Origin of the sequence: Herbiconiux flava (genome assembly GCF_013409865.1) — a bacterium.
In the GTDB taxonomy this organism is placed as follows: domain Bacteria; phylum Actinomycetota; class Actinomycetes; order Actinomycetales; family Microbacteriaceae; genus Herbiconiux; species Herbiconiux flava.
Map to the genome: position 1 here is coordinate 225,362 of NZ_JACCBM010000001.1, position 451,163 is coordinate 676,524.

415 protein-coding genes, 4 tRNA genes and 1 pseudogene are annotated in these 451,163 nt (G+C 71.9%); 197 read left to right on the forward strand and 223 right to left on the reverse strand.

The window, feature by feature from the left end; genetic code table 11:
- Positions 1-29: 29 nt before the first annotated feature.
- A complete protein-coding gene (locus BJ984_RS01085; RefSeq protein ID WP_246306415.1) occupies positions 30-752 on the reverse strand; it encodes a DUF998 domain-containing protein in 723 nt (240 codons plus the stop codon).
- Positions 753-992: 240 nt separating this feature from the next.
- Here BJ984_RS01085 and BJ984_RS01090 point away from each other — a divergent pair, with 240 nt between their 5' ends.
- On the forward strand, positions 993-2,018 hold the full coding sequence (locus BJ984_RS01090) for an NADP-dependent oxidoreductase (protein WP_246306416.1): 1,026 nt from the start codon (positions 993-995) through the stop codon (positions 2,016-2,018).
- Between the two features lie 18 nt (positions 2,019-2,036).
- Here BJ984_RS01090 and BJ984_RS01095 read toward each other — a convergent pair whose 3' ends face one another.
- The 8 genes from BJ984_RS01095 to BJ984_RS01130 form a co-directional block, all read right to left on the reverse strand.
- On the reverse strand, positions 2,037-3,044 hold the full coding sequence (locus BJ984_RS01095) for a cell wall-binding repeat-containing protein (RefSeq protein WP_179546455.1): 1,008 nt from the start codon (positions 3,042-3,044) through the stop codon (positions 2,037-2,039).
- A 91-nt stretch (positions 3,045-3,135) separates the two neighbouring features.
- The gene (locus BJ984_RS01100) at positions 3,136-3,672 is read right to left on the reverse strand and encodes a GNAT family N-acetyltransferase (protein WP_179546456.1); all 537 of its coding nucleotides are present in this window, start codon (positions 3,670-3,672) and stop codon (positions 3,136-3,138) included.
- Positions 3,673-3,763: 91 nt separating this feature from the next.
- Positions 3,764-5,071 (reverse strand): cell wall-binding repeat-containing protein, encoded by a 1,308-nt coding sequence (locus BJ984_RS01105; protein WP_179546457.1) that lies wholly within the window; start codon positions 5,069-5,071, stop codon positions 3,764-3,766.
- 145 nt (positions 5,072-5,216) lie between these two features.
- Positions 5,217-5,906: a 50S ribosomal protein L1 gene (rplA, locus tag BJ984_RS01110; protein ID WP_173182585.1), complete on the reverse strand. Its 690-nt coding sequence runs from the start codon at positions 5,904-5,906 to the stop codon at positions 5,217-5,219.
- 13 nt (positions 5,907-5,919) lie between these two features.
- A complete protein-coding gene (gene rplK, locus BJ984_RS01115) occupies positions 5,920-6,351 on the reverse strand; it encodes a 50S ribosomal protein L11 (protein ID WP_173182584.1) in 432 nt (143 codons plus the stop codon).
- A gap of 175 nt (positions 6,352-6,526) precedes the next feature.
- The gene (gene nusG / locus BJ984_RS01120) at positions 6,527-7,447 is read right to left on the reverse strand and encodes a transcription termination/antitermination protein NusG (protein ID WP_420841068.1); all 921 of its coding nucleotides are present in this window, start codon (positions 7,445-7,447) and stop codon (positions 6,527-6,529) included.
- Positions 7,448-7,520: 73 nt separating this feature from the next.
- The gene (gene secE, locus BJ984_RS18470) at positions 7,521-7,793 is read right to left on the reverse strand and encodes a preprotein translocase subunit SecE (RefSeq protein ID WP_173182583.1); all 273 of its coding nucleotides are present in this window, start codon (positions 7,791-7,793) and stop codon (positions 7,521-7,523) included.
- Positions 7,794-7,848: 55 nt separating this feature from the next.
- A tRNA-Trp gene (locus BJ984_RS01130) sits at positions 7,849-7,921 on the reverse strand.
- Between the two features lie 185 nt (positions 7,922-8,106).
- Between BJ984_RS01130 and BJ984_RS01135 the strand changes: the two genes are divergently transcribed.
- The 4 genes from BJ984_RS01135 to BJ984_RS01150 all read left to right on the forward strand — a co-directional run bounded on the left by BJ984_RS01135 (position 8,107) and on the right by BJ984_RS01150 (position 13,237).
- The gene (locus tag BJ984_RS01135) at positions 8,107-9,111 is read left to right on the forward strand and encodes an AI-2E family transporter (RefSeq protein ID WP_179546458.1); all 1,005 of its coding nucleotides are present in this window, start codon (positions 8,107-8,109) and stop codon (positions 9,109-9,111) included.
- Positions 9,108-9,725 carry a MarC family protein gene (locus BJ984_RS01140; RefSeq protein WP_179546459.1) on the forward strand — a complete coding sequence of 206 codons (618 nt, stop codon included), beginning with the start codon at positions 9,108-9,110 and terminating at the stop codon, positions 9,723-9,725. Before BJ984_RS01135 ends, BJ984_RS01140 begins: the two co-directional genes overlap by 4 nt.
- A gap of 99 nt (positions 9,726-9,824) precedes the next feature.
- Positions 9,825-11,015, forward strand: a complete 1,191-nt coding sequence (locus tag BJ984_RS01145) for a pyridoxal phosphate-dependent aminotransferase (protein WP_179546460.1) — start codon at positions 9,825-9,827, stop codon at positions 11,013-11,015.
- 62 nt (positions 11,016-11,077) lie between these two features.
- Entirely contained in the window at positions 11,078-13,237 is a 2,160-nt protein-coding gene (locus BJ984_RS01150; protein ID WP_179546461.1) for a hypothetical protein, read from the forward strand.
- A gap of 38 nt (positions 13,238-13,275) precedes the next feature.
- Here the strand turns inward: BJ984_RS01150 and BJ984_RS01155 are convergent, their stop codons facing one another.
- Positions 13,276-14,061, reverse strand: coding sequence for an alpha/beta fold hydrolase (locus tag BJ984_RS01155; RefSeq protein WP_179546462.1), 786 nt, complete (start codon positions 14,059-14,061; stop codon positions 13,276-13,278).
- Positions 14,062-14,177: 116 nt separating this feature from the next.
- Between BJ984_RS01155 and BJ984_RS01160 the strand changes: the two genes are divergently transcribed.
- Together BJ984_RS01160 and BJ984_RS01165 are read left to right on the forward strand one after the other, a co-directional pair.
- Complete coding sequence (locus BJ984_RS01160) at positions 14,178-15,146, forward strand: ABC transporter ATP-binding protein (RefSeq protein ID WP_179546463.1); 969 nt, start codon at positions 14,178-14,180, stop codon at positions 15,144-15,146.
- Complete coding sequence (locus BJ984_RS01165; RefSeq protein WP_179546464.1) at positions 15,143-16,006, forward strand: ABC transporter permease; 864 nt, start codon at positions 15,143-15,145, stop codon at positions 16,004-16,006. The genes BJ984_RS01160 and BJ984_RS01165 overlap by 4 nt, the downstream gene beginning before the upstream one ends.
- Positions 16,007-16,065: 59 nt before the next feature.
- Here the strand turns inward: BJ984_RS01165 and BJ984_RS01170 are convergent, their stop codons facing one another.
- The 6 genes from BJ984_RS01170 to BJ984_RS01195 form a co-directional block, all read right to left on the reverse strand.
- The gene (locus BJ984_RS01170) at positions 16,066-16,818 is read right to left on the reverse strand and encodes an ABC transporter permease (protein ID WP_218869948.1); all 753 of its coding nucleotides are present in this window, start codon (positions 16,816-16,818) and stop codon (positions 16,066-16,068) included.
- A 73-nt stretch (positions 16,819-16,891) separates the two neighbouring features.
- Positions 16,892-17,857 (reverse strand): ATP-binding cassette domain-containing protein, encoded by a 966-nt coding sequence (locus tag BJ984_RS01175; protein WP_179546465.1) that lies wholly within the window; start codon positions 17,855-17,857, stop codon positions 16,892-16,894.
- 74 nt (positions 17,858-17,931) lie between these two features.
- Entirely contained in the window at positions 17,932-18,327 is a 396-nt protein-coding gene (locus BJ984_RS01180; protein WP_179546466.1) for an SRPBCC family protein, read from the reverse strand.
- A gap of 55 nt (positions 18,328-18,382) precedes the next feature.
- A complete protein-coding gene (locus tag BJ984_RS01185) occupies positions 18,383-19,507 on the reverse strand; it encodes a UDP-N-acetylmuramate dehydrogenase (RefSeq protein WP_179546467.1) in 1,125 nt (374 codons plus the stop codon).
- Positions 19,504-19,929 carry a MaoC family dehydratase gene (locus BJ984_RS01190; RefSeq protein WP_179546468.1) on the reverse strand — a complete coding sequence of 142 codons (426 nt, stop codon included), beginning with the start codon at positions 19,927-19,929 and terminating at the stop codon, positions 19,504-19,506. The genes BJ984_RS01185 and BJ984_RS01190 overlap by 4 nt, the downstream gene beginning before the upstream one ends.
- Positions 19,926-20,372 (reverse strand): FAS1-like dehydratase domain-containing protein, encoded by a 447-nt coding sequence (locus tag BJ984_RS01195; protein ID WP_179546469.1) that lies wholly within the window; start codon positions 20,370-20,372, stop codon positions 19,926-19,928. The genes BJ984_RS01190 and BJ984_RS01195 overlap by 4 nt, the downstream gene beginning before the upstream one ends.
- Before the next feature lie 144 nt (positions 20,373-20,516).
- Between BJ984_RS01195 and BJ984_RS01200 the strand changes: the two genes are divergently transcribed.
- Positions 20,517-21,443 (forward strand): Ppx/GppA phosphatase family protein, encoded by a 927-nt coding sequence (locus BJ984_RS01200; RefSeq protein ID WP_179546470.1) that lies wholly within the window; start codon positions 20,517-20,519, stop codon positions 21,441-21,443.
- A gap of 82 nt (positions 21,444-21,525) precedes the next feature.
- Here the strand turns inward: BJ984_RS01200 and BJ984_RS01205 are convergent, their stop codons facing one another.
- A complete protein-coding gene (locus BJ984_RS01205; protein ID WP_179546471.1) occupies positions 21,526-22,347 on the reverse strand; it encodes a TrmH family RNA methyltransferase in 822 nt (273 codons plus the stop codon).
- A gap of 11 nt (positions 22,348-22,358) precedes the next feature.
- A complete protein-coding gene (locus tag BJ984_RS01210; protein WP_179546472.1) occupies positions 22,359-22,889 on the reverse strand; it encodes a VanZ family protein in 531 nt (176 codons plus the stop codon).
- 121 nt (positions 22,890-23,010) lie between these two features.
- Here BJ984_RS01210 and BJ984_RS01215 point away from each other — a divergent pair, with 121 nt between their 5' ends.
- Entirely contained in the window at positions 23,011-23,496 is a 486-nt protein-coding gene (locus tag BJ984_RS01215; protein WP_179546473.1) for an SRPBCC family protein, read from the forward strand.
- Between the two features lie 49 nt (positions 23,497-23,545).
- On the opposite strand, the gene BJ984_RS01220 is transcribed toward BJ984_RS01215, so the two are convergent.
- Both BJ984_RS01220 and BJ984_RS01225 read right to left on the reverse strand, forming a co-directional pair.
- Positions 23,546-23,619, reverse strand: a tRNA-Met gene (locus tag BJ984_RS01220).
- 33 nt (positions 23,620-23,652) lie between these two features.
- A tRNA-Thr gene (locus BJ984_RS01225) sits at positions 23,653-23,724 on the reverse strand.
- A 163-nt stretch (positions 23,725-23,887) separates the two neighbouring features.
- On the opposite strand from BJ984_RS01225, the gene BJ984_RS01230 reads away from it, so the two are divergent.
- A complete protein-coding gene (locus BJ984_RS01230) occupies positions 23,888-25,660 on the forward strand; it encodes a glycoside hydrolase family 13 protein (protein ID WP_179546474.1) in 1,773 nt (590 codons plus the stop codon).
- A gap of 90 nt (positions 25,661-25,750) precedes the next feature.
- Here the strand turns inward: BJ984_RS01230 and BJ984_RS01235 are convergent, their stop codons facing one another.
- From BJ984_RS01235 to BJ984_RS01250, 4 genes are all read right to left on the reverse strand, one after another.
- Positions 25,751-27,307: a M23 family metallopeptidase gene (locus tag BJ984_RS01235; protein WP_179546475.1), complete on the reverse strand. Its 1,557-nt coding sequence runs from the start codon at positions 27,305-27,307 to the stop codon at positions 25,751-25,753.
- Between the two features lie 353 nt (positions 27,308-27,660).
- Positions 27,661-28,551 carry an inositol monophosphatase family protein gene (locus tag BJ984_RS01240; RefSeq protein WP_179546476.1) on the reverse strand — a complete coding sequence of 297 codons (891 nt, stop codon included), beginning with the start codon at positions 28,549-28,551 and terminating at the stop codon, positions 27,661-27,663.
- Between the two features lie 17 nt (positions 28,552-28,568).
- Positions 28,569-28,653, reverse strand: a tRNA-Tyr gene (locus BJ984_RS01245).
- A gap of 94 nt (positions 28,654-28,747) precedes the next feature.
- Positions 28,748-29,608 carry a lytic murein transglycosylase gene (locus tag BJ984_RS01250; RefSeq protein WP_179546477.1) on the reverse strand — a complete coding sequence of 287 codons (861 nt, stop codon included), beginning with the start codon at positions 29,606-29,608 and terminating at the stop codon, positions 28,748-28,750.
- Between the two features lie 125 nt (positions 29,609-29,733).
- Here BJ984_RS01250 and BJ984_RS01255 point away from each other — a divergent pair, with 125 nt between their 5' ends.
- Positions 29,734-30,222: a YajQ family cyclic di-GMP-binding protein gene (locus BJ984_RS01255; RefSeq protein ID WP_373877382.1), complete on the forward strand. Its 489-nt coding sequence runs from the start codon at positions 29,734-29,736 to the stop codon at positions 30,220-30,222.
- A complete protein-coding gene (locus BJ984_RS01260) occupies positions 30,219-30,950 on the forward strand; it encodes an NUDIX domain-containing protein (RefSeq protein ID WP_309298926.1) in 732 nt (243 codons plus the stop codon). The genes BJ984_RS01255 and BJ984_RS01260 overlap by 4 nt, the downstream gene beginning before the upstream one ends.
- A 108-nt stretch (positions 30,951-31,058) precedes the next feature.
- On the opposite strand, the gene BJ984_RS01265 is transcribed toward BJ984_RS01260, so the two are convergent.
- Positions 31,059-32,462: an aminotransferase-like domain-containing protein gene (locus tag BJ984_RS01265; protein ID WP_179546479.1), complete on the reverse strand. Its 1,404-nt coding sequence runs from the start codon at positions 32,460-32,462 to the stop codon at positions 31,059-31,061.
- On the opposite strand from BJ984_RS01265, the gene BJ984_RS01270 reads away from it, so the two are divergent.
- Entirely contained in the window at positions 32,461-33,513 is a 1,053-nt protein-coding gene (locus tag BJ984_RS01270) for a DMT family transporter (protein WP_179546480.1), read from the forward strand. The two genes, BJ984_RS01265 and BJ984_RS01270, sit on opposite strands and share 2 nt — an antisense overlap.
- Positions 33,514-33,603: 90 nt before the next feature.
- On the opposite strand, the gene BJ984_RS01275 is transcribed toward BJ984_RS01270, so the two are convergent.
- The 3 genes from BJ984_RS01275 to BJ984_RS01285 form a co-directional block, all read right to left on the reverse strand.
- Positions 33,604-34,962 (reverse strand): FAD-dependent oxidoreductase, encoded by a 1,359-nt coding sequence (locus BJ984_RS01275; protein WP_179546481.1) that lies wholly within the window; start codon positions 34,960-34,962, stop codon positions 33,604-33,606.
- An 89-nt stretch (positions 34,963-35,051) separates the two neighbouring features.
- Positions 35,052-36,107, reverse strand: a complete 1,056-nt coding sequence (locus BJ984_RS01280) for a polyprenyl synthetase family protein (protein WP_373877383.1) — start codon at positions 36,105-36,107, stop codon at positions 35,052-35,054.
- A gap of 9 nt (positions 36,108-36,116) precedes the next feature.
- Complete coding sequence (locus BJ984_RS01285) at positions 36,117-36,830, reverse strand: class I SAM-dependent methyltransferase (RefSeq protein ID WP_271206345.1); 714 nt, start codon at positions 36,828-36,830, stop codon at positions 36,117-36,119.
- Between the two features lie 142 nt (positions 36,831-36,972).
- On the opposite strand from BJ984_RS01285, the gene BJ984_RS01290 reads away from it, so the two are divergent.
- Positions 36,973-38,223, forward strand: coding sequence for an isochorismate synthase (locus BJ984_RS01290; protein ID WP_271206346.1), 1,251 nt, complete (start codon positions 36,973-36,975; stop codon positions 38,221-38,223).
- Between the two features lie 6 nt (positions 38,224-38,229).
- Here the strand turns inward: BJ984_RS01290 and BJ984_RS01295 are convergent, their stop codons facing one another.
- On the reverse strand, positions 38,230-38,940 hold the full coding sequence (locus BJ984_RS01295) for a hypothetical protein (protein WP_179546483.1): 711 nt from the start codon (positions 38,938-38,940) through the stop codon (positions 38,230-38,232).
- A 204-nt stretch (positions 38,941-39,144) separates the two neighbouring features.
- Between BJ984_RS01295 and BJ984_RS01300 the strand changes: the two genes are divergently transcribed.
- From BJ984_RS01300 to BJ984_RS01320, 5 genes are all read left to right on the forward strand, one after another.
- The gene (locus BJ984_RS01300; RefSeq protein ID WP_179546484.1) at positions 39,145-39,819 is read left to right on the forward strand and encodes a fasciclin domain-containing protein; all 675 of its coding nucleotides are present in this window, start codon (positions 39,145-39,147) and stop codon (positions 39,817-39,819) included.
- A 120-nt stretch (positions 39,820-39,939) separates the two neighbouring features.
- A complete protein-coding gene (locus BJ984_RS01305; RefSeq protein WP_179546485.1) occupies positions 39,940-40,842 on the forward strand; it encodes an EamA family transporter in 903 nt (300 codons plus the stop codon).
- 31 nt (positions 40,843-40,873) lie between these two features.
- Positions 40,874-41,296, forward strand: a complete 423-nt coding sequence (locus tag BJ984_RS01310) for a YidH family protein (protein ID WP_271206347.1) — start codon at positions 40,874-40,876, stop codon at positions 41,294-41,296.
- Positions 41,296-41,598: a DUF202 domain-containing protein gene (locus BJ984_RS01315; RefSeq protein ID WP_179546486.1), complete on the forward strand. Its 303-nt coding sequence runs from the start codon at positions 41,296-41,298 to the stop codon at positions 41,596-41,598. Before BJ984_RS01310 ends, BJ984_RS01315 begins: the two co-directional genes overlap by 1 nt.
- A 21-nt stretch (positions 41,599-41,619) precedes the next feature.
- Positions 41,620-42,237, forward strand: a complete 618-nt coding sequence (locus BJ984_RS01320; protein ID WP_179546487.1) for a TetR family transcriptional regulator C-terminal domain-containing protein — start codon at positions 41,620-41,622, stop codon at positions 42,235-42,237.
- A 386-nt stretch (positions 42,238-42,623) separates the two neighbouring features.
- On the opposite strand, the pseudogene BJ984_RS01325 reads toward BJ984_RS01320, so the two are convergent.
- From BJ984_RS01325 to BJ984_RS01345, 5 genes and pseudogenes are all read right to left on the reverse strand, one after another.
- Positions 42,624-44,315, reverse strand: a pseudogene (locus tag BJ984_RS01325) (amidase); the annotation flags it as partial.
- Complete coding sequence (locus BJ984_RS01330) at positions 44,312-45,376, reverse strand: agmatine deiminase family protein (RefSeq protein ID WP_179546489.1); 1,065 nt, start codon at positions 45,374-45,376, stop codon at positions 44,312-44,314. The gene BJ984_RS01330 and the pseudogene BJ984_RS01325, both read right to left, overlap by 4 nt.
- Before the next feature lie 59 nt (positions 45,377-45,435).
- Entirely contained in the window at positions 45,436-45,855 is a 420-nt protein-coding gene (locus BJ984_RS01335) for a hypothetical protein (protein WP_179546490.1), read from the reverse strand.
- Positions 45,852-46,490, reverse strand: a complete 639-nt coding sequence (locus BJ984_RS01340) for an Asp23/Gls24 family envelope stress response protein (protein WP_179546491.1) — start codon at positions 46,488-46,490, stop codon at positions 45,852-45,854. The genes BJ984_RS01335 and BJ984_RS01340 overlap by 4 nt, the downstream gene beginning before the upstream one ends.
- On the reverse strand, positions 46,487-47,038 hold the full coding sequence (locus BJ984_RS01345; protein ID WP_179546492.1) for an RNA polymerase sigma factor: 552 nt from the start codon (positions 47,036-47,038) through the stop codon (positions 46,487-46,489). The genes BJ984_RS01340 and BJ984_RS01345 overlap by 4 nt, the downstream gene beginning before the upstream one ends.
- A 140-nt stretch (positions 47,039-47,178) precedes the next feature.
- Between BJ984_RS01345 and BJ984_RS01350 the strand changes: the two genes are divergently transcribed.
- Positions 47,179-47,724 carry an ECF transporter S component gene (locus BJ984_RS01350; protein ID WP_179546493.1) on the forward strand — a complete coding sequence of 182 codons (546 nt, stop codon included), beginning with the start codon at positions 47,179-47,181 and terminating at the stop codon, positions 47,722-47,724.
- Between the two features lie 9 nt (positions 47,725-47,733).
- On the opposite strand, the gene BJ984_RS01355 is transcribed toward BJ984_RS01350, so the two are convergent.
- On the reverse strand, positions 47,734-49,266 hold the full coding sequence (locus BJ984_RS01355) for a hypothetical protein (RefSeq protein ID WP_179546494.1): 1,533 nt from the start codon (positions 49,264-49,266) through the stop codon (positions 47,734-47,736).
- Positions 49,267-49,479: 213 nt separating this feature from the next.
- Here BJ984_RS01355 and BJ984_RS01360 point away from each other — a divergent pair, with 213 nt between their 5' ends.
- From BJ984_RS01360 to BJ984_RS01385, 6 genes are all read left to right on the forward strand, one after another.
- Positions 49,480-51,234 carry an ABC transporter ATP-binding protein gene (locus BJ984_RS01360; protein ID WP_179546495.1) on the forward strand — a complete coding sequence of 585 codons (1,755 nt, stop codon included), beginning with the start codon at positions 49,480-49,482 and terminating at the stop codon, positions 51,232-51,234.
- On the forward strand, positions 51,231-52,040 hold the full coding sequence (locus BJ984_RS01365; protein ID WP_179546496.1) for an energy-coupling factor transporter transmembrane component T: 810 nt from the start codon (positions 51,231-51,233) through the stop codon (positions 52,038-52,040). The genes BJ984_RS01360 and BJ984_RS01365 overlap by 4 nt, the downstream gene beginning before the upstream one ends.
- 76 nt (positions 52,041-52,116) lie before the next feature.
- Complete coding sequence (locus BJ984_RS01370) at positions 52,117-53,493, forward strand: ABC transporter substrate-binding protein (RefSeq protein ID WP_179546497.1); 1,377 nt, start codon at positions 52,117-52,119, stop codon at positions 53,491-53,493.
- On the forward strand, positions 53,493-54,458 hold the full coding sequence (locus BJ984_RS01375) for a carbohydrate ABC transporter permease (RefSeq protein ID WP_179546498.1): 966 nt from the start codon (positions 53,493-53,495) through the stop codon (positions 54,456-54,458). The genes BJ984_RS01370 and BJ984_RS01375 overlap by 1 nt, the downstream gene beginning before the upstream one ends.
- Positions 54,459-54,460: 2 nt before the next feature.
- Positions 54,461-55,417, forward strand: coding sequence for a carbohydrate ABC transporter permease (locus BJ984_RS01380; RefSeq protein ID WP_179546499.1), 957 nt, complete (start codon positions 54,461-54,463; stop codon positions 55,415-55,417).
- 3 nt (positions 55,418-55,420) lie between these two features.
- Positions 55,421-56,350: an amidohydrolase family protein gene (locus tag BJ984_RS01385; RefSeq protein ID WP_179546500.1), complete on the forward strand. Its 930-nt coding sequence runs from the start codon at positions 55,421-55,423 to the stop codon at positions 56,348-56,350.
- 15 nt (positions 56,351-56,365) lie between these two features.
- Here BJ984_RS01385 and BJ984_RS19015 read toward each other — a convergent pair whose 3' ends face one another.
- Positions 56,366-57,328 carry a polysaccharide deacetylase family protein gene (locus BJ984_RS19015; protein ID WP_271206348.1) on the reverse strand — a complete coding sequence of 321 codons (963 nt, stop codon included), beginning with the start codon at positions 57,326-57,328 and terminating at the stop codon, positions 56,366-56,368.
- Between the two features lie 99 nt (positions 57,329-57,427).
- Positions 57,428-58,192 (reverse strand): FadR/GntR family transcriptional regulator, encoded by a 765-nt coding sequence (locus tag BJ984_RS01395; protein ID WP_179546501.1) that lies wholly within the window; start codon positions 58,190-58,192, stop codon positions 57,428-57,430.
- A 135-nt stretch (positions 58,193-58,327) separates the two neighbouring features.
- Between BJ984_RS01395 and BJ984_RS01400 the strand changes: the two genes are divergently transcribed.
- Positions 58,328-59,488: a mandelate racemase/muconate lactonizing enzyme family protein gene (locus BJ984_RS01400; protein WP_179546502.1), complete on the forward strand. Its 1,161-nt coding sequence runs from the start codon at positions 58,328-58,330 to the stop codon at positions 59,486-59,488.
- Positions 59,489-59,517: 29 nt separating this feature from the next.
- Here the strand turns inward: BJ984_RS01400 and BJ984_RS01405 are convergent, their stop codons facing one another.
- The 3 genes from BJ984_RS01405 to BJ984_RS01415 form a co-directional block, all read right to left on the reverse strand.
- Positions 59,518-60,480, reverse strand: a complete 963-nt coding sequence (locus BJ984_RS01405; protein WP_179546503.1) for a DMT family transporter — start codon at positions 60,478-60,480, stop codon at positions 59,518-59,520.
- Positions 60,481-60,577: 97 nt separating this feature from the next.
- Positions 60,578-62,779 (reverse strand): DEAD/DEAH box helicase, encoded by a 2,202-nt coding sequence (locus tag BJ984_RS01410; RefSeq protein WP_179546504.1) that lies wholly within the window; start codon positions 62,777-62,779, stop codon positions 60,578-60,580.
- A gap of 268 nt (positions 62,780-63,047) precedes the next feature.
- Positions 63,048-63,341 carry a putative quinol monooxygenase gene (locus tag BJ984_RS01415; protein WP_179546505.1) on the reverse strand — a complete coding sequence of 98 codons (294 nt, stop codon included), beginning with the start codon at positions 63,339-63,341 and terminating at the stop codon, positions 63,048-63,050.
- A gap of 183 nt (positions 63,342-63,524) precedes the next feature.
- On the opposite strand from BJ984_RS01415, the gene BJ984_RS01420 reads away from it, so the two are divergent.
- Positions 63,525-64,469: an acyl-CoA thioesterase gene (locus tag BJ984_RS01420; RefSeq protein WP_179546506.1), complete on the forward strand. Its 945-nt coding sequence runs from the start codon at positions 63,525-63,527 to the stop codon at positions 64,467-64,469.
- Positions 64,470-64,567: 98 nt separating this feature from the next.
- Here BJ984_RS01420 and BJ984_RS01425 read toward each other — a convergent pair whose 3' ends face one another.
- The 6 genes from BJ984_RS01425 to BJ984_RS01450 form a co-directional block, all read right to left on the reverse strand.
- Positions 64,568-65,491, reverse strand: a complete 924-nt coding sequence (locus tag BJ984_RS01425) for an LLM class F420-dependent oxidoreductase (protein ID WP_179546507.1) — start codon at positions 65,489-65,491, stop codon at positions 64,568-64,570.
- A 77-nt stretch (positions 65,492-65,568) separates the two neighbouring features.
- Positions 65,569-66,813 carry an MFS transporter gene (locus BJ984_RS01430; protein WP_179546508.1) on the reverse strand — a complete coding sequence of 415 codons (1,245 nt, stop codon included), beginning with the start codon at positions 66,811-66,813 and terminating at the stop codon, positions 65,569-65,571.
- Between the two features lie 78 nt (positions 66,814-66,891).
- Entirely contained in the window at positions 66,892-68,949 is a 2,058-nt protein-coding gene (locus BJ984_RS01435) for a YhgE/Pip family protein (RefSeq protein WP_179546509.1), read from the reverse strand.
- On the reverse strand, positions 68,946-71,984 hold the full coding sequence (locus BJ984_RS01440) for an MMPL family transporter (protein ID WP_179546510.1): 3,039 nt from the start codon (positions 71,982-71,984) through the stop codon (positions 68,946-68,948). The genes BJ984_RS01435 and BJ984_RS01440 overlap by 4 nt, the downstream gene beginning before the upstream one ends.
- A gap of 62 nt (positions 71,985-72,046) precedes the next feature.
- Complete coding sequence (locus tag BJ984_RS01445) at positions 72,047-72,628, reverse strand: TetR/AcrR family transcriptional regulator (protein ID WP_179546511.1); 582 nt, start codon at positions 72,626-72,628, stop codon at positions 72,047-72,049.
- 118 nt (positions 72,629-72,746) lie between these two features.
- The gene (locus BJ984_RS01450; RefSeq protein WP_179546512.1) at positions 72,747-73,604 is read right to left on the reverse strand and encodes an NAD-dependent epimerase/dehydratase family protein; all 858 of its coding nucleotides are present in this window, start codon (positions 73,602-73,604) and stop codon (positions 72,747-72,749) included.
- Positions 73,605-73,656: 52 nt separating this feature from the next.
- Here BJ984_RS01450 and BJ984_RS01455 point away from each other — a divergent pair, with 52 nt between their 5' ends.
- Positions 73,657-74,046, forward strand: a complete 390-nt coding sequence (locus tag BJ984_RS01455; RefSeq protein WP_179546513.1) for a DUF1304 domain-containing protein — start codon at positions 73,657-73,659, stop codon at positions 74,044-74,046.
- 11 nt (positions 74,047-74,057) lie between these two features.
- On the opposite strand, the gene BJ984_RS01460 is transcribed toward BJ984_RS01455, so the two are convergent.
- Together BJ984_RS01460 and BJ984_RS01465 are read right to left on the reverse strand one after the other, a co-directional pair.
- Complete coding sequence (locus tag BJ984_RS01460; protein WP_179546514.1) at positions 74,058-75,113, reverse strand: ABC transporter permease; 1,056 nt, start codon at positions 75,111-75,113, stop codon at positions 74,058-74,060.
- Entirely contained in the window at positions 75,110-76,585 is a 1,476-nt protein-coding gene (locus tag BJ984_RS01465; RefSeq protein ID WP_246306417.1) for a sugar ABC transporter ATP-binding protein, read from the reverse strand. The genes BJ984_RS01460 and BJ984_RS01465 overlap by 4 nt, the downstream gene beginning before the upstream one ends.
- Positions 76,586-76,688: 103 nt before the next feature.
- Between BJ984_RS01465 and BJ984_RS01470 the strand changes: the two genes are divergently transcribed.
- The 3 genes from BJ984_RS01470 to BJ984_RS01480 are packed head-to-tail and all read left to right on the forward strand — an operon-like array spanning position 76,689 to position 79,947.
- Positions 76,689-77,744 (forward strand): substrate-binding domain-containing protein, encoded by a 1,056-nt coding sequence (locus BJ984_RS01470; RefSeq protein ID WP_179546516.1) that lies wholly within the window; start codon positions 76,689-76,691, stop codon positions 77,742-77,744.
- Positions 77,745-77,788: 44 nt separating this feature from the next.
- Positions 77,789-78,949 carry a Gfo/Idh/MocA family protein gene (locus BJ984_RS01475; protein WP_179549255.1) on the forward strand — a complete coding sequence of 387 codons (1,161 nt, stop codon included), beginning with the start codon at positions 77,789-77,791 and terminating at the stop codon, positions 78,947-78,949.
- Positions 78,946-79,947 carry a sugar phosphate isomerase/epimerase family protein gene (locus BJ984_RS01480; RefSeq protein WP_179546517.1) on the forward strand — a complete coding sequence of 334 codons (1,002 nt, stop codon included), beginning with the start codon at positions 78,946-78,948 and terminating at the stop codon, positions 79,945-79,947. The genes BJ984_RS01475 and BJ984_RS01480 overlap by 4 nt, the downstream gene beginning before the upstream one ends.
- A gap of 69 nt (positions 79,948-80,016) precedes the next feature.
- Here BJ984_RS01480 and BJ984_RS01485 read toward each other — a convergent pair whose 3' ends face one another.
- The 7 genes from BJ984_RS01485 to BJ984_RS01515 all read right to left on the reverse strand — a co-directional run bounded on the left by BJ984_RS01485 (position 80,017) and on the right by BJ984_RS01515 (position 90,454).
- The gene (locus BJ984_RS01485; protein WP_179546518.1) at positions 80,017-81,234 is read right to left on the reverse strand and encodes an ROK family transcriptional regulator; all 1,218 of its coding nucleotides are present in this window, start codon (positions 81,232-81,234) and stop codon (positions 80,017-80,019) included.
- 9 nt (positions 81,235-81,243) lie between these two features.
- Positions 81,244-84,546 carry an efflux RND transporter permease subunit gene (locus BJ984_RS01490; RefSeq protein WP_179546519.1) on the reverse strand — a complete coding sequence of 1,101 codons (3,303 nt, stop codon included), beginning with the start codon at positions 84,544-84,546 and terminating at the stop codon, positions 81,244-81,246.
- A gap of 65 nt (positions 84,547-84,611) precedes the next feature.
- On the reverse strand, positions 84,612-85,604 hold the full coding sequence (gene corA / locus BJ984_RS01495) for a magnesium/cobalt transporter CorA (RefSeq protein ID WP_179546520.1): 993 nt from the start codon (positions 85,602-85,604) through the stop codon (positions 84,612-84,614).
- On the reverse strand, positions 85,601-86,347 hold the full coding sequence (gene mtnN, locus BJ984_RS18480) for a 5'-methylthioadenosine/S-adenosylhomocysteine nucleosidase (protein ID WP_179546521.1): 747 nt from the start codon (positions 86,345-86,347) through the stop codon (positions 85,601-85,603). The genes corA and mtnN overlap by 4 nt, the downstream gene beginning before the upstream one ends.
- Positions 86,348-86,371: 24 nt before the next feature.
- Positions 86,372-87,004, reverse strand: coding sequence for a hypothetical protein (locus BJ984_RS01505; protein ID WP_179546522.1), 633 nt, complete (start codon positions 87,002-87,004; stop codon positions 86,372-86,374).
- Between the two features lie 13 nt (positions 87,005-87,017).
- Entirely contained in the window at positions 87,018-87,710 is a 693-nt protein-coding gene (locus tag BJ984_RS01510; RefSeq protein ID WP_179546523.1) for a response regulator, read from the reverse strand.
- Positions 87,707-90,454 (reverse strand): DUF4118 domain-containing protein, encoded by a 2,748-nt coding sequence (locus tag BJ984_RS01515; RefSeq protein WP_373877406.1) that lies wholly within the window; start codon positions 90,452-90,454, stop codon positions 87,707-87,709. The genes BJ984_RS01510 and BJ984_RS01515 overlap by 4 nt, the downstream gene beginning before the upstream one ends.
- Before the next feature lie 122 nt (positions 90,455-90,576).
- Between BJ984_RS01515 and BJ984_RS01520 the strand changes: the two genes are divergently transcribed.
- A complete protein-coding gene (locus BJ984_RS01520; RefSeq protein WP_179546524.1) occupies positions 90,577-91,239 on the forward strand; it encodes a hypothetical protein in 663 nt (220 codons plus the stop codon).
- A 37-nt stretch (positions 91,240-91,276) separates the two neighbouring features.
- Here BJ984_RS01520 and BJ984_RS01525 read toward each other — a convergent pair whose 3' ends face one another.
- Positions 91,277-91,636, reverse strand: coding sequence for a DUF7882 family protein (locus BJ984_RS01525; RefSeq protein WP_173182515.1), 360 nt, complete (start codon positions 91,634-91,636; stop codon positions 91,277-91,279).
- A gap of 141 nt (positions 91,637-91,777) precedes the next feature.
- Here BJ984_RS01525 and BJ984_RS01530 point away from each other — a divergent pair, with 141 nt between their 5' ends.
- Together BJ984_RS01530 and BJ984_RS01535 are read left to right on the forward strand one after the other, a co-directional pair.
- Positions 91,778-92,914, forward strand: coding sequence for an AI-2E family transporter (locus tag BJ984_RS01530; RefSeq protein ID WP_271206349.1), 1,137 nt, complete (start codon positions 91,778-91,780; stop codon positions 92,912-92,914).
- Between the two features lie 81 nt (positions 92,915-92,995).
- Complete coding sequence (locus BJ984_RS01535) at positions 92,996-93,541, forward strand: Dps family protein (protein WP_179546525.1); 546 nt, start codon at positions 92,996-92,998, stop codon at positions 93,539-93,541.
- 84 nt (positions 93,542-93,625) lie between these two features.
- Here BJ984_RS01535 and BJ984_RS01540 read toward each other — a convergent pair whose 3' ends face one another.
- Both BJ984_RS01540 and BJ984_RS01545 read right to left on the reverse strand, forming a co-directional pair.
- Complete coding sequence (locus BJ984_RS01540; RefSeq protein ID WP_179546526.1) at positions 93,626-94,156, reverse strand: PaaI family thioesterase; 531 nt, start codon at positions 94,154-94,156, stop codon at positions 93,626-93,628.
- 52 nt (positions 94,157-94,208) lie between these two features.
- The gene (locus tag BJ984_RS01545; protein ID WP_179546527.1) at positions 94,209-96,638 is read right to left on the reverse strand and encodes an MMPL family transporter; all 2,430 of its coding nucleotides are present in this window, start codon (positions 96,636-96,638) and stop codon (positions 94,209-94,211) included.
- Between the two features lie 98 nt (positions 96,639-96,736).
- Here BJ984_RS01545 and BJ984_RS01550 point away from each other — a divergent pair, with 98 nt between their 5' ends.
- Positions 96,737-97,348 (forward strand): TetR/AcrR family transcriptional regulator, encoded by a 612-nt coding sequence (locus BJ984_RS01550; RefSeq protein WP_179546528.1) that lies wholly within the window; start codon positions 96,737-96,739, stop codon positions 97,346-97,348.
- A gap of 10 nt (positions 97,349-97,358) precedes the next feature.
- On the opposite strand, the gene yczR is transcribed toward BJ984_RS01550, so the two are convergent.
- Entirely contained in the window at positions 97,359-98,831 is a 1,473-nt protein-coding gene (gene yczR / locus BJ984_RS01555) for a MocR-like transcription factor YczR (protein ID WP_179546529.1), read from the reverse strand.
- Between the two features lie 61 nt (positions 98,832-98,892).
- Here yczR and yczE point away from each other — a divergent pair, with 61 nt between their 5' ends.
- A complete protein-coding gene (yczE, locus tag BJ984_RS01560; protein WP_179546530.1) occupies positions 98,893-99,543 on the forward strand; it encodes a membrane protein YczE in 651 nt (216 codons plus the stop codon).
- On the opposite strand, the gene BJ984_RS01565 is transcribed toward yczE, so the two are convergent.
- Positions 99,482-100,063 carry an HhH-GPD-type base excision DNA repair protein gene (locus tag BJ984_RS01565; protein ID WP_179546531.1) on the reverse strand — a complete coding sequence of 194 codons (582 nt, stop codon included), beginning with the start codon at positions 100,061-100,063 and terminating at the stop codon, positions 99,482-99,484. The genes yczE and BJ984_RS01565 overlap by 62 nt on opposite strands.
- Positions 100,064-100,131: 68 nt before the next feature.
- Here BJ984_RS01565 and BJ984_RS01570 point away from each other — a divergent pair, with 68 nt between their 5' ends.
- The 5 genes from BJ984_RS01570 (at position 100,132) to BJ984_RS01590 (ending at position 104,260) form a co-directional block, all read left to right on the forward strand.
- Entirely contained in the window at positions 100,132-100,662 is a 531-nt protein-coding gene (locus BJ984_RS01570; protein ID WP_179546532.1) for a GNAT family N-acetyltransferase, read from the forward strand.
- Complete coding sequence (locus BJ984_RS01575; RefSeq protein ID WP_179546533.1) at positions 100,659-101,540, forward strand: endonuclease/exonuclease/phosphatase family protein; 882 nt, start codon at positions 100,659-100,661, stop codon at positions 101,538-101,540. Before BJ984_RS01570 ends, BJ984_RS01575 begins: the two co-directional genes overlap by 4 nt.
- Complete coding sequence (locus BJ984_RS01580; RefSeq protein WP_179546534.1) at positions 101,537-102,157, forward strand: DUF2238 domain-containing protein; 621 nt, start codon at positions 101,537-101,539, stop codon at positions 102,155-102,157. Before BJ984_RS01575 ends, BJ984_RS01580 begins: the two co-directional genes overlap by 4 nt.
- Before the next feature lie 33 nt (positions 102,158-102,190).
- Positions 102,191-103,633 carry an MFS transporter gene (locus BJ984_RS01585; protein ID WP_179546535.1) on the forward strand — a complete coding sequence of 481 codons (1,443 nt, stop codon included), beginning with the start codon at positions 102,191-102,193 and terminating at the stop codon, positions 103,631-103,633.
- Positions 103,634-103,720: 87 nt separating this feature from the next.
- Positions 103,721-104,260 carry a TetR/AcrR family transcriptional regulator gene (locus BJ984_RS01590; protein ID WP_179546536.1) on the forward strand — a complete coding sequence of 180 codons (540 nt, stop codon included), beginning with the start codon at positions 103,721-103,723 and terminating at the stop codon, positions 104,258-104,260.
- Positions 104,261-104,267: 7 nt separating this feature from the next.
- Here BJ984_RS01590 and BJ984_RS01595 read toward each other — a convergent pair whose 3' ends face one another.
- Positions 104,268-105,023 (reverse strand): MerR family transcriptional regulator, encoded by a 756-nt coding sequence (locus BJ984_RS01595; RefSeq protein ID WP_179546537.1) that lies wholly within the window; start codon positions 105,021-105,023, stop codon positions 104,268-104,270.
- Positions 105,024-105,165: 142 nt separating this feature from the next.
- Here BJ984_RS01595 and BJ984_RS01600 point away from each other — a divergent pair, with 142 nt between their 5' ends.
- On the forward strand, positions 105,166-107,046 hold the full coding sequence (locus BJ984_RS01600) for an alkaline phosphatase family protein (protein WP_179546538.1): 1,881 nt from the start codon (positions 105,166-105,168) through the stop codon (positions 107,044-107,046).
- Between the two features lie 95 nt (positions 107,047-107,141).
- Positions 107,142-108,512: an HNH endonuclease signature motif containing protein gene (locus tag BJ984_RS01605; protein ID WP_179546539.1), complete on the forward strand. Its 1,371-nt coding sequence runs from the start codon at positions 107,142-107,144 to the stop codon at positions 108,510-108,512.
- A 211-nt stretch (positions 108,513-108,723) separates the two neighbouring features.
- Here BJ984_RS01605 and BJ984_RS01610 read toward each other — a convergent pair whose 3' ends face one another.
- Positions 108,724-110,106 (reverse strand): glycine--tRNA ligase, encoded by a 1,383-nt coding sequence (locus BJ984_RS01610; RefSeq protein WP_179546540.1) that lies wholly within the window; start codon positions 110,104-110,106, stop codon positions 108,724-108,726.
- Positions 110,107-110,203: 97 nt separating this feature from the next.
- Positions 110,204-111,133 carry a non-homologous end joining protein Ku gene (ku, locus tag BJ984_RS01615; RefSeq protein ID WP_179546541.1) on the reverse strand — a complete coding sequence of 310 codons (930 nt, stop codon included), beginning with the start codon at positions 111,131-111,133 and terminating at the stop codon, positions 110,204-110,206.
- 60 nt (positions 111,134-111,193) lie between these two features.
- Between ku and BJ984_RS01620 the strand changes: the two genes are divergently transcribed.
- The 4 genes from BJ984_RS01620 to BJ984_RS01635 all read left to right on the forward strand — a co-directional run bounded on the left by BJ984_RS01620 (position 111,194) and on the right by BJ984_RS01635 (position 116,471).
- Positions 111,194-113,725 carry an ATP-dependent DNA ligase gene (locus tag BJ984_RS01620; protein WP_179546542.1) on the forward strand — a complete coding sequence of 844 codons (2,532 nt, stop codon included), beginning with the start codon at positions 111,194-111,196 and terminating at the stop codon, positions 113,723-113,725.
- A gap of 88 nt (positions 113,726-113,813) precedes the next feature.
- Positions 113,814-113,951 carry a hypothetical protein gene (locus BJ984_RS01625; RefSeq protein ID WP_179546543.1) on the forward strand — a complete coding sequence of 46 codons (138 nt, stop codon included), beginning with the start codon at positions 113,814-113,816 and terminating at the stop codon, positions 113,949-113,951.
- A gap of 126 nt (positions 113,952-114,077) precedes the next feature.
- Positions 114,078-116,111, forward strand: a complete 2,034-nt coding sequence (locus BJ984_RS01630; protein ID WP_271206352.1) for an APC family permease — start codon at positions 114,078-114,080, stop codon at positions 116,109-116,111.
- Positions 116,112-116,243: 132 nt separating this feature from the next.
- Positions 116,244-116,471 (forward strand): DUF3073 domain-containing protein, encoded by a 228-nt coding sequence (locus BJ984_RS01635; RefSeq protein WP_173182491.1) that lies wholly within the window; start codon positions 116,244-116,246, stop codon positions 116,469-116,471.
- A gap of 98 nt (positions 116,472-116,569) precedes the next feature.
- On the opposite strand, the gene BJ984_RS01640 is transcribed toward BJ984_RS01635, so the two are convergent.
- Positions 116,570-116,953 carry a hypothetical protein gene (locus tag BJ984_RS01640; RefSeq protein ID WP_179546544.1) on the reverse strand — a complete coding sequence of 128 codons (384 nt, stop codon included), beginning with the start codon at positions 116,951-116,953 and terminating at the stop codon, positions 116,570-116,572.
- 59 nt (positions 116,954-117,012) lie between these two features.
- Positions 117,013-117,372: a sterol carrier family protein gene (locus tag BJ984_RS01645; protein WP_179546545.1), complete on the reverse strand. Its 360-nt coding sequence runs from the start codon at positions 117,370-117,372 to the stop codon at positions 117,013-117,015.
- Between the two features lie 54 nt (positions 117,373-117,426).
- Between BJ984_RS01645 and purD the strand changes: the two genes are divergently transcribed.
- From purD to BJ984_RS01660, 3 genes are all read left to right on the forward strand, one after another.
- On the forward strand, positions 117,427-118,740 hold the full coding sequence (gene purD, locus BJ984_RS01650; RefSeq protein ID WP_179546546.1) for a phosphoribosylamine--glycine ligase: 1,314 nt from the start codon (positions 117,427-117,429) through the stop codon (positions 118,738-118,740).
- Positions 118,740-119,636 carry a phosphoribosylaminoimidazolesuccinocarboxamide synthase gene (locus BJ984_RS01655; protein ID WP_179546547.1) on the forward strand — a complete coding sequence of 299 codons (897 nt, stop codon included), beginning with the start codon at positions 118,740-118,742 and terminating at the stop codon, positions 119,634-119,636. The genes purD and BJ984_RS01655 overlap by 1 nt, the downstream gene beginning before the upstream one ends.
- 64 nt (positions 119,637-119,700) lie before the next feature.
- A complete protein-coding gene (locus BJ984_RS01660; protein ID WP_179546548.1) occupies positions 119,701-120,405 on the forward strand; it encodes an alpha/beta fold hydrolase in 705 nt (234 codons plus the stop codon).
- 73 nt (positions 120,406-120,478) lie between these two features.
- Here the strand turns inward: BJ984_RS01660 and BJ984_RS01665 are convergent, their stop codons facing one another.
- From BJ984_RS01665 to BJ984_RS01675, 3 genes are all read right to left on the reverse strand, one after another.
- Positions 120,479-121,438, reverse strand: a complete 960-nt coding sequence (locus tag BJ984_RS01665; protein ID WP_271206353.1) for an alpha/beta fold hydrolase — start codon at positions 121,436-121,438, stop codon at positions 120,479-120,481.
- Between the two features lie 45 nt (positions 121,439-121,483).
- Entirely contained in the window at positions 121,484-122,527 is a 1,044-nt protein-coding gene (locus BJ984_RS01670) for an NAD(P)-dependent alcohol dehydrogenase (RefSeq protein ID WP_179546549.1), read from the reverse strand.
- A 156-nt stretch (positions 122,528-122,683) separates the two neighbouring features.
- The gene (locus BJ984_RS01675) at positions 122,684-123,220 is read right to left on the reverse strand and encodes a VOC family protein (protein WP_179546550.1); all 537 of its coding nucleotides are present in this window, start codon (positions 123,218-123,220) and stop codon (positions 122,684-122,686) included.
- A gap of 79 nt (positions 123,221-123,299) precedes the next feature.
- Between BJ984_RS01675 and BJ984_RS01680 the strand changes: the two genes are divergently transcribed.
- Entirely contained in the window at positions 123,300-124,097 is a 798-nt protein-coding gene (locus BJ984_RS01680) for an AraC family transcriptional regulator (protein ID WP_179546551.1), read from the forward strand.
- An 81-nt stretch (positions 124,098-124,178) separates the two neighbouring features.
- Here BJ984_RS01680 and BJ984_RS19020 read toward each other — a convergent pair whose 3' ends face one another.
- Together BJ984_RS19020 and BJ984_RS01690 are read right to left on the reverse strand one after the other, a co-directional pair.
- Positions 124,179-125,225 (reverse strand): isopenicillin N synthase family dioxygenase, encoded by a 1,047-nt coding sequence (locus BJ984_RS19020; RefSeq protein ID WP_179546552.1) that lies wholly within the window; start codon positions 125,223-125,225, stop codon positions 124,179-124,181.
- A 112-nt stretch (positions 125,226-125,337) separates the two neighbouring features.
- Positions 125,338-125,580 carry a response regulator gene (locus BJ984_RS01690; RefSeq protein ID WP_173182481.1) on the reverse strand — a complete coding sequence of 81 codons (243 nt, stop codon included), beginning with the start codon at positions 125,578-125,580 and terminating at the stop codon, positions 125,338-125,340.
- Between the two features lie 114 nt (positions 125,581-125,694).
- On the opposite strand from BJ984_RS01690, the gene BJ984_RS01695 reads away from it, so the two are divergent.
- Positions 125,695-126,606 carry a DNA-3-methyladenine glycosylase family protein gene (locus tag BJ984_RS01695; RefSeq protein ID WP_218869949.1) on the forward strand — a complete coding sequence of 304 codons (912 nt, stop codon included), beginning with the start codon at positions 125,695-125,697 and terminating at the stop codon, positions 126,604-126,606.
- 3 nt (positions 126,607-126,609) lie between these two features.
- Here BJ984_RS01695 and BJ984_RS01700 read toward each other — a convergent pair whose 3' ends face one another.
- From BJ984_RS01700 to BJ984_RS01725, 6 genes are all read right to left on the reverse strand, one after another.
- A complete protein-coding gene (locus BJ984_RS01700; protein WP_179546553.1) occupies positions 126,610-126,939 on the reverse strand; it encodes a hypothetical protein in 330 nt (109 codons plus the stop codon).
- A gap of 9 nt (positions 126,940-126,948) precedes the next feature.
- On the reverse strand, positions 126,949-128,376 hold the full coding sequence (locus BJ984_RS01705; RefSeq protein WP_179546554.1) for an amidase family protein: 1,428 nt from the start codon (positions 128,374-128,376) through the stop codon (positions 126,949-126,951).
- A 76-nt stretch (positions 128,377-128,452) separates the two neighbouring features.
- Positions 128,453-129,562, reverse strand: coding sequence for a phosphoribosylformylglycinamidine cyclo-ligase (gene purM / locus BJ984_RS01710; RefSeq protein ID WP_179546555.1), 1,110 nt, complete (start codon positions 129,560-129,562; stop codon positions 128,453-128,455).
- 30 nt (positions 129,563-129,592) lie between these two features.
- On the reverse strand, positions 129,593-131,980 hold the full coding sequence (locus BJ984_RS01715) for a cell wall-binding repeat-containing protein (protein WP_179546556.1): 2,388 nt from the start codon (positions 131,978-131,980) through the stop codon (positions 129,593-129,595).
- 145 nt (positions 131,981-132,125) lie between these two features.
- On the reverse strand, positions 132,126-134,579 hold the full coding sequence (locus tag BJ984_RS01720; protein ID WP_179546557.1) for a cell wall-binding repeat-containing protein: 2,454 nt from the start codon (positions 134,577-134,579) through the stop codon (positions 132,126-132,128).
- Positions 134,580-134,709: 130 nt separating this feature from the next.
- Positions 134,710-136,146, reverse strand: coding sequence for a serine hydrolase (locus BJ984_RS01725; protein WP_179546558.1), 1,437 nt, complete (start codon positions 136,144-136,146; stop codon positions 134,710-134,712).
- Positions 136,147-136,272: 126 nt separating this feature from the next.
- Between BJ984_RS01725 and BJ984_RS01730 the strand changes: the two genes are divergently transcribed.
- The 4 genes from BJ984_RS01730 to BJ984_RS01745 are packed head-to-tail and all read left to right on the forward strand — an operon-like array spanning position 136,273 to position 140,111.
- The gene (locus tag BJ984_RS01730; protein ID WP_218869950.1) at positions 136,273-137,697 is read left to right on the forward strand and encodes an NAD(P)/FAD-dependent oxidoreductase; all 1,425 of its coding nucleotides are present in this window, start codon (positions 136,273-136,275) and stop codon (positions 137,695-137,697) included.
- Complete coding sequence (locus BJ984_RS01735) at positions 137,694-138,086, forward strand: cupin domain-containing protein (RefSeq protein WP_271206354.1); 393 nt, start codon at positions 137,694-137,696, stop codon at positions 138,084-138,086. Before BJ984_RS01730 ends, BJ984_RS01735 begins: the two co-directional genes overlap by 4 nt.
- A gap of 42 nt (positions 138,087-138,128) precedes the next feature.
- Complete coding sequence (gene purF / locus BJ984_RS01740) at positions 138,129-139,589, forward strand: amidophosphoribosyltransferase (RefSeq protein WP_173182473.1); 1,461 nt, start codon at positions 138,129-138,131, stop codon at positions 139,587-139,589.
- Between the two features lie 9 nt (positions 139,590-139,598).
- The gene (locus BJ984_RS01745; protein WP_179546559.1) at positions 139,599-140,111 is read left to right on the forward strand and encodes an NUDIX hydrolase; all 513 of its coding nucleotides are present in this window, start codon (positions 139,599-139,601) and stop codon (positions 140,109-140,111) included.
- Here BJ984_RS01745 and BJ984_RS01750 read toward each other — a convergent pair.
- Positions 140,108-140,629, reverse strand: coding sequence for a mycothiol transferase (locus tag BJ984_RS01750; protein ID WP_179546560.1), 522 nt, complete (start codon positions 140,627-140,629; stop codon positions 140,108-140,110). The genes BJ984_RS01745 and BJ984_RS01750 overlap by 4 nt on opposite strands.
- A gap of 94 nt (positions 140,630-140,723) precedes the next feature.
- On the opposite strand from BJ984_RS01750, the gene BJ984_RS01755 reads away from it, so the two are divergent.
- The gene (locus BJ984_RS01755; RefSeq protein ID WP_179546561.1) at positions 140,724-143,045 is read left to right on the forward strand and encodes a transglycosylase domain-containing protein; all 2,322 of its coding nucleotides are present in this window, start codon (positions 140,724-140,726) and stop codon (positions 143,043-143,045) included.
- Positions 143,046-143,054: 9 nt separating this feature from the next.
- On the opposite strand, the gene BJ984_RS01760 is transcribed toward BJ984_RS01755, so the two are convergent.
- From BJ984_RS01760 to lipB, 7 genes are all read right to left on the reverse strand, one after another.
- Positions 143,055-143,798 (reverse strand): hypothetical protein, encoded by a 744-nt coding sequence (locus BJ984_RS01760; RefSeq protein ID WP_179546562.1) that lies wholly within the window; start codon positions 143,796-143,798, stop codon positions 143,055-143,057.
- Between the two features lie 51 nt (positions 143,799-143,849).
- Positions 143,850-145,193 carry an aminotransferase class III-fold pyridoxal phosphate-dependent enzyme gene (locus BJ984_RS01765; RefSeq protein ID WP_179546563.1) on the reverse strand — a complete coding sequence of 448 codons (1,344 nt, stop codon included), beginning with the start codon at positions 145,191-145,193 and terminating at the stop codon, positions 143,850-143,852.
- Positions 145,194-145,202: 9 nt separating this feature from the next.
- Positions 145,203-146,417 carry a DNA-3-methyladenine glycosylase I gene (locus BJ984_RS18495; RefSeq protein WP_246306418.1) on the reverse strand — a complete coding sequence of 405 codons (1,215 nt, stop codon included), beginning with the start codon at positions 146,415-146,417 and terminating at the stop codon, positions 145,203-145,205.
- Positions 146,414-147,676 carry a glutathionylspermidine synthase family protein gene (locus tag BJ984_RS01775; protein ID WP_179546564.1) on the reverse strand — a complete coding sequence of 421 codons (1,263 nt, stop codon included), beginning with the start codon at positions 147,674-147,676 and terminating at the stop codon, positions 146,414-146,416. The genes BJ984_RS18495 and BJ984_RS01775 overlap by 4 nt, the downstream gene beginning before the upstream one ends.
- Before the next feature lie 112 nt (positions 147,677-147,788).
- Positions 147,789-148,661: an aldo/keto reductase gene (locus BJ984_RS01780; RefSeq protein WP_179546565.1), complete on the reverse strand. Its 873-nt coding sequence runs from the start codon at positions 148,659-148,661 to the stop codon at positions 147,789-147,791.
- 253 nt (positions 148,662-148,914) lie between these two features.
- Positions 148,915-149,901, reverse strand: a complete 987-nt coding sequence (gene lipA, locus BJ984_RS01785) for a lipoyl synthase (RefSeq protein WP_179546566.1) — start codon at positions 149,899-149,901, stop codon at positions 148,915-148,917.
- Positions 149,898-150,629 (reverse strand): lipoyl(octanoyl) transferase LipB, encoded by a 732-nt coding sequence (gene lipB, locus BJ984_RS01790; RefSeq protein WP_179546567.1) that lies wholly within the window; start codon positions 150,627-150,629, stop codon positions 149,898-149,900. Before lipB ends, lipA begins: the two co-directional genes overlap by 4 nt.
- Positions 150,630-150,744: 115 nt before the next feature.
- Between lipB and BJ984_RS01795 the strand changes: the two genes are divergently transcribed.
- The gene (locus BJ984_RS01795) at positions 150,745-151,710 is read left to right on the forward strand and encodes a DsbA family protein (protein WP_179546568.1); all 966 of its coding nucleotides are present in this window, start codon (positions 150,745-150,747) and stop codon (positions 151,708-151,710) included.
- 3 nt (positions 151,711-151,713) lie between these two features.
- Here BJ984_RS01795 and BJ984_RS01800 read toward each other — a convergent pair whose 3' ends face one another.
- Positions 151,714-152,037 carry a DMT family transporter gene (locus BJ984_RS01800; RefSeq protein ID WP_271206355.1) on the reverse strand — a complete coding sequence of 108 codons (324 nt, stop codon included), beginning with the start codon at positions 152,035-152,037 and terminating at the stop codon, positions 151,714-151,716.
- Positions 152,034-152,456, reverse strand: a complete 423-nt coding sequence (locus BJ984_RS01805; RefSeq protein WP_179546569.1) for a DMT family transporter — start codon at positions 152,454-152,456, stop codon at positions 152,034-152,036. The genes BJ984_RS01800 and BJ984_RS01805 overlap by 4 nt, the downstream gene beginning before the upstream one ends.
- A 71-nt stretch (positions 152,457-152,527) precedes the next feature.
- Between BJ984_RS01805 and BJ984_RS01810 the strand changes: the two genes are divergently transcribed.
- Positions 152,528-153,397: a VOC family protein gene (locus tag BJ984_RS01810; RefSeq protein ID WP_179546570.1), complete on the forward strand. Its 870-nt coding sequence runs from the start codon at positions 152,528-152,530 to the stop codon at positions 153,395-153,397.
- A 7-nt stretch (positions 153,398-153,404) separates the two neighbouring features.
- On the opposite strand, the gene BJ984_RS01815 is transcribed toward BJ984_RS01810, so the two are convergent.
- The 4 genes from BJ984_RS01815 to BJ984_RS01830 all read right to left on the reverse strand — a co-directional run bounded on the left by BJ984_RS01815 (position 153,405) and on the right by BJ984_RS01830 (position 160,494).
- A complete protein-coding gene (locus tag BJ984_RS01815; RefSeq protein ID WP_179546571.1) occupies positions 153,405-153,554 on the reverse strand; it encodes a hypothetical protein in 150 nt (49 codons plus the stop codon).
- 133 nt (positions 153,555-153,687) lie between these two features.
- A complete protein-coding gene (locus BJ984_RS01820) occupies positions 153,688-155,184 on the reverse strand; it encodes a catalase (protein WP_179546572.1) in 1,497 nt (498 codons plus the stop codon).
- On the reverse strand, positions 155,181-155,630 hold the full coding sequence (locus tag BJ984_RS01825; RefSeq protein ID WP_179546573.1) for a Fur family transcriptional regulator: 450 nt from the start codon (positions 155,628-155,630) through the stop codon (positions 155,181-155,183). The genes BJ984_RS01820 and BJ984_RS01825 overlap by 4 nt, the downstream gene beginning before the upstream one ends.
- Positions 155,631-155,700: 70 nt before the next feature.
- On the reverse strand, positions 155,701-160,494 hold the full coding sequence (locus BJ984_RS01830; RefSeq protein WP_179546574.1) for an ExeM/NucH family extracellular endonuclease: 4,794 nt from the start codon (positions 160,492-160,494) through the stop codon (positions 155,701-155,703).
- A 300-nt stretch (positions 160,495-160,794) separates the two neighbouring features.
- Between BJ984_RS01830 and BJ984_RS18500 the strand changes: the two genes are divergently transcribed.
- From BJ984_RS18500 to BJ984_RS01855, 5 genes are all read left to right on the forward strand, one after another.
- Positions 160,795-163,200 carry a LuxR C-terminal-related transcriptional regulator gene (locus BJ984_RS18500; RefSeq protein ID WP_246306419.1) on the forward strand — a complete coding sequence of 802 codons (2,406 nt, stop codon included), beginning with the start codon at positions 160,795-160,797 and terminating at the stop codon, positions 163,198-163,200.
- A gap of 34 nt (positions 163,201-163,234) precedes the next feature.
- Complete coding sequence (gene purS / locus BJ984_RS01840; protein ID WP_173182453.1) at positions 163,235-163,525, forward strand: phosphoribosylformylglycinamidine synthase subunit PurS; 291 nt, start codon at positions 163,235-163,237, stop codon at positions 163,523-163,525.
- Entirely contained in the window at positions 163,522-164,220 is a 699-nt protein-coding gene (gene purQ / locus BJ984_RS01845; RefSeq protein WP_179546575.1) for a phosphoribosylformylglycinamidine synthase subunit PurQ, read from the forward strand. The genes purS and purQ overlap by 4 nt, the downstream gene beginning before the upstream one ends.
- 211 nt (positions 164,221-164,431) lie before the next feature.
- Positions 164,432-164,731 carry a hypothetical protein gene (locus tag BJ984_RS01850; protein ID WP_179546576.1) on the forward strand — a complete coding sequence of 100 codons (300 nt, stop codon included), beginning with the start codon at positions 164,432-164,434 and terminating at the stop codon, positions 164,729-164,731.
- Positions 164,728-165,237, forward strand: coding sequence for an O-acetyl-ADP-ribose deacetylase (locus BJ984_RS01855; protein ID WP_179546577.1), 510 nt, complete (start codon positions 164,728-164,730; stop codon positions 165,235-165,237). Before BJ984_RS01850 ends, BJ984_RS01855 begins: the two co-directional genes overlap by 4 nt.
- Positions 165,238-165,265: 28 nt before the next feature.
- On the opposite strand, the gene BJ984_RS01860 is transcribed toward BJ984_RS01855, so the two are convergent.
- Positions 165,266-166,654, reverse strand: a complete 1,389-nt coding sequence (locus tag BJ984_RS01860; protein ID WP_179546578.1) for an APC family permease — start codon at positions 166,652-166,654, stop codon at positions 165,266-165,268.
- Between the two features lie 106 nt (positions 166,655-166,760).
- Between BJ984_RS01860 and BJ984_RS01865 the strand changes: the two genes are divergently transcribed.
- Complete coding sequence (locus BJ984_RS01865; RefSeq protein ID WP_179546579.1) at positions 166,761-167,153, forward strand: hypothetical protein; 393 nt, start codon at positions 166,761-166,763, stop codon at positions 167,151-167,153.
- A gap of 16 nt (positions 167,154-167,169) precedes the next feature.
- Here BJ984_RS01865 and BJ984_RS01870 read toward each other — a convergent pair whose 3' ends face one another.
- Positions 167,170-168,027: an MmyB family transcriptional regulator gene (locus BJ984_RS01870; RefSeq protein WP_179546580.1), complete on the reverse strand. Its 858-nt coding sequence runs from the start codon at positions 168,025-168,027 to the stop codon at positions 167,170-167,172.
- Positions 168,028-168,128: 101 nt separating this feature from the next.
- Here BJ984_RS01870 and BJ984_RS01875 point away from each other — a divergent pair, with 101 nt between their 5' ends.
- Positions 168,129-168,869: an SDR family oxidoreductase gene (locus BJ984_RS01875; RefSeq protein ID WP_179546581.1), complete on the forward strand. Its 741-nt coding sequence runs from the start codon at positions 168,129-168,131 to the stop codon at positions 168,867-168,869.
- On the opposite strand, the gene BJ984_RS01880 is transcribed toward BJ984_RS01875, so the two are convergent.
- Both BJ984_RS01880 and BJ984_RS01885 read right to left on the reverse strand, forming a co-directional pair.
- Positions 168,870-169,301 carry a VOC family protein gene (locus BJ984_RS01880; protein ID WP_179546582.1) on the reverse strand — a complete coding sequence of 144 codons (432 nt, stop codon included), beginning with the start codon at positions 169,299-169,301 and terminating at the stop codon, positions 168,870-168,872. It lies immediately after the preceding gene.
- A gap of 109 nt (positions 169,302-169,410) precedes the next feature.
- Positions 169,411-170,604 (reverse strand): MarP family serine protease, encoded by a 1,194-nt coding sequence (locus BJ984_RS01885; RefSeq protein ID WP_179546583.1) that lies wholly within the window; start codon positions 170,602-170,604, stop codon positions 169,411-169,413.
- A gap of 115 nt (positions 170,605-170,719) precedes the next feature.
- Between BJ984_RS01885 and BJ984_RS01890 the strand changes: the two genes are divergently transcribed.
- The 4 genes from BJ984_RS01890 (at position 170,720) to BJ984_RS01905 (ending at position 174,316) form a co-directional block, all read left to right on the forward strand.
- Positions 170,720-171,199 carry a glutathione peroxidase gene (locus BJ984_RS01890; RefSeq protein WP_179546584.1) on the forward strand — a complete coding sequence of 160 codons (480 nt, stop codon included), beginning with the start codon at positions 170,720-170,722 and terminating at the stop codon, positions 171,197-171,199.
- 77 nt (positions 171,200-171,276) lie between these two features.
- A complete protein-coding gene (locus BJ984_RS01895) occupies positions 171,277-172,302 on the forward strand; it encodes a cell wall-binding repeat-containing protein (RefSeq protein ID WP_179546585.1) in 1,026 nt (341 codons plus the stop codon).
- Positions 172,299-173,366, forward strand: coding sequence for a cell wall-binding repeat-containing protein (locus BJ984_RS01900; protein ID WP_179546586.1), 1,068 nt, complete (start codon positions 172,299-172,301; stop codon positions 173,364-173,366). Before BJ984_RS01895 ends, BJ984_RS01900 begins: the two co-directional genes overlap by 4 nt.
- Positions 173,367-173,410: 44 nt before the next feature.
- Positions 173,411-174,316, forward strand: a complete 906-nt coding sequence (locus BJ984_RS01905; protein WP_420841071.1) for a class I SAM-dependent methyltransferase — start codon at positions 173,411-173,413, stop codon at positions 174,314-174,316.
- A 189-nt stretch (positions 174,317-174,505) separates the two neighbouring features.
- Here BJ984_RS01905 and BJ984_RS01910 read toward each other — a convergent pair whose 3' ends face one another.
- The 3 genes from BJ984_RS01910 to BJ984_RS01920 form a co-directional block, all read right to left on the reverse strand.
- Positions 174,506-175,153 carry a hypothetical protein gene (locus BJ984_RS01910; RefSeq protein ID WP_179546588.1) on the reverse strand — a complete coding sequence of 216 codons (648 nt, stop codon included), beginning with the start codon at positions 175,151-175,153 and terminating at the stop codon, positions 174,506-174,508.
- 14 nt (positions 175,154-175,167) lie between these two features.
- Entirely contained in the window at positions 175,168-177,222 is a 2,055-nt protein-coding gene (locus BJ984_RS01915) for a primary-amine oxidase (protein WP_179546589.1), read from the reverse strand.
- A 100-nt stretch (positions 177,223-177,322) separates the two neighbouring features.
- Positions 177,323-178,852, reverse strand: coding sequence for an APC family permease (locus tag BJ984_RS01920; protein ID WP_179546590.1), 1,530 nt, complete (start codon positions 178,850-178,852; stop codon positions 177,323-177,325).
- A 226-nt stretch (positions 178,853-179,078) separates the two neighbouring features.
- Here BJ984_RS01920 and BJ984_RS01925 point away from each other — a divergent pair, with 226 nt between their 5' ends.
- Together BJ984_RS01925 and BJ984_RS01930 are read left to right on the forward strand one after the other, a co-directional pair.
- Entirely contained in the window at positions 179,079-180,575 is a 1,497-nt protein-coding gene (locus BJ984_RS01925) for an APC family permease (RefSeq protein WP_179546591.1), read from the forward strand.
- Entirely contained in the window at positions 180,572-181,375 is an 804-nt protein-coding gene (locus tag BJ984_RS01930) for a helix-turn-helix domain-containing protein (RefSeq protein WP_271206357.1), read from the forward strand. Before BJ984_RS01925 ends, BJ984_RS01930 begins: the two co-directional genes overlap by 4 nt.
- 19 nt (positions 181,376-181,394) lie before the next feature.
- Here BJ984_RS01930 and BJ984_RS01935 read toward each other — a convergent pair whose 3' ends face one another.
- The 4 genes from BJ984_RS01935 to BJ984_RS01950 all read right to left on the reverse strand — a co-directional run bounded on the left by BJ984_RS01935 (position 181,395) and on the right by BJ984_RS01950 (position 187,194).
- Positions 181,395-182,453: a zinc-dependent alcohol dehydrogenase gene (locus BJ984_RS01935; protein ID WP_179546592.1), complete on the reverse strand. Its 1,059-nt coding sequence runs from the start codon at positions 182,451-182,453 to the stop codon at positions 181,395-181,397.
- Positions 182,453-184,960: an ATP-binding cassette domain-containing protein gene (locus tag BJ984_RS01940; RefSeq protein WP_179546593.1), complete on the reverse strand. Its 2,508-nt coding sequence runs from the start codon at positions 184,958-184,960 to the stop codon at positions 182,453-182,455. Before BJ984_RS01940 ends, BJ984_RS01935 begins: the two co-directional genes overlap by 1 nt.
- Before the next feature lie 37 nt (positions 184,961-184,997).
- Complete coding sequence (locus BJ984_RS01945) at positions 184,998-186,107, reverse strand: substrate-binding domain-containing protein (protein WP_173182431.1); 1,110 nt, start codon at positions 186,105-186,107, stop codon at positions 184,998-185,000.
- Positions 186,108-186,180: 73 nt separating this feature from the next.
- A complete protein-coding gene (locus tag BJ984_RS01950) occupies positions 186,181-187,194 on the reverse strand; it encodes an ABC transporter permease (protein ID WP_179546594.1) in 1,014 nt (337 codons plus the stop codon).
- Between the two features lie 220 nt (positions 187,195-187,414).
- Here BJ984_RS01950 and BJ984_RS01955 point away from each other — a divergent pair, with 220 nt between their 5' ends.
- Positions 187,415-188,494, forward strand: coding sequence for an SDR family oxidoreductase (locus tag BJ984_RS01955; protein ID WP_179546595.1), 1,080 nt, complete (start codon positions 187,415-187,417; stop codon positions 188,492-188,494).
- A gap of 15 nt (positions 188,495-188,509) precedes the next feature.
- Here the strand turns inward: BJ984_RS01955 and BJ984_RS01960 are convergent, their stop codons facing one another.
- A complete protein-coding gene (locus BJ984_RS01960; RefSeq protein ID WP_179546596.1) occupies positions 188,510-189,526 on the reverse strand; it encodes a PHP domain-containing protein in 1,017 nt (338 codons plus the stop codon).
- Positions 189,527-189,639: 113 nt separating this feature from the next.
- Between BJ984_RS01960 and BJ984_RS01965 the strand changes: the two genes are divergently transcribed.
- The gene (locus BJ984_RS01965; protein WP_179546597.1) at positions 189,640-190,548 is read left to right on the forward strand and encodes a hypothetical protein; all 909 of its coding nucleotides are present in this window, start codon (positions 189,640-189,642) and stop codon (positions 190,546-190,548) included.
- 37 nt (positions 190,549-190,585) lie between these two features.
- Here BJ984_RS01965 and BJ984_RS01970 read toward each other — a convergent pair whose 3' ends face one another.
- Positions 190,586-191,110 carry an MmyB family transcriptional regulator gene (locus BJ984_RS01970; RefSeq protein ID WP_179546598.1) on the reverse strand — a complete coding sequence of 175 codons (525 nt, stop codon included), beginning with the start codon at positions 191,108-191,110 and terminating at the stop codon, positions 190,586-190,588.
- 125 nt (positions 191,111-191,235) lie between these two features.
- Between BJ984_RS01970 and BJ984_RS01975 the strand changes: the two genes are divergently transcribed.
- Entirely contained in the window at positions 191,236-191,457 is a 222-nt protein-coding gene (locus BJ984_RS01975; protein ID WP_179546599.1) for a hypothetical protein, read from the forward strand.
- On the opposite strand, the gene BJ984_RS01980 is transcribed toward BJ984_RS01975, so the two are convergent.
- Positions 191,429-192,358: an aldo/keto reductase gene (locus BJ984_RS01980; RefSeq protein WP_271206358.1), complete on the reverse strand. Its 930-nt coding sequence runs from the start codon at positions 192,356-192,358 to the stop codon at positions 191,429-191,431. The genes BJ984_RS01975 and BJ984_RS01980 overlap by 29 nt on opposite strands.
- Positions 192,359-192,466: 108 nt before the next feature.
- On the opposite strand from BJ984_RS01980, the gene BJ984_RS01985 reads away from it, so the two are divergent.
- On the forward strand, positions 192,467-192,739 hold the full coding sequence (locus BJ984_RS01985; protein WP_179546601.1) for a hypothetical protein: 273 nt from the start codon (positions 192,467-192,469) through the stop codon (positions 192,737-192,739).
- A 57-nt stretch (positions 192,740-192,796) separates the two neighbouring features.
- On the opposite strand, the gene BJ984_RS01990 is transcribed toward BJ984_RS01985, so the two are convergent.
- Positions 192,797-193,666: a LysR family transcriptional regulator gene (locus BJ984_RS01990; protein WP_179546602.1), complete on the reverse strand. Its 870-nt coding sequence runs from the start codon at positions 193,664-193,666 to the stop codon at positions 192,797-192,799.
- An 82-nt stretch (positions 193,667-193,748) separates the two neighbouring features.
- On the opposite strand from BJ984_RS01990, the gene BJ984_RS01995 reads away from it, so the two are divergent.
- On the forward strand, positions 193,749-195,041 hold the full coding sequence (locus tag BJ984_RS01995) for an MFS transporter (protein WP_179546603.1): 1,293 nt from the start codon (positions 193,749-193,751) through the stop codon (positions 195,039-195,041).
- Between the two features lie 59 nt (positions 195,042-195,100).
- Here the strand turns inward: BJ984_RS01995 and BJ984_RS02000 are convergent, their stop codons facing one another.
- Positions 195,101-195,427: a hypothetical protein gene (locus tag BJ984_RS02000; RefSeq protein ID WP_179546604.1), complete on the reverse strand. Its 327-nt coding sequence runs from the start codon at positions 195,425-195,427 to the stop codon at positions 195,101-195,103.
- Positions 195,428-195,656: 229 nt separating this feature from the next.
- Here BJ984_RS02000 and BJ984_RS02005 point away from each other — a divergent pair, with 229 nt between their 5' ends.
- The 3 genes from BJ984_RS02005 to BJ984_RS02015 are packed head-to-tail and all read left to right on the forward strand — an operon-like array spanning position 195,657 to position 197,512.
- Positions 195,657-196,127, forward strand: coding sequence for a MarR family winged helix-turn-helix transcriptional regulator (locus tag BJ984_RS02005; protein ID WP_179546605.1), 471 nt, complete (start codon positions 195,657-195,659; stop codon positions 196,125-196,127).
- A gap of 48 nt (positions 196,128-196,175) precedes the next feature.
- On the forward strand, positions 196,176-196,541 hold the full coding sequence (locus BJ984_RS02010) for a hypothetical protein (protein WP_179546606.1): 366 nt from the start codon (positions 196,176-196,178) through the stop codon (positions 196,539-196,541).
- Positions 196,538-197,512 carry an aldo/keto reductase gene (locus BJ984_RS02015; RefSeq protein ID WP_179546607.1) on the forward strand — a complete coding sequence of 325 codons (975 nt, stop codon included), beginning with the start codon at positions 196,538-196,540 and terminating at the stop codon, positions 197,510-197,512. Before BJ984_RS02010 ends, BJ984_RS02015 begins: the two co-directional genes overlap by 4 nt.
- Positions 197,513-197,635: 123 nt before the next feature.
- Here BJ984_RS02015 and BJ984_RS02020 read toward each other — a convergent pair whose 3' ends face one another.
- Both BJ984_RS02020 and BJ984_RS02025 read right to left on the reverse strand, forming a co-directional pair.
- Entirely contained in the window at positions 197,636-197,800 is a 165-nt protein-coding gene (locus tag BJ984_RS02020; protein WP_179546608.1) for a hypothetical protein, read from the reverse strand.
- An 82-nt stretch (positions 197,801-197,882) separates the two neighbouring features.
- Positions 197,883-198,140, reverse strand: coding sequence for a DUF6458 family protein (locus tag BJ984_RS02025; RefSeq protein WP_179546609.1), 258 nt, complete (start codon positions 198,138-198,140; stop codon positions 197,883-197,885).
- Positions 198,141-198,302: 162 nt separating this feature from the next.
- On the opposite strand from BJ984_RS02025, the gene BJ984_RS02030 reads away from it, so the two are divergent.
- Complete coding sequence (locus BJ984_RS02030; protein ID WP_179546610.1) at positions 198,303-198,968, forward strand: arsenate reductase/protein-tyrosine-phosphatase family protein; 666 nt, start codon at positions 198,303-198,305, stop codon at positions 198,966-198,968.
- Positions 198,969-199,050: 82 nt separating this feature from the next.
- Complete coding sequence (locus BJ984_RS02035) at positions 199,051-199,338, forward strand: PadR family transcriptional regulator (protein ID WP_173182413.1); 288 nt, start codon at positions 199,051-199,053, stop codon at positions 199,336-199,338.
- A 288-nt stretch (positions 199,339-199,626) separates the two neighbouring features.
- Here BJ984_RS02035 and BJ984_RS02040 read toward each other — a convergent pair whose 3' ends face one another.
- The 4 genes from BJ984_RS02040 to BJ984_RS02055 form a co-directional block, all read right to left on the reverse strand.
- Positions 199,627-200,856, reverse strand: a complete 1,230-nt coding sequence (locus tag BJ984_RS02040; protein WP_179546611.1) for a glycosyltransferase — start codon at positions 200,854-200,856, stop codon at positions 199,627-199,629.
- A complete protein-coding gene (locus BJ984_RS02045) occupies positions 200,853-201,677 on the reverse strand; it encodes a glycosyltransferase family 2 protein (protein ID WP_179546612.1) in 825 nt (274 codons plus the stop codon). Before BJ984_RS02045 ends, BJ984_RS02040 begins: the two co-directional genes overlap by 4 nt.
- Positions 201,674-202,768 carry a glycosyltransferase gene (locus BJ984_RS02050; protein ID WP_179546613.1) on the reverse strand — a complete coding sequence of 365 codons (1,095 nt, stop codon included), beginning with the start codon at positions 202,766-202,768 and terminating at the stop codon, positions 201,674-201,676. The genes BJ984_RS02045 and BJ984_RS02050 overlap by 4 nt, the downstream gene beginning before the upstream one ends.
- A gap of 128 nt (positions 202,769-202,896) precedes the next feature.
- Complete coding sequence (locus BJ984_RS02055) at positions 202,897-203,538, reverse strand: hypothetical protein (RefSeq protein WP_179546614.1); 642 nt, start codon at positions 203,536-203,538, stop codon at positions 202,897-202,899.
- Between the two features lie 159 nt (positions 203,539-203,697).
- Between BJ984_RS02055 and BJ984_RS02060 the strand changes: the two genes are divergently transcribed.
- The 3 genes from BJ984_RS02060 to BJ984_RS02070 are packed head-to-tail and all read left to right on the forward strand — an operon-like array spanning position 203,698 to position 206,861.
- Positions 203,698-204,774 (forward strand): alkene reductase, encoded by a 1,077-nt coding sequence (locus BJ984_RS02060; RefSeq protein ID WP_179546615.1) that lies wholly within the window; start codon positions 203,698-203,700, stop codon positions 204,772-204,774.
- A gap of 36 nt (positions 204,775-204,810) precedes the next feature.
- Complete coding sequence (locus BJ984_RS02065; protein WP_179546616.1) at positions 204,811-205,836, forward strand: PDDEXK nuclease domain-containing protein; 1,026 nt, start codon at positions 204,811-204,813, stop codon at positions 205,834-205,836.
- Between the two features lie 47 nt (positions 205,837-205,883).
- The gene (locus tag BJ984_RS02070) at positions 205,884-206,861 is read left to right on the forward strand and encodes a DUF808 domain-containing protein (protein WP_179546617.1); all 978 of its coding nucleotides are present in this window, start codon (positions 205,884-205,886) and stop codon (positions 206,859-206,861) included.
- A gap of 117 nt (positions 206,862-206,978) precedes the next feature.
- Here BJ984_RS02070 and BJ984_RS02075 read toward each other — a convergent pair whose 3' ends face one another.
- Positions 206,979-207,254: a helix-turn-helix domain-containing protein gene (locus tag BJ984_RS02075; protein WP_179546618.1), complete on the reverse strand. Its 276-nt coding sequence runs from the start codon at positions 207,252-207,254 to the stop codon at positions 206,979-206,981.
- 62 nt (positions 207,255-207,316) lie between these two features.
- Here BJ984_RS02075 and map point away from each other — a divergent pair, with 62 nt between their 5' ends.
- From map to BJ984_RS02095, 4 genes are all read left to right on the forward strand, one after another.
- Positions 207,317-208,084: a type I methionyl aminopeptidase gene (gene map / locus BJ984_RS02080; RefSeq protein ID WP_179546619.1), complete on the forward strand. Its 768-nt coding sequence runs from the start codon at positions 207,317-207,319 to the stop codon at positions 208,082-208,084.
- Positions 208,085-208,195: 111 nt separating this feature from the next.
- On the forward strand, positions 208,196-208,816 hold the full coding sequence (locus BJ984_RS02085) for an LppP/LprE family lipoprotein (RefSeq protein ID WP_179546620.1): 621 nt from the start codon (positions 208,196-208,198) through the stop codon (positions 208,814-208,816).
- Between the two features lie 33 nt (positions 208,817-208,849).
- Positions 208,850-208,972, forward strand: a complete 123-nt coding sequence (locus BJ984_RS18865; RefSeq protein WP_271206359.1) for a helix-turn-helix domain-containing protein — start codon at positions 208,850-208,852, stop codon at positions 208,970-208,972.
- Positions 208,969-209,367, forward strand: a complete 399-nt coding sequence (locus tag BJ984_RS02095; protein WP_179546621.1) for a VOC family protein — start codon at positions 208,969-208,971, stop codon at positions 209,365-209,367. Before BJ984_RS18865 ends, BJ984_RS02095 begins: the two co-directional genes overlap by 4 nt.
- Positions 209,368-209,422: 55 nt before the next feature.
- On the opposite strand, the gene BJ984_RS02100 is transcribed toward BJ984_RS02095, so the two are convergent.
- Together BJ984_RS02100 and BJ984_RS02105 are read right to left on the reverse strand one after the other, a co-directional pair.
- Positions 209,423-210,415 carry a zinc-dependent alcohol dehydrogenase gene (locus BJ984_RS02100; protein ID WP_179546622.1) on the reverse strand — a complete coding sequence of 331 codons (993 nt, stop codon included), beginning with the start codon at positions 210,413-210,415 and terminating at the stop codon, positions 209,423-209,425.
- Positions 210,412-211,479 carry a 2,3-butanediol dehydrogenase gene (locus BJ984_RS02105; RefSeq protein ID WP_179546623.1) on the reverse strand — a complete coding sequence of 356 codons (1,068 nt, stop codon included), beginning with the start codon at positions 211,477-211,479 and terminating at the stop codon, positions 210,412-210,414. Before BJ984_RS02105 ends, BJ984_RS02100 begins: the two co-directional genes overlap by 4 nt.
- A gap of 136 nt (positions 211,480-211,615) precedes the next feature.
- On the opposite strand from BJ984_RS02105, the gene BJ984_RS02110 reads away from it, so the two are divergent.
- The gene (locus tag BJ984_RS02110) at positions 211,616-212,062 is read left to right on the forward strand and encodes a VOC family protein (protein WP_179546624.1); all 447 of its coding nucleotides are present in this window, start codon (positions 211,616-211,618) and stop codon (positions 212,060-212,062) included.
- Here BJ984_RS02110 and BJ984_RS02115 read toward each other — a convergent pair.
- Genes BJ984_RS02115 through BJ984_RS02130 form a run of 4 tightly spaced genes read right to left on the reverse strand, consistent with a single transcriptional unit; the run spans position 212,059 to position 216,012 of the window.
- On the reverse strand, positions 212,059-212,772 hold the full coding sequence (locus BJ984_RS02115; RefSeq protein WP_179546625.1) for an alpha/beta hydrolase: 714 nt from the start codon (positions 212,770-212,772) through the stop codon (positions 212,059-212,061). The two genes, BJ984_RS02110 and BJ984_RS02115, sit on opposite strands and share 4 nt — an antisense overlap.
- A gap of 59 nt (positions 212,773-212,831) precedes the next feature.
- A complete protein-coding gene (locus BJ984_RS02120; RefSeq protein WP_271206360.1) occupies positions 212,832-213,758 on the reverse strand; it encodes an NAD(P)-dependent oxidoreductase in 927 nt (308 codons plus the stop codon).
- A complete protein-coding gene (locus BJ984_RS02125) occupies positions 213,755-215,227 on the reverse strand; it encodes a M24 family metallopeptidase (RefSeq protein ID WP_179546626.1) in 1,473 nt (490 codons plus the stop codon). Before BJ984_RS02125 ends, BJ984_RS02120 begins: the two co-directional genes overlap by 4 nt.
- Entirely contained in the window at positions 215,224-216,012 is a 789-nt protein-coding gene (locus BJ984_RS02130) for an SDR family NAD(P)-dependent oxidoreductase (protein WP_179546627.1), read from the reverse strand. Before BJ984_RS02130 ends, BJ984_RS02125 begins: the two co-directional genes overlap by 4 nt.
- On the opposite strand from BJ984_RS02130, the gene BJ984_RS02135 reads away from it, so the two are divergent.
- A complete protein-coding gene (locus BJ984_RS02135; RefSeq protein ID WP_179546628.1) occupies positions 215,957-216,907 on the forward strand; it encodes a helix-turn-helix domain-containing protein in 951 nt (316 codons plus the stop codon). The two genes, BJ984_RS02130 and BJ984_RS02135, sit on opposite strands and share 56 nt — an antisense overlap.
- Positions 216,908-216,938: 31 nt before the next feature.
- Here the strand turns inward: BJ984_RS02135 and BJ984_RS02140 are convergent, their stop codons facing one another.
- Positions 216,939-218,285 carry a dihydrolipoamide acetyltransferase family protein gene (locus BJ984_RS02140; RefSeq protein WP_179546629.1) on the reverse strand — a complete coding sequence of 449 codons (1,347 nt, stop codon included), beginning with the start codon at positions 218,283-218,285 and terminating at the stop codon, positions 216,939-216,941.
- 1 nt (position 218,286) lies between these two features.
- Entirely contained in the window at positions 218,287-220,515 is a 2,229-nt protein-coding gene (locus tag BJ984_RS02145; RefSeq protein WP_179546630.1) for an alpha-ketoacid dehydrogenase subunit alpha/beta, read from the reverse strand.
- A 137-nt stretch (positions 220,516-220,652) separates the two neighbouring features.
- Here BJ984_RS02145 and BJ984_RS02150 point away from each other — a divergent pair, with 137 nt between their 5' ends.
- The gene (locus BJ984_RS02150) at positions 220,653-221,177 is read left to right on the forward strand and encodes a VOC family protein (protein ID WP_271206361.1); all 525 of its coding nucleotides are present in this window, start codon (positions 220,653-220,655) and stop codon (positions 221,175-221,177) included.
- A 22-nt stretch (positions 221,178-221,199) separates the two neighbouring features.
- Positions 221,200-221,886: a GntR family transcriptional regulator gene (locus BJ984_RS02155; protein WP_179546632.1), complete on the forward strand. Its 687-nt coding sequence runs from the start codon at positions 221,200-221,202 to the stop codon at positions 221,884-221,886.
- Here BJ984_RS02155 and BJ984_RS02160 read toward each other — a convergent pair.
- On the reverse strand, positions 221,883-223,592 hold the full coding sequence (locus BJ984_RS02160; protein WP_179546633.1) for an AMP-binding protein: 1,710 nt from the start codon (positions 223,590-223,592) through the stop codon (positions 221,883-221,885). The two genes, BJ984_RS02155 and BJ984_RS02160, sit on opposite strands and share 4 nt — an antisense overlap.
- 29 nt (positions 223,593-223,621) lie before the next feature.
- Entirely contained in the window at positions 223,622-224,647 is a 1,026-nt protein-coding gene (locus BJ984_RS02165; protein WP_218869954.1) for a ketopantoate reductase family protein, read from the reverse strand.
- Between the two features lie 132 nt (positions 224,648-224,779).
- On the opposite strand from BJ984_RS02165, the gene BJ984_RS02170 reads away from it, so the two are divergent.
- Genes BJ984_RS02170 through BJ984_RS02180 form a run of 3 tightly spaced genes read left to right on the forward strand, consistent with a single transcriptional unit; the run spans position 224,780 to position 231,074 of the window.
- Positions 224,780-227,383: a carboxylate--amine ligase/circularly permuted type 2 ATP-grasp protein gene (locus BJ984_RS02170; protein ID WP_179546634.1), complete on the forward strand. Its 2,604-nt coding sequence runs from the start codon at positions 224,780-224,782 to the stop codon at positions 227,381-227,383.
- Between the two features lie 2 nt (positions 227,384-227,385).
- Positions 227,386-229,176, forward strand: coding sequence for an N-acetylglutaminylglutamine amidotransferase (locus BJ984_RS02175; RefSeq protein WP_179546635.1), 1,791 nt, complete (start codon positions 227,386-227,388; stop codon positions 229,174-229,176).
- The gene (locus tag BJ984_RS02180; RefSeq protein WP_179546636.1) at positions 229,173-231,074 is read left to right on the forward strand and encodes a S9 family peptidase; all 1,902 of its coding nucleotides are present in this window, start codon (positions 229,173-229,175) and stop codon (positions 231,072-231,074) included. The genes BJ984_RS02175 and BJ984_RS02180 overlap by 4 nt, the downstream gene beginning before the upstream one ends.
- A gap of 43 nt (positions 231,075-231,117) precedes the next feature.
- Here the strand turns inward: BJ984_RS02180 and BJ984_RS02185 are convergent, their stop codons facing one another.
- A complete protein-coding gene (locus tag BJ984_RS02185) occupies positions 231,118-232,305 on the reverse strand; it encodes an MFS transporter (RefSeq protein ID WP_271206362.1) in 1,188 nt (395 codons plus the stop codon).
- A gap of 374 nt (positions 232,306-232,679) precedes the next feature.
- On the opposite strand from BJ984_RS02185, the gene BJ984_RS02190 reads away from it, so the two are divergent.
- Positions 232,680-233,672: a glutathione S-transferase family protein gene (locus BJ984_RS02190; RefSeq protein ID WP_179546638.1), complete on the forward strand. Its 993-nt coding sequence runs from the start codon at positions 232,680-232,682 to the stop codon at positions 233,670-233,672.
- Between the two features lie 18 nt (positions 233,673-233,690).
- Here the strand turns inward: BJ984_RS02190 and BJ984_RS02195 are convergent, their stop codons facing one another.
- The 6 genes from BJ984_RS02195 to BJ984_RS02220 form a co-directional block, all read right to left on the reverse strand.
- Complete coding sequence (locus BJ984_RS02195; protein ID WP_179546639.1) at positions 233,691-234,548, reverse strand: ABC transporter permease; 858 nt, start codon at positions 234,546-234,548, stop codon at positions 233,691-233,693.
- Positions 234,535-235,557, reverse strand: a complete 1,023-nt coding sequence (locus tag BJ984_RS02200; protein ID WP_179546640.1) for an ABC transporter ATP-binding protein — start codon at positions 235,555-235,557, stop codon at positions 234,535-234,537. Before BJ984_RS02200 ends, BJ984_RS02195 begins: the two co-directional genes overlap by 14 nt.
- Positions 235,554-236,687, reverse strand: a complete 1,134-nt coding sequence (locus tag BJ984_RS02205) for a LolA family protein (RefSeq protein ID WP_179546641.1) — start codon at positions 236,685-236,687, stop codon at positions 235,554-235,556. The genes BJ984_RS02200 and BJ984_RS02205 overlap by 4 nt, the downstream gene beginning before the upstream one ends.
- Before the next feature lie 107 nt (positions 236,688-236,794).
- Positions 236,795-237,073 (reverse strand): hypothetical protein, encoded by a 279-nt coding sequence (locus BJ984_RS02210; protein ID WP_179546642.1) that lies wholly within the window; start codon positions 237,071-237,073, stop codon positions 236,795-236,797.
- A gap of 43 nt (positions 237,074-237,116) precedes the next feature.
- Entirely contained in the window at positions 237,117-237,323 is a 207-nt protein-coding gene (locus BJ984_RS02215; protein ID WP_179546643.1) for a hypothetical protein, read from the reverse strand.
- An 82-nt stretch (positions 237,324-237,405) separates the two neighbouring features.
- Positions 237,406-237,924 (reverse strand): 2'-5' RNA ligase family protein, encoded by a 519-nt coding sequence (locus BJ984_RS02220; protein WP_271206364.1) that lies wholly within the window; start codon positions 237,922-237,924, stop codon positions 237,406-237,408.
- A 93-nt stretch (positions 237,925-238,017) separates the two neighbouring features.
- On the opposite strand from BJ984_RS02220, the gene BJ984_RS02225 reads away from it, so the two are divergent.
- Positions 238,018-238,716 carry a calponin homology domain-containing protein gene (locus tag BJ984_RS02225; RefSeq protein WP_179546645.1) on the forward strand — a complete coding sequence of 233 codons (699 nt, stop codon included), beginning with the start codon at positions 238,018-238,020 and terminating at the stop codon, positions 238,714-238,716.
- Between the two features lie 46 nt (positions 238,717-238,762).
- Here BJ984_RS02225 and BJ984_RS02230 read toward each other — a convergent pair whose 3' ends face one another.
- On the reverse strand, positions 238,763-239,584 hold the full coding sequence (locus BJ984_RS02230) for an SDR family NAD(P)-dependent oxidoreductase (protein WP_179546646.1): 822 nt from the start codon (positions 239,582-239,584) through the stop codon (positions 238,763-238,765).
- On the opposite strand from BJ984_RS02230, the gene BJ984_RS02235 reads away from it, so the two are divergent.
- Positions 239,542-240,090: a TetR/AcrR family transcriptional regulator gene (locus BJ984_RS02235; RefSeq protein ID WP_179546647.1), complete on the forward strand. Its 549-nt coding sequence runs from the start codon at positions 239,542-239,544 to the stop codon at positions 240,088-240,090. The genes BJ984_RS02230 and BJ984_RS02235 overlap by 43 nt on opposite strands.
- Before the next feature lie 13 nt (positions 240,091-240,103).
- Here BJ984_RS02235 and BJ984_RS02240 read toward each other — a convergent pair whose 3' ends face one another.
- Genes BJ984_RS02240 through BJ984_RS02265 form a run of 6 tightly spaced genes read right to left on the reverse strand, consistent with a single transcriptional unit; the run spans position 240,104 to position 248,141 of the window.
- Positions 240,104-241,294 carry an ROK family protein gene (locus BJ984_RS02240; RefSeq protein WP_271206365.1) on the reverse strand — a complete coding sequence of 397 codons (1,191 nt, stop codon included), beginning with the start codon at positions 241,292-241,294 and terminating at the stop codon, positions 240,104-240,106.
- Positions 241,291-242,637, reverse strand: a complete 1,347-nt coding sequence (locus BJ984_RS02245; protein ID WP_179546648.1) for an ABC transporter substrate-binding protein — start codon at positions 242,635-242,637, stop codon at positions 241,291-241,293. The genes BJ984_RS02240 and BJ984_RS02245 overlap by 4 nt, the downstream gene beginning before the upstream one ends.
- 38 nt (positions 242,638-242,675) lie before the next feature.
- The gene (locus BJ984_RS02250; RefSeq protein WP_218869955.1) at positions 242,676-243,632 is read right to left on the reverse strand and encodes an acetylxylan esterase; all 957 of its coding nucleotides are present in this window, start codon (positions 243,630-243,632) and stop codon (positions 242,676-242,678) included.
- Positions 243,632-246,226, reverse strand: a complete 2,595-nt coding sequence (locus tag BJ984_RS02255) for a glycosyl hydrolase family 95 catalytic domain-containing protein (RefSeq protein ID WP_179546649.1) — start codon at positions 246,224-246,226, stop codon at positions 243,632-243,634. The genes BJ984_RS02250 and BJ984_RS02255 overlap by 1 nt, the downstream gene beginning before the upstream one ends.
- Positions 246,223-247,188, reverse strand: coding sequence for a carbohydrate ABC transporter permease (locus BJ984_RS02260; protein ID WP_179546650.1), 966 nt, complete (start codon positions 247,186-247,188; stop codon positions 246,223-246,225). The genes BJ984_RS02255 and BJ984_RS02260 overlap by 4 nt, the downstream gene beginning before the upstream one ends.
- Complete coding sequence (locus BJ984_RS02265) at positions 247,188-248,141, reverse strand: carbohydrate ABC transporter permease (protein ID WP_179546651.1); 954 nt, start codon at positions 248,139-248,141, stop codon at positions 247,188-247,190. The genes BJ984_RS02260 and BJ984_RS02265 overlap by 1 nt, the downstream gene beginning before the upstream one ends.
- Positions 248,142-248,236: 95 nt before the next feature.
- On the opposite strand from BJ984_RS02265, the gene BJ984_RS02270 reads away from it, so the two are divergent.
- Together BJ984_RS02270 and BJ984_RS02275 are read left to right on the forward strand one after the other, a co-directional pair.
- The gene (locus BJ984_RS02270) at positions 248,237-250,420 is read left to right on the forward strand and encodes an alpha-galactosidase (protein WP_179546652.1); all 2,184 of its coding nucleotides are present in this window, start codon (positions 248,237-248,239) and stop codon (positions 250,418-250,420) included.
- A gap of 96 nt (positions 250,421-250,516) precedes the next feature.
- Complete coding sequence (locus BJ984_RS02275; RefSeq protein WP_179546653.1) at positions 250,517-251,728, forward strand: ROK family transcriptional regulator; 1,212 nt, start codon at positions 250,517-250,519, stop codon at positions 251,726-251,728.
- Positions 251,729-251,778: 50 nt separating this feature from the next.
- Here BJ984_RS02275 and BJ984_RS02280 read toward each other — a convergent pair whose 3' ends face one another.
- Complete coding sequence (locus tag BJ984_RS02280) at positions 251,779-252,459, reverse strand: GntR family transcriptional regulator (protein WP_179546654.1); 681 nt, start codon at positions 252,457-252,459, stop codon at positions 251,779-251,781.
- 103 nt (positions 252,460-252,562) lie between these two features.
- Between BJ984_RS02280 and BJ984_RS02285 the strand changes: the two genes are divergently transcribed.
- The 6 genes from BJ984_RS02285 (at position 252,563) to BJ984_RS02310 (ending at position 259,806) form a co-directional block, all read left to right on the forward strand.
- Positions 252,563-253,606 carry a sugar ABC transporter substrate-binding protein gene (locus BJ984_RS02285; protein WP_179546655.1) on the forward strand — a complete coding sequence of 348 codons (1,044 nt, stop codon included), beginning with the start codon at positions 252,563-252,565 and terminating at the stop codon, positions 253,604-253,606.
- Positions 253,607-253,709: 103 nt separating this feature from the next.
- Positions 253,710-254,798, forward strand: coding sequence for a mandelate racemase/muconate lactonizing enzyme family protein (locus BJ984_RS02290; RefSeq protein WP_179546656.1), 1,089 nt, complete (start codon positions 253,710-253,712; stop codon positions 254,796-254,798).
- On the forward strand, positions 254,795-255,835 hold the full coding sequence (locus BJ984_RS02295; protein WP_218869956.1) for an ABC transporter permease: 1,041 nt from the start codon (positions 254,795-254,797) through the stop codon (positions 255,833-255,835). Before BJ984_RS02290 ends, BJ984_RS02295 begins: the two co-directional genes overlap by 4 nt.
- Positions 255,832-256,863 carry an ABC transporter permease gene (locus tag BJ984_RS02300; RefSeq protein WP_179546657.1) on the forward strand — a complete coding sequence of 344 codons (1,032 nt, stop codon included), beginning with the start codon at positions 255,832-255,834 and terminating at the stop codon, positions 256,861-256,863. The genes BJ984_RS02295 and BJ984_RS02300 overlap by 4 nt, the downstream gene beginning before the upstream one ends.
- On the forward strand, positions 256,860-258,458 hold the full coding sequence (locus BJ984_RS02305; protein WP_179546658.1) for a sugar ABC transporter ATP-binding protein: 1,599 nt from the start codon (positions 256,860-256,862) through the stop codon (positions 258,456-258,458). Before BJ984_RS02300 ends, BJ984_RS02305 begins: the two co-directional genes overlap by 4 nt.
- A complete protein-coding gene (locus BJ984_RS02310) occupies positions 258,445-259,806 on the forward strand; it encodes an MFS transporter (RefSeq protein ID WP_179546659.1) in 1,362 nt (453 codons plus the stop codon). Before BJ984_RS02305 ends, BJ984_RS02310 begins: the two co-directional genes overlap by 14 nt.
- Before the next feature lie 80 nt (positions 259,807-259,886).
- Here BJ984_RS02310 and BJ984_RS02315 read toward each other — a convergent pair whose 3' ends face one another.
- Positions 259,887-260,804 (reverse strand): SDR family oxidoreductase, encoded by a 918-nt coding sequence (locus tag BJ984_RS02315; RefSeq protein WP_179546660.1) that lies wholly within the window; start codon positions 260,802-260,804, stop codon positions 259,887-259,889.
- 145 nt (positions 260,805-260,949) lie between these two features.
- On the opposite strand from BJ984_RS02315, the gene BJ984_RS02320 reads away from it, so the two are divergent.
- On the forward strand, positions 260,950-263,760 hold the full coding sequence (locus BJ984_RS02320) for a hypothetical protein (RefSeq protein ID WP_179546661.1): 2,811 nt from the start codon (positions 260,950-260,952) through the stop codon (positions 263,758-263,760).
- Positions 263,761-263,822: 62 nt separating this feature from the next.
- On the opposite strand, the gene BJ984_RS02325 is transcribed toward BJ984_RS02320, so the two are convergent.
- On the reverse strand, positions 263,823-265,169 hold the full coding sequence (locus BJ984_RS02325; protein ID WP_179546662.1) for a glycosyltransferase: 1,347 nt from the start codon (positions 265,167-265,169) through the stop codon (positions 263,823-263,825).
- Positions 265,166-267,319 (reverse strand): glycosyltransferase, encoded by a 2,154-nt coding sequence (locus BJ984_RS02330; RefSeq protein ID WP_179546663.1) that lies wholly within the window; start codon positions 267,317-267,319, stop codon positions 265,166-265,168. Before BJ984_RS02330 ends, BJ984_RS02325 begins: the two co-directional genes overlap by 4 nt.
- A 153-nt stretch (positions 267,320-267,472) precedes the next feature.
- On the opposite strand from BJ984_RS02330, the gene BJ984_RS02335 reads away from it, so the two are divergent.
- The 4 genes from BJ984_RS02335 to purL all read left to right on the forward strand — a co-directional run bounded on the left by BJ984_RS02335 (position 267,473) and on the right by purL (position 273,100).
- Complete coding sequence (locus BJ984_RS02335) at positions 267,473-268,708, forward strand: polysaccharide pyruvyl transferase family protein (RefSeq protein WP_179546664.1); 1,236 nt, start codon at positions 267,473-267,475, stop codon at positions 268,706-268,708.
- Positions 268,709-268,778: 70 nt separating this feature from the next.
- Positions 268,779-269,801: an LLM class flavin-dependent oxidoreductase gene (locus tag BJ984_RS02340; RefSeq protein WP_179546665.1), complete on the forward strand. Its 1,023-nt coding sequence runs from the start codon at positions 268,779-268,781 to the stop codon at positions 269,799-269,801.
- Between the two features lie 29 nt (positions 269,802-269,830).
- Positions 269,831-270,760, forward strand: coding sequence for a DUF4190 domain-containing protein (locus tag BJ984_RS02345; protein ID WP_179546666.1), 930 nt, complete (start codon positions 269,831-269,833; stop codon positions 270,758-270,760).
- Between the two features lie 45 nt (positions 270,761-270,805).
- Positions 270,806-273,100 (forward strand): phosphoribosylformylglycinamidine synthase subunit PurL, encoded by a 2,295-nt coding sequence (gene purL / locus BJ984_RS02350; RefSeq protein ID WP_179546667.1) that lies wholly within the window; start codon positions 270,806-270,808, stop codon positions 273,098-273,100.
- 18 nt (positions 273,101-273,118) lie between these two features.
- Here purL and BJ984_RS02355 read toward each other — a convergent pair whose 3' ends face one another.
- The 4 genes from BJ984_RS02355 to BJ984_RS02370 all read right to left on the reverse strand — a co-directional run bounded on the left by BJ984_RS02355 (position 273,119) and on the right by BJ984_RS02370 (position 275,734).
- On the reverse strand, positions 273,119-273,436 hold the full coding sequence (locus BJ984_RS02355) for a chorismate mutase (RefSeq protein WP_179546668.1): 318 nt from the start codon (positions 273,434-273,436) through the stop codon (positions 273,119-273,121).
- Positions 273,437-273,446: 10 nt separating this feature from the next.
- Positions 273,447-274,427, reverse strand: a complete 981-nt coding sequence (locus BJ984_RS02360; RefSeq protein WP_271206366.1) for a DMT family transporter — start codon at positions 274,425-274,427, stop codon at positions 273,447-273,449.
- A gap of 141 nt (positions 274,428-274,568) precedes the next feature.
- The gene (locus BJ984_RS02365; protein WP_179546669.1) at positions 274,569-274,988 is read right to left on the reverse strand and encodes an organic hydroperoxide resistance protein; all 420 of its coding nucleotides are present in this window, start codon (positions 274,986-274,988) and stop codon (positions 274,569-274,571) included.
- A 110-nt stretch (positions 274,989-275,098) separates the two neighbouring features.
- On the reverse strand, positions 275,099-275,734 hold the full coding sequence (locus BJ984_RS02370; protein WP_179546670.1) for a GNAT family N-acetyltransferase: 636 nt from the start codon (positions 275,732-275,734) through the stop codon (positions 275,099-275,101).
- A 57-nt stretch (positions 275,735-275,791) separates the two neighbouring features.
- Between BJ984_RS02370 and BJ984_RS02375 the strand changes: the two genes are divergently transcribed.
- A complete protein-coding gene (locus BJ984_RS02375; RefSeq protein ID WP_179546671.1) occupies positions 275,792-276,400 on the forward strand; it encodes a maleylpyruvate isomerase N-terminal domain-containing protein in 609 nt (202 codons plus the stop codon).
- 20 nt (positions 276,401-276,420) lie between these two features.
- Here the strand turns inward: BJ984_RS02375 and BJ984_RS02380 are convergent, their stop codons facing one another.
- Positions 276,421-276,930, reverse strand: coding sequence for a MarR family winged helix-turn-helix transcriptional regulator (locus BJ984_RS02380; RefSeq protein ID WP_179546672.1), 510 nt, complete (start codon positions 276,928-276,930; stop codon positions 276,421-276,423).
- 183 nt (positions 276,931-277,113) lie between these two features.
- On the opposite strand from BJ984_RS02380, the gene BJ984_RS02385 reads away from it, so the two are divergent.
- Positions 277,114-278,076 (forward strand): FUSC family protein, encoded by a 963-nt coding sequence (locus tag BJ984_RS02385; protein ID WP_179546673.1) that lies wholly within the window; start codon positions 277,114-277,116, stop codon positions 278,074-278,076.
- A 40-nt stretch (positions 278,077-278,116) separates the two neighbouring features.
- On the opposite strand, the gene BJ984_RS02390 is transcribed toward BJ984_RS02385, so the two are convergent.
- Complete coding sequence (locus BJ984_RS02390) at positions 278,117-279,403, reverse strand: adenylosuccinate synthase (RefSeq protein WP_173182339.1); 1,287 nt, start codon at positions 279,401-279,403, stop codon at positions 278,117-278,119.
- 116 nt (positions 279,404-279,519) lie between these two features.
- Here BJ984_RS02390 and BJ984_RS02395 point away from each other — a divergent pair, with 116 nt between their 5' ends.
- Complete coding sequence (locus BJ984_RS02395) at positions 279,520-279,795, forward strand: thioredoxin family protein (protein WP_179546674.1); 276 nt, start codon at positions 279,520-279,522, stop codon at positions 279,793-279,795.
- On the opposite strand, the gene BJ984_RS02400 is transcribed toward BJ984_RS02395, so the two are convergent.
- Genes BJ984_RS02400 through BJ984_RS02410 form a run of 3 tightly spaced genes read right to left on the reverse strand, consistent with a single transcriptional unit; the run spans position 279,781 to position 282,263 of the window.
- Positions 279,781-280,155, reverse strand: a complete 375-nt coding sequence (locus tag BJ984_RS02400) for a VOC family protein (protein ID WP_179546675.1) — start codon at positions 280,153-280,155, stop codon at positions 279,781-279,783. The two genes, BJ984_RS02395 and BJ984_RS02400, sit on opposite strands and share 15 nt — an antisense overlap.
- Positions 280,156-280,209: 54 nt before the next feature.
- Positions 280,210-281,379 carry a GAF domain-containing SpoIIE family protein phosphatase gene (locus BJ984_RS02405; protein WP_179546676.1) on the reverse strand — a complete coding sequence of 390 codons (1,170 nt, stop codon included), beginning with the start codon at positions 281,377-281,379 and terminating at the stop codon, positions 280,210-280,212.
- Positions 281,376-282,263 carry a Vgb family protein gene (locus BJ984_RS02410; RefSeq protein ID WP_179546677.1) on the reverse strand — a complete coding sequence of 296 codons (888 nt, stop codon included), beginning with the start codon at positions 282,261-282,263 and terminating at the stop codon, positions 281,376-281,378. Before BJ984_RS02410 ends, BJ984_RS02405 begins: the two co-directional genes overlap by 4 nt.
- A 66-nt stretch (positions 282,264-282,329) precedes the next feature.
- Here BJ984_RS02410 and BJ984_RS02415 point away from each other — a divergent pair, with 66 nt between their 5' ends.
- From BJ984_RS02415 to BJ984_RS02450, 8 genes are all read left to right on the forward strand, one after another.
- Entirely contained in the window at positions 282,330-285,290 is a 2,961-nt protein-coding gene (locus BJ984_RS02415) for a Na+/H+ antiporter subunit A (RefSeq protein WP_179546678.1), read from the forward strand.
- Positions 285,287-285,799, forward strand: coding sequence for an NADH-quinone oxidoreductase subunit K (locus tag BJ984_RS02420; protein WP_179546679.1), 513 nt, complete (start codon positions 285,287-285,289; stop codon positions 285,797-285,799). Before BJ984_RS02415 ends, BJ984_RS02420 begins: the two co-directional genes overlap by 4 nt.
- Positions 285,796-287,421: a Na+/H+ antiporter subunit D gene (locus tag BJ984_RS02425; protein ID WP_179546680.1), complete on the forward strand. Its 1,626-nt coding sequence runs from the start codon at positions 285,796-285,798 to the stop codon at positions 287,419-287,421. The genes BJ984_RS02420 and BJ984_RS02425 overlap by 4 nt, the downstream gene beginning before the upstream one ends.
- Entirely contained in the window at positions 287,418-288,026 is a 609-nt protein-coding gene (locus BJ984_RS02430) for a Na+/H+ antiporter subunit E (protein ID WP_179546681.1), read from the forward strand. Before BJ984_RS02425 ends, BJ984_RS02430 begins: the two co-directional genes overlap by 4 nt.
- Positions 288,023-288,286, forward strand: coding sequence for an MrpF/PhaF family protein (locus BJ984_RS02435; RefSeq protein WP_271206368.1), 264 nt, complete (start codon positions 288,023-288,025; stop codon positions 288,284-288,286). The genes BJ984_RS02430 and BJ984_RS02435 overlap by 4 nt, the downstream gene beginning before the upstream one ends.
- A complete protein-coding gene (gene mnhG, locus BJ984_RS02440; RefSeq protein ID WP_271206369.1) occupies positions 288,283-288,642 on the forward strand; it encodes a monovalent cation/H(+) antiporter subunit G in 360 nt (119 codons plus the stop codon). Before BJ984_RS02435 ends, mnhG begins: the two co-directional genes overlap by 4 nt.
- A gap of 100 nt (positions 288,643-288,742) precedes the next feature.
- On the forward strand, positions 288,743-289,198 hold the full coding sequence (locus tag BJ984_RS02445; RefSeq protein ID WP_173182324.1) for an SRPBCC family protein: 456 nt from the start codon (positions 288,743-288,745) through the stop codon (positions 289,196-289,198).
- 225 nt (positions 289,199-289,423) lie between these two features.
- Positions 289,424-292,831 (forward strand): S8 family serine peptidase, encoded by a 3,408-nt coding sequence (locus BJ984_RS02450; protein WP_179546682.1) that lies wholly within the window; start codon positions 289,424-289,426, stop codon positions 292,829-292,831.
- A 123-nt stretch (positions 292,832-292,954) separates the two neighbouring features.
- Here BJ984_RS02450 and BJ984_RS02455 read toward each other — a convergent pair whose 3' ends face one another.
- From BJ984_RS02455 to BJ984_RS19025, 10 genes are all read right to left on the reverse strand, one after another.
- A complete protein-coding gene (locus tag BJ984_RS02455) occupies positions 292,955-294,463 on the reverse strand; it encodes an aldehyde dehydrogenase family protein (protein ID WP_179546683.1) in 1,509 nt (502 codons plus the stop codon).
- Between the two features lie 34 nt (positions 294,464-294,497).
- Complete coding sequence (locus BJ984_RS02460) at positions 294,498-295,553, reverse strand: LacI family DNA-binding transcriptional regulator (RefSeq protein WP_218869957.1); 1,056 nt, start codon at positions 295,551-295,553, stop codon at positions 294,498-294,500.
- A complete protein-coding gene (locus BJ984_RS02465) occupies positions 295,550-296,761 on the reverse strand; it encodes a fumarylacetoacetate hydrolase family protein (protein ID WP_179546684.1) in 1,212 nt (403 codons plus the stop codon). The genes BJ984_RS02460 and BJ984_RS02465 overlap by 4 nt, the downstream gene beginning before the upstream one ends.
- Positions 296,762-296,873: 112 nt before the next feature.
- Positions 296,874-297,662, reverse strand: a complete 789-nt coding sequence (locus tag BJ984_RS02470) for an enoyl-CoA hydratase/isomerase family protein (RefSeq protein ID WP_179546685.1) — start codon at positions 297,660-297,662, stop codon at positions 296,874-296,876.
- Positions 297,659-298,861 (reverse strand): type 2 periplasmic-binding domain-containing protein, encoded by a 1,203-nt coding sequence (locus BJ984_RS02475; RefSeq protein WP_179546686.1) that lies wholly within the window; start codon positions 298,859-298,861, stop codon positions 297,659-297,661. Before BJ984_RS02475 ends, BJ984_RS02470 begins: the two co-directional genes overlap by 4 nt.
- On the reverse strand, positions 298,858-300,177 hold the full coding sequence (locus BJ984_RS02480) for a CaiB/BaiF CoA transferase family protein (RefSeq protein ID WP_179546687.1): 1,320 nt from the start codon (positions 300,175-300,177) through the stop codon (positions 298,858-298,860). The genes BJ984_RS02475 and BJ984_RS02480 overlap by 4 nt, the downstream gene beginning before the upstream one ends.
- Before the next feature lie 100 nt (positions 300,178-300,277).
- Entirely contained in the window at positions 300,278-301,414 is a 1,137-nt protein-coding gene (locus tag BJ984_RS02485) for an aldose 1-epimerase family protein (protein ID WP_218869958.1), read from the reverse strand.
- Entirely contained in the window at positions 301,411-302,154 is a 744-nt protein-coding gene (locus BJ984_RS02490) for an SDR family NAD(P)-dependent oxidoreductase (protein ID WP_218869959.1), read from the reverse strand. Before BJ984_RS02490 ends, BJ984_RS02485 begins: the two co-directional genes overlap by 4 nt.
- A gap of 49 nt (positions 302,155-302,203) precedes the next feature.
- On the reverse strand, positions 302,204-303,118 hold the full coding sequence (locus BJ984_RS02495) for a sugar phosphate isomerase/epimerase family protein (RefSeq protein ID WP_173182316.1): 915 nt from the start codon (positions 303,116-303,118) through the stop codon (positions 302,204-302,206).
- A gap of 136 nt (positions 303,119-303,254) precedes the next feature.
- On the reverse strand, positions 303,255-304,421 hold the full coding sequence (locus BJ984_RS19025) for a Gfo/Idh/MocA family protein (protein WP_218869960.1): 1,167 nt from the start codon (positions 304,419-304,421) through the stop codon (positions 303,255-303,257).
- Positions 304,422-304,567: 146 nt separating this feature from the next.
- On the opposite strand from BJ984_RS19025, the gene BJ984_RS02505 reads away from it, so the two are divergent.
- The 4 genes from BJ984_RS02505 (at position 304,568) to BJ984_RS02520 (ending at position 309,466) form a co-directional block, all read left to right on the forward strand.
- Complete coding sequence (locus BJ984_RS02505; RefSeq protein WP_179546689.1) at positions 304,568-305,653, forward strand: substrate-binding domain-containing protein; 1,086 nt, start codon at positions 304,568-304,570, stop codon at positions 305,651-305,653.
- 92 nt (positions 305,654-305,745) lie between these two features.
- Positions 305,746-307,374: a sugar ABC transporter ATP-binding protein gene (locus BJ984_RS02510; protein WP_179546690.1), complete on the forward strand. Its 1,629-nt coding sequence runs from the start codon at positions 305,746-305,748 to the stop codon at positions 307,372-307,374.
- Positions 307,371-308,429: an ABC transporter permease gene (locus BJ984_RS02515; RefSeq protein WP_179546691.1), complete on the forward strand. Its 1,059-nt coding sequence runs from the start codon at positions 307,371-307,373 to the stop codon at positions 308,427-308,429. The genes BJ984_RS02510 and BJ984_RS02515 overlap by 4 nt, the downstream gene beginning before the upstream one ends.
- Entirely contained in the window at positions 308,426-309,466 is a 1,041-nt protein-coding gene (locus tag BJ984_RS02520) for an ABC transporter permease (protein WP_179546692.1), read from the forward strand. Before BJ984_RS02515 ends, BJ984_RS02520 begins: the two co-directional genes overlap by 4 nt.
- A gap of 499 nt (positions 309,467-309,965) precedes the next feature.
- Here the strand turns inward: BJ984_RS02520 and BJ984_RS02525 are convergent, their stop codons facing one another.
- Genes BJ984_RS02525 through BJ984_RS02540 form a run of 4 tightly spaced genes read right to left on the reverse strand, consistent with a single transcriptional unit; the run spans position 309,966 to position 314,289 of the window.
- Positions 309,966-311,006, reverse strand: coding sequence for a zinc-dependent alcohol dehydrogenase family protein (locus tag BJ984_RS02525; protein WP_179546693.1), 1,041 nt, complete (start codon positions 311,004-311,006; stop codon positions 309,966-309,968).
- Positions 311,007-311,058: 52 nt separating this feature from the next.
- A complete protein-coding gene (locus tag BJ984_RS02530) occupies positions 311,059-312,054 on the reverse strand; it encodes a phosphotriesterase family protein (protein ID WP_271206370.1) in 996 nt (331 codons plus the stop codon).
- Positions 312,051-313,544, reverse strand: a complete 1,494-nt coding sequence (gene xylB / locus BJ984_RS02535; RefSeq protein ID WP_179546694.1) for a xylulokinase — start codon at positions 313,542-313,544, stop codon at positions 312,051-312,053. The genes BJ984_RS02530 and xylB overlap by 4 nt, the downstream gene beginning before the upstream one ends.
- Positions 313,545-313,584: 40 nt before the next feature.
- Positions 313,585-314,289: an SDR family NAD(P)-dependent oxidoreductase gene (locus BJ984_RS02540; RefSeq protein WP_218869961.1), complete on the reverse strand. Its 705-nt coding sequence runs from the start codon at positions 314,287-314,289 to the stop codon at positions 313,585-313,587.
- A gap of 268 nt (positions 314,290-314,557) precedes the next feature.
- Here BJ984_RS02540 and BJ984_RS02545 point away from each other — a divergent pair, with 268 nt between their 5' ends.
- The 5 genes from BJ984_RS02545 to BJ984_RS02565 are packed head-to-tail and all read left to right on the forward strand — an operon-like array spanning position 314,558 to position 318,685.
- On the forward strand, positions 314,558-315,172 hold the full coding sequence (locus BJ984_RS02545) for a glucose-6-phosphate isomerase family protein (protein WP_179546696.1): 615 nt from the start codon (positions 314,558-314,560) through the stop codon (positions 315,170-315,172).
- On the forward strand, positions 315,169-315,816 hold the full coding sequence (eda, locus tag BJ984_RS02550; RefSeq protein WP_179546697.1) for a bifunctional 4-hydroxy-2-oxoglutarate aldolase/2-dehydro-3-deoxy-phosphogluconate aldolase: 648 nt from the start codon (positions 315,169-315,171) through the stop codon (positions 315,814-315,816). The genes BJ984_RS02545 and eda overlap by 4 nt, the downstream gene beginning before the upstream one ends.
- A 60-nt stretch (positions 315,817-315,876) precedes the next feature.
- Positions 315,877-316,845, forward strand: a complete 969-nt coding sequence (locus BJ984_RS02555) for a shikimate dehydrogenase family protein (protein WP_179546698.1) — start codon at positions 315,877-315,879, stop codon at positions 316,843-316,845.
- 5 nt (positions 316,846-316,850) lie between these two features.
- The gene (locus BJ984_RS02560; protein ID WP_218869962.1) at positions 316,851-317,777 is read left to right on the forward strand and encodes an NAD(P)-dependent oxidoreductase; all 927 of its coding nucleotides are present in this window, start codon (positions 316,851-316,853) and stop codon (positions 317,775-317,777) included.
- 35 nt (positions 317,778-317,812) lie between these two features.
- Positions 317,813-318,685 (forward strand): SIS domain-containing protein, encoded by an 873-nt coding sequence (locus BJ984_RS02565; protein ID WP_179546699.1) that lies wholly within the window; start codon positions 317,813-317,815, stop codon positions 318,683-318,685.
- 61 nt (positions 318,686-318,746) lie between these two features.
- Here the strand turns inward: BJ984_RS02565 and BJ984_RS02570 are convergent, their stop codons facing one another.
- The 4 genes from BJ984_RS02570 to BJ984_RS02585 all read right to left on the reverse strand — a co-directional run bounded on the left by BJ984_RS02570 (position 318,747) and on the right by BJ984_RS02585 (position 323,492).
- Positions 318,747-319,799, reverse strand: a complete 1,053-nt coding sequence (locus tag BJ984_RS02570) for a zinc-dependent alcohol dehydrogenase (protein ID WP_179546700.1) — start codon at positions 319,797-319,799, stop codon at positions 318,747-318,749.
- 74 nt (positions 319,800-319,873) lie between these two features.
- Positions 319,874-320,887, reverse strand: coding sequence for a sugar ABC transporter substrate-binding protein (locus BJ984_RS02575; RefSeq protein WP_179546701.1), 1,014 nt, complete (start codon positions 320,885-320,887; stop codon positions 319,874-319,876).
- A gap of 71 nt (positions 320,888-320,958) precedes the next feature.
- Positions 320,959-321,972: an ABC transporter permease gene (locus BJ984_RS02580; protein ID WP_179546702.1), complete on the reverse strand. Its 1,014-nt coding sequence runs from the start codon at positions 321,970-321,972 to the stop codon at positions 320,959-320,961.
- Positions 321,969-323,492 carry a sugar ABC transporter ATP-binding protein gene (locus tag BJ984_RS02585; protein ID WP_179546703.1) on the reverse strand — a complete coding sequence of 508 codons (1,524 nt, stop codon included), beginning with the start codon at positions 323,490-323,492 and terminating at the stop codon, positions 321,969-321,971. The genes BJ984_RS02580 and BJ984_RS02585 overlap by 4 nt, the downstream gene beginning before the upstream one ends.
- A gap of 350 nt (positions 323,493-323,842) precedes the next feature.
- On the opposite strand from BJ984_RS02585, the gene BJ984_RS02590 reads away from it, so the two are divergent.
- Positions 323,843-324,394: a zinc-binding dehydrogenase gene (locus BJ984_RS02590; protein WP_179546704.1), complete on the forward strand. Its 552-nt coding sequence runs from the start codon at positions 323,843-323,845 to the stop codon at positions 324,392-324,394.
- Between the two features lie 283 nt (positions 324,395-324,677).
- On the opposite strand, the gene BJ984_RS02595 is transcribed toward BJ984_RS02590, so the two are convergent.
- Positions 324,678-325,259 (reverse strand): TetR/AcrR family transcriptional regulator, encoded by a 582-nt coding sequence (locus BJ984_RS02595; protein ID WP_179546705.1) that lies wholly within the window; start codon positions 325,257-325,259, stop codon positions 324,678-324,680.
- Positions 325,260-325,320: 61 nt separating this feature from the next.
- Between BJ984_RS02595 and BJ984_RS19030 the strand changes: the two genes are divergently transcribed.
- On the forward strand, positions 325,321-326,214 hold the full coding sequence (locus BJ984_RS19030; RefSeq protein ID WP_179546706.1) for an NADP-dependent oxidoreductase: 894 nt from the start codon (positions 325,321-325,323) through the stop codon (positions 326,212-326,214).
- A 192-nt stretch (positions 326,215-326,406) separates the two neighbouring features.
- Here the strand turns inward: BJ984_RS19030 and BJ984_RS02605 are convergent, their stop codons facing one another.
- Positions 326,407-326,550: a hypothetical protein gene (locus tag BJ984_RS02605; protein WP_179546707.1), complete on the reverse strand. Its 144-nt coding sequence runs from the start codon at positions 326,548-326,550 to the stop codon at positions 326,407-326,409.
- 405 nt (positions 326,551-326,955) lie between these two features.
- Positions 326,956-327,081 (reverse strand): hypothetical protein, encoded by a 126-nt coding sequence (locus BJ984_RS18880; RefSeq protein ID WP_271206371.1) that lies wholly within the window; start codon positions 327,079-327,081, stop codon positions 326,956-326,958.
- Between the two features lie 21 nt (positions 327,082-327,102).
- Between BJ984_RS18880 and BJ984_RS02610 the strand changes: the two genes are divergently transcribed.
- From BJ984_RS02610 to BJ984_RS02620, 3 genes are all read left to right on the forward strand, one after another.
- Positions 327,103-327,321 (forward strand): hypothetical protein, encoded by a 219-nt coding sequence (locus tag BJ984_RS02610; RefSeq protein ID WP_179546708.1) that lies wholly within the window; start codon positions 327,103-327,105, stop codon positions 327,319-327,321.
- Between the two features lie 143 nt (positions 327,322-327,464).
- A complete protein-coding gene (locus BJ984_RS02615) occupies positions 327,465-328,157 on the forward strand; it encodes a hypothetical protein (protein WP_246306421.1) in 693 nt (230 codons plus the stop codon).
- A gap of 2 nt (positions 328,158-328,159) precedes the next feature.
- Positions 328,160-328,840, forward strand: coding sequence for a PRC-barrel domain-containing protein (locus BJ984_RS02620; protein WP_179546709.1), 681 nt, complete (start codon positions 328,160-328,162; stop codon positions 328,838-328,840).
- Between the two features lie 174 nt (positions 328,841-329,014).
- Here BJ984_RS02620 and BJ984_RS02625 read toward each other — a convergent pair whose 3' ends face one another.
- Positions 329,015-329,998: a helix-turn-helix transcriptional regulator gene (locus BJ984_RS02625; RefSeq protein WP_179546710.1), complete on the reverse strand. Its 984-nt coding sequence runs from the start codon at positions 329,996-329,998 to the stop codon at positions 329,015-329,017.
- 132 nt (positions 329,999-330,130) lie between these two features.
- Between BJ984_RS02625 and BJ984_RS02630 the strand changes: the two genes are divergently transcribed.
- Positions 330,131-330,553: a VOC family protein gene (locus BJ984_RS02630; RefSeq protein WP_179546711.1), complete on the forward strand. Its 423-nt coding sequence runs from the start codon at positions 330,131-330,133 to the stop codon at positions 330,551-330,553.
- Positions 330,554-330,642: 89 nt separating this feature from the next.
- Here BJ984_RS02630 and BJ984_RS02635 read toward each other — a convergent pair whose 3' ends face one another.
- Positions 330,643-331,104 (reverse strand): DUF4406 domain-containing protein, encoded by a 462-nt coding sequence (locus BJ984_RS02635; protein WP_179546712.1) that lies wholly within the window; start codon positions 331,102-331,104, stop codon positions 330,643-330,645.
- Between the two features lie 56 nt (positions 331,105-331,160).
- On the opposite strand from BJ984_RS02635, the gene BJ984_RS02640 reads away from it, so the two are divergent.
- Complete coding sequence (locus BJ984_RS02640; protein WP_179546713.1) at positions 331,161-331,895, forward strand: DeoR/GlpR family DNA-binding transcription regulator; 735 nt, start codon at positions 331,161-331,163, stop codon at positions 331,893-331,895.
- A 315-nt stretch (positions 331,896-332,210) separates the two neighbouring features.
- Here the strand turns inward: BJ984_RS02640 and BJ984_RS02645 are convergent, their stop codons facing one another.
- From BJ984_RS02645 to BJ984_RS02665, 5 genes are all read right to left on the reverse strand, one after another.
- Positions 332,211-334,082, reverse strand: a complete 1,872-nt coding sequence (locus BJ984_RS02645) for a glycoside hydrolase family 35 protein (protein ID WP_179546714.1) — start codon at positions 334,080-334,082, stop codon at positions 332,211-332,213.
- Complete coding sequence (gene arfA, locus BJ984_RS02650) at positions 334,075-335,661, reverse strand: arabinosylfuranosidase ArfA (protein ID WP_179546715.1); 1,587 nt, start codon at positions 335,659-335,661, stop codon at positions 334,075-334,077. The genes BJ984_RS02645 and arfA (BJ984_RS02650) overlap by 8 nt, the downstream gene beginning before the upstream one ends.
- Before the next feature lie 113 nt (positions 335,662-335,774).
- Positions 335,775-337,121, reverse strand: a complete 1,347-nt coding sequence (locus tag BJ984_RS02655; protein WP_179546716.1) for an ABC transporter substrate-binding protein — start codon at positions 337,119-337,121, stop codon at positions 335,775-335,777.
- 85 nt (positions 337,122-337,206) lie between these two features.
- Positions 337,207-338,016: a carbohydrate ABC transporter permease gene (locus BJ984_RS02660; protein ID WP_173182906.1), complete on the reverse strand. Its 810-nt coding sequence runs from the start codon at positions 338,014-338,016 to the stop codon at positions 337,207-337,209.
- 112 nt (positions 338,017-338,128) lie between these two features.
- On the reverse strand, positions 338,129-339,037 hold the full coding sequence (locus BJ984_RS02665) for a carbohydrate ABC transporter permease (protein ID WP_179546717.1): 909 nt from the start codon (positions 339,035-339,037) through the stop codon (positions 338,129-338,131).
- A 210-nt stretch (positions 339,038-339,247) separates the two neighbouring features.
- Between BJ984_RS02665 and BJ984_RS02670 the strand changes: the two genes are divergently transcribed.
- The 8 genes from BJ984_RS02670 (at position 339,248) to BJ984_RS02705 (ending at position 348,692) form a co-directional block, all read left to right on the forward strand.
- Positions 339,248-340,252: a LacI family DNA-binding transcriptional regulator gene (locus tag BJ984_RS02670; protein ID WP_179549279.1), complete on the forward strand. Its 1,005-nt coding sequence runs from the start codon at positions 339,248-339,250 to the stop codon at positions 340,250-340,252.
- A 208-nt stretch (positions 340,253-340,460) separates the two neighbouring features.
- Positions 340,461-341,513 carry a LacI family DNA-binding transcriptional regulator gene (locus BJ984_RS02675; protein ID WP_179546718.1) on the forward strand — a complete coding sequence of 351 codons (1,053 nt, stop codon included), beginning with the start codon at positions 340,461-340,463 and terminating at the stop codon, positions 341,511-341,513.
- A 129-nt stretch (positions 341,514-341,642) separates the two neighbouring features.
- The gene (locus tag BJ984_RS02680; RefSeq protein WP_179546719.1) at positions 341,643-342,911 is read left to right on the forward strand and encodes an ABC transporter substrate-binding protein; all 1,269 of its coding nucleotides are present in this window, start codon (positions 341,643-341,645) and stop codon (positions 342,909-342,911) included.
- Positions 342,912-343,008: 97 nt separating this feature from the next.
- Entirely contained in the window at positions 343,009-343,959 is a 951-nt protein-coding gene (locus tag BJ984_RS02685; protein WP_179546720.1) for a carbohydrate ABC transporter permease, read from the forward strand.
- Positions 343,956-344,840, forward strand: a complete 885-nt coding sequence (locus BJ984_RS02690) for a carbohydrate ABC transporter permease (RefSeq protein WP_271206372.1) — start codon at positions 343,956-343,958, stop codon at positions 344,838-344,840. The genes BJ984_RS02685 and BJ984_RS02690 overlap by 4 nt, the downstream gene beginning before the upstream one ends.
- A gap of 37 nt (positions 344,841-344,877) precedes the next feature.
- Entirely contained in the window at positions 344,878-346,146 is a 1,269-nt protein-coding gene (locus BJ984_RS02695; RefSeq protein WP_179546721.1) for a family 1 glycosylhydrolase, read from the forward strand.
- Between the two features lie 31 nt (positions 346,147-346,177).
- Complete coding sequence (arfA, locus tag BJ984_RS02700; protein ID WP_179546722.1) at positions 346,178-347,695, forward strand: arabinosylfuranosidase ArfA; 1,518 nt, start codon at positions 346,178-346,180, stop codon at positions 347,693-347,695.
- 202 nt (positions 347,696-347,897) lie between these two features.
- Positions 347,898-348,692, forward strand: a complete 795-nt coding sequence (locus BJ984_RS02705; RefSeq protein ID WP_271206373.1) for a CPBP family intramembrane glutamic endopeptidase — start codon at positions 347,898-347,900, stop codon at positions 348,690-348,692.
- An 87-nt stretch (positions 348,693-348,779) separates the two neighbouring features.
- Here the strand turns inward: BJ984_RS02705 and BJ984_RS02710 are convergent, their stop codons facing one another.
- Positions 348,780-349,079, reverse strand: a complete 300-nt coding sequence (locus BJ984_RS02710; RefSeq protein WP_179546723.1) for a hypothetical protein — start codon at positions 349,077-349,079, stop codon at positions 348,780-348,782.
- 168 nt (positions 349,080-349,247) lie between these two features.
- On the opposite strand from BJ984_RS02710, the gene BJ984_RS02715 reads away from it, so the two are divergent.
- From BJ984_RS02715 to BJ984_RS02725, 3 genes are all read left to right on the forward strand, one after another.
- The gene (locus BJ984_RS02715; protein WP_179546724.1) at positions 349,248-349,895 is read left to right on the forward strand and encodes a PepSY domain-containing protein; all 648 of its coding nucleotides are present in this window, start codon (positions 349,248-349,250) and stop codon (positions 349,893-349,895) included.
- A gap of 70 nt (positions 349,896-349,965) precedes the next feature.
- On the forward strand, positions 349,966-350,640 hold the full coding sequence (locus BJ984_RS02720) for a response regulator transcription factor (protein ID WP_179546725.1): 675 nt from the start codon (positions 349,966-349,968) through the stop codon (positions 350,638-350,640).
- A 32-nt stretch (positions 350,641-350,672) separates the two neighbouring features.
- Complete coding sequence (locus BJ984_RS02725) at positions 350,673-352,178, forward strand: sensor histidine kinase (protein WP_179546726.1); 1,506 nt, start codon at positions 350,673-350,675, stop codon at positions 352,176-352,178.
- A 305-nt stretch (positions 352,179-352,483) separates the two neighbouring features.
- On the opposite strand, the gene BJ984_RS02730 is transcribed toward BJ984_RS02725, so the two are convergent.
- Complete coding sequence (locus tag BJ984_RS02730; protein ID WP_179546727.1) at positions 352,484-356,497, reverse strand: glycoside hydrolase; 4,014 nt, start codon at positions 356,495-356,497, stop codon at positions 352,484-352,486.
- Positions 356,498-356,686: 189 nt separating this feature from the next.
- Between BJ984_RS02730 and BJ984_RS02735 the strand changes: the two genes are divergently transcribed.
- Positions 356,687-357,586: an arginase family protein gene (locus BJ984_RS02735; protein ID WP_179546728.1), complete on the forward strand. Its 900-nt coding sequence runs from the start codon at positions 356,687-356,689 to the stop codon at positions 357,584-357,586.
- A gap of 259 nt (positions 357,587-357,845) precedes the next feature.
- On the opposite strand, the gene BJ984_RS02740 is transcribed toward BJ984_RS02735, so the two are convergent.
- The 7 genes from BJ984_RS02740 to BJ984_RS02770 form a co-directional block, all read right to left on the reverse strand.
- A complete protein-coding gene (locus BJ984_RS02740; protein ID WP_179546729.1) occupies positions 357,846-358,112 on the reverse strand; it encodes a hypothetical protein in 267 nt (88 codons plus the stop codon).
- A gap of 152 nt (positions 358,113-358,264) precedes the next feature.
- Complete coding sequence (locus BJ984_RS02745; protein WP_218869963.1) at positions 358,265-359,815, reverse strand: aminopeptidase P family protein; 1,551 nt, start codon at positions 359,813-359,815, stop codon at positions 358,265-358,267.
- Positions 359,812-360,666, reverse strand: a complete 855-nt coding sequence (locus BJ984_RS02750) for an ATP-binding cassette domain-containing protein (protein WP_179546730.1) — start codon at positions 360,664-360,666, stop codon at positions 359,812-359,814. The genes BJ984_RS02745 and BJ984_RS02750 overlap by 4 nt, the downstream gene beginning before the upstream one ends.
- Positions 360,663-361,637: an ATP-binding cassette domain-containing protein gene (locus BJ984_RS02755; protein WP_179546731.1), complete on the reverse strand. Its 975-nt coding sequence runs from the start codon at positions 361,635-361,637 to the stop codon at positions 360,663-360,665. The genes BJ984_RS02750 and BJ984_RS02755 overlap by 4 nt, the downstream gene beginning before the upstream one ends.
- A complete protein-coding gene (locus BJ984_RS02760; protein ID WP_271206374.1) occupies positions 361,634-362,599 on the reverse strand; it encodes an ABC transporter permease in 966 nt (321 codons plus the stop codon). The genes BJ984_RS02755 and BJ984_RS02760 overlap by 4 nt, the downstream gene beginning before the upstream one ends.
- Complete coding sequence (locus BJ984_RS02765; protein ID WP_173182285.1) at positions 362,596-363,675, reverse strand: ABC transporter permease; 1,080 nt, start codon at positions 363,673-363,675, stop codon at positions 362,596-362,598. Before BJ984_RS02765 ends, BJ984_RS02760 begins: the two co-directional genes overlap by 4 nt.
- 3 nt (positions 363,676-363,678) lie before the next feature.
- Positions 363,679-365,277 (reverse strand): ABC transporter substrate-binding protein, encoded by a 1,599-nt coding sequence (locus tag BJ984_RS02770; protein WP_173182284.1) that lies wholly within the window; start codon positions 365,275-365,277, stop codon positions 363,679-363,681.
- Positions 365,278-365,402: 125 nt separating this feature from the next.
- Here BJ984_RS02770 and BJ984_RS02775 point away from each other — a divergent pair, with 125 nt between their 5' ends.
- Positions 365,403-365,987 carry an Lrp/AsnC family transcriptional regulator gene (locus BJ984_RS02775; protein WP_179546732.1) on the forward strand — a complete coding sequence of 195 codons (585 nt, stop codon included), beginning with the start codon at positions 365,403-365,405 and terminating at the stop codon, positions 365,985-365,987.
- Between the two features lie 90 nt (positions 365,988-366,077).
- Here the strand turns inward: BJ984_RS02775 and BJ984_RS02780 are convergent, their stop codons facing one another.
- Both BJ984_RS02780 and BJ984_RS02785 read right to left on the reverse strand, forming a co-directional pair.
- Positions 366,078-366,428 (reverse strand): avidin-fold protein, encoded by a 351-nt coding sequence (locus tag BJ984_RS02780; RefSeq protein ID WP_271206375.1) that lies wholly within the window; start codon positions 366,426-366,428, stop codon positions 366,078-366,080.
- Positions 366,429-366,555: 127 nt separating this feature from the next.
- Positions 366,556-370,125, reverse strand: a complete 3,570-nt coding sequence (locus BJ984_RS02785; protein ID WP_179546733.1) for a proline dehydrogenase family protein — start codon at positions 370,123-370,125, stop codon at positions 366,556-366,558.
- A gap of 88 nt (positions 370,126-370,213) precedes the next feature.
- Here BJ984_RS02785 and BJ984_RS02790 point away from each other — a divergent pair, with 88 nt between their 5' ends.
- Genes BJ984_RS02790 through BJ984_RS02805 form a run of 4 tightly spaced genes read left to right on the forward strand, consistent with a single transcriptional unit; the run spans position 370,214 to position 374,571 of the window.
- Positions 370,214-371,128, forward strand: a complete 915-nt coding sequence (locus BJ984_RS02790; RefSeq protein ID WP_179546734.1) for a LysR family transcriptional regulator — start codon at positions 370,214-370,216, stop codon at positions 371,126-371,128.
- A gap of 37 nt (positions 371,129-371,165) precedes the next feature.
- Complete coding sequence (locus tag BJ984_RS02795; protein WP_179546735.1) at positions 371,166-371,885, forward strand: TetR/AcrR family transcriptional regulator; 720 nt, start codon at positions 371,166-371,168, stop codon at positions 371,883-371,885.
- Complete coding sequence (locus BJ984_RS18515) at positions 371,882-372,511, forward strand: hypothetical protein (protein WP_179546736.1); 630 nt, start codon at positions 371,882-371,884, stop codon at positions 372,509-372,511. The genes BJ984_RS02795 and BJ984_RS18515 overlap by 4 nt, the downstream gene beginning before the upstream one ends.
- A complete protein-coding gene (locus BJ984_RS02805; RefSeq protein ID WP_179546737.1) occupies positions 372,508-374,571 on the forward strand; it encodes a YhgE/Pip domain-containing protein in 2,064 nt (687 codons plus the stop codon). The genes BJ984_RS18515 and BJ984_RS02805 overlap by 4 nt, the downstream gene beginning before the upstream one ends.
- A 14-nt stretch (positions 374,572-374,585) precedes the next feature.
- Here the strand turns inward: BJ984_RS02805 and BJ984_RS02810 are convergent, their stop codons facing one another.
- Positions 374,586-376,277: a molybdopterin-dependent oxidoreductase gene (locus BJ984_RS02810; protein WP_179546738.1), complete on the reverse strand. Its 1,692-nt coding sequence runs from the start codon at positions 376,275-376,277 to the stop codon at positions 374,586-374,588.
- A 197-nt stretch (positions 376,278-376,474) separates the two neighbouring features.
- On the reverse strand, positions 376,475-376,882 hold the full coding sequence (locus BJ984_RS02815; RefSeq protein WP_179546739.1) for a DUF3054 domain-containing protein: 408 nt from the start codon (positions 376,880-376,882) through the stop codon (positions 376,475-376,477).
- 160 nt (positions 376,883-377,042) lie between these two features.
- Here BJ984_RS02815 and BJ984_RS02820 point away from each other — a divergent pair, with 160 nt between their 5' ends.
- Complete coding sequence (locus tag BJ984_RS02820; RefSeq protein ID WP_179546740.1) at positions 377,043-377,891, forward strand: MBL fold metallo-hydrolase; 849 nt, start codon at positions 377,043-377,045, stop codon at positions 377,889-377,891.
- Positions 377,892-377,901: 10 nt separating this feature from the next.
- Here BJ984_RS02820 and BJ984_RS02825 read toward each other — a convergent pair whose 3' ends face one another.
- Entirely contained in the window at positions 377,902-378,141 is a 240-nt protein-coding gene (locus BJ984_RS02825) for a hypothetical protein (protein WP_179546741.1), read from the reverse strand.
- A gap of 107 nt (positions 378,142-378,248) precedes the next feature.
- Between BJ984_RS02825 and BJ984_RS02830 the strand changes: the two genes are divergently transcribed.
- Both BJ984_RS02830 and BJ984_RS02835 read left to right on the forward strand, forming a co-directional pair.
- On the forward strand, positions 378,249-378,512 hold the full coding sequence (locus BJ984_RS02830) for a hypothetical protein (RefSeq protein WP_179546742.1): 264 nt from the start codon (positions 378,249-378,251) through the stop codon (positions 378,510-378,512).
- Positions 378,513-378,726: 214 nt separating this feature from the next.
- A complete protein-coding gene (locus BJ984_RS02835; protein ID WP_179546743.1) occupies positions 378,727-379,713 on the forward strand; it encodes an EamA family transporter in 987 nt (328 codons plus the stop codon).
- On the opposite strand, the gene BJ984_RS02840 is transcribed toward BJ984_RS02835, so the two are convergent.
- Positions 379,710-380,381: a TrmH family RNA methyltransferase gene (locus BJ984_RS02840; RefSeq protein ID WP_179549284.1), complete on the reverse strand. Its 672-nt coding sequence runs from the start codon at positions 380,379-380,381 to the stop codon at positions 379,710-379,712. The two genes, BJ984_RS02835 and BJ984_RS02840, sit on opposite strands and share 4 nt — an antisense overlap.
- A gap of 137 nt (positions 380,382-380,518) precedes the next feature.
- On the opposite strand from BJ984_RS02840, the gene BJ984_RS02845 reads away from it, so the two are divergent.
- Positions 380,519-381,574 carry an ABC-2 transporter permease gene (locus BJ984_RS02845; RefSeq protein WP_179546744.1) on the forward strand — a complete coding sequence of 352 codons (1,056 nt, stop codon included), beginning with the start codon at positions 380,519-380,521 and terminating at the stop codon, positions 381,572-381,574.
- 6 nt (positions 381,575-381,580) lie between these two features.
- On the opposite strand, the gene BJ984_RS02850 is transcribed toward BJ984_RS02845, so the two are convergent.
- Together BJ984_RS02850 and BJ984_RS02855 are read right to left on the reverse strand one after the other, a co-directional pair.
- Complete coding sequence (locus tag BJ984_RS02850; RefSeq protein WP_179546745.1) at positions 381,581-382,639, reverse strand: magnesium and cobalt transport protein CorA; 1,059 nt, start codon at positions 382,637-382,639, stop codon at positions 381,581-381,583.
- Between the two features lie 108 nt (positions 382,640-382,747).
- Complete coding sequence (locus BJ984_RS02855) at positions 382,748-384,148, reverse strand: Nramp family divalent metal transporter (RefSeq protein WP_373877384.1); 1,401 nt, start codon at positions 384,146-384,148, stop codon at positions 382,748-382,750.
- Between the two features lie 62 nt (positions 384,149-384,210).
- Between BJ984_RS02855 and BJ984_RS02860 the strand changes: the two genes are divergently transcribed.
- From BJ984_RS02860 to BJ984_RS02910, 11 genes are all read left to right on the forward strand, one after another.
- Entirely contained in the window at positions 384,211-385,347 is a 1,137-nt protein-coding gene (locus BJ984_RS02860; protein ID WP_179546746.1) for a lactonase family protein, read from the forward strand.
- A gap of 259 nt (positions 385,348-385,606) precedes the next feature.
- Positions 385,607-387,217: an ATP-binding cassette domain-containing protein gene (locus BJ984_RS02865; protein WP_179546747.1), complete on the forward strand. Its 1,611-nt coding sequence runs from the start codon at positions 385,607-385,609 to the stop codon at positions 387,215-387,217.
- Between the two features lie 103 nt (positions 387,218-387,320).
- Positions 387,321-388,364, forward strand: a complete 1,044-nt coding sequence (locus tag BJ984_RS02870; protein WP_179546748.1) for a LacI family DNA-binding transcriptional regulator — start codon at positions 387,321-387,323, stop codon at positions 388,362-388,364.
- 231 nt (positions 388,365-388,595) lie between these two features.
- Positions 388,596-389,915, forward strand: coding sequence for an ABC transporter substrate-binding protein (locus tag BJ984_RS02875; protein WP_179546749.1), 1,320 nt, complete (start codon positions 388,596-388,598; stop codon positions 389,913-389,915).
- A complete protein-coding gene (locus tag BJ984_RS02880; RefSeq protein ID WP_179546750.1) occupies positions 389,912-390,889 on the forward strand; it encodes a carbohydrate ABC transporter permease in 978 nt (325 codons plus the stop codon). The genes BJ984_RS02875 and BJ984_RS02880 overlap by 4 nt, the downstream gene beginning before the upstream one ends.
- Positions 390,890-390,891: 2 nt before the next feature.
- Entirely contained in the window at positions 390,892-391,806 is a 915-nt protein-coding gene (locus BJ984_RS02885) for a carbohydrate ABC transporter permease (protein WP_179546751.1), read from the forward strand.
- A 48-nt stretch (positions 391,807-391,854) separates the two neighbouring features.
- The gene (locus BJ984_RS02890) at positions 391,855-392,796 is read left to right on the forward strand and encodes a dihydrodipicolinate synthase family protein (protein WP_179546752.1); all 942 of its coding nucleotides are present in this window, start codon (positions 391,855-391,857) and stop codon (positions 392,794-392,796) included.
- A complete protein-coding gene (locus tag BJ984_RS02895; protein WP_179546753.1) occupies positions 392,793-393,734 on the forward strand; it encodes a DUF4862 family protein in 942 nt (313 codons plus the stop codon). The genes BJ984_RS02890 and BJ984_RS02895 overlap by 4 nt, the downstream gene beginning before the upstream one ends.
- An 87-nt stretch (positions 393,735-393,821) precedes the next feature.
- A complete protein-coding gene (locus BJ984_RS02900) occupies positions 393,822-394,136 on the forward strand; it encodes a YbjQ family protein (protein WP_173182257.1) in 315 nt (104 codons plus the stop codon).
- 51 nt (positions 394,137-394,187) lie between these two features.
- On the forward strand, positions 394,188-394,622 hold the full coding sequence (locus BJ984_RS02905; protein WP_179546754.1) for a PPOX class F420-dependent oxidoreductase: 435 nt from the start codon (positions 394,188-394,190) through the stop codon (positions 394,620-394,622).
- Between the two features lie 76 nt (positions 394,623-394,698).
- Positions 394,699-395,979 (forward strand): SGNH/GDSL hydrolase family protein, encoded by a 1,281-nt coding sequence (locus BJ984_RS02910; RefSeq protein WP_179546755.1) that lies wholly within the window; start codon positions 394,699-394,701, stop codon positions 395,977-395,979.
- 173 nt (positions 395,980-396,152) lie between these two features.
- On the opposite strand, the gene BJ984_RS02915 is transcribed toward BJ984_RS02910, so the two are convergent.
- On the reverse strand, positions 396,153-396,632 hold the full coding sequence (locus tag BJ984_RS02915) for an Lrp/AsnC family transcriptional regulator (protein ID WP_179546756.1): 480 nt from the start codon (positions 396,630-396,632) through the stop codon (positions 396,153-396,155).
- Positions 396,633-396,721: 89 nt separating this feature from the next.
- Here BJ984_RS02915 and hisC point away from each other — a divergent pair, with 89 nt between their 5' ends.
- Complete coding sequence (gene hisC, locus BJ984_RS02920; RefSeq protein ID WP_179546757.1) at positions 396,722-397,843, forward strand: histidinol-phosphate transaminase; 1,122 nt, start codon at positions 396,722-396,724, stop codon at positions 397,841-397,843.
- Entirely contained in the window at positions 397,840-398,529 is a 690-nt protein-coding gene (locus tag BJ984_RS02925; protein WP_179546758.1) for a YitT family protein, read from the forward strand. Before hisC ends, BJ984_RS02925 begins: the two co-directional genes overlap by 4 nt.
- 39 nt (positions 398,530-398,568) lie before the next feature.
- Here BJ984_RS02925 and BJ984_RS02930 read toward each other — a convergent pair whose 3' ends face one another.
- Entirely contained in the window at positions 398,569-399,054 is a 486-nt protein-coding gene (locus BJ984_RS02930; protein ID WP_179546759.1) for a hypothetical protein, read from the reverse strand.
- A gap of 113 nt (positions 399,055-399,167) precedes the next feature.
- Complete coding sequence (locus BJ984_RS02935; RefSeq protein WP_179546760.1) at positions 399,168-399,932, reverse strand: enhanced serine sensitivity protein SseB C-terminal domain-containing protein; 765 nt, start codon at positions 399,930-399,932, stop codon at positions 399,168-399,170.
- A gap of 46 nt (positions 399,933-399,978) precedes the next feature.
- Between BJ984_RS02935 and BJ984_RS02940 the strand changes: the two genes are divergently transcribed.
- Positions 399,979-400,653, forward strand: a complete 675-nt coding sequence (locus BJ984_RS02940) for a metal-dependent transcriptional regulator (RefSeq protein ID WP_179546761.1) — start codon at positions 399,979-399,981, stop codon at positions 400,651-400,653.
- 21 nt (positions 400,654-400,674) lie between these two features.
- Here the strand turns inward: BJ984_RS02940 and BJ984_RS02945 are convergent, their stop codons facing one another.
- Together BJ984_RS02945 and BJ984_RS02950 are read right to left on the reverse strand one after the other, a co-directional pair.
- On the reverse strand, positions 400,675-401,247 hold the full coding sequence (locus BJ984_RS02945) for a flavin reductase family protein (RefSeq protein ID WP_179546762.1): 573 nt from the start codon (positions 401,245-401,247) through the stop codon (positions 400,675-400,677).
- Positions 401,248-401,263: 16 nt separating this feature from the next.
- The gene (locus BJ984_RS02950; protein ID WP_179546763.1) at positions 401,264-401,806 is read right to left on the reverse strand and encodes an NADPH-dependent FMN reductase; all 543 of its coding nucleotides are present in this window, start codon (positions 401,804-401,806) and stop codon (positions 401,264-401,266) included.
- 401 nt (positions 401,807-402,207) lie between these two features.
- Here BJ984_RS02950 and BJ984_RS02955 point away from each other — a divergent pair, with 401 nt between their 5' ends.
- Together BJ984_RS02955 and BJ984_RS02960 are read left to right on the forward strand one after the other, a co-directional pair.
- The gene (locus BJ984_RS02955; RefSeq protein ID WP_179546764.1) at positions 402,208-403,386 is read left to right on the forward strand and encodes a substrate-binding domain-containing protein; all 1,179 of its coding nucleotides are present in this window, start codon (positions 402,208-402,210) and stop codon (positions 403,384-403,386) included.
- 41 nt (positions 403,387-403,427) lie between these two features.
- Positions 403,428-404,639 (forward strand): MFS transporter, encoded by a 1,212-nt coding sequence (locus tag BJ984_RS02960; protein WP_179546765.1) that lies wholly within the window; start codon positions 403,428-403,430, stop codon positions 404,637-404,639.
- A gap of 39 nt (positions 404,640-404,678) precedes the next feature.
- Here BJ984_RS02960 and BJ984_RS02965 read toward each other — a convergent pair whose 3' ends face one another.
- The 5 genes from BJ984_RS02965 to BJ984_RS02985 all read right to left on the reverse strand — a co-directional run bounded on the left by BJ984_RS02965 (position 404,679) and on the right by BJ984_RS02985 (position 413,176).
- Positions 404,679-405,509 (reverse strand): GntR family transcriptional regulator, encoded by an 831-nt coding sequence (locus BJ984_RS02965; protein ID WP_179546766.1) that lies wholly within the window; start codon positions 405,507-405,509, stop codon positions 404,679-404,681.
- Positions 405,510-405,521: 12 nt separating this feature from the next.
- On the reverse strand, positions 405,522-406,868 hold the full coding sequence (locus tag BJ984_RS02970; protein ID WP_271206376.1) for an NtaA/DmoA family FMN-dependent monooxygenase: 1,347 nt from the start codon (positions 406,866-406,868) through the stop codon (positions 405,522-405,524).
- 6 nt (positions 406,869-406,874) lie between these two features.
- Positions 406,875-407,942, reverse strand: a complete 1,068-nt coding sequence (locus BJ984_RS02975) for an LLM class flavin-dependent oxidoreductase (protein WP_179546767.1) — start codon at positions 407,940-407,942, stop codon at positions 406,875-406,877.
- Between the two features lie 34 nt (positions 407,943-407,976).
- Entirely contained in the window at positions 407,977-409,647 is a 1,671-nt protein-coding gene (locus tag BJ984_RS19035; RefSeq protein WP_218869966.1) for an asparaginase domain-containing protein, read from the reverse strand.
- Between the two features lie 160 nt (positions 409,648-409,807).
- On the reverse strand, positions 409,808-413,176 hold the full coding sequence (locus tag BJ984_RS02985) for a DUF5107 domain-containing protein (protein WP_179546768.1): 3,369 nt from the start codon (positions 413,174-413,176) through the stop codon (positions 409,808-409,810).
- Positions 413,177-413,272: 96 nt separating this feature from the next.
- Here BJ984_RS02985 and BJ984_RS02990 point away from each other — a divergent pair, with 96 nt between their 5' ends.
- The 4 genes from BJ984_RS02990 (at position 413,273) to BJ984_RS03005 (ending at position 417,549) form a co-directional block, all read left to right on the forward strand.
- The gene (locus BJ984_RS02990) at positions 413,273-414,166 is read left to right on the forward strand and encodes an AraC family transcriptional regulator (protein WP_271206377.1); all 894 of its coding nucleotides are present in this window, start codon (positions 413,273-413,275) and stop codon (positions 414,164-414,166) included.
- 188 nt (positions 414,167-414,354) lie between these two features.
- Positions 414,355-415,272, forward strand: a complete 918-nt coding sequence (locus BJ984_RS02995; RefSeq protein WP_179546769.1) for a carbohydrate ABC transporter permease — start codon at positions 414,355-414,357, stop codon at positions 415,270-415,272.
- Positions 415,269-416,150 (forward strand): carbohydrate ABC transporter permease, encoded by an 882-nt coding sequence (locus BJ984_RS03000; protein ID WP_179546770.1) that lies wholly within the window; start codon positions 415,269-415,271, stop codon positions 416,148-416,150. The genes BJ984_RS02995 and BJ984_RS03000 overlap by 4 nt, the downstream gene beginning before the upstream one ends.
- Before the next feature lie 55 nt (positions 416,151-416,205).
- Positions 416,206-417,549 carry an ABC transporter substrate-binding protein gene (locus tag BJ984_RS03005; RefSeq protein ID WP_179546771.1) on the forward strand — a complete coding sequence of 448 codons (1,344 nt, stop codon included), beginning with the start codon at positions 416,206-416,208 and terminating at the stop codon, positions 417,547-417,549.
- Between the two features lie 85 nt (positions 417,550-417,634).
- Here BJ984_RS03005 and BJ984_RS03010 read toward each other — a convergent pair whose 3' ends face one another.
- Positions 417,635-419,959: a beta-galactosidase gene (locus BJ984_RS03010; protein WP_179546772.1), complete on the reverse strand. Its 2,325-nt coding sequence runs from the start codon at positions 419,957-419,959 to the stop codon at positions 417,635-417,637.
- 205 nt (positions 419,960-420,164) lie between these two features.
- Here BJ984_RS03010 and BJ984_RS03015 point away from each other — a divergent pair, with 205 nt between their 5' ends.
- The 4 genes from BJ984_RS03015 (at position 420,165) to BJ984_RS03030 (ending at position 423,652) form a co-directional block, all read left to right on the forward strand.
- The gene (locus tag BJ984_RS03015) at positions 420,165-421,157 is read left to right on the forward strand and encodes an aldose epimerase family protein (RefSeq protein ID WP_179546773.1); all 993 of its coding nucleotides are present in this window, start codon (positions 420,165-420,167) and stop codon (positions 421,155-421,157) included.
- Positions 421,154-422,035, forward strand: coding sequence for an aldo/keto reductase (locus BJ984_RS03020; RefSeq protein WP_179546774.1), 882 nt, complete (start codon positions 421,154-421,156; stop codon positions 422,033-422,035). The genes BJ984_RS03015 and BJ984_RS03020 overlap by 4 nt, the downstream gene beginning before the upstream one ends.
- 140 nt (positions 422,036-422,175) lie before the next feature.
- Positions 422,176-422,745 (forward strand): NADPH-dependent F420 reductase, encoded by a 570-nt coding sequence (locus BJ984_RS03025; RefSeq protein ID WP_179546775.1) that lies wholly within the window; start codon positions 422,176-422,178, stop codon positions 422,743-422,745.
- An 85-nt stretch (positions 422,746-422,830) separates the two neighbouring features.
- The gene (locus tag BJ984_RS03030; protein ID WP_179546776.1) at positions 422,831-423,652 is read left to right on the forward strand and encodes a helix-turn-helix domain-containing protein; all 822 of its coding nucleotides are present in this window, start codon (positions 422,831-422,833) and stop codon (positions 423,650-423,652) included.
- Here the strand turns inward: BJ984_RS03030 and BJ984_RS03035 are convergent.
- From BJ984_RS03035 to BJ984_RS03065, 7 genes are all read right to left on the reverse strand, one after another.
- Entirely contained in the window at positions 423,649-424,491 is an 843-nt protein-coding gene (locus tag BJ984_RS03035; RefSeq protein ID WP_179546777.1) for a helix-turn-helix domain-containing protein, read from the reverse strand. The genes BJ984_RS03030 and BJ984_RS03035 overlap by 4 nt on opposite strands.
- A 100-nt stretch (positions 424,492-424,591) precedes the next feature.
- Entirely contained in the window at positions 424,592-425,443 is an 852-nt protein-coding gene (gene pdxY, locus BJ984_RS03040; protein WP_173182239.1) for a pyridoxal kinase PdxY, read from the reverse strand.
- A gap of 56 nt (positions 425,444-425,499) precedes the next feature.
- The gene (locus BJ984_RS03045) at positions 425,500-426,639 is read right to left on the reverse strand and encodes a cysteine desulfurase family protein (RefSeq protein ID WP_179546778.1); all 1,140 of its coding nucleotides are present in this window, start codon (positions 426,637-426,639) and stop codon (positions 425,500-425,502) included.
- Complete coding sequence (nadC, locus tag BJ984_RS03050; RefSeq protein ID WP_179546779.1) at positions 426,636-427,577, reverse strand: carboxylating nicotinate-nucleotide diphosphorylase; 942 nt, start codon at positions 427,575-427,577, stop codon at positions 426,636-426,638. Before nadC ends, BJ984_RS03045 begins: the two co-directional genes overlap by 4 nt.
- Positions 427,577-429,238 (reverse strand): L-aspartate oxidase, encoded by a 1,662-nt coding sequence (gene nadB, locus BJ984_RS03055; protein ID WP_179546780.1) that lies wholly within the window; start codon positions 429,236-429,238, stop codon positions 427,577-427,579. The genes nadC and nadB overlap by 1 nt, the downstream gene beginning before the upstream one ends.
- Positions 429,235-430,533: a quinolinate synthase NadA gene (gene nadA, locus BJ984_RS03060; RefSeq protein ID WP_179546781.1), complete on the reverse strand. Its 1,299-nt coding sequence runs from the start codon at positions 430,531-430,533 to the stop codon at positions 429,235-429,237. The genes nadB and nadA overlap by 4 nt, the downstream gene beginning before the upstream one ends.
- Complete coding sequence (locus tag BJ984_RS03065) at positions 430,530-431,252, reverse strand: NUDIX hydrolase (protein ID WP_179546782.1); 723 nt, start codon at positions 431,250-431,252, stop codon at positions 430,530-430,532. Before BJ984_RS03065 ends, nadA begins: the two co-directional genes overlap by 4 nt.
- 191 nt (positions 431,253-431,443) lie before the next feature.
- Here BJ984_RS03065 and BJ984_RS03070 point away from each other — a divergent pair, with 191 nt between their 5' ends.
- Both BJ984_RS03070 and BJ984_RS03075 read left to right on the forward strand, forming a co-directional pair.
- Complete coding sequence (locus tag BJ984_RS03070) at positions 431,444-432,643, forward strand: Fic family protein (RefSeq protein WP_179546783.1); 1,200 nt, start codon at positions 431,444-431,446, stop codon at positions 432,641-432,643.
- Positions 432,644-432,709: 66 nt separating this feature from the next.
- Positions 432,710-433,600, forward strand: a complete 891-nt coding sequence (locus BJ984_RS03075; protein WP_179546784.1) for an aldo/keto reductase — start codon at positions 432,710-432,712, stop codon at positions 433,598-433,600.
- Between the two features lie 39 nt (positions 433,601-433,639).
- Here BJ984_RS03075 and BJ984_RS03080 read toward each other — a convergent pair whose 3' ends face one another.
- Entirely contained in the window at positions 433,640-433,933 is a 294-nt protein-coding gene (locus BJ984_RS03080) for a hypothetical protein (RefSeq protein WP_179546785.1), read from the reverse strand.
- A 68-nt stretch (positions 433,934-434,001) separates the two neighbouring features.
- Positions 434,002-434,316: a hypothetical protein gene (locus BJ984_RS03085; protein ID WP_179546786.1), complete on the reverse strand. Its 315-nt coding sequence runs from the start codon at positions 434,314-434,316 to the stop codon at positions 434,002-434,004.
- A gap of 100 nt (positions 434,317-434,416) precedes the next feature.
- Between BJ984_RS03085 and BJ984_RS03090 the strand changes: the two genes are divergently transcribed.
- Positions 434,417-435,214: an HAD-IIA family hydrolase gene (locus BJ984_RS03090; RefSeq protein WP_173182229.1), complete on the forward strand. Its 798-nt coding sequence runs from the start codon at positions 434,417-434,419 to the stop codon at positions 435,212-435,214.
- Positions 435,215-435,217: 3 nt separating this feature from the next.
- The gene (locus BJ984_RS03095) at positions 435,218-435,856 is read left to right on the forward strand and encodes a hypothetical protein (RefSeq protein WP_179546787.1); all 639 of its coding nucleotides are present in this window, start codon (positions 435,218-435,220) and stop codon (positions 435,854-435,856) included.
- Positions 435,857-435,909: 53 nt separating this feature from the next.
- Here BJ984_RS03095 and BJ984_RS03100 read toward each other — a convergent pair whose 3' ends face one another.
- The 5 genes from BJ984_RS03100 to BJ984_RS03120 all read right to left on the reverse strand — a co-directional run bounded on the left by BJ984_RS03100 (position 435,910) and on the right by BJ984_RS03120 (position 440,016).
- Positions 435,910-436,221 carry a DUF7882 family protein gene (locus BJ984_RS03100; RefSeq protein ID WP_179546788.1) on the reverse strand — a complete coding sequence of 104 codons (312 nt, stop codon included), beginning with the start codon at positions 436,219-436,221 and terminating at the stop codon, positions 435,910-435,912.
- A 2-nt stretch (positions 436,222-436,223) separates the two neighbouring features.
- Positions 436,224-436,580: a hypothetical protein gene (locus BJ984_RS03105; protein ID WP_179546789.1), complete on the reverse strand. Its 357-nt coding sequence runs from the start codon at positions 436,578-436,580 to the stop codon at positions 436,224-436,226.
- A gap of 102 nt (positions 436,581-436,682) precedes the next feature.
- A complete protein-coding gene (locus BJ984_RS03110) occupies positions 436,683-437,024 on the reverse strand; it encodes a hypothetical protein (RefSeq protein WP_179546790.1) in 342 nt (113 codons plus the stop codon).
- An 89-nt stretch (positions 437,025-437,113) separates the two neighbouring features.
- On the reverse strand, positions 437,114-438,493 hold the full coding sequence (locus BJ984_RS03115) for an NAD-dependent succinate-semialdehyde dehydrogenase (RefSeq protein ID WP_179546791.1): 1,380 nt from the start codon (positions 438,491-438,493) through the stop codon (positions 437,114-437,116).
- The gene (locus BJ984_RS03120; RefSeq protein ID WP_179546792.1) at positions 438,490-440,016 is read right to left on the reverse strand and encodes a flavin monoamine oxidase family protein; all 1,527 of its coding nucleotides are present in this window, start codon (positions 440,014-440,016) and stop codon (positions 438,490-438,492) included. The genes BJ984_RS03115 and BJ984_RS03120 overlap by 4 nt, the downstream gene beginning before the upstream one ends.
- Between BJ984_RS03120 and BJ984_RS03125 the strand changes: the two genes are divergently transcribed.
- Together BJ984_RS03125 and mgrA are read left to right on the forward strand one after the other, a co-directional pair.
- Positions 440,015-441,712 (forward strand): amidohydrolase, encoded by a 1,698-nt coding sequence (locus tag BJ984_RS03125; protein ID WP_179546793.1) that lies wholly within the window; start codon positions 440,015-440,017, stop codon positions 441,710-441,712. The two genes, BJ984_RS03120 and BJ984_RS03125, sit on opposite strands and share 2 nt — an antisense overlap.
- Before the next feature lie 124 nt (positions 441,713-441,836).
- Positions 441,837-442,865 (forward strand): L-glyceraldehyde 3-phosphate reductase, encoded by a 1,029-nt coding sequence (gene mgrA, locus BJ984_RS03130; RefSeq protein WP_179546794.1) that lies wholly within the window; start codon positions 441,837-441,839, stop codon positions 442,863-442,865.
- Between the two features lie 125 nt (positions 442,866-442,990).
- Here mgrA and BJ984_RS03135 read toward each other — a convergent pair whose 3' ends face one another.
- Positions 442,991-444,343, reverse strand: a complete 1,353-nt coding sequence (locus tag BJ984_RS03135) for an MFS transporter (RefSeq protein ID WP_179546795.1) — start codon at positions 444,341-444,343, stop codon at positions 442,991-442,993.
- Between the two features lie 61 nt (positions 444,344-444,404).
- On the opposite strand from BJ984_RS03135, the gene BJ984_RS18385 reads away from it, so the two are divergent.
- The 5 genes from BJ984_RS18385 (at position 444,405) to BJ984_RS03160 (ending at position 448,617) form a co-directional block, all read left to right on the forward strand.
- Positions 444,405-445,208, forward strand: a complete 804-nt coding sequence (locus BJ984_RS18385) for a GntR family transcriptional regulator (protein ID WP_246306423.1) — start codon at positions 444,405-444,407, stop codon at positions 445,206-445,208.
- 99 nt (positions 445,209-445,307) lie between these two features.
- On the forward strand, positions 445,308-445,796 hold the full coding sequence (locus BJ984_RS03145) for a histidine kinase (RefSeq protein WP_173182222.1): 489 nt from the start codon (positions 445,308-445,310) through the stop codon (positions 445,794-445,796).
- Between the two features lie 150 nt (positions 445,797-445,946).
- Positions 445,947-446,792 (forward strand): DUF4097 family beta strand repeat-containing protein, encoded by an 846-nt coding sequence (locus BJ984_RS03150; RefSeq protein ID WP_179546796.1) that lies wholly within the window; start codon positions 445,947-445,949, stop codon positions 446,790-446,792.
- The gene (locus tag BJ984_RS03155; RefSeq protein WP_179546797.1) at positions 446,789-447,808 is read left to right on the forward strand and encodes an ATP-binding cassette domain-containing protein; all 1,020 of its coding nucleotides are present in this window, start codon (positions 446,789-446,791) and stop codon (positions 447,806-447,808) included. The genes BJ984_RS03150 and BJ984_RS03155 overlap by 4 nt, the downstream gene beginning before the upstream one ends.
- On the forward strand, positions 447,805-448,617 hold the full coding sequence (locus BJ984_RS03160; protein WP_179546798.1) for an ABC transporter permease: 813 nt from the start codon (positions 447,805-447,807) through the stop codon (positions 448,615-448,617). Before BJ984_RS03155 ends, BJ984_RS03160 begins: the two co-directional genes overlap by 4 nt.
- Before the next feature lie 150 nt (positions 448,618-448,767).
- On the opposite strand, the gene BJ984_RS03165 is transcribed toward BJ984_RS03160, so the two are convergent.
- Together BJ984_RS03165 and BJ984_RS03170 are read right to left on the reverse strand one after the other, a co-directional pair.
- Positions 448,768-449,277 carry an FBP domain-containing protein gene (locus BJ984_RS03165; RefSeq protein ID WP_179546799.1) on the reverse strand — a complete coding sequence of 170 codons (510 nt, stop codon included), beginning with the start codon at positions 449,275-449,277 and terminating at the stop codon, positions 448,768-448,770.
- Between the two features lie 231 nt (positions 449,278-449,508).
- Positions 449,509-449,664, reverse strand: coding sequence for a hypothetical protein (locus BJ984_RS03170; RefSeq protein ID WP_179546800.1), 156 nt, complete (start codon positions 449,662-449,664; stop codon positions 449,509-449,511).
- A 191-nt stretch (positions 449,665-449,855) separates the two neighbouring features.
- Here BJ984_RS03170 and BJ984_RS03175 point away from each other — a divergent pair, with 191 nt between their 5' ends.
- Entirely contained in the window at positions 449,856-451,118 is a 1,263-nt protein-coding gene (locus BJ984_RS03175) for an LCP family protein (protein ID WP_179546801.1), read from the forward strand.
- Positions 451,119-451,163 lie beyond the last annotated feature (45 nt).

A 451,163-nucleotide genomic window follows, 5' to 3' on the forward strand; every position in this document is an offset into this window, starting at 1 on the left:
CTCAGGGCGCTGCGGTTGGGGCGCTGCGCTCAGTAGACCGCGGGAGGCAGGTCGACGCGCTCGGGGGTGCTGTGGCGCACGTGGCCGACGGCCTCATTCGTTCTCGACTCTTCGACGGGGCTCGCTGACGCCGTCTCGATCGCGAGGAACAGCGACAGCCCGACGAGCCAGGTCAGCGCCACGGTCGTCGCCACGAGCTCGAGCAGGCCTCCCACCTCGGTGCCGAAGCGGAGGAGCGAGAGGATGCCCCCGGTGGCGGCGATGAGCGCGACGGCGAGCGCGGCCACGAGCGAGAACCGGGCGAGGCGCTTCAGCCGCGCATCCGACGCCACCTGCAGCATCACCCAGGACGCGCCGGCGAAGCCGACGACCGCGGCCGAGGTGTGCACGAGGTCCTGCCAGGTGAAGCCGGGGCCGACCGGGAGCGGGCAGTAGCGCGTGCAGGTGACCTGGGAGGCGAGGCCGAACGCCGCCGCCGCCGCGAGCAGCACCACGGCGGGCGGGATCGCGCGGAGTGCACGGCCGCGCGGTGTCAGCACCCCCGCGGGCAAGGCGAGCGCCGTGATCGCCGCCCCGACCGCCACCGCCGTCATCGCCCAGCGGAAGACGTCGGCCGTCGGCTCGCCGGCTGCGCCGAGCTCGCTGACGTACAGATAGCGGTCGGCCGAGAGCCGGGCGACCCAGATCAGCACGAGGCCCGCCGCCGCCAGCGCCGCGGCAAGGGTGAGGGCCGCCGCTCGGGCTCGGGTCATCGGGCGGTCTCTTCTCTGCGGCGGCATCGTCGTCTGCGGCGGCCGGTTCACCATCGGTGCGGCGCCGGTCGGCCTCACCGAATGTTAACCCGGAGCCGCCGAGTTTGCACCTCGGTGACGTTCCGGAAACACCGGCGAATCATTCGGACCCTAGCGTGGGAGCAGCCGAATCGGCGACGCAGCGAGGCGGGTGGCCCGAGCTCTCCCCACGCACCAGGGAACACGACGGAAGGGCAGTGGATGATCGAGCAGTGGAGTGGATCGCCGGGCGTCTCGAGTCCCACCCTCACCCACCCGAAGACCATGCGGGCCGTGCTGCTCGACTCCTTCGGTGACGCGTCGGAGCTGCACGCCGGCACCGTGGACTCCCCCGTGCGGGTGAACTCCGAGGTGCTGGTGAAGGTCGCCGCCGCCGGCATCAACCCGCTCGACGCGAAGACCCGGGCCGGGAAGGGAGTGGCCTACGCCATCCCCTCGCTGCCGTGCATCCTGGGCTACGACTTCGCGGGCGTCGTCGTGGAGACCCCGTTCGCCGGGCATCCGCTGAACGTCGGCGACGAGGTCTACGGCATGATGTCGGTGCCGCGCGGGGCCGGTTCGTACGCCGAGTACGTCGCCGCGCCGACACTGCAGGTGGCCCGCAAGCCCAAGTCGCTCTCGCTGGTCGAGGCGGCCGCCGTGCCGCTCGCCGCCCTCACCGCCTGGGGTCTCGTGGTCGAGCTGGCGAAGGCGCACGAGGGCCAGCGGATGCTCATCCACGCCGGTGCCGGTGGTGTCGGTCACTTCGCGGTGCAGTTCGCCTCGTACTTCGGCGCCCGGGTGACCGCCACCGGATCGGCCGCGAACCAGGGGTTCCTGCGCGAGCTCGGGGCGTCGACGGTGCTCGACTACGCCGCCGGCCCCTTCGAGGAGCAGGTGTCGAACCAGGACGTCGTGATCGACCTGGTCGGCAACGTGCACGACTCGACCGGCACCCGGTCGCTCTCGACCCTGCGCCCCGGTGGGCTGATCGTCAACGCGCCGACGGGCAGCTGGCCGACCTTCGAGGCCGAGGCCGCAGCCGCGGGGATGCGCGCCACGACCTTCAAGGTCTCGCCCGACGCCGCGACGCTCGCCGTCATCGCCCGCCTGATCGACTCGGGCGACGTGCACGTGCACGTGGACCGGGTCTTCCCGCTCGCGGAGGCCGCCGCGGCCCACCGCGCGCTCGAGGGGGGCCACACCCGGGGCAAGCTCGTGCTGCAGATCGCGGCCCTTCCCTTCTGAGCCCGCGCCATCGCAGGATCATCTGCAGGCGGTGAGGGTCTCGACGCCAACGCCCAGGACGAGCGGGCCGCCCAGGATGACGAGCTTCTCGGGGGCGAGGCGGGTGAGGTCGTCGAGCACCACCTGGGGCACGCAGTCCTGGCGTACCAAGTACAGCGGCGCCTCGAAGTGCGCGGCGAGGGGCCCGCCACTCAGCGCGTCGGGAAACGACTGCCCGCTCGCCAGGTACGCGATCTTCGCCTCGGAGAACGTCGCGTTCAGCGCCACCGACGTGCCGAAGCGATCCTCGCCGCTGGATCGCTGCGTCAGCACGGTGCGCTTCAGCGCCGTCTCGAGCGGAGCCGAGATCGAGGCAGTGCCACCCGCCAGGAGCACGCTCGTCGTCGCCATCTCGGCGAGCAGCGCCGTCTCGGCGGCGGTCGGTTCGGCCTCGAGCCCGTCAACGAGCAGCACCGGCGACGAGAGCTTCGCAGCCACCGGCGCCGAGCTCAGCGCGTCGGGGAACTGCCGCCCGGTCGCCGTGATCAGCCACGGCGACCCCACCGCCCCGACGCTCGGATCGGAGACCAGCCTCCGTGACACCTCGTACCGATCGGTGCCCGCGATGCGCGTGACCGTCGCCCCGGTCGCGGCGCGGGACAGCTCGAGCGCCACCGCCTCGGACACGGCCAGCTCACCGCCCACGACGACCACCGTCGCCGGAGTCAGCCGGACGATCTCTCGCCGCACGACGTCGGGCAGCGTCTCGCGCGCCGTGAGCAGAAGCGGAGCCCCGTTGATGCCCGCGACCGACGCCGCGCTCAGCGCATCGGGAAAGTTCTCGCCGCTGGCGACGTACACCGTCTCGACGTGCCGCAACCCCATGGCCACCGATGCGGCCACGGCTCCCGCATACCGATCGGCCCCGCCCAACCGCTCGGGCAGCGGCAGGCCGCCCGCGCGCTCGCCAGGGTCGCCGTGGGCTGGTGACACCACTGCCCCGAGCACGGCGAGCATCGCGAGAACGGCAGTGACGCGTCGGCGCATGAGAGCCCGTTTCAGATCAGGATGTCCCTAGAGTCACCCCTCCAGGACCCGGCGCGGTATGAGCAGTTGCTACTCAGCGGCCGGCACCGGGTCAGGCGTCGAGGGGATGCTCGAGCACGAAGTCGTCGTGCAGCTCGTCGCCCACGAGGAAGTGCTTCACTCCCACCTTCGTGAAGCCGCTCTTCTCGTAGAAGCGGATGGCGCGGGAGTTCTGCTGATTGACTCCGAGCCACACCCCGGCCGCCCCCGCTGCCCGGGCCTCCGCGATCGAGGCCTCCATCAGCGCCCGCGATGCGCCTTGCCCGTGGAACTTCGCCCGCACGTAGCATTTGCTGATCTCGACGGTCGGCCGGCGAACGACCGCGGCCGCGACATCCGGGTCGGTGGGCTCCCCCGCCACGAGCATCGTGTAGCCGGCGATCTGGTTGTCGATGTCGCCGAGCAGGATCGTGTGGCTCCCGCTCGCCAGGTAGCCGGCGAAGCGCGCCTCCGACAGGTTCTCGGTCACGAACGCGGCGATGGCCTCGGCCGAGGTCGTGGGCGGGCACGCCAGCTCGAAGGTCTCGGCGGCGACGGCAGCGACGATCCCCACGTCCTCCGGACGCGCCCGTCGAACCCTGGTCGCCATGCCCCCAACTTACCCGGGCAGCTCCCTCCCGCCCCGCGCAACACGACCCGACCCGCAACCCGGCCTGCCTGGTCGCGTCGGATCGGAGCGGTCAGTCGAGGCCGCAGGGCTCGAGGGTGTCGATCGCGGAGCTGAGGGCCGACGTGCCTCCCAGCACGAAGACCTTGGTCGGAGCCAGTCGCCCGATCTCGAACCAGACCGCCGGGCTGAGGCAGTGGGGAGTGGTGATGTAGAGCGGGTTGTGACCGACTCCGGCCGAGACGCCGCCGCTCAGCGCGTCGGGGAAGGTCGCGCCACTGGCGATGAAGACGTGGGAAGCGCTCTTGAACACGTCGTGGTTGACGACCGCACCCGTCTCGTAGCGGTCGCCGCCCGACAGCCGCTCGGCCGCGAACCTCACGGTGAGGTCTTTCAGCAGGGCATCGCTGACCGACAGGGGGCCGCCGGTCACCGTCACCTCGCGCACCCCGAAGTCGAGGAGGAACGTCGACTCGGTGGCGGTCAGCGCAGTGGCGCCTCCGTTGACCAGCAGCACGGGCGACCCGTCCTGCACGGCAGCGGGCGCCGCGGTGAGCGCATCGGGGAAGTTCACGCCGGTCGCCGCGAACATCGACGTCGAGTTCGGCATGCCGAACCGGCTGTCGCCGATCAGTGCGCGCGAGACCTCGAACCGATCGGCCCCGCCGATGCGCGTGACGGCCGCGCCCGACCCGGTCGCAAGAGCCTGGGCGACGGTCTCGGAGACCGCGTCCTTGCCTCCCACCACGACCACGTCCTTGACTCCCAGCCGCTTGAGCTCGGCGACGAGCCCTCTCGGAACCGAGTCCTTCGGGGTGAGCAGCAGCGGCCCCCGCCGCCAGGCTGCTACGGCACTGGCGCTGAGCGCGTCGGCGAACTTCTCGCCGGTGGCCACGTAGGCGATCTGCGACGAGGCGAACGCGCCCGAGGACACGGCGATCGCCTGCGCGTACCGATCGGTGCCCGCGATGCGACTGACCGTCGGCGCGGCCTGAACGGTCACGGTGCAGTTCGCCACCGAGCTCTGCACCGTGCCGTCGGGCAGAGTCGCATCGAGCTGGAGCCGGAACTGGTAGTCGCCGAGCTGGCTCGGCTCACCGAAGAGCACCTGCCCTGGCGCGTTGAGCTGAACGCCCGGCGGCAAAGCCCCGCCGGTCAGTCTGAGGACACTGGGGGCCTTCACCTCGAGTGGCTCGATCGGGAAGCCCTTCGCTGCGACTCCCTGCGGACACCCCGCTGTCACGAGCGTGACCGACGCGGAGACCGGCCCGGTCACGCCCACGGCGCCGACGGCGCCGAGCACGACTCCCACGACCACTCCCGCCCAGCCGAGCTTCTTCGCGCGTGACCGAGCGGGCTTGGTCAGTGATGAGCCGTCCATGGCAGTACCTCCGTAGGGATCGCGCGACGTCCGCGTCCTCCGATGGTCGCCCCGGAACCGTCCCGACAGGTATGAGTAGTTCCTGCTCAAACGCAGAAAGGGCCCGCCGTGAGGCGGGCCCTTTCAGGGGTGCTGCAGACGCGAGCTAGATCGCGTTGACGTCGAGCGGGATGCCCGGGCCGAAGGTCGTCGAGACGGCGCCCTTCTGGATGTAGCGGCCCTTCGAGGAGCTCGGCTTGAGGCGGACGACCTCTTCGAGCGCCGCGGCGATGTTCTCGTCGAGCTGCTCGGGGGTGAACGCGGCCTTGCCGACGACGAAGTGCACGTTGGAGTGCTTGTCGACGCGGAACTCGATCTTTCCGCCCTTGATCTCGTTGACGGCCTTCGCGACGTCGGGCGTCACGGTGCCGGTCTTCGGGTTGGGCATGAGGCCGCGGGGGCCGAGCACCTTTCCGAGACGGCCGACCTTGCCCATGAGCTCGGGGGTCGCGACGGCGGAGTCGAACGAGGTGTAGCCGCCGGCCACCTTCTCGATCAGCTCGTCGCCACCGACCTCGTCGGCGCCCGCGGCGATCGCGGCCTCAGCGGCCGGACCCGTCGCGAACACGATGACGCGGGCGGTCTTGCCGGTGCCGTGCGGGAGGATGACGGTGCCGCGCACCATCTGGTCCGCCTTGCGGGGGTCGACGCCGAGCTTGAGCGCGACCTCGACGGTGCTGTCGAACTTCGACGAACCCGTCTCGCGGGCCAGGTTCACGGCCTCGCTGGGGGTGTAGTACTTGCCGGCCTCGATCTTCTCGGCCGCGGCCCGGTAGGCCTTTGACTTCTGTGCCATGTTCCTGCCGCCCTTACGCTTCGACCGTGATGCCCATGGAACGGGCAGTGCCGGCAATGATCTTCTCTGCCGCTTCGACGTCGTTCGCGTTCAGGTCGGCCTGCTTCTGCTCGGCGATCTGACGCACCTGCTCACGGGTGAGCTTGGCGACCTTGACGGTGTGCGGGGTGGCCGAGCCCTTGGCGACTCCGGCCGCCTTCTTGATGAGCTCCGCCGCCGGCGGGGTCTTCAGGATGAAGGTGAACGAGCGATCTTCGTAGACCGTGATCTCGACGGGGATGACGTTGCCGCGCTGCGACTCGGTCGCCGCGTTGTACGCCTTGCAGAACTCCATGATGTTCACGCCGTGCTGACCCAGCGCCGGCCCGATGGGCGGTGCGGGGTTGGCGGCGCCGGCGTTGATCTGAAGCTTGATCAGACCTGTGACCTTCTTCTTCGGTGCCATTTCTTCTCTTCTCTGTCGAGCCGCCTGGCAGGCGGCGCTCCCACCATGAGGCTTCTCCCCACAGTGGTGATCTTCGGATGCTCGCTAGAGCAACCTCGTAATGTTAGCCGATCGACGGCGCGATCGCATCGTGCCGTCGAGCGGACGACACGCGCCGCAGAGGCGGCGGCGCGTTCTAGAGCTTGGTGACCTGGTCGAAGCTGAGCTCGACCGGGGTCTCGCGCTCGAACAGGGAGACGAGCACGGTGAGCTTGCCGCTCTCGGGCTTGATCTCGCTGATCGAACCGGGAAGACCCGCGAACGAGCCCTCCTTGATGGTGATGGTCTCGCCGACCTCGAAGTCGACCTCGGCCGGGATCGAGCGGCTGACGGCCTTGCCGCCCTTGCCGCCGGCGTTCTTCGCGGTCGGCACCTCCTTGATCTCGACGAGGCTCTTCAGCATGTTGAAGGCCTCCTCGAAGCGGAGGGGGGTCGGGTTGTGCGAGTTGCCGACGAAGCCGGTGACGCCGGGGGTGTGACGCACGACCGACCAGCTGTCCTCGTTGAGGAACATGCGCACCAGCACGTAGCCGGGGATGCGCACGCGGGTGACCAGCTTGCGCTGGCCGTTCTTGATCTCGACCACGTCCTCCATCGGGACCTCGACCTGGAAGACGAAGTCCTCCATGCCCATCGAGGTCTTGCGGCTCTCGATGTTGGACTTCACGCGCTTCTCGAAGCCGGCGTAGGAGTGGATGACGTACCACTTGCCCGGCAGCGAGCGCAGCTCGGCACGGAAGGCCTCGTAGGGGTCGTCCTCGGTCTCGTCCTCGGACGACTCCTCGTCGGTCGGGTCGGCCGAGGAAGCAGGCGCGGAAGCCACAGCGGCCAGAGCCACCTCGCCCTCCACGTCCTCGCCCTCGACGGGCTCCCCGGCGACGTCGGCCTCGGAGTCCTCCAGCACGTCGAGCACCGCGGCGGCCTCGTCGAAGGAGTCGATGTTCAGTGCGTCGTCGACCACCGCATCGGCTTCAGGGTCGGCCGGCGCGTCGATCGCCTCGAGGAGGGCATCGAGGTCGGCCGGGACTCCGGCTTCTTCGGGCTTTGAGTCTGTCACTGGTGACGGTTCCACTTCTTGTCGATGAGGCCGACGGCGACGAGCGCACAGCCGGCACGGGCATCCGGAATTCTTAGGCCGGGTCTCCGAAGACGATGATCGCCAGCCAGCCGAACAGCTGGTCGAGACCGACCACGATCGCCATCATGATGACCACGAAGATCAGCACGACGAGCGTGTAGTTCAGCAGCTCGCGCCGGGTGGGCGTGACGACCTTCTTCAGTTCGGTGAAGACCTGCTTGATGAACAGGATGATGCGGGCGAAGGGGTTGCGTCGAGCAGCCCGCTCCTTCTTGGCGTTCTCGACGACGTCCTCGGAGGGTTCGTCGATTACTTTTCGTGCCACCGTTTCACCTTTGTTTCATATCTCTTGACGAAGGCGCACCCTCGACAAGCCGGTGCAGGGCGGACAGGACTCGAACCTGCAACCTGCGGTTTTGGAGACCGCTGCTCTACCAATTGAGCCACCGCCCTAAGCGCCGAACTGCGACCGCTTCGCTACGCTGACCCCGGGGCCGCATGCGGACTCCAGGAAAAAAGGCATAGAAAAGCTTGGCAGATTTCGACTACCGACAGTAAGTGTAGGTCAGATCGAGCGGCCATGCAAAGGCGAGCAGACGGGGGCACGCGTGCACGGCAACGCATTCAGGATCGGGTTCGTGGCGACCTTGGGCGGACTGGTCGCGATCGCGCTGGGCTTCGCGTTCACGCAGCTCTCGACCGTGGTCATCTGCATCATCGGAGCGCTCTTCCTCGCGCTCGGCCTCGACCCTCTGGTGCGCTGGCTGACGCGGCGGCGCATCCCGCGCGGGTTCTCGATCCTGATCGTCTTCGCGCTGGTGATCGCCTTCGCGGCCGCGGTCTTCCTCCTGGTCATCCCCGCCGTCGTCGACCAGGTCGCCGAGCTCGTGCACAACCTCCCGGGCGCGATCGCGGCCGTGACGAAGGAGCCGTGGTTCACCCGCGTGTTCGGCGACACGTCCGGCAGCCAGCAGCTGGAGAAGGACCTCGCGAGCTTCCTCAGTGACCCGGTGAACCTCGTCTCGCTCGGCGGCGGGGTGCTGAAGGTCGGCACGGCCGTCGCGAACGGCGTCTCGGGGGGCATCCTCGTCGTCGTGCTCACCCTGTTCTTCCTCGGCTCGCTCGACGCGGTGAAGAACAGCTTCTACGTTCTCGTGCCCATGTCCAAGCGCGCGGCGGTCGTCGACATCACCGACCAGATCGTCGTGTCGATCGGCAAGTACGTCAGCGGGCAGGTGCTGCTCGCGGCGACGAACGGCGTGTTCGGCTTCATCGCGATGGTGCTGACCGGCGTACCCTACGCGGGTGCGCTCGCGGTCGTGGCCTTCCTGCTCGCGCTGATCCCGCTGGTCGGCACCGTGATCAGCGCCGTGCTCGTCACCTTCGTCGCGCTCACGGTGTCGCCGCTGACCGCCGTGATCATCGGCGTCTACTTCCTGGTCTACATGCAGGTCGAGGCCTACGTGCTGAGCCCGAGGGTGATGAACAAGGCGGTGGATGTCCCGGGCATCCTCGTGGTCATCGGCGCCCTGGTGGGGGGAACGCTGCTCGGGGTGCTCGGCGCGCTGATCGCGGTGCCGGTCGTCGCCTCCGTGCTGATCGTGGTGAAGCAGGTCATCGTGCCCCGGCAGGCGCTGAAGTGACCGACATCACCACGCCGACGCTCGTCACGAGCGCCATCGGACTGCTCACGATCACGAACCCGATCGGCAGCCTGCCCATCTTCCTGAACCTCACGAAGGACTTCGACGTCGCGCGGCAGAAGCGGCTGGGACTGCTCGTCGGCGTCGCCGTCTTCGCCGTGCTGACCGTGTCGCTCGTGGCCGGGAGCTGGGTGCTGCAGGCGTTCGGTATCGACCTCACGTCGTTCCGTATCGCGGGCAACCTGCTCGTGGCGAGCATCGGCTGGGCGATGCTGACGGCCAAGGCGAACATCGTGACGGTGACGGATGCGCAGTCCCCCGTCGTGGTGCCGCTTGCCATCCCCGTGATCGCCGGGCCGGGGGCCATCAGCCTGATCATCACGTTCCAGGAGACGTACTCGAGCCTGTTCGACTACGTCGCCGGAACGTTGATGATCTTGGCGGTGTCGATCGTGATCGCCGTCGCGCTGTTCTTCGCGCCGCAGGTGGCGCGGCTCGTGAAGCCGACCGGGATGAGCATCGTGACGCGCATCTTCGGGCTGCTGCTGCTGGCGATCGCGGTGCAGTCGATCCTCGGGGCGCTGGGGGACGCTTTCCCGGCGCTGGTGAAGTAGGTTCAGCTCGCGCCGCGCCATCGGCGTGAGGCGTGCATCCGCCCAGGGCGCGGGACGTGCATCCTGTTCTGAGGATGTGTCGGCGGATAGGCTGAACCCGTGACACGCATCTCGAACCGCATCGCATCCATCGCCGAGTCGGCGACCCTCAAGGTCGACGCCAAGGCGAAGAGCCTCCAGGCCGCGGGCCGGCCCGTCATCAGCTACGCCGCCGGCGAGCCCGACTTCCCGACCCCCGCGCACATCGTCGAGGCGGCCGAGGTGGCCGTGCGCGATCCGAAGAACCACCGCTACACCCCCGCCGCCGGTCTGCCCGAGCTGCGCGAGGCGATCGCCGCGAAGACGCTGCGCGACAGCGGCCTCGAGGTCTCGCCGTCGCAGGTCATCGTCACGAACGGCGGCAAGCAGGCCGTCTACGAGGCTTTCGCGACGCTGCTCGACCCGGGCGACGAGGTGCTCGTGCCGACCCCGTTCTGGACCACCTACCCCGAGGCCATCGCCCTCGCCGGCGGCGTGCCCGTGCAGGTCTTCGCCGGCAGCGCGCAGAACTACCTCGTCACCGTCGAGCAGCTCGAGGCCGCGCGCACCCCGCGCAGCAAGGTGCTGCTGTTCGTCTCGCCCTCGAACCCCACCGGCGCCGTCTACTCGGCCGCTCAGACGAAGGAGATCGGCGAGTGGGCCGAGGCCAACGGCCTCTGGGTGATCAGCGACGAGATCTACCAGAACCTCGTCTACGACGGCCTCACCGCCTCGTCGATCGTCAACGAGGTGCCCGCGCTCGCCGACCGCACGCTGCTGGTCAACGGCGTGGCCAAGACCTACGCCATGACCGGATGGCGGGTCGGCTGGATGGTCGGCCCCGCCGATGCCATCAAGGCCGCCGGCAACCTGCAGTCCCACCTCTCGTCGAACGTCGCGAACATCTCGCAGCGCGCCGCGATCGCGGCCCTGAACGGCCCGCAGGACGCGGTGGAGGTGATGCGCTCCACCTACGAGCGCCGCCGCCGCACGATCGTCGACGCGCTGAACGAGATCCCCGGCGTGGTCACCCCGATGCCGCAGGGAGCGTTCTACGTCTACCCCGACGTCTCGGGGCTCCTCGGCCGCGAGTGGGGCGGCGTCACGCCGACCACCTCGCTCGAGCTGGCCGACCTCATCCTCGAGCAGGTGGAGGTCGCGACCGTGCCCGGCGAGGCGTTCGGGCCGAGCGGCTTCCTGCGGCTGTCGTACGCCCTCGGCGACGAGGCGCTGGTGGAGGGCGTGACACGGCTGCAGAAGCTGTTCGGCTGATCTCCTCGTGATCGCTCCGGTGCTCTAGCCCGGCGTGGGAGGTCGGTTGTAGAGTTTCGCTCATGAAATCCCGAGCGATCCTCATCCCCGCGGTCCTCGGCGCGCTCGCACTTCTCAACGCCTTCCACGCCACCCCCGCGTCGGCGTCGCCGCTCGACCTCACGGTCGTCTCGGCGCCCCCGGCCGGCAGCGTGCTCGTCGCCGACGAGTCGCGTGCTCTGGCGGGCGGGCCGGTGGCGCTCTCCGGCACCGCGACCCATGACGCGGCCGTGACGGTCTCGACCGGCGCGCCCGCGACCGCTCTGTGCGCGACGGTCGCACTCGCCGACGGGAGCTGGTCGTGCCCCATCGTCTCGGCCCCCGACCTGGTGGGGCCCGTCGCGGTCTCGAGCGGAGGCGAGGTCGTGCTCCTCGACTTCTCGGTGCTCGGTCCGCCCACGCTCCCCACCGATCCGCCGGGCACCCTCACGTCGACGGTCACGGCCGACGATCTGACGCAGCCGGTGGCAGGCGCTGGGGCACCCGGCGCTCTCGTCACCGTCACGATCTCCGATATCGACGGGGCGGGCAGCGGATGCTCGGCCCTCGTCACCGCGGGCAGCAGCTGGTCGTGCACCGTGCCCGCACCGCCTCCAGGCGCGGGGCCGTACTCGGTGGCGGTGTCGCAGGCGTATCCGTGGGCGGCGGGGGTCGTGGTGGAGGGGGACGGGGCGGAGTACGCGTACGAGGCACCCGGGGTCGTGGGGCCGGGGACCGGCTCGGGGGACGGGTCTGGGGATGGTTCCGGGGGCGGGGGCGGTGACGGTGGCGGAGACGGGGGCGGGGGCGGTGACGGCCCACCCGGTGCCGAGAACCCATCGATCGCACCCGGGCCCGAAGTCGCCGCATCCGCCCCACCGACTGATCCCTCGGCTGTCGTGATCCCGGTAGCTGTGCCGGATGATCCCGTGCCATCCGCGTTCGGAGACGAGCGACCGCTGTTCGCCGATGGGCCGCCGCCCGTGGATCGATCGGTGCTCGATCCGTCTATCGGCCCGTCCCCACTCCCTCCAGAGTCGGCCCTCGCCCGGCCCACCACTCCGGCCGCTCCACTGTCCGCCGCTTCTGGAGACGTCCGGAACGAGGCCACCGAGGCCTCGTTCCCGGGCGCCGGGCCGGTCGGGGTACCTGTGTCGGCGTTCAGCGGGAGTCTCCGCACCGTCGGCGAGGCGCTCGCGATCGGGGTGCCGGGAGCGGTGCGGCTCGGGCTGCTCGTCGTGGGGATGCTGCTGCTCGTGATGGTGCCGGGCGGCATCCTCGAGTCCACGGTCAGCGACAACTGGACGCGCATCACGCGAGCCTGGCCCGTCACCTGGTTCTCGGCGGTCCGTGAACGGCGACTCCCGAGCCCTGCCTCGTCGTGGGTCTGGGCCGCCGCCACGATCGCGGTCGGCGCCCTGGCGTCGGTGTTCGTCGCGCCGGCCTCCTCGCCGGCGGCCTGGCCGGAGCTCGCGGCGCTGATCGTGCCGTTGGCCGTCGCGCTCGTGGTGGCGAACGCGGTGCCGCTCGGCGCGACGAGCGGGTACGCGTGGGCGCGGCTGCGTCGGCGGGCGCAGCTGCTGGTGCGGCCGTCCACGCTGCTGCTGACCGCCGCGACCGTGCTGCTGTCGAGGCTCGCGGGGCTGGAGCCGGGCTTCGTGTTCGGCGCGTCGATCGGGCTCGTGTTCGGAATCGCGCTGGAACGCGCATCCGGAGCCCGCGCCGTCGTGGTCGGCGCTCTCGCGGCCCTGCTCCTCGGCGTCGGCAGCTGGACGGCGGCGAGCGCCCTCCGCGCCTCCCCCGGCGCGGGCGCCGGCGACGCCCTGCTGCTCGACACCCTCACGGCGATCACGGTCTGCGCCCTGAGCGCCCCGGTCGTGGCGCTGCTTCCGCTCAGCTTCCTCGACGGGCAGGCCCTGTTCCGCGCCTCGCGCCCGGCGTGGGCCGCCCTCTACTCCGTGTCTCTGGCGACCTTCGGCGTGGTGCTCGTCCCGCTCGCCGACGCCTGGTCGCCCGTCGTGAGCGACCTCGCGTGGTGGCTCGCCTGCCTCGCGGCGGTCTCGGCCCTCACGGCCGCGGTCTGGCTCTACTTCCGCTACGTCCCCGACCCTCGCCGCCCCGCATCGCAGCCGACCACGACCACTGGCAGCCCGCCGCTCGACGACGTCCGCGCGCCACGCCCCGACGCACCGACGAGCCGGTAGGAGGAGGCGGGGCACCACGAAGCGAGCGCGTCGACGGGTCAGCGGAGGAGGCGGGCCACTTCGCGAGCCAGGGGTGGGCGGAGGAAGTGGTCGCTGCGGGGGACCTCGTGCAGGGTGACGTGGTGCATGGTGCCGAGCGCCTCGAGGGCCGCCGGCACGATGACCTGGTCACGGCTGCCCCAGACGATGTCGATCGGCACCGGCACCTGCGCGATGTCGGTCGTGGTGGTCTGCGACTCGATGCAGTTCTGCATGGTCTTCGAGAAGGCCTCCCACGCGCGGTCGTCGACGGCGGTGGCGACCCCGGGCATCCAGCGCGAGAGGCGGCCGGCGTTGCCCACGATCGTGAGGCGGTTGTCGCGCACGAACCGGTAGAACCAGAGGTAGCCGCCGACGCGCATCCGGTGACCGAGGGCGTCGATGTAGCGGCGGTGGCCGTAGACGGGCGGCGCGACGAGCACGAGGTGCGAGACCTCGCGGCGGTGCACCGCGGCGTAGCGGCTGCTGATCAGCGCTCCGAGGCTGTGCCCGATCAGCGTGTAGCGGCGGCGCAGGCGCAGCGAGCGGAGGGTGCGGTGCAGCGCCTCGACGTGCTCGTCGAGCGTGAACGCGCTGCCCGCCGGGGCGTGCGAGCCGCCGAAGCCGAGCACGTCGATCGCGATCACGCGATAGAGCGGCGAGAGCAGCGGCACGAGCTGGCGCCAGCTCGCCGAGGACGAGGCGATGCCGTGCAGCAGCACGACGACCGGGCCCTCTCCGACGTCGACCGCCACGTTCAGCAGCGGCACCTCGTGCGTGCGCCGCACCCGCTCGAGCATGCTCATCCCGGCTCCCCGAAGTCCATAGTCGAGAATACATCAGCACCGGGGTCGGCGGAAGAGTTCCTGAACGACGGGCGCGGGCGCTGGCGTCCGTCGCGCGCCCGCCCCACGATGGACTCATGACCTCCTCCCCCGCGGTGCGCGTCGCCGAGCTGCGCAAGAGCTACGGACACTTCACCGCCGTCGACGGCATCAGCTTCGAGATCGAGCGGGGCGAGACGTTCGCGCTGCTCGGCCCGAACGGGGCGGGCAAGAGCACGACGGTCGAGATCCTCGAGGGCTACCGGGAGCGCAGCGGCGGCGAGGTCGAGGTGCTCGGCACCGACCCGCGGCACGCGAGCCTCGAGTGGAAGGCCCGCATCGGCATCGTGCTGCAGCAGACCGGCGAGAGCGGCAACGTCACCGTGCGCGAGCAGCTGACCCACTTCGCGGCGCTCTACCCGAACCCCCGGGCGGTCGACGAGGTGCTCGCCGCGGTCGGCCTCGAGGCCAAGGCGAAGACGCGCATCAAGGCCCTCTCAGGCGGGCAGCGACGACGGGTCGACGTGGCGCTCGGGGTGATCGGGCGGCCCGAGCTGCTCTTCCTCGACGAGCCGACGACCGGGTTCGACCCCGAGGCGCGGCGGCAGTTCTGGGAGCTGATCCGCTCGCTGTCGCGCGAGGGCACGACGATCGTGCTCACCACCCACTACCTCGACGAGGCCGCGCAGCTCAGCGACCGCGCAGCGGTCATCGCGGGCGGCCGGCTGATCGACATCGGCCCCGTCGGCGAACTCGGCACAGCGGATGCGCGCGTGCCCATCGTCACCTGGCGCGACTCCGGCGGCGTGCGCCGGGAGCGCACCACCGAGCCCGGCCGCTTCGTGGCCGACCTCGTGGCGCGGGAGGGCGAGGTGGCCGAGCTCGAGGTCATCCGCCCGTCCCTCGAGGACATCTACCTCGGCCTGGTCGAGGCCGCCGAGGCCGCCACCGCTACCGCTACCGCTACGACCCCGGTCTCCATCGACACGACCGCCCCCGCCCCCGCCCCCGCCACGGCGGAGCCCACCGCCGAGAGGGCGTCCAGCTCGAAGGGAGCGCGGTCATGAACGCCGCCACCACCACCACCACCACCCGGCCGGCGCGCTTCGGGCTGGCGCGCACGCTGCGGCTCGGGGCCGCGCGGATCGGGTACGAGACGCGGGTGTACTTCCGCGCCGGGGACACGGTGTTCTTCACGTTCCTCTTCCCGGTCGTGCTGCTCGGGATCTTCTCCGTGGCGTTCCAGGGCATGGGCAACGTCGGCACGAACCCCGACGGGAGCGGCGGGATCAGCCAGGCGTCGTACTACCTGCCCGGGATGATCGCAGCGGGCATCCTGCTCAGCGGCATGCAGAACCTCGGGGTCGACATCGCCATGGAGCGAGGCGACGGCACGCTGAAGCGCCTTGCCGGGACACCCCTGCCCGTCATGTCGTACTTCATCGGAAAGATGGGACAGGTGCTGGTGACGTCGGCGGCGCAGGTGATCATCCTGATGCTGCTCGCCAAGCTCGCCTTCGGCGTCGAGCTGCCGAGCGAGCCCGAGAAGTGGCTGACGTTCCTGTGGGTCTACCTGCTCGGGATCGTCACCGCGGCCGTGCTCGGCATCGCGATCTCGCGGCTGCCGCGGAGCGGGAAGAGCGCTGCGGCGGTGATCATCCCGCCGCTGCTGATCCTGCAGTTCATCTCGGGCGTCTACCTGTCGTTCAGCCTGCTGCCCGAGTGGCTGCAGAACGTCGCGAGCGTCTTCCCGCTGAAGTGGATCGCCCAGGGGATGCGCGCGGCCCTGCTGCCGGAGTCGTTCGCCTCGGCGGAGGCGGGCGGCACCTGGGACCTCGCCGGGGTGGCGATCGTGCTCGGCATCTGGCTCGTCGTGGGGCTCGTGGTCTGCCGGCTCACCTTCCGCTGGATCCGGAAGGACAGCTGACCCGAGCTGAGCCGACCAGAGTTGGGCTGAGTTACCAGAGCTGAGACGGAGCGCGCGAGCTAGGCGTTCTCCTTGCGGAAGGTGCGCGTTCCCACCCAGAGGCCGGCCGCGAAGAGCACGAGCGTCCACAGCACGCCCCAGAACACCGTGATGGTGAAGAACTCGCCGACGAACAGCTCGCGGATCGCGTTCACGATGTACTTCGTCGGGATGAAGTCGCTGACGACCTGCAGCCACTGCGGCCCGATCGTCATCGGCAGCAGGATGCCCGACAGCAGCAGCACCGGCAGCGCGACGCTGTTGATCAGCGGCGCCATCACGTCCTCGCTCTTCGTGGTGAGCGCCAGCGCATTCGACGCGGCGGCGCACGCGGCGCCGAGCAGCACCGTGAGCAGCAGGCCGAGGAACATGCCCGGGATCGACCCCGTGAGACCGAAGAAGAAGGCCAGGCCGATCAGCACCGCCCCCTGCACCACGAGCTGCAGCACGTCGCGCAGGATGCGCCCGAGCAGCAGGGCGGTGCGGCTCGCCGGCGTCACCCGCTCGGCCTCGATCACCCCGGCCCGCCACTCGGCGATCAGGCCGAAGCCGGCGAACAGGGCGCCGAAGAGGCCGAGCTGCACGAGCAGGCCGGGCACGAACAGCGTGTAGGCGTTCTCGGTGCCGAGCTGGCCGGCGATCGGCTCGAGCAGCGGGCCGAAGAGCACCAGGTAGAGGATCGGCTGGATCAGCCCGATGATCACCCACGCGGGGTTGCGCAGCGCCAGCCGCAGCTGCCGCCGGAACACGATGAACGTCTCGCGCCAGAACATCAGAACGCCTCTCGACGGGTGAAAAGGGTGGGATGGGTGGGAAGGATGTCGGCGGGCGAGGTCAGGGCGCGCATCACGCGTCCTCCCGCAGTGAGCGGCCCGTCAGCGTGAGGAACACGTCGTCGAGGGTCGGCCGCCGCACCTCGAGCGACTCCAGGGCGATGCCCGCGGCGTCGAGCGAGCGGATTAGCCCGGCCACCTCGTGGCCGGCGCCACGCACGCGCGCGCTGACCGTGGCGCCGGAGACCGTGAGGTCGGCGTCGGCCACCCGCGAGAGCAGGGACGCCGCCTCGGCCGAACGGCCCGCGTCGGTGAGCACCAGCTCGACGAGGTCGCCCGAGACCTGCCGCTTCAGCGCGTCGGGGGTGTCGCTCGCCACGATGGTGCCGTGGTCGATCACGAGGATGCGGTCGCAGAGCGCGTCGGCCTCGTCGAGGTAGTGGGTGGTGAGGAAGATCGTGGCGCCGCGGCGGGTGCGCAGATCGCTGATGTGCGTCCAGAGGTTGGCGCGGGCCTGCGGGTCGAGGCCCGTGGTCGGCTCGTCGAGGAACACCAGCGTCGGATCGTGCACCAGCCCCATCGCGATGTCGAGACGCCGCCGCTGGCCGCCCGACATGGCCTTGGGCTCACGGGTCCACAGCCCCTCGAGGTCGAGCTGCTCGAACAGCTCCTTGCCGCGCGCGGTCGCCTGCGCCTTGCTGATGCCGTAGAGCATGCCGTGGTCGACGATCTCCTCGCCGGCCCGGGCCTCGGGAGAGGTCGAGCCGCTCTGCGAGACGTAGCCGATGCTCCGCCGCACCTTCTGCGACTCGGTCACGACGTCGTAGCCGGCGACCGTGGCCGTGCCGGCCGTGGGGGTGAGCAGCGTCGTGAGCATGCGCAGCGTCGTGGTCTTGCCGGCACCGTTCGGCCCCAGGAAGCCGACGATCTCGCCCTCGTCGACGTCGATGTCGACGCCCGCGACGGCCTTCACCTCGACCTTCTCGGCCCCTTTTCCGCGCCCCGCGAAGGTGCGCGCGAGTCCTCGCGCGTGGATCATCGGCTCTCCCTGCATCTATGTGAACGGCGTACACATTGCCCGAGTTCAGCGGCGAGCACAAGACCCACGACGGATCACCCCTCGAGCAGACGTTTCAGCGTCACGAGGTCTGCCGCGATCGCATCCGAATCGGCCGCCAGGTCGGCGTCGCTCACCCCGGGCCGGCGGAACAGCGTGAAGACGACCTCGCTCCCCCGGTCGTTCGCCAGCACCCGCAGCGGGTTGTGCACCGTCTCACCCGTCTCGGGCACGACGTCGTGGTCGAGCACCCCCGCCTCGACCGGGCCGGTGAACCGGATCTCGATGGTGCCGCCGTCGAGGTCGGCGAACCAGCGCTCCCCCTCCGACCGCAGCCCCGAGCCGAGCCCCGCCGCCCAGAGCGGCAGGTTGGCGGGATCGCCGGCGAACGCCGCCACATCGGCAGGCGAACGGTCGATCGAGACGGAGAGGTGCGTGGCAGGCCAGGTCATGCTCAGACCCTAGAGCCGACCCCCGACAACGGGAACACGAGCGAGAACGAGTGCCTCAGAACCCCACGTACACCGGCTCCGGGTGCAGCTGCACCCCGAACTCCGCGAGCACCCGCCCCTGCACGAACCGAGCCAGCTCGGCCACGTCGGATGCCCGCCCCGACGCCCCCGCCCGGTTCACGATCGCGAGCGTGTGCTTCGACGAGATCGCGGCGCTCGATCCGGGCAGCGAGAACCCGCGGCGGATGCCCGCCTGCTCGATCAGCCACGCCGCGCTGAGCTTCACGTGGTACTCCGCCGGGGCCGGACCCCGCGAGTACACGCCGGTGCCCGCGTCGGCGCCCTCCTGCGCGAGCGCAGCGGGGTCGAGCGGGATCACGAGGTCGGGCGCATCCGGCTCGACCTGCCAGCGCGGTGCCGACGACGGCAGCGCCCGCGCGGCCCGCTCGGTGACGATCGGGTTGGTGAAGAACGACCCCGCGCTGACCGAGTCGGGGTCGGCCGGGTCGAGGACCATGCCCTTCGAGGCCCGCAACCGGAGCACGGTGTCGCGCACCTGCTGCAGCGGCATCCGCTCGCCCACCGCCACCCCGAGCGCCGTCGCCAGCTGTCCGTAGGCCACGGGCGCGCTGAGCCCGTCAGCAGCACCCAGCACGAACGTCACCGACAGCACCACCCCCCGCAGCCCCCGCTTGAACACCGAGGTGCGGTACCCGAGCCCGAGCTCGGCCACGGGCATCCGCTTCACCCGCCCCGCCTCGACGTCGTAGAAGTCGAGCGACTCGATCGACGCACCGACCTCCTGGCCGTAGGCGCCGATGTTCTGGATGGGCGCCGCCCCGGTCGACCCGGGGATGCCCGAGAGCGCCTCGATGCCGCTGAATCCCTCGGCGACGGTGTGCGCGACGAGCTCGTCCCACGGATGCCCGGCCTGCACCCGCAGCCGCACCGACCCCGCAGGCGCCGGAAGCTGCACGATCCCGCGGGTGGCGACCCGCACGACCGTGCCGTCGAACCCCTCGTCCGAGACCAGGACGTTGGAGCCGCCCCCGAGCACCAGCCACTCCTCGTCGGGGTCGAGCCCCTCGGCGAGCGCCAGGAGCTCGGGCTCGGTGGTCGCGGTCTCGAGGGTCGCAGCGGGGCCGCCGAGCTGCAGGGTGGTGAAACGCGCCAGGGTCATGGCAGCGTGACGCTCACCTGCGCCTTGCCGAGCACCGTCTGCCCGTCGACCGTCACGGTCAGGTCGATGCGGGCGGTGCCGGCGTCCTCGTCGAGGGTGCCGATCTTCGCGACGACCTCGATCGTCGCGCCCGAGGCCGGGTCGACGACCACGGGGCGGGTGAACCGCACCTGGTAGGCGCCGATGCGGGCCGGGTCGCCGACCCAGTCGACGACCGGCTGCACCGCGAGGCCCATGGTGAGCATGCCGTGCGCGAGCACGCCGGGCAGCCCGACGCTCTCGGCCACGTCGTCGCGGTAGTGGATGGCGTTGAAGTCGCCCGAGGCCCCGGCGTACCGCACGAGCGACTCACGGGTGATGGGGTAGGTGGCGCGGGCGACCTCGTCGCCCTTCTCGTAGCGGTGCACGATCTCGGTGCTCATGCGTCTCCCCTCACCACGAGGGTGGAGACCGCGGTGACCACGTGCTCCCCCGCCGCATCCCGGATGCTCGTCTCGGCCACCACCATGGCGTTGCCGCCCAGGGTCTTGACGCCGGTCACCGCGAGCTGCGCGCTCAGCTCGTCGCCCGCGACGATCGGCCGCACGTAGTCGAAGCGCTGCTCGCCGTGCACCACGTGGGTGAGCTCGATGCCGGCGTCCTCCTCGGCGAGCAGCTGGGCGAGGGTCAGCTCCTGCACCACGATCGCGAAGGTGGGCGGCGCGACGACGTCGGCGTAGCCGGCGGCCTGCGCGGCCTCGACGCTGAAGTTGAGGGGGTTCGTCGAGAAGACGGCGCGGGCGAACTCGCGCACCTTCTCACGGCCCACCAGGTACGACGCGGTCGGCGGGAACGCGCGCTCGGTCAGGGCTGGGTTCACTGGCACGGGTCCAGTCTACGGGCGGGGCGGGGGCGGGCATCCGGATGCTCGGGCCAGGCGCCGGACGGGCGGCCCCCGTCGCTCCGAGCCCAGGCCGGGCCGCGCGACCTGCTGGCCGGGCCACGTCGCCCGCTCCGCTAGGGTCGGGGTGTGCGACTCGGAGTGCTGGATGTGGGATCGAACACCGTCCACCTGATCGTCGTGGACGCGCATCCTGGTGCCCGCCCCGTGCCGCAGGCCTCGCACAAGTCGGTGCTGCGCCTCATGCGCTACCTCGAGCCCGACGGGGCGATCAGCGCCGAGGGTGTCGAGGCGATCGTCGCCGCCATCGCCTCGGCCATGGAGGTCGCCCGCCGCGAGGGCATCGAGGAGCTGCTGCCGATGGCCACGTCGGCCCTTCGCGAGGCGCGGAACGGCGAGGAGGTGCTGGCGCGCATCGAGGCCTCGACCGGGGTCGCGCTGCGCGTGCTGAGCGGGGAGGACGAGGGGCGGCTGACGTTCCTCGCGATCCGGCGCTGGTACGGCTGGTCCTCGGGCAACATCCTGCTCTTCGACATCGGCGGCGGCTCGCTCGAGATCGCGGCCGGCAGCGACGAGTACCCCGAGGTCGCGGTGTCGCTGCCGCTCGGGGCCGGGCGCACGACCGTGCAGTTCTTCCCGAGCGACCCGCCGACGCCTTCTCAGATGCTCGAGCTGCGGGCGCACTCGCGTCAGGTCATGCGAGCGGATGCGCTGCCGCTCTTCGCCGACCAGCCCGCCTACGACCACGTCGTCGGCTCGTCGAAGACGATCCGCTCGCTCGCGCGCCTCGCGGGTTCGAGCAGGCCGGGTGCGACGGGTGACATCGTCACCCTGCGGCGCTCGGAGCTGAAGGACTGGATCCCGCGCCTCGGCCAGCTGCCCGCGGAGGCCCGGCAGGCGCTGCCCGGGATCACGCCCGACCGCACCTTCCAGATCGTGGCGGGGGCCATCGTGCTGCACTCGGTGATGAAGCTCTACGACGTCGAGGAGCTCGAGGTCTCGCCCTGGGCGCTCCGCGAGGGCATCCTCCTGCGCTACCTCGACGGCCTGGGCTGACCTCCACGATCGAGTTGGCCCGTCCCGTTCTTCCCGGGCCGTCTTGGAACGGGAAGGGCCAAGTCGATCGAGGGGGCCGAGGTCAGCGGGCGACCGCCCAGAGGGCGACCGCGCTGGCCGCCGCGACGTTGAGCGAGTCGATGCCGTGCAGCATCGGGATGCGCACCACCGTGTCCGCCGCCGCGATCGCCTCGGGCGTCAGCCCGGCGCCCTCCGCGCCGAGCACCAGCGCGACGCGATCCGGCACCGCACGCTCGAAGTCGCGGAGGCTCACCGCGTCGGGCGTCAGCGCGAGCGCCGCGACGTGGAACCCGAGCTCGTGCAGCTGCGGCGCGAGCACGTCCCACTCGCCCGCGCGCGTCCACGGCACCTGCAGCACCGTGCCCATGCTGACGCGGATCGCGCGCCGGTAGAACGGGTCCGAGCAGCGGGGCGACACCAGCACCGCATCGGCCCCGATCGCCCCCGCCGAGCGGAAGATCGCGCCCACGTTCGTCGGGTCGACGACGTTCTCGATCACGACGACGCGGCGCGCATCCGCCAGCAGGGTCGCCGGTTCGGGCAGCGCCGGCCGCGCCATCGAGGCGACCAGGCCGCGGTGCAGCAGGTAGCCCGTGAGCTCGGCGAGCAGCTCGCCGGGGCCGACGAAGACGGGGGTGTCCGGATGCCCGGCGGCGCCCAGCGCGGCGACCGCCTCGTCGGCGCCGGTGCCGAGCGCGAGCACCGAGCGCGGCACGTGCCCGGCGGCGAGCGCCCGCTCGAGCACCAGCAGCGACTCGGCGAGGTACAGGCCGTGCTCGCGACCGCGCTCGTCGCGGCGGGAGTTCTTCAGGGCGACGTCGGTGGCGTGGGCGTAGTCGGCCAGGCGGGGGTCGGCCAGGTCGGCTATGGGGACGACGGGCATGGAAGGAGAGTCTAGAGGCGCACGGGGCCGGTCGCGGCGGGCGTCAGCCCCGTCGCGGCCGGCCGGGGCGGCGCGTTCAGCGCCCGCGCCAGACGTCGGAGGCCGAGCAGGACGGCTGCGCCGAGGAGTGCGCCCAGAGTGTTCGTGATCACGTCGTTGACGTCGGCCGTTCGACCGAGATCGGTGACGTACTGCGTCACCTCGATGGTCAGCGTGCTCGCCAGCGCCACGAGCAGCACGGTGCGGAACCGCGCCCCCGCGAGCACCATCAGGAGCCCGAGCGGCAGGAAGACGAAGGTGTTCAGCACCGCGTCCACCGTGCTGCCCGGCCCGTCGAACTGCAGCGGCAGGAGGTTGAGTCGCACGCCGAGGCCCGTTCCGGGCCGGAGGGTCATGAATGCGACCGCCGCCGCCCAGATCAGCGTCAGCAGCACCACGGGCAGCGGGCGCACCCGCGCCGGGACGAAGGTCCGCACCAGCGCCACCAGCGTCAGCGTCGCGAGCACCGCGGCGAAGAGCAGGTTGAGGGCGAGGCCGAACATGCGTCCACCTTCGCAGAGGCGCCGTCGAGCATCCTGAACGGCCCCTGACCGAACGCCGGGCGGGTGCCCCCGCACCGGGCGCCTCTGCCGGGGCCGGGGCCGGGCGTGCCAGGGTGGGCACATGCCCGTCATCGAATCGCGCTGCGTCGTGCCCGTCAGCCCCGAGGTCGCGTTCGCGGTGTCGCAGACGACGGGTGAGACGCGGATGCGCTGGGACACCTTCATCCGCCGCCAGCAGCTCCTCGACGGCGCCACCGTGCCGGCCAAGGGGGTGCGCACCTTCACCGTGCAGCGCTTCGGGCTCCGGATGATCAGCGAGTACGTCTCGTACAACCCGCCCTCGAACGTGGGGATGCGCATGACGAAGGGCTCGTGGTTCTTCGAGCGCCTCGCGGGCGGCTGGCGCTTCTCGCCCGTGGACGGCGACCCGGGCAGCACCCTCGCCATCTGGCGCTACAACTTCACCTGCCGGCCCCGCTGGCTCGCGCCCCTCGCGGAGCGCATCGGCGCGGCGCTCCTCCAGCGCGACATCGACCGCCGCCTCCGCGGCTTCGCCCGCGGCTGCACCGACCCCGTCGTGCTCTCCCACGTGTACGCCCAGCACTGAGCCCGGGAACGGAAAAACCCCCAAGATGGCGAGATCTTGGGGGTTTTCGTAGCGGGAGCGGGACTTGAACCCGCGACCCCACGATTATGAGCCGTGTGCTCTAACCAACTGAGCTACCCCGCCGCGGCTTCCGGAGGACCAGCCTCCGGGAAGCGGAGCCCCCTGTGGGAATCGGACCCACTACCTCTTCCTTACCAAGGAAGTGCTCTACCAATGAGCTAAGGGGGCGCGCAATGCAGCCCGGAACCCCGGGCGCTTTTGGCACCAGTAGAGAATAGCATCCCCGCGGGGCAGGTTTCGTCGCGCGGCGTCACGGGGGCGTTCGGGGGCGGGACGAGCATCCGGAACCCGTCGTGTGCAAACGATTCCAGATGCGGTTAGGGTTCTCCCCATGACTATCGAGACCTCGCCCGAGCCCGGCGCCACCGCTGCCGACGAGCCGGAGACCGAGACCACGACCGCCCTCGTCGCGACGGGGAGCGAATGGTGGCGCTCCGCCGTGATCTACCAGATCTACCCGCGCTCGTTCGCCGACTCCGACGGCGACGGCGTGGGCGACCTGCCGGGCATCACCGCACGCCTCGACTCGCTGGCGGCGCTCGGCGTCGACGCCGTCTGGCTCTCGCCGTTCATGACCTCGCCGCAGCACGACGCGGGCTACGACGTGGCCGACTACTGCGACGTCGACCCGCTCTTCGGCACCCTCGACGACTTCGACCGGATGCTCGGGCGAGCGCATGCCCTGGGCATCCGTGTCATCGTCGACCTGGTGCCCAACCACACCTCGTGGGACCACGTGTGGTTCAAGGAGGCCCTCGCGGCCCCGGAGGGGAGCCCCGAGCGGGCGCGGTACATGTTCCGCGACGGCAAGGGCCCGAACGGCGACGAGGCGCCCAACAACTGGGAGTCGGTGTTCGGCGGCCCCGCCTGGGAGCGCGTCACGAACCCCGACGGCACGCCCGGCCAGTGGTACCTGCACCTGTTCGACCGCAGCCAGCCCGACCTCGACTGGGAGAACCCGTGGGTGCGGCAGCAGTTCCTCGACATCCTGCGGTTCTGGCTCGACCGAGGGGTCGACGGATTCCGCGTCGACGTGGCGCACGGCCTGATCAAGGAGGCGGGGCTCCCCGACTACACCCCGCCCGAGGGCGGCGGCAGCATGGGCGGCGGGGTCGTGGGGCTCGAGCCCGAGATCCTCGCCGACGCCACGCTCGACCCGCCGACCCCGCCCTACTGGGCGCAGGACGGCGTGCACGAGATCTACCGCAGCTGGCACGCGGTGCTCGAGGAGTACGAGGGCGATCGCGTGCTCTGCGCCGAGGCCTGGGTGGAGCCGCTGACGAAGCTCGCCCGCTGGGTGCGGCCCGACGAGATGCAGCAGGCCTTCAACTTCACCTACCTCGAGGCGGGCTGGTCGGCCGCGCAGCTGCGCGGCGTCATCGACACCTCGATCTCGGCGTTCGCCACCGTCGGGGCGCCGTCGACCTGGGTGCTGTCGAACCACGACGTCGTGCGGCACGCCACGCGGCTCGCGCTGACGGCCGAGAACCCGCAGGGCGACGGGCTCGGACCCGACTCCCCCGGGCTGCCCGACCGGGCCGCGGGCCTCCGCCGCGCGCGGGCCGCCACCGCGGTGATGCTCGCGCTGCCCGGCAGCGCCTACATCTACCAGGGCGAGGAGCTCGGGCTTCCCGAGGTCGTCGACCTGCCCGACGATGCGCGTCAGGACCCGACCTGGTTCCGCACCCACGGCGCCCGCTACGGGCGCGACGGGTGCCGGGTGCCCATCCCGTGGCAGGCCGGCGCCACCACCTACGGCTTCGGGCCGGCGGGCTCGACCGCGAGCTGGCTGCCGCAGCCCGGCGACTGGGATGCCTACGCCCGCGACTCGCAGGAGGGCGTGCCCGGGTCGACGCTGTCGCTCTACACCGCGCTCCTCGCGCTGCGGTCGCAGTACGCCCTCGGCACCGGCACGCTCGAGTGGCTGCCGGGGTACGGGGAGGACGTGATCGCGTTCCGGAACAACGGGGTCGTGGTGATCGCGAACGCGGGGACCACTCCCGTCGAGCTGCCGGCCGAACTGCCTGGGCAGGTGCTCGTCGCGAGCGAGGATCTGGGGGAGGCGGCGCTGGCGCCGGATGCGGCGGTGTGGCTGCTCGCGTGAGCCCCGGGCGTCACGTCCCGAAGCGGGGTGTGACGCCCTGGCGTCACCCTCCGCCGTGACCGGTGCAGCGAGCATCCGTCGGGGCGGGGGTCAGGCGTTGTGCTGGGTGAGCCAGGCGAAGGGGTCGACCGGGTTGACGCCGTCGAGGCGGATCTCGAGGTGGAGGTGGGCGCCCGTCGAGGTGCCCGTGTTGCCGACGCGGCCGACCGGCTGGCCGACCTTGACGAGCTGACCCTCGGTGACGGCGGCGGATCCGGGGAGCATGTGCCCGTAGGTGCTCGAGACCGGCTGGCCGTCGACCACGTGCTCGATGACGACGTGGACGCCGAGGCCGCCGCCGTCGCTCGGCACGACCGTCCGCACCACGCCGTCGGCCACCGACTGGATGCTCGTGCCCTGGCCGGGCGTGAAGTCCACGCCCTTGTGGTCGGTGCTGCCGATGCCGCCGGGCGACTCGCGGGGGCCGAAGCCGTCGCTGATCGGCACACCCACCGGGAACGGCCACTGAACCGGGCGGCCCGGGTTGTTCGTGAAGGTGTCGGCGATGCGCATGCCCGCGGCGCGGAGGGCGGCGACGTCGCGGACGCCGTAGCCGTCGCGAGCGACACCCAGCCCGGCGACGTCGGGGCTCGTCGTCAGCTGCTGGGCGGCGAGCTCGGGGTCGAGCTCGACCGGGGCGACGTCGGCGTAGAGCTGCTGCGCCGGACCGCCGCTCGCGGCGTGCAGGGCGGAGGCCGGCATCGTCGTGGCGACGGCGATGCCCGTGGCGAAGAGCATCGCGATGACGCTGAAGGCGCCCTTTGCGATGTCGCCGCCGCTTCCACCACGGGGGCTGCGCCGGCGTCGACGGCGGTCGGCGGAGGCGCCGGCCGCGGTGCGGGGGTCGTCGCCCGCCTCGTCCTGGGGTGGCCGGATGATCGGGGTGCCGTCACCCGGGATCCGCTCCGCTGTGCGAGCGCGGCGCGATCCACCGGCCGAACCGGTCGAGCGGGTGGCTCCGTGGGCTCCCACGCCGGCCACCTCGGTGCCACCGACCGTCGAGGCGCGGAGGGTGCGGCGGGACACCGCCTTCGTCACGGGCGCGCTGATCGGGACGACAGCGGTCTCGGGCCCGGACCCGCCCTCGTGCGTCTCGACGTCGACCTCGACCACCGGGAGCGCGACCGGGGTCGGCGATGACACCTCGGTGGGCGCCGTCGGGATCTCCACCGTCGTCGGCACGGTCACCCGCGCCCGGCGGCCCGACGCGGGGCGCTCGATGCTGTCCGAGAACGACCCTCCGGCACGGCGCCCGGTGCTCGCAGGGGTGGTCGAGGCGCTGACGACAGCGATGCCCTCGGTCGCGGGAGCGCTGACGACAGCGATGCCCTCGGTCGCAGGAGCGCCGACGCCCGTCGCCGGGCCGGAGGCGCGCCGCGCCCGGCGGGGCCCGGAACCCGCGGCTCGTGGGGATCGCGTCGCTTCGTCGGCCGGCGCGGACGAGGCCCGGCGCCCGCGGCGGACCGTGGCCGCCGCCGGGGGCGTGACGACCGGCAGGGAGGTCGTCTCCACCGTGATCTCCATCGCCACGGGCTCGCCGACCGAGGCGGTGACCACCTCGGAGGTCGCACGACGCGCTTCACGGCGGGTTCGCGGCGGGACGGTCATGTCGGGGGGCGCTGAGGCTGCGAGGGTCTCGGGAGACGGCGTCGGCGTGACCGGCTCCGGGCCCGGCAGGGCACCGCGGAGCGACCGGCGGGAGGGGAACGTTCGACCAGGGGCTGCGGCGGCTGCAGGGCCGGGGAGCGTGCGGGCGTCTCCGGCGGACGCGTCGTCATCCGGGCGGGGGGTCGTTCGTGGCACAGTTCGGGTGTCTCCGGGTGGGGCGGAAAAGGTCTCGTCGGGTCGAGAAGATCCGTCAAGGGTAACGAGGGGTCATGTGAAAATCCATTGAGCAGCCCCGGCCGATCCACTCGGCACCCACCTGGCCGCGACCGCGTCGGTCGAGCGGAAGGCCCGCGTCAGTCGAGCGGGAGGCCCGCGTCGCGGTGCAGCGCGAAGAGCAGCGGCTCGAGCTCGGCGAGCAGCGCCGGGGAGCCCGCGAGCGTCATGACGTCGGACTCCGCGGCCGCGCCGAAGCCGCCGACGCGGGCACCGGCCTCGCGGGCGATGAGAGCGGCGGCGGCGTGGTCCCAGGGGTTCAGCCCGCGCTCGGCGTAGGCGTCGAGGCGACCGGCGGCGACCGAGCAGAGGTCGAGCGCCGCGGATCCGGCGCGGCGGATGTCGCGCACCTTCTCCACCAGGCCCGTGATGAACCGGCCCTGCTTGACGCGGGTCTCGGCGCTGTAGGAGAAACCGGTGCCGACCAGGGCGCGGGCCAGGTCGACGTCGGTGTTGACGGCGAGGCGGCGGGGCTGGGCATCCGGAGCCTGGAGCGAGCTGAGGAACGCGCCGCCGCCGTTCGTCGCCGTGAAGACCTCGCCGAGGACGGGGTTCACGACGACGCCGGCGAGCGCGGTCCAGCGGGCGGGGTCGGCGACGCCGTCGGTGACCTGCACGGCGGCGATGCTGACGGCGTAGGCGGGGATGTCGTAGAGGTAGTTGACCGTGCCGTCGATGGGGTCGACGACCCAGACGACGCCCGAGGTGCCCGGGGTGGGGGTGCCGGCCGACTCCTCGCCGAGGAAGCCGTCATCGGGGCGGGCCGCGGCGAGCCGGGCGCGGATGAGGTCTTCGGACTCGCGGTCGGCGAAGGTCACGACGTCGGCGATCGACGACTTGGTGGCGGCGACCTCGACGCCTTCGGAGCGGCGGCGGCGCACGAGTTCACCGGCCTCGAGGGCGATGTCGCGGGCGATCGCGACGAGTTCGGCCGGATCGGCGGCGAAGGAGGCGGGAGAGGTGGCGGTCATCGCGGTGCTCCGTGTTCTGGTGGCGAGTGAGGGATTCGAACCCCCGAATGCTGAGCAGTCTGATTTACAGTCAGATCCCTTTGGCCGCTTGGGTAACTCGCCAGGCGCACCCGACCACGTTCATCACACAACCGAAGGCGCTGATCAAGGATACCCAGCAAGCCGCGTTCGGCGAAATCGGGGCGGATGCGCGGCCTCAGCCCACGGCGTCGAGCGCCTGCGCGGCCTCCGCCGCGTACCGGTTCGCGTAGTCGAGCACCTCGTCGAGGTAGGCCGGGGACTCGTTGTAGCCGGCGATCGCGGCGCGCCAGCCGGCCTCGGTGCCGAGGTCGCCGGGGGCCGCGTCGCCGCCCGAGCCGCCGTCACCGCCCGAGCCGCCGTCACCGCCCGAGCCGCCGTCACCGACCGACCCCACCCGCCCCGCCGAGAAGCACAGATATTCGGCGGCAGACAGCGACGAGTCGTCGACGTTGTTGATGTCGGGCACCCCGTCCCCGTTGGCCTCGCTCGCCCACGCCGCCCACGTCGCGGGCACGAACTGCATCGGCCCCACGGCCCGGTCCCACTCGGTGTCGCCGTCGACGGCCCCCGCATCCGTGTCGGGGATCTCCTGGAACCCGTTCCCGTCGAGCGGCACCCCGATGATCGGCGCGCTGGTCACCCCCGAGTCCAGGATGCTCCCGCCGAAGATCGTGCCGTGGTGCGACTCGACCCAGCCGATGCCGGCGAGCGTGTTCCAGCCGAGATGGCACTCGGGCCGCATCTCGTTGCTCGCGATCGCGGCACCGGCGTAGCCCTGCAGCGCCCGCCGGGGGATGCCGGTCGCCGAGGCCACGGCGTCGAGCCACGCGGGGTCGGGCAGCTCGGCGGTCGGCGTTCCGTCGCGGTAGCCGGCGGCTCCGGATGCCCGCACCTCCGCCTGCGCCGCATACGTCGGCCCGGGGTCGACGGTGGCGCCCTCGCTGCTGGCCGAGCATCCGCTCATCGCCCCGCCCAGCGCCACCACCGCGGCACCCGCCACCACCGCGCGGACGACGGACCGGACTCGAAGGCGCATGCCCCCACTCAACCAGACGCCCCTGACAGTCGCCGTTCGGAACGTCTCGACGGCCGATCCACGGGCGACAGCTCCAGCCAGGTCGAGGCATCGTCACGATGGCCGGGCGGCGTAAAATGAGCGGCATGGCAGATTCATCGTTTGACGTGGTCAGCAAGGTCGACAAGATGGAGGCGGACAACGCCCTCAACCAGGCTCAGAAAGAGGTCGCCCAGCGCTACGACTTCAAGAACATCGGCGCCTCCATCGAGTGGAGCGGCGAGAAGGTGATGATGAAGGCCAACTCCGAGGAGCGCGTGAAGGCGATCCTCGAGGTGTTCGAGTCGAAGCTCATCAAGCGCGGCATCTCGCTGCGGTCGCTCGACGCCGGCGAGCCCTTCGCCTCGGGCAAGGAGTACCGCCTCGAGGCCACCATGAAGGAGGGCATCGCGCAGGACGACGCGAAGAAGATCAACAAGCTCATCCGCGACGAGGCCCCGAAGAGCGTCAAGTCGCAGATCCAGGGCGACGAGCTCCGCGTCTCGTCCAAGAGCCGCGACGACCTGCAGGCCACGATGGCGCTGCTGAAGGGCGCCGACCTCGACGTGGCGCTGCAGTTCATCAACTTCCGGTGACCGACGCGGGCGGTGACGTCGACCCCGACGGGCGAGCGGATGCGCGAGCATCCGTCGCCCCACCCACGACGCCGGGCGTGCCGGGCGTCGACGTGCCCGACCGCCGCGGCCGCACCGGACTGCACCTGACCGGCCGCGACCTCACCGGCAACCCGCGCGTGCGGGTGCGGGACGTGCGGCTGCTCAGCTCGAACTGGTACATCACCCGCACGACCGAGATCGAGTACCAGCACCGCGACGGGCACTGGTCGGTCGAGGAGCGCGAGACCTACGATCGCGGCAACGGCGCCACCGTCCTGCTGTTCGACGCGGCACGGCGCACGGTGCTGCTGATCAGGCAGTTCCGCTACCCCGCCTACGTGAACGGGCACCCCGACGGCATGCTGCTCGAGACACCGGCCGGGCTGCTCGACGAGGACGACCCCGAGACCGCCATCCGCCGCGAGGCCCGCGAGGAGACCGGCTACGCCATCGGTGCGGTCACCCGCGTCTTCGACGCCTACATGAGCCCGGGCTCGATCACCGAGAAGCTCTTCTTCTTCGCCGCTCCCTACGACGCCTCGAACAGAGCGGATGCGGGGGGCGGCCTCGCCGACGAGGGCGAGGACATCGAGCTGGTCGAGCTGGGCATCGACGCGGCGCTCGCCCGCATCGGCGACGACATCGTCGACGCGAAGACGATCATGCTGCTGCAGTGGGCGGCGCTCCGCGGCCCGTTCGCGCGCTGACGCGGCCCGGGCCCTACGCGGCAGGTGTGGGCGCGCGCCCCTCGCGCACCCCAGGCCGACGCCGAGGCCGTGACGGACTCGGCGGGCGGCAGGAGTGCGCCTAGCCCGTCAGGGCAGGAGCCGCGCGAGGGTGCGCACGGCCTCCTCGAAGCGAGACGGGTCGGGCCCCGAGTAGTTGAGGCGCACGAAGGCCCCCGTGGGCTCGGCCGGGAACCACTCCTCCCCGGGCGAGATCAGCACGCCCGCCGCCGCGCACGCCGCGACGAAGGCAGGCGACTCGACCCCGGGCGGCAGCTGCAGCCACAGGTTGAGCCCGCCGCGCGGCAGCGCTGTGAGCGTGCCGGCCGGGAGCAGCTCGGTGACGAGGGCCGCCAGGGCGTCGCGGCGGGCGCGCAGCTGGTCGCGCATCCGGTGCAGATGCGGCTGCCAGCCGGGGGCGGTGACGACCTCGAGCGCCGCCGTCTGCAGCACGCCGCTGACGTAGAGCCCGTCGACCACGCGGTCGGTGTGGATGCGCGACCGCGCCGGCCCGCGCGCGACCACCGCGGCGACACGGATGCTCGGCGACACGCTCTTCGTGAGCGACCGCACCGCCACCACGTGCCCGTCGGGGTCGGTCGCGGCGAGCGGCCGCACGGGCGCGTCGAGCGCGAAGTCGTGCGCCCAGTCGTCCTCGACGAGGAACGCGCCGTTCGACCGCACCACGTCGAGGATCGCCCGCGCCGACGTCGCCGACCACGTCGAGCCGGTCGGGTTGGCGAAGTGCGGCATCGCATAGAACAGCCGCGCCCGGGTGCGCTCGAACGCCTCGGCGAGCACGACCGGGTCGACCGCGTCGCCGTCGCGCGGCACCGGCACGATGACGAGCCCGGCCTGGCGGGCGGCCGCGATCGCGCCCCAGTAGCCGGGCGACTCCATCACGATCGGGTCTCCGGGCCGGGCCAGCGCCCGGAACACCGACGACAGCGCGCTCTGCCCGCCCGGCATCACGAGCACGTCGGCCGCGGTGGGCGCCGAGCCCCCGGCCGGGGCGGCGATCGCGAGATCGGCGGCGAACCACGAACGCAGCTCGGGCAGGCCCGCAGCCGGTGGCCGGTCGAGCGCCGAGCGGGAGCGGGCCGCCCGGGCGAGCGCGGTCTGCACCGCGCGCACCGGCAGCAGGTCGTCGACCGGGTAGCCGCTGTGAAGGGCGATCACGTCCTCTCCCGGCGTCTGCATCGTCGAGCCGACGAAGCCGCCGTCGGCGCGGGCCGGGCCGAGCGCGGCGGTCTGCCACGAGTGGTCGGCGCGCGGGGCCGGGCGGGCGGGGCGCACGAAGGTGCCATCGCCCGGGCGGGACTCGACGAGGCCCTCCCGCACGAGCATCCGCACCGCCTGCTGCACGGTGACGGGGCTCGCGGCGAAGCGCGCCGTGAGCGCCCGCGTCGACGGCAGCCGTGCGCCCGCCCGCAGGCCGCCGACCTCGGCGCGGAGGGCGGCGGCGATCCGCGCCGAACTGCTACTGTCACTCATGAAGGCTGATGATAGCGCTACTCCCCCGCCCCTGACGCTGCTACCGGATGCACGGGGCGCCCGTCCCGCCACGAGCACTCCCGGCGCCGACCCCGCCGCCCGTCCGGCCACGGTGACACCGACGGCCGACCCCGCACCGCGACGCGGCGGTGGTCGCCCGTCGCTCGCGCCCGGTCTCGTCTGGGGCTTCCTCGGCGTGCTCGCCTTCTCGTTCACGCTGCCGTTCACGAGGGTGGCCGTGGCGACGCTGGATCCGCTGTTCGTGGGAGCGGGACGCGCCGTCGTGGCGGCGCTGCTCGCCGCGATGGTGCTGCTGGCCACCCGCTCGCGGCCCCCGGCGCGACGGCTGTGGCCGCGGATCGCCGTGGTCGCGGCCGGCGTCGTGGTCGGGTTCCCGTTCCTGACGTCGTTCGCGCTGCAGACGTCCCCGGCGGCGCACGGAGCGGTGGTGATCGGGCTGCTCCCGGCCGCGACCGCCGCCGTCGCGGTGCTGCGCGGGCGGGAGCTGCCGAGCCGGCTGTTCTGGGTGGCGTCGATCGCGGGGGCGGTGGCCGTCGTGGGCTTCACCGTCGTGTCGTCGGGCGGGTTCGGCGGGCTCCACCTCAGCGATCTGCTGCTGCTGGGGGCGGTGGTGGCCGCGTCCGTCGGATACGCCGAGGGCGGGCTGCTGGCTCGCGAGATCGGGTCGTGGCAGGTGATCTGCTGGGCGCTGGTGATCGCGGCACCGCTGATGGCGGTGCTGACGGGGGTGTCGCTGGTCGCGCATCCGCTCGCCCTGACCGGCGTGGGGATCGACGGCTGGCTCGCCTTCGCCTACGTCAGCGCGATCAGCATGTTCCTCGGGTTCTTCGCCTGGTACCGGGGGCTCGGCATCGGGCCGATCGCCACGGTCAGCCAGATGCAGCTGGTGCAGCCCGTGCTGACGATCGTGTGGGCGGCGCTGCTGCTCGGCGAGCCCCTCACCGCCGTGACGCTCGGAGGCGCGGCCGTCGTGGTGGCGTGTGCGGCCCTCGCGGTCCGCTCCCGCGTGACCCGCGCATCCCGCCCCTGACCGTGGGCGGCTGAGTCGCGGCAGAACGTCGCGAAAAGCGCTGAGTCGCGGCGAACGGCAGCAGTTCGGCGCGACTCAGCGAGGGGCGCCTCAGGCGCGGGAGATTGCGACCATCTCGTCGCGGGGGACGACCTTGACGCGCAGGCGCTGGTGCGCATCCGCAGCGCCGAGGGCCAGCTCGTGCTCGTCGAGCTTGTGCCAGCCGTCGAGGTCGGTGTACTCGATGCCGCGCGACGAGAGCAGGGCCGGGATCGACTCCTCGGCGGGGTCGGCCGGCGACCACCAGTTGGCCTGGTCGCGCACGAGGTGCGAGAGCGTCTCCATGGCGTCGGACTTGGTGTGGCCGATCAGGCCGACCGGGCCGCGCTTGATCCAACCCGTGGCGTAGACGCCGGGCACGATCTCGTTGTGCTCGTCGAGCACCTGGCCCTCGTGGTTCGGGATGACGCCGTGCTGCTCGTCGAACGGGATCTCGTCGAGCGGCGAGCCGAAGTAGCCGACCGCTCGGTAGAGCGCCTGGATCGGCACCTCGCGGATCTCGCCCGTGCCGACCACGCCGCCCGCGCCGTCGGGACGCGTGCGTTCGTAGCGGAGGGCGGCCACCCGGCCGGCGCCGTCGGACTCGACCGAGAGCGGCTTCGCCCAGAAGTGCAGGTGCAGCCGGCGCGAGGCCTGCCCCACGGGGCGCGTGCGCCACTGGTTCAGCACCTTGTTGATCACGAAGACCTGCTTGTTCGTCTCGATCGCGGCCTTCGACGCCTCGTCGAGCTCGAAGTCCTCGTCGTGCACGATCATGTCGACGTCGTTCATCTCACCGAGCTCGCGCAGCTCGAGCGGGGTGAACTTCACCTGCGCCGGCCCGCGGCGGCCGAACACGTGCACGTCGGTCACGGGCGAGGCCTTGAGCCCCTCATAGACGTTGGTGGGGATCTCGGTGACGAGCAGGTCGTCGGCGTGCTTGGCCAGGATGCGCGACACGTCGAGCGCCACGTTGCCGTTGCCGATCACGGCGACCGACTGCGCCTCGAGCGGCCAGGTGCGCGGCACGTCGGGGTGCCCGTCGAACCAGCTCACGAAGTCGGCAGCCCCATAAGAGCCGGACAGGTCGATGCCCGGGATGTCGAGCGAGGCGTCGCGGATCGCGCCGGTCGAGAAGATCACGGCGTTGTAGTGCTTCTTCAGGTCGTCGAGGGTGATGTCGACGCCGTAGCTCACGTTGCCGAAGAAGCGGATGACGCCCGAGTCGAGCACCTCGCGCAGCGCGTTGATGATGCCTTTGATGCGCGGGTGGTCGGGTGCGACGCCGTAGCGCACGAGGCCGTAGGGGGCGGGCAGCTGCTCGAACAGGTCGATCGAGACGTCGAAGTGACGCTCGGCCTTCACGAGGAGGTCGGCGGCGTAGATGCCGGCGGGGCCGGCTCCGACGATGGCCAAACGGAGCTTGGTCACGGTGAGTTCCTATCGGTGGTCGGGCGGCGGGGCCGGCCGGGTGTGCAGGTGAAACGGTCCAGGTGAAACGGGTGACGGATGCGCGAGCCTCAGCTCGTGCGCTCCACCACGGTCTCGGCGAACCGCACGAGGGTCTTCTTCACGGTGCCCGAGGGCAGCGGGTCGAGCGCGGCGATGGCCTCGCGGGCGTAGCGGTGCGCCTCCTCGACGGTGCGGCGGGTGACCGGATGCTCGCGCAGCAGCCGGATCGCCTCGTCGGAGTCGTCGGGCGCGGCGCTCGCCAGCTCGTCGGGCTGGATGCGCGCGAGCAGCGCGGCGGCGGCCGGATCGGTCGCGGCGAGCTGACGCAGGTACAGCACCGGAAGCGTGGCGACACCGGCACGGATGTCGGTGCCCGGCGTCTTGCCCGTGTCGTCGGCCGACGGCGCGATGTCGAGCACGTCGTCGACGAGCTGGAAGGCGATGCCGACCTTCTCGCCGAACACCCGCACCGGCTCCTCGAAGGCGGCGGGGGCGTTGGAGAAGATGATGCCGAGCTGGGCCGAGGCCGCGATCAGCGACCCGGTCTTGTCGGCGAGCACCGCGATGTAGTGGTCGACCTGGTTCTCGCCCTCGGCCGGGCCGAGGGTCTCCTTGAGCTGGCCGAGGCAGAGCCGCTCGAAGGTGTCGGCCTGCAGGCGGATGGCCCGCTCCCCGAGCAGGGCGAGCAGGGCGCTGGCCCGCGCGAACAGGAGGTCGCCGGTGAGGATCGCGATCGAGTTGCCCCAGACGTACTGGGCGCTCGGCACCCCGCGGCGCTGGTCGGCGTCGTCCATCACGTCGTCGTGGTAGAGCGAGGCGAGATGGGTGAGCTCGATCGAGGCGGCCGCGGTGATGACCTCGTCGGTGATGCCGTCGCCGAGCTGGGCGGTGAGGAAGGCGAGGATGGGGCGCACACGCTTGCCACCCGCCTCGAGCAGGTAGCGGGCGACGACGTCGACGAGGCCGCCGGAGAAGTGCGTCTCGGAACCCAGGCGCGCCTCGAGGGTCTCGATGCCCTCCTCGATCAGTCGCGCGGTGCGCCGATCCTCGCCGGTGGAGAACAGGCGGTCGGCGAGCGAGAGCGGGGTCGACCGGCCGGTGGCGCGGCGAAGACTGGAGGTCACGGACACAGCCTACTTATTTCCGGGTAGCGGCTTGGTGCCGCGGTGCAGCGCGACGATGCCGGCGCTGAGGTCGCGGTGGCCGACGTCGACGAAGCCGGTCTCGCGCAGCCAGCCTGCGAGCGTCTTCTGGTCTGGCCAGTTGGCGATCGACTCGAAGAGGTAGTCGTAGGCGGCGTCGTTCGACGAGACGGCCTTGGCGACGGCGGGCATGACGTTCCTGAGGTACCAGTAGTAGGCGCCGCGCAGCGGCTTCACCGGGCGCGAGAACTCGCAGACGACGATACGGCCGCCGGGTGCGGTGACCCGGTACAGCTCGGCGAGCGCCACCTTCGGGTCGACGATGTTGCGCAGACCGAACGAGATGGTGACGGCGTCGAAGGAGTCGTCCTCGAACGGCAGATCCATGCCGTCGGCCACGACGAAGTCGATGTTCGGGACGCGGGCCTGCCGTCGCTTCCCGACCTCGATCATGCCGGGCGAGAAGTCGGCGGCGGTCACGTGGGCTCCGCTCGCGGCGAGCGAGGCGCTCGAGGTGCCGGTGCCGGCGGCGAGGTCGAGGATGCGCTCCCCCGGCCGCGGGTTCACGGCACGGGTGGTGGCCACCCGCCAGAGCGCCGCGTTGCCGACGGAGAGCACATTGTTGCTGCGGTCGTAGCCGGCCGCCACCTGGTCGAACATGGCGGAGACCTGCTCGGGTCGTTTGGTGAGGTCTGCCTTAGTCACGTTCCCAGTCTAGATTCAGTTGGCTCGGAGCGGCGGCCGGAGGTTACATTCACCGGTCGAGCACAGCTCGCCCGGCGCTGGCGTCGCAGCGTCGGTCCGCAGGACCGCCGCCCGTAGCTCCAGCGCGCGTAAGCTCGACAACGTGAGCGATTCCGCAGTCCCGACCGTTCCGCGCCTGATCGTCGAGACCCACCCGGTCGACGACGTGAAGCTGCTCATCCCCCTGATCGACCCGCGTCATCCGCTGGTCTGGCTGCGCAAAGGCCAGGGCATGGCCGGCATCGGCGAGGCCCTGCGGCTCGAGTTCGGCGGGGCGGGGCGGATGCTCGACGCCTGCGCCGCGTGGAAGGACGTCGTGGCGGCCGCCCGGGTCACCGACCCCGTGAAGCTGCCCGGCTCGGGCCTGATCGCCTTCGGCACCTTCGCCTTCGCCGACGACTCCGCCGCCACCAGCACCCTGATCGTGCCGCGCGTCGTGATCGGCAAGCGCGACGGCCGCTTCTGGGTCACGAAGGTGCGCGTCGAGGGCTCGGACGAGCCTCTGCCCACCGCGATGACCCGGCCGCTCGGCCCCGAGTACCGGCTCACGCTGCTGCCGGGCGAGGTCTCGGCCGACGGCTTCCGCGCCTCGGTCGACGCCGCCGTCGAGCGCATCTCCGCCCAGGAGCTCGACAAGGTCGTGCTCGCCCGTGACCTCGTGGGGCACCTGCCGGCCGGGGCCGACCTGCGCCGCCCGCTCACCGACCTCGCCCTCGGCTACCCCGACTGCTGGACCTACGCCGTCGACGGCTTCGTCGGCTCCAGTCCCGAGACTCTCGTGCGGGTCTCGCACGGCACCGTCAGCGCGCGCGTGCTCGCGGGCACCACGGCGCGGGGGGCGGATGCGCAGGCCGACCACGATCAGGCGGTCGCACTTGCGACCTCCCCGAAAGACCTCGACGAGCACGGTTTCGCGGTCTCCAGCGTGCTCGCGGCCCTCCGTCCGCACAGCCGCAGCCTCACCACGAGCGAGCTGCCGTTCACGCTGAAGCTGCCGAACCTCTGGCACCTGGCGAGCGATGTGGAGGGCGTGCTCTCCGACGGCTCGACCTCGCTCGACCTGATCGCCGCGCTGCACCCCACCGCCGCCGTGGCGGGCACCCCGACCGAGACGGCGCTGCGGGTCATCCACGAGCTCGAGCCCTTCGATCGTGGGCGCTACGCCGGGCCCGTGGGCTGGGTGGGCGCCGACGGCGACGGCGAGTGGGCCGTGGCGCTGCGCTCGGCGCAGGTCGACGAGGCGGGCGACATCACCGCCTACGCGGGCTGCGGCATCGTCGCCGACTCGGATGCGGAGCGGGAGTACCTCGAGACGAAGATGAAGTTCCGCCCGATCGTCGAGGCCTTCGGCTAGCTTCGGCTAGGCCGGTGTCACGGCGAGCGTCGCCGAGAACGGGTTGTAGATGACGATGAACTGCTCGTCGTCGGGGGTCGCCTTGACGGTGCCCGCCGCCGAGCCGGCATCGATCGTGATGCCCGGCACCACGAAGGTGCCGATCGAGGCGGCCGTGCCGGAGCCGCGCGTCCACTCCACCGACACGGAGTCCGGCCCCGAATAGCCGGCGGGATAGCTCAGTCGCACGTCGGGGAGGAACGAACCGCGGCTGCTGATCGACCCGGGCTGCGGCGGCAGGGCCCACCCGCTGCCGACGCGGGCGGCGGTCACCGCATCCGTCGTCCAGGTGATGCTGCCCGTGTCCTGCTCGCCGGTCCGCACCTGCACGGTGAAGCTGCCGCTCCGGAGCCCGTCGGCCGACGCGATGATCGAGCCTGTCGCCGAGCCCACGGGGCAGTGCACCCCGCTGAGGGTGAAGCCGCCCTGGGCGTCGACCTGCGCACTCGCAGGGCCACCGAATCCGGCCGGATAGGTGAACAGCACCCGGTCCGCACCCGGCGCGCTTCCCGAGACGGCGAGCCGCTGATCGCGCGATGCGGCTATCACGACGGACGGAGCGAACGCGACGGCGTCGGCCGAGGCGGCCTGCGCCGGTGTGGCGACAGCGAGCGCGATGACGGGAACCGCCCAGGCGGACACTCCCAGGGCGGTTCGGCGGCTGATCTCTGAGGTCATACCTGACGGTAGCCCGCCGCGTGATCCCGGGGATGCCGGGGTCTTCACCCCCTTGTGGTGCCCCTCGACAGGGGCAGGCCGCAAAAGAATTTCGGATCTTTTCCAATCCGGCTCCCGGGGGCTTCCGAAGACCTTCTGAAGGCACGGACCGCTGAAAACCAAGGTCAGCGCCCGTTTTTTCCCATTCCTCAAAGGAGAACAGTCATGCGTATCACCAAGCGCTCCACCCTCACCGCCCTCGCCATCGCCGCCGTCGCCACCTTCGGCCTCGCCGGCTGTTCGGGCGGCTCGAGCACCACCGCCACCACCGAGGAGTCCAGCGCCCCGTCGTCGGCCGCCTCCACCCCCTCGCCCTCCATGGAGTCGATGGACCCGATGGCGAACCTCGTCGGCTCCGGCTGCGCCGCCTACGCCGAGGCCGTCCCGGACGGTGCCGGCTCGGTCGAGGGCATGTCGCTCGACCCCGTGGCCACCGCCGCGTCGAACAACCCGCTCCTGAAGACCCTCACCGCTGCGGTCTCCGGTGGAGTGAACCCCGACGTCAACCTGGTCGACACCCTGAACTCCGGTGAGTTCACCGTCTTCGCCCCCGTCGACGACGCGTTCGCCAAGATCGACGCCGCGACCCTCGACACGCTGAAGACCCCGGAAGGCGCCCCGACGCTGACCTCGATCCTCACCTACCACGTGATCCCCGGCCAGCTCACCCCTGACGAGATCGTCGGAACCCACAAGACCGTCCAGGGTGGCGAGGTCACCGTCGAAGGCAGCGGAGACGCGCTGACCGTCAACGGTTCCACCAACGTCATCTGCGGTGGCGTCCAGACCGCCAACGCGACCGTGTACCTCATCGACTCGGTGCTGATGCCCCCCATGTAATCCCCTTTCTCCACACGCCGAATGGTCGGTCGCCTCGTGCGGCCGGCCATTCGGCGTCTCCGCGTGTGCGGCGGGCACAGGCATCCGGATGCGCGGCCTGCCTCGTAGGCTGAACCCACCATGCTCTCCGCCACGCTCGGCCTGATCGGTGCCATCGTCTACGGCGGTGCCGACTTCCTCGGCGGGCTCGCGTCGCGCCGGCTGGGCGCCGTGCGGGTGACCGCGCTGTCGGCCGTCTCGGGGCTCGCCCTGATCGCGGTGGCGCTGCCGCTGATCGGCGGGACGTTCTCGGCCGAGGCGGTGCGGCTGGGCATCCTTTCTGGGGTGACCGGGGCGATCGCGCTGTCGCTGCTGTACGGCTGTCTCGCGATCGGGCCGATGAGCATCCTGTCGCCGCTCACGGCGGTGGTGTCGGCGCTGGTGCCGCTGACCGTGGGGCTCGCGGGCGGCGAGCGCCTCTCGCTCGTGGGCTGGATCGCGATCGGGATCGCGCTGGTCGCCGTGGTGCTCGTCGGCTTCGTGCCCGAGAAGGGGGCCGCGCGGCCCCGGCTGCTCGGGCTGGCGATGGCAGTGGGGGCCGGGGCGATGATCGGGCTGTTCCTCGTGATCATCGACCGCACGCCCGACGACTCGGGGCTGGTGCCGCTGCTGCTGAACCGGGCGACGAGCGCGGCGATCATGGTGACGGCGGCGGCGGTACTGGTGGTCGTCACCCAGCTCAGGGGCCCGCGATCGCCGGACGCGGCTGCGGCCGACGGACACGGGCCGGCCGTGCTGCCGGCCTGGGCTGAGCGCGCCGTCCTGCTGGCGATCGCCTGCGGAGCGGTGGACGCGGTCGCGAACGTGCTGCTGCTGCTCGCGCTGCGGGCCGGCGAACTGACCGTGGTGTCGGTGCTGACGGCGCTGTACCCGGCCGGGACGGTCATCCTCGCGGCGGTGCTGCTGCGGGAGCGGGTGGCACCGGTGCAGGTGGTGGGGCTGGTGCTCGCGTTCGTGGCGGCGGGGATGCTCGCGCTGGCCTGACGCCGCCGGCGGCGGGCGTTAGAGTTCGAGGGTGAGCGAGGCGAGCGGGGAGCACGGGACGCTCGACGAGCCCGGGGACGACGACCGGAGGCCGCGGGCCGTGTACGGCGTCGGCCACGACCCCGACGTGCGGTTCAGCCTCGCCAACGAGCGCACGGCGCTCGCCTGGGTGCGCACCGGGCTGTCGCTCGTCGCCGGCGGGGTCGCGCTGACCACGCTGGCGTCGTTCGCCGATCTGCCCTGGGTGATCGACGTCATCGCCCTGGTCGCCTGCCTCGCCGGCGGCGCGCTCGCGCTCTCGGCCCTGTTCTCCTGGCGCCGGGCCGAGCGGGCACTGCGGCTCGATCAGCCCCTGCCCGCGCCGGCCGCGCTGCCGTGGCTCGTGCTCGGCGTCGCCGTGCTCGCCCTGGTGCTGACGTTCTACGCCGGCTTCGAGCTGGCCAGGGATCTCTGATGGCGCGCCGCGACCCGGGGCTCCAGCCCGAGCGCACCGCCCTGTCCTGGCAGCGCACAGCCCTCTCGACCGCGCTGGTCTCACTGCTGCTCGCGTTCGCCTGCCTGAAGGGCGGGTTCCCGATCGGCACCGGGATCGCCGCGCTCGTGGCGGTCGGCGCCGTCGTCGTGCTGTTCGGCGCCCGCGGTCGTGCGGCCCGGCGCGACGGCGTCTCCCCGTGGACGCCGCTCACCCGGATCTCCCTGCTGATCGGCGCCACGGCGGTGCTCGGCGGAGTGCTGGCGCTGCTCATCCTGTTCTGACCGCTCGTTAGATTAGGGACCATGGCTTCCTCCCCGCAGCGCACGGTGCGCAAGTCGGCTGCCGAGCGCTCGGCCGAGATCCGCGACGCGGCTCGCGCGATCGCCCGCGCGGACGGTCTCGTGGGCGTCACCCTGCGCTCGGTCGGCGCGCGCGTCGGCGTGGTGCCGGCGCTCGTGGCGCACTACGAGCCGAGCACGGAGGCGCTGGTGGCCGAGACCTTCCGCGCGATCGCGTCGGCCGAGCTCGACGAGGTGGTCGCCGTGACGCAGCGCGAGGGCTCGGCGGTCGGGCGGCTGCGGGCGCTGCTCGCCACGACGCTCGATCCGGCCCGCGACCCCGTCACCGCGGTCTGGGTTGACGCCTGGAGCCTCGGCCGCCGCAACGAGCCGCTCGCCGGAGCGGTGCACGAGCTCGGGGGGCGCTGGGAATCCGTGGTGGCGGGCATCCTGGAGCAGGGCGCCGCGGCCGGAGAGTTCACCGTCGCCGACCGCGACGGGCTCGCGTGGCTCGTGGTGGCGATCGTCGACGGCCTGAACGCGCAGTCGGCCGTGCACGACCGCCACGACGCAGCGAGGGCCCGCCTCGTGCAGCGCGCGGTCGCCCGCGAGCTCGGCCTCCCGCCCACCGCCCTGGCCTGAACGCCCCGGGCCCGGCCAGGCCCCACGCCTCAGGCGATGCCGCCGGTCACCGCGAGCGCACCGACCGTGCCGGCCGCGGTGCGGGCGGTCGCGACGACGAGCGAGCCGAACGGGTCCCGCCACTCACTGACCCGCCGCGCGTGCTCGGCGGCCGGCACCTCACCGCTCGCCGAGAAGTGGATGCCCGCCCGCTCCACCTCGAGCGGCACCCCGTTCAGCGACACGCTCACCGCGGCGCCCTCGTCGCACTCGCCCTCCACGACCACCACGTCGGATCCTCCGCCCCCGGCCCCCGCCCGGCACTCCGCCGTCAGCACGAGCCGCGGCTCCGGGCCTCCGGCGGAGGACATCGACACCGGTGCACCAATCGGCGCTGCTGGGGCGGGGAGCGGGGGCGTGCGGGGTGGGGGGACGCGGCGGGGGCGCTGCGCCTCGAAGGCCGCAGCGAGGCGGAGGAGGGTGCTGTCGGAGTACGCGCGGCCGGCGAGGGTGAGGCCGACGGGCATCCGGGTGTCGGTCATCAGGCCCATCGGCACCGTCACGGTCGGGATGCCGAGGTGCCGCGGCACCAGGTTGCCGTTCGAGACCCAGACCCCGTCGCGCCAGGCCAGCGCCGCCGAGGCCTCGTTCGTGTCGGCGTCGGCCGGCCCGACATCGGCCGCCGCCGGGAAGACGAGGGCGTCGAGGTCGAGCTCGTCCATCCACTGCTCGAGGTCGACACGGCGGGTCTCCTCGAGGCCGCGCAGGCCCTCCGGGATCGACGGGATCTCCGTCAGTGACGGCACCCCGTCTCGTCGCGCGCGCTCGGCGTACTCGGCCAGGTCGTAGTCGAGGTCGCCCCAGCGGTCGGGCAGCTGACCCGTCGGCCGCGGGAAGATCAGCGCACCGTCCACGGCCGCGAGCGAGCGCAGCGCCGGGTCGTCGTTCGCGGCCGACTGCGCGTCGAGGAAGTCGTTCCAGGCCCAGATCGACAGCTCCCAGAGCTCGCGCTCCGCGAAGTCGGCGGGCACCGAGCCCCGCGACGCCATCGTGTGCCGCCCCGGCCGGTCGGCCTCGTAGTTCTCCACGGCCGGGAAGTCGACCTCCACCACCTCCGCGCCGAGCGCCTCGAGGTCGTGGCGGGCCGCCTCCCACAGCGCGAGCACCGACGCGCGGGTCTCGATCGGCGTCACGGCCTCGGTGTCACGGCCGATGTAGCGACGCGGCACCCCGAAGCGGCGGCCGGCGAGCGGCTGCTGCCGGGCATCCGTCACCCCCTCGGCGAGCGCGGGGTACGAAGCGGGGCGGATGCTCGACGCCGCCGGCAGGGTCACCCAGGGCTGCGTGCGCCAGAAGTCGCCGCGGGTTCCCGGATCGTCGGCGACGAGGACGTCGAGCACCTCGAGCAGGTCGGCGACGGAGCGGGTGTGGGGCACGACGACGTCCATGGTGGGGACGAGGGGCCAGTTGCCGCGCACCGAGATGACGCCGCGCGAGGGGGTGTAGGCGACGAGGGCGTTGTTCGAGGCGGGCGAGCGGCCGGAGGACCAGGTCTCCTCGGCGAGGCCGAACGCGGCGAAGCCGGCGGCGGTGGCCACGCCGGATCCGTTGGACGACCCGGAGGCGTAGGCCGCGGGGAGGTAGCGGGCGTCGTAGGGGCTCTCGGCGCGACCGTAGACGCCGCGCTGCATGCCACCGCTGGCCATGGGGGGCATGGTGGTGAGGCCGATCAGCACGGCTCCGGCGGCGCGCAGGCGCTCGATCGCGTAGGCGTCGGCGGCGGCGACGAGGTGCTCGAAGGCCGGGGATCCGGCGGCGACGGTGAGGCCGGCGACGCAGTAGCTGTCCTTCGCGGAGTAGGGGATGCCGTCGAGCGGCCCCAGCGTCTCGCCCCGGGCGCGGCGGGCGTCGGCGGCGCGGGCGTCGGCGAACACGTCGGGGTTCAGCACGGGGACGGCGTTCAGGGCGATGCCGTGGCGGTCGAAGTGGGCGATGCGCTCGAGGCTGCGGGCGACGAGCTCGACGCTGGTGGTGGTGCCGCGCTCGAGGGCGTCGCGCAGCTCGGCGATGCTCGCGGTGGTGAGGTCGGGGGCGGTCATGCTCTCGACTCAGGGTCGGGCGCCGCGGCCGTGGCCGGGGTCGCGGGCTGCTGCTGGGTGATGCAGTGGATGCCGCCGCCGCGCGCCAGGATCTCGCGCGCCTCGACCGTGACGACCCGACGGCCGGGATAGGCCTCGGCGAGGATGGCGCGGGCCCGCGCATCCGCTCGCTCGTCGCCGTAGCCGCACGCGATGACGCCGCCGTTGACCACGAGGTGGTTGACGTAGTTCCAGTCGACGAAGCCGGCGGCGTCGCGGAGGGTCGACGGGCCGGGGAGGTCGATCACCGCGAACGGCCGGCCCGTGGCGTCGGTGGCGGCCTCGAGCACGCCGCGGAGCATCCGCGTGACGGCGTGGTCGGGGTGCGCCGGATCGGGCTGGGAGTGCAGCAGCACCGTGCCGGGCGAGGGCATCGTCGCGATCATGTCGACGTGGCCGCGGGTGCCGAACGGCTCGTAGTCGCGGGTGAGGCCACGCGGCAGCCAGGCCACGGCCGTGGCGCCGAGGGTGCGGGCGAGCTCGGCCTCGACGGCGGCGCGGTCGAGCCCGGGGTTGCGGCCGGGGTCGAGCTGCACCGTCTCGGTCACGAGCACCGTGCCCGCCCCGTCGACGTGGATCGCCCCGCCCTCGTTCACCAGTTCCGACCCCACGAGCTCGGCACCCGCGGCCTCGGCGACGAACCGCGCGAGCGACGCGTCGTTCTCCCACCGCGCCCAGTCGCTCTGCCCGCCCCAGCCGTTGAACACCCAGTCGACCGCGCCGAGCCGGCCGTCGTCGCCCAGCACGAAGCTGGGGCCGGTGTCCCGCACCCAGTAGTCGTCGAGCGGATGCTCGATGCGCTCGATCCCGCCGCCGAGCACCGAGGCGGCCCGCGCCGACTCCTCGGGGTCGACGATCATCGTCACCGGCTCGAACTCGGCCACCGCGTGCGCGACCGCGGTCCAGGCGGCGTACGCGGCCTCGCGCTCGGACGTCGTGTCGCCGAGGGAGGCGTTCGGGCGCGGAAACGCCATCCACGTGCGGGCGTGCTCGTGGGTCTCGGCGGGCATCAGCCAGGTCATGGCGCTCCTTGTTGATTTGGTGATCAATAAGGGAACGGTAGCGCGTCTTCGCGCCGTTGTCAGCCGATGCGGGAGATCTGCACCGAGATCGTGTCGATGTCGCCGCCGCCGGCGGGCAGCGCTGCGACCGTCTCGGCGACCACGGCGTAGACGTCGCGGCAGGTCGCGGCGGCGGGGCGCTGCTCGCTGACCGCGATCTTCACGGTGATGCTGAGGCCGGCGGCGCCGTGCGAGACGGCGATGGGCGACGACGCGGTGAGGGGCGCGGGCGCGATGACCGGGAGCCCGGCGCCGATGCCGGCGCGCAGGGCGGTGGCGGCATCTGCCACGACGGCCGCGACCACGGGGCGCGCGTCGTAGGTCTGCAGCACGCCGGGCACGCCGAGCACGGCGACGCCGAGCAGCCGTGCGAGCTCGTCGTCGCTCGCCGCCGCGCCATCGGCGCCGAGGGGGCCGGCCGTGCGGTCGTCGTCGCTCATCGCTCGCTCCCGTCGTCGTCGGCGACCTCGGGCGCCTGGCGCCGGAGGTGCACGTCGGTGACCGTGACGTCGATCGACTCGACCGCGAGCTCGGTGTGCTCGAGCAGCGTGTGCGCGATCGCCGCGCGCAGCACCTCCGCCCGCTCGGGGATGCTCTCGCCCCAGAACACGCTCGCCTCGACCCGCACCCGCACCGGTGCGCCGGGCTGCTCGACGTCGCCGTCGAGCACGCAGCGACCGATCAGCACCCCGTCGACCGAGTCGCCCGCGGCCCGCACGAGCCCCAGCACGGCGGCCTCGGTGACCGAGAGCGTCGCGCGCCGCGACGGATGCGTCAGCGGGATCGACCGCCCCGACCGCACCTCGCGCTGCACGTTCGCGAGGATGCTCTCCACCCACCCCGTGGCGAACGGGTTCTCGGCCGCCTCGGCCTCGAGGTCGACCAGCGAACCGGCGGCGTCGCGCACACGCAGCAGGGCCGCCCAGGCGAGCTGGTTCTCGGGGCTGGCGTCAATCAGCTCGGCCGGCGGCTGCTCGCCCCGGTCGAGGTAGTCGCCGTACACGTCGAGGATGTCGGGGGCGCCCGTGATGTCGGGGATGTCGTCGTGGCGGTCGTCGCCCGTGATGTCGGTCATCGCCACTCCTCCATCTCTCTGATCAGTGTCTTGCGCGCCCGGGCCAGGAGTCCCCGCACGGTCGACGGCGGCACACCCAGCTCCTCGGAGATCTCCTCGTACGAGAATCCTCCTACCTCTTTCATCACCCAGCACTGCCGCTGCGCCTCGGGCAGCCGGTCGAGCGCGCCCTTCAGCTGATCGCGCTGCGACTGCGCCTCGGCCTGCTTCTCGGGGCCCTGCTCGGGCGGCGTCTCGTCGTCCCAGTCGAGCAGCGGCCGGTCGTCGTGCCGGGCCCGGATGCGGTCGATCGCCTTGCGGTTCACGATCCGCATCAGCCACGACTTGACCACCGAGAGGTCGTCGAGGGTGGGCAGCTTGGTCCAGGCCGTGATGAAGGCCTCCTGCACCACGTCGTCGACCTCGGAGTTCGACCCCAGCACCCGCGTCGCGTAGGCCCGCATCAGCGGACCGTGCCGCCGCACGAGCACCTCGAACGCCCGCAGGTCCCCGTCGGCGGCGCGACCGGCGACGATGCGGTCGGACGCCTCGTCGAGCGGCTCGCGCATCATCCGTCCTCCGTGGTCGTGGCAGGGGGCTCAGCGCCCACTAGCGACTATCCCACATCGGTGGGCGGGCGAGCGGATGCGCGTCGCTCCCCCGGCCCGTCACCGGGGTTAGTGCACCCTAAGCTGGAGGGGGAGGAACCATGCGCAACACGAGCACGCGACTGCTGCTGAGCTGCGCCGCGATCGGCGTGGTGGGCGGGATCGTCTTCATCGTCAACTCCTATCTCGGCGGCACGCTGAACGCCGTGGCGCCGATGCTGTACGGCCTCACGCTCGGGGTGTACTTCGTTCCCGGGGCCCTCGCTCAGCGGCTCTTCCGGCGCGGCGGGGTGGCACTGCTCGTGGCCGTGCTCTCGGGGCTGGTGGCCGCGGCGTTCAACCCGCTCGGGTTCCTCGCGGCCCTGATCTCGGTCGGGATCGGCGCGTTGCAGGAGCTGCCGTTCCTCGTCACGCGCTACCGCCGCTGGCCCGTCTGGCTCTTCGTCGCGGGCGCGGTGCTCTCGGGCGTGGTGCTCGCGGCGGGCATGTACCGCCTCGTCGGCGCGCGCGACCTCGACCCGGCCGGCGCTCTCGTGCTGGTCGCGGGTTCGCTGCTCTCCCCCGTCGTCTTCACGCTGCTCGCGCTCGCGCTGGCCCGCCCCCTGGCGGCCACGGGCGTCACCCGGGGCCTGGCCCCGCGCCGCTGACCGCGAGGGTTACTGCGCCAGGAGGAGCGGCGCGTCGGTGACCGGGACGTCGACGTGCATGTGCGTGCAGGAGTCGTCGAACTCGGTCCAGTTGGTGAGGTTCACCGTGACACCGGCCGAGGCGCGGCAGCCGGCCTGGCCGACGCGGGCGCCCACCGGCATGACCGGGTCGAGGATGCCGATGAGCTTCAGCGTGCCCGCGTCCGCCCCGTTGAGGCTCTTGTTGTCGAGGAGGTAGAAGTCGACCGCGTGGCCGCCGCCGTCGATGTAGTGCGAGGAGCTGGTGCCCGCACCCTCGATCTGGCCGGTGCACTTGCGGTTGATGTCACTGACGCCGACCTGGTCGAAATTGCGCACCGCGATCGCGATGATCTCGAGGATGCGATAGTCGACACCGCAGTCGGGCACCGTCACGCCCTGGGCGATCCAGCGGATCTCCTTCATGTGGTCGGGAACCGACCCCACGAGCTTGCCGGAATCCATGGCGTCGACGAGCTCCTGCGCGAGCGAGCGTCCGACGAGCATCTGCGCGCTCGAGTAACCCGCCGCCTGCAGCTCACCGGCGTCGGAGACCGAGTAGCCGTCGCGGTCGACGACCTCGGCGGTCGATCCGTTCGCGGTGATCAGCTGCTGGGTTTCGGCGGTGGACTCGGCGGTCAGGCTGAGGTTCACCAGGTTCGAGTCGACCGGGCTGGCCGAGACGGTGGTGGGGATGGCGGTGACCGCGGTCATGCCGACGACGAAGGCCATCGCGATGGCCGAGAGACCGGCCTTGGCCCACCCACGACGACGAGCGGATGCGCTGCGAGCGCCCTCGGCGCGGGTTCCGCCCTGGCGCGCGCTGCCGGGGCGCGCCTCGGCGATGCGGCGGCCGGTGCCGCGGGCGGCGCGACGGCTGGCCGCACCCTTGGCGGGAACAGCGGCCTCGCGGGCGGCGCGACGCGAGACGACCGCGATGGGCCCGGTGGTGACGAGGGCGGCGGCGGCCTCGAGCTCGTCGAGCCCGGCGCGGTCGACCTCGGCGGTGCTCGGGGTCGTGCTGCTGGGGACCACGACGGCGATGGTGCCGGTCGAGACGATCTCGGTGCGCGGGGCCTCGGCGGCACGCCGGGCGCGACGGGAGGCGGGGGCGTGCAGCGGCACCTCGGGCGCGAGGGAGTCGTCGGCTGAGTCGGCGGGACGAACGGGCTCGAGCGCCAGCTCGACGTCGGGCTCGAGAACTCCCGAACCGAGCGGTGCGACCTCGATGTCGGCGATCTCGGCGTCGCGCAGCTCGGTCTCGCGACGCTCGGCGTCGACCACCGCGGCGTCACGCGCTCCGGCGTGCGAATCGAGGGCCCGGCGGCTGCGCCGCGAGAGCGGCGGCTCGACGATGGCAGGAGCGACCGGAACGGTGGAGACCGGCTCGACCCCGCTCTGCTCGGCGGCGGCCTGCTGCTCGAGCTCGCGCAGCTGTCGTCGGGTGAGAGGAGGGGTGTGCTCGGTTCCGGAGGTCGCAGTGGTCGGCGCAGCAGCGCGTGGACGCGAGTCGGGATTCGGCAAACGGGGGTCTTTCGGATGGAGCGGGAGGCGATGCGGCTTCGGGGCCGTCACGACCAGGGCCCCTCCACGATAGCGGCCGCGGCTGAAAAAACCCAGGACGGGTGTGAAACAGCCGAGCGCCCACGGAGTCGGGCCGCTGGCCATGCCGCCCGCGACGGCGCCCGGAACGCGCTCTCACGCGGCACTTAGCCGACCCTAACCTAGGCTGGTCCCGTGACCGACTCCGCCCTCGAGCTCCGCGGTGTGCGCATCCGCCACGAGGGCGCCGAGCGCTTCACGCCCGACGGGGTCGATCTGATCGTGCATCCGGGCGAGGCGGTGCTCGTGCTCGGCCCCTCGGGCAGCGGCAAGTCCACGCTCGCGCTCGCGCTGAACGGCCTCGTGCCCCAGGAGGTCCCGGCCGAGCTGCAGGGCACGGTGAGCGTCGACGGCCTGTCGACGGCCGGTACCCCGGTGGCCCGCCTGAGCGCGCACGTCGCCATGGTCTTCCAGGACCCCGACGCCCAGATCGTCACCGCCACCGTGCTCGACGAGGTCTGCTTCGGCCCCGAGAACCTCCTCGTGCCCGTCGACGAGGTGCTCGAGCGCGCGGAGCAGGCCCTCCGTCGCGTGGGCCTCTGGGAACGGCGCCACGAGAACCCCGACCGCCTCTCCGGCGGCGGCCGGCAGCGCCTCGCCATCGCCTGCGCGCTCGCGCTGCGCTCCCCCGTGATCGTGCTCGACGAACCCACGGCCAACCTCGACCCGCTGGGCGTCGAGGAGGTCTACGCGGTGCTCGGCGAGCTCGTCGCCGAGGGCGGCCGCACGCTCGTGCTGATCGAGCACGCCCTCGACGCCGCCCTGGCCGTCGTGGACCGCGTGGTGGTGCTCGACGGCGCCGGTCGCCTCGCGCTCGACGGCCCCGTCGAACTCCTCCGCGAGCACGCCGACGAGCTGCTCGCCCTCGGCGTGTGGCTCCCCTCCGCACTGCTGGCGGGCCTGCGCCTCCGCGACCAGGGCTTCCCGGTGCCCGTTCCGCCCCTCACCCCGGCCGCCCTGACGACGCTCCTCGACTCCCTCCGGCCGGCGACGGATGCGCGGCAGACCGTTCCGCGCGAGACGACGCCGCGCCCGCCCGTCCGCTCCGCCGTGACCGTGCGCGGCCTCTCGGTCACGCGGGGCCGCAGACCGCGCACCCCGGTGCCGCACGGCCTCGACCTGGACGTGCCCACCGGCTCCTTCACGGCCGTCGTCGGGGTCAACGGCGCGGGCAAGACCACCTTCCTGCAGGCCGTCGCCGGCGTCGTCCCCCCGCCCCGCGGCACCGTCGACGTGCTCGGCCTCGACCCCGCCCGGGCCGACGCTCGCCGGCTCGCCCGCACCATCGGCTTCGTCTTCCAGAACCCCGAGCACCAGTTCATCCGCGCGACGGTGGCCGAGGAGCTCGCCCACGCCCTCGAGCTGCAGCGGGTGCCGCGACCGGCGATCGACGAGCAGGTCGAGCGGATGCTCGAGCGCTTCGGTCTCGTCGAGCAGCGCGACGCGCATCCGTTCCTCCTCTCCGGCGGGCAGAAGCGGCGTCTCTCGGTGGGCACCGCACTGCTCGCCGGCGCTCCCGTGCTCGCCCTGGACGAGCCGACCTTCGGCCAGGACCGCGCCCGCGCCCGCGAGCTGCTCGACCTCCTCACCGAGCTGAACGCGGCCGGCACCACGGTGCTCGTGGTGACGCACGACCTGCAGCTCGTGGCCGAGCACGCCTCGCACGTGCTCGTGCTCGACGGCGGCCGGATCGCCGCCCACGGACCGACTGCCGAGGTGCTCGCGTCGGGCGCGCTCGAGGCCGCCGGTCTGACTGCGCCGCCGCTTGCCCGCGCGTTCCGCGCTGCGGCCGACCCCGCGTGGCACCGCGTCACCCGCCTCGCCGACCTGGCCTCGCTGCACCCCGCCGGTCCCGACGTGCCCGACGGAGCCGGCGGGGTCGGCGCATGAGCACCGCACGCGCCGCAGACCCGTTCGCGGCCGCGGTGCCGCCGCGCGGCCGCTTCCTGCACGCGCTGAACCCCCTCGCGAAGATCGCCGGCCCGCTCCCCGCGATCGTCGCGGTGCTCGTCGTGCCCGGCGCCGCCCTGCCGGCCGCGCTGGCGGCGGGGGCGCTGCTGCTCGTGCTCGGGGGTGCGCGCCTCTCCCCCCGCGCCCTGCTCGGGCTGCTCGTGGTGCTGCCGCTCGCCACCGCGGTGCTGACGCTGAGCTTCGCCTTCTGGAGCGACGCCGGCCGCGCATCCGTCACCCCGCTCGTCGTGGAACTCGGCCCGCTGCGGCTGCACGAGGCCGCGCTGCTCGCGGGCGGGGCGACCGCGCTGCGACTGGCCGCCATCCTGCTGCTCTCACTGATCGGCGGGCTCAGCACCACCGGCCCCGACCTCGCCCGGTCGTTCGTGCAGCAGCTGCGGGTGCCGTACCGGGTGGGCTACACGGCGCTGGCCGCCTACCGCTTCGTGCCGCGGTTCGGGCACGAGCTCGACATCATCCGGCAGGCGCACCGGGTGCGCGGCCTGACACCCGGGCGCGGGCCGGTCGCCGCCGTGCGCCGTCGCGCCGGCTACCTCGTGCCGCTGCTGGCCGGAGCCCTCCGGCACGCCGAGCGCGTCGCCCTCGCGATGGACTCCCGGGCCTTCGGCGCCCACCGCACCCGCACCGAACGACACCTCGTCCCCTGGCGCCGGCGGGACACGGTCTTCGTGCTGCTCTGCTGGCTGGGAACGGGGGCCGCGATCATCGTTGCGCTAAAGGTGTGATGTATGATCTACTGAAATCGCTCGCCACCCGGCAGCGCAAGTCGTCAACGACGTCGACCAGAAAAGGACATGGCTCATGGTTCAAGCCCCCGAGCGCACGCATTCCCCCCGCCGCCGGTTCCGCTCGCTCGCCCTCCTCTCCGGCGCCGCCGCCATCGCGCTGCTGGCCTCCGGCTGCGCCGGCGGTTCCTCCTCGGCCTCGAACGGCGAGTTCGGCTTCCCCGAGACCGAGCAGCAGGCCGACAGCACCATCACGGTCTGGGTCGACAACACCCGCGTGGCCGCCGCCGACGCCTTCAAGGCCGCCAATCCCGATGTGCCGATCGATGTCGTGACATACGATGGCAGCGCTAACGGCAGCAACAGCTTCCAGACGAAGATCCAGCTCTTCGACAAGGCGAAGAAGGGATGGCCCGACGTGGTCTGGTCGACGCAGACGAACGACGCGGCCTGGGCCAGCCAGACCTCCCCGGGCTCGCAGCCGTTCGCCGCGCAGCTCGACGGCGGCCTCGTCGACTCCGAGCTGATCGACGGCTTCACCGCCGGATCCCTCGACCCGTGCACCGTCGACGGCAAGGTGTACTGCCTGCGCAACGACCTCGCCCAGAACGTGCTCTGGTACGACAAGACGCTCTTCGACCAGTTCGGCTACACGCTCCCCACCACGTGGGAGGAGTACCAGGAGCTCGGCGAGAAGGTCGCGACCGAGCATCCGGGCTACATCATCGGCGCCGCCGGTGACGCCTGGACCCCCGAGATCTACATGTGGGCCTCGAAGTGCCAGGCCGGCGACGTGACCGCCGTGCGCGAGATCACCGTCGACACGACGAGCGAGGAGTGCCAGCGGATGGCCGACCTGCTCGACACCTCGATCGCGAACGGCTCGATCACCACCGAGAGCGTCTTCAGCCCTTCGTTCGTTCAGAAGTACGCCGGCAAGGTGCTCGCGATGCCCGGACCGGTCTGGTACTCCGGAGCCATCTTCAACAGCCCCGACTCGCTGAACGTGCCGGCCGGCCAGATCGGCGCGGCCACCCCGCCGACCTGGGACGGCGAGGACGTCGTGACCGGCAACGTCGGCGGCGGCACCTGGTACATCTCCAGCCACTCGGCCAACCTCGCCTCGGCGAAGAAGTTCGTGGAGTTCGCTGCCACGAGCGACGAGTACCAGGTCGAGCTGAACCCCGGACTCCCCGCCTTCGCCGCCGCCGGCGAGAAGTGGGTCGCCAAGCAGGCCGACAGCGGCTACTTCGCCGGCGACCTCGATGCCCTGACCGACTCGGCCTCGCTCGTCTGGTCGGGCTGGGGATCGCCGACCTTCAGCCAGGAGGCCGTCTGGGCCAAGACCGTGACCCCCGTGATCACCTCGGGCGGCACGGTCTCCGACACCCTCGAGGAGTGGGGTCAGGCCATCAAGGACCAGGCGCAGGTCAACGGGTACAAGGTCGGCTGATGACCGCCACCGTTCCCGACGTCGAGGCGACCGCCGCCGCGGGGGTCACCCCCCGCCTCGGCCGGTCGCCTCGGCGGCCGGGCCGCGCATCCGTTCGGCGGAGCCCGGTGAAGAACCGCATGGGCTACCTGTTCGTGTCGGGGTACACGGTGCTCATGCTGGTGTTCGGCGTCTTCCCGGCGCTGTACGCCCTGGTGCTCTCGGTCACCACGATCGACGGCTCGTTCGCGGGCTTCGACAACTTCGCCAAGGTGCTCGGCGACTACCGCTTCCTGCCGGCCGTCGGCCACGTCGCGGTCTACCTCGTGATCTGGCTGGTCAGCCTGCTCGTGCTGGTGGTGCTGCTCGCCCTCGTCGTGCACGCCATCCGCATCCGCTGGCTCTCGAACGCCTCGCGCTTCATCTTCTACATCCCGGGCGCCCTCGCCGGCGCCTCGAGCGTGATGCTCTGGCTGTTCGTGCTCGACCCCTCGGTCAGCCCGGTCGGCTGGCTGCTGGAGGCCTTCGGCTTCGAGTCGTTCGTGCAGACGATCAACCCCGCGAACCTGCCGGTCGTGTTCACCGTCATCGCGTTCTGGACCGGGGCCGGCGGCTGGATCGTCATCATGTACGGCGCCCTCAACAACATCCCCGAGGAGGTGATGGAGGCCGCGAAGATCGACGGGGCGAACGCCGTGCAGACGGCGGTGCGCATCCAGCTGCCGATGATGAAGAAGTGGATCGCCTACATGGGCATCATGTCCCTCGCCGCCGGCACCCAGCTCTTCGTCGAACCGCAGCTGCTCTCGCAGGCCTCCAACGCCGTCGTCGCCAACGACTACTCGCTGAACCAGCTCGCGTACCTCTACGCGTTCCAGCAGAACGACTTCAACGGCTCGGCCGCGATCTCGATCCTCCTGCTCGTGATCGCCCTGGCGCTGTCCGCATTCTTCGTCGCCCGCGGCGGACTCTTCGAGAAGGACTGACCATGACCGCGCTCTCGACCGCTCCCGGCCACGTCGCCGACCGCGCCGCCGCCCGCCCCGCGAAGCGCTCCCCCGCCGGTCTCCGCGGCACGCCCGGCCAGTGGTCGGGCCGCTTCGTGGTGGCGCTGGTGCTGCTGGCCTTCGGGCTGTTCTTCGCCATCCCGATCGTCTGGCTGCTGCTGGCCACGACCAAGTCGCCCACCGATCTGATCCAGAACAACCCCTTCTCGTTCGGCTCGCTCGACGGCTTCGCGGTGAACTGGAACGCGCTGTTCGCATTCCAGGACGGCGCCGTCGTCGGCTGGCTCGGCAATTCGGCGCTCTACTCGGTGGTGGCGCTCGCCATCACGCTCGTGGTGAGCGTGCCGGCTGGATACGCCCTGGCGCTGACGGAATTCCGGCTGCGCCGGGCGCTGCTCGTGACGACCCTCGTGGTGATGCTCATCCCGAACACCGCACTCGTGCTGCCGGTGTTCCTCGAGCTGAACACCGTGGGGCTGATCGGGTCGCCGCTCGCGGTCATCCTGCCGTTCTCGTTCTTCCCGTTCGGCGTCTACCTGACGTACATCTACTTCTCCACGTCCATCCCGCGCGACCTGCTGGCCGCCGCGCGCATCGACGGGTGCACCGAGTTCGGCGTCTTCACCCGCATCGCGCTGCCGCTGGCGACGCCCGTGGTCGCGCTCGTGGCGTTCTTCAGCTTCGTGCAGAACTGGAACAACTACTTCCTGCCCTTCGTGATGCTGCCAGCGAGCGACCAGTACCCGATGCAGGTCGGCCTGACCTCGCTGCTCGCCTCGACGCCCGCGTTCAACCCCTCCTCGGCCGGTGCCGCCTCGGTGCAGCTGCCGACGCTCGCCCTCGCCACGATCATGTCGGTGCTCCCGGTGCTCATCGTCTTCCTGTTTTCGCAGCGCTTCCTCGTCTCGGGGATGACCGCCGGCGGCACGAAGGAGTAGCGGATGCCCGGCCCCGGTTCCGCGTCGACCGACGCGGGCCGCCAGATCGTCGACGCCCACGCGCACGTCTGGCGGCGCTCACGGGCGGGGCTCGAGTGGCTCGCCGAGGTGCCCGAGGTGGATCGCGACTGCGACCTCGCGGGGCTGCGTGCCGCTGCGCCGGGTCGCGTCGACGGGTTCGTGCTGGTGCAGGCGGTGAACGACGCCTCGGAGTCGGTGGAGCTGCTGGCGGCGGCCGCCGGTGCGGCGGCCTCGGGCCGGGCTCAGGCCGCGGCCCCCGGCTCCGCGGACGACCGCGCGGCGGTGCTCGCCGTCGTCGGCTGGGTCGACCTCGCGGCCGAGGATGCGGCGGAGCAGCTCTCGGCACTCGCGGCGTCGCCCGGCGGGGAGCGGCTGGCGGGCATCCGTCACCTGGCGCACATCGACCCTGACCCGGAGTGGCTGGTGCGGGCGGCCACCGCGCACGGCCTCGACGCCGTGGCCCGCGCGGGTCTCGCGTTCGACCTGGTGCTGCGACCGGGACAGCTCGACACCGCGGCCCGGGCGGCCGACACGCACGAGGGGCTGCTGTTCGTGCTCGACCACCTCGGGCAGCCGCCGGCCGACGCCGCGACGCCCTCGTTCGACGTCTGGGAGCGGGGCCTCCGTGAGCTCGCGCGGCGGCCGAACGTGGTGGCCAAGGTGTCCGGCATCGCCGAACGCGGGGCGTCGGCGGCCGCCCGGCGGCGTCTCGACCGCGTGCTGGAGGTCGCACTGGACGCCTTCGGTCCCCGCCGCCTGATGGTCGGCTCGGACTGGCCGCTCGTCGACCTCGCCGACGGGTACGGCAGCTGGGTGCAGAGCTACCTCACCGCGACCGCCGGGCTCTCGGCCGACGAGCAGCACGCGCTCGACCGGGGCACGGCGCTCGCGAGCTACGGGCGGGCGGGCTGAACGGAGCCGGCATCGTCAGTCCGTCACGAACACGTCGTCCAACGTCACCGTGCGGAGCCCCCGCTCGGCCACGATCGCGGCCAGCTGCGGGAAGACGTTCGTCACCGGCAGGTAGTTGAGGTGCCCGATCACGATGTGCTGCGGCAGGAACCACTGCGTCGCGAAGTCGACCACCTGCTGCTCGGTGATCAGGCCCGAGTCGGAGAGCGAGCCGTACCAGAGCACGGGGCACGTGTAACCGATGCTCGCCGCGAGCCGGTCGGTGCGCGCATCCCGGTAGCCGTAGGGCGGACGGTAGTAGGGGCGGGCGTCGACGCCGTAGGTGCTCTGGATGAAGTCGTGGTTCTGCTGCAGCTGCGCGATCACCTGGGCATCCGAGAGGCCTGTCAGGTCGACGTGGTCGAAGGTGTGGTTGCCGAGCTGGATCTGGCCCGACTGCACCAGGGGTCGCAGGAGGTCGGCGTGCTGCGTCCAGCCCTCGTAGCTGCCGTTGAGGAAGAACGTGAGGCGGGTTCCCGTGGCCGCGGCGAACTCGGTGTAGAGCCGCACGACCTCGGCGTTCGAGCCGTCGTCGACGGTCCAGGCGAGCAGGGCTCCGTCGCCGGGGAGGGCGGTTATCGGGCCCGAGGGCAGGGGCACCCTCTCGATCGGTGGCAGGGCGGGTTCGGCGGCGACCGGTTCAGCCGCGGGGGCGGGCTCGACGGCGTCGGGCTGCGCGGTGGGAGTGGCGCTCGGCGTCGGCGACGGGGTGTGCTTCGAGAGCCCGGACGCCGCCCGCCCACCGGCCACGGGTGGTGCCGCCGCCCCCGTCAGGGCGAGGAACCCCGACACCCCGGCGACGGCGCCGACGCCGAGCACCCCGAGGAACACGCGGCGGTCGACCCCGCCCTCCGTCGCCCGGTGCGGCGGACGACCGCGCGCGTAGCGGGGAACCGGCGCCTCGTCGTGCCTCCGCGCGCGCGCATGCCTGCCGGCCACCGAGCCCCCTGTTCGACGCCGGTCGATCAGTCGAGCGGCATACGAAGCCTAGGAAGTCCCGGCGGCCGCCGGTATCACTCGTTCGGGGTAGGGAACGGTTCAGTCGCGCCCGCGCACCGGCAGGCGGCGACGGCTCCACGAGCCGTCGATGTGCGCCCGCATGGCCTTCTCCGCGGCCTCGGGCTCTCCGGAGGAGATCGCGTCGAGCACCGTCGCGTGCTCGTCGATCGTGAGCTCGAAGGCGTGCTCCGGGTCGCGCCCGTGGTACCGACTGCTCTCCAGCGCCCGGTCGAACAGGGTGCGGGCGAGGCTCGAGGCCAGCCGTGAGCCCGAGAGCCGCATCACCAGGTGGTGGAAGTCGATGTCGGCTTGCCGGAAGGCGGGCGGGTCGTCGATGACGTCCTGCATGCGCTGCAGCGAGGCCCGCAGCCGGTCGACCGCGTCCCTGTCGGCGCGCCGGGCCGCATCCGCCGCCATGGACGACTCGAGGCCCGAGCGCACACTGCTCAGCTCGTCGAGGATGCCGAGTGCGTCGTCGTGCTCGATCATCGCCGTGAGCACCACCGGGTCGAGCAGGTTCCACTCGGAGGTCGGGTTGACCTGCGTGCCGCGCCCCTGGGCGACCGTGACCAGGCCCTTCTCCTCGAGCCGCTTGACCGACTCGCGGATCACCGTGCGGCTCACCCCGAACTGCGCCGTCAACGGTCCCTCCGGCGGAAGGAGCTCGCCGGGCTTCAGGGCCCCGGTGACGATCACGTCGACGAGCTGCTGCACGACCGCCACCCCGAGCCGGGCGGCGGGTGCGCGCACCCCGACGGTGGGCAACACGGGCGCGACGGCGGTGTCGGCGGAGTCGATGCTCATGCGACGAGTCTAGGCGCGAGCATCCGCCACTCGTCATACGTCTGTCGGTTGTGGCGTCACCAAACATATGATGTATGCTGTTCACACGCTCTCGCGAGAGGCGTCGTGCGGTTCACTGGAGAAAAGCAGGACACGATGAGAATCACAGGCTTCACGAGTCTGACCACCGTGCACGACTGGGGCCGCCCCGTCGGTGACGTCAACGGCGTGGTGGCCGGTGGCGTCACCGAGGTGCCCCTGCTGCTGCTGCACACCGACGGCGGCCTCACCGGCATCGGTCTCGGCGCGCACACCGACATCGCACGGGTCTTCCCGGCGATCGAGAACGAGGACCCGCGGGCGGTCGTCGCCCTCTACGACCGGATGCTCGCCCACGTCTTCAAGACGGGCCATGCCGGCGCCACCTTCGGCACCATCGGCGCCGTCGACATGGCGCTCTGGGACCTCAAGGCGAAGATGGCCGGGGAACCGCTCTGGCGCACGCTCGGCGCCCGCGACCGCTTCGTGCCCGGCTACGCCTCGGGCCTGGACATCGCCCTCGGCGACGAGGAGCTCGTCGCCCTGTACACGCGCTACGCCGAGCGCGGCTTCGCGAGCGCCAAACTCAAGGGCGGCCGCGACAGCGACACCGACGTGGCGCGTCTGAAGGCGGTCGCCGACACCCTCCGGCGCAACTCCCCCCGCCCCGCGCTGATGCTCGACGCGAACGAGTCGTGGAACGTCAAGCAGGCCGTGCGCTACATCGCCGAGGTCGAGGCGCAGGTGCCGCTGACCTGGATCGAGGAGCCCGTGCGCCGCTGGGACTCGGCCGGCAACGCCGCCGTGAGCCGCGCCGTCAAGGCCGCCGTGGCCACCGGCGAGAACCTCGTGGGCCTCGAGCAGTACGGGCCGCTTCTCGACGCGCACGGCGTCGACGTGGTGCAGGCCGGCATGGTCTGGGGCATCACCCACTTCCTGCGGGTGTCGGCCATCGCGCACGCCCGCGACCTGCCCGTCAGTCCGGTCGGCTACAACGCCAACCCGATCGCCCACGCGGCGGCCGCCGTGCCCAACCACTTCACGACCGAGGTGCAGGATCTCGGCATGCCCGTCGGCCTCACGGTCGACCAGACGATCGACGACGGCGGCATCCGCCTCGGCGACGAGCCCGGCCTCGGGATCACGCTCGACGAGGCCGCGATCGCGGCGATCGGCGGGGTCGAGGGGTGGCGCATCCCGGCCGGGCCGCACGTGCGGCCGGCGCGGGCGGGGCTGCGGCTCGTTCCCGAGACCGTCCCCCGGGCAGAGCGATCCTGACGCGGTTCCCGCTGCGCGCGGGGGCGCGGCTAGAGCCGCGGGCGCGAGGGCAGTGAGACGATCAGCACGGCGGCGATGACGAGCACCGCGGCGATCGGGGTGGTCCAGTCGACGCCGTGGCCGGCGCCCGGGGCGATCAGGTCGATCGCGATCGAGCCGAGCAGCTGCCCCGAGATGGAGCAGAGGCCGAGCAGCAGCACGCCCGTGCTGCGCACCGCGGTCGCCAGCCCGAAGATGAAGGTCACGCCGAGCGGGCCGCCGAGGTAGAGCCACCACTCGGGCGGGAAGGACGTCGGCAGGCCGCCCACGACGAGCGCGTGCACGACGGCGATCACGAGCAGCAGCGCGGTGCCGGCGATGAAGTTGAACAGGGTGGAGCTGACGGCCGAGCCCGCGGCGGCGGCCACACGGCCGTTCGCCGCCTGCTGCACCGCCTGCGCGATGCCGGCCGCGAAGGGCAGCAGCAGGAGCCAGAACGGGATCTCGGGGTCGATGTGCGCGGCGACCGACCAGACCACCACGCCGAACGCGATGCCCGCGCCCAGCACCCGACGGACCGTCAGGTAGCGGCGACCACCCGGGCCGATCCCGACGCGGTCGACGACGAGGCCGCTCACGGTCTGGCCGCCGATGAAGGCCACGGTGAAGAGCGAGACGCCCACGAGGGCGGAGGCGAGGCCCTGCGTCAGCACGAAGATGCCGCCCCCGACGCCGGCGAAGAGCATCCAGAACGGAAGCCGGCCGCCGCGCACCTCGGCGACGGCCCGGCGGGCACCGACCCGGGCGGAGGGCATCAGGGCGACGATCACGAGGACGATCAGCAGGCCGACCGCGAAGCTGATCGCGGCCGCCGTGTAGCCGTCACCGAGCCGGCGGCCGAACTCCCCGTTGATACGCGACTGCGTCGCCATCAGCACGCCGCACACGACGGCGACGCCGACCGCCGCCCCCAGGGGCAGACGGCCGGCGTGCGGCGGTGGGGTGAGGCTCACTCGGGCTCTCGCTCGGATTGGGGCTGTGCTCGGGCTCGGGCTGCGCTCGTGCTTAGGCTGTGCTCGGGCTCGGGCTCGGGCTGCTTGTGCTCGCGCTCTAGCGGGGCGCGACCGGGGTGTCGGCCGCGAGCTCGCCGAGCAGGGCGTCGCCGGGGAAGGCGTCGACCATCTCGGCCTGGATCTCGGCGCGCTCGAGCAGTTCGTCCATGCGACGACGGCGGGCGCGCGGGATCAGGGTGACCACGGTGCCCTTCTTGCCGGCGCGGCCGGTGCGGCCGGCGCGGTGCAGGTACGTCTTGTACTCGTCGGGGGCGTCGGCCTGGATGACCAGGTCGATGTCGTCGACGTGGATGCCGCGGGCCGCCACGTCGGTCGCCACGAGCACGCTGACCCGCCCGCTGGTGAGCTGCTGCAGGTTGCGCGTGCGGCGCGACTGGTTGAGGTCGCCGTGCAGGCTGGTGGCCGGGAAGCCGGCGTCCTCCAGCTGCTCGGCGAGCATCTCGGCGTAGGCGCGGGTGCGGGAGAAGATCAGCGTCTTGCCCTCGCGGTCGGCCAGCTGCCGGATGATCTCGCTCTTGTCGCGGCTCTCGACGACCAGCACGCGGTGGTCGATGGTGCTGGAGGCCTGGTCCTCACCGGCGACCTCGTGCACGCTCGGGTTCACCAGGAACTCCTCGACCAGGGTGGCGACACCCTTGTCGAGCGTGGCGGAGAAGAGCAGCTTCTGGCCGCCGTCCTTGGTGTGACGCAGGATGCGCTGCACCGGCTCGAGGAAGCCCAGGTCGCACATGTGGTCGGCCTCGTCGAGCACCGTGATGGTGACGTCGCTGAGGTCGAGACGACGCTGCTCGATCAGGTCCTCGATGCGGCCGGGGGTGCCGATGATGATGTCGACGCCGCGCTGCAGCGCACCCACCTGGCGGGCCTGGGGCACGCCGCCGTAGATCTGGGTGGTGAACAGGCCGACGGCCCGGGCGATCGGCTGCACCGTGCGGTCGATCTGCAGGGCCAGCTCGCGGGTCGGGGCCAGGATGAGCGCCCGGGGCTTGCGGCCCGGCTTGCGGTTCGCGCCGCCGCCGTTCTCCATCAGGCGCTCCACGAGGGGGGCACCGAAGGCGATGGTCTTGCCGGAACCGGTGCGGCCACGGCCGAGCACGTCGCGACCCTCGAGCACCATGGGGATGGTGGCCGCCTGGATCGGGAACGGGCTCTCGGCGCCGAGCTCCGCGAGCACGCGGGTGATGTTGCCGCCGATGCCGAGGTCGGCGAAGGTCACGCCGTCGACGTCTCCGGCGAGGGTGGCCTGGGCCTCGAGGCGCTCGAGCACGACGTCGTCGACCTGGTTGAAGGCGGGCTTGTTGTCGCGGTTCGGGTAGAAGTCGCTGCCGCGGTCGCTGCGGTCGGCGCGTGCCGGGCGGCTGTCGCGGTCGAAGCTGCGGGCCGGGCGATCGTTGTACGCCGGACGCTCGGTGCGGGCCGGGCGGTCGTCGCGGTCGAACGAGCGCTTCGGGCGGTCGTCGAAGCTGCGGGCCGGCCGGTCGTTGTACGCCGGACGCTCGGTGCGAGCCGGACGGTCATTGTACGCGGGGCGCTCGGTGCGAGCCGGGCGGTCGTCGCGATCGAAGGAGCGCTTGGGGCGATCGTCGAAGGAGCGCTTCGGGCGCTCTTCCCACGTCCGCTTCGGCGCATCCTCGCGGGCCTTGGCGGCCTCGGCGCGGCGCTCCTCGTTGCGGGCGTCGTTCCACTTCTGGCGGTCGGTGCGCTGCGGCACGCGACGCTCGTCGCGGTCGTACGAGGGACGCTCGTCGCGGTTGTACGCGGGACGCTCGTCGCGGCCGTACGAGGGACGCTCGCTGCGGCCGGTGCCGGTGCCCGACTTGTTGAAGCCGTTCTCGCGACTCGGGCGGCTGTAGCCGCCACGCTCGGGACGGTCGCCGTACGCAGGACGCTCAGAACGCTCGCCGCGGTTGTAGCCGCCACGCTCGGGACGGTCACCATACGCAGGACGCTCAGAACGCTCGCCGCGGTTGTAGCCACCACGCTCGGGACGGTCACCGTAGGCGGGACGCTCGGGGCGGTCGCCGTACGAGGGACGCTCGCCGCGCGAGCTCGGGGCCGCGCCGCGGGCGCTGCGCTCGTCGGCGTTCCAGCGCTGCTTGCGCGGTGCCGACTCGTCGGCGGGCTTGAAGCCGCGGTGCGAGGGGCTGCGGCTGCCGGCCTTGGGGCCGCCCTTGCCTGGAGTGCGGGGCTCGTAGTTCTTGGCGGCCTTGAAGCCACCGGACTTGTTGGATTTGGGCATGATTCTTCCTGGGTTATCTCGAATTGCGCACACCTCAACACCGAACGTGTTGGCAGTGCTAACTAGATCCCCGGGAGTAGCGGGGGCCGTGTCGTACGCGACATTCACCAGTGACCAGCGCATCCATGCACTGACTGGGAAACCGGCCCACCAGACTTACAAACCCAACCGCGGGGAACCCCACGGTGTCCAGAGCCGACCAACCGACACTACACGATCAGCCAGCCCCTGTCGAGTGCCGCGCAGCCCGAGACCAGGCGGCGACAGCTCAGATGTCGGTGACGACCGTGCGCGTCAGCACCGGCGGCGCCGCCAGCAGCGACCCCAGGTCGGACACGCCCTCGGGCGTCGAGCGCCACTCGCGGTACGCGTCGTCGGCCTCCATCGACTCCCACTTCTCGACCACGATGAAGTGCTGGCGGTCGTCGGCATCGACGGTGACTTCGACACCGAGGCTGCCCTCGCGGGCGCGGGTGGCGGCGAGCACCGAGTGGATCACCTCCGGCGCGGAGTCGAGCAGGTCGGGCTTGATGCGCAGGTCGAGCAGCGAGATCACGGTCATGCGCCCAGAGTACGCCCGCCCGCCGACACCGCCCGCGCCCCGAGTACGCCCAGCCGCCGACACCCCCGCGCCCTGGGCTCGCCGGGCCGCCACACCGCCGCGCCTTGCCCGGTTCGCAAGAACGGCCGATCTTTCCGCCCGGTCGCCCGGAACGGGCATCCGGAACCTGCCAGTGTGACGAAGGTGACCTCGAACGACCGCATCACCCTGCGCTTCCTCGCGGCCCCGCAAGACGCCGCCGCCGACGGCCGCACCGTCGCCGCCGGCCGCGTGCTCGAGTGGATCGACAAGGCCGGCTACGCCTGCGCCGTCGGCTGGAGCGGCGCCTACTGCGTCACCGCCTACGTCGGCAACGTGCACTTCACCCGCCGCGTGCAGCCGGGCGAGCTGATCGAGGCCCGGGCGCGCATCATCCACACGGGGCGAACGAGCATGCAGGTGCTCGTGCAGATCGGCTCGGCGGATGCGCGGAGCCGCCGCTTCACGCCCGCCACCCACTGCCTGCTCGTCTTCGTCGCGGTCGACGGCGCCGGAGTGCCGCAGGAGGTGCCGTCGTGGCTGCCGGCCGACGACGACGAGCGGATGCTCCACGAACGTGCCGCGGAGAGACTCGCCCCGCGCCGTGCCATCCGCGACGCGATGCTCGGCCAGCACTTCACCGACGAGGGCACGACGCCGCGCACGGTCTTCCGCTTCCTCGCGGCGCCGCAGGACGCGAACTTCGGCGGCAACGCCCACGGCGGAACGGTGCTGCGCTGGATCGACGAGGCGGCCTACGCCTGCGCCGCCTCCTGGACGTCGGAGCAGGCCGTCGCGGTGTACTCGGGCGGCATCCACTTCTTCAGCCCGATCCGGATCGGCGACCTCGTCGAGGTGGAGGCGCGGCTGATCCACACGGGCGGGCGGAGCCTGCACATCGCGGTGCACGTGCGGGCCGCGTCGCCGCGCACGCCTCAGGAGCTGCGGCTGACGACGCACTGCATGACGATCTTCGTCGACCTCGGCCCCGACGGGCGCGCCCGCCCGGTCGCTCCGCTGCCGGCGCTCTCCGACGAGGACCGCCGGCTCGCGGCCCACGCGTCCGAGCTCACCCGCCTCCGCGCCTCCCTCGAGGCCCTCCCCGTCTGACCCGCCCTCCGCGCAGCCGAGTCGCGCCGAACGGCGACCATATGGCGCGAGTCGAGCCCGCGAGCGACAATTCGCCGCGACTCGAACGCCCTCGCCGGTCAGCCCAGCTGCGGGACGATCTCGCGGGCGATGAAGTCGAGGTGATCGAGGTCGGCCAGGTCGAGCACCTGCAGATAGACGCGGGTGACCCCCTCGGCGCGGAGGGCGCCGAGCTTGTCGACGACCTCGGCGGCCGACCCGGCCAGCCCGTTCTCGCGCAGCTCCGCGGGCTCGCGCCCGATCGCCGCGGCCCGCGCGTGGAACTCCGCCTCCGAGGACCCCGTCGCCACCACGAGCGCCGCCGAGTAGACGAGGGACTCGGGGTCGCGCCCGATCGACTCGCACGCCGACCGCACGCCGGCGATGAGCTCCGGCGTCGTGCCCGGGTCGGGGAACGGGATGTTGAACTCGGTCGCGAAGCGGGCGGCGAGCAGCGGTGTGCGCTTCGCACCCTTGCCGCCGACGATCACGGGAACCGGCGACTGCACCGGCTTCGGCAGCGCGGGCGAGTCCTCGAGCGTGTAGTGGTCCCCCGAGAACGAGTACGTCGAACCGGCCGGGGTCGACCAGAGCCCGGTCACGATCTCGAGCTGCTCCTCGAGCAGGTCGAACCGCTTCGGCGGGAACGGGATGCCGTATGCCCGGTGCTCCTCGGCGAACCACCCGGTGCCGAGCCCCAGCTCGGCCCGTCCGCCCGACATGGCGTCGACCTGCGCGACCTGGATCGCGAGGATGCCCGGATACCGGTACGTCACGCTCGACACCAGTGTGCCGAGCCGGATGCGGCTGGTCTCGCGGGCGAGGCCGGCCAGCGTCGTCCAGGCGTCGGTCGGCCCGTAGCCCGGGTCGCCGTCGCCCATCCGGAGGTAGTGGTCGGAGCGGAAGAACGCGTCGAAGCCGAGCTCCTCCGTCGCCTTGGCGACGGCCAGGAGCTCGTCGTAGCTCGCACCCTGCTGCGGTTCGGTGAAGATTCTGAAGTCCACGGAACCAGCCTAGGCGCGCATCCGTCGCTCTGGACCGTTCGCGCAGCCCGCCGCCGCCCAGGTCAGCGTCGCCGAGGTCAGCGTCGCCGCGGCCCCGTCGCGCGCAGGGCCCCGAGCAGCCCCGCGACCGCGAACACCAGGGTGGCGCCCAGCACGACCGCGATCGGCAGTGTCCAGGCGCCGGTGGCGTCGTGCACCGCTCCGACGAGGGCGGGCGCGGTCGCGCCGAGCGCGTAGCCGACGCCCTGCACCATCGCCGAGAGCCGCCGCGCGTGGGTGCCGGTCAGCGAGAGCTGCACGACGAGCATGAACACGATCGTGATGCCGCCGCCCTGCGCGACGCCGCCGAGGAAGCCCCACGCGAGCCACGCATCCGGGGCGAGCATCAGCCCGAGCGGGAAGGTCACCCAGAGCACAGCCACCCCGATGAAGGTGCGCGGGATGCCCAGCCGCTGTGCGAGCAGGGGCACGCCGAGGGCCCCCACGACGGCCGCGATCTGGAAGATCGACGAACTGGTGCCCGCGGCGGCGGCCGAGTATCCGACCTCTTGCTGCAGGATGCTCGGGAACCACGCGGTCAGCCCGTAGTACGAGAAGGCCTGCCCCGCGAAGGCCAGCGCGAGCAGCACCGCCGAGAGGTTGCGCCAGGTGCGCGGCTCGGGCGGCGCGATCGGGATGCCGCGGGTGTCGACGGCGACCGTGTCGACCGCGCCGGTCTCGACCGCCGGCTTCAGCGGCCCCCATCTCACGGCGGCCCGCGGCCCGACCGCGACCAGCCAGAACACGGCGGCGATGACGACGAAGCCGGTCCAGGCGAGGAGGGCGCCGCGCCAGCCGAAGGCCGCCGAGAGCGGCACGGTGCCGAGCGAGGTGATCATCGAGCTGACGTTCATCGCCGAGGTGTACGCGCCGGTGACGATGCCCACGCGGGCGGTCGGCACGTCGCGGCGGATGATCACCGGGATCACCACGTTGCCGATGGTGATGAAGGCACCCATGATGATCGTGCCGGTGAAGGTCGCCTCGGCACCGCCCGCCGACCGCACGATCGAGCCGATGCCCACACCGAGGATCGCCACGGTGGTCGCGAGGTTCGCCCCCGCCCGGCCGATGAACACCGACGCGAACGGTGTGACGAGCGCGAAGCAGAGCACCGGCAGGCTGGTCAGCAGCCCGGCCTGGGCCGCGTTCAACGCGAGGTCGCCGCTGATCTCGGGAGTGATCGGCGCGACGGCCACGATCGGCCCGCGAAGGATGAACCCGATCGCGACGATCCCGGTGACGAGCAGCCAGGGGAAGCCGGAGCGCACTGAACGGGTCATCCCGACCATGCTACGCGCGCCGCGGCGGCCCGCCCGCCCGACGGTCGAGGGCAGGGCGAGCGGATGCGCGGCCCGGCGCTACGCGGTCACCGCCCGTGCCCGCTGCGGCACGATCCAGCCGATCGTGTCGGGTCGCCGGCGCCGGGCGAGGGCCGCCTGCGACAGTGCGAGGCTGAGCAGCAGCATCACGACCATGACCACCGCGGCCGAGAGCACGGTGCCCGCCGACCCCCCGGTGAGGATCGCCTGGATGCCGGCCACCGCGTAGCTCAGTGGCGTCACGGCGCTGATCGCCTGGAACGGCGGCGAGAGGATCTCGACCGGGTACAGCCCACCCGTCGACGCCAGCTGCAGGGCCAGCAGCACGAGCGAGATCACGGATCCGATGCGGCCGAACGCGGTGCTCAGGAGCTGGTGGAAGGCCGTGAAGGCCAGCGCGACCAGCAGCGAGAACCCGAGGGTCGCCGGGAACGACGCCCACTCGACACCGAGGGCGATGTGGATGAACAGCACCACGATCAGCGTCTGCGCAGCGGCGAGCCCGCCGGCGATCGCGAAGGTGCGACGCGTGAGCCGCCCGGTCGGCACCGACGACGCCAGCACCTGCCGCGAGAACGGCCGCAGCCAGAGGAACAGGGCGAGCGCGCCGATCCACAGGGCGGTCGGGAGCAGGATGGTCGACACGACCTGCCCGATGCTGTTCACCTGGTTCGCGGTCGACACGTCGACGTCCACGGGCGCCGCGGCGACCTTGGCGGCCGCCTCCGAGTCGCTCGGCGCCTGATCGGTCAGCTGCGTCGCCCCGGTGCTGAGCCCGCTCGACAGCTCCTCGGCCCCGTCGCCCAGCTGCGTCGCGCCGCTCGCGAGCTGCTCGGCCCCCGGCACGGTCTGCGCCACCCCGTCCGACAGCTGGCCCACGCCGCTGGCGAGCTCGGCAGCGCCCGGCGCGGTCTGCGCGAGCCCGGCCGAGAGCTGGTTCACGCCGTCGGCGAGGCCTGAGGCGCCGGTCGCGAGGGCCGGGCCGCCGGCCGCCAGCTGGGAAACTCCGGCGTCGAGCTCGTCGATGCCCGTCTCCAGGCCGGGGAGACCGGCACCGACCGCCGCGATCTGCGGCGTGTAGGCATCGATCCCACCCAGGGTCCCGGAGAGCGCGGTGAGCTGCTTGGACACGTATGCGGGCACGGTCGGATCGCCATTCACCTGGTTGAGCAACGCCGTGGCGAGCTGGTTCGATCCGGTCACTCCGCCGGTGTAAGCGGTGAAGAGCGGCGCGGCCTGCCCGAGCCCGTCCGTCTTCGTCGACAGTTCCGTCACGCCCGCCGAGACCCCGGAGACCCCCGCGGTGAACTGCCCTACCCCCGAGCTGAACTCCGTCGCCCCGCTCGCAGCGGTGGCCGCCCCCGTCGACAGCTGCCCGAGCCCGTCCGACAGCTGCGTCGCCCCGGTCGCCGCCGAAGCGGCGCCGGTCGAGAGCTGGTTCAGGCCGTCGGCGAGCTGCGTGGCGCCCGAGGCGAGGCCGTCGGCGCCCGTGCCGAGCTGGGAGGCGCCCGAGGCGGCGTCGGAGAGGCTCGTGCCGAGCGTGCCGAAGCTCGTGTAGACGCCGTTCACGACCTGCGCCGTGACGGTCTGGCCGAAGCCGGCCTGCACCGCCGAGGCGACGGTCGAGGCGAGGATGCCCGAGAGGTAGCCGTGCGAGTCGTCGGTCTGGATGTCGATCAGCCCGGCCTTCGGGTCGGGCGTCGCGAGAGTGTTGAGGGTGGCCGAGAAGTCCTCGGGGATGGTCAGCACCGCGTAGTAGGTGCCGTCCTTGAGCCCCTCCTCCGCCTGCTCCGAGTTGGTCAGCTCCCAGCCGAAGCCGCTCTCCCCCGGCCCGGTGAGCTCGGTGACGAGCCCGCGACCGGCGAAGTTCACCGACTCGGTGCCGTCGGCAGCGGTGGTCGTGACCAGCTTGTCGTTGTTCACGATCGCCGCCGGCACCTGCGTGAGGTTCGTGTCGGCGTTCGAGAGGGCTCCCGCGAACAGTCCGTTGACCGCGAGCGGGGTGAGCGCCACCGCGACGGCCGCGAGCACGATCAGGGCGATGCGGGTGCGCCGCTTCGCGCGGGGTGTTGGGGTGGCGGAGGTCGAGGTGCTCATCGCGAGAGTCCTTTCGCGGCCGGGGCCGGGTTCGCGGAGGCGGTGCCGAGGGAGGAGGGGGAGGGCGGTGAGCCCAGGTCGATGCGGCCGAGCATCCGGTCGCCGAGGGCTGTGCCGACACTCGAGGCGTGTGCGGCGGGGGCGGCCGAGAGGCCCAGCAGCAGGGTGGTGCCCGGGTCGGCGATGCCCGCGACGGCGGCCACGAAGGCGGTGCCCGACGGATGCGCGAACTCCCCGTCGCCCGCGTCGACGACCACGAGCGGCGCACCGTCGGCCACGCCGAGGGCGACCGTGACCAGCGAGAGCGCGAGCGGCGACAGCTCGCCGAGTGTGCGGTGCACGTCGATCGGCGCCTCGCCGCGGCCGGCCGCCGCGAGCGAGGAGTTGACCCGCCCGACGAGGCGCGAGGCCGCGTGCTTGTCGCGACGGAACCACGGAGAGCCGAGAGCGAGGCGCTCGTTCAGGGCGTCGCCGACGGTGACGGTGGAGTCGAGCCGGCGCGAGTCGAGGTCGACCAGCGTGACCCGGCGGGCCACGTCGCCGCTCTCGGAGGGCAGACCGTGGCCGAGCACCTGCAGTCGGCCCCCCGAGGGGGCGATGCGTCCGGCGATCGCCGCACCGACCAGGCGCCGCGCGGCGGTGTCGCCGGTGACGACGGTGAGGCTGCCGGCCTCGACCGAGAAGGTGTGCGGGCCACCGGCCCCGTCGATCTCCAGCGAATCGGCGTCGACCGCCGCCGACTGCGTCGACGCCCAGGACGCCTCGTCGAGGTGCTCGCGCAGGCTCTCGCCCTCGACGTCGACGTTCGGCAGGATGCGCCCGAGCCACTTCGGCAGGTACCAGGCGTGCCGGCCGAGCAGGGTCATCACGGCCGGGACGAGCGTCATGCGCACGAGGAACGCGTCGACGAAGACACCGACGGCGAGCGCCAGGGCGATGGCCTTGATCGGCCCCTCCCCCTCGGGCACGAAGGCGAAGAAGACGAAGAACATGATCAGCGCGGCCGCGGTGACGACGCGCGCCCCGTTCTGGAAGCCGATCCGAACGGCCCGGCGGGCGTCCCCTGTCTTGACGAACTCCTCGCGCATGCCCGAGACGAGGAACACCTCGTAGTCCATGGCGAGCCCGAACAGGATGGCCATCAGGAGGATCGGCAGGAAGCTGATGATCGGTCCGGTCGACTCGACGTTCAGCAGATCGGCCGCGAAGCCGTCCTGGAACACCGCGACCGTGACGCCGAACGACGCCCCCACCGTGAGCAGGAAGCCGAGGGCCGCCTTGATCGGCACCGCGATCGAACGGAACACCATGGCCAGCAGGATGATCGACAGCCCCACCACCAGCACCCCGAACGGCAGCAGCGCGTTGGTCAGCTGCGTCGAGACGTCGATCGCGACCGCGGTCTGGCCGCTGACGGTGATCGGCACGTCGTACTGATCCTCGATCTCGCCCTTCAGGTCGCGCAGCCGCTGCACGAGCTCCTTGGTCTCGGGCGAGTCGGGCGCTGTCGTCGGCACGACCTGGAAGATCGCGGTGTCGAGCGTCTCGTCGGGCAGGCCCTGGCCCACCGAGGCGACGCCGTCGACGGCCTCGAGATCCGAGCGGATGCCCGCGAGGTCGTTCTGGATGTCGGTGGTCTGCGTGATGTCGGCCACCACCACGACGGTGCCGTTGCTGCCCTCGCCGAACTTCTCGGCGATGGTGTCGTAGGCCGTGCGGGTGGTCGAGCCCTCGGGCTGCGAGGCCGCGGTCGGCAGGTTGAGGTCGAGGCTCGCGGCCGGGATCGACGCAGCCCCGAGCAGCCCCACGACGAGCACGATGAACACGATCGGCGCCTTCATCACGAGGGCCACCCAGCGCCCGCCGAGCGAAGGCCCGGCGCGCTTGACTGCCGGTGCCGGTGCCGACGGCGGGGCGTCGCCCGAGCTGTTCGAGACGGGGGCTCCGGATGCGCGTTCCCCAGCATCCTCGTGGTCGTGCTCGTTGGCGGCGATCGCCCTCCGGGCCGCCCTCGACCCGGCCTTGGGCACGAGCTTGCCGCGGGCGATCCCCATGATCGCCGGCAGCAGCGTCATGGCGATGCAGACCGCCGCGAGCACGGCGAACGCGGCGGCGACGCCCATCACCGACAGGAACGGGATGCCGACGACCAGCAGGCCGAGCAGCGCGATGATGACGGTCAGACCGGCGAACACGACGGCGGCGCCGGCGGTGGCGACGGAGCGCGCGGCCGACTCCTCCGGATCCATCCCGAGCGCGAGCTGCGTGCGGTGCCGGGACAGGATGAACAGGGCGTAGTCGATGCCGACCGCCAGCCCGATCATCACCGCCAGCGTCGGCGCGGTGCTCGAGACGGTGGTGAAGGCGGCGGCCAGCGTGATGCCGCCCATGGCGACGCCCACGCCGATCAGGGCCGAGAGCAGCGGCAGGCCGGCTGTCAGCAGCGAGCCGAAGGTGACCAGCAGCACGACGAAGGCGAACACGACGCCGAACACCTCGGTGATCGTGAGGCCGAACCCGGTCGACTGGAACACCTCGCCGGTGTACGAGACGGTCAAGCCCTCGTCGACGAGCTTCTGCCCGGCGTCCTCGAGCGCGTCGAGCGAGGAGTCCTCCACATCGGTGGCCGGGCCGTCGAACTGCACCTTGATCAGGGCTGTCGTGCCGTCCTCGGAGATCGCGTCGGTGGCGTACTCGGAGTACGGCGAGACGACGCTCGCGACCTGGTCGAGGTCGGTGATGCCGTCGGCGACGTCGGAGATCTCCTGCTTCACCGGGTCGTCGTTCACGTTCTGACCGTCGGGGGCCGAGACGACCATCGTCGCGCCCGCTCCCGCCGCCTGGGGGAAGAGGGTGTCGAGCTTGTCGATCGCCTGCTGCGACTCGGTGCCCGGGATGGTGAAGCTCTCCTGGGTCTGGCCGCCGAGGGCGAGACCGCCGCCGAGGATCGCGCCGAGCACGAGCACCCAGCCGATCACGACGTACCAGGCGCGACGGTAGGCGAAGCGGCCGATGCGGTAGAGCAGTGTTGCCACGGGAGGGCTCCTCGGGTCAGCGGGTCGGTGATGAAGCGGTGCGGCGGGTGCAGCAGGTGCGGTCAGCGGGTCAGCGGGGTGATGAGCTCGGTGACGACGTCGATGAGGGCCTCCCTGACCTCGTCGACGTCTTCGATCTCGGCGACGCTCGGTCGTGAGGCGACCATCACGTACGCGGCTCCGGCGAGGGCGACACCCAGACGGATGCGCTGCGCCGGGGTGGGCAGGCCGACCATGAACGACTCGCCGATGCGGTCGATCAGGCCGCGGGCCTCGTCGATCACCACGATGTCGGACAGGGTCTGGCCCTGGTTGATGATGATGTGCGCGGCGAGGCGGTGCTCGAGCAGCAGGTCGATGAACTCGGTGACGAAGCCGTCGCGGCGGTCGTCGGCCATCAGCTTCTCGACGATGGAGTCGAGGAACAGCGAGAGCTGCTCGACGGCGGGACGGAGAGCCGCGTCGAAGAGCGACTCCTTCGAGCCGAAGTGGTAGAGCACGCTCGACTTCGAGTAGCCCGCCGCGTCGGCGATCTGCTGCAGGCTCGTGCCGGCGTAGCCGTTCTCGGCGAACATCTGCAGGGCGATGCCGCGCAGCTCGGCGCCGACGTCGTTCTGCACGCGCGCGATGGGCTGGATGGGCATGACCTCGAGAGTATCCTGACCGATCGGTCAGTGCCTGCACGATCGGTCAGATTGCCGGTCTCCTTCCAGCTTCGCCCCCGCGCCCCGCCCGGACGAGTGAGGCGCCGACCCGGCCCGCTCAGACGTGGTCGCGCCAGGAGTGCTTCGGCTCGAACCAGAGCATGCGCCGCGCCTTGTCGATGCCGAGCAGCGTCTCGGTGCCCGTGACCTCGCGGCTGAACGGCACCTCGGGGAAGAAGCGCGCCGCGAGCTCGGCCGAGGGCGTCGTCATCACGGTGTCGGCGGCGGCGATGATGAAGGCCTCGAAGCCGGAGAGAGTGCTCTCCAGCGCGAGCCGCACGGCCTGCGCCCCGTCACGGGCGTCGATGTAGCCCCAGGAGTTCCAGGAGCGGCTCTCGGGTGCCTGCTCGAAGGAGGGGAAGGCGGCGTAGTCCTCGACGTCCATCACGTTCGAGAAACGGAGGCCGATCAGCTTGAGGTTCGGGTTCCAGCGCGTGAAGTGCCGCGCCATCTCCTCCTCGACGGCCTTGCCGAGGGAGTAGGTCGTCGACGGGCGCACCGGGTACTCCTCGTCGACCGGAAAGGAGGGCGGCGGGTTCTCCAGGAACGGCAGGCCGAGCACGGTCTCGCTCGAGGCCCAGACGACGTTGTCGATCCCGGCGGCCTTCGCCGCGGCGAAGACGTTGTAGCTCGCCGGCACGTTGTTGGCGAAGATCGCCGAGTTGGGCCGGAGCCCCGGCGCCGGGATCGCCGCGAGGTGCACGAGCGCATCCACCCCGTCGTAGCGGTCGTCGACGCTCGTGAGGCACTGCAGCACCTGGCCGTAGTCGGTCAGGTCGGTCTGCACGAACAGGGCCCGCGCATCCGACCCCGGCCGCTGGTCGAGGTTCACGACCTCGTAGCCGCTGTCGAGCAGGTGCGTGACGACCGCGCGGCCCAGCTTCCCGCTTCCTCCGGTGACGACGACTCGGGTCATGTTCTCTCCTTCGTGAGCAGGCGGATGCCGGTTCCAACCCTAAGCTGACCGCATGGCCGTCGTCGCATCCGTCTTCCTCGTTCTCGCGGGGCTCATCCACGTCTACATCTTCGTTCTGGAGAGCCTCCGCTGGCGGCACCCGGCCACCTGGAAGATCTTCGGCCTCACCTCGCAGGCGGACGCCGACACCACCGCGCCTCTGGCCTACAACCAGGGCTTCTACAACCTCTTCCTCGCGGTCGGCGTCGTGCTCGGCGTCATCCTCTACTGGGCCGGAGCGGTTCCGGCCGGAGCCGCGATCGCGCTCTTCGCCGGACTGTCGATGGTGCTGGCGGCGGCCGTGCTCATCTCGACAGGTCGCCGCAACCTGCGCTCGGCGAGCATCCAGGGCCTCGCACCCCTCATCGGCGTGGTCACCCTCATCATCGCCCTCGTCTCCTAGCCTGATGCCGCCTACGGTTTGCGCGACCGGCTGCGGTTCGCGAGCCGCTGCTGCAGCATGACCGCCGCCACGATGATGGCGCCCTTCGCGATGGCCTGCACCGACGTCGACAGGTTGTTCTGCGTGAACACGTTCGTCAGGGTCGAGAAGATCAGCACGCCGAGCACGGTGCCCATGATCGTGCCGCGACCGCCCACGAGCAGGGTGCCGCCGACCACGACCGCCGCGATGGCGTCGAGCTCGTAGAGCGTGCCGTGCGTCGAGGTGCCGGCCGTCGTGCGGGCCAGCATCATCACGGCCGCGATGCCGGCGGTCAGCCCGGCCAGCACGTAGACGTACATGATGTGGCGCTTCACCTTGATGCCCGCGAGCCGTGCGGCCTCGAGGTTGCCACCGATGGCGACCGTGCGGCGGCCGAAGGTGGTGCGGTTCAGCAGGAACCAGCCGGCGATCACGACGATCACGAAGATCCAGATCAGGATCGGCACCCCGATCAGGTCACCCCGCATCGCCGACAGGAAGCCCTGCTCCTTCACGATCTGCGTCGTGCGGTTGGCCAGCACCTCGGCGAGACCGCGGGCGGCGACGAGCATCGCGAGGGTGGCGATGAACGCCACCACGTTCCCGTAGGCGATCACGATCCCGTTGATCAGCCCCGCCCCGGCACCCACCGCCAGCGCGACGACCACCATCACGATCCAGCTGGTCGAGCTCGCGAAGTCCTGCACCCACGACAGCGTCGCGACCACCGTGGCGAGCCCCATCACCGAGCCCACCGAGAGGTCGATGCCGCCCGCCGTGATCACGAAGGTCATGCCGATGCTGATCACCCCGATGATCGAGGCGAAGCGGATGATCGTCAGCACGTTCTCGAAGCTGGCGAAGCGGTCGCCCGCGGTGACGGTGCCCACCACGAAGAGCGCCAGCAGCGCGATGACGAGGCCGAGGCTGCGCCCGGCCGACCCCCCGAGCATCCGCCCGATCGCACTCGGGGTCTTGTCGGTGGGCGTCTGGCCGCCCGTGGGCGGCGGCCCGGCGAGGGTGGCGGCGGAGTTCTGCTCGCTCATGCGGCGGTTCCTTTCATCACGAGATCGAGAACGCCGTGCTCGTCGATGTCGTCGGCTCGGCTGGTGTGGATGACGCGGCCCTCGGCCACGACGAGCACCCGGTCGGAGAGACCGAGCACCTCGTCGATCTCACTGGAGATGACGACGATCGCGGTGCCCTTCTCCGCCAGGCGGCGGATCAGGGCGTAGATCTCGGCGCGCGCCCCCACGTCGACGCCCCGGGTGGGCTCGTCGAGCAGCAGGATGCGCGTGCCGTGCACGAGCCAGCGGGCGAGCAGCAGCTTCTGCTGGTTGCCGCCCGAGAGCGTGCGTGCGGGACGGTCGGGGTCGGCGGGCCGCAGCTCGAGCGCGTCGAGCTGCTCCCGCGCGACCCGGCGCTCGGCCCTCTCGTCGAGGAAGCCGAGCCTGGCCCAGCGGGTGAAGCTCGCGAGGGTGACGTTGCGGTAGACGGGCTCGTCGAGGATGAGCCCCTGGCTCTTGCGCTCCTCGGGCGAGAGCCCCATGCCCGCGTGCACCCCGGCCCGCACCGAGCCGGCGGGCAGCCGACGCCCGTCGACCTCGACCGTGCCGGCGGTGGCCTTGCGCGCCCCGTACAGCGTCTCGACGATCTCGGAACGGCCCGACCCCACCAGGCCCGCGAGCCCCACGATCTCGCCGGCCCGCACCTCGAAGCTCACGTCGGAGAAGACCCCGGCGAGCCCGAGCCCCTGCACCGACAGCACCACGGGCGCCTCGGCGGGCACCCCGGGTGCCGGCGGGAAGACGTTCTCGACCGTACGGCCGGTCATCAGTGTGATCAGCTCGGCGGTCGGCGTGGTCGCCACCGGCAGCGAGGTCGCCATCGTGCGCCCGTCCTTGATCACCGTGATGCGGTCGCCGATCTCGCGGATCTCCTCGAGCCGGTGCGAGATGTAGATCACCGCGATCCCGGCAGCGGTCAGTTCGCGCACCACCCGGAAGAGGTTCTTCACCTCCTCGGAGTCAAGCACGGCCGAGGGCTCGTCCATCACGATCAGCTTGGCGTCGTGGCTGAGCGCCCGGGCCATGCTCACGATCTGCTTGTTGGCGGCCGAGAGCGAGCCGACCTCCCGCGAGGGCGAGATCTGCGGATGCCCGAGCCGCGCCATCAGGGCGGCGGCCTCCTTCGCGCTCCGCCGCCGCTCCGTCACCCCGGCCCGCGCGTGCTCGTGGCCGAGGAAGATGTTCTCGGCCACGGTCAGGCCGTCGACGACGTCGAGCTCCTGGTACATCGTCGCGATGCCGAGCTGGATGGCGGCGACCGGGTCGGCAATGGACACCGGCTCCCCGTTCCAGCGGATCTCACCCGAGTCGGGCTGGTTCACCCCCGAGAGGGTCTTGATGAGCGTGGACTTGCCCGCGCCGTTCTGGCCGAGCACGCAGTGCACCTCGCCGGGCAGCACCGTCAGCTCCACGCCGTCGAGGGCGCGGACGCCCGCGAAGGCCTTGGTCAACGCCCTCACCTCGAGTAATGACGTTTCATGGTCGACTTTGATCACTTCATCAACATAACTGCTACTGTGTGGATCGTCAACGACGACTGTCCAGGAGGATGACATGCAATCAACACACAGGATCTGGCCGCGGATCGCGATGGCGTCGGGGGCGACGCTCGCGGTGATGGGGCTTCTCACCGCCTGCACCGCCGGCACCCCCGACTCCGGCGGAGCGGCCGAACCGGCCGCCGACACCACGGTGGAGGACAACGCGGCCACGGGTGACACGATCACCATCGGCTTCTCCGGCCCCGCCGCCGACCACGGCTGGCTCGGCGCCATCAACACCGCCGCCATCGCCGAGGCCGAGAAGTACTCCGACGTCGAGCTCGTCGTCGCCGAGGGCACCAACGACGCGAACCTGCAGATCAGCCAGGTCGAGACCTTCATCAACGACAAGGTCGACGCGATCGTGCTGCTGCCCACCGACGGCGCCGCGCTCACCGACGTCGCCATCAAGGCCATGGACGCGGGCATCCCCGTGATCAACGTCGACCGCGAGTTCTCCAGCACCTTCGCCGCCCGCACGACCGTGCTCGGCGACAACTACGGCATGGGCGTCAGCGCCGGCACGTACATCTGCGAGCAGCTCGACGGCGAGAAGGATGCGGTGGTCGCCGAGATCGCCGGCATCGACAGCCTGCCGCTGACGCAGGAGCGCAGCAAGGGCTTCGCCGACGCGCTCGACGACTGCGGCCTCGACGTGTCCAACCGCGTCGCCGCCGACTTCACCGTGCAGGGCGGAGAGGCCGCGGCCTCCCAGCTGCTCTCGGCCGCTCCCAAGATCGATGCCATCTGGAACCACGACGACGACCAGGGCGTCGGCGTGCTCGCCGCGATCGACGCGGCCGGCCGCGACGAGTTCTTCATGGTCGGCGGCGCCGGCTCCGCGAACGTGATGCGGTCCATCCAGGCCGACGACACGGTGCTGAAGGCGACGGTCATCTACCCGTCGACGCAGGCCGCCGACGGCATCGCGCTGGCCCGCCTGATCGTGCAGGAGAAGGGCATGAGCGACCTCGTCGAGTCGTCGGTCCCCCGCAAGATCCAGCTGTACGCACCGGTGGTGACCAAGGAGAACGTCGAGGTCTACCTGCCCAGCGCGTTCGAGTCGTAGGAGCGGGCGCCGTGACGGGATCATCTCCCCCGCTCCGCGTCGCCATGGTCGGCAACGGCTTCATGGGCGCGGCCCACTCCCAGGCCTGGCGCGTCGCGCCCCGCTTCTTCGACCTCCCGCTCGAGCCACGCATGAGCGTGCTCGTGGGGCGCGACGCCGGCCGCGCGGCCGGCGCCGCCGCCCGCTGGGGCTGGGCGGAGTCGTCGGACGACTGGCGCTCCGTGCTCGATCGTGACGACGTCGACCTCGTCGACATCGTCACGCCGGGCTGGTCGCACGCCGAGATCGCGATCGCCGCGCTCGAGGCGGGAAAGCACGTGCTCTGCGAGAAGCCGCTGGCGAACTCCGTCGAGGAGGCCCGGGCGATGGCCGATGCCGCAGCCCGGGCCGCCTCCCGGGGCGTGTTCGCGATGGTGGGCTTCACCTACCGCCGCGTCCCCGCCGCGACGCTGGCCCGCGACCTGATCGCGGCCGGGCGCATCGGCACGGTGCGCCAGCTCAGCGTCTCGTACCTGCAGGACTGGCTGGTCGATCCGCTCGCCCCGTTCACCTGGCGGCTCGACAAGGAGCAGGCCGGGTCGGGGGCGCTCGGCGACATCGGGGCCCATGCGATCGACCTCGCTCAGTACGTCACCGGCCGGCAGCTCGTGTCGGTCAGCGGCACCCTCGAGACGCTCGTCACCGAGCGCCCGGTGCTCGCCGAGTCGCACGGCCTGAGCGGCACCGCGGGCGTCGGAACGGCGACCGTCACGGTCGACGACCGCGCCCTGTTCACCGGGCGCTTCGACGACGGGGTGCTCGGCGGCTTCGAGGCGAGCCGGTTCAGCACCGGGCGCAAGAATGCACTGCGCTTCGAGGTCTCCGGATCTCTCGGCGCGCTGTCGTTCGACCTCGAGAACCTGAACGCGCTGCAGTTCTACGACGGCACGGCCGACCCCGCCACGCGCGGGTTCTCGACCATCCTCGTGACCGAGCCCGAGCATCCGTACATGGAGGCGTGGTGGCCGAGCGGCCACCTGATCGGGTACGAGCACGGGTTCTCGCACCAGGTGCGCGACCTCGTCGACGCGATCGCGCGGGGTGAGCAGCCCCGGCCCTCGTTCGACGACGGGCTCCAGGTGCAGCGGGCGCTCGAGGCCGTGGAGCTGAGCTCGCAGAACGGCAGCGCCTGGACCGCGCTGGCCGAGACGGAGGAGTACGCATGACCAGACCGATCACCCTGTTCACCGGCCAGTGGGCCGACCTGCCGCTCGAGGAGGTCGCCCGGCTGGCGGCCTCCTGGGGCTACGACGGGCTCGAACTCGCCTGCTGGGGCGACCACCTCGACCCGTGGCGGTGGGACGAGCCGGGTTACGTGGAGGGCAAGCTCGAGCTGCTGAAGCGCCACGGGCTGGAGGTGCACGCCATCTCGAACCACCTGAAGGGCCAGGCGGTGTGCGACGATCCGATCGACGCGCGCCACCGCGACATCCTCCCCGACGTCGTGTGGGGCGACGGCGACCCGGAGGGCGTCAGGCAGCGTGCGGCCGAGGAGATGAAGAACACGGCCCGGCTCGCCGCCGCCCTCGGAGTGAAGACCGTCGTGGGGTTCACGGGGTCGAGCATCTGGAAGTACGTGGCGATGTTCCCGCCCGTCTCGCAGGAGCTCGTCGACGCGGGCTACCAGGACTTCGCCGACCGGTGGAACCCTATCCTCGACGTCTTCGACGAGGTGGGGGTGCGCTTCGCCCACGAGGTGCACCCGAGCGAGATCGCATACGACTACTGGACGACCGTGCGCACCCTGGAGGCCATCGGCCACCGCGAGGCGTTCGGGCTGAACTGGGATCCGTCGCACTTCGTCTGGCAGGAACTCGACCCGGTGTCGTTCATCCTCGAGTTCGCCGACCGCATCTACCACGTGGACTGCAAGGACGTGAAGATGAACACCGGCAACGGGCGCAACGGCCGGCTCGGCTCGCACCTCGCCTGGGCCGACCTGCGGCGAGGCTGGGACTTCGTCTCGACCGGGCACGGCGACGTGCCCTGGGAGAAGAGCTTCCGGGCGCTCAACTCGATCGGCTACGACGGCCCCATCTCGGTGGAGTGGGAGGACGCCGGCATGGACCGGCTCGTCGGCGCCCCCGAGGCTCTCGGCTTCGTCAAGAAGCTGGCCTTCGAGGCGCCGAGCGCCTCGTTCGACGCCGCCTTCAGCACCCGCTGAGGCGGCCGCGGAGGGGTGCTCGCGCATCCCTCCGCCCCACGACCCGCGTCGCTGGGCGGGGAGGACCTGTCAGTCCCTGTCCTCGCCCAGCGCCGCGACCATCGCGTCGATCCGCTCGATCGACAGCGCCGACTGGATGGCGAGCACGCCCGCTCCCGCGATCGCCGCATCCGCCCCCATGCGCGACTTCGTGATCTCGAGGTGCTGCGTGGCGAAGGGCATGGCCCGCGTGTAGACGGCCTCGCGCACCCCGGCGATCAGGTGCTCGCCGGCCGCCGAGAGGGCGCCGCCGATCACGATGGTCGACGGGTTCATCAGGCTCACGCAGGTCGTCAGCACCTCGCCGAGGTCGCGTCCCGCCTGGCGCACGGCCTGGATGGCGTCGATGTCGCCCTGCCGCACCAGCTCCACCACCTCACCGCTCGTGGCCACGGCGGCGCCCTCGGTCGACAGGGCCCGCGCCACCGCGGAGCCCGAGGCGATCGCCTCGAGGCAGCCGGTGTTGCCGCAGCGGCAGCTGACACCGGCGCCGCGCGCGACGTAGACGTGACCGAGGTCGCCGGCCGTGCCCTGCGCTCCCCGCTGCAGCACGCCGCCCGAGATGACCCCCGCGCCGATGCCGGTGGCGACCTTCACGAAGATCAGGTCGTCGACGCCCGGCCAGGCGAGCTCGCGCTCCCCCAGCGCCATGATGTTCACGTCGTTGTCGACGAGGGCCGGCACCCCGAAGTGCGCGCCGAGCACACCGGCCACGTCGTAGCGGTCCCAGCCGGGCATGATGGGCGGGTTGATCGGCCGGCCGCTGCTGTGCTCGACCGGGCCGGGCAGTCCGACGCCCACGGCGATCAGCGGTCCGACGCGGTCGCCGGCCGTCGAGACGAGCTCGGAGCCCATCCGCATCACCCGGTCGAGCACCTCCCGCGGGCCCGCGGCGATGTCGAGCTCGGCCGCCGACTCCTCGACCACCCCGCCCGTCAGATCGCTGATCGCGACCCGCACGTGCGACGCCCCGACGTCGACCCCGAGAACGGAGTGTCCGACCGGGTCGAGGGCGAACTGGGTCGACGGGCGCCCGCCGGTGGAGATCGCGTCGCTGACGGGCTTCAGCAGCGCCAGCTTCATCAGGGCGTCGATGCGCAGCGCCACCGTCGACCGGGCGAGCCCGGTCATGCCGGCGAGCTCGGAGCGGGTGCGCGGCCGGCCGTCGCGCAGGATCTGGAACAGATCGCTCGGGTTCGACCCCGAGGGGGAGTTCGGAGTGCGGCCGCCCAGACTTACGTCGATCATCGACACATCCTAGCGTGCAGCGGCCGCCTTCCGGTCGCGGCGTCGACGGAGCCACCCGCGGCGGTCGCCCGACTCCCGGCGGAGGCGGCGGCGCTCGCGCGCCCCCTCGACGAGGTTGTAGAACACCGGCAGCACGATCAGCGTCAGCACCGTCGACGACACCAGGCCGCCGATCACGATGATCGCCAGCGGCTGCGAGATGAACCCGCCCTTGCCGGTGAGCCCGACGGCCATCGGCAGCAGCGCGAAGATCGTCGCCAGCGCCGTCATCAGGATGGGCCGGAGCCGTCGGCTCGCGCCCTCCACCAGGGCGTCGCGCACGCTGAGACCCCGGGTGCGGTACTGGTTCACGAGGTCGACGAGCACGATGGCGTTCGTCACCACGATGCCCACCAGCATCAGCGCGCCGATGATCGACGGCACGCCGAGCGGGATGCCCGAGATGACCTGCAGGCCGATGGCGCCGGTCGCGGCGAACGGGATCGACACGAGCAGCAGCAGCGGCTGCAGGAGGCTCTTGAAGGTCGCCACCATCACCACGTAGACGATCAGGATGGCCACGAGCAGCGCGATGCCGAGCTGCGAGAAGGCGTCCTGCTGGTCGGTCACCACGCCCCCGACCGCGGCGGTCGCTCCCGCGGGCAGCGACACGTCGGCCAGCGCCTGCGTCACCTCGCCGCTCGCGGTGCCGAGGTCGTCGCTGTTCGGCGTGACCGAGACGGTGGCCGTGCGCACGCCCTTCTGGGTGGTGATCGTCGACGGCCCGTCGACCACCGAGACGGTGGCGAGCGAGTCCAGTCGCGCGGGGCCGGCCGCCGTCGGGATGGTCAGCTCGGCGAGCTGCGCCTGGGTGGTGGGCGGGTTCTGGCTGTCGAGGTAGATCGTGTAGTTGGTGTCGTCGATCACGATCGAGCCGATGTTCGTCGGCTGCATGGCCTGCGAGACGATGCCGCCCACGGCGACCTCGCTGAGGCCGGCCTGGGCCGCCTTCGCGCGGTCGACCGCGACCTGCACGAACGGGCGCGAGGCGCTGAGGTTCGAGGAGACCTGCTCGACCGCGCCGAGGTCGGTCATCGCGGCCACGACCGCGTCGGAGGCGGTCGACAGGTCGCCCTGGTTCGTCGCCGTGACGTCGATCGCGATGTCGGAGGAGGTGCCGAGGCCGGCGGCGGCCGAGACGCTGATCTCGCCGACGTCGGGGACGGCCTCGACCTCGCTGCGCACGGTCGACTGCAGCTTCTCCTGGTCGGCGTTCTCGTCGGTGGTGATGTTGTAGGTGATGGAGCTGTCGCCGCCGCCCGAGAAGGCGTCGCGGAGCGAGGAGCCGCTCGAGCCGATGGTGAGCTGCACGGTCTCGACGCCGTCGATGCCCTCGAGCACCGACTCGACCTCGGTCGCCGCAGCCGACTGGGCCTCGAGGCTCGAGCCGACCGGCACGGTCTGGGTGACGGTGAGGGTGTTCTGGCCGCTGCCGCCGAGGAAGTTCGTCTTCATCAGCAGGGTCAGCGGGAGGGTTCCGAGCAGCACCACGATCGCGATCGCGATCGTGACGACGGAGTGCTTCAGCGTCCACGCGATGATCGGGAGGTAGCGGCGCTGCAGCGCGGTGGGCGGCTCCTCCTCGAGCGCCTTGTGGGCGTTCGGGCGGGCGCGGCGGCGAGACGGCTCGATCAGCGCGACCGCGGTGCCGGGCACGGCGCCCGACGCTCCGGCGACGGCGGGGTCGAGCGCGGGATCGTCGACCATCGGCCCGGCGTGGCTGTGCGGTGCCGGTGCGGCCGGTGAGGCAACAGCCTCCTTCGGCTTCGGCGGGCGGATGAACCAGTACGCGAGCACCGGCACGATCGTGAGCGCGACGAGCAGCGAGGCGAGCAGCGCGATCGTCACCGTGAGCGCGAACGGCCGGAACAGCTCGCCCGTGGTGTCGCCCACGAAGGCGAGCGGCAGGAAGACCGCGACCGTCGTGATGGTCGAGGCGGTGATCGCGCCCGCCACCTCGCGCACGGCGTCGACGATCAGCGAGGCGCGGGCGATGCCCGACTCGCGCGGCCCGAGCTCGGCGCCGGCGAGCGACCCGAGGTGCCGCTTGATGTTCTCGATCACCACGATGGAGTCGTCGACCACGCGCCCGATCGCGATCGTCAGCGCGCCGAGCGTGATGATGTTGAGCGTGTAGCCGGAGGCCTGCAGCCCGATGAAGGTGATCAGCACCGAGGTCGGGATGCTGATCGCGGTGACGAGCGTCGACCGGATCGAGAGCAGGAAGACGAACACCACGAGCACCGCGAACACCAGGCCGAGCAGGCCCTCGGTCGCCAGCGACTCGATCGACTCCTGGATGAACGGCGCCTGGTCGAACACGATCGTGAACGTCGCACCGGGCAGGTCGGCCTCGAGCTGCGGCAGCAGGTCGCGCACGCCCTGCGAGACCTCCACCGTGTTGGCGCTCGGCAGCTTGGTGACCGAGACGGTCAGGGCGTCCTGCCCGTTCACCCGCGAGATCGAGGTCACCGGGTCGTCGGCCAGGGCGACCGTGGCCACCTCACCGATGGTGATCGGGGTGCCGTCGCCGTCGAGGCCGGGCAACGGCAGGTTCGCGATGTCGTCGGTGCTGGCGAGCTTCGAGCCCGACTGCACGGCGTAGCTCTGCCCGTTCTCGGTGAGCGTGCCGGCGGGGATGAGGCGGCCGTTCGCATCGACGGCGTCGCTGATGGCGCTCGAGCTCAGCCCGCGCACGGCGAGCGCGGCGGGGTCGGGGGTGATCGTGACGCGCTGGCCGATCTGACCGAGCACCTGCGCCTCGCGCACACCCTCGACGTCTTCGAGCGACGGCACGGCGGTGGTCTCGAGCTGCTGGGCGAGGGCCTTGGCGTCATCACCCGAGACGGCGATCGAGATGATCGGCAGGTCGTCGATGCTGCCGCTCAGCACCTGCGGGTCGAGGTCGGCGGGAAGCGTCGACTTGATGCGGTTGATCGCCTGCGTGAGCTTCTGCTCGGCCGTGGCGAGGTCGGTGCCGTAGGTGAAGGTCGCCGAGATGATGCTGAGGTTCGTGCTCGACGTGGCACTCGTCGTCTCGAGTCCCTCGACGCCCGCGATCGCGGTCTCGATCGGCGTCGACACGTCGTCGTTCACGACCTCGGGGCTCGCACCCGGGTAGGTGGTGAGCACGGCGAGCTGCGGGAACTGGATGCTCGGGATGAGCTCCTGCTTCAGACTCGTCAGGGCCAGCCCGCCGAACACGGCGACGACGATGGTGACGAGCGCGATCAGGGCCCGGTTCTTCATGCTGAGGACGGCGAGGAAATGCACGTGGGGGTCTCTCTCTCAGAGGGATCCGGCGCCGGGCAGATGCCTAGGCTCCTTAACTATCCCACCTACAGCCAGCCCTTGCGCTTGAAGACCGTGTACAGCGCGAAACCGAGCGCCAGCATCAGCCCCATCGCGAACGGGTAGCCGAGCACCCAGTGCAGCTCGGGCATGTACTCGAAGTTCATGCCGTAGATCGTGCCGACGAGAGTCGGGGTGAACAGGATGGCCGCCCAGGACGAGATCTTCTTGATCTCGTTGTTCTGATCCTGGCTGACCAGGGTCGCGTGGGTCGTCAGCGCGTTCTGCAGCAGCTGCCGGAACGAGTCGACGCGATCGGTGATGCGCAGCACGTGGTCGTGCACGTCGCGGAAGTCGTCGCGCAGCTCCTCGTCGGGGCCGGCGGGGTGCTGCGGGCCCGCGGGGCGGTCGAGGTCGTCGCGCAGGCTCTCGAGCACGTCGACGAGCGGATGCACGGCCCGCTGCAGTGCCATCACCTCCCTCGAGAGCTCGTAGATGCGGCGCGACACCTCCTGGTCGCCGTTGAAGAGCTGGTCCTCGATCTCGTCGATGTCGTTCTCGACGCCGGCCACCACGGGGGCGTACTCGTCGACGACCTGGTCGAGCACGGCGTAGAGCGCGGCGAGCGGACCCTTGGCGAGCAGGGCGGGGTCGGCCTCCATCCGTCGACGCACCTGACCGAGGTCGGGCGATTCGGCGTGCCGCACCGAGATCAGGAAGTCGTCGCCGAGGAAGAGGTGCACCTCGCCGAACTCCACCCGCTCCTCGGCGTCGAGGTAGCGGGCCGGGCGCAGGGCGAAGAACGTCGCGGTGCCGTACTTCTCCATCTTGGCGCGCTGGTGTCCGGCGAGGGCGTCCTCCACGGCCAGCGCCGGCAGGTCGAACTCGCGGGTCACCGCGTCGAGCTCCTCGGGGGTGGGGCGGTAGAGGCCGATCCAGGCGAAGCCGTGACGGGCGCGCAGCACCTCGAAGGTCTCGTCAAGCGACTCGGGGTCGGCGGTGCGGCGGCCGGCGACGTAGACGGCGTTGTCGACGATCACGACGCCGCCCGGATCAGCGCCAGCACGATCTGCGCCGAGCGCTCGGCGGTGAGCGCGGTGTTGTCGACGTGGTCGGTGGGCGCGTCGTCGGTGGCGAGGTCGGAGATACCGCGCACGGAGGCGAAGCCGAGGCCGTTCGAGAAGCTGACCTGCGCGATGGCGGAGGACTCCATGTCGACGGCCGCGGCCTCCGGGAAGTCGGTGCGGGCGATCGCGGCGCGGTCGGCGGTGACGAAGGAGTAGCTCGAGACGATGGGGCCGGTGCGGAGCGCCCAGCCCGCCCCGGCGTCGGGGGCGAGGGAGGCGAGGGCGGCGAGCATCCGCTCATCGGCGTCGTAGACCGCGGGCATGCCGGGCACCTGGCCGAGGCGGTAGCCGAACACGCGCGCGTCGGCGTCGATGTTGATGTAGGCGCTGCCGACCACCACGTCACCGGCGGCCACGCCCGCGCCGAGACCGCCCGCGGTGCCCGCCGACAGCACGAGCGGATGCCCGGCCCCCTGCTCGCGTGCCCGCACGATCGCCGTGGTCAGCGCCGACGCGGCGTTCACGAAGCCGATGCCGCTGTGCACCAGCAGCACGGGGAGGCCGTCGAGCACCACGTGGCGCAGCACGGCCTGGCCGACGCGCTCGCCGGCCGGCCCCTCCGCCCAACCTTCGGCCCTGGCGAGGAACGGTGCGGCCTCGTCGGCCATGGCGACCTGCACGATGGCGAGGGGGGCGGGGGTGCGCTGCTCTTCCATCCGAGTGACGCTACCAGCGCCGCTCTACTCCGGACGCCGGAACGGCGCGAGATCCCGCCCGTCCCACGCCGCCACCCGCTCGGGCCGCGCCTCCACCGGGGACTCGACCTGCGCCGGCCGGAGGAGCGCACCCACCAGGACGATGACCGGCAGTGCCAGGAGTGCCGCAGAGAACACCGCCGGAGCGAGGGCTGCCAGGAGCAGGGCGAGCTGGGCCTCGACGGGATAGACGCAGCCGGTGGACGTGCAGACGCCGCTGTTCCAGAACGTCTGCATCATCGGGTGCGAGGTGATGACGAGACCCGCGAACGAGAGCCCGAGCAGCACGACGACGAGGAGCACGACGCGGCGCAGTGACCGACGGGTGGACGAGGACACGGAAGCTCCGATCGGACGGGCGCGGACGACGAGGGCGGTGAGGCCGAGGAGCACGGCGAGCGCCGACCCCGAGGCGAATGCCGACTGCGCCGATCGCAGCACCTGGGCGAGCGTGTAGCTCAGGTCGTCGGGCCGGGCGACGCACTCCCCGGCGGCCTCGCAGTCGAGGCCGGTCGAGATGTTCTGCAGGAACAGGAAGCCCCCCAGCATCAGCACCAGGCCGGCCGAGCCGGCGATGATCAGGCCGATCGCGGCGGTGCGCATCGGTCGTCGTGGCATGCCGTCGACGGTATCAGGCGGGGTCGGGGAGGAAGCGGTAGCCCATGCCCGCCTCCGTGACGAAGTGGCGGGGGCGGGCCGGAACCGGCTCGAGCTTCTTGCGCAGCTGGCCGATGTAGAGGCGCAGGTAGCCCGTCTCCTTCACGCGGTGCGTGCCCCAGACCTCGGTGAGCAGCTCCTGGTGCGTGACGAGCCGGCCGGGGTTCCGCACGAGCAGCTCGAGCAGCTTCCACTCGGTCGGCGTCAGCCGCACCGGGCTGCGGTCGTCGTCGTGCGTCACCTGGTGCGCCGCGAGGTCGACCGTCACCCCGCCGAACGCGATCACCGGCTCGCCACCCGTCGGCCCCGGGGCGCTGCGGCGGGTGAGTGCCCGGATGCGCGCCAGCAGCTCGTCCATCGCGAACGGCTTGGTGACGTAGTCGTCGGCGCCGGCGTCGAGGGCGTCGACCTTGTCGGCCGAGCCCGAGCGGCCCGACACCACGAGGATCGGCACCGCCGACCAGCCCCGCACCGCCTCGATCACCTCGATACCGTCGAGCCGCGGCATCCCGAGGTCGAGCATGATCAGGTCGGGCGAGGTCTGCGCGGCGGCAGCGATCGCCTCGGCGCCGTCGGCCGCGGTGTGGATCTCGTAGCCCTGCGAGCCGAGCGTGATGCGCAGCGCCCGCAGGATCTGCGGGTCGTCGTCGGCGATCAGGATCTTCATGCGTGCGCCTCCTGCGCCTCGTCGGCGCCATCGTCGTCAGCGGCGCGCGCCACCGGCAGCGACACCACCATCGTCAGTCCGCCGCCCGGGGTGTCCTCGGCCTCGAGCGTGCCGCCCATGCCCTCGGCGAACCCCTTCGACAGTGCGAGCCCCAGCCCGAGCCCGGTGAGGTTGTCGAGATCACCCAGCCGCTGGAACGGCACGAACACCTCCTCGCGCCGATCGGCCGGGATGCCCGGCCCCCGGTCGGCCACCCGCAGCTCCACGCTACCGGCGAACGCGCTCGCCGACACCACCACCCGCTCCCCCGCGGGCGAGAAGCGCAGCGCGTTCGAGAGCAGGTTCACGAGCACCCGCTCGAGCAGCACCGGATCCGCCTCGAACGCCGGCAGCCCGGGCGGCAGCTCGAGCTCCACCTGCTCGGGCCCGGCACCGACCTCGTCGAGCACCGCCGGCACGACGTCGTCGAGGTCGACGGGGGCGAGCGAGACGCCGAGCACGCCGGCCTGCAGGCGGCTGACGTCGAGCAGGTCGGTCAGCAGCCGGGCGAGGGCGCCGAGGCTCTCCTCGGCGGTGCTCAGCAGCTCGTCGCGATCGGCCTCGGGCAGCTCGCCGCGGAGTCCGGTCACGGCGGCCGTCGCGCTCGCGAGGGGCCGTCGCAGGTCGTGCGAGACGGCGGCGAGCAGGGCCGAGCGCACGCGGTCGGCGGCGGCGAGCGGGGCGAGGCCGCTCGCGGTCTCCGCCAGGCCCTGGTGCTCGAGCGCCGCGGCGAGCTGGGCGACGATCACGGCGAGCAGCCGCCGGTCGGATGCGCCCAGCTCCCGGCCGTGCAGCTCGAGCACGGCGCCCTCGTCCGCCGCGCCCGGGTCGGCACCGCGGGCGGGGGCGTCGCCGTCCGGCGTGGTCACGGGCACCCGCACCGGCGGGCCGGCGTCGGCCGCCGCCGGCATCGGCGCTACGGGGTCGGCCGCCGGCGGCATGGGAGCCACGGGGTCGGTGCCGCCGGGCGCGGGCCGAGCATCCGCCCCACCCGGCCCCTGGTCGGAGTAGAGCACCTGCCCGCCGCGCACCAGGCGCACCGCGGTGAGCCCGAACGCCTCGCGGGTGACGGTGACCAGGGCCTGCAGCGCATCCTGACCCCGCAGCACGCTGCCGGCGACGGTGGCGAGCAGCTCCGATTCGGCGGCCGAGCGGCGAGCGGCCCGCGAGCGGCGCGCGGCGCGGTCGACCACGAGCGACACCAGCACGGCGATCACGACGTAGAGGACGAGCGCCAGCGCGTGCAGCGGGTCGGCGATCGTGACGCTGTAGAGCGGTTCCACGAAGAAGTAGTCGAGCGTCAGCCCCGACAGCACGGCCGAGACGAGCGCCGGCCAGAGCCCGCCGATCAGCGCCGCGACCACGACGAGCAGCTGGTAGGCGAGCACCTCCGAGGTGATCGACTCGTCGCTTCGGAACGCCGAGAGCAGCCAGGTCAGGAGCGGCCCCGCCACCAGCGCGAAGACGAGGCCCGAGACCCGCCGCCGCACGGTCAGGGCGCCGCGGGTGCCGGGCAGCCGCCGGCGCGCACCGGCCTCGGCGTGAGTCACGATGTGCACGTCGATGTCGCCCGACTCGCGGATGACCGTCGCACCGACCCCCGGCCCGGAGAGCAGCGCGGCGAACCGGCTCCGCCGCGAGGCCCCGAGCACGAGCTGCGTGGCGTTCGAGGATCGGGCGAAGCCGACCAGTGCGCCCGGCACGTCGTCGCCGACGAGCTGGTGGAAGCTGCCGCCGAGGCTCTCCGCGAGCGCGCGCTGCCGGGCGAGGGCCTCGGGGTACCGCTCGCGCAGCCCGTCGGGGGCGCTCACGTGCACCGCCAGCAGCCGGCCGCCGGCCGAGCGGGCCGCGATGCGGGCGCCGCGCCGCAGCAGCGCCTCGCCCTCGGGGCCGCCGGTGAGGGCGACGACGACCCGCTCGCGCGCCTCCCAGTTCTGGCCGATGCCGTGCTCGCTGCGGTAGCGCTGCAGCGAGGAGTCGACCTCGTCGGCCAGCCAGAGCAGCGCGAGCTCCCGGAGCGCGGTGAGGGTGCCGAGGCGGAAGAAGTTCGACAGGGCGGCGTCGATCCGCGCCTCGGGGAGCACCTGGCCCGCGGTCAGCCGCTCGCGGAGCGCGTCGGGGGCGAGGTCGACGAGCTCGATCTGATCGGCGTCGCGCAGCACCGCATCCGGAACCGTCTCGTGCTGCGGCAGCCCGGTGATGCGCTGCACGACGTCGCTCAGCGACTCGATGTGCTGCACGTTCACCGTCGAGATCACGTCGATGCCCGCGTCGCGGAGAGCCTCGACGTCGCGCCAGCGCTTCGCGTGCGCCAGACCCGGCGCATTCGTGTGGGCGAGCTCGTCGACCAGCGCGACCTCGGGGGCGCGGGCCAGCACCGCCTCGAGGTCGAGCTCGCCGAGCCCGCGGAGCCCGCGGAGCCCGCGGACCCGGCGCTCGTCGCCCCGGCCCTCGACCCGCCGATCATCGGCCAGCCGACCCTTGGCGCCCCGACCCTCGGCGCCCCGGCCCTGGGCCTGCCGGCGCGGAACGACCTCGAGGCCCTCGGCCGCCGCTTCGGTCGCCGCGCGGCCGTGCGACTCGACGACCGCGATCACGACGTCCCGCCCCTCGCCCGCGAGCCGCTGCCCCTCCTCGAGCATGGCCGCCGTCTTGCCCACACCGGGCGCGGCCCCCAGCAGCACCCGCAGCGCACCCCGCCCCACGGGCATCCACTCCTCCGCGGCCCCGCCGTGACGGCCGGGCATCTGCCCTAGAGCGTAGTTCCGCCCGCCGACCCCCGTCGACCCGCCCTCGCCTTTCATCCCGCCCCACCTAGGCTGTCGACATGAGGATGCGCCCCGGCACCGTGCTCACCACCGCTCTGCTCGCAGCCACCCTGACCGGCTGCACGGCCGCTCCAGCGCTCGCGCCCACCCCGGCGGCGCCCACTTCCACCGCGGTTGCGACCCCTCCGTCCGCGGCGGCCGCGATCGCCCCAGCCCCCTCGACAGTGGACATCGCCGCCACGACTGAGGCGCCACCGCTGTCGCGGGAGATCCTGGGGAGCGCCGAGCCGGGCGACGACGCGCAGTTCGGTGCCCTGGTGACCGAGCTGTCGCTGCGGTTCCCGGCGCAGTACATCGAGGGCGAGTGGCGGGCCGACGAGGTGCCGCACGCGCGGGTCGCGCTGCTCGGCCCGGTGCCCGAGGAGGTTCGGCAGCTGCTCGAGGCGGCGCCGCTGTCAGTCGAGGTGGTCACCACGGCCGGCCCCTCGCTCGAAGAGTCGAACGCCGCGATCGCGCGGGTGTTCGAGCTGCTGAAGGAACACGACGCGGGCATGTCGGCAGGAGGCGGCTACGAGCAGCACGAGCAGCGCTACTCGATCGACTACACCGCGGCGAACGAGATCGACGGGGAGGCCGTGTCGGCAGCGCTCAATGGCGCCGCCGTGCGGTTGACCTACCTCGGAACCCAGCCGGCCGGCGGCCCCCAGGCCGAGGCGCTCTGACCCGAGGCGCTCTGAGTCGAGGTGGCGCGGGCGGGGGTCAGCGCACGGTGGCGGGGCCGCCCGAGGCGCCGCCGTGGGAGTGGCCGTTGCTGCCGCCCGAACCCGGCTCCTCGGTGAACTGCAGGCCGCCGGAGCCGTTCGAGGAGGCGGTGAGCACGTCGAGCCACTCGCGGTTGATCGAGGGCACGCGCCCGCCGGCGAACTTGAAGTAGAGCGGGATGGACGAGTCGAGCCAGATGCTGGAGCGGCCGTCGCCGATCGCCGGGTCGTCCTTCCAGGAGAAGAAGAAGCTCTCCTTGCGGCGGAGCTTCGCGGCGATCACGATCTGCAGGTGGGTGAGGGTGCGGTCGTCGAACTCGATCTCGATGCCCGACGTGCCGTACAGCAGCTTTCCCATTGCCAAAGTCCTCCCGCGCGCGATGGTATGAGTCCATTAACGCACGGCGGGGCCCCGGATGCGCGCCCGGAGCCGCACGACGAGCCCGCCGGTGCGCGACGGGGCTAGTCTTGCGATCACCGGATGAGATGAGGGCTTTTCGTGTTCAGGAAGAAATCGCCGCGCACTCCCGAGACGGCGGCGCTCCAGCCCGGCTCCGATCTCGAGGTGGCGGGCAGCGACAGCGTGCCGGGCGTGCGGATCAACGCGTTCCGGATCGGCCTCGTCGGCGGGCTCGGGGTGCTGCTCTCGCTCGTGATCGGCTCGGCCGTGACGCAGCTGAGCACCGTTCTGATCTACGTGGGCGTCGCCCTCTTCCTCGCGCTCGGCCTCGACCCGCTGGTGTCCTGGCTCGAGCGGCGCATGCCGCGGCCGCTCGCGATCGTGATCGTGTTCGCCGCGGTCATCGGGCTGTTCGTGGGGCTGCTGTTCGCGGTCATCCCGCTCGTGGTCGAGCAGGCCGGCAACCTGTTCCGCCAATTCCCCGATCTGGTGACCGACTTCGAGCAGAGCGACTTCGTCGCGACCGTGCAGACGAACCTCGGCGACTTCGTCGACATCAACAAGGCCGTGCAGTCGGCGACCGACTTCGTGCAGGACCCGAACAACCTGCTCGCCCTCGGCGGCGGCCTGCTCGCGGTCGGCAGCGGCATCGCGAGCGGCCTCACCGGCTCGGTCATCGTGCTCATCCTGACCCTGTACTTCCTCGCCTCGCTCCGCAGCATGAAGAAGGTCACCTACCGCTTCGTCCCGGCCAACAAGCGGGCGTCCTTCGCCTCCCTCACCGAGGACGTGACCGGCGCCGTCGGCCGCTACGTCGTGGGCCAGATCGGGCTCGCCGCGATCAACGGCGTGCTGAGCCTGATCTTCCTGTCGATCATCGGCGCCCCGCTGCCGGTGCTGTTCGCCTTCGTGGCGTTCCTGGCGTCGCTGATCCCGCTCGTCGGCACGCTCAGCGGCTCCCTGATCATCGTGCTGGTGTGCCTGTTCGCCTCGCCGATCACCGCGCTCGTGGCCCTGATCTACTACCTGATCTACATGCAGGTGGAGGCCTACTTCCTCAGCCCCCGCATCATGAACCGCGCGGTCTCGGTTCCCGGCTCGATCGTCGTCATCGCGGCCGTCGCCGGCGGCACACTCGGCTCCGTGCTCGGCGCGCTCGTCGCCATACCGATCGCCGCCTCGGCGATCATCATCGTGCAGAAGGTCGTCTTCCCGAAGCAGGACGCGAAGGTCTAGCTGTACGGCCCCCGGCAGAGACGAGCGGATGTCGGCGGCCGGGCGTACGGTCGATCTAGTCAGCGACGAAAGGATTCGTAAATGACCAGCACCATCGAACGCACTGTCGAGGCTCCCGCCGACGGCGGCGCCAAGACCACTCGACGCCAGAACGCCGAGAAGGGCTTCACCGCCTCGAAGCAGCTCACCGACGACCTCCAGAAGGTGCTCGTCGACCTGATCGAGCTGCACCTCCAGGGCAAGCAGGCCCACTGGAACGTGGTCGGCAAGAACTTCCGCGACCTGCACCTGCAGCTCGACGAGATCATCGACGCCGCCCGCGAGTTCTCCGACGTGGTCGCCGAGCGCCTGCGCGCCCTGCACGCCTCGCCCGACGGCCGCAGCGACACCGTCGCGGCCACCACGACGCTGCCCGAGTACCCGAACGGCGAGGTCGACACGGCCGAGACGGTCGACCTCATCACGCAGCGCCTCGAGGCGACCGTGGGCACCATGCGCGAGGTGCACGACGAGGTCGACGACGAAGACCCGACGAGCGCCGACATCCTGCACGCGATCATCGACAAGCTCGAGCAGTACGCCTGGATGGTCTCGGCCGAGAACCGCACGCCGGCCCGCTCCAAGTAGCACCCGGCACCACCCGAAGGCCCCCGCCTCGCCCCCGGCGAGCGGGGGCCTTCGCGCTGCGTGACGACGCCGACCGGGCCCGCCCTACGAGGCGGCCGGCGGGTCGAGCGGGAAGACGAGCAGCGAGCTCGTGGCCGTCGCGATCAGGTTCCCCGCCGCATCCGTCACCCGCCCCTCGGTGAAGGCGACCCGGCGCCCCGGCTTGAGAACGCGGCCCTCGACGGTGATGCGGCCCGTGGACTGCCGGAGCGGCCGCAGGTAGCTGACGTTCAGGTCGATCGAGGTGTAGCCCACTCCCGCCGGCAGCGTCGACTGCACCGCGCAGCCGGCCGCCGAGTCGAGCAGGGTGCACACCAGCCCGCCGTGCACGATGCCGATCGTGTTGTAGTGCGACTCGTCGGGCAGGCAGCTGAACACGGCCCGGCCCACCTCGGCCTCGACGAGGTCCATGCCCATCAACCGCCCCATCGGCGGCGGCGGGAAGGTGCCGTCGATCAGCCCCTGCAGGTAGTCGATCCCGGCGAGCCCGGCCGCGGGGCGCGAGGTCTCGAACGGGTCGTCCCACTCGATCACGCGCCGTCGGCGGGGGCCCTCTGCAACGTCGTCGTCAGCCATGCCGACACTGTAGGACGGGCCGCCCGCCGGGGGCGATGCGTTGTGGGAATCGTCAACCGTGGGGGTGCGCCCCCGGGTGCGTGCGCTCGAGAGCCGCACCCTCGACGTCGACGTCGGGCAGCAGCCGGTCGAGCCAGCGGGGCAGCCACCAGGCCGAGCGGCCGAGCAGATGCATCAGCGCCGGCATCAGCAGCATGCGCACCACGAAGGCGTCGAGCAGCACGCCGAAGGCGAGCCCGAAGCCGATCGAGCGGATGATCGTCGACTCCGAGAAGATGAACCCGCCGAACACCGCGATCATGATCAGCGCCGCCGCGATCACGACCGAGCGGCCGGCCTGGAACCCCTGCGCGACCGCGAGCCGCGCCTCCGCCCCGTGAACGTAGGCCTCGCGCATGCCCGACGCGAGGAAGAGCTGGTAGTCCATCGCCAGCCCGAACAGGATGCCCACCAGGATGACCGGCAGGAAGCTCAGGATCGGCCCCGTGCTGTGCAGCCCGATCAGCTCGGCACCCCAGCCGAACTGGAACACCGACACGATCAGCCCGTAGGTCGCGAACAGCGACAGCACGAACCCGCCGGTGGCGATCACCGGCACGAGCAGCGATCGGAACACCAGCACCATGATCACGAGCGACAGCCCCACGACCACCACGAGGTAGAGCGGCAGCACGGCGCTCAACCCCTCCGAGATGTCGATGTTCGTGGCCGCCTGGCCCGCGACCCCGAGCGTCATCGCGCCGGTGACGGCGTCGCTCGTGACCGGGGGCAGGTTCCGGATGCTCTGCACCAGCTCCTCGGTCGAGACGCTGTTCGGCCCCTCCGCCGGCAGCACCTGGAACGCCAGAAGCGTGCCGTCCTCCGACGCGGCGATCGGCGCCACCGCCTCGACGTCGGACTGGGCGCCGAGCACCTCCGCGACGGCGAGCTGCGCGTCGGGCAGGGTGTCCTCGGAGACGCCCTCGTCGAGCGTCGCGGTCACCAGCAGCGGACCGTTGGCGCCCTCACCGAACTCGTCGTCGACGATCGAGAAGGCGCGTGCGCTGGTGCTGCCCTCGGGCTCGGTCGAGCCGTCGGGCAGGCCGAGCCGCATCGACATCGCGGGGATCGCGATGACGAGCAGCGCGACGATGCTCACCAGCACCGTCGTGACGGCGCGCACGGTCGACATGCGGCGGGCCGGCTTCTGCTCCTTCTGCCGGCCGATCGTCGCCCGCACCTTCCGGCGCAGCAGCCGCTCGCCGACGAGGCCGAGGATGGCGGGGGCGAGCGTTATGGCGATCAGCACGGCGACCGCGACGCAGACCGCGCCGACCGTGCCCATCAGGCCGAGGAACGGGATGCCCGTGACGTTGAGCGCGAGCAGCGCGACGATCACGGTCGAGCCGGCGAACACCACGGCGGTGCCCGAGGTGCCCGTGGCGAGCCCGATCGACTCACGCACCGGAACGCCGGCGAGCACCTGCCTGCGGTGCCGGTTGACGATGAAGAGCGAGTAGTCGATGCCGACGGCGAGGCCGAGCATCACGCCGAGCACCGGGGTGACCGAGGCCATGTCGATGACACCCGAGAGCGACAGCGAGGCGGTGACGCCCACGCCGACCCCGACGAGCGCCGTGACGATCGGCAGGGCGGCGGCCAGCAGCGAGCCGAGCATGACGATGAGCACGACGGCCGCGAAAATCAGCCCGACGGCCTCGCCGACGCCGAAGATCTGGGGCACGCCCTGGGCGATGTCGGTGCCGAAGGCCACGGTCGCTCCGGGCACCGGGGAGTCGTCGAAGTGGTCGATGACGCCCTGCTTGACCTCCTCCGACAGCTCGAGCCGCGGATCGGTGAAGGACACGTTGACGATAGCGGTCGACCCGTCCTCCGACACCACGCCGATTCCGTCGGCGAGCTCGAGCAGGCCGGTACCGGTGGCGAGCTGCGCGGCCCCCGCCTCGAGCTCGGTGCGCGAGGCGTCGAGTTGGGCCTGCTGGGCGTCCAAGGCGGCGAGCTGCTCGGGGCCGGCTCCGGCGGCCACGGCCTGGTCGAGTGCCGCGGTCAGCTGCTGCTGCCCGGCGTCGAGCTGGGCGCGGCCCTCGGTCAGTCGGGCCTCGGCCGTCGAGAGGCGGATGCCCTGGTCCTGCTGCTGCTTCTGCGCGTCGAACGGGTCGATCACCGCGGCGACCCCGTCGAGCTCGGTGGCCGAGGCGGCGAGCTCGGAGATCGACTGCCGCTGCGCATCCGTGAAGGCCTCACCGGAGTCGGTCTGGTAGACCACGGTGCCCGTGCCGCCCGCGGTGTCGGGGAGCTTCTCGGCCAGCTGGTCGGTGACGGCGCCGGAGGCCGTGCCCGGGATGTCGAAGCTGTTCGTCAGCGTGCCGCCGAAGGCGAGGAACGCGCCGACCGAGACCCCGAGCAGCACCACCCAGGTGATGACGACCGCCCACGCGCGACGCGCGGCGAACGAACCGAGCCGGAACAGCGATGACGCCATGAGCGATCTCCCTCGAGACGGCGCCGTCGGGTCGGGCGCACCGTCGGACTTTGATCATACGCCACGTCTCGTCTAGCTCCCGACAGTATCCTGGGCGGATGACCGAGCATCGCAGCGGGCCCGTGCGCAGCGCCGTGGCGCGGGAGGCGATCCTCTCGGCGACGGCCACGCTGCTCGTCGACGAGGGCTGGGACCATCTCACCATCGAGGGCATCGCCCGGGCGGCCGGGGTGGGCAAGCAGACCATCTACCGGTGGTGGTCGTCGAAGGGCGCGCTCGTCGCCGAGTGCCTGCTCGACGGCCGGTTCTTCGCCGTCGAACCGGTCGTGGGCGACACGGGCGATCTGCGCCGGGATCTCCGCGACTGGCTGACCCCGGTGCTGCACTTCCTGAACACTCCGACGGGCCGCTCGCTGCTGCACTCGCTGGTCGCCGCCGCCACCGAGGAGGCGGGCGTGGGAGCGCATCTCAGCGAGGCCTTCGGCGCCGACCGTCTGCTCGCCGATCGGCTTCGGGCCGCCGTGGCCGCGCGCGAACTGCCGCCCGGCACCCCGGTCGACCAGCTCGGTCATGCCGTGTTCGGCGCCCTGATCTTCGAGGTGCTGAGCAAGGACGAGATCGACGTGGCCGCCTTCCTCGACCTGGTCGAGTTCCTGCTCGGCCCGCGAACGGCGCTGTTCGCCCCGGCCGCACCCCCGGCCCCGGCGTAGGCGCCGCTCGCTAGACGACCTCGGAATAGAGGTCGGCCGGGGCGTAGTGCGGGGCTCGGGAGACCGAGCCCCACGCCGCCCGCAGCGCCTGCACGCCGCGCTCGATGTCGCCCGGGCGATGGATGATCGGCACCCGGAGGAAGCGCTCGAACGCTCCGTCGAGGCCGAAGCGCGGGCCCGCCGTGATGAGCAGGCCCTCCGTGCGCGCGGCGAGCGCCAGCTGCGAGCTGACCGGGGCGCCGAGGTTCACCCAGGCGGCGAGGCCGCCGTCGACGGGCGGCACCTGCCAGGTCGGGAAGTTCTGGGCGAGCATCCGGAGCAGTGTCTCGCGGCCCTCGCGCAGCTGCGCCGAACGCCCGGCGAGCACCTGGTCGAAGTCGCGCAGCAGCTCGGCGACGATCAGCTGCTCGAGCACGGGGGTGCCGAGGTCGCCGGCGAAGCGCGCCCCCGCCAGCTTGCGGATGATCGCCGGCTCGGCCCGCACCCAGCCCACCCGGAGCCCGGCCCAGACCGTCTTGCCGACCGAGCCGATCAGCACGGCGGAGGCGGCGGTGCCGGCGTCGCCGTAGGCCGCGAACGGCAGGAACGTCTCGGCGCGATCGATGTCGAGCTCGGCGGTGGTCTCGTCGACCAGCACGAGCGTGCCCTGCCGGGACGCGTCGGCCAGCACCGTCGTGCGGAGCTCGGCGGGCATCGACTCGCCCGTCGGGTTGTGGAAGTCGGGCATCAGGTAGGCGAGCGTCGGGCTGGTGCGGGCGAAGGCCTGCGCGAGGCCGGCCGCGTCCCAGCCGTGCAGGCCCTCGGGGGCGGCGCCGCTTCCCCGGGCCGAGACCGTCACCGGAACGAAGCGCGCGCCCGCCGCCCGCAGCGCCTCGTAGGCGTGCGGGTAGCTCGGCAGCTCGACCACCGCGCGGTCGCCGCGGGAGAGGAGGGTGCGGGCGAGCAGCGAGATCGCGTGCTGGGCCCCGATCGTGATCATCACCTGCTCGACGCTCGTCGGCAGACCGCGCGCCGTGTAGCGGTCGGCCACCGCCTGACGGAGGGTCAGCGAGCCGAACGGGTCGATGCCGGTGCCGCCGAGCTCGCGGGCGAACTCGTCCATCACCCGCAGGGTGGCGCCGTGCAGGGCCGGATGCGCGGGGGCGGTGGCCTTGGAGAAGTCGATGAAGTCGCCCGAATCGTCGGTGCCCGTCACGGGGGCGCGCCCGGGCAGGCGGGTGACGCTTCCCGAGCCCCGCACGCTCGAGGTGTAGCCGGCGTCGCGCAGCTCGCGGTAGGCGCCCGACACCATCGTGCGGCTGACACCGAGTGCCTGGGCGAGGTCGCGCTCGGCCGGCAGCCGCGTGCCCGTGGCGACACGGCCGTCGAGCACCAGCAGGCGGATGCGGTCGAACAGTGCCAGATAGGACGGCCCGGCCGAGCTGCCGCGCCAGTCGCCGAGCAGGGAGATGAGGCCACGGGTGCCGATGCGCGGGTCAGTCATGGCGCCACTTTAGCGGGATTGGCATGGCAGGTCGAGGCCAATCGTGCGATTGGATCTACCCATGACCTTCCGCGTGCTCCGTCTTCTCGCCGGCCTGATGCTCTACGGCTTCGCCGAGGCCCTGATGATCCGGGGCGCGATCGGCATCGACCCGTGGACCGTCTTCTCGCAGGGCATCTCCCGCAGCACCGGGCTCTCGATCGGCCTGTTGACGAACCTGATCGGGATCGCGGTGCTGCTGCTGTGGATCCCGCTACGGCAGCGGCCCGGACTCGGCACGGTGCTCAACGTGCTGCTGCTCGGGCCGTTCATGGAGCTCGGGCTGTGGCTGCTGCCCGCCCCGGGCTCGCTGCTCCTGCAGGTGCTGTCGTTCACGGCGGGGTTGCTGCTGCTCGCGGTGGCCAGCGGGATCTACATCGGGGCACGGTTCGGGCCGGGCCCGCGCGACGGGCTGATGACCGGGCTGCACGCGCGGCTGGGCTGGCCGATCTGGCTCGGGCGCACGCTGATCGAGGCGACGGTGCTCGGTGCCGGGTGGCTGCTCGGCGGCGACGTCGGGTTCGGCACGCTGGCGTTCGCGCTGCTGATCGGGCCGCTCTGCGGGGTGACGCTGCCGCTGTTCGGGGGTCGGAAGGTCGCGCTCGCTGCGGTCAGCCCTTCGCCGCTTTCGCCTCCGCCTTCGCGGCCCGCTTCGTCTCGCGCACCAGCGTGAGCGAGTCGGCGTCGACGATGTCGGCGACCGAGCGGTGCGAGCCCTCCTCGCCGTAGGGCCCGGCAGCCTCGCGCCAACCCTCCGGCGTCACGCCGTACTGCTTGCCGAGCAGCGCCACGAAGATGCGGGCCTTCTGTGCCCCGTAGCCGGGCAGCGCCTCGAGCCGCTTCAGCAGCGCCTTGCCGTCGGACACGTCGCTCCAGAGCGCGGCGGCGTCGCCGTCCCAGTCGTCGACGAGGGCGGCGGCGAGCGCCTGCACCCGCCCGGCCATCGATCCCGGGTACCGGTGCACGGCGGGGGTCTGACGGAACACCTCGACCAGCGCATCCGGATCATAGGAGGCGAGGTTCTTCGCCGTGAACGGCCCGTCGATGCGGTCGCGGATCTTCTTCGGCCCCTCGAAGGCCGCCTCCATGGCGATCTGCTGGTCGAGCAGCATACCCACCAGCAGGGCGAGGGGGTCGGTCGAGAGCAGCTCGTCGGCGTCGGCGTCTCCGGTGATGTGCAGTGCGGGGCTCATGCCTCCATCATGACGGCCCGGCGCGTGAGCTGCGAGCCGTCTCGGCCCGATCGCCCTAGGGTCGGAGCATGCTCACCACCGCGGTCGCCGTGCCCGCCGGCCTGACGATCCGCCGCACGGTCGAGGGCGACTGGCGCGAGGTGCGCCGCCTCCGCCTGGAGATGCTCGAGGACACCCCGCTGGCCTATCTCGAGACCCTCGCCCATGCTCACCGGCGCGGCGAGGCCGAGTGGCGCGCCAAGGCCCGTGAGGGCTCGTCGAACCGCGCGATCACCGTGGTCGCGGTGACCGCCGAGGGGCGTTTCGTGGCCACGATGCTCTCGTCGGTGCCGCCCGGAGCATCCGGGGCCTACCTCTTCGGCGTGTACGTCGCCCCCTCGCACCGCGGCGCGGCCGGGGTGACGGATGCTCTGCTCACCCGCATCGAGGAGTGGGCCCTCGGGCGCGGCGACACCCTCACCCTCGAGGTGCACGAGGACAACGCCCGGGCCATCGCCGCCTACCGCAAGCGCGGCTTCGTGGAGACCGGGGTGACGCTGCCGTACCCGCTCGACCCGAGCCGGCGGGAGCTCGAGATGCGCAAGGAGCTGCGGGCATGAGCGGCGGCGTCAGCAGTAACGGCGACGGCGACGGGCGTGCCTTCGGCGAAGTGCTCGTCGGGCCCACGGCGCCGCCCGAGCTGCACGTGATGAGCTACAACATCCGCCGCCCGATCGCGCACGTGATGCCGCACAGCCCCGATCGCTGGGAGACCCGGCGGCCGCACCTGGCCGCGCTGCTCGAGGCCGAGCAGCCGAGCATCCTGGGCACACAGGAGGCGATGCCCCGCACCGCCGGATTCGTGCGGCACAGCCTGGGCCGGCACTACCGCTCGATCGGTCACGGGCGCTCGGCGAACGGCGGCGGCGAGGGCTGCCCGCTGTTCTACGACACCCGGCGGCTCGAGCTGCTCGACTGGTCGCAGCAGGCCCTCTCGCCGACACCCGACGTGCCGGGCTCGACCGGCTGGGGCAACCGCGTGCCGCGCATCCTCGTGGCGGGCATCTTCCGCGACCGCGCCACCTCGGCGCGCTTCGTCGCCGTGAACACCCACTTCGACCACCTCTCCCGCCGCTCCCGCGTGCTCGCCGCAGGCGCCGTGCGGGAGCTCGTGGCCTCCTGCGGGCTACCGGCCGTGGTCACCGGCGACCTCAACAGCGGCGAGGCCACCGCTCCCCTGCAGGAGCTGCTTCGCGACGGCGAGCTGCTCGACGCCTACGCCATCGCGGCGTCGCGCCTGACGCCGGAGTGGGGCAGCTTCCCGAACTACGGCACCCCGCGCCTGGACCGCAAGCGCATCGACTGGATCGCCACCACCCCCGGCGTCGAGGTGCTCGAGGCCGGCATCAACCCCCACCGCTACGCCGGCGGTTTCGGCTCCGACCACCTGGCCGTCCAGGCCGTGCTCCGGATGCCCGTGCCGGCGCCCGCACCGTGAAACGGAACTTCCTCCGCCCGCCCCACGGCGCCGCCGAGTGGTCCGCCGACGCCGTGCGGGCACTGGCCCTGCTGAGCGTCGTCGCCGCCTTCATCTGGTGGGAACCGACCGATGCCGGGGTGCTGGCGCTGGTGCTCCCGGGGGTGGTGCTGCCCCGCTTCGTGGGCGTGCATCCGCTCTTCGACATCGTCTACTCGCTCGTGCTTCTGGTGGCCGCGTGGAGCAACGTGTTCGACCTCTACACGAGCATCTGGTGGTGGGACATCGCCGTGCACGTCACGGCGACCGGGGTCGTGGCCGTGATGGCGTACCTCTTCTTCGCACGGCTCGGGATGCTCGTCGACCCGGCCTCGCGCAGCTTCACCCTCGGCACCGCCCTGGTGCTGTGCACCGCGCTGGGGCTCGCGGCGAGCGCGGTGTGGGAGATGGTGGAGTGGCTCGGAAAGACCTACATCAGCTCGTCGATCTTCGTCGCCTACGACGACACGATCGGGGACATGGCGGTGGGCGGTCTCGGGGCGCTGATCGCGGGGGTGCTGCTGCGGGTGCTGCCGCTCGGCCTGCGGCCGGCCGGCGCTCAGTCGCTCACGACACCGGTTGAAACTAAACATTCATGAATGTATAGTTAGGAGTCTCACCCGGAGGTCTCCATGTCTGTCATCACGCCCGCGCGCACCTCGTCGTCGCGGCGCTGGATCCTGCTCGCCGTCGTCTCGGCCGGGCTGCTGCTCATCACCATCGACAACTCGGTGCTCTACACGGCCCTGCCGACGCTCACGCGCGAGCTCGGCGCGAGCGGCACCGAGAGCCTGTGGATCGTCAACGCCTATCCGCTCGTGATGGCCGGACTGCTGCTCGGCGCCGGCACGCTCGGCGACCGGGTCGGTCACCGGCGGCTGTTCCTGATCGGCCTCGTCGTGTTCGGGTTCGCCTCGCTGCTGGCCGCCTTCTCGCCCGCACCCCTGGTGCTGATCGGCGCCCGCGCGCTGCTCGCCGTCGGCGCGGCCGCGATGATGCCGGCGACGCTCGCGCTGATCCGGCTCGGCTTCTCCGACGTGCGGGAGCGCAACATCGCCATCGGCATCTGGGGCAGCGTCTCGGTGGTCGGCGCGGCCGCCGGGCCGATCCTCGGCGGGCTGCTGCTGGAGTGGTTCTGGTGGGGTTCGGTCTTCCTGATCAACGTGCCGATCGTGATCGCGGCGCTCGTGGCGACCCCGTTCGTGGCGCCGCACACGCCCGGCGACCGCAGCCGGCCATGGGACCTGGCGTCCTCCCTGCTCGCCATGGTGGGGCTGGCGGGCGTCGTCGTGGCGCTGAAGGAGGTGACCAAGGCGGGGCCGTCGTGGCTCGTGGTCGGGCTCGCGCTGGTCGTCGGCGTAGCGGGGCTCGCGCTGTTCGTGCGGCGGCAGCGGAGGCTGCCGTACCCGTTGCTCGACCTGGCGCTGTTCCGGCGGCCGGCGCTGTCGGCGGGCGTGCTGGCGGCGGGCGTGGCGCTGTTCACCATCGCGGGCGCCGAGCTCGTGACGGCGCAGCGCTTCCAGGGCGTCGAGGGCTTCAGCCCGCTGAACGCGGGGCTCGTCGTGGCGGCGCTCGCCCTCGGCTCGCTGCCGAGCGCGCTCGCGGCCGGGGCGCTGCTGCACCGGGTGGGTCCGCGACCGCTGATCGCCGGCGGGCTCGGGCTCGCCGCCGTCGGCGCCGCCGTCACGCCGCCGCTGATGGCGTTCGGCTGGGGCGGGGTCGTCGCCGGGCTCGCCGTCGCGGGCGTGGGGCTCGGCTTCGTGATGGCCTCGGCGTCGGCCGCGATCATCGGCAGCGCGCCCGCCCACCGCGCGGGCATGGCGTCGTCGGTCGAGGAGGTCTCGTACGAGCTCGGCGGGCTCGTGGCGATCGCGGTGCTGGGCGGGCTGATCACGTCGACCTACGCGCCGTCGGCGGTCGGTGCCGTGGGCGCCTCGGGCGCCTCTGGCGCCTCTGGCGCCGATCCGGCGTTCACCACCGTGCTGCTCGTGATCGCGGGGGTGCTCGCGCTGAGCGCGGTCGCCACGGCGCGGCTGCTGCGGAACACCCCGGCGTCGGCGCTCTCGGGGCACTGAGCGGCCGCGGCCGGGCGGCCGGCACCGGGCGGCGACCGTGGCGCGGTGGCCGCGCATCCTGAACCCGACGTCTACCCTGGAGGGACCATGCGCCCGAACAACCGCACCGCGATCCTCGACGCCGCCGTGCGGGTCGTCACGCGGGACGGCCTGCGGGGGCTGACCCTCGAGGCCACGGCCGAGGAGGCCGGCCTCACCCGCGGCGGCATGATGTACCACTTCCGCGACCGCGGAGCCCTCGTGCACGCGCTGAACGAGCACCTCGCCCGCGAGTGGGACGCCCGCCTGGAGTCAGCCGCAGGGAAGGCCGCCGACGCGTGCACCCCCGACGAACGCATCGCGGCTTACACGCTCGTGACCTCGTCGGAGGAGACGAACCCGGCGGAGCTCGCGCTCATCCTCGAAGCGTCGAAGAACCCCACCGACTCCGCCCTCTGGGACGAGGTGCAGCGCCGCTGGACCCCCACCCCCGCCGAGGCGGAGGCCGACCCGGCGGCTCTCGACCGCTTCGTGCTGCGCCTCGCGGCCGACGGCCTCTGGGCCTACGACGCCATCAGCGGCGACGAGCTCCCGCCCGCCCTCCGCCGCCGCCTCGCGGTGCGCATCGCGACCCTCCTCGCGGAGTAGGGCGCGCCTACTCGAGGGTGGCGGCGTGGGCCGCCAGGGCGTCGCGCACGAAGGCGGCGCCCGTGGGGCCGCCGTAGTTCGCCGCGAAGCGCTCGTCGGCGACGTAGAGCTCGCCGAGGCCGCTGAGGTAGTCGGGGTCGGGGTCGGATCCCGCACCGGGCGTGCCCGGGATGCCCGCGAGCCACGCGACGTGCCGCCGCGCCAGCTCCTGCGCCTCGGGCCCCGCCGGGTCGAGACCGGCGGCAGCCCCGGCGCTCCAGTCGGCGTTCAGGGCGGCTAGGCGCTCCTGCCAGGCCGCGCGCGCGTCCGGGCTCATCGCCGCCCACCAGTCGCGCCCCTCCTCGGCCGCCGCCGCGCCCCAGCGCTCGGCCACCTCCTCCTCGTAGCGGGTCGGGTCGAACCCGTCGAACATGGTCTCGGCCATGAGTGCTCCTCCTTCTGTGAGTGTGTCGATCGTGGTCTGCACCGAGACGATCTGCCGGTCGAGCCGGGAGCGTTCGCGGCGCAGGTGGTCGAGGTGACGGCGCAGGGCGGCGGGAGCATCCGTCGACTCGTCGAGCAGCCGGGCGATCTCGCCGAGCCCGACGCCGAGCTCGCGCAGCAGCAGCACCCGCTGCAGTCGCACCAACGCCGCTTCGTCGTAGTGGCGGTACCCGTTCGAGCCGATGCGGCTCGGCGCGACGAGCCCGATGCGGTCGTAGTGCCGCAGTGCCCGGCTGCTGATGCCGGCCAGCCGCGCGACCTCGGTGATCGATCTGTCCATCGGATGCTCCCTCCCGTCGTCTCGTGGAACCGACTGTACGAGTTGACGCTGCGTCAAGGTCAAGCGTCCGAGACGGGATCGTGATGCGAACCCTCTGCACCCCCGTCTGCCGAGTGTCGGACGGAGGCGGTAACGTCGGATCATGGCCCCCTTCCGCCGCCGCCGACACGACGACGATCAGCGTGAGCCCCTGCATCCGAGCCCGGCGGCGCCCGATGCGGCGGGTGCCGTCGCCTCGCGCCGCGCCTTCCTCAAGGCCGCCGCCGTGGGTGCCGCCGGAGCAGCGGCCGCGGGCCTCGGTGGAGCGGCAATCGGCGTCGGCGTCTATGCCCAGGAGTCGAACCTCGACTTCGCGCCCGAGGCCAAGGAGCAGAAGCCCGGCTTCGAGCACCTCGTCGTGCTGATGTACGAGAACCGCTCCTTCGACAACGTGCTCGGCTGGCTCTACAAGAACGAAGAGCTCAAGGCCGGCCAGAAGTTCGAGGGCCTGCACCAGGGCCGCCGCTCGAACCCGGTGCCCGGCACCGACGAGGAGGTCGAGGCCCGCCCCTACTCGGGCTCGACCGACGAGATCATGCAGAGCCCCAACCCCGACCCGGGCGAGGAGTACTCGCACGTCAACACGCAGCTGTTCCAGCGCGTCGACCCCGACGAGAACCGCGACCTGCACGCCAACGGGCTGAGCTATCCCTACAACGCCCCGGGCCCGAACGACCAGCCCACCATGAAGGGCTTCGTCGAGGACTACATCATCAACTACCGCGAGATCACGAAGAACAAGAAGGAGGCCGGCCGCAAGGAGTACGAGACGGCCATGGGCGGCTTCACGCCCGAGATGCTCCCGGTGTTCTCGACGCTCGCCAAGAACTTCGCCGTCTTCGACCACTGGCACAGCGCCGTGCCCTCGCAGACCTTCTGCAACCGCCTGTTCTTCCATGCCTCCACCTCGCACGGCTTCGTCACCAACAAGGGCGACGGTGGCTACGACAAGTGGCTCGACGCCTCGAAGGCCGAGGCGCCCACCATCTTCAACCGCCTTCAGGATGCGGGGCTCACCTGGCGCGTCTACTACGACGCCGCCCAGCTCGTCTCCATGACGGGCGTGCTGCACGCCCCGGTGCTCGAGCCGTACTGGAAGTCGCACTTCCGCGTGATGGAGCAGTTCTACGATGACGTCGCGAACGGAGACCTGCCCGACTACGCCTTCATCGAGCCGCGCATGATCTACAACCACAACGACATGCACCCGCCGCACGGCACCCTGCGCGAGAGCGACGACGCCACCGCCGACGGCGACGTGGTCATCGATGGCGCCTTGTCGGATGCGCGGGCGGCCGATGCCCTGCTGCACGCCGTCTACTCGGCCATCCGCACGAGCGACACCCCCTCGGGGTCGAACGCGATGAACACGATGCTCTTCGTCACCTTCGACGAGCACGGCGGCACCTTCGACCACGTGCCGCCGCCCTCGGCCGTCCCTCCGTCGACCGGCGACCCCGGCGAGATGGACTTCACCTTCGACCGCCTGGGCTGCCGGGTGCCGGCCATCGCGATCTCGGCGTACACCGCGAAGAACACGATCGTGAACGAGCAGATGGATCACGGATCGGTCATCGCAACCCTCACGAAGCTGCACGGCCTGAAGCCGCTCACCCGGCGCGACGCCGCCTCGCGCGACATGTTCGACGCGGTGAACCTGAAGGAGCCGCGCCCGGCGTCCGCCTGGCCGCAGACCATGCCGCAGTACTCTCCACCGAACCCCGAGGTGAGCTTCGACGGCACCTCCGAGGCGCAGCGCATCAAGCCCATCAGCAACCCCGCGAAGGGGCTGCTGGGGCTCCTCATCGCCAAGTTCGGTGTGAAGGGCGAGGCCGAGCCGCAGACCTACGCCGAGGCGTACGCCACCCTCATGAACACGCAGAACGCGCAGGGCCAGCTCTTCGGCACCCTCGACGGGGTCGACGGCACCCCGCGCCCCACCGCGGCTTCAAGCCCGACGTCGACCTCCACCGCTACGCCCTGACGCCTGTCCGCTCGGCTCGCGCCGACACCCTCTCGATCGGCACAGCGGTCCCAGATAATCGAGCATTCATCAGCTGTTTCTGATAGAATCTCAGTATGCGGACAGACGCCCAGCTCAAGGAGATCGCCGACGATCTCCGGGTCGCTCTGGGCGCAGCGATCAGCGGGATGGCGGGTCTCACCGATGAGGCACTGCTCGAGGTCATGGCCGACTTCGAGGTGATCGGGCGGCTGGCTTCGGCGGGGCAGGTGCACGCCGCCGGTGAGGTCGGCGTGCGGTCACGGAGCGAGCTCGGCGACGAGGGGCTCAGCCGGTCGCAGAACTTCACCACCCCCGTCGCGCTCATCGCGAAGGTCACCGGCGCGTCGGCTCGGGCGTGCAAGGCCCGGCTCGAGCTGGGGCGGAAGCTTCGTGGTGCGGTGCTGCTGGGTGGGGGCGAGGGGCCGGCGCCGTTCCCGGCGGTGGCGCGTGTGCTCGATGAGGGCGTCCTCGGGGTTGAGGCAGCGGCGGCAATCGTGAAGCAGTGCGGTGTGCTCGCCGACCGTGGATGCTCGGCCGACGTCGTGGCCCTCGCCGAAGAGACCCTCGTCGACCAGACCCTGTCCTGCCGGCTAACGGCCGACGAGACCTTTCGGGCCGCCATCCACCTGCGCGAGGTCGTCGACCCTGATGGCGCTGAGCCACGTGACGAAGTGCTGCAGATGCAGCGGTCGCTCACGATCGCGCTGGCGCCGGATGGGATGTACCGGGGGAAGTTCGCGCTCGCCCCCGAGCAGGGCGGGGTGTGGATGTCGAGCATCCGGGCGTTGCAGAGCCCGCGAGTGTCCGGTCCACGGTTCGTCGATGGGGACGAATACGTGGTCGCCGATGGGCGCACGCAGGCGCAGAAGAACGCCGACACCGTCACTGAGCTCATTGCCCGTGCCGCGGGCGCCGATAACATGCCCCGCATCAACGGTGCAATCGCCACGGTCAACGTGCACATGACACTCGACGATCTCGAGAAGGGGCGCGGAGTCGGCTGGATCGACGGCATCGACCAGCCCATTCCCGCCTCGACCGTCGCTCAGCTGCGGTGCTCATCCCCCGTCGCCACCACACTGTTCGGCGACCGGGGGGAGGTTCTCTACCACGGCAAGGCGAAGCGGCTCTTCACTGCGGCGCAGAACCGGGCACTAGCCGCCCGTGACGGTGGGTGCGTGTGGCCCTCCTGCGACAGGCCACCCTCGTTCTGCGAGACACATCATGCGAACGAGTGGGTTTCGGACGATCATCCGCCCGGAAGAACCGACATCGACAACGGCGTTCTGCTCTGCCACTTCCACCATTCCCACCTGCACAAATCACCGTGGAAATTGACCATGCAAGACGGGGTGCCGCATCTGATTCCGCCGAGGTGGGTCGACACGGAGCAGAAGCCGATCCCGACCACCCGGCGACGCACCATCCAGCGATCTGCCGCTTAGCCAGCCACGGTCTCCGAGGGCAAGCGCGAAGCGCGCGGCAGCAGACCCGGCTGCCGCGCGCTGACGCGCTTGCCCAAGATGGACATGGCTGGGTCAACGAGGTCGGCGTCACACGCAACTCTGCACAATGGGCTCGCCTACAAAGGCACCCTGGGAAACGGACAGACGGGCGATACGGTCGGAGCGTCCCGAGGGGGGGGAGGCGAAGCGGCTACGCGCCGACGAGACGCTCTGCGAGGTAGCCCGTGAGGCGGTCGAGCGAGATGCGCTCCTGCGCCATGGAGTCGCGCTCGCGCACGGTCACCGCGTTGTCCTCGAGCGAGTCGAAGTCGACGGTGATGCAGAACGGGGTGCCGATCTCGTCCTGGCGGCGGTAGCGGCGGCCGATGGCGCCGGCATCGTCGAAGTCGACGTTCCAGTTCTTGCGCAGGTCGGCGGCGAGGGTGCGCGCGAGCGGCGACAGCGCTTCGTTCCGCGACAGTGGCAGCACGGCCGCCTTCACCGGCGACAGGCGCGGGTCGAGCTTCAGCACGGTGCGCTTGTCGACGCCGCCCTTGGTGTTGGGCGCCTCGTCCTCGTGGAACGAATCGACTAGGAATGCCATCAGCGAGCGCGTCAGACCGGCGGCGGGCTCGATGACGTACGGCGTCCAGCGCTCACCGGTGGTCTGGTCGAAGTACGAGAGGTCTGTGCCCGAGGCCTTCGAGTGCGTGGTGAGGTCGAAGTCGCCGCGGTTCGCCACGCCCTCGAGCTCGCCGAACTTGCTGCCCGTGAAGCCGAACTTGTACTCGATGTCGACCGTGCGCTTGGAGTAGTGCGACAGCTTCTCCTTGGGGTGCTCGTAGAGCCGCAGGTTCTCGGGGTCGATGCCGAGGTCGGTGTACCACTGGAAGCGCTGGTCGATCCAGTACTGGTGCCACTCCTCGTCCTCACCCGGCTTGACGAAGAACTCCATCTCCATCTGCTCGAACTCGCGGGTGCGGAAGATGAAGTTGCCGGGGGTGATCTCGTTGCGGAAGCTCTTGCCGATCTGGCCGATGCCGAACGGCGGCTTCTGCCGCGAGCTGTTCAGCACCGCGTTGAAGTCGACGAAGATGCCCTGCGCGGTCTCGGGGCGGAGGTAGGCGAGGCCCGACTCGTCGTCGACCACGCCGAGGAAGGTCTTCAGCAGCCCCGAGAACTGGCGCGGCTCGGTCCACGATCCGGGCTGGCCCGTCTCGGGGTCGCGGATGTCGGCGAGGCCGTTGACCGGCGGATGCCCGTGCTTCTCCTCGTACTGCTCGATCAGGTGATCGGCGCGGTAGCGCTTGTGGGTGTGCAACGACTCCACCAGCGGGTCGGAGAACACCTCGACGTGACCCGAGGCCTCCCACACCTGGCGCGGCAGGATGACCGCCGAGTCGAGCCCCACGACGTTGTCGCGCGACTGCACCATGAACTTCCACCACTGGCGCTTGATGTTCTCCTTCAGCTCCACGCCGAGGGGGCCGTAGTCCCAGGCCGACCTGGTGCCGCCGTAGATCTCTCCGGTCGGGAAGACGAACCCCCGGCGCTTGGCGAGTGCGATGACGGAATCGAGACGGGATGCAGGCATGAAGGCTCCGGGATATCTCCGCGCGGCCGGCTGCTCGCGCTGGATCGCTAGCGATTCTACCGGGGAGCCGCCGGGCCGCCCGAACTGGCGCCCGAAGTCAGGAGGCCTTGGAGGCCTTCTTCGCCGCGGGCTTCTTGGCCGGAGCCTTCTTCGCCGGAGCCTTCTTCGCGGCCGCGGGCTCGTCTTCGGAGTCCTCATCCGCATCCGTCTTCTTCGACGACGACGAACCCGACGAGCCCGAGCCCCGGCTCTTGTCGACCGAGCGTCGCAGCGCCTCCATCAGATCGAGCACCTCGCCCCCGTCGCTCTCCGCGGCCTCGCGCCCGAACGTCTCGTCGGTGTCGACCGAGTCGCCCTGGGCGAGCTTCGCGTCGATCAGCGTGCGCAGCTGCTCCTGGTAGTCGTCGGTGAACTTCTCGGGCTCGAAGTCCCCGGCGAACTGGTCGACGAGCGACATGGCCATGTCGAGCTCCTGCGACGACACCCGCGTCGGCTCGTCGAGCGCCGGGAACGCCGCCTCCCGCACCTCGTCGCCCCAGAGAAGCGTCTGCAGCACGAGCACGTCGCCGCGCACCCGCAATGCCGCGAGTCGCGTCTTCTGCCGCAGCGCGAAGTGCACCACGGCGGTGCGGTCGGTGGTCTCGAGGGTCTTCCTGAGCAGCGCGTACGCCTTCGGCGACTTCGAGTCGGGCTCGAGGAAGTAGCTCTTGTCGAACATGATCGGGTCGATCTGCTCGCTCGGCACGAACTCGACGACCTCGATCTCGCGGCTCTTCTCCTCGGGAAGCGACGCCAGGTCGTCCTTCGTCAGGATGACCGTGCGCTCCCCGTCGTCGTAGGCCCGCGCGATGTTCTGGTACTCGATGATCTTGCCGTCGATCTCGCACCTCCGCTGGTACCGGATGCGCCCGCCGTCGGCGTCGTGCACCTGGTGAAGTGCGATGTCGTGATCCTCGGTCGCGCTGTACACCTTCACCGGCACGTTGACGAGGCCGAATGTGATGGCGCCCTTCCAGATCGATCTCATACCCAATTAGACCGTGGATCGGGCCTTTCCGGCTAGAGCCCCGCAGAGCAGGATGGACCCATGGCGGCGTCGAGCGCGAACGAGCAGACCGTGACGGTGGGCGGCCACCGCCTGCGCATCTCCAATCTCGACAAGGTGCTCTACCCAGAGACGGGCACCACGAAGGCGGATGTCCTGCGGTACTACGCCGAGATCGCGACAGTTCTCGTCCCGCACTCCCGCAACCGGCCGGCCACGCGCAAGCGCTGGGTGCACGGGGTCGGCAGCGACGAGCATCCGGGCCAGGTGTTCTTCCAGAAGAACCTCGACGAGGGCACCCCCGACTGGGTGAAGCGGGTCGACGTCCAGCACTCCGACCACGTCAACACCTACCCGCTGGTGAACAACGCGGCCACGCTGGCCTGGCTGGCGCAGATCGCGGCGCTCGAGATCCATGTGCCGCAGTGGCGGGTGGATGCGCACGGCCGCCGCAAGAATCCCGACCGCTTCGTGATCGACCTCGACCCCGGCGAGGGTGCCGGGCTGCCCGAGTGCGTCGAGGTCGCGAAGCTCGCCCGCACGATCCTCACGGGCATGGGGCTCGACCCGGTGCCGGTGACGAGCGGCAGCAAGGGCATCCATCTCTATGCCGCACTCGACGGCTCGCAGACGAGCGACGAGGTCTCGGCCGTCGCGCACGAGCTGGCGCGGGCGCTGGAGGCCGACCACCCGGAGCTCGTCGTCAGCGACATGAAGAAGTCGCTGCGCACCGGCAAGGTGCTCGTCGACTGGAGCCAGAACAACGGCAACAAGACGACGATCTGCCCGTACTCGCTGCGGGGGCGGTCGCGGCCGACCGTCGCGGTGCCCCGCACCTGGCGCGAGCTCGCGTCGAAGAACCTGCGGCAGCTCGAGCTCGACGAGGTGCTCGCCCGCATGAAGAAGCGGGACGACCCTCTGGCCGAGAGCGCCGATGCGCCTGGCGCCGTCGAGGCGCCGGCGGGCGAATGGCACTCCAATCGCTCTCCCGGCGATCAGCCGGATGCGCATCCCGCCGCCGCCTCAAGCACCGACCGCCTCACCACCTACCGCGCCAAGCGCGACCAGGCGAAGACACCGGAGCCCGTCCCGGCCGCTACCCCGGTCTCGACGGACGGCCGCAGCTTCGTCGTCCAGGAGCATCACGCCCGGCGCCTGCACTGGGACTTCCGGCTCGAGCACGACGGGGTGCTCGTCTCCTGGGCGCTGCCGAAGGGCGTGCCCGACGACCCGGGCCAGAACCATCTCGCGGTGCAGACCGAGGACCACCCGCTCGAGTACGGCACCTTCGAGGGGAGTATTCCCGCCGGGGAATACGGAGCCGGAACGGTGACCATCTGGGACTTCGGGACGTATGAGCTCGAGAAATGGCGCGACGGCAAGGAGATCATCGTCACGCTCCACGGCCAGCCGTCGGGCGGGCTGGGCGACCCGCGGAAGGTGGTGCTGATCCACACGGGCCGCGGGGACAGTGGCAAGAACAACTGGCTGATTCATCGCATGCGCGCTGGAGCTGAAAGCGACGATCCAGTGGATCGTCGCCGCGACGCCAGCGCCGAGCGGCCAGCCGCTCGGGCTCGCCAGAAGGTTTTGTCCCCTGAACAACCCGGCCGGGGAATCAAGCCGATGCTGGCCATTCTGGCAACCCAGGCGGACCTGGACGACGAGGACGCCTACGCGTTCGAGATGAAGTGGGACGGCATCCGCGCCATCGCCCGCGTCGACCGCGGCACCGCCACCCTGCACACCCGCAACGGCAACGACGTCACCCCCGCCTACCCCGAGCTGACGGATGCTCTGACAGCCCTCTACCCCGACCGCTCGCTCGTGCTCGACGGCGAGATCGTCGCCCTCGACAAGGCCGGCCGCCCCAGCTTCGGCCGCCTGCAGCAGCGCATGGGCCTGACGAAGCCCCGCGACGTCGCGGCGGCCCGCACCCAGGTCGCGGTCGACCTGATGGTCTTCGACCTGCTCGAGCTCGACGGCGCATCCCTCGTGAAGGAGACGTACGACGAACGGCGACGGATGCTCGCCGACACCCTGCCCGCCGATGAGGGCCCTCTCCACCTCCCGCCCGCGTTCGACGGCGACCTCCGGCACGCGCTCGACGCGAGCCGCACGCTCGGCCTCGAGGGGGTGATGGCGAAGCGGCGCGACAGCACCTACTCGACCACCCGCTCGCGCGCCTGGCTGAAGCTCAAGCACCACCTCGCACAGGAGGTCGTGATCGGCGGCTGGCGCCCCGGCCAGGGTCGGCGCGCCGCGCAGATCGGCTCGCTGCTGCTGGGGGTTCCCGACGCCGACGGCACGCTGCGCTATGTCGGCCGCGTCGGCACCGGCTTCTCCGACCGCGACCTCACCGCGATCACCGAACGCCTCGCCCGCCTCAACCGGAAGACCTCACCCTTCGCCGACGTGCCCGCAGCGGATGCGCGTGACGCCGTCTGGGTCACCCCCTCCGTCGTCGGCGAGGTCTCCTTCGCCGAGTGGACCTCGACCGACCGCCTCCGCCAGCCCTCCTGGCGCGGCTTCCGCCCCGACAAGTCGCCGGCAGAGGTGACCCGCGAGGGGTGACTGCACGTTCGTGCGGATCCCTGGCCAGGGCCGGAACGGAGTGATAGCTTCACGACAGATTCAAGGCCAGACAATCGAGGAGGATCTCATGACCGAGAAGCACGACAAGCACGAGGCACGCGGCGAGCGCGACGGCGAGTACACCGACACCGACAAGGAGAACGTCACCGAGCCCGAGCCGGAGTCGGGCGAGTACACCGACAGCGTCATCCCCGGCGACGAGTAGACCCGGCCGGACGACCACGGCCGAGCCCCACCGCACGACCGCAGAAAAGACGGAGAACGAGGGGCGGGAATATCCCGCCCCTCCCCCGACTTGACAGTGGGTTGCCCGCGAGTAGTGTTCTCACTCGTGGTCAATGAAACCCGCTCGGCGAAACGCTGGCTGATCGGAGATCCGCTCCCGAGCGACAAGCTCGACGGCCAGCTCCTGCCCAAGCGGCTCGCCCTACCCATTTTCGCGAGTGACCCGCTCTCCTCCGTGGCGTACGCGCCGCAGGAGCTGCTGATGATCCTGCTCATCGGCGGCCTCTCCTTCCTCACGCTCGCCCCCTGGGTCGCGGCGGCGGTCATCCTGCTGCTCGTGGTCGTGGTGGCCTCCTACCGCCAGCTCGTGAAGGCCTACCCGAGCGGCGGCGGCGACTACGAGGTCGCCCACAAGAACCTCGGTGAGAAGGCCGGCCTCGTGGTCGCCTCCGCCCTGCTCGTCGACTACGTGCTCACGGTCGCCGTGTCGGTCGCGTCGGGCGTCGACAACATCATCAGCGCCATCCCGCAGCTGAACCCCTTCCGGGTCGAGCTCGCGGTCGGCTTCGTCATCCTGCTGATGGCGGTGAACCTCCGCGGGGTGCGCGAGTCGAGCAAGGCCTTCGCCATCCCGACCTACATCTTCGTGGGCAGCGTCGCCCTGATGATCGTCACCGGGCTCATCCGCACGGCAGTCGGCGACGCCCCCGTCTCCGAGTCGGCCGGCTTCGACGTGAAGGCCGAGCAGCTCACCCAGGCCGCGATGGTGCTCCTGCTCCTCCGAGCCTTCTCGAGCGGATGCTCGGCCCTCACCGGCGTCGAGGCGATCTCCAACGGCGTGCCGGCCTTCCGTACGCCCAAGATCAAGAACGCCCAGCGCACGCTGGTGCTGATGGGCTCGATCGCGATCTGCCTGTTCGCCGGCCTCACCGCCCTCGCGCTGATCTCGAACGTGCACTACGCCGAGAACGCCTGCCACCTGATCGGTTTTGCCGACTGCGCCACGACTCCGCAGCGCAGCCTGATGGCGCAGGTCGCCGCTGCCACCTTCGGCAACAACTCGATCCTGTTCTTCATCATCCAGGCGGCCACCGCGGCCGTGCTGCTGCTGGCGGCCAACACCGCGTTCAACGGCTTCCCGCTGCTCGGCTCGGTTCTCGCGAAAGACGCTTACGCTCCCAAGGCGATGCTCACCCGAGGCGACCGCCTCGTCTTCTCCAACGGCATGATCCTGCTGGCATTGGCCGCGACCGCGATCCTCGTCGTCTACCAGGCCAGCCTCACGCAGCTCATCCAGCTCTACATCATCGGCGTCTTCGTCTCGTTCACCCTCGGCCAGACCGGCATGGTGAAGCACTGGCTGACGATGCTGAAGAACGGATGCGCGGACCGCGGCGCCGTCTACCGCTCCCTCGCGATCAACGCGGTCGGCGCCGTCTTCACCGCGGTGGTGCTGATCGTCGTCACGATCACCAAGTTCACCCACGGCGCCTGGCTCGTCTTCGCGATCATGCCGATCCTGTTCATCCTGATGATGGGCGTGAACCGCTACTACCGCGACGTGAACAGGGAGGTGGAGGTCGACCCGACCACCACCTTCGGCTCCTCGGGCGACCACGCGATCGTGCTGGTCGGCCGCATGCAGAAGCCCGTGCTGAAAGCCCTCGACTACGCGATCGCCGCCCGTCACGACTCGATCGAGGCGGTGCACCTCTCGATCGACGAGGAGCAGACCTCGCAGCTCGAGGAGGACTGGCAGAACATGAACATCGAGGTGCCGCTCAATATCATCGAGTCGCCCTACCGCGACGTCGCCGTGCCGCTGGCGAAGTACATCATGAAGCACCGCGCCGAGCACGGCTCCGAGGTCGTCACCGTCTACACGCCGATCTACATCGTGGGCCACTGGTGGGAGTCGATGCTGCACAACCACAAGGCCCGCCGCATCCGCAAGAAGCTGATGCTCGTGCACGGCGTGACGATCGCTCTCGTGCCGTGGCTGCTCGACTCCTCCGAGCTGCTCTACGGCCGCCGTTCGCGCCCGCTGCCCGGCCAGGAGCGCCGCGGCGAGCCCGTGCGCCCGGTTCCCCGCCGTCCCCACGCCGGTGAGCCGACGGCCCACAAGCGGATGCGCGGCTGAGCTTCGGCTGGACGGCACCCGTCGCTCGCCCGGATGGGTGATCCCTGCGTGCTAAACTCACACTCGATTTCGTAGATTATTCGTCTCATCCGGGCGGCAGTGCCCCCGGCCCGATTCGTGAGGGGGTCTCGCATGGGGCGTGGCCGTCAGAAAGCCAAGCACACGAAGGTCGCTCGCGAGCTGAAGTACTTCAGCCCCGACACGAACTATTCGGCGCTGGAACGCGAACTCACGGGCAAAGCCGGTGAGCCCGACTACTCCAAGTGGGTCGAGGAGGACGACGACTCCGACGATGCGTTCGAGCCGGCCGCATTCGAGCCGACGCCGTTCGAGCCGACAGACGAGCAGAAGCGCGCCTAGAGCGCTGCAGACGTGAAGAAGGCCCGACGCGAGTCGGGCCTTCTGTGTTGTTGCGGCCCTACGGCCGGTCGTCTGCAAGCCGAGCGATCGGCGAGCGGCTAGGGCCGAGGCCCCTCGTCGCGCACCTGGACGAACTCCACGTCGTCGCCCGGCTCGGGGGCGTCGTGCTCCTCGTACTCGGCGGCGACGGTGCGCGCCCGCTTCGAGCTGCCCCGATCGAGCAGGATGGCGACCAGCGCCCCGAGCGCCACGAACACGGCCGCGAGGAAGATGGCGAGGAAGCCGAACACCTGCAGCTGCGTGAACTGCTCCGACTCGGGGAAGGCGAAGGTGAGGATGAGCGCCACGACCACGCCGAGCACGAGCCCCACGAGCATGAAGCGGTAGTACCGCGGTGCGCGCCGCACCTTCACCGAGGACTCGGCGCCCCCGACAGGGGCCGGTCGGGCGGATGCGGTGCTGTCGTCGGGCTGCTGACTCACCCCTCCATTGTCCCCCACCCGGCTGGGCGCCGGGCGCGAACGGGCAGATCCGACGGGTGTCAGCGCACCGGCACGTGCGCCGACAGATCGGCCCGCTGCCCCGAGGCGTGGATGCGCGCCGTCGCGAGCCCGTCGGCCCACGCGAGCGTTCCGGTGGCGAGCTGCAGCCAGGTGCGGGCATCCATCTCGACCACGTTCGGCGGGGTGCCCCGGGTGTGGCCCGGCCCCTCGATGCACTGCACGGCACCGAACGGCGGCACGCGCACCTCGACGGAGTTGCCCGGTGCCTCGTCGGCGAGCCGCTGCAGCAACCAGCGAACAGCGGATGCACGGGTGTCCCGGCTCGCCGCGTCGAAGTCGCCCGTGGCCGCCGAGACCGCCGCCGACCCCACCTCGTCCGGAATGCGTGCCTTGCCCATGCCTCCACGCTAGCCCGCCCGGCGGCCGTCGGCGGTGCTCGGTAGGCTGTGGGCGTGAAGATCCTCGTACTCGGCTCCGGCGCGCGCGAGCACGCCATCATCACGGCGCTGCGGCGCGAGGGCGACGGGCCGGAGGGCGGGGCGCACGACATCGTGGCCGCCCCGGGCAACGCCGGCATCGCCGCCGACGTGCCGGTCGTCGACCTCGACGCGAACGACCCGCAGGCCGTCACGGGCTACGTGCTCGAGAACGACGTGCAGTTCGTCGTCATCGGCCCCGAGGCGCCGCTGGTCGCCGGGGTGGCCGACGCGCTGCGCACGCGGGGCATCCCCGTCTTCGGTCCAGGCCGGGCCGCCGCCGCGCTCGAGGGCAGCAAGGCCTTCGCGAAACGCGTGATGGAGGAGGCGGGCGTGCCCACGGGCGGCGCTACCACCGCCTCGACGCTGGCCGAGGCCGAGGCGGCCCTCGCCGTCTTCGGTGCCCCCTACGTGGTCAAGGCCGACGGTCTCGCCGCCGGCAAGGGCGTGCTCGTCACGAGCGACCTCGAGGCGGCCACCGCCCACGCCCGGCACTGGCTCGAGCACGGCGACGTGCTGATCGAGGAGTTCCTCGACGGCGAGGAGGTCTCGCTCTTCCTGCTCTCCGACGGCCACTCGGTCGCCCCGCTCTCCCCCGCGCAGGACTACAAGCGCCTCGGTGAGGGCGACGAGGGGCCGAACACCGGCGGCATGGGCGCCTACTCGCCGCTGCCCTGGCTCGCCGACCGCTTCGGCAGCGAGACCGCCTTCGTCGACGAGGTGATCGAGACGATCGCGCTGCCGACCGTGCGGCAACTCGCCTCCGAGGACACCCCGTTCATCGGCCTGCTCTACTGCGGGCTCATCCTCACACCGCGCGGCATCCGGGTGATCGAGTTCAACGCGCGCTTCGGCGACCCCGAGACGCAGGTGGTGCTGCCCCGGCTCGAGACGCCCCTCAGCACCCTGCTGTTCGCCGCCGCGACGGGCACGCTCGAGACGCAGCCCCGTCCCGTCTTCTCCGACGAGGTCGCGGTCACCGTCGTGCTCGCCAGCGAGAACTACCCCGGCTCGCCGGTCACCGGCCGCCGGATCACGGGCCTCGAGGGCGCCGTCGGCGTCGAGGGCGTGAGCGTGCTGCACGCGGCCACCGACCTCGACGAGGTGACGGATGCGGAGGGTCGCCCCGTCCTGCGGGCCACCGGCGGGCGCGTGCTCAACGTGGTCGCGACAGCGCCCTCGTTCGCCGTGGCGCGTGATCGTGTGTACGGGGTGCTGGAGGGCATCCGTCTCGAAGGCGGGCAGTACCGCCGCGACATCGCGGCCCGGGTCGCCGAGGAGGTGCGCTGATGGCCTCGGTGAGCAGCGCATCCGCCCCCGTCGCGCCCGGCTGGCGGCACGTCTACAGCGGCAAGGTGCGCGACCTGTACGTGCCCGCCGACACGGCTCAGGATGCTCGTCCCGCCGCGCTGCTCGTGGTCGCCAGCGATCGCGTGAGTGCGTTCGACCACGTGCTGGAGCCGGGCATCCACGGCAAGGGCGAGCTGCTCACCGAGCTCAGCCGCTGGTGGTTCCACCAGCTGCGCACCGTGCCGAACCACCTCGTGGCCGTGCGGGAGGGGCTGCCGCCGGTGCCGGCGGAGCTCGAGGCGCGGTCGATGGTGGTCAAGTCGCTGGAGATGTTCCCGGTGGAGTGCGTCGTGCGCGGGTACCTCTCGGGCAGCGGCTGGAAGGAGTACCAGGCGTCCGAGAGCGTCTGCGGCATCGCCCTCCCGGCCGGGCTGCACGACGGCGACCGGCTGCCGCAGCCGATCTACACGCCGGCCTACAAGGCGCCGCTCGGTGAGCACGACGAGAACATCAGCTTCGAGCGCACGGTGGAGCTGATCGGACTGTCCGACGCGACGGCGCTGCGCGAGCTCTCGCTCGAGATCTACGAGCGGGCGTCCGCGATCGCGGAGGCGCGCGGGGTCATCCTGGCCGACACGAAGTTCGAGTTCGGGCGCGACCCCGAGACGGGGGCGATCACGCTCGCCGACGAGGTGCTGACCAGCGACTCGTCGCGCTACTGGGATGCGGCGGCCTACGACTCGGGCGAGCGCACCGCGAGCTTCGACAAGCAGATCGTGCGCAACTGGCTCGCGGCGAACTGGGACCAGGTGGGGCCGCCGCCGACGCTGCCGCAGGAGATCGTGGAGCGCACGGCGGCCCGTTACGCGGAGCTGCTGCAGCGCCTCACGGCCTAGCCCCTCGCCGCGGGCCCGGCGACCGGGTCTTCCCGGTGTCGGTGGGGGCGGGTAGCGTCGCTGCATGGACCTCATCCTCATCCCCGGCTTCTGGCTGAACGGCGACTCGTGGAACGACGTGGCGCCCGCGCTGCGCGACGCCGGCTTCACCGTGCACACGCCCACGTTGTCCGGCCTGCACTCGGTCGACGACGACCGCAGCGACGTCACCCTGGCGTCGCAGATCGCCGAGGTGGTGGCGCTCGTCGACTCGATCGAGGCCGGGCGCGAGATCGTGCTCGTGGGGCACTCGGGCGGCGGGTCGATCATCCACGCGGTGGTGGATGCGCGGCCGGAGCGCATCCGGCGGGCGGTGTACGTCGACAGCTGGCCGACCGCCGACGGAGTCGCGATCAACGAGGAGCTCGAGGTGGCGGGCGACGAGGTTCCGCTGCCCGGCTGGGGCGAGTTCGGCGAGGCCGACCTGCGCGGGCTGACCGACGATCTACGGGCGTGGTTCCGGCGCATCGCGATCCCGCAGCCGGTGCATGTGGCGCGCGATCCGCAGCGGCTGCACGACCCGCGCCGCTACGCGGTGCCGGTCACCCTCGTCGCGAGCACCTTCACCCGCGAGGAGCTCGACGGCTACCTCGCGGCCGGCCACCCCTATTTCGCCGAGCTGCCGCACCTGGCGTCGCTCACGGTCGTCGAACTCCCCACGGGCCACTGGCCCCAGTTCACCCGCCCGGCCGACCTCGCCGCGGCCCTCACGGAGGCCGCCCGCGGCTGACCCGGGTCGCCCGCCCCACCCTGGCGGAGCACGCCCTGGACAGGCCGCCCGCGGCTGGCGGGCACGCGACGGGTCAGTCGGCGAGCGGGGTCGGCGGCGACGCGATGGCCGCCGCGACGACGCGGGCCATGGGCTTGCGGATCATGTGGTCGCTCGCGGCGACGACGTGCGTGGTGACTCCGCGCATCCGCTCGATGATCGCCAGGTTGCCCGGCACGAGGAACTCGTCGAGCCGCCCGTAGACCACCTCGATCGGCCGCTCGACCCGAGCGAGGTCGCTGATCACCGTCTGCGACTCGATGCAGTTCTGCAGCGACTTCACGAACGGAGTCCAGTTCTGCTCGGTGATCTCCATCACGTGCTCCACCGGCAGCAGCTTCGACACGACGGCGGCCCGGGCGATCGTGAAGTCCTTGTTCGCGCGGAAGAACTGCAGCGCCTGCAGGTAGCCCGCCATCTGCAGCCGCACCCGCGGGTCGCCGATCTCGGCCGGAGACAGGTACACGGGCGGGCTGACCAGCACGAGCTTCGAGATGTGCTCGAGATGGGTGGCGGCGTAGCGCGCGCCGATCAGGCAACCGAGCGAGTGCCCGACGAGCACGAACGGCTCGGCGAGATGCAGCGAGCGGATGGTGCGCGCCAGCGCCGCCACGTGCTCATGGAGCGTGTACTCGGAACCCTCGGGCTGGGGGCTGCCGCCGAAGCCGAGCAGCTCGATCGCGATCACGCGCTGCTGCGGCTCGACCAGCGGAATCACGAAGTGGAAGGTGGCCGCGCTCGAGGCGATGCCGTGCACCATCACGACGACGGGGCCCGGATGCTCGACCTGCGGTTCCCCGGTGTCGATCGCCACGTGCAGCAGTGGCGCCTTCGGGTCGTGCAGGCCCTCGCGCAGCCCCTCGATCAGATCGCCGACCCGGCCCATGAGCCACCCCGCCCTCGTGTCGCGGGTGCGGCCCGGGTGGGCGCATCCGTCACCCCACTCTGCCCGCTCGGCGCGCGGGGCGCCAGAGCGGGCAGAGGTGGGAGACACGGCCGGCGCCGCGGCGGGACGCCCGGACCGCGGCCGGCGTGCCGGCTACGCGAACGTCGAGGCGTCGATCACGAAGCGGTACCGCACGTCGGAGTTCAGCACGCGCTCGTAGGCCTCGTTGATGTAGTCGGCCGAGATCAGCTCGGTCTCGGGCGCGATGCCGTGCTCGGCGCAGAAGTCGAGCATCTCCTGGGTCTCGCCGATGCTGCCGATTCCCGAGCCCGCGAAGGAGCGGCGGTTTCCGAACAGCGTGAACACGTGCAGCGGCAGGGCCTGGCCGGGGGCGCCGACGTTCACCATGGTGCCGTCGAGCGCGAGCAGCGACAGGTAGGCGTCGAGGTCGATGACCGCGCTGACCGTGTTGATGATCAGGTCGAAGGAGTTCTTCAGGTCGCGGAAGGTCGCCTCGTCCTTCGTGGCGTAGTAGTGGTCGGCGCCGAGCTTGAGCCCGTCGTCCTTCTTGCTCAGGGTCTGCGAGAGCACGGTGACCTCGGCGCCCATGGCGTGGGCGATCTTCACGGCCATGTGGCCGAGCCCGCCGAGGCCGACGACGGCGACGCGCTTGCCGGGGCCGGCGTTCCAGTGGCTGAGGGGCGAGTAGGTCGTGATGCCGGCGCAGAGCAGCGGGGCGGCCTTCTCGAACGGGATCGACTCGGGCACGCGCAGCACGAAGTCCTCGACGACCACGACGTGGGTGGAGTAGCCGCCCTGCGTGATGGTGCCGTCGCGATCGACGCTCGCGTAGGTTCCGGTGTTGCCCTTCAGGCAGTACTGCTGCTGCCCGGCGAGGCAGTTCTCGCACTCGCGGCACGAGTTCACCATGCAGCCGACGCCGACGCGGTCGCCGACCTGGTGCAGAGTGACGTCGGACCCGACCTCGGTGACGGTTCCGACGATCTCGTGACCGACGGTGAGCGGGTACTGCTGGGGGCCCCAGTCGCCGCGTACGGTGTGGATGTCGGAGTGGCAGATGCCCGAGTAGGCGATCTCGATCAGCACATCGTTCGGGCCGAGGTCGCGGCGCTCGATGGTGGTCTTGACGAGCGGCTCGGTGGCAGAGGGGGCGGCGTAGGCGTTGACGGTCAGCATGGGTCTCCTGTTCGGGTGGGCCCTTCCAGCATGACACCCTCTCCGGGCGCCCGCGCTCCTGACGGGGGGTCTACCGTGACCCCTCAGCGGCCCAGGACGACCGCTCAGGCCGAGCCCTCAGGCCGACCGCTCAGGCCGACCGCTCAGGCCGACTGCTCAGGCCGACTGCGTGGCGGCCCACTCCGCGACGCGGCGCGCGCTCTCCTCGGGCGAGACGTCCTCGACGCGGGTCATGATCGACCAGCGCACCCCGAACGGGTCGACGATCGAGGCGAAGCGGTCCCCCGAGACGAAGGTGGCCGGATGCTCGCGCACGACCGCCCCGGCCGCCTCCGCCGCGGCGGCGACCGCGTCGACGTCGGGCCGGTAGAGCGCGAGCGAGAACGACGATCCCGTGGCCGGGTCGGGAGCGACGAGGCCGTAGTCGGGCAGCGCGTCGCTCAGGGTGAGCTGCCCGGTGCCGAAGTCGAGCACGGCGTGGGCGACGAGCTCGGTGCCGTCGGACGTCGGGAAGCGGGTGACGTCGACGACGCGCGCGCCGAGCACGTCGCGATAGAACGCCAGCGCGGCCTCCCCGGGCGAGACCACGAGGTGCGGGGTGAGCGAGGTGGAGCCGTGCGGCAGGCCGCCGGTCGTGTGCACGCCGGTGGCCGCGATCGGGGTGGGGGTCGGGGTGGTCGTCTCATCGCTCATGCCGCCATGCTAGGAAGTACGGCACAGCCGCGTCTTGTACAAGTGCGACAGTCCGACTCATTGCACAGAGGGGGGCCGGATGCCCGAACCGCACTCGAAGGGGCACCTGAACCCCGGCGCGGCCGGGGTCGCCTTCGACCGCTTCGAGCTCGGCCCCGGTCTCGGCGAGCTCGTGCGTCACGTCTGGGTGGTGCGCTGGAGTCTGCCCGATGGGGTGGAGCTGCCGCAGCGGGTGCTGAGCTACCCGGCGGTGAACGTGGTCGTCGAGCCGCACCGCGCGGTGCTGGCAGGGCCCGATCCGCGGCTGTCGGTGCAGCGGCTGGCCGGAGCGGGCTGGGCGGTCGGCGTGCTGTTCCGCCCTGCTGCCGCGGTGGTGCTCTCCGACGGTCCACCCGCGGACGCCGTCGGGCGGGAGGTCCCCTACGCCGGGGGTCCGCTGCACGAGGTGCGCGCGCTGCTGACGGAGGCGCCCGCCGAGGGCGCCCGGCAGCGCCTCGTCGAGGTGCTGCGCCGCTGGCTGCTGCCCCTCGCCGACGGGGTGGACGAGCGCGGCCGGCTGGTGAACGCGGTGTGCCGGCGGGCCGAGGAGGACGCCACGATCCTCCGGGCCGCCGAGCTGGCCGAGCACGCGGGGGTGTCGCTCCGCTCCCTCGAGCGGCTGCTCCACGAGCGCGTGGGCGTCGGGCCGAAGTGGCTGGTCGAGTGCCGCAGGCTGCAGGAGGCCGCGACCCGGCTGCACGCGCATCCGGAGACCCCGCTCAGCGACCTCGCGGCTGAACTCGGCTACACCGACTACCCGCACTTCTCGCGCCGCTACGCCGCGGTGCTCGGCGAGACCCCCGACGAGACGCGGCGGGCCGGCCGCGCCGCGCGCTGACACGCCGGACGGGTCACGCCGGTCGGGTCACGCCGGACGGGCCTGAGCCCGGCCACCGCACGACGGGCCGATCAGGCGATGTCAGCGCGCCGCCGCCGCCAGCACCCGCGCCGCCTCGCGCGCCGCCCCCGCATTGCTCACCCCGGCCCGCGACCCGGCGAGCTTCGCGGCGATGTGCTCGCCGACGGTCACGGGCTCGTAGAGGTTCGGATGCTCGGCCGAGACGCACGACGGCAGCGTCGCGATCACCGCGTCGACGTCGCCGTCGTGGAAGAACGCGGCCGACCGCCGGCGCTCGATCGTGCCGTCGACGATCGGGGGCTTCACTCGGTGCAGGGTCGACATCCAGCGCTCGTTCGTCCAGCGGGCGGTGAGGTCGCCGAGGTTGATCAGCAGGGCGCCGTCGGCGGGGCTGACGTCGTTCCACGAGCCGTCGGCGCCGAGCACCTGCAGCCCGCGCACCTGGTCCGCCCAGAGCACGGTGACGATGCCGTAGTCGGTGTGCTCGCCCATCCCGGTGAGCTCGCCGTCGAGGTCGACGGTGCCGGGCGGGAGGGCGTAGTTGTTCATCCGCAGCACGTCGAGCGAGTGGCCCGTGAAGGCGTCGAAGAAGCCCGCGGGGAGGCCGAGGGCATCCGCGAAGATGTCGGTCATCGTGTTCGCCACCCGCTTGGCCTCGGCGAAGTAGGCCTGCACGCGCGGCTGGAAACCGGGCGCCGCAGACACCGGCCAGAGGTTCTCGGCGTAGTTCTCGGCGTCGAGCTCCACGCCCGGGTAGTCGCTCTGCGCGGCGCCGACGTTGAACGCCTCGAAGAAGTCGTTCATGCGGCTGGCCGACTCGACGCCGAGGCTCAGGCTCAGCGACTCGGACTTCGGCGCCGAGTAGCCCCGGTTGACTCCGGGCGGCGTGCGGAAGGTCTTCTTCGTCTCGAGGTCGAGGGCGAAGAACTCGTCGAGCGCGTCGGCGAGCCCCCGCTGCACCACCGGGTCGATGCCGTGCCCGAGGATCTGGATGAACCCCACCTCGGAGCACGCGGCGTCGATCGCTCGGGCGACGGCGGCGCGCTCCTCGGCGCTGCCGCCCGCCACGTAGGGCGCGATGTCGATGACGGGTACCTGGAACGTCACGGCGGGCCTCCTGCCTGGGGCTCTCGCGAGCCCGGGACCTCGAGGCTAGCGGCCCGCCGTTACGGGCGTGTTAAGCGCCCGGATCGTGCGTCGCCCGCGTCGGCGCCGTCGGTCAGAGGTTCGACTCGGGGCGGATCTCGTCGTACTCGTCCTGGTTCAGGATCTCGGAGACCTCGTGGAAGCGGTACTGCGCCGTCGCGGGGCCCTCGGCCTCGGGGGCGTCGGGCACGAGGGAGTAAACGACCTGGCCGTCGCTGTAGGGGAGCACGAGCTCCTCGGGCGCTCCGTCGTCGAGCGGGATGGTCTGGTCGTCGAGCGGGCCGCCGGAGAGGTGCGCGAGTGCGGGTGTAGTCATGCGACCAGGGTACCCGGATGCCCGTGCCGGCCGCTCGCCGTCTGGGTGTCGCCTGGGCATCCGGTGTGCGCCGGGCCGCGTTCGGGCACACTGGTCGCGAGCGAGGGGGTCGCGGTGATCGACAGCGGGGTGCAGGGGTCGGTGCGGATCGAGCCGCGCGGGCCGTTCTCGCTCGCGGCGGGCATCCGGTTCCTCGAGGGGTTCACGCCGGCGGCCCGCGAGGAGGTCGGCACCGAGACCCTCGACGTCGCGTTCGCCCTCGAGGGCTCGTGGCGCACGGTCGGCGTCTCGCTGAGCCAGGACGACGGCGGCACCGTGCGCGGCCGGCTGTTCGCGGAGCGGGCTCTCGGCCGGTCCGGGCTCTCGGCGGCCGCGGCGCAGCTGGCGCGCATCCTGGCGCTCGACGTCGACGGGAGCGGATTCGCCGACGTGGGCGAGCGCGACCCGGTCGTCGGCGCCCTGCAGCGGCGGTACCCGGGCCTGCGTCCCGTGGCGTTCTGGTCGTGGTACGAGGCGGGGGCCTGGGCGATCATCGGCCAGCGCACCCGGATGACGCAGGCGGCGGCGCTGAAGCAGCGGATGGCCACGGAGCTCGGCGAGACCGTCGTGGTCGACGGACGGCCACAGCAGGCCTTCCCGGCGCCGCGGGTGCTCGCCGGGCTGGAGTCGTTCCGCGGGCTGCCCGGGCCGAAGGTCGAGCGGCTGCGCGCACTCGGCTCGGCGGCGGCCGCGAACGTGCTCGACAGCGCGCGCCTTCGGGAGATGCCGCGCGAGGAGGCACTGGCCGCGCTGCAGGAACTGCCGGGGATCGGGCCGTTCTCGGCCGAGCTGATCCTGCTGCGGGGAGCCGGCGACCCGGATCACGCCCCGGTGCACGAGGGGCGGCTCGCGCTCGCGGTGCAGCACGCGTACCGGCTGCCGGAGCCGCCGACGCCCGACGAGCTGACCGCGCTCTCCGCGGGGTGGGCGCCCTACCGCACCTGGGTCACGCTGCTGCTGCGCGTGGCGCTCGACGCGGACTCGTAGGCGTCAGCGCGGGCGCACCGCCTCGGCGGCGAACCGCGACCACAGCGCCGAGTGCTCGAGCGGCAGCGCCACCCAGTCCTTGAAGGGGCGGCCCTTCCCGCCGGGATCGAGCAGCCCGGCGCCCTCGACCGCACGCGCCTCGGCGAAGGCCGGTGTGCCGGCGCCGAGCTTGAGCCCCAGGGCGTCGCCGTTCAGCACCGCGAACATCGTTCCCGCGAGGGTGAGGATCGGCCGGCCCATCATGCGTGAGCGAGCGATGCCCGGGTCGCCCAGCTCGGCCACCACGAGGTCGAGCGCCTCGAGGGCCTCCTGGGAGCTGACCGGCACCGCCATGCGGGCATGCTACTCCGTGCTGCCATTCCGCGGCTCCGCCGGCGGCCGCTCGGCCAGCAGCAGCCCGGCCCGTTCGGCGAGCGCCGCCACCGCGAGCGTGGTGCGGTCGCCGAGGTAGGGCCCGACGAGCTGTGCGCCGACGGGCAGGCCCGAACGGCGGCCGAGTCCGACGGGGATCGCGGTCGCGGGGTTCCGGCCGATGGTGGCCAGGCGACTCCAGTCGCCCACGAGCGACGACGGATGCGCCTGCCCGTCCACGTCGATCGTGCGCCGGGCGGCGGGCACCTCCGAGTGCTCCGGAGCGGTCGTCGGCACGATCGGGGCGAGCACGACGTCGATGCCGTCCGGGCGTCCGACCCCACGGAACAGCGCGCTCCACCGCTCGGTGACCGTTCGCTGCCTCTCCCAGGCCCGCCACACGTCGCCGATGCCCGGAAGGGGGTCGTCAGGGGCATCCGTCGCCGTGTTCGCCAGCTCGATCTGCTGCAGCAGCGCGAAGAACTCCAGCGCCTCGGCCCCGGCGACGGGCGGATGCCCGAGCCCGACCAGCTCGCAGCCGGCCTCCTCGAGGCGCCCGGCGAAGGCACTGATCGCCTCGGCCGTCTCGGCGTCGACCGGCAGCTCCGGATCGCTCCACAGCGCGACACGCGTCCCCGCCAGGCCCGAAACGCGGGACGGCGGCAGCGCGAGGCGCCAGCCCCCGGCCTCCGGCTCGGCGGGGCCCGCGACGACGTCCATCAGCAGCGCGAGGTCGCGTGCCGAGCGGGCGAGCGGGCCCGACGCCGAGAGCGGGGGCTCGAGCATCCCGCCGCCCGGCCAGGGCAGGTGCCCGCGCTTGGACACCGTGCCCGTGCTCGGCCGGTGCCCGAACACGCCGCACCAGGCGGCCGGGATGCGGATCGAGCCGGCGAGGTCGCTGCCCAGCTCGCCCGCCGCGAACCCCGCTGCCACTGCCGCGGCCGATCCCCCGGAGGAGCCGCCGGGGGTGCGGGTGAGGTCCCACGGGTTGGCGGTGCGTCCGAAGTCGTCGTTGGCCGACTGGCTGTCGGCGAGGAGGAGCGGCACGTTGCTCTTGCCGAGCATCACGGCGTCGGCGCCGCGGAGGCGGGCCACCGCCGGGGCGTCGTCGGCGGGCATCCGCGAGTCGCTGAGCCGGCCCTGGCTGGTGCGGAGGCCCCGCACGTCGAAGGAGTCCTTGACCGTGACGGGCAGGCCGGCCAACGGGCCGAGCGGCTCCCCCGCCTCGCGGCGGCGGTCGATGTCGGCGGCCTGCGCCCTGGCGCCCTCGCCGTCGACGGTCACCAGCGCGAGGAGCCCGGGGTTCTGCCGGCCGATCAGCGCGAGGTGCTCGTCGACCAGCTCGACGGCCGACACCTCCCGGCGCCGGAGCGCCCCCAGGAGGTCGTAGGCGTCGTACTCGTTCAGCGCTGCATCCACCGCGCCATCCTGCCCCACGCGCGTTGCGCGCGTGTTTCGCGGCCCGCCCCGAGCGGCCGGCGTCGGCCCGCCGGCCTCAGGAGGCGTAGGCGCCCACGAGGCGCACCGCGCCGCCGTCGACGCCCTTGGCGCCCTGCTCGAAGCCGTCGGAGGCCGCGAAGGCGCGCTCGGCCGTCGAGACCGTGCCGACCGGCCAGGTGCGGATGCCCTCCGCCTCGATGGCCGCCGCGACGCCCGCTGCCGAGGCCGCCGAGACGACCGCGAAGAAGCCGATGCCGAGGTTCCAGGTGCCCTCCGCCGACTCCAGCGTGGAGCCCGCGAGCGAGGACAGCACGCGGAACACCGGCGCCGGCGACCACGTCGAGCGGTCGACCTCGACCCAGGCGCCGCGGGGCAGCACCCGCGCCAGGTTCGCCGCGATGCCGCCGCCCGTCACGTGCGAGAGCGAGTGGATCGCGCCCGAGAGCGCCGGCTGCGCGAGCACCCGCACGAGCGGTCCCGAGTACAGCCGGGTCGGCTCGAGCAGCACCTCGCCGACGACCCCGCCGAAGTCGGCCGAGTGGTCGGAGTAGGACAGCGAGGCGTCGGCGAGGATCTTGCGCACCAACGAGTACCCGTTCGAGTGCAGCCCCGACGACTCCAGCGCGAGCACCACGTCGCCGTCCCGCACCCGCTCGGCCCCGAGCAGCGCGTCGGCCTCGACCGCGCCCACCGCGGCTCCCGCGACGTCGTAGTCGTCATCGCCCATCAGCCCCGGATGCTCGGCCGTCTCTCCCCCGACGAGCGCCGTTCCGGTCTCGGAGCAGGCCGCGGCGATTCCCGCGACGATCGTGGCGATGCGCTCGGGCACCACCTTGCCGCAGGCGATGTAGTCGGTCATGAACAACGGCCGGGCCCCCACGACGACGATGTCGTCGACGACCATGCCCACCAGGTCCTGCCCGATGGTGTCGTGCTTGTCGAGGGCCTGCGCGATGGCGATCTTGGTGCCGACGCCGTCGGTCGAGGTCGCGAGGAGCGGATGCTCGAACTGCTTCAGTGCCGACACGTCGAACATCCCGGCGAACCCGCCCACGCCGCCCAGCACCTCGGGGCCGTGGGTGCGCTGCACCGCCGCCTTCATCAGCTCGACCGCGCGGTCGCCCGCCTCGGTGTCGACTCCGGCGGCGGCGTAACTGTTGCTCATGCGCTCATTCTCCCAGGCCGGGGCCCGGGATCAGAACCCGCAGGGCGCGAGCTGCTGCACGGCGGGCGTGAGCGCCGTGGTGCCGCCGAGCAGCACGACGTCGTCGGCGCCGAGCCGGGCGATGCCGGCGAGCACCCCGCGGGGCACGCAGTCCCCGGGCACGACGTACAGCGGCGCATCCTGGAGCCCCGCGAGCACCCCGCCGGCCAGCGCGTCGGGGAAGTTCAGGCCGGTCGCCAGGTAGACGGTGTCCGCCTCGTCGAAGGCGTCGGCGTTCAGGGCGACGGAGGTCGCGTAGCGGTCGTCGCCGCTCACCCGGGTGACGGCGGCCGGAACCCCGGCGCTGAGCGAGTCGAGCACGCCCTCCGAAACGCTGAAGCGGCCGCCCGCGACGGTCAGCGACGTGCTCTTCAGGGTCTGGAAGAGCTCGAGGGTGGGCGTGTCCGCTGCCGCCGCCGGGCCGTTCACGAGCACCACCGGCTGACCCTTCGAGCCCGCCGCGCCACCCGCCGAGAGGGCGTCGGCGAAGCCGCCGCCGGTCGCCACGTAGGCCTGGGGCGCCGACCCGAAGGCGTCGGCCACGACGGCCCGGCTCGCGGCGTAGCGGTCGGCTCCGGCCAGGCGGTCGACCCGCGCATCCGGAACCAGCTGCTGCAGTTCCGCGCGCACGGCGTCGCGCACCGAGTCGGTGCCGCCGACGATCACGATGCGCGCCGGCTTCAGTGCGGCGATCTTCGCGGCGACGACCTCGGGCACCGAGTCGGGGAGCACCGGCAGCAGGGGGCCGCCCTTCGCGACGGCGGCGGGACCGGCGCTGAGCGCATCCGGGTAGTTGGTGCCCGTGGCCACGTAGACCACGGGGGCGGTGCCGGGGAAGGCCTGGTCGGCGACCGCCACGGCCACGTCGAAGCGGGTCGCGCCGTCGAGCCGGTCGACCGCCGGGCGGTCGGCGACGAGCACCGTGCCGGTGACGGCCGGCGAGCGCTGGAGGCCTGCGCCGTAGCTCGTGAAGAGACTGACGCCGTGACTGCCGGCGCCGAGGCCCGCTGCGTCCGGGATCGACCACCGGCCGTCGGCGCCGACCGGGATCAGCCGCTCGGGACCGCCGTCGACGGAGAGGTGCACGGTGTGGCGCAGTCCGCCGCCCGGCACGGTGCCGGTGGCCGCCTCGCCACGGTAGAGCGGCACGCCGCCGAGCAGGGTGTCGCTGCCGGGGGCCGAGACCGAGACGAGGGGCTCCCACGAGGTCTGCACGTCGAGGGCGCTCTCGAAGAACTGCGAGTCGATCGGGAAGGAGCCGGTGGTGCGGCCGGTCTCGCCGCAGCCCGTCTTGTAGTCGCCGAAGGAGATGACACCGACCGCGTAGGAGCCCGAGATGACGGCACCGCCGCTGTCGCCGGTGAGCGCGCAGACGTTCGAGAGGAAGGCGTTGACGTCGGTCGTGCCGATCGTCGAGGCCCTGTCGACGGCGCTGACGGTGCCGCAGGTCCACCCGGTCTTCCGGCCCGACTTGCAGATGCTCTGGTTCACGACGGCCCGGGTGTAGTCGCGCACCGTGGCTCGCTGGCCCGCATCGGCCGAGCCCTGGTTGCCGCCCCAGCTGCCGACGGCGGGCACCGGGGTCCAGGCGGGGGCCGTGGCGTAGAGGGCGGTGTCGTAGTAGTCGCCGAACTTCAGAGAAGCGGACAACGGGGAGCCGAGGTGGGTGCCGGCGACGGTCGGGTTCTGGCCCGGGCGCTGCTGCTCGAGCGAGAAGACGCGGCCGCCGTACGCGGCACCCGGGGTGACGCAGTGGCCGGCGGTGAGGAACTGGGCGGCGCCGGTCGCGGTGTCGACACCGTTGAAGCCGACGGAGCAGAAGTAGTCGTAGACGCCCTTGTGGTCGTAGTAGCCCTGGCCGCCGACGAGGTCGCGCAGCAGCTCGGCGTCGGGGAGGTCGACCCTCTGGCGGGCGGGGGCGCCGGGCGTGCCGGGCTGCTCGCCGGGCTCGCCGGGGGCGGCCGGCTGCTCGCCCACCTCGGCGATCGCGCCGGCCTGCTCGACGGCGGACGCGTCGGCCTCGGTCGGCACCGACACCACGAGCTCGGTGCCTTCGAGCCGTGAGCCGAGCACCGTGGTGCCGGCGGCCTCGAGCGCGTCGACGACCCCGACGGCGGTCGCCGCCGCGTCGGCCTGCGCGTAGAACTGCTCGGGCGTGATGCCGAGGTCGCGCCGGAGCGCCTCGGCGAGCTCGGGCGGCGCCTCGGCGGCCTCGGCGGCGTAGGCCTGGAGCGGGAAGTCACCCATCACCACCGGGCCCGGATCGACGGGCGCGGGCGTCTCGTCGGCGCGCGCGGCCGACGCCGGAACCGCGAGGAGCGCCCCCGCGAGCAGGGCGACGGCGGTCAGCGACCCGGTGACGGCGGTGCGGACGGTCATGGTGCTGCCTCTCGGTCGGCCGAGGGCGCGTGCCGCCACCCGAGGGCAGTCCAGGTGATCGGAGTCCCCCGGCTCGATCCCCTTCATCGTACGTCGCCGCCCCGAGCCGCCGTCAACCGCGCGGGTCGACCGCGTCGGCGGCCGCTCAGAACCCGCAGGGCGTCAGCGCCGCCACCGCCGGGCTCAGCGCGTTCACGCCGCCGAACAGCACGATCCGCGTCGCGCCGAGCGTCTTCACGTCGGCGAGCACCCCCTGCGGCACGCAGTCGCCCGGCACCACGTAGAGCGGAGCATCCGATTTGCCGGCCAGCACGGCCCCGGCGAGGGCGTCGGGGAAGTTGGTGCCGGTCGCGAGGTAGACGGTGTCGCTCGAGGCGAACGCAGAGCGGTTCAGCGCGATCGAGGTCTGGTAGCGGTCGGCCGCCGAGACCCGGTCGACGGATGCGGGAACCGCCCTGAGGGAGGTCTTCACTCCCTCGGACACCGAGTTGGGCCCGCCCACCACGGTGATGCTCGTCGTCTTCAGCGAGCGCAGGAGCGACAGGGTCGGAGCATCCGCCGCCGTCGCGCCGCCGTTCACCAGCACCACCGGCTCGAGCGCGGAGCCGGCCGCCCCACCCGCCGAGAGGGCGTCGGGGAAGTTGCCGCCCGTGGCCGTGTACGCGTGCGTCGCCTCGTCGAAGACGGCAGCGACCACCGCGCGACTCGCCTCGTAGCGGTCCGCACCCGAGAGCCGCTCGACCGCGACCCCGTCGACCAGTCCGCGGAGCGTCGTGACGACCGCCGACGACACGGCCGCCGTGCCGCCGACCACGACGATGCGCTGCGGGGCGAGGGCCCGGATCTCGTCCGCCACCGCGGTCGGCACCCCGGTCGGGGTGACCAGCAGCAGCGGCCCGCCCTCGGCGACCGCCGCCGGGGCGGCGCTGAGCGCATCCGGGTAGTTCAGACCGGTCGCCACGTAGACGACCGGTGCTGTCGTCGGGAAGGACGCCTGGGCGACCTTCACGGCGCCCTCGAACCGGTCGGCGCCGGCGATCCGCTCGACGTCGCCGACGAACAGGGTGCCCGAGACGGAGGCCGAGCGCGACTGCGCGTCGTCGGGGCCGAACGTCGAGTACGCCGTGTAGCTGTGGGCGCCGGGCGTGAGACCGGCCACCGACACGTTCCACGAGCGGTCGGTGAAGACGTCGGCGAGGTGGGACGGGCCGCCGTCGACGCTGATCGTGACCGCGTAGTTGCCCGTGCCGCTCGGCAGCGTCCCGGTGATCGGCTTGCCCGCCGCCATCACGGCGTTCACCACCGGCCGGGGTGCCTCGACCTTCAGCCACCAGTTCGTCGCCAGGGTCACGATCGAGCCGTAGGGCTGGCCGCCCTCGGAGCCGCCGATCATGGGGAAGACCGCGGTGACACCCGACGGGGTGCAGGAGTCCTCGGTGCCGCCGGAGATGAGGCCCAGGGCATACGGGCCGGACACGACCGCGCCGCCACTGTCGCCGTGGTCGCTGCAGAGCCCGCGGACGATGTCGACGTTGACCTCTTCGCCGCTCACGGGGATCAGCTGGTCGACCGAATCGACGATGCCGCAGCTCCAGCCGGTCGTGCGGCCCGACTTGCAGACGCTCTGACCCTCGATGGCGTCGCCGTAGTCGCGGACGGGCTGGGGCGTGCCCGAGGTCACCGAGCCGTTGTTGGCGCCGGAGTTGTAGGTGCCGACCACGCCACGGGCGTTCCAGCCCGACGCGGAGTCGACGAGGCCGGCGTCGAACTCGCCGCCGAAGCGGAAGCTCCCGGCGACCTGCTGCCCCAAGCGGGCACCGAGGCGGCCGTTCGGGTCGTTCGGTCGGCTCTCGATGATCTGATCGACCCGGCCGTCGTCTCCGGGGAGCTCGCAGTGGCCGGCGGTGACGAACCGCGCCCCGCCGCTCGCCCGGTCGATGCCGTTGAACGCCGTCGAGCAGGAGTAGCCGCCGGTGGAGTCGGCGAAGTAGTAGCCCTGACCGCCCACGAGGTCGGCGAACGACTCGAACTCCTCGCCCGCGTAGACGTCGCGACCGGAAGCCGCGCCCACCTCGGCGACGGCGTTCGCCGCCTCGACGGCGGCGGCGTCGTCGGCGCTCTCGACGGTCACGACGAGGCGGGTGCCCTCCAGGCGGGACGAGGCCACCGCCACGCCCTCGAGCTTCAACGCGTCGACCACCTGCGTGGCGGCGGCGGCCGCGTCGGCGTTGGCCAGGTACTCCTCCGGCGTCGAGCCGAGGTCGGCCGACAGCGCCTCGACCAGCTCGGGCGGCAGCTCGGCGGCGGCCGCGGCGTAGGTCTCGAGCGGGAGGTCGGGCATCACTGGGCGCTCGGCGGGGGCGGAAGGAGCGCTCGGCGCGGGCGTCGGCTGCTCGTCCGCCCCGGCGGCGGGGGCCCCGAGGAGGGTGCCGGCCGCGAGGGCGGCGACGGTCAGGGCGCCGAGCACGCCGGCACGGCGGAGACGGGGGCGGCGAGCGCGCAGGTGCACGGGGGCCTCTCGATCGTGCCGAGAGCGGATGTCGCCATCCGGGGTGTCGTCGCTGACGCTCACGAGTCCCCCGGCTCGGATCGTGCTCATCCTATGGTCGCCGGCGGGCACGATCCGGGCCGCGCGGCGTCCCAGTTCGGGGGCCAAGCGGGGCCGGCGGAGCGGAAGCACGGCCGAGCGTGCCGAGTCCGGAGGCCCGCCCGACCCTCGCCGCGCCGGGTCAGTCCTGCGACTCGAGGAGGGCTGCCGCGTCGGCGACCTGGCCGAAGAAGAGGGCCTGGTCGGTGAGCTCGGCCGGGTCGCCGGAGGAGCCCTGGATGCTGATCGTGAAGGCGCGTCCGTCGGAGCGCTCGAGGTACCAGGAGCCCGCCAGCACGCCGACCGAGCTGCCACCCTTGAAGGCGATGTACGACCACGCGTCGCTCCCGGTGATCTCCTCGCCGAGCCCGGGGTTGATCGCCAGGATCTCCCGCACCGGCGCACCCGTCGGCGCCTCCGCCTTCTGCTGCAGCCCGCGGTGCACGGCGACGAGGTCGTCGGGCGTGGTGAACCAGTCGAGCCCCTGCTCCCAGACCGGGGTCGTCACGGCGGCGACGTCGACGTCCAGCAGCCCCGTGGGGAGGCCGGCCAGCAGCGCACGGCGACCGTCCGCGTCGGCCGAGGCCCACTCCGCGGCCGACGAGGGAGAGCCCCAGCCGAGCTCGAACAGGGCCCGCGTCGTCAGCAACGGGGTGTTCTCGGCGGGGTCGTGGTGGCCGAGGTCGGCGAACGACCGCTCCACCGCCTCCGGCCCCACCGTCGCGATCAGCAGGTCGGTCGCCGTGTTGTCGCTCTCCGAGATCATCGCGGCAGCCGCATCCTGGACCGTGATGACCGTGCCGCTCGGCTCGGTGCGGAGGTCGCCCGAGGGCAGGCTCTTCACCGCGTCGGTGAGGGTCAGCGGGGTGTCCCAGGCGAGCGTGCCGGCCCCGACCGCGTCGGCGACCGCGCCGAGCACGTAGAGCTTGAACATCGAGCCCGAGGGCTTCGACTCGTCGGGGTCGCTCTGGCCGGGGCTCGTCGCCTCGAGGATGCGCTCCCCGCTCGTCACGTCGGTGACGACGAGCGTGGTGTCGGAGGCGAACTGCGCGATCGTGTCGTCGAGCTCCTGCCACGAGGCCGCCGGCACCCGGTCGGCCGCCGAGGGGCTGAACAGGATGCCGTTGATCAGCTCCTCCCCGTCGAGCGAGAGCTGCAGGTCGAGCTTCTGGCCGTCGCGGTCGACGATCGTGATGAGCGCCTGCCCCTCGGCCGACTGCACCGAGGTGGGCACCCAGGGGCCGGATGCGCGGAGCCCTGTGAACACCTCGGCCAGCTGCGCGGGCGTCAGCTGCGAGGCCACCGAGGGCGAGAGCCGCTCGGTGGCCTGGCCCTCGATCTGGTCGGGCTCGGTGGGCTCGGTGCTGATCGACTCGATCACCCAGGCGGCGTGCTCGCCGACCGCGGTGTCGGGCAGGGCGACGGCGGTGGGCGATCCGCTCGAGGCGGCGGAGGCCGCCGGGGTGCCGCCGGGCGCGCCGGCGCCGCCTCCCGCGCAGCCCGCGAGCAGGGCGGCGGTCGTGAGGGCGAGGGCGGCGAGCGCCGTGCGGGCCGGGGCGGTGCGCGGTGTGGAGGGCATGGGTCCAGCCTTCCGAGCGGGCCCGGGATGCGCATCCGGCGGCCGGGGGAACCTCCTCCCCCTCGTGGTGGAGTCGCGCATCCGCTATTCTTTGAATGTTCATTCAAGGAACGGAAGCAGGCAGCCATGACCCGGCCCCTCCCCGCCTACAGCCACGTGCGCCGCACCGACCCCGCGATGCTGCGGGAGTCGCTGCGCGACGCGAGCACCACGCCGTTCTGGCTCGACTCCCCCGGGGCGCCCGACCCCGAACCCCCGCTCGAAGGTGCGACGACGGCGCAGCTCGGGGTGGTCGGCGGCGGATACTGCGGGCTGTGGACGGCGCTGCGGGCCAAGGAGCGCGACCCCGCGGCCGACGTCGTGCTGCTCGAGGGCCGTCGCATCGGCTGGGCCGCCAGCGGGCGGAACGGCGGCTTCTGCGAGAGCAGCCTCACCCACGGCTCCGAGAACGGCGAGCGCCACTTCGCCCGCGAGCTCGACGTGCTCGACCGGCTCGCGGCCGAGAACTTCGCCGAGCTCGCCGCGACCCTCGAGCGCCACGGCATCGACGCCGAGTACGAGGAGACCGGCGTGCTCGTCGCCGCCACCGAACCGCACCAGGTCGAGGGGCTCCGCGCCTCGGTCGCGGGCGACGACGTCTACCTCGACCGCGCCGAGCTCGACGCGCGGTCGCTGCCCGCCGTCTACCGCGCGGCCGTGCAGAAGCACGCCGGCTACGCCTACGTGAATCCCGCGAAGCTCGCCTGGGGGCTGAAGGCCGCCTGCCTCGCCCTGGGCGTGCGCGTCTTCGAGGGCACGCCGGCGCTCGGGCTGCACGACCTCGACGATCGCGTGCGGGTCTCGACGCCGGCCGGCGCGGTCACCGCCGACCGCGTCGCCCTGGCCACGAACGGCTTCCCGTCGCTGCTGAAGCGCACGCGGCTGTACACCGTGCCGATCTACGACTACGTGCTGATGACCGAGCCGCTCAGCCCGGCGCAGCTGGCCGGGATCGGCTGGGAGGGCCGGCACGGCGTCACCGACTCGTCGCGCCAGTTCCACTACTCCCGCAAGAGCGCCGACGACCGCATCCTGTTCGGCGGCTTCGACGCGATCTACCACCCCGGCCGCCGCATCCGGCCCGCGCAGGATCAGCGGGAGGAGACCTTCGAGGCGCTCGCCGACCACTTCTTCACCACCTATCCGTCGCTGGCGGGCATCCGCTTCACGCACAAGTGGGGCGGGATGATCGACATGTCGACGAAGCTCGTCGCCTTCCACGGCCGGGCGCTCGGCGGCAAGGCCGCGTACAGCGCCGGGTACACGGGGCTCGGGGTCGCCGCGACCCGCTTCGGCGCCGACACGATGCTCGACCTGCTGAGCGGGGAGGACAGCGAGCGCACGCGGCTGTCCATGGCCAGGCGGAAGCCGGTGCCCGTGCCGCCCGAGCCGTTCGCGACACCGCTGATCGAGCTGATGCGCCGGGCGGTGGTGCGCTCCGACGAGCGCGGCGGCAAGGACGGGCCGCTCCTGAAGCTCGCCGACGCGTTCGGCGTGGGGTTCGACTCGTGAGCGGGTCGCGGATGCCCGAGCCGCCGCTGGGCGACCTCGCCCTCGTGCCCGGCCGCGCCGTCGACCTGCTCGCGCTGGCGCTGCCGCTCGCGCCGGTCGCCCCGTCCGACGTCGAGGAGGGCGAGCCGCGGGCCGGCTCCCGAACGCTGACCCGCCCGGGGAGCCCGAACAGCACCGGCGGCGAACTCGGCGTCTGGACGCTCGAACCCGGCGTGGTCACCGACGTCGAGATCGACGAGACGTTCGTCGTGGTCGCCGGCCGGGGCACCGTCGAGATCGAGGGCGGGCCCGCCGAGGAGCTGCGGCCGGGCATCCTGATGTCCCTCACGGCGGGGATGCGCACGCGCTGGACGATCACCGAGACCCTGCGCAAGGTGTACCTGCTCTGACGACCGGCAGGATGACCGCCCGGGCACGGTAGAATCGCTGCAATGTGCGGCATCGTGGGCATCGTTTCGGCTGAGCCCGTCAACCAACTCGTCTACGACTCCCTCCTGCTGCTCCAGCACCGCGGGCAGGACTCGACCGGAATCGCCACCGCCGAAGGCAGCGTCTTCCACATCGTGAAGGCCAAGGGCCAGGTGCGCGAGGCCTTCCGCACCCGCGACATGCGCTCGCTGCTCGGCACCATGGGCCTCGGGCACGTGCGCTACGCCACCCAGGGCCAGGCCTCGCAGGAGCAGGAGGCGCAGCCCTTCTACGTGAACGCGCCGTACGGCATCATCCTCGTGCACAACGGCAACCTCACGAACACCCGCGAGCTCACCAACGAGCTCTACAACATCGACCGCCGGCACCTGAACACCAGCAGCGACACCGAGGTGCTGCTGAACGTGTTCGCCAACGAGCTGCAGTCGCAGATCACCGGTCTCTCGCTCGATCCCGACCAGATCTTCACCGCCGTCTCGCGGGTGCACGAGCGCGTCGAGGGCTCCTACGCCACCATCGCGATGATCGCCGGGCACGGGCTGCTGGCCTTCCGCGACCCGTTCGGCATCCGCCCGCTGACCATCGGCAGCCGCCTGCTGCAGAACGGCCAGATGGAGTACGTCGTGGCCTCCGAGTCGCTCGTCATGGAGAGCCTCGGCTACCAGGTCGTGCGCGACGTCGAGCCCGGCGAGGCCGTCTTCATCACGCTCGACGGCGAGCTCATCGCCAAGCAGTGCGCTCCGGATGCGCGGCTCATCCCGTGCTCGTTCGAGTACGTGTACCTGGCCCGCCCCGACTCGGTGCTCTCGGGCATCTCGGTCTACGAGGCCCGGCTGCGCCTCGGCGACTACCTGGCCGACACGGTCGCCCGCTACACGCCGATGGGCGACATCGACGTCGTCATGCCGATCCCCGACTCCTCGCGCCCCGCGGCGATGCAGGTGGCCCGCAAGCTCGGCGTCGAGTACCGCGAGGGCTTCTACAAGAACCGCTACGTCGGCCGCACCTTCATCATGCCCGGGCAGGCGGCGCGCAAGAAGTCGGTGCGTCAGAAGCTGAACGCCATGTCGAGCGAGTTCAAGGGCAAGAACATCCTGATCGTCGACGACTCGATCGTGCGCGGCACGACCTCGAAGGAGATCGTCGAGATGGCCCGCCAGGCCGGGGCCAACAAGGTCACCTTCGCGTCGGCGGCACCGCCCGTGCGCTACCCGCACGTCTACGGCATCAACATGCCGTCGCGGCACGAGCTCGTCGCGCACGACCGCAAGATCCCCGAGATCGCGGCGGCCATCGGCGCCGACCACCTCATCTACCAGGAGGTGGAGGACATGCGGAAGGCGATCACGCAGGGCTCTCCCGACGTGCACGACCTCGAGATGAGCTGCTTCACGGGCGAGTACGTCACCGGCACGGTCACGCCGGAGTACCTCGCGTGGGTGGAGAAGAACCAGCTCTCCTAGGCTTGGCGCATGCCTACCCCTGACTTCGTCCTGACCCTGCGCGAGAAGATCGGGCACGACCAGCTCTGGCTGACCGGGGTGACCGCGGTGGTGCTGCGGCCGTCGACGGTTCCGGATGCTCCCGCCGACGTCGTGCCGGGGGCCGTCGCCGACGTGCTGCTCGTGCGACGCAGCGACAACGGCGCCTGGACCCCCGTGACCGGCATCATCGACCCCGGTGAGGAGCCCGCCGTGGCGGGCGCTCGTGAGGTGCTCGAGGAGGCCGACGTTGTCGCCGAACCGGTCAGCCTGGCGTGGGTGCACACGCTGCCCGAGGTGGTCTACGACAACGGCGACCGCACGCTGTACCTCGACCTCTGCTTCCTGTTCCGCTACGTCTCGGGCGAGCCGTTCCCCGCCGACGGCGAGAACACGGAGGCGGCCTGGTTCCCGCTCGACGCGCTGCCGACCATGAGCGAGGAGATGCGCGCGCGCATCGACGCGGCGGTCGCCGGCGAGGCCGCGGCGCGTTTCGAGTTCTAGGCCCGGCGCTCCAGGGCGCCGCGGGCGTAGGCCGCCTGGCCCGCGTGCTGCAGGTCGTCCGAGAACACGCTGACCAGCCGCACCGCCAGCGTGACCGGCGGGTTCCAGTGCTCGTCGACGACGCGGTCGAGCGCGGCGTCGTCGAGGGTGCGGAGGTAGGAGCCCGTCGCCGCGCGCACGGCGTCGTGGTAGCCGAGCAGACTCTCGGCCGTGACGCCGGGGCCGGCCACCCTCCCGACGTCGGCGGAGCTCTGACCGTAGCCCGTGGCATCCGGGGCGAAGGGCAGCCCGAAGCGCTCGGCCCACCCGCCCGAGAGCCACACCTGTTCGGAGCCGGCCGCGTCGGCCACATGGTCGTCCTGAACCCGGGTGAGGTGCCAGACGAGCCAGGCGATCGTGTTGGCGCCGGGATCGACCCGTGCGGTGAGCAGCTCGGGGTCGATGCCGTCGAGGGCGGCCGCCACCGTGTCACGGATGCGGCCGAAGCCGTCGTCGAGGATGTCGATGCTCGTCGTCATGGGAACAACACTAGGCACAGGCGACTTCACGCGCCGCCCCCGGTCGGGCCGCGCTTTCAGGCTCTTCCGAAGCATCCGTCGTAATCTGGCGGATATGCCCGAAGCACCGCACCGCCTCACCAGCGCCTTCCAGCGCCTGATCGACGGCACCAAGCGCCCTGTCGGCATGATGCTCGCCCTCGGCGTGGCGTCTGCCCTGCTCGTCACGGTGATGGCCGTGCCCGCCGTCGCCGTCACCGGGGTCTACGCGTCCCGAACCGCTGAGGTGCTCGACACGCTGCCCGACTACATCCGGCCGTCGACGCTCGCGCAGAACTCCGAGATCTACGCCACCAACAGCGACGGCACCCAGGTGCTGCTCGCCACGGTGTTCGACCAGAACCGGCAGGAGGTCGGTTGGGACGACATCTCCCCCTACGTGAAGGATGCGGTGGTCACCACCGAGGACCCGCGCTTCTACGAGCACGCGGGCGTCGACATCGCCTCGACGCTGCGGGCGGCCCTCGGCAACGTCGCCTCGGGCGGCGTGGAGAGCGGCGCCTCGACCATCACGATGCAGTACGTGCGCAACATCCTCGTGCAGCAGGCCGAGTCGCTCGACACCAAGGCCGAGCGCGACGCCGCCTACGAGGCCGCGACCACCGAGTCGGTCGACCGCAAGCTCACCGAGATGCGCCTCGCGATCGCGCTCGAGAAGCAGTACTCGAAGAACGACATCCTGCTCGGCTACCTCAACATCGCGAACTTCGGCGGCTCGGTCTACGGCATCCAGGCCGCGGCCGAGTACTACTACGGCGTCAGCGCGAAAGACCTCTCGGTCGCCCAGGCCGCCTCGCTCGCCGCCACGGTGAACGAGCCGAACGGGCTGCGCATCGACGAGCCCGAGAACATCCCCGACAACCAGGCCCGCCGTGACGAGGACGTGCTCGCCTCGATGCTGAAGCACCAGGCGATCACCCAGCAGCAGTACGACGAGGCCATCGCGACGCCCGTCACGCCCGTGATCACCGCGCCCACCACGGGCTGCCAGGCCGCGGCCAGCGGTGCCGCCTACTTCTGCGACTACGTCACCTACATCGTGCGGAACGACGCCACCTTCGGCGACACCTCCGACGAGCGCTGGTCGAACTTCAAGCGCGGCGGCTACAAGATCTACACGACGCTGAACACCGACCTGCAGTGGAACGCCGACGCCCTGATGAAGGAGTACGTGCCGGCCACGAGCGACGAGGCCGACCTCGGCTCGACGATCGTCACGGTCGAGCCGGGCACGGGGCGCATCCTGGCCATGGCCCAGAACACCAACTACGCCTCCGACCCCGACACCCCTGTTGCCGGATCGACCGCGCTCAACTACAACACCGACATCGACTACGGCGGCTCCTCGGGCTTCCAGGTCGGATCGACCTACAAGGTGTTCGCGCTGGCCGAGTGGCTGAAGCAGGGGCACAGCCTCTCTGACCGGGTCAGCGGCAACGAGCGCGAGTGGGACCAGTCGACGTTCCCGAACAGCTGCCAGGCCCTCGGCGGCCCGTGGGAGCCGGCGAACGACGGCAGCTCCCGCCCCGGAACCATGTCGGTGCAGAACGCGCTGACCAACTCGGTGAACAACGCCTTCATCGCCATGGCGCAGCAGCTCGACCTCTGCGCCATCAAGGCCACCGCCGAGTCGCTCGGCGTGCACCGCGCCGACGGGAACCCGCTCGACACGCAGCCCTCCTCGGTGCTCGGCACCAACGAGATCGCGCCGCTGACGATGGCCGCCTCCTACGCCGCCATCGCCGCGAACGGCGTCTACTGCGCACCGGTCGCCATCGACCGCATCGTCGGCCCCGACGGGCAGGACGTGCAGGCGCCGCAGGCGAACTGCCAGCAGACGATGGACCCGGCGATCGCCTCGACACTCGCCTACGCGATGCTCGGCCCGATCGAGGAGGGCACGGCCGTCGCCTCGAACCCCGAGGACGGCATCACCCACATCGGCAAGACGGGCACCACCGACAACGAGAAGGACACCTGGATGGTCGGGGCGTCCACCAAGGCCGCGACCGCCGTCTGGGTGGGCAACGTGACCGGCGACGTGTCGATGACCGACGTCTACCCGAACGGGTACCTCGGCTCCACCGTGCGGCACCGCATCTGGAACGGGATGATGACGGTCAACGACGAGGTGCTGGGCGGCGACGAGTTCCCGGACCCTGACGAGGCCCTCGTCGACGGCACCTCGGAGCGCTTCGACTCCCCGTCGACCGACTCGGACGACACCCCCGCCCCGACGGCAACCACCGCTCCGGCGCCGGTCGCGCCGGCACCCGCCCCGGCTCCGACCAAGCCCGCGCCGACGGCGCCGGCCCCGGCCGACCCCGTGGTGCCCGACGCCCCGGCCCCCACTCCGGCCGCGACCCCCGCGGGCTGACCCGCTGCCTCAATTCGAGGTGTCGGCGCCCGTTCCGGCTGAGCCGTCGGTGGCCGTCGCCGTCGGGGCGTCGGTGATGATGCGGACGTCGGGGCCGTAGCGGTCGAGCAGTGTGTCGATCTGGGTCTGGTCGTGGCCCTCGAGCGAGAGCTCGAGCAGGCCGTCGAGGCCGCTGCCCCAGCCCACGAGGTCGATGCCGTCGAGGTCGCCCGCGTCGACGTCGGCGGTCACGTGATCGGCGGCGGTCCGGGCATCCCGAACCGAGACGTACGACTGCTCGAAGAGCACCTGCTCGCGCTTCATGCCCGAGACGCTCACGAGGTCGTCCTCGATGGCCGGGTCGAGTTCGGTGAGGTAGATGCGCAGCACGTTCGGGTCGCCGCGGGTTCCGCTGGCCAGGCCCGTGTAGACGTCGGGGTAGCGACCGGGCGCGTAGCCGCGGATCGCCTCGACGCCGGCCACGAGCTCGGGGCCGATCATCGCCATGTCCTCCTCGACGTCGCCCGAACCGTACTCGGCGGGGTCGTAGTCGCCGACGTAGGGCACGACGAACGGGGGCTCCGTCGATCCGGTCGCGGTGCCCTCGGGCGTCAGGGTCGCCTGCCCGCCGGTCGACGGGGCGGATGCGGCGGGCGGGGTCGGCGCCTCGGCACCCGCCGACGGGTCGCGCTCGCCCGCGCATCCGGAGACCGTCGCCGCGAGGGCGGCCGCGAGCAGCAGCCCCGTGCCGAGCCGGTTGGTGCGAGCGTTCATGCGGAGACCCCCGAGCGTGCGTGACTGCGAGTGTGGCCCTGTCGGCTGAGGCTACGCCGAGAGCTCGGCGAGCTTCTGTTCGATGACCGTCGCGGCGTCGTCGATCAGGGCTTCGGAGATGACCACGCTGGGGAGGAATCGGAGCACGCTGTCCCAGCTGCCGGCGTCGAGCACGATGACGCCGTTCGAGGTGGCGTGCTCGATGATCGCCGCCAGCGCCTCGGGGTTGGGCTTCTTCGTGCCGGGCAGCACCAGCTCGACGCCGAACATCGCGCCCTTGCCGCGCACCTCGCCGACGATCGGGAAGCGCGCGGCCCAGTCGCCGATGCGGGCGAGGAACGCGCGCTCCACGCGCTGCGCCTCGCCGATCAGGTCGTCGCGCTCGATGATCTCGAAGACCTTGAGCGCCGCCGCGGTGGAGACCGGGTTGCTGCCGAAGGTGCCGCCGATGCCGCCGGGCTGCACTGCATCCATGATCTCGGCCCGGCCGGTGACCGCCGCGAGCGGGAAGCCGCCCGCGATGCCCTTCGCGCTGGTGACGAGGTCGGGCACGACGCCGTGGTGCTCGATGGAGTACCAGGCGCCGGTGCGGGCGATGCCGGCCTGGATCTCGTCGGCGACGAAGACGATGCCGTTCTCGGCGCAGAACTCGCTGAGGCGCTTGAAGTAGCCGGGCGCCGGAATGATGATGCCGCCGTCGCCCTGGATCGGCTCGACGAAGAGCGCGGCGAGCTCGGTAGCGCCGATGTGGGTGACGATGTAGTCGATCGTGCGCTCGGCCGCCTCCTCGCCCGTCATGCCCTCGGGGTCGCGGAAGGGGTAGCTGATCGGCACGCTGTAGATGTCGCCGGGCATCGGGCCCATGCCGGCGCGCTCGGGCCACGGGCGGTAGGTCATCGCCATGGTGAGGTTGGTGCGGCCGTGGAAGGCGTGGTCGAGGGTCGCGATGACGCGGCGGCCCGTGTACTTGCGGGCGATCTTCACGGCGTTCTCGACCGCCTCGGCGCCCGAGTTCACGAGGATGGAGTGCTTCTCGAAGTCGCCGGGGGTGATCTCGGCGAGCTTCTCGGCCACCTGGAGGTAGGGCTCGTAGGGGGTGACCGTGAACAGGGTGTGGGTGAGCTTCGCGGCCTGCTCGGCGGCGGCCGCGACGACCTCGGGGTGGGCGTGGCCGACCGTGGTGACGCCGATGCCGCAGCCGAGGTCGATGATCTGGTTGCCGTCGACGTCGACCAGGATGGCGCCCGACCCGTGGTCCATGTAGATGTCGGCGAGCGTGCCGGCCCCGCGGGAGACGGCCTTGCGGCGGCGCTCGTGCAGCTCGCGCGACTTCGGGCCGGGCAGTTCGGTGACGAGCTTGCGCTCCTGGGGAACGGAGAATTCGGTCGTGGCCATGCTTCGAGCCTATGCCTCGGGTGTCTTGGCGGGGCAGCCGACGACGTGGTCGTCGAAGACGCCCACCGCCTCGAGGTAGGCGTTCATGATGGTCGAGCCGACGAAGGTGAAGCCCCGCTTCTTCAGGTCTTTGCTGAGGCGGTCGCTCAGCTCGCTCGTCACCGGCAGCTCGGCCGTCGATCTGGGGTGGTTCACGATCGGCGCCCCGCCGGCCATCCCCCAAAGGTACTCGGCGAAGCTGCCGAACTCGCGCTGCACCGCGATGAAGGCGATGGCGTTCTTGCGGGTGCCGAAGATCTTCAGACGGTTCCGGATGATCGTGGGCTCGTTCATCAGTGCCTCGAGCTCCTGGTCGCCCATGCCCGCCACGGCCTCGACGTCGAACCCCTTGAAGGCCGCCCGATACCCCTCCCGCCGCCCCAGGATCGTCGACCACGACAGCCCCGCCTGCGCCCCCTCGAGCACGAGCATCTCGAACAGGTACCCGTCGTCGCGCCGCGGGCGCCCCCACTCGGCATCGTGGTACCGCCGCATCGCGTCGGACCCCATGGCCCACCCGCACGTCCCGTCGTCGCCCTGTTCGCTCATGCCCCCACTGTGGCAGCCACCCCCGACACCGGGGTGAGGTGAAGGGTCAGCCGCCGGCCGTGGAGGAGGCGAAGCCGGACTTGCCCGAGGAGCCGAAGCCCGCCTTGAGGGGGCGCGTTCGCCCGTGGTGGCGCCGGCGGGTGCGGGCGAGACCACGTCGGTCTGCAGGCGAGTGCCCGGCGCGGCGAAGCCGGCCGACGGCACGGGGGCCCAGCCCGAGACGCGGGGCGAGTTCCAGCGCGAGCCCGCGAACAGCAGCGGCCCGAGCCAGAGCCCGGCGTAGCCGGCGGTGGGGTAGCGGGAGGAGGGCTCGCAGAGCTCCTCCGGGGTGTCGACGATGTCCTGCCCCTGCTTCTCGAGCACCGCGATCTGCTCGGTGACGTCGGCGATGCAGTCCTCCTTCGAGGAGTACATCGGTCGCTCGGCGTCCGAGGGCACGACGTACTTCTGGCCGTCGGCGCCTTCGAGCACCACGCCCTCCTCGGTGGGCGCGCAACCCGAGAGCGCGAGCACGGCGCCCGCGATCGACGCGACGGCGACACCCCGAGCCACCCCGGGGGACAGGGAGGTGAGGCCGGGCCGGTTGGCCGCGGCGATCCCGCTCAGCGTCAGCGAGCTCGAAGCAGCGGATCTCATGATGTCTCCTCGGACGAGATGGAACCGGACGAGATGGAGCCGGACGAGACGGAGCCGGACGCGATGTAGTGCGGCACGAACTCCGCGAGGTCCCCGGTGATCGGCCCGCTCGTCTCACGCAGGTCGATCCCGGCGGGCGTCTCCCCCACGATCCAGCTCCCGATCACCGCGGTCTTCCCCGGGATCGGCGCGAAGTCGGCGAGCGCCTGGTGCACGAAGCCCTCCGAGCCGTACGGGCCGTCGGCGGCGAGAACCGCAGTTCCCGAGGCGTCGTGCACCGAGACGTTCGCGCCCTCTCGGCCGAGCCGCGGCTTCGACACGAAAGGACGGCCGGAAAGAGCATCCGGAGTCGCGAAGGCGGGCAGCAGATTCGGGTGCTCCGGGAAGAGCTCCCAGAGCACGACGAGCAGCTGCTTGTTGCTGAGCAGCAGCTTCCAGGCGGGCTCGACCCACTGCGTGGCACCACGGCTGACGGGGAGGAAGCCGCCGAACTGCTCGGTGATCATCCACTCCCAGGGGTAGAGCTTGAAGATGTGCCGGATGGGCTCGTCGGAACCGTCGAGGAAGAGCTGCCGGTCCATGCTCCAGCGCACGTCCTCCATGAAGATGAGCTTCGGGTCGAAGCCGGCGGCCGCGGCGGTCTCGGCCATGTACGCGACGGTGTCGAAGTCCTCGACGATCAGTGCGCCGTCGCCCGAGTCGTGCAGCGAGGCGAGGTGCAGGCGCGCTCCCGGCGCGAGGCCCCATCGCGCCGAACGGATGTGCGTCCACTGCTCGACCAGCAGCTCGTGCAGCCCGTTGAACTGGTCGGCTTCCGCCGGCAACGACCCGTCACGCCGCCGCTCGTCGAGCCACTGCCACTGGGCGGCCGCTGTCTCGACGAGCGAGGTGGGGGTGTCGGCATTGAACTCGAGCAGCGAGACGGTGCCGGCCCCGTCGTAGGCGAGGTCGAAGCGGCCGTAGACCGTGGGGTCGTCGTCGTCCCAGGATGCGCGGACGAGCTCGTGGTACCGCCCCGGTATCCCGAACTCCTCGAACCGGCCCTGGCGCACCACGTGCTCGACGGCGTCCATGCAGCGAGCGAAGAGCTCGGCGGTGGCGGCCTCGATCAGCTCGATCTCGGGCAGCGTGAAGACGTACGCCGCGGATTCGTTCCAGTACGGCCGGCCGCCCTCCGACTCGAGGTCGTAGAAGCTGAAGCCGACCGCGTCGAGGCGGTCGCGCCAGGCGGGGCGGGGCGTCATCTCGGTGCGGTGCATCGGGAGAAGCGTAACCCCGCCGCGGGGGTGCACGGCGGGGCTCGCGGGTGGCGCACAGGCCGGGCATCCGCTCGCTCTGGCCCGAAGCCGGCAGAGCGGAAGCCCGCCCGCGCTACTTCAGCGCGTCGAGCTCGGCGAACTCCTCGTCGCTCAGCTCGAGCTGGGCGGCGGCCACGTTCTCCTCGAGGTGCGCGATCGACTTGGTGCCGGGGATCGGCAGCATCGCGGGCGAGCGGCGCAGCAGCCAGGCGAGGGCGAGCTGGCTCGGGGCCACCTCGTGCCGCGCGGCGAGCGAGGACAGCGGCGAGCCCTCGCCGCTCAGCTCACCGGTGGCCAGCGGGAACCACGGGATGAAGGCGATGTTCTCAGCCGTCGCGTGGTCGAGCAGCGCCTCGGACTGGCGGTTCGAGAGGTTGAACAGGTTCTGCACCGAGGCGATCGGGGCGACCTCCTGCGCGGCCTTGAGCTCGTCGATCGACACCTCGGAGAGGCCGATGTGGCGGATCTTGCCCTCGTCCTGCAGTTCCTTCAGCGCGCCGATCTGCTCCTCGAGCGGGACGTTCGCGTCGATCCGGTGCAGCTGGAGCAGGTCGAGGCGCTCGAGCCCGAGGTGACGGAGGTTCAGCTCGACCTGCTGGCGCAGGTACTCGGGGCGCCCCAGCGGCACCCACTGGCCGGGGCCGGGGCGGGTGTTGCCGACCTTGGCGGCGATGGTGACGCCCTCGGCGTAGGGGTGCAACGCCTCGCGGATGAGGCCGTCGGTGACGAAGGGGCCGTAGGCGTCGGCGGTGTCGATGAAGGTCACGCCGAGCTCGACGGCGCGACGCAGCACCGCGATGGCGCCGGCGCGGTCGGCGGGCTCGCCCCAGACCCCGGGGCCGGTGAGCTGCATGGTGCCGAAGCCGAGGCGGTTGACGGTGAGGTCGCCGCCGATGGCGAAGGTTCCGGATGCGGCGGCGGGCTTCTGCGTGCTGGTGTCAGTCATGCAGGGGTCAACCGGGCGGGTCGCCGCTCTCTTCCCCCGGAGCGTTCGCCAGGCGCGGAACACCGCGGCCGCCCTCGAGCGCCGAAGTGGAGTAGCAATTGCTCATCACGCCCCGGCGTCTCCGCCTGCCATCCTGAACCCGCACCGCGTTCCGGGTGCACCGCGGCTCCTCCCGTGCATGTCCCCCACCTCACGTGTGGCATCGCCGCCGCCCCGGAACGCGGTGCATTCTGCGTGCATCGACCGGGGCGGCTCACACGGCCTGGGCGAAGGGCGCCGGCGCGTCGGCGAGGGCCGTGAGGCCCGAGGGCACGGGCCAGCCCTTGCGGCGGAGCGACTGCGCCCAGAGCCGGCCCGCGCGGTACGACGAGCGTACGAGCGGCCCCGCGAGCACGCCGAGGAAGCCGATCTGCTCCGCCTCCTCACGGATCTCGACGAACTCCTCCGGCCGCACCCACGACGCCACCGGCAGGTGCCGCGGCGAGGGCCGCAGGTACTGCGTCACCGTGATGATGTCGCAGCCGGCGTCGTGCAGGTCCTGCAGCGCCGACGAGATCTCGGCGCGGGTCTCGCCCATGCCGAGGATGAGGTTCGACTTGGTGATCAGCCGCGCATCCCGGGCCTGCGTGATCACCCCGAGCGACCGCTCGTAGCGGAAGGCGGGGCGGATGCGCTTGAAGATGCGCGGCACCGTCTCGACGTTGTGCGCGAACACCTCCGGCCGCGACTCGAAGACGAGCTCGAGCAGCGCCGGGTCGCCCGAGAAGTCGGTCGCGAGCAGCTCGACGCCCGTGCCGGGGTTCAGCGCGTGGATCTGCCGCACCGTCTCGGCGTGCAGCCACGCCCCCTCGTCGGGCAGGTCGTCGCGCGCGACGCCGGTCACCGTGGCGTAGCGCAGCCCCATCGTCTGCACCGAGCTCGCAACCCGCCGCGGCTCGTCGCGGTCGTAGTCGGCGGGCTTGCCGGTGTCGATCTGGCAGAAGTCGCACCGCCTCGTGCACTGCGAGCCGCCGATCAGGAAGGTCGCCTCCTTGTCCTCCCAGCACTCGAAGATGTTCGGGCAGCCGGCCTCCTGACAGACCGTGTGCAGCTCCTGCGTCTTCACCAGGGCCTGCAGCGCCTTGTACTCGGGCCCGAAGCGCGCCTTGGTCTTGATCCACTCGGGCTTCCGCTCGATGGGCGTCTCGGCGTTCCTGACCTCCAGGCGCAGCATCCGCCGCCCGTCGGGGGCCGCGGTCACGACGCCACCGCCAGGGCCGGCACCGCGCCCGGGACGACAGTGACAGGAGACACGGCAGAGACGGCAGAGCCGAGCGGATGCCCGCCCGCCGCCTCCCGCGGCGACACGAACCGGGCGACCACCGCCCCCACCACCTCGCGCGGCTCGACCCGGCGGCCGAGCACCTCGCTCAGCGTGGTGACCCCGGCGTCGCGGATGCCGCAGGCGACGATCGCGGCGTACGGCTCGAGCGGGTTGCTGCAGTTCAGCGCGAAGCCGTGCGTGGTGACGCCCGCGGCGACCCGGATGCCGATGGCGCCGAGCTTGCACTCCAGGCCGTCCACCGTGGTCCAGATGCCGGAGCGGCCCTCGACGCGATGCGCGTCCACCCCGAGCGACGCGACGACGTCGAGCAGGAGCTGCTCGAGCATCCGCACGTAGGCGACGACGTCGATCGGGTCGGGCAGGCGCACGATCGGGTAGCCGACGAGCTGGCCGGGGCCGTGCCAGGTGATCTTGCCGCCGCGATCGACGTCGATCACGGGCGTGCCGCCACCGGCCGCGCCGACCGGCCGCTCGGAGGGCTCGGTGCGCTTGCCGGCGGTGTAGACCGCCTCGTGCTCGAGCAGCACCAGGGTGTCGGGCGCCGCACCGGAGACCACCTCGTCGTGGAGCCGGGACTGCAGGGCGAGGCCCTCGGAATAGGGCACGAGCCGCCGGCCGACACCCTCGTTCAGAACATCCGTCATGCCCTGATCCTACATACTTGTACTCAGTACAAAAAGACCGGGTTTGTGCTCATGGCCCGCTTCGATAGGGTCTAGGCGCAGCGCCGTGCGGCGCGGAACGAGGAGCACCCACGGCATGAGCCCCGCCACGAACGACAAGAGCATCTACGACGGCATGTCCAAGAAGGACCGGCAGGCGCTGTCGCGGGAGCTCGCGCGGATCCGGCGCATCGAGGAGCAGAAGCGGCGCCGGCGCAACCGGATCATCGCGATCGTGGCCGTCGTCGTCGTGGTGCTCGGCATCCTCGCGGGCGCCGGCTGGGCCGTCTACAGCTCCGTGCGCGCGAGCTTCACGGGCCCCCTCAACATGCTGAGCGACGGCATCCTGCTGACCGGGAGCAGCTCGGCGGTCACCGCCACGACGACCGATGCCATCCAGCCCGGCGAGCAGCCGGTGCCCTCCGAGCTCGACACCGCGTCGGTGCTGCGGCTGACCGAGTACGTCGACTACGGCAGCGCCGACGTCGGCACCTTCGAGTCGACGAACGGCTCGTCGCTGCAGAGCTACGTCAGCGCCGGCTACGCGAGCCTCGAGCTGCACCCCGTGGCGCAGGGCGGCCCCGACAGCTACTCGGCCCGCGCCGCGAACGCGGTCGCCTGCGTGGCGAACGCGGTTCCGGATGCGGTGCTGCCGATCCACAACGCGCTGATCGCGAAGATCGCCGACCTGCCCGACGGCGGGCTCTCCGACGACGAGCTGGTCACGCTGGTGTCGGATGCGGGGCTCGCCGACGACTCGATCGCCTCGTGCATCCGCGGGAACGAGTTCTCGGACTGGGTGACCGACGCCACCGCGCGGGCGGAGGCGGGCATCCCGAACGCCGACGTCGAGACGCTGACCCAGACGCCGCTCCTGATCGTCGACGGCAAGGCCTACACGGGAGCGCTCGACGACGCCGAGGCGCTCTCGACCTTCATCACCGAGACCTACACCGAGGTCGCCGACCCGCCGGCCACCGAAGGCACGGCACCCACCGACGGCACGGCCCCCACCGACGGCACGGCCCCCACCGACCCGACCGCCCCGGCCCCCGCCGGCTAGCGCCTAGTGGGCGGCGCCGAGCTCGATCACGAAGACGCCGACCGCGATCAGCGCGATGCCCACGATCATCCGCGGCGTGAGCTTCTCCTTGAACAGGATGCGCGCGAGGATCGCCGTGAGCGCGACCCCGCACGCGGCCCAGACGCCGTACGCGATGCCCACCTGCAGTCCCCCGGCGAGCGCGACGGCGAGCAGTGTGAACGCGATCAGGTAGAACACGACGACGGGTGCGATCCAGCGCCGCTTGCGGAAACCCTCCGAGGCCCGGAGCGCCAGCGTGGCGGCCACCTCGGTGACGATGGCGCCGGCCAGCAGCAGCCAGATCACGAGGCGTCCGGGGCGGTCGGCCGCGCATCCTGAGCAGGCGCAGCAGCGGCGGCGGCAGCCGGCGCAACCGGCGCAACCGGCGCAACCGCGTGCGGCGAGCCCGTCTCGACCAGCACCACGCCGACGATCACGATCGCGATGCCGATCCCGATGGTCAGCGTGAGCTCCTCGCCGAACACGAGCGAGGCCAGCACCGCCGTGAGCGCGACGCCCGCGGCCGACCAGATGCCGTAGATGACGCTGATCGGCGCTCCCCGGCGCAGCAGCAGGGCGAGAGCGACGAAGGCGCCGGAATACCCGACGACGGCGAGCGCCACCCACCACGGGTCGTCGACGGCGGCACGCAGCGACAGCGTGGCTGTCACTTCCAGCCCGATCGCCGCCGCCAGGAAGAGCCAGTTGCGGAGGTCGTACCCCATCTCTCCCACCAATCGTCGGCACCACCCTAGCGCCCGGGAATAAGGTTGTCGGTACAACTGTTCGAACGAGCATGACCACGACCGCAGACCTGCTCGCCCCCGACACCGCCATGGGCGCGGTCACCCTCCGCGTCGGCGACCTCGACCGGATGATCGCCTACTACCGCGACGCCGTCACGCTCGACGTGATCGCGCAGCAGGGCGACTCCGCGGTGCTCGGCCGCGGCGGTGTGCCCGCCGTCGTGCTGCAGCACGCCCCCGAGCTGAGGAGCCCCGAGCCGCGCTCGGCGGGACTGTTCCACACGGCCATCCTGTTCGAGAGCGAAGCAGCGCTGGCGGCGGCCGTCTACTCGGTCGCCACCCGCTTCCCGCAGTCGTTCACCGACTCGAGCGACCACCTCGTCTCGAAGGCGTTCTACTTCGACGACCCCGAGCACAACGGCGTCGAGCTCTACTGGGACCGCGACCGCACCGAGTGGAGCTGGACGCACGGCCAGATCGAGATGGGCACGGTGTTCCTCGACCCGAACGCCTTCCTGCAGGAGCACCTGAGCCCCGAGACCGTGGCCGACCCCCGCGTCGGAGGCGCCTCGGTCGGTCACGTGCACCTCTCGGTCGGCGACGTCGCCCGGGCCCGTGACTTCTACGTCGACTCCCTCGGCTTCGAGGCGACGATCGCCTACGGCTCGTCGGCCCTGTTCGTCTCGGCCGGCGGTTACCACCACCACATGGCGATGAACGTCTGGAACTCGAAGGGCGCCGGTCGCCGGCAGCCCGCGCTCGGGCTGGGCCAGGTCGAGATCGTGCTCCCGGATGCCGACGGCGTCGCCGCGACCGACGAGCGGCTGCGGCGTCGCGGCCTGCAGACGGCGAACGACGGGCTCCAGGTGACGGTGTCCGACCCGTGGGACAACACCATCCTCCTGAAGCCCGCCGTCTGAGACTCGCTCAGGCCGTGGCCAGACCGATCGCGCCGGTGCCGGTCGCCGGCAGCGGGGCGGTCGCGCGGGAGCTCTGCCTCGGCGCGAACTCCGTGTCGGTGTAGCGGCCGATCGGCCGCTCGTTCACCGAGTTCGTCGAGACATACGAGCCCCACACGTGTCGGGGGCCGTATTCTGGGCTGTGTTCGGTCATTCTTCTGCCTTCCAGGGTGGGGGTGATTCGAATACGCGGTGCCGGGGGTCCAGCCCGGCACCGCGCTCGTCGGTCGACGGCCCGTGAGGGCCGGGAATCAGGCCTGGCCGATGCCGACCGTCTCGGGTGCGACGTCCGCACCCGGAGCCGAGGGCTCCAGTGCCTCGGCCACGCGGAGCGCCAGCGTCGCGTCGACGTTGTGCCAGTACTCGAGCACGCGCACGCGCAGCTCGGGGATGGTCACCTTCGAGACGTGGCCGGCGATGTTCGCCACCAGGCGGTCGCGGGCCGCGTCGTCGAGCACCTCGCGCACGAGCGTGCCGGCCTGGCCGAAGTCGTCGTCCTCCGGGTGCAGCGTCGCGGCGGTGCGGACGAGCTCGCCGTCGGCCTCCCAGCCCGCGTCGTTGCCGTGGCGCGCCGGGTCGGCGTGCGGGCCACCGTAGGAGTTCGGCGCGTACACGGGGCGCTCGGGCGACGCGAAGTCGTGGCGCATCGCGCCGTCCTTCGAGTACGAGTTCACCGGGCTGTGCGGGGCGTTGACCGGGAGCTCGGCGTGGTTCGTGCCGACACGGTAGCGGTGGGCATCCGCGTAGCTGAAGATGCGGGCGAGCAGCATCTTGTCGGGCGAGGCCGCGATGCCGGGCACGAAGTTCGAGGGGGCGAAGGTCGCCTGCTCGATCTGCGCGAAATAGTTCTCGGGGTTGCGGTTCAGCGTCATGGTGCCGACCTCGTGCAGCGGATAGTCCGCGTGCGGCCAGACCTTGGTGAGATCGAACGGGTTGAAGCGGTACGAGGCCGCGTCGGCGTAGGGCATGATCTGCACCGAGAGGGTCCACGACGGGAACTCCTCGCGGGCGATCGCCTCGGACAGGTCGCGGATGTGGAAGTCGGCGTCCTCGCCCGCGATCTGGTCGGCGGAGGACTGCGAGAGGATCTCGATGCCCTGGTTCGTCTTGAAGTGATACTTCACCCAGAAGCGCTCACCGGCGGCGTTGATCCACTGGTAGGTGTGAGAGCCGAAGCCGTCCATGTGCCGCCAGGAGGCGGGCAGGCCGCGGTCGCCCATCAGCCAGGTCACCTGGTGCGCCGACTCGGGCGAGAGGGTCCAGAAGTCCCACTGCATGTTGTGGTCACGCAGGTGGGTGCCCGGCAGGCGCTTCTGCGAGCGGATGAAGTCGGGGAACTTGATGCCGTCGCGGATGAAGAAGACGGGGGTGTTGTTGCCGACGAGGTCGTAGTTGCCCTCGTCGGTGTAGAACTTCAGCGCGAAGCCGCGCGGGTCGCGCCAGGTGTCGGGCGAGCCCTGCTCGCCGGCGACGGTCGAGAAGCGGGCGAGCAGCTCGGTGCTGGCGCCCGGCTGGAAGAGCGACGCGCGGGTGTAGGCGCTGACGTCGCCGGTGGTCTCGAAGACGCCGAACGCGCCGCCGCCCTTGGCGTGCACGACGCGCTCCGGCACCCGCTCGCGGTTGAACTGGGCGAGCTTCTCGACGAGGTAGTGGTCGTGCAGCACGACGGGACCGTCGGCGCCGACACTCTGCGAGTGGTCGTCGCTCGCGACGGGGGCGCCGGAGTTGGTGGTGGTGAAGTCGGTCATGTTCTCTCCGGTTCGGTTGTGGTGGTCGTCTCCGCCGCCTGGCACGCGGGGCACAGGCCCCAGAACGTGACCTCGGCGGTGGTGACGCGGAAGCCGCTCGTCGACGACGGGCTGAGGCACGGCGCGGCGCCGTGCACGCAGTCGACGTCGTCGACCGCGCCGCAGCCGGTGCAGACCACGTGGTGGTGGTTGTCACCGACGCGCCGCTCGTAACGGGCGGGAGACCCCGCCGGCTCGATGCGGCGCAGCAGCCCGGCCTCGGTGAGGGCGTTCAGCACGACGTAGGTGGCCGGCAGCGACAGCCCGGGGAGCTCCCCGAGCGCCAGCCGCCGCACCTCGTCGGCATCGGCGTGCGGGTGCGTCTCGAGCGCCCGCAGCACGGCCATCCGCTGCTCGGTGACGCGCAGGCCGGCACTCCGGATGCGCGTCTCGAGCTCGATGGTCATGGAACGACCGTAGCCGCTAATTATGAACAGTTCATAATTAGCGGCTACGGCGGGCGTGTCGGTCAGGTGACTAGCCGGTGCACACCGTGAGGTCGGCCACGGCCGTCGGGAGGGCGTTCTCGCCACCCAGCAGGGTGACCTCGGTCGCTCCCAGATCGGTGATCCGCTCGAGGGTCTCGGCGGGGATGCACGAGCCGGGCACCGTGAACAGCGGGGCGTCGATCCGCGGTCCGTAGGCCGAGCCCGACAGCGCGTCCGGGAACCGCTCACCCGTGGCGAGCAGCACCCGCCCGGCCTCGTCGAAGAAGTACCGGTTGATGCTGCGCGAGGTCGCGTAGCGGTCGGCACCTCCCAGGCGGACGGTCGGGGCGATGGTCGCCGCCTTGTTCAGGATGCCCACCGACACCGAGTCGGTGCCGCCGACGATCACGATCTTCGACACGCCGAGCTCCTCCAGGAGGTCGGCCGTCTCGGAGTCGAGCTTCGCCGCCGGGCCGTTCACCAGCAGCACCGGGCCGTCGCCGTCGACCGCGGCACCCGCGGACAGGGCGTCGGCGTAGGTGGTGCCGGTCGCCAGCACGGCGACCTCGGCCCCGTCGGGGAACGCGGCCTTCGCGATGTTCCGCGAGGCCTCGAAGCGGTCGGCGCCGCCGATGCGGCTGACCTCGCCGAGCTCCTTCAGGCCGGCCTCGGCCTCGGCCGACACCGCCTGCACTCCGCCGACGATGACGATCTTCGTCGCACCGAGGCGCTGGATCTCGGCCTTCACCGAGTCGGGCACGGAGGCCTTCGTGGTGAGCAGCACCGGAGCGTCGGCGCGCGTCGCGGCGGGAGCCGCCGACAGGGCGTCGGGGAAGGTCTCACCGCTGGCGAGGTAGACCGTGTCCGAGCCGTCCGGCCAGCCGTCCTTCGACGCGTTCACCGAGACCTCGAAGCGGTCGGCGCCGCCGATGCGGTCGACCTCGGGCGGGGTCGGCAGTCCGCCGGTGACGGTCACCGGGATCCGCACGACCGTGCCGCTCGGCTCCGCGGTCAGCACCAGCTGGCTCGACTCGTAGGCGTCGGCCGGCACCTCGACGGTGACCGTCGCGCTGCCGCCGGTCACGGCGGTGGCGTCGAAGGTCGCCACCGATCCGGGCCAGGAGGCCTGGATGGTGGTGTTCTGCGGGCTGCCGAGCGAGGTCAGGTCGAGACCCGACACGGTGGCGGACACCTCGGCGCCGAGCTCCACCGGGCCGGCGGTGACGTCGGTCACCGCGACCGCCTGACGGGCGAAGTCGGGCGTGAGGCCCGGATTCGCCTCGAGGTAGGCGATCCACGCGTCGCGGTCGACGAGACCCGAGTCGCGGGTGTCGGTCCCCTCCGCGAACTCGCGGAAGTTGTCGCCGCCCTGGAGCAGGAAGTTGAACGAGCCGACGCGGTACGAGGCCGCGGGATCGATCGGCTTCCCGTCGATGAAGACGCCGGTGATGTGCGAGCCGCGCTCGGCGTCGGGGTCGAAGGTGTAGGTCACGTTCTTCGACAGCCCGAGCTGCAGGTAGGGCCGTGACGGCACGGTGCCGTCGGGGTTGGTCTGCCACTGCTGCTCGAGAACCGTCGTGAACTGCTCGCCCGTGAGGCTCGTCGTCCAGAGGTTGTTCACGAACGGCAGCACCGCGTTGGCCTCGGCGTAGGTGACCACGCCGTCGGGGGCGAAGGTCAGCTCCTCACGGAGGCCGCCGGGGTTGACCACGCCGATCTCGGCGCCGCCGCGCTCGGCCGAGCCGAGCGAGGAGACGAGGGAGTCGGCCACCAGGTCGCCGAGCGTCGACTCCGAGGCGCGGTCGTCGCGCTTGCCCCCGGTGTAGACGCCGTCGACGTACGAGCCGCCGCTGAAGGCGGTGGTGATGTCCGCGGTGACCGAGCCCTTGGGCTGGTTGCCGATCTCGGCGGCCGTGGCGAGCGCCGCATCCGTGATCGTCTTCACCTCGGCCACGGCCGGGTAGGTGCTGACCAGCTGGGCGTCGAGGGCGGCGCTCAGGGCGGCCGTCTCCTCGGGCGTCGCGCCGGTGGCGGCGGCGAGGCGCTTCACGTTCTCGGCCGTGTAGCCCTCGACCTCACCGGTGGCCGGGTCGAGCGAGAGCACGACGTGGCCGATGTTCTCGCCGTAGTTGCCGGTCTGCAGCACCGGGCGGGTCTTGTCGCTGCCCGGGATCGGGCCGTCCCACGCGTACTGCTTGTGGGTGTGGCCGGTGAAGATCGCCGCCACGCGGGCGTCGGTGTCGTTCACGATCTCGGCGAACGCGCCGCCCTCGGCGAGCTCCTGCTCGAGGGTGGCGCCCTCGACGAGGCCCGCGCCGGCACCCTCGTGGTAGCTGGCGATCAGCACGTCGGCCTCGCCGTTGGACTCGTCGCCGTCGCTCAGTTGAGCGGCCACGCGGTTCACCGCGTCCACCGGGTCACCGAAGTCGAGGTCGGCGATGCCGCCGGGCGACACCAGCGACGGAGTCTCCTGGGTGATCGCGCCGATGATGCCGACCGTGAGGCCGCCCACCTCCTGCAGCGAGTACTCGTCGAGCGCCGGGGTCTGGGTGCCCTTCTCGTAGACGTTCGCACCGAGGTAGTCCCACTCGGCGTTCCGGGCGTCGTCGGCACCGATGATCCGGTCGACGAGGTCGGAGTAGCCCTGGTCGAACTCGTGGTTGCCCACGGCGCTCGTCTTCAGGTCGAGCGCGTTCAGAACGTCGATCGTGGGCTGGTCCTGCTGCACCGCCGAGGCGAACAGCGAGGCGCCGACGTTGTCACCCGAGGAGATGAAGAGCGAGTTCGGGCTCTGCGCCTTGATCTGCTCGACCGTTCCGGCGAACTTCACGGTGTTGGTGTCGATGCGGCCGTGGAAGTCGTTGATGTCGATCAGGTTCAGGTCGAGGGTCGACGGCTGCTCGGCGGCTGACGGCGTGTAGCCGACGATCACCGGGTCGTGGTCGCTGGAGCGGAAGACGCTCTCGTCGTAGAAGTTCGTCGCGTTGTAGTTGTAGCGGCTGTACTCCTTCGCGATCGTCTCGCCCGAGTTGATGTTCCAGATGTCGACGCCGCTCACCTTGGCGTCGGCCGAGGGACTGGCGTAGACGTGGTCGAGCGAGCCGCTCGTTCCGCTGAAGGAGTAGCTGTACTTGCCCGACTTTGCGCCCTGGTCGACGTAGCCGGCGTCGGTGATCGTGACCGCCGGGTCCTCCTGCGTGTAGGCGTTGAAGTCGCCGATCAGGAACACGTCGGTGGTGCCGAGCTCGGTCTGCAGCGACTGCGAGAAGCTCAGCAGGGCGGTCGCCTGGCGCACGCGGTCACCGTTGAAGTAGCCCTGCGGGCCGTCGGCGTTGTCGCCGGTGGCCGTGTCGGAGGACGACTTCGACTTGAAGTGGTTGACGATGGCGAGGAACTCGCCGCCCTCGGCGCCGACCGGAGCGAACTCCTGGGCGAGGGGCTGACGGGCGTTCGCGAACGCCGGGTCGAGCAGCACGCGCGAGGCGCCCACCGGAGCCACGACGGCCTTCTTGTAGATGAAGGCGGTGCGGATGACGTCCTGCTCCTCGATCGGCGGCAGCGCGTCGGCGGCGGGCGAGGGCACGAAGGCCCACTCCTCGGAGCCGGCGGCCGCGTTCAGCGCCGCGACGAGGGTCGACAGCGCCTGGTCGCGGTCGGCGCCGAACTTCGCCGAGTTCTCGATCTCCTCGAGCGAGACGACCTCGGCACCGAGGCCGTTGATCGCCGCGACGATCTTGGCCTGCTGGCGGGCGAGGTCCTCGGGCTCGGCGGCACCGCGGGCGTCGCAGCCGGAGTTGACCGTCACCGGGTCCTCGTCGCGGTCGGTGTAGTACGTGCATCCGGTGAGCGTGTCGCCGGTGGTCGTGAAGTAGTTGAGCACGTTGAAGCCTGCGATCTGCAGCGCGCCTCCGACGTCCTCGGGCTCGGCGTCCTGCTCGCCGGCGAAGGTCGCGGGGGCTGTGGCGCCCGAGACGTACTGCGCGGTCGGCTGGAACTTCCAGGCGTTGTTCCGGTAGTCGAAGACGACCGGAGCGGCGAACGTCGCCGAGGAGCCCACGACGATGTCGGGGTTCTCGGTCAGGTAGGGCAGCGGGACGTCCTTGTTGGCGTCGGAGCCGAGGAAGTTGATGCTCGCCCCGTCGTCGAGCGTCACGGCTCGGGCCGCGTTGTCGGCCACGGCGGCGGCGTACGCGCCGGTGCCCGGGCGGGCGATCTCGGTGGGGGTGGTGAGCGGGGAGTCGCCGGCGGCGAGGCCGATCTCGGCGTACTGGTTGGTGGTGTAGTTGTTCGTGACCGTGAACTCGCCCTGCGGGGCGACGAGCATGCTCTCCACGGCCTCGCGGCCGGCCGCGTCGAGCGGCAGCGTGAGGGCGAGCGGCGTGACGGCCTCGGCCGGGTCGAGCTTCACCAGTCCGTCGGCCGAGCCCACCTCGAACTCGGTCAGGCCCTGGAACTCGGTGACCGTGCCGGTGACCTGCACGTGGTCACCGATGGCGACGGATGCGACGGTCGCCTTCGAGTAGACGAAGATCGCATCGCTGGCGGTGCGGCCCTCGGCCTCGGCACCGGTGCCGGGCGTCTGGATGACGTAGCCGTTGAACCCGCCCACCGGATAGGCCGCGGTGACGACGCCGCTGGTGGTCACCACCGGCTTCTCGGCCGTGGCGAAGGGCGAGGCGTCGCCCGTGCCCTGGATCTCGGCGATGGTGTACTCCGCCGCGGCGGCAGGCGCCTCGGTGGCGGAGGCGCTGGACACGACGCCGACGAAGGGCGAGGCGAACAGCGCCCCTCCGGCGATCGTGGCGAGGACCGCTTTCAGCGACCTCGAGGGTGATTCGGACATGGATCTCCTAGACGAGAGGGCTCACACGGATGCCGTCATGCTAGGGGCCGCACGCAACGAAAGAAAGACTGAACATTTCGAGCAGGTTAATAAAGAGAAACTGAATGATTGTCACCCTGATGGGGGGCAAGAAGCGTACCGCGAGCGCGAGCTGCACGACAAGGGCAGATCGCCTCCCCTTGTCCGTATTCCGCACGCCCCGGATAGGGTGTTGACAACGCGATGGAGCTGTCGACCATCCGCTCACCCTGGCGACATCGCGAGGATCGACTGAAATACGCTGACCCTGGGGGGTCCAGGATGCCGGGTACCGCACGACGACGAGTCGTCGGTGCGCCGTCCGAGGAGGTCGTCGGGCTCGACCGCGATCCCACCGAGATCGCCGAGCTGCTGGCCACCGGCGGGAGCGTCGTGATCGTCGGCGTGCCGGGCAGCGGCAAGAGCCATCTGGCGCGCGCCGTCACCGCCGAGCTGCGCCGGCGTGACCTCGACCCGGTCGTGCTGCGGCCCGGGCAGAGGCCGCCCGAGGGGCTCGGCGAGCATCCGGCGCCCGGCGTGCCCTCGCTCGTGCTCGTCGTCGACGACGCCCGCTCGTTCGACGAGCCCGACCTCGAGGCGATCAGCCGCGCGGCCTACACGGGCCGCGCCCGCGTGCTGCTGACGGCCGAGACAGACCCCTGCACCCAGTCGTCCGGGCTGCCGCCCGTGCTCGCTCAGCTCTGGCTCGACGGTGTCGCCGTGCGCCACGATCTGCAGCTCCTCGACGACGTCACGGCCGATCAGCTGATCTCCTGCGTGGTCGGCGACGACGTGCTCGACTCGGTCACCCGCGCCGTGGTCACCCAGCGCTCGGCCGGCAACCGGATGCTCCTCCGCGAGCTCGCCCTCGATGCCGCCGAGGCGCAGCGCGGGGGCGGGCACGAGCCGTGGGAGACCCGCCGGGCGCGGGCCGGATCCCGGCTCGCCGACGCCCTGCGCACCGTGGTCGCCGACTACGACGAGGAGCAGAAGCTCGCACTGGCGCTGGTCGGCCGGCTCGACGGGATCGAGTACTCGACGCTGAGCCGCGTCGTTCGGCCCGCGGTGCTCGACGCGCTGATCGGCCGCCGGGTGCTGCGCGAGACCGGCCCGCACCGGCTGCTGCACGCCACGGCCCCGATCGCCCAGGAGGCCGACCACCGGCTGCCGCCCGGGCGGGTCGACACCGTGGTCGACGAGCTGATCGGCCGCATGCTCACCCAGCCGGGGGTCGGCACGAGCGAGCCCGTGATGCGGGCCGCCGCGGCCGCGTGGCACTCCGGGAGCGACTCGGTGCCCTCGCCCGGGGAGGTCGATCCGGTGCTGCGGGGCCGGGTGCTCGGCACCGCCGCCGCGGCCGCCAACGCCGAGGGGCGCGCGGGGTTGGCACTGGACTACGTGGCCCTGGGCTTCGCGGTGGACGGGCATCCGGGCCTCAACCTCGAGGCGTCGCGGGCGCTCGCGCGGCTGCACGAGATCGACGAGGCCTACGCCCAGATCTCGCGGCTGGACGCCGCCACCGTGCCGGTGCCCGAGCTCCGGCGCCTGGTGCGGTGGTGGGCGAGCATGATCGCCTGGAACCCCGCCGGGCAGACGATCGCCGACATCGAGGAATGGCTGGCCGCAGCGGGGGTGACCGACCGGAGCGTGCTCTGCGAGCTCGACGTGCAGCGCGCCGAGGAATGCTACCTCGACCTGGACTGGACGGGCGGCGAGCGGAACGCGCTGCGGGTGCTCGCCGAGCCCGAGGCCGGCACGCTCGCACGCCTGCGCGCCTCGGTGGTCGCGGCGATGTGCGCCGCCCAGCTGGGGCGCGGCTCCGACGGGCTCACGATGCTGGCCCGCGCCGAGCGGATCAACCGCGACCCCGTCACGAGCCGGCCGGTGTCGCTGCGCACCGAACTCGTGCTGATCTGCTTCCAGGCCTTCACCGGCGTGATCGCCACCAGCATGCCACCCCATCTCGACGCCCGGCTGCGCTTCGCCGTCGGCGTCGCGGCCCAGCGCAAGGACCGCAGCGGGCTCGCGCTGGCCGGAATCGTCTCGGGCGTCGCTCTCGGGTTCGCCGCGGGCGACGACGCCCGCGCCGAACTCGAGTTCGGCGCGGCCATCGACCGGATCGACCGGATCGAGTTCGCCGTCTTCCGCCCCCTCGTCGGCGACCTGCGCGCCAGCGCGCTCGCCCGGCTGGGCCGGGTGGCGGAAGCCAGGCAGGTGCTCGACGAGATCGACATCGAGCAGCTGCGCACGCACCGACTGTTCCGCTATTCGCGGCACGTCGCGGAGTACAACATCGCCGTCGCGGCCGGAGAGTTCGGCACCGCCGAGGCGGCCCTCGTCGCCGCCGAGGCCGAGCGGGTGGCGGGCGACGCGACCGCCGGCCCCTCGGTCACCGACCGCAAGCGGAGGCAGAGCCTCGACCGCACCATCGACACCCTCGCGCCCGCCGGCCGCAGCGAGAGCCCGGCCGGCCGGGTGCTGACCGAGCGCGAGCACGAGATCGCGCTGCTGGTGGCGCGACGGCTGAGCAACAAGGAGATCGCGCAGCAGCTGTACCTCTCGGTGCGCACGGTCGAGTCGCACATCTACGCCGCGCGCGGCAAGCTGGGCGCCGGGTCGCGCCGGGAGCTCGGTGACCGGGTGCGCGAGCAGGATGCCCGGGACCGCGTGGCGGACGGTAGACTGTAGGCCGTCCTCCCCCGTCACTCCCCGAGGAGCAGCCGTGCCGAAAATCGTCGTCGACGTCATGCCGAAAGCCGAACTCCTCGACCCGCAGGGCAAGGCCGTCGCCGGCGCGCTGACGCGGCTCGGCAAGAGCGAGTTCACCGGGGTGCGAGTGGGCAAGCGCTTCGAGCTCACGGTCGACGGTGTCGTCGACGCGGCGGTGCTCGCCGACGTGCGCGAGATCGCCGAGGAGCTGCTGTCGAACTCCGTCATCGAGGACGTGGTGAACATCACGGTGCTCGACGAGGCCGGCGCCCACAGCGCGGCCGCCTCCGGAGCGCTGGCATGACCCGCGTCGGCGTCGTCACCTTCCCGGGCTCGCTCGACGACCGCGACGCCCAGCGCGCGGTGCGCTTCGTCGGCGCCGAGCCGGTGGCGCTCTGGCACGGCGACCACGATCTGCAGGGCGTCGACGCGGTCGTGCTGCCCGGCGGGTTCAGCTACGGCGACTACCTGCGCTGCGGCGCCATCGCCTCGCACTCGCCGATCATGCGCGAGGTCGTCGCGGCCGCCGAGCGCGGCGTGCCGGTGCTCGGCATCTGCAACGGCTTCCAGATGCTCACCGAGGCGCACCTGCTGCCCGGCGGCCTGATCCGCAACGACCACGGCTCGTTCATCTGCCGCGACCAGGTGCTGCGGGTCGAGAACGCCTCGACGGCCTGGACCAACGCGTTCGACGTCGGCCAGGAGATCACCATCCCGCTGAAGAACGGCGAGGGCGGCTACATCGCCTCCGCCGAGACGCTCGAGCGGCTCGAGGGCGAGGGTCTGGTGACGTTCCGTTACGTCGGCGTGAACCCGAACGGCTCGCTCAACGACATCGCCGGCGTCTCCAACGAGCGCGGCAACGTGGTCGGCCTGATGCCGCACCCCGAGCACGCCATCGAGGCCGGTTTCGGCCCCGACACCGCCGTGGCCATGCGCTCGGGCGTCGACGGGCTGGGCATCTTCACCTCGGCGCTGCAGTCGCTGCTGGCCGTCTGAGTCCTCCAGGCCCGTGCGGGCCGCCGGTGGGCACCGCGAGGCGCTGCGCCACGGCGGTCGACCGGCCGACCGGTCGGTCGGTCGGTACGGATGGTGGGATGCATCGCGAGGGGCTCGCGTCAACCCCTCGCCGCGCATCCGCGCACCGGGTAGGCCTGATGCTGAGGAGCGGTGCCACGAGGCAGGGAGCTCCGGAACACTGGAGGCATCGATGACGATCGCAGAACTCTCACCCGACCGCACCGGCGGCCCCGACCACTCCCCGCGGCACGACGACGTGACCGCCCTCACCTGGCGCTGCCCGCAGCCCGATCTCTGGGTCGCCGTCGACGATCACGGCCGCCCGGCCGGCATCGTCTCGCAGCGCCGTCGCGGCCTGTTCGTGACCACCGCCGTCACGGGCCACGCCCTCGGCCAGCACGAGAGCCTCGCCGGGGCCCAGGCCGCGCTCGAGCGGCACGCCCGGCCGGCGCCCGTTACCGTGGCCGCGCCGGACACCGTCGGGGCATGACGGGGTCGATCGCTCTCCTCCGCGCCGACATCACCACCGTCGAGGCCGACGCGATCGTGAACGCCGCGAACAGCTCGCTGCTCGGCGGCGGCGGGGTCGACGGCGCCATCCACCGCCGGGGCGGGCCCGAGATCCTGGCCGCGTGCCGAGAGCTCAGGCGCACCCGCTTCCCCGACGGCCTGCCCGCCGGGGACGCCGTCTCCACCACGGCGGGCCGGCTGCCGGCGCGCTGGGTCATCCACACCGTGGGCCCCGTCCACAGCACGACGGATGACCGGTCGGCGGTACTGGCCTCGGCCTACCGCCGCTCGCTCGAGATCGCGGGCGAGCTCGGCGCCGCCTCCGTCGTGTTCCCGGCGATCAGCGCCGGGGTCTACGGGTGGCCGGCCGAGAGCGCGGCCCGCATCGCGGTGGACACCGTGCGGGCCTCTCCCTACGCCGGAACGGTGTCGTTCGCCCTCTTCGGCGACGCGATGCTGCGGGAGTTCGAGCGGGCGCTGGCGTAGAGCATCCGCCGGGCTGGTCGCGTGCGGCTCAGTCGGCGTCGGGGCCGCGCTCGACCGCCGTCAGCGCCTGCGTGTCGAGCTCGGCGGCGCCGCCGTAGCCGCTGCGGCGACGGTGGACGAAGGTGATCGCCCAGAGCACGATGCCGAGCACCAGCAGGATGCCTGCGATCTCGTACTGCTCGGGCGGGCGGCCCGAGGTCCACGGCAGCACGAGGTAGAGGCACGCGATCGCGCCGATCACGGGCAGCGCGGTCGGCGTGCGGAAGTGCTTGTGGTCGACGCGCTTCTTGCGCAGCACCAGCACGCTCACGTTCACCACCGAGAACACCGCGAGCAGCAGCAGCGACGTCGTGCCGCCGAGCAGCACGGCGATGGGGTTGTCGGGGTCGATCGAGACGAAGGCCGTGAGCCCCAGCGCGATGGCGGTGGTGAACAGGATGGCGGCCCACGGCGTGCGCCGCTTCGGCAGCACCTTCGACAGGAACGGCGGCAGCACCCCCTGCTTGCTCATGCCGTAGAGCAGGCGGCTCGCCATCATCATGTTGATCAGGGCGCTGTTGGCGACCGCGAAGAGCGAGATGAACGGGATGAGCGCCGAGATCGGGAAGTCGGGTGCGGCCGTCTGCACCACCGTCACCAGCGGGGTGTCGTTGCCGGCCAGCTCGCCGACCGGGACGATGGCGACCGCCACGATCGACACCAGCACGTAGATCACAGCGGTGATGCCGAGCCCTGTCAGCATCACCTTGGGGAAGATCTTCGAGGGGTTCTTGGTCTCCTCGGCCATGTTCACCGAGTCCTCGAAGCCGACCATCGCGAAGAACGCGAGCGAGGTCGCGGTCGAGATGGCGAGGAAGACGCTCTTGTCGTCGGGGGTGTCGAAGGCCACGACACGGGAGAAGTCGGCCTGGCCGCCGAAGATCGCGAAGAAGCTGATGAAGATCACCAGCAGCAGCCCCGAGAGCTCCACGAGGGTCAGCACGACGTTCAGGCCCACGCTCTCGGCGACGCCGCGGAGGTTCACGGCGGCGATCAGGATCATGAAGGCCAGCGCGATCACGAGGGCGAGGCCAGGACCCTCGCCGAGCCCGAAGCCGATGGCGAAGTTGCTGGCGAAGGCGCCCGCGGCGGCCGACGCCGAGGTGATGCCCGAGGACATCACCGTGAAGCAGATCAGGAAGGTGACGAAGTGGATGCCGAAGGCCTTGTGCGCGTACAGCGCCGCCCCGGCCGCCTGCGGGTACTTCGTCACCAGCTCGAGGTACGAGCACGCGGTGATGGTCGCGACCACGAACGCGATGAGGAACGGCAGCCAGGCCGCCCCGCCCACCTCGGCCGCCACCTGACCGGTCAGCGCGTAGATGCCGGTGCCGAGGATGTCGCCGATGATGAACAGGAGCAGGAGCTTCGGGCCCATCACCTTCTTCAGTTCCGGCTCACTCGGGGAACTCGAGGGTGACGCTGCCGTGGCTGTCATGAGGCAAGCATGCACCCTGTTAACCTTCGACGGGCATAATGCGGGCATGGCGAAGAAGACGAAGACAGCTCTGAAAGACCTCGTGAAGGCCCTCGAGAAACACCAGGAGGTGCTCGAGGACAAGAAGAGCGGGCACGGCAAGCGCGATCGCGCGACGGCGAAGGTGCGCACCGCCACCATCGCCTACGCCTCGGCGGTCTACTCCCGCACCGGCGGCACGAGCCCGTTCCTCGACCTGCCCGATCCCGGGCTCGACGAGTCGACCGTGGCGTCGCTGAAGGCCGAGAAGGAGGCGCTCGTCGCCAAGCAGTCGCAGAAGGAGTCGTCGAAGCACGCCGCACCCGAGGCAGCCGCTCCGGCCGCCGACGCCGACGCCTCCTCCGACGACTCGGCCGGGTCGTCCTCCTCCGACGCGAAGTCGGCGCCCGTCTCCTCCTGACGCCGCTCTGCCCGGGTCACGGACGGACGGGCGCCTCCGCCTGGAAGGACTGCCGGCCGAGCACGGCGAGCAGCTCGAGCTTGGCCGCGGCCTCGCTGCGCGGGGCCGCGGTGAGCACGAGGAGGGTCTGCCCCTGGTCCTCGGTCAAGAGGGCCTGGCAGTCCAGTTCGATCGGGCCGAGCTCCGGATGCACGAGCGTCTTGTGATCCTCGAAGCGCTGCGCCACCACCTGCGTCTGCCAGATCGCCTCGAACTCCTCGCTCACGGCGCGAAGCTCCCGCACGAGCGCGCCCGCGCGGGACCGCTCCCCCGCCGCCCCGTAGGCCGCGCGCAGTCCCGAGACCTGCGCGCGGCTCTGCCGCGCCCGGTCGGACTCGGGGTAGAGCTCCCGCTCGCCCGGATCGGTGAACCAGCGGTAGGTGCCGCTGCGGGCCGCTCCGGTGTGGCGGGAGTGGTCGCCCATCAGCGCCTTCGACAGCTCGTTCTGCAGCAGCGTCTCGCCGAGGCTCGACAGCACGAGCGCCGGCGTGTTCTCGAGCCGGTCGAGCACCCGCATAAGCGCCGGGGCGACGTGGGTGTCGAGCGGCGTGCGGGCCGGCGCCGTGTGGCCGGCCTGGCGGTAGAGGTAGTCGCGCTCGTCCAGACTCAGCCGGAGCGCCCGGGCCAGCGCGGCCAGCATCTGCTCGGACGGCTGCGGCCCGCGCACCTGCTCGAGCCGCACGTAGTAGTCGGTCGACATGCCCGCGAGCGCCGCCACCTCGTCGCGCCGAAGCCCCGCGACGCGGCGGCGGGGCCCGGTCGAGAGGCCGACGTCCTCGGGCCGGAGCCCGGTGCGGCGGGCGCGGAGGAAGTCGGCGAGGGCGGCGCGGTTCATGATCCGATTATCGGCGCAGCGCGCATCCGGAGACAGGGATCGCCGATCCCCCGACAAGCGCTCCTCTCCCGCCCGCGACCGGTGGCGCGCAGGCTGGGCGCATGGACATCACAACCAGCACCGTCTTCATCCCCGGCGCCACCTCCGGCATCGGACTCGCCCTCGCACTGCGGCTGCAGGCCGCCGGGAGCACCGTCGTCATCGGCGGCCGCCGCACCGAGCTGCTCGAGCGCCTCGCCGACGAGCACGGTTTCGACACCGTGCCGATCGACATCATCGACCCCGCCTCCATCGCCGCGGCCCGTGACACGGTGCTCGCGCGGCACCCCTCACTCGACGCGATCATCGCCATGGCGGGAATCATGACCGCCGAGGACGTGCGCGACGCCGGCTTCCTCGACGACGCCCTGCGGGTGGTCGAGACGAACATCGTCGGGCCGCTGCGCCTCGTCGCCGCTTTCGTCGAGCACCTGCAGACGCGTCCGCACGCGACCGTGATGACCGTGTCGTCGGGGCTCGCGCACCTGCCGCTGGCCGCGACGCCCACGTACAACGGGTCGAAGGCCTTCATCCACCGCTTCAGTGAGAGCATCCGGCTGCAGCTCGCGTCGACCTCGGTCGAGGTCATCGAGCTCGTGCCGCCGGCGGTGCAGACCGACCTGATGCCCGGCCAGGCCGAGCAGCCCGGCTTCCTGCCGCTCGACGACTTCGCCGACGAGGTGATGGCACTGCTGCGGTCGAACCCGCACGCCGCCGAGATCCTCGTCGAACGGGTGAAGTTCCTGCGCTTCGCCGAGGTCGAGGGGCGGTTCGACGCGGCGGTGGCCGCGGTCAACGCCTAGCTACTGCTCCTGCTCCTGCGGGGCGCCGCCGATGTTGACCAGCCAGTTGATGCCGAAGCGGTCGACCACCATGCCGAAGCTGTCGCCCCAGGGCGCCTCCACCAGGGGCTCCGTGACGGTGCCGCCCTCGGCCAGCCGGTCGAAGTACCCGTGCAGCTCGTCGCTCTCGCCGGGGCCGCCGCTGAGCGACACCGAGATGTTGTTGCCCACGTTCAGCTCCATGTGGGTGGGCGTGTCGGAGAGCATCAGCACCAGCCCGCTCGCCGTGGTGAGCTGCGCGTGCATCACCAGGTGCTCCTCGCCCGGCTCGACCGGCATGCCGAAGTCGCCGAAGGTGCTCAGACCGAGCTCGCCGCCGAAGACCGACTGGTAGAACTCCGCCGCCTCCTTCGCCTGGCCGCGGAAGTTGATGTAGGGGTTCAGGGTGGTCATCGAAGGCTCCTTGCCGTGGTCGTGAGGTCACGGTAGCAGAACATGTGAACGCTGTACACATCTCCTCGGTGAACGGATGCGCGAGCATCCGTTCGCCCTGTCGACGACCTCAGCTCGAGCAGGCGCCCGACGCCACCGCCTCGGTCGACGAGACCGCCGCGAGCACCGGGGCGATCTCGTCGAGCGTGAGCGCGTAGCCCGTCTCGGCGTCGACGGTGGAGCGTGCGAAGACCACGCCGACGACCTGGCCGGCGTCGTCGAAGAGGGGGCCGCCGGAGTTGCCCGGCCGCACGGTGGAGCGGAGCGAGTAGATCTCGCGGGTGACCGTCGCGTCGCCGTAGATGTCGCGTCCGACCGCGTCGACGACGTCGCGCACGCGGGACGGGACGACGGAGTACGGGCCGTTCTCGGGGTAGCCCGCGACCGTCGAGGAGTCGCCCGACGCCAGCTCGGCGCCGAGCGGCAGCGGATCGGCGGGGAGGCCCGGCACGTCGAGCACGGCGAGGTCGCGCTGCGGGTCGAAGACGACGAGGCGGGCGTCGTAGAGCCGGCCCTGTCCACCGAGCTGCACGGTGAGCGCGTCGCTTCCCGCCACGACGTGGGCGTTCGTCACGACGCGGTCGCCCGCCACGACCCAGCCGCTGCCCTCGGCGTCGGAGCCGCACCGGGGAGCGGAGGACAGGATGCGGACGACGCCGCCCGAGGCCTGGTTCACCGCATCCGGAACCGAGGGATCGGGCTCGGGCGCACCCGGGATGATCTCGTCGCCGAACGCGAAGACCTCGGGGAAGCCGGCCCCGTCGAGCGCCTCACCGAGCGTGCCGAGGGCGCTCTCGGCGGGCACCGGGGCGATGCGGTCGAGAGTCGCGACCACCCGTGAGGAGGCGACCGCCTGGGTGACGGGAGGGATGCCGGTGGTCTGCAGGAAGCCCGCGAGCAGCCACACCACGACGGCCCAGGTGACGAGTCCCAGCACGCCGCCGCCCAGGGCGTCGATTCCGCGGCCGATCCGCACGACGCCGATGACGCGGCGCAGCAGCGAGGCGACCAGGGTCAGCACCGCCGACGCGAGCGCGATGCACAGGATGAGCACGGCCCCCGCGGCGAGGGTGCGCTGCAGCGGGCTGCTCCAGCCTCGGGTCGCCAGCCAGTCGACGACGGGCGGGGCCGCGACGCCGGTGAGCCAGGCGCCCGCGACGATGCCGGCGAGGGCTGCGGCCGTCATCAGGGCACCGCGCCGCCAGCCGCCGACGACGGCCAGCAGGGCGATCAGGAGCAGCACGAGGTCGATGAGGATGTCCATGTGCGGATCAGGCTACGCGGGGGGCCGCGGCGGTCGCTGGGAGTGTTCTGCGTCGCCCCCCGTTGTTGTTCCGTGGTCGGCTGCGCGGGGTGCGGCGGCGCGTAGGATGCGGATCATGGCACTCGACGACATCCCCCTCACCACGATCGACGGGGCGTCCTCGACGCTCGCCGACTACGCGCCCGTCAAGCTGATCGTGAACGTCGCGTCGCGCTGCGGCCTCGCCCCGCAGTACGAGAAGCTCGAGGAGCTGCAGAAGCGCTACGAGGCGCGGGGCTTCACGGTGCTCGGCTTCCCAAGCAACCAGTTCCTGCAGGAGCTCGGCGACACCGACAAGATCAAGGAGTACTGCTCGATGACCTGGGGCGTCACCTTCCCCATGTTCGACAAGGTCAAGGTCAACGGGCGCTCGGCCCACCCGCTGTACCAGGAGCTCACCAAGACCCCCGACGCCGACGGCAAGGCGGGGCGGGTCAAGTGGAACTTCGAGAAGTTCGTCGTCACCCCCGACGGCGCCGTGCACCGCTTCCGCCCCTCGACGGAGCCCGACGACCCGGCCATCGTCGCCCTCATCGAATCCTCCCTCCCCGAGTAGTCGATTAATCCTCGGTTCTCCGATACGGTGAACGCGTCCGGCTCTCCTGGCGGCCGGCGCTTCCGATCGGAGAACCCATGGCGTCACGTCGCGTCCCCTTCGTCCTGACCGCCGGGCTCGGCGCTCTGCTGCTCATCGGGAGTGTGGCGGCGCCGGCGTCCGCCCTGCCCGACGGGGTGCAGCGCATCGGCGGAGCCGACCGCTTCGAGGTGTCGGCGGCCATCTCCGCCGACACCTACCCCGGGCCCGCAGCCGTGCCGATCGCCTACGTGGTGTCGGGCGAATCGTTCCCCGATGCGCTCTCGGCCTCGGCACTGGCGGGGCTCCAGGGCGGTCCTGTGCTGCTCACTCGGAAAGAGGCACTCCCCGACTCAATCCGCACGGAGCTCTCCCGCATCGACCCGGTGAAGATCGTCGTGCTCGGTGGCGTCAACGCGATCAGCGAGTCGGTGGTCGCGGAGCTGAGGCGCTTCTCGCCCACCGTCACCCGGATCGGCGGAGCTGATCGCTTCGAGGTGTCGGCTGCCGCCTCACGGGCTGTCTTCGCTCCCGGAACGCCGGTCCCCACCGTGCCCAGGCTCTACATCGCGTCCGGAGAGAACTATCCCGACGCCCTGTCGGGCAGCGCCGCCGCCGCCTTCAAGGGCGGGCCGGTGCTCCTCGTCACGAAGACAGGTATACCGGCAGCCGTGAAGACGGAGCTCCTGCGCATCCGACCCTCGGAGATCATCGTCCTGGGCGGCATCCATGCCATCGACCCGGTCGTCTTCGATGAGCTGAAACGCGATGTCCAGGCCGCGACCTACCGCATCACCGGAGCCGATCGCTTCACCGTGTCGGCCGACACCGCCGAAGCCTTCCCCACGGGAACGACCAAGACCGTCTATGTGGCCTCGGGCGAGAACTACCCGGATGCTCTGTCCGGTGGCGTCGCCGCTGCCCGCAGCCTCGGCCCGCTCCTCCTCGTCCGCTCCGACTCGATCCCCGACGACATCAAGGCTCAGCTGCGACGTCTGCAGCCGACGAAGATCGTGATCCTGGGTGGCACCTCGGCTGTCGCGACGTCGGTGGAGACCGAGCTGCGAGGGTTCCTCGCGCCATGATCGGGCGTCGAACCGGGCATGCCCGAGGCCGCGCGGGTGCCGCTGCTGCTGCACTGACCCTGATGGTGATGCTCGGTCTCGGCGCCGGTGGGGCCATCGGGGCGACGGACCCATCCGACACGGTGGGGACGAAGGAGGAGGCGGAGGCGCTGGCCGCGATCCGGGTGAGCCGGATGGCGGCGGGCGATCGGTACGAGTTGGGCGCCGCGGTGGCGCTGCTGACCCGGCCCTTCGGTGCTGACGTGGTGTACGTCGCGTCCGGGGCGAACTACCCCGACGCGCTGAGTGCCGGGCCTCCCGCCGTCGTGCAGGGCGGCGTGCTGCTCCTGACGGCGCCCGATGCCGCACCCGCGTCGGTGCTCGCCGCACTGACGCGGTTGAATCCGCGTTCGGTGATCGTCGTCGGCGGCGAGAGCGCCGTCTCGAGCCGGGTGCTCGGTCAGCTCGGCGCGGCGGCCCCTCGCGCCGTGGTCGGGCGGTTGGCCGGGGTCGACCGCTATGCGGTCAGCCGCGCGCTCGCGGCCCAGGCGTTCCCCGCCGGCGCCGACAACGTCTTCGTGGCCACCGGCACGAACTTCCCGGATGCGCTGTCCGCGGTCTCCCCGGCCGCCATCTACAACTCGCCGGTGCTGCTCGTCGACGGCGGTGCTGCTGTGGCCGACAGCGACACGCAGCGGGCGATCGCAGTGGCGGCCCCGAGTTCGCTCGTGATCATGGGCGGCGTGCTGTCCGTCTCGCAGGGCGTCATGGACACCCTCTCCCCCAGCGTCGGCTCGGTGCGCCTCGGCGGCGCCGACCGCTACGCGGTCTCGTCGGTCGTGAACGACCACTTCCTCGCCGACTTCAGCACGGTCTACTTCGCCACCGGTGCGAACTTCCCGGACGCGCTGGTGGGCGGGGTGCTGACGGGCACCCGGCACAATCCGCTCTACATCGTGCCGCCGGGCTGCGTGCCGCGCCCGGTGCTGTCGCGCATGGCCTCGAAGGGCACCTCGGAGGTGGTGCTGCTCGGGGGCACGGCTTCCCTGACGACGGCCGTCGAGGCGCTCACCCCCTGCCCGTAGGAGTCGAGCCAATCGGCGTGGGTAGAGTTGCGGCCGTGGATCAGGTGACGCGGAGAGACGACGGGACGGGGTGGGTCGTCGGGGCGCTGCGGGCCGGGGGGTGCGTGTTCGCCGAGGAGGAGGCCGCGGTCGTGATCGAGGCGGCCGCCGGGGACGAGGCCGAGTTGGAGCGGCTCGTCGAGGAGCGGGTGGCCGGGCGGCCGCTCGAGCATCTCGTGGGGTGGGCGGCGTTCGCGGGGCTGCGGGTCGTGGTGGGCCCGGGGGTGTTCGTGCCGCGGCGGCGCACCGAGCTGCTGGTGCGGGCCGCGGTTCGGGATGCGCCCGACGGCGCCGTGGTGGTCGATATGTGCTGCGGCTCGGGTGCCATCGGGGCGGCGATCGCGGCGTACGGGGAGGGGCGCATCCGGCTCAGCACCGACGCCGACGGCGACACCGTCTTCGAGGCAGTCGAGCAGGGCGGCCGCGTCGACGGGAACGTGGGATTCGAGGCGGCTGACCAGGGCGGCCCGGTCCACGGCGGCGCGGGGTTCGAGGTGTGGGGCGCCGATCTGGATGCGGCGGCGGTGGCGAGCGCGCGGCAGAATCTGGGGGCCGGGCGGGTGTTCGAGGGGGACCTGTTCGAGGCGCTGCCGGCGGGGTTGCGGGGGCGGGTGGACGTGATGGTGGTGAACGCGCCGTACGTGCCGAGCGCCGCGATCGCGACCATGCCCGCCGAGGCGCGGGAGCACGAGGCTCCGATCGCACTCGACGGGGGCGGCGACGGGCTCGACGTGCAGCGACGGATCGTCGCCGGGGCCGCCGAGTGGCTCGCGGAGGGCGGGCGGCTGCTGATCGAGACCAGCGAGCAGCAGGCCCCGCTGACGGCGGCGCTGTTCGAGGCGGCGGGACTTCAGCCGCACGTCGAGCGCGACGAATCCCTCGACGCGACGGTCGTCGTCGGCCACATCTGAGGCGCACCCCCGTGAGGGGCGGCGGGTCAGCTGTTGTAGGGGGCCTTGACCATCGCGATGAGGGCCGCGAGGCCCAGGACACCGGTCACCAGGCTGAGCAGCCCGATGAAACCGAGCAGCAGATCTCCGACCACCATGTGCGCCTCCTAGAACGTCCCGTCCAGCCTATCGTGCCCCGCCGTCAGCCGGTCAGGCCGCGAGGGCGAGCAGCATCAGCACCGTCGACGCGCCCATGCCGGCGACCTCCACGACCGGAAGCCAGCGCCGCATCGCAGCGCAATGGGCGGCGGCGGCGGGGCCGCGAGCCAACCGCAACGCCACCACGGCGCTGTAGCCGGCGTAGGCGAGCGAGCCCACCCCCACCAGCGCTACGAGGGCTCCGGATGCTCCCCCGCCGTGATGGCCCGCCGACACCGAGGCCGCGACGGCCGAGACGGAGACGGCCGACGCCGGCGCGCCCGCGCCACCCAATTCGCCCGCCCCGCCCATCACGAGCAGCAGTCCCGCCATCACGATCATCCCCAGCCCGCCGTGCAGCGCCATCACCGGATGCACGCCCGCCGCCCGCGCGCGGGAGCCGGCCCGGCCCACGCCCGCCGCCCGCGCCCGGGAGCCGGCTCGCGCCGAGACCGCCGCCGCGAGGGCCGTGCCGATGAGCAGCGCGGCCCAGACGAGGGCGGGGAGGCCGGGCATCCGGAACACCGTGTCGAGCATCGCGAGGAGCATCACGACCGCCGAGACGCCCGCCGCCGCGCGGCCCGAGCGGCGGGCGCCGAGGGTGCAGCACGCGCCGACCGCGGCCGGTACGAGCGCCCCGGCGTGCAGCAGCTCACCCATCGCGCCCGCCGCCCTCAGTGAGCGTGGCCGGTGACGTGGCCGGCCACGTCGTCACCGCCGTGGTGCGCGCAGTGGTCGCCCGCGCCAGCGCCGGAGGAGGACGAGGACGAGCCCGGCGCCGGCACGTTCAGCGCCGGGTTCCGGTCGAAGAACCCGTACGGCTTCAGCGTGAACTTGGCGTAGTCGACCGGCATCACGGGCCAGTCCTCGGGCCGCGGGAAGTGGGTGGGCCCGAAGGTGTGCCAGAGCACGATGTCCTCGCCGTCGATCGGCGCGTCGTCGGCGATGAAACGCGTGATGCCGTCGCCGCCCGGGTTCTGGTGCACGAAGTCGCCCGCCGCGTAGCGCTCGGCCGGGTCGTAGGCCGTGACGAAGAGGTGCTTCGTGGCGAACTCGGCCCGCTTGGCGATCGACGACGAGGGGTCGGCGAGCAGCGTCGGCGCCTCCTGCGGCAGCAGCACGTAGCCGGTCGGCCGACCGAGCCCGTTGAGCGTGGAGGGGTTCACGATGTGCCACGCCCGGCCCACCGACGCGTCGGCGACCCGCCCCGAGGTGCCCTCGGTCGTCAGCCGGGTGACGCCCTTCGTGAAGGCGTTGCCGTGCTCGTTGCCCTCCCCGATCGGCACGCGCACCACGTCGACCTCGTCGACCGCGTTGGCGACGCCGTCGACGGTCATGTCCAGCCGTGCCGAGAAGAGGTGCTGGTGGTAGGGCCCGCCGAGGCCGGGGGCGACCTCCGAGGCGTAGGGGTAGTCGGCGCCGTCGGCCGAGAGACCCGGGTAGGCCGAGGTGAACAGGATGCCCGTCAGCTTCGCCTCGCACTCGATGGTGCCGTCGAGGTAGAGGTACCAGTAGAAGCCGTAGTCGTAGTTGCCGACGGTGGTGAAGAACGAGATGACGAGCCGGCGCGAGCGGCGGGTCTCGTTCGAGCCGGTGAACATGTCGGAGTGCTTCCAGAGCGTGCCGAAGTCCTCCTCGTGCATGCAGATGCCGTTGGAGATCGTGTACGGGTTGCCGAGCTCGTCGGCGAGGGTCGCGTCGAAGTAGTGGATCTCGCCCACGCAGTCGCAGCCGAGCGCGAGCGAGTTCGTGAAGCGGCCGAACAGGTACTCCCCCGTGTCGAAGTAGTTCTGCCAGAACCGCACGGGCGATGGGTCGCCGTAGGGCACGAGCATCTCGTCGATCGAGGCGCGGTAGATGATGGGCCGGGAGGCGCCGGTGGCCTGGTCGGTCCAGGCGAGCTGGCGCAGCACGAGGCCCTCGCGGGTGTCGAAGCCGACTTGGAACGTCCAGTTGCCCCACGACACGGTCTCGCCCTCGACCGTGAACGACGGCCCCTCGGGCTGGGTGATGACGATGGGCTTCAGGGTGTCGAGCGGCGGCCCCTGCAGCGCGGGGTCGTCGAAGTTGCCCGAGGTGGCCGGCACCGGCAGGTCGGTGGCGTCGATCAGCCGGGTCACCGAGCGGGTGGCGGTGTCGACGTAGGCCGACAGCCCGTCGACGGGGTGCGCCCAGGGGTGGTCCTCGGGGTACTCCTGCTTGAAGGCGAGCACGCGCAGGATGCGCCGCCCCTCCTCCTCGGGGAAGTCGTAGTACCCGGCCGACAGCGGCACGCAGATCACGTTCTGCACGGTGAGACCGCGTCGCGACAGGGCGGCGACCCAGCGCTCGTCGGCCGCCACGATGTCGGCGATGGCCTCGAACTCCTCGATCAGCACCGGGAGCTGGCCGCGCGAGCCGTCGAGCACGACGGTCGACAGCAGCGCGCCGGGCGCCTCCGCCGAGCCGATCGACACGACGTTGTCGGTCGAGCGCCCGGTCGCCATGTCGAGCAGCATCACCCGGGCGCGCCGCTCGGGCAGCGGCCCCTCGCCGTCCTGCCAGGCGAGCACCTCGCGCTTGTGCGGCTCGTCGAGGCCGACGTAGGCGAAGCGCGTGGTGGCGGTGAAGTCGGGCAGGGCGGTGACGAGGTCCCGGATGCGCGTGAACTCGTCGGCCGCGAGGCTCGCGAGCGGGTGCGGCGGGGTGGTGGGGTCGGCGGCGGCGAGGTCGGTCTCGACGATGGTCATGATGGTTCCTGTCCGGTTGATTCTGCTGAGGTCGGTGCTGCTGAGGTCGGTGCTGCCGAGGCCGGCGGCGGTCAGATCGGTGGTGAAGAGCGGATGCGCGTCAGACGCCGGTGGCGTCGGGCGGGATCGCAGCGGGCACCGTCGAGGCGCTCGAGTCGCTGATCGCGTCGGTGATGGTCGCGTACACCGCCGGCCGGCGGCTCCGCAGCACGGCGGCCTGCACCAGCCCGATCAGCGGGAAGATCACGACGAGCGCCAGCAGCGCGATGCTCACCCCGCCGAAGACGGGCACCCCGTCGGCGTCGACGTCGCCGACCATGATCGGGAAGTACGCGATGATGATCACCGCCGAGCCGATCAGACCGAGGAAGCCGAGGGCGGGGGCGATGACCGTGTTCCAGAGCCGCCGGTCCTGCCGGGTGCGGGCGAAGTAGACGATCACGGCCAGCGAGGTGATGGCCATCAGGATCGCGATGGCGAGGGTGGCGACGCCGGCGAACCAGGTGAACACCTGCAGCACCGGGTCGAGCCCGAGCAGCGCGAAGACGACGATCAGCACCGCCGCGGTGGCGCTCTGCACGACCGAGGAGGTGTGCGGCGAGAGGTGCTTCGGGTGCACCCGGCCGAGCACGTTCGGCAGCACCGAGGCGTTCGACATCGAGTGCTGGTAGCGGGTGATGACGTTGTGGAACGACAGCACGCAGGCGAACATGCTCGTGATCAGCAGCACGTTGATGATGACCTCGCCCACCACGCCGAGGTACTTGGCGGTGGTGACGATGATCATGGCGCCCGGGTCCTCGGCGGCCACGCCCAGGACGTTGTCGGGGCCCCAGGCCATCACGAGCCCCCACGAGGCGAGGGTGTAGAAGACACCGATGCCGATCACGGCCGTGTAGGTGGCGCGGGGGATCGTGCGGGTCGGGTCCTTGGCCTCGTCGCGGAAGATCGCCGTCGCCTCGAAGCCGATGAAGGCGGCGATGGCGAACATCAGGCCGACGCCGGGGGCTCCCGAGAAGACGTTCTCGGGCAGGAACGGTGCGGCCGAGAGGCCCTGCTCGCCGCCGGAGAAGACGATCGCGATCACGAGCACCAGCACGATGCCGACCTCGCCGACGAGCAGGATGCCGAGCACCCGGCTGGACAGGTCGATGTGGCGGTAGCCGAGGAAGCCGACGATCGCGATCACGGCCAACGAGTAGAGGTACCAGGGGATGTCCGGCCCGCCGAGCCCCGTGACGGTGACCTGCAGGATGTACCCGATGTACCCGTGCACGCTCACCTGGATGGCGGTGTAGGTGAGCAGCGCGAGGAAGGCGCTGGCGAGCCCGGCCGGCCGGCCGAGGCCGTAGCCCACGAAGGTGAAGAAGGCGCCGGGCTTCGGCACGTGCCGGGTCATGGCGGCGAGGCCGACGGCGAACAGCAGCAGGATGACCGCGGACACGGCGTAGAGGCTCGGGAAGCCGACCCCGTTGCCGAGCAGGATGCCGAGCGGCGCGGCTCCGCCGACGACGGTCAGCGGGGCGGCGGCGGCCACCACCATGAACACGATGGCGGTGACGCCGAGCGAGCCCTTCAGGGTTCGGGCGTGCGGGGTGCCGGTGACGGCGGGGTCCTTCGTGACGGACATGGATTCTCCTCGGGGTGGCAGGCGGGTGGGGCGAGCGGATGGAGACGGGCGGGGGTGCGGGGGCTCGCCGTCCACTGTGCTCGCCCGGCGTTGCGGGCCTGTCACCGCCGCGTGAAGCTTCGGGGCACGCGAAATGAGACGGCCGCGCATCCGTCTCATTCAGCGATCACGAACCCGAAACACAGCCGTCGCACGGCCGCAACGCGCGGCTCGTAGCCTGAGCCGCGTGACCGCCCTCGAACGTGCCATCGCGCATCCGGCCCCCGTTCCGGGCATCGGCACGCGCTCACCCGTCGACGGCCTCGAGCGCCGCAGCGTCGGCTTCGTGGACGTGCTGGCCCAGTCGGTGTCGGCGGTGGCGCCCTCGGCGGCGGCCACGACCATCCCGCTGCTGGTGGCCGTCGTGGCCGGCGGGGCGACGCTGTGGTCGCTCGCGGTGGCGATGCTGATCGCCCTCGCGGTGGCCACGACCGTGAACCAGTTCACCCGGCGGATCGCCGCGACCGGCTCCCTCTACACCTACGTCACCCGCGGGCTCGGCACGGGCGCCGGCTTCGTCGCCGGCATCGCGACGCTGATCGGCTACGGCTTCATCGCGATGTTCTCGCTCGCGGGGGCGGGTTACTACCTCTCGATCCTCGTGGGGCGGGCCTGGCCGGGGGCCACCTCGCCGCTGTTCGCGATCGTCTGCATCGGCCTGATGGCGCTGGTCGTGCTCGTGGTGATCGTGCGGGGCATCCGGCTCTCGACCCGGCTGACGCTGCTGATCGAGACGGTGTCGGTCGGCATCATCCTCGTGCTGGTGGTGACCCTGCTGGTCGCCACCGGGCCGGGCATCGACTGGAGCGCCTTCGACGTCGGCGGCTCGACGCCCGCGACCTTCGCCGTGGGCTCGGTGCTGGCGCTGACCGCGTTCGTGGGCTTCGAGAGCTCGGCCGCGCTCGGCGTCGAGGCGAAGCGGCCGTTCGCCGCCGTGCCCCGCGCGATCGTGTGGACGGTGATCGCCTCGGGCACCCTCTTCCTCGTCGCCAGCTACAGCCAGATCGTCGGCTTCTCGGCTCTCGGCCTCGACCTCGTCGGCAGCGGGTCGCCCGTGAACGACCTCGCCACGGCCTACGGGGTCGAGTGGATGGGGCTGCTGCTCGACCTCAGCATCGCCACCTCGTTCCTCGCCTGCGCCATCGCCTCCACGACGGCGCTCGCGCGGGTGCTCTTCGCGATGGGCCGGGAGGGTGTGGTGCCGCCGCTGGTGGGGTCCGCGCATCCGCGATTCAGGACCCCGTGGGTGGCCGCGGCGATCGCCGTGCCCGTGGTGGCCGGGGTGCCGATCGCCGCCATCGCGCTCGGCTCCGGGCTGTGGGAGACGCTGATCGTCGTGGCCGCCGCCGGGTACATCACGGCCTACGGGCTGGTCTGCGTGGCCGCCCCGGTGTTCCTCCGGCGCATCGGCGAGCTGACCGCCGCCGTGGCGGTGCGGTCGATCACGGCGGCCGCGCTGCTCGGGGTGGGCCTCGTGGTCTACCTCTCGGTCGAGTTCGCCGGCGAGCGCTGGATCGGCGCCGCCGTGTTCGTGCTGCTGCTCGGCGCCGGCTCGGTGCTCTCGATGCTGCGGCGCCGGCGGCACCCGTGGCTGCTCGACACGGTCGGCGTGTACGACGTGCCCGTCGCCTCCGACGTGCTGGGCGGCGGGGCCGGCGACGCTCCGGGAGGCGGGCCGGGGTGACCGAGCCGTCGCGCCACCCCCTCCCCCCGCCGGCCGACCTGCGCGCCCGGCAGCCCAAGGCCGTGCACAGCGCGCTGGCCGTGCTGGAGGAGGCGGCGCGCTGCGGCCCCGGCGTGACGGCGCAGCAGGTCTCCGACAACCTCGGTCTGCCCCGCGCCACGACCTACCGCCTGATCAACCTGCTGGTGCAGGACGAGTACCTCGTTCGCATGCCCGACCTCCGCGGCTTCACGCTCGGGCGCAAGGTCGTCGAGCTCGCGCACCGGGTGGCGCCTTCCGCGGTGCCCGCCTCGGCAGCGGCGGGGGTCACGGGGGCGCCGGTGCTGCCGCGCGCCGCGGTGCGCGTCGTCGACGGGCTGCGGGCGGGCATCCGGGGCGGCGTGCACCTCGTGGGCTACGTCGACGAACGGATGCACGTGCTCGACCCCGACCCCGACTTCCCCCTGGCCGACGAACGCCGGCTGCTCGCGGAGTACGACGTCTCGGCGATGGGCCGCCTGCTGATCGCCGAGCGCCTGGCCGCCGGAGCCGCGCCACCCGCCGCCCTCTCGGCCCGGGCGCAGCGCGCGCCCGAGCTGCTCGAGGGCATCCGCCGGGACGTGGCCGCGGCCCGGCACTCGCGGCAGCTCGACGCCTTCACCCCGGGCTTCGGCTGTCTGGCGCTTCCCATCCGCGGGCCGCGCGGCGAGCTCGTCGCCGGGCTCGTGCTCTCGGCCCCGCGCGTGCGGATCGAGCAGCCGGGCGCGGTGCTCGAGCAGCTCACGGCGGGCACGCGCGAACTCGCGCCGCTGCTGGCCTGAGCCGATACTCGGCCTGCCCTCAGGCCCAGGGGTCGATCAGCACCTTGCCGTCGAGGCGCCCGGCCACGAGCAGCTCCAGCTGCTCCGGCAGGGCTTCGAGCGGCACGACGCCCGCGAGCAGTTCGGGCCCCACGACGCCCTCGGCGAGGATGTCGAGGGCCGGTCCGAGGTCGGCGTCGCAGACGTGCGCGAGGCTCGAGTCGATCGTGACCTCGCGGAAGACGAGCGAGTGCACGTCGAGCTCCGGCTTCGCCTTGGGCAGGCCGACGGCGAGCACCCGCCCACCGTCGCGCACGAGCGCGACCGCGGTGGCGAGCTGGCCGGGCGCCCCGCTGGCCTCGATCACGACATCGGGACGGGCTCCGCCGAAGGCCTCGGCGACCGCGTCGCTGAGCTCGGGCACCGCCGCGGGGGCGAGCACGGCCGAGGCACCGAAGCGCAGCGCCCGCTCCTGCTTGGGCCCGGGGAACTCGACGACCACCACGGTCGCGTGGATGAGGTGCCGCAGCCCGGCCAGCACGAACGACGCGATCGCGCCGCCGCCGATGATGACGACCCGGTCGCCGTCGCGGGCGCCCGAGCGTCGGGCCGCGTGGATGCCGACCGCGAGCGGCTGGGCGAGGGCGGCATGGTCGAAGGAGAGGCCGTCGGGGATGCGCGCCAGAGTGCGCGAGGGCACCGACACGTACTCGGCCATCCCGCCGTCGGTGCTGAGCCCGAGGGTCCAGTAGCGCTCGCACATGTTCGTGCGGCCCTCGAGGCAGCGCGCGCACGTGCCGCACCAGACACCGGCCCCGCTGGCGACGCGGTCACCGGGCTGGAAGCCGCTGTCCGCATCCGCCTCGACGACCTCGCCGACGAACTCGTGGCCCGGGATCATCGGGCCGGTGTGGCCCGTCACCCGGTGCGCGACCGTCACGGGGAAGACCTTGGGCCCGACGGCCCACTCGGTGGCGTCGGTGCCGCAGAGGCCCGAGCGCACGACCCGCAGCAGCACCTCGCCGGCGCCGCGCGACGGGGCCGGCACGGTCGACGAGACCCGGATGTCGTGGTCGCCGTGGTAGACCGCGGCGCGCATCAGACGAGCACCGTGCGGCGACGCCGGGCGACCGAGTAGAACACGGCCGCGATCAGGATCAGCACGCCCTGGAAGATGTACTGCCACATCTGCGACAGACCGAGGAAGGTGGTCGCGTTGAGCACCTGGATCAGCAGGATCGAGCCGAACAGGCTGCCGACGAAGGTGCCGCGGCCACCCAGCAGCGAGGTTCCGCCGAGCACCACCGCGGTGATGCTGGAGAGCGTGTACGAGACGCCCTGCGCCGGGTCGCCGACGCCGATCTGCGTCATCAGCACGATCGCGCCGAGGAAGGCGAGCACCGAGGTGGCGACGTAGGCGAAGACGACCGTGCGGTCGATGTCCACACCGATCCGGCGGGCGGCCTCCTCGTTCGAGCCGGTCGCCCGCAGGCGCCAGCCCCAGCGGCGCTTCCGCAGTGCCAGCTCGAGCAGCACCGTGAACACGACGAGAACGATGAAGATCAGCGGCACCGGCCCCACGCGGGTGGTGATCAGCGCGGTGAAGGAGCCGGCGATGTAGCCGCCGGGCGAGTCGCGCAGCAGGAAGCTGAGCCCCTGCAGCGCGATGTAGAGCGTCAGGGTCGCCGCGATGGCCGTGAACTTGCCGAAGCGGATGAGCGAGCCGTTCACGAGTCCGGTCGCCACCGCCAGCACGAACATGAGCAGGATGCCGAGGCCCATCACCCCGAACGGCTGACCGTCGTTGACGAAGAACGACCCGACCACCACCAGGAAGCCGGCCAGCGGCCCGACCGAGAGGTCGATGCCGCCGATCAGCAGCGAGATGGTCTGTCCGAGGGCGATGAAGCCTAGGGCGCTGACGAGCATCAGCACCGAGAAGATGTTGAAGTCGGACAGGTAGCGCACGTTCTGGCTGAAGATGAAGGCGCCGAGCACCGCGATCACGGCCACGAGCAGGGCCGAGGGGGCGTAGTCGCCCTGGATGAATCGACGGAGCGGGGTGGAGCGCGCGACCTTCTCGGTGGCGAGCTGCGTGTTGGCGGTGTGAGCGGTGGAGGTGACGGCCGTCTGCACAATGCGCGTCTCGGTGATGTCGTCGCCCGTGAGGGTGCCGACCGCGTTGCCGCGCGACATCACGATCACCTGGTCGCAGAGGCCCTCGAGCTCCTTCGCGTCGGAGGAGGCGACGACGACCGGGATGCCCGAGGCCGACACCTCGCGGAGGATGCGGTAGATCTCCAGCCGCGCTCCGACGTCTACGCCCTGGGTGGGCTCGTCGGCGATCACGATGGACGGCTCGGAGAGCAGCGCCCGGGCCATCACGACCTTCTGCTGGTTGCCGCCCGAGAGGGAGGAGACCACCGCATCCATCGACGAGGCCTTCACCGCCAGGGAGTCGAGGGTCTCGCCCACGGTCTCGACCTCGGCCCGGCGACTGACCAGCGCCCAGCGCTTGAAGCGCTTGAGGGCCGAGATCGCGGCGTTCTCGCGCACGGTCAGGGTCATCATCAGACCCTCGCTGTGCCGGTCGGAGGGCATGTAGGCGGTCTTGCCGAGCAGCTGCGAGGCGCTCAGCCCGCGCCCACCGACCGCGACCGTGCCGGTGAAGCCGTCGAGGCCGGCGAGGGCGCGGAGCAGCTCGCTCTGGCCGTTGCCGACGACGCCCGCGATGCCGAGGATCTCGCCGCGCCGCACCGCGGCCGAGACGTCGACGAAGCCGTCGCCCGTCAGGTGGCTGAGCACGAGGTTGATGTCGTCGCTCTCGGTCGCCGTGTACTTCGGCGGGAAGGTCGACTCCATCTGCCGGCCGACGATCATCGTCAGCAGTTCGTCGTCGGTGACCTCGTCGACGCGGGCGATGCCGCGCAGCCGGCCGTCACGGAGCACCGTGACCCGGTCGGCGAGCTGGCGCACCTCCGCCATCCGGTGCGTGATGTAGACGACCGCGGTGCCGCGGGCCACGGTCTCGCGCACCCGGGCGAAGAGCAGGTCGACCGAGTCCTGGCCGAGCGGCGCGGTCGGCTCGTCGAGCACCAGCAGGCGGGGCTCGAGAGCCAGCGCCTTGGTGATTTCGAGCAGGTGCTTCTGCGCCACGCTGAGCGTCTCGACCCGGTCGCCGAGGTGGGCGGTCAGGCCCGACTCGCGGATCAGCCGGGTCGCGTACTCCTCGATCGGGCCCTTGCCCTCGAACACCGAGGGCGGCAGCGCCACCCGCAGGTTCTCGAGGATGGTCATGTCGGGCAGCACCGCGGGATGCTGGTGCACGATCGCGATGCCGAGCTTCGCGGCGAGCGCCGGGCTGAGCCCGTCGATCTCCTCGCCGTTCACCCGGATGCGCCCGCCGTCGGGCTGGACGGTGCCGGAAGCGACGTTCATCAACGTCGACTTCCCGGCACCGTTCTCCCCGAGGAGCGCATGCACCTCGCCCGGCAGCACCTCGAGCGAGACGTCGGTCAGCGCCGCGACGCCCGAGTACGACTTCGAGATGCCGGTCAGCGAGAGGACGGCGACGGTGGTGTCGACGTCGTGCAGTTGTGTATCCACGGGATGCCCTTGCGATCGTTCGTGCGTGAAGCGGTTCTTACTTCAGGAGGTCGGCCTGGTCCTGGGGGGACATCTCCGCGGAGAGGAAGATGTCACCGGGCAGGTCGGCCTCGCACTCGACGGGGTTCGGGGTGCCCGACACCGAGTCCTCGAACACCGGGGCGTCGAAGGTGGTGGTGTCGGGGAGGACGCCGCCGGTCGCCTTGGCCACCGCGTACTGAACGGCGAGGCGCACGTTGTCGTTGCCGGTGGCGACCGTCATCATCTTGAAGTCGGGGTTCGCCTCCTGGTTGTCCGTCCAGAAGCAGCCGAGGACGTTGCCGTCCGAGGCGACCAGGGCGGGGATGGAGCGTCCGCTCTTGGTGAACTCGGGCAGCGCACCGACGAGCGAGGGGCCGAAGTCGGAGACGATCACGTCGATCTCCGGGTTCTTGGCGATGGCGCTGGTGAGCACCTGCTGGGTGACCGCCGGGTCCCAGTTGGTGGGCTCGAACGGGGTCTCGCCGATGAACTCGTACTCGCCGCCGTCGCCGAGCACCGAGTTCATGCCGTCGAGCTCGTCCTCGCCCTGGCTGTTGCCCTTGGGGCCCGAGAGGAAGAGGATCTTGGCGCCGTCGGGGAAGTTGGTCTTGATCCACTTGCCCCAGTTCTCGCCGTCGGTGGTGAAGTCGGCGCCGATCCAGGCGTCGTAGTCCACGCCGTCCTCGCCGCCCGGGTTCACGCGATAGGGCACCGTGACGACGCCGGCCTGGTAGGCGCTGCGGAGGGCGGGCAGCATGGCCTCGCCCGCATCCGGGAAGACGACCAGCGCGTTGACGCCCTTGGCGACCATGCCCTGGATGTCGGCGATGGACTTCTGGGTGTCGCCCTGGCCGTCGGCGTACTCGTAGCCGGTGACGCTCGGGCACTTGGCGACCTCGTCGGCGCCGGCCGCGGTGGTGACCTTGCGCCAACTGTTGCCGCCGAAGCCGTCGAGGAGGCCGAGGGTGATCTCGTTCGGGCCGCACCAGTCGGGGGCGCCGGCGACCGGCGCCCCGGTGGTGACGGTGTCGTTGGACGACGGAGCGCCCGAGCTGCAGGCGGTGAGCGCGAGGGCGAGCACGCCGATGCTCGCCGCGGTCAGTGCGATTCGTTTGCGGATGGCCATGGGATGGTTCCTCTCACTGTGCGCGGCGCCTCTGCCGCGGGTGATTCTCGGGTTGGGGTGTGTTCGGGGGTGATCAGGCGGCCGCGCCGACGCGCTGCCGGGAGCCGAGCCGGGCACGCAGGCCCGCCCAGTCGATGGTGTAGAGCGCCACGCCGACGGCGAGCGCCGCGGCCTGGATGATCGAGCGCACCGCGAAGGGCACGCCCGCCGCCAGCACGAACTGGTCGAGCTGGCTGAGGAAGACCGCCGCCACGACGGTCGCGAGCGGGAAGCCGCGACCGCCGAGGAGGCTCGTACCGCCGAGGACCACCACGGCCACGGCGGGGATCAGGTACGCGTTCCCCTGGAACGCGGTGGGCTGCGCCGTGATGCCGGCGAGCAGGATGCCCGCGAGGCAGTACAGCAGCTGCGCCCAGACGTAGGCGGCAGCCTGGTGGGTGCGCACGCGCAGGCCGGTGGCCCGTGCGGCGACGGGGTTGGCACCGACGGCCTCGAAGCGCCGGCCGGCCACCGTCTTCTTCACCAGCACGGTGACGAGCAGGAACGCGGCGAGCGCGAAGAACACCGAGTTCGGGATGCCGAAGCTCAGCCCGCCGGCGACGTCACGGAGCAGCCGGGTGGTCGTGGTCGGGCTGCCGCCCGAGATGCCGAGCACCACGGCGAACAGCAGCGCGTTGGTGCCGAGGGTGGCGATGATCGCGTTCAGGCCGAGGCGGCCGATCAGCAGACCGTTCAGGAGGCCCGCCAGCACGGCGAGGCCGATGGCGAGCAGCACGGCCGGCACGAGCAGCGAGTCGTCGCCGTTCGGGATGCGGCTGACCACGACGATCGACAGCGACACGGCACCGGGGATGGAGAGGTCGATGCCGCCCTGCTGCACGACGAGCATCTGGCCGAGGCCGACGCAGGAGAGCACCGCGGCGAAGGGGAGCATGCCGAGCACGGCCCCCTGCGAGACGCTCGACGGGGCGAACAGCGCACTCACGACGAGCAGCGCGATCACCGCGATGCCCACGGTCACGAGACCCCGCGAGATCGACCAGCGCGAACTCGTCAGTGCGGGTTGCCGTCGCTCCGTTGCGCTCATACTGTCTCCCTGGTGGGTGGGCTTCCGATGAACCCCTCATCGGGCTCGTCGTTGAGTATAGCTTTACACTCGAGACCGAGCGTTCACAACTGCTTTTGATAACTATCCGGTCAATTCGGCCTGTTCTCGGTGATCTTCCCGGTCACCGGCCGCATCCGCTGGGGCTGGCGTGAAGCAGAAGTGTACATTGACTCTGAACACGCCGACGAAAGGGACGACCATGTCAACTGCTGGAGCCGGGCGCCGCGCGCTGGTGATCGGATCGACCGGGATAGCGGGGCAGGCCCTCTGCCGGCTGCTCCTCGAGCAGGGCTTCGAGACCTTCGGGGTCTCGCGGTCCGCGACCGCCCCCGTGCCGGGCGTGCAGCCGATCGCCGCCGACCTCCTCGACGCCGACGGCCTGACCGCCGCCCTGTCGGGGGTGCACCCCGAACTCGTGTTCATCACGGCCTGGATGCGACAGCCGAGCGAGGCGCAGAACATCGAGGTGAACTCGGCCATCGTGCGGAACGTCATCGACGCGACGACCGCCGGAGGAACGGTGCAGCACGTCGCCCTGCTCACCGGACTGAAGCATTACCTCGGGCCGTTCGACAACTACGCCACCGGCGTGATGGCCGACACCCCGTTCGAGGAGGAGTCGGAGCGCCTCGACAGCCCCAACTTCTACTACGCGCAGGAGGACGAGCTGTTCGCGGGCGCCGCCCGGCACGGCTACGGCTGGAGCGTGCACCGCGCCCACACCGTGTTCGGCTACGCCGTGGGCAACGCCATGAACATGGCGCTCACCCTCTCGGTCTACGCGACCATCTGCGCGCGCACCGGCGAGCCGTTCCGCTTCCCGGGGTCGGAGACGCAGTGGAACGGGGTGACCGACGTGACCGACTCCGACCTGCTGGCCGAGCAGCTCGTCTGGGCGGCGACCGATCCCGCCGGCCGCGACCAGGCCTTCAACATCGCCAACGGCGACGTGTTCCGCTGGCGCACGCTCTGGCCGCGGATCGCCGAGCACTTCGGCGTGAGCTGGGAGGGCTTCGACACCGAGCCGGCTCCGCTCGAGGGTCGGATGGGCCACGCCGACGAGGTCTGGCGGGAGATCGCCGCCGAGCACGGCCTCGCCGAGGCCGACGTGTCGCGGCTGGCGAGCTGGTGGCACACCGACGGCGACCTCGGCCGCAACCTCGAGTGCTTCACGAGCATGAACAAGAGCCGCGCGGCAGGCTTCCTCGGCTTCCGCACCACCCCGGGCAGCTTCTTCGACAAGGTCGAGCGCTACCGGGCGTCCCGCATCCTCCCCTAGCAGGAGGATGCGCGGTCAGCGGGTGGTCCAGGCGAGCAGCTGCTCGAGGGGCCAGGTCGTCACGATGCGCTCGGGCGGGATGCCCGCCGCCGCCGCGCGCTCGGCACCGAGGTCGATGAAGCCGAGGTGGCCGGGCGCGTGCGCGTCGGAGTCGATGCTGAACAGGCAGCCCGCCTCGAGGGCGAGCGCGATCAGCTCGTCGGGTGGGTCCTGCCGCTCGGGCCGGGAGTTGATCTCGACCGCGACCCCGGCGTCGGCGCAGGCCGCGAACACGGCGTCCGCGTCGAACTCCGACTGCGGCCGCGTGCCCCGGGAGCCCTGCACGAGGCGGCCCGTGCAGTGGCCGAGCACGTCGGCGCGGCCGGAGCGGATCGCGGCGAGCATCCGCGCGGTCATCGGGCCCTTCTCGTCGCGCAGCTTCGAGTGCACGCTGGCGACGACGACGTCGAGCCGGTCGAGCAGCTCCGGCTCCTGATCGAGAGCGCCGTCGGCGAGGATGTCGACCTCGATGCCCGCGAGCAGCCGGAAGCCCTCGTCGCCGTCGGCGTTCACCCCGGCGACGACGTCGAGCTCGGCCTCGAGTCGCTCGGCGGTGAGCCCGTGCGCGATCTTCAGGCTCGGCGAGTGATCGGTGAGCGCCAGGTACTCGTGGCCCAGTGCACGGGCGGCGGCGGCCATCGAGGGGATGTCGGTCGTGCCGTCCGACCAGTCGCTGTGCGCGTGCAGGTCGCCGCGCAGCTGCTCCCGCAGCGCCTTCGCCTCGGGGCCGAGCTTCTCGCCCGTCCGCGCGCGCAGGGCCTCGAGGTAGTCGGGCACGCGACCCTCCAGTGCCTGCAGCACGATCTCGAGCGAGCGGTCGCCGATGCCCTTCGTGCGGGCGAGACGGCCGTCGGATGCCCGTGCCGCGAGCTCCTCGGCGGGCAGCTCCCCCGCCACCGCCGCCGCCCGGCGGAACGCCTTGACCTTGAAGCCGGGCGCGAGCTCCCGCTCGAGCAGGAACGCGGTCTCGGTCAGGGCGTCGACGGGGTCCATGCCCCCGACCCTAGCCCGGTGCCTGCGACGCGACGAGGAGTCCCGGAGCAATCGGCGCACGGGGGCGGCGACGAATGGTGGAGGGGGCATACCCTTCGACGAGGAGGTGGAGCATGGCGGCTCCGAGCGAGTACCTGAGGGCGAAGCGCGACGCGGAGTTCCGCGATCGGGTGGCGCGGGCGTACGGCGGCGCGAACGACGTGCTCGACGCGCTCTGGTGGCGCGAGCATCCGGGTTCGCCGACGCCCGCCGGGGTGGAGTCGCCCGCGGCCCGTCGTGCCGAGCTGCAGCGCACGGCCTTCGCGCCGGCCGCCAAGGGCAGCGCCGACGCCGTGCCCCGGGCCGACCGTGCCGCCGCCGAGCTGGCGCAGCTGGACGCCGCCCTCGCCGAGGAGCGGGAGGCCATCGACCAGGCCGTGGCCGAGGCGACCGCCGTCGGAACCGCGCTCGCCGTCGCGGATGCCGACGAACCTCCGACCGACGGGGAGACCGCCCCCGCCCGGCGCCCGCAGCGGGTGCGCCGGCGTCTCGCGGCCGTCGCGGCTGTCGGCTTCGTGCTCGCGCTGGTGGGCGGCGCCGTCGGGTTCACCCTGGCCCAGGCGACCGGCGGGTCGATCGCCGGTCTCGGTGCAGGAGGCGGGCCGCCGTTCGCCGACGCCTCCGCTGCGCTGGCGATCTTCGACCGGCCCTCGCAGCCGGCCGACCAGCCGCCCGTGCTCTACGCCGTGCAGCTGCGCGAGGAGACCCTGCGCACGCTCTCGATGGCGGACACCCCGCTCTACGTCGCCCGCGACATCGACGACGACGTCTGCATCGTGCTGGTGCAGGACAACGGCACCTACACGGCGAACTGCGTGCCGCCCGACCGCTTCCCGTCGACGGGCCTGCTGATCCGCGGCTCGATCGCGGTGACCGGGCGGCCCTCGCAGGGCGACCAGCTGCCGCAGAGCTTCGTCGACGTCGAGGCGAGCTGGCTGCCCGACGGGACGACGGTGTGGGGGCAGAACCCGCAGACGAGGTAGCGGCACCGATGCGGTGGAGCAGGGCGGCCGGACGGAGCTACGGCGTCAGCGTCTCGGCGATCGCGGCCAGGGCCCGCCCGGCCGCCGGCCCGTCGGGTCGCCAGACCAGCACGGTGTCGCCGGCATCCGGGAGCTCGAGCCGGTGGAAGGTGAGGGTGAAGGGCTCGGCCGAGCCGGCGCCGAACTCCCACGACCCGGTGAGGCGCTGCCGGCCGGAGTCGTCGGCGAAGGCGCGCGCGAAGGCACGGCTCTGCGCCGAGAGCTCGCCGACGATCCGCCGGAACTCGGGATCGGCGTCGTGCCGGTCGAGCTCCCAGCGCAGGGTCGCGGCGATGTGCTCGGCGAACCGGGGCCAGGAGGCCTGGCTGTCGACCACGGAGTCGTCGAGGAAGGCCGCCCGGGCCAGGTTGACGCCCTCGCGGAAGAACGGCGAGACCGCGCGAGCCAGGCGGGTGGCGCCGACGACGGTGAGGTACCGGTCGTGCACGATGACCGGCAGGCCGTCGAGCGCGCGGAGCAGGGCGTCGAGCTCGTCACGGCGACGGAGCGGGGCTTCGGTCACGGTGCCTCCTTCGCACGTTCGGAATCCTCCGGGTATTCGGACTCCTCCAGGTATAGGGCGACGAGGGGCCCGGCGGCCCGACTGGTTGTCGGAATCCCGCCCGACTCCGACGTAGGGTGTGCTGCATGGACGACGAGGAGCGGAGGAGGCTGGCCGACCAGGAGCGGAGGAGGCTGGCCGACGAGCAGGAGCGACGGGCCCTGCAGGCCCTCGAGACGATCGTGCACGGCGGCGACCTGGGGGCCGAGACGCTCGCGCTCTCGAACGAGTTCACCGACCGCCACACCGCGCGGCTGAAGTCCTGGCTGGCGGCCCGCCTCAGGGGAGGACGTGGCCCGCAGCCGTGAACAGCCGGTACCACTCCGGCCGGGTGAGCACGACGTCGGCGCCCGCGGCCGCATCGGTCACGCGACCGGGGTTCGTGGTGCCGAGCACGACCTGGATGCCGGCGGGGTGCCGGGTGATCCAGGCGGTGGCGATCGCCATCGGCGTCACGCCGTAGGACGCGGCGAGCTCGTCGAGCACGTCGTTCAGCTCGGCGAAGTGCTCGCGGTCGCCGAGGAAGACTCCGTCGAAGAAGCCCTTCTGGAAGGGCGACCACGCCTGCAGCGTGATGTCGTTCAGGCGCGCGTGGTCGAGCATCCCGAGGCCCCGGTCGACCGACTGGTCGAGGCGCACCATGTTCGCCGCCACACCCTGCGCGATGATGGGCGCATGCGTGATGCTCAGCTGCACCTGGTTGACGACGAGGGGCTGGCGCACGGTGCGGGCCAGCAGGTCGATCTGGCCGGGCGTGTGGTTCGAGACGCCGAAGTACCGCACCTTGCCCGCGCTCTCGAGCGCGTCGAACGCGGAGGCGACCTCCTCGGGCTCGACCAGGGCGTCGGGCCGGTGCAGCAGCAGCAGGTCGAGGTGCTCGAGGCGCAGGGCGGCGAGCGACTCGTCGACCGTGCGGAGGATGTGCTCGGCCGAGAAGTCGAAGTAGCCGTCACGGATGCCGACCTTCGACTGGATGACCACCTGCTCCCGCTCGGCGGGCGTGAACGACACGGCATCGCCGAAGCGGCGCTCGCTGCCGTGCCGCTCGCCACCGTAGATGTCGGCATGGTCGAACATCGTGACGCCGGCGTCGCGGGCGGCTCCGACGAGGGTGCGGATCTCCTCGTCGTCGAGCTCGGCGATGCGCATCAGTCCGAGGACGACGGCGGAGACGGACAGGTCGGTACGGGCGATGCGCTGGCTCTTCACGGGCCCCAGCCTCCCGCACCCGGCGGGATTCGGCCACCGGGACTCCCGGAAACCTCCGGATGCCGGTACGTTCATGAGGAACCGTTGTTTTCTGGAGGGAATCACACCATGACCGCATCCGCACCGCAGCCCGCTCCGGCCGGAACCGACTACCCGGGCAAGACCCTCGGCATCGTCGGCCTGATCGTCGCCATCTTCTTCAACCTGATCGGCCTGATCATCTCGGCCATCGCGCTGAACCAGTCGAAGAAGGCCGGCTACAAGAACACCCCGGCCCTCGCCGGAGTCATCGTCGGCGCCGTGCTCTTCGTGATCGCCATCATCTTCTCGATCGTGACGGTCGTCGCGTCGATGTCGATGATGGGCAGCACCACCTACTGAGCCCCGGCTCCCAGCGCTCCGTGTCCCCGTTCGGTCGGGGGCACGGAGCGCTGTCGTTCAGGCAGGCGCGCGCAGAGCCTCGGCCAGTGCCGCCAGCAGCGGACGACGGGCCGCCCCGCGGCGCACGGCCAGCGACACCACCCAGGGCGGGGGCGGGTCGGTGAGCGGCAGGCGCGCGCATCCGCTCGCCTCGATCACGTCGGGCACCACCGCCACCCCGAAGCCAGCGGCCACCCACGGCGCCACGCTCGGCAGGTCGGGCAGCTCGGCCGCGAGATGCCTCGCGAGGCCCCGGTCGGCGAGCGCCCGGTCGAGCTGCAGGCGGTTGCCGTAGCCCGGCAGCACGTCGACCCACTCCTCGCCGGCGAGGTCGGCCAGCGACACCGCGGCGCGGGTCGCGAGCGGGTGCCCCTCGGGCACGAGCGCCACGAAGTCGAAGGTCGCGATCGGCCAGGCGTCGAGCGTGGGCGGGGCCGGCACCGCGAGGAAGGCGAGGTCGAGGCGCCCGTGCCCGAGGTCGTCGGCCAGCCCGGTGGAGCCCACGGGCGACGAGACGAGCTGGATGTCGACGAGCGGATGCTCGCGCCGGAAGCGCCCGAGCACCCCGGGCAGGTCGAGCAGCTGCATGCCGGTGAAGGTGCCGATGCGCACCCGTCCGCGGAGGCCGCTGCCCGACTCGGTGGCGGCGCGGCGCAGCTCCTCGGCGTCGTCGACGAGGGCCCGCGCGAGCGGCAGCAGCACCTCGCCCGCCGCGAGCAGCCGCACCGACTTGGTGGTGCGCTCGAACAGCGCCACGCCGAGCTCGCCCTCCAGACTGCGAAGGCCTGCCGAGACGGTCGACTGCGCCACGAAGAGCCGCTCGGAGGCGCGGGTGACGCTGAGCTCGTCGGCCACGGTGACGAAGTACTCCAGCAGGCGGGTCTCCATGGCACCGATCATAGAGCGGATCGATGAGACTCTGCAGGATAATTCGTTAGACACGATGACAACCGAGGAGCATCCTCGAACCATGACCGCACTGCTCTCCGAGCCCCGCACCGCCTCCCAGCCCGTCGTCCCGGCCGCTGCCCCCTCCCCTCGACCCGGGCTGCGCCTCCCGCACGGCGCGGGGTTCTGGGTCACCGCCGTCGCGTTCCTCGTGATGATGGCGTTCAACACGGTGCCGACGCCGCTGTACGCGCTCTACCAGCAGCGCGACGGCTTCCCGACCGTGGTCATCACGCTGATCTTCGCCGCCTACTCCACCGGCGTGATGCTCGCCCTCTACCTCGCGGGCCACCTCAGCGACCGGCTCGGCCGGCGCCGGGTCATCCTCACGGCCGCGGCGATCGAGCTCGTGGCGGCGGTGCTGTTCGTGCTGTGGCCGGATGCCGTCGGTCTGATCGTGGCCCGGTTCGTCGCCGGTCTCGGCATCGGCGTGCTCACGGCCACCGCCACGGCCCACCTCGCCGACCTTCGGCGCATCGCCCGGCCCGGCGCCGGCATCGGCTTCGCCGCCACGATCGCGGGTGTCGCGAACATGGGCGGCCTCGCGCTCGGCCCGCTGATCGGCGGCGTGTTCGCCGAGTGGATCGCCGCGCCGCTCGTGACGCCCTACCTCGTGTTCGCCGCGGCCCTCGTCGCGGTCGGCTTCGCCTACGCCTTCGTGCCCGAGACCGTGACACCGCCCACCGACCGCGCGGCCTACCGGCCGCAGCGGGTGCGCGTGCCGGCCGAGAGCCGCGGCGCCTACTGGGCGGCCGGTCTCGGTGGCTTCGCGGCCTTCGCGATCACCGGGCTGTTCGGCTCGGTGGCCCCGACCTTCCTCGCCCAGCTGCTGCACCAGGGCGACCACTTCGTCGCGGGTGTCGTGTCGTTCTCGGTGTTCGGGGCCGCGGCCCTGGCGCAGATCGTCTTCTCGCGGCTGTCGACCCGGCGTCAGCTGGTGCTCGGCGTCGCCTCGATGGCGGTGGGGCTCGTCGCCCTCGCCGGCGCGGCGCTCGTGTCCGGCCTGGCGGGCGACTCGGCGGCCGTGGTCGCGACCGTGCTGTTCGTCGGCGGCGGCGTGATCGCGGGAGCCGGCGTCGGCCTCGTCTTCCGCGGGGCCCTCGCCACCGCGGGCGCGCTCGCGAGCGGCGGCAACCGCAGCGAGATCACCTCGGGCATCTTCCTGCTGGCGTTCGCCGGGATGACCGTTCCGCCGCTCGCCGTCGGAGCCGCTCTGCTCGTGCTGCCGCTCGTGCCCGTGCTGCTCGGCTTCGTGGCGCTCGTGCTGGCCCTGATCCTCTGGGCGGGGCCGCGGATGATCCGCACCACCCGCTGAGCGGGCGGGACGACCGCCGGCACCGGGTCGCGGAGCGGCGCCCGGTGGTCGGCGGCGTCCTAGGAGTCGCCGCCGACGGCGGGCTCGCCGACGAACTGGTGCGCCTCGGTGGCCAGCTCGACCCAGTTCTGGGTGTCGGCGATGCCGACCCAGCGGCCGGCGACTCCGGCCGGTGCGGCCGAGGGCGCCTCGGCAGGCGTCGCGACGTCACGGCCGAGGAGGTCGTCGGCGCGGTGGGCGGGCAGGGCGACGACCAGCAGCTCGCCGTCGAGGGCGGCGAAGACCGATTCCTTCACCAGGAGGCTCGTGCCCTCGAGGGTCACGTCGTCGTCGGGGTCGGCCAGGAGGGCCCGGGTCACGTCGTCGAAGGCGGCGGGGTTCGTCATCGGAGCATCCGTTTCTCGCGGCCCGGCGAGCACCCGCTCTCGGGTGGGCCGGCGACCGCATCGCCGCCATTGTGCCGCACTTCGGCGCCGGCCGCCGCACCCGCGACGACGCCTCGACCCCGCCGCACCGACGCCGCGACGCGCCGTGCCCGATCGCCGTCGACAGCGTAGGGTGCTCAGGGTCGGGTTCGCGGGCCGGGGCCGTAGGAGAAGGGATCGTATCGCTGAGATGCTGAACGATCACGCCGAGAGGCTCGGCTCGGGCGACGTGCTCGACGCCCTGCAGGAGTACCTGGCGTCCCGCACCGCACTGCGCCGGCTGATCCGTGCCGAGACCGAGCTCTCCGACAGCGCCTGGAACGCGCTGGTCGAGCTGCGCGCGGAGGGCGAGCAGGGCCGCTCGCTCACCCCGAAGGAGCTGGCGTCCCGGCTGCAGCTGCGCAGCGCCTCCATCACCGCCCTCATCGACAAGCTGGTGCGCCTCGGCCACGTCGACCGCACCACGAGCAGCGTCGACCGGCGCGGGCTCTCGCTGAGCATCACCGACTCGGGCATCGAGTTCATCGACCGCCACGACCGGGCACGCGAGCCGGAGCAGGCCGTCGCCGCCCGGCTCGACCCCACGGCGGCCGAGCTGGTGGTGCGGGTGCTCGACGAGCTCAGCTCCGCCGCCGGCCGCTCGTTCTCCGCCGCGGAGTGAGCGGGCATCGCTAGGCTGGGCTGGTCACTCGATCGGGAGGAGTCCTAGGTGCCGTTCCGCAGCAAAGAGGTGCTCGAGTCGTGGCTCGCCGAGTACGGGTCCGAGTCGGGGCCGGCGTCGGGAGCCCACCGCATCGTCGAGTACACCGAGGTCGCCGTGCAGGACGGCAGTGACGGCTCCGACACCGGGCTCGTCGTCATCGCCCTACGGAACGCGACCACCGACGTCTACATGCAGCCGGTCGCGCTGGGCGACCCCCGCTGGGAGGTCACCTTCGCCGCCCGCGACCGCGACCTGGCGCTCAGCACGGAAGACGTCGTCGCCCTCTCCCAGGAGCTCGCCGCCGCCGCCGAGCTCTGCTCCTACCTCGAGCGCCGCTCGCTCGAGCACCTCCAGGCGCTCGAGGGCGCGTGACCGACTCCGCCGCCGCCCCCGGGCCCGGGGAGGCCGGCGGCCTCGCGTCCCGGCTCGGCCTCGGCCTCGCCGCACTCGGCCGCCCCGCGTACATCACCGCCGGGCGGGCCGCCGACCTCGGCCCCGCCGGCGACCGCTCCGTCGACGCCCTGCGCGAGCGCGCGCACTCGCTCCTCGACGCGGCCTGGTTCCTCGGCATCCGCTACCTCGACGCCGCGCGCTCGTACGGCCGAGCGGAGGAGTTCCTCGGCTCGTGGCTCGCCGCGCATCCGGGCCGCCGGGACGAGCTCACGATCGGCTCGAAGTGGGGCTACGAGTACGTGGGCGACTGGCGGGTCGACGCCCACGTGCACGAGCGCAAGGAGCACAGCCGACGGATGCTCGACCGCCAGTGGCCCGAGACGCTCGACGCCCTCGGCACCGCCCCCGACGTGTACCTCGTGCACTCGGTCACGCCCGACAGCCCCGCCCTGACCGACCCGGCCCTGCTCGACGGGCTCCGCGAGATCGCGGCCGAGGGTGTTCGGATCGGCCTCTCGACGAGCGGCCCCGCCCAGGGCGAGCTGATCGAGCGCGCCCTGGCGCTCGAGGACTCCCCGTTCTCGGCCGTGCAGGCCACCTGGAACCTGCTCGAGCCCTCGGCCGCCCCGGCCCTCGAGGCGGCGAACGACGCCCGCTGGCTCGTCGTGGTGAAGGAGGTGCTGGCGAACGGCCGGCTGAGCGCGGCGGAGGGCTCAGCCGAGGCGCTCGCCCTCGCCGAGACCGACGGCCAGCCGCTGGAGGGCCTGGCGGTCGGGGCGGCGGTCGCGCATCCGTGGGCCGACATCGTGCTGAGCGGCGCGGTCACCCGGGCCCAGCTGCGGGCGAACACGCGGGCGCGGGTGCCCGGCCTCGGCGAGGAGCGGCTGGCGGCACTGGCCGAGCCGGCCGCCGGATACTGGGCGGCCCGGTCGGCACGCGCCTGGGCCTGACCCTCGGACGGTCCGCCCACTCTCCCGGGAACGCCGGAGGCCGGCTCCGTGGGGCGGAGCCGGCCTTCGAGGTGGTGCACCCGTTGCCCGGGTGCGACGGACGTGCTCGGCGCGCCGGTCGGATCAGACGCGACGGTTGCCGGTGAGGAACCGCACCAGGAACACGATGATGGCGAGCACCAGCAGGATCGCGCCGACGTACAGCAGGAAGTTCAGCGACGAGACGAATCCGCCCGTGAAGAGCAGGATGACGGCGATGACGGCGATGATGATGACGAGGATGTTCACGAGTTCTCCTTTGTAGGGGTGAGGGCCGCAGGATCACGGCCTCGTTTTCGACGCCTCGTGGGCGTACGGGGTGGTGCCGACGTCAGACGAGCGGGTCGCTGTCCGTCGTGCGGCGGGTGACCTGCTCGCCGCTGGCCGGGTCGACGGCCGAACGGGTGGTGGACACCGACGAGCGCCGGCGCAGCATGAGCACGAGGCTGATCAGGAACACGACGACGCCGGCCCCCATCAGGATGTAGCCGATCAGGGCCAGGTTGACGAACCCGCCGAGATCGACGTTGACCGCGAAGGCCAGGATGGCCCCGATGACGAACAGCGCGATACCGGTTCCGATACCCATGAAGTGGTCCTTTCGTCCGCGCCCGGGGGCACGATGGTGGAGAACGAAGCGCTCCTGGCAATCGTCTGACTGTCGCTCGCGCGCCGTTCTGAGTCCTGCCTACCATGATTGGGTCAGCAGCGATTGACTCAATGGAAGTTGTTTTAAGCGATGACCGAAGCGATGACCGATCTGAAGCGGCGGGCCGCGGTCTTCGCGGCGCTCTCCGATCCCACGCGGCTGTGGATCGTCGACCTCCTCGTGCTGGGCGACCTGTCGTCCACCGAGATCCAGTCCGCGCTCGGCGTCCCCTCCAATCTCGTCGCCCATCACGTGCGCGTGCTCGAGAAGACGGGCATCCTCACCCGCACCCGCTCGGAGTTCGACGGGCGGCGCACCTACCTGCACCTCGTGCAGACGGCATTCGACTCGCTGATGCCCGGGCTCCTCACGCTCGGCGGCCGGGTGGTCTTCGTCTGCACGGCGAACTCGGCCCGCTCGCAGCTCGCCGAGGCGGTCTGGCGCACCGTCAGTGCCATTCCCGCGGTTTCCGCCGGCATGCGGCCGGCCACTTCGGTGAACCCCGGTGCGGTGGCGGCGGCTCGGCGGCACGGGCTGGCGATCGACCCCGACACCGTGCCGCGGCACGTCGACGACGTGGTCGGCGACGGGGACTTCGTGATCAGCGTCTGCGACGCGGCGCACGAGCAGCTGCACGGCTCCGACGACCTGCACTGGTCGCTGCCCGATCCGGCCGCCGACGGCAGCGACTCGGCCTTCGACCGCACCGTGCGCTCCCTGCGCGAGCGCGTCGGCGCCCTCGTCACCCGGCTGGCCCCCGCGGCGTGAGCCGGCACGATCTCCGCGATCGGGGTGACGGATGCGCGGCGACTCGTTGTGGCCGACGGCAGCGCCTCGCTACATTGGGCGCATGCAACCGCTGCAGCGAGTGACCGCTCCGACCGTCGACGTGCTGACGGCGATGCTCGGCGGCACCGAGCCCATCTGGGGTCTGCGCATCGTGAAGGAGTCGGGCCGGCCCTCGGGCACGGTCTACCCGATCCTCGACCGGCTGGAGCGCCAGGGCTGGATCAGGTCGACCTGGGAGGAGCTCGGCAGCCGGGAGAGCCCGCCGCGCCGGCTGTACGAGTTCACCGACGAGGGCGAGGCCGCGGCCCGCGAGATCCGGGACGCGTTCCTCGCGAAGCACCGCGGCTGAGAACAGAGGCCGAGCCCCGTCTCGGTGGTCGGCTCCCCCGGTTGGGAGTCGCAGTCCCACGGCTTCTGCACTAGCTTCTGCACTGTGTCCACCGATCCGCCGCGCACCGAGCTCGCGCCCTGGCTGCGGCGGATGGACGTGTCCGACCAGATCTTCCTGACCGGCACCGTGCTCGTGCTGCGCGAGATCCGGTCCCGGCGCGCGGACGACCTGCCGGTCGCCTTCGACGAGCGCCGGCTGTGCACCGCTCCGACGCCCGACGAGGCCGCGCGCTACGCGGCCGGGATCTCAGCCGCCTATCGCGATCAGCCGGCCCTCGCCGCCCCCGACGGAGTCGACGAGCACTGGCGCATCAGCAGCATGACGGGAGCGATCGCCGCGCGCATCCGCTCGGCGTACCCGCCCCTGGACTGAGGCCACCCCGTCGCGGCGGCGCTCGAGCAGCCGCTCCAGCTCGGCCTCGTAGGCGTCGATCATGCCGCCGAGCGAGAACCGCCCGGCCTGGGCGCGCGCGACGGCGGGGTCGACCGCGGCGGCGGTGCGGATGGCCGCGGCGAGCGAGACGGGCCGGTCGTCGACGGCCACCGCGCCGGCCGCCTCCCGCACCAGCCCGAGCACGGAGCCCGCACCCGGCGCGACGAGCTCGGGCACGGCACCGTGCGGCAGCGTCGCGACCGGCGTACCCGAGGCGAGCGCCTCGACGACCGAGAGGCCGAACGGCTCCTCCCAGACCGGGCTCGCGACGAAGACCGATCCGGCGGCGTAGAAGGCGGGCAGGGCGTCGTGGCCGAGGTGGCCGACGTACTCGACGTCGTCGCCGAGCAGGGGCTCGATCTCCTCCGCGAAGTAGCGGGGGTCGGCGACCGGGCCGGCCACGCGCATCCGGAAGCCCGCCTCGCGCGCCGCGGGGATGGCGATGTGCAGACCCTTCTCGGGCGTGATGCGGGCGGCCCAGACGGCCAGGCGCTCCTCGCGGGGTACATCGACGCGCCAGCGCTCGAGCGGGATGCCGTTCGGGATGCTCAGCACTCCCGGGAGGCGCGGCGCCCAGGCGCGGGCGTTCCGCGGCGAGACGGCGACGTAGGAGTGCAGGGGCGACGGCGACCAGCCCGGGGCGTCGAGCAGGGCGTTCACGTCGTCGAGGGTCGGCGGGGTGTGCAGCACGGTCATCATCGGGCGGTCGCGCAGGGCGCGGTAGGGCAGGCTGCTGAGGGAGTTGTTGATGACGACGTCCCAGTCACCGGCGGCGATCAGGTCGAGGCTGTGCTGGCTGGCCTCGGCGAGGAAGCCCGCCTGCTGGCGGCGCACCAGCGGGGTGGCGGCGAAGACGAACTCGAAGTCGCTCGGCACGAGCGGGTGCAGGGCGGCCGAGGTGCGGGAGCCCTCCTTGGCGAAGAGGGTCACGTCGTGGCCGCGGCGCACCAGTTCGTCGGCGAGCATCGCCGTGTGGGCCTCGGTTCCGCCCTGGAACGGCTCGGCGATGGGGTGGTGCAGGTGACAGAGGATGGCGATTCTCATGCGGCGTCCGTTCTGAGGTCGGGGCGGCGGGCGTAGCGGTCGGTGTCCGGGTCGTGGGCGACGAGGCCGAGCTCGGCGAAGGCGTCGAGCCAGCCGCGCATCGGCACGACGCCCCACTTGGCGGCGAAGCGGTCGGCGTTCCGCAGGATGTCGTCGAGGTGCTCGATGGGCGGGTCGCTCACCGGATGGTGCTGATGGTCGGCCTCGGCGCCCCCGACGAAGAGCAGCTCGACCCCGGCGGCGCGGGCGGCGAAGCCGAAGTCGGTGTCCTCGCCGCCGTAGCCGCGGTAGCCGTCGTCGAAGCCGCCGATGCGCTGCCAGGTCGCCGGGGTGCAGGCGAACGACAGCGACCAGAACAGCTCGTGGGGGGCGGGTTCCCGGATGCCCGGCAGCGGCCTCGGGCGGAAGCCGTGCACCGTCCCGAGCGCCTCGAAGGTCTCGGGGCGGGCGTAGTCGACGCCCTCCGGGAGGTAGGCGACCGACCCCGTGAGCAGCGCGTCGGGCCGCTCGCGGGCGGCGTCGGCGTACGCATCGAGGAGTCGCGGGCGGGGCAGGCAGTCGACGTCGAGGAAGACGAGCAGCTCGGCGCCGGCGGCGATCGCGGCCTCGGCCCCGGCATTGCGGGCGGCCGCGAGCGGGAGCGCGCCGTCGGCCCGCACCCGGAGCACGGTCGCGTCGGCGGCGCTCGGCGTCTGGATCGGCGCGTCGTCCATGGCCACGACGACCCGGACGACGTCGGCCCGCTGCTGCCGGCGGAGCCACTCCTCCTGGCGGGAGAGATGGAGGCGGCGACCCGCCACCGCGGTGATCAGCGCGATCACGCGGCGACACCGCTGCGCTCGGCCCCGGCCGCGGCGGCGGCACCGAGCCGCTGCAGCAGGTCGGCGATGCGGGACGCGGCGCCTCCGTCGTTCCAGAGCCGCCAGGCGGCGCCGTCGAGGGCGGCGGCGGCGCGGTGGGCGGTGGCCCAGTCCGTGCGGGCGAGGTCGGCCGGGGCGACCACGAGGCACGGCAGCTGCGCCCTGGTCAGCGCCTCGGCGAGGTGCTCCTGCTCGGCGTGGGGGCGGGCATCCGGAACCAGGATCGCGGGGCGGCGGGCGGCGGCGATCTCCGCCACCGCGTTCGAGCCGCAGTGCGAGAGCACGAGGGGGGCGGCGCGAAGGGCGGCCCAGACCTCGGCCGGGCCGGCGTTGCGGAGGTGGCGAACCGGGTGCCCCGCCGCCTCGAGGCCGGCGGCGGCGAGGTCGAGCGGGTCGGCGCCACGGCCGCCGGCGCCGTGCAGCACGAGCACCTCGGGGGCGGTGGGGCGGGCCGTCGCGGGGTCGCCGGCCGCGGGGCGGTCGGCCGCCGGGTCGGAGGCGAAGCGGCTCAGGGCGCCGACCCGGTGCAGGCGGTCGGGGGGCACGGAGCCGGCCGTCGGTCCGATTCCCTCGGGCCAGGGGGCGATCACGGCGTCGGAGAGTTCGTAGGCGAGGCGGTGCGCCGGGTCGTCGCGGAGGCCCGGGAGGGTGAAGCTCACCACCGGGACGCCGAGCAGGCGCACGAACGCGGCGATCTCGGCGGAGACGTCGACGACGAAGAGCTGCGGGCGGGTCTCGGCGACCCACGCGGCGATGGCGGCGAGACGCTCGGTGTGACCCGGGGAGTCGGTGGGGGCCCAGTGCAGTCGGCCGTGGGCGGTGCGGCCGCCGCCGGCGGGCTCCCGGGCCGCACCGGAGTCGCCGCTGAGCGGGGTCGAGTCGAGTGGCAGGCGCACCGTGCGGGCGTGCGGGGACGCCACGGGGCCGGCCGCGGAGGTGAACACGGTGACCTCGGCGTCGAGCAGGGGAATCACCGAGCCGGCCGTCATCCGGTGGCCCGCCCCGCGGTGGTGCACGTACCATCCGATGCGGAGGGGGCGCGGGGTCGACACAGGGATGGCGTTCCTTCCGGGAGTGGGACCGAGCTGGTCCTCTTCCCCGTCTACACGCTTTCGGGCGCAATGGAAGGGGCTTGCCGCTTCCACCCGTTCAGGGCATGATCGAGCGCCCTCGCGGGGCACTAGACGGGCACGCTGATGTCCTCGAGCAGGGCAGGCAGCGTGCGCTGCACGTACGGCGAGGAATGGAAGTCGGCGGCGTCGGCGCCGGTCAGCAGCCAGGTCTCGAACGCGCGCTCATAGGTGTCGAGGATCACCCGCACCGATCGCACGGGGGAGCTCGCGAAGCGCCGGCCGAGCTTCGCCATCAGATCGGCGTGCACGTCGACCAAGGCGTCGAGGAAGAGCTTCTCGGCCTTCAGAACCGCGCTGCCGCCGTCACTGCGGCGCAGTGCCCGCGCCCGCCGGTCGGCGCGGATCAGCATGCCGTCGCGGTCGAGCGGCCAGGAGTCGGCGAGCGCCACCGCGGCCTCGGCGAAGGCCGCCGGGCCGCCCTGGGTCACGGCGGCCTCACTCGGCTCGAAGGCGGCGACCCCGCCGCGCAGCCTCGCGGCGCAGTCCTCGACCAGCCCGTCGGTGACGGCGTCGAGGAACGCGTCGTCGTCGGGGAACAGGGCCCGGAACGAGTGCGGGTGCACGCCGACCTGCCGGCAGATGTCGTCGATCAGCTGGGGCGTCACCCCGCCGGACTCGGCGAGCGGGACCCGGGCCGCGGTCGCCAGCCGCGCCATCACGGCCTGCCGCTGAATCTCGATCCTGCTCACGGTCACCCTCCGTCGTCAGCCTACCGGCGAGCCCAGGTGGGAAAGCCCTGAACGCCGGAATCGCCCGACAGGAAGGACGGTTCGGGTGAGGGGCGCGGGAGCGCCCTGCGACGCTGCGGACGGGCATCCGCTCGACCGTGAACCACCCGAAAGGCCCTCATGAAGCTGTTCACCCCTCTCACCGCCGGCGATCTGGAGCTGCCCAATCGCGTCGTGATGGCGCCGATGACGCGACTGCGGGCCGACGAGCACGGCGTGCCCACCGCACTGATCGCGGAGCACTACGCGCAGCGGGCGAGCATGGGGCTGATCATCAGCGAGGGCGTCTACCCGAGCGCCGAGTCGCGGGCCTACCCGGGGCAGCCCGGCATCGTCACCGACGAGCAGCAGGAGGGCTGGCGACGCGTGGCCGACGCCGTGCACGAGGCCGGCGGGCGCATCGTGATGCAGCTGATGAACGGGGGCCGCGTCACGAACACGGCGATCACGGGCACTCAGCGGATCGTGGCGCCGAGCGCCGTCGCGATCGACGGGGAGACCCACGGGCCCGACGGGTCGAAGGCGCCGTACGGGCTGCCGCACGCGCTGACCACCGCCGAGCTCGACACGGTCAAGGCCGAGTTCGTCGACGCCGCCCGCCGCGCGGTCGACGCCGGGTTCGACGGTGTGGAGCTGCACGCGGCCAACGGGTACCTGCTGCACGAGTTCCTCTCGCCGGCCTCGAACGTGCGCACCGACGCCTACGGCGGGTCGCCGGCGGCCCGGGCCGCGTTCGTGATCGAGGTGGCGTCCGCCGTGGCGTCCGAGGTCGGGGCCGGGCGGGTGGGCATCCGCATCTCTCCCTCGCACAACATCCAGGACGTGCTCGAGACCGACGCCGACGACGTGCGCGCCACCTACACGGCGCTCGTCACGGGCGTCGCGCCGCTCGAGCTCGCGTACCTGAGCATTCTGCACGGCTCGCCCTCCGACGAGCTCGTGCAGTCGCTGCGCGCGGCCTTCGGTGGCGTCTTCGTGGTGAACAGCGGATTCTCGGAGATGACCTCGCGCGACGAGGCCCACGCGCTGGTGTCCGACGACCTGGCCGACGCCGTGGCGGTCGGCCGCGCCGCGATCGCGAACCCCGACCTCGTGGAGCGCTGGCGCGGCGCCCACCCCGAGAACGCCCCCGACCAGGCCACCGTCTACGCCTCGGGCGCTGCCGGCTACACCGACTACCCCCGCCTCACCGCCTGACCCGTCTCGGTGCCGTCGGCCCGGTAACATGACGATATGTCAGAAGTTCGGGTCGGCGGATACGCCGACGCTCTGCTCGCTCTGAAGCGGCGCGTCCACGAGGCGCGCTACGAGGTGCAGCGGCACGCGAACACTGCGATGGTGCTGCTCTACTGGGACATCGGCGCGGTGCTCGCGGAACGAGCCGCGAACGCCGACTGGGGCAGCAAGGTCGTCGAGCGGCTGGCTCGCGACCTGAGCGCCGAGTTCCCCGAGGCCAAGGGGTTCTCCCACCGGAATCTGCGCTACATGCGGTCGTTCGCCGAAGCCTGGCCCGACCGGGCCTCAATTGTGCAACGCTCCGTTGCACAATTGCCCTGGGGCCACATTATCGAGCTCCTGACCCAGTTGACGGGGCCCGACGATCGCGACTGGTACGCCGATCGCGACCTTGAGCACGGCTGGACGAGGTCGGTTCTGGCCCATCAGATCTCGACCCGGCTCCGCGACCGAGAGGGGGCCTCTCCGTCCAACTTCGCCACCTCCCTCGAACCCTCGGACTCCGAGCTCGCGCAGCAGATCACGAAGGATCCCTTCACCCTCGGCTTTCTCGCCATCGACGTCGACACCAGCGAGCGGCAGCTCGAAGACCGCCTCGTGGAGCGGATCATCGACACCCTTCGGGAACTCGGCCCGGGGTTCTCCTTCGTCGGGCGACAGGTGCACTTCGAGATCGACGGCGACGACTTCTACGTCGATCTGCTCTTCTTCCACGTCCAGCAGCTGCGCTACGTCGTCGTCGAGCTCAAGACGACGAAGTTCGACCCACGGCATGCCGGCCAGCTCGGGTTCTACGTCGCACTCGTCGACGATCGACTGCGCGACCCGGGCAAGCACCAGCCGACGGTGGGCATGCTGCTCGTGAGGGAGAAGAACGAGACCGTGGTGCGGTACGCCCTCGCCGGGGCGAGCCAGCCCCTCGCAGTGTCGCGGTATGAGCTAGCGCCCGGCGTGCAGGCCTCGCTGCCGAGTGAGGATGCCCTGGTGCGGATCGCAGAGGCCGACAGCGGGCGGAGCCGGTAGCGTGGGGGGCGGCGCCGCCGTGGGGCGGGGCCGGCGAGGAGGGGTCGATGTCGGTCGGGTTGCTGGCGGTGGTCGACGACATACTGACGGCTGCGCTGAAGGCGAGTGCGAAGACCGCGGGGGTCGTCATCGACGACGCCGCCGTCACGCCGCAGTACGTGCAGGGGCTGACGCCCGCACGCGAGCTGCCCGTGGTGTGGAGGATCGCGCTCGGCAGCCTCGTCAACAAGTTCGTGATCATCATCCCGATCGCGCTGCTGCTGTCGGCGTTCGCGCCGTTCGTGCTGCCGTTCCTCCTGATCATCGGCGGCACGTACCTCTGCTTCGAGGGCGCCGAGAAGGTGCTCGAGTGGTTCGGTCTGCATCACGACGCCGGCGAGACCGAGGCCCGCGACGAGAAGAAGCTGGTGTTCGGGGCGATCCGCACCGACCTCATCCTGAGCACCGAGATCATGCTGATCGCGCTCGACAGCCTCGACCCGGCTCTCGGCATCTGGATGACCCTCGGCGCCCTCGCGGTGATCGGCCTCGGCATGACGGCCCTGGTCTACGGCGCGGTGGCGCTGCTGGTGAAGATCGACGACGTCGGGCTGCGGCTGATGAAGAACCCGTCGCGGGGTGTGCGGCGCACGGGGGCGCGCATCGTGGCGTCGATGCCGGCGGTGTTCCGCGTGATCAGCATCGTGGGCACGGTCGCGATGCTCTGGGTCGGCGGGCACCTCGTGATCGAGAACCTCGCCGAGGCGTTCTGGCACGGGCCGCACGACGTCGTGCACGCGATCACCCACTCGATCGAGGCGGCCGGGCCGGTCGTCGTCTGGATCGTCGAGACCGCCCTCTCGGCCGTCTTCGGCCTGATCCTCGGACTGGTCGTGGTGGGCGTCGTGATGCTCGTGCGCCGCGTGCTCCCCGGGGGCTCGAAAGGCCACGGCGCTGGTGGCCACGGCGACGCCGGGCACGGCGCGATCGCGGGCGCGCAGGACTCGCACGCCGGCGCGGAACGGCCCGGCATGCGCCGACCGTAGTCGATCCGGTGGCGGGTGCCCGCGCATCCGTCGCCGACCTCGTCGTGGTTCAGGATGCGCGGGGCAGCCGTCAGGACACCAGCCTCGTCGCGGTTACCGATGCGCGGGGCGGAGGCGTCACGACGCCAGGGAGCGCGAGGGCTGCTCGACGTGGGGCGAGATCTCGGTCCAGACCTCGTCGAGCGAGAGGCCCAGCACGCCCGCGATCGACGCGATCGTCGAGAACGCCGGCGTCGCGACGCGGCCGGACTCGATCTTGCGCAGGGTCTCGGGCGAGACCCCGGCGTCGAGCGCCGTCTCGAGCAGCGGCCGGTCGCCGCGCGCCCGGCGCAGCAGCGCGCCGAGCCGGCGCCCGCGCTCGAGCTCGGCGGGAGTGAGGGGGAGCCGGACCATGCGTCGAGTCTACCGACCGACCGGGATAGTATTACCGGGATAGTTATTGGAATGAGGGATTAATGATCGAGATACTGAGTGCACGCGAGCTGCCGCGGGCCCGGGCGGCCGGGGCGCTGGTGGGGAGCATCCTGCGCGAGCTGAGAGGGCGGGCATCCGTCGGCACCAGCCTGCTCGAGATCGACGCCTGGGCGCGCGAGCTGATCCTCGAGGCCGGCGCGGAGTCCTGCTACGTCGACTACGCGCCCTCGTTCGGCAGCGGCCCGTTCGGGCACTGGATCTGCACCTCGGTGAACGACGCCGTGCTGCACGGCATGCCCTCGGCACACGTCCTGGCTGACGGCGACCTCCTGACGCTCGATCTCGCCGTCTCGCTCGACGGGGTCGTGGCCGACTCGGCCGTCAGCTTCCTGGTCGGCGAGGCGCGTCCGGCCGAGAGCGTCGCTCTGATCGAGGCGACCGAGCGGGCCCTCGCCGCCGGGATCGCCGCCTCCGTGCCCGGCGCCCGCATCGGCGACCTCTCGCACGCGATCGGCACCGTGCTCACCGAGGCCGGCTACCCCGTGAACACCGAGTTCGGCGGCCACGGCGTCGGCTCGACCATGCATCAGGACCCGCACGTCTCCAACACCGGCCGCCCCGGCCGCGGCTACCGGCTGCGCCCCGGCCTGCTGCTCGCCCTCGAACCCTGGGCGATGATCGGCACCGACCGCCTGGTCACCGACCCCGACGGCTGGACCCTCCGAAGCGCCACCGGCAGCCGCACCGCCCACAGCGAGCACACCATCGCGATCACCGGGGCCGGCCCCGAGATCCTCACCCTCCCCTGACCGACCCCCTGGCCGCGCGGCGCCGCACGGCGACCGCCGACCGCCCTGCGGAGAACCGCCGAATGCCGCAGCGGCCTCGACGCCACGGGCGAAGCGGAGCAGGCTGGGGTGATGGCACCCACGACGAGAACCATCACGGCCGCGACGACCGGGCGGGCGGTGCGCCGGGCGGGCTGGCTCCCGGTGGTGGTGCTGGCGGTGGCCGCGACCGCCGGATGCTCGGCCGGCACCGCGAGCACCGGTGCGGCGTCTCCGACCTCCGCCGCGCCGTCCCCGTCCGCACCCGCACCCAGCCCCACTCCGACGCCCGCACCGACGGCCGAACCCGCGGCGTGCGGCCAGGAGGCCGCCGCCTCGGGCATCGCCGCACTGCCCGCCCCCGCCGGTCTCGAGGGCATTCCCTGGGACGCGGCGAACGCCGACTACAGCGGTTACGACCCCTGCGCCGCCCTCTCCTGGTCGCTCGTCACCCTCGAGTACGCCACGGTCAGCTCACCCACGGCGGTGCTCCTGTTCCACGACGGCAGCTACCTCGGCACGGCGACCTCCGAGGCCTACGGCTTCACCCCCACGGTCGAGCGCACGGCCGACGACGCGATCGCCGTCACCTACCGCTTCCTCCAGGGCTCCGAGTCCAACGCCGAGGCCTCGGGCCGCGCCACCGCCACCCTCACCTGGAACGCGGCGACCAGCTCCGTCGACCTCACGGGCGACCTCCCGCCGACGAACTGACCGTCGCGCCAGGCCGTCTCGCAGCACCTCGACGTGCTCGAACAGGCCGGTCTCGTGCGCACCGAGCGTCGGGGCCGCTACAAATTGCACACCATCGACACGTCACCGCTGACGCAGATCGCCGAGCGGTGGCCCGACCGGAAGGCACCCTCGTGAAGATCCAGACCATGAGCATCTTCGTCGACGACCAGCAGCGGGCGCTCGACTTCTACACCGGCGCGCTCGGCTTCGCCGTTTCCGCCGACGTGCCGCTCGGCGACCACCGCTGGCTCACCGTCGTCGACCCCGATCGCCCCGACGGCACACAGCTCTCCCTCGAACCCAAGGGTCATCCGGCGGTGGCGCCGTTCACCGAGGCACTGGCCGCCGACGGGATCCCCTTCTGCCAGTTCGGGGTGGATGACGTTCAGGCCGAGTACGAGCGACTGACGGCACTCGGCGTGACGTTCACGCAGCCGCCCACCGACTTCGGCCCGGTGATCGTCGCCGTGCTCGACGACACCTGCGGCAACCTGATCCAGCTGGCGCAGCCGACCGGAGCCCCTGCCTGACCCAGAAGCGAGAGGGCCCAGGCCGAGGGCGCGGCCTGGGCCACAGCCACGGGGCCTAGGCCGACGGAGCCACCGGCGCCGGCGCCGAGAGTTCCACGTGGGCCTTGATCACGCCGCGCTGGGCGCGAGCGGTGGCCACCGCATCCGTCGCCTCGTCGATGCCGTAGACGTGGGTGATCAGGGGCGACAGGTCGATGCCCGAGCTCGCCAGGAAGCGGAGGGTCTGCGGCCAGACACCGGGCGAACCGATCGACCCGGTGATGGTGAGCTCCTTCGACTGGATCAGCCCGAGCGGCGCCGGCGCCGAGCGCCCCACGTCGATGCCGATGTAGGCGATCCGCCCGCGGAAGGCGGCCAGCTCGAGCGCCGTCGCCATCACCTCGGGCCGGCCCGAGCACTCCACCACGACGTCGGCGCCCCGCGAGCCCGAGAGCCGGTCGAGGGTGGCCGCCGCGTCGTCAGGATGCACGGCCTCGACGGCCCCGAGCGCGACCGCGACCGCGCGGCGCTCCTCCGAGGGCTCGACGACGATCGTCGTGGCCCCGAGGGCGGCCGCGGCGGCGGTCACCGCGAGGCCGATCGGGCCGGCGCCGAGCACGACGAGCACATCGCTGCCGTTCACGTTGCCCACCCGCATCAGCGCGTAGTACGCCACGCTGAACGGCTCGACGAGGGCGCCGGCCGCCCAGGACAGCTCGGAGGGAAGGCGGTGCAGCCAGGCGGGCTTGGCCACGAAGTACTCGGCCGCGGCGCCGGAGATCGAGAAGCCGAAGTGGTCGTCGCCGATCACGCACTCCCCCACGACCCGGTCGCCGACCTCGAACTCGGTGACGGCCGAGCCGACCGCGGCCACCTCGCCCGACCACTCGTGACCCGGGATCACCGGGTACTCGAACGGGATGATGTACCGGCCCTCGAGCAGCTCGATGTCGGAGTGGCAGACGCCGACGCGGCGGGAGGCGATCAGCACCTCGTCGGCGGCGATGGCGGGGACGTCGAGGTCGCGCACGGCGGCGCTGTCCTCCTCGACGAACTGCAGGGCCTTCATCGGCTTCCCTTTCCGGCCTGGATCAGCACCTTCACCTGGTCGCCGCGGGGCGACAGCAGCGTCTCGAAGCCCTGCACGACGTCGTCCATCTGCACCTGCGCGGTGACGACCTTCTCGACGGGGTAGCGCCCGCGGGCGATCAGGTCGATGATCCGCGGCCAGTCGGTGACGGGGTAGCACCAGGTGCCGGCGAGCGTGATGTCGTGCTCGGAGAGCACCATCGGGTCGATCGAGGCCGCCTTGGTGTGCAGTCCGGTCTGCGAGATGCGGCCGGCCGAGCGCACCGAGGCGAGGGCGGCCTGCAGGGCGCGCTCGTTGCCGGAGCACTCCACCACGGCGTCGACGCCGACGCCGTCGGTGCGGTCCTTGAGGTAGGCGGGCACGTCGAGCGAAGTGGGATCGAGAACCTCGCCCACGTCGAGGGCGCGGGCGAGTTCGGCGCGGTACGGGTTGACCTCGGAGATGAAGACGGAGGCGCCGAGGGCCGAGGAGTAGAGGGCGGCGAGGGCGCCGATGGGCCCCGCTCCGGTGATCAGCACGGTGTCGCCGGGGCGCACCTGCGCGGTGTCGACGCCGTAGGCCGCGACGGCGCCGGGTTCGACGAGCGCGCCCTGCAGGTCGGTCACCGCATCCGGGAGCACGCTGACGTGGGTCGCCGGCACGACGGCGAGCTCGGCGATGCCGCCCCAGGCGAAGCTCAGGCCGATGCAGGCCATGCGCTGGCAGAGGTGGTTGAGGGCGCGGCGGCAGTAGTAGCAGGTGCCGCAGGAGAGCAGGGGCATCACCGAGACGCGGTCGCCCGCCCGCACGTTCGTGACGCCGGCGCCGACCTCGACGACCTCGGCCGAGAACTCGTGGCCGAGGATCTGCGGGGCGGTGGCCCCCGTGAGCGCGTGCGGCGTGGCCGGGATGACGATCGGGCCCATCGCGTACTCGTGCAGGTCGGTGCCGCAGACTCCGCACCAGAAGGGGCGGAGGAGCACCTCACCGGGGCCGGCGCCGTTCGGCTCGGCCACCTCTTCGACCCGGATGTCCTGTGCGGCGTGGAAGACGGCTGCCCGCATCCTCAGCTCCTTTGCGTCGTCGGAAAGTTCATCATCACTGTACACACCGGGGGCGAAGTTGCGCCAACCGCTAGCGATGCAGGCCTCTGTTAAGCGAGGCTGTTCAGTGACACTACCCGAAACAGAGGAGTCGACGATGACCTTCGTCCTGGACGGCGTGCACCACGTCGGCATCACGGTTCGCGATCTCGAGGCGTCCCGCGCCTGGTACAGCGACATGTTCGGCCTGACCCCCGGGCCGGTGAACCACGGGGCGGGGCCCGAGCTCGCCCGGGGCGTGCAGGTTCCGGATGCACGGCTGACCTTCTCGATGCTCACCGTCGGCTCGACCCGGATCGAGTTCCTCGAGTACCAAGAGCCCGTGGGCGAAGAATTCGACCGGCGCAACTGCGACGTCGGGGCCGCCCACGTCTGCTTCGAGGTCGATGATCTCGACGTGGCGGTCGAGGAGCTCACGGCCAAGGGCGCCGTGTTCAGCAGCCCGCCGAACACCATCGACGAGGGGCCGCTCGCCGGGTCGCGATGGGCGTACTTCCGCGACCCCGACGGCATCCAGCTCGAGCTCTGGCAGTCGCCCCGCTAGACCCCCGGCACCCCGGAGAGCGGCAGCGCCTCGACGGCGTCGACGACGAGGTCGGGGCGGGTGAGGAACGGGTGGTGGCCGGTCGGCAGCTCGAGCGTGCGGGTCGCGCGCGCCGCGTGCGCGCGCTGCAGGGCGGGCGTGGTGCTGCGGTCGTCGGCGCAGACGAGGTAGGTGGAGTCGACGCCCTGCCAGCCTGCCCCGGTGGTGGGGGTGACGAACGACTCGGCGTGCTGGCTCGTGATGCGCGCGAAGGCGTCGCGCCGCAGTCCGCGATCGCCGTCCTGGAGGAACCGGGCGCCGAAGGCCGCCTCGTCGTAGCCGCTGAGCGTCAGGGTGCCGTCGCCGCCATCCGCGATGGCCGCCGGGTCGGGCTCGTCGGCGAGGATCGCCGCCTGCGTCGTGCCCACCTCCGGCAGGTAGGACGAGATCAGCACGAGGTGCGCGATCGCGGGGTGGCGTCCGGCCTCGGCGATGACGGTGCCGCCGTAGGAGTGGCCGACCACGACGGCGTGCTCGACGTCGTCGAGGGCGCGGCGCAGGGCGGCCGCATCCGCCACCAGCCCGCGCGCATCGTCGGGCACCTCGCCGCAGGAGGGCAGCGCGAGCGCCCGGCTCCGGATGCCCGTCCGCTCCTCGAGGAGGCCCGCCGTCGGCCGCCACCACCACTCGCCGTCGCGCACCAGGGCGCCGTGCACGAAGATCAGGTCCATGCCCTGACGCTAGCGCGGCCGGATGCTCCTGGGGAGGCGCTCTGCCGTGAGCAGAACGCCTAGGCGACCGGGCGCGCGCGCCGCCGGGTGACCTCGGCGATCGAGGCCCAGTCGAGCTCGGCCTGCCCGTCGTCGAGGGCCTTCTCGAAGACCCCCCGCAGGGCGCTCTCCGAGGGGAACGAGACACCGGATGCGCGGGCCGCGTCGAGCGCGAGCATCAAGTCCTTGAACCCGAGCTCGGTGGTGAAACCGGCCGGCGTGTAGCTGCCGCGGGCGATCGCTCCGCCGTAGCCCGAGTAGACGACCCCGGGGAACAGGCTGTCCCCGAGCAGCTCGACGAACATCCCGGTGTCGACGTCGCGGGCCTCGAGCAGGGTGATCGACTCGGCGAGCGCCTGCAGCGCATGGATGATCAGGTAGTTGACGCCGATCTTCACCACGTTGGCCTGGCTCGGGTCGTCGCCGATCGGCCAGACGCGCCGGCCGAGCGCCTCGAGAACGGGGCGGGCCCGCTCGACGTCGGCGGGGTCGCCGGCCGCGAGCACGGTGAGCGCACCCGAGCCCGCCGCCGGTGGGCGGCCGAGCACGGGGGCCGCGACGTAGGCGACGCCGGCCGCCGCGTGACGCTCGCGGAGGCGGGTGGCCGCCGCCGCGCCGACGGTGGCCATGTTCACGTGCAGGGCGCCGTCCGGTGCGGAGGCCAGCGTCTCGTCGTCGAAGAGGTCGAAGACGACCGACTCGTTCGAGAGCATCGAGAACACCGTGCCGACGGCCAGCGCCTCGCCCACGGTGGCGGCCTCGACCGCGCCCCGGGACACGAGGTCGGCGACCGCATCCGGAGACCTGTTCCAGACGACCACCTCGTAGCCCTGCTCGAGCAGCCGCCCGGCCATGGCCGAGCCCATCGAGCCCAGCCCGACGAACCCGACCGGCCCGGCCGACGACCCGGCCGCGCCGCTCGCGGCCGAAGCGGTCGCGTCGCTCACGCCCCCGGCTCCCCGCGCCCGGCCGCCGTGTTCAGGTGCGACTGCGAGTCGCGCAGCGTCGGGAGGCTGCCGCCCACGGTGAAGTACCGCTTGCCGGCCACGAGCAGGTCCTCGGCGGGGAACTTGGTGATCACCTGGCACCCGTCGGCGGTCACGATGACCTCCTCCTCGATGCGCGCGGCACCCCACCCGTCGGCCGCCGGCCAATAGGTCTCGAGGGCGAAGACCATGCCCTCCTTCAGCTCCTCGGGGTGCTCCAGCGAGACCAGGCGCGAGAAGATCGGCTTCTCCCAGATCGACAGGCCCACGCCGTGCCCGTACTGCAGGGCGAACGCGGCCTCCTCGTCGGGGAAGCCGAACTCCTGCGCCGTCGGCCACACCTTCACGATGTCGGCGGTGGTCGCGCCCGGCCGCACCAGGGCGATCGCGCGGTCCATGTACTCCCGGGCGCGCTTGTAGGCGTCACGCTGAGCCGACGAGGCCGAGCCCACCGCGAAGGTGCGGTAGTAGCAGGTGCGGTAGCCGTTGAAGCTGTGCAGGATGTCGAAGAAGGCCGGGTCGCCGGGCCGGATGAGCCGGTCGGAGAACACGTGCGGGTGCGGCGAGCAGCGCTCGCCCGAGATGGCGTTGACGCCCTCGACGTACTCCGAGCCGAGATCGTAGAGCTTCTTCGAGACGAGCCCGACGGCCTCGTTCTCGCGCACGCCCGGCCGCAGGAACTCGTACAGGTCCTCGTAGGCCGCATCCACCATCGAGGCCGCCTGGGTGAGCAGGCCGATCTCGTCGGCGGTCTTGATGCGGCGGGCCTCCATGAACAGCTGCTGGCCGTCGACCACGCGGATGCCCTGCTTCTGCAGCGCGAAGAGCACGGGCAGCTCGATCACGTCCACTCCGAGCGGCTGGTCGGCCACCCCGAACTTCTCGAGCTCGCGCTTGATCTTGGACGCGACCCGGTCGGCGATCTCGGCGTCCGGGCTGAACGCGCCGCGGAGGGTCGAGATGCCGGCTCGCGAGCCGCTCTCGGCGCGCGGTCGCACCGCGCCGTGGTGGGGGGCGTGCGGATCGGCGTCGGCCTCGGCCGTCGTGGTGTCGAGCCACGGGTTGAACAGCCCGTGGTGCTTCGCCGCCGAGCCGAAGTCCCACATGATCGGGTCGGTGTTGCGGGTGAGCAGGCTGAAGCGGATCAGCTTGTCCATCGCCCAGGTGCCGATGTGGGTCGAGGTCATGTAGCGGATGTTCGAGAAGTCGAACGCGAGCACCGCCCCCAGCTCGCTCCGGGCGAGCTCCGCCTTCAGCCGCGCCAGGCGCTCGCTGCGCAGTCGGTCGAAGTCGATGCGCTGCTCCCAGTCGACCGCGTTGGTGCCGCGAGTGGCGGTGGGGATGGTCGCGTAGCCGCCGGCCGGCGGCTGCAGCGGGGACCGGGCGCCGCTGTCGGTTCCGGCGTGGGTGCCGTCGAGCTGTGTGGTCATACGAGGACCATCCCTCCATCGATCATGATCACCTGGGCGGTGAGGTAGTCGGAGTCGGACGACGCCAGGTAGAGCGCCGTTCCGACGATGTCGTCGACGGTGGCCGTGCGGCCGCGGATGATGCCCGCGGCGAACTCGTCCATGGCCCCGCCGGCCGTCTTGGTCTCGCCGATGGCGAGCAGGTCCTCGTCGAGCTTCACCCAGAGCGGGGTGTCGACGACCCCCGGGGCGAAGGCGTTGACGGTGATGTCGTGCTCGGCCAGCGCCTTGGCGGCCGACTGCGTGAGCGAGATGACGGCGGCCTTGGCCGCGGAGTACGGGGCGAACGCCGGGAACCCCTGGCGTCCGGCCATCGAGGTGGTGTTGACGATCTTGCCGCAGACGCCCTGCGCGATCATCTGCCTGGCGGCCTCCTGGGTGCCGATCAGCACGCCGAGGGCGTTGACCTCCATGATCGAGCGCCAGTTCTCCTCGGTCACGTCGAGGAACTTCATCGGCGCGTTGAAGCCGGCGTTGTTGAACCAGACGTCGAGCCGGCCGAACTCGGCGACCGTGCGTTCGACGACGCTCCGCACCTCGTCCCGCTTCGACACGTCCGCTCGCACACCCGCGGCCGCGAAGCCGTCGTCGCGCAGCGACTGGGCGGTGGCCTCGGCCGCCTCGCCGTTCAGGTCGGCGATGACGACGGATGCGCCCTCCGACGCCAGGGCGCGGGCGATACCCCGTCCCATGCCGCTGCCGGCTCCGGTGACCACCGCCACGGTGCCCGATACACGATTCGCCATTGATTCGTCCCCTTCGGTGTTCAGTCTAGCTTGTCACAGTGTTCACCATAGCAACACACTTTCTCCGGCCGTCCAGCGAAACCGCTCGTCGCCGCGCGGGCTGGTCGTATACTCTTGCTGCACAAGTCCGCGAGCGAGGAGTGCGACCATCACTGACGACATCGGCCCCCGCCTCCGCGCGGCGCGCATCTCCCAAGGGCTCAGCCTCCGCAGCGTCGCCACGGCCCTCGGGGTGTCGGCGAGCCTGATCTCGCAGGTCGAGACCGGCAAGACGCAACCGTCGGTGAGCACGCTCTACGCGCTCGTCAACCACCTCGGCATGTCGTTCGACGACCTCATGGCGGGCAGCGCCCGCGGCTCGGCCCCGGTTCCGGCGGCCTCCGCCGGCTCGTCCGCGCCCGTCGCGGTCGACGCTCCGGCGTCACTCCCGCTGAACGTCGAGCAGCTCGGCAGCTCGGTCCCGCCGCTGCAGCGCGGCACCGACAACCCGGTGCTCGAGATGGAGAACGGTGTGCGCTGGGAGCGTCTCGCCGCGAGCCGCGAGGGCGCGGTCGATCCGCTGCTCGTCACCTACGAGCCGGGGGCGTCGAGCTCGATCGAGGGCCGCATGATGCGGCACAGCGGCGTCGAGTACGCCTACCTGCTCTCGGGTGAGCTCACGGTGAAGCTCGACTTCGACACTTTCGTGCTGCGGGCGGGCGACTCGCTCAGCTTCGACTCGGTGCGACCGCACCTCTACCTCAACGAGGGCTCGGTGCCCGCGAAGGGCCTCTGGTTCGTGGTGGGTCGCCGGGAGTTCTCGCAGGAGATGGCGCCGTCGGGCCAGCCCGAGCGCGCCGGCGAGAACCTCGCCTCGGCCGTCGACGTGCTGCAGGCGATGGACCGCCTGGCCTGACGCCGGGCGGCCCATCTCCGCAGAGCCTGAATCAGACCAGGATCGACAGCGGGTTCTCGACCGCCTGCTGGAACGCCGCCAGCCACCGCGCCGCCAGCGCCCCGTCGACCGCCCGGTGGTCGACCGAGAGCGTGCAGCGCATCACGGTCGCCACGGCGAGCTCTCCGTCGACGACAACCGGCTGCGGCTTCGCCGCGCCCACTGCGAGGATGCCCGAGTGCGGCGGGTTCAGGATCGCCGCGAACTCCAGCGTGCCGTACATGCCGAGGTTCGACACCGAGAAGCTGCCGCCCTCGAGCTCGCTCTGCTTGAGCTTCTTCGCTTTGGCGCGTCCGGCCAGATCCGCCACCGCCGTGCTGACCGAGCTGAGGCTGCGCGCGTCCACCCCGCGCACCACGGGGGTGACGAGGCCGCCGTCGGTGGCCACGGCGACGGCGATGTCGACCGAGGGATGCACGCGCATCCCCTCGTCGCTCCACGTGACGTTGGCCTCGGGCACCGCCTGGAACGCGGCGGCCACCGCCTTGAGCACGAAGTCGTTCACCGAGACGCGCACGCTCGAGGTCTCGTTGACGCGGGCGCGCAGCGCGAGCAGCTCGTCGACCCGGCACTCGGCCGTGAGGTAGAAGTGCGGCACGGTCGACTTGCTCTCGGTGAGCCGCCGCGCGATGGCCTTGCGCATCGCGGTGTGCGGCACGAGCTCGGTGCCGTCGGGCGAGGTGGTCTCCGGGTCGACGGATGCGCGTTCCGCCGCCGGGGCCGCCGCCGCCGCCGGGGCGGCGACCGAGGGGACGACCGCCTCCTCGACGTCCCGGCGGACGATGCGGCCGCCGGGTCCCGTGCCGGTGATCGCCGCCGGATCGAGTCCTCGCTCCTTCGCCAGCTTCCGGGCGATGGGGCTCACGAACAGGCGGGCGGAGTCGCTCTGAGGCGCTTCCTCCGAAGCAGCGGAAGCCGCAGCGGGCGCAGCCGGGGCCGCTGGGGCCGCCTCCTCGGCCGCCGCCTCGAGCGACGCGGCCTCCACGACCGGCGTGCCGCCGTCGGGGTCGCGCTCGGTCGCGTCCGGCGCCGAGTCGGGCCCGGTGACGGCGGCCGCCGGCGCCTGCCCGAGGGCCGCGTCGATGTCGGCGTCGGTCTCGCCCTCGCTGATCAGCACCGCGATCGGCGCCCCGATCTCCCCGGCCTGACCGGGCTCGAGCAGCACGCGTCCGACGACCCCCGCATCCTCGGAGTTGTACTCCACGACGGCCTTCTCGGTCTCGATCTCGGCGAGCGGGTCGCCCACGGCGACGGTCTGCCCGGGCGTCACGAGCCAGCTCGCGATCGCGGCCTCTTCCGAGCCCGCCAGAACACTGGGCATGCGGATGATCGTCGCCATCTCAGGCCCCCTTCCCGAATGCGGCGCGCACCCGTTCGAGCCCGACGACCACGTCGTCGGCCTTGGCGATGGCGGCCCGTTCCAGCACCTTCGAGATGCTCGGCGAGGCCTCGGAACCGGTGACCCGCTGCACGGGCTGGTCGAGCCAGTCGAAGTAGCGGCGCTGGATCTCGTCGGCGAGCCACGCGCCGTACGAGGTGCCCTGCGCGCCCTGCTCCACGATCAGCACGGCGTTGGTCTTCTTGATCGACTCGCCCACGGTGTCCCAGTCGAGCGAGGCGCGGTCGAGGAAGCGCAGGTCGATCAGCTCGGCGTCGATGCCCGTCTGCTCGATCGCCTTGGCGCTCTCGCCCACCATCGACAGGTAGCTGATCACGGTGACGTCGGAGCCCGAGCGCCGCACCGCGGCGGTGCCGAACGGGATCTGGTGGTCCAGGTCGTCCGGGATCTCGCCCGACTCGGCGTAGAGGTCGACGTGCTCGATCATCAGCACCGGGTCGTCGATGGCGAGCGCGGCGTTCATCAGCCCGACGTAGTCGAAGGGGGTCGAGGCGGCCATGATGCGCCAGCCGGGGCTGGTGGCGAAGATGCCCGCCGGGTCCATCAGGTGCTGCGAGCCGTAGCCCGAGCCCATGGCGATCTTGGTGCGCAGCACGAGCGGAACCGGGTTGTCGCCGCCGAACATGTGCCGCGCCTTGCCGATCTGGTTGAACACCTGGTCGGCGGCGACCCACATGAAGTCGGGGTACATGAACTCCACGACGGGCCGGTAGCGGCCGTCGAGCGCGATGCCGCCGCCGAGGCCGGCGAAGGCGTTCTCGCTGATCGGGGTGCCGAGCACCCGCCCCGGGTACTTCTCCGACAGCCCCTTGGTGGCGCCGTTCGTGCCGCCCTTGAGACGGTGGATGTCCTCACCGAGCACCACGATGCGGTCGTCCTCGCCCATCCGGCGGTCCATCACCGCGGCCACCGCGTCGACGAACTTGCCCTTGCTGGTGCCGCCCGTGTAGTCGGCCTGCTCGAGCGTGTCGGCGTCGGCGATCTCCGAGAGGTCGCCGCGGATGCCCACGTCCACGAAGCCCGGATCGGGCCAGAGCTCGGGGCGGATGCGCTTCACCCCCGGCTTGCCGTCGGGGTCGGGCTCGGTCAGGGCGTCGACCGCGAGGCGCACGGCCTCCTGGGCCTGCGAGCGCACGGCGGCGAGCCCGTCGTCGTCGATGCGGCCGAGGGCGGTGAGCTCCCGCGCCATCCGGAGGAGCGGGTCGCGGTCGCGCCAGGACTGCTCCTCCTCCTTGCTGCGGTAGCCGAAGGCGCTGCCGGGGTACGGGCCGTTCTGGTGGAAGTAGCGGTAGACCTCGACCTCGATCACGGCAGGGCCGTCGCCGGCACGCATCCGCTCGCTCGCCTGCTCCATCGCGAGGTGCACGGCCAGCGGGTCCATGCCGTCGACCCGCCAGGCGGGGATGTCGAAGCCGAGCGCGCGGGCCGAGAGCCGCGGCTCGGCGGTCACCTCGCTGACATGCGTGGAGACGGCGTAGAGGTTGTTCTCGATGAAGAAGCAGAACGGCAGCTTCCACGCGGCGGCGAGGTTCATCGACTCGAGCACCGAGCCGATGTTCACGGCGCCGTCGCCGAAGTAGCTGACGGTGAGGTCGGAGCCGCCGTCGGAGGCTGAGGCGGAACCCGCCTGCTTCTCGGCCCAGGCGTGCCTCTGCGCCCAGGCGTTGCCCGCGCCGAGCGGCACGCCGCCGCCCACGATCGCGTTGGTGCCGAGCGCCCCCGCCTCGTGCCACTGCAGGTGCATCGAGCCGCCGCGCCCCCGGCAGTAGCCCTGGGCGAGGCCGAGGATCTCGGCGAGCGTCTTCTGCAGCACCTCCTGCACCGCAGGGGTGACGAGCGCCGTCGGGTCGAGCCCCTCGGGCGCGACGTGCGCCAGCGCCTTGGCGAGGAACTGGTGGTGCCCTCGGTGCGAGCCGTTCACGCCGTCGCTCGAGCGCAGCCCCACGATGGATCCGACGGCGCCGCCCTCCTGGCCGATGCTCGAGTGCGCGGGGCCGTGCACCAGGCCGGCGCCGGCGAGCTCGAGCACCGCCTCCTCGAAGGCGCGGATGAGGTGCAGCTGACCGAGCATCGTGTCGAGGAGGGCCGGATCGGCGGCCTTCCAGTCAGCGGCGGTCGTGCTCAGCTCGACCCAGGGCGAGCCGGGCTGGAGGCGTTTCTCGCGAGGCATTGCAGGTGCTCCTTTGCACGGGGGTGAAGCCGGTTGCTCAGCAGACTAGGTCGTGAATGGATCCATTGCAACCCTTTCGCTCCGAAAGCAGGGAAGCTATCGTGGCCAGTGGATACATTCATCGCGAGGAGGCGACCGTGGCCCTACCCGGACTCCGAGGTGCCGAGCACCTGGGCTTCACCGTTCCCGACCTCGAGGAGGCCCACCGCTTCTTCGTCGACGTGATCGGCTGCACGCACGTCTACACGCTCCCCGCGATGCGCCGCGACGACGACTGGATGTGGGACCACCTGAACGTCGATCCGCGGAGCGTCGTGCGGGAGATCCGCTTCTACCGCTGCGGTCACGGCCCGAACTTCGAGGTCTTCGAGTACGAGCCCGCCGCCGACCAGCGGCCGCAGCCGCGCAACAGCGACCTCGGCGGGCACCACGTCGCGTTCTACGTCGACGACCTCGACGTGGCCGTTGGGGCACTGGAGGAGGCGGGCATCCGGATTCTCGGCGCACCCACCGCGAGCCGCAACGCCTCGGAGGGCCAGCGCTGGGTCTACTTCCTGAGCCCCTGGGGCATGCAGTTCGAACTCGTCAGCTACCCGCACGGCAAGCAGTACGAGCAGGAGGCCGAGGTGCGCCTCTGGCACCCCGCTCGCCCGGCGGAATGACCCGCGGTTAGTATTCGAGGCGATGACCGACACCAGCGTCACCCGTGACACCGCGTACCGCGACAACGTCGCGAGCCACCGCATCGCCGAGAGCCTGCGCCGCGAGATCCTCGGCGGAGCCCTCGCGCCCGGCACGCGCCTGCGGCAGGAGGACCTGGCCGAACGCTTCGGAGCGAGCCGCATCCCCGCTCGCGAGGCCATCCGGATGCTCGCCGCCGACGGCCTCGTCACCCTCGTCGCCAACTCCGGCGCCTGGGTGTCGCGACTGAGCCTCGAGGAGTGCGTCGAGGCCTACTCGATCCGCGAGCGGCTGGAGCCGCTGCTGCTGCGCCGGAGCCTCGAGCACCTCTCCGTCGAACAGCTCGACCGGCTGGCCGAGCTGGCCGACGGGATGGAGGCCAACACCGACGTCGACGCCTTCATGGCCGACGACCGCGAGTTCCACCTGCTGAGCTACGCCGGCGCGGCGACGGGCGAGCTCTGGCAGATCATCCACCGGCTCTGGAACACCACGCAGCACTATCGCCGGGCGTACGCCACGCTCGTCGGCGTCACGGGCATCGGGGTGACCCACCTCGAGCACCATCTGCTGGTCGACTGTCTGCGGCGGGGTGATCCGGATGACGCCGAGCGGGTGCTGGTCACCCACATCCGGCGCACCCGGCTCGAGCTGGTGAAGCACCCGGAGCTGTTCGCGAGCGACGCCTAGAGCCGGTCCTCCCGGAACTCCTCCGCGAGCTCCTCGCCGCGCGCGAACGCCTCCTCCTCGCGCTGCCGCAGCTCGACCCGGCGGATCTTGCCCGAGATCGTCTTCGGCAGCTCGGCGAACTCCAGCCGGCGCACCCGCTCGAACGACGACAGCGCCTCGCGCGAGTGGGCGAAGATCGCCGCCGCGGTCTCTGCGGTCGGCTCCCAACCGGCGGCGAGGGTCACGTAGGCCTTGACGATGCTGTGCCGCAGATCATCCGGAGCAGGCACCACCGCGGACTCGGCCACGGCCGCGTGCTGCAGCAGTGCGCTCTCGACCTCGAACGGTGAGATCTTGAAGTCGGAGGACTTGAAGATGTCGTCGGTGCGGCCGACGAAGGTGATGGTGCCGTCGCTCGCGCGCTCGGCCACGTCGCCCATGCGGAAGTACCCGTCGGCCCGTGCCGCGGCCGTGCGCTCGTCGTCGCCGTAGTAGCCCGACATCAGGTTCGCGGGCTCCTCGGCGAGGTCGAGGCAGATCTCGCCGACCTGGACGCCGTCGTCGGCCGGGGAGGGCTCGCCCGAGACGGGGTCGACGATCGCGATCGCCACACCGGGCAGCGCCTGCCCCATCGCCCCGGGCACCACGGCAGCGCCGGGCGGGTTCGCGATGATCGCGGTGGTCTCGGTCTGCCCGTAGCCGTCGCGGATGGTCAGGCCCCACGCCTCCTCGACCGCGCTGATGACGCCCGGGTTCAGCGGCTCGCCGGCCGAGAGGATCTCGGTCAGCGCCCGGGGCTTCCGGCCGAGCTCGCTCTGGATGAGCATCCGCCACACCGTCGGAGGGGCGCAGAAGGTGTTCACGCCGGCGCGGTCGAGCTGGCCGCGCAGCGCGGCCGCATCGAAGCGGGAGTAGTTGTAGACGAACACCGTGGCCTCGGCGTTCCAGGGGGCGAAGAAGCAGCTCCAGGCGTGCTTGCCCCAGCCGGGCGAGCTGATGGCGAGGTGCACGTCGCGCGGCTGCACGCCGAGCCAGTAGAGCGTGCTGAGGTGGCCGACCGGGTAGGACTCGTGGCTGTGAACCACCATCTTCGGCTTCGAGGTGGTGCCCGAGGTGAAGTAGATCAGGCACGGGTCGCCCGAGTCGACGACCACGGTCGGGCTGATGCCGGGGGCGTCGACGGACTCGGCGTAGTCGATCCAGCCCTCGGGCACCGCCTCGGGGTCGGCGCCGACCACGATCGGCGTGAACTCGCCCTCGAGCCCGTCGAACTTGCCGACCTCGGCCACGTCGACGACGACGTGGGCGATCTCGCCGCGCTCGATCCGGTCGGCGAGGTCGGCCGGCGAGAGCAGGGTCGTGGTGGGCAGGATGACCGCTCCGAGCTTCATCACGGCGAGCATCGACTCCCACAGCTCGACCCGGTTGCCCAGCATGAGCATCACGTGGTCGCCCTGCTCGACGCCCTCGCCGTGCAGCCAGGCGGCGACCTCGTCGGAGCGGGCGCGCATCCGGTCGAAGCTGACGACGGTCTCGCGGCCGTCCTCCTCGACGATGTGGAGGGCGGGCCGCTCGTTGCCGATCGCGATCTCGTCGAACCAGTCGACGGCCCAGTTGAAGTGCGGCCCGACGTCGGGCCAGCGGAAGGCGGCCGTGGCGGCGGCCGCGTCGGTGCGGTGCTCGAGCAGGGTGTCGCGGGCGGCCCGGAAGCTCTCGGTCGGGTTCATGGATCCAGTCTGGCCCACACGCGCAGGGGCTAGGCGAGCAGCAGTGCGATGTTCTCCGGCGAGCGCTCCAGCTCGCCGGCCTCGATCCGGCGGGCCAGCTCGACCACGCGCTCGTTCGCCGGCGCGCTGCCACCCCGCTCCCGCTGCACGTCGACGACGAGGCCGTTGATCTCGTGCACCTCGTTGCGGCGGCCCTTCATCCAGTCCTGGAGCGAGGTCGTGCGGGTGGTGGGCGAGGAGAAACGCCGGAGCACCTGCTCGAACAGCTGCTCGGCGAACACCTCGGGGTTCGTGAGGTCGGCGTCGGTCATGCCGAAGATGGGCCGCAGGGCGACGCCCGAGTCGACGGCCGCCCGGGCCGCCTCGGTGCCGCAGCGCAGCATGAACTCGTACATCCCGGGCACCTGGATGGCCTTCGCGAGCTCGAGGTCGAGGATGGCCGAGGGCACCAGCTCGGCCGCGTTGACGATCAGCTTGCCCCACTTCGACGAGCGGATGTCGTCGGAGACCTCGACCGTCCCGGCGTGCCGCAGAACCTCGGCGACCTCCTGCTCGCGCCCGATCACGGCCGGGTGGATGCCCCCGATCGCGAACCACGCCTCCTCGGGCGGGGTCTCGCGGTTGCAGACCCCCGGCTCCCACATGTTCGACGCCACCTCGATCACGGCGCCGACCGCGCGCTCCGGACCCATCACGTCGGCGATGTCGTCGACCGACATGCCGTTCTGAAGCCCGACGACGAGCCCGTCGGGCTTCACGAGCGGCTTGATCAGCTCGCAGGCCCACCGGGTGTCGTAGGCCTTGACGACGACGAAGACGATGTCGAAGGGCTCCCGCAGCGTCGCGACCTCGAACAGGTCGTAGGCCTTCACCGCCGTGTTCTCGGTGCGGTCGGGCATCTTCACCGTGATGCCGTGCTCGCGCATGGCGGCCACGTGGGCCGGCCACTGCTCGATGAAGGTGACGTCGTGACCGGCGCGGGTGAGGTCGGCGGCGATCGCCGCGCCGTTGGCACCGGTGCCGACGAAGGCGATGCGGGGGGTGTCGATCGACATTGATCTGCTCCATCTGTTCAGCTGGACTGCACGTTGTTCAACGCTACTACAGCGATAGTCGCACGGAGGGGCTCATGTTTCGATCAATCGACGATTCGGGCCGAGCGTCGGAGACCCTCGTAGGGTGAGCCCATGGCAGCGGAGTTGACGCTTGGTGCAGAAGAAGAGCTCCACCTCATCGATCTCGAGAGCGGTAAGCTGTCGGCCCGCGCGCCGCAGATCCTGTCCCGGCTGCCCGCCCTGAACTATTCGGCCGAGATCCAGCGCACCACCGTCGAGACGAACACCGACGTGGTCTCGACCCTCGACGGGCTGCGCCAGGAGATCCTGCGGCTGCGCCGCGGCGTGATCGAGGCGGCCGCCCCCGACGGGATCGGCATCGCCTGCGTCGGCACCGCTCCCCGCTCGGAGTTCGCCGACTTCGAGCTGACGACGACCGGCCGCTACGGGCGCATGCAGGAGCAGTACCGCCTGCTCGTCGACGAGCAGCTGATCTGCGGCACCCAGATCCACGTCGGGGTGAGCGACCGCGACCTCGCCGTCGACATCGCCCAGCGGGTCTCCCGCGACCTGCCCGTGCTGCTCGCGATCTCGGCGAGCTCCCCGTACTGGAACGGGCTGGACACCGGTTACTCGAGCATCCGCTCCATCATCTGGCAGCGCTGGCCGAGCGCGGGCGCCACCGGCGACCTCGGCTCGGCGGCCGAGTACGACGAGCTGCTCGCCGACCTGATCGCCACGGGGGTCATCGCCGACTCGAAGATGGCCTACTTCGAGGTGCGCCCCTCCTCGCACGCCCCCACGCTCGAGCTGCGCGTCTGCGACGCCTGCCCGATCGTCGACGACGCGGTGCTGATCGCCGGCCTCTTCCGCGCAGCCGTGCGCGCCGCCGAGGTCGACATCGAGGCCGGCCGACCGTACCACCCGGTGCCCGCGCCCATCCACCGCGCCGCGATGTGGCAGGCCGCCCGCGGCGGGCTGTCGGGCGACCTGCTCGACGACGGCCCCCATCCGCGCCCCACCGCCGCCGCCCACGCCGTGCGGCACCTGATCCGGCGGCTGCGCCCCCAGCTCGAGGAGCTCGGCGACTACGAGGAGGTCGTCGCGCTCGCCGAGACGCTGCTCGCCCGCGGCAACTCGGCCGACCGGCAGCGCGCCGCCTTCGCCGAGCGGGGCGACATCGACGCCGTGGTGAAGCTCGTGGTCGACGAGACCCACGGCCCGGCCGGGGGCATCCCGCCCGCCGTGCCCGCGCTCCGCACCTACCGCACCCGCGCGGGCGACGAGGCGGTCGGCCCCGGCTCCCACCCCCGCCCCGCCTACGAGCAGCTGATCGCCTACTTCGAGGGCCTCAGCCCCGAGAAGGTCGAAGCGGCCCGCTCGGCCGCCCGGGACTGGACGCACGAGCACGGGGTCACCTTCCGCGTCGACGGTGAGGAGCGCCCCTTCGAGGTCGACCTCGTGCCGCGTGTGATCAACGCGCACGAGTGGTCGCAGATAACGGCCGGGCTCACCCAGCGCGCCCGGGCGATCGAGGCGTTCCTCCGCGACGTCTACGGCGAGCAGCGCATCGTCGAGGACGGCGTCATCCCCCGTGCCGTCATCGAGGGCAGCCCCGGCTGGATGCCCGCGGCGCGCGCCCTCCCCACCGACCTCACCCGCTCGGCCGTCTTCGGCTTCGACCTCGTGCGCAACGAGTTCGGCGGCTGGCGCGTGCTCGAGGACAACGTGCGGAACCCGAGCGGAGCTGCCTACGCGGTCGCGATCCGCCGGCTGATGGACGAGGTCGCCGACGGCGCTCCCCGGCCCGACGCGATGCTCGACCCCGAGCGCGTCTTCGGCTCGCTGCGCCGCACTCTGCTCGCCGGTGGCCGCGTCGCCGCCGGTCTCGCCCCCGACTCGCACCGCGTGCCGACCGCCGCTCTCGTGTCGAGCGGCCCGACGAGCGGCGCCTGGTTCGAGCATCGGATGCTCGCCGAGAGCGCGGGCCTCGCCTTCCTCGAGCTGTCCGACCTCGACGTGCGCGACGGCAGGGTCGTCGTCGCGGCCGACGGCTCCGTGCTCGACGCGCTCTACCTGCGCCTGGACGTCGAGCTGCCCGACGCCGTCGCCGACGGCGAACCGATCGGGGCGCGCATCCTGGACGTGGCCGCCGCCGGCCGGGTCTTCCTCGCCAACGCCCCGGGCAACGGCGTCGCCGACGACAAGGCGATGTACTGCCATCTGCCGGCCCTGATCGCCTACTACCTCGGCGAGCGCCCGCTGCTCGAGCAGGTGCCGACCTACCGCACGAGCGACGAGGCCGAACGGCGCACGGTGCTGGAACGGGTCGGCGAACTGGTCACGAAGCCGGTCGACGGCCACGGCGGCGAGGGCGTGCTGATCGGGCCCGCTGCCGGAGCCGCCGCGGTGGCCGAGCGGCGGGCCGCGATCGCCGCCGACCCCGAGACCTGGGTGGCGCAGGAGGTCGTGCCGCTGTCGTCGCACCCGACCTTCGCCGACGGCGCCCCGCCGATGCCGGGTGCCGAGGCGGCCGGTGTTCCCGGCGCCGCCCTCGAGCCGCGCCACGTCGACCTGCGGGTGTTCGTCTACGCCACCGGCGAGGGCGAGCACGGCTTCGAGGTCGCCGATCTGGCCCTCACCCGGGTGGCCCCGGCGGGGAGCATGGTCGTCAACTCCTCCCGCGGCGGCGGTTCGAAGGACACCTGGATCACCGCGGCACCGGGGAGCGTCTGAGCATGTGCGGCATCGCGGGCGAGCTGCGCTTCGACGGCCGGAGCGCCGACCTCGGCGCCGTCGACCGGATGACGGCGTGCCAGGTGCACCGCGGCCCGGACGGCACCGGGCTCTGGTCGAACGGCCGGGTCGCCCTCGGGCACCGGCGGCTCTCGATCATCGACCTCTCGGCCGCCGGGGCGCAGCCGATGGTCGACGCCCCGCTCGGCCTCTCGGTCGTCTTCAACGGCTGCATCTACAACCACCGGCAGCTGCGCGCCGAGCTCGAGGGCAAGGGCCACCGCTTCTTCTCCACCTCCGACACCGAGGTGATCGGCAAGGCGTATGCCGAGTGGGGCATGGACTGCGTCGAGCACCTGCTGGGCATGTTCGCCTTCGTCGTCGTCGAGCACGCCTCGGGCCGCACGATGCTCGCCCGCGACCGCCTCGGCATCAAACCGCTCTACCTCGACGAGCGGCCCGGGCGGCTGCGCTTCGCCTCCACGCTGCCGGCCCTGCTCGAGTCGGGCGACGTCGACACCTCGATCGACCGGACGGCCCTCGAGCACTACCTCAGCTTCCACTCGGTCGTGCCGGCGCCGCGCACGATCCTCGCCGGGGTGACCAAGCTGCCGCCGGCGACGGTGCGGATGATCGAGCCCGACGGCCGCGCATCCGACCACGTCTACTGGGAGCCCGCCTTCGAGCGCGACCCCGACAAGGCCGGCTGGAGCGACGAGGACTGGCAGGAGGCGCTGATCGGGAGCCTGCGCACCGCGGTCGAGCGGCGGATGGTCGCCGACGTGCCCGTGGGCGTGCTGCTCTCGGGCGGCATCGACTCCAGCCTCGTGGTCGCGCTGCTCGCCGAGGCCGGACAGACCGACCTCGCCACCTTCAGCATCGGCTTCGACTCGGCCGGCGGCGAGTCGGGCGACGAGTTCGAGTACTCCAGCCTCGTCGCCCGGCACTTCGGCACCGACCACCACCGCATCGCCATCGACTCCTCCAGGCTGCTGCCCGGCATCGACGGCACGGTCGCGGCGATGAGCGAGCCGATGGTGAGCCACGACTGCGTCGCCTTCTACCTGCTCTCCGAGGACGTCTCGAAGTCGGTGAAGGTGGTGCAGTCGGGGCAGGGCGCCGACGAGGTGCTCGGCGGCTACGACTGGTACCCGCCGCTCGAGGGCGTGCCGCGCGACGAGACGGTCGCGGCCTACTCCCGGGTGTTCGTCGACCGCCCCTGGGGTGAGCTGCAGCAGCTGCTCGGCCCGGCCTGGCGCGATGCGGCGCGGCCCGACAGCGCGACGGCCTTCCTCACGTCGCAGTTCTCACGACCCGGGGCCGACACCTCGGTGGACGCCGCGCTCCGCAACGACACCACGATCATGCTCGTCGACGACCCCGTGAAGCGGGTCGACAACATGACCATGGCGTGGGGCCTCGAGGCGCGGGTCCCCTTCCTCGATCACGAGTTCGTGGAGCTGGTCGCCCAGATCCCGCCCGAGCTGAAGCTCTCCGACGGGGGCAAGGGCGTGCTGAAGCGGGCGAGTCGGGGCCTCGTGCCCGATGCGGTGATCGACCGCACCAAGGGCTACTTCCCCGTGCCGGCCATCCGGCAGCTCGAGGGGCCGTACCTCGAGCGGGTGCGGGCCGCCCTGCACGATCCGGCCGCCCGGGAGCGCGGGCTGTTCGACACCGCTAGGGTCGAACGGATGCTCGCCGATCCCAACTCCGAACGAACGACCCTGGGCTCCAACGCCCTGTGGCAGCTCGCGCTGCTCGAGATGTGGCTGCAGGAGCACGGCATCCGATGACGGCGCCGGTCGTGACCGCCGGAGGCTCGGGCGACCTCGCGGCGGCCCTCGTGCGCGCGTGGGGCAGCTGGGGTCCGTCGATGACGCCGGACGCCGCCCGGGTGGCGTTCATCAGCGATCGCGGCGGCGCGCCCGAGGTGTGGGTGCAGGACGTGGTGCTCGAGGGACCCCGGGCCTCCGCCACGCGCATCCGCTTCACCGACGACCCCGTGATCTCGGTCAGCTGGTCGGCCGACAGCGCCTGGCTGGCCTGCGCGGTGGCCACCGACGGCGGGGTGCGCACCCAGGTCTGGGTGGTGCGCCCCGACGGCAGCGACGCCCGGCGCATCTCGGGTCCGCCCGAGCGGCACGTCGAGCTCGGACCGTGGACGAGGAGCGGCCACCGCGTCGTGCTCACCGTGCCCTCGACCGAGGTGGGCGAGCCGACCCGGGCGTACCTCGCCGACCCCACCTCGGGCGAGCTCGAGCTGCTCGCGGTGGGCGATCTGATCCACGTGCTCGACCTGTCGGCCTTCGAGCGGATGCTCGTGGTGCGCGACGGGCGCCGGGGGCACGAGTTCTGCGTGGTCGTCGACCGCGAGACCGACACCGACCATCCCGTGCTGCCGCACCCGGGCCGGGGCGCGACGGACCGCGCGTTCATCCGGCCCGCCCCTCCCGGAACGGGCGCGCCGGCCGTCGTCTACGCCGCGACCGAGGTCGGGCTGCCCCGGCTGCAGCTCGTGGCCGCCCCGGTCGACCCCGACGACTGGTCGCAGCCCGCGCGTCTGCTGGCGGCGCGCGACGACGCCGAGCTCGAAGGGCTCGACGGCGACGACGCGGGCCGGCTGCTGCTGCTCGTCTGGAACGTCGCCGGGCGGAGCGAGCTCGAGCTCTTCGACACCCACATGGAGACCTCGGTGCCCGTGCCCGGCCTGCCCGGGGCGGTGGCGACGAGCCCGGTGCTCAGTCGCGACGGCTCGAGCGTGCTGCTCGCCGTCGAGGGGCCGCTGCGGCCCCGGGAGCTCTGGCACCTCGACACGGAGACGCTCGCCTGGACGCGGGTGAGCGACGTGCCGACGCTGCCCGCCGTGCCGCTCGTGCAGCCGAGCCTGGAGCGGTTCCGCTCGCTCGACGGGCTGGAGATCACGGGGTGGCTGTACCGGGCTGCGGCGTCGGCCGGGGCATCAGGGCCGGGTGGGGCATCAGGGCCGGGCCGGCCTGCGGGGCCCGCCTCCGCGGGCCGGGCCATGCTGCACCTGCACGGCGGACCCGAGTCGCAGGAGCGGCCGACGTTCAGCCCGCAGCACCAGGTGATGGCCGCGGCCGGCATCACCGTGTTCGCCCCGAACGTGCGCGGCTCCTCGGGCTTCGGCCGGGAGTTCGTGCACGCCGACGACGTGCAGAAGCGCCAGGGTGCGTTCGACGACGTCACGGCGGCAGCGCAGCACCTGATCGGCATCGGTGCGGCCTCGGCCGACCGCATCGCGGTCACCGGCCGCTCCTACGGCGGCTACCTCACGCTCGCCGCCCTGGCCTTCACGCCCGGGGTCTTCGCCGCCGGTGTCGACATCTGCGGCATGTCGCACCTGCTCACCTTCTACGCCGAGACCGAGCCGTGGATCGCCGCGGCCGCCGTCACGAAGTACGGGCATCCCGATCACGACAAGAAGTTCCTGCGCTCCATCTCGCCGCTGGCGAAGGCCGAGCGCATCGACGTGCCGCTGCTCGTCGTGCACGGCGAGCTCGACACGAACGTGCCGATCGGCGAGGCGCACCGGATCGTCGCGGCACTGAGCGAGCTGGAGCGGCCGGTCGAGTACCTCGAGCTCGCCGGGGAGGGGCACGAGTACCGGCGCGAGTCGTCCCGGCTGGCCCTGATCGAGCGGATGCGCGGGTTCCTCCTGCGCGTGCTCTGACCGCCACGGCTCCGGCCGGCTCCGCGGGCGCCCGGCGCACCCGTCAGACGATGGATGCCCGTCGGGGCATGCGGAGCGCGAACAGCGCCGCCGCCCCCATCAGGATCGCGGCCGAGGCGAAGGCCGCCTCGTAGCCGAAGGCGTCGACGAGCAGCCCGGCGGCGAGCGGTCCGACGATGGCCCCGGCATCCGCCACCGCCTGGAACACCGCGACCGGCTGGCCGCCACGCGCCCCCGCCGCGTCACCGACGGCCGCGGCCGGGGCGGTGCCCATGAAGGCCGCCGCGACCCCGTAGACCGACAGCAGAACGATCAGCAGCCAGATCGACGACACCAGTGGGATGGCGACCATGACGAGCGCGCCGACCGCGAAGGCGCCGATGATCGCGGGCTTGCGCCCCACCGTGTCGACGAAGCGGCCGGCCGGGGCCAGGGCGAGGGTCTGTGCGACCGCCGCGACGGCGAAGGCGATGCCCGTGATCGCCGGTTTCTCGTGCAGCACCTCGACGATCAGCACCGGCACGAGCGCGCTGCGCACCCCCATCGCCGACCAGCCCTGGGCGAGGCTCGCCAGCAGCGCCGACTGGTAGCCGCGGTCGCGCAGCACCTGCCGGAACGGCCGCGGAGGCTCGGGCACCGCGTCGGGGTCGCGGGTGCGGCGCTTCAGCAGGGCGAGCCCCACGGCGCCGGCCACCACGAGGGTGCCGGCGTAGAAGAAGAACGGCGCGTGCAGCGAGATGCCCGAGAGCAGGCCGCCGACGGCAGGGCCGGCCATGCCGCCGATGAGGAACCCGCCCTGGTAGAAGCCGACGGCCCGGCCGCGCACGGCGGGCTCGGTCGTGGCGAGCAGCAGGGTCATCGCGGCCACCGAGAACATGGCCGAGCCGATGCCCCCGGCACCGCGCAGCAGCAGCACCGCGGGGTAGTTGTCGGCGAGGCCCACGAGAGCGCTGGAGACGGCGACGATGCCGATGCCGACCGCGAGCACCACCCGCTCGCCGAGCAGGTCGATCAGCTTGCCGACGAAGGGATTCGCGACCAGACGCATCACAGCGAAGGCGGAGACCACGGCGCCCACCTCGAGGTAGCCCACGCCGAAGCTGCGCACGTAGACGGGCAGCACCGGAACGACGACGCCGAACCCGAGCATCACGAAGAAGGCGATGACGCCGAGCACCATCACGTCCCGCGGAAGCCGGGTGAGGCGGGGACGATCGGAGGTGCGTGTCACTCCAGAAGCGTAATCGCCCGGGAAGGGGAGGTGGTGCGAACAGCGGCATCGGGTCTGCCAGGGTAAGAGCCGTTCACACCACCTCGTCGGCATCGGGATGCCGTGGACGGCGCCCTGGGTGATGAGGGCGGCACGTCCGTTGGGGGGTGATGAGCACGTTACTTACGCTCGAGCAGGATGTCCAGAGCACCCGAATTGGGCCCCATGCCCCTCCTCGGCACCCCGACCTCGACACCGATCACTAGTGCTGACCAGGCCTTTCCCGATTTTCATTACCCCGCATGAACCTTCGGGAGGGGTGCCGTCCTGCGCTGTTCTTGAGCGAAAACTGAGCGAGTCCTGGCCTACCGGGCGACCCGGGCTAGGGTTCGAGCATGAGCTACGTGCAGCCCGGGGAGTTCACCCGCGACACCGCCTACATCGAGGACCGCATCACCCGGGACGGCCGCGACGGCTGGCCGGTGGAGGCCGGCCGCTACCGGCTCGTCGCCGCCCGCGCCTGCCCCTGGGCGAACCGCACGGTGATCGTGCGCCGCCTCCTCGGTCTCGAGGACGCCATCTCGCTCGGCCTGCCCGGCCCGACCCACGACGAGCGCAGCTGGACCTTCGACCTCGACCCCGACGGCCGCGACCCGGTGCTCGGCATCGAGCGGCTGCAGGAGGCCTACTTCGCCCGCTTCCCCGACTACCCCAAGGGCATCACGGTGCCCGCGATCGTCGAGGTGGCGAGCGGCATGGTCGTCACCAACGACTACCCGCAGATCACGCTGGACTTCTCGACGGAGTGGACCGAGTTCCACCGCCCGGGCGCTCCCGAGCTCTACCCCGAGCGTCTGCGCGACGAGATCGACGCCCTGAACGCCGAGATCTTCCGCGACGTGAACAACGGTGTCTACCGTGCCGGGTTCGCCGGATCGCAGAAGGCCTACGAGCGGGCCTACGACGCCCTCTTCGAGCGGCTCGACGTGCTGAGCGAGCGGCTCTCCCGGCAGCGCTACCTGATGGGCGGCACCATCACCGAGGCCGACGTGCGCCTGTTCACCACGCTCGCCCGCTTCGACGCCGTCTACCACGGGCACTTCAAGTGCAACCGGCAGAAGCTCGCCGAGATGCCGGTGCTCTGGGCCTACGCCCGCGACCTCTTCCAGACGCCGGGCTTCGGCGACACCATCGACTTCGCGCAGATCAAGGCCCACTACTACGTGGTGCACCGCGACATCAACCCGACGGGCATCATCCCCAAGGGGCCGGATGCGCGGGGCTGGCTGACTCCCCATCACCGCGAGGAGCTCGGCGGCCGGCCCTTCGGCGACGGCACGGCCCCGGCCGACCCGCCCGCGAGCGAGCGCGTGCCGGCGCTGGCGTAGCCGCTCGGCCCGGGGCTCCTAGGAGAGCACGTCCTTCGTGGCGAAGCGGGCGTACGAGAGCGCGCCGAAGATCGCCACGTAGGCCAGCTGCAGCCAGGCGTTGCCGGCGAACGAGCTCCAGTCGATCGGCTGGCGCAGCAGATCGGCGAAGTCGAGCCAGTGGTAGCTCGGCAGGAACGGGTGCAGCAGCTCGGTCTGCGAGAGCTGTCCGAGCACCTGCGAGAGGATCGCCACGACGACCGTGGCGGCCATGGCGCCGACGGGTGCATCCGTCAGCGTGGAGATGAACAGGCCGATGGCCGCCAGGCCGAGGAGGCCGAGCGCCACGTAGACCGAGATGAGCAGGGCGCGCAGCAGCGCCTCGCCCACGTCGACCGTGTCGCCCGAGAGCAGCGTGACCGGGCCGATCGGGAAGAGCACGGCGCCGGCGAGGATGCCCGCGAGCGAGACCGTCAGGGTCGCGGCGAGGCAGAACACCACCGCCGAGGCGAACTTCACGACGAGCAGGCGGATGCGCCCGACCGGCGAGACCAGCAGATAGCGCAGCGTGCCCGTCGAGGCCTCTCCGGCGATCGAGTCACCGGCCACCACGCCGACCGTCAGCGGCAGGAACAGCGGGATCGAGACCACGAGCGCCGTCATGCCGACGAACAGCCCGTTCTGACTGATCCGGTCGAGGAACGCCGGGCCGCGGCCGTCGCCGCCGGTCACCCGGATGGCCACGGCGATGAGGATCGGCACGGCCGCGAGGGCGCCGAGCATCGCCTGCGTTCGGCGCCGGCGAAAGAGCACGCCGAGCTCGCTGAGGAAGAAGCCCCAGCCGAGCGCGTGGCGCGGGGAGCGCACGGTCACCGCGGTGGTCTCACTGGAGGACATCGAAGCCCTCCCCGGTCAGGGCGACGAAGCTGTCCTCGAGCGAAGGACGGTCGACGGCGACGCCGCGCACACGCACGCCCGCACCGACGAGCGCCGCGACCACGTGCTCGGGCGGGAGCCCGTCGGGGAACGGGGCCGCGAGGGCGGTGTCGCCGTCCTTCGACGCCATCGGCGCTTCCGCATCGAGGATGACCTCGGGGGTCGACGCATCGGCTGCCTCGGCGGCGGATCCCGACGTCACCACGACTCCGAGGGGGGCCAGCGTGCGAACGGCGAGCCGCGCATCCGGAGCCGCCACCGTGAGGTGCAGCGTCGCCTGACCGGCGGCACGCAGCTCGTCGATCGTGCCCTGCGCCACCAGGCGTCCGCCGCGCATCACGCCGATGTGGGTGCACATCTGCTCGATCTCGGCGAGCAGGTGGCTCGAGACGAAGACGGTCGTGCCGGTCGAGGCCAGCGAGCGGATGAGGCCGCGCACCTCGCGCGTGCCCTGCGGGTCGAGACCGTTGGTCGGCTCGTCGAGCACGATCAGCTGCCGGGGCATCAGCAGGGCGTTCGCGATGCCGAGGCGCTGCTTCATTCCGAGGGAGTAGGCGCGCACCTTCTTGCCGCCGGCCTGGGTGAGTCCGACGCGGTCGAGCGCCTCGGCGACGCGGGTGCGTCGGGTCGCGCGCGGCGCCCAGCCGTCGGCCGCGTCGAGCCGGGCGAGGTTCGCGGCGCCCGAGAGGAAGGGGTAGAAGCCCGGGCCCTCGATCAGCGCGCCGACGTCGGGGAGCACGGTGCCGAGCTTGCCGGGCATCCGCTCGCCGAGCACCGAGATCTCGCCGGCTGTCGCGCTCGCGAGCCCGAGCAGCATGCGGATCGTCGTCGTCTTGCCCGAGCCGTTGGGGCCGAGGAAACCGAATACCGCCCCGGCCGGCACGTCGAGATCGACGCCGTCGACCACCGTCTGGCGGCCGAAGCGCTTCGTCAGGCCGCTCGTCCGGATCGCGGCCGGAGCCGCGGTCACTCGGCCGGGCTGGCGGGGGCGGGGGCCGCTGCGGCCGCGCTCTGCAGCGCCTCGGCCGGAACGGCTCCGGCGAACACGCGGCCGTCGTCGGTGAGCAGCACCGAGACGAGCGTGGTCTGAAGCAGGCTGCCGCCGTCGACCTTCGTGGTCAGCTGCGAGAACATCGGCGAGGAGGTGAGCTCGGCGGTGTCGGTGCCGATCGGCAGCTCGACGACGCTGCCCCAGCCCTCGCCGGTGACGACGGGCTCCGGATGCGCGGCCGACGCGTCGGGCACGTCGCCCTTCGTCGGCAGGGCCTTCTCGGTCACCGTGGTGCCCTCGGGGGCCGTGAAGTCGAAGAGGTCGGCCGACGGGGTGTCGAGCGAGAGCTCGGAGAAGCCGACCTCGAAGGCCGGGCTGGACTCGCCGCGGGCGAGCACCTCGACCTGCAGCGGCATGCCGGTCTCGGAGTCGACCGCGATCGAGACCGAGCCGACGAGCGTGGCATCGGTGCGCGGGGTGAGCACGAGGTCGTAGGCGTCGCGGCCGGCGACCGAGGTGTCGGCGCCGAGCGAGACGTCCGTGGAGGGGTCGACCGCGGCGAGGAAGCGCTGGGCGATGTCGGCGGGGGTGGGCACGGTGCCGGGGGTGCTCTGCGTGTCGTCGCTGCGGGACGGCAGCGTGGTGTGCACGGCCGAGTCGTCGCTGGAGTCGTAGAGCCAGACGTCGTCGCCGTTCTTCACGACGTCGCGCTCGGCCAGCTGGTCGAGCACCTGCACGCGGAGCCTGTCGGAGCCGTCGGCGTAGACGCGGGCCGCATGGCTGCCGGTCAGCAGCTCGAGCGCGGACTCGGGCGACAGGCCCTGATCGGCCGCGGTGCCGCTGTCGTCGCTGCTGCCGCCACTGCCGCCGCTTCCGCCGGCCGAGCCGCCGAAGCCCGAGAGGTCGGGCAGACCGAGGTCGGAGCTCTGCTCGACCGTTCCCGAGAACGTCTGCACGTCGGCCTGCGCGGCCAGCTCGAGCACCTGCTGGGGCGTCTTCTCGGGCAGGTCGGCCGAGGCGGAGGTGGCGAGCACCCCACCCGCGACGACCACGGCGACGACGGCGGGGGCCGCGATCGCGACCGCCCAGCGCTTCTGGTTACGAGCCATCTGGCATCTCTTCTTCCGACGAACCGGCGGCCGTCTGCTGCGCAGCCGCTCCGGTTGCAGCAACGGTACGCCGCGGAACCGAGAGTTGGCTCCGATTCCCGGAGCTCTCAGGCGTCGCGTTCGGCGTCGTCGCCGAGGTCGGCCGCCAGCTCGTCGGCGCTCAGGCGATCGCCCGGACTGGGCCTGCGGAACGGGGTCGACTCGGCGTGCATCCGCTGCTCACCGGCCGCGCGGTCGGCATCGGGATCGTCGACCGCCGCCTCGTCGTCGACGTCGGACGCGGTGTCGTCCTGCGGGTCGCCGGCGAGATCGCGCTCCCGTGCGGCCTCGTCGGCCTCGGCGTCGCGCGGATCGCCGACGGGCAGGAAGGGCTCAGAACTCGACATGAGCGGATGCTCGCACCCTCCGGTTACGAACGGGTGAACACTCTCAGATGCTCCACCCGGCGGACCCGCTGGACCGCACGTGATGGCTCACGCCGGCCGCCGCCTGGCCGTCGGTGTGGCCGCGACCGGGGACGTCGCGGGGATCGAGCCGTTCGGAGTAGTCGCCCGTGCGGCGCCGGCGGAGGCCCTGCGCCGTGCCGATGCCCGCCACCAGGGCGCCGAGCGCCCCGAGGATGATGAGGAACCACATGGGGTCTCCCTTCGTCGAGGTTCCACGCTAACCGGCGCTGGGCGACAGCTGACGATCTCGGAGGGCACTCGGAGGCTCGGCCTCACTCCAGCGCCGTGACCGTCGCGGTCTCGGCGTTCCAGTGCCGCAGGCCGACGATCTCGCCGGCGATGTCCCCGCCGATCAGCGCCACGGCCGCGGGCACGTGTTCGAGGCGGATGCGGCGGGCGAGCGTCACGTGCGGCGTCCACTCCCCGGGCCGGGTGTGCGGAGCATCCTGACCCCCGCCTGCGCTCGCAGCGAGGTGCGCGTGCACGGCCCTGTGCAGCCCCAGCAGCCCCACGCTCGGCAGCACCGACCGCACGAGCACCCGCCGCTCCCCCGCCCCGAACAGCATCGGCGCGCCGAGCACGACCGGCAGCGGCAGCACCGCGGCGACCTCGGCCGGCAGCGCGAACGGCCCGAACCCACCCTCGGCGGGCCGTACGGCCAGCGTGAGGTGCGGTGCGTTGCTCGCGGAGGTGTGCCCCGCGAGACTCGACATCCCGGCGGCGGCGAGCGCCTCCCACTCGGCCCGCACCGCGGCCTCCACGGCCGCGCCGAACACCGTCTCAACGCTCACGACCGCCGCCATCCGCCCACCGTATCCCGGGTGCCGGATGAACGGTCGGTGACTCCGTGCGGGGAGGGGGGCGGCGGGCCCTATTGTCGGAGGATGGTCACGATCGTCATCCCGTGGAGGCCGCAGCCCTCCCGCCTCGCCGCGTTCGACGCGGTGGTCGCCTGGTACCGCGAGGAGCTCGGCGACGTGCCGGTGCTGATCGTGGATTCGGACGACGACGTGTTCAACCTCGCGCGCTGCCGCAACCTCGGCGTGGGCCGGCTGGCCGACCCCGAGGAGGTCGTGGTGATCGGCGACGCCGACACCATCCCCGAGGGAGGCGCCCTGCGCGAGGCGATCGCTGCGGCGGCCACCTCGGGCCGCGTTCACCTGCCCTACACCGAGTACCGCTGGCTCGGCGCGGCCGGCACCGCGCAGCACGCCGCCGGCATCCCGCTCGCCGACTGCGACCACGAGGTCGTGCGCGGCGCCTGCTCCGGCGTCTACGTCACCACGCCCGCGACCTGGGCGAGCCACGGCGGCCAGGACGAGCGGTTCCGCGGCTGGGGCTTCGAGGATGCGGCGTGGCACGTCGCCCACGAGACCCTCCTCGGCGAACCGCCCCGCCGACACGAGGGCCGCGTCTTCGCGCTGCACCACGTCGCCGAGCTCCGGGAGGGCCCGAACTACGAGGCCAACGCCGCCCTGATGGCCCGCTACCGCGCGGCCGCCACCCTCCCGGCCGAGATGCGCCGCCTCCTCACCGGCGACGCAGAGGCGCACTCCCAGCCCGAGGCGCAACCGGTCGAGTAGCCACCACCACCACCACTACCACTGCCGCCGACCCGGCCCGGCTCCCTCAGCCCGCTGACACCTCATCGGGCAGCCGCACGGCCTTCGGACGCATCATCCTCTCGGCGGTGCGAAGGCCGAACCGCCTGCTGAGCACTCGGGTCGACAGGAAGGCGACGACGCTGTTCATGCGCCCGTCGACCACGGAGGGCGCCGTGGAGCGCAGGGCTCGCCACGCGGTGTCGACCACCTGGTGCGCTTGGCGCTTGTTCTTCGCCGGCCCCGGGTTCATCGGCGTCTCGGTGTCGCCCGGGGCGACGGAGAAGATGCGCAGGCCGTGGTTCCGATGCTCCTCCGACAGCGCCTCGGTGAGGCGGATCACGTAGGCCTTGGAGGCGGCGTACGCCGCGAAGTGCGGGAGGGGCTGGTAGCCGGCCCCGCTGGCGATGTTGATGATCGTGCCGCGGCCGGCGCCTCGCATCCGGATGACGGCGGCCCGGGTCAGCATCGACAGCGCCGTGATGTTGACGTCGATCATCCGGCGCAGCTCGTCGGGATCCATCCGGTGCAGATCGCCCTCGGGGGCGGTGCCGGCGCTGTTGACGAGGTGGTCGAGCCGAGGCAGCTGCCCGGTGATGATCTCGACCAGACTCGCGACGTCCGCCGCGTCGGACAGGTCGGCCGTCCGCACGGACGCGACGATCGCGTGCTCGGCCGAGAGTTCATCGGCCAAGGCGTGCAGCGGTGCCCCCGAGCGAGCGACCAGCATCAGATCGAAGCCCTCGCGGGCGTAGCGGCGAGCGAACTCGGCACCGATCCCGGAGCTGGCTCCGGTGACGAAGGCGAGTGGGCGGGCTGGGATGTCCAGATCGCATCCTCGCGGCAGCACGGGAACTGGTCGGTCGAGGCGAGGATCTCGGGCTGAACGCGGTCGCCCGCCGGGCCGAGGTGGGCGTGGGCACGGTGTACCGGCACTTCGCCACCGTCGAGGAGCTCGAGGAGGTCGTGACGTGGGATCGCTTCGACGAGCTCGAGCGAATCCTGAGCGACACGGGGCCCGATCGCTTCGAACGGTCGCTCTCGGAGCACGTCTCGCTGCTCGTCGCCGATCCGCTGTTCGAGCGGGTCACCGCCCGCTCCGACGCCGCCCTCCCCCAGACGGCCGCGAAGCGCGCCGCGCTCATCGATCGCCTCACGGCGGTGCTCGAAGAGGCCCAGGCCGCCGGAACGGTCAGACGGGGCGTCGACGCGACCTCGGTTCTGCTCCTCGCCTGCGGCGTGGCCCACTCGATCCGGAGCGCGCGACTCGCGCCCGACGGCGATGCGGCCCGGGCGCTTCTCGGGACGATCCTCCGCGGCCTGCGAGCGGAGGCCCGGCCGGCCGAGCGCGGGTGAGCCGTCCGACAGCTCAGAACTCCTGGCGGACCGCCGCACGGATGACGGAGGCCGCCGCGCCGCGGGCCCAGTCCTCGAAGGTGTGCGCCCGCGTCACCAGCAGGCAGTCCGCCGCCGCGCCGAAGGCGTGCGCCGCGAAGGTCCTGCGGATGGTGCGCTCGTAGAGCTCGAACTCCTGCATTCCCTCGCCCGCCACGAGCACCGTGTCCGGTCCGGTGAGGTTCGCCACGATGGCGAGGGCGGCGCCGATGGCCGTGCCCGCGCGGTCGAAGGCGGCCATGGCGCCGGGCACACCCTCCCGCGCCAGGCCGGCGGCCTCGGCGAGGGTCAGCAGCGGAGCATCCGTCGCCGCCCGCACCGCGCGCAGGACCGCGCCCGAGGAGGCCACCGCCTCGACGCAGCCCCGCCGCCCGCAGACGCAGATCGCGTCGAGCGACGCCAGCGGCAGGTGCCCGAGCTCGCCGGCCACGCCGTGCGCCCCCGACACCACGTCGTCGTTCAGGTAGAGCCCGCAGCCGATGCCCGAGCCGATCGTCACGACCGCGAACGAGCCGGAGTCGCGGCCGACGCCGAACCAGTGCTCGGCGATGGTGAGCGCCCGCACGTCGTTGTCGACCCGCACCGGCACGCCGAGCCGGGTGGCGAGCGGATGCGCGAGCGGCACGCCCCGCCAGCCGAGAAGCGGTGAGTCCCGCACGATCCCGGTCGCGGCGTCGACGTCGCCCGACACGGCCACGCCGACCCCGATCAGCCGGGCGGCCCGCTCGCCGAGCAGCACGCCCAGCTCCTCGGCGACCCCGGCGACCGCCTCGATGACGGCGGCGGGCGAGGTGGACCCGAGCGGGCGCCGCAGCACGTGCAGGATGTCGGCGGTCATCCCCGTGGCGACCCCGATCACCTCGTCGGGGTTGACCTTGACGCCGAGCACGAGCCGGGCCGAGGGCACCACCCGCAGGGGGTGCACCGGCCGGCCCGGCGCCGCCCCGGCCGGAGCGGCGCCGGCCAGGGGGCGGTCGACGGCGACGATGCCGTCCAGGAGCAGGGGCGCCACCGTCTTGGTCACGGCCGCCTGTGAGAGGCCGGTCTGCCGGCCGACGTCGATCCGGCCGATCGGACCGTGGGTGAGGATGCGCGTGAAGATGTCGACCGAGGCCGGCGTCCTCAGCCTCAGCCGCGCATCCTCACCCGTGCCGGTGGCGATCACCCGGCCAGGATCTCTTTCGAGGTCGCGGCCATCTCGGGGAAGACGTCGTCGTCGCGCTCGTGCGTGAAGTACGCCTCCATCAGCGGCTGGATCGTCGTGCCCATCTCGGAGCCGTTGGCGGAGGGGTAGGCCGGGTAGATCCAGCCGTTCTTCGCCGCGTCGACGAAGACGCCGAGGTCGACGCCCTTGCTCAGCTGGTCGGCCGCGACCGCGTCCATGGCGCCGGGGATCGACGGGAAGAACGAGCCGCTCTGCAGGGCCGCCTTGGTCTGGCAGTCCTCGGAGCCCATGTAGGAGATCCACTTCCAGGCGTTGTCCTTGTTCTTCGACCCGGCCCAGAGCTCGTTGCCGTTGGAGTTCGACATCATCGAGCGGGTGGTGCCGTCGGGGCCGAGCACGGTCGGCGCGATGCCGACCTCGAGTCCCGGGAGCTGGGCGAAGGTGGTCGCCGACCACGATCCGCCGGAAGACATGGCCACCTTGCCCGAGCCGAGCTGCTCGGTGTCGCCGATCGTGAACTCGCCGAGCTTCGGCGCGATGCCGCGGTCGGAGAGGCCGCGCACCCAGTCCATCGTCTTGATGAACTCGGGGTCGTCGTAGCGGAACTGCGTCGCCCAGGCCGCCGGGTCGCCGATCTTCCAGCCGGTGGTCGAGATGAACGGGTTCCAGGTGGTCTGGCCGATGTAGTCCTCGGTGCCGAGGTTGCCGACGCCGTAGGTGGCGACCTTGGTCTTGTCGAAGCCGGGCTCGTCGCCGCGCACACCGTTCTCGTCGATCGTCAGGTGCGTGGCGATCTCGTCGAAGGTGCCGCCGTCGTCGGGGTTCCAGGTCATCGAGGCGATGTCGTCGGCGGTGTAGCCGGCCTGGGTGACCATGTCCTCGTTGAAGTAGATGGCGCTCGCGGCCCAGTCCAGCGGCAGGGCGTACTGCTTGCCGTCGGTGTACTTCCAGTTCTCGACGCCGACGTTGAACACGCCGAGGTCGTAGTCGCTCTTCGCGATGTAGTCATCGAGCGGCTCGAGCTGCCCCTGCTTGGCGTAGGCGTCGAAGAACTGCACGCTGTTCTGGAAGGCGTCGGGCGCGTTGCCGGCCACGAAGCCGGCGGTGAGCTTGGTGAAGTAGTCGTCGACGCCGTACTGCGAGATGTTCACGGTGACGCCGGGGTTCTCCTCCTCGAAGCCGGCCAGGCACTCCTTGTACGACACGGCCTGCTTCTCGTCCCAGGTCCACCAGTTCACGGTGCCGCCGGCGGAGCCTCCCCCGCCACCTCCCGCGGAGCAGGCGGCGAGCGGTGCGGCCAGGGCCAGCACGGCCAGGGCGGGGATCAGTCTTCTCGTTCTCATGGTTCCTCTTCGATCATGATGTGCAGGGCGGTGTGGTGTCAGGCCGGGCCGACGGTCTCGGCGAGCACCCGGAGGGTACCCGCGAGATCGTGCGACCCGCCTGCGTCGTGGCCGTTGAACGGCCAGGTGACGATGTGACGTTCGGCGACCCACGCGTTGTGGACCGCGAACACGGTGGAGGGCGGGGTGATGTCGTCCATCAGCCCGGCCGAGAACCAGGCGGGCACCCGGGCGCGGGTGGCGAGGTTCACGGTGTCGACATAGGCGAGCGTCTGCAGCACCGACGCCTCGAGGTGGCGGGCCCGGGTCAGCAGGTCGGCGATCTCGCGGTAGGGGTAACGGTCGGTTGCGCCGACGGCCCGGGGCAGGTCGGCGAGGAAGGGGGCCTGCGCGAGCACGGCGCGAACGTCCTCCGAGAGCACGCCCGCCGCGATCGCGATGCCGCCGCCCTGGCTGTTTCCCACCACGGCGACCCGGTCGGCGTCGACCTCGGCGAGCCCGCGCACGGCGTCGACCGCCCGCACCGCGTCGGTGAACACGCGACGGTAGTAGTAGGAGTGCGGATCGGTGATGCCGCGGGTCAGGAAGCCCGAGGGCGCGATCGGCTCGAAGCCGGGGTCGCGGGTTCCGCCGTCACCCTGTCCGCGGGTGTCCATCACGAGGTGGGCGTAGCCGGCGGTCGCGAACAGGAGGTCGTCGATCGGGGCGCCGCGCCCGGCGCCGTACCCGGTGAAGTGCACGACGGCGGGCAGCGGGCGGTCGCGCATCCGGGGCAGTCTGAGCCACGCCCGCACCGGGTCGCCGCCGAAGCCGGGGAAGGTCAGGTCGACCACCTCGACCCCCACGAGGCCGGTGTCGACGGGGGTGCGGATGACCGTTCCGCCCGCGTCCCGGGCGGAGGCGATCGTGTGGGCCCAGAACTCGTCGAAGTCCTCGGGCACGACCTGGCTGCTGCGGTACTCCCGCAGCACCTCGAGCGGAGCGTCGACGAGCATCAGCGCAGCCCCGCCCCGGCCGGAACGAGCTCGGACAGGTCGAGAACGGTCTCGTCGGCGTCGAGCGGCACGCGCATCCGCCGGCCCCGCAGCTCGACCTCGACGGCGCGCGGCGAGGCCTCGGCCAGCCGCCGCACGACCACCTCGACCGGCTGACCCCCGGCCCAGCGGAGGTCGACCGCCAGGGCGCCGGGCAGTCGCGCGCCGAGCAGCTCGCCGTCGGCCCACGCCCCGGGCAGGGCGGGCAGCAGCCGCACGGCCCCCTCGGCCGTGCCGAGCACCAGCTCGCGCACGGCGGCCGCGAAGCCGAAGTTGCCGTCGAGCTGCACGGGCGGATGCGTCGAGAACAGGTTCGGCAGCAGTCCGCCCCACTCCGAGCCGTCGACGGGTGCGAGCCGACGGTGGTCGCGCTCGAACGGGGCGCTGGCCTCGCGCAGCAGCTCGCGGGCCGTCTCGCCGTCGCCGAGGCGGGCGCGCAGGGCGATCTTCCAGGCCCACGACCAGCCCATCGCGCCGGGGCCGCGCCGGTCGAGGGTCGCCACGGCGGCCTTCGCGAGCTCAGGCGTGGAAACGGGGTCGATCAGGCCGAGCGGGTGGACCGCGATCATCTGCGACATGTGCCGGTGGTCGGGGTCGACCTCCACGAGGTCGGCGCCCCACTCGCGCAGCCGGCCGTCGGCGGTGGCCGTGAACCCCACGAGCCGGGGCAGCGCCGCCGCGATCTCGGCGAGCACCGGATGCTCGAGCCCGAGCATCCCGGCCGCCTCCGTCACCCGCCCGAACAGCGCCCGGATCAGTGAGATGTCCATGGTGGAGGACTGCGCGAGCGACTCGGCACGGCCGTCGGGCCCGCGGAAGAGGTTCTCGGGCGAGGTCGACGGGATCGTGCGGAGACCGGGCCCGCTGCCGGAGCCGCCGACGGAGCCGACGGCGCCTTCAGCGGGAACGTCGTCCACCAGCCAGTCGAGCGCGAACTCGGCGGCCCCCACGAGCACAGGCCAGGCCCGCTCGCGCAGGAACCGCTCGTCGAGCGAGTAGCGCCAGTGCTGCCAGAGGTGATCGGTGAGCCACAGCCCGCCCATCATCCAGATCGCCCAGGAGGGGTTGCCGTGCCCCGCCCCGACCGGCAGCGAGTAGCCCCACGGGTCGGTGTTGTGGTGGGCGACCCAGCCGCGGGTGCCGTAGAGCCGGCGGGCGGTCTCGGCCCCGGTGACCGAGAGCCGGTCGATCAGATCGAGCAGCGGCCCGTGGCAGACGCCGAGCCCGCTCGACTCGGCGGCCCAGTAGTTCATCTCGGTGTTGATGTTGATCGTGTAGTTCGACGACCACGGCGGCCGCAGCCGGTCGTTCCAGATGCCCTGCAGGTTCGCCGGCGGCGAGCCCGGACGGGAGGCGGCGACCAGCAGGTAGCGCCCGAACTGGGTGAGCACGGTGGCCGTGAGGGCGTCGTCGTCGCTGTGCAGCACGTCGCGGGCGACGTCGAACAGTCCCGCGCGGCGGGCGCCGATGCGCAGCGTGGAGGCCCCGAGCAGCGGTCGCACGTCGTCGAGGTGGGCGGCGAGCAGTTCGGCCGGGGCGGTCGCGGCGGCCCGCTCGGCGAGCCGCAGCGTGTCGGCGATCAGGGCGGGGCGTGCGGCAGCGGTCAGGTCGGAGCCGTCGCCCTGCCACCAGCGGCGGCCGGTGCTGTCGGTGGCGATCGCCACGAGGGCCCGGCGCACGCCGGTGAGACGGATGCCCGTGCCGGCCGCCGTGGCGACACCGTCGCTGTGCACGGCCACCGCGATCGCGGCGTAGGGGTCGTACTCGGCGGCACCCGCGTCCCGCTCGTCGCGGTAGACCAGCGGTTCCGCGACCTGCTCCTCGTGCAGCGGGGCGCCGTCGACCGGCAGGCGGACGCCCAGGGCGACCGACGCGGCGCCCGAGCGGTCGCCCGCGCCCTCGCCCACACCCGCAGCCGCCTCCGCACCCGAAGCCGCCCCCGCACCCGCGCTCGCCCGCTCCAACCGCAGCGGGGTCGAGACCGCGAGCTCGACGTCCGTCGGCACGTCGTAGCTGAGGTGCACCAGCACGCAGCCGGCCGGGGCGGACGCCCATACGGTGCGGGTGGTGCGCGATCCGTCGACGCCGGCCCTCTCGCGCACGATCGCGTCGTCGAGGTCGAGCTCGCGGGCGTAGGACCCCGCGACCTCGGCGTCGCCCGGAACAGCGGATCGCGCATCCGGCAGCTCGGTCACGACCAGCTCGCCGAGGGGCAGGAACTCCTGGCTCCACGGGCCCTCGAACGAGTACAGCAGGCGCTCGGCCTCGCGGTAGTCGCCGCGGTCGATCGCGGCCCGCACCTCCGCCAGCCGCTCGGGGCCGGCACCGCCCGCCACCAGCTCGTCGAGGGCGCGCGACCCGGCCGTCGGCGTGCCCGACCAGACCGACGAGTCGTTCAGCTGCAGCCGGGTGCCCGAGCGCCCGCCGAAGACCATGGCGCCGGTGCGGCCGTTGCCGACCGGGGTGGCCTCGACCCACTCGGCGGCAGGTGCGGTGAAGCCCAGGCGCAGCGCGTCGGCACGGGGGCGCTCGACGAGCGCGAGGTCGTCGGTCATTTCAGCCCCGTGAATCCGATGGAGTTGACGATGCGCTTGCCGAAGACGAGGAAGAGCAGCAGCATCGGCAGCGCCGCGACGAGGGTGGCCGCCATCAGCCCGGCCCAGTCGGGCGAGGCCTGCGGCGACGACTGCTTGAAGACCGCGAGCGCCAGCGTCAGCGGCCGCACCGAGTCGTCGCTCGTGACCAGCAGGGGCCAGAAGTAGTCGTTCCAGGCGGTGATGAAGCCGAGGATCGACAGCGTGATGATCGGCCCCGAGGTCATCGGCAGCGTGATCCGGAACAGCACCCGGATCCGCCCGGCGCCGTCGATCAGCGCCGCCTCCTCGATCTCCTCGCTGAGGCCCAGCATGAACTGGCGCAGGAAGAAGATGTTGAACGCCGAGAACAGGGCCGTCGGCAGGATCATGCCCGCGAAGGTGTTCAGCAGGCCCAGGTCCTTCACGAGCACGAAGTTCGGCAGCAGGGTCAGGATGCCCGGCACCATCAGTGCCGCGAGGAAGACCGAGAACATCAGATCCCGCCCCCGCCACCGCAGCCGTGCGAAGGCGTACGCCGCGATGGTGGAGAAGAACACGATCGCCACCGTCTGGATGGTCGCGTAGATCACCGAGTTCAGCAGGAAGTGCAGGATCTCGATCGAGGCGCCCGAGCCGCCCTCGGCGAGCGACTGCTCCTGGCTGGCGATGCCGAGCACGCGGGCGAAGGCGCCCCAGGTGAAGTCGACGGGCAGCAGCGATCCCGGGTCGCGGATGAGGGAGTAGTTGTTCGAGAAGGCGGTGCGGAGCATCCAGTAGAACGGGAAGACCGTCACGACCAGCACGATCGCGATGTAGAGCCAGGCCACGGCCCGGCCGGCCGAGAACCGGGAGATCGTGCGGCCGCGCGGCGCCTTCGGGCGTTCGGGCGTGGTGAGCACCTCGGTGGTCACGCGGGGGGTGGGCTTCAGGATGGTTGTCATCAGTTGGTGTCCGATTCGCTCGCCCGCATGAGCCGCATCTGCAGGAAGGTGATGATGATGAGCATCGCGAAGAGCGCGAGCGACATCGTGGCGCCGTAGCCGAAGTCGAACTGGCCGAAGGCCTTGTCGTAGATGTACATCTGCAGCACGTTCGAGGCGTTGGCGGGCCCGCCCTTGGTGGTGACCGCGACGATGTCGAACACCTGGAACGAGCCGATGACGGTGAGCACGAGCACCATCGCGAGGATGGGGCGGAGCAGCGGGAGCGTCAGGCGGCGGAACATCTGCACCTCGTTGGCGCCGTCGATGCGGCCGGCCTCGTAGATGGTGGGCGGGATGGTCTGCAGCCCGGCGAAGATGATGATCGCGTTGTAGCCCATCGACTTCCAGACGCTGATCATGGCGATCGAGGGGATGGCCCAGGCCCGCGATCCGAGGAACATGATCGGCTCCCCGGTGAGCTGCTCGATCAGCATGTTCACGACGCCGAGCTGGGAGTCGAGCATCCACGACCAGGTGGTCGCGGCGACGACGCCCGAGATCAGGAACGGCAGGATGATGATGCCGCGCACGACGGTGTTCGAGGTGAGCCGATGCAGCACCACGGCGGTGACCAGCGAGATCGTCATGCCGAACACCACGCTGAGCAGCACGAAGTAGACCGTGACGCCGAGCGACGACCAGAACACCTGGTCGCCGAACAGCCGCACGAAGTTGTCGAAGCCCGTGAAGGTCGGCGGCGTGAGCACCTTGAAATCGGTGAAGCTGAGGTAGATGCCGCGGAGCGTCGGGTAGAGGAAGAACACCAGGAACCCGACGAGCGCCGGGGCGATCAGCACCCAGGCCAGTCGCCCGTCGCCCCGGTGCGCCGGGGAGTGCGAGTTGATCGCCCCCTGGCCCTTGACACGGGTGCTCTTCGCGGCGCGGGTGCCGCGAGACGCTGTAATCGCCATTGATCTCGCCCATCTGGTAGGTCGTGCTCGAGTTGCGGTGTCAGCATAAGTAGCAATAATTGATGGTGTCAAATAATTCGATGGAGAAGGACGAGATGAGCTCTGCACCCCACCGCATCCCCCACCTGCGCGCAGCGGGGGTGTCCCTCGTGCTCGACGCGACGGGCGATGCCCCCTCGGTGCTGCACTGGGGCGGCGATCTCGGCCCGCTCTCCGACGCGGAGCTCGAGGCCCTCCGGCTGACCTCGGGCACGGCCCGGCTGCACAACGCCCCCGACGTGGCGCGGCGGTTCCCGCTGCTGCCCGGGGAGCGGCACGACTGGTCGGGGGTGCCGGGGCTGAGCGGGCACCGGGCGGGCGGGGCGACGACGCCGCGGCCCGTGCTGCGGGAGGTTCTCGTCGACGTGCAGGATGCCGGCGGCTCGATCGAGCTCCGCTTCGACGACGCGGTCAGCGGGCTCGCCATCGGGCAGCGGGTCACCCTCGAGCCGAGCGGGCTCGTCGGGGTGTCCGTGACGATCGGCTCGACCGCGTCGGCCGGCGACGCCCCCTACGACCTGGCCGGGCTCGTGGCCCAGCTGCCGCTGCCCGCCCGCGCGACGGAGATCCTCGACTTCACCGGCAAGTGGAGCCGCGAGCGCGAGCCGCAGCGCACGCCGGTGCGCGACGGCCTGCACGCCCGCGAAGTGCGCCGCGGCAAGCCCGGCGTCGACTCGCCGTACCTGATGGCGGTGGGCACCCCGGGCTTCGATGCGGGCCACGGCGAGGTCTGGGCGATGCACGTCGCCTGGAGCGGCGATCAGCGCTGGTTCGTCGAGCGGCTGCCCGAGGGCGCCGGCGCGGCGTCCGCCGTGCTCGGCGGCGGCGAGCTGGTGCGGCCGGGCGAGATCCGGCTGGCCGCCGGCGAGACCTACTCGACCCCGCTCGTGCTGTTCGCCTGGTCGGGCGAGGGCCTGGACGGCGTCGCCGACCGCTTCCACGACCGCGTGCGCTCCGACCGCCGGCGACCGGGCGCCCAGCCGCTCGTACTGAACACCTGGGAGGCGGTCTACTTCGACCACGAGCTCCCCCGGCTGATCGACCTCGTCGACCGCGCCGCCTCGATCGGCGTGGAGCGGATCGTGCTCGACGACGGCTGGTTCCGCGGCCGCCGCGACGACCGGGCGGGGCTCGGTGACTGGCAGATCGACGAGGGCGTCTGGCCCGACGGGCTCGGCCCGTTCGCCGAGCGGGTTCGTTCGCACGGGATGCAGTTCGGGCTGTGGTTCGAGCCCGAGATGATCAACCTCGACTCCGAGCTGGCGCGCGCGCATCCGGACTGGGTGCTCGGCCCGGAGGCCGGCCTCGGCACCTCGAGCCGGCACCAGTACGTGCTCGACATCGCGCATCCGGAGGCCTTCGCCTACCTGCTCGACGCCATCTCGGAGCTGGTCGAGGCGTACTCGATCGACTTCCTGAAGTGGGACCACAACCGCGACCTGATGGAGGCCACCCGGCAGACCGCCGGCGGGGCGCCCGGGGTGCACGCGCAGACCCTGGCGCTCTACGCCCTGCTCGACGCGCTGCGCAGCCGCTTCCCCGCGCTCGAGATCGAGTCGTGCGCCTCGGGCGGCGGCCGCGTCGACCTCGGCGTGCTCGCGCGCACCGACCGGGTCTGGACCTCGGACTGCAACGACCCGATCGAGCGGCAGCGCATCCAGCGCTGGTCGGAGCTGCTGCTGCCACCCGAGCTGCTCGGCTCGCACGTGGGCGCCGAGCGCTCGCACACGACGCACCGCTCGGCCGACCTGTCCTTCCGGCTGGCCACCGCGCTGTTCGCCTCGGCCGGCATCGAGTGGGACATCACGCGCTGCACCGACGAGGAGCTCGAGGCGCTGCGCCGCTGGGGCGGGCTCTACAAGGAGATCCGCGAGCTCGTCGCCACCGGCCGCCGGGTGCACGCCGACCTGCCCGACGACCAGACCCTGCTGCACGGCAGCGTCGCCGCCGACGGCTCGCGGGCGCTCTACGCCTGGGCCCGGCTCGGCACCTCGGCGGCCGGTCAGTCGGGGCGGGTGCGGATGCCCGGGCTCGACGCCTCCGCGAGCTACCGGGTGACCGTGCGAGACGAGCTCGGGGCAGCGGCGCTGCACCAGGGCGAGGGGCCCGAGTGGTTCGACGCGGCCCGGGCGGGCGGCGTGGAGCTGCCGGGCACGGTGCTCGCCGTGGCCGGGGTTCCGCTGCCGACGCTCGACCCGGCGCAGGCGGTCGTGCTCGATCTGCGGAGGATCGAGCGCTAGCGGACGGGTCGGCTCCGCCCGCGGGCCGTCGGAACGCGCGGGCACCCGCCGCGGCCCGGCGACCGGCAGAATGGGGTGCACGACGGAAGGGTCGCGATGAGCAGCGTGCGGATCGGCGAGCGGGCGGGCGAGGCGCTGCGCGTGCTCGGAGCCGCGTCGCCGGCCGCCGTGGACATCTTCACGGGCATCCTGACCCACGGACCGCTCTCGCGCACCGACGTCGCGAAGGCCACCGGGCTGTCGCAGGCCGCCGTCACCAAGGCGGTGGCGCCCATGATCGCCGCCGGGCTGATCGTCGACCACGACCCGGCGCCGCGCGGCGGCCCCCGCGGCCGGCCGGCGAACCCGATCAAGGTCGACCCGGCCTCGCTCGTGGTGCTCGGCATCAAGGTGAACCCGGGCGAGGTGATCGGGGTCGCCACCGACCTCGGGGCCCGGATGCTCGTGTCGGCCCACCAGCCGGTCGGCCGCTCCTTCGACGCGGTGGTGGAGGGCGTCGCCGAGATCGCCGAGCGGCTCTGCGCCCTGCTCGGCGACCGGCGCGAGCGGCTCGCCGGGATCGGGGTCTCGGTGTCGGGCGACGTCGACTCCCGGAACGGCCTCGTGCGCGAATCCGCTCTGCTCGGCTGGACCGGGGAGGATCTCGGCGGTGCGCTGACCGAGCGGCTCAGCGTGCCGGTGCTGATCGAGAACGACGTGCGGGCGCTCACCATCGCGGAGCACTGGTTCGGCGAGGGCGTCGGCACGAGCTCGTTCGCCATCATCACGATCGGCAGCGGCATCGGCTGCGGGCTGCACGTCAACGGCGAGGTCGTCGAGGGCGCCTTCGGGGTGGCGGGCGAGATCGGGCACCTGCCGCTGACGTCGGAGCGATTCGTCTGCACCTGCGGGCGGCGCGGCTGCGTGGAGGCGGTGGCGTCGACCGGGGCGATCGTGCGCGCGGTGGCCGAGGCGGGCGGGGTGCGGGACGGGCATCCGGTGGCCACGATCGCCGAGGCCGTGGCGCTCGCCCACGACGGCGACCCCGTGGCCGTCGAGGTCTTCGACCGGGCCGGCACCGTGATCGGCACGGCCATCGCGACGGTCGCGAACCTCACCGGGCCCGAGATCGTGCTGATCACGGGCGAGGCCGTGTCGGACTACGACCTCTACGACCAGCGGCTGCGCGCCGCCTTCGAGGCCCACGCCTTCGGCGCCGCGGGGCGCTGCCGCATCGTGCTGCGGCCGCACGCCTTCGAGGACTGGGCGCGCGGGGCGGCGGCGGCGGTGCTGCAGGGCATCGTGCAGCAGCGCTACACGGCGAACTAAGGGCTGCCCGGTCTCGTGCCGGGCTGACGACCGCCGGCTGCCGAGCCGGGTCAGCGGCCGGCGGCCTCCGTGCCGAGCACCCGGCCGAGCGAGCTGTCGAGGTGGCCGCGCATCGCCTCGGCCGCCCGGTCGGCGTCGCCGTCGCGGATCGCGCGCACGATCTCGACGTGCTCGTCGAGCGTGCCGTGGCCGTAGCTGCCCGCGTAGGAGAGCCGGAAGATGTGCAGGTGGCAGTGCGTCCTGGCATAGGTGCGGCTGATCAGCCCGTTGCCCGCGGTCTGGAAGACCAGCCCGTGCAGCCGCTCGTCGTGGGCCGAGAGCGCCCCGGCCGGAAGGGCGGCCGGGTGGCCGCTCATCGTGCCGAGCTCCGCGTCGAACGCCGCCAGGGCAGCGTCGTCGCGACGCCGGGCCGCCGAGGCCGCGGCCGCCGGCTCGAGCAGCATGCGCAGCTCGTAGAGCTCGATCAGCTCGTCGCGGGTGAGCAGCTCGGTGGTGCGGTAGCCCCGGAGCGGCACCTTCACGACGAGCCCTTCGGACTCCAGGCCGGCGAGCGCCTCGCGCACCGGCGTCGGGGAGACCGAGAGCTGCCGGGCGGCGTCGTCGATGTTAATCCGCCGGCCGGGCGGAATGGCTCCGGACATGATCAGGGCACGCAGGTGCTGATGCACCTCGGTGGGCCGGGGCGACCCCGAGGCCGCGCCGAACGAGTCGAGATACTGCCCCTCGAGCATCCGTCGCCCCCTCCTGCTTGACAGGATCCAATCTATCGTGGAGCATGGCTCAAATCCTATAGGAAAATCAAATAGGATCACCTGCACCGATGGAGGCTCAACGATGAGACGCACCACGATTCCCCTCGCCCTCGCCGCGATGACGACGGCGGCCCTGCTGCTCGCCGGCTGCACCCCGCAGGCCTCGTCCGGAGGCGGTGAGGCGACCGGGCTCGACTCCGTGAAGGTGGCCCTCGTGCCGGGCGGCCCGCACCCGTACTTCCAGCCGTGGATCGCCGCGGCCGACCAGGCCAAGACCGACTTCGGCCTGGGCGACGCCACCTTCAACGAGACCGCCGGGTGGGACCAGACGAAGGAGAACGACGTCATCAACTCCCTCGTGGCCAACGGCTACAACGCCTTCGGCGTGTTCGGCGTCTCGCCCACCGACATCAACTCGACCTTCCAGAACCTGAAGCAGAACGGCATCGCCAGCGCGGCGCTCGGCTCCTGCCCGGCCGGAGACACCAACGACGCCGACTTCTGCCTGTCCACCGACACCGAGGCCGCGGCCTACAAGGCCGCGCAGGCGACCATCGAGGCGATGGGCGGCAGCGGGGTGCTGGCGCACCTCACCGGGGTGAACGTCGACTCCAACACGCAGCGGCGCATCGCCGGGGTGAAGAAGGCGGTCGAGGAGACGAACGGCGCCGTCACCCTGCTCCCCGACGTGACCGACATCGACACCGACATCACCACCGCGCAGAAGGCCGTGGCCGACCTGCTCGCCTCGAAGGGCAGCGAGATCACCGGCATCGTCTCGACCGCGTACAACCCCGCGGTCGCCGCTGCCACCGCGGTGAAGGAGTCGGGCCTGCCCATCTCGCTCGTCGCGATCGACGACGACGAGACCATCCTCGCCGCCATCGAGGACGGCTCGGTGTACGCCACGATCGCCCAGAACCCGACCGGCCAGGCCTACGTCGGCAGCTATGCCCTCGCGAAGCTCGCCAGCAAGGAGTGCACGATGTCCGAGCCCGGCGCGATCATCGACTCCGGCTCCTTCGTCGTGACGAAGGAGAACGTGGCCAGCTACGACGACGAGCGCACCGCCGCGAGCGAGCAGCTGATGAAGGACTTCGACGCCGACTACCTCGTCTGCTCCTGACCCCGCACCCCCCTTCCGGCCGCCCCGCGGCCGCTCCCCCTTCCGGCCGCCCCACGGCCGCTGTCCCTTACGGCCGCCCACGGCCGCTGTCCCGGAGGCACCGATGCCGATCATCACCACCGCCCGCGCCCGCCTCGTCGACCTCGAGGTCGAGACCGTGCGCACCGACGCCGTGCAGAGCTTCGTCAAGCAGGAGACGGTCTTCGTCGAGATCGACACCGACGACGGCCTGACCGGCGTCGGGTACTCCTACACGATCGGCACGGGCGGGCGGGCGGTGCTGTCGATGCTGCGCGACCACCTCCTCGACCTCCTGCCCGGGCAGGACGCGGCGGACGTCGAGGCGATCTGGCACCGCCTCTTCGCCTCGACCCGCGCGACCACGACCGGGGCGATCACCTCCCTCGCCCTCGCCGCGGTCGACACGGCGCTCTGGGACCTCAAGTCCCTCCGCGCCGGCGCCCCGCTCTGGCAGACGGCGGGCGGGTTCCGCCGCGAGGTGCCGCTCTACGACACCGAAGGCGGATGGCTGCACCTCTCGACCGACGAGCTCGTCGAGGGCGCGCTGCGATCGCGCGCCGCCGGCTGGTCGGGTCTCAAGATCAAGGTCGGCATGCCGCACGTCGCCGACGACGTCGAGCGGCTGCGCGCGGTGCGCGACGCCGTGGGCGACCGGATGGACCTGATGGTCGACGCCAACCAGTCGATGACCGGCGCCGAGGCGATCCGGCGGGCGAGGGCGTTCGAGCCGCTCGACCTGTTCTGGCTCGAGGAGCCGCTGCCCGCCGACGACGTCGCCGGGCACCAGCGGCTCGCCCGGGCGACGAGCATCCCGATCGCGGTCGGGGAGTCGATGTACTCGGTGGCGCAGTTCCGGGAGTACCTCGAGCGCGGGGCCGCCGGGATCGTGCAGGTCGACGTGGCCCGGATCGGCGGCATCACCCCGTGGCTCAAGGTCGCCCACCTCGCCGAGGCCTTCAACGTCGCGGTCTGCCCGCACTTCCTGATGGAGCTGCACGTCAGCCTCGTGGGCGCCGTGCCGAACGGGCGCTACGTCGAGTACATCCCGCAGCTGCGCGCCATCACCCACGGCGAGCTCGAGATCGTCGACGGCCGCGCCCTGGCGCCGACCGCTCCCGGCCTCGGCATCGCCTGGAACCAGGACGCCATCGACGACCGGATCGTCGCGTGACGAGCCGCCCCGCTGTCGTGCGCTGGCTCGGCACCCCCCGCTTCGTGCTGATCGCGATCATCGCGGTGCTCGTCGGCGTGCTGGTCGCCCTCAAGCCGTCGTTCCTGAACGGCGCCTTCGTGCTCGCCCCGCTGATCACCTCGATCGCGGTCTTCACCGTCGTCGGGCTCGCCCAGATGACGGTGCTCTCGATCGGCCACATGAACATCGCCGTCGGCCAGATGGCGGCGTTCGGCGCGATGGTCGCGGGCATCTCGTTCGACCTGTTCGCCCTGCCCCTGGTGGCCGGGATCCTGCTCGGCCTGGTCGCGGGTGCCGCGATCGGGGCCGTGACGGGCTGGATGATCGCCCGCACCGGGGTGAACTCGTTCATCGTCACGCTCGCCATGAGCTTCGCGCTGCTCGGTCTGGTGCCCACCGTCTACTCCGCGCTCAGCACCGGGTCGGCCTTCGTCGTGAAGCCGGAGGGCTTCGACCTGCTCGGCCGCACCTCGTTCGCATCGGTCTGCCTCGCCGGCTGGTGCGGCCCGGCGGCCATCCCGCTGATGGTCGTGCCGGTGCTCGTCGTGATGGCCGTGATCGGGCTGCTCTACCAGCGCACCCGGTACGGCCGCGAACTGCTGCTCACCGGCAGCAACGTCACCGCCGCCGAGCTGTCGGGCATCCCCACGGCGCGGCGGATCGTGCTGGCGCACACGCTCTCGGGCACGCTCGCGGCGCTGGCGGGCATCCTGCTGGCCACCAGCATCGGGTCGTTCACGCCGTCGATCGGCGACGAGTTCATGCTGCAGTCGTTCGTGGGGCCGATCCTGGGCGGCACGCTGCTGGCCGGAGGCTACGTCTCGGTGGTCGGCACCTTCCTCGGCATCACGCTGACGCTGGTGATCCGCAAGGGGCTCGAGCTGTTCGGCGTCGGGATCGAGACGCTCAACGTGCTGCTCGGCATCATCCTGCTGGTGGCCCTCTCGGCCGACCGGGTGAGGGAGATCAGGCTGCGGAGAGGCCGCACCCCCACCGCCGAGGAGGTGCCGGCATGAACGGCGGCCGTCGCACCGGCGTGCGCGCCCTGCTGCGCTCGCAGAGCATCACCCTCGTCGTGATCGTCGTCGCCGGCACCGTGCTGCTCGGCCTCGCCTCGGGCGGAGACCTCTTCTCCCCCGTCGGCGTCCGCACCTTCTTCCAGTTCCTGGCCGTGCCGATCCTGATCGGTCTCGCGCAGATGATCACGGTCGCCGTCGGCCAGCTCAACCTCGCGGTCGGTGCCATCGGCGGTGTCGCCGCCGCCCTCGCCGCAGTGCTGATGGCCGACGTCGGCGTGCCGCCCCTGCTCGGGGCGATCGTGCCGCTCGCGGTCGGGCTGCTCGCCGGACTCGCGAACGGCTGGCTGGTCGTGCTCACCCGCATCAACGGCTTCATCGTGACGCTGGCGACGATGACCATCCTGCTCGGGGCGCAGTACGCGCTCGTCGGCACCCGCACGGTCTCGGCCGCCAACTGGGAGCCGCTCGCCGCCGTCGGCCGGGCGACCGTCGTCGGCGTGCCGGTGATCTTCCTGGCCGCGGTGGCCGTCGCGGTCGTCGTGGCCCTGGCCTTCCGGTACACCCGATCCGGGCGGCGACTCCTGGCGAGCGGCGACAACCCCGAGGCCGCGCGACTGCTCGGCATCTCGAACGATCGCAGCGTCGTGCTCGCGCACGCCGCCTCAGGCCTCCTCTGCGGTGTCGCGGCGCTCGTCAGCCTCGCCGCACTGCCCGGGGTGAACCAGAGCGTCGGCGGTGACTGGCTGCTGCCGAGCTTCGCCGCCCCGATCATCGGCGGCGTCTCGCTGACGGGCGGCACCGTCGCCGTGCTCGGCACCGTGCTCGCGGCGACGGTCGTGCGCCTGGTCGACACCGCGCGGGCCGAGTTCCAGCTCGCCCCCGCGTGGGTGAACTTCGTGATCGGCGCCGTCGTGCTCGGCACCGTCGCCCTCGACCGGGTGCGGCAGGTGCGCGCCGAACGGCGGCGGGGCGCCGAGCGTGCCGAGGATGCCCGGACCCCCGAGACCGTGGAGGCCTCCCGATGACCGTTCCCGCTCTCCAGGCCCTCGCGATCTCCAAGTCGTTCCCGGGCGTCAAGGCGCTCGACGAGGTGTCGCTCACCCTGCTGCCCGGATCGGTGCACGCCCTGCTGGGTGAGAACGGGGCGGGCAAGTCCACCCTGATCAAGGCGCTCACCGGCGTGCACCGGCCCGACGGCGGGCGCATCCTCGTGGCCGGCCGCGACGGGCGGGCGGTGGAGACGTCGCTGGCCGACCCCGCCGCGGCGCGGGACGCCGGGATCGGCGTCGTGCACCAGGAGCGCAACGTCATCCGCGGCTTCAGCGTGGCCGAGAACATCGTGCTCGGGCGGATGCCGCTGCGCGGCGGCCGGATCGACTGGACCCGCGTGCACGACGAGGCCGCCGCGTGCCTGGCGCAGCTCGAGGTCGCCCTCGACCCGGCCACCCCGATCGCCGAACTGTCGTCGGCGCAGATGCAGCTCGTCGAGATCGCCCGCGCGCTCTACACCGAGACGCGGGTGCTGCTGCTGGACGAGCCGACCGCGTCGATCAGCGGCGCCGAGAGCGACCGGCTGTTCCGCGTGGTCGACCGGCTGCGCGACGAGGGCGCGGCCGTCCTGTTCGTCAGCCACAAGCTCGAGGAGGTCTACGCGCACTGCGACACCGTGACGGTACTGCGCGACGGCCGCTCGGTGCTCGAGTCGCAGCCGCTGGCCGCGCACTCGCACGACGAGATCGTCGACACGATGGTGGGGCGGGCGCTCGGCTCGCTCACCGTGCCCGCGCGCGCCGCTCCGCGGAGCGAGGCCCCCGCCCTGGAGCTGTCGTCGGTCACGACGACCGCCGGGCACCACGGGGTCTCGCTCCGCGTGCGCCCCGGTGAGATCCTCGGCCTGTACGGGCTGGTGGGGGCCGGGCGCACCGAGCTCGCCCGGGCGATCGTGGGGCTCGAGCGGATCACCGCGGGAGAGCTCCGGGTCGAGGGGGTGCCGGCGCGCATCCGCTCGGTGCGTCAGGCGCTGCACCGGCACCGCATCGGCTACGTGACCGAGAACCGCAAGGAGGAGGGCGTCTTCCTCGAGCAGAGCATCACGAGGAACATCGCGGTCACGGTGTGGCCGGAGCTGCAGCGCGGGCCGGGACTGATCAGCGCGCGGCGCGAACGGGAGCTCGTGGCCCGCTTCGTCGACGACCTCGACATCCGCATCTCCTCGCAGGCCCAGCTGGCGGGGCGGCTCTCGGGGGGCAACCAGCAGAAGGTGTCGCTGGCGAAATGGCTGGCCGCCTCCCCGCGCATCCTGATCATCGACGAGCCGACCGTCGGCATCGACCTGCGCACGAAGCGGTCGTTCTACGAGCTGATCTGGAAGCTCGCCGACGAGGGCATGGCGATCCTGCTGATCTCCAGCGACCTCGCCGAGATGATCACGCTGGCCGACCGGATCGCGGTGATGGACCGCTTCGTCATCACGGGGGAGCGCGAGAACAGCCATGAGTACGACAGCATGAGCCAGGAGATCATCCGGCTGATCCATTCGCACTCGGCGGAGGCCGGACCGATCGGCGAGTCGGTGGCCGGGGCGGTCACCGAGGAGGAGGGCATCGATGTCGCGGGCTGAGGGATCGACGGGCGTGAACCGGCGGGTGGCGGCCGCCGCGCTCGTGGGGTCGGCGCTGGAGTGGTACGACTTCTACCTCTACGGCACGGCCGCCGCGCTGGTGTTCAACCGCATCATCTTCACCGACGCCGACCCGACGGTGGCCACCCTCGCCGCCTTCGCGACACTCGCGGTGGGCTACTTCATCCGGCCGCTCGGCGGGCTGATCTTCGGCCGGCTGGGCGACACGGTGGGGCGCAAGAATGTGCTCATCATCACGCTGCTCGTGATGGGCGTCTCGACGGTCGCGATGGCGTTCGTGCCCACCTACGAGCAGGTCGGGGTGTGGGCGCCGATCATCCTGGTCGTGCTGCGGGCGGTGCAGGGCATCGGGGCCGGGGCGGAGTTCGGCGGGGCCGCGATCCTCTCGGTCGAGAGCGCGCCGGCGCGATCGCGCGGGCTCCAGGGGGCGTGGCCGGCGGTCGGCGTCTACCTCGGGCTGCTGCTCGCGTCGGGGGCGTTCGCCCTCGTGACGCAGCTGCCTGAGGAGGACTTCCTCGCCTGGGGCTGGCGCATCCCGTTCGCCGCGAGCGTCGTGGTGATCGCGGTGGCGCTGTTCATCCGGCTGAAGCTCGCCGAGAGCCCGGCGTTCCTCGAGGCGCAGGAGCGGGCGGCCGCCGAGCCGACCGTGAAGGCGGCGCCGATCTCGTCGGTCTTCCGCTTCGAGAAGAAGGCGGCGCTCGTGCTGATCGGCAGCCAGACGCCTCAGAACGTGCTCGCCTACGTCAACCTCACCTTCCTCACCGCCTACCTCGTGGGCACCCTGAAGCTCGCGAACTCCGTCGGCCCGATCGCCGTGACGGCGGCCACCTTCGCGACGATGATCACGCTGCCGCTCTTCGGCGCGCTCTCCGACCGCGTCGGCCGGAAGCCGGTCGTGCTGTTCGGCATCGGCTTCTCGGCCCTGTTCGTCTTCCCCTACTTCGCGATCATCGACGGCACCCGATCGCCGCTCGGCATCACGATCGCCGTCGTGGTGAGTCTCGGCGTGGGCGTCGGCGCCATGTTCGGGCCGCAGGGCGCCTACTTCTCCGAGCTCTTCACGGCCCGGGCCCGCTTCACGGGCCTCGCCTTCAGCCGCGAGGTCGCCGGCGCCCTTTCGGGCGGCCTCACCCCGCTGATCGCGGTGGCCCTCGTGGCGGCGGCCTCGGGGGCGTCGTGGCTCGTGGCGCTCTTCGTCATCGCGGCCTGCGCCATCGGCTTCGCGGCCACCGCCCTCGGCCCCGAGACCCGCGGCCGCTCCCTCGACGCCCTCACCCCGGCCGAACTCGCCGCCTCCACCCCACCCCGCGGCCCCCTCCCCCGCTGACCCGGCCGGTTCGCGCACGCCTCACGGGCGCCGACCTCGTCACGGGCTCGGAGGCCCCGAGGAGTGCGGGGAGCATCCGATCAGGGGGTGGGCATCGCGCCGTTGACGTTGAGGGTCTCGCCCGAGACGTAGCTCGACTCGGCCGAGGCGAGGAAGACGTAGGCGGGCGCGAGCTCGGCCGGCTGGCCGGCGCGCTGGTAGGTGCTCTCGTCGTCGAAGGCCTTCATCTGCTCGTCGCTGACGCCGCCCGAGACCTGCAGCGCCGTCCAGGTCGGGCCCGGCGCCACCACGTTCACGCGGATGCCCCGCGGCGCCAGCTGCTGCGCCAGCCCCTTCGAGAGGTTGTTGATCGCCGCCTTCGTGGCCGCGTAGTCGACCCGCTCGGGCGACGGCTGGTACGCCTCGAGCGACGCCGTGTTGATGACGGATGCCCCGGCCGGCAGGTGCGGCAGGGCGGCCTTGGTGATCCAGAAGTTCGCGAAGACGTTCGTGCGGAAGGTCTGCTCGAACTGCTCGTCGGAGAGGTCCTCGAGCCGGTCGACCGCGATCTGCTTGCCCGCGTTGTTGACCAGGATGTCGAGGCCGCCGAGCTGCTCCACGGCGTCCGAGACGAGCTGCCGGCAGTGCGCCGCGTCGGTGATGTCGCCCGGCAGGCCCACACCGCGGCGCCCGGCGGCCTGGATGAGATCGAGGACGTGGCGGGCATCCGCTTCTTCGTCGGGGAGGTACGAGATGGCGACGTCGGCGCCCTCGCGCGCGAACGCGATGGCCACGGCGCCGCCGATGCCCGAGTCGCCGCCGGTGATCAGCGCCCTGCGGCCGATCAGCCGGCCAAGACCGCGGTAGCTCTCCTCGCCGAGGTCGGGCACCGGCCGCATCGGCCCCTGCACGCCGGGCTCGGGCTGATGCTGCACGGGCGGTTCGACCCGCGCGTACCGGGTGACCGGGTTGTCGAAGGTGTACTGATCGCGGGCGTCGTCGCTGCTGGTCGGGCTCATGCGGCTCACCGTACGCCGGAGTGCACCCGATAGGGGGACTGTGCGGGGAGCGGACAGACAGGCACCATGGGCAGGCACCGTCGAACGATCCGCCTGCTCACGACCACCGCCCTCTCACGACCACAGCACAGATTCGAGAACCCCGATGCTCCCGCGATCGCCCCGCCGCCCCGACCGCCCCTCCCGATCCGGCTCCCGGATGCGCGGAGCCCGCCGGCCGGGAGCCCGGCTCTCCCGCGCCGCGGCCGCCGTCGCCGTCACCGCGGTCATCGCGGGCGGCGCCGTCGTCGTCGAGCAGCCCCAGCCGGCCCAGGCGGCGTCGTGGTCGGGTGCCGGAACGGCGACGACCTGGATCAGCGGGATGAACTCGGCGCTCGGCAACGTGGGCAAGCTGCTCGGCCGCGAGTTCACGGGGGCGTCGCTCTTCCTCGACATCCTCGGACCGACGATCTCCACGATCTTCGGCGGCGACACCGGTCCAGGCATCCAGGACGTGCTCGACCGCCTGCAGCAGCTCGACGACATCGAGCGCAAGCTGGATCAGCTGCAGGTGCAGCTCGCCGACGTCAAGCAGAACGTGCTCGAGCTCGAGGACACGGTCGTGCTCGGCCAGTGCGTCACCCAGTCGAGCGACCTGCCCCACTTCATCACCTCGGTCGAGACCTCGCAGGCCGTGTACACCCAGGTGATCAAGGAGCTGCAGCGCGTTCAGGACAACCGGCTCACGAACACGACCCGGTTGCAGGGGTACATGGACGACTTCGTCGACGTGACCCTCGGCACGAACCCGAAGCGGGACGTCGTGAACGTCGAGACGAGCCCGATGGCCCACGACATCCGGGAGGCCCATCAGTACATGGTCACGCACGGCAGCACCCCCGGCGTCATCCAGACCTGCGGGCGCGCCCACCTCACCGACTGGAAGCTGAACGCCGCCGGGGCCGCCGCCCGGCAGGCAGCGGGACAGAACGACGTGGGGGTGTGGCTCGACGACCGCCAGTACTACGCCCCGGTGCAGGACATCGTGACCTACTGGCAGACCGTGCAGGCCCAGGGCATGTACCTGCTGCAGCAGGCGTCGCTGATGCAGGCGTCGAAGCTCTACACGACCAAGGACCACGGGTCGGTGTCGGCCGACGCCGCCGGCTCGGTCTGCGCCCTGGCGGCCCAGAGCGCTCCCGACGGACAGGCGGCCACGGTGTGCGACAGCGCGCTCAGCTTCTCGCGCACCTTCTACGCCGGCATCGTCGCCGAGTGGACCGAGGTCGGCCTGCCGATCTCGAACGACGACGTGGTGATGAGCCTCGGCACCGACATCACCGGCGTCACGAACGCCGGTGTCACGATGGATTCCCTCGTGTGGGCCCGGAAGCCCAGCGGCTTCCCCGAGTCCTGGGCGACGAGCGGCACCTGGACCGACTCCCCCGCGGCGGTCACCTACTCGGGTGTCCCGGGCTTCAAGCCGGCGAACTCGACGCAGTGGAACACCCTCCTCTCGGGTTACACCACCTCGCACACGGCGATCGCGGCGTCCCTGCGCATCCCGCTGCAGCTCGCCGAGCACGGCTACCTGCCCTACGACCTCGCGCGGGTGCAGCCGTACCGTCCGTACGACCTGCTGAACCTGATGGGCGAGAACCGGCTGCCGGATCCTGCTCCCGGAACCGACCCGCGGAGCTTCGACACGACCGGCGTGAAGATGGTCTGGATCCCGAACGAGACGGCCACCCGCGACATGCCCGCCTGGCAGTTCTACTCGCAGTACCGCGGCAAGACCTTCGGCGTCACCAAGAACCTCGCGTTCCCCCCGACGACGATGCTCGACCGGCGGAGCAACCCGAGCTGGGTCGTGGAGAACGGCCTCACCGTCAAGTGCATGGTGGCACCGGTCGACGGCCTGCTGTGCGGGAGCGAGACGATCGCGTCGTGGTTCGTCGCGCAGCAGACGTCGGACTGGTCGGGGCGGGACAAGAAGTTCTCGGTGACCCCGGGTTCGAGTTCGCTCGATCGCTTCGAGGGCCAGGCCCGCACCCCGGTGCACTGCGAGGAGTACGTGATCCGGGACGACCACTTCCAGGGCTGCGAATGGGAGTTCGACCTCGGCGTGACCGCGGTGCCGAGCTGGCTCGCGCTGTTCGAGCAGAAGGACGGGGGATCCTTCCTCGGGCGCTCCGACCCGCAGACCCTCTGGCCCGTCGCGGCCAAGCCGAGCGAGTGCCCGAAGACGAACTGGGGCGTCGACACCCGCTGCGGAGCGTCGCTCGCGGCCTGGCTGAAGCAGAACATCCCGAACCCCGATCTGCCGGGGCCGCTGCCGGCGGACGAGCCGGTCATCCGCACCGGCTCCTCGGGGAACGTCGTCGTCTGCCCGACCCCCGCCTGGCGGGCGAACGCGGCTGAGGCAGGGGTGGCCGTCACGACGAGCGACGTGACCTGGTCGGGCACGCGTCCCGACGGCGCGAAGGCCACGACCACCACGGCGAAGGACGCCGAGCTCTCCCTGGTGGACTTCGTGAAGAAGGCGTCGTGGTGGACGGACGATGCGGCCGGCCGGCCCGCGTCGTTCACGCTGCACTGCAGCTTCGGCGCGCGCTATGCCGACCTGGCGACGACCTCGACCGTCTCGACCGCCGCCGTCACGGTCAGCCGCGAGGGCGACTCGTACGTGCTCGCGCCGACTCCGACGCCCACACCGACCCCGACACCCACGCCCACGCCCGCTCCGTCCGCTCCTTCGCCCGGGACACCGGGTGACGGGTCGACGACACCCCCGGCGGGTGGCGCGGCACCGGGCGCGGGCGACCCGGCGAGCTCCGACACCGCGGGCAGCGGCTCGGGCTCGCTCGCAGCCACCGGCGCACCCGACGCCACCGGCGGCTGGGTCGCCGCGGCGGTGCTGGTGCTGCTCGGAGGTCTCGTGGTGGCCCTGCGCGCCCGCCGCCGCCGGGCCGGCTGAGCCGGCGCGGCGCGCACGTCAGGCTGAGGCAGCGCGGCGCGGCGCGGGCACGCGTCGGGCGGCTACGGCGCGAGGGGCGGGGCGGCGGATGCTGCCGCCAGCGCCCGCGCCGGCCCCGGCGTCGCGCGCAGCGACGCCGACAGCGCCGCCAGGCGCGCGGCGGCCTCGGGCGCGAGCGGCAGCAGCGCGGCGAGCGCCGCCGCGAGCGCGGACGGCGTCGCCGCGTTCGGGTCGAGCGCCTGCGCGAACCCCGCGTCGACGAGGGCGGCGGCCCCCGCGAACTGGTCGGTCGAGAACGGCAGCACGAGAAGCGGCACGCCCGCGGTCATCGCCTCGGTGACGCTGTTGTTGCCCCCGTGCGTCACGGCGGCCGCGGCAGCCCCGAGCAGCGCGACCTGCGGCAGGAACTCCCGCACCAGCCACGACGACGGCAGCTCGCCGAGCACCGCGCGGTCGGCCGAGCCGACGGCGAGCGCGACCCGCAGCGGGGTGCTGGCGGCGAGCGAGCGCAGCGCCGCGACCACCCGCGCCAGCACGTCGTCGCGCACCGAGAGGAAGCTGCCGAAGCTGACGTACACGATCGGCTCGGCCGACGAGGCGATCCACGCCTCCACCGCCGCCACCTCGTCCGCGTCCTCCGACCGCACCGCCGAACCGATGAACGACGAGGCCGGGTAGCGGGCGCGGCGCCCGGCGCCCGCGAGCTCGACGGGGTAGTTGAACAGCAGCGTCTCGCCGTGCTCCTCGAAGGCGCTCGACGTAGGCGGCGCCGAGGGGTCGAGCTCCTGCAGCGCGGCGTTCCACTCGGCGGTGAAGTTCGCGTCGACCTGCTCGCAGAGCGCGCGAAGCTCCGAGAGCTCCGACGGCAGCAGCGACGACGAGAACACGTCGGGCCACGCCGGCGGGAACCCGTACACCTCCCCCGATCCGGGCACCGGCAGGGCCGAGGGATGCCCGAGCACGACGTCCACGTGCGGGATCCCGGCCGCCACCAACGCCAGCCGGGCGCTGAACGCGAGGTGGTCGACGAGGATGCGGTCCGGCGCCACGGCCGCGACCACCTCCTGCACCCGCCGCGCCGTGCGCACCGGCTCCCACATCAGATCCGACAGCCGCGCCGAGGCCTGGAACGACAGCGCCGCGACCATCCCGCGCCGGGTCGCGTCGAAGAAGCCGCGCAGCGCGTCGTCCTCCCCCTCGGGCTGCTCCTCCGCCCGGATGACCCCGGGGTTCGAGCCCTTGCCCAGCTGCAGCTCGACGCGCTCGAAGCCGAACGAGCGCACGATCGCATCGGTCGCCGGCCCGGTCGCCACGACGACCCGCTCGCCGGCCGCCTGCCACGCCGTGCCCAGGGTCGCGAGCGGCAGCAGGTGCGAGGCGTAGTCGGGGCTGATGATCAGCAGGGTCACGCGACGCCCGCCGCCGAGTACTCGACGTGGACGCCGTCGTAGACGCCGACCAGCGCATCCGCCATCGCCTCGACCGTGAAGCTCCGCTCGACGGTCGCGCGCGACGCCTCGGGCTGGCCCGGGTTCGTGCCCGACTGCGCCAGCGCGAACGCCTCCCACATCGCGAGCGCCAGCGACGACACGTTCCAGGTCTGCGTCAGGATGCCCGTGACCCCGCGTTCCACGTAGGTCGCCGGCCCACCGCCGTCGGGCGCGACGACGAGCAGCCCCGAGGCCATGGCCTCGAGGAGCGCGATGCCGAACTCCTCCTTCACGCTGCCGCAGACGTAGACGCCGCGCGGTGCGGCGAGCCCCGGAACGCCGAAGCGCGCCGCCGCGACCCAGCGGGCCACCGTGTCGTTCGGTCGGTGCCCGGGCAGCAGCAGCCCGCGCTCCAAGCGGTGGGAGGCGGGCACGAGCGCGTCCATCAGCGCCAGCTGCTCCTGCTCGTCGACCGACGGGCTCTCGAGGTCGCCGCCGATCAGCAGCAGGTTCGCCTCGTCACGCAGCGGGCCGGTGGCCCACGCGTCGACGATCGAGGCCATGCCCTTCACCCGGTGGAACCGCCCGACGCTCACCAGCAGGGGCAGGCCCCGCCGCGCATCCGGAAGCCCCTCGAGCAGCGCCGTGAGCTCGGCCAGCGCGGGCGACGCCGGCAGACCGGAGGCGAGCGCCGCGGCCTCGGCGACCCCGCGGTCGACGACTCCGAGGTCGATGCCCTCGGGCACGACCGTGTGGCGCTCGGGGTGGGAGGTGACGTCGATGCCGACGAGCTCGCGCATGTCCTTCTCGAGCTGCGGGCGTGGGAAGAGCACGCTGTGCGCGGCGTTCGAGGCGAGCCGCTGCACCAGCCGGGTGCGGAACCAGAAGTGCTCGTTCTCGTCGACCTCGCCGAAGTTGGCGCGGGTCAGCTGGCCGGCGAGGTCCATCGAGCGGATGACCGCGTGCGGGTCGGGCGCGACGGTGAACACCACGGGCACGTCGAGCTCGCGCGCCACGTCGGCGGCGGCGAGCGAGCCCACGTCGGCCATCCGCAGGTGCAGCAGGTCGACCCCGCCGGCGGCACGCAGCATGCGACGGATGCCCCGCCGGGCCGCGACCCGCAGCGGCCACGCCGAGGCGCTGTTCACGGGCTCGCTGAGCAGCGGGATGCGGCCGTAGACGTGCCCCTCGGTGGTCGCCCGGATGGACGCCACGCTCTCGACCGCGCCCTGCACCGAGCCGCGCGACATCGTGATGACCCGCTCGACCCGCCGCTCCGAGGTCTCGTCGACGAGGGCGTCGCCGAGGCGCACGAGCAGGGTCGCGATGCCGCCGTTGTCGCCCGAGCCGGCGTGGCTGAGGTCGGCGTCGATGTCGGCGTGCAGGAAGAGCTGGGCCACCGTGAGGTCGTCGTGCGGCTCGTCGCGCACGGCCGTTCCGCCCGCGAGATCGACGAGGGCGAGCCGCGCCACGTCGGCGAGGTAGCCCCCGCCCGCGGTCAGCCCGTCGAGGAAGGCGCGGATCTCGGCCGTCGCGGCCTCGTCGCGGCGCTGCCCGAGCGCGGAGACGGCGGCGACGCGCACCTGCTCGTCCTCCCCCTCGTCGGCGGCGATGCCGAGGAGCGGCCGGGTGGCGATGGGCCCGCGCACGAGGCCGAGCGTCTCGACGAGGCGGTAGCGCTCCTCGCTCGCCCGCACGCCGAGCAGCGCCCCCTCGAGACCGATCGCGATGTGCTCGGGCGTGGGGAACGCCCACTGCTCGAGGGTGCGCTGGGCGAGCATCCCGCCGAAGCCGCCCTCGACGACCATGGCGATCAGCCGGCCGATGGCGTCGAGCCGCGGGATGCGGGAGCCGATCGCCCACGCCGCGTGCTCACGCAGGAAGGTGCGCTCGCTCGAGAGCAGCTGCGACAGCGCCCGGTCGGCCTGCTCGTCGAAGACCTGCGCGAGCGCGTGCGTCGCGGCGATGGCGACGAGCTGGTCGTCGTCGCGGAGGGCGGCGGTGAGGATGCGGATGGTGCGCACGCCGGGGTCGCGGTTGGCCTCGAAGGCCAGGTCGTCGGCCAGGCGCAGCGCATCGACGATGTGCTCGGCGTCGCGGACGGCGTCCAGCGAAGTCTGGATTCCCATGGGGCCTCCCTCGGTCGGGCGGCCCGGCAGCGCCCGCGTGAGGGGGCGGTGGACCACCCTTGATCCTAGGCCGCGGCGGCTGGGAGCAGGGCGCGATTCCGCTAGCGTGAATCCGGCGTTCCCGCCCCGTTCACCGACCCCCTAGGAGCCTCGATGCGTCTCGTCCTGATCGGAGACGTCGGCGTCGTCGACGACATGATCCACATCGGCGACGAGGCGATGTTCGACGAGGCGCTGCACCAGCTGCGGCAGCGCGGTGCGACCGCGGTCACCGCGATCTCGGCCGACCCCGCCGAGACCGCCTCGCGCTACGGTGTCGACGCGGTCGCGCGCATCGGCTTCAGCGCGGGGGCTACGCTCGACCGGGCCGCCGACGGCGAGCGGATGCGCCGGGTCGTCGACACGGCCCGCGGGCAGGGCGGCCTCCTGGCCCCAGGCGATCCCGCCCTCACCGTCATCGACGCCGTGCGCAGGAGCGACGGCGTGCTGGTCTGCGGCGGCGGCAACATGGCCTCGACCTGGCCGCTGCACATCTTCGAGCGGGCCACGCTCGGCGCCGTGGCCCAGGCGCTCGGCCGGCCGCTGGTGGTGAGCGGGCAGACGATCGGGCCCGAGCTGACGGCCTCCGACGGTTCGCTGGTGGCGTCGCTGCTGTCGTCCACGGCCGTGACCGGGCTGCGGGAACCGTCGTCGTACGCGCTCTGCCGGGATCTCGGGGTGCCCGAGGAGCTGCTGCGCGCGACCGTCGACGACGCGAGCTTCGTGGGGGATCGGGCATCCGTCGCCGCCCCCGCTCTCGCCGACCCGTACTGCGCGGTGACCTTCTCGACCCACCTGAACGGCGCCTCCCGCGACCTGTTCGCCGACTCCGCGGCCCGGCTGCTCGACGAGGTCGCGCTGTCGACGGGTCTCGCGATCGTGTTCGTCGCCCACTTCGGCAGCCTTCTGGCCGACGAGGTGCGCGGCGACTCGGTGCTGCACCAGGCGGTGGCCGAGCGGATGCGCGTGCCATCCTCGGCCGTCGTGCCGCCCGACTCGGTATCCGCCGCCGGCCTCGCGCGCCAGGCCTCGCTCGTGCTGACGAGCCGCTATCACCCCGCCGTCTTCGCGGTCTCGGGCGGGGTGCCGACCGTCGGCATCGCGGTCGACGAGTACACGACCGTGAAGCTGACCGGGGCGCTCGGCAACCTCGGGCAGGACGCCGTGCTGCAGCTCGACGAGGTGCTCGACGGGACGGGTTCCGCCGCCTCGCGGGTGGCTGCCGACCGGGTGGCCGCCGTGTGGGGCGACCGCGCGGGCATCCGCTCGCGCGGCCTCGCCCGGGCGGAGGCCGCCCGCGCGTCGTCGGCCGCGTGGTGGGACGAGCTCGCGGCCCTCTTCACGCCCTGAGCCGGCCGGCCGCTCGGCGACGCAGCGTCATGAAGCGGCCGACGTCGGAGGCACCGCGTAGCCTCGATGCATGCCCGCATCCGGAACCCCGCTGAAGCGTCTCGGCTTCCTCACCATCGGACTGTTCGACCCCGCCGACCCGGCGGGCGGGCACGAGACCACGCTGCGCATCCTCGAGCGCGGCGAGGAGCTCGGCTTCGACAGCGCGTGGCTTCGGCAGCGGCACCTGCAGCACGGCATCTCCTCCCCCACCGCGGTGCTGGCCGCCGCCTCGCAGCGCACCAGCCGCATCGAGCTCGGCACGGCGGTCATCCCGATCGGTGCCGAGAACCCGTTCCGGCTCGCCGAAGACCTGGCCACCGTCGACGTGCTGACCCGGGGCCGGCTGAACCCGGGCTTCTCGGCGGGCGTGCCGATGAACCTCGACCACTACCGCGACGCGATCTACCCGCACACGAGCGAGCAGGAGGACTTCGGCTACGAGCGGCTGCTGCGCTTCCGCGACTTCGTGCGGGGTGACGTGGTCAGCGACTTCTCGGGCCGCCAGGGCATCGAGGAGTTCGCCGACACCGTGCAGCCGCACGCCGCGGGGCTCGTCGACCGGCTCTGGTACGGCGGGGGCAGCAGCCGCTCGGCGTCCTGGGCGGGCGAGAACGGCTTCCACTTCCTCACCTCGAGCGTGGTGCAGGGCGAGGAGGGCGACGACTTCGCCACGAACCAGCGTGCGCAGATCCTCGCGTACCGGGCCGCGCATCCGCTCGCCGGGGCCGCGCGGGTCTCGCAGGGGCTCGTCGTCATCCCCACCGACTCGGCGAGCGCGTCGCAGCGGGCGCGCTACGAGGCCTACGCCGCGAGCCGGGCGGGGCGGGTGGGCGTGCCGATGGGCCCTAGGCGGATGCTCTTCGCCGCCGATCTGGTCGGCACCTCCGCCGAGCTCGCCGACGTGCTGCACGCCGACCCGGCCTTCCAGCTGGTCGACGAGGTGGCGTTCGCGCTGCCGTTCTCGTTCGAGCCCGACGACTACGCGCAGATCCTCACCGACATGGCGGAACGGCTGGGGCCGGCACTGGGGTGGGAGCCCGCGGCGCGGTAGCGTCGGAGGACGGCCGAACGAGGAGGACCATGAGCGACAGCGGCAGCACCCCACCCCCGGTGCCCCCGACCGGCGGGTACGGCACGCCGCCGCCCCAGCCTCCCTACGGTGGCCAGCCCCCGCAGCCCCCGTACGGCGGGCAGCCGCCGCAGCCGCCGTACGGCCAGCCGCCCTACGGCCCGCCGCAGAACGGCGACTTCCCGGGTCGAACGCTCGGCATCGTCGGCCTCATCCTCTCGTTCTTCACCACGCTGGTCGGCCTGATCGTCTCGGCCATCGCCCTCAGCCAGTCCAAGAAGGCCGGCTACAAGAACGGCCCGGCGCTGGCCGGCGTCATCATCGGCTCGGTCCTCTCGGGCCTCGTGCTGATCTTCGTCGTCGTGTCGATCATCATCAGCGTCACCACGAGCCTCGCCGTGCTGGGTGTCGCCGCGGGGGCGGGCGGCGGAGCATCCGACGACCCCTTCGACGAGCCTCTCTCCACCTCGGAGCCGTTCGCGAGCCCCGAGCCCACGCCGAGCGAGTCGGGTGACCCGAGTGACGGCACCGGCACCGACGTCTTCGACCTCGTCGTCGGCGACTGCTTCGACGAGTGGTCGGGCGACACCGTCTACGAGGTGCCGGTCGTCGACTGCGCCACCCCGCACGACTGGGAGGTCTACTCCGACTTCGAGGTGCCCGACACCGCCGACGGCGCCTTCCCCGGCGAGGACAAGGTCGACGCGGCCGCCGACGACGGCTGCCTCACCGCCTTCGAGACCTTCCTCGGTGCCAGCTACGCCGACACCGTCTACGACTACAGCTACCTCGTGCCCACCGCCGACTCCTGGAGCGAGTCCGACGACCGCCTGATCACCTGCATCATCACCGACCCGGCGGGCAAGACCACCGGGTCGCTCGAGGGGGCCGGCGCGGGCACCGGCGGAGGCGCCGACAGCACGGGGTACTCGCCCCGGTAGAATCGACGCGCATCCCACCCCTGCAACTCAAGGAGTCCTGGCCGCGTGAGCAATGCCGATACCGTCGAGAACGCCATCGCGACCCCGGAGCGGGAGCAGCCCTACGAGGCTCTCGGCCTGAAGGCCGACGAGTACGCGAAGATCCGCGAGATCCTGGGCCGCCGCCCCACCTCGGGCGAGCTGGCGATGTACTCGGTGATGTGGAGCGAGCACTGCTCCTACAAGTCGTCGAAGATCTACCTGCGCCAGTTCGGCCAGAAGGTCTCGCCGGCCATGAAGAAGAACCTCATGGTCGGCATGGGCGAGAACGCCGGCGTGGTCGACGTGGGTGAGGGCTGGGCCGTGACCTTCAAGGTCGAGAGCCACAACCACCCCTCTTACATCGAGCCCTTCCAGGGTGCGGCCACCGGCGTCGGCGGCATCGTTCGCGACATCATCTCGATGGGCGCCCGCCCGGTCGCGGTGATGGACCAGCTGCGCTTCGGAAAGATCGACGACCCCGACACCGCCCGCGTGGTGCACGGCGTCACCAGCGGCATCTCGTTCTACGGCAACTGCCTGGGCCTGCCGAACATCGGCGGCGAGACCTACTTCGACCCGGTGTACCAGGGCAACCCGCTGGTCAACGCGCTCTCGGTGGGCGTGCTGCGGCACGAAGACCTGCACCTCGCCAACGCCCGCGGTGTCGGCAACAAGGTCGTGCTCTTCGGCGCCCGCACCGGCGGCGACGGCATCGGCGGGGCGTCCATCCTCGCCTCCGACACCTTCTCCGCCGGCGGCCCGACCAAGCGCCCCGCGGTGCAGGTCGGCGACCCGTTCGCCGAGAAGGTGCTCATCGAGTGCTGCCTCGAGCTCTTCGCGGGCGACCTCGTCGAGGGCATCCAAGACCTGGGGGCCGCCGGCATCTCGTGCGCCACCTCGGAGCTCGCCTCCAACGGCGACGGGGGCATGTTCATCGAGCTCGAGAAGGTGCTGCTGCGCGACCCGTCGCTCACCGCGGAAGAGATCCTGATGAGCGAGAGCCAGGAGCGCATGATGGCGGTCGTGCAGCCCTCGAAGCTCGAGGGCTTCCTCGCCGTCACCTCCAAGTGGGACGTGGAGACCAGCGTGCTCGGCGAGGTCACCGACACCGGGCGCCTCGTCATCAACTGGCACGGGGAGGAGATCGTGAACGTGGAGCCGCGCACCGTCGCGGTCGACGGCCCGGTCTACGAGCGCCCCGTCGCCTACCCCTCCTGGCAGGATGCGCTGCAGGCCGACTCGGCCTCCCGCCTGCCCCGCGCCACCACCGGCGACGAGCTCCGCGCCGAGTTCCTCCGCGTGGTCTCCTCGCCGAACATGGCGTCGAAGGAGTGGATCACCAACCAGTACGACCGCTACGTGCTCGGCAACACGGCGCTGTCCTTCCCCGACGACGGCGGCATGATCCGCGTCGACGAGGAGTCGGGGCTGGGCTTCGCGCTGGCCTCCGACGCCAACGGCCGGTACTGCCAGCTCGACCCCTACCGCGGGGCGCAGCTCGCCCTGGCCGAGGCCTTCCGCAACGTCGCCGTCACCGGCGCGACCCCGGTCGCCGTCTCGGACTGCCTGAACTTCGGCTCGCCCGAGAACCCCGAGGTCATGTGGCAGTTCTCGCAGGCCGTCGAGGGTTTGGCCGACGGCTGCCTCGAGCTCGAGATCCCCGTCACCGGCGGCAACGTCTCGTTCTACAACCAGACGGGCTCGCAGCCGATCCACCCGACCCCGGTCGTCGCCGTGCTCGGCGTGATCGACGACGTCGCCCGGCGCATCCCCTCGGGCTGGCAGGACGAGGGCTCGAACCTCTACCTGCTCGGCACCACCCGCTCAGAGCTCGACGGCTCGGCCTGGGCCGGCGTCATCCACGACCACCTCGGCGGCCTGCCGCCCCAGGTGTCGCTGCCCGGCGAGGTCGCCCTGGCGGAGCTGCTGCGCGCCGGCGCGGTCGAGGGCCTGATCGACGCGGCGCACGACCTCTCCGACGGTGGCCTCGCGCAGACCGTCGCGGAGTCGGTGCTGCGCTTCGGCATCGGTGCCCGCATCTGGCTCGACGAGATCGTCTCGCGCGACGGCGTCTCCGAGTCCGACGCGCTGTTCAGCGAGTCGACCGGTCGCGTGCTCGTGTCGGTTCCCCGGGAGGACGACGTGAAGTTCCGCGGCCTCTGCGACGGGCGCGGCATCCCCGCGCTCCGCATCGGGGTGACGGATGCGCTGTCGGGCTCGCTCGAGGTGCAGGGCCTGTTCACCGTGCCGCTCGACGAGCTCTCGGGTGCGCACCGCTCGACGCTGCCGCAGCACTTCGGCCCGGTCGTCGGCGGCTGATCGCCGCCGGCGGGCCGGCTAGGCGTCCTTCGCCGCGATGCGCTCGTGGTGGTGGATGACCTCGGCGACGATGAAGTTGAGGAACTTCTCGGCGAAGGCCGGGTCGAGATGCGACTCCTCCGCGAGCCCGCGCAGGCGCGTGATCTGCCGCTGCTCGCGCTCGAGATCGGCGGGCGGCAGCCCGTGGTCGGCCTTCAACCGCCCCACCGTCTGCGTGAACTTGAACCGCTCGGCGAGCATGTGGATGAGGGCCGCGTCGATGTTGTCGATCGACTGGCGGATGCCCTCCAGCTGCCCGTAGACGTCTGCCTCGCCGATCTCGTGCTCGTTCACCATGAGAACGACTCTAGCCAGCTTCGGCGGCCGCTTTCTCGGCATCGCGGGCGACACGCCCGCTCCCGGGCCCACGCCGGTGCGGCAGCCGCAGCCGCCCCTGCGCCAGCAGGATTCCCGCGAACACGATCACCGCACCGACCGGCGCGTTCCAGCTGAGCGTCTCGCCGAGCAGCAGGATGCCGAGCGCCACCCCCACCACCGGCGTGAGATACGTGACGGTCGACGTCGCCGTCGGCCCCCAGGCGTTCAGGATGTTCATGTACCAGTAGTAGGCGAGCCCGGTGCCGAGCACCCCCAGCAGCACAAGGCTCAGCACGATCGGCAGGTCGAGCGAGATCGGCCCGAGCGCCACGAACGGCGTCAGCACCAGGAGGATGGCGGCTCCCATCCCCACCTGCAGGAACGCCGCCGTCAGCCCCGAGACCGGGTGCCGGTTACTGATGAACCGGCGGATGTAGCCGAAGGTGAACCCGTAGCAGACGGCCGAGCCGATGCAGGCGAGCTGCCCCGCGAGCTCGAGCAGCAGATCGCCGTGCGCGGCCTCGCTCGCCACGAAGCTCCACGGCCCGATGATGACGATGACGCCCAAGATGCCCGCCACGACCCCGAGCACCCGCGAGCGGTCGAGCTTCTCGACCCGGAACACCAGCGTCACCATGAGCGCCGTGGTGATCGGGGTGACCGCGTTGTAGATGCTCGCGAGACCGGACGTGACGTACTGCTCGGCCCACGCGAACAGCAGATAGGGAATGGCGCAGCCGAAGGCGCCGATGACCACGAAGTGCAGGTAGACGATGGGCTCACGCGGCAGCTTCGTGCGCAGCACGAGCATGACGAGACCGAGCGTCAGGGCGCCGAGGACCAGTCGCGTCCACGCGACCTGCCCGAACGAGACCCCGCCGAGGGCGACCTTCATGAACAGGAAGCTCGCACCCCAGAGCAGCCCGAGCGCCGAGAACTGCAGGGCGATGGACAGACGGTTCGAGCTCACTCTGCGACAGTAGCGCGAGGCTCCGACATCGGTGCCGGGTACGGCGACGGGGTGCACGCTTTGGCAGTCGTGCACCCCGTCTTAGGCAGGATCGCCTCGCTGAGGCGTCGCCCGGGCGTCGGCCCGGGCATCCGTCATCGACTACTCGACGATGTTGACCGTGACCTCGATGTTGCCGCGGGTGGCATTGGAGTAGGGGCAGATGGTGTGCGCCTTGTCGGCGACCTGACGGGCCTCCTCCGGCGACACGTTCGGCACGTAGACGTCGAGCTCGACCGCGAGGCCGAAGCCGCCCTCACCGTTGGAGCCGATCGAGACGCTGGACGAGACCGCCGCGTCCTTCGTGTCGAGCTTCAGCTCGCGACCGGCGGCGTGCACGGCGCCGAGGAAACAGGCGGAGTAGCCGGCGGCGAAGAGCTGCTCGGGGTTGGTGCCCTCACCCGAGCCACCCATCTCCTTGGGCGGGCGGGTGTCGAAGTCGAGACGGTCGTCCTCGCTGCGGACGTGGCCGTCGCGGCCGCCACCGGAGGCATGGGCGATTGCAGTGTAGATAGCTTCCATGCCTCTAGTTCACCACTTCTCGGAGGCGCCCGGTCACGGCTCGCCGTTTCCCAGGAACCCTTCGCCCACTGTCCTACAGCTGCACAGGGGACCACAGCTGCACAGGAGGACTACAGCTGCACAGCTCGCCCGCCGCCCTGGTTCTCCACACGTTCGCGCAGACCGGCCTGCACGGCGGGCCAATCGTCGACGATGACGGAGAACACGGCGGAGTCGCGCCACGACCCGTCGGCCCGCGGACGGTCGCGCCGCACGATGCCCTCGAAGGTGGCACCGAGCTTCGCGATGGCCGCCCGCGAGCGGCTGTTCAGAACATCCGCCTGAATCTTTACCCGCCCGAACCCCTGCTCGAACGCCGCACCCAGAAGGAGGAGCTTCGCCTCAGGATTCACGACCGTGCCCCAGACCCGCGGGTCGTACGCCGTCCAGCCGATGTGGGCCGCCTCGAACGCCGGCTCGAAGTCGCCGAGCGTCGTCGTGCCCACGACCCGGCCCGCGTCGGGCCCGCCCACCAGGCGGATCACGTACGGGTTGCCCCGCCCCCACTGGTAGTAGCCCTCGGCGAACTCCACGAAGCCCTCGACGCTGTCGCGGTAGCCCTGGGGGCCGCCGCCGTAGCCTCCGGCGAAGACCTCGGGATGCCCGATGGCGGCGTACAGCTCAGGCAGCACCTCGTGGGTCAGCCCCTCCAGCCGCACGTACCGCCCCTCGAGGGCCTGGTCAGGGTCGGGTCGCACCGCGCTCATGCCCCAAGTCTGGCACCGGCGTCGTGCGCGGGGCCGCAGGCGTGCCACGATGGGCAGATGGGCAGTGCCGCCGCGTTCCTCCACTCCGCCACCGCGTTCCACGCGCTCGTCGCGCGCATCCCCGACGACGCGTGGGAGACCGTCGCGCTCGGCGAGTGGTCCCTGCGGTCGCTCGTGGGGCACACGACCCGCGCGATCCTGACCGTCGAGAGTTATCTGCGGCTCGACGACCCGGGCTTCGAGAACGTGCCCGACGCCGAGCACTACTACTCCCGCGTCTACCGCGATCTCACCGATCCGGCGGCGGTCGCGGCGCGGGGCGTCGAGGCGGGCGTCTGGCTGGGCGACGACCCGGCCCAGGCGGTGGCGGATGCTCTCGGCCGCGCCATGGCCCTGGTCGACGCCGCACCGGCCGAGCGCATCGTCTCGATCGGCGGCCTCGGCATCGCCCTCCCCGAGTACCTGCGCACCCGCGTGTTCGAGCTGGTCGTGCACTCGATCGACATCACGCGGGCGACCGGCATCCCGCACGGCCAGCCGGCGGCCTGCGTGGCCGCGACCCTCGCACTCGCGGCCGGAGTCGCGGCCACCCGCGGCGACGCGGAGCAGCTGCTGCTCGCCCTCACCGGCCGAGGCACCCTCCCGGCCGGCTACACCGTCGTCTGACCCGCCCCCCTCCGGCGGCGTCACGCCCTCTCGACGCTCGCGACCGTGAGGCGGAGCGCCGCGACGACGACGGCGAGCTCGTCGGGCGGGATGCCGGCGACGAGCTGGGACTCGACGGCGAGCAGCTGAGGGAAGACCTCGTCGATCAGCCGCTCCCCATCGTGCGAGAGGGCGATCAGGGCGCCACGGCCGTCGTGGGGGTTCGGGGTGCGCGCCACGAGGCCCCGCGCCTCGAGTGCCTGCAGTCGCTTCGTGGTGGCCGGGCCGGTCGCGAGCGAGACCGTGCGCAGCGCCCCGGGCGAGCGCGGCTCCCCCGCCCGCCGCAGCGCCGCGAGGATGTCGAACTCCCCGCGCCCGAGGCCGGAGCCGGAAAGCACCTCGTCGCCCCGGCGCGTGATCACGGCCGCAGCGCGCAGCACCCGCCCGACGACGTCGACCGCGCTCGTGTCGAGCTCCGGCCGCAGCCCGGCCCAGCCCGCGCGGATCTCGTCGACCACGTCCCGCGCGCCCGATTCCGGAGCAGCATCCATGGAGGCAGTCTAGGATAGTTCACGAGTGAATTACTTTCGGTCGACGGAGACCCGCCCCTGCTGCTCGCTCCGTCATCGAAAGGCCACCCCATCTCCACCGGTCTGCTGCCCCACCCCCGCCGTCTCGTCGAGCTCGGCCCGCACGCCGGCGCCCACCGCGTCGCCCTCCGGGCCGGCATCGCGATGGCCGTGCCGCTCCTCACGCTGTACGCCGTCGGCCGCATCGACCTCTCGCTCTACGCGGTGTTCGGCGCCTTCACCGCGCTCTACGGCCGCAGCCACACGCACTTCACCCGCCTGCGGATGCAGGCGGCCGCCGCGATCGCCCTGATCGGAGTCGTCGTGCTGGGAACGGCGATCGGCGTCTCCCCGGAGCGCGAGTGGCTCGTGGTGCCGGTGGTCGCCGTGGTCGCAGCGGGGCTCGCCTTCGTGGCCGACGCCCTGGACTGGCACCCGCCCGGCGCGCTCTTCTTCGTCTTCGCGCTGGCAGCCTGCGCATCCGTGCCCGCCGAGCCCGCGACGGTGCTGGTCGCGCTCGGGCTGGCGACCGCGAGCGCCCTGTTCGCGATGCTCGTCTCGACCGTCGGCGCCGTGCGACCGTCGGCCCGGATGCGCCCGGCCACCACGATGGCCGTGTCGTTCCGGGCGGTGGCCGCAAGGCCCGGCCAGGCCCGCAAGATCGCGTCGGTCGGGCTCGCCGTGCTGGTCGCGGGGGCGATCCCGACGGCGACGGGGCTCGGTCATCCGTACTGGGCGATGGTCGCGGCGGTCGCCGCGCTCGGCGCCGCGGACACGGCGGGGCACCTCGTCCGGGCCGGCCAGCGGGTGCTCGGAACCCTGGTGGGGGTCGGTGTCGCCGCCGTGCTGCTCGCGATCGCCTCCCCGGCCGTGCTCGGCGAGGGGTCGACGCTGGCGCTCGTGGTCGTGGTGGTGCTGCTGCAGGTCGGCGCCGAACTGTTCATCGGGCGCAACTACGCGGTGACCGTGGTGTTCGTGACGCCGCTGGCGCTGATCATGGCGCAGCTCGCGCATCCGGTCGACGAGTTCGGCATGCTCCGCGACCGCACCCTCGAGACGCTCCTCGGCGCGGCCGTCGCCATCGCGATCAGCCTCGCCGCCGCCCGCCTCCCCCGCGCTCAGCGCTAGCGCTGAGCGCCCTCACCGACCGCCGAGAGGGCGCCAGCCCTCAGTTCAGCAGGTCGTGCCGCGTGATGATCGCGTCGCGATCGGGGCCGACGCCGATGGCCGAGATGCGCGAGCCGCTCATCTCCTCGAGCGCCAGCACGTAGCGCTGGGCCGCGGCAGGGAGGTCGTCGAAGGTGCGGGCACCCGTGATGTCCTCCGACCAGCCCTCGAACTCCTCGTAGATGGGCTTCGCGTGGTGGAAGTCGCTCTGCGACACCGGCACCTCGTCGACCCGCTCGCCGTCGACGTCGTAGGCGACGCAGACCGGGATGGTCGACAGGCCGGTGAGCACGTCGAGCTTGGTGAGCACGAAGTCGGTGACACCGTTGATGCGCGAGGTGTAGCGCGCGATCGGGGCGTCGTACCAGCCGGTGCGGCGCGGCCGGCCGGTGGTGGTGCCGAACTCGAAGCCGCGCGAACGCAGGAACTCGCCCGACTCGTCGTGCAGCTCGGTGGGGAACGGGCCGGCGCCGACGCGGGTCGTGTAGGCCTTGACCACGGCGATCACCCGGTCGATGCGGTTCGGGGCGACGCCCGAGCCGGTGGAGGCACCGCCCGCGGTGGCATTGGACGAGGTGACGAACGGGTAGGTGCCGTGGTCGACGTCGAGCATGGTCGCCTGACCGCCCTCGAAGAGCACGGTCTTGCCGGCGGTGAGCGCGCGGTCGAGCACCAGTGCCGTGTCGGCCACCATCGGCCGCAGCCGCTCGCGGTACGAGAGCAGGTCGTCGACGACCTCCTCGGCCGCGATGGCGCGCCGGTTGTAGACCTTCACCAGGATGTGGTTCTTGAGGTCGAGCGCCCCCTCGACCTTCTGCCGCAGGATGCCCTCGTCGAAGAGGTCTTGCACCCGGATGCCGACGCGGTTGATCTTGTCGGCGTAGGCCGGCCCGATGCCGCGGCCGGTGGTGCCGATCTGCCGCTTGCCGAGGAAGCGCTCGGTGACCTTGTCGATGGTGCGGTGGTAGTGCGTGATGACGTGGGCGTTCGCGCTGACGAGCAGCTTCGACACGTCGACGCCGCGCGAGCCCAGCGCCTCGAGCTCGTGGAACAGCACCTCGACGTCGACGACGACGCCGTTCGAGATGACCGGCGTGACCCCGGGGGTCAGGATGCCCGACGGCAGCAGGTGCAGCGCGTACTTCTTGTCGCCGACGACCACGGTGTGGCCGGCGTTGTTGCCGCCGTTGAACTTCACGACGTAGTCGACACGGCTGCCGAGCAGGTCGGTGGCCTTGCCCTTGCCCTCGTCGCCCCACTGGGCGCCGATCAAGACGATCGCTGGCATGTGGATTCCCTCCAGTTGACAATCGATCCTATCGTCGGCACGCCCGCGGCCCGGTTGGAGCGGCCGCCTGGGGAAGAACGAAGCCCCACCGAGCGTTGTGCAGGAGAGGAGGAACCATGCCCGAACTGAGCCTGACGCTCTACTCGTCGAGCTTCTGCGGCGCCTGCGCGAGCACGCGCCAGTCCCTCGAGCGGGTCGAGGAGCTGCTCGGCGATCGCATCGCCTGGCACGAGGTCAACGTCGCGACCGCCCCCGACGAGAGCGAGCGGGCGGGCATCCTGGCCACCCCCACCGTGATCATCGCGGGCCCCGACGGCGAAGAGCGGATGCGCGCGGCCGGCGTCCCGACGACACCGCAGCTCCTCGCCGCCATCGCCTCAGCTCTCGAGTGACGTCACCCTGATCTCCTGCAGCGCCCAGGTGTTGCCGTCGGGGTCGGCGAAGAAGGCGTAGAGCACGCCGCCCATGTCCTGCACCTCGCTCACGGCGAGGCCGCGGCCGACGAGGGCGGCCCGCTCCGCCTCGACGTCATCGACCACGAGGTGGAGGTTCGAGACGGGCCCGCCACTGCCCATGCCGACACCGAACGCGATCGAGCAGGCCGAGCCCGGCGGGGTGAGCTGCACGACGCGCATCCCGTTGCCGGGTGAGACGTCGTGGTCGAGCATGAAGCCCACCACGTCGCGGTAGAAGGCGATGGCGGCGTCGACGTCGGTCACGGCGATGGGCACGAGTTCCAGGCGCATGGTCATGGCCGAACGCTAGCGCGAGCGCGCGGCGACCACCAGCACCGGCTCAGCCGAACGCTAGCGCTCGGGAAGGGTCACCACCAGCACCGTCACGTCGTCGTCGACCGCGGCGACCTCGACCCGCGCGGCCACGCCGTCGAGGAACCCGCCGACGTCGGGCCGTGCCCGGAGCTCGTCGGCGAGACGCAGCAGCGAGTCGAGCGTGGAGTCGTCGAGCTCGAGCACGCCGTCGGTCACCGAGAGCAGGGTGTCACCGGGCTGCAGCTGCACCGTGCGCGGGGCCCAGCCCGAGGCGGCGTCCTGCACCCCGAGCGGCAGGTCGCGCGAGGCCAGCCGCTCGACCGGGTCCCCGTCCGACGCCGGAACGATCAGGGTCAGGCCGTGCCCGGCGTCGACGTAGTCCACGCGCCCCGAGTCGTCGATGCGCGCGTGGAACAGCGTCACGAACGCTCCGAGCGAGGAGAGCCTCGGCTCGAGCGACGCGGCCGCCCGCGACAGCGCGACGGCGGGGCCGGAGGCAGAAGACGACGAAGAAGCCAGGCTCGCCCGCAGCTCGTCGGCGACCGAGCCGGCCACGACGCCCTTCCCCATCACGTCGCCCACCGTCACGGTCAGGCCCGATCCGGTGCGCTGCCAGGCGTACAGGTCGCCGCTGATCTCCCCCAGCGGAAGCGACAGCGCCGACACCGCCCCCTCCGAGTGCACGCCCGAGCCCGCCCCACCCGAGCCCGAACGCCGGCCCGGCGAGCCCGCGCCCATCCGCAGCTCCCCCTCGGCCCACCGCCCGAGCTCGCCGAGCCGCGCTCGCTCGTCGGCGCTCAGTGTCCGCGCCTCCGGGTGCATCACGCAGAGCGTGCCGACCGCCTCGCCGTCGTCGGTGCGCAGCGGCACGCCGGCGTACGAGCGCACCCCGAACACGGTCACCGCGGGGGTGTGCGCGAAGCGCGGGTCGGACTGCGCATCCGGCACCTCGAACAACCCTTTGCCGTGCACGGTGTACTCGCAGAAGGCCGTGCCGTAGGGGTAGCGGGGGGCGGGCTCCCCGACGGCCTGCGGGGACTTGACCACCAGCGAGACGTCGTCGACGAGGTTGAGGTAGGACATCGGGGCGTCGAGCAGCTCCTGGGCGAGCCGGGTGATGCGGTCGAAGCGCTCCTCCGGGCCCGTGCCGAGCAGCCCCGTCGCCTCGATGGCCGCGAGGCGACGTTCCTCCGCCTCCCCGGTCACGGCGTCACCGCCACGAGCGCCCCGGTCTCCATCGCGACCCACACCGTCCCGTCCGCGCCGACCGCGAGCCCGTGCGGCTCCTCGTGCCCCGTCTCCGCGAGCGACACGAACGAGAACGACCCGTCGAGCGTCACGTGCCCGAGCTCGTTCGACCCCCAGAGCGTGAACCAGCAGCCACCGTCCGGCCGCGCGTCCCGCACGATCGCGTGCGGCTTCGAGTGCCGGTCGGGCAGCGGATGCTCGACCACCCGCCCCGCCCGGTCGACCCGCCCGATCTGCCCGGCCAGGATCTCGGTGAACCACGCCGCCCCGTCGTCGCCGACCACGATGCCCACCGGCCCCGCCTCGGACGTCGGCAGCGGGAACAGCGCCGGCACCGCATCCGCCCCCCGCACGTAGCCCACGACGTTCGCCTGGTTCGCGGTGAACCAGAGCGAGTCGCCCGAGGCCGCGACCATCGAGACGACGCCGTCGAGGGTGCCAGTGGCGAACTCGGCGACCCCGCCCAGGATGCCGATGCGGCCGAGCGAGTCGTTGCCCATCTCGGTGAACCAGGCGGTGCCGTCGTGCAGCGAGGTCACGCCGTAGGGCTGCGCACCGGGCGACGGTGCGTCGGTGCGCCGCAGCACGCCCGTCGGCCCGACCAGCAGCACCGCGTTCGCGGCCATGTCGGCGACCAGCACCGAGTCGGAGCCCGCGGCGGCCACCTGCGCCGGCTGCGAGGAGTCCCCGAGCCAGAGCACCACGACCGACCCGTCGGGGTCTCTCCGCAGCACCGCTCCCGCGTGCACGAGCGAGCACCACACGGCCCCGTCGGAGGTCACGGCGACCGAGTACGGGCCGCCGTCGGCAGGATCGATCGGATGCACGGCCAGGGAGCTCATGGGCCGAGCCTACCCAGCGCCGGGTAGACTAGGAGCCCTGCCCTCTCCCCGACATGAGGAGTCCGCGTGATCCTGGTCCTGCTGCTGTTCGCGGGACTTTCAGCGCTCACTCCGCTTCTCACGCGCATCCTGTCGACGCGGGTCTTCTACCTCGTCGCCCTGCTGCCGGCGGGTGCCTTCGTGTACACGCTGAGCCAGAGCGGTCGCGTGCTGGCGGGCGAGGAGGTCGCCCAGTCGGTGCCGTGGATCCCGCAGCTCGGCATCGCCCTGAGCTTCCGCGTCGACACCCTCGGCTGGCTGCTCGCCCTCGTGGTCACGGGCGTCGGCGCCCTCGTGCTGATCTACTGCGCGCGCTACTTCTCGACCGACGAGCCCTCTCTCGGCCGCTTCGCCGCCCTCCTGCTCGCCTTCGCGGGCACGATGTACGGCCTCGTCACCGCCGACGACATCTACGTCATGTTCATGTTCTGGGAGATCACGAGCGTGCTCTCCTACCTGCTGATCGGCCACTACACCGAGCGCAAGGAGAGCCGCGGCGCCGCCCTGCAGGCGCTGCTCGTGACGACCTTCGGTGGGCTCGCGATGCTGGTCGGCGTCATCCTGCTGAGCACGGCGGCGGGCACCACGTCGATCGCCGCCATCGTCGCCGAGCCGCCCGCGGCGAGCGCCCTCGTCACCACCTCGATCATGCTCATCCTGGCCGGGGCCCTGTCGAAGTCGGCGCTGGTGCCGTTCCACTTCTGGCTGCCGGCGGCCATGGCCGCGCCGACCCCCGTCAGCGCCTACCTGCACGCGGCCGCCATGGTCAAGGCGGGCATCTACCTGATCGCCCGCCTCGCCCCCGGCTACGCCGACACCCCGGGGTGGACCGAGGTGCTCGTGGTGATCGGCGTCTGGACCATGCTGCTCGGCGCCTGGCGCTCGCTGCGCCAGAACGACCTCAAGCTGCTGCTCGCCTACGGCACGGTCAGCCAGCTGGGCTTCCTCACGGTCGTCGTGGGCTTCGGCTCGCGCGACGCCGCGCTGGCGGGCGCCGCGCTGCTGCTCGCCCACGCCCTGTTCAAGTGCACCCTCTTCCTCGTCGTCGGGATCGTCGACCACGACGAGGGCACCCGCGACCTGCGCGAGATCTCCGGGCTCGGCCGGCGGCGGCCGGTGCTGGCCGCGGTGGCGATCATCGCGGCGGCGTCGATGGCGGGAATCCCGCCGCTCCTCGGCTTCGTCTCGAAGGAGGCCGTGTTGAGCGCATTCCTCGAGGCCGGTGAGCACGGCGAGCCCTGGGGGTGGGTGGCGCTCGTCGGCGTGACGCTCGGCTCGATCCTCACGGTCGCGTACAGCGCCCGCTTCGTCTGGGGCGCCTTCGGCACCAAGCACGCCGTCGGTGGTGACAGGGCGACGGATGCGCGTGCCGCCGCGGCCCCGCACGACCACCACTCGCCCGACCCGCTCATCCTGATCGCCCCCGTCGTGCTCACGGTCGCCACCATCGCCGGAGGCTTCCTCGCCGCCCCCATCGGCCACGCCCTGGAGGGCTACGCCGACACCGTGCCGGGCGAGGGCGACTACCACCTCGCGCTCTGGCACGGCTTCGAGCCGGCACTCGGCATCTCGGTGCTGGTGATCGCGGCGGGCCTCGGCCTGTTCGCCGTGCGGGCCCGCTTCAGCCGCCTGCAGAAGAAGGTGCCGGTCGTCGTCGACGCCTCGCGCAGCTACTGGGCCATCGTGCGGGCCGTCGACGCGGCCGCCGCGCGGGTCACGCTGTTCGCCCAGAAGGGCGGCCTGCCGCAGTACCTCAGCACGATCCTGCTGGTCTTCGTGCTCTGCCTCGGTGCCACGACGGCGCTGAACCGCACCTGGCCGACCGAGTTCGTGCTCTTCGACTACCCGGCGCAGGTCTTCGTGGCCGCGGCCATGGGGGCCGCCGCGATCATGGCGGCGCGGGCGACCCACCGCCTCGCCGCGGTTCTGCTGGTCGGCGCCACCGGCTTCGGGCTCGTGGTGCTGTTCTCGTTCCACGGGGCGCCCGACCTCGCGCTCACGCAGGCCCTCGTCGAGACGGTCACGATCGTCGTCTTCGTGCTGGTGCTGCGCCGCCTCCCCCCGCGCATCGCACAGCACAACAAGCCGATGAAGCGCGGCCGCCGCATCGCGATCGGCGCCCTGGTGGGCGTCACGATGGGCGTCGCCGGGCTGGTCGCCCTGGGCGCCCGCCAGGCCGGCACCCTCACCGACGAGCTGGCTCGGCTCTCGGTCGAGGAGGGCCACGGCAGGAACATCGTGAACGTGATGCTCGTCGACATCCGCGCCTGGGACACGATGAACGAGCTCTCGGTGCTCGTCGTCGTCGCCACCGGCGTCGCGAGCCTGCTCTTCGTCACGGGCCGGAACGTCAGCATGCCGCGGCTCCGCGAGTCGCGGAAGCGCCGGCAGACCACTCAGCGCGTGAAGCTCGTCAACGACCCGCACACCTCCTCCGAGGCTCCGGATGACCGGCAGCACTCCTGGCTCCTCGGCGGCCGCACGCTCGCCCCCGAGAACCGCTCGCTCATCCTCGAGGTGCTCGTGCGGCTGATCTTCCACCCCGCGATCGTCGTCTCGGTCTACCTGCTCTTCGCCGGCCACAACGCCCCGGGCGGCGGTTTCGCCGGCGGCCTGGTCGCGGGGCTCGCGCTGATCGCGCGCTACCTCGCGGGCGGCCGCTACGAGATCGGCGAGACGCTGCCGATCGGGCCGGGCGCGCTGCTCGGCACCGGCATGCTGCTGGCCACCGGCACCGCCGTCGGCAGCCTCTTCCTCGGCGCCGACGTTCTCACCTCGGCCTACTTCGAGGCCGACCTGCCCCTGCTCGGCCACGTCTCCTTCGGCACCAGCACCATCTTCGACATCGGCGTCTACCTCGTGGTCATCGGCGTCGTGCTCGACGTGCTGCGCGCGCTCGGTGGCGAGGTCGACCGGCAGCAGGCCGAGGCCGAGGGCGGCGGCGACCACGCCGACGAGCACTCGGTCACCGCGGAGGAGGCCCGATGAGCGCGTCGATCACCCTCGTGGTGCTGATGGCTGTGATGTACGGCGCCGGGGTGTACGTGATGCTCGAGAAGAGCCTGACGCGCATCCTGATCGGCTTCCTGCTCGTGGGCAACGCCACGAACCTGCTGATCTTCATCATGTCGGGGCGGGCGGGCGACTCGCCGATCGTCGACGGGAACGGCGCCGACACGGTCGACCCCATCCCCCAGGTGCTGATGCTCACGGCGATCGTGATCAACTTCGGCGTGACCGCGTTCATCCTGGCGCTGATCTACCGCTCCTGGTGGCTGTCGAACCTCGGCGACGAGGGCGACGACGTGGCGGCCGACGAGGACGAGGACGAGGCGATGGAGATCGGCCAGGCCGGCGTGTTCCACGCCTCGCTCGAGGACGACGACGCGGCGGTGCGCACGATCCTCGACGAGGGCAGCGACCTCGGCGACGACGACAGCGCGTCGGGCTCGGCCGGCGAGGAACCCAGCGAGCGCGACCGGGACGTGATGCGATGACGAACACCCTCGTGCCCCTGCTGGTGATCATCCCCCTCGTCGGAGCGGCGGTCACCCTCATCCTCGGCCGCCACCCGCGGCTGCAGATCCTGATCAGCGTGCTCGCACTCACCGCGGTGACCGCCGCGGCGGCCGTGCTGCTCGCGATCGTCGACAGCACCGGCAAGCCCGCCGTGGTGAAGGTGGGCGGCTGGGAGCCGCCGTTCGGCATCGTGCTGGTGGTCGACCGGCTCTCGGCGATCATGGTCGTGGTCTCGGCACTGGTGCTGCTCGGCGTGCTCGTGTTCGCCGTCGGCCAGGGCTACGCCGACCGCGACCGCGACACCCCGGTGTCGATCTTCCACCCGACCTACCTGATCCTGGCCGCCGGACTGTTCGACGCCTTCATCGCAGGCGACCTGTTCAACATGTACGTCGGCTTCGAGATGCTGCTCGCGGCCAGCTACGTGCTGCTGACCCTCGGCGGCACCGGGTCGCGCATCCGGGCCGGTGTGACCTACGTCGTGGTGAGCCTGGTGTCGTCGCTGCTCTTCCTCGGCGCGATCGCGCTGATCTACGGCGCCACGGGCACAGTCACCATGGCGCTGCTCAGCGACCGCATCCGGGAGCTGCCGCTCGACGTGCAGATGATCCTCTGCGCAGCCCTGCTGATCGGCTTCGCGGTGAAGGCGGCGGTGTTCCCGCTCTCGTTCTGGCTGCCCGACTCCTACCCCACGGCGCCGGCGCCGGTCACGGCGGTGTTCGCCGGGTTGCTCACCAAGGTGGGTGTCTACGCGATCATCCGCACCGACAAGCTGCTTTTCTTCGAGGTGCCGCTGCAGGTGCCGTTGCTGATCGTCGGCGGGCTGACGATGCTCATCGGCATCCTCGGCGCCCTTGCCCAGGCCGACGTGAAGCGGCTGCTGTCGTTCACGCTCGTCAGCCACATCGGCTACATGATCTTCGGCGTCGCGATCGGCACCGAGCTGGCCTCGGGCGCCACGATCTACTACATCGTGCACCACATCCTCGTGCAGACGGCCCTCTTCCTCGTGGTGGGCCTGATCGAGCGGAAGGGCGGCTCGACGTCGATCACCGAGCTCGGCGGGCTGCTCAAGGCGGCGCCGTTCGTCGCGGTGCTGTTCTTCATCGGGGCCCTCAATCTCGGCGGTATCCCCCCGTTCTCGGGCTTCCTCGGCAAGGTCGGGCTGTTCGAGGCGGGCGCCGCGAGCCCGAACCCGCTCGTCTACGTGATGATCGGCGCCGGCATCGTCACCTCGCTGCTCACGCTCTACGCCCTGATGCGCGTGTGGAACATGGCCTTCTGGCGCCCCAAGAAGGACGTGGAGGGCTACGAGTCGCCGCTGATCGAGTCGCTGCAGGAGGGCCCGACCGGCTCCGTCGGCACCATGACCGGCACGGCGACCTCGACCGACACCAAGACCCGCACCTCGCCGCTGATGATCGGCGCCGCCACCGGGCTGATGGCGCTCACCCTCTGCCTCACGGTCTTCGCCGGGCCGCTGTTCGACCTCGCCCAGCGCGCGGCCGGCAACGTCTCGACCCCCGAGCCCTACGTCGACTCGGTCTTCCCCGAGGGCGCGCTGGTGCCGATCTCGGTCGACGAAGGGGGCGTCGGATGATCGCCCGCATCGTCAGCGGACTGGTGCCCTTCCTCGGCCTCGTGCTGATCTGGGTGCTGATCTGGGGTCAGGTCACCTGGCTCGCCCTGGTGACCGGGGTGGCCCTCGCACTGCTCGTCTCGCGCGTCTTCTATCTGCCCGCCGTGCGGCTGAGCGGGAGGATCAACCTCTGGTTCGGGCTGCTGTTCGTGCTGCGGCTGCTCGGCGACATCGTCGTGGCCTCGCTGCAGATCGCCTGGATCGCCCTCGGGCCGGGCTACCGGCCGTCGAACGCGGTGATCGCGGTGCAGCTGCGCACCCGCTCCGACCTGATCATGACCTTCACCGCCGAGGCGGTCTCTCTCGTGCCCGGGTCGATCGTGCTCGACATCGACCGGGACGCCTCGACGCTCTACCTGCACGCGCTGAACGTGAAGTCGGTGGAGGAGATCCCCGCGCTGAAGCAGAAGGTGCTCGACACCGAGCGGCGGCTGATCCGCGCGGCGGGGTCGGCCGACGACCTGGCGCGGCTGGCGGAGGGCGGAACCGCCGCATCCGCATCCGCATCCGGGCCCGCATCCGCATCGGGATCCGGATCCGCATCCGCAGAGGAGGACGCCTCGTGATCGTCGTCGTCATCGTCGCCGGGCTGCTGATGGGCGCGGGCGCCATCGGGGCGCTCGTGCGCATCATCCGCGGCCCGTCCGCACTCGACCGAATCATCGCCTCCGACGTGCTGGTGGCCACCGCCATCTGCGCCATCGGGGCCGAGATGGCCATCAACCGGCACACCGACACGATGCCCGTGCTGCTCGGGCTCGCGTTGTTCGGCATCGTCGGCTCGGTCTCGGTCGCCCGGTTCCTCTCGGCGAGGGACGACACGTGAGCGGCCTGGAGTGGGGCTTCGACGGCATCGACCTCCGCGACGTGATCACGGGGGTGCTGGTGCTCGTCGCCGCGCTGATGTGCTTCGCCGCCGGAGTCGGCCTGCTGCGCTTCCCCGACGTGCTGTCGCGCCTGCACGCCGCCACGAAGCCGCAGATCCTCGGCGTCATCGCGATCGTGGCCGACGTGGCGGTGTCGAACCCGTCGCTCGTGACGATCACCCTGGCGGTCGCCATCATCTTCTTCCAGAGCCTCACGGCCCCGGTCTCGGCGCACATGGTGGGCCGAGCGGCCTACCGCACCGGCCACTTCCGCCGCGACATCCTGGTCGCCGACGAGTTCCGAGGGCACGACTGAGCCGAGCCTGAGTGCTGGGTGTGCGTCGGTTGGCAGTGGACCCCGGACGTCGTTGGGTGGGGAGTACACCCAGAGATGAACACGAAGAAGGAGTGCCCTCATGGCCCAGATCATCGAGACCGTCGACGTCGAGGTCCCCGTGCGCACTGCGTACAACCAGTGGACCCAGTTCGAGTCGTTCCCCAAGTTCCTCGACTTCATCGAGACGATCGACCAGCAGGACGACACCCACACCCACTGGAAGGTGAACATCGCCGGCCAGGAGCGCGAGTTCGACACCGTGATCAGCGAGCAGCACCCCGACGAGCGCGTCGCCTGGACGAGCACCGGCGGCGAGGTCGACCACGCTGGCGTCGTGACCTTCCACAAGCTCAGCGACACCACCTCCCGCGTCACCGTGCAGATCGACTGGGAGCCCGAGGGCATCGTCGAGAAGATCGGCTCGGCCGTCGGCGTGCCGACTCACGCGGTGAAGAAGGACCTCGAGAAGTTCAAGGAGTTCATCGAGTCGCAGGGCTCGGAGACGGGCGCCTGGCGCGGCGACGTCGAGGCCTGATCCTCGCTCTTCCCACCTCGCTCTTCCCCCAGGGGGCGCTCCGACCGGGGCGCCCCCTTCGGCGTTCCTCCCCCGCACCGCCTCTCCCCCATCCGGGGGTGGACTGTACTCGAATGTGAACGAAATCAACAGACTTCACTTCGGCTGAGATTCTCCGCATAATCAACGGACACTCACATCGTTCTGTGATGTTCATCGATTATCCCCTTGAGAAAGCAGCCCTACGTGCCCCTTGCCTCCGCGCGTCCTCTGTTCCGATCCGATCCGGGCGGGGGGCCACGAGGCCGCCGTTCCCGGCAGGCCGCCGCGCTCGTCGCGGTCGCCGGCATCATCGCCGCCGGCTCGTTCGCCTTCTCGAGCGCCTCGGCGGCGCCCGCCGGTTCGGCCGTGAAGCCGCCCGTCGGCCCCTCCGTGCCGGTGAGCTACGTCGACGGCACCTACATCGTCACCCTGGTCGACGACCCCGCGGCCACCTACACCGGGTCGGACCAGCGCTTCGCGCAGACCGCCCCCGAGGGCGGTCAGCAGCTCGAGGCCGCGGCCCCGGCGGTCGAGGCGTACTCGGCGCACCTGCAGAACCAGCAGGACGCCGTGGCCTCGTCGGTCGGCGCCTCGGTCGGCTACAGCTACACGCTCACCCTGAACGGATTCTCGGCGAACCTCACCGCCGACCAGGCCGCCGAGCTCGCGAACCGTCGCGACGTCGCGGCCGTCACCAAGTCCGAGGTCAAGCACCTCGACCGGGCTCCCGCCGCCGCTCCCACGGCACCGGTGGAGGCCGCGGCCCTGACGCCGTTCCCCGAGACCGGACAGCAGTCCTCCACCGACTTCCTCGGCCTGAGCGGGGACGACGGCCTCTGGTCGGAGCTCGGCGGTCAGTCGCAGGCCGGTGCGGGCATCGTCGTCGGCGACATCGACAGCGGCATCGCGCCCGAGAACCCCTCCTTCGCGGGCGACACCCTGGGCACGGCGGAAGGCGCCGAGCCCTACCTCGACGGCGACCGCATCGTGTTCGAGAAGTCCGACGGCCAGACCTACTCCGGCATCTGCCAGCCCGGCCTGGACGGCGACCAGCAGTGGACGGGCGAGGAGTGCAACACCAAGCTCATCGGCGCCAGCTGGTTCCTGCCCAAGTCGCTCTACGACCTGGTGGGCACCCCCGATCGCCCCGAGTTCCTCTCGCCGCGCGACGGCGACGGCCACGGCTCGCACACCACCTCGACCGCGGCGGGCAACGCCGACGTCGACGCCACCATCGGCGACTACGACTTCGGCGACATCTCCGGTGTCGCCCCGGCCGCCAAGGTCGCGGAGTACAAGGTCTGCTGGAACGGCAACGGCAAGGAGACCGACGACGGCTGCTACACGGAGTCGATCCTCGCGGCGATCGAGCAGGCCGTGGCCGACGGCGTCGACGTGATCAACTACTCGATCGGCGGCGGCGCGGCCACCTCCACCTTCGCCCTGGAGGACCAGGCGTTCTTCGGTGCGGCGGCGGCGGGCGTCTTCGTCTCGGCCTCGGCCGGCAACTCGGGCCCCGGCGCGAGCACGCTCGACCACGCCTCCCCCTGGTACACCACCGTGGCGGCCTCGTCGATCCCGACCTACACGGCGACCGCGGAGCTCGGCAACGGCGAGAAGTTCGCCGGCGCCTCGATCACGGTGCACGAGCCCGTGACGGCTCCGCTGGCGCTCGGCGACGACGTGGGCGGCGACGACGGCGACGTCGACCCGACCATCTGCGAGACGGGCAGCCTCTCGCCCGCGCTCACCGCCGGGAAGATCGTCGTCTGCGAGGCCGGCGTCACCGCCCGCGTCTCGAAGTCGGCCGAGGTCGCCCGCGCGGGCGGTGTCGGCATGCTGCTGGTGAACCCGTTCCCGAACGCGAACCACGCCGACGACCACTCGGTGCCGTCCATCCAGATCGACTCCGACCACTACGACGCGATCTACGCCTACGCGGCCACCGCCGGCGCCACAGCGACGCTCGTCGAGGGCAACACCTCCGGTGAGGAGCGCCCCGTTCCCCAGGTCGCCGGATTCTCGTCCCGCGGGCCGGCCGAGGCCGACACCGCCGACGTGCTGAAGCCCGACATCACCGCTCCCGGTGTGTCGATCCTGGCCGACGGCGCGAACCAGCAGGGCGACGACCCGAACTTCCAGTTCGAGTCGGGCACCTCGATGTCCGCGCCGCACGTGGCCGGTCTCGCGGCGCTCTACCTGACGAAGTTCCCGAACGCCTCGGTCTCGACCATCAAGTCGTCGATGATGACCTCGGCGTACGACTCGGTCGAGCAGGACGGGTCGGCCTCGAGCGACGTGTTCGCGCAGGGTGCGGGTCACGTCGACCCGAGCCGCATGCTCGACCCGGGACTCGTCTACGACAGCGGGCCGCAGGACTGGTATGCCTTCCTGCTCGGTGAGGGCTACGTCTTCCCCGAGCCGCTCGGCGTGGAGCCGATCGACCCGTCCGACCTGAACCAGCCCTCGATCGCCATCGGCTCGCTGGCCGGGCTGCAGACGGTCACCCGTACGGTCACCTCGACCGCCGCGGGCAGCTACACCGCGTCGCTCGACATCCCGGGGGTCGAGACCACGGTCACGCCCTCGACGCTGTCGTTCGGCGCGGCCGGCGAGACCGCCAGCTACACCGTCACCTTCGACGTGGCCGACGCCCCGCTCGACGAGTTCGCCACCGGCTACCTCGTCTGGTCGGGTGACACCGGCGAGGTGCGCAGCCCTGTGGCCGTGCGCCCCGTCGCGCTGGCGGTGCCCTACGAGGTCTCCGGCGAGGGCAACTCGGGCACCGTCTCGGTGCCGGTCACGCCCGGCATCGACGGCAACCTGCCGCTCGCCGTCACCGGCCTCGCCGAGGGAACCCTCGTCGAGGACGCCAGCGCCGGCGACGGCCACTCCGGGTCGCTGCCCAAGGGCGAGACCTTCGAGTCGACGGTGACGGTCGAGGAGGGAACCTCGTTCGCGAGGTTCGACCTCGACGCCCTCACTGACACCGACGACCTGGATCTCTACGTCGACCGGATCGGAGAGGACGGCAAGCCCGTCACCTCCTACACTTCGGCGACCGGATCGGCCGACGAGCGCGTGGACATCGAGAACCCCGAGCCCGGTACCTACCGGGTGACGGTGGACATCTTCTCGGTGACCGACGGCTCGGACGCGTCGGTGTTCGACCTGGTCGAGTACCTGCTCGGGGTCGGCGAGACCCCCGGTGCGCTCACCGCGCCGGCCTCGCTCGACCTGGTCTCGGGTCAGGCCACGAGCTACGACGTGAGCTGGACCGACCTCGACGGCCCGGCCCGCTTCCTCGGCACGGTCGCCTACGGCGACACCGGTCTCTCGACGTTGGTCTCGGTCACCACGACCCAGGCCGCTCCGACGCCGACCCCCACGCCGACCGAGACCGCGACGCCCACGCCGGCGCCGAGCGGCTCTCCGGCGCCGGGTGACCCGGGTGCCACCAGCGCTCCGGCGCCGGGTGCGGGCGGCAGCGGCTCGTCGGGCCTCGCCAACACCGGCTTCGCCGGGCTCGGCATCGGCATGATCGCCGTGGTCGTGCTGGCCGGCGGCATCGCCGTGGTGCTGGTGATGCGCCGCCGCGCCTCGCGCAGCTAGGCGGGAACACGTGAAGGGGGCGGGCCGTGAGGCCCGCCCCCTTTCGTCGTCCCGGCTCGGCCCGGGACGTGAGCCCGGTCAGCCGGAAGCGCCAGCCCGATCAGACCGGCGGCGCCAGCGCGATCAGGCCGGCAGCGTCAGCACGCCGTCGACCCGGCGCGGGATGCCGGTGAAGCCGTCCCGCAGCTCCGCCGGCAGCGCCGCCTCCGGCGCGTTCTGCCAGGCGAGCGGGCGCAGGAAGCGGCGCACCGCCGTGACGCCCACCGAGGTGTGCTGCGAGTTCGTCGACGGCCACGGGCCGCCGTGCTGCTGCGCCCAGGCGACCCGCACCCCGGTCGGGTAGCCGTTGAAGACCACCCGGCCCGAGCTGGCCTCGAGGGTCGACGACAGCGAGGAGACCACGTCGGGCTCGTCGTCCTCGACGTGCAGCGTGGCGGTCAGCGAGCGCGGGATACGGCCGAACGCCTCGCGCACCTCGTCGAGCGAGTCGTAGCGGGCCACCACCACGAGCGGCCCGAAGGCCTCCTCCGCGAGCTCCGCACCGAGGGTGCCCGCGGTGGTCTCGAGCAGGCGCGGCGACACCGCGAACCCCGACCCCTCCTCCGGGGAGCCGCCCGAGGCCCCGACCACCGCTCCGGCGGCCACCAGACGGTCGGCGATCTCGCCGAACGAGGTCTGGATGCGGTCGTTCAGCAGCACCTGAGGCCCGGCCGCCGCGGTGAGCGACTCGAGGGCGTCGACGACCGCCTGCCCCTCGGGCCCCGAGGGCACGAACGCGATGCCCGGCTTCGTGCAGAGCTGCCCGGCCGAGCCGGTGTACGAGGCGAACAGCCCCTCGGCGATCGCGGCACCGCGCGAGGCGGCCGCTCCGGGCGACACCACCAGCGGGTTGATGCTCGACAGCTCGCCGAAGAACGGGATGGGGTCGGGCCGCTGGTCGATGGCCCGCTGCAGCGCCTCGGCCGCGCCGAGCGACCCGGTGAAGCCGGCCGCCTTGATGGCCGGCTCCTGCACGAGGGACACGCCGGCCTGCTGGCCGTAGACGATCCCGAAGGTGCCTCGCGGCGCGCCCACCGACTCGGCCGCCCGCTGCAGCACCTCGTACGACAGCTTCGAGGTGAGCGGATGCGAGCCGTGCGCCTTGACGACCACCGGCGATCCGGCGGCGATCGCCGACGCCACGTCGCCCCCGAGCACCGAGAAGGCGAAGGGGAAGTTGCTCGAGCCGAACACCGCGACGGGGCCGATGGAGACGAGCATCCGCCGCACGTCGGGAGCCGCGCCGAGCGGGGTGTCGCCCGCGTGGTCGATGGCCGCCTCGACGAACGACCCCTCGCGCACGGCCTCGGCGAAGAGCGAGAACTGGAAGGCGCTGCGGCCGGCCTCGCCGGTGAGGCGAGCCGTGCCGAGCCCGGTCTCGGCGTCGGCGGTGGCCACGAGCTCGTCGCGGGCGGCGAGCACCCCGGCGGCCATCGCGTCGAGCAACTGCGCGCGGAACTCCCGGCCCCGCGACTGCAGCTCCTGGGCGGCCGACTCGGCGCGCAGGGCGATCTCGTGCACGGTCTCGGGCGAGGTGGGCGCCAACGTGGTGGCAGCGCTAACACCGGTTCGCGGATCTGTGGTGGTGAGCATCGGTACTCCTTCAGGGGGTGGGGTGCGGGAAAGGTCAGGCGCTCTCGCGCGCCACGACCGAGAAGCCGAGGTCGATCTCGGCGGTCTCACGGGTGCCGCCGGTCATCCGCGCGAGCAGCAGCTCGCCCGCCGCGGTGCCGATCTGGCGGTTGGGCACGGCGACCGTGGTGAGGGTCGGCACGAGGTGCCGCCCGATCTCGAAGTCGCCGAAGCCCGTGACGGCGATGTCTCCGGGCACCGAGATGCCCGCGCGGGCGCACTCGAGCACGGCGCCGGCGGCGAACACGTCGCTGGCGAACATCAGCACGTCGGTCTCCGGATGCGCGGCCCGCGTCTCGGTGAGCAGCCGCCGCCCCGTGTCGTAGTCGACCGTCGCGGTGCCCGAGTCGACGACCCGCACCGGCTCGCCCGGGAACAGCGCGTCCACCGACTCCTCGAAGCTCGCCCGCCGGGCGAGCGCCCGGAAGTCGCCCGTCTGGAACGAGCCGGCGAACGTCGGATGCCGGTAGCCGCGATCCCGCGCGAACTCCACGAGGGCCCGGATGGCGGCGCTGTTCGAGAAGCCGACCACGCTGTCGATCGGGGCGTCGGTGAGGTCCCAGGCCTCGACCACGGGCACCTTCGACTCGCGCAGCAGGTGGCCGGTGTTCGGCGAGTGGTCGGTTCCGACGATGAAGATGCCGTCGGGGCGGCGGCCGAGAAAGGCCCGCACGAGCTCCTCCTCGTGGCCAGGACGGTAGGACGTCGAGCCGATGAAGAGCTGGTACCCCTCGGGGGCGAGCACCTCCTCGAGGCCCTGCAGGGCATCCGCGAACACCGAGGCGGAGACCGCGGGGATGATCGCCGCGACCGTCATGCTGCGATTGGAGGCGAGGTTCGAGGCGGCGAGGTTCGGCACGTAGCCCGTCTCGCTGATGGAGTTGCGCACGCGCTCGAGCGTGAACTCCGAGACGAGCTGCGGGCTGCGGATGGAGCGGGAGACGGTCTGCGGCGACACCTGCGCGTGCCGCGCGACGTCTTCGAGGGTGACCGAGTGCGTCGAGCGGCGCGAGGGGCGCGTGACCAGTGCGGCGACGGCCCCGTCGCTCACAGCAGCGCCCGGCTCGCGAGGTTCCTCATCAGCGAGCCGATCCCGAACTCCCACGGTTCGCACCTCTCGCTCGCCTCGACCTGGTTGACCAGACTACCCAGTTCGCCCGAGGAGATCCGCACGATGTCGCCCCTCTTGTGGGTGAACCCGCGGTCCACGTCGTCGCGGTCGACGATCGGCGCGAACATCGTGCCGAGCATCAGCACGGCGCCGTCGGGATAGCGGTGCTGGGGGCCCTCGAGCTGCGCCACGAGGTCGAGCGGGTCACGGCTGATCTGGCTCATCTCCGAGGTGCCGTCGAGGTGGAAGCCGTCCTCGCCGTCGATCTCGAGCGTGACGCTCATCCGCCGCACCGCGTCGAGGTCGAAGCCCTCGTCGAAGAGCCGCACGAGGGGCCCGAGAGCGCAGGAGGCGTTGTTGTCCTTCGCCTTGGGCAGCAGCAGCGCCGAGCGCCCCTCGACGTCGCGGAGGTTCACGTCGTTGCCGAGGGTCGCGCCGACGATGCGGCCGGCGCGGTCGACGATCAGGGCGACCTCCGGCTCGGGGTTGTTCCAGAGCGAGGTCGAGAGCACGCCCACCTGGTCGGCGGTGCCGACCGCCGAGAGGGTCGGCCCCTTGGTGAAGATCTCGGCGTCGGGGCCGATGCCGACCTCGAGGTACTGGCTCCAGAGGCCCTCTCCCACGAGGTACTCCTTCAGTGCCACAGCGGCCGCCGAGCCGGGCACGATCTCGTGCAGGTCGGCGCCGATCTGCTCCAGGATGCCCGCCCGCATCCTCGCGGCCGCCTCGACGTCGCCCCGCACCCGTTCCTCGATCACGCGCTCGATCATCGAGACGGCGAAGGTGACACCGGCGGCCTTGAGGGTCTGCAGGTCGACGGGGGCGAGGAGCCACGGACGATCGCGGTCGCGGGCGGCCGGAGCGGTGTTCGCGTAGACCTCCTCGAACGAGCCGAGCCGCGCGCCGGCCGCCGCGCGCGCCGCCGCTGCCGGGTCGGCCTCGTCGGCGAGCGCGCTCACGGTCGGGAAGGTCGCGCTCAGGTCGAGCACACCCTCCGCGGTGACGAGCACGGGCGAGGGGCCGTTCACCGCCGGGTTCCAGACGCGCCCGACGAGCGTTCCGGCGGTGCCGTCGGCCGGCAGCGCCGCCGCGGCGTCGCCCGCCCAGTCGGTGCGGGGGGCGAGGGGGGTGGTGTCGGTGAGGCTCATGGGTTCTCCGTTGCGAGAGGGGCGGGCGGGTCGAGGAGTTCGGTGGATGCGTCGGTGTCGGTGGGGTTCGGCGGATGCGTCGGTGGGGGTCGGCTGGGTCGTCGGGTCGGCGTCAGCGCCGGTGGAAGACGCCGGGGCGCTTCTCGGCGAAGGCGGCGCGGCCCTCCGCGGCGTCGTCGGTGGCGAAGGTCACGGTCTGCAGATCGCGCTCGTAGGCGATCGCCGCGTCCTGGGGCAGGTTGTATGCCGCCCGCAGGTTGGCCTTCGCGGTCTCCGCCGCGATCGGCGGGCGGGCGGCGATGGTGCGGCCGAGCTCGACGGCCCGCTCCAGCAGCGCGTCGGGCGCCACCAGCTCCGATACGAGGCCCCAGGCCAGCGCTCGCTCGGCGTCGATCGGGTCGCCCGTCATCAGCATCAGCGCCGCGTTCGACGCGCCGATCGAATGGGCGAGGAAGGTGCTCATGCCGCCGCCGCCGATCCAGCCGAGCTTGATCTCGGGCGCCGCGAACGACGCGGTGGTCGACGCGAGCCGGATGTCGCAGGTCATCGCCGTCTCGAGCCCGCCGCCGAAGGCGTAGCCGTTCACGGCCGCGATCACGGGCTTCCGCAGCAGCCGCAGGGCGTCGCAGTAGTCCTCGCGGTTGCGGAAGTCCCACGGGGTGGCGTACTTGTCGAGCGAGCGGATGTCCGAGCCGGCGCAGAAGGCTCGCTCACCCGCCCCGGTCAGCACCAGCACCCGCACCTCGTCGCTGTCGTTCGCCCAGCCCGCGACCTCGACCAGCGCATCCGACATCTCCTGGGTGACGGAGTTCAGCTTCTGGGGACGGTTGAGGGTGACGACGGCCACCTGGTCGACGAGCTCGACGAGGATCTCGTCGGTGGCGGGCACGGGTGCGGTCATGACAGGACTCCTCGGGGGTGGGTTCGCGCACGCGACGCCGGCACCGGCGCGCTCACGGGCTCGGTGGCCGCCGACCGTGCGCGAGCCGACACGCGGGACGCCGAGCGGAGCCGCTCGAGCCCCTCGGCGACGGGCAGGGCGCCGGCCACGACCTCGCGCACGAGCGCCGAGGCCGCCGACTGGAACGGGATGTAGCCGGCGTAGCGCGGCCTCACCCAGGACGACTCGATCGTGGCGAGCGTCGCGCCGTAGAAGCCGCTCGCGGCGCGGTCGACCTCGGGATCGGTCCAGGCCGATCGGGCCGAGGGCTGGCCGGAGTGCCGGGGGATGAAGGCGCGCTGCGTCTCCTCCGACAGCAGCCCCGCGATGTGCGCGACGAGCTGGGGCGTGACCTCGGCGCGGCGGCTGACCGCGATGCCGGTGCCGCCGATGGTCGAGCCGCGTCGCCCGCCGGGGAGGGCGGCGGGAGCATCCGCGAATCGCAGCACCGGCGAGGAGTAGGTGACGTAGCCGTAGACGAGGGGGATGTACGCGATCTCGTCGGTGGCCGTCATGCGCTCGAGCAGGGCGATCGGGTTCTGCGTCGCGCTGCCGGTGGGGGCGCGCGAGCCGATCGAGCGCAGGATGTCGAGGGCGAGCGAGCCGGTGATGTCCGAGACGAACGGCAGCCCGGGGTGGTCGGCGACCGGCTCGCCGAGGGCGGCGCAGATCGACGCGAAGCTGAGGAAGGCGTGCGGGCCGGCGAGGGAGAGCGCGACGGGCGCCTCCCCGGCCAGGCGCTCGACGTCGGCCCAGGTCTCGGGGGCGTCGACACCCGGCAGCAGGTCGGCGCGGAGGGCGGCGACCTGGGTGGCCGCGTCCAGCGGCAGCGCCCACTGCCGGCCGAGCATCCGGTACGACTCGAACGACGGGCCCACCGAGGCGCCCGCCCAGCGCTCGAGCAGCTCGGGCCCGACGACGTCCTCCATCGGCTGCAGCGAGCCGAGCTCGAGGGCCTCGCCGAGGTGCGGGTGGTCGAGCACGATCAGGTCGAAGTCGCGGGCGAGCTCGTCGATCGGATGCGACTCGAAGTGCTCGAGGGAGTGCGCCTGCCAGTCGATGTCGAGCGAGGCGTCGGCCACCGCGGCCGCCCGCAGGGCGTCCCGCCCCCGCGGGTGGTCCCAGGTGATGCCCCGGTAGGAGGGCACGTGCCCGGTCATGCCGGTTCCGCGACGGCCGTCGGCTCAGCGACCTGCCCGGCAGCACCCGACTCAGCGGCGGCCTGCCCGGTGGCCTCCGGCTCGGCCGCCACCACGCCCGCGTCGAGCAGGGCGTCGACCCGGTCGGCTGGGAGCCCGAGCTCCGTCAGGATCTCACGGGTGTGCTCCCCGGTGAGCGGCGCCCCCCGGTCGATGCGCGCCGGCGTCTCCGACAGCTTGTACGGGAACCCGGGCGTCTTCACGAGCCCCTCGGTCGGGTGCTCGTACTCGATGAAGGTGCCGTTGTGCTTGATCTGCTCGTCGTCGACGAGATCCTGGTAGCCGTAGACGGGCCCCGCCCAGATGCCGGCGGCGCCGAGCGCCTCGAGCCACTCCGCCGTCGACCGCGTCGCGAGCCGCTCGGCGGTCTTGGCGTAGATCTCGTCGCGGTGGGTCCAGCTGTCGACCTCGGTGTCCATGCCGAGGAACCACTCCTCCTCGAGCACCTCCCCGAGCGTGTGCAGATCGGGCATGGCGAGGGCGAGGTAGCCGTCGGTGGTGGAGAAGGTGCCGTAGGGCGCCCGGATGTAGACGTGCGCGTGCGGCTGCTCGCTGCGGTGCTGGCCCACTCCGCCCACGGTGAAGACCGAGAGCTCCTGCATCTGCAGCGTCGTGATCGCGTCGAGCATGTTCACCGAGACGAGCTGCCCCTGCCCGGTGCGCTCGCGGTGGAACAGCGCGGCCAGCACGCCCTCGAACGCCGTCGAGGCGGTGACCGCGTCGACCAGGTACTGTCCGGCGGGGGTCGGCGGATGCCCGGCACTCCCCGAGGAGAGCATGGCCCCGCTCATCGCCTGCAGCAGCAGGTCCTGGCCCGGGCGGTTGCGGTAGGGGCCGTCCTCGCCGTAGCCCGAGATCGACACGTAGACGATCGACGGGTTGATGGCCCGGAGCGTCTCGTAGTCGACGCCCAGGCGGGCGGCGACACCGGGCCGGTAGTTCTGCAGGAACACGTCCGCCGTCTTCACCAGCTCGTAGAGGATCTCGCGGCCCTCGTCGGCCTTGAGGTCGACGCCGATCGACCGCTTGTTGCGGTTCAGCGACAGGAACGAGACGTTGATGCGGTTGCCGGTCGCCCCACCCGCCGCCGCGTGCCGCTGCCACTCGCCGCGGGTCGGCTCGACCTTGATCACGTCGGCGCCGAGGTCGCCGAGGCGCTGCGCCGCGAAGGGGCCCGCCATCGCGATCGAGCAGTCGAGCACCCGGATGCCCGAGAGCACCTCGGGGGCCGCCGAGGTGGCGCCCGAAGGGGAGGCGGGGGTGGTGGTGTCGGTCATCGGTGACTCCTCGGTTCACGGGGGCCGCGCATCCGCTCGTCACGGACTGGCAGCGCTAACATAAGACTATCGCCGGATGCGGGAACAGGCACGGTGGCGCCTACTCGGGCTGTCCGTGGACGGCGCGGATCGCGTCGGCGGAGGCGCGCGTCTCGGCCTCGCCGTCGAGCACCCGCACCGTGGTGGAGTACTCCCGCCGCTCGCCGTGCTCGAGCCAGATCATCGACCCGTTCTCGCGGGCCGCGGCGTCGCCGTCCACGTGGTGGGTCGAGGGCTCGAGGCCCACGGCGTACTGGCCGCTGCGCAGGTTCTGCCACTCGAAGAAGTGCGGCATGCCCTCGGCGCTCCAGCTGACCTCGACCCCGCGGGAGTCGTCGGCGGCGACGAGCGCCACGCGGTGCCGGCCGTCGGCTCCGGCCACGAGCTCGTGCTCGAAGACCTGCTCGACGAAGCCCTGCTGCGGGGCGGGCAGCGTGCGGTACGACACGCGCTGCTCGGCCACGGAGTCGGACGACCAGAGGGTCTTCGCGATCGGTGCGACGAGCCGCGTGCCCTCGTCGACGAAGGGCCAGCCGATGTTGAGGTGGTAGAGGAACATGTGCGGCGTGCGCTCGAAGCCGAGGTTCTCGACCGTGTCGTTCCAGCGGACCTCGCGGCCGGTGAAGTCGAGCTCGACCGTGCGGGTGAGCTTCAGGTGCTCGCCGAACGAGGTCGCCTGCACCACCTCGCCGACGACCCGCAGCACCGAGTCGCCGGTGCCTGGGTCGACGATCTCGCGCGCCTCCAGCAGGCGGGCCGGGATGGCGGTGAGCCGGCCGTGCAGGCCGTGGGTGACGCTCTGCTTGGGCGGGTAGCCGTACTGCTGCGCATCCACCTCGCCGCCGAAGAGGGTGTGGTCGAGCCCGCCGGTGACGAGCAGGCCGTCGAGCGCGCGCAGCCACGACAGGCCGCCCTCGTCGCTGTGCTCGTGCAGCCCGGGGTGCCGGAAGCCGTTGCCTGAGCGCCAGCCGAACGGCACGCCGCGAAGCCTCGCCGAGCCGAAGTCGAAGGCCCGGTCGACGAGCACCTCGAGCTCGAGACCCGCCGCGGTGCGCAGCTGCAGGGCGCGCACGCCCCGCTCCACCCCGTCGTCGAGCACCACCGAGCGGATGCCCGCCACCGCCGACAGGTCACCCGTGCGTTCGGCGAGCTCTCGCCGGCTCAGCTGCTGCCCGAAGATCTCCACTGCATTCCTCATTCCATGATCCAGCCGCCGTCGACGTTGATGGTCTGGCCCGTGACGAACGACGAGTCGGGGCCCACCAGGAACGATACGACGGCCGCGAGCTCGGCGTCGCTCCCCCGGCGCTTGAGCGCCTGGTGCTCGATGACGTGCGCGGAGTACTCGGCCGCGTCGCCCTGGATCTCCTCGGCCTTCGTGGGGAACGCGCCGGGCGAGACCGCGTTCACCCGGATGCCGTGCTCGCCGAGCTCCCGGGCGAGCGCCCGGGTCAGCGCGACGGCCGCACCCTTGGTCGAGACGTAGCTCGCGAGGTTCGACCAGCCGCCGTGCCAGGTGATGCTGCCGACGTTCACGATGGCGCCGGAGCGGCGCGCGACCATGCCGCGCGCCGCCACCTGGGCGGCGTAGAAGTAGCCGCGCTGGTTCACCGTGACGACGTCGTCGTACTCGGCCAGCGGGATCTCGAGGAAGGGGGTGCTGGGGTAGATCGCCGCATTGTTGATCAGCGCCCCGACGGGGCCGAAGTCCCGTTCGGTGCCGGCGACGGCCGCCTCGATGGCGTCGGAGTCGCGCAGGTCGACCTCGAGCATCCGCACCGGGAAGCCCTCGGCCTCCAGCTGCGCGGCGGTCTCGGCCAGATCCGCGCTCGCCCGGCCCAGCGCGCCGATGGCGAACCCGTCGGCCCCCAGCCTCAGTGCCGTCGCCCGGCCGAGCGCGCCGCCCGCACCCGTGATGATCGCTACCTTGTCCTGCACGTGCATCCCTCTCGTGTCACCCGTCTGACCGTCTGCCCCGCCGCCGTGCTCAGATGTTGTACTTCTTGAGCGTATCGACGACGAACTGCTTGGCCCGCGGGATGTCGCTCTCGTCGAGGTGCTCGATGATCAGGGGAGCGTTCGGGTTCTGCTCGCTGAGGCGCTGCAGGTAGAGGTCGTAGTCGAGCGAGCCGAGGCCCGCGGCCGGCAGCTCGATCTCGCCGACGCCCCGGAAGGTGTGCGAGGCGAGCGCGTCGTCGTCGCCGATGTCGGCGTGCTTCTCGCTCTTGTCGTCGCCCGCGCGCTTGACGTCCTTGGCGTGCGCCACGCGCACCCGGTCGCCGAGCACGTCGAAGACCTCGTTCAGCACGCCGGCCTGATCGTCGATGTTGGTGGCGTCGAAGTAGTTGGTCGGGTCCATCAGCAGCTCGAGGCCCGGGGTGCGGATGTCGTTGAAGACGCGGGCGGTCTCGCGCACCGAGCCGATCACGTTGTTCACGTAGGTCTCGAGCAGGAAGGTCGCGCCGTGGTCGTACGCGGTCTGCGCCAGCTCGGCGAGCACGGTGCGCACCTGCTCGTAGGCGTCCTCGGAGCGGTTGTGCGGGTCGTGGTCCCACTCGCTCTCGGCGTTGAAGGTGCCCGACTCGGAGATCACGTACTTCGAGCCGAAGTTGCGGGCGTTGCGGATGATCTCCTTGAGGTACTCGACGTTCGCCTTCCGGTGCTCGGGGTCGGGATGCACGATGTTCGTGTAGCCCGAGATGGCCGAGATCGGCAGGTCGTGGTCGCGGAAGGTGTCGCTGACGAGCTTCGCCTTCTCCTTGGTGATCTGGCCGGCGCCGAGGTCGAGATCCTTGAAGTGCAGGTCGAGCTGCACGGTGTTGAAGCCGTGCGCGCGGATCTTCTCCGCGGTGGTCTTGAGGTCGTAGGGGTAGTAGGCGGTGAAGATGCCGAGCTGAATCATGGCGTCGTTGCTCCTTGTTCGATTCGAGTGGGGTTCGGTCGTCGGTGTAGGTCGTGGGTGGGTCGGTGCTGCGTGGTTCGGTCGTGGGTCGTTCGGTCGGGCGTCGTTCGGTCGGGCGTCGTTCGGTCGCGCGTCGTCAGACGGGGAACTCGTCGAGGCGCACCGGGCGCTTCTCGGCGATCGAGCGGTAGCCCGCCTCGATCAGCGCCATGGTGCGCACGTTGTCGGCGACGCTGAGCTCGGGGGCCGTGCCGGTCTCGACGGCGTGCTGCACCTGCTCCATCACGCCGATGAAGGCGTGCGGGAACCAGTGCGTGTCCCAGCTCGGCTCCACCCATTGGCCTCCGGTGGCGTGGGTCGAGGCGTAGCGGATGCTCGACGGCACCCCGTGCGGCCAGCCGATGGTGCCCTGCGCGATGCCCGCGGTGCCCTCCACCCGCCAGCGGATGAAGAAGTCGTCGTCGAAGCCCTCCTCGCGGGGGCCGCCCCAGACGTCCTCGACGCTGAGCGCCAGCACGTCGCCGGGGAAGCGCAGGGTCGACACGACGATCCCGTCCTCGTGCTCGAACGTCGTGCGCGGATCGCGGCGGGTCACGGTCGAGATCTCGGAGGGGTCGCCGAACAGGAAGCGCAGGGCGTCGAGGTGGTGCACGCTCATGTTGGCGAGCGTGAGCCGGTCGTAGCCCTCGAGGAAGCCCTGCCAGTGCGGCACGGCGTGCATGTCGATCTGGGCGAAGACCGGGTCGCCGAGCACGCCCGCGTCGAGCAGTTGCTTCAGCACGCGGATCGACTGGTCGTAGCGCATGTTCTGGTTGACGCTCAGGACGGTGCCCGCCGCGGCAGCCTCGTCGCGCAGGGCGATCGCCTCGTCGAGGTCGAGCGCCAGCGGCTTCTGCGCGAGCACCGCCTTGATGTGCGGCTGCGCCAGGGCAGCGCGGATGATCGCCGGCTGCTGGTCGGGCGGGAACGCGATGTCGAGGATCTCCACGTCGGTGTCGGCGAGCAGCGCGTCGACGGTGTCGTGCACCTTCGGGATGCCGTAGCGCTCCGCCACCGCCCGGGCGTTCGCCGGGGTGCGGGACGCGATGGCGACCACGGGGAAGCCCGCCTGCCGGTAGGCCTCGAGGTGCTGGTCGGCCATGATCGCGCCGGCTCCGACGCAGCCGATGCGGTGGCTGCGGGTGCGGATCGGCACATCGGGCTCGAAGCTCACGGCCGCCTCGTCTGCCGCTGCCTCCGCCTCCGCGGTCGCCTCTGCGGCTGCCGGGGCCTGGGCCTGGCCGGGTGTCGTCGTCGAGGTCACTGGTTCTCCTATCGCGTCGTTGCGACTCGTCTGCTGCGAACCTAGTGGATCACAATCGGAAATGCTAGCGCTACTGGCAGCGCTGCCATTAATCGGCTAGTGTGCCGACCACGCCCTGCACCATCGGCGATTTCAAAGGAGAAATCATGCAGCGACCCCAGCACGCCCGTCACTTCGCGAGGGGAGCCGCCGTCCTCGCGGCCGCCTCCTCGCTCGCCCTTCTCGCCGGCTGCACCAGCGCCCCGGCCGAAGGCGGAGGCACCGACGCCGCCGGCGGCGACGACGGCAAGTTCGTCATCGGCTTCGAGCAGCCCCTCGGCGGCCAGGCCTGGCGCGAGATGGGCCTCGCCTCGCTGCAGGCCCTCGCCGCCTCCCCCGAGTACAAGGACAAGGTCGAGGTCAAGATCGTCCGCACCAACGACAACGACGCGGCCCAGCAGAACGCGGCGATGCAGAACCTGATCGCCGACGGCGTCGACCTGATCCTGTTCGACCCGGCCTCGTCCTCCGGCGCCGACGCCGCCATCACCCAGGCGTCGGCGCAGGGCATCCCGGTCATCGCCAACGGCGGCCCCTACGACAGCGACGACGTCTACGTGGTCTCGACCGACTGGGCGAACGCCGGCACGATCGGCGCCGACTGGCTGCTCGAGAACCTCGGCGACGACAAGAACATCGCGGTGCTCGAGGGCCTCGCCGGCGTGCCGCTGAACGAGGGCACGATGCCCGGCGTGATCGAGACGCTCGAGGGCGGCGGCGCGACCGTCGTGGCGCAGGACACCAACGGCTGGAACGAGGCCACCGCCCAGGAGGCGATGTCGAACATCCTGCGCTCCAACCCCGACGTCGGCGGCGTCTACTCCTTCCTCACCGGAGGACAGGGCGTTCCGGAGGCCTTCAAGGCGGCCGGGCTCCCCTTCGTGCCGGTCGTCGGCGGCTCCGGCTACAACGGCGAGGCCTGCACCCTGGCCGAGTACGCGCCCGAGGGCCTCACGGGCAACATGGTCTTCGGCCAGCCCGCCATCTACGCGAAGGGCCTCGAGCAGGCCGTCGCGCTGCTCGAGGGCGAGGAGATCGAGAAGGAGCAGTACTTCCCGCCGCTCGAGATCACCGAGGAGAACGCGGCCGACTTCTGCCTGGCCGACAAGCCGAACAACTTCCAGCTCGGCTACGACTTCCCGGGCCTCGACCTGACGCTCGACCAGGTCATGGAGTTCTACTCGGGCTCCTGAGCCCGGGCACCGTCCGATCGGCGGGTGCCGCGGCTCACGCCGCGGCATCCGCGCTCCTCCCCTCGACTTCCATTCCACTTCTGGAGGCTTCCGTGTCGACACCGACACCCGCACCCCCCATCGCGACCGGCGCCTCGACGACGTCGGCGAGCGCCCCACAGACCGCCCCGCCGGCTGCCCCTCCCGCCGCCCCTCCCGCCGACGCCCTCCTCGTCGCCACCGACCTGGTGAAGAGCTACGGCCCCGTCAAGGCCGTGCAGGGCGTCACCTTCCACTGCAACCCCGGCGAGGTGCTGGCCCTGGTCGGCGAGAACGGCGCGGGCAAGAGCACCGTGGCCAAGATGCTCGCCGGCGCGGTCACGCCCACCAGCGGCACCATCATCGTCGGCGGCGAGCCGCTCGCGTCGGGCAGCGTCAAGCAGTCCCGCCTCTCGGGCGTGCGCTGCGCCTTCCAGGAGCTGGCCCTCGTGCCCGACTGGACCGTGGCCGAGAACCTCTCCCTCCCCGACGGCGCTCCCCTGCGCGGCTTCTCGCAGAAGAAGTCGGTGGCGGCAGCATCCGCTCTGCTGAAGGCCTTCGACCTCCCCCACATCGACCCCCGCGCCGCCGTCGGCACCCTCTCGCTCGCCGACCGGCAGCTGGTGGAGATCGCCCGCGCCCTCGCCGGCAAGCCCCGCCTGCTCATCCTCGACGAAGCCTCCTCGGCCCTCACGCCGCCCGGCGTGCAGTGGCTGTTCACGCGCATCCGGGAGCTCACCGCCGCCGGCGGCAGCGTGATCTACGTCTCGCACCGCCTGGGCGAGATCGCCGAGATCGCCGACCGCGGCACCGTGCTGCGCGACGGCCAGGTGGCCGGCGAGTTCGTGCGCGGTGGCTGGACCGACGACGAGCTCATCTCCCTCATGGCGGGCCGCGAGGCCGAGCGCTTCTTCCCCGACCCGCCAGAGCGAACCACGGATGCGGTGGCCCTGTCGGTCACCGAGCTCCGTTCCGATGGCCTCGACGGGGTGAGCCTTTCGCTCGGGGCAGGCGAGATCCTCGGCATCGGCGGCCTGCAGGGCCACGGTCAGGCCGAGCTGCTGCGCGCCCTGTTCGGGGCCGCTCCCGCGGTCGCCAAGGAGTGGACGATCGCCGGCCGCCGCATCAAGAGCACCACCCCGGTGCGCTCGGTGCGCCACGGCCTCGGCTACGTTCCCGAAGACCGCAAGCGCGAGGGCCTGGCCCTCGAGATGAGCGTCGGCGAGAACCTCCTCGCCCCCTGGCTGAAGGCCTACCAGCTCGGCGGGCGACCCCGCCTGGCGATGGAGCGAGGCTGGATCGACGGCATCCTGAGCGCTCTCTCGGTGCGCACCCGCGGCTCGAACGAGCTGGCCGGATCGCTCTCGGGCGGCAACCAGCAGAAGCTCGTGTTCGGTCGCTGGATGGATCGCTCGCGGACGGTCATTCTGCTGCACGACCCCACCCGCGGCATCGACGTGCGCGCCAAGCAGGAGCTCTACGGGGCGATCGTCGACCTCGCGAAGCAGGGTGTCGGCATCCTGTGGTTCTCCACCGAGGTGGAGGAGCTCGTGCACGTCTGCCACCGGGTGGTCGTGCTCTACCAGGGCAAGGTCGCCGACGAGCTCACCGGTGCGCGGCTGACGGCCGATGCGATCGTCGGCGCCGCGGTCGGCTCGACCGGCTCCATCAGTCTCACCACCGACGAGGAGGACCTCCGATGACCGCCATCTCCCCGCCGAGCACGCCGCGCACACCGTCCGCGACGTCGGCGTCATCCGCGCCGCCTCCGCCGCCGCGCCGTCGCGGCTGGAACAGCACCGGCATCACCCGCCTGCGCCGTGAGGGTGCCATCGCGCCGATCGCCGCGTTCGTGGTGTTCTTCGTGGTGTACGTCATCATCAACCCCGAGCTGCTCACGCGGTTCCAGCTGCAGACGGCCTCGAACCTCGTGGTGCCGCTCGCGCTGGTGGCGCTCGGGCAGCTCGTGGTGGTGCTGGTCGGCGGCATCGACATCTCCATCGGCGCCATCATGAGCCTCTGCAACGTGGTGTTCGCCACGCAGCTGCTCACCCTGCCGGTGCCCGTGGCGATCCTGCTCGCGGTGCTGGTGGGGCTCGGATGCGGCCTGTTCAACGGCTTCCTCGTCGCGTACGCCGGGTTGCCGGCCATCGCGGTGACGCTGGCGAGCGCGTTCATCTTCGGCTCGCTGGCCCGCGAGGTGCTCGACCGGCCGGGCGGCGGCGTCACGAAGGAGATCTACCTCGCCACGAGCGGAGAGCTGCTGCCCTTCGTGCCGGTGGCGCTGGTGTGGCTCGCGGTGATCGCCGTGGGGCTGTGGCTGCTGCTGCAGCGCACGGCACTCGGCCGGCACATCTACGGGGTGGGATCGAACATGGAGAGCGTGCGCGCCGCCGGCATCAACGCCCGGCTCACCAAGCTGCTCGCCTTCGGGCTGGCCGGCGTGCTGACCTCGTTCGGCGCCATGATGCTCGCCTCCTCGACCGTCACGGGCGACCCGCGCTCGGGCGACCCGTACCTCCTGTCGTCGATCGCCGCCGTGGCCCTCGCGGGCGCCGCCTTCACCGGTGGGCGCGGCAGCATCATCGGCACCATCCTGGCGGCCTGCACCCTGGGGCTCATCGGCAACCTGCTGTTCTTCGCCGGGGTCAATTCGTACTGGCAGTACGTCATCAGCGCACTGATCATCGTGGCGGTCGTGGGGCTGCCCGTCGTGTGGCGCAAAGTCGCGTTCCGCGTGAAGGGAATCCGTTCATGACCACCGTCGCTCCTCCCTCATCCCCGTCGCCGTCGGCCTCTCCGTCTCCGGATGCGGGCACGTCGACCACGGGCGCCGTCGGCAGGCCGTCGGTCGGTTCGATCCTGGGCCGGGTTCCCCGCGCCGTCTGGCCGCTCGTGGCGTTCCTGGTGCTGTTCGCGATCGGCGGGCTGATCCGGCCCAACCTGGTGACCGTGGAGTCGCTGATCGGCACGGCGACCTTCGCGATCATCCTGGCCATCGCCTCGTTCGGGCAGACGATCGCGGTCATCCAGGCGGGCATCGACCTCTCGGTGCCGAACACGATCGGCCTGTCGGCGCTGGCCTTCCTGGCGCTGGTCGGGCCGCTCGGCCCGCTCGGCGCCTTCGTGGCGGCACTGGCGGCGGGTGCGGTGATCGGATTCTTCAACGGGGCGGTGATCGCCAAACTCGGGCTCACGCCGATCGTCACGACGATCGCGATGAACGGGTTGCTGTTCGGTGTGATCCTCTTGGCGTTCAACTTCTCGGAGCTGACCGTCACGCCCGACTTCGTGATCGCCATCACCTCGGCCAAGCTCTCCGTGCTCGGCATCTCCGTGCCCGCCGTGCTCCCGCTCGGCCTAGCCCTGATGGTGGTGCTGCAGCTGGTGCTCTCGTTCACCGGCTGGGGCCGCTCGCTGTTCGTGGTGGGAGCCGCGGCCGAGACCGCGCGACTGGCGGGGCTGCCGGTCGACCGCATCCGCATCACCGGCTACATGCTGAGCGGCGCCCTCGCGGCCTTCGCCGGCATCGTGATCGTGGGCTACTACCAGCAGGCCTCGGCCACGATGGGCGCGAGCTACCTGCTCTCGTCGGTGGCGGCGGTCGTCGTCGGTGGCGCCTCGATCTTCGGCGGCCGCGGCTCGGTCGTCGGCACCGTGGGCGGGGCACTCGTGCTGGCGCAGGTGGCGACGCTGGTCACCGTGCTGAACCTGGGCTCAAACATCCAGCAGCTCATCTACGGGGCGATCATCCTCGTGGTCATCTCGCTGTACGGGCGGCGCCGGGCCGCCTGAGCCGAGTGGCCGTGGAGCGCCTGGTGTTCGAGCGCTCCAGGGCAACCATCGGCGCTCCTCGCAGGGCCTGTGCCGCGGTCATCTGACCAGAAACGCAAGCCAGGACTTGCTCGGCGCCATCTGACAGGAATCATCAGTCTGGTGTCTAGTTAGCCACACCACTGGAAGTGACCGGCTGACGGCAGACGGCAGAAAGGCCTCTGATGTCACTGGGACCCTGACGAAGTTTTGGACTAGTAGGCAATGGGAAAAGGGCGACACCCGTTCGACGATGGAATCACTGACTGATCTGGAACTCCTCGGGAGGGATCCAGCGGCCTGGGCGATGCCGCGCGCATGAGATCGATCTGCTGCAGATGCTCATTCTTCGGAACACCTCAAACATCGACTTGGAGGTTGACCGACCCCAGCTCGGCAAACTTACGGGTCGCGATGGACTGTCGGCTCATTCAGGCCCTCGATTCGCCCGCCAGGTAAACGGCCGCCGAGATGGTGAAACCTACTTTGCGGGACCACCTGGTTGGATGATTGCTTTGATGCATCGGCTGTCGGCAACGGCCGCTAGTGCATCTGCATAGTCCTCAAGCCCGAACCGGTGCGTGATCATGTCTGTGGTGTCGATCCGGCCGACCCGGAGCGCAGCAAGAGCTCGGTCGAACGAGAACTGCTGGGCGAACGATCCCTTCATGGTGAGTTCGCGGCGGAAGACCTCATACGGCAGGATCGGCAGCTCGGCGGTCTCCGACGTCATGCCGTAGACGAAGACCGTGCCGCCCGTGCGGGTGAGCTCGATGGCATGCGAGAGCACGGGCACGGCGCCGGTCGCGTCGATGACGACGTCGTAGCCGACCCCGCCGGTCCGGGCCAGGAGGTCGGCGGTCGAGTCGGCGCCCCGGGCGACCTGCACGACGCGGTCGGCCCCCTGGCGCGAGGCGAGGTCGAGCTTGGCGGCGGTGGGTGCCGCGACGGTCACCCGTCCGGCGCCCGAGGCGCGCAGCAGCTGGGCCAGAAGCAACCCCGTCGGTCCGGCTCCGAACAGCAGCACGTCGGCGCCGGGCGTGAGCGCCAGCACGTCGAGGCCGTGCACGACACAGGCGGTGGGCTCGGCGAACACGGCGACCTCGGGATCGAGGTCGTTCACCACGAAGCACCGATCGGCCGAGGCCACCACGAACTCCGCGAAGCCGCCGGGCGCGTTCACGCCCTGGGCGAGGAGGTGGCGGCAGAACGCGGGCCGCGCCCGTCGGCACTCGTCGCAGTGCCCGCAGGCCGCGGTGTTGTCGAACGTGACCCGGTCGCCGACCGAGAGCCCGAGCCCGCGTGCGTCGACCCCCGAGCCCAGCTCGACGATCTCGCCCACGATCTCGTGGCCCGGAATGAGCGGATAGGTGGGGCCGAACTCGCCGTCGTGCAGGTGCAGATCGGTGCCACACACCCCCGCGACGATCACGCGCAGCAGCACGTCGTGCTCACCGGGAACGGGGGTGGGGATGTCGGCGAGCGCGAAGCTGCCGGGCGCGTCGTAGACGATGGCTTTCATCGGGGGCCTTTCCGGAAGGGGACGGGTCGGAGGGGCGAGTCGAAGGAACGAGTCAGGGGGCGCAAGCGAGGAGTGCCGGGAGCGCGAGCAGCCGAGCACCGTTGGCCCGGGTGACGCGGTCGTAGTCTTCCCGCGTCAGCCGCTCGCGGAGGCGGGGCAGGAAGCGCTTCGGCAGGTACTCCAGGCCGGGCATCCCGCCGTAGGCGACGTAGCGCGATCGCCGGGCGACGTCGCCGCCGACCAGCATCCGGGCGGCTCCGCCCCCGTCGACCACGCGCGAGAGGCAGTCGAGGATAGCCGAGTCCGGCGCCTCGCGGTGACGTGCCGGGCCGTCGTAGCCGAGGTACGCGCCGCGCGCGGCGAGCTCGAGGTGCAGCCCGGGATCGAGGTTGCGGTCGACGTGCGCGAGCACCACGCGATCGGCGGCGACCCCGAGGGTGTCGAGCCGGTCGAGCACCTCGTGCGTCGCCGAGCCGAAGTCGAGATGCACCATCACGGCGCATCCGGTGGTCGTGCTCGTGGCCGCAGCCGCCTCGAGGGCTCGGCTCTCGAAGGCACCGATCGACCAGTACCGGATGCCCGCCTTGACGACGCCCGCCCGCACGGGCGAACCGTCCGGCGCCGCGGCCGGCCTGCCGTCGGCGACCCGGAAGCCCGAGACCACGTCGGCGACGAACGTCTCGGCCAGCCGCTCGGCCGGCATCTCGAGCAGCGGATGCCCGGCCGGGTAGTGCCCCGAATGGTGCAGTCCGGTCGTGTGCACGACGGCGAGACCCGTCGACGCGCTGATGCGGGCCGTCGCCTCGACGTCGCGGCCGAGCCCGGTCGGGGTGGCGTCGACCATGGCCTGCATCCCGCCCGCTAGGAGCGAGGCGGCTTCGCGGCCCGAGAGCAGTTCATCGTCGAGCTCGTCGCCGGCGAGCAGCGGCGAGATCTGGAAGAGGTGCTCGTGGTAGTCGAGGGTTCCGAGCGAGTCGGGCTCGACGTCGCCGAGCACGGTGCGCACGACGGAGCGGACGGGGGTGCCGCCGGAGGTGCCGGAGGTCACCGAGCCAGTCCGTCGAACCACGGCTCGAGCCGCCGGTAGGCGTCGAGGAACGTCTCGTACCCGGCGCCGTAGCGGCGGTGGCGGCCGGGGTCGGGCTCTCGCCGCTCGGTGCGCCGGGAGAACGAGAGCGCGACGTCGAAGTCGCTGAAGATGCCCACCCCGACGCCCCCCACCACGGCGGCGCCGATCGCGTTGGCCTCGTCGACGAGGTCGCGCGCACTCACCGGCACACCCCACACGTCGGCGAAGATATCGAGCAGCAGACCCGAGTTGGCCGCGCCGCCGATGGCATCGATCGACCCGATGGCCGTGCCGTTCTCGGCGAAGGCGCGGAGGCCCGTGTAGAGGTTGAACGCCACGCCCTCGAGCACGGCGCGGGTGAGGTTGCCGCGTCCGTGATGCATCAGGAGGCCGACGAACGCCGCCCGGGCGGACGGGTTCCAGTACGGCGAGCGCTCGCCGAGCAGGTGCGGCAGGAAGAAGAGCCCGTCTTCGGCGGCCCGCGACGTCGCCGCGCCGCCGAGCAGCTCCTCGTACCGGTCGTCCTGTCCGGGCGCGAGCAGCGAGGTCACCCACGACAGCGCGGCTCCGCCGGTCTGCATGGTGGCCGTCGGCACGAAACGGCCCGGGATGACGTGGTTGAAGGTCATCGACCGCATCGCGGGATCGTGCAGGGGTGCATCCGCGCTCACCGACACCCACGACGACGAGCCCAGGTAGGCGTACGCCCCGGACGACGCGTCGATGATGCCGGCACCCAGCGCCGCCGTCGGTCCGTCGCCGCCGCCGATCACCACGGGGGTGCCGGCCGCGAGCCCGGTCTCGCGAGCCGCCTCGGCGGTCACGGTGCCGATGACGGTGGACGACTCCACGATCTCGGGGAAGAGTGCCGGGTCGAGCTCGGCGGCCTCGATCAGCTCGGCCGACCACGACTTCGCATCCTGGTCGTAGGCGTTGGTGCTCGACGCGTCGGAGGGGTCGGTGACCCGCACACCGGTGAGCCGGTAGGCGAGGTAGTCCTTCGCCTGCATGACGGTGTCGATCCGGGCGAAGGCGTCGGGCTCGGTGTCCCGCAGCCACATCACCTTCGACAGCGAATAGGTGGGATTGAGGCGGTGGCCCGTGATGCGGTAGGCCCGCTCCATGCCGACGCGCTCGATCAGTGCGTCACACTGCACGCCTGAACGGGTGTCGGCCCAGATGATCGCGGGGCGTACGACGTCGCCGGCGGCGTCGACCGGCACGACCCCCATCATCTGGCCCGAGAACGAGACGGCGTCGATGTCGGCACTCGTGATGCCGCCGCGCTCGAGCAGTTGACGGTTGGCCTCGGCCATGGCGTTCCACCAGTCGTGCGGATCCTGCTGGGCACGGCCGCCTGGTCCGAAGTCGGCGCCGTAGCCGACCGAGACCGCGGCGATGAGGCGGGCGTCGTTCGAGACGAGGGTGGCCTTGTTGCCGGTGGTGCCGAGGTCGTGCGAGATGATCATGGTCGTCGTCGTCCTTCGCGTCGAAAGGGGCTCGCGCGCGTCAGCGCAGCGAGTACCCGCCGTCCATGAGCAATTCGGCGCCCACGTAGTAGCTCGCGTCGTCGCTCAGCAGGAAGGCCACCGATCCGGCGACCTCCTCGGGAGTCGCGAACCGGTCGACGACGACGTCGCGCTTCCAGGTGTCGTGCATGTGGGCCTTGAGGTGGTTCAGCGGAGTGTCGACGTACCCGGGCGAGAGTGCGTTCACCCGCACGCCGGAGGGACCCCACTCGACCGCGAGCGATTTGGTGAGGGCGGTGACCGCCGCCTTCGAGGTGTTGTAGGCGCTCTGCTTCTGCGGGAAGTTCACCACCGCGTTGCCCGACATCGAAGCGATGTTCACGATCGCGCCGCCGCCTCTCGCCATCAATTCGCGGCCGAACGCCTGGCAGGTGAGGAAGACACCGCGGAGGTTGACCCCGATCACGGCGTCGAACTGCTCGATCGGCATGTCCACCGCGGCCACGTCGTCCTCGACGATGCCGGCGCTGTTGACCAGGTCGACCGGGCGATCGTCGCCCGCGTACAGCGACGCCACCACCTCGGCGACGGATGCCGGTGAGCCGAGGTCGAGCTCCAGGCCCGACACGCCCTCCGGCAGACCCTCCAGGCCTTTGCGGTCGAGCGCGAAGACCTCGGCCCCCTCGGCGACCAGACGGCGTGCGATGGCCTGGCCGATTCCGCCGGCGCCGCCCGTGATCGCCACGCGGCGATTGCTGAAACGAGTTGTATCCACTGTGATTCCTAACTGACCGGGCACGACAGCCGGCGCCGGAACCTTGGGAGGGGGACGCCGTCGTGCATGTCGATTCTCCGTTGAGTCCGTGCACGCCGCGAGGTGCTGTCTAGTAAAACTACAACAGACACCCCAGCATGTGCACCCTCGACCCTCTGAAAGGCCGTAATTCGCTCTTGCGGCAGCAAACTGGCACCATGCTTGTAGTATGACTACCAACTCTCGAGGAGGAGAACCCATGACATCCGACGCCCCCGCTATCGATCGACCGACTCTGCTGGAGATCTCCGCCTCCGGCGGGTTCGAGGGGTCGACCCGTCACTACGAGAAGGTGGTCGGCGACATGGCCGGCGTCTACCTCGACGAGAAGGCGTGGACGGCCGCGGTCGAAGCCGATGGTGAATCGGCGCTGGTGTACTCGGTGAACGAGCAGAAGTACCAGAACGGCCCCGGCGCCCTGATCGTGGGCACCAGCATCGTGCTCCCCGGCCGCTACGGCGACGAGTTCGCCGTCACCCGCGGCCACCTGCACGCGGTCTCCGATCGCGCCGAGCTCTACTACTGCCTGAGCGGGCGAGGGGTGATGCTGCTCGACACGGTCGACGGCGACACCGCAGCCATCGAACTCACCCCGGGCAAGGCGGTCAACGTGCCGGGCCAGTGGATCCACCGGAGCGTGAACGTGGGCGACGAGCCCTTCGTGACACTGTTCTCCTACGCCGCCGACGCGGGTCAGGACTACGCGATCATCGCCGAGGCCGGCGGCATGAAGACGCTCGTTGTGGCTGACGGCGACGGCTGGACGACCGCTCCCAACCCGCGCCACCGCGGGTACCGCAAGGCCTCCGCATGAGCGGCAGCGTGCTCGAGCGGCTGACGCTCGCCCGGATCGCGCCCGTGGTCGAGATCACCGATGCCCGCCGCGGCGTCGAGCTCGCGCAGACTCTCGCCGCCGCCGGCCTCCCGGTCGCCGAGGTCACCCTCCGCACCCCCGCCGCCCTCGAGGCGATCCGCGCCATCGCCGCCGAGGTGCCTGGATTCCTCGTGGGGGCGGGCACGCTGCTCACCCCCGCCCAGATCGACGACGCCGTCGAGGCCGGTGTCCACTTCGGCGTCTCTCCCGGGTTCACCCCGGCGCTGTCGGATGCCGCGACCGCCGTGGGACTGCCTTTCGTGCCCGGCGCGGTCACCTCGACCGAGATCCTCGCGGCCGCCGAGCGGGGTCACACCCACCTGAAGTTCTTTCCGGCCGAGCCCTCGGGCGGGTCGGCCGCCGTCGCGGCCTTCGCCGCACCGTTCGCGTCGCTCGGCATCCGGTTCATGCCCACCGGAGGGGTGCGCCCGTCGAACCTCGACGCCTACCTCGCGCTGCCCACGGTCTTCGCCATCGGCGGCACGTGGATCGCACCCCGCGACCAGATCACCGAGGGCCGCTTCGACGAGATCGGCGCCGCCGCCCGTACGGCCGTCGCCACCGTGGCCGCCTACGGCGCCTGACCACCCGACTGCGCGGCCGCCCCCGGCGCCCGACGACCAGACAGAAAGAAGAAAGCACCCGTGCCCTGCACCTTCACTTCCGACACCCTCGAACCGGCCGCGACGCCCACCTTCTACTTCATCGGCGTCACCACCGGCAGTTCGTCCATCCGCACGGTCTTCCCGCTCTGGGCGGAGGCGCTCGGCCTCGGCGAGGTCGAACTCGTCGGCATCGACCTGCCCCTGCACGCCCCCGCCGAGCAGTACCGGAAGGTCGTCACATTCCTCAAGGACGACCCGCAGAGCCTCGGCGCACTGGTGACGACGCACAAGATCGACCTCTTCGAGGCGGCGAGAGACCTCTTCGACGAGATCGACCCGCTCGCCGAGCTGATGGACGAGGTGAGCTGCCTGTCCAAGCGCGACGGCCGCTTCCGCGCCCACGCGAAGGATCCGATCTCGTCGGGCCACGCGCTCGACGCCTTCCTGCCGGCCGGCTACTTCGCCGCCGAGCCCACCGACGTCGTGGTGTTCGGTGCCGGCGGATCGGCCATCGCCATCGACTGGTACCTCGCCCGACCCGAACGCGGCGACGACCGCCCGGCGCGCATCCTGGTCACCAATCGCAGCGCCGGCCGCCTCGAGACGCTCACGCGCATCCACGACGCCGCGTCGGCCGAGGTCGCGCTCGAGACGGTGCTCGCGCCAACCCCCGCCGACAATGACGCGGTGCTCGCCCGGGCGAGCCGCCGGGCGGTGGTGGTGAACGCCACGGGCCTCGGCAAGGACGCCCCAGGGTCTCCCCTGTCGGACGACGTCGTGTTCCCCGAGCAGGCCGTGGTGTGGGACCTGAACTACCGCGGCGACCTGGTCTTCCTCGACCAGGCGCGGGCCGCGCAGGAGGAGCGGTCGCTTCAGGTGGAGGACGGCTGGATCTACTTCATCCACGGCTGGACGCAGGTCATCGCCGAGGTGTTCGACGTGAGTATCCCGACCAGCGGACCCGTGTTCGACGAGCTGTCGGCCATCGCCGCCTCGACCCGGAGCTGACGGCCGTGCGCGTTCTCGTCACCCCCCGGTCGATGACCGCCGGCGGCCTCGAGCGGGTCGCCGAGCTGCAGCCCCTGCGCGACCGCGGGGTCGAGCTGGTGGCCGGGCCGGCGGGGCGCCTGCCCGACGAGGCCGAGCTGCTCGAGCTCGTACCCGAGGTCGACGGCTGGCTGGCCGGGGTGGAGACGATCTCGGCCCGCGTGCTCGAGGCGGCGCCGCGACTGAGAGTGATCAGCCGCAACGGCGTGGGGGCCGACGCGGTCGACCTCGATGCCGCCCGGGCGCAGGGCGTCGAGGTGGTGCTCGCCCGCGGCGCGAACTCCCGCGGCGTCGCCGAGCTCGCGGTGCTGCTCACCCTGGCGACCCTCCGCGATCTGCCCCGCGCGAACGACGCCATGAAGGCGGGCGGCTGGGAGCGCCGGCTGGGGCGTGAGATGCCCGACATCACGGTGGGCGTCGTGGGCTTCGGCGCGATCGGACGCATCGTGGCGCAACTCTCCGGCGCGCTCGGCGCCCGGGTGCTCGCGAACGACGCCTTCGCGGAGGTCGGTCCCGACTCGGGCGCCGAGAGCGCCACACTCGCCGAGGTTTTCGCGGGCAGCGACGTGGTGTCGCTGCACAGCCCGCCGCCCGCCGACGGCTCCGCGCTGGTGACCGCCGCGCTCATCGCCACGATGCGCCCCGGCTCCGTGCTGGTCAACACCGCGCGCTCGGCGCTCGTCGACGACGACGCCGTGCTCGCGGCGCTGGAGTCCCAGCAGCTCTCCGCCTACGCCGTCGACGCCTTCGACACCGAGCCCCCTGAGCTCACGGCGCTGCTGCGTCACGAGCGCACCGTGCTCACCCCGCATCTCGGCGGCTACACCGGTGCGAGCACCCGTCGGGCGACCGAGCAGTCCGTCGCCAACCTGATCGCTACGCTGGGGGTGTGATCGCGCCACGGTGGCGCGGCGGGGAGAATCTGCTCATGAAGCCCGAAGCGTACTCGGCCACGAACGCACCGCTGCTCGAGCACCTTGGCGATGTGATCGGCACCCTCCGCAACTCCGAGCGCAAGGTCGCCCAGCTCGTCGCCGACAACCCGTCGTTCGTGATGAACGCCACGATGGCCGGCGTCGCCGACGCCGCGGGCGTCAGCGAACCGACGGTCATGCGGTTCTGCACCTCGCTCGGCTTCGGCGGGTTCCAGCAGTTCAAGATCTCGCTCGCGCAGACGCTGGCTCTGGGCATCCCGGCCACCCTGTCGACGATCGGCCGCGACGACTCGATCGAGGTGCTCTCGACCAAGATCTTCGACCACACCATCTCGAGCCTGGACCGCGCCCGCCGCTTCCTCGACCCCGCCCAGATCGAGCGCGCGGTCGAGGCCATCCTCAAGTCGACGTCTCTCACCTTCGCCGGTCTCGGCGCCTCGGCCATCATCGGGCTCGACGCCGAGCAGAAGTCGGCGCTGTTCGGGGTGCCGTGCTCGGCGCCCTCCGACCCGCACCAGCAGTTCATGGCGGCGGCGACGGCCGGGCCCACCGACGTCATCCTCGCGATCTCGAACACGGGCCGCACGAAGTCGGTGCTGCAGGTGGCGCAGACCGCTCAGGCGAACGGGGCGACGGTGATCGGGATGTCGGGAGACGACAGCCCGCTCCTGGAGCACTGCGACATCCCCCTGATCGTCAAGACGATCGAGGACACCGACATGTACACACCGACCGTGAGCCGCCTGGCCGGCCTCGTCGTGATCGACATCCTGGCGACGTCGGTGGCGCTCCGCCGCGGCGAGGAGCATATGGACAAGCTCACGGCCATGAAAGAGGGGCTCGCGCGCTTCCGCCGCAATAGCTGAGACGCCCCGAATGGGGTGTGCGACACCACCACAGGTCGCACACCCCGGTCTCGGGCCGGCGTCAGCCGAGTTCGACGCCCTCGCCGGTCAGCAGCACCTTGATCTGGTCTCCGGATGCGGCGGCGGCGAACGCCTCCGCCGTCTGCTCGAGCGGGTAGGTCGCGGTGATCATGTGGCCGGTGTCCACCCCGCCGGCCGCGATGATGCGGATGGCGGCGGCGTAGTCCTCGCTCACGTAGGTGGCCGCGCCCTGCAACCGCACCTGGCGGTCCTGCAGAACGAACGCCGGAACCTCGATCGGCCGCGAGGGCACACCCACGATCACGACCGTGCCACCGCGCTGCACCATGTCGATGGCGGAGACGACGGTCGGCTGGATGGAGACGCAGTCGAACACCACGTCGGCCGTCTCGCCGAGCTGCTCGCGCACGAGCGCCGCCACGTCGGGCGAGGCCGAGTCGACCACAGCGTCCGCGCCGAGCTCGAGCGCTCCCTGGCGCTTGGACTCGAGCACGTCGGTCATCACGATGCGGGCGGCCCCCCTGGCCCGGGCGGCCGCGAGCATGAGCAGGCCGATGGTGCCGCAGCCGATGATCGCGACGGCCTTGCCGGAGATGTCGCCGGCGAGGCGCACGGCGTGCAGAGGGGTCGAGAACGGCTCGATCAGAGCTGCCATCCGCAGGTCGAAGCCCTCGGGGACGACGTGCAGCCGGCTGGCCCTGACGCTGAACACGTCGGCCATGCCGCCCTCGCGGAACCCGCAGCCGAAGAACTGCATGTTCTCGCAGATGTTCGAGCGTCCGGTGATGCACATCTTGCAGTGGCCGCACGGCAGCGTGGGCTCGGGAGTGACGAGCTGGCCGACCGCGAGCCCGGTGACGTCGGAGCCGAGCGCCTCGACGACGCCGACCACCTCGTGGCCCGGGTAGTACGGGGGCTTCATGGTGGGGTGCGTGCCGTGCAGGCCGTGGATGTCACTTCCGCACACCCCCGCGACCTGCAGCGAGACGAGCGCCTCATCGGGGAGCAGGTCGGGCAGCGCCTCGGTGACGAGGCCCACCTCGCCGGGGGCGGACACGATCACGCGGCGGCGCGTGCGGGTGCTGGTGTTCATGCGGTTCCTCTCGTAGAAGGGGAACGGCCGGCAGACTCGGGGTCTGCCGGCCGTTCGGGGTGACGCGCGTCAGATCAGAAGATGCTGCCGGCGTCGTAGAACTCGGACACGTTGTTGCAGTCGATGCCCGCAGCCTTGGTGTACTCGTTGGCCTCGAAGTCGCTCGCAGCCTTCTCGCCGGTGCCGAGCTGAACGGCGATCTCGAACGCACGCTCGGTGGCGAGCGACGGCGAGTTCAGACCGGTCGACACGTACTGGGCGTCGCAGCCCTTCATGATCTGCTCGAGCGCCTGCTTCTGGCCGTCGGCCGAGGCCGCGACGAGGGTGGTCGTGTTGCCCTGGTCGGCGAGCACGGTCAGTGCGCCGAGCGCCATCGAGTCGTTCAGGCCCAGGATGAGGTCGATGTCGGGGTTCGCGGCGAGCATCGACTCGGTGGCCGGAACCGCCTTGTCCTGCGCGTAGTCGGCCTCGGTCTCGGCGACGACGTCGAAGGTGATACCGGCCTTGGTGAGGCCGTCGAGGAAGCCCTGCTGACGTGCCGGGCCGACGATCACGTCGTTCGGTCCGCCGTTCAGCACGCCCACCTTGATGCTCTCGCCCGCCGTGAAGCGCTTGGCGGCCAGCTCACCCGAGAGGGAGCCCACGGCCGCGTTGTCCGACGAGACCGAGGTCACGCCGACATCCGGGATGCCCGTGTCGATGAACAGCAGCGGCACCTGGTCGGCGATCTGCGACAACTGGTCCTTCTCGGTGTCGGGGCTGATCGCGTTGACGACGATCACGTCGGCACCCTGCGAGAGCATGGTCTGCGCCTGGTCGAGCTGCGTGACGGGGTCGCCGCTGGCGTTCTGGAACAGGAGGGTGAAGCCCTGCTCGTCGGCCAGGTCCTCGGCCATCGACTGCATCGCGGAGTAGTAGGGAGCGTCGAGCTGACGCTGGAGGAAGCCGATCGTCAGCTCCGAGACGTCCTTCGTCTCGGCGGCATCAGTGCTCGAGGAACCGGAGCTGCTGCCCCCGACGGTGCCGCAGCCGGCCAGGGAGAAGAGGATCGCCGCGGCGGCGACCGATCCGAGGACTCGTTTTTTCATTGTCATCATTGACCTCATTCGAAGGGATTGCGGGAGTGGTGCCTGTGGGTTGGTGGTGCAGGTGCGATGCGTCAGGTGAGTTGGCGCGCCTTCTTTCTCTTGGCGAACTGGATCGTGGTGAGCAGCACGGCCACGAGGATGAGCGCTCCGCGGAACGCGTCCTGCAGGTACGTCGACACGTTCAGCAGCACGAGCAGGTTGCTGATCACCGCGAAGATGAGGGTTCCGACCAGGGCGCCGAACACGCGCCCCTTTCCGCCCACGAGGCTGGTGCCGCCGATGACGACCGCCGCGATGGCGTTCAGCTCGTAGCCGGTGCCGGCCGTCGGCGTGCCCACTCCGACGCGCGAGGCGAGCAGGAAGCCGGCGAAGCCGGACAGCACGCCCGCGATCACGTAGACCAGGAAGAGGGTCGAGCGCACGGGGATGCCGGCGGCTCGGGCCGCCTCCTTGTTGCTGCCCGACGCGTACACGCGGCGGCCGAACACGGTGCGGCGCACCAGGAAGGCGACGGCGGCCGCCAGCACCAGCCAGAGGATGCCGATGACGGGGAAGCCGAGCAGCGTCGACGACGCGATGGCCCGGAAGTCCTCGGCCTGCGGCGCGACGGGCACGCCCTCGGTGTAGGCGTAGACGAGCCCGCGGGCCAGCGCGAGCATGCCCAGCGTGACGATGAACGCCTCGAGGCCGCGGAAAGCGATCAGCCAGCCGTTCACCGCTCCGATAGCGGCGCCGGTGAGCACCGCCACCAGGATGGCGAGCGGAACGCTCGTGCCCGAGAACAGTCCGGCGGCCAGCACGCCGGCGAGGCCCACCACCGACCCGACGCTGATGTCGATGCCGCCGGTGAGCACCACCAGGAACTGGGCGAGGGTCACGATGCCGATCACCGACGCCTGGAGCACGAGGTTGGTTAGATTCTGCGGCGTGAAGAACGCCTGGGTCGAAAACCCCGCGATGATCAGCAGCAGGATGAGGATGTAGAGCGGGTACTGCTCTTTGGCCCAGGCGCCGACGCGGCCCCAGTCGGGACCGGGCCGGGGGCCGGCCGGGGCTGTGGCGGTGGATGCGGGTGTCTGAGTCATGCGGTTACTCCTGCGAGGGACGCCCGGATCAGGTCGTCGGTCGTGCTGGTTGCGGGTGTGAATTCGCCGACGAAGCGGCCTTCTTTGAGAACGAGGATGCGGTTGCAGAGCATGAGGGCCTCTTCGGCCTCGCTGGTCACCACGACGACGGCCTTGCCCTCCTCGGCGAGGCCGTGCACGATCTGGTAGATGTTCATGCGGGCGCCGACGTCGATGCCCTTCGTGGGCTCGTCCAGCAGCACGACATCCGGCCGCGCCTCGAGCCACTTGGCGATGACGACCTTCTGCTGGTTGCCGCCCGAGAGCGTGCGGGTGAGCGTCGCCGGGCCGCCCTTCACCTGGTACTCGCCGATCAGCTCGCCGATGCGGGTGCTCTCCTTGCGACGGTTGATTACACCGAGGCGCGCGTACTTCGAGATGGTGGCGAGCGTCATGTTCTCGCCGTTGGTGAAGTCCTTCACGAAGCCCTCACGCCGGCGGTCCTCGGTGAGGTAGGCGATGCCCTTCGCCGCGGCTTCGCCGGGTGACTTCGGATGCACCTCCTGACCGTTCAGCGTGACGACGCCGGCGTCTCGCGACTGGTTCCCCGAGATCGAGCGGATGATCGAGCTGCGGCCGCTGCCCACCAGACCGTAGATGCCCAGGACCTCGCCCGGCTTCACCGAGAACGCGATGTCGGTGGCCGAACCGGAACTGAGCCCCGACACCTCGAGCACCGGTCGCGCGGTCGTCTCCACGGGTGCCGGCGGCTCCAGGGCGCTGACGGCCTCGCCGATCATGAGCGTCATCACCTCGGAGGGTGTGGTCTCGATGGTCTTCACCACGTCGACCAGGCGGCCGTTGCGGAGCACCGCGATGCGGTCGGACATCGAGAAGACCTCCGGCATGCGGTGCGACACGAAGATCACCGAGACACCGGCGGCGCGCTCCCGCTCCACCAGGGCGAGCACGTCCTTGAAGTGCTCCTCGGTGGTCGACGCCGTGGTCTCGTCGAGCAGCAGCACGGTGTGGTCGTTCACCTGGGTGCGGCTGAGGGCGAGCATCTGGCGGAGGCCCGGGCCGAGATCGCGGCCGAGTCGGTCGGGCGAGACGCCGTGCAGCCCCACGCTCGCCAGCACGTCCCGGGTGGCCTGTGCCCGGCGGCGGGAGGTGAGCCCCCAGGGACGAACCGAGCCGGCGGAGCTGATGGACTTGATCCACACGTTCTCGGCGACCGTGAAGTCGTCGATGATCATCGGCTCCTGGTGCATCAGCAGGATTCCGGCGTCGGCGGCGTCGGCCGGTCCCGCGATCTGCTTGTCCCAGCCGGCGATGCGGATGGAGCCGCTGGTGGGCTGCTCCTGCCCGGCGAGCAGGCGCGCCAGCGTCGACTTTCCGGCGCCGTTGGCACCGCAGATGGCGAGCACCTCGCCCGCGTAGCCCGAGAGCGAGACCCCATCGAGCGCGGTGACGCCCGGGTAACTCTTCGACACCCCGACCGCCTCGAAGGCGACGGTCTTCGTCGTAGACGGATCAGACATGGTCGGGTGGCTCCTTTGCGCACATCTTTCGGACGTGTAGTAACACTACATTATATTACCGACGGCGAGCTCATATCTCGACTCTGAAGCATCCGGAAGTGGAATTTAGGTAGTGCGGCTACCGCAAACGCGGGGCTGTTGTGCTGGAACCATGGTGTTTTCACTCCCCGGCGCCGGGATCAACGCATCATGAACCGGTACAGCCCATCCTGTTCGCCCCCGCAACCGCCGACTTTGCCTGGTTGTTGAACTGGCTCTGGGTGGACAGGCACAATACGTCCTCGTACCGGAAGAGTCAGTCGTTCTCGCGCCACAGGGGGGTCGACCTCACGGCGGCCTCGACCCTGCTCATGGCCGCGCTGACCGCGCTGATGGGAGTTGAAGCTCTCGACCTCGCCCCGGGTGCGACGGTGGCAGTGACCGGCGCGGCCGGCGGAATCGGCGGCTACGCCATCCAGCTCGCTAAAACAGCCGGACTGACCGTCATCGCCGACGCAGCAGACAAGGACCGCGACCTCGTTGCGAGCCTGGGCGCCGATCACGTGCTCCCGCGCGGCGACGGGGTCCCTGCCGCAGTCCGCGAGCTCCGCCCAGATGGCGTCGACGGGATCGTCGACGCCGGATCAGTCGGCGAGAGCGGGGCGGCCGCAGTACGCGACGGAGGAGCAATCGCCACCGTCAAGGGATTCACCGGCACCACCGACCGGGGCGTGCGTTGGGCTCCCGTCTTCATCTACGACCGCATGCGAGACACCGCCGCTCTCACGCGGCTACGTGACCTCGCCGAATCCGGCGCTCTCACACTCCGAGTCGCCGGTACATACCCGATCGAGCACGTCGCAGACGCTCATCGACTCATCGAGGAAGGCGGAGTACGGGGACGGCCCGTACTGGTCTTCTAACCTCAGACCCACCGATCCGGGCCCAGATTCTTAGGATTGCAGTTCCGCAATTGAAGCGTTCGGCACACACGCTTACGAACCACGAACAAGCATCGCTATGTCGACTAGCAAGATATATGACCCACCCTTTTTTGGGGGGCAGTGGCTGCGAGATGGTCGAGTGCGGTCCCGTGCACGACGGTCCGGGCTGACGCACTGTGGCTGTGGGCTCCAGTGGGCGTCTGAATCACTGGGACACGCCCTCTTGGATCCCTGGATGACGGCCTGAGAGAGCTGGTTCGGCTCAGTTGCGAGCTGACCAGGCGGCGTCTATCAGCGGGAAGACGTGATCGAGGGTTGTGGTCGGATGCTGTGACGTGCGGGCCAAGGAATAGGCCGTGATCACGAACCGCGCAACAGCCCGTCCTGCTATCGGAGGGCAGGCGAGGCCGTCGTCGGCGGAAATGGCAATTGCCAGCGAGTCCGCATGGCGAACGAGCATGGACTCCTCGTACGCTCGGAGCGCCGGGGAGCGGTCAATCATGTCCCAGATCGGGCGCGCCTCTTTCGAGCCGCAGTGGCGCACCATCCCCTCAACGTGTCGTCTCAGCACAGAGATCAGCGACTCGTCCGGCTTTCGTCGGCTCACCGATTCAGCGAAGCCCTGTCGGAAGACCTCGTCATGTTCGAAGACCAACGCCTCCTTCGACGCGAAATGCGAGAAGAGGGTAGTCACTGCGACATCGGCATCAGCGGCGACATCACGAATGCCCACAGCGCCATAACCGCGCTCCAGGAACAGACGCCGGGCGGACTCAGCGATACGACTGCGTGTCTCAGCCTTCTTCCGCTCGCGCCTGCCGAGAGTGTCACCGGAAGCGCTCATCCACCCAGCATACCAAGCACTAACAGATACAAAACACTAACGGGTAGTGTAAGTTCGACCCGTGAAGAAGATCAGTTTTTCTGAGTTCGGTGGGCCGGACGTCCTTCAGCTTTCCGAGACGGTAACGCCTGAGCCCGGTACCGGGCAGATCAGGATCGCCGTCCGAGCCGCGGGTGTGAACCCCGTCGATTGGAGGGTGAGGGAGGGACAGAGGCAGCAGACGCATCCCATCGAGCTGCCCTCCGGTACCGGGCAAGACGCTTCGGGAATCGTCGACAAGCTGGGCCCTGGCGTGAAGGGGGTAAGCGTTGGCGATCCCGTCTTCGGCCGCGGCTTTGAGACCTACGCAGAGTCCGCGATCCTGACGTCATGGGCGGCGATCCCAGAAGGGATGCCATTCGAGGAGGCGGCAGGGTATCCCTCGGTCGTCGAAACCGCTATCCGAGCGATCCACGAGGTCGGAGTGACACCCGGGCAGACGCTACTCATCAACGGCGCCTCCGGCGGTGTCGGCTCAGCGACCGTTCAGATCGCACGTGCCCGCGATATCGACGTCATAGGGCTGGCCGGCGCCGCAAATCAGGACTACCTCCGTGACCTCGGGGCGAAAGCGACCACCTACGGCCAAGGATGGATGGGGCGAGTTCAGGCGCTCGGTCATGTCGATGCCGCTCTGGATGCGTCGGGCTCGGGAATCATCGCCGAGCTAGTGACCCTGACGGGAGCCCCAGAACGCGTCGTGACGATCGCGGATCAGTCGGCGCCCCCGCTCGGCGTGCGGTTCCTCGCCGTCGGCGGAGACATGTTCGCCGCTCTCGCCGAGGCCAGACACCTCATAGCAAAAGGCCAGCTTCACCTGCCGATCGAGAAGACCTATCCCCTTGCGGCCGCAGCAGCTGCTCAAGCCGACAGCCAAGCCGGACACACGCGAGGCCGACGCGTCATCGTCATCTGAAGATGAGTCGACAGCGTCCAATCGGCCGCCGGAGGGGAGAGCTTGCGCCACAAGTGCCCTGAAAATCTAAAGATTTTCGAGGCACCTACTCCTTAGCGATTCGCCGTGTGAGATCCGCGAAATCGGGAGGCTCCGGCTTGTCTCGCAAACTCGTCTTGCGAAGCCCCATGTCTCGGGTCGCCTTCTGCGGATTTACAGGACTCGATCGCGGAGTGAGGCGTTGATCGTGATGCCGAGGCGCCCGCGGTAGTGGCTCGCGAATAGTTCGTCGATTGCCACGTGATCGCCGCCGATGCCGAGCCCCGCCACGAATCGCATCGCGAACAGGTACTGCACGTTTGAGTTTGGGAACGAGCTGCTCAATCACTGGCGAGGTGGTTAGCGGCAAGACCCCGGCCGTGTGATCGGCCCTCCGAGGAGGACTACAAGGACGGATCCGGGGTGTTCAGCGTCGGTCTGAGCGGGCACAAAGACGATTATCAGCGTTGAGGCCGGGGCGAGCAGAGCGCCTGCGGAGTCGGACGAAAGCGACCCCTTTCCGAACTGAATCCCTTCAGGATGCGACCCCTGCTCGACCCGTCGCCCGGATAACCGATTCGGTCCGGCCACGATCACCGTGCCATCCGCGATGCAGGTGGGATGGGATCAGGTCCACAGCCCGGCGACCGCGAGAAGCACACCATCGACGCGAGCACCACCATGCAACGGCACGGCTCTTGCCGGCGCCACCGAGGCGACTTCTCACCTGCCGCTACGTAGCTCGGTGAAGGTGACCGGCACGCTCGCGGGATACACGAGCCGGGGCACGACGTCGGCCTCGACCGCTGCGGTGGCCAAGGGCACGCTGGTCGCTGCGACTCCCACCATCAGCGGCACCCGAAGGTCGGCGTGGTGCTGTCGGCGAAGAACGGCACGTGGACCGCGGGCACCACGCTGACCTATCAGTGGTTCGCTGGCGGCGTGGCCGTCTCCGGGGCGACGAAGTCGACGTTCACACCGACTGCGGCTCAGTTCGCACAGAAGATGAGCGTGCAGGTGACGGGGAAGCTCAACGGCTACACGACCGCGAGCAAGAAATCGGTCGAGACAGGTGTCGTCGCGCGGTAGCCGCGCGGTTATAGCGCGGCGCGCGATCGGTGTCCAGGGCGGGCGGAAAACGGTCAACGGGGGCTGACTGGAATCGGGAGCACTGCAGCGTGCGACCGCGGATCGCGTGGGTGCGCATCCGCAGCCCGACGGAAGGACACCCCATGACCACGCCAGATCCCGACCGGAGGGCCGGTTCCGTGCCGGCCGACTCGTTGCCCGCCGCGGGCAGCCCGGTCGCCCCCGCCACGTCCGGCACCGCGGCCGGCGGCTCGGTGCCGCTCGAGGAGCGCAGCACGCTCCGGCAGGACGTCGTCGAGCGCGAGCGCCGCGAGTTCGGCGGCTTCAAGTTCGGCTCGGCCTTCTTCGGCTGGCTGACCGCCACGGGCACCGCAGTCATCCTGACCGCGCTGGTCGCGGCGACGGGGGTCGCGATCGGCCTCGGCATCCGCGACGACGGCAGCGTGCAGGTCAGCGACGAGCAGGCCACCACGGTCGGCATCGTCGGCGCTATCGCGCTGGTCGTGATCATCCTCGTCGCCTACTTCTGTGGCGGCTACGTCGCCGGCCGGATGGCGCGCTTCGACGGCCTCAAGCAGGGCCTCGCCGTGTGGATCTGGGCCATCGTGATCGCGGTCGTCGTCGCCATCGTGGCGGCGATCGGCGGCAGCCAGGTCGACGTGCTCGGCAACCTGAACAGCTTCCCGCGCATCCCGGTCAACGAGGGCGCGCTCACCACGACCGGCATCATCACCGCCGTGGTCGCGGCCGTCACGAGCCTCGTCGGCGCCCTCCTCGGCGGGGTGGCCGGGATGCGCTTCCACCGCAAGGTCGACCGCGCCGGACTGGGGCGCTGACCATGCTGCCCTCCTCCAACATCCAGAGCATCATCGGGGCCACCCTCTTCGGCGCCGACGACACCAAGATCGGCCGCATCACGACGGTGCTGGTCGACGCCGCCGACGGGCATCCGACCTTCGCCGAGGTGCACACGGGCTTCCTCGGCCACGCCACCCGGCTGGTGCCGCTCGACGACGCCCGCTGGGAGCGCGACGACGTCTACGTCTCGTACTCGGCCGCCCTCGTGAAGGACGCGCCCCGCCACGAGGCCGACGGCGGCGTCAGCCCCGAGCAGGAGGACGAGCTGCGGCGGCACTACGCCGGCGAGGCTCAGGATGCGCGTGCCGACGCGACTCCGCTGGCCGCCGCCGGGGAGCCCGCCGCCCGCGAGGGTGCCGACCGTGACGCGGATCGCGACCGCGACGAGCGCGCCGCCGCTCTGCAGCGTGACCACGACGCCGACCGGGACGAGCGAGCCCTCGATTCCGGGACCGACCGCGACCGCGATCACCGGGACAGCGACGGCGACCGCGATCACACGCCCGAGCATGCTGCGGGTGACGTGCCGCCGGTGCCCGACATCGAGGAGGGGCAGGTACTCCGCGAGGAGCGCCTCGTCGTGCGGCGCGAAGAGGTGCCCGTCGACGACGACTCGTCGGCTCGCCACGCGGCTTCTCCCGGCGACACGCCGCGCATCTGAGCGCGAGCTTCGAACACCGGTTGTTCACAGGCTGTGGATGAATCTGTGGAGAACGCGTGCACAAGACGGGGACAACTCGTCAGAAGCGCGAATCCCCGCCGAACCAGGGTGTGGAAACTCCTCCTCCCCAGCCTGTGAACACCGCACGGAGCGTTAGAAGCAGTTACACCGCTGTCATTTCGAACGCGGCTTCGAAGCGACGGCCGCCCTCGCGGCGAGCTCCCCGAACGCCGCGCGCAGTTCCCCCGGCTCCACCTCGCTGATCGCGGCGTCGAAGCGGGCGAACGAAGCGGCGAGCGCCGGCCACGACCAGGCGCCCGCCTCGACGCGCACCCGGCCGCCGTCGAGCGGAGTGACCACGTCGTCGCCGACGAACGGCCGCACCTCCTCGGCTGGGCGCTCGAGCACCACCGACCCCCGGCTCGGCCACTCGTCCCGCGCGGCCGAGCCCTTGAACCGCGCCGCGACGAACGCCCGTACGTCGCCCCCGGGTACAGCCCTCGGCGCGAACCGGGTCCCCGCGGGCGTGCGCGGCACGAGCCTGTCGGCGCGGAAGATGCGCCAGTCGTCGCGATCGAGATCCCACGCCACGAGGTACCAGCGCCCGGCGGAGGCGACGAGGTGGTGCGGCTCGACGCGGCGGGGCGGCGGCGGATCCTGCTCGACGGCGGCCCCCGGCTTCACGTGGTCGACCCGCAGCACCTGGCGGGCGCGGACGGCGGTCGAGAGTGTGATCAGCAGCTCGGGATCGGTGGGCCGAGCATCCGGAGCCCGCGGTTCGAGGGTGGTGAACCGCAGGGCGTCGAGCCGGTGGCGCAGGCGCGCGGGGAGCACCTGACGCACGGTGGTGAGGGCGCGGACTGCCGCCTCCTCGACCCCCGCGCCGGCCGCGGTCGCGTGCTGCAGGGCGACGGCGAGCGCGATCGCCTGGTCGTCGTCGAAGAGCAGCGGGGGCAGCTCGGATCCGGCGTCGAGTCGGTAGCCGCCGTCGGGGCCCTTGACCGCGCCGATGCGGTAGCCGAGTTCGCGCAGGCGGTCGACGTCGCGGCGCACGGTGCGGGGGCTGACCTCGAGCCGCTCGGCTAGCAGGCCGCCCGGCCAGTCGCGGCGGGTCTGCAGCAGGGAGAGGAGCGTCAGCATCCGCGAGGTCGAACTCATGGGTTCACTGTATTTGAAGAAGCGGACCGGAACTGACCGCTTCTGCCGAGAAAGTGGAGCCGTTGCGGCAGGGTGCCGTGACGTGGCCCGGCGGGAGCGCTCGCCGGGCATCCGCTCATCGAAGGAGACACCATGGCGATCGCCACCACCCCCCACCTGAACTTCCGCGGCGACGCCCGGGCGGCGCTGGAGTTCTACCACTCGGTCTTCGGCGGGCAGCTGGTCGCCGTCAGCTACGCCGACGCGCACGCCGTCACCGAGCCGGCGGAGGCCTCGCAGCTCCTGTGGGGCCAGGTCGAGTCGCCGGACGGCTTCCGGGTGATGGCGTACGACGTGCCGTCGCACACGGAGTACGCGCCGGGCGTGATCCCGCTGTTCGTGTCGATCCGCAGCAGCGACGCCGCCGAGATCGAGCGGTACTGGAGTGCCCTCGCGGCGTCGTCGACCGTGCTGGTGCCGCTGGCGCCGGCGGCCTGGGCGCCGCTCTACGGCATGGCGACCGACCCCTTCGGCGTCACCTGGGTCTTCGACGTGGCGGTGCCCTGGGCGGGCTGACCCTGGCGTCCGCCGGGCACCATCCGGCGGGCGGTCCCCGGGCCCGAGGCGGGGCCGTGGCCCGGGCGCCTCGGTCAGGGCGATCTAAATCAGGCGGCGGGCGGCACGTCTGCGAGGTCGAACCAGACGGGGAGGCCGCGCTCGCGGGCGATCGCCACGTCGGTGTCGGCGCCCTGCGACGCTCCGGGGAGGCGGAGCACGCCGTCACAGTGCTGAAGCAGGCGGCGGGCGACCTCGTACATGACGTCTCCGTCGCCCGCCTCCGCAGCTGGGCCGCCCTCGGTGGCAGTAGCCCCACCATCGGCGGCGCCCTCGGGGGTGGCGGCCCCCTCGGAGGTGGTACTGGCGTCAGCGGCGCCGGGCCCCGCGTCGGCGAGGCCGCGGAGGACCGGGAGCGCCACCCACTCGCCGATCATGGGCACGTGCCCGAGGCGGTGCAGCGGGGCCGCCGCCTCCTCCAGTCGCTCGAGGTTGCGGGCGATGGCGGCGGGGTCGCCGCCGGTTCCGGAGCGGTAGGGGCCGGCGATCAGGATCAGCAGTGGACGTGTCATGCGGGACACTGTAGCGTTAACCGTGCACAATCGTGCAAGAACGTGAAGGAGCGCGAATGCTCGCCGGTCAGCGCAAAGCGCACCTCCTCGGCCTGCTGCTCGACGAGGGGCGCATCGTCGCCAAGACGGCGGCGGCCGAGCTCGGCGTCTCGGAGGACTCGATCCGCCGCGACCTCCGCGAGCTGGCAGACGAGGGTGCGCTGGTGCGCGTCTACGGCGGCGCCCTCCCGGTGCCGCCCGCCGACCGCCCCGTGGCCGAACGCTCGGAGCTGGCCACGGCGAGCAAAGGGCGGGTGGCGCGACTGGCCGTGCAGCGCATCCGCCCGTCGTCGACCATCGTGCTCGACGGCGGAACCACCGCGCTCGCCCTGGCCCGCCTGCTCCCCCGCGGCACCGGCCTCACCGTCATCACGCCGAGCCCCGCGGTCGCCCTCGCCACAGCCGAGTCGACGGATGCGCGGCTGATCATGATCGGCGGCGAACTCACCCGCCACTCCCTCGTCGCGGGCGGAGCTCTCGCGCTCGAGGCGGTGCAGCACCTCGGCGCCGACGCGTTCTTCCTCGGGGTGACGGGCGTGCATCCGGAGCACGGGCTCACCACCGGCGACCTCGACGACGCCGTCACCAAGCGAGCCCTCGCTGCGCGCTCTGCCGACGTCTACGTGCTGGCGAGCGAGGAGAAGATCGGCGCGGTCTCCCGCTTCCCGGTGCTCCCGCTCGCGTCGGTCACCGCGGTCATCGCCGACCCGTCCGACCGCAACCCGCTCCTTGCGGAGCTTCCGCTCGGCTAGCCCGAGACCTTCCGGTCGTGCGCCGGCCCACGTTCTGTCGACGGGCTATGGCCGCGGTCCGGCTATCGACGTGAAGGCGCCAGCCGCCGGGGTGCCGGCTTCGCTGCCCTGGCGCGGGCGGCGAGTGTCAGCAGTCGGCGCGTGTCAGGAGGGGGGCGAGGGCCGCCGCCGCGAGCGCAGCGGCGGCCGACACCATGCGACCACCCATGGCAGAACCGTAGCGGACACGTTCAGCCCTCGTACAGCACCGAATCAGAAATCAGTATTCCATCAGAAACTACTGAACCAGCAACTACTGAATCGGAGACTACTGACTCAGAAGTCGGTGTGGCCGAGGTCGGGCGACGCCACGAAAGACGCGGTGGGGGCCGCCGCGTGGAGCTCCAGCACGACGAGCGTGTTGCCCGTCGGCCGGAGCACCGGTGCCGGCACGATCAGCGTGTGCTGCGGCCCGCGCGACCAGTAGCGGCCGAGGTTGAAGCCGTTCACCCAGACCGCTCCCTTGCCCCAGTCGCGGGTGTCGAGGTAGAGGTCGGCGCCGGGGTCGACGTCGAAGCTCGCGTAGCCGAAGGCGGGGCCGGCGAGAGGCCCGGCGAGAGCGCCGGCGACCGACGCGGCGACGGATGCGGTGGTCGCCGCCAGCGCGTCGGTCACCGCCGAGAGGTCGTCGAGGGCGAGGGGCAGCACCGTCCAGCGGTGCAGCGGCTCGCCGTTCAGGCAGGCCGGGCCGATCAGGCCCTTGGGCTCGCCGATGCGGGGGCCGTAGTCGACGCGGCCCTGGTCCTCCACGAGGATGTCGAGGGTTCCGCGGGCGCCGGCCGGCAGCGCGATGCGGCGGTCGTGGTGGTCGCGGGCGAGCACGCCGAGGGTGACGCCGTTCAGGCGCACGATCGCACGGTCGCGCACCTCACCGAGCTCGAGCACGGGCGGAAGCGCAGACGCAGACGCAGACGACACCGTCGTGTCGATCTCCGTCCGATACAGCGCGAACCCGCGGAACAGCCCCAGCGCGTCCATGGTCGGCAGCTCATCCGACGTCACCCACTCGCCGAGCAGATTCGTCGCGGCATCGAGCGGCAGCGACGCGGTGAGCGGCACCCGGAACGCGGGGGCCGACGGCGCCGCGGAAGGCCGGGCATCCGGAATCGACGGGTTGTACTTCGCCAGCACCTCGCGGAAGGCCCAGTACTTCGACGTCGGGAACCCCGCCTCGTCGAGCGGTGCGTCGTAGTCGTAGCTCGTGACGATCGGCTGGTAGACGCCCTTGTCGTTGGCGCCGTTGGTGAAGCCGAAGTTGGTGCCGCCGTGGAACATGTAGATGTTCACCGAGGCGCCGAGCGCGAGCAGCTCGTCGAGGTCGGCCGCCGACTGCGCGGTGGAGGTCGTGTGGTGGTGGGCGCCCCAGAAGTCGAACCAGCCATCCCAGAACTCCGAGCACATCAGCGGCCCGGTGGGCTGGTGCTCGCGCAGGGTGGCGAGGCGCTCGGCCGAGCGCGATCCGAACGAGCCGGTCTTGTGCAGGCTCGGCAGGCTGCCGTTCGCGAGCATCTCGTCGGTGGGCTGATCGACCGTGGTGAAGGGCACGGTCAGGCCGATGCCGCGGTTCATGGCGACGAGCTTCTCGAGGTACACCGGGTCGGAACCGTACGCGCCGTACTCGTTCTCGATCTGCACCAGGATGATCGGCCCGCCGTTGTCGATCTGCCGGGGCACGAGCACCGGCGCGAGCTGCTCGAGGTAGCGCTGAACGGCGGCGAGGTACTGCGGCTCGTCCCGGCGCACGCCGACCGTGCCGCTCGTGAACAGCCAGGACGGCAGGCCACCGTTATCCCACTCGGCGCAGATGTAGGGCCCGGGGCGCACGATCGCGTGCATCCCCTCGGCGGCGACGTCGTCGAGGAAGCGGCCGAGGTCGAGCCCGCCGCTCAGGTCGAACTCGTCCTCGTGCGGCGCGTGGGCGTTCCAGGCGACATAGGTCTCGATGGTGTTGAGGCCCATCTCGCGCGCCTTGCGGATGCGGTCGCGCCAGAGATCGGGGTGCACCCGGAAGTAGTGCAGCGCCCCCGAGAGGATGCGCACCGGCTCCCCGTCGAGCTCGAACTGCTCGGCGCCGATGGCGAAGCGCGACGCGGGGGTGGCCGTGACCGAGGCGGCCTCCGGGCCGGCGGCAGGGGTGGACTCAGACATCGAGCTTCTCCTCAGAGATCAGGGCGCCCGAAGGCGCGAGCACCACGACCGACCACGACAGGGCCGGCAGGGTGGCGGTGAGCAGGGCGCCGTCGAGGCTCACCCCGCGAAGGTCGGTCATCGCGACGGGCTGCGCGCCCGCGTCGTTGACGGTGTGGCGATCGCCGCCGGGCGGCGTGCAGAGCGTCTCGGCGCTCACCAGCTGCAGAGCGGATGCTCCGCCCGCCGACGCCCCGGCCTCCGCGACCCCACCCAGGGCCACCTCGAGCGCGACGTCCTCATCGAGCGACCGGTTCGTGACGAACAGCACGATCCCGCCGTCGTCCCCCACGGTCGCGACGGCGTCGACGAGCGGCGCCTCCCCGTGCGCGGCGGTGCGGATGCTCGGCACCTCGACCACGGGCGCGACGACCCGTCCGTGCGCGAGTGCCGCCGTGCGCTGGAACGGGAAGAAGGTGCTCTGCCGCCACGCCGGCCCGCCCGGCTCCGAACGGATGGGCGCGATCACGTTCACCAGCTGGGCGAGGTTCGCCATGGTCACGCGGTCGCTGTGGCGCAGGAGCGAGACCAGCAGGGAACCGACGACCACCGCATCCGTCACCGAGTACGCGTCCTCGATCAGGCGCGGATGCTCGGGCCAGTCGCCGTTCATCACCACCGGCTTGTCGATCTCGTTCCACCGCCGCTGGTACCAGACGTTCCACTCGTCGACGCTGATGCCGACCGGATGCCCGGACCCCGGCCCGGCGCCCGCCTCGTCGATGATCGCCGCGACCTGCTCGATGTAGCGGTCGAGGGCGGTGCCCGAGGCGAGGAAGCTCACGGCGTCGCCGTCGGACTCCTCGTAGTAGGCGTGCAGCGAGATGTGGTCGACGAGACCGACGGTGTGGCGCAGCACAGTGCGCTCCCACTCGCCGAACGTCGGCATCTCGGCGTTCGAGGATCCGGCGGCGACGAGCTCGACCGCGGGGTCGACGAACTTCATCAGCCGGGCGGTCTCGGCGGCGATCCGCCCGTACTCGTCGGCCGTCTTGTGCCCGATCTGCCAGGGCCCGTCGACCTCGTTGCCGAGGCACCAGAGGCGGATGCCGAAGGGCTCCTCGGCTCCGTTCGCGCGCCGGCGCTCGGCGAGTGCGGTGCCGGCCGGGTGGTTGGCGTACTCGAGGACATCGGCGGCCTCGGCGATGCCGCGGGTGCCGAGGTTCACGGCGTACATCAGCTCGAGCCGGGCCTCGCGGGCCCAGTCGGCGAACTCGTGCAGGCCGACCTGGTTGGTCTCGACGCTGTGCCAGGCCGCGTCGAGCCGCACCGGGCGATGTTCGCGCGGGCCGACGCCGTCCTCCCAGCGGTAGCCCGAGACGAAGTTGCCGCCGGGGTAGCGCACGGTGGTGGCGCCGAGCTCCTGCACGAGGGCGAGCACGTCGGCGCGGAAGCCGTCCGGCCGGGCATCCGGGTGGGCGGGCTCGTAGATGCCCTCGTAGACGCTTCGGCCCATGTGCTCGACGAAGGTGCCGAAGAGCCGCCGGGGGACGGCGCCGATCGACGTGCCCGGGTCGATCGAGAGTCGGGCGGAGAGCATCCGGAGCCTTTCTGGGGAGAGCGTGTTCGGTGTGGCGCAGCCTGATGGAGCGCTTTCCGAGCGAACAGAAGAAGCGCGGCGGCCGGGGTCGCCGACCGCCGCGCTCCCGGGGACTACTTGACGGTGAAGCCCTGCTGGCTGCCGTAGTCGACCAGCTGGTCCTGCCAGGTCGACAGGCCCTCGTTCAGGTCGCCCTTGTTCTCGTAGGCCTGGCCGACGGTGTCACCGAAGATGCTGTTGGCGTACACCTGGTAGGGCAGGTAGTGCCAGCCGGTGGGCACGTTCTTCGACGCGTCGACGAGCACCTCGTTGATGGCCTGGCCGCCGAAGTACTCGGGGGTCTGGGCGAGGAACTCGGGCGACTCGAGGTCGGCCGTGGTGGCGGGGAAGCCGCCCGAGGCGAGGAACACCTTGATCGACTCGGGGTCGGAGTTCAGCCACTTCAGGAAGCCGGCCGCGAGAGCCTGGTTCTTCGACTGCTTCAGCACGACCTGGCCGCCGCCGCCGTTCTCCGCGGTCACCGGGGTGCCGTCGTAGGTGGGCATGGGGGCCACGCGCCAGTCACCGGAGGCGTCGGCCACCGAGGACTCGAGCACGCCGGGCATCCACGCACCGGTCAGCAGCGTCGCGATGCTGCCGTCGCCGAGGCCCTTGTACCACTCGTCGCCCCAGCTCGGGGTGCTGGAGAGCAGGCCGCCCTCGTTGAGCTTGTTCCAGGTGTCGGCCCACTTCTTCGAGCCGTCGTCCTGCAGGTCGATCGAGACGTCGGTGCCCTCGGCGGTGAACGGCTTGCCGCCGGCCTGCCAGATCATGCTGGTGGCGAAGCCGGGGTCTCCCGTGTCGGAGGTGATGTACTTCGACGGGTCGGCCGTGTGCAGCTTCTCGGCCGCGGCGACGTACTCGTCGTAGGTGGTGGGCACCGCGATGCCGTACTGGTCGAAGACCGTCTTGTTGTAGAACATGGCCATGGGGCCCGAGTCCTGGGGCAGGCCGTAGATCTTGCCGTCGAAGGAGACCGAGCTCCACGGGCCGCCGCTGTACTGGTCCTCGAGGTCGCCGAAGCCGTACGACGACAGGTCGACGAGCGAGTCGGAGAGCGCGAACTGCGGGATGGCGTAGTACTCGACCTGCGCCACGTCGGGGGCGCCGGAGCCCGCGGTGATCGCGTTCTGCAGCTTGGTGTACTCGTCGGTGTTGGTGCCGGCGTTGACGAGCTTGACGTCGACGTTCGGGTAGGCCTTCTCGAACGCGGCGACCTGGGCCTCGCCCGACGGGGTCCAGCTCCAGTAGGTGAGGGTGCCACCCTTCTCGAGCGCGGCCTCGATGTCGTCGGACGAGCCGCCGCCGCTCGAGGAGCTGCCGCCGGAGGCGCAGGCCGCGAGCGAGAGCCCGAGGGCGAAGGTGGTTGCTGTGGCGAGGGCGACACGGCGCAGTGTCGACCTCCGGGACGTGATCTTCATCGGGGGTTCCTTTCGAACTTCTTCGTTGTGGAGGTTTCTTCTTGTGTGCGGGGTTCTGTCGTGCTCGTGGTGCTGCACGGCTTCGTCATTGCTTGACGCTTCCGGCGCTCAGGCCCGACTGCCAGAAGCGCTGGAGGAACAGGAAGGCGATCACGATCGGCACGATGGTGAGGAGCGCACCGGTGATCACCAGGTTGTAGATCGGCTGGGCCGCGACGCCGCTGGCCTGCGCGCTCCACTGGCTGAGGCCCACGGTGAGCGGGTACCAGGTGGGCTCGGAGAGCATGATCAGCGGGAGGAAGTAGTTGTTCCAGGTGGCGACGATCGCGAACAGCAGCACCGTGACGATGCCGGGCGAGAGCAGCCGCAGCGAGATGGTGAAGAAGGTGCGGATCTCGCTCGCCCCGTCCATCCGGGCCGCCTCGAGGATCTCGGTGGGCACCGCGTCGACCGCGAAGTTCCAGATCAGGTAGAGACCGAACGGGCTGATCAGCGAGGGCAGGATGACCGCCCACGGCGTGTTGGTGATGCCGAGCTGGCTGAACATCAGGAACGTGGGAACCGCCAGCGCCGTGCCGGGGATGGCGACGGCACCCAGCACCACGGCGAACACCGCGCGCCGGCCGGGGAAGTTGTACTTGGCCAGGCCGTAGCCGGCCACCGTGGCGAGGAAGGTCGCTCCGCCCGCGCCGACGACGACGTAGAGCAGCGTGTTGCCGAACCACTGCACGAAGATGCCGTCGCGGTAGGTGACGGTCTCGACGATGTTCTGCCAGAGGTTGAAGTCGCTGCCGAACCAGAGGCCGAAGCTCGAGAACAGGTCGCCCTGGTCCTTGGTGGCGTTCAGCACGAGCCAGAGCAGAGGCACGATCGAGTAGATGACGACGATCGCCATGACGATCGTGAGGACGATCGACTTGCGCTGACGCGGGTCCTTGCTGGGCCGCACGTAGTTCGGGCGGTGGGTCTTTTTGACCTTTGGCAGGTCGTGGGTGACGGCGCTCAACTCAGCGCACCTCCTGACGGGAACCGCGCAGCTGCACGATGTAGGCGATGACGGCGGTGATGATGCCCATCACGATCGCGACGGTGGCGGAGTAGTTGAACTGCTGACCGGCGAACGAGAGGTTGTAGGCGTACATGTTCGGCGTGAAGTAGCTCGAGATGACGTTCGGCGCGAGGTTCTGCAGCAGGTTCGGCTCGTTGAAGAGCTGGAAGCTGCCGATGATCGAGAACACGGTGGCGATGACGATCGAGCCGCGGAGGGCCGGGAGCTTGATGCCCGAGATGATGCGGAACTGCCCGGCGCCGTCGAGCTCGGCCGCCTCGTAGAGCTCGCCGGGGATGACCTTCAGCGCCGCGTAGAAGATGAGCATGTTGTAGCCCATGAACTCCCAGGTGACGATGTTGCCGATCGAGGCCAGCACCCACTGCGAGCTGAACGGCTGCAGCAGCTCGAAGCCGACGAGGTCGTTGATGGAGCCGGAGAGGCCGAACTGGTTGCCGTACATGAAGCCCCAGATCAGGGCGGCGACGACGCCGGGAACGGCGTAGGGCAGGAAGATCGCGATGCGGAAGAAGCTCGAGCCGTGCAGCCGGGCGCTGTCGACGGCGAGCGCCACGAAGAGTGACAGCGCCAGCATGATCGGCACCTGGATGACGAGGAAGAGGGTGACGCGGAAGAGCGACTCCCAGAACTTCGCGTCCTGGAACAGCTGCAGGTAATTGCCTAGGCCGACGAAGCCGGAGCCGCCGACGAGCTGCTGGCGGAACAGCGACAGCACGATCGCGTAGACCACGGGGGCGACGAGCACCGCGAGGAACACGATCATGAACGGGGCGACGAAGCCCCAGCCACGCCAATCGCGTCGGGCCCGCCGCATGGGGCGGGGTGTGACTGCTGTCGCCGACGTCATCGTCCACTTCCTTCGATGGGAGGGTTTTCGCTCGTGCTGTTCGTGCTGGTTCTGTTCGCGTTGCACCATGTTTGCGTCAACATGAACGGCACGAGCATAACATGTTGACGTAACCATGCAAGCGCCGACGGGGATCGATGCGCTTCGCACCTGTCTTGAGGGGAATCCGTGACCGACACGCTGAAGACCGGCCAGCGCCGGCCGCCGTCGATGGCCGACGTCGCCCAGCACGCCGGCGTCTCGTCGCAGACCGTCTCCCGCGTCTCGAACGGCCTCACCAACGTCGACGAGTCGACCCGCGAGCGGGTGCTCGCCTCGATGCAGGCCCTCGGCTACCGCCCGAACGGGGCAGCCCGCGCCCTGAAGCGCGGACGCTTCAACAGCATCGGCGTGATCATGTTCACGCTCGCGACCTTCGGCAACATGCGCACCCTCGACGCCATCGCCACCGAGGCCGCCAAGGCCGACTACTCGGTCACGCTCATCCCGCTCGCCGACCAGACCCTCGGTGCGGTCTCCGGCGCCTACCGTCGGCTGAACGACCAGGCGGTCGACGGCGTCGTCATCGTGTTCGAGGCGCACCTGATCGACCGCGGCGAGATCGCGCTGCCGCCGGGCCTGCCGGTGGTGGTCATCGACTCCAACGCGGGTTCCGGATACGCGGTGGTCGACAACGACCAGCTCGAGGGCGCGCGGCTCGCGACCCAGCACCTCCTCGACCTCGGCCACCGCCAGGTGCACCACATCGCAGGCCCGACCACCTCGTTCTCGGCGATGCACCGGGTGGACTCGTGGCGCTCGACGCTGCGTGCATCCGGAATCGAACCGCCGTCGGTGCACCATGGCGACTGGTCGACCGAGTCGGGCTACCAGATCACGCTCGCGCTGGCCGCCGACCCGTCGGTGACTGCCATCTTCGCCGCGAACGACCAGATGGCGCTCGGCGCGATGCGGGCGCTGCACCAGCTCGGGCGCGACATCCCGGGTGACGTGAGCGTCGTGGGCTACGACGACATGGAGGAGGCGCACTCGTTCTGGCCGCCGCTCACCACGGTGCGGCAGGACTTCCACTCGGTGGGGCGGATCGCGATGGAGCGACTGTTCGAGCAGATCGCGGCCGGGGGGCACTCCTCGCTGGGCGGGGTGACGACGGTGCCGACGGAGCTCGTGGTGCGGGAGTCGACGGGGGCGCCGCGGGGGGTCTCGGGGTCGTAGTCGCTTCGCGACGAGCAGCCTCAGTCTGGAAGGGCGACGTCATCGACGTCGCACCGGCGGGCGCTGCAGCCGCTGCGCACTGGGGCCGGCGAGCACACGGCAGCGCGGTTATGGCTAGTTTTGAGATGGCCGGTCCGCGGACGGCCGAGCTCAAGGCAGCACGTATCCGGCGCTGCGACTGCAGCGGAGGCGATCAGGGAGGAGGCCGATGAGCACGCAGAACGGTTCGGTGACGATGCAGGACGTCGCCGCCCTCGCGAAGGTTTCGGTGAAGACCGTGTCGAACGTGCTGTCCGGCTACGAGCACGTCTCCGCCAAGATGCGCGCGCGGGTGATGGCCGCGGTCACCGAGCTGAACTACGAGATCAACGTCTCGGCGCGCAATCTGCGCACCGGCCGCACCCAGGTGCTCGGCCTCGCCGTGCCCGAGCTCAGCCAGGCCTACTTCGCCGAACTGGCCGACGCGGTCATCCGGGCCGCCAAGGAGCGCAACTACACCGTGCTGATCGAGCAGACCACGACCGGTGGGCCCGACGAGATCTCGACGGTGAGCGCGATGCGACGGCACGCGATCGACGGCGTGATCTTCAGCCCCTTCGCGCCCGAGTCGGGCGATCTGTCGCGGCTCGACCTCGAGTTCCCCGTCGTGGTGCTCGGCGACCGTGACGCCGTGAGCCCCGCCGATCACATCACGATGTCGAACGTCGCGGCGGTCAAGGCGGCGACCGACCACCTGATCGAGTCGGGCCGGTCCCGCATCGCCGTGATCGGATCGGACCCGCACGATCCCGTCGGCACCGCCGCACTGCGGTTCCGCGGCTACGCCGAGTCGCTGCGGGAGCACGGCCGTGACCTGGTGAGCGACCTCGTCTGCTCGGTGCAGCTCTGGCACCGCGCCGACGGAGCGGCCGCGGTCGAACGACTGCTCGAGCGCGGCGTCGAGTTCGACGGGCTGGTCTGCTTCAACGACGCGTTGGCGCTCGGGGCGATGGCCCGGCTGCAGCAGCTCGGCCGACGGGTGCCCGACGACGTCGGCGTGGTCGGCTTCGACGACATCGAGGACTCGCGGTTCTCGACGCCGAGCCTGACCACCGTCTCGCCGGGGCGGGAGGAGATCGCGCGCCTGGCGGTCGACACCCTGGTGCGCCGGATCGAGCATCCCGGTCAGCGTGACGTTCCGGTCGACCTGGCCGTGGGCTACGAGCTGGTGGTGCGCGGCTCCAGTACGCCTCTCTCGGCCGCAAGAGCACCCTCCCGCTGAGCCGAGCCGGAAGCCACTTGACGCCCCGACCGCGATCGGTTACCGTCATTTTTACATCGATGTAAATTTCATCGGGATCCCGATACCACGCTCCGCAACAAAGTCGTCGGAGCAGATAGCAGGTGCACAGTGAAGAAGCTGATGATCGCGGCAGCCGCGATCGCCCTCGCCACCGCAGGGCTCTCCGGATGCTCGGCCTCCGGCTCCGAGACCGCAGCCTCCGGTCCGGTCGAGCTCACGTTCTGGCACGGATACACCGAGGCCGACGGCGACGTGCTCGACTCCATCGTCGACGACTTCAACGCCTCGCAGGACGACGTGAAGATCAGCACCGAGACCAAGACCTGGGCGGTCATCGACGACACCCTGCTGCCCGCGCTGTCGTCGGACAGCGGACCGCAGCTGGTCGCCATGCCCGCCGAGCGCCTTCCGGTGTACGCCTCGAAGAAGGCGCTCGTCGACCTCGACGGCTTCTACGCCTCCGACTCCAGCAACACGGCCGAGCTGAATCCCGAAGCCGTGGCCATGGAGACCGTCGACGGCGTGAAGTACGGCGTGCCCACCGGGTTCGTGCCGCTCAGCGTCTTCTACAACAAGGCGCTGCTCGACGCGGCCGGGGTGACCACCTTCCCGACCACCTGGGACGAGTGGGTGGATGCGGCCAAGAAGTCCACCATCGACCAAGACGGCGACGGCACCCCCGAGCAGTACGGACTGGTGCTGCCTGACCACGGGACCGTGGGCAACGGCCTCTGGGCCAGCCTGTTCGAGGGCAACGGCGGTTCCATCACCAGCGAGGACGGCACGGAGGCCACGATCGACTCGCCCGAGAACGTCGAGACCCTCGAGTACTGGTCGTCGGCCATCAACGACGACAAGATCTCGCCCACCGGTGTCGACGGCATCGGAGCCGACAACCTCTTCACCGCCGGAAAGGCCGCGATGCACGTCGGCGGGCCCTGGATGGCGTTCGTCTCGAAGGACGCCGGCATCGACTACGGCATCGCGCCCATCCCGGCAGGCCCCGAGGCGCAGGTGGCTTCGGCCATCGGCGTGTCCATGGCCGTGACCGCTCAGGCCGACGAGGCCGAGCAGAAGGCGGCCGAGAAGTTCCTCGCCTACTTCAACGACAAGGCGACCGCGACCGAGTGGTCGCTCGGCTCCGGATGGCCGTCGCTGCGCACCGACGTGACCGCCGCCGACGTGGCGTCCAACCCCATCGTGGCCACCCTCACCGAGATCGCTCCCTACAGCCGGGCGCTGCTGCCCGGCGTCGTCCAGAGCACCGACGTGCTGACGGCGGTCGACGAGGCCACGCAGAAGGCCGTGGCCGGCGGTGATCCCGCCGAGCTGCTGTCTGCAGCCCAGTCCGAGATCGACGGCGCGCTGAGCAAGTAGCGCGCGTCCGGGCACCCGGCCCCCACAGGGGCGGGTGCCCGGCGGCTCCTCCCGCACCCCGGCGCACGCCGCCACCGGCTCGAGAAAGCAGAGCACCATGACCACAACGACGTCGAGACCCGGCCGGCGCTACCGCCCGCCGGCCCAGCTCGGCGGGCGCGGCCCCGTCGGCGCGACCTTCCGGCGCCGGTTGACGATCGTCGGCTTCCTCGCTCCCGCCCTCGTCATCCTGGGTGTGTTCGTCGGCTGGCCGATGGTCTCCGCACTCCGGCTGTCCTTCACCGACGCGAGCGGCTTCGGGCAGGAAAAGTGGGTGGGGCTCGACAACTACGTGCGCGTCTTCACCGACTCCGACATCGTGCGGTCGATCGGCAACACCGCGCTCTACGCCGTGCTGTTCACGCCGGTGGCGATCGTGGTGGCCCTCGTGCTGGCCCTGCTGATCAACAGCCCGCGGCTGCCGTTCCGCGGCTTCTTCCGCACCACGCTCTTCCTGCCCTTCATCGTGTCGCTCGCGGTCGCGGCCTTCGCCTGGTCGTACCTCCTCGACCCGCAGATCGGTCTGCTCAACTACTGGCTCCAGGCCCTGGGCGTGCGGATCGGCAACGTGCTGCAGGATCCCGTGCTCGCCATGCCCACCGTCGTGCTCGTCGCCGTGTGGAAGAGCTTCGGCTTCTACATGGTCATCTTCCTCGCCGGCCTGCAGGAGATCCCGACGAGCCTCTATGAAGCCGCGCAGCTCGACGGCGCCACCGGCTGGAAGCGGTTCACGAACGTGACCTTCCCGATGCTCGGCAACACCATGGCCTTCGTGGGGATCGTGGCCTTGATCGCGGCACTCCAGGCCTTCGATCAGATCTACGTGCTCACCGGCGGCGGCCCGTACCGCAGCACCCAGACCATCGTGATGGAGATCTACAGCTCGGGCTTCAAGGACCTGGAACTCGGATTCGCCTCGGCCCTGTCGTACGTGCTGCTCATCGCGACGCTGCTGCTCAGCCTGGTGCAGTTCCTGTTCTTCGGTCGCCGCGCGGAGTCGGCCTCGTGAGCGCCGTCGTGTCGGCCGCCCGGCCGGTCGAGCGGGATGCGGTGCGCATCCGGGCCCGGCGTCGTGAGCGGGTCATCCGCTGGTCGTTCTTCGCCGCCTTCCTCGTGGTGACGATCGCCATCATGCTGCCGGTGATCATCATCGTGCTCACCGCCTTCAAGCCGGTCTCGGAGGTGAACGCGTACCCGCCGACCCTGCTGCCCACGACCTGGACGCTCGACAACTTCGCCACGATCTTCTCCGACCTGCCGTTCCTCCGCCTGATCGGCAACAGCGTGGTGTTCGCGGGTGGTGTGACGGTGTTCGCGCTGGCGTTCGACTCCCTCGCCGCCTACGCCCTGGCGCGGCTGGACTTCCGGGGCAATCGCGTGCTGCTCGTCGTGATCATCGCCAGCCTGATGATCCCGTTCCAGGCCACGCTCATCCCGATCTACCAGCTCGTCTCCGATCTGGGCTGGGTGAACACCTTCCTCGGGTTGATCGTGCCGCGGGCGGCCGACGCGTTCGGCATCTTCTTCCTGCGCCAGTTCTTCGTCTCGCTCCCGCGCGACCTCGACAACGCGGCCCGGATCGACGGGGCGTCGGAGTGGCGCATCTTCCGCAGCATCGTGCTCCCGAACGCCGTGCCGGCCCTGCTCACCCTCGCGATCTTCACCTTCGTGAACAACTGGAACGACCTGCTCTGGCCGCTGGTGTTCACCACCGACTCCGAGATGGGAACCATCACCTCGGGACTGACACTGCTCACCGGCCCCGGCGGCATCATCCCCCAGGGAGTGATGATGGCGGGCTCGCTCATCGCCGTGCTGCCACTCGCCGTCATGTTCCTGCTCGTGCAGCGACGCTTCATCGAGAGCGTCGCCAGCACGGGTCTGAAGTGACCGGCTCCCCCACTCGCACGACAAGAAACGAGCATCCATGAACTGGTTCGACGACGGCCGGCTGCACTTCGCGCTGGGCATCGAGGACACCTTCGTGCCGCAGTCCCGCCCGGGAGAGCGGGCGATCGACGAGTACGAACTGACCGAGCACTACCAGCAGTACCGCGCCGATCTCGGTCTGGCCAAGGGAGTCGGCGCCGAGATGGTGCGGTGGGGCGTGCCCTGGTACCGCGTCGCCCCGCAGGCCGGAGCGTGGGACTGGTCGTGGGTCGACCGCGTGATGGACCGCTTCGCCGAACTGGAGCTGCGGCCGCTCGTGGATCTGCTGCACTACGGCACCCCCCTCTGGCTGGAAGAGCAGTTCGCGCATCCCGACTACGCACAGCACGTCACGGAGTACGGAGCCCGTTTCGCCGAGCGCTACGGCCACGTCGCCACCGACTACACGCCCGTCAACGAGCCGACGATCCACGCCCTGTTCTCCGGCGAGTACGCGTACTGGCCGCCGTACCTGTCGGGAGAAGCCGGCTTCACCCGCATCGCGGAGGCGCTCGCCCGGGGGTTCGTCGGCACCCAGCGTGCCATCGCGCAGGTGCTCGGCGACCGGGCGACCTTCCTGCACGTCGACGCGGGCATGCGCTACACGGGCGCCGTCGACGCCGCCGAGCACGTCGAGACGGTGACCCGCCTGCGCGAGCAGTCCTTCCTGGTCGAGGATCTCGTCACCGGCCGCGTCGACGCCCGTCACCCCCTGCTCCGCCAGCTCTCTCGGGGCGGGATGTCCGACGCCTCACTGTCGTGGTTCAGCGAGAACCGGGTGCAGCCCGACGTGATGGGGGTGAACTACTACCCGAGGCATTCCACGGAGGTGTTCGAGGCGGGGGTGCATCACGGTGGGGGCTTCGCCGACCCGCGTCCGTACCACGACGCCGGCACCGAGGGCCTCGCCGAGGTGCTGCTCGCCTACGCCGCACGCTACGGCGCCCCCGTGATGCTGAGCGAGACCTGCGTCACCGGAACGCCGACGGAGCGCATCCGCTGGATGGACGAGTCGCTGGCCGAGATCGGACGACTGCGCCGGCAGGGCCTCGCCGTCGTCGGGTACACCTGGTGGCCGTTGTTCGACATGTACGAGTGGACCTATCGGCACAGCGACGCGCCCCGTGCCGATCACCTCCTCACCATGGGCCTGTTCGACCTCGTCGAGCAGGCCGACGGCACCCTCGCCCGCCGTCGCAACGCCGTCGCCGACCGCTTCGAGCTGCACGCCACCACCTCCACGGCCCTCCAGACCTCCCTCGCCTGAGACCGGACCCTTGATCAGATCGGACCCCCCAATGCTCGACGCCCGCCTCTCGCTCGACCCGCGCTCCCCGATCGGGACCATCGACCGACGGCTCTTCGGCTCGTTCATCGAGCACCTCGGCCGGGCCGTCTACCACGGCATCCACGAGCCCTCCCACCCCACCGCCGACGGGAACGGATTCCGGCAGGACGTGATCGAGCTCGTCAAGGAGCTCGGCGTCTCGACCATCCGCTACCCCGGCGGCAACTTCGTCTCCGGTTTCCGCTGGGAGGACAGCGTCGGACCGGTCACCGAGCGGCCCCGCCGCCTCGACCTCGCCTGGCACTCCACCGAGACCAACGAGGTCGGCCTGCACGAGTTCTCGGACTGGCTCGAGGCGGTGGGCAGTGAGCTGATGCTCGCCGTGAACCTCGGGACCCGAGGCACCGCGGAGGCCCTGGAACTGCTCGAGTACACCAACCTCGCCTCCGGAACGGCCCGCGCCGAAGCCCGCCGCGCGAACGGACGCGAGGAGCCGTTCGACGTGCGCATGTGGTGCCTGGGCAACGAGATGGACGGTCCCTGGCAGCTCGGCCACTCCTCCGCCGAGGACTACGGCAAGAAGGCCGCCATGACGGCGAGCGCGATGCGGTCGTTCGACCCGGACCTGCAGCTCGTGGTCTGCGGTTCGTCGAGCTCCTCGATGCCCACCTTCGGCGAGTGGGAGCGGGTGGTGCTCTCGCACTGCTACGACGACGTCGACTACATCTCCTGCCACGCCTACTACGAGGAGAAGGGCGACCGCGCGAGCTTCCTCGCGTCGGGGGTCGACATGGACCGCTTCATCGACGCGGTCGTCGCCACCGCCGACCACGTCAAGGCGGTGCGAGGCAGCAGCAGGACCATCGACCTCTCCTTCGACGAGTGGAACATCTGGTACAACGAGAAATTCGAGACGGTCGACAAGATCACCGGCGTCGACAACTGGCCGGTCGCCCCCCGGCTCCTCGAGGACGAGTACACCGTCACCGACGCCGTGGTCTTCGGCAGCCTGATGATCTCTTTACTGAAGCACGCCGACCGGGTGACCAGCGCCTCCCTCGCCCAGCTCGTGAACGTGATCGCGCCGATCATGACCGAGCCGGGCGGGCCGGCCTGGCGGCAGACCACGTTCTTCCCCTTCGCCGAGACCTCGGCTCACGCGCGCGGCGTCGCCGTCGACGTGGCGCTCGACGCGCCCGGCTACGACACCGCCCGCTACGGCACCGTGCCCGTGGTCGACGCGGTCGCGAGCCACGACACAGAGGCCGGCCGGGCGGCGGTCTTTCTCGTGAACCGGTCTCAGGATGCGCCTCTGCGGGTGTCCGTGCAGCTCGCGTCGGCCCTCGGCGCCATCACGGCGGCCGACGCGGTCGTGCTGCACGACGACGATCCGATGGCGTCGAACACCCTCGCGCACCCGGATCGGGTCTCGCTGAAGGGCCTCGACGTGCAGGTGGACGGGTCGAGCATCGTGCTCGAGCTGCCTCCGGTGTCGTGGGCTCGGGTGAGCGTGGTGGTGGCGGGATAGGTAAGCAGCTCGCCGGCGGGTTGCGCATCCTTCGATCGGGCATGCGCCGCTCGTGACCGGCGGGCCGCCAGTTCCCCTCTCGCCGGATCATCCGGCCTCGCTTAGGGTGAAACAGACCGGCGATCACTCTGAGCTCGCGGTCGTCTTCGTCGGGAACCTGAGCTCGGGCCCATCCACGACCCCTCGAACGGAAGGCACACGCGTGCGCGTCACCCCTCGGATCTGGATCGGCCTGGCGATCTGGGCCGGCTATGTGCTGGTCATCTTCGTCGTCTCGATCCTGAGCGGCGTGCCCTTCCCCGAGATCGGCACGTCTGCGGAATCGACGTGGCGCGGGGCGGTGCTCGACCTCGCCGTCGGCGCCCTCGGACTCGTCGTCGTCGCGACGGTGCTGGGGTGGTGGCGCCCAGCCCTGTTCGAGCGCCGACGGTCGCAGCACCGGTGGCCGGTGTTCGTGCCGATCATCATGCTCGTCGCCGCCGTGCTGAACCTGATCAACACGGATTGGTCTCAGTTCGACGCGTCGTTCGTGCTCGCGCTGGTGGCGCTCGGTGTCCTCGTCGGGTTCAACGAGGAGCTGATGGCCCGGGGCCTGCTGCTGACCGCGCTGCGGTCCCGGCTCGGTGAGGGCTGGGTCTGGTTCCTCTCCAGCGCTCTGTTCGGGGTCATGCACCTCGTCAACGCCGCACTCGGCGCCCCGCTGGCTAGCTCGCTCCTCCAGGCGGCGCTGGCGTTCGCGTCAGGGACGGCGTTCTACATCGTGCGCCGGGTCACCGGTTCGTTGATCTGGGCGATGCTGCTGCACGGCCTCTGGGACGTGTCGGTGTTCTCCGTCGGGCACGCCCCCATCTCGACCGCGTTAGGAGCCGTCCTCGCGCCACTCATCGGCATCCTCTCGCTCGCCGTCGTCTACTGGGTCATCAAGGGAACCGGCGAACGGGTGCCGCCTGCCGACGCGCGGCGATGGAGCGCCCCCACACCCTCGACGGCGGTCTAGCGCGCGGTTCGAACCGTCGATGCGACGGGTGGTGCTTCGGGATGCTCGTCAGGACGAGCGCGATCGTGCGCCTCCCGACGGTCAGCTCTATCTGCCCGCCACCAGCAGCGCCAGCAGCCCCGCGAGCACCACCGGCACCACCACGAACACCATCACCCGCACGAGCGCGCGCGGGCGCGGGCGCCCCGTCGCTCCGCTGCTGCCGACGTGGTAACCGGCCAGCACGATCAGCGGTCCACCCACGAGCCCGAGGAACGTCGCGGCGCCCGGCGCTGCACCCAGCTGGCCGACGGTGGCGAAGAATCCGAGGGCACCCAGCAGAGCGAGTACGAAGCCCAGCGGCCTCGCCACGAGGAGCCACCACGGGCGCACCTCGGAATTGCTCATCTGAAACGTCCCCTCGTCGTGTTCATTCAAGCCGAGTGATCGTGCGACCGCCAGGCGGAGCATGGCTCCGGGGTCGTGGGCCGCTTCAGGCTGGCTTCAGCGGCCGGTTGGGAGTGTGGGGGTGTTCGCACGCAGTGCGTGTCCACTCGCTTCACGAAGGAGAACCCCATGCAGAAGAAGACGAAGATCATCGGCGGCGCGACCCTGGCGGCTGTGCTCGTGCTCGGCGGAACCGGGATCGCGTACGCCGCGACCGACGGGTTCGAGGGTTCCGACGCGCTGACCGGCGGCGACCTCGACCGCGCGGCGACGGTGGCCTCCGAGGAGATCGGCGGCGGGTCGGTGACCTCGGCCGAGCGCGACGACGACGGGTACGAGCTCGAGCTGAAGGGTGACGACGGGCGGTACTACGAGGTCGAGCTGGACGGGTCGTTCGGGGTCGTGTCGAGCAGCGCGGATGACCGGGTGGGCGACACCGGGTCGAGCGGCAGCGGCAGCGGCAGCGGCTCGGGCGAGAGCGGCGAAAGCGGCGAGAGCGGCACGGGCGAGGCGGGCGGCCCGGCGGATGGCGGCGATGACGAGGGTGACGGCGCGGGTGCGGGCAGCGCATCCGTCGACCCCGACGACCTGCAGGGCGAGGAGCTCGAGAAGGCCTCGGCCGCTGCAATCGCCGAGGCCGGCGGCGGCTCCGTGACCGACGCCGAGACGAGCGACGACGCCGACCACGCCTATGACGTCGAGGTGCGACTGGATGACGGCACCGAGGTCGACATCGACCTCGACGCCTCGTTCGGGGTCGTGCGCACCGAGAAGTAGGGGCGAGACCCAGGGCGGGCCGGCGATGTCGGCCCGCCCTTGTAGCGTTGACGGAGCGGAGGGAGACCGGATGCGCATCCTCGTGATCGACGACGAGCTGAACCTGCTGCGCGCCGTCGAGACCGGGCTCGAGGCCGAGGGCTTCGCCGTCGACACCGCCACGAACGGCACCGACGGGCTGTGGCTCGCCCGCGAGAACGACTACGCCGCCATCGTGCTCGACATCATGCTGCCGGGCATGAGCGGATTCCGCATCTGCGCCGAGCTGCGGCGGGCCGGCGACTGGACGCCCGTGATCATGCTCACCGCGAAGGACGGCGACCTCGACCAGGTCGAGGCGCTCGACACCGGGGCCGACGACTACCTCACCAAGCCGTTCTCGTTCCAGGTGCTGCTGGCGCGGCTGCGGGCGCTGATCCGGCGCGGCGGGTCCGAGCGGCCGACCGTGCTGACCGTCGGCGATCTCGCGCTCGACCCGGCGACCAAGCGGGTCACCCGCGGCGACGTGCCGATCGAGCTGACGACGCGGGAGTTCAGCGTGCTCGAGTTCCTCGTGTCGCGGGCGGGCGCCGTCGTGTCGAAGCGCGAGGTGCTCGGGGCGGTGTGGGACTTCGACTTCGAGGGCGATCCGAACATCGTCGAGGTGTACGTGCGGCACCTGCGCAACAAGGTCGACCGGCCGTTCGGGCGCGCGTCGATCGAGACGATGCGCGGGTCTGGGTACCGGGTGGTCGACGATGGGTGAGCGGGCCGGGTCGGGGTACCGGGTGGTCGCCGATGCATGAGCGCGCCGGGTCGACGGATGCGCGGGCCGCCGCTGCGACGGGCCCCCGCCCGGGCGACGGAACCCGACGGCGCCCGTTCGGGCGGCCCCGTTCGGTGCGGGCGCGCATCACGCTGATCACCACGCTCGTGGTGGCCGTCTCGGCGGGCCTCGGTGGGGCGGGATTCGCGCTCGTGCTGTCGCAGAGTCTGCTCGACCAGGCGACGACCGCCGCCGAGCTCGAGCTCGACCGGTTCGAGGCCGCGGTCGACACGGGTGGGCCCGGTTCGCTCGCCGAGCTCGACGGGTACGCCCAGGTCGTGCGCGACGGGGCGGTGGTGGGCGCGACCGACGAGCTCGAGGACGTGGCGCCGCTCGCCGGGTCCGGCCCCTCCGGCTCCCCCGGCCCGTCGGGCTCGTCCGGCGGTGACGACGACTCGGGCGACGACGATCCCGGGGGCCCCGGCATCACCGGTGACCGCGGCACGTCCGACGCCGGCGACCTCACCGGGCGGGTGGTCTCGGTGCCGGGCGACGACGACCGCCTCGTGGTCGCGGCGAAGGAGGTCGACGACGGGCTGCTCGTCGCCGGCGTCGACGACGGGCCGCGCACCGAGGCCGTCGGCACCACGGTCGTTCTGCTGCTCGTCGCCGTGCCGCTGCTCGTCGCCGCCATGGCCCTCGTGACCTGGCTCGCCGTGGGGAGGGCGCTGCGGCCGGTCGAGCGCATCCGTCTGGACACCGAGCAGGTCACCGCCGCCGACCTCGGCCGCCGCATCGCCGCTCCCGGATCGGGCGACGAGATCGACCGCCTCGCCCAGACCATGAACCGCATGCTCGAGCGCCTCGACGAGAGCCAGCGCCGGCAGCGCCGCTTCGTGTCCGACGCCTCGCACGAGCTGCGCTCCCCCATCAGCGCCCTGCGCCAGAACGCCGAGGTCGCGCTCGCCTACCCCGACCGCCTGCCGGTCGAGCGCCTCGGGCGCACGGTCGCCGAGGAGTCCGCGCGAATGGCCGAGCTCGTCGACGGCCTGCTGCTGCTCGCGCGCGCGGATGAGCGGGGCCTGGTTCCGGATGCGCGCGACGTCGACCTCGACGACCTCGCCCTCGCCGAGGCGCGGCGGCTCCGCGCGCTCGCTCCCCAGCTCACGGTCGACGCGACCGGCGTCTCGGCAACACGCGTGCGCGGCGACTCCCGGATGCTCGAGCGAGCCCTCCGCAACCTCGGCGACAACGCGGCGCGGCACGCCCGCGGGCGCATCGCGATCTCGTGCACCGTCCTCGACGGCGCCGCCGTGCTCACCGTGGACGACGACGGACCGGGCATCCCCCCCGACGAGCGCGAGCGCGTGTTCGAGCGCTTCGTGCGGCTCGACGACTCGCGTGCGCGCGACAGCGGCGGATCGGGCCTCGGCCTGCCGATCGTCGCATCGATCGCGGCGGCGCACGGAGGCGCGGCCACCGCCACGGCGTCGCCCCTCGGCGGCGCCCGCCTCGAGCTCCGCCTCCCGCCCGCCTGACCCCGCCCGCGGCCATCGACCCGTCACAAACCGCCCTCTCGATGCGCTGAGAGGGCGATTTGCGACGGGTCGGTGAGAGAGGGGCCCGCCCGCCCGGACTCCGGTCCCGCAGACGCGGATGGGTGGGTCGCGGCACACCAGGTGCTCCGCGCACGCCTGGGCGGTGCCGATGCTCCAGAGGACTCGGTGCCGGCCACGCGTGCCCGAAGCCATCGCCCGAGACGCGGATGCGGCGCACCGAGGTGGTGCGCCGCATCCGGGTGGGGTAGGACCGGTTCAGGCCGGGTGGACCGGCGTGGGGTAGGTCAGGCGCGGCGGTGCCGGCGGAGGCCGAGGGCCAGGGCGCCGAGGAGCAGCGCCAGGAGGCCTCCCGCCACGAGCGGCAGCGGGGCCGCGCCGGTCGAGGCGAGGCCGCCGGCGCCCGAGCCGCCGGTCCCGCCCGAACCCGCACCGCCGGAGCCGGAGCCACCCGAGCCCGAGCCGTCGCCGGGAGCTCCGGGCGCGCCGGGAGTCCCGGGCGAACCCGGGGTGCCCGGGGTGCTGGGGTCGCCGGGCGTCCCCGGGTCGCCCGGCGTGACCGGCGGGTCGACCGCCGCCGCGATGGCGACGGCTGCCGAGTCCGCCGTCCCCACGCGGTACCCGTCCGCGCCTGCGGTCACGCGCGCCGAGACGGCGTGGTCCGCGTCGTCCGCGACCGGCGTGTAGCCGGGCGAGGTGGCCCCCGCGATCGGAGCCCCGTCGCGCATCCATTGCACCGACGCACCCGCAGCAGCAGCCGCCGGGTCGGTCGTCACGACGACCGAGAGCGGCGAGCCGACGCGGTACGCCCCGTCGATCTGGGTGCCCGAGACCACCGCCGACACCGCGACCGCCCGGTCGAAGCGCACCGTGTAGCTGGTGACGCTCACGCCGTCGGGCGCCGTGACGGTCACGGTCGCGACCGCGCCGTTCGCATCCGTCGCCGGATCGATGGCCACCGTGGCGTCGGTGTCGACCGCGAAGGCCTGCAGCACCGGGATCCGCGACCCCGACGACGGCACCGTGTACGAGGTGGTCGCCGGGTCGAAGCCCTCGATCGCGACGCCGTCGACCGCGAGTCGGGCGAGCTGCGACACCGTCGAGACGCCGGCCGCGGTGGCGTAGATCTCCACCTCCGACACGATCATGTGCGTGTCGGGCGCCGCCGTCAGTGCGGCCCGCACCGCCGACGCCTGCACGCCGCCGAGGGCGACGTCGACCACGGGAGCGCTTCCGTCGGGCGAGACGACGGCGGTCGGAGCATCCGGAGCCGCCACCCAGTCACCCGCGGGCGTGCGGTACTCGACGGTCAGCGAGGTCGGCCAGGTCTCGGAGGACCCGTCCTTCCAGAAGCGCAGCGTGACGCTGTCGACCGTCTTCACCGAGCCGAGGTCGTAGCTCAGCGTGTCGGATGCACGCTTCGAGCTGCTCACCCAGTTCGACCAGCCCTTGTCGTCGAGCACGCGGTTGCGGGTGGCGTCGACGCTGTAACCCGGCTCGGTGAAGGTGGCCGAGGCGGTCGTCGCCGCATCCGGGGCCACGTTCGAGGAGCCCGGCACCGTCACGATCAGCGAGAGCGTCGCGGGCAGAGCCGGCGCCGCGGGGTCGTTGGAGACCGCCTCGCCCGGCACCGTCACCACGCCGGGTGACGCGAGGTCGGCCTGGTCGACGCCCGAGAAGTCCCAGGCGACGACGGCGTCGTAGCTCGTCTTGCTCGCGCCGATGCGGGCGGGCACGGTGGCCGGCGCCGCGTCGATCACGCTCTGCAGCTCGGCCCCCTCGTAGGTGGTCAGCGAGACCGGGTCGGTCGACGTGAAGCCGCCGACCTCCACGGTGACGGATGCGCTGTCGAACGCCGTGCCGAACGCATCCGTTCCCGAACCGGTCACCGTGACGGTGCCGGGCTGGTTCCAGTCGATGCCGTCCGTGTTCCAGGTGACCGGCACCGCGATGCCGGCGCCCGAGCCGTAGATCGGGGTGACCGTCGCGGGCAGCACCGGGGCGACGCCCGCGACCGTGTTCACCGTGATCGGCTCGAAGCCCTGCAGCGCCGTGTCGCGGAAGCCCCACGCCTGGTTGGCGCCGTTGTTCGACTGGTAGACGTTCACCGGGGCGCCCTCGTCGGTCGACTGCCCGGGCACCTCCAGCGCGGTCGCGGTCTGGGCGTTGACCAGGGACCAGCTCGCGCCGGTCGAGGTGGTGAGGATCCACTGGCTCGAGCGGTCGGCCGCGGCCTGCTCGGGCGTCTGGTCGCGCAGCACGACTCCGTCGGACGTGGCGGCGAGCACCTGGCCGGTCGCGCCCCGGAGCACGTAGCGCTCGGAGTTGCTGAGGCCGTCGGTGAGCTTGTCGACCGTCCAGAGCTGGCCGGCCGCGTTCTCGGCGGTGGTGGCGGTGATCACCGCGCCGGGCGCCTCGCCGGTCGCGACGGCGCCGTTCGGCGTCAGGGCCTTGCCGCTCTGCGTGCCGACGATCTGGTAGGCGGAACCGTCCTGAAGGGGGATCGCCGTGTCGGCCACCCCGCTGACACCCGAGATCACGAAGGTCGACACCGAGCGGGCGGGAACCGTGACGGTGACCGTCTTCGCGGTCGCGTCGACCGGCACCGCCGCGCCCTCGACGAGGGCGTTCGCCGTCACGTCGTCGGCGGGCGACTCGGTGGTGACGATCGGGGTGAGGGTGGCTCCGGGAGCGATGGTGCCGAACTCCGCCAGGTCGATCGTGACCGTGCGGTCGCTGGTCGACGGGTTCGCGTGCACCAGGGTCACCCCGCTGCCGTCGGCCTTCAGGGCAGTGGTGGTCTGCGCATCCGTCGAGGGGATGATGTGGTCACCGGGGCGGATGTAGTGCGTGAAGTTGCGGATCGTGTTGTACTTCGCGTTCGTCTCGACCTTGCAGCTCGGGTCGGCGTCGCCGTCGGCGAGGCGCCGCACGCTGTCGCCGTCGGCGTTGCAGTCGAAGTCGATCTGCACGCTGCCCCAGTTGAGCTTCTCGACCTTCTCCATGTTGTAGGCGTCCTCGACCGGCTGCCAGAGCACCCAGGCGCTCGGCTCGAGCTCGCGCAGGTCGTCGGTGATGCGGGCGGCGACGCCCAGGCCGTTGGCGATGTTGGTCTGGTTGTTGACACCGGAGCCGTCCCAGTCGCCCTCGATCTCGCTCATCCAGAGCGGCTTGCCCGCCGCCTTGGCGATGTCGCGGGCGTAGGGGCGGCCGCCGGTGCCGTAGGTGTGCACGTTCAGCTGGTCGACCTCGGCCTTGGCCTCGTCGCTCCAGGTGTTCCAGTTGGTGGCGAAGAGGCCGGGGTTCGTCTCGTCCATCGCCGAGATCACGGCGTCGGTGGTCGTGGTGTCCTCGGCGAGCTCGGCGGCGAGCGCCTTGATGACCTGGTCCTGCACCTCAGGGCCGATGTGGGCACCCTCCTGGCCGCCCTGCTTCGGCCATCCGGTCGACTCGTCGATGTTGGTGCCCCAGTAGTTCGTGTTGGGCTCGTTGAAGGGGTCGACGGTGTCGAAGCGGATGCCCTCCTGCTCCTCCACGGACTGGACCACCGTCTTCAGGTAGGCCACGTAGTCACCGATCGCCTCGGGCTTCAGCTGCTCGGCGCTCGAGTCGAAGCCGCCGGAGACGAAGCCGCTCTCGGTCATGAAGTAGGGCGGGGAGTTGTTGAAGGCCTCCCACTTGGTGATGCGGCTCTTCAGCTGCTCGACCCACCAGCGCTGGGTCTCGTCGGCGGTGAAGTCGTAGGAGGCCGGGTCGTCGGGGTTCCAGGCGGCGGCGTAGCGGTCGCGGTCGGCGTAGTCGGAGGTGATCGGGCCTTCGGCGTCGCTCGCTCGGAGGTCGGGGTTCCACCAGCCGTCGACCGCTGCGCCCTGGCGGAGGTAGGGAGGGACGTCGGAGGCGTTGCCACCGCCGATGTTGTAGCGGGCGATGTTGAGGTTCAGGCCGTCTTCGCCGAAGACCTTGTCGAAGAGGTCCTGGCGGACGTCGGCGGGGTAGTCGCCGGTGGCGTTGGCGAACCAGACGAGGCTGGTGCCCCAGCCCTCGAAGGCCTGGTTCTGGTAGGCGGGGTTGGGGGTGATGGTGAGGGGGGTCGGGGCTGCGGCTGCTTCTTGCGCGGTGGCGGCCTGTGCAGCTGCTTCTTGCGCGGTGGCGGCCTGTGCAGCTGCGGGCGCCGCTGCCGGGGCTCCTGTGCGTGAGGGCGAGGCGGAGGCCGCGGCCCCGCCGCCGAGCGCCGAGGCGCCGAGCAGCAGAGCGATCGACCCCGCCACGGCGGCCGTGCGGGCGCGTGACGACGATGTCATGGGAGTCCTTCGTTGGAGTGCCTGTTTGCGTGAACATTGTGACACCCCCCGTTGTGGTCACGCAAACATTTCGCCCACATCCGTCGAGCCGGATCGTCGCGGGTTGCGGGTGCCCGCCTCCCACACCAGGGTGAAGGGGACGTCCGGTCGTGACGTCCGTCCGATCGCGAGATGCGTCGAGGGAGCCGTATGAGGGTCACCGTACTGGGGGTGCCGAGCAGCACCGGCGCGTACTGCGTGGGGGTGGAGAGTGCGCCCGCGGCACTCCGGGAGGCGGGGCTTCTCGACGCTCTTCGCGCTGCCGGCGCCGACGTCGTGGACGCGGGGGATCTGACGACGCGGTTCTGGCATCCGGATCGGGAGCACCCCTTCGCACAGAACGTGGGCGACGAGGCGGAGTCGATGCGGGAGCTGTCGGCCGCTGCGGCCGGGCTGATCGCCGACGGCGAGAGACTGCTCGTGCTCGGCGGGAGCTGCCTGGTCGCCGTCGGGCTCTGCGCCGCCCTGGCGCAACGCGGGGATCGCCCGCGCCTGGTCTACCTCGACCGTCACCTCGATCTCAACACGCCGCACTCCACCACCGAGGGCTCGCTGAGCTGGATGGGCATGGCCCACGCGCTCGCTCTCGAGGGCGCGGCTCCGGAACTCGTGTCCGCGGCGGGCGACGCTCCGTTGCTGCAGCCGGCCGACCTCGTGTACCTCGGGGCGGACCCGTCGGGGGCGGCCACCGAGTGGGAGCGCGAGCAGGTCTCCGCTCTAGGTCTCGCGATCGTCGACCAGACGGCGCTCTGCGACGATCCCGGCAGCGCGGCGCAGCGAGCGCTCGACGCCATGACCGGCGGGCCGTTCGTCGTCCACCTCGACGTCGACGTCCTCGACTTCCTCGACGCCCCCATCGCCGAGAACGTCAACGGCCGCAACAGCGGGCCCACGATCGCCGTGCTGGGGAGCGCGCTGTCCGTGCTCCTGCAGCACCCCGACTGCCTCGGGCTGTCCCTCGGCCAGCTCGTCCCGGCGCACGCGGCGTCGGAGCCGACCGCGGTTCCGCGGCTCATCGCCGCCCTCGTCTCGGCGCTGACGACCGACTGACGCACCGCCTCCGCGTTCGCGTCCCGGCGCTCGCGTGCCCGGCGCTCTCGTTCGGCCGGGTCAGGGTCGGCGGGTGAGACGGATGATCGGGGCGGGGCGGCTCGACGATGACGTCATGGCGAGCAGCGAGGGGGCGGCGGTCGCGGCGGCGGTCACGGACGCATCCCAGGCCCGGCGGTGGACGGGGCGGACGGCGTAGGGGAGGCGGGCGGGGTGGGTAGCCCGGCCGATGCGGGCGGCGGGGTGGGCGGGACGCCGGTCACAGGGCGGTGAAGGAGCCCCAGAAGAAGCCCGAGAGCCAGATGGGAGCCGTCGAGACGATCGCGGTCACGACCGCGGCGATGAGCAGCGCGATCAGGGGGACGACGACCGCGAGCAGCACGCCGAGCGAGATGCCCGCCTGGGCCGCGCGCACCCCGGGGCGGTCGGTGACGTCGGTCTCGTTGTCGGCGATGAGGCGCGTGAGCTCGTCGGTCTCCGGCGCGGGGCCGGGGAGCGGGGCGGGGGTGCTGCCGGGGTGGGACATGGTCGTCCCATCCTACGGACGGTGCCCCCGACACGCCCGTCGCCGGGCCGGAGCCCGCACCCCGGCAAGCCCAAGCCGGGCACGCCGCCGCCCGGTCGGGCGCCTCGGGCGAGGCCGCGGTGCAAGGGCAGCGGGCAGCGCCCAGCGAGCGTTCAGCGCGCCAGCGCCCCCATCCACTCCTCCACCGCGGCGGGCGTCCGCGGCAGCCCTGCCGAGAGCAGGATCGACGACGTCTCGGTCACCACGAGGTCGTCCTCGATCCGGATGCCCAGCCCCCGCAGCTCGGCCGGCACCGTCAGGTCACCCGGCTGGAAGTACAGCCCCGGCTCGACCGTGAGCGTGTGGCCCGCCGCGAGCACTCCGCCGAGGTACGTCTCGTGGGGCGCGTGGTTGCAGTCGTGCACGTCCATGCCGAGCATGTGCCCGGCGCGCGAGATGCTCCAGCGGCGGTGATACGACGCCGAGGGCGCCATCGCCTCGTCGACCGAGCAGCGGATCAGCCCCAGCTCGATCAGCCCCTCCGTCAGCGAGCGCCCGCACGCGTCCTGGTAGTCCTGGAACCGCACGCCGGCCCGCAGCGCGTCGATACCCGCCTGCTGCGCGCGCAGCACGATCGAGTAGACGTCGCGCTGCAGCGGGGTGAAGGTTCCGCTGACCGGCAGGGTGCGGGTGATGTCGGCGGCGTAGAGGGAGGGCAGCTCGACGCCCAGGTCCATCAGCACGAGGTCGCCGTCGACGAGCGGGCCGGTGTTGCGGGTGTAGTGCAGCGTGGTCGCGTGGGATCCGGCGGCGACGATCGAGCCGTACGCCGGCCCCTCCCCCTCGACGAGGGCGCGGCGGGCGAAGGTGCCCTCGAGGTAGCGCTCGCCGCGGGGCTCGGCACGCGCATCCTGCCAGGCTTCGAGGCAGTCGTCGAAGCCGCGGGCCGTGCCGTCGACGGCGAGCTGCAGCTGGCCGATCTCCCAGTCGTTCTTGATCAGGCGCAGCTCGTCGAGCGCCGCCTTGAGGGCGAAGTGCGGCGAGAAGGCGGTGCCGCAGGTCTGCCGCACGAGTTCGTCGACGCTCTCGTCGAGCGTGGGCAGCACCCGGATGCGCCGGGCCCGCCGCGCCGCCCGTTCGAAGTCGCGGGTGAAGTCGGTCAGCGGCCGGGTCTCGATGCCGAGCGCCGCCTGCGTCTCGGCGAGCGTCGGACGCGGCCCCACCCAGAGGTCGCCGAGCGCGTCGTTCTGCCAGAACTCGTCGCCGTCGCGGCCCGACGGGGCGCGCAGGTAGAGGATCGACCCCGCCTCGCCGCCCGTCGTGTCGACGACCAGGACGCTCTCGGCCACGTCGTTGCCGGTCAGCCAGACGTGGTCGGTGCCGGGTCGGAAGCGGTGGTCGCTGTCGTTCGAGCGCACCCGCGGCAGCCCCGCGGGGATGATCAGCAGCTCGGCCGGCAGCGCCTGCGCCAGCCGAGACCGCCGCTCGGCCGTGTAGGCGATCACGGGGTCGTCAGGGTCGATCACCGGCTCGGGGTCGGCCCATCCGGCGGTCATGAACGCGCCGTCACCCGGCAGCGGGCTGCGGTTCACGGCCCGCGGCATGGTCCACAGAGCGGATGCCGCCGGCACCGCGACGGCCGGCTCCGCAGGCGGACCCGCCGCCCCGGGCATCGGCTCCGCCACAGTGGCGCGCTTCGCGGAGGAGGTCGTGCGCGGGGTCATGCGGCGGTCCGCTCCAGGGCGGCGGGCACGTCGTCGAGCCAGGTGGCCCGGTCGGCCTCGGCGGGCGCGAGGGGCAGCCGCCCGAGTCCGTCGGGCAGCGGGATCGCCGCGAGGAGGGCCCGCGTGTACGGATGCAGCGGGTTCTGCCAGACGGTTTCGGTGTCGCCCGACTCCACGACCCGGCCGCGGTACATCACGAGCACGCGGTCGGCGATGCGCCGCACCACCGAGAGGTCGTGCGAGATGAACAGCATCCCGGCGCCGGCCTCCACGCTGAGCGAGCGCATCAGGGCGGCGACGCTCGTCTGGGTCGAGGCGTCGAGGGCCGAGATGGGCTCGTCGGCCACGAGCATCCTCGGCCGCGCCGCGAGAGCACGCGCGATGGCGATGCGCTGCTTCTGGCCGCCCGAGAACTCGTGCGGAAAGCGGGTCAGCATCGCGGGGTCGAGGCCCACGCGGCGCAGCCAGTCGGCGGGGTCGGAGCCCTCGTCGCCGCGGGCGAGCGCCGCCCGCACGCCGTCGCCGAGCTGCTCGCCGATGCGGCGGCGGGGGTTGAGGGAGGAGTTCGGATCCTGGAAGACCATCTGCATGCCCGTCATCGCGGGACTGCGACGGCGGAGGCCGAGCGGCGGCACGTCGGCGCCGTTCAGGCGCACGTCGCCGGCCCGGCGCTTCTCGATGCCGACGACGGCGCGCGCGAGGCTCGACTTGCCGCAGCCGCTCTCGCCGACGAGCGCCACGACCTCCCCGGCCGCGACCCGGAAGCCGACTCCGTCGACCGCCCGGAGCGCCGGCCGCCGCCCGTACTCGACGACGATGCCCTCGGCCTCGAGAACCGTTCCGGCGCTCATCGCGCTCCCCCTTCGACGTCGTCAGCACCATCGACCGCAGAACCGCCCTCGACCGCAAGACCGCCGACCGAACCCGCTGCACCACCCGCGGAGCCGGCCTCGTGCCCCTCGACCAGCTCCTCCACGAGCACCTCCGGGCTCTCCTCGAAGCTCGACCCCGGCAGCGCCGCGAGCAGCGACCGCGTGTAGGCGTCCTGCGGCGCGGTGAACAGCTTCTCGCGCGGTGCCGACTCCACGACGAGCCCCTGCCGCATCACCGTCACCTCGTCGGCGACGGCGCTCATCACGCCAAGATCGTGGGTGACGAGCAGGATGCTCAGCCCCCCGTCATCGACCAGCTCCCGCAGCAGCTGCAGCACTCCGGCCTGCACGGTCACGTCGAGCGCCGTGGTCGGCTCGTCGGCCAGCAGCACGGTGGGGTCGCAGGCGAGCGCCACCGCGATCGCGATGCGCTGACGCTGACCGCCCGAGAACTGGTGGGGGTAGCGGGAGAGGGCGGCCCGCGCATCCGGAACCCGCACCCGCTCGAGCAGGGCCTCGGCCTTCGAGCGCGCGGCGGCCTTGGAGAGACCGAGGTGGTGGCGCAGGTGGTCGGTGAGCTGACGGCCGACGGTGAGCTGGGGGTGCAGGCTCGTCGACGGGTCCTGGAAGACCATCGCGACCCGGCGCCCGCGCACCGCGCCGAGCACTTGCCGCGACGCGCCCACGAGCTCGATGCCCGATGCCGTCGAACCCGCGCCGGTCGAGCCGGTCCCGGCGCCGGCGTCGTCGGCCAGCCGGATGCTCCCGCTCGCCGTCATCGACCCGGGCAGCAGCCCGAGCACGGCCAGCGCCGTCATCGTCTTGCCCGACCCCGACTCCCCGGCCAGCCCGTGGATGCCGCCGCGCTCGAGCGCCAGGTCGATCCCGTCGACGATGGCATGCGTGCGGGTGCGGATGCGGAGCCCGCTGATGGTGAGTGCGTCGGTCACAGCGTGGTGCCTCCCCCGCGGATGGTCTGCGACTTCGGGTCGAGGGCGTCGCGCAGGGCGTCGCCGACGAAGTTGAACGCGATCACGACGGTGAGGATGGCAAGTCCCGGGAAGACCCCGATCCACCACGCGTCGAAGTTCTGGATCGCATCCGACACCATCGAGCCCCACTCTGCGGTCGGCGGCTTCGCTCCGAGCCCGAGGAACGACAGGCCCGACAGCAGCAGGATGGCCGTGCCGATGTCGAGGCTCGCGAGCACCAGCACGGGCCCGACGATGTTCGGCGCGATGTCGCGGCCGAGCGAGCGCAGCGGCGAGAAGCCGAGCAGCTGCCCCGACACGACGTAGTTCGAGGAGCGCAGCCCGAGCACGAGCCCTCGGGTGAGCCGGGCGTAGGCGGGCCACGACACGATCAGCGCGGCGAGCACGGCGTTCAGCAGCGAGGCGCCGAGGGCGGCCGCGATGACCATGGCCAGGATGACCGTGGGGAACGCCATCACGAGATCGGTGACGCGCATGGCCACCTCGTCGACCGCGCGGCCGAAGAACCCGGCCACGGCGCCGACGATCGCACCGATCAGCACCGACATCACGACCAGAAGCAGGGCGAGCGGGATCGTGACGCGGGCGCCCCAGATCACGCGGGAGAACACGTCGCGGCCGAGCGCGTCGGTGCCCATCAGGGTGCCCTCGCCGGGCGCCTGGAGGATCGGCAGGTCCTGCGCGAGCGGGTCGTGCGGGGCGATGACGGGGGCGAGCAGGGCGACGAGGATCCAGAGGATTCCGACGGCGGCACCCAGTAGGCCGAGTGGTGCCGACCAGCGACCGAGCCGCAGGCGGGGACGGCGCCAGCGGGGTCGTGCGGCGGAGACCGGGTCGAGCATCCCGGCGCCGACACCGTCGCGGGGGCCGGCCGGGGCACCGTCGCGCGGGTCCGGACGGGTGGTTCGCGCATCCGTCACGAGGCCAGCCTCACTCTCGGGTCGAGCACGCCGTAGAGCAGGTCGACGATCAGGTTCACCAGCAGGTACATCACGCCGATCAACAGGCCGACGCCCATGATGCCGGGCAGGTCGAGGTGCGAGGCGGCCTGGTAGGCGTACGAGCCGATGCCCGGCCAGGCGAAGATCGCCTCGACCAGCACCGTGCCGCTGAGCAGGCTGCCGAAGGCGAGACCCACGACGGTGAGAATCGGGATGCTCGCCCCCCGCAGCACGTACGAGAAGATCACCGTGCGGGTCGGCAGACCCTTGGCGCGGGCGGCGCGAACGTAGTCCTGGTCGAGGATCTCCAGCACCGCCGTGCGCACGAACCGGGTCAGCAGACCCACGGTGTAGAGGGTCAGCACGAGCACCGGGAGGAACAGGTGCGAGGCCGCGTCGAGGAAGGTGTCGAGCTGACCGGCCAGCAGGGCATCCACCGTGTAGAGGCCTGTCACCGTGGGCGGCGTCGTGAAGTCGCTGCTCAGCCGGCCCGAGCCCGGGGCGATGTGCAGCTGGAAGTAGAAGACGTAGTAGAGCACCAGCGCGAGCCAGAAGGTCGGCACGCTGAGGCCGGCCAGCGACACCACGCGGAGCACGTGGTCGGAGGCCTTGCCGCGGCGGTAGGCGGCGATGGTGCCGAGCACCACGCCGATGATCACGCTGAGCACGATGGCGCCGAGCGCGATCTCGAGGGTGGCCGGGAGGGCCTTCGCCAGGTCGTCGACCACGGGGTTGTGCGTGGTGGTCGAGACGCCGAGGTCGCCCTGCAGCAGGTTGCCGAGGTAAGTGAAGTACTGCACCACGAGCGGCTGGTCGAGGCCGTAGGTGGCGCGGAACTGGGCGACGATCGCCGGGTCCTCCGCGGCGCGCTGGCCGAGGGCCGCTGCCACCGGGTCGCCCGGTACGAGGTTCGTCAGCACGAAGGTGACGAGGGTCACGCCCACCACGAGCAGCAGCGAGGTGAGCACGCGGCGCAGCGCGTAGCGGAGGAACGGGTGGGCCGCCCGGCCGCCGCGCGAACGCGGCGACCGGACGGCCTTCGTGCTGGTGGACACGAGCTACTTCGCGGCGAGGGCCGCGATGTCGATGGTCCACACGGCGTTGTAGACGACGCCCGTCACGTCCTTGGCCGCAGCGATGTTGTTGCCGGGCTGGAGCAGCGGGATGAAGGGGCCGTCGGCGTTCAGCGCGGTCTGCAGCTCCTCGAAGCGCGACTGGCGCTCCTCGTCGGAGCCGCCGGCGGCCGCGGCGTCGGCCAGCGTCGAGATCGCGGGGTTCGCACCCTCGGCCCAGCCGGAGCGGAGGCCGACGACGTTGCCCGGGGTGAACACGAGGTAGTCGCTCGGGTCGGGGTAGTCGGGGCCCCAGTACCACAGGCCCATGGTCTCGGTGCCGTTGCGGTAGGCGTCGAGCTCGGTGGCGACGGGGGCCGGGGCGAGCTCGACCGTGATGCCGGCGTCCTTCAGCTGCGACTGGATGCGCTGGGCGATCGTCGGGAAGTCGATGCCGTTCAGGCTGATGTCGCTCGGGAAGTTGAGCGTCACCGACTCGCCGGCGTAGCCGCTCTTCGCGAGGTCGGCCTTGGCGGCGTCGAGGTCCTGCGTCAGCGCTCCGCTCTCGGGGAGGGCGCCGAGCAGCATGCTCGGCACGACGCCGGAGGCCTGCGCGGTGCCGGTGCCGGCGATCGAGACGAGGTCGTCGTAGTCGATGGCCTCCTTGACGGCCTTCACGAAGTCGGGGTTCGAGGTGATCGCCGAGACGCTCGGGTTCTGGTTGAGCAGCAGGAAGATCACGTTCGCCGAGGGGTCGCTGGTGACCTCGACCGAGTCGCCGAGCGCCTCGGCCTGGGTGCCCGAGAGGTCGAGCGCCACGTCGGCGCTGCCGCCCTCGACGTTGATCTTCTGGGTGGCGCCCTCGACGTTCTGGATGACCACGCGGCCGTAGCCGGGGGCGTCGCCGTCGTAGTTCTCGTTCGCGGTCAGCACGACCTGCGAGGCGAGGTCGAGAGTGTCGAGCACGTACGGGCCCGAACCGGCGGAGGTGGTGTTGAGGAACTTCTCGGCGGTGTCGGTCTCGTCGGTGGTGCCGCCGTTCTCCTTCACGACCTTCGAGTTCAGGATGCCGAGAGCCGGGTTCGCGAGGATCGCCGGGAGGGCGGGCGTCGGGGTCTCGGTGGTCAGCACGACCGTCTTGTCGTCCTGCTTCGTGACGGTGACGCCGTCGAGCAGGAACGAGGGGTTGCCCTTCAGGCCGATCACGCGCTGCAGCGAGAAGACCACGTCGTCGGCGGTCATCGCGGTGCCGTCGGAGAAGGTGTGCTCGCCGGTCAGGGTGAGGGTGAAGGTCTTGGCGTCATCGGACTGCTCGAGGCTCGCGAGGCCGTCGACGACCTTGGAGACGTCGCCGCCCTCGAAGGTGAGGAGGGTCTCGTAGAGCGCCTTGTCGACGAGCTGGCCGGTGGGCTCGTACATGCGGCCCGGGTCGGCCGTCTTGAGGTCGAACGCCTTGTTGATGGTGAGCGTCTGGGTGCCGCTGTCGGCGGTGTCGGTGCGGCCCGAGGAGCAGCCCGCGACGAGGAGGGTGAGCGAGACCGCTGCTGCGGCGATCGCGACTCGGGTCGGGGTGGAGCGCGTTGTGCGTGTGGTGCGGAAAACCATGGAGGCCTCCTGGGAATGGGTCGGCTGGACGGTGTTGGGAAACTGTGGCACAAATCGACGCAGTCCTTTTTCCCAGAGGCACTATCGTGGACGAAATGCCGCCGTCGGCGGGTGAGGAGTCGGATATGTCGATCACCGATCAGGCCGTGACCCCGGCTGCTGGACAAAGCGCGGGGGGTCTCGACGAGGTCAATCTGCGCATCCTCGCCATCCTGCGGGAGAACGGGCGCATCTCGATGTCGGCGCTCGCGGAGCGGGTCAACGTCTCACGGGCGAGCGTCTACAACCGGGTCGAGCAGCTCACCGCATCCGGAGTGATCACCGGATTCTCAGCGCAGGTCGACCCCGGCAAGGTGGGGCTCGACGTCTGCGCACTGGTGTTCGTGACGGTGCATCCGCAGTCCTGGCACCGGTTCCGGGAGGGCATCCTGCAGATGCCCGACGTCGAGTACTGCTGCATCACGACGGGTGAGCACGACGCCATGCTGCTCGTGCGCTCGCTCGACATCGGCGGCGTGCACGACTTCGTGACCGGCGTCGTGGCGGCGCGGCCCGAGGTGAAGTCGGTGGTGTCGGTGGTGGTGCTCGACGAGGTGGTGCGGAAGGCGTATCTGCTGCCCTCGGACATCCCCGACCGCTCGGGATCGACGAATCGGCTGGGGATGACGCGGTTCACGACCGCGGGGAACGGGCGGGACGCGGCGCGCTGATCCGCCGCGGGTGGGCGCTTGCGACGACCGCCGCCGAGCGGGGAGCGCCGCGTGCGCCGATGGCGTGAGCGAGCCGGCCGCTCGCGCCGGTCAGACCTCGACGCAGATGCTGACGTGGTCGACGCCGTCGATCTCGAAGTCCTCGACGAGCCGCACGCGGCCCTCGGCGTCGAGCTCGACCCGGCTGCCGCCGGTGCCGCTGACGACGGTGACGCCGTCGAGCATCTGATGCACGAACGAGACCTGCAGGGCGTCCCCGGTGCGCGTGCCGACGAAGCGGCCGAAGGTCACGGTGTCGCCGTCGTAGTCGCCCCAGATCACGCCTTCGCGCTCGAAGTAGTGGAACCGCGACGGCGACGCGGGGTCGACCGCGCTGTTGGTCGAGGACTCCATCACGAATTCGCGGCCGTCGAGACTGGGGGCGGTGGGGGCTTCGTTCACGTCAAGGAGTATGCACGACGACGGGTGTCGTCCTGATGCATCGTGCATTTCGTCGAATCCTTTAGGCCGCAGCCAACCCGATCTGGACGAATCCGTTCCGGGGAGGCCGCGGCCCGTGCGATTCGTCTCAGAGCGCCTCGACCAGCTCGGCCAGGGCGCGGTCGGGGGTGCCGAAGCGGTGGGCCGTGATCGAGACCGCCTGCTCGCGCAGGAACGGCAGCAGCTCGAGGCGTCCGGCCTCGGTCACGGGGCCGCTCCAGAGGGCGACGTCGGGGCGTCCGGCGGTGGCGGCCACGACCTCGTCGGTGGGGGTGCCGATCAGGCGGATGCGCGCCGGCGCCCGCCCGGCGAGGGACGCGGCCCACTGAGCATCCGTCTCGACCTGCACCGTCAGCGTCAGCCCGTCCGGCAGCTCCTCGAGCAGCGCGGCGAGCTCGGGGTCCGCGACGCTGACCGTGGCCGCGTCGCCGCTCCGCAGCGCCGCCGCGACGACGCGCAGCACCTCGACCGCCGGAGCCGCCGAGCCCGCCCGCACCACCGTGCCGCCCGCCGCGCGGTAGCGGAACACGTTGTGCTCGGCGGCGACCTGGGAGACGTCGACGGCGGCGCCGAAGCGGTCGCTCCAGACGCGGGCGTCGCTGTGCGCGGCACGGGTGAGGAACGCCACGGCGTCGTCGCCCACGAGGGGCGAGCGACGGGCGGCGGCCAGGAGGACGGTGACTGCCGGGAGGAGGGCGGGAGCATCCGGAACCGCGTGGGCGGCTGGAGCCGAACCGGTGGCTGGCGCCGAGCCGATGATCGTAGCCGAATCGGCGGAAGGAGCCGAACCGGTGGAGGGCGCCGCCGACGGCAGCCACGACCCCAGGTTCACCAGGTAGTTCGGCCCGCCGGCCTTGGCGCCCGCGCCCACCGACGACTTCTTCCAGCCGCCGAAGGGCTGGCGCTCGACGATGGCGCCCGTGATGCCGCGATTGACGTAGAGGTTGCCGGCCTCGATGCGGTCGAGCCAGATGGAGATCTCGCCGCGGTCGAGCGAGTGCAGCCCCGAGGTGAGGCCGTAGTCGACCTCGTTGACGATGTCGATGGCCTCGTCGAGGGTGTCGGCCGTCATGATGCCGAGGATCGGGCCGAAGTACTCGGTGCGGTGGAACGCCGAGCCGCGGGCGACGCCGTCGCGGAGACCCGGGCTCCAGAGCCGGGCGTCGTCATCGCTCAGGGCGCGCGGGCGGATCAACCACGACTCGCCCTCGCCGAGAGTCGTCAGCCCTTCACGGAGCTTCGGGCCGGGCGCCTCGATCAGCGGGCCCATGCGGGTCGACGCGACGTGCGGCAGGCCGACGGGCAGCGAGGAGATCGCGTCCATCAGCTGCGAGCGGAAGCGGGGCGAGGACGCCACCGAGCCCACCAGCACCACGAGCGACGCGGCCGAGCACTTCTGTCCGGCGTGGCCGAAGGCGGAGGCGGCGACGTCCTTGACGGCGAGGTCGAGGTCGGCCGACGGAGTGACGATGATCGCGTTCTTCCCGCTCGTCTCGGCCAGGAGGGGCAACGACGGGCGGAACGAGCGGAACAGCTCGGCCGTCTCGAACGCGCCGGTCAGGATGACGCGGTCGACGGCCGGGTGCGAGACCAGCTGGCGGCCGAGCGTCTCCTCGTCGACGTCGACGAGCCGCAGCACGTCGGTGGGCACGCCGGCGGCCCAGAGCGCCTCGGCGACGAGTGCGCCTGAGCGGGCGGACAGGCCCGCCGGCTTGAACAGCACGGGCGACCCCGCGGCGAGCGCCGCCAGTGCCGAACCGGCCGGGATGGCGACGGGGAAGTTCCACGGCGGGGTGACGAGCGTCAGACGGGCGGGCACGAACGTGGCGCCCTGGACCGTCTCGAGCTCCAGGCCTCGCTCGGCGTAGTAGTGGGCGAAGTCGACGGCCTCCGAGACCTCGGGGTCGGCCTGGTCGATGGTCTTGCCGGCCTCGGCGGCCATCACCTCGATCAGCTCGGCCCGCCGCTCTTCGAGCACGTCGCCGGCGCGGTGCAGGATGGCGCCGCGCTCGGCGGCCCCCAACTCGGCCCAGCGCTCACCTGCCTCGACGGTGCCCGCGACGATGCGCTCGAGCTCGGCCTCGGTCTCGACGCGGGCGGCCGCGACGGTGTCGATGCTGAGAGTGCTGCCGTCGATGCGCGAGAGGATGCCGTCGGCCCACACCCGGTTGGCCGCCACCGACGGGTCGGTGTCGGGCGTGCTGACGAAGCGGCCGGGCGCCGATCGGCCGACCTCGGCGAAGCGGTCGGCCACCCGGCGGGCCGGCGGCACCGCGGTGTCGAGCGCCTCGAGCGAGGCGGTGAAGCGGCGGCGCTCGCGCTCGAACAGCTCGGGCCGGTCGTTCAGCTCGAAGACGGCCGACATGAAGTTCTCCTGCGACGCGCCCTCCTCCAGGCGGCGGATCAGGTACGCGATCGCCACGTCGAACTCCTTCGGCGACACCACCGGCGTGTAGAGCAGCAGCGAACCGACCTCGCGCTTGACCGCCTCGGCCTGGCCCTGCGCCATGCCGAGCAGCATCTCGAACTCGAGGCCGTCACGCACGCCGCGGCGGCCGGCCACGATCCAGGCGTAGGCCAGGTCGAAGAGGTTGTGGCCCGCGACGCCGAGCCGCACGTTGCCGATGCGGTCGGGGTGCAGGGCGTAGTCGAGCACCCGCTTGTAGTTGGTGTCGGAGTCCTGCTTCGTGCCCCAAGTGGCGAGCGGCCAGCCGTGCAGCGAGGCCTCGACCTGCTCCATCGGCAGGTTCGCGCCCTTGACCAGGCGCACCTTGACGCCGGCGCCGCCGTGGGCCCGGCGCTTCGCCGCCCACTCCTGCAGGCGCATCATCGCGGCGAGCGCGTCGGGCAGGTAGGCCTGCAGCACGATGCCGGCCTCGAGCTGACGGAACTCGGGCCGGTCGAGCAGGCGCATGAAGACCTCCAGGGTGAGGTCGAGATCCTTGTACTCCTCCATGTCGAGGTTGATGAACTTGGCGGGCCTTCCGCTCTTCAGCGGCTTCGCGGCCTCGGCGAAGAGGGGGATGAGCTTCGCCACCACGTCGGCGACCGAGTCCTCGAAGGCCCAGGGCGCGTGCGGGGCGACCGTCGACGAGACCTTGATCGAGACGTAGTCGACGTCGTCGCGACCGAGCAGCCGGATCGTGCCGCCCAGCCGCCGACCGGCCTCCTGCTCGCCCAGCACGGCCTCGCCGAGGAGGTTCACGTTCAGGCGCGTGCCGGGCTTGCGGATCTTCGCGATCGCCGGCCCGAGCTTCTTGTCCGTGGCGTCGATCACGAGATGGCCGACCATCTGCCGCAGCACGCGGCGCGCGATCGGCACGACGACGCCGGGCAGCACCGGCGCCATCACGCCGCCGAGGCGCACGGCGGCGCGGAGCGGCAGCGGCAGGAACGCGGGCACGTCGGGCGCGATGCGGGCGAGCGTGGCGGCGGCGACCTTGAGGTCCTCCGGGCGCACCACTCCGTCGACGAAGCCGACCGTGAAGTCGAGGCCCTTGGGGTCGGCGAGCACCCCGGCCAGACGGGTGGCCGAGGCGTCGGACTCGTGGCTCGCGGCCTCGGTCAGCCAGCGGCGCACGAGCGCGACGACCTCGTCGGCGAGGGCGGCGGTGTCGGCAGCGGTCGTGGTGCGGGGCGCATCCGTCAGATCGGTCATGCAGCAATGCTCCGTCACGGCAAGCCTCAGCAAAAGCGATGGTTCCTGATGCATATGCGTAAGCTGACGTGAACAGAGAAGAGTCCGGATGCTCGACGTGCGCAAACTCGTGCTGCTGCGCGAACTGGCGATCCGCGGCACCATCGCGGCCGTCGCCGAAGCGCTCAGCTTCAGCCCCTCGGCCGTGTCGCAGCAGCTCAGCGCCCTCGAGCGCGAGGCGGGCGTCGCCCTCTTCCGCCGCACCGGACGACGCCTGCAGCTCACTCCCCAGGCCGAGGTGCTGGTCGCGTCCGCCGCCGAGCTGCTCGACACGCTCGAGCGCGCCGACGTCGCGCTGCAGTCCTCGCTCGAGACGGTCAGCGGCACCCTGCGGGTCGCGGTGTTCCAGTCGGCGGCGCTCACCCTGATGCCCCCGGCTCTGCGATCGATGACCGACGAGCATCCGAACGTGCGCATCGAGATGGCGCAGCGCGAGCCCGGCCAGGCGCTGCACGACACCTGGGCGCGGGAGTTCGACCTCGTGGTCGGCGAGGAGTACCCGGCGCACTCGGCCCCGTGGCTCAGCGGTCTCGAGCGGCACGACCTCACCAGCGACGCGGTCGAGCTGGCGCTGCCGGGCGAGGCGGCCAGCCCGCATCCGCTGGCCTCGATGCAGGATGCCCGCACGATGCCCTGGGTGATGGAACCTCAGGGCACCGCGAGCCGCCACTTCGCCGAGCAGCTCTGCCGGGTCGCGGGCTTCGAACCGGACGTGCGGTACGAGACCGCCGACCTGCAGACGCAGATCCGGCTGATCGAGACGGGCAACGCCGTGGCGTTCATGCCGGAGCTGGTCTGGGCGGGGCGGCCGACGACCTGCCGGCTGGTCACGCCGCCGGGCGCGCCACGGCGCACGATCTTCACGGCGCACCGGGCCTCGGCGAGCGGATCCTCGGCGATCAGCGCGTTGCGGGCGGCGCTTGAGGCATCGGCGGCCTCGTGGCGGGCGTCAACCTCGGGATAACTTGCACAGTGGTGTGCAAGTTAGTAGAATCGGGGGCGTGTCCACCAATCTCTCCCCCCGCGCTCCGCGCCGCGACGCCCTCGAGAACCGCGAGGCCATCGTGCTCGCCGCCTCGGTCGTCTTCCGCCGCGACCCCGAGGCGTCGCTCGACGCCGTCGCCGCCGAGGCCGGGCTCTCGCGCCGCGCCCTCTACGGCCACTTCTCCTCCCGCGACGAACTGCTCGCCGAGCTGCTCACGCGCGGCGGCGCCCGCATCTCCGCGGCGCTGGCCGACGTGCACCACGACGACCCGCGCATCCACCTCGCTCTGATCGGCGCCGCCATCTGGGCCGAGGTGCAGCAGGTGCGCGTGCTCGCCCAGCTCGCGGTGCACGGCCCGCTCGAGAAGACGGTGGCGTCGGCCCTGTCGCCGGTGCGCGCATCCGTTCGCCGGGCCACCAGCGCCGGTGTGGCGCAGGGATACTTCCGGGAGAGCGTGCCGGTCGAGTCGCTCGCGCAGCTGATCGAGGATGCGGCGATCGGCGTGCTCGACGTCGCCGTGCGCACCGACCTCGACGAGGCCGAGGGGCGGCGGCTCGTGATGACCGTGGGGTTGTCGGTCGCGGGGCTGTCGTGGCGGGAGGCGGATGCGCTGGTGGAGTCGATCCCGGCGTCGCTGCTCGCGCCGTGGAGTGCCGGGGATGCTGCCGGCGACGCTGCCGACGCCGGCGACCGTTCTGGCGCCGCCGGCGCTGCTGACGAAGGGGGCCGGGCATGAAGATCGTGGCGCAGGGCGTGAGCAAGGGGCACGCGGGCATCCCCTTGCCCGAGCGCGACGTGACGTACGAGACCGGGCGCGTCGTCGTCGCCGAGGCGGAGGTCGGCGACCAGCCGACCGTGCTCTCCCTCATCCTCAGTGGGCGCATGACCCCCGACAGCGGCTCGGTCACGATCGACGGCGCCGACGACCCGGCGCGTCTGCGCGAGGCGATCGCGCTCGTCGACGCCCCCGAGGTGAGTGAACCGCCGGCCGACCTGAAGCTGCGCGACGTCGTGCGCGAGGAGCTGATGTACGCCGGCCGCTCGACCACCCGGGCGACGATCGCCCAGACCCTGGCCGACGCGGGCGCCGCCGATTACGCCGAGGTGCGCATCGGCGCGGTGCCGGCCACCCTGCGCATCCGGCTGCTCACCGAGCTCGCGTCGTTCCGGCGCGGCGTGAGCGGCCTCGTCATCGCCGCACCCGACCGCCACGGCGGCGACCCGCGCGAATGGCTCGAGATCGCCAACGACCTCGCCGCTCGCGACTTCGCCGTGCTCGTCGTCTGCGGCGCCCCCTCTTCTCTTCTGGTGCAGTCCCTGCTGCCCAGCGTCGACACCCTGGAACCGGAGCAGTTCTCGTGAAGATCTACCACCTCGTCGCCACCGAGCTGAAGCGGCTGACCGCGACCGGCATGGCGAAGCTCGCCCTCGTCGCGCTGATGCTCGTGCCCGTGCTCTACGCCGGGCTCTACCTCTGGGCCAACAACGACCCCTACGGCAACCTCAAGGACGTGCCGGTGGCGCTCGTCGTCGAGGACACCGGCGCCACCGTCGACGGCGAACAGGTCGACTACGGCCAGCAGGTCGAGGACCAGCTGCTCGAGGACGAGTCCGTCGGCTGGATCGTCACCGACGCCGACACCGCCGAGCAGGGCGTGCGCGACGGCACCTTCGACTTCATCCTCACGCTCGGCCCCGACTTCTCGACCGCGCTCACGAGCGCCGAGGGCGACGCGCCGACCCAGGCCGTCGTCGAGCTCACCACGAACGACACGAACAGCTTCCTCGCCACCACCATCGCCGGCCAGGTCGCCGAGAAGGTGCGCGCCAGCATCACCGAGCAGGTCGGCAAGGAGGCGGCACTCAAACTCCTCGACGGCTTCGCCACGGTGCGGGAGAACCTGACCACGGCAGTCGACGGCGCCGATCAGCTCGCCGACGGCACCGCGAGCGCCAGCGACGGCGGCCAGCAGCTCGCCTCGGGCGCGGGCACCGCGAACATCGGCGCCCTGCAGCTCGCCGACGGGCTGCAGCAGCTCCAGGCCGGCTCGGCCGCGCTGCCCGACCAGGCGAACCAGCTGAACGACGGCGCCCAGCAGCTCTCCACCGGGCTGCAGCAGCTGCAGGCCGGCTCGGCCTCCCTGCCCGGCGACACCGCGCGCCTGAACGACGGCGCGCAGCAGGTCGCGGCGGGCAACGCGCAGCTGGCGTCCACGGCGTCGGGTCTCGCGACTGAGGTTCAGGATGCGGTGAACCAGGCTGCGGCCGTGCGCTCCGACGCCGAGGCGGCCATCGCCGCCAGCGCCCTCACCCCCGAGCAGAAGCAGGCGCTCCTCGCCGACATCGCGCAGATCGCCACCGCCGTGGACTCCGGCAACGCGCAGGTGCAGGCCGCCAACACCCAGATCGGCACCCTGGCCGCCGGCAGCGCGCAGGTCGCCGCCGGAACCCAGCAGCTCGCCGACTCGGCACCGCAGCTCTCCGGCGGCATCGCGACCGCCGCCTCCGGAGCCACGCAGCTCGCCGCCGGAACCCAGCAGCTCGCCGACGCCGCCCCCGCGCTGACGAACGGCATCGCCTCGGCGGCGTCCGGCGCGTCCCAGCTCGCGGGCGGAGTGACGCAGCTCGCCCAGGGCTCGCTCGACCTCGCGGGCGGTCTCGGCACCCTCGACAGCGGGGCGGACGAATTGCGCGACGGCCTCGCATCCGGACTCGACGACGTGCCGAACCAGACCGCCGACCAGCGCGAGACCGCGGCCCAGACCATCTCCGACCCGGTCGCGGTCGACAGCGACGCGGTCACGAAGGCGAGCAACTACGGAGCCGGCATGGCGCCGTTCTTCATCAGCCTCGCGGCCTGGATCGGCATCTACGCGCTGTTCCTGATCGTGAAGCCGCTGTCGCGCCGCGCCCTCACCGCGCTGAAGAGGCCCTTCACCGCGACCACCGCCGGCTGGGCCGCACCCGCGCTCCTCGGTGCGGTGCAGATGCTCGCGGTGTTCGGCATCATCACCCTCGCGCTCGGCTACCAGGTCGAGCACCCGTGGGGGATGCTCGGCTTCATGGTGCTCACCTCGGCGACGTTCGCGACGATCATCCTGGCGCTGAACATCCTGCTCGGCAGCGTCGGGCAGTTCCTCGGGCTGGTGCTGATGGTGCTGCAGCTGGTGACCGCGGGCGGGACGTTCCCGTGGCAGACGCTGCCCGGGCCGCTGCAGGTGCTGCACCAGGTGCTGCCGATGAGTCACGCCGTCGACGGCATCCGGCAGCTGATGTACGGGGGCGACGTGTCACTCGCGGGGGCCGACGCGGGGGCGCTGTTCTTCTGGCTGGCCGGGGCGCTGCTCGTCTCGTACCTCGGGGCGCGGCGCATGACGCGCCACCGCACCCTGCGCGACCTGCGCCCCTCCCTCATCGGCTGACCCCGCGCGCGACCTTAGGAGACGGTGAGGGTGCGGGTGTGCCAGCCCGAGGCGCCGTCGGGGGCCGGCGGGGCCTCGTCGGAGGTCTGGGTGTAGCCCGAGCGGTCGGTCGCGCGCACCGCGACGGTGTGGTCGCCGGGGGTGGCGTCCCACTCGTAGACCCACTGCACCCAGGTGTCGATGCCGGCGGTGTCGGCGAGCCGCGCATCCGCCCAGGGGCCGTCGTCGACGCGCACCTCGACCTTCTCGACGCCCGTGTGCTGGGCCCAGGCCACGCCCGCGATCGGCACCGTGCCGGCCGCGATCGAGGCTCCGACCCGCGGCACGTCGATGCGCGACTCGGTCTTGATCGGGCCGAGAGCCGACCAGCCGCGGGGCGTCCAGTAGCCCTCCGACTCGTCGAAGGTCGTGAGCTGCAGCTCGGTCACCCATTTCGTCGCCGAGACGTAGCCGTAGAGGCCGGCGACGACGACGCGCACGGGGAATCCGTGCTCGACGGGCAGGGGTTCGCCGTTCATGCCGACGGCGAGGATGCCGACGCGATCCGGGTCCTGCAGCACCTCGAGCGGGGTGCCCGCGGTGAAGCCGTCGATGCTGCGGCTGAGCACCATGTCGGCGCCGGGCAGCGGCTTCGCGCGGGCCAGCAGCTCGCGGATCGGGTAGCCCAGCCAGAGCGCGTTGCCGATCAGGTCACCGCCGACCTCGTTCGAGACGCAGGCCAGGGTGACCGGATGCTCCTCCAGCGGCAGCGCGACGAGATCGTTCCACGTCAGCTCGATCTCCTGCTCGACCATGCCGGTGATCTTCAGCGACCACGTGCTCGCGTCGACGCTCGGCACCTGGAGGGCGGTGTCGATGCGGTAGAAGTCGGCGTTCGGGGTGATGTAGGAGGCGAGGCCGTCGAGGCCGAGCTCGGCCCCGGCCGGGGCGGCGGGCGCAGGGGTCGCGGCGGCGGGGAGGGTGATGGCCTCGCGCGCGGCGGTCACGGCGGAGGCCGCGGCGTTCATGCTGCGCGCGACCACGCCCGCGACGACGGCGCCGACCGCGGTCACGCCGGTCGCGACGAGGAACCGCCGCCGGTCGACGCGGGCCGCGCCGGGCGCGGCCCTCGAGGCGCCTGGGGTGGTGGCGCCGGCCTCGGATGCGCCGTTCCCGAGGGCCCCATCTGACACACCTTGTGTCGTCTCGCGCCCATTCGCCACAACTTGTGTCGTCTCGCGCCCATTCGCCACAACTTGTGTCGGGTCGGGGGCGGGGGTTCGGGGCGCGGAGGCCTGCCAGGCGCGGAGGCGCTGGGCGAGCATCCGGAGCAGGAGCGCGCCCGCGATCATGCCCACGACGGTCGGCAGGCCCGAGAGCGCGCCCGCGCCCGAGCGTGTGGTGACCGCGAGCACCGCGACGCCCGAGACGAGCACGAGGAGGACGACGCCGAACGGGGTGCGGCGCCATTCGAGCAGGCCCGCGAGAGCCGCGAGCACCGCGACGACCACACCGAGGATCGTCAGCAGCGCCGCCTTGTCACCGGTGCCGAAGAGCTGGATGACCAGGTCTTTCACGCCGGGTGGGGCGAGGTCGATGACGAGGGATCCGACCGCGAAGAGTGGGCTCGTCGACGCCCCGGCGAACACCGCGATCACCTCGGCGATCGCGAGCACGGCGGCGGCCGAGGCGAGGCCCGCGGCGGCGGCCCAGAGTTTCCAGCGCATGCCTCATCTTCGTAGCCGAGGCTGGGGGTGCGCCGTGCGCGGCCGAGGCGGCGCGGCGCGGTCAGCAGCGACCCGGCCGGCGGCTGCGCGAGAGCCGCCCCGCGCGGGTCAGCGGCGGCGGGCGCGGATTGCGTGCGGGGCCGCCCGCCGGGTCAGCGGCGGCCAGCCCGGATAGCGTGCGAGGCCGCCCCGCGCGGTCAGCCGCGCCGGGCTCGGAGCCGCCGCACGAGGGCCGCGATCGCGCGCCACCCCGCGAGGAAGACGCCCAGCACGATAGCCGTCACGATGACGAAGCTCAGTTGCACCCCCTGGCCGCTCGCCACGCGCAGCAGCATGCCGAGCACCACCGCCGCCACCCACACCACGACGCCGGTGGGCCAGACGGCGAGGGGGCGGCGCCAGCCGAGCGAGGCGGCCCAGCCGACCGCCGCGCCCACGACGAAGGGCCAGGCCGTGACGGCGAAGCCGGCGAGGGCGTCACCCTCGTCGTGGCTGCGGCGCCCGATCGCCACGAACAGCAGCACCAGCGCGAGGTCGACGACGGCAGCGACCACGACGGCACGAGCGGATGCGCGGCGAGCGGCCGAGGGCGACGAAGAGTTCACCGCTCGATCCTAGATCGCGCGCCACACACCCGGCCGCGGCGAGCGCGAGACGTCCGCGGCGAGCCTGAGACCACCCCGACGCCCAGGGCGCCGCGAGCGGAGGCGCCCGAAGTGGGCGGGGCCCGGGCGGTGCGGCGCGCATCCGGATACCGTGGCCCGCATGACGAGCCACGCGAACGGATGGACCGAAGTCGGCGACGGAGTCTTCGTGCGGCGGTACGAGCCGGTCGACGTGTCGGTGGGGGCGATCGTCGGCCCGACCGGCGTGACCGTCGTCGACACGCGGAACAGCCCCGAGGAGGGCGACGAGATCCTGCGTGACGTCGTGGCCGAGTTCCGGCGCCCGGTGGTCGCGGCGATCAACACGCACGCCCACTACGACCACACCTTCGGCAACGAGCGCTTCGCGGCGCACGGGGTCGGCATCTACGGGCATGTGCTCGTGCCGCGGCACTTCGAGCAGCACGAGGCCCCGCGGCTCGCGGCCGTGCAGGCCGACCCGTCGCGCGAGCCCGACAAGAACTGGGCCGACGTGCACCTCACCCCGCCGACGGTGCTCGTCGACGCACCGCTCACGATCGACCCGGGCGAGCGGATGATCGAGCTGCTGCCGATCGAACCGGGCCACACCGACACCGACCTCGCGATCCATGTTCCGGACGCGGGAGTCTGGTTCCTGGGGGACGTCCTCGAGGAGTCGGGGCCGCCGATGTTCGGCTCGGGCTCGTTCCCGCTGGGGTGGCCGGCGGCGCTGCGCTCGGTGCTCGGGCGCGTCGGGGCGGACGAGGTGATCGTGCCGGGGCACGGCACCGTGGTCGACCCCGCCTTCGGCGAGCGCCAGGCGGATCGTCTCGAGGCGGTGGCGGCGTTCATCCGCTCGACGTACGCCGACGGCGGTGCCGACTCCGATTCGGCAGCCCTCCCGGCCGAGCTGCTCGCACTGTGGCCGGAGCCGTCGCTGCGCTCGGCCCTCCGGGCGGGCTACGCCGCCCTCGGAGCCGAGCGCTGAGACGCGGCGCTCAGCTTGCCGAGAACTCCCCCGCGACGATGGCGTCGGCGTACTTCCGCACGTCCGGCCCGGGCTCGTAGTCGATGAACCGGTCCTTCAGGTGGCGGTTCAGCTCGGCGTACACCTCGTCGGACGTGGCGTCGGCGTGGGATGCCGCGACGGCCGAGACGGCCTCGCGGAGCACGTTGTCGGCGTCGTCGAGGATCTTCGCGCGGGCCTCGTCGTTCCAGCGGATCTCTGATTGCTCCATGACCATCACGCTATGCCGGTCGCGCGAACCCGCAAGGGGCCGGGGACGGGCCCGACGCTCAGCGGACAGGGGTGGCGCCCCGCCGCCGGCTGCACGAGACTGAACCGGTGACCCACACCGACATCACCGTGCTGAACTACACCGTGAACGCCGACGTCTACGCCCGCTACGGCGCCGACTTCGACACCGAGGCGGTGAACGACGAGATCCTGCGGATCGTCAACGCCGAGGCGCCGGCCGGCGTCACCGTGCACCGCAACGGCAAGGTCGTCGCCGAGGACGACGCGATCGACGCCGCCCGCTCCTTCGACTGGGCGGGCGTGCTCAAGCGCATCGACCTCGACACGATCCTCGCCGAGCACGGCCGCTGACCCCCGGCGGTCCCCCGCCCGGCGCGGCCCGCCCCGGCGCGGCCCCCGGCCGCCCGCCGGTGAGTCGCGGCAAAGCGTCGCACTTCGCCGCGACTCAGCCCGAAACGCGACCATCTGCCGCGACTCACCCGACGGTGCACTGTGTACCTGAGCCACATCGTGGGTGTAGCGATGGTCGCTTGTGCGCCGGGGCCCGCGCCGCGAGGCTGGCCCCATGCCCCTGCGCGATCGACTCCTCGCCGCCCTCGTCGCCGTGCTCTGGGGGGTCAACTTCGTGGCGATCCACTTCTCGCTCGAGCACTTCCCGCCGTTCTTCCTGGTGGCGCTGCGGTTCCTGGTGCTGGCGATCCCGACGGTGCTGTTCGTGAAGTGGCCCGGGGTGAAGGTGCGGTGGCTGCTCGGGTACGGGCTGGGGTTCGGCATCCTGCAGTTCGCGTTCCTCTACGCGGGGATGTCGGCCGGGATGCCCCCGGGCCTCGCCTCGCTCGTGCTGCAGGCCTCGGCGCCGTTCACGGTGGTGCTCGCTGCGCTGTGGCTGAGGGAGCGGCTGTCCGTGGTGCAGGGGGTGGGCATCCTGATCGCGGTCGCCGGGCTCGGCGTGATCGCGGCCGAGCGGGCGGGCGTCTCGGCGCTGCTGCCGGTGGTGCTGACACTGTTCGGCGCGCTCGGCTGGGCGTTCGGCAACATCTGCAGCCGCCAGGCGAAGCCGGTCAGCCCGCTCGGGCTCACGATGTGGATGTCGGTCGTGCCGCCCGTCCCCCTGCTCGTCCTGTCGCTGCTGGTCGAGGGGCCGGCGCGCATCGGCGAGTCGCTCGCCACCGCCTTCACGCTCGAGGCGCTGCCGGCGATGCTCGGGCTCGCGTACACGGTGCTGCTCGGCACGGTCGTCGGGTCGGGCATCTGGGTGACGCTGATGAAGCGCAACCCTTCGAGCCGTGTGGCGCCGTTCTCGATGCTGGTGCCGGTGGCGGGGTTCACGAGCGCGTGGCTGATCCTCGGGGAGGTGCCGAACGCGGGCGACCTCGTGGGCGGCGCGATCGTGATCGCGGGCGTGCTGATCGCGACGGTCCCCTGGCGTGGCCGCCGCTCCCGGCCCGGCTTCGACGCGGATGCTCGACCGACCACCACCGGTGAACCCACCGCCCCGGCCGCCCCGCCGGCCCCCTCGCGCCCCTCGGCCGTCGGCATTCGGCACGATTAGAACGGGTGGTGCTGCACGATCCAGGCGTGCATCGCGACCGCCGCGGCCGCCGAGGCGTTGATCGAGCGGGTGGAGCCGAACTGGGAGATCTCGACCACCGCATCCGCTGCGGCGAGCGCCTCGGGCGAGAGGCCCGGGCCCTCCTGCCCGAACAGCAGCAGGCACCGCGCCGGGAAGTCGAACGTCTCGATGATGACGCTGCCCGGCACGTTGTCGATCGCGATGATCGGCAGCCCTTCGGCGGCGCAGTACTCCACGAGCGCCGCCACGTCGGGGTGGTTCTGCACGTGCTGGTAGCGGTCGGTCACCATGGCGCCGCGCTTGTTCCAGCGGCGGCGGCCCACGATGTGCACGGTCTCGGCCGCGAAGGCGTTGGCGCTGCGCACGATCGAACCGATGTTGAGGTCGTGCTGCCAGTTCTCGATCGCCACGTGGAAGGGGTGCCGGGTCCGGTCGAGCTCGGCGACGATCGCGTCCATCCGCCAGTAGCGGAAGCGGTCGACGACGTTGCGGGTGTCGCCGCGCTCGAGCAGCTCGGGGTCGTACCAGGGGTCGGTGGGCCGCTCGCCGATCCAGGGTCCGACGCCGCCGGCGCTCAGCTCGTGGCTCGGGCTCGGGCCGGGGCCGGGCTCGCCCGGCGTGGGGTGATCGGCGGATGCTCGTCCCAGCTCGTTCTCGCGCGCATCCGTCACCCGCCCAGGTTACCGGCGATGATGGAGGGCGCCCCCGCACGCGGACCGGCACCCGCCAGGCCCGCGCGCAGACCGGCGCCGCGACCGCCGCAGCCCACGACCCGAGGAGCCCGATGAACCGCCCCGTCACCCGCTGGAGCCGCGTCGCCGTGGTGAGCGTGCTCGCCGCCGTCGTGGTCGGCGTCTTCGTGCTCGCCTTCACCTGGCCGTCGGTCACGTCGACCGTGCACGCGGTTCCGGTGGTCGTCACGGGCGAGGGCCCGGCCGCCGAGGCGCTCGCGCAGCAGCTCGACACCGTGGCGTCGGCGACGTTCGACGTCAGCCGCGCATCCACGAGGGACGATGCCGTCGCGATGATCGAGAGCCGCGAGGTGCTCGGCGCGGTCGTCGCCGACGAGTCGGTGCCCGAGGTGCTGACCGCCTCGGCGAACGGGGTCGCGGCGAGCCAGGTCTTCACGCAGCTCGCCGCGCAGCTGCAGGGCGTCTTCGCGCAGCAGCTCGAGGCGCAGGGCGTCGCGGCCGATGCCGTGCCCACGATCGCGGTCACCGACGTGGTGCCGCTGGCGGCGACGGATGCGCGGGGATCCGGCCTCACCGCCCTCGCCTTCCCCCTGGTCATCGGCGGCATGATCGGCGGCATCGCGGTCTCGCTGCTGGTCGCAGGAGTCTGGCGCCGGCTGGTGGCCGTGCTCGCCTACGGGGTCGCGGTCGGGGTGGTCGTGGTGGCGATCGGGCAGGGGTGGTTCGGCATCCTGCAGGGGAGCCCGGTGCTGAACGGACTCGCCGTGGGGGCCGCGCTGGTCTCGATCAGCGCCTTCATCGTGGGTATGACCTCGCTGATCGGCCCGCCCGGCATCGCGGTCGGCGCGGTGCTCGCGATGCTCGTCGGCAATCCGATCTCGGGGGCCGCGCAGCCCGTGCAGTTCCTGCCCGCGCCCTGGGGTGCGGTCGGACAGTTCCTGCCGCCGGGCGCGGGGGCGACGCTGCTGCGCGACCTGTCCTACTTCCCGGCCGCGCCGACGTGGGCCTCGTGGCTGGTGCTGGCCGCGTGGATCGCGCTGGGCGTGCTGCTGATGACCCTGGGGCACTTCCGCAGTCGGGCCGTGCTGCCGGCGCAGGACGGCCTCACGCCGGAGGCCGGCCGAGCATCCGCCCCCGCAGCCGGCTAGAGGCGGCTACAGCCAGCGGTTGCGCTTGAAGACGAGGTACAGGCCCACGCCCATCCCGAGCATCGCGACGAGCGCCAGCGGGTAGCCGAAGACCCAGTGCAGCTCGGGCATGTGGTCGAAGTTCATGCCGTAGACGGTGCCGATCAGGCTCGGCGCGAACAGGATGGCCGCCCACGCCGAGATCTTCTTCACCTCGTCGCCCTGCTGGATGCTCGTCTCCGACAGCTTCCGCGTGTCGTCGGCGAGCGCGAGGCTCGCCTCGGAGATGCGCCGCATCTCGTCGTTCTGGCGCTGCGTGGTGAGCGTCGAGTGAACGGTGAGGGCGTTCTGCAGCGTCGCCCGGAACGCGTCGCCGTGCCCGGCGACCGCCAGCACGTGGTCGAGCACGTCGCGCAGCCCCCGCTGCACCTCGAGGTCGACCGCGTACTTGTCGGCCCCGCGCAGCAGCGCCTCGAGCATGGTGATGAGCGGATGCACGGCCCGCTGGAAATCCATCACCTCACCCAGGAGGTCGTAGATGCGCCGCGACACGTCGGGGTCGCCGCCGAACAGCTGCTTCTCGATCTCGTCGATGTCGTTCTGCAGCCCCCGCACCACCGGCGAGTACTCGTCGACGACCTCGTCGAGGATCGCGTAGAGCACCGCCTCGGGCCCGAGCGCCAGCAGCTCGGGGTTGCCCTCGAGCCGGTGCCGAACCGCGGCGAGGTTCGGCGACTCGGCGTGCCGCACGGTCACCACGAAGCCGGGGCCGATGAAGACGTGCACCTCGCCGAACTCGACCTCCTCGCTCGCGTCGACGTAGCGGGCGGGCCGCAGCACCACGAAGAGCGTCTCGCCGTAGCGCTCGAGTTTGGCGCGCTGGTGCCCGGTGAGGGCGTCCTCGACGGCGAGGTGGTGCAGGTCGAACTCGGTCTCGAGCGAGTGCACCTCGGCCTCGTCGGGGCGGTAGAGGCCGATCCAGGCCATGCCGCCGTCCTGCCGCATCAGCGCGTAGGTGTCGTCGAGGCTCTTCGGTGTGCGGGCGCGGCGGCCGGCGACGTAGACCGCGTTGTCGATCAGGGGCATGGGGCGAGCGTACGTCGGGCAGGTGAACGCGCGGTGACCGGGCGGATGCGCGGCCGCAGCGACCGGACGCCCACCCCGCGCATCCGTCGGGCCGGCGGGCGGGCGGCGTCAGCCCGCGCCGGTGACCGTCAGCACGATGAGCACGACGTTGAGGGCGACGATGAGGGCGGCGACGGTCCACGCGGCGATCCGCACGGGCATCCGGTCGACGAAGCCGCCCATCACGTGCCGGTCGCCGGTGAGACGGATGAGCGGGATCAACGCGAAGGGGATGCCCACCGACAGCAGCACCTGACTGAGCACCAGCGCCCAGGTCGGGTCGATGCCCGCCGCCAGAACCGCGAGCGCCGGGATCAGCGTCACGACGCGGCGCACCAGGATCGGCACCCGGATCGTCAGCAGCCCCTTCATGATCACCGAGCCCGCGTAGGCGCCGACGCTGGTCGAGGCGAGCCCCGAGGCGAGCAGCCCGATGGCGAAGATCGTCGCGATCACGGGCCCGAGCGCGGCGCGGATGGCGTCGTAGGCGCCCGGGATCGTGTCGGTGCCGGCGACGCCGCGGAGGCTGGCGGCGGCCAGCAGAAGCATGGCGATGTTGACGACGCCGGCGAGCAGCAGAGCGATCAGCACGTCGGTGCGGGTGGCGCGGAGGAGAGTGCGGAGGCGCGAGGCGTCGGCGCCGTGCGGGCGGGGGTCGGCCGCCTCGTCGGGCGGCGCGGCGGCGGGGGCGGATGCGCGCGCGGGACGGGCATCCTGAGCCGTGAAGTCGGTGCGCTCGGCGACCCGCGCCCACTCGGCGTGGTGACGGTCGCGGGCGAGGGCCGAGTGCAGGTAGATCGCGTGCGGCATGACCGTGGCGCCGAGCATGCTGGCGGCGAGCAGCACCGTTGCGGTGCCCTCGAAGCGCGGCACCAGGCCGGCCGCGGCGTCGGACCAGCTGACGGGGGACACGACGGTGCCGGCGAGGAATCCGACGGCGATGACCGCGAGCATTCCGATGATCACGAACTCGAAGGTGCGCTGCCGGCGCGCCGACTGCACGAGCAGCAGCCCCATCGACACCACGCCGACGATCAGCCCGCCGAGCACGAGCGGCAGCCCGAACAGCAGATTGAGGGCGATGGCGCCGCCGATGACCTCGGCGATGTCGGTCGCGGCGGCCACCAGCTCGGCCTGCAGCCAGTACGCGCGCCGGGGCCAGCGACGGATGCGCGCCCCCACGTGCTCGGGCAGCGTGCGCCCCGTGACGATGCCGAGCTTCGCGGACTGGTACTGGATCAGCATCGCCATCAGGTTCGCCAGCACCAGCACCCACACGAGCAGGTAGCCGAACTGCGCGCCCGAGGTGAGGTTCGCGGCGACGTTGCCGGGGTCGACGTAGGCAATCGAGGCGACGAACGCGGGCCCGAGCATGGCCAGGGGGTGCCACCAGCGGGGGCGGGGGGCGGATGCGCGGGGCGCCGGTTCGGGCGTCGCTGCCCGCTCGGCCTCGTGCACATTTTTAGGCATGCCGAAAAATTAGCACGTCAAGCCCCCCGCGCCCAGGGGTTGCGGCACGCCACAATGAGGGGATGACCGACGACGCCTCAGCCCGGCCCCTCCTCTGGGCCGGTTCGTACACCGCCGAGTTCCCGGGGCGCGGTCTCGGTCTGACGCCGCTCAGGCGCGACGACGCGGGCGGGCTCGCGGTGGCCGGGGCCGCCCACACGACGGCGTCGCCGAGCTTCGCGGTCGCGCATCCGTCGCTCGCGGTGCTCTACACCGCCGACGAGAGCCGCTCGACGGTATCGGCCTTCGCGGTGTCGGGTTCGGTGCTGACCGGTCTCGGTTCGCAGCCGGCCGGACCCGCCGTGTGCCACGTGGCTGCCTCGGGCGGGTTCGTGGCGGCGACGTGCTGGGGTGACGGGCGGGTGCTGGTCTACCCGCTCGATCCGGCCGGGCGGCTCGGGGCGCCGGTGCTCGCGGCGCCCGCCGTCGACCCCCACGCCGATTCGCGTCCGGCCGTCGACGTGCACACCGGCGACGCACCGCGCAGTCAGGCCCACATGACGCTCGTGCTCGACCCGCTGTCCGACGGCTCCCGGATGCTCGCCACCACCGACCTCGGCTACGACCTCGTGCGCTTCTGGGCGTGGACGCCCCCTGCCGCGGGCGCCGGCACCGACACCCCTGGGTCGCTCGCGTCGCTCGGCGAGGTGGCGCTGCCGCTCGGATCGGGGCCGCGGCACCTCGTGCGCACCCCCGACGGACGGCTGCTCGTGGTGACCGAGTACTCGGTGGAGGTCGCGGTGCTGGAGCCGACCGCCTCGCACGACCCGGCATCCCCTGGTGACCCCGCGCCCGTCGCCCCGTACCGGCTGGCGCGGACGGTGCCGGTGCTCGCCGACGGCGCGGCGCCCGGCGACAGCGGCGCCGAGATCGCTCTCTCGCCCGACGCGCGGCACCTCTACGTCGGCGTGCGCGGCAGCGACCTCCTCGTCACCCTCGAGCTCGACGGCCCGGCCCTCCGCCCGGTGGCCCAGGTGCCCAGCGGCGGCCGCACCCCCCGCCACCACCTCGTCGACGGCGACCGCCTGCACGTCGCCCACCAGGACTCCGACGAGCTCACCACCCACGCCCTCTCGCCCGAGGGCCTCCCCACCCGCATCGTGGCCCGCCTCCCCCTCGGCTCCCCCACCGTGCTTGCGGCCTCACCCGCTCGCGCCTAGCATCGAGGTCTACCTCGTCGCGGGCCGCGACGTCGGTGCGGCCACCTCACCGGCCGGCCGAACGGCTCGCGGACACGGGGGCTCCCCGCACGGAAGATCGGCTCTTGCGCATCGTCACCGGTACTGCGTCCACGACGCAGCAGCTGCCCTCGCACTGACGTCGCCCGCCCCCGCCCGCTGACCGGGTGAGGCTCGCGCTCCCGCTCCTCCGGCCGGAGCCCGGTCGTCGTCGTGTGCCGTCACGACCACCGGGAGCGCCATGCCCAAGCCGTCCAGCACCCTCAGCACACCGTCCATCGTCCTCACCGACTGCACCTTCGCCTGGCCCGACGGATCCGTCGTGCTCGATCGCGTCAGCGCCGCCTTCGGGCGCCGGCGCACCGGCCTCGTCGGCGCCAACGGCGCCGGGAAGTCCACGCTGGTGAGGCTCATCACCGGCGACCTCGAGCCGACCCGAGGCACCGTCTCGACGAACGGAGCCGTCGACCTCCTGCCCCAGCGCTTCGAGCGGGGGCCGGACGACACCGTCGCCGACCTGCTCGGCGTGCGGGAACGGCTCGACGCCCTGCAGGCCGTCCTGGCGGGCGACACCGATCCGCGGCACCTCGTCGCCCTCCAGGACGACTGGGACGTCGACACCCGGGCGGTCGCCGCGCTCGGCGAAGCCGGCCTCGACCTCACCGCCGACGAGCTGCGGCGACCGATCGCGACCCTCTCGGGCGGGCAGGCGGTGCTCGTGGCCGTCACGGGCGTCCGGCTGCGCGGTCGTCCCATCGCGGTGCTCGACGAGCCCACGAACAACCTCGACCGCCGGTCCCGCGGGATCCTGCTCGATCTCGTGGACCGGTGGCCGGGCGTGCTCGTCGTCGTGAGCCACGACCGCGAGCTCCTCGAGCACGTCGACGAGGTCGCCGAGCTGCGGGACGGTTCACTCCGCACCTTCGGCGGCACCTGGTCGGCCTTCGAGGAACGCCTCGACGTCGAGCACGCGGCCGCGGAGCGCGACCTCCGCGCCGCCGAACAGGTGCTCCGCTCCGAGCGCCGACGACGGGTGGAGGCCGAGACCACGATCGCCCGGCGCGCGAAGGCGGGCGAGAGAGCGGCCGGGTCGATGCCGAAGATCCTCGCCAACACGCGACGCAACCGCGCCGAAGCGACGGCCGGGAAGCTCAGGTCGGGTCACGCTGACGCCGAGGCCCGCGCCCGGGAGCAGGTCGAGGCCGCCTCGGGGAGGGTGCGGAACGACGACGACGTGAAGATCGACCTCCCCGACCCGGGGGTGCCCGCCGCGCGGCGGCTCGCGGAGTTCACCGTCCGGGGTCGGGCCACCGTGCTCCAGGGGCCCGAACGCCTCGCGGTCGTCGGCGCGAACGGCACGGGCAAGACCACACTGCTCGCGCAGCTCGTCGGCGTGGAGGGAGCCCGCCCGCATCCCCTTCCCGCCACGGGCGCGACCGCGTTCACCGACCGCATCGGGTGGCTGCCCCAGCACCGCGAGGATCGGCTCGACGACGACCGCACCGTGCTCGAGCACATCGCCCTCGACGCGCCGGCCGCCTCCCCGCGCGAGCTGAGAGACGCACTCGCCCGCCTGCTGATCCGGGGCGAGGTCGTCAACCGGCCGACCAGGACGCTGTCGGGCGGGGAGCGGTTCCGGGTCGCCCTGGCCGGTCTCGTCCTCGCCCGCCCCGTGCCGGAGCTGCTCGTTCTCGACGAGCCGACGAACGACCTCGACCTGGCGACGACCGACCACCTCGTCGCCGTGCTCCGCGCCTGGCGGGGCGGCCTGGTCGTCGTGAGCCACGACGAGATCTTTCTCGACCGGCTCGCACTGGACGCGCGGTTGATCCTCGACGGCCCGACGCCGTGAGCCGCCGTCGGCCCGCCGGGCCTGTCCGAGAAGGCCCGGTCCGGTCCGGTCCGGGACATTCGCTATCGTGACCGGTAACGTCGATGCGAACGAGGAGGCCGCGATGTCCGAGCCACGCCCCGCCCCCCAACGCGCCGCCACGATCTACGACGTCGCCCGCATGGCCGGCGTCTCGCACCAGACGGTCGCCCGCTTCCTCACGGGCACGGGGGGCATCCGGCCGGCGAACAAGGTGCGGGTCGAGCAGGCGCTCGCCGAGCTGAACTACCGCCCCAACCGCACCGCCCGCTCGCTCGCCACGAACCGCACCTTCCGCCTCGGCGCCCTCGGCTACGAGCTCTCGGGAACCGGCCCCAGCAAGACGATGCAGGGAGCGAGCGAGGCCGCCCGCCGCGCGGGATACAGTCTCGACATCGTGAGCCTCGACCCGATGAAGGACACCGAGCTCGACGAGGCCCTCGACGTGCTCAACAACCGCGATCTCGAGGGCGTCCTCGCCACCGCGCCCACCGACGCGGTCAGCGCAGCGCTCGACGCACTCGATCTCGGGGTGCCGATCGTGGTCGACCGGGGTTCCGATCTCGAGGCGATGATCGCGAGCGAGACCGCCGACGGCGCCCTGCCCGACGTCGGCCCCTTCGCCGCCGTCCGGCACCTCATCGACCTCGGCCACACCCGCATCGCCCACCTCGCGGGCCCCGCCGACTGGATCTCGGCCCGCAGCCGCATCGCCGCCTACGAGCGCACCCTCCGCCACCACGGTCTGGAGCCGCTGCCGCTCGTCGCCGGAGACTGGTCCTCGCGCTCGGGCTACCTCGCCGCCCCGGACGTGCTCGCGCTGCAGCCCACCGCCGTCTTCGCGTCGAACGACCGCATGGCCCTCGGGCTGATGAAGCGGATGCACGAGCAGGGCATCCGCATCCCCACCGACATCAGCGTGGTCGGCTTCGACGACCTCGCGGAGGCCGAGTTCTTCCACCCCTCCCTCACCACGGTGCGCCAGGACTTCGACGCGATGGGCCGTGCCGCCGCCGAGACCCTGATCGCCATGATCGAGCATCCCGACGAGCTGCCGCACGTTCCCTACCCCGTGCCCGAGCTCGTCGTGCGCGAGTCGACCGGCCCCGCCCCCGGCACCCCGGCCTGATCCCGAGCCGACCCCGGCCGGCTCGGTGGAGGCCCTGCCCGCCCGGCGCCGTCGGGCATCCGGATGCCCGCCGGTCACGATTTCGTTACCGGTCACGTTTTTTCGCCGAAAGCCTTGCGAGGTCGATCGCGCGCCCCGTACGCTGACGGTCAACCGCAAAACGTGACCGGTAACGTTTCGGCGGAACCACCGCCCGCAGTGCAGCGGGCCAGACCCAAGGGACCGACTTCGATGATGAAACCCGCCGCGCGCATCCGCGCCCTCTCACTCGCCAGCCTCGCCGTGGGCGCCCTCCTCCTGGCCGGCTGCTCCGCCCCTGGAACCGACGACGCCGCATCCACCCCCGACGGCCCGATCACCCTCGAGTACTGGTCGTGGGCACCGAACATCGAGAAGATCGTCGACGTCTGGAACCAGGCGAACCCCGACATCCAGGTCAACGTCAACACCTCGGTGGCGTCGACCGAGATCGTCGCCAAGCTGGCCGCCGCCAAGCAGGCCGGCAGCCTCCCCGACGTCTCGAACACGACCTATGAGAACCTGCCGAACCTCGTCACGAGCGAGATCGCCTCCGACGTCACCGACATCATGGGCGACCGCGAGACCGAGACCGCAGCGCCGGCCTGGAACCTCACCACCTTCGGTGATGCGAACTACGCCGTGCCCCAGGGCACCGCGCCCATGTTCCTCTACTACCGCACCGACATCTTCGAGCAGTACGGGCTCACCGCTCCCACGACCTGGGACGAGTACGCGGCGACCGCCGCCGCCCTGCACGCGGCCGACCCGGCCAAGTACCTCGCCACCTTCCCGGCGAACGACGCCCAGCTCTTCGCAGCCCTCAGCCAGCAGGCCGGCGCCGAGTGGTGGTCGCAGGACGACGGCGCCTGGAGCGTCGGCATCGACGACCCCGCGTCGCTGAAGGTCGCCGACTACTGGCAGGGTCTGGTCGCCGACGGCTCGATCGCGACGTTCAAGACCAACACCCCCGAGTGGCAGGCGGCCCTCGCCGACGGCACCCTGGCCAGCTGGCTCGGCGCCGTCTGGACCCCGCCCATCCTGCAGAACAACGCCCCCGACACCGTCGGCAAGTGGGCCGCCGTGCCGCTGCCGCAGTGGACGCCGAACGACCCGAGCTCGGGCGTGCTCGGCGGCAGCGGCACCATCGTCACCACCGGGGCGAAGCACCCCGAGCAGGCCAAGCAGTTCGCGCTCTGGCTGAACACCTCGATGGACGCCCTGAAGGCCTACGTCACGTTCGCCAGCATCTGGCCGGCCACCCTCGAGGGCCGCGAGCTGCCCGAACTGCAGAAGCCGCCGGCGCTGATGCCCGAGCAGACCGACTTCTACGCCACCGCCGCCGAGATCGACGACATCACCGCCGACGTCACCTGGGGGCCGAACGTCTCGGTCGCCTACGACGCGTTCACCAATGCCTTCAGCACCGCGGTGAACTCGGGCGGCAGCTTCAGCGATGCCCTGTCGACGGTTCAGGATGCGGTGGTCGCCGACATGGACAAGGCAGGCTACGACGTGTCCGAAGCCCGATGACCACGTCCACCTCGACCGCCCTCCCGGCGGTGCGGGCGGCGGCCGAGACCGCCGTCGCCCGCCCGGCCGGAGGCCGGCGGCGCGGCTCCACCCCGCGGCTCGCGCCCTGGCTCTTCGTCGGGCCGGCCGTGCTGCTCGCCTTCGGACTGCTGCTCGTCCCACTCCTCTACACGGTGTGGCTCAGCTTCCGCGGCACCCGGGTCAGCGGCTCCGGCCTCGGCACCCGGCAGGAGGTGTTCGTCGGCCTCGACAACTACCTCGCGAGCATCGGCAACCCCGAGCTCTGGGCGGGCTTCGGCCGCATGCTGGTCTACGGCGTGATCTCGGTGCCGGTCACGATGATCCTCGCGCTCGTCTTCGCGCTGCTGCTCGACAACCTGTCGACCCGGTTCGGCCGGTTCTCCCGCATCGCGATCTTCATCCCGTACGCGGTGCCCGGGGTGATCGCGGCCCTCATGTGGGGGTTCCTCTACCTCCCAGGAGTCAGCCCCATCACGGCGGTCTTCGAGGCCGCCGGGCTCTCCGCCCCGCAGTTCCTGGGGGCCGAGATGATCTTCGGCTCGGTGGCGAACATCGCCATCTGGGGCTCCGTCGGCTTCAACATGGTCATCCTCTACACCTCGCTCCGGGGGCTCCCCTCGGAGATCTACGACGCCGCCCGCATCGACGGGTGCAGCGAGGTGCAGCTGGCCCTGCGCATCAAGCTGCCGCTGATCGTGCCCGGCGTCATCATGACCGGACTGTTCTCGATCATCGGCGCCCTCCAGGTGTTCAGCGAACCCAACACCCTCCTCACCCTCACCACCACCATCAGCTCCGACTGGGTGCCGATGATGCTCATCTACCGCGACGCGTTCGTCACCAACGACCTGTTCGCCGCCTCGGCCACCTCCGTGATCGTGACGCTCGTCACCCTCGCGGCCTCGGTGGGCCTGCTGCGGTTCCTGCAGGGCCGCGCGTTCGGGGAGGACTGACCATGACCGCCGTCCGCACCGGCGGGGCCCGGCCCCGCACCGATGCCCGCCCAGCCGTGACCCGCCGCCCGAGCGTCACGCGGCCCCGGGCCGCCTTCTGGCCCACCTTCGTGCTCCTGATCGGTGCCGCCTACTCGCTGCTGCCCGTGCTGTGGCTGTTCACGGCCGCCACGAAGAGCTCGGGTGAACTGTTCACGACGTTCTCGCTCTGGCCGAGTTTCACCGGCGGCTTCGCCGAGAACTTCCAGGCCCTGATCACCACCCGCGACGGGGCGTTCTGGCAGTGGTGCCTGAACAGTCTGATCTTCGCAGGAGGCGGGGCTCTGCTCGGCACGGCCGTCTCGGCGCTGGCCGGTTACGGTCTCGCGAAGTACCGGTTCCGGGGCAAGAAGCTCGTGTTCGACTTCCTGCTCATCGGTGTGCTCATCCCCGGTGTCATCCTCGCCATCCCCCAGTACCTGCTGCTGTCGACGATCGGCGTCGCGGGCAGCTACTGGTCGGTGCTGCTGCCGTGCATGATCAGCCCGTTCAGCATCTACCTCTGCCGCATCTACGCCTCGGCCGTCGTGTCCGACGAGATGCTCGAGGCCGGACGGCTCGACGGCGCCGGCGAGTGGCGACTGTTCCGCTCGGTCGCCGTGTACCCGATGGTGCCCGGGCTGATCACCGTGTTCCTGCTCCAGTTCGTGGGCATCTGGAACAACTTCCTGCTGCCCTACATCATGCTGTCGCGCAGCGAGATGTACCCGCTCACCGTCGGCTTCTTCTCGCTGATGAGCCAGGGCAACGACCAGCCGAACACCTACAACGTCGTGATCATGGGCTGTCTCGTCTCGATCGTGCCGCTGATCGCGCTGTTCCTGTTCCTGCAGCGGTACTGGCGGCTCGACCTCGTCAGCGGCTCGCTCAAGGGCTGATCCGCCCTCCCCTCCTCGTACCCGTCCACCTCCACCAGAAAGCGAACCATGACCGACTCCCTGCCGAACGGCGCCTGGCCCGTGATGCTCACCCCCTTCAACGACGACCGCTCGATCGCCTGGGACGAGGTCGACCAGCTCACCGACTGGCTGATCGACAACGGCTCGGCCGGCATCTTCACCGTCGCTCTCTCGGGCGAGATGTACGACCTCACCGAGGAGGAGCGGCTCGCCCTGGCCCGCCGCGTCGTCGCCCGCACAGCCGGCCGCGTGCCCGTGATCGCCTCGTCCGTGTCGTCGGGCGACGCGGCCGAGCAGGCGCGCTCGGCCGGCGCGATGGCGGCCACGGGGGTGGATGCGGTGGTTCTGATCTCCTCCCTCGTGGCGGGCCTCGCCGAGACCGACGCCGTCTGGAAGGAGCGCGTGCAGCGCATCCTCGACGAGAACCCCGGTGTCGACTTCGGCATCTACGAGTGCCCACTGCCGTACAAGCGCCTGCCCTCGCTCGAGCTCGTGCGGTGGATGGCGGAGTCCGGGCGCTTCGTCTTCTACAAGGACACCAGCCACTCCGTCGACACCCTCCGCGCCCGGATCGACGTGATGAGGGGCACCCGGCTGAAGATGTACAACGCCCAGATCTCCTCGCTGACCGACTCGCTGCGGGCGGGCGGTGCCGGCCTGAGCGGGTACGCGGCGAACATCCACCCGGAGTCGGTGTCGTGGCTGTGCGAGCACTTCGACGACGCGCCCGCCGACCAGGTGCTGACCGTGCAGCGGCTGCTCACCGTGGCCGAGCACGTGATCAACTCGCGCTACCCGAGCTCGGCGAAGTACTACCTGAGCCACAGCTCGAAACTGCGCATCCGCCCGGTGAGCCGGTGGAAGCCCGAGGGCATCGGTGCGCACGAGGGGGCACCGCTGGTGGAGTTCGCGCGCTACTTCGACAGCCTCGGGCTGCCGAATGCGGCGCGGGTGGCCGGGGCGCGGTGAGCGCGGCCGTCGTCGCCGCGTACTGCGCTCAACCCGCGGATGCCCGTGCCGACCACGGGCGGGCATCCGTGTTCGCGCGCCGACTGCTCGACGAGACCGGCGCGGCCGGCCTCGAGGTGCCGTGGGGAAGTGACTACATCGCCGACCCCGCGCGCCTCGAGGCGGAGCTCGGGCTGGCCGGGACGCATGTGCTCACGCTCGTGCCGGTGACGATGCAGCGCGGGGCGGGCTTCGGCGTCGCCTCGCTCGACCCGCGGTGCCGGGCGGCGGCGCTCACGCTGGCCCGAGACGCGCGGGACGCCGTCGAGCGGATCGTCAACCGGGGTGCAGCGGGCTCGGTCGCCGCGGTGCACCTGCCCTCGGCCCCGCGCACGGACCCGACACGACTGCCCGCGCATCATCTCGCCCTCGTCGAGTCGCTGAGCGAGATCGCGTCGTGGGACTGGCACGGCGCGCGGGTGATGATCGAGCACTGCGACAGCAGCTCGGGCGCGCGCCCGCAGAAGGGCTTCCTGCCGCTGCCGCTCGAGCTCGCGGCACTGACGACGGCGACCGGCCCGACGCCGTTGGGGATCGCGATCAACTGGGGGCGCTCGGCCATCGAGACGCAGAGGCCCGACGGCCCCCTGCTGCACCTCGCCGCGGCGGTCGCGTCGGGACTGCCCGTCGGCCTGGGCATCTCGGGCGCCGGCCCATCGGCCACCCCGCTCGGCGACGCCTGGTCGGACAGCCACCTCCCCGTGCTCTCCCCCGTCTCGGCCGCAGCGGGCTTCGGCGCGAGCCTGCTCACCCCCGCCCGCCTCGCCGCCTTCTGCGCCGCGGCCCCGCCCACCGCGCCCGTCACCGTCAAGATCGCCGCCGCGACCGACCCGCTCGCCCTGGTCGCCGACTCCTTCGCGGCCGCCGAGCACGCCCGCACGGCTACCCTCGTCGCGTGAGGGGCTCGCTTCGGTTCGGTGCGGTTTCCGGACGGGGGTGGGCGGCGGGGGACGCGGCGGCGGGGCGCTTTCTGGCATGATCGCCGCATGCTGATCTCGACGATGAACGATGTGCCCGGCCGCCAGATCACGGGCGTGCTGGGCGAGGTGACCGGGCTGACCGTGCGGTCGCGCAACGCGGGCGTGCAGTTCGGCGCCGGGCTGAAGGCGCTCGTGGGCGGCGAGCTCGCCGGACTGACGAAGCAGCTCATGCAGAGCCGCGAGGAGGCGAAGCAGCGCCTGATCGAGGCCGCCACCGCCCTCGGCGCCGACGCCGTGATCGCCATGCGCTTCGACGCGAGCGAGGTCGGGCAGAACGCGCAGGAGGTCGTGGCCTACGGCACGGCCGTCACGCTGGCCTGATCCCGTCGTCGGGGCGGGGATCCGCTCACCTCGCCGAACTAGGCTGACCGGGTGACCGCACCGCTGAACGCCGCCGCCCTCGAATTCGTGACCGTGCGCCACCTGGCGACCCTCACGACGCTGCTGCCCGACGGGTTCCCGCACGTGGTGCCCGTGGGCTTCACGTTCGAGCCGACGGCCGCGGTGGCGCCCGCACCGGGGGCCGAGGCGGCGGCGAGCATCGGCACCGTGCGCATCATCACGAACGGGCCGTCGCAGAAGGTGCTGAACGTGCGCCGTGACGGCCGGGCCAGCGTCTGCCAGGTCGACGGCGCCCGCTGGATCACCCTCGCCGGCACCGCCCGCATCCTCGACGAGCCCGACGCGGTGGCCGACGCCGTCGAGCGCTACGCCGGGCGCTACCGCCAGCCGCGCGAGAATCCGCAGCGCGTGGTCATCGCGATCGACGTCGAGCGTGTGATGCAGTCGGGGCTCCTGTCCGAATAGCGCAGCGGATGCGCGCCGCGCCGCCTCGACCGACGAGCTCCTTCCCCCGGCGAGCGAGGGCGGCTACCGTGATGCCGTGCCCGAAACCCGAATCCGCCGCATCGTCGCGGCCCTTCTCGCCCTGCCCCTCATCGTCGGATCCCTGGCGCTCGGCGCGCAGGCGGCTTCGGCGGGCGACGCCGGCCGGGCATCCGTCGCCGACCCCGTGCAGTACGTGGCCCTCGGCGACTCGTACTCGGCGGGCTTCGGGCTCGAGCCGTTCAGCGACGAGCCGGCGGCCGGCTGCTACCAGGCCGTGGCCAACTACCCTCATCTCGTGGCCGATGCACTCGGGCTCGCGCTGACCGACCGCACGTGCAGCGGGGCGGTGACGGCGAACATCCGGGACACGCCGCAGACGACCATCACCGGCGCCGGTGTCGCGCCCGTGCAGTCGGATGCCCTCAGCGCCGACACCGACGTCGTCACCGTGACGATCGGCGGCAACGACCTCGGCTTCTCGACGGTCGCCACCTCGTGCCTCGCCCAGTCGGCGGAGGGGCCGCTGTTCGCCGTCGACCTGCCCAACTGCCGGGCGCTCTACGTGCAGGGCTCAGGCGAGTTCGAGGTGGACACGCTGAAGGCGAAACTCGACGACACCGTCGCGCCGGCGCTCGCCGAGACCTTCGCCCTGATCGCCGCGAAGGCGCCGAACGCGCGGGTCGTGGTGGTCGGGTATCCGTCGATCGCGCCTGACGTGGAGAACGTGCCGGCGGGCGGATGCTTCACGCCGCTGGTCACCGGCGGGAGCACGTTCCCCTCGAACGCGTTCCCGTTCACCGACGTCGACACCGGGTATCTGCACGAGACCGAGGCGCGGCTGGATGCGGCGATCCGCACGGCGGCCGAAGGAGCCGGGGCCACCTATGTCTCGACCCTGGCCGCGACCGAGAGCCACTCGGCCTGCTCGACGACCGACCCCTACATCAACGGGGTGACGCTGACGACCGGCACCGGAACGCCATCGGGCGTCGAGGGGCTGTCGGTGAAGCTCGGGGTGCTGCACCCGAATGCCGCCGGAGTCGGCTTCCTGGCGACGGAGGTGGGGGCGGCCGTCGCGGAGGCGATCGCGCCGACGGAGCCGTCGCCGTCGCCCACTCCCACGCCGGCTTCTCCGGCGCCGACCTCGCCCGCCGCCCCCTCCGCCCCGGCGCCTCCGGGCCCGGAGGCGGGCGCCGGCGCCGTGCCTCCCGCCCTCGCGGCGACGGGGAACGACCCTCTGCCGCTGCTGCTCGCCGCCCTCGCGGTGCTCGCCGCAGGCGCCCTCGCGGCAGCCGCCGCCACCCGTCGCCCCCGCCCCGCGCGTCCCCGCCCCTAGCCCGCGCGTCCCGCCCCGAGCCCGGACCACGCCCGAGCCGAGTCGCCACAACGTGTGGCAACTGGCTCCCACCTGACACAAGTTGCGGCAACTGGCTCCCACCTGACACAAGTTGCGGCAAGTCGCGGCGAGTTGCCGCAAGTTGTGGCAGGAGGGTCGCGCGGCGGCCGGGCTCAGGCCCCTGCGACCCCTTCGAGGAGCCCGCGCACGCGGTGCGGCATCGCCTCCACGAGCGACAGCGCCGTGTTCGTGCGCATCACCCCGTCGATGCGCAGCATCCGGCTGGTGAGGCTGTGCAGGTGCTGCGGGTCGCGCGCGACGACCTTCGCGAGCAGGTCGGCGTCGCCCGTGGTGGCGTGCATCTCGACGATCTCGGGGATCTCCGCCAGGCTCGCCATCGCCGCACTGTCCGACGCCTGGCTGATCGCGATCCAGACGAAGGCCACCAGCGGGTAGCCGAGCGCCGCCGGCGCGACGCGCTTGCTGAAGGAGCCGAGAGCGCCGCTGTCCGCCATGCGTCGCAGCCGCGCGTGCACGGTGTTGCGCGCGACGCCGAGGGTCTGGGCGAGGTGGAGCACCGTCGCGTCCGGGTTCTCGTCGAGGGCGAGCAGGATGCGGGCGTCGAGATCGTCGAGCAGGTTCACGCTGGTCATTCTGTCACTTCAGCGCCGTGAATAGCACAGGATGCTCAACGGAGGCCGCGCCGTTTGCGCCGCTGCGCATCCGCTCTCAGACTTGACCCATGCCCGAAACCCCTGCCCGCGCCCCGCGCCCGCGCGACGCCGTGCTCGCCCTGCCCGCCTACATCGCCGGACGCCGCGCCGAGCACGAGCTCACCGCCGCCCTCGCCTCGAACGAGAGCCATCACGCGCCGCTGCCCGCTGTGCTCGAGGTGCTGGCGCACTCGAGCGCGGCGGTGAACCGCTACCCCGACACCGCGTCGACGGCGCTGCGCGAGCGGCTCGCCGAGTTGTTCGGCGTCACCGTCGAGGAGACGGTCGTGGGGGCCGGCAGCACGGGCGTGCTGCAGCAGATCATCGCGTCGCTCTGCGACCCGGGCGACGAGGTGGTGTTCGCGTGGCGGTCGTTCGAGGCGTATCCGATCCTCGCGCGGCTGGCCGGCGCGGTGCCGGTCGCGGTGCCGCTGCGGGCCGACGAGGCGCACGACCTCGAGGCGATGGCCGACGCCGTGACGCCGCGCACGAGGGTCGTGCTGCTCTGCACGCCGAACAACCCGACCGGCGTGCCGCTCGCCGCCGCCGAGCTCGACGCGTTCCTCACCCGCGTGCCGAGCGACGTGCTCGTGGTGATCGACGAGGCCTACATCGAGTACTCGGGCGCCGCGGCGGTCGATTCGGTGGCGCTGTTCCGGCGGCATCCGAACATCTGCATCCTGCGCACCTTCTCGAAGGCCTACGGGCTCGCCGGGCTGCGGGTCGGCTACGCGATCGCCGCACCCGCCGTGGCCGAGGGCCTCCGCCGCACGGGGCTGCCCTTCGCCGTCAGTGCCCTCGCGCAGCGGGCGGCGCTCGCCTCACTCGAGCCCGCGGCGGCCGGCGAGATGCGCAGCCGGGTCGCCGAGGTCGTGGCCGAGCGCTCGCGCCTCACCGCGGCCCTCCGCGCACAGGGCTGGGTGGTGCCCGACAGCAGTGCGAACTTCGTCTGGCTCCGGATGCCCGATGCCGACCGCGAGGCCCTCGTCGACCTGCTGGCGGCGAACCACATCCTCGTGCGGGGGTATCCCGGCGACGGGGTGCGCATCTCGATCGCCGACGCGGCGGCGACGGATCGCGTGGTGGCGGTGCTGGCGAGGGTCACCCCGCCCGCGGCTGCCGCGCTGCCCGCCTCGGTGGTGTTCGCGTGACCTCGCTCGATCGTGCCGGCCGAGCATCCGCCCCGCTCGGCGACCCTTCGGCCGACCCGGCGACCACCGCCGGCCCGACGGCCTCGAGGAACCCGCTGCGGCACTCCTTCGCGGAGGACGTGCTCGGGGTGCTGACCGGGACGTTCACCGCGTCGCTCGGCGTCTTCCTGCTGAAGTCGAGCGGGGCCGTCACCGGCGGGACGGCGGGCCTCGCGCTGCTGCTCAGCTACGTCGTGCCGCTGCCGTTCGGGGTCGTGTTCTTCGTGCTGAACATCCCCTTCTTCGGGCTCGCGCTGTGGATGAAGGGCCTCACCTTCACCCTCCGCTCCATCGCGAGCGTCGCCCTGCTGTCGGCGTTCTCGCTGCTGAATCCGCTCGCGCTGGTCGTCGACCGGCTCGACCCGGTGTACGGGGTGCTGGCCGGGAATCTGCTGGCGGGCATCGGGCTGCTCGTGCTGTTCCGGCACCGGTCGAGCCTCGGTGGCTTCACGATCCTCGCGCTGATCGCGCAGGAGAAATTCGGCTGGCGGGCGGGCTACGTGCAGATGGCGCTCGACGTCGCGGTCGTGGTCTGCGCCTTCGCGGTGGTGCCACCGCTCACCGTCCTCCTCTCGGCGGCCGGCGCCGTTCTCCTCAACCTCGTGCTCGCGCTCAACCACCGCCCGGGCCGCTACACGGTCGCCTGAGCATTCCGGTGAGGCGCGGACGACCGGTGGACGACTCCGCTAGAGGGCGAGGACGTTGAGGGCCACCGCGAGGGTGGCGACGGCCGCTCCGGCCAGGGCGATCGCGGTGGCCGCGAGTGCGCGCGGCGGCACCGGGGCTGCTGCAGCCGCGCGGGTGAACTCGGCGACCCGGACGGATGTGGCAGCGCGGGCGGACGCGGCGGGTTCTCGGGGTGCGACGGCGAAGGCGAGGGCGGCCGCGTCGGTGTCCGTGGCGTACGCCTCGGCGTACGCCACGGCGTACGAAGCGGCATCGGTGGGCGTGGGGGACGGGGCCAGGGAGGCTTGGGCCGCGCGGAGGGTGGCGTGGGGCGGGCGGGGGTGGCCGGTGGCGTCGGTGACCGCGAAGTGGCCGGCCGTGAACTCGACGTAGCCGGCGAACTCGCCGGACAGGGTCGCGACCCAGAGCTTGGTCTCGGGCGACGTCCAGGTGAGGGCCGGCGCGGCGGGGGCGAGGACGGGAGCGGCGGTGAGCGAGGCGGTCATGAGGTGTCCTTCCGGGGGCATGGCTCCAGACTTCCGCGTCGAGTCGAGCGGTGGATCGTCCTACGGGACCGGTTCGGCTACCGCATCCGCAGTACCCAGGTGCCACGCGGGAGTCAGCGGCGACCGAAGAGGCCGCGACCGCGGCGCGGGCGGGGCGCGGCGGCGGGCCCGCGGTAGAAGGGCTGCACCGCGTGCAGCAGGTGCCGCGACCCCGGCTCCGCGTAGAGCACGTCGACGGGCGCCGCCGTCGAGAAGGTCGCGAGTGCCCGGCCGAGGTCGGCGGCGAGTGAGGAGCGCAGCGACGACGGCCCCACGACCACGAGCAGGTAGCTCGAGTCCGACGGCGGCGTGACCGACCACCCGAGCACCGCCTCCGAGACGTCCGGATGCCCCGCGAACACCGCGGCGAGCGCGTCGGTCATCCCCGGCGGCACCTGCGCCGGCTCCCCCACGAGCATCCGCGTGCCGGCCGGCACCTCCCGCGGTGTCAGGGCCGCGGTCCCGTCGAGCAGCTGCGCGATCTCCCCCGGCAGGAACTCCTTGCCGTACGGCGAGTGCGGGTTCAGCACGAGCGTCGCCCCGCGCGTCATCTCCCAGAGCACGCGGCACGGCATCCCGAGGAACGCGCGCTCGAACCCCGGCACGACCTCGAGCGTCTCGCGCAGGCGCTCCTCCGAGGTGTAGAACGGCTGCACCGAGCGCCCGTCGGGCCCGCGCAGATCGGCCAGGTTCACGGTGCGATCGTCGGATGCCCGTCCCGGCACGATCACCGTGCTCTCCAGCAGCGCCTCCACGAACGCGGGCGCGGCAGCCCGGTCGGCGGCCGCGGCCTGCAACAGCTCTTCCAGGGACGACGAGGACGGGTCGGCAGCGCTCATCCCCCGAGCGTATCCCCGAGCATCCGCTCGCTAGGCTTGACGCATCATGAGCCAGGACACGGCCACCGAGAACTACCTCAAGGCCATCTACGCCCACACCGAGTGGCAGCCCGTGCCGATCAGCCCCTCGGTGCTGGCGGGGCGGCTCGGGGTCGCGCCGTCGTCGGTGACCGAGATGGTCAAGAAGCTGGCGGCGGGCGGGATGCTCACCCACGTGCCCTACGGACCGCTCACCCTCACGGCCGAGGGCCGGCTGCGCGCGATGGGCGTGGTGCGCCGGCACCGGCTGATCGAGACCTGGCTCGTGCGGGAGATGGGCTTCGGCTGGGACGAGGTGCACGACGAGGCCGAGGTGCTCGAGCACGCCATCAGCGAGCGGCTGCTCGATGCGATCGACGAGCGGCTGGGGCATCCGGTGCAGGACCCGCACGGCGACCCCATCCCCACGGCGGCGGGCACGGTGCCGAGCTTCGACGCGCTGCTGCTCGCCCAGGCGCCGGCGGGCCACGAGGGATGCGTCGTGCGCATCAGCGACCGCGACCCGGCACTGCTGCGCGCCCTGGCGGCCGAGGGCATCGGCCCGGGCACGGCGGTGCGGGTCGTGACCGAGCCGACCGTCAGCCTGCAGCAGCTCGAAGGCGATAGCGAGAGAAGCGCGACGGCGCCGGCCGGAACCGAAGTCCCGCCCGACGCCCTCGACGCCATCTGGCTGACGGCTTAGAAGAGCGAGAGGCGCGAACCTCTACCCCTCCACCTCCCGCAAGTGCCGGTACTTCCCCTTGAAGTACAGCAGCGGGTCGTGCTTGTGCCACGACGCCGGGCTCATCTCGTTCACCCGCCCGATCACGATCAGGTGGTCGCCCGCCTCGTGCTCGGCCCAGATGTCGCAGTCGAGCCACATCAGGGTGTCGGCGATCACCGGGTTGCCCGACGCGGCCGGCGCCCAGTCGATGCCCGCCCACTTGTCGGTGCCCGAGCGCGCGAACTGGTTCGACACGGTGTGCTGGTGGTGCGAGAGCACGTTCACCGAGAAGCGGCCGGTCGAGCGGATGCGCGGGTAGGTCGTCGACGTCGTCATCACGCTGAACGACACCAGCGGCGGCTCGGTCGAGACCGAGTAGAACGACTGGCAGGTGAAGCCGACGGGGGCGCCGTCCTCGATGCCGCCGATGATGGTGATGCCCGAGGCGTAGTGCCCGAGCGTGTCACGGAACACCCGCGGATCGATGGGCGCGCCCTGGGCGAGGCCCGAAGCGGGCCCGGCAGCGATGTCCGGTGCGGCGCCCGAGGGCGCCCGGTCTGGTGCGATTGTCATGTCCGTCTCCTTGCGGTCACGCAACCGATGCGGAGTGAGAGGCGGTGGCGCCGGCCACCACGGCCAGCCGCGCGAGGTTCTGCGCGTACTCCGCCGCGGCCTGCGAGACGATCTCGTCGAGATGGTCCATCTGGCCGGCGACGAAGTAGAGCCCGCGCCCCGGAACGACCGCACCCAGCTCGACGAGCAGCGGCGCGAGGTTCACGGTCGGACCCATGGCGTGGGTGAGGTCTCCCCCGGTGTGCACCGGGATCGCCGTCACCCCCGCGAGGCCGTTCGCGGGATAGCGGTCGAGGAACGCCTTGAGGAGCCCGGTGTACGTCGCCTTGTAGGTGGGCGACGCGAACACGGCCAGGTCGCTCGAGGCGACCCGCTCATTCAGGGCGGCCATCGTGTCGGAGGGCCACGCGAAGATCTCGCCCGTGTGATCGGCGAGGTCGATGATCTCGAGCTCGTACGATCCCGGCACGAGCAGCTTCTCGACCAGGGTCTCGGCGACCTTGAGCGTGCGCGAGCGCGGCTTGGGGTTGCCGACGACGATGGTGACCTTCAGTGCCATTGCTTCTCACTTCATACCGATTGACAGGAAATGAGGGAGCGGTGCAGCGAGCCGCAGCGCGAGACATCGCATCCCTCAACACTCCACCGAGGTCTTGTGGCTCGGTGGGCCCGCAACGGCTTACGTTGCCCTTCCAGTATCGGCGCCGGAGGTTTCGGGCGTATTTCGCCAGTCACAATCCGTCAGAGAGCGGATGCGCATCCGCTCGTCAGGCCGGCGCCGGCGGTGGCGCAGCCGCTCCCCCGCCGCGCGTTCTGGCGCGGAGGAAGTGGCGCAACCGATCCTTCGCGGTGCCGAAACACCGGTGCAACGACGGCAGGACAGACTGACTCCGCTCGCACCACCTGCACCATTCCCGCGCCTCCGCCCCGCCGGAGCGCCCTTCGACAGATGGAGACGCCATGCCCCGATCCGTTCCCCGCCTCGCCTCAGCCGTCGGCCTCGTCGCCGTGACGGCGCTGGCCCTCAGCGCCTGCAGCTCCGGCAGCTCGGCCGAGGAGTCCGGCGGGTCCACCCCGGCGGCCGCCGTGGGCGACGTCGACCTGTCGGGCGTGTGCCCGGCGACCGTCGTCATCCAGACCGGCTGGAACCCGGAGGCCGAGCACGGCCACCTCTACGAGCTGCTCGGTCCCGACCCGGTGATCGACGCGACCGCCAAGTCGGTCTCGGGCCCGCTCTACTCGGCGGGCGAGTACACCGGCGTCGACGTCGAGATCCGAGCGGGCGGCCCGGCGACCGGGTTCCAGCCGGTGTCGAGCCTGATGTACACCGACCCCGACATCCTGCTCGGCTACGTCTCGACCGACGAGTCGATCGCGCAGTCGGCCGACATGCCCACCACGGCGGTGTTCGCCTCGCACGACATCAGCCCGCTGATGATCATGTGGGACCCGGAGACGTATCCCGACGTGAAGACGGTGCCCGAGCTGGTGGAGTCGGGCGCGATCATCCGCTACTTCGCGGACACCGCGTACATGCAGTACCTGACCTCGGCGGGCGTCATCCCGGCCGATCAGACGGACGCCTCGTACGACGGCACCCCGGCGAACTTCGTGGCCGCCGACGGCAAGGACGCGCAGCAGGGCTACGCTTCGGCAGAGCCCTACGTGTACGAGAACGAGGTGGAGAACTGGATGAAGCCCGTGGCCTACCAGCTCATCGACGACCTCGGCTTCCGCCCCTACCAGGACCCGGTGGTCGTGCGCTCCGCCGACGTCACCGAGCAGGCCGACTGCCTGAAGGCGATCGTGCCCGTGCTGCAGCAGGCGGAGGTCGACTACTTCGCCGACCCGGCTGAGGCGAACTCGCTCATCCTCGACCTGGCCGAGCAGTACGACACCGGCTGGGTCTACACCCAGGGCGTCGCCGACTACGCGGTGCAGACGATGATCGAGGACGGCATCTCGGGCAACGGCGACAACGACACCCTCGGCGACTTCGACGAGGCCCGCGTGCAGGACCTGATGGACAAGGTGATCCCCGTCTACACGACGCAGGGCGTCACCCCCGCCGAGGGCCTCACCCCCGCCGACCTCGTGACCAACGAGTTCATCGACACGACGATCGGGATGACCGACTGAACGACCGCACCCCCGGCCCCCTCGCGGGGCGCCCGCTGGGCATGAACGCGCAGGCGATCCTCGCCTGCGCGTTCATCGCGTCGGCGCAGATGACCTGGGGCGTCATCGTGCCGGCGCTTCCTCTGCTCGTCGAGCGGTTCGGCATCGGCACGGGCAGCATCGGCCTGCTGATCGCGGCGTTCGCCATCGGGCGGGTGATCGCGAACGTGCCGGCGGGGCTCGCACTCCGGCGCGTGCCGCCTCGGCGCTTCCTGCAGATCGTCTCGGTGCTGCTCGCGCTGGTGACCGCGGTGACCGGGCTGCTGCCGAGCGAGCCGCTGCTGCTCGCCGCCCGCCTGGTGGCGGGGGTGCTCGGCGGGGCGGCCGTGACGATCGGCTTCTCGGTGCTCGTGGCGGGAGCGCCGCCCGAGCGCCGGGGCCGCACGATGTCGACCGCGACCGTGGTGATGATGAGCGGATCCGCCGTCGGCGCGCTGCTCGGCGGAGGCGCGGTGACGGTGCTCGGTGTGGCCGGGGCGTTCGCGGTGGCGGTCGTGCCGCTCGTCGCGTGCCTCGTCGTCGACCTCGTGCGGCCGGCGACGCACTACTGGGCGGCCTTCGCGCCGAAGAGCGTCGAGCGGGGTGACGACGACGCGACGACGGATGCCCGTGCCGCCGCACCCCGTCCGCGCCGCCGTCTCCCCACCGGCGCCGGCGCGCTCGTCGTGGGACTCGTGGCAGTCTCCTTCGCCACCTTCCTGGCCCGCTTCGCCGGCGAGCAGGGGCTGATCCCGGTGCTCGCCTACGACACCGGCGGACTCACGCCGCTGACCCTCGGCGTCGCGATGGCCGCCGGAACCGTGATCAGCATCGCCGCCCTGCCGGTGGTCGGCCGGCTCGTCGACCGCGGCGCCCGGCTGAGCGTGCTGCTGCCCTCGGCGCTCGTGGGGGCGGGAGCCCTGATGCTCTTCCCGGTCGTGACGGCGCCGCTCGCCTTCGGCGCCGTGATCGTCGTCTACTACGTCTCGACCAGCGTGGCGGGGGTGGTGCCGAACGTCGTCACCGGCGAGCGCTTCGAACCCGCCGCCGCCGGCGCGGTGGTGGGGCTCACCCGCACGGCCGGCGACATCGGCGCGGCGGTGGGCCCGCTCGCGGTCTTCGCGCTCGCGGATGCGGCGGGGGCCCTCGCGGCGGTCTCGGTCATCGCAGCGGTGCTCGTGGCGGCTCTCGTGCTGCTCGCGCCGGCGGTGGCCCGCCGCCCCGGCACGGCGTAGCGGCATCCCGGCCGGCGCAGCACGCCCGCTGCGCCGGCCCTACAGGTCGCCGCGCGACGGCTCCAGCGCGATCCGCACCTGGTCGGAGCGCTGCCGCCCGTGGTAGATCATCACCACGGTGCCGCCCGGCTCCCGCACGGTCGTCTCGATGAACAGCAGCGGCGTGCCGACCTCGGTCGCGAGCAGCTCGGCGGCCGAGAGGTCGGCCGAGATGGCGCTGATCTGCCGGTCGGCCGTCAGCCGCTCGTGCCCGAACCGGCTCTCGATGATCTCGAACACGTCGTCGTTCGCGTCGGCCTGCCCGAACTCGTCGCCGGGCCGCAGCGGCAGGTAGTAGGTGCGCAGGGAACCGGGGCGCCCCTTGTAGAGGATGACCCGCTCGAACACGGCCATCCGATCGACCGTCTCGTCGAACAGGGCGGCCATCGGCGACGGCACCGCCGTCGTCTCGCGCCAGCCGATCAGCACGTAGTCGTGCTCGAGGGGCGGCGGGTCGATCTTCAGTTGATCCAGCAGCCGGTCGGTGCGCCAGGTCAGCGGGCGCGGGTTCGCATAGGTGCCCTGGCCGGCGGTCCGGCCGATGGTGTTCTCCTGCACGAGCATCTGCATCGCGATGCGGGCGGTGTTGCGGGTGCAGGAGAACTCGCGGGCGATCTCCTCGTCGCTCGGCAGCCGCTCCCCGTCGGTGGCGCCCGAGAGCACGAAGGCCGAGACGAGGTCGCGCAGACGCCGCGCCTCGTCCTGCCGGCGGTGCTGGCCGAGGTCGAGGATCTTGTCCTCGGTGAAACTGCGCCGGCGTGGCGGGCCGGTGGGGCGGCCGGCGCCGGGCGGCGTCCGCGCATCCTGGCCGGTCGGATTCTCGGGGCTCACGGTCTCAGACTCTCACGCGAAGGCGGGCACCCCGAGGGTGTCGCGCAGGGTCGTGCCGTCGTAGCGCGTGCGGAACCGTCCGCGCCGCTGCAGCTCGGGCACGAGCAGCCCCACCACGTCGATCAGGTCACGGGGCGTGACCTGCGGATGCGCGACCATGAAGCCGCCCCGGCTGCCGGTGGCCTCGTACGACTCCTCGAGGTAGTCGGCCACCTCGGCCGCGCTGCCGGCCACGGTGTGCTCGTAGCCGGTGGCGACCTTCCAGAGCGAGTCGAAGAACTCCTCGCGGCTCAGCTCGGTGTCGGCGCCGTGCTCGTTCACCAGGTCGCGGAAACCCATCGGGCTCGCCTGCTTCGCGATCACCTCGGCCGTCAGCTCGGTCAGCGTGAAGCGGGCCGGCAGCTTGGCGAAGTCGTAGCCCGTGTTGTTGGCGAACTGCGCGGCGGCGGCCTCGGGCGGCAGGAGGTCGGCGAGCTGCTGCTTGCGGCGGAGCGCGTCGTCGGTGGTCTCCCCGACGATCAGCTGCAGGTCCCAGAGGATGCCGACCCGCGACGGATCGCGCCCCTGCTCGAGCAGCGCCTCGTCGAGCGCGGCACGGTGCTTCGCGCGGTCGGCGTTGTCGAAGGCGCCGCCGAACACGACGTCGGCGAAGGTCGACGAGGCGCGGATGCCTCGCGGCGACCCTCCCGCCTGAATCAGCACCGGCGCCTGCTGCGGGCTCGGCACCGAGTTGAGCGGACCCTTCACCTGGAAGAACTCGCCCGCGTGGTCGATCGGCCGGATGCGGCCGGGTTCGGCGACCATCCCGGTCTCCTTGTCCCAGACGAAGGCGTCGCGGTCGACGCTGCGCCAGAGCTCCTGGCAGACGGTGACGAACTCCTCCATCCGGCGGTAGCGGGCGTCGTGGTCCATCAGCGCGTCGAAGCCGTAGTTGGCCGCATCCGCTCCCCGGCTGGAGGCCACCACGTTGAAGGCCATCCGGCCCTGGGTGACGAGGTCGAGCGAGTTCAGCAACCGGGCGACGTAGAACGGATGCATGAAGGTCGACGAGTAGGTCAGCCCGAAGCCGATGTGCTGCGTCTGCTGCGCGAGGGCCGCGATGAACGGGCTCATGTCCTGCCGCGGGTAGCCGATGCCCCACTCCACGGCCGCGTCGATCGAGTCGCCGTAGGTGGACGGGATGCCGGAGCCGTCGCCGAAGAACACCATGTCGAGGCAGCCGCGCTCGGCGGCGAGCAGCAGCTCGGTGTACATCCGCAAATCGGGGAAGGTGCGGCCCTCCCACGACCCGGGCAGCCGCCACCGGCCCTGGTGGTGCGAGAACGAGAGGTCGAGGGCGAGGCTCATCTGGTAGGGCACGGGCGGTCAGCCTTTCGTCGGCAGGTGGTCGAGCAGGGGCATGACCTCGGTGCCGAAGCGCTCGAGGCCCTCCTCGAAGTCGTCGAAGGTGAGCATCGTGCCGGCCGTTCCGGGCACCGCCGCGATGGCGTTGAGGTGGTCGGCCACGGTCTGCGGCGATCCGACGAGGGCGCGACCGCCGTAGAACGGCGAGACGTCGGCGCGGTGGCTCGCGGCCACGGCCGCGCTCGAGCCGTCGGTGCTGGTGTCGTTGGAGTACTCGCGCACCATCCCCTCCACCGCGCCCCGGTCGACCCCGCGCTGGTAGAGCTCGACCTTGCGGGCCGCATCGGCATCCGTGTCGCCCATCACGAGGAGGGTCGTCGCGAACGAGCCGGGCGTGCGGCCGAGGCTCTCGCTCTCGGCGGCGAGGTGGGCGTTCGAGGCGGCCACCTCCTCGGCGCTCTGGCCGGAGCCGAAGTGGTAGTCGGCGTACTCGGCCACGAAGCGGCGGCCGCGCGGCGAGGAGCCGGCCGAGATGAGGTCGATGTGCCCGACGGGGGTCGGCAGCACCTCGCAGTCCTCGATGTCGAAGTACTCGCCGTGGAAGGTGACGCGGCCGGTCTCCCACGCGATGAGCAGGATCTGGGTGAACTCGCTGAGGTAGTCGTAGCGGTAGCCGTAGTAGTCGTCGCCGCGCCAGGCGCCCATCTGGGCGTACTCGCTGCGGTTCCAGCCGGCCACCAGGTTGATGCCGAAGCGGCCGCCCGAGACCTCGTCGATCAGCTGCGCCATCTTCGCCACCACGATCGGGTTGTAGCTGAGCGGCGAGACGGTGGCGTAGAGCTTGATGGTGCTCGTGATCGGGGCGAGCGACGCCATCAGGGTCATCGGGTCGATCGTGTGGTTCCAGTGCTGAGTCTCGCCGCCGTAGCCGCGGTACTTCAGCATCGCGAGGGCGAAGTCGAGGCCGTAGTGCTCGGCGCGCTCGACGATGCTCCGCTGCAGGGCGAACGTCGGCTCGTACTGCGGGGAGGTGGTCGAGAGGATCCAGCCGTTGTTGCCGACGGGGAGGAAGACGCCGTAGCTGACCATGGTGGTGCTCCTGTTCTGCGGGGCTGGCGGTTGGCTAGTGGGTGTCGAAGACGGTCTGGTACTCGGCCACCGCGGCGCGGATCGCGTCGAGCTCGGCCGGCGTCGGCGCCTCCGGGTCGGCGGGCAGCGGGAGCGCCCCGAACTTCAGCAGGCACGCCATCAGCAGGATGCGCGCCTTCGGCGCCGAGAGGTTGCTGCCCCGGATGAACAGGCCGCCGATCGTCGACTGCCCGAACGCGTAGCCGCCTCCGCCGCGGCCGACCGCCACCACGGGCATCCCGCGGAAGACGCCCTTCAGCAGCGCCGCCCGCATGGACTCGTAGACGCCGCCGTAGGGCGCCGAACCCTCGGCCACCAGGCCGGAGAGCGGGTGGTCGCGCAGGTTCTTCTCGATCCGGGCGAGGATCTCGACCTCGCTGTCGGCACTGTCGCTGAAGTCGTCCTGACCGTAGTTGACGTAGCGGGCGATGGTCACCTTCGGCATGGCCTCGGGCCGGAGGTGACCGGCGTCGTCGCGGGTCACGACGGCGTCGCCGTTCAGGCCGGGCACGGCATCCGGAAGCCTGTCGAGGCGCAGCGCCGAGGTGGAGGTGTGGCGGGCGACCGGCACGAAGGAGAGCACCGGGTCCTCGACCGTGTTGCCCACGATGCCGCCGTGGCCGCCGTAGGCGATGTAGCCGCCGGGACGCGCATCCGCCTTCTGCACCTCACGGCTGGTGAAGACCTGGCCGTTCTGGATCATCACGGCGCCGACCCGGTCGTCGCCCTGTTCGTCGGCCCAGACGCCCGAGGCGATGTAGTTGACCGACTGCACGAGGTTGTGGTCGCCGTCGTTGCCGAAGACGCCGTGGCCGTACTGCGAGCAGTTGCCGATCAGGGGGCGGCGGGTGGGGATGACGAGGTTCAGCCAGTACACCGTCTCCTCGGTGGTGGGGCTGCCCTCGAGCCAGATGGCGCCGTCGTAGTCGCCGTTCGTCAGGGTGTCGTAGACGATGTTCGTCAGGGCGGCCAGGGTCGGCAGCGCCGGCTCCTGGCGCATGGGCATGTAGGGGAAGAAGTCCTCGCCGAGCACCTCGGGCGGCAGGTCGCCGTGCTCGCTGCCGAGGAGCGCGGAGTCGGTGCGCTCGGCCGCCGGCTGCCCCTTCGTGTAGCCGCCGGAGGGCGCCGCCCGCACGAAGTCGAAGTCGGCCACGCCGCTCATCAGGTTGTTGCCGCCGTAGCCGTCGAGGCCGAATCGGTCGATCTCGGCCACGATGCGGGAGGCGTCGGGGTAGAACAGCTGCCGGGCGGTGCCGTTGTCGTCGAACGGGCCGTCCCAGGGCTCGCCGTTCGCCTGGGTGGCGGCGTAGGGCAGCGGGAACGGGCCCTTCGCCGGGTCGAGGGTGACCTCGTAGACGGGGGTCCAGCCGTCGCGCGCGTCAGCGCTGAACTCGCCCGACGCCGGGTCGAGCCAGCCGTCGACCGGGCCGTACAGCTCCTGAGCGTCCTTTTCGAGCGGATGCGCGGAGAAGGCTTTCACGTACGCGGTCACCGGCGCGGCCAGCTGCTGGGCGCGAAGCGACTCGGGCAGGCTCTCGTCGGCGCCGGCGAGCCCACGCGCCTGGCGCACCGACTGGCTCGTGCGCAGCGCTGCACTGTTCTGGATGGTGGCACGGGGCCCCGAGAAGATCACCACGGAGGCGCGGGAGGCGGGTGAGAAGGTCACGCTCGAAGAGTAGGACGCGCCTGTTTCACCCGCGTTGCGGCCGTGTGTTGGCCGCGCTTCGCCACCCTGGGCCGGCGGCGCGGCCCGGGATCACGCGGGCGCACCCGCCCCTCCGACGGGCTGCGCCGGTCGCGCGGCCGGCGCCCGGGTGCGCCCCGGGTCAGGCCCGGGCGGGCACCGCGCCCCTCGTGCGGCCTCGGTGCGCGAGGGCGCGGAGCCGGGCGGCGAGGGCGAGACGGGAGGCCTCGGTGTCGACGTCGAAGAGCAGCAGCTCGGGCAGCGAGGTCGCGAAGTAGTCGACGGCGTCCTTCTCGCGTTCGAGCGTCGCGGCGCGCTCCTCGAGCGCCGTCCAGACGCGATCCGCCTCGTCGGGCTCGCCGAGGCGCAGGTGGGCGACGCCGACCCAGTAGTCGGCCGGTTCCGCCGGCCGCGATGCGACCGCCAGTGCCCCCGCGCCGTCACGGGCCCGTCGCCAGGCGGACTCCGCCTGCTCGGTCTCCCCGGCGAGCTCGAGCGCGTCGCCGAGGAGCACGAAGCGCTCGGCCAGGCTGTCGGCAGGGTGACGCCCCTCCCCCAGGTTCGCCGGCACGGCCACGCCGGAGCGCAGGAGCTCGGCGGCGTCGCGCGGCTGCCGCTCGAGCATCCGGCGCGCCACCTCGATCGTGGCGGCGTCGTACACGGCGATCACCCGGCCCTCGCCACCCTCGAACGGCCGGAAGGTGCGCGACGCGAGGATGTCGAGGGCGTCGTCGGGGGCACCGGTGGCGACGAGCAGCTCGAGGTGGTTCACCGTGAGGTCGTCGCGGCGGAGCACGACCGGGAGGCCGTGGCGCTCGAGCGCCTGCAGCCGCTCCGCGGGCCCGATGCCCCGGATGCGCGCCAGCACGTCGCGCTCGAAGACGAGGCGCGGGTCGCCGGGGCTGAGCTCGAGGGCCCGCGCGAGGAGCTCGTCGGCCGCGTCGCCGGAGCCGCCCGTGTTGACGGTCGCGATCGCCGCGTTCCGCCAGGCCACCGGGTCGGTGCTGCCGAGTGCGACGGCGTCGCGCAGCGCGGCCAGGGCGTCCTCGGTGCGTCCGGCGTCGAGCAGCCACGAGCCGAGCAGGGCCGGCGCGACCGGGTCGCCGGCGTCGGCCGCGGTGGCGGCGAGGAGGGCGTCGTACTCGTCGAGTCCGAAGGGGAAGGCCAGGGCGGAGTCGGCGGTGCGCGCGTCGCGTCGCTCGGCGACGGCGCGCTCCGGCTCGCCGAGCGCCTCCCACCACGTCGCCCGGAGGTAGTGCGCGACGGGAACGGGGTTGCCGAAAGCATGCCCGCGGGCCCGGTGCGCGCCCCCGGTTGATTCGGCGACTGCGTCGGTGGCGGCGAGCGCCGCGCGCCACTGCCCGCGGCGGGCGAGGTCGACGGCCACCGTCAGGACGGTCTTCGGGTCGGCGAACCGGGCGACCTCGCCCTGCTCCAGGCCGCACAGCACCGCCGCGACCGCGTCCAGAGGATCGGACTCCCGGCGGGCGGCGAGTGCGGAGGCGGCCTCGGCGTCACGGCCGAGCGCGCGCAGGGCCAGGATCGCCAGGTGCGCCGCGTCGGGGTTCGCCCGGTCGTGCGCCTCCGCCGAGCGCGCGTGCCGCAGAGCATCCGCGCCCCGCCCCTCGCGGAGAGCGACGCGGGACAGCGCCAGCTCGGAGGGCAGCGCCCAGGCCGCGTCCCACCCCGCCTTGCCGAAGTGCGCCGCGGCGGCGCCGAGCTCGCCCTGCCGCTCCAGCACGAGGCCCAACCGGTAGCTCGCCTCACCGCTCACCGGGTTCAGATTGCGGCGGGTGAGGCGCTCGAGGGCGCGCTCCAGGTGCGAGCGCGCCGCCTCGTAGTCGCCCCGGCGGTAGGCGACGGCGCCCAGGGCGATCGACGCCCGGGAGTCGCCGGGATCGCGCCGCAGCACCTCCTCGAAGTAGGGCACCGCCGATCGGGTCGGATGCCGGTTCTGCTGCAGGTGCACGCCCGTGAGGTAGAGCTCGTCGACGCTCTCGATCTGCTCGGGCAGCGGCGGCTCGGTGGCCGCCCACGGTTCGGGCCGGTCGTCGGCAGCAGCATCGGCGTCTGCGGCTGCTGGGGCGGAGGTGAACGCGATGAGCTCGTCGTCACCGTTCAGCACCCGCACGGTCAGGGCGCCTCCCTCGCCTGCGGCCGGGTGCACGACCAGGAAGGGGTCCCCGGGCTGCACCGTGATCGTCCACTCGGCGACGACCGTGGGCGCGCTGCCGTCGGCGCCCTCCGCCGCGTGCTCGAGCACCACCCGCGCGTCGACGAGCCGCACCGCACTCGCGACGCCGACCCGAGTCTCGGTGACGTCGGCGTCCAGCCGCACGGCGAGGTCCTTCGTCGCCTGGTGCGCCGGGCCGATCTCCTGGATCGGGAACCAGTACTGGCTGAAGCTCCGCGTCTCCCCGGGTGCCAGGTAGCTGAAGTCGGGCTGGTTGTCGGTGAAGACCCCGGCCATCAGCTCGACGTAGGGTCCGTCGGAGTCGGTCAGCTGCGCGTCCCAGGCGTGGCCGATCGGCCCGTCGCCCCAGGTCCACTGCTTCTTGCCCGGCGAGATCGAGCGATCGGCCCAGTGCACGAAGCCGGCGCGTTCGCGGTGGTCGTAGCCGCCGAAGAAGCCCTGCTCGGTGTCGGTGACCATGTACGAGGTCGGCACGGGGATGTTCCCGTAGAAGTCGATCCGGTCGGCATCCGGATGCTCGGCATCGGCCAGGGCGGGGTAGTCGACCCCGTAGTAGGGCCGGTCAGCGCGCGGGAAGGCGGTGATCGCGCGCCGGGCGTGGTCGGCCACGTAGCGCACGTCGGTGGGGAAGAACGACTGGTAGTCGTCGTGCGACCGGGCGGCGACGTTGGCCCACCAGAGGAAGGTCTGCGGCTCGTCCGTGCGGTTGTGCAGGCGCGCCGCCACCTCGATCGCCGAGCTGTCGCCGCGCAGCCGCACGCCGTGGTCGCCGCGCATCCGCTGCAGGGGATCGAGGTCGCTGTGCCATACCGTCACGTCGCCCGGGCCGGCACGCTCGATGCTCGTCTCCACCGGGAGGAAGGTGGCCGGGCGGTGGTGCTGCGGCCAGTTGAACTCGACGCCGCCCGAGATCCACGGGCCGGCGAGGCCCACGAGGGCGGGCTTGATGACGTTGTTGCGGTAGAAGAAGTCGTAGCCGCGGGTCTTGTCGTAGCCGATGTGGATGCGGCCGCCGATCTCGGGCAGCAGCATCAGCCGCACCCAGCGGTTCTCGAGGTGGACGGCCCGCCACCGCCGCGGGGTCTTCTCCGCGGCGATGCTGTCGACGAAGGGGATCGGATACACCTTGCCGCTGGACCCCTGGTAGACCCGCCGGTCGAGGAAGAGCGGGTAGCGGTCGGGCTCGCCCGGCTCGTAGCTGTCGATCTCGATCGCGCTCGTCCAGCAGGCGACCCCGCCCTGGTCGATGAGGGCCTGCTGCTCGGGGGGCGCGTCGGGCAGGTCGATCAGACTGAGGGCGGCGTCGGCATTCGTCACAGCGTCGAGGTTAGAGATCGCGGGCGGGTGCGCGCCATAGTGGGCTCCTCGGTGAACCTGGACAAATCGCTGACGAGGTTGTCTAGACTGGCGCCCGTGCTGATTCGAGACGGATTCCCTGGGCAGCGTCTGCGGGTGCTGCCGAGGCCCCGGGTCGCCGAGGCGCTGTCGACGCCGATCACCGGGCGGATGCTCGTGACCGACGCCGGCCACTTCCCCCACGCCGCGGCGCACGGCCGCGATCGGCCTCGCGGCGCGGAGGAGGTGGTGGTCATCCTGTGCACCGGAGGAGCCGGACACCTCGAGGTGCGCGGCGAGGAGCACCCGGTGGCACCGGGCGAGGTCGCCGTCATCCCGCGGGGCGAGCCCCACCGCTACCGCGCCGATCCCCGCGACCCATGGACGATCTGGTGGATGCACGTGACCGGCGCCGACGCCGACGACCTCGTCACCGCCATCACGCAGCCCTCGAACGACTTCTCGCCGGTGATGCAGGTGCACGATCCCTACGCCGCGAAGGCGGCCCTGGAGCACGCACTGGTCTCCCTCGAGCGGGACGAGACGCTGGCGAGCCTGTTCGCCGCGTCGGGCGCCGCCTGGGGACTGCTGGCCCAGCTCGCTGCCGACCGGGCGCGGGGAGCGAAGGAGACCGGCGATCCGATCCTCGCGGCACAGGACTACCTGCGGGAGCATCTCGAGACCACGACGAGCGTCGCGGAGCTCGCGACGATCGCCGGGCTCAGCGTCTCGCACTTCTCGGCCCGCTTCCGGCTGGCCTCCGGGATGGGCGTCGTGGAGTACCACAAGCGCCTCCGCAGCGCCCGGGCCCGCGAGCTGCTGATCACCACCGAGGCCACGGTGGCCGACATCGCCCGCGCGGTGGGCTACGACGACCCGTTCTACTTCTCCCGCCAGTTCCGCGCGATCAACGGCACCAGCCCGAGCAGCTACCGGCTGTCGTTCCGCGACCGCTCGCAGCCGCACGACTGAGGAGATCCGTCCAGGCGATCCGGGCCGGATCGCCGGGGAATTGCCCCTGCGCGCTGACCGGCGACGCGGTTGTTCGTCGATATGTCCAGGCCGATCCTCCGTTCTGTCTATCGTGACGCGCCGTGGGCGCTCCGTAGTATCGCTCGATGTAGCCCGCGGGCTATCCGACCCGAGGGAGTGTTCATCTCATGGCTGTCCTAGTCGCCAGCGGATCCAAGGCCCCGGCTCGACCTCGTCGCCGCCCGGTCGTCTCCAGCGGATGGGCCTTCGTGATCCCCTTCCTGGTGTTCTTCGCTATCGCCATCCTGGCTCCCGTCGTCTACGCGATCTACCTGAGCCTGTTCCGCGATCAGCTGGTCGGCGGCTCGAGCTTCGTGGGCCTCGCCAACTACGGGCAGGCCCTCACCGACCCCGACTTCTGGTTCGGTGTCGGCCGCGTGTTCGGCTTCATGATCATCCAGGTGCCGATCATGCTCGTCTTCTCGCTGATCGCGGCGCTCGCCATCGACAGCGGGCGGCTGCGGGCACCGGGCTTCTACCGCATCCTGCTCTTCCTCCCCTACGCGGTGCCCGGCGTCGTCGCGGTGCTCATCTGGGGCTTCATCTACGGTCCGCGCTTCGGGCTGGTGGGTTCGATCAATTCCTTCCTGGGCGCCCAGATCTTCACACCGCTCACCCCCGAGTGGGTGCTCGGCTCGATCGCGAACATCGCCGTGTGGGAGTTCGCCGGGTACAACATGGTGATCTTCTACGCGGCGCTCCGCACCGTGCCGAACGAGCTGTACGAGGCGGCGTCGCTCGACGGCGCCGGAGCGTTCCGCACGATCCTGTCGATCAAGCTGCCCGCCCTGCGCGGCGCCCTCGTGATCACCACCATCTTCTCAATCATCGGCAGCTTCCAGCTCTTCAACGAGCCGAACCTGCTGAAGCCGATCGCACCGAACGCGATCACCAGCACGTTCACCCCCAACCTCTACGCCTACAACCTCGCCTTCACCGGACAGCAGTACAACTACTCGGCGACGATCGCGATCGTGATGGGACTCCTCACCGCCGTGATCGCCTATGTGGTGCAGCTCCGGGGCACCCGGAAGGAACTCCGATGAACGCCGCCCCGATCGAGCGCCGGCGATCCCGGCTCGCTCCCCGCTCCTCCATCGGCCTCACGATCGTGATGATCGTGCTGGTGCTCTACACGCTGGTGCCGCTGGCGTACCTGCTGATCAACTCGACCAAGTCGCAGGACGACTTCTTCACCTCGTTCGGGCTGTCGTTCGGCTCCAGCTTCAACCTCTTCCAGAACATCGGCGAGGTCTTCAGCTACAACGACGGCATCTATTCGCGCTGGTTCCTCAACACGCTGCTCTACGTGGTCGTGTCGGCGGGAGGCGCCACGATCCTCGCCGCCCTCGGCGGCTACGGCATCGCGAAGTTCCGCTTCAAAGGACGCAGCGCCGTCTTCGCCGTGGTGCTCGGAGCGGTCGCCATCCCGGGCACCGCCCTGGCGCTGCCCACCTTCCTGCTGTTCAGCTCGATCGGTCTGGTGAACACGCCCTGGGCGATCATCATCCCGTCGCTCGTGAGCCCGTTCGGCCTCTACCTGATGTGGACCTACGCGAGCGAGGCCGTGCCGAGCGAGATCCTCGAGGCGGCCCGCATCGACGGGGCCGGCGAGTTCCGCACCTTCTTCACGGTGTCGATCCGCCTGCTGGCGCCGGGCCTCGTGACGGTGCTGCTGTTCTCGATCGTGACGACGTGGAACAACTACTTCCTGCCGCTGATCATGCTCAGCGATCCGAAGTGGTACCCGCTCACGCTCGGGCTGGCGCAGTGGAACGCGCAGTCCACCGGAACGAACGCCGACCCCATCCAGAACCTCATCATCACCGGATCGCTGCTGGCGATCATCCCGCTGGTGATCGTGTTCCTGCTCCTCCAGCGCTACTGGCAGTCGGGACTGGCCGCCGGAAGCGTGAAGGCCTGACCCCGCATCCCCACCTCGCACCACCTGAGAACCCCAACACAAGGAAGTGACACCCGTGAAACGCACCAGGATCGCAGCAGCAGTGCTCACCGCAGCGCTCATCGGCACCGGCCTCGCCGCGTGCTCCCCCGGAGGAGGCGCCGGCGGCGGAGCCGCGGCCGGCTCCGGCTCGCCCGCCGACCTCGAGGCAGCCCTCGAGAAGGGCGGCGAGATCACCTACTGGGCGTGGGCTCCCGCCTCCGAGGCCAAGGCGAAGGCCTTCGAGGAGAAGTACCCGAACGTCACCGTGAACTACGTCAACGCCGGCAGCGGCGTCGACGAGTACACCAAGATCACCAACGCGATCAAGGCCGGCACCGGCGCTCCCGACGTGGCCCAGATCGAGTACACGGCGATGCCCCAGTTCTACCTCGCCGACAACCTCGTCGACCTCTCGGGCTACGGCTTCGGCGACCTCGAGGACGACTACATCCCCGGCTCGTGGAGCGCCGTCGCGTCCGGCGACCAGGTCTTCGGACTGCCGGAGGACTCGGGCCCCATGGCAATGTTCTACAACAAGCGCGTCTTCGACCAGTACGGCATCACCGTGCCGACCACCTGGGACGAGTTCAGCGCCGCCGCGGAGACGCTGCACGCGGCCGACCCCAACCAGTACCTCACCTCCGACGGCGGTGACGGCTACTTCGCCAGCAGCATGATCTGGCAGGCGGGCGGCCACCCGTTCCAGGTCGACGGCACCGACGTGACCATCGACCTGCAGGACGAGGGAACCGCCAAGTGGACGGGCGTCTGGAACGAGCTCGTCGAGAAGAAGCTGCTCTCGCCGACCCCGAGCTACACCGACGACTGGTACAAGCAGCTGGGCAACGGTCAGATCGCCGCGCTGATCAGCGGCGCCTGGATGCCGAGCCTGCTCGAGTCCGCCGCGCCCGAGGGCTCCGGTGACTGGCAGGCCGCGCCGATGCCGACCTACGACGGCACCGCGGCCTCCGCGAACTTCGGCGGCAGCGCGCAGGGCGTCATCTCGCAGACGAAGAACCCCGCCCTCGCCGCGGCCTTCGTGCAGTGGATCAACGACACCCCCGAGGGTGTGCAGATCCTCCAGGACTCAGGCAGCTTCCCGTCGACCGTCGCCGCGCTCACCGCGCCCGAGTTCGCCGAGGCCACCTCGGACTACTTCGGTGGCCAGCAGGTCAACAAGGTGCTCCTGGATGCCGCGGACACGGTGCCGGAGGGATGGCAGTACCTGCCCTTCCAGACCTACGCGCAGACGATCTTCGCCGACTCCGTCGGACAGTCGTACGCCAGCAACTCGGATCTGAACCCCGGACTGAAGAAGTGGCAGGACTCGCTCGTCAGCTACGGCAACGAGCAGGGCTTCACGGTGACGGGGAAGTAGCGCCCAGTCCCTTGCACGAAGAACGGCCCGGCTCGCGAGAGCCGGGCCGTTCTTTCGTGGTCGTCTGTTTCGTCGTCGTCGCCGCTCAGGCGGTGACGGGCACGAGCCGGGACCGGTGCACCCGCGCTCCGAACACGGCGAGCCCTTCGCGGTCGGCCAGCGGACGCACGCGTCCGTCCAGGTGCACCGCGCTGTCGGGGCTCCACGGCAGAAGCCCCAGCTCCAGCTCGCCCGACAGACCCGTGACGTCGATCTCCCAGAGCCGGCCGCTCCAGAACTGGTCGGCCACGAGCACCCCGTCGTGGTGGGCGCGGCCCACGTCGCCGACCCAGTCGATCCCGAGGATCGCCCGGTCGCCAGGACGTGCCCCGTCGGGGGTCGCCGGCAGCCGGAGGCGGTAGCGCGCCGCGAGCGCGAAGTCCTCCTCGAGCGGCGCCGCCAGGCGGCCGGCGCTGCCGCCGTGCCGCACCGGCACCGTGCCGAGCGCCTCGCTCACCCGAACGATCTCCGCCTCGAGGCCGGCCGATGTCGCACCGTGGCCGTCCACGCGATAGACGCCGAGGAGGTCGCCGGGGCCGTCGATCCTCTGCACACCGTCCCCGACCCGGGTGAGGGCCGGGATCGTCGAGACGGTCTGCGGTCCGTCCGCGAGCCGGATCGACAGCGCGCCGTCGAAGCTCACGTCGGCCGCGCTGAACACCAGGTGCTCGACACCGTCGACCTCGCCGCGCCAGAGGGTCTCGGCGGTCGCGGCGTCGAGCACGATCATCCGCGCTCCCCCGACCTCGAGACCGTTCTCGGCGGTCGGCACGGCCACCGGATGCACGGGGTGGTGCTCCGACCCGCCGCCGACGCCCTCGTGCACGACCTCCACCGGCACGCCGGCCGTCTGGAAGAGCACGACCGTGGGCACGCCGTCGAGCTCGAGCTCGGTGACGAGCTGCGCGCTCGCGGAGAAGCGGCTCCCGTCGGGGAGCAGTCGGCGCACCGGCCAGACGAAGGAGGCGCCCGAGGGGACCACGGCCGGCTCCGACGGCAGCACGACCCGGTGCTCGCCGAGTCCGAGCTCGAACTGCACCGTCTCCGCCGGCAACGGGGCGACCGCGGGCTGGTAGGTCGAGAAGAACACGAAGCCCTGCTCCCGGTCGGCGCGGAGAGCCGCCCTCGGCTCCCCCTCCGCGAACGACGGGACGGCCGGCGCCAGCACGTCGGCCGCCGTCTGCGCGAACAGGTGCTGCAGCCGGAGCAGGTCGGCGTGGCGCCGGCGCTGGCCGAACGCGCCGAGGGGCGCGGCGAAGTCGTAGTCGCGGGCGGGGAGGTCGTTCGGGTAGCCGGTCGCCTGCGACTCCTGCGTGCCCGGCACCTGCACACCGCCGTGGTACATGTAGTAGCCCTGGAACACCGAGCCGCTGGCCAGCTTCGCGAGGGCGACGGCCGCGACGTCCTCGGGGTCGACGTGGGGGCGACGGTGGTAGGCGACGGGCATGCCGCCGCCGAGCTCGCAGGTCGCGTAGGGGACGGTCTCCGCGGCAGCGGTGTCGGCGCCGGTCGCGCCGGCCGCCCCGCCGTTGCTCGCTGCCCGCACGTCGGCCCCCACGCCCAGGTCGTCCCGCTCGTCGGTGAAGCGGAAGTGCATGGCGTAGTTCTCGGGCCAGCCGGCGTCGCTGTCCTCCCAGAAGCCGTCGACGTAGCCGGCGTAGACCGGCAGGAACTCCTCCGGGGGCAGCTGGGCGCCGCCCCAGCCGGTCGCCGTCCAGAGCGGAGCGGTCATCCCGGCGGCCTCCGCCAGGCGCCGGAGGGTGCGCAGGTGCTCGGGCTGGTCGTAGAGCTCGTTCTCGACCTGGATGGCGACGATCGGGGCGTCCGGCGCCTCGTCGTTCCGGAACAGGCCGCGCAGCTGGTCGGCCAGGGCCCCGATCCACGGGGTCACGAGCTCCAGGTAGGCGGGGTCGTCCGCGCGCAGTCCGACGTCGGCCGACTGCACCCAGTCGGGGAAGCCGCCGTTGCGGGTCTCGCCGTGCACCCACGGGCCGATCCGGAGCACGACCTCGAGCCCGACCGCGCGGGCGGTCTCGACGAAACGGCGCAGGTCGAGGGCCCCCGACCAGTCGATCGACTCCGGGGTCTCCTGGTGCAGGATCCAGATCGCGTACGTCGACACCAGGGTGACGCCGTTGCTCCGCATCGCCGCGAGGTCCTCGCGCCAGCGTGCCGGATCGGTGCGCGCGTAGTGGTACTCGCCCGCGACCGGGAACCAGGGCCTCCCACCCCGTTCGAGGTGGCTCCGCCGCACGACGACGGCGTCGCCGGGAACGGAGTCGCCGAGTCGGAGGGCGGAGACCGAGGAATCGGCAGGGGCATCGGTGAGCCGGATGCGCCGCGGCGCCCCGGGAGTGCTGAGCTGGGCCACCTGCCGATCCTGTCGTACCGGCGCCGAGGTCGGAATGCCTGCCCGGCGGAAGAGCCTGGATGATTCGATGCCGGCGCCTTCGTCAGCACCTTCGTCAGCGGAACGTCCAGGGGTTCAGGCGGATCACCCATGGAGGCGGAGGGAATCACGGGTGACGCTGGAGCACCGCCCTCACGATGCGACGACGACGAAGGGGAAGACTGCGATGACCACCCGGACGGCCCCGCAGGTCGGCGGTCTGCTGCGCCTGAACGGGATGCACGCCGGGAGGCGGATCGACGCCCTCGTCTCCCGTCGCGCCGCCGCATTGCGTCTGCTCGCGGTCGACGGCCTGCATCTCGTCGAGCCGACCGCGGCGACGGAGCCGGCTCCCGGCGCGGCCGGGGCCATCCTCGCCCCCTGGCCCAACCGCGTCGAGGGTGCGCGCTGGACGCACGAGGGCGTCGAACGGCGACTCCCCGTCGGCGACCCCGAGAACGGGCACGCCAACCACGGGCTCCTGCTCGAGCGGGACTGGGACGTCGTCGAGCTCTCGGACGATGCCGTCACGCTGCGCACGGCCCTCGAACCGAGTCAGGGATATCCGTTCCGGCTGGAACTCACGACCCGGTACGCCCTCGACGGCGGTCCCGAGGGCGTGGGTGTCTCCGTGCAGCACGAGGCTGTCAACCGCTCGGCGGAGGCGTCGCCGTTCGCGCTGGGCGCGCATCCGTATCTCTGCGTCGACGACCGGCCGGGAGACGACCTGACCCTCACGATCGACGCCGAGCGCGCGCTGGTGCTCGACGAGGGGTGGATCCCGCGGGGCGAGCGCGAGGTCGCCGGCACCCGGTGGGACCTGCGGAGCGGCCGCCGGCTCACCGAGATCGACCCGCACTCGGGCTACACGGCGCTCCGGAGCCGCGGCGGACAGGTGGTGCACCGGCTCGAAGCGCCGGACGGTGCCAGGGTGGAGCTCTGGGCCGACGCGGTGTTCGAGTGGGTGCAGGTGTACCGGGCGGCGGATCTCACGACCGACCGCGGGACGCGGAGCGCTCTGGCCGTCGAGCCCATGTCCGCGCCGCCGAACGCCCTGCGCACCGGCCGCGGGCTGCACTGGATCGGGCCCGGGGAGGGCTGGAACGCCGGGTGGGGCATCCGCCTCGGCCGGGAGACGTCGTCGCGAGCATCCGTCACCACCATCGAGGAGAGACCATGAACCCCGTCGCCACCACCCCGATCACCCTCGGAGCCTCGCGGCTCGGCGAGCGCCCGGCCGCCGGAGAGCTCGCCGACGCCCTGATCGCCTCACCGCTCGGCAACGTCGACACGAGCAACATGTACGCGGAGGGCCGCAGCGAGGTGCTGCTCGGTGAGGCGCTGGCGAGGGCCGGAGGGCTCCCGCCGGGGAAGCTGATCTACTCCAAGGCCGACCGCGACGTGCCGTCGGGCGTCTTCGACGCCGACCGGGTGCGCCGCTCGCTGGAGGAGTCGCTGACCCGGCTGGGCGTCTCCCACCTGCCGCTCTACCACCTGCACGACCCCGACACGATCACCTTCGCCGAGGCGATGGCGCCCGGTGGCCCGGTCGAGGCGCTGCTCGCCCTGCGCGACGAGGGCGTGATCGGGGCCGTCGGCATCGCCGCGGGCACGATCGGACAGGTGCACGAGTACGTGGCGACCGGCGTGTTCGACGCCGTGCTGTCGCACAACCGGCTGACCCTCGTGGACCGGTCGGCCGAACCCACCTTCCGCCTCGCCCGCGAGCTCGGGATGACCGTGTTCAACGCGGCTCCCTTCGGTGGCGGCGCCCTCGCGAACGGGTCGACGGCGGACTACGGCTACCGGCCGATGCCCCAAGAGTTCGCGGCGCACCTGGCCGCGGTGCGGGCGCTCGCGACCGAGTGGGGCGTCGACCTCGCCGCAGCCGCTCTGCGCTTCTCGCTGCGGAGCCCGCTGGTCACGACGACCGTCGTGGGCGTGCCGACGCCGGAGCGTCTCGCCGACCTGCCCCGGCTGCTCGACTCCGCCGTGCCCGACGGCTTCTTCGCGGCGGTCGAGGCGCTGGGCCCGCCCCCGGCCAACGGCAACGACTGAGGGTCTCGCCTCCGCGGCATCTACGTGATCGGACGGATGACGGGGACCCGTCGCGGCGCGAGAGTCGAAGGAAGGTCGGCGCGTCGGCCGTCGGAGCCGGTGCATCCGCCGCGCATCCGCCGCAGGAGAGGACAGGAACCATGACGGTCATCGCAGTAGTGGGAACCGGCCGGGTCGGACTGGGATTCGCGGAGGCCGCTGTCGCGGCGGGACACCGCGTCGTGCTGGCGAACTCCCGCGGGCCGGAGACCTTGGCGGAGGCCGTGGACTCGCTCGGTGGCTCCGCCGAGGCGGACACGGTCGAGGGCGCGGCGGCCCGGGCGGACCTGGTGCTGCTGGCGGTGCCGCTGCACAGCTACGGATCCCTCCCCGCCTCGGCCCTCGAGGGACGGATCGTGATGGACGCCGGCAACTACTACACGGACTGGTCGGGTCACATCCAGCTGCCGATCGCCGGAGACGACGAGGCGGCGAAGAAGGCCGTCGCCGAACTGATCGAGAGCATCGGCTTCGACGCCGTCGACGCCGGAGCCCTGCGGGAGGGCTGGCGGTTCCAGCGCGGCACACCCGCCTACGTGGTGCCGCTCGGCACCGCCGAACTCGTCGACGCGCTGCAGCGGGCCCGCCGCTACCGGGACATGGCGATCGACGACCTCACCACCGAACGCACCCACCGCCTGCCCGGCAGTGGCGCCCAGCGGCCCGATTGACGCGGGGCGCGTGGTCGAGCATCCTGAACTGGAGGCCCGGCTCCAGATCGCGGGGTCGAGCCGTCCGAATGAAGGGGTCGCGCGCTTGTCAGCGGAACTTCTCGCGCTGGGAGAGTTCCTCCGCGCACGTCGCAACGTCACCCAGCCCGAGGACGCCGGGCTCGTCCGGGAGCCGAGACGGCGAGTTCCCGGCCTCCGCCGCGACGAGGTCGCGCGTCTCGCCGGCATCAGCGAGCAGTACTACCTGCGGCTCGAGCAGGGGCGGAACATCCGGCCCTCCGACCAGGTGCTCAACACGCTGGCCCGCGCGCTGCGACTGGACGCGGATGCCCGGCAGTACATGTTCCGGGTCGCCAGCGGTGACCTGCCGAACCCCGAGCCCCCCGCCGCCGAGTCCGCGGAGCGCATCGCGCGCGTGCTGAGGCAGTGGACCCACACTCCCGCCTACGTCTCCGACAGCAATCGCGACATCGTCGCCTCCAACCCCCTGGCGACCAACTTCGGCCACGGCGGCCTCGCGACCGGGTCGAACGTCGTGGTCGACCTGTTCAACGAGCGGATGAAGCGCACCCTCGTCGAGTGGGAGCCGATGGTCAGGTCCTCCGTCGCCGGGCTGCGCCGGGACGCGAATCCGTTCTCGCCGCGCCTGACCGAGCTCGTCGAGCAGCTCTCCGCCGCCGACGAGGACTTCGTGCGGCTCTGGGCGCGGTACGACGTCTCGGGCCCCGAGGACGCGCACATCCACATGGTCGTCGAGAACGTGGGGACGATGGAGATCGACGTGCAGAACTTCGCGGTGCGCAGCATGCCCGGCTACCTCCTCACCGTCCTCTCGGCGCCGCCGCAGAGCCTCACGGCGGCGGTCTTCGCGAGCATGGCGGCCGCCCTCGACCCGTCGGTGCGCTAGCGGGCCGGCCAGCCCCGGAGCGGCCCGCGGACCCCGCGCCCGGTGAGGGCGTTCTCCCGGAGAGACGCGAGCACCTCGAAGGCGCGTGTGCCCCGTGCCACCGGCCAGACCGTCATGAAGAACCCGCCCGGCACCTCCAGCACCTGCCACGGGAACTCGACCAGCTCGCCGTCGCCGGCCACGAGGAGGATCGTCCCCTGGGACATCGGCCGCGCGTCGTGCTGGGCCCACAGCCGCCGGAACGCCGCGCTGGTCGTCGACAGCTCGCCGACGACCTCCTGGAACCGCGGATTGCCGGGGTCGCCGTGGAACCTCAACGCCGCCACCGCCCGGTGGGCGATGTCGTGGATGCGCTCCTCGTCCACCTTCGCGAACGCTGCCAGGGCGAGATTGCCGTCGAACAGCTCGACGCTCGGGATCAGGACGTCGGCCATCTCGTTGATCGCGACGACGTCGAGATTGCTGTCCTCGACGAACGCCGGAACGTCGGACCAGGTGTTCAGCAGCGACAGCACCGTCTCGCTCACCGGCGTCGGCTCCCGGCGCGGCGGCGTCGGCGAGAAGCCCGGCCGGGCGATCCGGTAGAAGTAGCTCCGCTCGAGGGGATCGAGGCAGAGCGCCTCGGCCAGGCTGTTCAGGACCTGGTGGGACACCTGGTGGTTCTGGCCCTGCTCGAGGCGGATGTAGTAGTCGCGGCTGATGCCGGCGAGGCTCGCCAGCTCCTCCCGCCGCAGACCCGGCACGCGCCGGTCGTGGTCGACGAAGCCGAACGACGCGGGGTCCAGCTGCGATCGGCGGGCACGCAGGTACTCCGCGAGGACCGAGGATCGGGTAGTCATGACGGGATCACTCCGATGGGAGAGGGAATCCGCCCACGGTATCCCGGCGGCCGGCGCCGGAGCAGAGCCCCAGGAGGGACACCTTCCCGGCCGTCCGCCCTCAGCGCACCTGTTCTGCCGTGAACTGCAGACGCGGATGCGCGTACGACTCCTGCGCCTCGATCAGCTGCAACTCGCGCCGCCCTGAACGGTGGGTGGCCTCGATCAGATCGAAGACGCTCGACACCGTGCGCTCGAGCGCCGTCGCGGCCGATCCGGTCTCGCGGTAGTGGGCGGTGAACAGGGCCGCCGTGACGTCGCCCGAGCCGTTGGCCTTGAACGGGAGCAGGGGCGTCTGCACGATCCAGGCGCCGGCGTCGTCGACCACGAGCATCTCGATCGTGTCGGGGGCACGGTCGGGGCGCTCGACGCTCGTGACGAGCACCGTCGAGGGGCCCATCGCGCGGGCGAGGTCGGCCGAGGCGAGGGTCGACTCGAGCGAGCCGGGCTCGGTGCCGGTGAGGTAGCCGAGCTCGAACTGGTTCGGGGTGATGATGTCGGCGACGGGCACGACCCGGTCGCGCAGCAGCTCGGGGATCTCGGGGGCCACGAAGCAGCCCGACTTCGCGTTGCCCATCACGGGGTCGCAGGCGTAGACCGCCGACGGGTTCGCGGCCTTCACGCGCTGCACCGCGTCGACGATGACGTCGCCGATGCCGACGCCACCCTGGTAGCCCGAGAGCACCACGTCGATCTCGGGCAGAACGCCGCGCTCCTCGATGCCGAGGATGACGTCGTGCACGTCCTCGGGCGAGATCAGCGGCCCGCGCCAGGCGCCGTACCCGGTGTGGTTGGAGAAGTTCACCGTGTACACGGGCAGCACCTCCACCCCGATGCGCTGCAGGGGGAACACGGCCGCGGAGTTGCCGACGTGCCCGTAGGCCACGGCCGACTGAATCGAGAGGATCTTCACCCCTCCATCCTCCGCCCTCCGCGCCCCTCCCGTCACCTCATGGGCACATCCGCCGGTCAGCGGAGGGTCGCGAGGGAGGCGAGGGTCGCCTCGAGGGCGGTGGCCGCCGCCGCGAGGTCGGGCGCCGTGGTGGCCGGGGTGAAGGTGAAGCGCACGGCGGTCTGGGCGACGGCCGGGTCGAGGCCGAGGGCGAGCAGCACGGGCGACGGGTCGTCGCTGCCGGCCGCGCAGGCCGAGCCGCTCGAGACGATCACGCCGCGCTCCTCGAGGCCGAGCAGCACCGCCTCGCCACTGGTGCCCGGGAAGCAGAACGACGCCACCGAGGGCAGGCGGGCATCCGGATGCCCGGTCAGCACCGCCCCGTCGACGCGCCGCAGCACCTCGACGATGAAGTCGTCGCGCAACGCGGTGGTGCGGGCGGCCGCGTCGGTCCGGGCCGGCTCGGCGAGCTCGACCGCGCGGGCGAGGCCGACCGCGAAGGCCACGTTCTCGGTGCCGGAGCGGCGGCCGCGCTCCTGTCCCCCGCCGTGCAGCACGGGCTCGAGCGGATGGCGGCCGCGCACCGCCACCGCCCCGATGCCCTTGGGCGCGCCGAGCTTGTGGCCCGAGATGCTCACGGCGTCGGCGCCGAGCACGTCGAGGCGGAGGTCGAGCCAGCCTGCTGCCTGCACCGCATCCGTGTGGAACGGCACACCGCGCTCGTGGGCGACCGCGGCCAGCTCGGCCACGGGCTGCACCGTGCCGATCTCGTTGTTCGCGAGCATCACCGTGGCGAGGGTGGTGTCGGCGCGCAGGGCGTCCGCGAACGCGGCGGGGTCGACGAGGCCGGTGCCGTCGACGGGCACGACCGTGACGTCGAAGCCGTGCAGGCGCCGCAGGTGGTCGACCGATTCGACGACCGCCGGATGCTCGACCGCGCTCAGCACGGCGTGCCGACCCCGGGGACTGCCGAGCGCCAGGCCCTTCACCGCGAGGTTGGCGCCCTCGGTGCCGCCCGAGGTGAAGACGACCTCCGCCGGACGGCAGCCGAACCACTCGGCAACCGTCCGCCGCGCCCCGGCGAGGGCACGCGCGGCGGCATCACCCAACGCGTGGTGGCTGGAGGGGTTGCCGAACTCGCCGGTCAGGTGCGGCCACATGGCCTCGAGCACCTCGCGGCGTACGGGCGTGGTCGCGGCCGCGTCGAGGTGGATCACGGACGCGCCGCGGGTGGGGCGGCCGGGGAGGAAGTGCCCTCGGTGGCCAAGGCGGGGGCGGCCGCCGGGGCGGCAGAGCGCGCATCCGGCAGCCCGATGTCGAGGCCGAGGTCGAGCGCCCGCACCGAGTGCGTTAGCGCGCCGACCGAGATGAGGTCGACGCCGGTGCGGGCGATCGCGCCGACGGTGTCGAGGGTGACGCCACCGCTCGCGTCGACGAGGGCCCGGCCGGCCACGAGGGCGACCCCCGCGCGCAGCTCGTCGAGCGTGAAGTTGTCGAGCAGGATCGTGTCGACCCCTCCCGCGAGCACCGGCTCGATCTGGTCGAGCCGGTCGACCTCGACCTCGAGGTGGGTGGTGTGCGAGATCTGGGCCCGCACCGCCCGGATCGCCGCCGTCACGTCGCCCCCGTGCTGCTGCGCCAGCACGGCGAGGTGGTTGTCCTTGGCGAGCACGGCGTCGGACAGCGAGAAGCGGTGGTTGTGGCCGCCGCCCGCCCGCACCGCCGCGCGCTCCAGGGCTCGCAGGCCCGGCGTGGTCTTGCGCGTGTCGACGATGCGCGCGCCGGTTCCGGCGACCGCGGCGACGTAGCGGGAGGTCTCGGTGGCGATGGCACTCATCCGCTGCACGAGGTTGAGCCCCACACGCTCGGCCCGCAGGATGCCGCGGGCCGGCCCCTCGACCGTCGCCAGCACGGCTCCCGGCTCGAAGCGCTCCCCGTCCTCGACGAGCAGGGTCGAACGGATGCGCGGGTCGACCAGTCGCATCGTCGCCTCCCACACGGCGCCTCCGCTGAACACCCCGGGCTCCCGGGCCTCGAGGCGCGCCGACGCCCATGCCTCCTCGGGAATGAGCAGCTCGGAGGTGAGGTCGCCCCAGGGCGCGTCCTCGGCGAGAGCGCGGGCGACGACGTCGTCGATGATCTGGGTGGTGAGCATCAGGCGCTGACCTCTTCTCTGGTTCGGGGTCGGACGACGGCGTCGGTCGACGTGCGGGGTCGGGCCGCGGAATCGGGCGAGATCAGTGGGAAGTCGGCTCGCGCGTGCGCCCCGCGGGACTCCTCGCGGGCGATCGCGGCGCTCACCACCACCCGGGCTAGCTGCAGCAGATTGCCGGTCTCGAGCCGCTCCACGTCGGTGGTGCGGGACGTGTCGATGCTCCACGAACCGAGCGTGCGCTGCGCCTCGAGCAGCCCGTCCGCCGTTCGGAGGAGGCCCGCGTGCCTCCACATCAGGCCCTGGAGCTCGGCACGCGTCGGTTCATGCGAGCCCGTGGTGGGACGAGCATCCGGCACCATCGACGGCCCGCTGGGAGTGCTCATGCCGTTCGGGGCATGCAGCTCCGAACGCAGGGCGGCTGCCGCCCGGTGGGCGAAGACGAGACCCTCGAGCAGGGAGTTCGAGGCGAGGCGGTTCGCGCCGTGCACGCCGGTGCACGCGACCTCCCCGACCGCGAAGAGCCCGGGGAGGGAGGTGCGGCCGTCGAGGTCGGTGGCGACGCCGCCCATCCAGTAGTGGGCGGCGGGCGCGACCGGCACGGGCTCCCGGGTCCAGTCGAAGCCGGCGGCACGGCAGGCCGCCGTCACGGTCGGGAAGCGCGCCTCCAGGTCGTCGACCCCGGTCGCGTCGAGCAGCACCGGGGCGCCCGTGGCGAGCATCTCGGTCGCGATGGCCCGGGCCACGACGTCCCGCGGGGCGAGCTCGGCGAGCGGATGCGCGTGCACCAGGAATCGCGACCCGTGGACGTTGCGCAGCACCGCGCCGTCACCACGCACGGCCTCCGACACCAGGGGTGAACCCGGCACGGCGAGCGCCGTCGGGTGGAACTGCACGAACTCCAGGTCGGCGAGACGCGCCCCGGCCCGCAGCGCGGCCGCCGCGCCGTCACCGGTCGCGACCGCCGGGTTCGTGGTGAACGGGTACAGCTGCCCGGCACCGCCCGTGGCGAGCACGACGGCGTCGGCGTGCAGCTCCTCGAAGCGGCCGGCGCGCAGCACCCGCACACCGACCACGGGCCCGGCCCCGGCGCCGGATCCGGCGTCGGATCCGGCATCGGCATCGGCGCCGCCGCCGGCGAGCAGCAGATCGACGAGCATCGTGTGCTCGAGCACCCGCGCCGCCGACGCCCGCACCGCCCGCACGAGAGCCGTCTCCACCGCCAGCCCCGTCGCGTCGCCGCCGGCGTGCAGGATGCGCCGCCGCGAGTGCGCCCCTTCGAGCCCCGCGTCGAAAGCCCCCTCGGTGCCGCCGCCCGCGTTCCCACCCGCACGGTCGAAGGCGACGCCCCACTCGATCAGGTCACGGATGCGGGCGGGCCCCTCCGTGCAGAGCACCCGCACCGCCTCGGGGTCGCACAGCCCGGCGCCGGCCGCGAGGGTGTCGGCGACGTGCGACGAGACCGAGTCGCCGGGCATCACCGCCGCCGCGATCCCGCCCTGGGCGTACCGCGTGCTGCCGTCGTCGACGGCGCCCTTCGTGACGACCACGACGTCGGCGACGTCCACGAGTCCGAGCGCCGCGACGAGCCCGGCGATGCCGCTGCCCACCACGATCACCCGCGGCCGGCGGGAGGACTGCGCCGAGGCGATGGCCGTGGTCATGGCCGGGCCGCGAGCATCCGCTCGAGTGCCACCCGCGCCGGCTCGGCGACCGACGCCGGCACCGAGATCTGGTTCAGCACCACCCCGTCGACCAGCGACTCGAGCACCCACGCGAGGTAGCCCGGGTGGATGCGGTACATCGTCGAGCACGGGCAGATCACGTCGTCGAGGCAGAAGATCGTGTGCTGCGGGTACTGGTTCGCGAGGCGCTGCACGAGGTTGATCTCGGTGCCGATGGCGAAGGTCGAGCCGGCGGGGGCGGCGGCGATGGCCTTGACGATGTAGTCGGTCGATCCGGCGCCGTCGGCCGCGTCGACCACGGGCATCGGGCACTCGGGGTGCACGATCACCCGCACGTCGGGGTGTGCCGCCCGCGCGCGCTCGATCTGGGCGACGGTGAAGCGCTTGTGCACCGAGCAGAACCCGTTCCAGAGGATGACCCGGGCGTCCGTCAGCTCGTCGGCGGTCGAGCCGCCGAGGGGCTTGCGGGGGTTCCACAGCGGCATCCGCTCGACGGGCACGCCCATCGCCTTCGCGGTGTTGCGGCCGAGGTGCTGGTCGGGGAAGAACAGCACCCGCTGCCCGCGCTCGAAGGCCCACTCGAGCACCGTCGCGGCGTTCGACGAGGTGCAGACGATGCCGCCGTTGCGGCCGCAGAAGCCCTTCAGGTCGGCCGAGGAGTTCATGTAGGTGACCGGGATGATCGGCACCCGCCCCTCGGCGTCGGGCTCGGATCCGTAGACGGACGCCAGCTGCGCCCAGGCCTCCTCGACCGAGTCGATGTCGGCCATGTCGGCCATCGAGCAGCCCGCCGCGAGGTTGGGCAGGATGACCGCCTGCGACGGCTGCGCCAGGATGTCGGCGGTCTCGGCCATGAAGTGCACGCCGCAGAAGACGATGGCGCGGGCATCCGGCCTCGTCTTCGCGGCGTTGGCCAGCTGGAACGAGTCGCCCACGAAGTCGGCGTACTGCACCACCTCGTCGCGCTGGTAGAAGTGGCCGAGCACGACCACGCTGTCGCCGAGAGTCTCCTTGGCACGACGGATGCGCGTGTCGAGCTCGCTCTTCGAGGCCGCCGTGTACTCCTCGGGGAGCACGCCCTGCCGGGGCGCCTCGGCGGGGAGCGGGTCGGCCATCGAGGCGCCCGGGCCGTAGGTGGGGCTCTGCAGGTCGAAGACCCAGGGGCCCTCGGCGAGCTCAGGGGCGCACGTGCTCGCGGTCGAGCCCGGCGCGGCGGCCGTCCCCGCCGCGATCAGCTGGATCTCGTCGTCGACGGACAGGAGGCGTGCGGTCATGGTCGCGGCTTTCTCGGGAGGCGGTCGAGCGGCCCGCGGTCGACGGGCGCGACCGAGGTGTTGTAGCGGTAGAGGCGCGGCGGCCGGTAGCTCGTGCCGAGCACCCGCTTGCCGGTGGGCACGACCGAGTTCGACGACTCGATCTGCCGGCGGAAGTTGGCCGGGTCGAGCGAGCGCCCGAGCACCGCCTCGTGCACCTCGCGCAGTTCGGCGAGGGTGAAGGTGTCGCCGAGGAAGGCGTGCGCGATGCGGCTGTACTCGACCTTGTTGCGCAGGCGCCAGAGGGCGTACTCGATGATGACGTCGTGGTCGAAGGCGAGGTCGGGCAGGTCGTCGACCGAGAACCAGCTGACGTTCTCGGGGTTGGCGCCGGCGCTGGTCGCCACCTCGTCGGAGCTCACCAGCGCCCAGTACACGATCGAGACCACGCGGTCCTTCGCACCCTCGGGCGAGCGGTCGAGGGTGCCGAAGGCGTAGAGCTGCTCGAGGTAGGCGGGCTCGAGCGCGGTGGTGGCGCCGAGGGTGCGGGCGGCGGCGTCCTCGAGGTCCTCGTCGATCATCAGCGGCCCGCCGGGCAATGCCCAATCGCCCTCGTAGGGCGGGCGGATGCGCCGCACCAGCGGCAGCCACAGCCCGGCGGGCGCGTCGGGCTGGTCGGGCCGGAGCGCGAAGATCACCGTCGACACCGCCAGTGCGATGGCCCCCGGATGCTCGCCCATCTCGTCTCTCCGCCCTGCGACCTCGTCCGGGCCGCCCTAAAGGTAGCCCCGACTATAACCCTTAAGGTCACCCCAACCCAAACCCGGAAATCATCCAAAGAGCTGAACACGCTTGCATAACGAGTCGCTTATTGCAGGTTACGAAGCTAAGCTTGCATACCGGCGGTCCTATCTCACCCTTGGGAGGCACCATGCGCTGGCCTCCCCATGTCATCCGCACCGTTCCGTGGTCGCAGAGCCGCCGAGCGGGCACCCGCGCCGACCGCATGCTGTCCGCGGTGACGGTCTCGATCCCGCCGTCGATCGCCGCGCTGGAGGTGCCGATCGGGGCGAGCAGTGCCGAGACCGCCGCCCTCGACGCGATCGCACGGCTCGATCAGGCCTCCGACGGGCAGAGCGTCGGTGCGCTCGGCATGATGCTCATCCGTCTCGAGTCGGTCGCGTCGTCGAAGATCGAGCACCTGGAGGCCGGTGTCGGCGACTTCGCCCGCGCGATCGCCGGGTCTCGCGCGAACGAGTCGGCGACCGCCATGGTGGCGGCGTCGGCAGCCATCCACGATCTCGTCACCTCTGTCGAGCGCGGCGGGCGCATCACGGCCGAGCGCATTCTCTCCGCCCACGCCGAGCTCATGGCAGACGACCCTGTCGAGCGCGGGTACGCCGGCCGCTTCCGCGACGTGCAGAACTGGATCGGGGGCAGCGACCACTCCCCCCGCGACGCCCTGTACGTGCCACCTCCGCCTGAACTGGTCGAGCCGCTGATCGACGACCTGCTCGCCTTCGCGCATCGCGACGATCTCCCCCCTCTTCTGCAGGCCGCCATCGTGCACGCGCAGTTCGAGTCGATCCACCCCTTCACCGACGGCAACGGGCGCATCGGGCGCGCCCTGATCCAGGCCGTCTTACGACGGCGTGGCAACGCCCGCACGGTCGTCGTGCCGATCGCGTCCGCCCTCTCGGCCGACCGCGAGCGCTACTTCGGCCTGCTCGACGCCTACCGGGCGGGCGAGGTGTCGCCCGTGGCCGACGGCATCGCCGTGGCGGCCCGCATCGCGGCAGAGGCGTGCCTTCCCCTGCCGCAGCGGCTGAACGAGCTGCCGCGGGAGTGGCGGGTGGCCACGGGCTTCCGCCGCGGGTCGGCCGCCGACGCTCTCCTCGACGTGCTGCCCGCGCGTCCCGTGGTCACCGCCAGCGGAGTGGAGCGGGAGCTGGGCGTGAGCTACACGGCGGCGAACAACGCCGTGCTGGCGCTGGTGGAGGCGGGCATCCTGACGCCCTTGAACCAGCGCAAGCGCGACCGGGCCTTCGTGGCGTCGGAGGTGATGGCCGAGTTGAGCGCTCTCGAGCGCCTCATCGGGTCGCGGGCGACCGCGGCTTTCGGCACGGGCTGACGGCGGGCCGCGGGGGGTGATCACAGGGCCTCCCTCGGCGGGCGGGGGCGGCGTAGCGTCGAGGGCATGAGCATCCCGAGCTTCACCCTGAACAACGGCGTCGAGATCCCCGCGATCGGCCTCGGCGTCTACCAGAGCACCCCCGAGGAGACGGCCGCGGCCGTCGAGACCGCGCTGCGCACCGGGTACCGGCACATCGACACCGCAGCGGCGTACCGCAACGAGCGCGAGGTGGGCGAGGGCATCCGTCGTTCGGAGGTCGACCGGAGCGAGGTCTTCATCGAGACCAAGGTCTGGGTGAGCGACTTCGGCTACGACGAGACGCTGCACGCGTTCGAGAAGGCGACCGGCAAGCTGGGCTTCGACACGCTCGATCTGCTCATCCTGCACCAGCCCGCGCCCGCGCGCTTCGAGCGCACGGTGGCGGCCTACAGGGCCCTCGAGACGCTGCTCGGCGACGGGCGGGTGCGCTCGATCGGCGTCAGCAACTTCACGCCGGCGCACCTCGAGCGGCTGCTCGCCGAGACCTCGGTGGTGCCCGCGGTGAACCAGGTCGAGCTGCACCCGTACTTCGTTCAGCCCGAATTGCAGGCGACGGATGCACGGCTGGGCGTTCTGACCCAGGCCTGGTCCCCGATCGGCGGCATCACCTTCTATCCCGGGTGGGGCGAGCAGCGCGTCAGTGTGATGGAGGACGAGACGATCGCCGCGATCGCCGCCGCGCACGGGAAGAGCCCGGCGCAGGTGATGCTGCGGTGGCACGTGCAGGAGGGGCGGTCGGCGATCCCGAAGTCGACGAACCCCGCCCGGATCGCGTCGAACTTCGACGTCTTCGACTTCGAGTTGAGTGCGGACGAGCTCGCGCGCATCGACGCGCTCGACACGGGCCGGCGCAGCGGTCCTGACCCCGACGTGGAGCGGCCCGAGATGTTCGACCTGCCGATCGCGGAAGCCTGAGCCTCCGTCACCCCGTCGGCGACGACGCCGGCGTGCGCGTCAGTGCGCCGGGAGGTCCCAGGACTCGGCGAACTCCTCGGGGGTGGTGGTCTCGAGCTGGAGCAGGATGCGGTCGTGCAGATCGGCCAGCTCACTGACGTCGTTCGCCGCGACGCGACGCAGCTCGACGCCGTCGCTCCTGATGCTCAGCTCCGACACGGCGGGCGCCATCCCACTGCCGTCGAGCAGCCCGGCGACGATCGTGCCACCCCACCGCGCCGCTCGCCGCAGCGGCCCGCCGTCTCGATCGACCATCACGACGTCGTACACCTCGGCAGCCGCGCGCTCGTCCATGCCCCCAGCCTGCCAGACCGCGCGGCCGTCAGCGCGTCAGCGCGTCAGCCCGTCAGCGCGTCAGCCGGTCAGCGCGCCGGAAGCTCCCAGGACTCGGCGAACTGCTCCGGGGTGGTGGTCTCGAGCTGGAGCAGCATGCGGTCGTGCAGGTCGGCCAGACCGGTGACGTCGCTCGCCGCGACGCGACGCAGCTCGACGCCGTCGCTGCAGATGCTCAGCTCCAACACGGCCGGGGCGTTTCCGCTCACGGCCGGGGCGACGCCGCTGCCGTCGAGCAGGCCGGCCGCGACCGTGCCGCCCCACCTCACCGCGCGCCTCAGCGGGCCTCCCCGCCGGTCGACCATCACGACGTCATACACCTCGGCAGCCACGCGATCGCTCATGCCTCCAGCCTGTCAGAGGGTGCCCGCCCCAGTCTCCGAGAAGCCCCCGAAGCTCAGGCGGGCCCGCTAGCCTGGGCGTGACGACGAAGGAAGGACGAGCATGCCCCGCCGCGACGAGATCGAATGCTGGCTCACCGACATGGACGGCGTGCTCGTGCACGAGAACCACCCCATCCCCGGTGCCGCCGAGCTGCTGCAGCAGTGGCGCGACCAGGGCAAGCCCTACCTGGTGCTCACGAACAACTCCATCTTCACGCCGCGCGACCTGAGCGCACGTCTCCGCTCGAGCGGCCTCGAGGTGCCCGAGGAGTTCATCTGGACGAGCGCGCTCGCCACGGCCACCTTCCTCGCCGACCAGATGCCGGGCGGCAGTGCGTTCGTCATCGGCGAGGCCGGCATCACCACGGCCCTGCACGAGGCCGGCTTCATCATGACCGAGACCGCGCCCGACTACGTGGTGGTCGGTGAGACCCGCAACTACTCCTTCGAGGCGATCACGAAGGCCATCCGGCTGATCGGCAACGGCTCGCGCTTCATCGTCACGAACCCCGACGCCACCGGCCCGAGCACCGAGGGCCCGCTGCCCGCCACCGGCGCGATCGCCGCCCTGATCACCAAGGCCACCGGCAAGGAGCCCTACATCGTGGGCAAGCCGAACCCGATGATGTTCCGCTCGGCCATGAACCGCATCGGCGCGCACTCCGAGAACACGGGCATGATCGGCGACCGCATGGACACCGACGTGGTCGCCGGCATCGAGGCCGGCCTGCACACCATCCTCGTGATGACGGGCATCAGCGACGAGCGCGAGATCGCGAAGTACCCCTTCCGCCCCGACGAGGTGCTCGACTCGGTCGCCGACCTGCTCGTCACCGAGCCCTTCGAGACCGAGCTCTAGGCGGTGGCGGCCCGACTCGCTCAGCTCCTCGGCACGGCGCTCGTGGCCGGTGCGCTGCTGGCGTCGATGAGCGGATGCGCGGCCGGCGGTGATGTCGTCTTCACGAAGACCCCGAGCCCCACGGCGGCGCCGAGCGTCGTCGCCCCCACCACGCCGCCCGAGCCGGCGCCGACCGTGGCCGCTCCCGAGGCGCCGGCGGTGCCGTCCGGGCTCGCGCTCGTCGTGGTGCTGCCGGGGGACGGGAGTGCCGGCGCCGAGCAGGCCGACGCCGTGCGCCAGGCGGTCACCGGGCTCGCGACCGCCAACGCGGCATCCGTCACCCTGCTCGACCTCGCGGTCTCGGCGAACGCGGGCACCCTCTACGAGCGGGCGCTCGACTCCGACCCCGACGTCGTGGTGACGGTCGGGCCGACCGGGCTCGACGCGCTGCAGCAGGTGGCGGCGGCCCAGCCCGGTCGGCAGTTCCTCGTGGTGGGCGCGCAGCCCCTCGCGCCGGCGCCGAACATCACCGCGGTCGTCTGGCCGGGCTCCGACGCGGCGCCCGTCGCACCCGACCTCGGGACGCGGGTCGCGGCGGCGGTCACGGCCGGCACCTCGGAGATCGCGGCCGAGCGCACGGGCCTCGTCATCGCCCTTCCCTGAGGGCGGCCACCGGCCGCGCGTGGCCGGGTCGGGCCGCTCTCGGCCGGGTCGGCCTACGCGGCGGGGTCGCGCGGCTCGGGGACGACCCGGAGGCCGGCCGGCGAGTTCGACAGCCGCACCAGCTCCTCGATCCAGACCCGGTTCAGGACCGGCTCCTTGCTGCCGACGAAGTCGAACTGCAACGGGATGGTCGGGTGGATCCAGATCGAGCTGTGGCCGCTGCCCTTGGCGACGGTGTACTCCCAGGAGAACGTGAAGCTCTCGCCCCGCCGGACCTTCGAGATGATCACGGCCTTCACGTGGGCCAGCACGCGATCGTCGAACTCGACCGAGACGGACGGGGTGCCGTAGATGAAGTAACCCATGCTTACTGCCCCAGCCCGTCGTCGATCTCACGCATGATGTCGTTGATGTCGGTCGCCGTCGCGCGGGCGTCCGCGGTGGACTCGACGGTTCCGCTGATGCCGACCTGCGGCATGACGGGTACCGGGAAGCGCTCCGCCTCCTCCTCGTCGGTCATGCCGCCGACGTCGACGACGTCGAACTGGCTCGCCGGGCTGAGCAGCAGCGTGTGCACGGAGACGTCGCCGTTCTCCTCGAGCACCGCGATGTCGACCGTGACGCTGTTCTCGGCGTCGGCGACGGTGGTCGTGTATTCGAGCAGCGCGGCCGTGATGGCGCTGCCGGTCACGATCGACCCGCCGCTGTAGGTGATGCGCTTCATGCGCGGTCTCCCTCTTCTACCCGTGGGTCGCAATGGCGGTGGGCGCCGTCGCGGTGGCGGTGGGCGTGAGGCCTCACCCTACGGCACCGGGCCCGCGACCGGTCACCGGGGGTAGAGGCCGTCGAGGTCGAGGGCGACGGTCTGGTCGTCGCCCGCGGGGATCGGCGCGGCCACGACGACGCGGCCGCCCGCGGCGAGCTCGCCGATCTGGGTGTGCAGGCGCTGCACCAGCGCGTCGTCGACGATCTCCTCGTACGGGCTCTCCTCGGTGTCGGAGACGATCTGGCTCGCCGGGCCGAGCAGCAGCGTCGACCGCCCGACCGCCCCGTCGTCGAGCCGGGTCGGGATCTCGACGGTCTCCGCCGTCTGCGCCTGGGCCAGGGCCCGGGCGAGGTCGAGCAGCGCCTCGGCGATGGCGGAGCCCGTCAGGACGGAGTCGCCCACGTAGTGAATTCTGTCCATACCCAACCATGCGCCCGGAACGCTGTTCCCGCAGGGGACTGTCCTACGGGCGTCGAGTGTGCATGGCTCCGCTAAGCGATGCGGATGAGCTTCTTGTTCACGAACTCCTCCACGGCGAAGCGCCCCATCTCGCGGCCCGAACCCGAGCGCTTGACGCCGCCGAACGGCAGCTCCGCCGCGTCGCCCAGCACCAGGTTCACCCACACCATGCCGGCGTCGATGCGGTCGGCGACCCGCAGCGCCTGCTCCTCGTCGGTCGTGTAGACGTAGGAGCCGAGGCCGAACGGGGTGTCGTTCGCGAGCGCGATCGCCTCGTCCTCCGACGAGACGCGGTAGAGCGCGGCGACGGGGCCGAAGAACTCCTCGCGGTACGCGTCCATCGTCGGGGTGACGTCGGCGAGCACGGCGGGCGGGAAGAAGTTGCCGCTCCGCTCGCCCTTGGCCAACACGGTGGCGCCCTGGGAGATCGCTCGGCCGAGCTGCTCCTCGAGGCGGTCGGCCGCGGCGGTCGAGGAGAGCGGGCCGAGCAGGGTGCCGTCGGCGAAGGGATCGGCGGGCTGGGCATCCGTGAACACCGAGGTGAACTTCGCCGCGAACTCCTCGTAGAGGTCGTCGATCACGATGAAGCGCTTGGCGGCGTTGCAGGACTGGCCGTTGTTGTCGAGGCGCGCGTTCACCGCGTCCTGCACGGCCGCGTCGAGGTCGGCGGTCGAGAGCAGGATGAACGGGTCGGAGCCGCCGAGCTCGAGCACGACCTTCTTCAGGTTCTGGCCGGCGAGCTGCGCCACCGCGGCGCCCGCCCGCTCGGAGCCCGTGACCGAGACGCCCTGCACGCGCGGGTCGGCGATCACGGTCGCGATCTGCTCGTTCGTGGCGTAGATGTTCACGTAGACGCTGTCGTGCGCGCCCAGCTCGGCCTCGGCGTCGTCGAAGATCTGTGCGATCGCGGCGGCCGACTCGGGGCACTGCGGCGCGTGCTTCAGCAGGATGGTGTTGCCCGCGACGATGTTCGGGCCCGCGAACCGTGCCACCTGGTAGTACGGGAAGTTCCACGGCATGATGCCGAGCAGCACCCCGAGGCCCGCGCGGCGGATGAAGGCCTGCCCCGTGCCGTCGCTCAGCTCGATCTTCTCGTCGGCCAGGAACTCCTCGGCGTGGTCGGCGTAGTACTGGTAGATCGCCGCGGCGAACTCCACCTCGCCCACCGCCTGGTCGAGCGGCTTGCCCATCTCGCGCACGATGATCTCGGCGAGCGCGTCCTTGCGCTCCTCGTGCAGCGCGGCGACCCGGGCGATCAGGGCGGCCCGGTCGGCGACGGATGCGCGGCGCGACCAGTCCTCGAACGCCGACGATGCGGCGCCGACGGCCTCCTGCAGCTCGGCGTCGGTGATGGTCGGGTACTCGCTCAGGGTCTCCCCGGTGGCCGGGTTGACGACGGCGTACTGGCTCATGCTGATGCTCCTTCGGTGACGGGGGTGGTGTCGGTGCTCGAGGTGGCGTTCGTCGTGGAGGTCGCGGCGATCTCGTCCAGGATCTCGCGGGCGAGCCGGCGGCCGACCCGGATGGCGCCGTCGACGTGCTGGTAGCCCTCGGCCGCGAGGTCGCTCGACCCGAACCGGATGGGCCCCACGGGCTCGAGCTGCAGCGCCCCGTAGCGGGTCAGCCCGCCGAGGTCGAAGCTCGCGGCGTAGGCGCCCTGCGTCCACTCCTCGGCGGCCCAGTCGCTCTCGTAGTACACGACGGGCTCCAGTGCCTTCGGTCCGTAGTACGCGGCGAGGGAGTCGAGGATCGCCCGGCGGCGGTCGACGGCCGAGAGCTGCAGCAGCGCATCCGCCTTCTGATCGCTGACGAAGCCCACCAGGGTGCCCCGCGTCTCGCCGTGGTTGGAGTTGTCGTAGGCCTCGTGCACCAGCTGGTACGGGCTGAAGGCGGTGCCCGAGAGGCCGTCCTCGCGCCAGAACGGGGTCTCGTAGGTGGCGTGCACCTTGATCACGAGTCCGAGCGACTGGTGCTGCTGCAGCTGCTGGCGCAGGCGCGGCAGCGGGGGCACGTAGTCGATGCGGTCGTAGAGGTTCGGCGGAACGGCGACGATCACGTGGCGGGCGGCGACGGTGAGCGCATCCGTCGACACGGTGACACCGCCGTCGGCCCACTCGACGGTGCGCACCGGATGCCCGAGCCGCACGTCGTCGCCGAGCCCCTCCGCGAGGCGCAGCGGCACCTGCTGCAGCCCGCCCACGACCCGCTTGTCGAGGATGAAGTCGGCGTCGACCAGGTGGCTGAAGCTTCCCGCGGAGGCTGCCATCAGGAGCGCCTGCAGCAGCGAGAAGGAGTGCGCCGGCTTCGTGAGCATGGCGTCGGCGATGAACAGGGCGATGTTCTCGACGGCCTCGGAGTCGTCGCTCTCGGCCTCGAGCCAGGCGCGGAAGGTGATGCGGTCGAACTCGGCGGCGCGCGGGTGCTCCCACGGGGCGGCCGGGTCGGTCTGGGCGACGAGCTCGTCGAGCAGCGCGATCAGGCGCTCGAGCTCGGCCTGGGTCGCGTCGGAGGCGGGGAAGATGTCACCCGTGAACCGCGCCGCGACGCCACCGGGGCCGACGTAGACGCTCTCGCCCTCGCGGTAGCGCTCGTAGGTGGGCAGACCGAGCGTCTCGAGGGTGTCGATCAGCGCGGTCTGGTCGGGAGAGACCCACTGTCCGCCGAGCTCGTACATCTGGCCGTCGATCTCGTCGGTGTGGAGGCGGCCGCCGACGCGGTCGCGGGCCTCGAGCACGACGACCGACAAGCCCGCCGCCTTCAGCTCGGTGGCGGCGGTGAGGCCGGTGGCGCCCGCCCCCACGACGACGACGTCTCGGTTCAGGTGCAGCATCACAACTCTTTCCGCAGTGTTTATGGTGTCAGAATGACGAATCAGTAACCATGGTGTCACTGGACCGTGGAAAACGATAGTCGGCGGGGGCGAAAGGCGGATCATGGGCGCTGAGGTGCTGTTCGAGAACGGGTCGGTCTTCACCGCGGGGATGGAGCGCAGCCGGCCGGGCTCGGTGCTCGTGCGCGACGGCGTGATCGTGGCGGTCGGCGAGGCCGGGGAGGTGCGGTCGCGGGCCGGCGGGGGCGGGCGGGCCGTGACGCGGGTCGACGTGGGCGGGGGGCTGGTGGTGCCCGGGTTCCAGGATGCGCACGTGCATCCGCTGCCCGCGGGGATCGAGATGCTGCAGTGCGACCTGTCGGAGGCCTCCTCGGCGGCCCACGCGCTGGAGCTCGTCGGCGCCTATGCGGCGGCGCACCCGGTGGCGGCGAGCCGCGGTGCGTCGGTCGGGGGCTCGGGCGGCGGCGGCGCGTCGGACGCGGCCGCGTGGATCCTCGGCGGCGGCTGGACGATGGACCACTTCACGGGTGGCGCTCCGACCCGCGAGGCGCTCGACGCCGTCACCGGCGGACGGCCCGCCGTGCTGCTCAGCCGCGACCACCACAGTGCCTGGGCGAACTCGACCGCCCTCGCCCTCGCCGGCATCACCGCCTCGACCCCCGACCCCGCCGACGGACGGCTCGAGCGCGTGGCCGACGGCACGCCGTCGGGCACCCTGCACGAGGGCGCGATGGCGCTGCTCGACGGCGTGAAGCCGGTTCCGGATGCGGCGCTCGCGCGGGCCGGGCTGCTCGCCGCCCAGACGCACCTGCTCTCGCTCGGCATCACCGGCTGGCAGGACGCGCTCGTGGGCGAGGGGCTGGGCTTCGTCGACGCCTTCCCCGTCTACCGCTCGGCCCTCGAGGCGGGCGAGCTGCGCGCCCGGGTGACCGCGGCCCTCTGGTGGGAGCGGTCGGAGGACGCCTCGCAGATCGACCGCCTGGCCGCGCGCCGCGACGAGGCGGAGGCGCTCGGGCAGCCCTCCCTGTTCATCGCCGACACCGTGAAGATGATGCTCGACGGCATCGTCGAGAACCAGACGGCGTCGATCCACGGGCATTACGGGGTGCACCCGCCGTCGTCGGGCATCGACTTCATCGACCCGGCGGCGCTCGGCGGGTACGTCGCGGCGCTCGACGCGCGGGGGCTGTCGGTGCACTTCCACGCGCTGGGCGACCGCGCGGTGACCCAGGCCCTGGATGCGCTGCAGGGGCTGGGCGCGAGCGGGGGCCGCGCATCCGCTCGCCGTCACCAGCTGGCGCACCTGCAGCTCGTCGACCCGGCCGACATCGCGCGCTTCGCGGCCGTCGGGGCGATCGCGAACCTGCAGGCCTTCTGGGCGCGCACCGACGAGCAGCTGCGGGATCTATGCCTGCCGATCCTGCCGCCGGACGCACTGTCGCGCACCTATCCGTTCGGGCGGCTGGCGCGGGCGGGCGCGGCGCTCGCGTTCGGCAGCGACTGGCCGGTGTCGACGGCCGACCCGCTGGCGGCCATCCACGTGGCGGTCAACCGCACGGGATTCGGCGCGGCGCCCGAGCCCCTCGGCGGCACGGTCGACGCGCTCGACCTCGCGACCGCCCTCACCGGCTACACGGCCGGCAGCGCCCACGCGAACGGCCGCGGCGCCACCACGGGCCGCCTCGCGCCGGGCTACCTCGCCGACCTCGCGATCCTCGACCGCGATCTCTTCGAGCTGCCCCCGGATGCCCTCGCCGACGCCCGCGTCACGGCCACCTACCTCGCGGGCGCCCCCGCCTGACGCTGAGTCGCGGCGAACCGCTGCCCACAGCGCTGAGTCGCGGCGAACCGCTGCCCCCAGCGCTGAGTCGCGGCAAAACGTGACACTTCGGCGCGACTCAGCCGAGCGGGGGCAGGATGGGGGGATGAGCTACGTCGCTGACGCTGACCGGTACGAGTCCTTTCCCTATCGCCGCGTGGGGCGGAGCGGGCTGAAGCTGCCCGCGGTGTCGCTGGGGCTGTGGCAGAACTTCGGCGACGACAAGCCGATCGAGACGCAGCGGGCCATCCTGCGGCGGGCGTTCGACACCGGGGTCACGCACTTCGACCTCGCGAACAACTACGGGCCGCCCTACGGCAGCGCCGAGACGAACTTCGGGCGCATCTTCGCCGAGGACTTCGCCGCGCACCGCGACGAGATCGTGCTCTCGACGAAGGCCGGCTACGACATGTGGCCCGGGCCGTACGGCGACCACGGCTCGCGCAAGTACCTGCTCGCCTCGCTCGACCAGTCGCTCGCGCGGATGGGCGTGGACTACGTCGACGTCTTCTACTCCCATCGCGCCGACCCCGAGACCCCGCTCGAGGAGACGATGGGCGCCCTGCACACGGCGGTGCAGTCGGGCCGCGCGCTGTACGCGGGCATCTCGAGCTACTCGCCCGAGCGCACGAGGGAGGCGGCGCGCATCCTGAGCGATCTCGGCACGCCGCTGCTGATCCACCAGCCCTCGTACTCGATGTTCAACCGCTGGATCGAGGACGGCCTGCTCGACACCCTCGGCGAGCTCGGCGTGGGCTGCATCGCGTTCTCGCCGCTCGCGCAGGGGCTGCTCACCGACCGCTACCTGAACGGCGTGCCCGAGGGCTCGCGGGCGGCCCGCGAGGGTTCGATGTCGACGCGGATGCTCAGCGACGACACCCTCGCCCGCGTGCGCGGCCTGAACGAGATCGCGTCGGGGCGCGGGCAGACGCTGGCGCAGCTGGCGCTGTCGTGGGCGCTGCGGGACGAGCGGGTGACGAGCGTGCTGATCGGGGCGTCGTCGGTGGGGCAGCTCGACGACAACCTCGCGGCCGTGCGGAACCTGGAGTTCTCGGCCGAGGAGCTCGCGGCGATCGACGAGTTCGCGGGCGACCGGGACATCGACCTGTGGGCGGCGTCGTCGCGGGTGGAGTAGCGCGGGTCGGCGGCGCGGTCGGCGCCGCATTCGGCTGGGGTCGGCGGCGCGGTCGGCGCCGCAGGTGGCTGGGGTCGGCGGCGCGGTCGGCGCCGCAGGTGGCTGGGCTCAGCGGGCCGCGCAGGTCAGAGGGCGGTGCGGTCGGCGTCGCGACGCGGCACGAGGGGCAGGGCCGCGAGGGGCGCCAGCGCGACCAGCGCGAACGCGAGCGGGTAACCGACGAGGGCGATCAGTGCGCCCACTCCCGGGCCCACCGCCGAGGCCGCGAGGAACTGCCCCGTGTTCTGCACCCCGAGCGCCCGCCCCGCCCACGCCGGGCCCGCGGCCTCGGCCACCGAGGTGAAGGCCAGACCGTTGTCGGCCACGCTGACCGTGGTGGCCAGCACGAAGACGATCGCCGCCGCGACGGTCAGCTGCAGTCCGCCGAGCACGGCCATCGCGGCGAGCAGCGAGATCCCCGCGACGCAGACGGCGCGCAGCACGCGCACGCGGCTGCCGACCCGGTCGCTCAGGGCGCCGATCGCGATGCGCCCGCCGGCTCCCACGAACTGCGACACCGACACCACGAGTCCGGCGGCGAGCGGCTCGACGCCGAGTCCTGCCACCAGCCACAGCAGTCCGAACGTCGAGAGCGTGAACTGCGGCAGCACGAGCAGCACCGACACCGCGTGGATGCGCACCAGGAAGCGGTCTCGCCGGTAGGGGTTCGCCGACTTCTCCCGGCCGACCGCGAGGGCGGCGGGCGCGAGGGCGGCGGGCGCAGCGGCGGCGGGCGCAGCGGCGGCCGTGGTGGCGGGGCCCGACGCGGGGGTGGCCGCGGCGGCGGGCACCGCGGCGGTGGCGGGAGCGGGTGCCGGGCGGGGCGGGTTGCGGATGCCCAGGGCGCACCCCACCGCCAGCAGCGCCGTGGCGACCGCCGCCAGCGCGAGCGGCGCCCCGAAACCGGCGGTCGCGGCGAGCGGAGGCACCACGAGCGCCGCGACGGCGGTGCCGAGCGGCTGCGCCATCTGCCGGATCCCCATCGCCAGCCCACGCCGCTCCCGCGAAAACCAGCCCACGACGACCCGGCCGCTCGCCGAGTTGGTGCTCGCCGACGCCGCCCCGCCCAGCACGAGGAAGAGCACGAGCAGCCCGGGCGCCTCCAGTGCGCCGGGTGCTGAAGCCGCCCACGCCGCCAGCGCGGCGAAGACGGCGGTGAGCGCGAGTCCGCCGGCGATCACCCCGCGCTCCCCGAGCCGGTCGGCGAGCGCACCCCACGCCACCAGCGTGAGCACCATGCCGATCGTCGGGGCGGCCGCGAGCCATCCCGCGGTCGTCAGGGCGACGCCCTGCTCGACGTGCAGATACGGGATCAGGAAGGCCGGGGCGCTGACGAGGAAGGTGCCGGCCGACTGCCCGGCGAGCCCGAGGCCGAGCATCCGCCAGGCACCGGAGGGCACCGCGGCGCGCGGCGTTCGGACTTGTTGGGGCGCGGGCATGGACGACTCCGTTCGAGTGGGGTACCGTGATGGTATACCAAGCGGCGAGGGGCGGGGCGACATGGCGGACGAACGGCGGAGCCCCTACGCGGTGCTGCGGGCGGGCATCCTGAACCTCGACCAGGTGCCGGGCGAGCGACTGAGCGAACGCGGGCTCGAGGGGCTGCTGGGGGCGTCGCGCACGCCGATCCGGGCGGCGCTGATGCGGCTCGAGGCCGAGGGGCTCGTGCGACGGGAGGGGCGCGCGTGGCAGGTGACGCCGATCGACCTCACGGAGGTGCGGGCGGTCGCCGAGTACCGCGAGGCCGTCGAGGGCGCCGTCGCCGAGCTGGCCGCGACCCGCGCCACCGCCGACGAGCTCGAGGCGCTGGCCGAGCTCGCCCGCAGCGCGGGCCGAGACGCCGGCGACGCTGCTGACCGAGGCGAGGGCGCCGACGGTGCGGGCGGCGACGGTGGGGGCGCCGGCGGTGGGGGCGCCGGCGGTGGGGGCGCCGGCAACCGCGGCGAGGGCGGCGGCGAGCAGGGCGACGACGAGGAAGCCGGCGTGCGGGCGGGCGACGCCTTCCATCTCGCGCTGGCGGGGCTCAGCGGCAACCCGTTCCTCGTGCAGGCGATGCGCGACGTGCTGACGCGACTCAGCCGCACCCGCTGGCTCGACGTGCGCACCGCCGAGTCGCGGGCCTCCGCCCGGCGGGAGCACCTCGCGATCGTCGAGGCCCTGGCCGCCCGCGACGGCGAGCGCGCCCGCGAGCTCGTCGTGGCGCACGGCCGGGGCACGCGCGACCGCATCCTCGCGCACCTCGCTGACGAGCGGCGACGGATGCGCGGCCGCGGCATCGCGATCGTGGAGACCAGCCCGGCCTGACCCCCCGCCGCCACGTCGAGCATCCGCGGCAGGCCCGCGTGACGCAACTGACACCAGATTGGTGTTGACGTGACACCACTGTGGTGTCACACTGGTGACATGGACATCGGACAGTACGTCACCGAACTGCAGCGTCAGCTCGCCGACACCGCCGAGAACGGCTCGGACGAGACCCGGGCCGTCGCGGAGCGGATCGCGGCCGGGCTCGACGCGGCGACGCGGATCGTGCTGCTCGACGCCCTGTCGGCCGCCGCCGGCGAGATCACGCGCGATCTCGCCCCCGGATCGGTCGACCTGCGCCTCCGCGGCCGCGAGGTCGAGTTCGTCGTCACGGCGCCCAGCGCCGAGGCCGAGCCCGACGAGCAGCCGGGTGCGGCGGTCGATCTCAACGACGCCAGCACCTCCCGCACCACCCTCCGCCTGCCCGACGCCCTGAAGGCCCAGGTCGACGACGCGGCGGCGGCCGACGGCCTGTCGGTCAACACCTGGCTGGTGCGGGCGATCGCCTCGGCCCTCCAGCCCAAGCAGCGCCGCTCGGCGCAGCGCAGCCTCCGCACCGGCGACAACTTCGCCGGCTGGGCGCGGTAGACCCACCGCACCCACCCCCGGTCACCGTCCCCCCGACCTCGCGACCGTGCCGCCCACCGCGGCACCCGCCCACCGCAGCCGCACCCGCCCATCGCGGGCGATCGGTCGCGCCCTCCTCCACTCCCCACGCCCAGAAAGGGTCGCTTCAGCATGCCTTCCTTCGACACCCCTTCCCCCATCGACCTCGCGATCGACCTGCCCGTCGGGGCGATCGACGTCGTCGCCTCCGACCGCGCCGACACCGTCGTGACGGTCACCCCCACCAATCCCACCAAGGCCGTCGACCGGCGCGGCGCCGAGGAGACGAAGGTCGACTTCGACGGCACCCGCCTCACGATCACCGGCCCGAAGCCGCGCCTCAGCTGGATCGGCCCAACCGAGTCGGTCGACCTCCGCGTCGAGCTGCCGACGGGGTCGCGGCTGACCGCCGAGATCGCGGTCGGCGGCGTGCGCAGCTCGGGCCGGCTCGGCGCCACCCGCGTCAAGAGCTCCACGGGCTGGGTCGAGCTCGACTCAACCGGCGACCTCTGGGCGCGGGCCGGGCACGGCAACGTGACGGTCGCCGCCGCGCAGGGCTCGGCCGAGATCATCGCCGACCACGGACAGATCCGGATCGGGTCGGTGAGCGGAGACACCGTGCTCAAGGCCTCGCACGGCACCGTCACGATCGGCGAATCCGGCGGCGACGTCGACGCGAAGCTCTCCTACGGCGACCTCGAGATCACCCGGGCGCTCGCCTCGGTGACCGGCCGCACCGCGTACGGCAGCGTGCTGCTGCACGAGGTGTCGAGCGGCTCGATCCAGATCGACAGCGGCTACGGGCAGCTGACGGTCGGGGTTCGGCCGGGCATCCCGGCCTGGCTCGACCTCGCCTCGAAGGAGGGTCACGTGCGCAACGAGCTCGAGGGCGACCACGCCCCCGCGGCCGGCGAGCAGACCGTCGCGGTGCGCGCCCGCACCCAGTTCGGCGACATCACCATCCGGAGGGCCCGATGAACCACGAAGCCGCCACCTCCGCATCGCGCGGGTCAGCCGCGGCAGCGAGCACGGCCTCCGCACCCGCCATCGAGGTGCGCGGCCTCCGCAAGTCCTACGGCGAGCAGCTCGTGCTCGACGACGTCGACCTCGCGGTGGCGCCCGGCACCGTCACCGCCCTGCTCGGCCCGAACGGCGCGGGCAAGACGACGGCCGTGCACATCCTCTCGACCCTGGTGCGACCGGATGCCGGATCGGTCTCGGTCGCGGGCCACGACGTCGTGCGGGCCACGGCCGCGGTGCGCGCATCCATCGGTCTGACCGGCCAGTTCTCGGCGGTCGACACCCTGCTCACCGGCGAGGAGAACCTGCTGCTGATGGGCCGCCTGCGCCACCTCGGCCGCCGCGCCGCGAAGGCCCGCGCCGCCGAGCTGCTCGAACGCTTCGACCTGGTCGAGGCCGCCCGCAAGCCGCTCGCCACGTACTCCGGCGGCATGCAGCGCCGGCTCGACCTCGCGATGACCCTCGTCGAGGGGCCCGCGGTGATCTTCCTCGACGAGCCGACGACCGGCCTCGACCCGCGCAGCCGCCGCACCCTCTGGGGCATCGTGCGCGAGCTCGTCGGCGAGGGCACCACCGTGCTGCTCACCACGCAGTACCTCGACGAGGCCGACGCCCTGGCCGACCGCATCGCGGTGCTCGACGGCGGCCGCATCGTCGCCGAGGGCACCCCCGAGGAGCTGAAGCGGCTCGTGCCGGGCGGCCACCTCCGGCTGCGATTCGCGGATGCTCCCGCCTACGACTCGGCCGCTGCCCTGCTCCCCGGCGCCACGCGCGACGACGCGTCCCTCGTGCTGACCGTTCCGAGCGACGGCGGCACGGGCACCCTCCGCACCGTGCTCGACCGCCTCGACGCGGCCGGGCTCCCCGTGGAGGACCTGAGCATCCACACCCCCGACCTCGACGACGTGTTCTTCGCTCTGACCGGCGCCGGAACCACGGCCGGGGCCGGCACCACGAAGGGATCAGCATCATGACGACGATCACTCCGCAGCGGCCGTCCCACGTGGTCGCCGACGCGATCACCATGCTCGACCGCACGATGCTGCACATGGTGCGCTACCCCGGTCTGTCGATCTTCACGATCATCGGCCCGGTCGTCATCCTGCTGCTGTTCGTGTTCGTGCTCGGCGGCACCCTCGGCGCGGGTCTGCCCGGGGTCGACCCGGCGGGCGGGCGGGAGGCCTACCTCGCCTACGTGCTGCCGGGCATCCTGGCCATCACCATCGCGGGCACGGCCGGCGGCACCGCCACCACCGTCTCGATGGACATGACCCAGGGCATCACCGCACGCTTCCGCACCATGGCGGTCGCCCGCGCCTCGGTGCTCGCCGGGCACGTGCTCGGCAACACCATTCAGGCGCTGATCGCCGTGGCGCTCGTGCTCGGCGTGGGGCTCGCGATCGGCTTCCGCCCGACCGCCGGCCCGCTCGAGTGGCTCGCCGTCGCCGGCGTGCTCGCGCTGGTCGCCTTCGCGATCAACTGGCTCGGCGTCGCGATGGGCATGCAGGCGAAATCGGTCGAGACGGCGAGCAACCTGCCGCTCGTGCTGACCTTCCTGCCCTTCCTCGGCAGCGGCTTCGTGCCGGCCGACTCGATGCCCGGCTGGCTGCAGGGCTTCGCCGCCTACCAGCCGTTCACGCCGATCATCGAGACCCTGCGCGGGCTGCTGCTCGGCACAACGCTCGGCTGGAGCCCGGTGCTCGCGGTCGGCTGGTGCCTCGTGCTCGCCGTGGGCGGGTACGTGTGGTCGCGCATCCTGTACGAGCGCCGCTCGGTTCGCTGAACCCGCGTCGCCCAGTGCACGAGGGCCCCGGATGCCCGCCCGAGCGGTGGGCGTCCGGGGCCCATCGGCGTGCCGGCGTCAGGCGCCCGGCGTCAGGCGCCCCGGCCTCAGGCGCCCCGGCCTCAGGCGCCCCGGGTCCGGCGCCCGGCGTCAGGCGCTGTCGCGGATGGCGAGCGCGAAGGCCCGCACGTGCATCCGGAGCCCCTCGATGCGCTGCAGCCGCGCCGCATCGCGGTCGAAGCCCGGATAGGCGAGCGGCGGCAGCTTCCGCACATTGGCCGAGCACTGGAACTCGTCGCAGACGAGCGCGCCGACCGTGTCACCGTTGCGCCCGGCCCGCCCGCCGCGCTTGGCGCCGAAGAACACGACGTCGTTCGGCAGCGTGACGTCGTCGCACCAGGAGCACTGCGGCCGGCTGCGGGCGGAGGCCTCGGCCTGCCGCAGCAGCACGCCCACGGGCTCGCCGTCGACATCGGCAACGACGTAGCCGAGCTGGGGCTGCCGGCGGTCGCGCCAGCCGAGGTAGTCGAGGTCGTCCCAGCGGAGGCCCGCGAGGGCACCGGGGCCGCCGGCCGCGCCGGGCAGCACGATGCCGGCCCGCTCGCGCTGGGAGGTGTTGACGAAGGAGGCGCGCAGCTGCGCCTCGGTGAAGGGGGTCATGGTCATCCTGTTCCGGTCGCCCGGGCACGGGGCCGCGGGCTGGTCTCGTTCGGAGCGCGGCGGAAAGCCGCGCCGGGCGGCACCGAGGTGCCGAGTGCGCGAGAGGGAACGGCTCTATCTGCCGCCGGCCGGGCGGCCGACGACCTCCTGCCGGCCCGAGGCCGTGAGAGGTGCCCGCGAGGGGCGTGAGATGAGCGGATGCACGGACAGCAGTTTACGCCCGGGCCGACGTCACACGGCCGTCCACTTCTCGTTCGGGCCGAGGGCGGGCGCCGTGGCCCTGCCGGCACGCACGGGAGCGCGGCGGTAGCCGTCGCGCAGCACGGTGATCACGGAGGCGACGACCGCGACGGCCGCCAGGACGAGGAGCATGAAGAAGAATGTCATGGCAGTAACGCTATGGAAGGGGCGGTCCCGCCACGAGTGGCAGCACTGCCCCAGTTCGTGCATTTACTGCCATTGCTCGGTGCGGCCCGCGACGACACGGCGCGCGCAGGCTGGGAGAATCCCCGATGGCGTGATAGGAGGCTCGGATATGATCGACCGCTGACCCCCGCTCCACACCGAAGGACAGCCGCGTGAACGAGACCGCCCGACGCCCCCGGCGCCCGAGCTCCGGCCCCGTGCGGCACGGCCGGCTGCGCAGCTCGTCCCCCGTCGCGACGGCCCTGAAGGGCCTCGCCGTGGTCGCGGCCGTCGCACTCGTGAGCGTCGGCACCATCACCGCCTACGCGGTGAGCAGTGTCGCCACGCAGTTCACCTCGAACGCCGTCGACATCAGCAACGGCGAGGCGGCCCCGGCGCCGCCGCCCCTGCTCTCGGCCTTCGAGGGCGGCTTCAACATGCTGGTCATCGGCACGGACAACGACCCCAATCAGGGCGACAGCTTCGGGGAGCGCGACGCGACCCTGAACGACGTCAACATCCTGCTGCACGTCTCGGCCGACCACAAGAACGCCGTGGTCGTGAGCTTCCCGCGCGACCTGGTGATCTCGCATCCCGACTGCCAGGACCCGGAGACGGGCGAGACCTTCGACGCGATGAGCGCCCAGCCGCTGAACGACGCCTACGCCCGCGGCGGCATCGCCTGCGTCGCGAACACGGTCTCGAACCTCACCGGGCTGTCGATCCAGTACGCCGCCGCCACGTCCTTCGACGGCGTGATCGAGATGACCAACGCCGTCGGCGGCGTGCCGGTCTGCCTCACGGCGCCGATCTTCGACTCCGACTCGGGCCTCGACCTGCCGGCCGGCACCAGCGTGATCGAGGGGCAGATGGCGCTCGCCTTCCTGCGCAACCGGCACGGGGTCGGCGACGGCAGCGACCTCTCGCGCATCGGCTCGCAGCAGCAGTACCTGTCCTCGCTCATGCGCACCATGAAGAGCGCCGACACCCTGAGCGACCTCGGCAAGCTCTACGGGCTCGCGCAGGCCGCCGCCTCGAACATCAAGCCCTCGCAGTCGCTCGCGAGCCCCGACGCCATGGTGTCGCTCGCGCTCACGCTGAAGGACGTCGACCTCAACAACATCGTCTTCGTGCAGTACCCCTCGGAGGAGGACCCCGACGACGTGAACAAGGTCGTGCCGGCCCAGTACCTGGCCGACGCCATGTTCGCGAAGATCGTGGCCGACCAGCCGTTCACTCTGGGCGCCGACTCGACCACGACGGGATCGACCGTGGTCGAGGACCCGGCGGCTCCCGCCGAGCCGGCTCCCGACGCGACGGCCGCTCCCGACGCCACCGCGGCCCCCACCACCGACCCCAGCGCCCCCGAGGTCATCGAGGGCCTGAAGGGCCAGACGGCCGCGCAGCAGACCTGCGCGAACCCGAACGACAACTGAGCTCGCGCATCCGGCGGTCGTGCCGGGGCGACCGGCGACGGTGCC

What these genes read in the sequence shown, in the direction of transcription:
- BJ984_RS02300 (WP_179546657.1), top strand. Translation starts at nt 255,832, where the DNA reads ATGAACGGCGGCCGTCGCACCGGCGTGCGCGCCCTGCTGCGCTCGCAG.
- BJ984_RS02955 (WP_179546764.1), top strand. Translation starts at nt 402,208, where the DNA reads ATGCCCCGATCCGTTCCCCGCCTCGCCTCAGCCGTCGGCCTCGTCGCC.
- BJ984_RS01470 (WP_179546516.1), top strand. Translation starts at nt 76,689, where the DNA reads ATGCAATCAACACACAGGATCTGGCCGCGGATCGCGATGGCGTCGGGG.
- BJ984_RS03090 (WP_173182229.1), top strand. Translation starts at nt 434,417, where the DNA reads ATGCCCCGCCGCGACGAGATCGAATGCTGGCTCACCGACATGGACGGC.
- BJ984_RS02625 (WP_179546710.1), bottom strand. Translation starts at nt 329,998, where the DNA reads ATGAGTTCGACCTCGCGGATGCTGACGCTCCTCTCCCTGCTGCAGACC.
- BJ984_RS02215 (WP_179546643.1), bottom strand. Translation starts at nt 237,323, where the DNA reads ATGTGGTTCCTCATCATCCTCGGGGCGCTCGGCGCCCTGGTGGCGGGC.
- BJ984_RS01810 (WP_179546570.1), top strand. Translation starts at nt 152,528, where the DNA reads ATGACCACGACCGCAGACCTGCTCGCCCCCGACACCGCCATGGGCGCG.
- BJ984_RS01190 (WP_179546468.1), bottom strand. Translation starts at nt 19,929, where the DNA reads ATGAGCACCGAGATCGTGCACCGCTACGAGAAGGGCGACGAGGTCGCC.
- BJ984_RS01860 (WP_179546578.1), bottom strand. Translation starts at nt 166,654, where the DNA reads ATGGGCCCGAAGCTCCTGCTCCTGTTCATCATCGGCGACATCCTCGGC.
- BJ984_RS02160 (WP_179546633.1), bottom strand. Translation starts at nt 223,592, where the DNA reads ATGAACCCGACCGAGAGCTTCCGGGCCGCCCGCGACACCCTGCTCGAG.
- BJ984_RS02565 (WP_179546699.1), top strand. Translation starts at nt 317,813, where the DNA reads ATGAAGCCCGAAGCGTACTCGGCCACGAACGCACCGCTGCTCGAGCAC.
- BJ984_RS01385 (WP_179546500.1), top strand. Translation starts at nt 55,421, where the DNA reads ATGCCCGGCCCCGGTTCCGCGTCGACCGACGCGGGCCGCCAGATCGTC.
- BJ984_RS02645 (WP_179546714.1), bottom strand. Translation starts at nt 334,082, where the DNA reads ATGTCTGAGTCCACCCCTGCCGCCGGCCCGGAGGCCGCCTCGGTCACG.
- BJ984_RS01680 (WP_179546551.1), top strand. Translation starts at nt 123,300, where the DNA reads ATGCCCGAACCGCACTCGAAGGGGCACCTGAACCCCGGCGCGGCCGGG.
- BJ984_RS01370 (WP_179546497.1), top strand. Translation starts at nt 52,117, where the DNA reads ATGGTTCAAGCCCCCGAGCGCACGCATTCCCCCCGCCGCCGGTTCCGC.
- BJ984_RS01235 (WP_179546475.1), bottom strand. Translation starts at nt 27,307, where the DNA reads ATGACCGTCCCGCCGCGAACCCGCCGTGAAGCGCGTCGTGCGACCTCC.
- BJ984_RS01330 (WP_179546489.1), bottom strand. Translation starts at nt 45,376, where the DNA reads ATGACCTGGCTGATGCCCGCCGAGACCCACGAGCACGCCCGCACGTGG.
- BJ984_RS01540 (WP_179546526.1), bottom strand. Translation starts at nt 94,156, where the DNA reads ATGGCTGACGACGACGTTGCAGAGGGCCCCCGCCGACGGCGCGTGATC.
- BJ984_RS02145 (WP_179546630.1), bottom strand. Translation starts at nt 220,515, where the DNA reads ATGCCTCGCGAGAAACGCCTCCAGCCCGGCTCGCCCTGGGTCGAGCTG.
- BJ984_RS02205 (WP_179546641.1), bottom strand. Translation starts at nt 236,687, where the DNA reads ATGGCTCGTAACCAGAAGCGCTGGGCGGTCGCGATCGCGGCCCCCGCC.
- BJ984_RS02470 (WP_179546685.1), bottom strand. Translation starts at nt 297,662, where the DNA reads ATGACCGCACCCGTGCCCGCCACCGACGAGATCCTCGTCGAGCTCGTC.
- BJ984_RS02820 (WP_179546740.1), top strand. Translation starts at nt 377,043, where the DNA reads ATGACGAGCCACGCGAACGGATGGACCGAAGTCGGCGACGGAGTCTTC.
- BJ984_RS02620 (WP_179546709.1), top strand. Translation starts at nt 328,160, where the DNA reads ATGCTGCCCTCCTCCAACATCCAGAGCATCATCGGGGCCACCCTCTTC.
- BJ984_RS01160 (WP_179546463.1), top strand. Translation starts at nt 14,178, where the DNA reads ATGACCTCCTCCCCCGCGGTGCGCGTCGCCGAGCTGCGCAAGAGCTAC.
- BJ984_RS01415 (WP_179546505.1), bottom strand. Translation starts at nt 63,341, where the DNA reads ATGACCGTGATCTCGCTGCTCGACCTGCGCATCAAGCCCGACCTGCTC.
- BJ984_RS02465 (WP_179546684.1), bottom strand. Translation starts at nt 296,761, where the DNA reads ATGAGCCTCACCGACACCACCCCCCTCGCCCCCCGCACCGACTGGGCG.
- BJ984_RS01960 (WP_179546596.1), bottom strand. Translation starts at nt 189,526, where the DNA reads ATGGACCCCGTCGACGCCCTGACCGAGACCGCGTTCCTGCTCGAGCGG.
- BJ984_RS01240 (WP_179546476.1), bottom strand. Translation starts at nt 28,551, where the DNA reads ATGACCGCCACCTCTCCCGCCTCCTTCGCCGCCGATCCGGCCGAACTC.
- BJ984_RS02105 (WP_179546623.1), bottom strand. Translation starts at nt 211,479, where the DNA reads ATGCGGGCAGCCGTCTTCCACGCCGCACAGGACATCCGGGTCGAAGAG.
- BJ984_RS01455 (WP_179546513.1), top strand. Translation starts at nt 73,657, where the DNA reads ATGGCCGTCGTCGCATCCGTCTTCCTCGTTCTCGCGGGGCTCATCCAC.
- BJ984_RS02040 (WP_179546611.1), bottom strand. Translation starts at nt 200,856, where the DNA reads ATGAGAATCGCCATCCTCTGTCACCTGCACCACCCCATCGCCGAGCCG.
- BJ984_RS01950 (WP_179546594.1), bottom strand. Translation starts at nt 187,194, where the DNA reads ATGAGCGCAACGGAGCGACGGCAACCCGCACTGACGAGTTCGCGCTGG.
- BJ984_RS02850 (WP_179546745.1), bottom strand. Translation starts at nt 382,639, where the DNA reads ATGCCCCTGATCGACAACGCGGTCTACGTCGCCGGCCGCCGCGCCCGC.
- BJ984_RS01205 (WP_179546471.1), bottom strand. Translation starts at nt 22,347, where the DNA reads ATGCCCGTCGTCCCCATAGCCGACCTGGCCGACCCCCGCCTGGCCGAC.
- BJ984_RS02280 (WP_179546654.1), bottom strand. Translation starts at nt 252,459, where the DNA reads ATGCTCGAGGGGCAGTATCTCGACTCGTTCGGCGCGGCCTCGGGGTCG.
- xylB (WP_179546694.1), bottom strand. Translation starts at nt 313,544, where the DNA reads ATGATCATCTCGCACGACCTCGGCACCACCGGCAACAAGGCCACCCTC.
- BJ984_RS03135 (WP_179546795.1), bottom strand. Translation starts at nt 444,343, where the DNA reads ATGCCCGCGCCCCAACAAGTCCGAACGCCGCGCGCCGCGGTGCCCTCC.
- BJ984_RS18495 (WP_246306418.1), bottom strand. Translation starts at nt 146,417, where the DNA reads ATGAGATCCGCTGCTTCGAGCTCGCTGACGCTGAGCGGGATCGCCGCG.
- BJ984_RS01975 (WP_179546599.1), top strand. Translation starts at nt 191,236, where the DNA reads ATGGACGACGAGGAGCGGAGGAGGCTGGCCGACCAGGAGCGGAGGAGG.
- BJ984_RS02480 (WP_179546687.1), bottom strand. Translation starts at nt 300,177, where the DNA reads ATGACCGACACCACCACCCCCGCCTCCCCTTCGGGCGCCACCTCGGCG.
- BJ984_RS02590 (WP_179546704.1), top strand. Translation starts at nt 323,843, where the DNA reads ATGGCCGCGCTGACCGCGCTGATGGGAGTTGAAGCTCTCGACCTCGCC.
- BJ984_RS01890 (WP_179546584.1), top strand. Translation starts at nt 170,720, where the DNA reads ATGGCACTCGACGACATCCCCCTCACCACGATCGACGGGGCGTCCTCG.
- BJ984_RS02310 (WP_179546659.1), top strand. Translation starts at nt 258,445, where the DNA reads ATGTCGCGGGCTGAGGGATCGACGGGCGTGAACCGGCGGGTGGCGGCC.
- BJ984_RS01720 (WP_179546557.1), bottom strand. Translation starts at nt 134,579, where the DNA reads ATGAGCACGATCCGAGCCGGGGGACTCGTGAGCGTCAGCGACGACACC.
- BJ984_RS01105 (WP_179546457.1), bottom strand. Translation starts at nt 5,071, where the DNA reads ATGGACGGCTCATCACTGACCAAGCCCGCTCGGTCACGCGCGAAGAAG.
- BJ984_RS02945 (WP_179546762.1), bottom strand. Translation starts at nt 401,247, where the DNA reads ATGACAATCGCACCAGACCGGGCGCCCTCGGGCGCCGCACCGGACATC.
- BJ984_RS02595 (WP_179546705.1), bottom strand. Translation starts at nt 325,259, where the DNA reads ATGAGCGCTTCCGGTGACACTCTCGGCAGGCGCGAGCGGAAGAAGGCT.
- BJ984_RS02340 (WP_179546665.1), top strand. Translation starts at nt 268,779, where the DNA reads ATGCCCGCATCCGGAACCCCGCTGAAGCGTCTCGGCTTCCTCACCATC.
- BJ984_RS01990 (WP_179546602.1), bottom strand. Translation starts at nt 193,666, where the DNA reads ATGGAGACCCGCCTGCTGGAGTACTTCGTCACCGTGGCCGACGAGCTC.
- BJ984_RS01755 (WP_179546561.1), top strand. Translation starts at nt 140,724, where the DNA reads ATGCCCGAAGCACCGCACCGCCTCACCAGCGCCTTCCAGCGCCTGATC.
- map (WP_179546619.1), top strand. Translation starts at nt 207,317, where the DNA reads ATGATCGAGATACTGAGTGCACGCGAGCTGCCGCGGGCCCGGGCGGCC.
- BJ984_RS01255 (WP_373877382.1), top strand. Translation starts at nt 29,734, where the DNA reads ATGGCAGATTCATCGTTTGACGTGGTCAGCAAGGTCGACAAGATGGAG.
- BJ984_RS01175 (WP_179546465.1), bottom strand. Translation starts at nt 17,857, where the DNA reads ATGATCCACGCGCGAGGACTCGCGCGCACCTTCGCGGGGCGCGGAAAA.
- BJ984_RS03170 (WP_179546800.1), bottom strand. Translation starts at nt 449,664, where the DNA reads ATGACATTCTTCTTCATGCTCCTCGTCCTGGCGGCCGTCGCGGTCGTC.
- BJ984_RS02445 (WP_173182324.1), top strand. Translation starts at nt 288,743, where the DNA reads ATGGCCCAGATCATCGAGACCGTCGACGTCGAGGTCCCCGTGCGCACT.
- BJ984_RS01760 (WP_179546562.1), bottom strand. Translation starts at nt 143,798, where the DNA reads ATGAACGCTCGCACCAACCGGCTCGGCACGGGGCTGCTGCTCGCGGCC.
- BJ984_RS01100 (WP_179546456.1), bottom strand. Translation starts at nt 3,672, where the DNA reads ATGGCGACCAGGGTTCGACGGGCGCGTCCGGAGGACGTGGGGATCGTC.
- BJ984_RS02770 (WP_173182284.1), bottom strand. Translation starts at nt 365,277, where the DNA reads ATGGTTTTCCGCACCACACGCACAACGCGCTCCACCCCGACCCGAGTC.
- BJ984_RS02170 (WP_179546634.1), top strand. Translation starts at nt 224,780, where the DNA reads ATGGCAGCGGAGTTGACGCTTGGTGCAGAAGAAGAGCTCCACCTCATC.
- BJ984_RS01380 (WP_179546499.1), top strand. Translation starts at nt 54,461, where the DNA reads ATGACCGCGCTCTCGACCGCTCCCGGCCACGTCGCCGACCGCGCCGCC.
- BJ984_RS01805 (WP_179546569.1), bottom strand. Translation starts at nt 152,456, where the DNA reads ATGGGGTACGACCTCCGCAACTGGCTCTTCCTGGCGGCGGCGATCGGG.
- BJ984_RS01895 (WP_179546585.1), top strand. Translation starts at nt 171,277, where the DNA reads ATGGCGTCACGTCGCGTCCCCTTCGTCCTGACCGCCGGGCTCGGCGCT.
- BJ984_RS01335 (WP_179546490.1), bottom strand. Translation starts at nt 45,855, where the DNA reads ATGAGCGACGACGACCGCACGGCCGGCCCCCTCGGCGCCGATGGCGCG.
- BJ984_RS01635 (WP_173182491.1), top strand. Translation starts at nt 116,244, where the DNA reads ATGGGGCGTGGCCGTCAGAAAGCCAAGCACACGAAGGTCGCTCGCGAG.
- BJ984_RS02455 (WP_179546683.1), bottom strand. Translation starts at nt 294,463, where the DNA reads ATGCTCACCACCACAGATCCGCGAACCGGTGTTAGCGCTGCCACCACG.
- BJ984_RS03025 (WP_179546775.1), top strand. Translation starts at nt 422,176, where the DNA reads ATGACGGTCATCGCAGTAGTGGGAACCGGCCGGGTCGGACTGGGATTC.
- BJ984_RS03100 (WP_179546788.1), bottom strand. Translation starts at nt 436,221, where the DNA reads ATGGGTTACTTCATCTACGGCACCCCGTCCGTCTCGGTCGAGTTCGAC.
- BJ984_RS02790 (WP_179546734.1), top strand. Translation starts at nt 370,214, where the DNA reads ATGCTCGACGTGCGCAAACTCGTGCTGCTGCGCGAACTGGCGATCCGC.
- BJ984_RS03020 (WP_179546774.1), top strand. Translation starts at nt 421,154, where the DNA reads ATGAACCCCGTCGCCACCACCCCGATCACCCTCGGAGCCTCGCGGCTC.
- BJ984_RS02100 (WP_179546622.1), bottom strand. Translation starts at nt 210,415, where the DNA reads ATGAAGGCCCTGCAGTTCGTCGAGGAGGACAGCGCCGCCGTGCGCGAC.
- BJ984_RS01460 (WP_179546514.1), bottom strand. Translation starts at nt 75,113, where the DNA reads ATGAGCGAGCAGAACTCCGCCGCCACCCTCGCCGGGCCGCCGCCCACG.
- BJ984_RS02915 (WP_179546756.1), bottom strand. Translation starts at nt 396,632, where the DNA reads ATGACCAGCGTGAACCTGCTCGACGATCTCGACGCCCGCATCCTGCTC.
- yczE (WP_179546530.1), top strand. Translation starts at nt 98,893, where the DNA reads ATGACCTTCCGCGTGCTCCGTCTTCTCGCCGGCCTGATGCTCTACGGC.
- BJ984_RS02855 (WP_373877384.1), bottom strand. Translation starts at nt 384,148, where the DNA reads ATGCCTAAAAATGTGCACGAGGCCGAGCGGGCAGCGACGCCCGAACCG.
- BJ984_RS02155 (WP_179546632.1), top strand. Translation starts at nt 221,200, where the DNA reads ATGACCGACACCAGCGTCACCCGTGACACCGCGTACCGCGACAACGTC.
- BJ984_RS03120 (WP_179546792.1), bottom strand. Translation starts at nt 440,016, where the DNA reads ATGATCCGCCTTTCGCCCCCGCCGACTATCGTTTTCCACGGTCCAGTG.
- BJ984_RS02615 (WP_246306421.1), top strand. Translation starts at nt 327,465, where the DNA reads ATGACCACGCCAGATCCCGACCGGAGGGCCGGTTCCGTGCCGGCCGAC.
- BJ984_RS03070 (WP_179546783.1), top strand. Translation starts at nt 431,444, where the DNA reads ATGCGCTGGCCTCCCCATGTCATCCGCACCGTTCCGTGGTCGCAGAGC.
- BJ984_RS02285 (WP_179546655.1), top strand. Translation starts at nt 252,563, where the DNA reads ATGAGACGCACCACGATTCCCCTCGCCCTCGCCGCGATGACGACGGCG.
- BJ984_RS01395 (WP_179546501.1), bottom strand. Translation starts at nt 58,192, where the DNA reads ATGAGCATCGACTCCGCCGACACCGCCGTCGCGCCCGTGTTGCCCACC.
- BJ984_RS02635 (WP_179546712.1), bottom strand. Translation starts at nt 331,104, where the DNA reads ATGACACGTCCACTGCTGATCCTGATCGCCGGCCCCTACCGCTCCGGA.
- BJ984_RS01590 (WP_179546536.1), top strand. Translation starts at nt 103,721, where the DNA reads ATGCGCCCGAACAACCGCACCGCGATCCTCGACGCCGCCGTGCGGGTC.
- BJ984_RS02250 (WP_218869955.1), bottom strand. Translation starts at nt 243,632, where the DNA reads ATGCTCGTCGACGCTCCGCTCGAGGTGCTGCGGGAGTACCGCAGCAGC.
- BJ984_RS01600 (WP_179546538.1), top strand. Translation starts at nt 105,166, where the DNA reads ATGGCCCCCTTCCGCCGCCGCCGACACGACGACGATCAGCGTGAGCCC.
- BJ984_RS01535 (WP_179546525.1), top strand. Translation starts at nt 92,996, where the DNA reads ATGACCAGCACCATCGAACGCACTGTCGAGGCTCCCGCCGACGGCGGC.
- BJ984_RS01765 (WP_179546563.1), bottom strand. Translation starts at nt 145,193, where the DNA reads ATGGCCACGACCGAATTCTCCGTTCCCCAGGAGCGCAAGCTCGTCACC.
- BJ984_RS02580 (WP_179546702.1), bottom strand. Translation starts at nt 321,972, where the DNA reads ATGACTCAGACACCCGCATCCACCGCCACAGCCCCGGCCGGCCCCCGG.
- BJ984_RS18385 (WP_246306423.1), top strand. Translation starts at nt 444,405, where the DNA reads ATGGCGGACGAACGGCGGAGCCCCTACGCGGTGCTGCGGGCGGGCATC.
- BJ984_RS01170 (WP_218869948.1), bottom strand. Translation starts at nt 16,818, where the DNA reads ATGTTCTGGCGCGAGACGTTCATCGTGTTCCGGCGGCAGCTGCGGCTG.
- BJ984_RS01520 (WP_179546524.1), top strand. Translation starts at nt 90,577, where the DNA reads ATGAGGATGCGCCCCGGCACCGTGCTCACCACCGCTCTGCTCGCAGCC.
- mtnN (WP_179546521.1), bottom strand. Translation starts at nt 86,347, where the DNA reads ATGGAAGAGCAGCGCACCCCCGCCCCCCTCGCCATCGTGCAGGTCGCC.
- BJ984_RS02125 (WP_179546626.1), bottom strand. Translation starts at nt 215,227, where the DNA reads ATGACCACACAGCTCGACGGCACCCACGCCGGAACCGACAGCGGCGCC.
- BJ984_RS02505 (WP_179546689.1), top strand. Translation starts at nt 304,568, where the DNA reads ATGCAGCGACCCCAGCACGCCCGTCACTTCGCGAGGGGAGCCGCCGTC.
- BJ984_RS03155 (WP_179546797.1), top strand. Translation starts at nt 446,789, where the DNA reads ATGAACCACGAAGCCGCCACCTCCGCATCGCGCGGGTCAGCCGCGGCA.
- BJ984_RS01350 (WP_179546493.1), top strand. Translation starts at nt 47,179, where the DNA reads ATGCGCAACACGAGCACGCGACTGCTGCTGAGCTGCGCCGCGATCGGC.
- BJ984_RS01880 (WP_179546582.1), bottom strand. Translation starts at nt 169,301, where the DNA reads ATGACCACCCTGAACCCCTACATCAACTTCCGCGGCCAGGCGAAGGAG.
- nadA (WP_179546781.1), bottom strand. Translation starts at nt 430,533, where the DNA reads ATGACCGCACGCCTCCTGTCCGTCGACGACGAGATCCAGCTGATCGCG.
- BJ984_RS02570 (WP_179546700.1), bottom strand. Translation starts at nt 319,799, where the DNA reads ATGAACACCAGCACCCGCACGCGCCGCCGCGTGATCGTGTCCGCCCCC.
- BJ984_RS01620 (WP_179546542.1), top strand. Translation starts at nt 111,194, where the DNA reads ATGGCGGCGTCGAGCGCGAACGAGCAGACCGTGACGGTGGGCGGCCAC.
- nadB (WP_179546780.1), bottom strand. Translation starts at nt 429,238, where the DNA reads ATGACCACGGCCATCGCCTCGGCGCAGTCCTCCCGCCGGCCGCGGGTG.
- BJ984_RS02775 (WP_179546732.1), top strand. Translation starts at nt 365,403, where the DNA reads ATGTCGATCACCGATCAGGCCGTGACCCCGGCTGCTGGACAAAGCGCG.
- BJ984_RS02030 (WP_179546610.1), top strand. Translation starts at nt 198,303, where the DNA reads ATGACCGATCTGAAGCGGCGGGCCGCGGTCTTCGCGGCGCTCTCCGAT.
- BJ984_RS02290 (WP_179546656.1), top strand. Translation starts at nt 253,710, where the DNA reads ATGCCGATCATCACCACCGCCCGCGCCCGCCTCGTCGACCTCGAGGTC.
- BJ984_RS02865 (WP_179546747.1), top strand. Translation starts at nt 385,607, where the DNA reads ATGCCCAAGCCGTCCAGCACCCTCAGCACACCGTCCATCGTCCTCACC.
- BJ984_RS02410 (WP_179546677.1), bottom strand. Translation starts at nt 282,263, where the DNA reads ATGAGCTCCCTGGCCGTGCATCCGATCGATCCTGCCGACGGCGGCCCG.
- BJ984_RS01935 (WP_179546592.1), bottom strand. Translation starts at nt 182,453, where the DNA reads ATGCGCGCCGCGGTCTACCACGGCGACCACGACATCCGGGTCTCGTCG.
- BJ984_RS03085 (WP_179546786.1), bottom strand. Translation starts at nt 434,316, where the DNA reads ATGAGCGATCGCGTGGCTGCCGAGGTGTATGACGTCGTGATGGTCGAC.
- BJ984_RS01885 (WP_179546583.1), bottom strand. Translation starts at nt 170,604, where the DNA reads ATGGACATCCTCATCGACCTCGTGCTGCTCCTGATCGCCCTGCTGGCC.
- BJ984_RS03065 (WP_179546782.1), bottom strand. Translation starts at nt 431,252, where the DNA reads ATGGGCGAGCATCCGGGGGCCATCGCACTGGCGGTGTCGACGGTGATC.
- BJ984_RS03015 (WP_179546773.1), top strand. Translation starts at nt 420,165, where the DNA reads ATGACCACCCGGACGGCCCCGCAGGTCGGCGGTCTGCTGCGCCTGAAC.
- BJ984_RS01095 (WP_179546455.1), bottom strand. Translation starts at nt 3,044, where the DNA reads ATGCGCCGACGCGTCACTGCCGTTCTCGCGATGCTCGCCGTGCTCGGG.
- BJ984_RS02675 (WP_179546718.1), top strand. Translation starts at nt 340,461, where the DNA reads ATGAGCACGCAGAACGGTTCGGTGACGATGCAGGACGTCGCCGCCCTC.
- BJ984_RS01345 (WP_179546492.1), bottom strand. Translation starts at nt 47,038, where the DNA reads ATGCGCGAGCCGCTCGACGAGGCGTCCGACCGCATCGTCGCCGGTCGC.
- BJ984_RS02070 (WP_179546617.1), top strand. Translation starts at nt 205,884, where the DNA reads ATGTCGGTCGGGTTGCTGGCGGTGGTCGACGACATACTGACGGCTGCG.
- BJ984_RS01920 (WP_179546590.1), bottom strand. Translation starts at nt 178,852, where the DNA reads ATGTCCGTCACGAAGGACCCCGCCGTCACCGGCACCCCGCACGCCCGA.
- BJ984_RS02515 (WP_179546691.1), top strand. Translation starts at nt 307,371, where the DNA reads ATGACCGCCATCTCCCCGCCGAGCACGCCGCGCACACCGTCCGCGACG.
- BJ984_RS01185 (WP_179546467.1), bottom strand. Translation starts at nt 19,507, where the DNA reads ATGACCCTGGCGCGTTTCACCACCCTGCAGCTCGGCGGCCCCGCTGCG.
- BJ984_RS01820 (WP_179546572.1), bottom strand. Translation starts at nt 155,184, where the DNA reads ATGACCGACTTCACCACCACCAACTCCGGCGCCCCCGTCGCGAGCGAC.
- BJ984_RS02750 (WP_179546730.1), bottom strand. Translation starts at nt 360,666, where the DNA reads ATGAGCGCCGGAACGGTTCTCGAGGCCGAGGGCATCGTCGTCGAGTAC.
- BJ984_RS02890 (WP_179546752.1), top strand. Translation starts at nt 391,855, where the DNA reads ATGACCGACTCCCTGCCGAACGGCGCCTGGCCCGTGATGCTCACCCCC.
- BJ984_RS01585 (WP_179546535.1), top strand. Translation starts at nt 102,191, where the DNA reads ATGTCTGTCATCACGCCCGCGCGCACCTCGTCGTCGCGGCGCTGGATC.
- BJ984_RS01340 (WP_179546491.1), bottom strand. Translation starts at nt 46,490, where the DNA reads ATGACCGACATCACGGGCGACGACCGCCACGACGACATCCCCGACATC.
- BJ984_RS02655 (WP_179546716.1), bottom strand. Translation starts at nt 337,121, where the DNA reads ATGAAGATCACGTCCCGGAGGTCGACACTGCGCCGTGTCGCCCTCGCC.
- BJ984_RS01435 (WP_179546509.1), bottom strand. Translation starts at nt 68,949, where the DNA reads ATGAGCACCTCGACCTCCGCCACCCCAACACCCCGCGCGAAGCGGCGC.
- BJ984_RS01690 (WP_173182481.1), bottom strand. Translation starts at nt 125,580, where the DNA reads ATGACTACACCCGCACTCGCGCACCTCTCCGGCGGCCCGCTCGACGAC.
- BJ984_RS01210 (WP_179546472.1), bottom strand. Translation starts at nt 22,889, where the DNA reads ATGTTCGGCCTCGCCCTCAACCTGCTCTTCGCCGCGGTGCTCGCGACG.
- BJ984_RS01480 (WP_179546517.1), top strand. Translation starts at nt 78,946, where the DNA reads ATGACCAGACCGATCACCCTGTTCACCGGCCAGTGGGCCGACCTGCCG.
- BJ984_RS01910 (WP_179546588.1), bottom strand. Translation starts at nt 175,153, where the DNA reads ATGGGTGAGCTGCTGCACGCCGGGGCGCTCGTACCGGCCGCGGTCGGC.
- BJ984_RS02785 (WP_179546733.1), bottom strand. Translation starts at nt 370,125, where the DNA reads ATGACCGATCTGACGGATGCGCCCCGCACCACGACCGCTGCCGACACC.
- BJ984_RS02930 (WP_179546759.1), bottom strand. Translation starts at nt 399,054, where the DNA reads ATGACCGCCTCGCTCACCGCCGCTCCCGTCCTCGCCCCCGCCGCGCCG.
- BJ984_RS02485 (WP_218869958.1), bottom strand. Translation starts at nt 301,414, where the DNA reads ATGAGGAATGCAGTGGAGATCTTCGGGCAGCAGCTGAGCCGGCGAGAG.
- BJ984_RS01430 (WP_179546508.1), bottom strand. Translation starts at nt 66,813, where the DNA reads ATGACCCGTTCAGTGCGCTCCGGCTTCCCCTGGCTGCTCGTCACCGGG.
- BJ984_RS02685 (WP_179546720.1), top strand. Translation starts at nt 343,009, where the DNA reads ATGACCACAACGACGTCGAGACCCGGCCGGCGCTACCGCCCGCCGGCC.
- BJ984_RS02885 (WP_179546751.1), top strand. Translation starts at nt 390,892, where the DNA reads ATGACCGCCGTCCGCACCGGCGGGGCCCGGCCCCGCACCGATGCCCGC.
- BJ984_RS02545 (WP_179546696.1), top strand. Translation starts at nt 314,558, where the DNA reads ATGACATCCGACGCCCCCGCTATCGATCGACCGACTCTGCTGGAGATC.
- BJ984_RS02630 (WP_179546711.1), top strand. Translation starts at nt 330,131, where the DNA reads ATGGCGATCGCCACCACCCCCCACCTGAACTTCCGCGGCGACGCCCGG.
- BJ984_RS01090 (WP_246306416.1), top strand. Translation starts at nt 993, where the DNA reads ATGATCGAGCAGTGGAGTGGATCGCCGGGCGTCTCGAGTCCCACCCTC.
- BJ984_RS01230 (WP_179546474.1), top strand. Translation starts at nt 23,888, where the DNA reads ATGACTATCGAGACCTCGCCCGAGCCCGGCGCCACCGCTGCCGACGAG.
- BJ984_RS02110 (WP_179546624.1), top strand. Translation starts at nt 211,616, where the DNA reads ATGACCTTCGTCCTGGACGGCGTGCACCACGTCGGCATCACGGTTCGC.
- BJ984_RS02525 (WP_179546693.1), bottom strand. Translation starts at nt 311,006, where the DNA reads ATGAAAGCCATCGTCTACGACGCGCCCGGCAGCTTCGCGCTCGCCGAC.
- BJ984_RS02400 (WP_179546675.1), bottom strand. Translation starts at nt 280,155, where the DNA reads ATGACCATGCGCCTGGAACTCGTGCCCATCGCCGTGACCGACGTCGAC.
- BJ984_RS18500 (WP_246306419.1), top strand. Translation starts at nt 160,795, where the DNA reads ATGCCGGGTACCGCACGACGACGAGTCGTCGGTGCGCCGTCCGAGGAG.
- BJ984_RS02975 (WP_179546767.1), bottom strand. Translation starts at nt 407,942, where the DNA reads ATGGTCAGCTACGGCGTCTTCCTCCCCGTCGGCAACAACGGCTGGATC.
- BJ984_RS01575 (WP_179546533.1), top strand. Translation starts at nt 100,659, where the DNA reads ATGAGCGGCGGCGTCAGCAGTAACGGCGACGGCGACGGGCGTGCCTTC.
- BJ984_RS01155 (WP_179546462.1), bottom strand. Translation starts at nt 14,061, where the DNA reads ATGAGCATGCTCGAGCGGGTGCGGCGCACGCACGAGGTGCCGCTGCTG.
- BJ984_RS03125 (WP_179546793.1), top strand. Translation starts at nt 440,015, where the DNA reads ATGGGCGCTGAGGTGCTGTTCGAGAACGGGTCGGTCTTCACCGCGGGG.
- mgrA (WP_179546794.1), top strand. Translation starts at nt 441,837, where the DNA reads ATGAGCTACGTCGCTGACGCTGACCGGTACGAGTCCTTTCCCTATCGC.
- BJ984_RS02355 (WP_179546668.1), bottom strand. Translation starts at nt 273,436, where the DNA reads ATGGTGAACGAGCACGAGATCGGCGAGGCAGACGTCTACGGGCAGCTG.
- BJ984_RS02375 (WP_179546671.1), top strand. Translation starts at nt 275,792, where the DNA reads ATGGGCAGTGCCGCCGCGTTCCTCCACTCCGCCACCGCGTTCCACGCG.
- BJ984_RS02075 (WP_179546618.1), bottom strand. Translation starts at nt 207,254, where the DNA reads ATGGTCCGGCTCCCCCTCACTCCCGCCGAGCTCGAGCGCGGGCGCCGG.
- BJ984_RS02730 (WP_179546727.1), bottom strand. Translation starts at nt 356,497, where the DNA reads ATGACATCGTCGTCACGCGCCCGCACGGCCGCCGTGGCGGGGTCGATC.
- BJ984_RS01320 (WP_179546487.1), top strand. Translation starts at nt 41,620, where the DNA reads ATGGCTTCCTCCCCGCAGCGCACGGTGCGCAAGTCGGCTGCCGAGCGC.
- BJ984_RS01270 (WP_179546480.1), top strand. Translation starts at nt 32,461, where the DNA reads ATGAAGGCTGATGATAGCGCTACTCCCCCGCCCCTGACGCTGCTACCG.
- BJ984_RS02935 (WP_179546760.1), bottom strand. Translation starts at nt 399,932, where the DNA reads ATGAGCGCTGCCGACCCGTCCTCGTCGTCCCTGGAAGAGCTGTTGCAG.
- hisC (WP_179546757.1), top strand. Translation starts at nt 396,722, where the DNA reads ATGCCCGAAACCCCTGCCCGCGCCCCGCGCCCGCGCGACGCCGTGCTC.
- BJ984_RS01995 (WP_179546603.1), top strand. Translation starts at nt 193,749, where the DNA reads ATGACCGCACTGCTCTCCGAGCCCCGCACCGCCTCCCAGCCCGTCGTC.
- BJ984_RS02710 (WP_179546723.1), bottom strand. Translation starts at nt 349,079, where the DNA reads ATGAGCAATTCCGAGGTGCGCCCGTGGTGGCTCCTCGTGGCGAGGCCG.
- BJ984_RS02940 (WP_179546761.1), top strand. Translation starts at nt 399,979, where the DNA reads ATGAGCCAGGACACGGCCACCGAGAACTACCTCAAGGCCATCTACGCC.
- rplA (WP_173182585.1), bottom strand. Translation starts at nt 5,906, where the DNA reads ATGGCACAGAAGTCAAAGGCCTACCGGGCCGCGGCCGAGAAGATCGAG.
- BJ984_RS02270 (WP_179546652.1), top strand. Translation starts at nt 248,237, where the DNA reads ATGAGCTCTGCACCCCACCGCATCCCCCACCTGCGCGCAGCGGGGGTG.
- rplK (WP_173182584.1), bottom strand. Translation starts at nt 6,351, where the DNA reads ATGGCACCGAAGAAGAAGGTCACAGGTCTGATCAAGCTTCAGATCAAC.
- BJ984_RS01775 (WP_179546564.1), bottom strand. Translation starts at nt 147,676, where the DNA reads ATGCACCGCACCGAGATGACGCCCCGCCCCGCCTGGCGCGACCGCCTC.
- BJ984_RS02495 (WP_173182316.1), bottom strand. Translation starts at nt 303,118, where the DNA reads ATGATTCAGCTCGGCATCTTCACCGCCTACTACCCCTACGACCTCAAG.
- BJ984_RS03075 (WP_179546784.1), top strand. Translation starts at nt 432,710, where the DNA reads ATGAGCATCCCGAGCTTCACCCTGAACAACGGCGTCGAGATCCCCGCG.
- BJ984_RS01505 (WP_179546522.1), bottom strand. Translation starts at nt 87,004, where the DNA reads ATGCCACGACGACCGATGCGCACCGCCGCGATCGGCCTGATCATCGCC.
- BJ984_RS03160 (WP_179546798.1), top strand. Translation starts at nt 447,805, where the DNA reads ATGACGACGATCACTCCGCAGCGGCCGTCCCACGTGGTCGCCGACGCG.
- BJ984_RS01655 (WP_179546547.1), top strand. Translation starts at nt 118,740, where the DNA reads ATGGCCTCGGTGAGCAGCGCATCCGCCCCCGTCGCGCCCGGCTGGCGG.
- BJ984_RS01365 (WP_179546496.1), top strand. Translation starts at nt 51,231, where the DNA reads ATGAGCACCGCACGCGCCGCAGACCCGTTCGCGGCCGCGGTGCCGCCG.
- BJ984_RS02745 (WP_218869963.1), bottom strand. Translation starts at nt 359,815, where the DNA reads ATGACCCCGCGCACGACCTCCTCCGCGAAGCGCGCCACTGTGGCGGAG.
- BJ984_RS02665 (WP_179546717.1), bottom strand. Translation starts at nt 339,037, where the DNA reads ATGACGTCGGCGACAGCAGTCACACCCCGCCCCATGCGGCGGGCCCGA.
- BJ984_RS02335 (WP_179546664.1), top strand. Translation starts at nt 267,473, where the DNA reads ATGCGTCTCGTCCTGATCGGAGACGTCGGCGTCGTCGACGACATGATC.
- BJ984_RS02670 (WP_179549279.1), top strand. Translation starts at nt 339,248, where the DNA reads ATGGCCGACGTCGCCCAGCACGCCGGCGTCTCGTCGCAGACCGTCTCC.
- BJ984_RS03145 (WP_173182222.1), top strand. Translation starts at nt 445,308, where the DNA reads ATGGACATCGGACAGTACGTCACCGAACTGCAGCGTCAGCTCGCCGAC.
- BJ984_RS03000 (WP_179546770.1), top strand. Translation starts at nt 415,269, where the DNA reads ATGAACGCCGCCCCGATCGAGCGCCGGCGATCCCGGCTCGCTCCCCGC.
- BJ984_RS02835 (WP_179546743.1), top strand. Translation starts at nt 378,727, where the DNA reads ATGCCCCTGCGCGATCGACTCCTCGCCGCCCTCGTCGCCGTGCTCTGG.
- BJ984_RS01485 (WP_179546518.1), bottom strand. Translation starts at nt 81,234, where the DNA reads ATGATCGACGTAAGTCTGGGCGGCCGCACTCCGAACTCCCCCTCGGGG.
- BJ984_RS02875 (WP_179546749.1), top strand. Translation starts at nt 388,596, where the DNA reads ATGATGAAACCCGCCGCGCGCATCCGCGCCCTCTCACTCGCCAGCCTC.
- BJ984_RS02320 (WP_179546661.1), top strand. Translation starts at nt 260,950, where the DNA reads ATGCTCCCGCGATCGCCCCGCCGCCCCGACCGCCCCTCCCGATCCGGC.
- BJ984_RS01965 (WP_179546597.1), top strand. Translation starts at nt 189,640, where the DNA reads ATGGCGGCTCCGAGCGAGTACCTGAGGGCGAAGCGCGACGCGGAGTTC.
- BJ984_RS02135 (WP_179546628.1), top strand. Translation starts at nt 215,957, where the DNA reads ATGCCGCTGCCGGCTCCGGTGACCACCGCCACGGTGCCCGATACACGA.
- BJ984_RS02475 (WP_179546686.1), bottom strand. Translation starts at nt 298,861, where the DNA reads ATGACCGGGCACGTGCCCTCCTACCGGGGCATCACCTGGGACCACCCG.
- BJ984_RS01265 (WP_179546479.1), bottom strand. Translation starts at nt 32,462, where the DNA reads ATGAGTGACAGTAGCAGTTCGGCGCGGATCGCCGCCGCCCTCCGCGCC.
- BJ984_RS02370 (WP_179546670.1), bottom strand. Translation starts at nt 275,734, where the DNA reads ATGAGCGCGGTGCGACCCGACCCTGACCAGGCCCTCGAGGGGCGGTAC.
- BJ984_RS01445 (WP_179546511.1), bottom strand. Translation starts at nt 72,628, where the DNA reads ATGCCCATCCAGCCCATCGCGCGCGTGCAGAACGACGTCGGCGCCGAG.
- BJ984_RS02715 (WP_179546724.1), top strand. Translation starts at nt 349,248, where the DNA reads ATGCAGAAGAAGACGAAGATCATCGGCGGCGCGACCCTGGCGGCTGTG.
- nadC (WP_179546779.1), bottom strand. Translation starts at nt 427,577, where the DNA reads ATGCTCACCACCCAGATCATCGACGACGTCGTCGCCCGCGCTCTCGCC.
- BJ984_RS02380 (WP_179546672.1), bottom strand. Translation starts at nt 276,930, where the DNA reads ATGGATGCTGCTCCGGAATCGGGCGCGCGGGACGTGGTCGACGAGATC.
- BJ984_RS02395 (WP_179546674.1), top strand. Translation starts at nt 279,520, where the DNA reads ATGCCCGAACTGAGCCTGACGCTCTACTCGTCGAGCTTCTGCGGCGCC.
- BJ984_RS02365 (WP_179546669.1), bottom strand. Translation starts at nt 274,988, where the DNA reads ATGGAAGCTATCTACACTGCAATCGCCCATGCCTCCGGTGGCGGCCGC.
- BJ984_RS02085 (WP_179546620.1), top strand. Translation starts at nt 208,196, where the DNA reads ATGGCACCCACGACGAGAACCATCACGGCCGCGACGACCGGGCGGGCG.
- BJ984_RS02130 (WP_179546627.1), bottom strand. Translation starts at nt 216,012, where the DNA reads ATGGCGAATCGTGTATCGGGCACCGTGGCGGTGGTCACCGGAGCCGGC.
- BJ984_RS18515 (WP_179546736.1), top strand. Translation starts at nt 371,882, where the DNA reads ATGAAGATCGTGGCGCAGGGCGTGAGCAAGGGGCACGCGGGCATCCCC.
- BJ984_RS02960 (WP_179546765.1), top strand. Translation starts at nt 403,428, where the DNA reads ATGAACGCGCAGGCGATCCTCGCCTGCGCGTTCATCGCGTCGGCGCAG.
- BJ984_RS01670 (WP_179546549.1), bottom strand. Translation starts at nt 122,527, where the DNA reads ATGCTGACCGTCAACGCCTACGCCGCCCCCTCTGCCACCGAGCCGCTC.
- BJ984_RS02520 (WP_179546692.1), top strand. Translation starts at nt 308,426, where the DNA reads ATGACCACCGTCGCTCCTCCCTCATCCCCGTCGCCGTCGGCCTCTCCG.
- BJ984_RS01570 (WP_179546532.1), top strand. Translation starts at nt 100,132, where the DNA reads ATGCTCACCACCGCGGTCGCCGTGCCCGCCGGCCTGACGATCCGCCGC.
- BJ984_RS01745 (WP_179546559.1), top strand. Translation starts at nt 139,599, where the DNA reads ATGCCTACCCCTGACTTCGTCCTGACCCTGCGCGAGAAGATCGGGCAC.
- BJ984_RS02430 (WP_179546681.1), top strand. Translation starts at nt 287,418, where the DNA reads ATGATCGCCCGCATCGTCAGCGGACTGGTGCCCTTCCTCGGCCTCGTG.
- BJ984_RS01605 (WP_179546539.1), top strand. Translation starts at nt 107,142, where the DNA reads ATGCGGACAGACGCCCAGCTCAAGGAGATCGCCGACGATCTCCGGGTC.
- BJ984_RS02640 (WP_179546713.1), top strand. Translation starts at nt 331,161, where the DNA reads ATGCTCGCCGGTCAGCGCAAAGCGCACCTCCTCGGCCTGCTGCTCGAC.
- BJ984_RS02260 (WP_179546650.1), bottom strand. Translation starts at nt 247,188, where the DNA reads ATGACAACCATCCTGAAGCCCACCCCCCGCGTGACCACCGAGGTGCTC.
- BJ984_RS01150 (WP_179546461.1), top strand. Translation starts at nt 11,078, where the DNA reads ATGAAATCCCGAGCGATCCTCATCCCCGCGGTCCTCGGCGCGCTCGCA.
- BJ984_RS01645 (WP_179546545.1), bottom strand. Translation starts at nt 117,372, where the DNA reads ATGGGCAAGGCACGCATTCCGGACGAGGTGGGGTCGGCGGCGGTCTCG.
- BJ984_RS01855 (WP_179546577.1), top strand. Translation starts at nt 164,728, where the DNA reads ATGACGGGGTCGATCGCTCTCCTCCGCGCCGACATCACCACCGTCGAG.
- BJ984_RS02265 (WP_179546651.1), bottom strand. Translation starts at nt 248,141, where the DNA reads ATGGCGATTACAGCGTCTCGCGGCACCCGCGCCGCGAAGAGCACCCGT.
- BJ984_RS02385 (WP_179546673.1), top strand. Translation starts at nt 277,114, where the DNA reads ATGGCCGTGCCGCTCCTCACGCTGTACGCCGTCGGCCGCATCGACCTC.
- BJ984_RS02825 (WP_179546741.1), bottom strand. Translation starts at nt 378,141, where the DNA reads ATGGAGCAATCAGAGATCCGCTGGAACGACGAGGCCCGCGCGAAGATC.
- BJ984_RS01875 (WP_179546581.1), top strand. Translation starts at nt 168,129, where the DNA reads ATGGACATCACAACCAGCACCGTCTTCATCCCCGGCGCCACCTCCGGC.
- BJ984_RS01850 (WP_179546576.1), top strand. Translation starts at nt 164,432, where the DNA reads ATGACGATCGCAGAACTCTCACCCGACCGCACCGGCGGCCCCGACCAC.
- BJ984_RS01305 (WP_179546485.1), top strand. Translation starts at nt 39,940, where the DNA reads ATGCTCTCCGCCACGCTCGGCCTGATCGGTGCCATCGTCTACGGCGGT.
- BJ984_RS01315 (WP_179546486.1), top strand. Translation starts at nt 41,296, where the DNA reads ATGGCGCGCCGCGACCCGGGGCTCCAGCCCGAGCGCACCGCCCTGTCC.
- yczR (WP_179546529.1), bottom strand. Translation starts at nt 98,831, where the DNA reads ATGACTGACCCGCGCATCGGCACCCGTGGCCTCATCTCCCTGCTCGGC.
- BJ984_RS03165 (WP_179546799.1), bottom strand. Translation starts at nt 449,277, where the DNA reads ATGACCCCCTTCACCGAGGCGCAGCTGCGCGCCTCCTTCGTCAACACC.
- BJ984_RS02420 (WP_179546679.1), top strand. Translation starts at nt 285,287, where the DNA reads ATGAGCGCGTCGATCACCCTCGTGGTGCTGATGGCTGTGATGTACGGC.
- BJ984_RS18880 (WP_271206371.1), bottom strand. Translation starts at nt 327,081, where the DNA reads ATGGTGGGAGTCGCAGCGACCAGCGTGCCCTTGGCCACCGCAGCGGTC.
- BJ984_RS02060 (WP_179546615.1), top strand. Translation starts at nt 203,698, where the DNA reads ATGAAGCTGTTCACCCCTCTCACCGCCGGCGATCTGGAGCTGCCCAAT.
- BJ984_RS02305 (WP_179546658.1), top strand. Translation starts at nt 256,860, where the DNA reads ATGACCGTTCCCGCTCTCCAGGCCCTCGCGATCTCCAAGTCGTTCCCG.
- BJ984_RS01085 (WP_246306415.1), bottom strand. Translation starts at nt 752, where the DNA reads ATGACCCGAGCCCGAGCGGCGGCCCTCACCCTTGCCGCGGCGCTGGCG.
- BJ984_RS02810 (WP_179546738.1), bottom strand. Translation starts at nt 376,277, where the DNA reads ATGCGCTGGAAACTCTGGGCCGCCGCCGCGGGCCTCGCCTCGGCCGCC.
- lipB (WP_179546567.1), bottom strand. Translation starts at nt 150,629, where the DNA reads ATGACGGATGTTCTGAACGAGGGTGTCGGCCGGCGGCTCGTGCCCTAT.
- BJ984_RS01375 (WP_179546498.1), top strand. Translation starts at nt 53,493, where the DNA reads ATGACCGCCACCGTTCCCGACGTCGAGGCGACCGCCGCCGCGGGGGTC.
- ku (WP_179546541.1), bottom strand. Translation starts at nt 111,133, where the DNA reads ATGAGATCGATCTGGAAGGGCGCCATCACATTCGGCCTCGTCAACGTG.
- BJ984_RS03150 (WP_179546796.1), top strand. Translation starts at nt 445,947, where the DNA reads ATGCCTTCCTTCGACACCCCTTCCCCCATCGACCTCGCGATCGACCTG.
- BJ984_RS02575 (WP_179546701.1), bottom strand. Translation starts at nt 320,887, where the DNA reads ATGAAAAAACGAGTCCTCGGATCGGTCGCCGCCGCGGCGATCCTCTTC.
- BJ984_RS01945 (WP_173182431.1), bottom strand. Translation starts at nt 186,107, where the DNA reads ATGGCCATCCGCAAACGAATCGCACTGACCGCGGCGAGCATCGGCGTG.
- BJ984_RS02065 (WP_179546616.1), top strand. Translation starts at nt 204,811, where the DNA reads ATGTCAGAAGTTCGGGTCGGCGGATACGCCGACGCTCTGCTCGCTCTG.
- eda (WP_179546697.1), top strand. Translation starts at nt 315,169, where the DNA reads ATGAGCGGCAGCGTGCTCGAGCGGCTGACGCTCGCCCGGATCGCGCCC.
- BJ984_RS01550 (WP_179546528.1), top strand. Translation starts at nt 96,737, where the DNA reads ATGACCGAGCATCGCAGCGGGCCCGTGCGCAGCGCCGTGGCGCGGGAG.
- BJ984_RS01955 (WP_179546595.1), top strand. Translation starts at nt 187,415, where the DNA reads ATGTCAACTGCTGGAGCCGGGCGCCGCGCGCTGGTGATCGGATCGACC.
- BJ984_RS02900 (WP_173182257.1), top strand. Translation starts at nt 393,822, where the DNA reads ATGCTGATCTCGACGATGAACGATGTGCCCGGCCGCCAGATCACGGGC.
- BJ984_RS01830 (WP_179546574.1), bottom strand. Translation starts at nt 160,494, where the DNA reads ATGTCCGAATCACCCTCGAGGTCGCTGAAAGCGGTCCTCGCCACGATC.
- BJ984_RS01165 (WP_179546464.1), top strand. Translation starts at nt 15,143, where the DNA reads ATGAACGCCGCCACCACCACCACCACCACCCGGCCGGCGCGCTTCGGG.
- BJ984_RS02190 (WP_179546638.1), top strand. Translation starts at nt 232,680, where the DNA reads ATGAGCTACGTGCAGCCCGGGGAGTTCACCCGCGACACCGCCTACATC.
- BJ984_RS02860 (WP_179546746.1), top strand. Translation starts at nt 384,211, where the DNA reads ATGACCGACGACGCCTCAGCCCGGCCCCTCCTCTGGGCCGGTTCGTAC.
- BJ984_RS02995 (WP_179546769.1), top strand. Translation starts at nt 414,355, where the DNA reads ATGGCTGTCCTAGTCGCCAGCGGATCCAAGGCCCCGGCTCGACCTCGT.
- BJ984_RS02330 (WP_179546663.1), bottom strand. Translation starts at nt 267,319, where the DNA reads ATGGGAATCCAGACTTCGCTGGACGCCGTCCGCGACGCCGAGCACATC.
- BJ984_RS02425 (WP_179546680.1), top strand. Translation starts at nt 285,796, where the DNA reads ATGACGAACACCCTCGTGCCCCTGCTGGTGATCATCCCCCTCGTCGGA.
- BJ984_RS01475 (WP_179549255.1), top strand. Translation starts at nt 77,789, where the DNA reads ATGGTCGGCAACGGCTTCATGGGCGCGGCCCACTCCCAGGCCTGGCGC.
- BJ984_RS01795 (WP_179546568.1), top strand. Translation starts at nt 150,745, where the DNA reads ATGAGCCCCGCCACGAACGACAAGAGCATCTACGACGGCATGTCCAAG.
- BJ984_RS01300 (WP_179546484.1), top strand. Translation starts at nt 39,145, where the DNA reads ATGCGTATCACCAAGCGCTCCACCCTCACCGCCCTCGCCATCGCCGCC.
- BJ984_RS01215 (WP_179546473.1), top strand. Translation starts at nt 23,011, where the DNA reads ATGCCCGTCATCGAATCGCGCTGCGTCGTGCCCGTCAGCCCCGAGGTC.
- BJ984_RS03080 (WP_179546785.1), bottom strand. Translation starts at nt 433,933, where the DNA reads ATGGACGAGCGCGCGGCTGCCGAGGTGTACGACGTCGTGATGGTCGAT.
- BJ984_RS02880 (WP_179546750.1), top strand. Translation starts at nt 389,912, where the DNA reads ATGACCACGTCCACCTCGACCGCCCTCCCGGCGGTGCGGGCGGCGGCC.
- purF (WP_173182473.1), top strand. Translation starts at nt 138,129, where the DNA reads ATGTGCGGCATCGTGGGCATCGTTTCGGCTGAGCCCGTCAACCAACTC.
- BJ984_RS01825 (WP_179546573.1), bottom strand. Translation starts at nt 155,630, where the DNA reads ATGACCATCGAGCTCGAGACGCGCATCCGGAGTGCCGGCCTGCGCGTC.
- BJ984_RS01730 (WP_218869950.1), top strand. Translation starts at nt 136,273, where the DNA reads ATGACCCGGCCCCTCCCCGCCTACAGCCACGTGCGCCGCACCGACCCC.
- BJ984_RS02245 (WP_179546648.1), bottom strand. Translation starts at nt 242,637, where the DNA reads ATGAGAACGAGAAGACTGATCCCCGCCCTGGCCGTGCTGGCCCTGGCC.
- BJ984_RS02660 (WP_173182906.1), bottom strand. Translation starts at nt 338,016, where the DNA reads ATGGCGATCGTCGTCATCTACTCGATCGTGCCTCTGCTCTGGCTCGTG.
- BJ984_RS02005 (WP_179546605.1), top strand. Translation starts at nt 195,657, where the DNA reads ATGCTGAACGATCACGCCGAGAGGCTCGGCTCGGGCGACGTGCTCGAC.
- BJ984_RS01865 (WP_179546579.1), top strand. Translation starts at nt 166,761, where the DNA reads ATGGCGAAGAAGACGAAGACAGCTCTGAAAGACCTCGTGAAGGCCCTC.
- BJ984_RS01180 (WP_179546466.1), bottom strand. Translation starts at nt 18,327, where the DNA reads ATGACCTGGCCTGCCACGCACCTCTCCGTCTCGATCGACCGTTCGCCT.
- BJ984_RS02735 (WP_179546728.1), top strand. Translation starts at nt 356,687, where the DNA reads ATGAGGGTCACCGTACTGGGGGTGCCGAGCAGCACCGGCGCGTACTGC.
- BJ984_RS01985 (WP_179546601.1), top strand. Translation starts at nt 192,467, where the DNA reads ATGACCGCATCCGCACCGCAGCCCGCTCCGGCCGGAACCGACTACCCG.
- BJ984_RS02210 (WP_179546642.1), bottom strand. Translation starts at nt 237,073, where the DNA reads ATGTCGAGTTCTGAGCCCTTCCTGCCCGTCGGCGATCCGCGCGACGCC.
- purQ (WP_179546575.1), top strand. Translation starts at nt 163,522, where the DNA reads ATGACCCGCGTCGGCGTCGTCACCTTCCCGGGCTCGCTCGACGACCGC.
- BJ984_RS01725 (WP_179546558.1), bottom strand. Translation starts at nt 136,146, where the DNA reads ATGCCCTCCACACCGCGCACCGCCCCGGCCCGCACGGCGCTCGCCGCC.
- BJ984_RS02345 (WP_179546666.1), top strand. Translation starts at nt 269,831, where the DNA reads ATGAGCGACAGCGGCAGCACCCCACCCCCGGTGCCCCCGACCGGCGGG.
- BJ984_RS02000 (WP_179546604.1), bottom strand. Translation starts at nt 195,427, where the DNA reads ATGACGAACCCCGCCGCCTTCGACGACGTGACCCGGGCCCTCCTGGCC.
- BJ984_RS01625 (WP_179546543.1), top strand. Translation starts at nt 113,814, where the DNA reads ATGACCGAGAAGCACGACAAGCACGAGGCACGCGGCGAGCGCGACGGC.
- BJ984_RS01700 (WP_179546553.1), bottom strand. Translation starts at nt 126,939, where the DNA reads ATGGCGGTGCCGGTCAGCTCCCAGGAGGCCCTCGAGGCGCTCGACCTC.
- BJ984_RS02720 (WP_179546725.1), top strand. Translation starts at nt 349,966, where the DNA reads ATGCGCATCCTCGTGATCGACGACGAGCTGAACCTGCTGCGCGCCGTC.
- BJ984_RS01750 (WP_179546560.1), bottom strand. Translation starts at nt 140,629, where the DNA reads ATGACGACGAGCATCGACATCCTCGACGACGGCTTCGGCCGCATCCGT.
- BJ984_RS01400 (WP_179546502.1), top strand. Translation starts at nt 58,328, where the DNA reads ATGAGAATCACAGGCTTCACGAGTCTGACCACCGTGCACGACTGGGGC.
- BJ984_RS01715 (WP_179546556.1), bottom strand. Translation starts at nt 131,980, where the DNA reads ATGACCGTCCGCACCGCCGTCACCGGGTCGCTGACCGCCGTCGCCCTG.
- BJ984_RS03105 (WP_179546789.1), bottom strand. Translation starts at nt 436,580, where the DNA reads ATGAAGCGCATCACCTACAGCGGCGGGTCGATCGTGACCGGCAGCGCC.
- purM (WP_179546555.1), bottom strand. Translation starts at nt 129,562, where the DNA reads ATGAGCAACAGTTACGCCGCCGCCGGAGTCGACACCGAGGCGGGCGAC.
- BJ984_RS01410 (WP_179546504.1), bottom strand. Translation starts at nt 62,779, where the DNA reads ATGCCCAAATCCAACAAGTCCGGTGGCTTCAAGGCCGCCAAGAACTAC.
- BJ984_RS01610 (WP_179546540.1), bottom strand. Translation starts at nt 110,106, where the DNA reads ATGCCTGCATCCCGTCTCGATTCCGTCATCGCACTCGCCAAGCGCCGG.
- BJ984_RS01595 (WP_179546537.1), bottom strand. Translation starts at nt 105,023, where the DNA reads ATGGACAGATCGATCACCGAGGTCGCGCGGCTGGCCGGCATCAGCAGC.
- BJ984_RS02255 (WP_179546649.1), bottom strand. Translation starts at nt 246,226, where the DNA reads ATGACCGACGACCTCGCGCTCGTCGAGCGCCCCCGTGCCGACGCGCTG.
- BJ984_RS02175 (WP_179546635.1), top strand. Translation starts at nt 227,386, where the DNA reads ATGTGCGGCATCGCGGGCGAGCTGCGCTTCGACGGCCGGAGCGCCGAC.
- arfA (WP_179546715.1), bottom strand. Translation starts at nt 335,661, where the DNA reads ATGCTCTCCGCCCGACTCTCGATCGACCCGGGCACGTCGATCGGCGCC.
- BJ984_RS02025 (WP_179546609.1), bottom strand. Translation starts at nt 198,140, where the DNA reads ATGGGTATCGGAACCGGTATCGCGCTGTTCGTCATCGGGGCCATCCTG.
- BJ984_RS02845 (WP_179546744.1), top strand. Translation starts at nt 380,519, where the DNA reads ATGAACCGCCCCGTCACCCGCTGGAGCCGCGTCGCCGTGGTGAGCGTG.
- BJ984_RS02195 (WP_179546639.1), bottom strand. Translation starts at nt 234,548, where the DNA reads ATGTCCTCCAGTGAGACCACCGCGGTGACCGTGCGCTCCCCGCGCCAC.
- BJ984_RS02695 (WP_179546721.1), top strand. Translation starts at nt 344,878, where the DNA reads ATGAACTGGTTCGACGACGGCCGGCTGCACTTCGCGCTGGGCATCGAG.
- BJ984_RS01545 (WP_179546527.1), bottom strand. Translation starts at nt 96,638, where the DNA reads ATGGCGTCATCGCTGTTCCGGCTCGGTTCGTTCGCCGCGCGTCGCGCG.
- BJ984_RS01675 (WP_179546550.1), bottom strand. Translation starts at nt 123,220, where the DNA reads ATGAGCGATGAGACGACCACCCCGACCCCCACCCCGATCGCGGCCACC.
- BJ984_RS01660 (WP_179546548.1), top strand. Translation starts at nt 119,701, where the DNA reads ATGGACCTCATCCTCATCCCCGGCTTCTGGCTGAACGGCGACTCGTGG.
- BJ984_RS01250 (WP_179546477.1), bottom strand. Translation starts at nt 29,608, where the DNA reads ATGCGCCTTCGAGTCCGGTCCGTCGTCCGCGCGGTGGTGGCGGGTGCC.
- BJ984_RS01900 (WP_179546586.1), top strand. Translation starts at nt 172,299, where the DNA reads ATGATCGGGCGTCGAACCGGGCATGCCCGAGGCCGCGCGGGTGCCGCT.
- BJ984_RS01295 (WP_179546483.1), bottom strand. Translation starts at nt 38,940, where the DNA reads ATGACCTCAGAGATCAGCCGCCGAACCGCCCTGGGAGTGTCCGCCTGG.
- BJ984_RS02950 (WP_179546763.1), bottom strand. Translation starts at nt 401,806, where the DNA reads ATGGCACTGAAGGTCACCATCGTCGTCGGCAACCCCAAGCCGCGCTCG.
- BJ984_RS02275 (WP_179546653.1), top strand. Translation starts at nt 250,517, where the DNA reads ATGAGCAGCGTGCGGATCGGCGAGCGGGCGGGCGAGGCGCTGCGCGTG.
- BJ984_RS02115 (WP_179546625.1), bottom strand. Translation starts at nt 212,772, where the DNA reads ATGGACCTGATCTTCGTGCACGGCGCCCTGGTGCGCGACGGCGAGTGG.
- BJ984_RS02315 (WP_179546660.1), bottom strand. Translation starts at nt 260,804, where the DNA reads ATGAGCCCGACCAGCAGCGACGACGCCCGCGATCAGTACACCTTCGAC.
- BJ984_RS03115 (WP_179546791.1), bottom strand. Translation starts at nt 438,493, where the DNA reads ATGAGCCAGTACGCCGTCGTCAACCCGGCCACCGGGGAGACCCTGAGC.
- BJ984_RS02585 (WP_179546703.1), bottom strand. Translation starts at nt 323,492, where the DNA reads ATGTCTGATCCGTCTACGACGAAGACCGTCGCCTTCGAGGCGGTCGGG.
- BJ984_RS01780 (WP_179546565.1), bottom strand. Translation starts at nt 148,661, where the DNA reads ATGACTGACACCAGCACGCAGAAGCCCGCCGCCGCATCCGGAACCTTC.
- BJ984_RS02725 (WP_179546726.1), top strand. Translation starts at nt 350,673, where the DNA reads ATGCATGAGCGCGCCGGGTCGACGGATGCGCGGGCCGCCGCTGCGACG.
- BJ984_RS01870 (WP_179546580.1), bottom strand. Translation starts at nt 168,027, where the DNA reads ATGAACCGCGCCGCCCTCGCCGACTTCCTCCGCGCCCGCCGCACCGGG.
- BJ984_RS01450 (WP_179546512.1), bottom strand. Translation starts at nt 73,604, where the DNA reads ATGACCCGAGTCGTCGTCACCGGAGGAAGCGGGAAGCTGGGCCGCGCG.
- BJ984_RS01525 (WP_173182515.1), bottom strand. Translation starts at nt 91,636, where the DNA reads ATGGGAAAGCTGCTGTACGGCACGTCGGGCATCGAGATCGAGTTCGAC.
- BJ984_RS03035 (WP_179546777.1), bottom strand. Translation starts at nt 424,491, where the DNA reads ATGACTACCCGATCCTCGGTCCTCGCGGAGTACCTGCGTGCCCGCCGA.
- BJ984_RS01565 (WP_179546531.1), bottom strand. Translation starts at nt 100,063, where the DNA reads ATGAGCCCCGCACTGCACATCACCGGAGACGCCGACGCCGACGAGCTG.
- BJ984_RS01915 (WP_179546589.1), bottom strand. Translation starts at nt 177,222, where the DNA reads ATGACCATCGTCGAGACCGACCTCGCCGCCGCCGACCCCACCACCCCG.
- arfA (WP_179546722.1), top strand. Translation starts at nt 346,178, where the DNA reads ATGCTCGACGCCCGCCTCTCGCTCGACCCGCGCTCCCCGATCGGGACC.
- BJ984_RS02390 (WP_173182339.1), bottom strand. Translation starts at nt 279,403, where the DNA reads ATGCCAGCGATCGTCTTGATCGGCGCCCAGTGGGGCGACGAGGGCAAG.
- BJ984_RS02180 (WP_179546636.1), top strand. Translation starts at nt 229,173, where the DNA reads ATGACGGCGCCGGTCGTGACCGCCGGAGGCTCGGGCGACCTCGCGGCG.
- BJ984_RS02740 (WP_179546729.1), bottom strand. Translation starts at nt 358,112, where the DNA reads ATGTCCCACCCCGGCAGCACCCCCGCCCCGCTCCCCGGCCCCGCGCCG.
- BJ984_RS02165 (WP_218869954.1), bottom strand. Translation starts at nt 224,647, where the DNA reads ATGTCGATCGACACCCCCCGCATCGCCTTCGTCGGCACCGGTGCCAAC.
- BJ984_RS02225 (WP_179546645.1), top strand. Translation starts at nt 238,018, where the DNA reads ATGGTCACGATCGTCATCCCGTGGAGGCCGCAGCCCTCCCGCCTCGCC.
- BJ984_RS02140 (WP_179546629.1), bottom strand. Translation starts at nt 218,285, where the DNA reads ATGGCGACGATCATCCGCATGCCCAGTGTTCTGGCGGGCTCGGAAGAG.
- BJ984_RS02035 (WP_173182413.1), top strand. Translation starts at nt 199,051, where the DNA reads ATGCAACCGCTGCAGCGAGTGACCGCTCCGACCGTCGACGTGCTGACG.
- BJ984_RS02870 (WP_179546748.1), top strand. Translation starts at nt 387,321, where the DNA reads ATGTCCGAGCCACGCCCCGCCCCCCAACGCGCCGCCACGATCTACGAC.
- BJ984_RS01510 (WP_179546523.1), bottom strand. Translation starts at nt 87,710, where the DNA reads ATGAAGATCCTGATCGCCGACGACGACCCGCAGATCCTGCGGGCGCTG.